The organism is Segatella copri, from assembly GCF_026015465.1.
Classification (GTDB): Bacteria; Bacteroidota; Bacteroidia; order Bacteroidales; family Bacteroidaceae; genus Prevotella; species Prevotella copri_E.
Window position 1 is genome coordinate 403701 of sequence record NZ_JAPDUQ010000001.1, and the last position, 461373, is coordinate 865073.

Annotated in this window: 387 protein-coding genes, 5 tRNA genes, 3 rRNA genes and 6 pseudogenes (2 of these 401 running past the window's edge); 208 read left to right on the forward strand and 193 right to left on the reverse strand. The window is 45.4% G+C overall.

The features are described from left to right. The 4 genes in view from ONT08_RS01670 to ONT08_RS01685 are tightly spaced (at most 45 nt apart) and all read left to right on the forward strand, a layout consistent with a single transcriptional unit that may run on beyond the window. Positions 1-942 carry the final stretch of a M3 family metallopeptidase gene (locus tag ONT08_RS01670; RefSeq protein WP_264958961.1) on the forward strand. 1146 nt of this gene lie to the left of the window's left edge, so 942 of the gene's 2088 nt are visible here — the last part of the coding sequence; its start codon lies beyond the left edge, outside the window; its stop codon occupies positions 940-942. Positions 943-946: 4 nt separating this feature from the next. Beyond that, positions 947-1399 (forward strand): deoxycytidylate deaminase, encoded by a 453-nt coding sequence (locus tag ONT08_RS01675; protein WP_006846261.1) that lies wholly within the window; start codon positions 947-949, stop codon positions 1397-1399. A 45-nt stretch (positions 1400-1444) separates the two neighbouring features. Next, a complete protein-coding gene (locus ONT08_RS01680; protein ID WP_264959555.1) occupies positions 1445-3172 on the forward strand; it encodes a S41 family peptidase in 1728 nt (575 codons plus the stop codon). 3 nt (positions 3173-3175) lie between these two features. Continuing rightward, a complete protein-coding gene (locus ONT08_RS01685; RefSeq protein WP_118067154.1) occupies positions 3176-3721 on the forward strand; it encodes a 5-formyltetrahydrofolate cyclo-ligase in 546 nt (181 codons plus the stop codon). Between the two features lie 18 nt (positions 3722-3739). Here the strand turns inward: ONT08_RS01685 and ONT08_RS01690 are convergent, their stop codons facing one another. Both ONT08_RS01690 and recF read right to left on the reverse strand, forming a co-directional pair. Beyond that, positions 3740-4030 carry a DUF721 domain-containing protein gene (locus tag ONT08_RS01690; RefSeq protein WP_118200460.1) on the reverse strand — a complete coding sequence of 97 codons (291 nt, stop codon included), beginning with the start codon at positions 4028-4030 and terminating at the stop codon, positions 3740-3742. A 45-nt stretch (positions 4031-4075) separates the two neighbouring features. Continuing rightward, positions 4076-5173, reverse strand: a complete 1098-nt coding sequence (recF, locus tag ONT08_RS01695) for a DNA replication/repair protein RecF (protein ID WP_264958966.1) — start codon at positions 5171-5173, stop codon at positions 4076-4078. Positions 5174-5382: 209 nt separating this feature from the next. Between recF and ONT08_RS01700 the strand changes: the two genes are divergently transcribed. From ONT08_RS01700 to ONT08_RS01710, 3 genes are read left to right on the forward strand one after another with little or no spacing between them, the layout of a single operon-like run. Next, positions 5383-6078: a tetratricopeptide repeat protein gene (locus ONT08_RS01700; protein ID WP_118085965.1), complete on the forward strand. Its 696-nt coding sequence runs from the start codon at positions 5383-5385 to the stop codon at positions 6076-6078. Positions 6079-6106: 28 nt separating this feature from the next. Further along, positions 6107-6583: a 6,7-dimethyl-8-ribityllumazine synthase gene (ribH, locus tag ONT08_RS01705; RefSeq protein ID WP_006846254.1), complete on the forward strand. Its 477-nt coding sequence runs from the start codon at positions 6107-6109 to the stop codon at positions 6581-6583. Positions 6584-6639: 56 nt separating this feature from the next. After that, the gene (locus ONT08_RS01710) at positions 6640-7020 is read left to right on the forward strand and encodes a hypothetical protein (protein ID WP_006846253.1); all 381 of its coding nucleotides are present in this window, start codon (positions 6640-6642) and stop codon (positions 7018-7020) included. Between the two features lie 217 nt (positions 7021-7237). On the opposite strand, the gene ONT08_RS01715 is transcribed toward ONT08_RS01710, so the two are convergent. Both ONT08_RS01715 and ONT08_RS01720 read right to left on the reverse strand, forming a co-directional pair. Next, on the reverse strand, positions 7238-7462 hold the full coding sequence (locus ONT08_RS01715; protein ID WP_264958969.1) for a DUF4248 domain-containing protein: 225 nt from the start codon (positions 7460-7462) through the stop codon (positions 7238-7240). A 14-nt stretch (positions 7463-7476) separates the two neighbouring features. Next, a complete protein-coding gene (locus tag ONT08_RS01720) occupies positions 7477-8601 on the reverse strand; it encodes a replication initiation protein (RefSeq protein WP_264958971.1) in 1125 nt (374 codons plus the stop codon). A 1092-nt stretch (positions 8602-9693) separates the two neighbouring features. On the opposite strand from ONT08_RS01720, the gene ONT08_RS01725 reads away from it, so the two are divergent. From ONT08_RS01725 to ONT08_RS01735, 3 genes are read left to right on the forward strand one after another with little or no spacing between them, the layout of a single operon-like run. Then, complete coding sequence (locus tag ONT08_RS01725; protein ID WP_264958973.1) at positions 9694-10293, forward strand: HU family DNA-binding protein; 600 nt, start codon at positions 9694-9696, stop codon at positions 10291-10293. Between the two features lie 25 nt (positions 10294-10318). Further along, the gene (locus tag ONT08_RS01730) at positions 10319-10423 is read left to right on the forward strand and encodes a smalltalk protein (RefSeq protein WP_022120813.1); all 105 of its coding nucleotides are present in this window, start codon (positions 10319-10321) and stop codon (positions 10421-10423) included. Positions 10424-10433: 10 nt separating this feature from the next. Further along, positions 10434-10862: an N-acetylmuramoyl-L-alanine amidase gene (locus tag ONT08_RS01735; protein ID WP_264958975.1), complete on the forward strand. Its 429-nt coding sequence runs from the start codon at positions 10434-10436 to the stop codon at positions 10860-10862. Positions 10863-11126: 264 nt separating this feature from the next. Here ONT08_RS01735 and ONT08_RS01740 read toward each other — a convergent pair whose 3' ends face one another. The 7 genes from ONT08_RS01740 to ONT08_RS01770 all read right to left on the reverse strand — a co-directional run bounded on the left by ONT08_RS01740 (position 11127) and on the right by ONT08_RS01770 (position 15051). Beyond that, a complete protein-coding gene (locus ONT08_RS01740) occupies positions 11127-11270 on the reverse strand; it encodes a hypothetical protein (RefSeq protein ID WP_264958977.1) in 144 nt (47 codons plus the stop codon). 22 nt (positions 11271-11292) lie between these two features. Further along, the gene (locus ONT08_RS01745; protein WP_264958979.1) at positions 11293-13143 is read right to left on the reverse strand and encodes a GLUG motif-containing protein; all 1851 of its coding nucleotides are present in this window, start codon (positions 13141-13143) and stop codon (positions 11293-11295) included. Next, a complete protein-coding gene (locus ONT08_RS01750) occupies positions 13140-13397 on the reverse strand; it encodes a hypothetical protein (RefSeq protein WP_264958981.1) in 258 nt (85 codons plus the stop codon). Before ONT08_RS01750 ends, ONT08_RS01745 begins: the two co-directional genes overlap by 4 nt. A gap of 99 nt (positions 13398-13496) precedes the next feature. Next, the gene (locus ONT08_RS01755; RefSeq protein ID WP_264958983.1) at positions 13497-13745 is read right to left on the reverse strand and encodes a hypothetical protein; all 249 of its coding nucleotides are present in this window, start codon (positions 13743-13745) and stop codon (positions 13497-13499) included. Positions 13746-13871: 126 nt separating this feature from the next. Beyond that, entirely contained in the window at positions 13872-14078 is a 207-nt protein-coding gene (locus tag ONT08_RS01760; RefSeq protein WP_264958985.1) for a hypothetical protein, read from the reverse strand. Positions 14079-14312: 234 nt separating this feature from the next. Beyond that, positions 14313-14840 carry a hypothetical protein gene (locus ONT08_RS01765; RefSeq protein WP_118117049.1) on the reverse strand — a complete coding sequence of 176 codons (528 nt, stop codon included), beginning with the start codon at positions 14838-14840 and terminating at the stop codon, positions 14313-14315. Positions 14841-14847: 7 nt separating this feature from the next. Further along, positions 14848-15051, reverse strand: a complete 204-nt coding sequence (locus ONT08_RS01770; RefSeq protein WP_118064236.1) for a hypothetical protein — start codon at positions 15049-15051, stop codon at positions 14848-14850. A 445-nt stretch (positions 15052-15496) separates the two neighbouring features. Here ONT08_RS01770 and ONT08_RS01775 point away from each other — a divergent pair, with 445 nt between their 5' ends. Together ONT08_RS01775 and ONT08_RS01780 are read left to right on the forward strand one after the other, a co-directional pair. After that, positions 15497-16414, forward strand: a complete 918-nt coding sequence (locus tag ONT08_RS01775; protein WP_264958987.1) for an Rpn family recombination-promoting nuclease/putative transposase — start codon at positions 15497-15499, stop codon at positions 16412-16414. Positions 16415-16604: 190 nt separating this feature from the next. Continuing rightward, the gene (locus ONT08_RS01780) at positions 16605-17822 is read left to right on the forward strand and encodes an ATP-binding protein (protein ID WP_264958990.1); all 1218 of its coding nucleotides are present in this window, start codon (positions 16605-16607) and stop codon (positions 17820-17822) included. 163 nt (positions 17823-17985) lie between these two features. On the opposite strand, the gene ONT08_RS01785 is transcribed toward ONT08_RS01780, so the two are convergent. The 8 genes from ONT08_RS01785 to ONT08_RS01820 all read right to left on the reverse strand — a co-directional run bounded on the left by ONT08_RS01785 (position 17986) and on the right by ONT08_RS01820 (position 24676). Further along, positions 17986-19290 carry a leucine-rich repeat domain-containing protein gene (locus ONT08_RS01785; protein ID WP_264958993.1) on the reverse strand — a complete coding sequence of 435 codons (1305 nt, stop codon included), beginning with the start codon at positions 19288-19290 and terminating at the stop codon, positions 17986-17988. A 14-nt stretch (positions 19291-19304) separates the two neighbouring features. After that, the gene (locus ONT08_RS01790; RefSeq protein WP_264958995.1) at positions 19305-20207 is read right to left on the reverse strand and encodes a fimbrillin family protein; all 903 of its coding nucleotides are present in this window, start codon (positions 20205-20207) and stop codon (positions 19305-19307) included. An 89-nt stretch (positions 20208-20296) separates the two neighbouring features. Beyond that, positions 20297-21277: a fimbrillin family protein gene (locus ONT08_RS01795; RefSeq protein WP_264958997.1), complete on the reverse strand. Its 981-nt coding sequence runs from the start codon at positions 21275-21277 to the stop codon at positions 20297-20299. A 22-nt stretch (positions 21278-21299) separates the two neighbouring features. Further along, positions 21300-22277, reverse strand: a complete 978-nt coding sequence (locus tag ONT08_RS01800; protein WP_264958999.1) for a fimbrillin family protein — start codon at positions 22275-22277, stop codon at positions 21300-21302. A gap of 23 nt (positions 22278-22300) precedes the next feature. Beyond that, positions 22301-22501: a hypothetical protein gene (locus ONT08_RS01805; protein ID WP_264959001.1), complete on the reverse strand. Its 201-nt coding sequence runs from the start codon at positions 22499-22501 to the stop codon at positions 22301-22303. Between the two features lie 407 nt (positions 22502-22908). Then, positions 22909-23406 (reverse strand): DUF6169 family protein, encoded by a 498-nt coding sequence (locus ONT08_RS01810; protein WP_117587274.1) that lies wholly within the window; start codon positions 23404-23406, stop codon positions 22909-22911. Next, positions 23393-23536, reverse strand: a complete 144-nt coding sequence (locus ONT08_RS01815; RefSeq protein ID WP_153082491.1) for a hypothetical protein — start codon at positions 23534-23536, stop codon at positions 23393-23395. Before ONT08_RS01815 ends, ONT08_RS01810 begins: the two co-directional genes overlap by 14 nt. Positions 23537-24106: 570 nt before the next feature. Next, on the reverse strand, positions 24107-24676 hold the full coding sequence (locus ONT08_RS01820) for a DUF4738 domain-containing protein (RefSeq protein WP_264959003.1): 570 nt from the start codon (positions 24674-24676) through the stop codon (positions 24107-24109). A 369-nt stretch (positions 24677-25045) separates the two neighbouring features. On the opposite strand from ONT08_RS01820, the gene ONT08_RS01825 reads away from it, so the two are divergent. From ONT08_RS01825 to ONT08_RS01835, 3 genes are all read left to right on the forward strand, one after another. Continuing rightward, positions 25046-25717: a DUF4230 domain-containing protein gene (locus tag ONT08_RS01825; RefSeq protein ID WP_118067391.1), complete on the forward strand. Its 672-nt coding sequence runs from the start codon at positions 25046-25048 to the stop codon at positions 25715-25717. A 17-nt stretch (positions 25718-25734) separates the two neighbouring features. Continuing rightward, positions 25735-26307: a DUF4230 domain-containing protein gene (locus ONT08_RS01830; RefSeq protein WP_117587276.1), complete on the forward strand. Its 573-nt coding sequence runs from the start codon at positions 25735-25737 to the stop codon at positions 26305-26307. 78 nt (positions 26308-26385) lie between these two features. Further along, positions 26386-27762 carry an alanine/glycine:cation symporter family protein gene (locus ONT08_RS01835; protein WP_118201170.1) on the forward strand — a complete coding sequence of 459 codons (1377 nt, stop codon included), beginning with the start codon at positions 26386-26388 and terminating at the stop codon, positions 27760-27762. Positions 27763-28009: 247 nt separating this feature from the next. Here the strand turns inward: ONT08_RS01835 and ONT08_RS01840 are convergent, their stop codons facing one another. The 9 genes from ONT08_RS01840 to ONT08_RS01880 all read right to left on the reverse strand — a co-directional run bounded on the left by ONT08_RS01840 (position 28010) and on the right by ONT08_RS01880 (position 42691). Next, complete coding sequence (locus ONT08_RS01840; protein ID WP_117587277.1) at positions 28010-28585, reverse strand: GNAT family N-acetyltransferase; 576 nt, start codon at positions 28583-28585, stop codon at positions 28010-28012. Between the two features lie 389 nt (positions 28586-28974). Then, positions 28975-31476 (reverse strand): glycoside hydrolase family 2 TIM barrel-domain containing protein, encoded by a 2502-nt coding sequence (locus ONT08_RS01845; protein ID WP_264959006.1) that lies wholly within the window; start codon positions 31474-31476, stop codon positions 28975-28977. 1 nt (position 31477) lies between these two features. Then, positions 31478-34432, reverse strand: a complete 2955-nt coding sequence (locus ONT08_RS01850) for a TIM-barrel domain-containing protein (protein WP_117587279.1) — start codon at positions 34430-34432, stop codon at positions 31478-31480. A 114-nt stretch (positions 34433-34546) separates the two neighbouring features. Continuing rightward, positions 34547-38683 carry a hybrid sensor histidine kinase/response regulator transcription factor gene (locus tag ONT08_RS01855; protein ID WP_264959008.1) on the reverse strand — a complete coding sequence of 1379 codons (4137 nt, stop codon included), beginning with the start codon at positions 38681-38683 and terminating at the stop codon, positions 34547-34549. 57 nt (positions 38684-38740) lie between these two features. Further along, positions 38741-39763: a LacI family DNA-binding transcriptional regulator gene (locus ONT08_RS01860; protein ID WP_117728289.1), complete on the reverse strand. Its 1023-nt coding sequence runs from the start codon at positions 39761-39763 to the stop codon at positions 38741-38743. Positions 39764-40132: 369 nt separating this feature from the next. Further along, positions 40133-40546, reverse strand: coding sequence for a GtrA family protein (locus tag ONT08_RS01865; protein ID WP_006847720.1), 414 nt, complete (start codon positions 40544-40546; stop codon positions 40133-40135). Then, complete coding sequence (locus ONT08_RS01870; protein WP_264959011.1) at positions 40519-41355, reverse strand: phosphatase PAP2 family protein; 837 nt, start codon at positions 41353-41355, stop codon at positions 40519-40521. Before ONT08_RS01870 ends, ONT08_RS01865 begins: the two co-directional genes overlap by 28 nt. A gap of 36 nt (positions 41356-41391) precedes the next feature. Further along, a complete protein-coding gene (locus ONT08_RS01875) occupies positions 41392-42060 on the reverse strand; it encodes a CDP-alcohol phosphatidyltransferase family protein (RefSeq protein ID WP_117728285.1) in 669 nt (222 codons plus the stop codon). A gap of 88 nt (positions 42061-42148) precedes the next feature. Beyond that, positions 42149-42691, reverse strand: a complete 543-nt coding sequence (locus ONT08_RS01880; protein ID WP_117587285.1) for a phosphatidylglycerophosphatase A family protein — start codon at positions 42689-42691, stop codon at positions 42149-42151. Positions 42692-43143: 452 nt separating this feature from the next. Between ONT08_RS01880 and ONT08_RS01885 the strand changes: the two genes are divergently transcribed. Then, positions 43144-45747, forward strand: coding sequence for a DUF5686 and carboxypeptidase-like regulatory domain-containing protein (locus ONT08_RS01885; RefSeq protein WP_264959014.1), 2604 nt, complete (start codon positions 43144-43146; stop codon positions 45745-45747). 86 nt (positions 45748-45833) lie between these two features. Beyond that, positions 45834-46472 (forward strand): response regulator transcription factor, encoded by a 639-nt coding sequence (locus ONT08_RS01890; protein ID WP_264959017.1) that lies wholly within the window; start codon positions 45834-45836, stop codon positions 46470-46472. 687 nt (positions 46473-47159) lie between these two features. Here ONT08_RS01890 and ONT08_RS01895 read toward each other — a convergent pair. After that, the gene (locus ONT08_RS01895; RefSeq protein WP_117728279.1) at positions 47160-48311 is read right to left on the reverse strand and encodes an N-acetyltransferase; all 1152 of its coding nucleotides are present in this window, start codon (positions 48309-48311) and stop codon (positions 47160-47162) included. Positions 48312-48484: 173 nt separating this feature from the next. Here ONT08_RS01895 and ONT08_RS01900 point away from each other — a divergent pair, with 173 nt between their 5' ends. The 13 genes from ONT08_RS01900 to ONT08_RS01960 all read left to right on the forward strand — a co-directional run bounded on the left by ONT08_RS01900 (position 48485) and on the right by ONT08_RS01960 (position 69359). Further along, a complete protein-coding gene (locus ONT08_RS01900) occupies positions 48485-49870 on the forward strand; it encodes an MATE family efflux transporter (protein WP_264959019.1) in 1386 nt (461 codons plus the stop codon). Positions 49871-49880: 10 nt separating this feature from the next. Then, a complete protein-coding gene (locus tag ONT08_RS01905; RefSeq protein ID WP_264959021.1) occupies positions 49881-54344 on the forward strand; it encodes an acyl-CoA dehydratase activase-related protein in 4464 nt (1487 codons plus the stop codon). Positions 54345-54622: 278 nt separating this feature from the next. Beyond that, entirely contained in the window at positions 54623-55564 is a 942-nt protein-coding gene (locus ONT08_RS01910; RefSeq protein WP_117694464.1) for a serine O-acetyltransferase, read from the forward strand. Next, positions 55548-57128, forward strand: a complete 1581-nt coding sequence (locus ONT08_RS01915) for a THUMP domain-containing class I SAM-dependent RNA methyltransferase (RefSeq protein ID WP_264959024.1) — start codon at positions 55548-55550, stop codon at positions 57126-57128. Before ONT08_RS01910 ends, ONT08_RS01915 begins: the two co-directional genes overlap by 17 nt. A gap of 191 nt (positions 57129-57319) precedes the next feature. After that, positions 57320-59665, forward strand: coding sequence for a DPP IV N-terminal domain-containing protein (locus ONT08_RS01920; protein WP_437183598.1), 2346 nt, complete (start codon positions 57320-57322; stop codon positions 59663-59665). Positions 59666-59739: 74 nt separating this feature from the next. After that, positions 59740-61008, forward strand: coding sequence for a phosphoribosylamine--glycine ligase (gene purD, locus ONT08_RS01925; RefSeq protein ID WP_117587961.1), 1269 nt, complete (start codon positions 59740-59742; stop codon positions 61006-61008). A gap of 145 nt (positions 61009-61153) precedes the next feature. Then, a complete protein-coding gene (locus ONT08_RS01930) occupies positions 61154-62101 on the forward strand; it encodes a hypothetical protein (protein WP_147337116.1) in 948 nt (315 codons plus the stop codon). Next, on the forward strand, positions 62098-62550 hold the full coding sequence (locus ONT08_RS01935) for a YqaA family protein (protein ID WP_264959027.1): 453 nt from the start codon (positions 62098-62100) through the stop codon (positions 62548-62550). The genes ONT08_RS01930 and ONT08_RS01935 overlap by 4 nt, the downstream gene beginning before the upstream one ends. Positions 62551-62603: 53 nt before the next feature. Further along, entirely contained in the window at positions 62604-63509 is a 906-nt protein-coding gene (locus ONT08_RS01940; RefSeq protein ID WP_264959029.1) for a metal ABC transporter solute-binding protein, Zn/Mn family, read from the forward strand. 54 nt (positions 63510-63563) lie between these two features. Further along, a complete protein-coding gene (locus ONT08_RS01945) occupies positions 63564-64280 on the forward strand; it encodes a metal ABC transporter ATP-binding protein (RefSeq protein WP_264959032.1) in 717 nt (238 codons plus the stop codon). A gap of 167 nt (positions 64281-64447) precedes the next feature. Further along, positions 64448-67882 carry a glycosyltransferase family 117 protein gene (locus ONT08_RS01950; protein WP_264959033.1) on the forward strand — a complete coding sequence of 1145 codons (3435 nt, stop codon included), beginning with the start codon at positions 64448-64450 and terminating at the stop codon, positions 67880-67882. Between the two features lie 73 nt (positions 67883-67955). Beyond that, positions 67956-68567 carry a polysaccharide deacetylase family protein gene (locus ONT08_RS01955; protein WP_006847742.1) on the forward strand — a complete coding sequence of 204 codons (612 nt, stop codon included), beginning with the start codon at positions 67956-67958 and terminating at the stop codon, positions 68565-68567. A gap of 48 nt (positions 68568-68615) precedes the next feature. Continuing rightward, complete coding sequence (locus ONT08_RS01960) at positions 68616-69359, forward strand: hypothetical protein (RefSeq protein WP_022120806.1); 744 nt, start codon at positions 68616-68618, stop codon at positions 69357-69359. A gap of 645 nt (positions 69360-70004) precedes the next feature. Here the strand turns inward: ONT08_RS01960 and ONT08_RS01965 are convergent. The 3 genes from ONT08_RS01965 to ONT08_RS01975 form a co-directional block, all read right to left on the reverse strand. After that, positions 70005-70610 carry a GNAT family N-acetyltransferase gene (locus ONT08_RS01965; protein ID WP_254973419.1) on the reverse strand — a complete coding sequence of 202 codons (606 nt, stop codon included), beginning with the start codon at positions 70608-70610 and terminating at the stop codon, positions 70005-70007. Beyond that, complete coding sequence (locus ONT08_RS01970) at positions 70582-70776, reverse strand: hypothetical protein (RefSeq protein ID WP_117588040.1); 195 nt, start codon at positions 70774-70776, stop codon at positions 70582-70584. Before ONT08_RS01970 ends, ONT08_RS01965 begins: the two co-directional genes overlap by 29 nt. A 294-nt stretch (positions 70777-71070) precedes the next feature. Next, complete coding sequence (locus ONT08_RS01975) at positions 71071-72357, reverse strand: IS1380 family transposase (protein WP_264958933.1); 1287 nt, start codon at positions 72355-72357, stop codon at positions 71071-71073. Between the two features lie 393 nt (positions 72358-72750). Here ONT08_RS01975 and ONT08_RS01980 point away from each other — a divergent pair, with 393 nt between their 5' ends. Next, positions 72751-73053: a hypothetical protein gene (locus ONT08_RS01980; RefSeq protein ID WP_254973422.1), complete on the forward strand. Its 303-nt coding sequence runs from the start codon at positions 72751-72753 to the stop codon at positions 73051-73053. 497 nt (positions 73054-73550) lie between these two features. Here ONT08_RS01980 and xseB read toward each other — a convergent pair whose 3' ends face one another. The 3 genes from xseB to ONT08_RS01995 all read right to left on the reverse strand — a co-directional run bounded on the left by xseB (position 73551) and on the right by ONT08_RS01995 (position 76824). Further along, positions 73551-73745: an exodeoxyribonuclease VII small subunit gene (xseB, locus tag ONT08_RS01985; protein ID WP_006847759.1), complete on the reverse strand. Its 195-nt coding sequence runs from the start codon at positions 73743-73745 to the stop codon at positions 73551-73553. Between the two features lie 89 nt (positions 73746-73834). Further along, the gene (xseA, locus tag ONT08_RS01990; RefSeq protein WP_119235851.1) at positions 73835-75133 is read right to left on the reverse strand and encodes an exodeoxyribonuclease VII large subunit; all 1299 of its coding nucleotides are present in this window, start codon (positions 75131-75133) and stop codon (positions 73835-73837) included. Positions 75134-75369: 236 nt separating this feature from the next. Continuing rightward, positions 75370-76824: a S8 family peptidase gene (locus tag ONT08_RS01995; protein WP_437183597.1), complete on the reverse strand. Its 1455-nt coding sequence runs from the start codon at positions 76822-76824 to the stop codon at positions 75370-75372. Between the two features lie 270 nt (positions 76825-77094). Here ONT08_RS01995 and ONT08_RS02000 point away from each other — a divergent pair, with 270 nt between their 5' ends. From ONT08_RS02000 to ONT08_RS02020, 5 genes are read left to right on the forward strand one after another with little or no spacing between them, the layout of a single operon-like run. Next, positions 77095-78468 (forward strand): MATE family efflux transporter, encoded by a 1374-nt coding sequence (locus tag ONT08_RS02000; RefSeq protein WP_264959039.1) that lies wholly within the window; start codon positions 77095-77097, stop codon positions 78466-78468. 59 nt (positions 78469-78527) lie between these two features. After that, entirely contained in the window at positions 78528-79151 is a 624-nt protein-coding gene (locus ONT08_RS02005; protein ID WP_022121486.1) for an AAA family ATPase, read from the forward strand. Positions 79152-79198: 47 nt separating this feature from the next. Further along, the gene (gene purT, locus ONT08_RS02010) at positions 79199-80380 is read left to right on the forward strand and encodes a formate-dependent phosphoribosylglycinamide formyltransferase (protein ID WP_118200521.1); all 1182 of its coding nucleotides are present in this window, start codon (positions 79199-79201) and stop codon (positions 80378-80380) included. A 2-nt stretch (positions 80381-80382) separates the two neighbouring features. Beyond that, positions 80383-80793: a sugar 3,4-ketoisomerase gene (locus tag ONT08_RS02015; RefSeq protein WP_264959041.1), complete on the forward strand. Its 411-nt coding sequence runs from the start codon at positions 80383-80385 to the stop codon at positions 80791-80793. Then, positions 80756-81724, forward strand: a complete 969-nt coding sequence (locus ONT08_RS02020) for a GNAT family N-acetyltransferase (RefSeq protein WP_264959042.1) — start codon at positions 80756-80758, stop codon at positions 81722-81724. The genes ONT08_RS02015 and ONT08_RS02020 overlap by 38 nt, the downstream gene beginning before the upstream one ends. A gap of 49 nt (positions 81725-81773) precedes the next feature. On the opposite strand, the gene ONT08_RS02025 is transcribed toward ONT08_RS02020, so the two are convergent. From ONT08_RS02025 to ONT08_RS02035, 3 genes are read right to left on the reverse strand one after another with little or no spacing between them, the layout of a single operon-like run. Further along, complete coding sequence (locus ONT08_RS02025; RefSeq protein WP_118254182.1) at positions 81774-82352, reverse strand: LutC/YkgG family protein; 579 nt, start codon at positions 82350-82352, stop codon at positions 81774-81776. Next, the gene (locus ONT08_RS02030) at positions 82349-83722 is read right to left on the reverse strand and encodes a lactate utilization protein B (RefSeq protein WP_264959046.1); all 1374 of its coding nucleotides are present in this window, start codon (positions 83720-83722) and stop codon (positions 82349-82351) included. Before ONT08_RS02030 ends, ONT08_RS02025 begins: the two co-directional genes overlap by 4 nt. Then, positions 83719-84456 carry a (Fe-S)-binding protein gene (locus ONT08_RS02035; protein WP_117586984.1) on the reverse strand — a complete coding sequence of 246 codons (738 nt, stop codon included), beginning with the start codon at positions 84454-84456 and terminating at the stop codon, positions 83719-83721. The genes ONT08_RS02030 and ONT08_RS02035 overlap by 4 nt, the downstream gene beginning before the upstream one ends. Positions 84457-84748: 292 nt before the next feature. Between ONT08_RS02035 and carB the strand changes: the two genes are divergently transcribed. The 3 genes from carB (at position 84749) to ONT08_RS02050 (ending at position 92409) form a co-directional block, all read left to right on the forward strand. Beyond that, on the forward strand, positions 84749-87979 hold the full coding sequence (gene carB, locus ONT08_RS02040; protein ID WP_119235858.1) for a carbamoyl-phosphate synthase (glutamine-hydrolyzing) large subunit: 3231 nt from the start codon (positions 84749-84751) through the stop codon (positions 87977-87979). A 281-nt stretch (positions 87980-88260) separates the two neighbouring features. Next, positions 88261-90420 (forward strand): DNA topoisomerase 3, encoded by a 2160-nt coding sequence (locus ONT08_RS02045; RefSeq protein WP_264959049.1) that lies wholly within the window; start codon positions 88261-88263, stop codon positions 90418-90420. Positions 90421-90426: 6 nt separating this feature from the next. Then, positions 90427-92409 (forward strand): OmpA family protein, encoded by a 1983-nt coding sequence (locus ONT08_RS02050; protein WP_264959051.1) that lies wholly within the window; start codon positions 90427-90429, stop codon positions 92407-92409. 244 nt (positions 92410-92653) lie between these two features. Here the strand turns inward: ONT08_RS02050 and ONT08_RS02055 are convergent, their stop codons facing one another. From ONT08_RS02055 to ONT08_RS02065, 3 genes are all read right to left on the reverse strand, one after another. Then, positions 92654-93106: a DUF5056 domain-containing protein gene (locus tag ONT08_RS02055; protein WP_264959053.1), complete on the reverse strand. Its 453-nt coding sequence runs from the start codon at positions 93104-93106 to the stop codon at positions 92654-92656. Continuing rightward, on the reverse strand, positions 93099-93635 hold the full coding sequence (locus ONT08_RS02060; RefSeq protein WP_264959055.1) for an RNA polymerase sigma factor: 537 nt from the start codon (positions 93633-93635) through the stop codon (positions 93099-93101). Before ONT08_RS02060 ends, ONT08_RS02055 begins: the two co-directional genes overlap by 8 nt. A gap of 86 nt (positions 93636-93721) precedes the next feature. Further along, a complete protein-coding gene (locus ONT08_RS02065; protein WP_117586979.1) occupies positions 93722-94456 on the reverse strand; it encodes a DUF6249 domain-containing protein in 735 nt (244 codons plus the stop codon). Between the two features lie 132 nt (positions 94457-94588). Here ONT08_RS02065 and ONT08_RS02070 point away from each other — a divergent pair, with 132 nt between their 5' ends. Further along, positions 94589-96004 (forward strand): RsmB/NOP family class I SAM-dependent RNA methyltransferase, encoded by a 1416-nt coding sequence (locus ONT08_RS02070; RefSeq protein WP_264959057.1) that lies wholly within the window; start codon positions 94589-94591, stop codon positions 96002-96004. Between the two features lie 61 nt (positions 96005-96065). Next, positions 96066-96605: a dihydrofolate reductase gene (locus tag ONT08_RS02075; RefSeq protein WP_264959059.1), complete on the forward strand. Its 540-nt coding sequence runs from the start codon at positions 96066-96068 to the stop codon at positions 96603-96605. A 37-nt stretch (positions 96606-96642) separates the two neighbouring features. On the opposite strand, the gene ONT08_RS02080 is transcribed toward ONT08_RS02075, so the two are convergent. The 5 genes from ONT08_RS02080 to ONT08_RS02100 all read right to left on the reverse strand — a co-directional run bounded on the left by ONT08_RS02080 (position 96643) and on the right by ONT08_RS02100 (position 99614). After that, the gene (locus ONT08_RS02080) at positions 96643-97161 is read right to left on the reverse strand and encodes an Lrp/AsnC family transcriptional regulator (protein WP_264959061.1); all 519 of its coding nucleotides are present in this window, start codon (positions 97159-97161) and stop codon (positions 96643-96645) included. An 81-nt stretch (positions 97162-97242) separates the two neighbouring features. Further along, complete coding sequence (locus tag ONT08_RS02085) at positions 97243-97707, reverse strand: ExbD/TolR family protein (RefSeq protein WP_006847784.1); 465 nt, start codon at positions 97705-97707, stop codon at positions 97243-97245. Continuing rightward, complete coding sequence (locus ONT08_RS02090) at positions 97704-98318, reverse strand: ExbD/TolR family protein (protein WP_119235862.1); 615 nt, start codon at positions 98316-98318, stop codon at positions 97704-97706. The genes ONT08_RS02085 and ONT08_RS02090 overlap by 4 nt, the downstream gene beginning before the upstream one ends. Positions 98319-98361: 43 nt before the next feature. Next, positions 98362-98883 (reverse strand): hypothetical protein, encoded by a 522-nt coding sequence (locus ONT08_RS02095; protein WP_118200530.1) that lies wholly within the window; start codon positions 98881-98883, stop codon positions 98362-98364. Between the two features lie 68 nt (positions 98884-98951). Beyond that, the gene (locus ONT08_RS02100; protein WP_118085783.1) at positions 98952-99614 is read right to left on the reverse strand and encodes a MotA/TolQ/ExbB proton channel family protein; all 663 of its coding nucleotides are present in this window, start codon (positions 99612-99614) and stop codon (positions 98952-98954) included. A gap of 380 nt (positions 99615-99994) precedes the next feature. Here ONT08_RS02100 and ONT08_RS16455 point away from each other — a divergent pair, with 380 nt between their 5' ends. After that, entirely contained in the window at positions 99995-100189 is a 195-nt protein-coding gene (locus tag ONT08_RS16455; protein ID WP_367398871.1) for a helix-turn-helix domain-containing protein, read from the forward strand. Here the strand turns inward: ONT08_RS16455 and ONT08_RS02105 are convergent. Further along, positions 100146-100442: a hypothetical protein gene (locus tag ONT08_RS02105; RefSeq protein ID WP_254975344.1), complete on the reverse strand. Its 297-nt coding sequence runs from the start codon at positions 100440-100442 to the stop codon at positions 100146-100148. The genes ONT08_RS16455 and ONT08_RS02105 overlap by 44 nt on opposite strands. Then, the gene (locus ONT08_RS02110) at positions 100439-100816 is read right to left on the reverse strand and encodes a helix-turn-helix domain-containing protein (RefSeq protein ID WP_153119583.1); all 378 of its coding nucleotides are present in this window, start codon (positions 100814-100816) and stop codon (positions 100439-100441) included. The genes ONT08_RS02105 and ONT08_RS02110 overlap by 4 nt, the downstream gene beginning before the upstream one ends. 153 nt (positions 100817-100969) lie before the next feature. Between ONT08_RS02110 and ONT08_RS02115 the strand changes: the two genes are divergently transcribed. The 47 genes from ONT08_RS02115 to ONT08_RS02345 all read left to right on the forward strand — a co-directional run bounded on the left by ONT08_RS02115 (position 100970) and on the right by ONT08_RS02345 (position 130178). Continuing rightward, complete coding sequence (locus ONT08_RS02115; RefSeq protein WP_153080300.1) at positions 100970-101176, forward strand: hypothetical protein; 207 nt, start codon at positions 100970-100972, stop codon at positions 101174-101176. Next, positions 101164-101727, forward strand: coding sequence for a helix-turn-helix transcriptional regulator (locus ONT08_RS02120; protein WP_153119584.1), 564 nt, complete (start codon positions 101164-101166; stop codon positions 101725-101727). The genes ONT08_RS02115 and ONT08_RS02120 overlap by 13 nt, the downstream gene beginning before the upstream one ends. A gap of 10 nt (positions 101728-101737) precedes the next feature. After that, on the forward strand, positions 101738-102688 hold the full coding sequence (locus ONT08_RS02125) for an ATP-binding protein (protein WP_264959066.1): 951 nt from the start codon (positions 101738-101740) through the stop codon (positions 102686-102688). Then, positions 102685-103422 carry a hypothetical protein gene (locus ONT08_RS02130; protein ID WP_228115316.1) on the forward strand — a complete coding sequence of 246 codons (738 nt, stop codon included), beginning with the start codon at positions 102685-102687 and terminating at the stop codon, positions 103420-103422. Before ONT08_RS02125 ends, ONT08_RS02130 begins: the two co-directional genes overlap by 4 nt. Continuing rightward, complete coding sequence (locus ONT08_RS02135) at positions 103415-103828, forward strand: DUF3127 domain-containing protein (protein WP_264959068.1); 414 nt, start codon at positions 103415-103417, stop codon at positions 103826-103828. Before ONT08_RS02130 ends, ONT08_RS02135 begins: the two co-directional genes overlap by 8 nt. 2 nt (positions 103829-103830) lie before the next feature. After that, positions 103831-104286 (forward strand): recombination protein NinB, encoded by a 456-nt coding sequence (locus ONT08_RS02140; RefSeq protein ID WP_153080296.1) that lies wholly within the window; start codon positions 103831-103833, stop codon positions 104284-104286. Positions 104287-104288: 2 nt separating this feature from the next. Beyond that, complete coding sequence (locus ONT08_RS02145) at positions 104289-104972, forward strand: hypothetical protein (protein WP_264959070.1); 684 nt, start codon at positions 104289-104291, stop codon at positions 104970-104972. After that, positions 104972-106147, forward strand: a complete 1176-nt coding sequence (locus ONT08_RS02150) for a DEAD/DEAH box helicase (RefSeq protein ID WP_264959072.1) — start codon at positions 104972-104974, stop codon at positions 106145-106147. The genes ONT08_RS02145 and ONT08_RS02150 overlap by 1 nt, the downstream gene beginning before the upstream one ends. Before the next feature lie 192 nt (positions 106148-106339). Next, the gene (locus tag ONT08_RS02155) at positions 106340-106807 is read left to right on the forward strand and encodes a recombination protein NinG (protein WP_264959074.1); all 468 of its coding nucleotides are present in this window, start codon (positions 106340-106342) and stop codon (positions 106805-106807) included. Between the two features lie 366 nt (positions 106808-107173). Then, complete coding sequence (locus ONT08_RS02160) at positions 107174-107461, forward strand: hypothetical protein (protein WP_153080292.1); 288 nt, start codon at positions 107174-107176, stop codon at positions 107459-107461. 4 nt (positions 107462-107465) lie between these two features. Continuing rightward, entirely contained in the window at positions 107466-108470 is a 1005-nt protein-coding gene (locus ONT08_RS02165) for a Lin1244/Lin1753 domain-containing protein (RefSeq protein ID WP_264959077.1), read from the forward strand. Beyond that, positions 108379-109041 carry a DnaA ATPase domain-containing protein gene (locus ONT08_RS02170; protein ID WP_256620370.1) on the forward strand — a complete coding sequence of 221 codons (663 nt, stop codon included), beginning with the start codon at positions 108379-108381 and terminating at the stop codon, positions 109039-109041. Before ONT08_RS02165 ends, ONT08_RS02170 begins: the two co-directional genes overlap by 92 nt. Next, on the forward strand, positions 109038-110441 hold the full coding sequence (locus ONT08_RS02175) for a replicative DNA helicase (RefSeq protein ID WP_264959081.1): 1404 nt from the start codon (positions 109038-109040) through the stop codon (positions 110439-110441). The genes ONT08_RS02170 and ONT08_RS02175 overlap by 4 nt, the downstream gene beginning before the upstream one ends. 235 nt (positions 110442-110676) lie before the next feature. Then, positions 110677-110826: a hypothetical protein gene (locus ONT08_RS02180; RefSeq protein WP_264959083.1), complete on the forward strand. Its 150-nt coding sequence runs from the start codon at positions 110677-110679 to the stop codon at positions 110824-110826. Between the two features lie 204 nt (positions 110827-111030). After that, the gene (locus tag ONT08_RS02185; protein ID WP_264959085.1) at positions 111031-111210 is read left to right on the forward strand and encodes a hypothetical protein; all 180 of its coding nucleotides are present in this window, start codon (positions 111031-111033) and stop codon (positions 111208-111210) included. Further along, positions 111207-111356 (forward strand): hypothetical protein, encoded by a 150-nt coding sequence (locus ONT08_RS02190; RefSeq protein ID WP_153091822.1) that lies wholly within the window; start codon positions 111207-111209, stop codon positions 111354-111356. Before ONT08_RS02185 ends, ONT08_RS02190 begins: the two co-directional genes overlap by 4 nt. Further along, positions 111353-111778: a DUF7659 family protein gene (locus ONT08_RS02195; RefSeq protein ID WP_264959088.1), complete on the forward strand. Its 426-nt coding sequence runs from the start codon at positions 111353-111355 to the stop codon at positions 111776-111778. Before ONT08_RS02190 ends, ONT08_RS02195 begins: the two co-directional genes overlap by 4 nt. Position 111779: 1 nt before the next feature. Next, a complete protein-coding gene (locus ONT08_RS02200) occupies positions 111780-112427 on the forward strand; it encodes a hypothetical protein (protein ID WP_264959090.1) in 648 nt (215 codons plus the stop codon). Positions 112428-112429: 2 nt separating this feature from the next. Further along, positions 112430-112738, forward strand: coding sequence for a hypothetical protein (locus ONT08_RS02205; protein WP_153091818.1), 309 nt, complete (start codon positions 112430-112432; stop codon positions 112736-112738). A gap of 2 nt (positions 112739-112740) precedes the next feature. Further along, positions 112741-113079, forward strand: coding sequence for a hypothetical protein (locus ONT08_RS02210; RefSeq protein WP_264953372.1), 339 nt, complete (start codon positions 112741-112743; stop codon positions 113077-113079). 103 nt (positions 113080-113182) lie between these two features. Beyond that, positions 113183-113584, forward strand: coding sequence for a hypothetical protein (locus ONT08_RS02215; protein ID WP_153091814.1), 402 nt, complete (start codon positions 113183-113185; stop codon positions 113582-113584). Positions 113585-113731: 147 nt separating this feature from the next. After that, positions 113732-114082, forward strand: a complete 351-nt coding sequence (locus ONT08_RS02220; protein WP_153091812.1) for a hypothetical protein — start codon at positions 113732-113734, stop codon at positions 114080-114082. 102 nt (positions 114083-114184) lie between these two features. Continuing rightward, the gene (locus tag ONT08_RS02225) at positions 114185-114427 is read left to right on the forward strand and encodes a hypothetical protein (RefSeq protein WP_264959093.1); all 243 of its coding nucleotides are present in this window, start codon (positions 114185-114187) and stop codon (positions 114425-114427) included. 2 nt (positions 114428-114429) lie between these two features. Then, on the forward strand, positions 114430-114642 hold the full coding sequence (locus ONT08_RS02230) for a hypothetical protein (RefSeq protein ID WP_264959094.1): 213 nt from the start codon (positions 114430-114432) through the stop codon (positions 114640-114642). 1 nt (position 114643) lies between these two features. Continuing rightward, the gene (locus tag ONT08_RS02235) at positions 114644-114838 is read left to right on the forward strand and encodes a DpnD/PcfM family protein (protein WP_153080278.1); all 195 of its coding nucleotides are present in this window, start codon (positions 114644-114646) and stop codon (positions 114836-114838) included. Then, positions 114813-115001, forward strand: coding sequence for a hypothetical protein (locus ONT08_RS02240; RefSeq protein WP_264959097.1), 189 nt, complete (start codon positions 114813-114815; stop codon positions 114999-115001). The genes ONT08_RS02235 and ONT08_RS02240 overlap by 26 nt, the downstream gene beginning before the upstream one ends. A gap of 161 nt (positions 115002-115162) precedes the next feature. Beyond that, positions 115163-115597, forward strand: a complete 435-nt coding sequence (locus ONT08_RS02245; RefSeq protein ID WP_254963281.1) for a PcfK-like family protein — start codon at positions 115163-115165, stop codon at positions 115595-115597. A gap of 10 nt (positions 115598-115607) precedes the next feature. Further along, positions 115608-116879, forward strand: coding sequence for a PcfJ domain-containing protein (locus ONT08_RS02250; RefSeq protein WP_264959101.1), 1272 nt, complete (start codon positions 115608-115610; stop codon positions 116877-116879). 200 nt (positions 116880-117079) lie between these two features. Further along, positions 117080-117925 carry a hypothetical protein gene (locus ONT08_RS02255; protein WP_153079934.1) on the forward strand — a complete coding sequence of 282 codons (846 nt, stop codon included), beginning with the start codon at positions 117080-117082 and terminating at the stop codon, positions 117923-117925. Then, positions 117906-118448, forward strand: a complete 543-nt coding sequence (locus ONT08_RS02260; RefSeq protein ID WP_254963285.1) for a class I SAM-dependent methyltransferase — start codon at positions 117906-117908, stop codon at positions 118446-118448. Before ONT08_RS02255 ends, ONT08_RS02260 begins: the two co-directional genes overlap by 20 nt. Then, complete coding sequence (locus tag ONT08_RS02265) at positions 118445-119104, forward strand: hypothetical protein (RefSeq protein ID WP_153091800.1); 660 nt, start codon at positions 118445-118447, stop codon at positions 119102-119104. Before ONT08_RS02260 ends, ONT08_RS02265 begins: the two co-directional genes overlap by 4 nt. 8 nt (positions 119105-119112) lie before the next feature. Continuing rightward, the gene (locus tag ONT08_RS02270) at positions 119113-119847 is read left to right on the forward strand and encodes a hypothetical protein (protein ID WP_264959103.1); all 735 of its coding nucleotides are present in this window, start codon (positions 119113-119115) and stop codon (positions 119845-119847) included. Next, the gene (locus ONT08_RS02275) at positions 119828-120283 is read left to right on the forward strand and encodes a ParB/RepB/Spo0J family partition protein (protein ID WP_264959121.1); all 456 of its coding nucleotides are present in this window, start codon (positions 119828-119830) and stop codon (positions 120281-120283) included. The genes ONT08_RS02270 and ONT08_RS02275 overlap by 20 nt, the downstream gene beginning before the upstream one ends. Then, entirely contained in the window at positions 120280-121473 is a 1194-nt protein-coding gene (locus tag ONT08_RS02280) for a phosphoadenosine phosphosulfate reductase domain-containing protein (protein ID WP_254963290.1), read from the forward strand. Before ONT08_RS02275 ends, ONT08_RS02280 begins: the two co-directional genes overlap by 4 nt. Further along, positions 121439-122101 carry an IbrB-like domain-containing protein gene (locus ONT08_RS02285; RefSeq protein ID WP_153091791.1) on the forward strand — a complete coding sequence of 221 codons (663 nt, stop codon included), beginning with the start codon at positions 121439-121441 and terminating at the stop codon, positions 122099-122101. Before ONT08_RS02280 ends, ONT08_RS02285 begins: the two co-directional genes overlap by 35 nt. Next, complete coding sequence (locus tag ONT08_RS02290) at positions 122098-122733, forward strand: ParB N-terminal domain-containing protein (protein WP_254963292.1); 636 nt, start codon at positions 122098-122100, stop codon at positions 122731-122733. The genes ONT08_RS02285 and ONT08_RS02290 overlap by 4 nt, the downstream gene beginning before the upstream one ends. A gap of 5 nt (positions 122734-122738) precedes the next feature. After that, the gene (locus tag ONT08_RS02295) at positions 122739-123356 is read left to right on the forward strand and encodes a ParB N-terminal domain-containing protein (protein ID WP_153079942.1); all 618 of its coding nucleotides are present in this window, start codon (positions 122739-122741) and stop codon (positions 123354-123356) included. Further along, complete coding sequence (locus ONT08_RS02300) at positions 123353-123889, forward strand: terminase small subunit (RefSeq protein ID WP_153079943.1); 537 nt, start codon at positions 123353-123355, stop codon at positions 123887-123889. Before ONT08_RS02295 ends, ONT08_RS02300 begins: the two co-directional genes overlap by 4 nt. Further along, positions 123879-125357, forward strand: coding sequence for a phage terminase large subunit (gene terL, locus ONT08_RS02305; protein WP_228115040.1), 1479 nt, complete (start codon positions 123879-123881; stop codon positions 125355-125357). Before ONT08_RS02300 ends, terL begins: the two co-directional genes overlap by 11 nt. A 222-nt stretch (positions 125358-125579) precedes the next feature. Beyond that, entirely contained in the window at positions 125580-125831 is a 252-nt protein-coding gene (locus ONT08_RS02310) for a hypothetical protein (RefSeq protein WP_254963325.1), read from the forward strand. 165 nt (positions 125832-125996) lie between these two features. After that, a complete protein-coding gene (locus tag ONT08_RS02315) occupies positions 125997-126269 on the forward strand; it encodes a DUF3846 domain-containing protein (protein WP_228115041.1) in 273 nt (90 codons plus the stop codon). A gap of 1 nt (position 126270) precedes the next feature. Continuing rightward, complete coding sequence (locus ONT08_RS02320; protein ID WP_153079945.1) at positions 126271-126453, forward strand: hypothetical protein; 183 nt, start codon at positions 126271-126273, stop codon at positions 126451-126453. A gap of 361 nt (positions 126454-126814) precedes the next feature. After that, on the forward strand, positions 126815-127609 hold the full coding sequence (locus ONT08_RS02325; RefSeq protein ID WP_264959126.1) for an ATP-dependent DNA ligase: 795 nt from the start codon (positions 126815-126817) through the stop codon (positions 127607-127609). Next, positions 127609-127764 (forward strand): hypothetical protein, encoded by a 156-nt coding sequence (locus tag ONT08_RS02330; RefSeq protein WP_153079949.1) that lies wholly within the window; start codon positions 127609-127611, stop codon positions 127762-127764. The genes ONT08_RS02325 and ONT08_RS02330 overlap by 1 nt, the downstream gene beginning before the upstream one ends. A 2-nt stretch (positions 127765-127766) precedes the next feature. After that, positions 127767-128333 carry a hypothetical protein gene (locus tag ONT08_RS02335; protein ID WP_153119609.1) on the forward strand — a complete coding sequence of 189 codons (567 nt, stop codon included), beginning with the start codon at positions 127767-127769 and terminating at the stop codon, positions 128331-128333. 100 nt (positions 128334-128433) lie between these two features. Then, the gene (locus tag ONT08_RS02340; protein WP_264959130.1) at positions 128434-129213 is read left to right on the forward strand and encodes a hypothetical protein; all 780 of its coding nucleotides are present in this window, start codon (positions 128434-128436) and stop codon (positions 129211-129213) included. A 260-nt stretch (positions 129214-129473) separates the two neighbouring features. After that, a complete protein-coding gene (locus ONT08_RS02345; RefSeq protein WP_264959132.1) occupies positions 129474-130178 on the forward strand; it encodes a phage antirepressor KilAC domain-containing protein in 705 nt (234 codons plus the stop codon). Between the two features lie 175 nt (positions 130179-130353). Here ONT08_RS02345 and ONT08_RS02350 read toward each other — a convergent pair whose 3' ends face one another. Next, positions 130354-131922 carry a hypothetical protein gene (locus ONT08_RS02350; protein ID WP_264959134.1) on the reverse strand — a complete coding sequence of 523 codons (1569 nt, stop codon included), beginning with the start codon at positions 131920-131922 and terminating at the stop codon, positions 130354-130356. A 174-nt stretch (positions 131923-132096) separates the two neighbouring features. Beyond that, complete coding sequence (locus tag ONT08_RS02355) at positions 132097-133512, reverse strand: phage portal protein (protein WP_264959137.1); 1416 nt, start codon at positions 133510-133512, stop codon at positions 132097-132099. Positions 133513-133710: 198 nt separating this feature from the next. On the opposite strand from ONT08_RS02355, the gene ONT08_RS02360 reads away from it, so the two are divergent. The 46 genes and pseudogenes from ONT08_RS02360 (at position 133711) to ONT08_RS02585 (ending at position 170388) form a co-directional block, all read left to right on the forward strand. Then, on the forward strand, positions 133711-134139 hold the full coding sequence (locus ONT08_RS02360; protein WP_264959139.1) for a hypothetical protein: 429 nt from the start codon (positions 133711-133713) through the stop codon (positions 134137-134139). Between the two features lie 2 nt (positions 134140-134141). Continuing rightward, a complete protein-coding gene (locus ONT08_RS02365; protein ID WP_264959141.1) occupies positions 134142-134522 on the forward strand; it encodes a hypothetical protein in 381 nt (126 codons plus the stop codon). A gap of 132 nt (positions 134523-134654) precedes the next feature. Beyond that, positions 134655-135095, forward strand: coding sequence for a hypothetical protein (locus ONT08_RS02370; RefSeq protein ID WP_264959143.1), 441 nt, complete (start codon positions 134655-134657; stop codon positions 135093-135095). Positions 135096-135099: 4 nt separating this feature from the next. Further along, a complete protein-coding gene (locus ONT08_RS02375) occupies positions 135100-135339 on the forward strand; it encodes a hypothetical protein (RefSeq protein WP_264959145.1) in 240 nt (79 codons plus the stop codon). Between the two features lie 316 nt (positions 135340-135655). After that, a pseudogene (locus ONT08_RS02380) lies at positions 135656-135862 on the forward strand (YopX family protein); the annotation flags it as partial. A gap of 240 nt (positions 135863-136102) precedes the next feature. After that, positions 136103-136423, forward strand: a complete 321-nt coding sequence (locus tag ONT08_RS02385) for a hypothetical protein (protein WP_264959150.1) — start codon at positions 136103-136105, stop codon at positions 136421-136423. After that, positions 136420-136689, forward strand: coding sequence for a hypothetical protein (locus ONT08_RS02390; protein WP_153092552.1), 270 nt, complete (start codon positions 136420-136422; stop codon positions 136687-136689). The genes ONT08_RS02385 and ONT08_RS02390 overlap by 4 nt, the downstream gene beginning before the upstream one ends. A gap of 3 nt (positions 136690-136692) precedes the next feature. Next, entirely contained in the window at positions 136693-137064 is a 372-nt protein-coding gene (locus tag ONT08_RS02395) for a hypothetical protein (RefSeq protein WP_264959153.1), read from the forward strand. A 13-nt stretch (positions 137065-137077) separates the two neighbouring features. Further along, on the forward strand, positions 137078-137389 hold the full coding sequence (locus ONT08_RS02400; protein WP_264959154.1) for a hypothetical protein: 312 nt from the start codon (positions 137078-137080) through the stop codon (positions 137387-137389). A 2-nt stretch (positions 137390-137391) separates the two neighbouring features. Further along, positions 137392-137790: a hypothetical protein gene (locus tag ONT08_RS02405; protein ID WP_264959155.1), complete on the forward strand. Its 399-nt coding sequence runs from the start codon at positions 137392-137394 to the stop codon at positions 137788-137790. Between the two features lies 1 nt (position 137791). Further along, complete coding sequence (locus tag ONT08_RS02410) at positions 137792-138034, forward strand: hypothetical protein (protein WP_264959156.1); 243 nt, start codon at positions 137792-137794, stop codon at positions 138032-138034. Next, the gene (locus tag ONT08_RS02415; RefSeq protein ID WP_264959157.1) at positions 138021-138206 is read left to right on the forward strand and encodes a hypothetical protein; all 186 of its coding nucleotides are present in this window, start codon (positions 138021-138023) and stop codon (positions 138204-138206) included. The genes ONT08_RS02410 and ONT08_RS02415 overlap by 14 nt, the downstream gene beginning before the upstream one ends. Continuing rightward, positions 138206-138505 (forward strand): hypothetical protein, encoded by a 300-nt coding sequence (locus ONT08_RS02420; RefSeq protein WP_153079980.1) that lies wholly within the window; start codon positions 138206-138208, stop codon positions 138503-138505. Before ONT08_RS02415 ends, ONT08_RS02420 begins: the two co-directional genes overlap by 1 nt. Then, positions 138502-139146 carry a 5'-methylthioadenosine/S-adenosylhomocysteine nucleosidase gene (mtnN, locus tag ONT08_RS02425; protein WP_218483499.1) on the forward strand — a complete coding sequence of 215 codons (645 nt, stop codon included), beginning with the start codon at positions 138502-138504 and terminating at the stop codon, positions 139144-139146. The genes ONT08_RS02420 and mtnN overlap by 4 nt, the downstream gene beginning before the upstream one ends. Continuing rightward, positions 139130-139594 carry an S-ribosylhomocysteine lyase gene (locus ONT08_RS02430; protein WP_264959158.1) on the forward strand — a complete coding sequence of 155 codons (465 nt, stop codon included), beginning with the start codon at positions 139130-139132 and terminating at the stop codon, positions 139592-139594. The genes mtnN and ONT08_RS02430 overlap by 17 nt, the downstream gene beginning before the upstream one ends. Before the next feature lie 162 nt (positions 139595-139756). Further along, positions 139757-140452, forward strand: coding sequence for a hypothetical protein (locus tag ONT08_RS02435; RefSeq protein WP_264959159.1), 696 nt, complete (start codon positions 139757-139759; stop codon positions 140450-140452). Between the two features lie 19 nt (positions 140453-140471). After that, entirely contained in the window at positions 140472-140864 is a 393-nt protein-coding gene (locus ONT08_RS02440) for a hypothetical protein (RefSeq protein ID WP_264959160.1), read from the forward strand. Positions 140865-140875: 11 nt separating this feature from the next. Continuing rightward, positions 140876-142183, forward strand: a complete 1308-nt coding sequence (locus ONT08_RS02445) for a major capsid protein (RefSeq protein WP_264959161.1) — start codon at positions 140876-140878, stop codon at positions 142181-142183. A 2-nt stretch (positions 142184-142185) separates the two neighbouring features. After that, the gene (locus ONT08_RS02450) at positions 142186-142515 is read left to right on the forward strand and encodes a hypothetical protein (protein ID WP_264959162.1); all 330 of its coding nucleotides are present in this window, start codon (positions 142186-142188) and stop codon (positions 142513-142515) included. Beyond that, positions 142515-142844, forward strand: coding sequence for a hypothetical protein (locus ONT08_RS02455; protein ID WP_218483490.1), 330 nt, complete (start codon positions 142515-142517; stop codon positions 142842-142844). The genes ONT08_RS02450 and ONT08_RS02455 overlap by 1 nt, the downstream gene beginning before the upstream one ends. Further along, positions 142835-143317, forward strand: coding sequence for a hypothetical protein (locus ONT08_RS02460; protein WP_194256614.1), 483 nt, complete (start codon positions 142835-142837; stop codon positions 143315-143317). The genes ONT08_RS02455 and ONT08_RS02460 overlap by 10 nt, the downstream gene beginning before the upstream one ends. Continuing rightward, entirely contained in the window at positions 143314-143706 is a 393-nt protein-coding gene (locus ONT08_RS02465) for a hypothetical protein (protein WP_264953327.1), read from the forward strand. Before ONT08_RS02460 ends, ONT08_RS02465 begins: the two co-directional genes overlap by 4 nt. Before the next feature lie 3 nt (positions 143707-143709). Next, on the forward strand, positions 143710-144291 hold the full coding sequence (locus ONT08_RS02470) for a hypothetical protein (protein WP_264959163.1): 582 nt from the start codon (positions 143710-143712) through the stop codon (positions 144289-144291). 51 nt (positions 144292-144342) lie between these two features. Beyond that, positions 144343-144456: transfer RNA gene (locus ONT08_RS02475), tRNA-OTHER, on the forward strand. A gap of 20 nt (positions 144457-144476) precedes the next feature. Further along, positions 144477-145187: a hypothetical protein gene (locus tag ONT08_RS02480; protein WP_153092562.1), complete on the forward strand. Its 711-nt coding sequence runs from the start codon at positions 144477-144479 to the stop codon at positions 145185-145187. Positions 145188-145298: 111 nt separating this feature from the next. Then, entirely contained in the window at positions 145299-150047 is a 4749-nt protein-coding gene (locus tag ONT08_RS02485; protein WP_264959164.1) for a tape measure protein, read from the forward strand. Positions 150048-150148: 101 nt separating this feature from the next. Beyond that, a complete protein-coding gene (locus tag ONT08_RS02490) occupies positions 150149-150589 on the forward strand; it encodes a hypothetical protein (protein WP_264959165.1) in 441 nt (146 codons plus the stop codon). Next, positions 150589-158877 carry a hypothetical protein gene (locus tag ONT08_RS02495; protein WP_264959166.1) on the forward strand — a complete coding sequence of 2763 codons (8289 nt, stop codon included), beginning with the start codon at positions 150589-150591 and terminating at the stop codon, positions 158875-158877. Before ONT08_RS02490 ends, ONT08_RS02495 begins: the two co-directional genes overlap by 1 nt. Positions 158878-158885: 8 nt before the next feature. After that, positions 158886-159191, forward strand: a complete 306-nt coding sequence (locus tag ONT08_RS02500; RefSeq protein ID WP_264959167.1) for a hypothetical protein — start codon at positions 158886-158888, stop codon at positions 159189-159191. Positions 159192-159384: 193 nt separating this feature from the next. Continuing rightward, positions 159385-160671 carry a hypothetical protein gene (locus ONT08_RS02505; protein WP_264959168.1) on the forward strand — a complete coding sequence of 429 codons (1287 nt, stop codon included), beginning with the start codon at positions 159385-159387 and terminating at the stop codon, positions 160669-160671. 253 nt (positions 160672-160924) lie between these two features. Beyond that, positions 160925-161389 (forward strand): hypothetical protein, encoded by a 465-nt coding sequence (locus ONT08_RS02510; RefSeq protein WP_264959169.1) that lies wholly within the window; start codon positions 160925-160927, stop codon positions 161387-161389. Positions 161390-161570: 181 nt separating this feature from the next. Further along, positions 161571-162122 carry a hypothetical protein gene (locus ONT08_RS02515; protein ID WP_118063060.1) on the forward strand — a complete coding sequence of 184 codons (552 nt, stop codon included), beginning with the start codon at positions 161571-161573 and terminating at the stop codon, positions 162120-162122. 3 nt (positions 162123-162125) lie between these two features. Further along, positions 162126-162467 carry a helix-turn-helix domain-containing protein gene (locus ONT08_RS02520; RefSeq protein WP_264959170.1) on the forward strand — a complete coding sequence of 114 codons (342 nt, stop codon included), beginning with the start codon at positions 162126-162128 and terminating at the stop codon, positions 162465-162467. 567 nt (positions 162468-163034) lie between these two features. Continuing rightward, on the forward strand, positions 163035-163505 hold the full coding sequence (locus ONT08_RS02525) for a hypothetical protein (RefSeq protein WP_218460095.1): 471 nt from the start codon (positions 163035-163037) through the stop codon (positions 163503-163505). A 97-nt stretch (positions 163506-163602) separates the two neighbouring features. Further along, entirely contained in the window at positions 163603-164139 is a 537-nt protein-coding gene (locus ONT08_RS02530) for a glycoside hydrolase family 108 protein (protein WP_254963443.1), read from the forward strand. Then, positions 164136-164735, forward strand: a complete 600-nt coding sequence (locus ONT08_RS02535) for a hypothetical protein (RefSeq protein WP_153079306.1) — start codon at positions 164136-164138, stop codon at positions 164733-164735. The genes ONT08_RS02530 and ONT08_RS02535 overlap by 4 nt, the downstream gene beginning before the upstream one ends. A 275-nt stretch (positions 164736-165010) precedes the next feature. Then, the gene (locus tag ONT08_RS02540; protein WP_153079307.1) at positions 165011-165994 is read left to right on the forward strand and encodes a hypothetical protein; all 984 of its coding nucleotides are present in this window, start codon (positions 165011-165013) and stop codon (positions 165992-165994) included. Between the two features lie 14 nt (positions 165995-166008). Further along, entirely contained in the window at positions 166009-166455 is a 447-nt protein-coding gene (locus ONT08_RS02545) for a hypothetical protein (RefSeq protein WP_153079308.1), read from the forward strand. A gap of 56 nt (positions 166456-166511) precedes the next feature. Next, positions 166512-167036: a hypothetical protein gene (locus ONT08_RS02550; RefSeq protein ID WP_153079309.1), complete on the forward strand. Its 525-nt coding sequence runs from the start codon at positions 166512-166514 to the stop codon at positions 167034-167036. 5 nt (positions 167037-167041) lie between these two features. Next, entirely contained in the window at positions 167042-167281 is a 240-nt protein-coding gene (locus tag ONT08_RS02555) for a hypothetical protein (protein ID WP_153079310.1), read from the forward strand. Between the two features lie 53 nt (positions 167282-167334). Further along, positions 167335-167763 (forward strand): DUF7841 family protein, encoded by a 429-nt coding sequence (locus tag ONT08_RS02560; RefSeq protein ID WP_264959171.1) that lies wholly within the window; start codon positions 167335-167337, stop codon positions 167761-167763. Between the two features lie 388 nt (positions 167764-168151). Beyond that, the gene (locus ONT08_RS02565) at positions 168152-168358 is read left to right on the forward strand and encodes a hypothetical protein (protein WP_264959172.1); all 207 of its coding nucleotides are present in this window, start codon (positions 168152-168154) and stop codon (positions 168356-168358) included. A gap of 156 nt (positions 168359-168514) precedes the next feature. Beyond that, positions 168515-168742, forward strand: a complete 228-nt coding sequence (locus tag ONT08_RS02570) for a hypothetical protein (RefSeq protein ID WP_153079313.1) — start codon at positions 168515-168517, stop codon at positions 168740-168742. Positions 168743-168859: 117 nt separating this feature from the next. Further along, positions 168860-169174 carry a hypothetical protein gene (locus ONT08_RS02575; RefSeq protein ID WP_264959173.1) on the forward strand — a complete coding sequence of 105 codons (315 nt, stop codon included), beginning with the start codon at positions 168860-168862 and terminating at the stop codon, positions 169172-169174. Next, positions 169164-169412 (forward strand): hypothetical protein, encoded by a 249-nt coding sequence (locus ONT08_RS02580; RefSeq protein WP_218483450.1) that lies wholly within the window; start codon positions 169164-169166, stop codon positions 169410-169412. The genes ONT08_RS02575 and ONT08_RS02580 overlap by 11 nt, the downstream gene beginning before the upstream one ends. Before the next feature lie 28 nt (positions 169413-169440). After that, on the forward strand, positions 169441-170388 hold the full coding sequence (locus ONT08_RS02585; protein WP_228115042.1) for a DUF932 domain-containing protein: 948 nt from the start codon (positions 169441-169443) through the stop codon (positions 170386-170388). 25 nt (positions 170389-170413) lie between these two features. Here ONT08_RS02585 and ONT08_RS02590 read toward each other — a convergent pair whose 3' ends face one another. The 5 genes from ONT08_RS02590 to ONT08_RS02610 form a co-directional block, all read right to left on the reverse strand. Continuing rightward, positions 170414-171673, reverse strand: a complete 1260-nt coding sequence (locus ONT08_RS02590; RefSeq protein ID WP_264959174.1) for a site-specific integrase — start codon at positions 171671-171673, stop codon at positions 170414-170416. 122 nt (positions 171674-171795) lie between these two features. Further along, positions 171796-171883, reverse strand: a tRNA-Ser gene (locus tag ONT08_RS02595). 140 nt (positions 171884-172023) lie between these two features. Then, entirely contained in the window at positions 172024-172860 is an 837-nt protein-coding gene (locus ONT08_RS02600; RefSeq protein WP_264959175.1) for a TatD family hydrolase, read from the reverse strand. 77 nt (positions 172861-172937) lie between these two features. Beyond that, positions 172938-173912 carry a polyprenyl synthetase family protein gene (locus tag ONT08_RS02605; protein WP_117586974.1) on the reverse strand — a complete coding sequence of 325 codons (975 nt, stop codon included), beginning with the start codon at positions 173910-173912 and terminating at the stop codon, positions 172938-172940. Between the two features lie 48 nt (positions 173913-173960). After that, positions 173961-174686: an energy transducer TonB gene (locus ONT08_RS02610; RefSeq protein ID WP_118416477.1), complete on the reverse strand. Its 726-nt coding sequence runs from the start codon at positions 174684-174686 to the stop codon at positions 173961-173963. 102 nt (positions 174687-174788) lie between these two features. Here ONT08_RS02610 and porQ point away from each other — a divergent pair, with 102 nt between their 5' ends. Both porQ and cmk read left to right on the forward strand, forming a co-directional pair. Then, positions 174789-175736 (forward strand): type IX secretion system protein PorQ, encoded by a 948-nt coding sequence (gene porQ / locus ONT08_RS02615; RefSeq protein WP_264959176.1) that lies wholly within the window; start codon positions 174789-174791, stop codon positions 175734-175736. Between the two features lie 27 nt (positions 175737-175763). After that, positions 175764-176456, forward strand: coding sequence for a (d)CMP kinase (cmk, locus tag ONT08_RS02620; protein ID WP_118063612.1), 693 nt, complete (start codon positions 175764-175766; stop codon positions 176454-176456). Between the two features lie 412 nt (positions 176457-176868). Here cmk and ONT08_RS02625 read toward each other — a convergent pair whose 3' ends face one another. The 3 genes from ONT08_RS02625 to ONT08_RS02635 are packed head-to-tail and all read right to left on the reverse strand — an operon-like array spanning position 176869 to position 184409. After that, positions 176869-177756 carry a 4-hydroxy-3-methylbut-2-enyl diphosphate reductase gene (locus ONT08_RS02625; protein ID WP_264959558.1) on the reverse strand — a complete coding sequence of 296 codons (888 nt, stop codon included), beginning with the start codon at positions 177754-177756 and terminating at the stop codon, positions 176869-176871. A 13-nt stretch (positions 177757-177769) separates the two neighbouring features. After that, a complete protein-coding gene (locus tag ONT08_RS02630) occupies positions 177770-178834 on the reverse strand; it encodes a DUF1573 domain-containing protein (protein WP_264959177.1) in 1065 nt (354 codons plus the stop codon). A gap of 34 nt (positions 178835-178868) precedes the next feature. Continuing rightward, positions 178869-184409 carry an alpha-2-macroglobulin family protein gene (locus ONT08_RS02635; protein WP_264959178.1) on the reverse strand — a complete coding sequence of 1847 codons (5541 nt, stop codon included), beginning with the start codon at positions 184407-184409 and terminating at the stop codon, positions 178869-178871. A gap of 159 nt (positions 184410-184568) precedes the next feature. Between ONT08_RS02635 and ONT08_RS02640 the strand changes: the two genes are divergently transcribed. Both ONT08_RS02640 and ONT08_RS02645 read left to right on the forward strand, forming a co-directional pair. Continuing rightward, positions 184569-187064, forward strand: a complete 2496-nt coding sequence (locus tag ONT08_RS02640; RefSeq protein WP_264909967.1) for a GH36-type glycosyl hydrolase domain-containing protein — start codon at positions 184569-184571, stop codon at positions 187062-187064. Positions 187065-187955: 891 nt separating this feature from the next. Further along, a complete protein-coding gene (locus ONT08_RS02645; RefSeq protein WP_264959179.1) occupies positions 187956-188375 on the forward strand; it encodes a hypothetical protein in 420 nt (139 codons plus the stop codon). Here ONT08_RS02645 and ONT08_RS02650 read toward each other — a convergent pair. The 4 genes from ONT08_RS02650 to rmuC form a co-directional block, all read right to left on the reverse strand. Continuing rightward, complete coding sequence (locus tag ONT08_RS02650; RefSeq protein WP_264959180.1) at positions 188359-189789, reverse strand: AAA family ATPase; 1431 nt, start codon at positions 189787-189789, stop codon at positions 188359-188361. The two genes, ONT08_RS02645 and ONT08_RS02650, sit on opposite strands and share 17 nt — an antisense overlap. A 265-nt stretch (positions 189790-190054) precedes the next feature. Beyond that, positions 190055-191326, reverse strand: a complete 1272-nt coding sequence (gene uxuA, locus ONT08_RS02655) for a mannonate dehydratase (RefSeq protein ID WP_022121373.1) — start codon at positions 191324-191326, stop codon at positions 190055-190057. A gap of 33 nt (positions 191327-191359) precedes the next feature. Beyond that, positions 191360-192949, reverse strand: a complete 1590-nt coding sequence (locus ONT08_RS02660) for a mannitol dehydrogenase family protein (RefSeq protein ID WP_264959181.1) — start codon at positions 192947-192949, stop codon at positions 191360-191362. A gap of 289 nt (positions 192950-193238) precedes the next feature. Then, positions 193239-194585, reverse strand: a complete 1347-nt coding sequence (gene rmuC / locus ONT08_RS02665) for a DNA recombination protein RmuC (protein WP_118085772.1) — start codon at positions 194583-194585, stop codon at positions 193239-193241. A gap of 232 nt (positions 194586-194817) precedes the next feature. Here rmuC and ONT08_RS02670 point away from each other — a divergent pair, with 232 nt between their 5' ends. Next, a complete protein-coding gene (locus tag ONT08_RS02670) occupies positions 194818-195795 on the forward strand; it encodes an IS982 family transposase (RefSeq protein ID WP_118201933.1) in 978 nt (325 codons plus the stop codon). 24 nt (positions 195796-195819) lie between these two features. Here the strand turns inward: ONT08_RS02670 and ONT08_RS02675 are convergent, their stop codons facing one another. From ONT08_RS02675 to ONT08_RS02700, 6 genes are all read right to left on the reverse strand, one after another. Beyond that, on the reverse strand, positions 195820-198138 hold the full coding sequence (locus ONT08_RS02675) for a glycoside hydrolase family 3 N-terminal domain-containing protein (RefSeq protein WP_264959182.1): 2319 nt from the start codon (positions 198136-198138) through the stop codon (positions 195820-195822). A 51-nt stretch (positions 198139-198189) separates the two neighbouring features. Beyond that, complete coding sequence (locus ONT08_RS02680; protein ID WP_264959183.1) at positions 198190-199176, reverse strand: hypothetical protein; 987 nt, start codon at positions 199174-199176, stop codon at positions 198190-198192. A gap of 79 nt (positions 199177-199255) precedes the next feature. Further along, positions 199256-201031 carry a SusD/RagB family nutrient-binding outer membrane lipoprotein gene (locus ONT08_RS02685; protein ID WP_264959184.1) on the reverse strand — a complete coding sequence of 592 codons (1776 nt, stop codon included), beginning with the start codon at positions 201029-201031 and terminating at the stop codon, positions 199256-199258. A 58-nt stretch (positions 201032-201089) separates the two neighbouring features. Continuing rightward, positions 201090-204266, reverse strand: coding sequence for a SusC/RagA family TonB-linked outer membrane protein (locus tag ONT08_RS02690; protein ID WP_264959185.1), 3177 nt, complete (start codon positions 204264-204266; stop codon positions 201090-201092). Positions 204267-204294: 28 nt separating this feature from the next. Beyond that, positions 204295-205515, reverse strand: a complete 1221-nt coding sequence (locus tag ONT08_RS02695; RefSeq protein WP_264959186.1) for a glycoside hydrolase family 5 protein — start codon at positions 205513-205515, stop codon at positions 204295-204297. Positions 205516-205693: 178 nt separating this feature from the next. Continuing rightward, positions 205694-209827 (reverse strand): two-component regulator propeller domain-containing protein, encoded by a 4134-nt coding sequence (locus tag ONT08_RS02700; RefSeq protein ID WP_264959187.1) that lies wholly within the window; start codon positions 209825-209827, stop codon positions 205694-205696. Between the two features lie 124 nt (positions 209828-209951). On the opposite strand from ONT08_RS02700, the gene ONT08_RS02705 reads away from it, so the two are divergent. Beyond that, positions 209952-211238, forward strand: coding sequence for a M18 family aminopeptidase (locus tag ONT08_RS02705; RefSeq protein WP_264959188.1), 1287 nt, complete (start codon positions 209952-209954; stop codon positions 211236-211238). A 144-nt stretch (positions 211239-211382) separates the two neighbouring features. Here ONT08_RS02705 and ONT08_RS02710 read toward each other — a convergent pair whose 3' ends face one another. The 3 genes from ONT08_RS02710 to ONT08_RS02720 form a co-directional block, all read right to left on the reverse strand. Continuing rightward, entirely contained in the window at positions 211383-212693 is a 1311-nt protein-coding gene (locus ONT08_RS02710; protein ID WP_117727276.1) for an ATP-binding protein, read from the reverse strand. A gap of 213 nt (positions 212694-212906) precedes the next feature. Beyond that, entirely contained in the window at positions 212907-213410 is a 504-nt protein-coding gene (locus tag ONT08_RS02715; protein ID WP_264959189.1) for a DUF6377 domain-containing protein, read from the reverse strand. Between the two features lie 452 nt (positions 213411-213862). Beyond that, on the reverse strand, positions 213863-215185 hold the full coding sequence (locus ONT08_RS02720) for a RagB/SusD family nutrient uptake outer membrane protein (protein WP_264959190.1): 1323 nt from the start codon (positions 215183-215185) through the stop codon (positions 213863-213865). A 307-nt stretch (positions 215186-215492) separates the two neighbouring features. Here ONT08_RS02720 and ONT08_RS02725 point away from each other — a divergent pair, with 307 nt between their 5' ends. Further along, the gene (locus ONT08_RS02725; RefSeq protein ID WP_264959191.1) at positions 215493-217853 is read left to right on the forward strand and encodes a TonB-dependent receptor; all 2361 of its coding nucleotides are present in this window, start codon (positions 215493-215495) and stop codon (positions 217851-217853) included. Positions 217854-217865: 12 nt separating this feature from the next. Then, a complete protein-coding gene (gene pnuC, locus ONT08_RS02730) occupies positions 217866-218459 on the forward strand; it encodes a nicotinamide riboside transporter PnuC (protein WP_118201290.1) in 594 nt (197 codons plus the stop codon). Positions 218460-218607: 148 nt separating this feature from the next. On the opposite strand, the gene dnaA is transcribed toward pnuC, so the two are convergent. The 5 genes and pseudogenes from dnaA to ONT08_RS02755 form a co-directional block, all read right to left on the reverse strand. Then, a complete protein-coding gene (dnaA, locus tag ONT08_RS02735; RefSeq protein ID WP_264959192.1) occupies positions 218608-220023 on the reverse strand; it encodes a chromosomal replication initiator protein DnaA in 1416 nt (471 codons plus the stop codon). 310 nt (positions 220024-220333) lie between these two features. Next, positions 220334-221233, reverse strand: coding sequence for an MlaD family protein (locus ONT08_RS02740; protein ID WP_118201291.1), 900 nt, complete (start codon positions 221231-221233; stop codon positions 220334-220336). A gap of 50 nt (positions 221234-221283) precedes the next feature. Beyond that, the gene (locus ONT08_RS02745; RefSeq protein WP_264959193.1) at positions 221284-222606 is read right to left on the reverse strand and encodes an N-acetylmuramoyl-L-alanine amidase family protein; all 1323 of its coding nucleotides are present in this window, start codon (positions 222604-222606) and stop codon (positions 221284-221286) included. Between the two features lie 55 nt (positions 222607-222661). Further along, complete coding sequence (gene folB, locus ONT08_RS02750; protein WP_022121401.1) at positions 222662-223039, reverse strand: dihydroneopterin aldolase; 378 nt, start codon at positions 223037-223039, stop codon at positions 222662-222664. Positions 223040-223111: 72 nt separating this feature from the next. After that, positions 223112-223570, reverse strand: a pseudogene (locus ONT08_RS02755) (adenosylcobalamin-dependent ribonucleoside-diphosphate reductase); the annotation flags it as partial. A gap of 369 nt (positions 223571-223939) precedes the next feature. Here ONT08_RS02755 and ONT08_RS02760 point away from each other — a divergent pair. After that, positions 223940-224677, forward strand: coding sequence for a nitroreductase family protein (locus ONT08_RS02760; RefSeq protein WP_264959194.1), 738 nt, complete (start codon positions 223940-223942; stop codon positions 224675-224677). 234 nt (positions 224678-224911) lie between these two features. On the opposite strand, the gene ONT08_RS02765 is transcribed toward ONT08_RS02760, so the two are convergent. The 6 genes from ONT08_RS02765 to ONT08_RS02790 all read right to left on the reverse strand — a co-directional run bounded on the left by ONT08_RS02765 (position 224912) and on the right by ONT08_RS02790 (position 234964). Next, positions 224912-226378 (reverse strand): MFS transporter, encoded by a 1467-nt coding sequence (locus ONT08_RS02765; RefSeq protein ID WP_264959195.1) that lies wholly within the window; start codon positions 226376-226378, stop codon positions 224912-224914. Positions 226379-226489: 111 nt separating this feature from the next. Further along, positions 226490-227455 carry a 5-dehydro-4-deoxy-D-glucuronate isomerase gene (kduI, locus tag ONT08_RS02770; protein ID WP_118201640.1) on the reverse strand — a complete coding sequence of 322 codons (966 nt, stop codon included), beginning with the start codon at positions 227453-227455 and terminating at the stop codon, positions 226490-226492. 27 nt (positions 227456-227482) lie between these two features. After that, the gene (locus tag ONT08_RS02775) at positions 227483-228838 is read right to left on the reverse strand and encodes a PTS galactitol transporter subunit IIC (RefSeq protein WP_264959196.1); all 1356 of its coding nucleotides are present in this window, start codon (positions 228836-228838) and stop codon (positions 227483-227485) included. Positions 228839-229089: 251 nt separating this feature from the next. After that, positions 229090-231567 (reverse strand): bifunctional UDP-N-acetylmuramoyl-tripeptide:D-alanyl-D-alanine ligase/alanine racemase, encoded by a 2478-nt coding sequence (locus ONT08_RS02780; RefSeq protein ID WP_264959197.1) that lies wholly within the window; start codon positions 231565-231567, stop codon positions 229090-229092. Positions 231568-231619: 52 nt separating this feature from the next. Beyond that, on the reverse strand, positions 231620-232441 hold the full coding sequence (locus tag ONT08_RS02785; protein WP_264959198.1) for a GSCFA domain-containing protein: 822 nt from the start codon (positions 232439-232441) through the stop codon (positions 231620-231622). Between the two features lie 15 nt (positions 232442-232456). Further along, on the reverse strand, positions 232457-234964 hold the full coding sequence (locus tag ONT08_RS02790) for a YfhO family protein (RefSeq protein WP_264959199.1): 2508 nt from the start codon (positions 234962-234964) through the stop codon (positions 232457-232459). 239 nt (positions 234965-235203) lie between these two features. On the opposite strand from ONT08_RS02790, the gene ONT08_RS02795 reads away from it, so the two are divergent. After that, positions 235204-235881, forward strand: coding sequence for an outer membrane beta-barrel protein (locus tag ONT08_RS02795; protein WP_238399498.1), 678 nt, complete (start codon positions 235204-235206; stop codon positions 235879-235881). 49 nt (positions 235882-235930) lie between these two features. Here ONT08_RS02795 and ONT08_RS02800 read toward each other — a convergent pair whose 3' ends face one another. From ONT08_RS02800 to ONT08_RS02815, 4 genes are all read right to left on the reverse strand, one after another. Continuing rightward, positions 235931-236902, reverse strand: a complete 972-nt coding sequence (locus ONT08_RS02800) for a phage antirepressor (protein WP_264959200.1) — start codon at positions 236900-236902, stop codon at positions 235931-235933. 94 nt (positions 236903-236996) lie between these two features. Further along, a complete protein-coding gene (locus ONT08_RS02805) occupies positions 236997-237557 on the reverse strand; it encodes a DUF5675 family protein (RefSeq protein WP_264959201.1) in 561 nt (186 codons plus the stop codon). 4 nt (positions 237558-237561) lie between these two features. Beyond that, entirely contained in the window at positions 237562-240114 is a 2553-nt protein-coding gene (locus ONT08_RS02810; RefSeq protein ID WP_264959202.1) for a hypothetical protein, read from the reverse strand. Between the two features lie 18 nt (positions 240115-240132). Beyond that, a complete protein-coding gene (locus tag ONT08_RS02815; RefSeq protein WP_264959203.1) occupies positions 240133-240645 on the reverse strand; it encodes a spore coat protein in 513 nt (170 codons plus the stop codon). Between the two features lie 372 nt (positions 240646-241017). Between ONT08_RS02815 and ONT08_RS02820 the strand changes: the two genes are divergently transcribed. Next, positions 241018-242277 (forward strand): ATP-binding protein, encoded by a 1260-nt coding sequence (locus ONT08_RS02820; protein ID WP_119236066.1) that lies wholly within the window; start codon positions 241018-241020, stop codon positions 242275-242277. A 96-nt stretch (positions 242278-242373) separates the two neighbouring features. Here the strand turns inward: ONT08_RS02820 and ONT08_RS02825 are convergent, their stop codons facing one another. From ONT08_RS02825 to ONT08_RS02890, 14 genes and pseudogenes are all read right to left on the reverse strand, one after another. Beyond that, the gene (locus tag ONT08_RS02825) at positions 242374-242892 is read right to left on the reverse strand and encodes a hypothetical protein (RefSeq protein WP_264959204.1); all 519 of its coding nucleotides are present in this window, start codon (positions 242890-242892) and stop codon (positions 242374-242376) included. Beyond that, positions 242882-243037 carry a hypothetical protein gene (locus ONT08_RS02830; RefSeq protein WP_153088452.1) on the reverse strand — a complete coding sequence of 52 codons (156 nt, stop codon included), beginning with the start codon at positions 243035-243037 and terminating at the stop codon, positions 242882-242884. Before ONT08_RS02830 ends, ONT08_RS02825 begins: the two co-directional genes overlap by 11 nt. 244 nt (positions 243038-243281) lie before the next feature. Next, positions 243282-243719, reverse strand: a complete 438-nt coding sequence (locus tag ONT08_RS02835; RefSeq protein ID WP_119236068.1) for a hypothetical protein — start codon at positions 243717-243719, stop codon at positions 243282-243284. Positions 243720-243930: 211 nt separating this feature from the next. Continuing rightward, positions 243931-246999 carry a type III restriction-modification system endonuclease gene (locus ONT08_RS02840; protein WP_264959205.1) on the reverse strand — a complete coding sequence of 1023 codons (3069 nt, stop codon included), beginning with the start codon at positions 246997-246999 and terminating at the stop codon, positions 243931-243933. 4 nt (positions 247000-247003) lie between these two features. Further along, a pseudogene (locus tag ONT08_RS02845) lies at positions 247004-248984 on the reverse strand (site-specific DNA-methyltransferase). 12 nt (positions 248985-248996) lie between these two features. After that, the gene (locus ONT08_RS02855) at positions 248997-249671 is read right to left on the reverse strand and encodes a DUF4391 domain-containing protein (protein WP_153095204.1); all 675 of its coding nucleotides are present in this window, start codon (positions 249669-249671) and stop codon (positions 248997-248999) included. 1 nt (position 249672) lies between these two features. Further along, entirely contained in the window at positions 249673-252933 is a 3261-nt protein-coding gene (locus tag ONT08_RS02860) for a helicase-related protein (protein ID WP_264959208.1), read from the reverse strand. 648 nt (positions 252934-253581) lie between these two features. Beyond that, entirely contained in the window at positions 253582-254484 is a 903-nt protein-coding gene (locus ONT08_RS02865; protein ID WP_264959209.1) for an Abi family protein, read from the reverse strand. A gap of 386 nt (positions 254485-254870) precedes the next feature. Next, on the reverse strand, positions 254871-254942 hold the full coding sequence (locus ONT08_RS16465) for a topoisomerase DNA-binding C4 zinc finger domain-containing protein (protein WP_367398825.1): 72 nt from the start codon (positions 254940-254942) through the stop codon (positions 254871-254873). Continuing rightward, a pseudogene (locus tag ONT08_RS02870) lies at positions 254938-255144 on the reverse strand (nuclease-related domain-containing protein); the annotation flags it as partial. The gene ONT08_RS16465 and the pseudogene ONT08_RS02870, both read right to left, overlap by 5 nt. Before the next feature lie 163 nt (positions 255145-255307). Beyond that, positions 255308-255901, reverse strand: coding sequence for a hypothetical protein (locus ONT08_RS02875; RefSeq protein WP_264959210.1), 594 nt, complete (start codon positions 255899-255901; stop codon positions 255308-255310). A 55-nt stretch (positions 255902-255956) separates the two neighbouring features. Next, on the reverse strand, positions 255957-256274 hold the full coding sequence (locus tag ONT08_RS02880) for an Rpn family recombination-promoting nuclease/putative transposase (RefSeq protein ID WP_262923824.1): 318 nt from the start codon (positions 256272-256274) through the stop codon (positions 255957-255959). A 4-nt stretch (positions 256275-256278) separates the two neighbouring features. Continuing rightward, positions 256279-257166: an Rpn family recombination-promoting nuclease/putative transposase gene (locus tag ONT08_RS02885; RefSeq protein ID WP_254974153.1), complete on the reverse strand. Its 888-nt coding sequence runs from the start codon at positions 257164-257166 to the stop codon at positions 256279-256281. A gap of 138 nt (positions 257167-257304) precedes the next feature. Further along, on the reverse strand, positions 257305-257448 hold the full coding sequence (locus ONT08_RS02890) for a hypothetical protein (protein WP_181985974.1): 144 nt from the start codon (positions 257446-257448) through the stop codon (positions 257305-257307). A 342-nt stretch (positions 257449-257790) separates the two neighbouring features. On the opposite strand from ONT08_RS02890, the gene ONT08_RS02895 reads away from it, so the two are divergent. Both ONT08_RS02895 and ONT08_RS02900 read left to right on the forward strand, forming a co-directional pair. Then, positions 257791-258798, forward strand: coding sequence for an IS110 family transposase (locus ONT08_RS02895; protein ID WP_119235899.1), 1008 nt, complete (start codon positions 257791-257793; stop codon positions 258796-258798). A gap of 403 nt (positions 258799-259201) precedes the next feature. Continuing rightward, complete coding sequence (locus tag ONT08_RS02900) at positions 259202-260209, forward strand: IS110 family transposase (protein WP_119235899.1); 1008 nt, start codon at positions 259202-259204, stop codon at positions 260207-260209. A gap of 123 nt (positions 260210-260332) precedes the next feature. On the opposite strand, the gene ONT08_RS02905 is transcribed toward ONT08_RS02900, so the two are convergent. The 3 genes from ONT08_RS02905 to ONT08_RS02915 all read right to left on the reverse strand — a co-directional run bounded on the left by ONT08_RS02905 (position 260333) and on the right by ONT08_RS02915 (position 264673). Continuing rightward, the gene (locus tag ONT08_RS02905) at positions 260333-261268 is read right to left on the reverse strand and encodes an Rpn family recombination-promoting nuclease/putative transposase (RefSeq protein ID WP_264959211.1); all 936 of its coding nucleotides are present in this window, start codon (positions 261266-261268) and stop codon (positions 260333-260335) included. Between the two features lie 593 nt (positions 261269-261861). Beyond that, positions 261862-263148, reverse strand: coding sequence for an IS1380 family transposase (locus tag ONT08_RS02910; RefSeq protein WP_264958933.1), 1287 nt, complete (start codon positions 263146-263148; stop codon positions 261862-261864). Positions 263149-263386: 238 nt separating this feature from the next. Then, positions 263387-264673: an IS1380 family transposase gene (locus tag ONT08_RS02915; protein ID WP_264958933.1), complete on the reverse strand. Its 1287-nt coding sequence runs from the start codon at positions 264671-264673 to the stop codon at positions 263387-263389. 494 nt (positions 264674-265167) lie between these two features. Here ONT08_RS02915 and ONT08_RS02920 point away from each other — a divergent pair, with 494 nt between their 5' ends. From ONT08_RS02920 to ONT08_RS02935, 4 genes are all read left to right on the forward strand, one after another. Further along, positions 265168-265701 (forward strand): HU family DNA-binding protein, encoded by a 534-nt coding sequence (locus ONT08_RS02920; RefSeq protein ID WP_264959212.1) that lies wholly within the window; start codon positions 265168-265170, stop codon positions 265699-265701. A 96-nt stretch (positions 265702-265797) separates the two neighbouring features. Further along, positions 265798-265896 carry a smalltalk protein gene (locus tag ONT08_RS02925; RefSeq protein WP_228112395.1) on the forward strand — a complete coding sequence of 33 codons (99 nt, stop codon included), beginning with the start codon at positions 265798-265800 and terminating at the stop codon, positions 265894-265896. Between the two features lie 173 nt (positions 265897-266069). Beyond that, positions 266070-266768, forward strand: a complete 699-nt coding sequence (locus ONT08_RS02930) for a 5'-methylthioadenosine/adenosylhomocysteine nucleosidase (protein WP_118151660.1) — start codon at positions 266070-266072, stop codon at positions 266766-266768. A gap of 23 nt (positions 266769-266791) precedes the next feature. Further along, entirely contained in the window at positions 266792-267277 is a 486-nt protein-coding gene (locus ONT08_RS02935; RefSeq protein WP_264959213.1) for an S-ribosylhomocysteine lyase, read from the forward strand. Positions 267278-267297: 20 nt separating this feature from the next. Here ONT08_RS02935 and ONT08_RS02940 read toward each other — a convergent pair whose 3' ends face one another. Further along, complete coding sequence (locus ONT08_RS02940) at positions 267298-268209, reverse strand: transporter (RefSeq protein ID WP_371833697.1); 912 nt, start codon at positions 268207-268209, stop codon at positions 267298-267300. A 57-nt stretch (positions 268210-268266) separates the two neighbouring features. Then, positions 268267-270069 (reverse strand): translational GTPase TypA, encoded by a 1803-nt coding sequence (gene typA / locus ONT08_RS02945; protein ID WP_006849082.1) that lies wholly within the window; start codon positions 270067-270069, stop codon positions 268267-268269. Between the two features lie 185 nt (positions 270070-270254). Here typA and rpsO point away from each other — a divergent pair, with 185 nt between their 5' ends. Both rpsO and ONT08_RS16470 read left to right on the forward strand, forming a co-directional pair. Next, positions 270255-270524 carry a 30S ribosomal protein S15 gene (rpsO, locus tag ONT08_RS02950; protein ID WP_022122065.1) on the forward strand — a complete coding sequence of 90 codons (270 nt, stop codon included), beginning with the start codon at positions 270255-270257 and terminating at the stop codon, positions 270522-270524. A gap of 245 nt (positions 270525-270769) precedes the next feature. Beyond that, positions 270770-270886 (forward strand): hypothetical protein, encoded by a 117-nt coding sequence (locus ONT08_RS16470; RefSeq protein WP_367398878.1) that lies wholly within the window; start codon positions 270770-270772, stop codon positions 270884-270886. Positions 270887-270952: 66 nt separating this feature from the next. Here the strand turns inward: ONT08_RS16470 and folK are convergent, their stop codons facing one another. The 11 genes from folK to ONT08_RS03005 all read right to left on the reverse strand — a co-directional run bounded on the left by folK (position 270953) and on the right by ONT08_RS03005 (position 284141). Continuing rightward, on the reverse strand, positions 270953-271360 hold the full coding sequence (folK, locus tag ONT08_RS02955; RefSeq protein ID WP_117587514.1) for a 2-amino-4-hydroxy-6-hydroxymethyldihydropteridine diphosphokinase: 408 nt from the start codon (positions 271358-271360) through the stop codon (positions 270953-270955). A gap of 93 nt (positions 271361-271453) precedes the next feature. Next, the gene (gene queA, locus ONT08_RS02960) at positions 271454-272638 is read right to left on the reverse strand and encodes a tRNA preQ1(34) S-adenosylmethionine ribosyltransferase-isomerase QueA (RefSeq protein ID WP_117587517.1); all 1185 of its coding nucleotides are present in this window, start codon (positions 272636-272638) and stop codon (positions 271454-271456) included. Positions 272639-272651: 13 nt separating this feature from the next. Further along, a complete protein-coding gene (truB, locus tag ONT08_RS02965; RefSeq protein WP_117727307.1) occupies positions 272652-273368 on the reverse strand; it encodes a tRNA pseudouridine(55) synthase TruB in 717 nt (238 codons plus the stop codon). A gap of 9 nt (positions 273369-273377) precedes the next feature. Further along, positions 273378-274223 (reverse strand): undecaprenyl-diphosphate phosphatase, encoded by an 846-nt coding sequence (locus ONT08_RS02970; protein ID WP_118151656.1) that lies wholly within the window; start codon positions 274221-274223, stop codon positions 273378-273380. 29 nt (positions 274224-274252) lie between these two features. Then, positions 274253-274483: a DUF3098 domain-containing protein gene (locus ONT08_RS02975; RefSeq protein ID WP_006849068.1), complete on the reverse strand. Its 231-nt coding sequence runs from the start codon at positions 274481-274483 to the stop codon at positions 274253-274255. 79 nt (positions 274484-274562) lie between these two features. After that, positions 274563-275441, reverse strand: a complete 879-nt coding sequence (locus tag ONT08_RS02980) for a cell division protein FtsX (RefSeq protein WP_117587510.1) — start codon at positions 275439-275441, stop codon at positions 274563-274565. 282 nt (positions 275442-275723) lie between these two features. Further along, a complete protein-coding gene (gene lpxA, locus ONT08_RS02985; RefSeq protein WP_264959215.1) occupies positions 275724-276506 on the reverse strand; it encodes an acyl-ACP--UDP-N-acetylglucosamine O-acyltransferase in 783 nt (260 codons plus the stop codon). A gap of 30 nt (positions 276507-276536) precedes the next feature. Continuing rightward, on the reverse strand, positions 276537-277931 hold the full coding sequence (locus ONT08_RS02990; RefSeq protein ID WP_022122072.1) for an efflux transporter outer membrane subunit: 1395 nt from the start codon (positions 277929-277931) through the stop codon (positions 276537-276539). 27 nt (positions 277932-277958) lie between these two features. Further along, positions 277959-281225 (reverse strand): efflux RND transporter permease subunit, encoded by a 3267-nt coding sequence (locus ONT08_RS02995; protein ID WP_264959216.1) that lies wholly within the window; start codon positions 281223-281225, stop codon positions 277959-277961. A gap of 93 nt (positions 281226-281318) precedes the next feature. After that, the gene (locus ONT08_RS03000; protein ID WP_118086159.1) at positions 281319-282530 is read right to left on the reverse strand and encodes an efflux RND transporter periplasmic adaptor subunit; all 1212 of its coding nucleotides are present in this window, start codon (positions 282528-282530) and stop codon (positions 281319-281321) included. 168 nt (positions 282531-282698) lie between these two features. After that, positions 282699-284141 carry a CCA tRNA nucleotidyltransferase gene (locus tag ONT08_RS03005; RefSeq protein WP_118200974.1) on the reverse strand — a complete coding sequence of 481 codons (1443 nt, stop codon included), beginning with the start codon at positions 284139-284141 and terminating at the stop codon, positions 282699-282701. 269 nt (positions 284142-284410) lie between these two features. Here ONT08_RS03005 and ONT08_RS03010 point away from each other — a divergent pair, with 269 nt between their 5' ends. From ONT08_RS03010 to ONT08_RS03030, 5 genes are all read left to right on the forward strand, one after another. Then, the gene (locus ONT08_RS03010) at positions 284411-284959 is read left to right on the forward strand and encodes a DUF1599 domain-containing protein (RefSeq protein WP_254970140.1); all 549 of its coding nucleotides are present in this window, start codon (positions 284411-284413) and stop codon (positions 284957-284959) included. 9 nt (positions 284960-284968) lie between these two features. Further along, positions 284969-287062, forward strand: a complete 2094-nt coding sequence (locus ONT08_RS03015; protein WP_264959217.1) for a BT_3928 family protein — start codon at positions 284969-284971, stop codon at positions 287060-287062. A gap of 145 nt (positions 287063-287207) precedes the next feature. Continuing rightward, positions 287208-287855 carry an SPOR domain-containing protein gene (locus ONT08_RS03020; RefSeq protein WP_117587505.1) on the forward strand — a complete coding sequence of 216 codons (648 nt, stop codon included), beginning with the start codon at positions 287208-287210 and terminating at the stop codon, positions 287853-287855. Positions 287856-288113: 258 nt separating this feature from the next. Further along, complete coding sequence (gene folE / locus ONT08_RS03025) at positions 288114-288707, forward strand: GTP cyclohydrolase I FolE (protein WP_264959218.1); 594 nt, start codon at positions 288114-288116, stop codon at positions 288705-288707. A gap of 170 nt (positions 288708-288877) precedes the next feature. Next, positions 288878-289633 carry an exodeoxyribonuclease III gene (locus tag ONT08_RS03030; protein WP_264959219.1) on the forward strand — a complete coding sequence of 252 codons (756 nt, stop codon included), beginning with the start codon at positions 288878-288880 and terminating at the stop codon, positions 289631-289633. Positions 289634-290119: 486 nt separating this feature from the next. Here the strand turns inward: ONT08_RS03030 and ONT08_RS03035 are convergent, their stop codons facing one another. Continuing rightward, positions 290120-290626: a toxin-antitoxin system YwqK family antitoxin gene (locus ONT08_RS03035; RefSeq protein WP_022122080.1), complete on the reverse strand. Its 507-nt coding sequence runs from the start codon at positions 290624-290626 to the stop codon at positions 290120-290122. 381 nt (positions 290627-291007) lie between these two features. Between ONT08_RS03035 and ONT08_RS03040 the strand changes: the two genes are divergently transcribed. From ONT08_RS03040 to ONT08_RS03070, 7 genes are all read left to right on the forward strand, one after another. Beyond that, on the forward strand, positions 291008-292216 hold the full coding sequence (locus ONT08_RS03040) for a zinc-dependent metalloproteinase lipoprotein (RefSeq protein WP_264959220.1): 1209 nt from the start codon (positions 291008-291010) through the stop codon (positions 292214-292216). 42 nt (positions 292217-292258) lie between these two features. Further along, positions 292259-293503: a 3-phosphoshikimate 1-carboxyvinyltransferase gene (locus ONT08_RS03045; RefSeq protein WP_264959221.1), complete on the forward strand. Its 1245-nt coding sequence runs from the start codon at positions 292259-292261 to the stop codon at positions 293501-293503. 96 nt (positions 293504-293599) lie between these two features. Further along, positions 293600-293983, forward strand: coding sequence for a hypothetical protein (locus tag ONT08_RS03050; protein ID WP_117587949.1), 384 nt, complete (start codon positions 293600-293602; stop codon positions 293981-293983). Positions 293984-294028: 45 nt separating this feature from the next. Continuing rightward, positions 294029-294829: a metal ABC transporter permease gene (locus tag ONT08_RS03055; protein WP_117587950.1), complete on the forward strand. Its 801-nt coding sequence runs from the start codon at positions 294029-294031 to the stop codon at positions 294827-294829. Positions 294830-294916: 87 nt separating this feature from the next. Further along, entirely contained in the window at positions 294917-297931 is a 3015-nt protein-coding gene (locus tag ONT08_RS03060) for a tetratricopeptide repeat protein (RefSeq protein ID WP_437183782.1), read from the forward strand. A 63-nt stretch (positions 297932-297994) separates the two neighbouring features. Next, entirely contained in the window at positions 297995-298516 is a 522-nt protein-coding gene (locus ONT08_RS03065) for an RNA polymerase sigma-70 factor (protein ID WP_254974130.1), read from the forward strand. Between the two features lie 53 nt (positions 298517-298569). After that, positions 298570-299520 carry a FecR family protein gene (locus ONT08_RS03070; RefSeq protein WP_117727323.1) on the forward strand — a complete coding sequence of 317 codons (951 nt, stop codon included), beginning with the start codon at positions 298570-298572 and terminating at the stop codon, positions 299518-299520. 169 nt (positions 299521-299689) lie between these two features. Here the strand turns inward: ONT08_RS03070 and ONT08_RS03075 are convergent, their stop codons facing one another. The 6 genes from ONT08_RS03075 to ONT08_RS03100 all read right to left on the reverse strand — a co-directional run bounded on the left by ONT08_RS03075 (position 299690) and on the right by ONT08_RS03100 (position 310716). Further along, positions 299690-301570, reverse strand: coding sequence for an MGH1-like glycoside hydrolase domain-containing protein (locus tag ONT08_RS03075; protein WP_264959223.1), 1881 nt, complete (start codon positions 301568-301570; stop codon positions 299690-299692). A 5-nt stretch (positions 301571-301575) separates the two neighbouring features. Beyond that, positions 301576-304731, reverse strand: a complete 3156-nt coding sequence (locus ONT08_RS03080) for a glycoside hydrolase family 2 TIM barrel-domain containing protein (protein ID WP_437183620.1) — start codon at positions 304729-304731, stop codon at positions 301576-301578. Positions 304732-304764: 33 nt separating this feature from the next. Next, positions 304765-305367: a lysine exporter LysO family protein gene (locus ONT08_RS03085; protein ID WP_264959224.1), complete on the reverse strand. Its 603-nt coding sequence runs from the start codon at positions 305365-305367 to the stop codon at positions 304765-304767. After that, a complete protein-coding gene (locus tag ONT08_RS03090; protein WP_254974123.1) occupies positions 305364-305675 on the reverse strand; it encodes a LysO family transporter in 312 nt (103 codons plus the stop codon). Before ONT08_RS03090 ends, ONT08_RS03085 begins: the two co-directional genes overlap by 4 nt. Before the next feature lie 145 nt (positions 305676-305820). After that, positions 305821-307344, reverse strand: coding sequence for a RagB/SusD family nutrient uptake outer membrane protein (locus ONT08_RS03095; RefSeq protein ID WP_264959225.1), 1524 nt, complete (start codon positions 307342-307344; stop codon positions 305821-305823). Positions 307345-307368: 24 nt separating this feature from the next. Next, on the reverse strand, positions 307369-310716 hold the full coding sequence (locus ONT08_RS03100) for a SusC/RagA family TonB-linked outer membrane protein (protein WP_264959226.1): 3348 nt from the start codon (positions 310714-310716) through the stop codon (positions 307369-307371). A gap of 192 nt (positions 310717-310908) precedes the next feature. On the opposite strand from ONT08_RS03100, the gene ONT08_RS03105 reads away from it, so the two are divergent. Then, positions 310909-312462: a bifunctional response regulator/alkaline phosphatase family protein gene (locus ONT08_RS03105; protein ID WP_117727849.1), complete on the forward strand. Its 1554-nt coding sequence runs from the start codon at positions 310909-310911 to the stop codon at positions 312460-312462. 96 nt (positions 312463-312558) lie between these two features. Continuing rightward, a complete protein-coding gene (gene tsaE / locus ONT08_RS03110; protein ID WP_006847848.1) occupies positions 312559-312969 on the forward strand; it encodes a tRNA (adenosine(37)-N6)-threonylcarbamoyltransferase complex ATPase subunit type 1 TsaE in 411 nt (136 codons plus the stop codon). A gap of 214 nt (positions 312970-313183) precedes the next feature. Here the strand turns inward: tsaE and trxA are convergent, their stop codons facing one another. Beyond that, positions 313184-313498 carry a thioredoxin gene (gene trxA / locus ONT08_RS03115; protein WP_118066009.1) on the reverse strand — a complete coding sequence of 105 codons (315 nt, stop codon included), beginning with the start codon at positions 313496-313498 and terminating at the stop codon, positions 313184-313186. 38 nt (positions 313499-313536) lie between these two features. Continuing rightward, a complete protein-coding gene (dnaE, locus tag ONT08_RS03120) occupies positions 313537-317247 on the reverse strand; it encodes a DNA polymerase III subunit alpha (RefSeq protein ID WP_264959227.1) in 3711 nt (1236 codons plus the stop codon). Positions 317248-317412: 165 nt separating this feature from the next. Between dnaE and ONT08_RS03125 the strand changes: the two genes are divergently transcribed. Beyond that, complete coding sequence (locus ONT08_RS03125) at positions 317413-318105, forward strand: phosphatidylserine decarboxylase family protein (RefSeq protein WP_117587403.1); 693 nt, start codon at positions 317413-317415, stop codon at positions 318103-318105. Between the two features lie 71 nt (positions 318106-318176). Then, positions 318177-318908: a CDP-diacylglycerol--serine O-phosphatidyltransferase gene (pssA, locus tag ONT08_RS03130; RefSeq protein WP_118081209.1), complete on the forward strand. Its 732-nt coding sequence runs from the start codon at positions 318177-318179 to the stop codon at positions 318906-318908. A 110-nt stretch (positions 318909-319018) separates the two neighbouring features. On the opposite strand, the gene pyrH is transcribed toward pssA, so the two are convergent. The 3 genes from pyrH to ONT08_RS03145 all read right to left on the reverse strand — a co-directional run bounded on the left by pyrH (position 319019) and on the right by ONT08_RS03145 (position 320959). Next, a complete protein-coding gene (gene pyrH, locus ONT08_RS03135) occupies positions 319019-319729 on the reverse strand; it encodes a UMP kinase (protein WP_006847854.1) in 711 nt (236 codons plus the stop codon). 77 nt (positions 319730-319806) lie between these two features. Next, the gene (locus ONT08_RS03140) at positions 319807-320547 is read right to left on the reverse strand and encodes a biotin--[acetyl-CoA-carboxylase] ligase (protein ID WP_119236411.1); all 741 of its coding nucleotides are present in this window, start codon (positions 320545-320547) and stop codon (positions 319807-319809) included. Between the two features lie 37 nt (positions 320548-320584). Further along, on the reverse strand, positions 320585-320959 hold the full coding sequence (locus ONT08_RS03145) for a YraN family protein (RefSeq protein WP_118201214.1): 375 nt from the start codon (positions 320957-320959) through the stop codon (positions 320585-320587). 103 nt (positions 320960-321062) lie between these two features. On the opposite strand from ONT08_RS03145, the gene ONT08_RS03150 reads away from it, so the two are divergent. Further along, a complete protein-coding gene (locus ONT08_RS03150; RefSeq protein WP_254974114.1) occupies positions 321063-321509 on the forward strand; it encodes a nucleoside deaminase in 447 nt (148 codons plus the stop codon). On the opposite strand, the gene ONT08_RS03155 is transcribed toward ONT08_RS03150, so the two are convergent. Together ONT08_RS03155 and rsmI are read right to left on the reverse strand one after the other, a co-directional pair. Continuing rightward, positions 321510-322361, reverse strand: a complete 852-nt coding sequence (locus tag ONT08_RS03155) for a hypothetical protein (protein WP_264959228.1) — start codon at positions 322359-322361, stop codon at positions 321510-321512. A 70-nt stretch (positions 322362-322431) separates the two neighbouring features. Further along, positions 322432-323196 (reverse strand): 16S rRNA (cytidine(1402)-2'-O)-methyltransferase, encoded by a 765-nt coding sequence (gene rsmI / locus ONT08_RS03160; RefSeq protein ID WP_022122104.1) that lies wholly within the window; start codon positions 323194-323196, stop codon positions 322432-322434. Between the two features lie 95 nt (positions 323197-323291). Between rsmI and ONT08_RS03165 the strand changes: the two genes are divergently transcribed. From ONT08_RS03165 to ONT08_RS03180, 4 genes are all read left to right on the forward strand, one after another. Next, positions 323292-323876, forward strand: coding sequence for a thymidine kinase (locus ONT08_RS03165; RefSeq protein WP_006847860.1), 585 nt, complete (start codon positions 323292-323294; stop codon positions 323874-323876). A gap of 14 nt (positions 323877-323890) precedes the next feature. Then, complete coding sequence (locus ONT08_RS03170; protein WP_006847861.1) at positions 323891-325018, forward strand: AI-2E family transporter; 1128 nt, start codon at positions 323891-323893, stop codon at positions 325016-325018. Between the two features lie 78 nt (positions 325019-325096). After that, positions 325097-325169: transfer RNA gene (locus tag ONT08_RS03175), tRNA-Lys, on the forward strand. Positions 325170-325351: 182 nt separating this feature from the next. After that, complete coding sequence (locus ONT08_RS03180; protein ID WP_118200255.1) at positions 325352-326908, forward strand: IS1182 family transposase; 1557 nt, start codon at positions 325352-325354, stop codon at positions 326906-326908. Positions 326909-327155: 247 nt separating this feature from the next. Here the strand turns inward: ONT08_RS03180 and ONT08_RS03185 are convergent, their stop codons facing one another. After that, positions 327156-328040, reverse strand: a complete 885-nt coding sequence (locus ONT08_RS03185; protein ID WP_264959229.1) for a DNA/RNA non-specific endonuclease — start codon at positions 328038-328040, stop codon at positions 327156-327158. A 429-nt stretch (positions 328041-328469) separates the two neighbouring features. Between ONT08_RS03185 and ONT08_RS03190 the strand changes: the two genes are divergently transcribed. Next, positions 328470-329162 (forward strand): DUF4840 domain-containing protein, encoded by a 693-nt coding sequence (locus ONT08_RS03190; RefSeq protein ID WP_264959230.1) that lies wholly within the window; start codon positions 328470-328472, stop codon positions 329160-329162. A 316-nt stretch (positions 329163-329478) separates the two neighbouring features. After that, positions 329479-329595, forward strand: a complete 117-nt coding sequence (locus ONT08_RS03195) for an AraC family transcriptional regulator (protein WP_254974158.1) — start codon at positions 329479-329481, stop codon at positions 329593-329595. Between the two features lie 143 nt (positions 329596-329738). Here ONT08_RS03195 and ONT08_RS03200 read toward each other — a convergent pair whose 3' ends face one another. The 4 genes from ONT08_RS03200 to ONT08_RS03215 all read right to left on the reverse strand — a co-directional run bounded on the left by ONT08_RS03200 (position 329739) and on the right by ONT08_RS03215 (position 332034). Next, positions 329739-330638: an Rpn family recombination-promoting nuclease/putative transposase gene (locus ONT08_RS03200; protein WP_264959231.1), complete on the reverse strand. Its 900-nt coding sequence runs from the start codon at positions 330636-330638 to the stop codon at positions 329739-329741. A gap of 236 nt (positions 330639-330874) precedes the next feature. Then, positions 330875-331303, reverse strand: coding sequence for an N-acetylmuramoyl-L-alanine amidase (locus ONT08_RS03205; RefSeq protein WP_264959232.1), 429 nt, complete (start codon positions 331301-331303; stop codon positions 330875-330877). 10 nt (positions 331304-331313) lie between these two features. After that, the gene (locus ONT08_RS03210; RefSeq protein WP_181977238.1) at positions 331314-331418 is read right to left on the reverse strand and encodes a smalltalk protein; all 105 of its coding nucleotides are present in this window, start codon (positions 331416-331418) and stop codon (positions 331314-331316) included. 25 nt (positions 331419-331443) lie between these two features. Then, complete coding sequence (locus tag ONT08_RS03215; protein ID WP_264959233.1) at positions 331444-332034, reverse strand: HU family DNA-binding protein; 591 nt, start codon at positions 332032-332034, stop codon at positions 331444-331446. A 775-nt stretch (positions 332035-332809) separates the two neighbouring features. On the opposite strand from ONT08_RS03215, the pseudogene ONT08_RS03220 reads away from it, so the two are divergent. Further along, positions 332810-332896, forward strand: a pseudogene (locus ONT08_RS03220) (DUF4248 domain-containing protein); the annotation flags it as partial. Between the two features lie 87 nt (positions 332897-332983). On the opposite strand, the gene xylE reads toward ONT08_RS03220, so the two are convergent. Next, entirely contained in the window at positions 332984-334435 is a 1452-nt protein-coding gene (gene xylE, locus ONT08_RS03225; protein ID WP_118086164.1) for a D-xylose transporter XylE, read from the reverse strand. 206 nt (positions 334436-334641) lie between these two features. On the opposite strand from xylE, the gene ONT08_RS03230 reads away from it, so the two are divergent. The 4 genes from ONT08_RS03230 (at position 334642) to ONT08_RS03245 (ending at position 338702) form a co-directional block, all read left to right on the forward strand. Next, positions 334642-335598 carry a methylenetetrahydrofolate reductase gene (locus tag ONT08_RS03230; protein WP_118201317.1) on the forward strand — a complete coding sequence of 319 codons (957 nt, stop codon included), beginning with the start codon at positions 334642-334644 and terminating at the stop codon, positions 335596-335598. Beyond that, the gene (locus tag ONT08_RS03235; RefSeq protein WP_118415675.1) at positions 335599-336711 is read left to right on the forward strand and encodes an ATP-binding protein; all 1113 of its coding nucleotides are present in this window, start codon (positions 335599-335601) and stop codon (positions 336709-336711) included. It abuts the gene before it with no gap. Between the two features lie 102 nt (positions 336712-336813). Continuing rightward, on the forward strand, positions 336814-338199 hold the full coding sequence (ricT, locus tag ONT08_RS03240) for a PSP1 domain-containing protein (RefSeq protein WP_264959234.1): 1386 nt from the start codon (positions 336814-336816) through the stop codon (positions 338197-338199). Between the two features lie 20 nt (positions 338200-338219). Beyond that, positions 338220-338702 carry a gliding motility lipoprotein GldH gene (locus ONT08_RS03245; protein ID WP_022120428.1) on the forward strand — a complete coding sequence of 161 codons (483 nt, stop codon included), beginning with the start codon at positions 338220-338222 and terminating at the stop codon, positions 338700-338702. A gap of 43 nt (positions 338703-338745) precedes the next feature. Here ONT08_RS03245 and rodA read toward each other — a convergent pair whose 3' ends face one another. From rodA to ONT08_RS03275, 6 genes are all read right to left on the reverse strand, one after another. Next, the gene (rodA, locus tag ONT08_RS03250; protein ID WP_117587738.1) at positions 338746-340209 is read right to left on the reverse strand and encodes a rod shape-determining protein RodA; all 1464 of its coding nucleotides are present in this window, start codon (positions 340207-340209) and stop codon (positions 338746-338748) included. Between the two features lie 24 nt (positions 340210-340233). Then, a complete protein-coding gene (gene mrdA, locus ONT08_RS03255) occupies positions 340234-342084 on the reverse strand; it encodes a penicillin-binding protein 2 (protein WP_119236674.1) in 1851 nt (616 codons plus the stop codon). A 63-nt stretch (positions 342085-342147) separates the two neighbouring features. Next, the gene (gene mreD / locus ONT08_RS03260; RefSeq protein ID WP_264959235.1) at positions 342148-342645 is read right to left on the reverse strand and encodes a rod shape-determining protein MreD; all 498 of its coding nucleotides are present in this window, start codon (positions 342643-342645) and stop codon (positions 342148-342150) included. Between the two features lie 29 nt (positions 342646-342674). After that, a complete protein-coding gene (gene mreC, locus ONT08_RS03265; protein ID WP_264959236.1) occupies positions 342675-343547 on the reverse strand; it encodes a rod shape-determining protein MreC in 873 nt (290 codons plus the stop codon). Positions 343548-343578: 31 nt separating this feature from the next. After that, positions 343579-344601, reverse strand: coding sequence for a rod shape-determining protein (locus ONT08_RS03270; RefSeq protein WP_006847875.1), 1023 nt, complete (start codon positions 344599-344601; stop codon positions 343579-343581). A 177-nt stretch (positions 344602-344778) separates the two neighbouring features. After that, on the reverse strand, positions 344779-345372 hold the full coding sequence (locus ONT08_RS03275) for an IMP cyclohydrolase (RefSeq protein WP_119236676.1): 594 nt from the start codon (positions 345370-345372) through the stop codon (positions 344779-344781). A gap of 454 nt (positions 345373-345826) precedes the next feature. Here ONT08_RS03275 and clpB point away from each other — a divergent pair, with 454 nt between their 5' ends. Further along, positions 345827-348343 carry an ATP-dependent chaperone ClpB gene (clpB, locus tag ONT08_RS03280; protein WP_264959237.1) on the forward strand — a complete coding sequence of 839 codons (2517 nt, stop codon included), beginning with the start codon at positions 345827-345829 and terminating at the stop codon, positions 348341-348343. 259 nt (positions 348344-348602) lie between these two features. On the opposite strand, the gene ONT08_RS03285 is transcribed toward clpB, so the two are convergent. Continuing rightward, positions 348603-350159: an IS1182 family transposase gene (locus ONT08_RS03285; protein WP_118200255.1), complete on the reverse strand. Its 1557-nt coding sequence runs from the start codon at positions 350157-350159 to the stop codon at positions 348603-348605. 177 nt (positions 350160-350336) lie between these two features. Then, positions 350337-350471, reverse strand: a complete 135-nt coding sequence (locus ONT08_RS03290) for a hypothetical protein (RefSeq protein WP_264959238.1) — start codon at positions 350469-350471, stop codon at positions 350337-350339. Between the two features lie 499 nt (positions 350472-350970). Between ONT08_RS03290 and hflX the strand changes: the two genes are divergently transcribed. The 4 genes from hflX to ONT08_RS03310 all read left to right on the forward strand — a co-directional run bounded on the left by hflX (position 350971) and on the right by ONT08_RS03310 (position 357248). Then, positions 350971-352218 (forward strand): GTPase HflX, encoded by a 1248-nt coding sequence (hflX, locus tag ONT08_RS03295; protein ID WP_022120421.1) that lies wholly within the window; start codon positions 350971-350973, stop codon positions 352216-352218. A gap of 28 nt (positions 352219-352246) precedes the next feature. Next, a complete protein-coding gene (locus ONT08_RS03300; RefSeq protein WP_118201314.1) occupies positions 352247-354103 on the forward strand; it encodes a DUF4954 family protein in 1857 nt (618 codons plus the stop codon). A 43-nt stretch (positions 354104-354146) separates the two neighbouring features. Continuing rightward, positions 354147-355805 (forward strand): fumarate hydratase, encoded by a 1659-nt coding sequence (locus ONT08_RS03305; protein ID WP_264959239.1) that lies wholly within the window; start codon positions 354147-354149, stop codon positions 355803-355805. A 1092-nt stretch (positions 355806-356897) separates the two neighbouring features. Further along, a complete protein-coding gene (locus tag ONT08_RS03310) occupies positions 356898-357248 on the forward strand; it encodes a tyrosine-type recombinase/integrase (RefSeq protein WP_254974799.1) in 351 nt (116 codons plus the stop codon). Positions 357249-357528: 280 nt separating this feature from the next. Here ONT08_RS03310 and ONT08_RS03315 read toward each other — a convergent pair whose 3' ends face one another. Continuing rightward, positions 357529-358815, reverse strand: a complete 1287-nt coding sequence (locus tag ONT08_RS03315; RefSeq protein WP_264959240.1) for an IS1380 family transposase — start codon at positions 358813-358815, stop codon at positions 357529-357531. A 135-nt stretch (positions 358816-358950) separates the two neighbouring features. Beyond that, positions 358951-359295 (reverse strand): annotated as a pseudogene (locus ONT08_RS03320) (group II intron reverse transcriptase/maturase); the annotation flags it as partial. 449 nt (positions 359296-359744) lie between these two features. Between ONT08_RS03320 and ONT08_RS03325 the strand changes: the two are divergent. Next, positions 359745-360209, forward strand: coding sequence for an ATP-binding protein (locus ONT08_RS03325; RefSeq protein WP_259301906.1), 465 nt, complete (start codon positions 359745-359747; stop codon positions 360207-360209). 192 nt (positions 360210-360401) lie between these two features. Here the strand turns inward: ONT08_RS03325 and ONT08_RS03330 are convergent, their stop codons facing one another. The 18 genes from ONT08_RS03330 to ONT08_RS03415 all read right to left on the reverse strand — a co-directional run bounded on the left by ONT08_RS03330 (position 360402) and on the right by ONT08_RS03415 (position 384106). Next, positions 360402-362066 (reverse strand): ABC transporter ATP-binding protein, encoded by a 1665-nt coding sequence (locus ONT08_RS03330; RefSeq protein WP_264959241.1) that lies wholly within the window; start codon positions 362064-362066, stop codon positions 360402-360404. Next, a complete protein-coding gene (locus tag ONT08_RS03335; protein WP_118141444.1) occupies positions 362063-362329 on the reverse strand; it encodes a PqqD family protein in 267 nt (88 codons plus the stop codon). The genes ONT08_RS03330 and ONT08_RS03335 overlap by 4 nt, the downstream gene beginning before the upstream one ends. A 13-nt stretch (positions 362330-362342) precedes the next feature. Next, on the reverse strand, positions 362343-362846 hold the full coding sequence (locus ONT08_RS03340; RefSeq protein ID WP_117587623.1) for a S24/S26 family peptidase: 504 nt from the start codon (positions 362844-362846) through the stop codon (positions 362343-362345). A gap of 38 nt (positions 362847-362884) precedes the next feature. Further along, a complete protein-coding gene (locus tag ONT08_RS03345) occupies positions 362885-363808 on the reverse strand; it encodes a hypothetical protein (RefSeq protein WP_117587624.1) in 924 nt (307 codons plus the stop codon). Between the two features lie 248 nt (positions 363809-364056). Next, positions 364057-365448: a phosphoglucosamine mutase gene (glmM, locus tag ONT08_RS03350; RefSeq protein WP_117587625.1), complete on the reverse strand. Its 1392-nt coding sequence runs from the start codon at positions 365446-365448 to the stop codon at positions 364057-364059. Positions 365449-365468: 20 nt separating this feature from the next. Further along, positions 365469-366167 (reverse strand): DUF4827 domain-containing protein, encoded by a 699-nt coding sequence (locus ONT08_RS03355; protein WP_254974782.1) that lies wholly within the window; start codon positions 366165-366167, stop codon positions 365469-365471. A gap of 162 nt (positions 366168-366329) precedes the next feature. Then, a complete protein-coding gene (locus ONT08_RS03360; RefSeq protein ID WP_373122406.1) occupies positions 366330-367364 on the reverse strand; it encodes a DHH family phosphoesterase in 1035 nt (344 codons plus the stop codon). Between the two features lie 15 nt (positions 367365-367379). After that, positions 367380-368291 carry a nucleotidyltransferase gene (locus ONT08_RS03365; protein WP_264959243.1) on the reverse strand — a complete coding sequence of 304 codons (912 nt, stop codon included), beginning with the start codon at positions 368289-368291 and terminating at the stop codon, positions 367380-367382. Between the two features lie 187 nt (positions 368292-368478). After that, positions 368479-370884, reverse strand: coding sequence for a BamA/TamA family outer membrane protein (locus ONT08_RS03370; RefSeq protein WP_264959244.1), 2406 nt, complete (start codon positions 370882-370884; stop codon positions 368479-368481). Next, the gene (locus ONT08_RS03375; RefSeq protein ID WP_264959245.1) at positions 370884-375644 is read right to left on the reverse strand and encodes a translocation/assembly module TamB domain-containing protein; all 4761 of its coding nucleotides are present in this window, start codon (positions 375642-375644) and stop codon (positions 370884-370886) included. Before ONT08_RS03375 ends, ONT08_RS03370 begins: the two co-directional genes overlap by 1 nt. Before the next feature lie 18 nt (positions 375645-375662). Further along, positions 375663-376331, reverse strand: a complete 669-nt coding sequence (locus tag ONT08_RS03380; protein WP_022120326.1) for an RluA family pseudouridine synthase — start codon at positions 376329-376331, stop codon at positions 375663-375665. Positions 376332-376359: 28 nt separating this feature from the next. Next, entirely contained in the window at positions 376360-377118 is a 759-nt protein-coding gene (gene fabG, locus ONT08_RS03385) for a 3-oxoacyl-[acyl-carrier-protein] reductase (RefSeq protein ID WP_022120325.1), read from the reverse strand. A 55-nt stretch (positions 377119-377173) separates the two neighbouring features. Continuing rightward, positions 377174-377770, reverse strand: coding sequence for a TetR/AcrR family transcriptional regulator (locus ONT08_RS03390; RefSeq protein ID WP_006847902.1), 597 nt, complete (start codon positions 377768-377770; stop codon positions 377174-377176). A gap of 159 nt (positions 377771-377929) precedes the next feature. Beyond that, positions 377930-378002, reverse strand: a tRNA-Met gene (locus ONT08_RS03395). A 200-nt stretch (positions 378003-378202) separates the two neighbouring features. Then, a complete protein-coding gene (locus ONT08_RS03400; RefSeq protein ID WP_418324005.1) occupies positions 378203-378607 on the reverse strand; it encodes a lytic transglycosylase domain-containing protein in 405 nt (134 codons plus the stop codon). Positions 378608-379061: 454 nt separating this feature from the next. After that, positions 379062-379174: ribosomal RNA gene (gene rrf, locus ONT08_RS03405) — 5S ribosomal RNA — on the reverse strand. A gap of 76 nt (positions 379175-379250) precedes the next feature. Then, positions 379251-382148 (reverse strand): 23S ribosomal RNA (locus ONT08_RS03410). A 426-nt stretch (positions 382149-382574) separates the two neighbouring features. Continuing rightward, positions 382575-384106, reverse strand: a 16S ribosomal RNA gene (locus ONT08_RS03415). Together the 16S, 23S and 5S rRNA genes form the textbook arrangement of a ribosomal RNA operon. A 467-nt stretch (positions 384107-384573) precedes the next feature. On the opposite strand from ONT08_RS03415, the gene ONT08_RS03420 reads away from it, so the two are divergent. After that, entirely contained in the window at positions 384574-385239 is a 666-nt protein-coding gene (locus ONT08_RS03420) for a B3/B4 domain-containing protein (RefSeq protein ID WP_117586444.1), read from the forward strand. A 406-nt stretch (positions 385240-385645) separates the two neighbouring features. On the opposite strand, the gene ONT08_RS03425 is transcribed toward ONT08_RS03420, so the two are convergent. The 4 genes from ONT08_RS03425 to ONT08_RS03440 all read right to left on the reverse strand — a co-directional run bounded on the left by ONT08_RS03425 (position 385646) and on the right by ONT08_RS03440 (position 392177). Then, the gene (locus tag ONT08_RS03425; RefSeq protein ID WP_118201474.1) at positions 385646-386206 is read right to left on the reverse strand and encodes a lipid-binding protein; all 561 of its coding nucleotides are present in this window, start codon (positions 386204-386206) and stop codon (positions 385646-385648) included. Between the two features lie 29 nt (positions 386207-386235). Then, positions 386236-387825, reverse strand: coding sequence for a SusD/RagB family nutrient-binding outer membrane lipoprotein (locus ONT08_RS03430; protein ID WP_118201475.1), 1590 nt, complete (start codon positions 387823-387825; stop codon positions 386236-386238). Positions 387826-387843: 18 nt separating this feature from the next. Beyond that, positions 387844-390954, reverse strand: a complete 3111-nt coding sequence (locus tag ONT08_RS03435; RefSeq protein WP_264959246.1) for a SusC/RagA family TonB-linked outer membrane protein — start codon at positions 390952-390954, stop codon at positions 387844-387846. Positions 390955-391385: 431 nt separating this feature from the next. After that, positions 391386-392177, reverse strand: a complete 792-nt coding sequence (locus tag ONT08_RS03440; RefSeq protein WP_264959247.1) for a Cof-type HAD-IIB family hydrolase — start codon at positions 392175-392177, stop codon at positions 391386-391388. A gap of 222 nt (positions 392178-392399) precedes the next feature. On the opposite strand from ONT08_RS03440, the gene ONT08_RS03445 reads away from it, so the two are divergent. From ONT08_RS03445 to ONT08_RS03465, 5 genes are all read left to right on the forward strand, one after another. Next, a complete protein-coding gene (locus ONT08_RS03445) occupies positions 392400-393299 on the forward strand; it encodes a FimB/Mfa2 family fimbrial subunit (protein WP_264959248.1) in 900 nt (299 codons plus the stop codon). 165 nt (positions 393300-393464) lie between these two features. Then, positions 393465-394973 (forward strand): TolC family protein, encoded by a 1509-nt coding sequence (locus ONT08_RS03450; RefSeq protein WP_264959249.1) that lies wholly within the window; start codon positions 393465-393467, stop codon positions 394971-394973. Between the two features lie 33 nt (positions 394974-395006). Beyond that, positions 395007-395990, forward strand: coding sequence for an HlyD family secretion protein (locus ONT08_RS03455; protein WP_264959250.1), 984 nt, complete (start codon positions 395007-395009; stop codon positions 395988-395990). A 90-nt stretch (positions 395991-396080) separates the two neighbouring features. Beyond that, on the forward strand, positions 396081-397244 hold the full coding sequence (locus tag ONT08_RS03460; RefSeq protein WP_118085908.1) for an ABC transporter permease: 1164 nt from the start codon (positions 396081-396083) through the stop codon (positions 397242-397244). Continuing rightward, positions 397244-398506, forward strand: a complete 1263-nt coding sequence (locus ONT08_RS03465; protein WP_118139914.1) for an ABC transporter permease — start codon at positions 397244-397246, stop codon at positions 398504-398506. Before ONT08_RS03460 ends, ONT08_RS03465 begins: the two co-directional genes overlap by 1 nt. Positions 398507-398648: 142 nt before the next feature. Here the strand turns inward: ONT08_RS03465 and ONT08_RS03470 are convergent, their stop codons facing one another. Then, complete coding sequence (locus tag ONT08_RS03470; RefSeq protein WP_117586474.1) at positions 398649-399749, reverse strand: Mrp/NBP35 family ATP-binding protein; 1101 nt, start codon at positions 399747-399749, stop codon at positions 398649-398651. 169 nt (positions 399750-399918) lie between these two features. Between ONT08_RS03470 and ONT08_RS03475 the strand changes: the two genes are divergently transcribed. After that, a complete protein-coding gene (locus tag ONT08_RS03475) occupies positions 399919-402051 on the forward strand; it encodes a glycosyl hydrolase 115 family protein (RefSeq protein ID WP_118085909.1) in 2133 nt (710 codons plus the stop codon). A 442-nt stretch (positions 402052-402493) separates the two neighbouring features. On the opposite strand, the gene ONT08_RS03480 is transcribed toward ONT08_RS03475, so the two are convergent. From ONT08_RS03480 to ONT08_RS03540, 13 genes are all read right to left on the reverse strand, one after another. Beyond that, complete coding sequence (locus ONT08_RS03480; RefSeq protein WP_228121585.1) at positions 402494-402778, reverse strand: DUF2442 domain-containing protein; 285 nt, start codon at positions 402776-402778, stop codon at positions 402494-402496. After that, entirely contained in the window at positions 402717-402971 is a 255-nt protein-coding gene (locus ONT08_RS03485) for a DUF4160 domain-containing protein (RefSeq protein ID WP_117586454.1), read from the reverse strand. The genes ONT08_RS03480 and ONT08_RS03485 overlap by 62 nt, the downstream gene beginning before the upstream one ends. Before the next feature lie 171 nt (positions 402972-403142). Beyond that, positions 403143-404159: a branched-chain amino acid aminotransferase gene (locus ONT08_RS03490; RefSeq protein ID WP_264959251.1), complete on the reverse strand. Its 1017-nt coding sequence runs from the start codon at positions 404157-404159 to the stop codon at positions 403143-403145. 313 nt (positions 404160-404472) lie between these two features. Continuing rightward, complete coding sequence (locus ONT08_RS03495; RefSeq protein WP_118200642.1) at positions 404473-405363, reverse strand: carbohydrate kinase family protein; 891 nt, start codon at positions 405361-405363, stop codon at positions 404473-404475. 47 nt (positions 405364-405410) lie between these two features. Beyond that, a complete protein-coding gene (locus ONT08_RS03500; protein WP_118085911.1) occupies positions 405411-406562 on the reverse strand; it encodes an MFS transporter in 1152 nt (383 codons plus the stop codon). Positions 406563-406725: 163 nt separating this feature from the next. Then, on the reverse strand, positions 406726-408444 hold the full coding sequence (locus ONT08_RS03505) for a DUF4980 domain-containing protein (RefSeq protein ID WP_264959252.1): 1719 nt from the start codon (positions 408442-408444) through the stop codon (positions 406726-406728). Between the two features lie 433 nt (positions 408445-408877). Next, positions 408878-411355, reverse strand: a complete 2478-nt coding sequence (locus ONT08_RS03510) for a LamG-like jellyroll fold domain-containing protein (RefSeq protein ID WP_264959253.1) — start codon at positions 411353-411355, stop codon at positions 408878-408880. A gap of 126 nt (positions 411356-411481) precedes the next feature. Next, the gene (locus ONT08_RS03515; protein ID WP_264959254.1) at positions 411482-412687 is read right to left on the reverse strand and encodes a DUF4960 domain-containing protein; all 1206 of its coding nucleotides are present in this window, start codon (positions 412685-412687) and stop codon (positions 411482-411484) included. Between the two features lie 31 nt (positions 412688-412718). Further along, complete coding sequence (locus ONT08_RS03520) at positions 412719-414392, reverse strand: RagB/SusD family nutrient uptake outer membrane protein (RefSeq protein ID WP_264959255.1); 1674 nt, start codon at positions 414390-414392, stop codon at positions 412719-412721. Positions 414393-414419: 27 nt separating this feature from the next. Next, positions 414420-417440, reverse strand: coding sequence for a SusC/RagA family TonB-linked outer membrane protein (locus tag ONT08_RS03525; RefSeq protein WP_264959256.1), 3021 nt, complete (start codon positions 417438-417440; stop codon positions 414420-414422). A 175-nt stretch (positions 417441-417615) separates the two neighbouring features. After that, positions 417616-419079, reverse strand: coding sequence for an AraC family transcriptional regulator (locus tag ONT08_RS03530; protein ID WP_264959257.1), 1464 nt, complete (start codon positions 419077-419079; stop codon positions 417616-417618). A gap of 186 nt (positions 419080-419265) precedes the next feature. Beyond that, entirely contained in the window at positions 419266-421164 is a 1899-nt protein-coding gene (locus tag ONT08_RS03535) for a GH32 C-terminal domain-containing protein (RefSeq protein ID WP_437183619.1), read from the reverse strand. 127 nt (positions 421165-421291) lie between these two features. Continuing rightward, complete coding sequence (locus tag ONT08_RS03540; RefSeq protein ID WP_437183618.1) at positions 421292-423592, reverse strand: TonB-dependent receptor; 2301 nt, start codon at positions 423590-423592, stop codon at positions 421292-421294. A gap of 647 nt (positions 423593-424239) precedes the next feature. Between ONT08_RS03540 and dinB the strand changes: the two genes are divergently transcribed. Next, on the forward strand, positions 424240-425361 hold the full coding sequence (gene dinB, locus ONT08_RS03545; protein ID WP_264959258.1) for a DNA polymerase IV: 1122 nt from the start codon (positions 424240-424242) through the stop codon (positions 425359-425361). Positions 425362-425408: 47 nt separating this feature from the next. On the opposite strand, the gene ONT08_RS03550 is transcribed toward dinB, so the two are convergent. Next, positions 425409-428222 carry a hybrid sensor histidine kinase/response regulator transcription factor gene (locus ONT08_RS03550; RefSeq protein WP_264959259.1) on the reverse strand — a complete coding sequence of 938 codons (2814 nt, stop codon included), beginning with the start codon at positions 428220-428222 and terminating at the stop codon, positions 425409-425411. A 338-nt stretch (positions 428223-428560) separates the two neighbouring features. Continuing rightward, a tRNA-Met gene (locus ONT08_RS03555) sits at positions 428561-428634 on the reverse strand. Between the two features lie 260 nt (positions 428635-428894). Here ONT08_RS03555 and ONT08_RS03560 point away from each other — a divergent pair. The 9 genes from ONT08_RS03560 to ONT08_RS03600 all read left to right on the forward strand — a co-directional run bounded on the left by ONT08_RS03560 (position 428895) and on the right by ONT08_RS03600 (position 439056). After that, a complete protein-coding gene (locus ONT08_RS03560) occupies positions 428895-430793 on the forward strand; it encodes an LptF/LptG family permease (protein ID WP_117586462.1) in 1899 nt (632 codons plus the stop codon). 28 nt (positions 430794-430821) lie between these two features. Next, positions 430822-432033 (forward strand): bifunctional 3,4-dihydroxy-2-butanone-4-phosphate synthase/GTP cyclohydrolase II, encoded by a 1212-nt coding sequence (locus ONT08_RS03565; protein ID WP_118085915.1) that lies wholly within the window; start codon positions 430822-430824, stop codon positions 432031-432033. Between the two features lie 112 nt (positions 432034-432145). Further along, a complete protein-coding gene (locus ONT08_RS03570) occupies positions 432146-433339 on the forward strand; it encodes a pyridoxal phosphate-dependent aminotransferase (RefSeq protein WP_006849146.1) in 1194 nt (397 codons plus the stop codon). Between the two features lie 256 nt (positions 433340-433595). Then, positions 433596-434432, forward strand: a complete 837-nt coding sequence (locus tag ONT08_RS03575; RefSeq protein ID WP_006849145.1) for a MotA/TolQ/ExbB proton channel family protein — start codon at positions 433596-433598, stop codon at positions 434430-434432. A 30-nt stretch (positions 434433-434462) separates the two neighbouring features. Continuing rightward, the gene (locus tag ONT08_RS03580) at positions 434463-435107 is read left to right on the forward strand and encodes an ExbD/TolR family protein (protein ID WP_117586464.1); all 645 of its coding nucleotides are present in this window, start codon (positions 434463-434465) and stop codon (positions 435105-435107) included. Beyond that, complete coding sequence (locus tag ONT08_RS03585) at positions 435108-435755, forward strand: ExbD/TolR family protein (protein ID WP_117586465.1); 648 nt, start codon at positions 435108-435110, stop codon at positions 435753-435755. It begins immediately after the preceding gene. 31 nt (positions 435756-435786) lie between these two features. Then, complete coding sequence (locus ONT08_RS03590; protein ID WP_117586466.1) at positions 435787-436635, forward strand: energy transducer TonB; 849 nt, start codon at positions 435787-435789, stop codon at positions 436633-436635. Between the two features lie 4 nt (positions 436636-436639). After that, positions 436640-437605: a PstS family phosphate ABC transporter substrate-binding protein gene (locus ONT08_RS03595; protein ID WP_117586467.1), complete on the forward strand. Its 966-nt coding sequence runs from the start codon at positions 436640-436642 to the stop codon at positions 437603-437605. Positions 437606-437634: 29 nt separating this feature from the next. Further along, positions 437635-439056 carry a tetratricopeptide repeat protein gene (locus ONT08_RS03600; protein ID WP_117586468.1) on the forward strand — a complete coding sequence of 474 codons (1422 nt, stop codon included), beginning with the start codon at positions 437635-437637 and terminating at the stop codon, positions 439054-439056. A gap of 194 nt (positions 439057-439250) precedes the next feature. Here ONT08_RS03600 and ONT08_RS03605 read toward each other — a convergent pair whose 3' ends face one another. After that, positions 439251-439418: a 4Fe-4S binding protein gene (locus ONT08_RS03605; protein ID WP_022120089.1), complete on the reverse strand. Its 168-nt coding sequence runs from the start codon at positions 439416-439418 to the stop codon at positions 439251-439253. A 223-nt stretch (positions 439419-439641) separates the two neighbouring features. On the opposite strand from ONT08_RS03605, the gene ONT08_RS03610 reads away from it, so the two are divergent. Further along, on the forward strand, positions 439642-440388 hold the full coding sequence (locus tag ONT08_RS03610; protein ID WP_117586469.1) for a porin family protein: 747 nt from the start codon (positions 439642-439644) through the stop codon (positions 440386-440388). An 82-nt stretch (positions 440389-440470) separates the two neighbouring features. Here the strand turns inward: ONT08_RS03610 and ONT08_RS03615 are convergent, their stop codons facing one another. The 5 genes from ONT08_RS03615 to ONT08_RS03635 all read right to left on the reverse strand — a co-directional run bounded on the left by ONT08_RS03615 (position 440471) and on the right by ONT08_RS03635 (position 452206). Beyond that, entirely contained in the window at positions 440471-442606 is a 2136-nt protein-coding gene (locus ONT08_RS03615) for a family 43 glycosylhydrolase (RefSeq protein WP_264959260.1), read from the reverse strand. Between the two features lie 118 nt (positions 442607-442724). Further along, positions 442725-445088 (reverse strand): glycoside hydrolase family 95 protein, encoded by a 2364-nt coding sequence (locus ONT08_RS03620; RefSeq protein WP_264959562.1) that lies wholly within the window; start codon positions 445086-445088, stop codon positions 442725-442727. Positions 445089-445253: 165 nt separating this feature from the next. Then, positions 445254-448214, reverse strand: a complete 2961-nt coding sequence (locus ONT08_RS03625) for a family 43 glycosylhydrolase (protein WP_437183617.1) — start codon at positions 448212-448214, stop codon at positions 445254-445256. 175 nt (positions 448215-448389) lie between these two features. Then, positions 448390-450774, reverse strand: coding sequence for a glycoside hydrolase family 127 protein (locus ONT08_RS03630; RefSeq protein WP_264959261.1), 2385 nt, complete (start codon positions 450772-450774; stop codon positions 448390-448392). A gap of 100 nt (positions 450775-450874) precedes the next feature. Then, positions 450875-452206: a glycoside hydrolase family 43 protein gene (locus tag ONT08_RS03635; protein ID WP_437183623.1), complete on the reverse strand. Its 1332-nt coding sequence runs from the start codon at positions 452204-452206 to the stop codon at positions 450875-450877. Positions 452207-453019: 813 nt separating this feature from the next. Between ONT08_RS03635 and tnpC the strand changes: the two genes are divergently transcribed. Together tnpC and ONT08_RS03645 are read left to right on the forward strand one after the other, a co-directional pair. Further along, positions 453020-454474, forward strand: a complete 1455-nt coding sequence (gene tnpC, locus ONT08_RS03640; RefSeq protein WP_264959263.1) for an IS66 family transposase — start codon at positions 453020-453022, stop codon at positions 454472-454474. Between the two features lie 225 nt (positions 454475-454699). Beyond that, complete coding sequence (locus ONT08_RS03645; protein WP_264959264.1) at positions 454700-455869, forward strand: ATP-binding protein; 1170 nt, start codon at positions 454700-454702, stop codon at positions 455867-455869. A gap of 115 nt (positions 455870-455984) precedes the next feature. Here ONT08_RS03645 and ONT08_RS03650 read toward each other — a convergent pair whose 3' ends face one another. The 3 genes from ONT08_RS03650 to xyl3A all read right to left on the reverse strand — a co-directional run. Further along, positions 455985-457547, reverse strand: a complete 1563-nt coding sequence (locus ONT08_RS03650) for an ATP-binding protein (RefSeq protein ID WP_264959265.1) — start codon at positions 457545-457547, stop codon at positions 455985-455987. Between the two features lie 130 nt (positions 457548-457677). Beyond that, positions 457678-460071 (reverse strand): TlpA family protein disulfide reductase, encoded by a 2394-nt coding sequence (locus tag ONT08_RS03655; RefSeq protein ID WP_264959266.1) that lies wholly within the window; start codon positions 460069-460071, stop codon positions 457678-457680. A gap of 62 nt (positions 460072-460133) precedes the next feature. After that, a protein-coding gene (gene xyl3A, locus ONT08_RS03660) for a xylan 1,4-beta-xylosidase (RefSeq protein WP_264959267.1) crosses the window boundary here: on the reverse strand, positions 460134-461373 show its end. Its footprint extends 1367 nt past the window's final position; the window shows 1240 of its 2607 coding nt (coding positions 1368-2607); its start codon lies off the right edge, out of view; its stop codon occupies positions 460134-460136.

The following is a 461373-nucleotide window of genomic DNA, read 5'->3' on the forward strand; positions in this document are numbered from 1 at the left end:
GCCAACAAACTGTATGGCATCACCTTTAAGGAGAACAAAGAGATACCGGTATACCACCCAGACGTCAAGGCATACGAGGTATTTGATAAAGACGGAAGCTATCTGGCTGTATTCTATGCCGACTTCTACCCTCGCAAGGGCAAGCAAGGAGGTGCCTGGATGACAGAATTCCAGGGACAGTGGATAGACCATAAGGGCAACAACATACGTCCTCACGTAAGTGTGGTAATGAACTTTACCAAGCCAACAGAAGAAAAGCCTGCTCTCTTGACATTAGGAGAAGTAGAAACCTTCCTCCATGAGTTTGGTCACAGTCTTCACGGCATGTTTGCCAATACCCGCTTCGAGAGTCTTTCGGGAACCAACGTTTGGTGGGACTTCGTAGAATTGCCATCACAGTTTATGGAGAATTATGCAATAGAGAAAGATTTTCTCCGTACATTTGCCTTCCACTATCAGACAGGTGAACCATTGCCAGATGAACTCATAGAGCGCATCATGAAGAGTCGCAACTTCATGACAGCCTACGGTTGCTTGCGCCAGGTAAGTTTCGGATTGCTTGACATGGCATACTACACCCAAAAGAAAGAATTTACTGCCGACATCATGCCTTATGAAAAGGAAGCCTGGAAAAAGGCGATGATATTGCCACAGTTGCAGGAAACCTGTATGACCGTACAGTTCTCACACATCATGGCAGGAGGTTATGCCGCAGGATATTATAGCTACAAATGGGCAGAAGTATTGGATGCTGATGCTTTCAGTGTATTCAAGAAGAATGGAATCTTCGACCAGAAGACTGCTCAAAGTTTCCGTGACAACGTACTCTCTAAGGGTGGAACAGAGCATCCTATGGTTCTCTACAAACGGTTCCGTGGACAAGAGCCAACCATCGATGCACTGCTGGAACGTAATGAAATCAAGGTACAAAATAAAGGATAAGAGGATGGCAAACGAACTTTCCAAACAAACCAAGCTCGACCTTCGCTATTTGCGAATGGCACGTATATGGGCTGAAAACAGCTATTGCAAACGCCGACAGGTAGGTGCACTGGTTGTAAAAGATAAAATGATTATCAGTGATGGCTACAACGGTACACCGAGCGGATTTGAAAATGTCTGTGAGGATAACAACGTAACCAAGCCATACGTTCTCCATGCGGAGGCTAATGCTATTACGAAATTGGCTCGCAGCAGCAATAACAGTGAGGGAAGTACGCTTTACGTCACCGCCTCTCCATGTATAGAATGTGCCAAACTGATCATACAGTCGGGCATCAAACGTGTTGTATATGCAGAGAAATACCGTCTGGACGATGGTATCAAACTGATGCAACGAGCAGGAATCAAGGTAGAATACCTCAATCCTGATGAAAAGACATCTTCTGTAGAAGATTAGAGATAAGATAGATAAAACGTTAGTAAAAAGAGAATTGTTATGAACATGAGTAAGAATAAGACCAACCGCTTTATGCCATTCATCATGGCATTCTGTGTTGTGATAGGCATTATCATCGGAACATTCTTTTCCAACCATTTCTCAGGAAATCGCCTCAACGTTATCAATAGTGGAAGCAACCGTCTGAACAACCTGCTCCATCTTATTGATGACCAATATGTAGATGCCGTGAACATCGACTCGCTGGTAGATAAGGCAATTCCACAGATTTTAGCAGAACTGGATCCACATTCCGTATATATCAGTGCTAAAGACGCTGCTCAGGCCACCGATGATCTGAAAGGCTCGTTCTCGGGTGTAGGCGTAGAGTTTGTCATCCGCCAAGATACAATACATATACAGAATGTGATACAGAATGGTCCTGCCGAGAAAGCCGGACTTTTGGCAGGAGATAAGATTGTAGCCGTAGACGGCAAGCCTTTTGTTGGCAAGATTGTAACCAATCAGGAGGCTATGCATCGCCTGAAGGGTCCAAAGGATACCAAGGTGAAAATCGGAGTTATACGATATGGAAGCAAGAAGGTTCAGACCTTTACCGTAACCCGAGGTGAAATACCGACAAAGAGTGTTACGGCAGCTTACATGCTAAACGACAAAACCGGCTATATCCGTATCAAGAACTTTGGCGAGAACACCTATCCGGAAATGCTGATTGCTCTGGCCAAACTCTCACAACAGGGATTCACCAACCTCTGTATTGACCTTCGTGATAACTCAGGTGGTTACCTGACGGCTGCAGTAAACATGGCAAACGAATTCTTGCCAGACAAGAAGCTCATCGTTTACACACAGGGACGCAAATCGCCTAGACATAACTATATGAGTGACGGTAAGGGTGCCTACCAGAAGATTCCGATGGTAGTCCTCATCAATGAAGGTTCTGCATCATCTGCAGAAATCTTTGCGGGTGCCATGCAGGATAATGACCGAGCTACCATCATCGGACGACGCTCGTTTGGTAAGGGACTGGTTCAGCAACAGATAGAATTCCCTGACCACAGCCTCATCCGTCTGACCATTGCGCGTTACTATACTCCTTCAGGAAGATGCATCCAGAAGCCATATACGCTGGGCGATGACAAGGATTATGAGCAAGACTTGCTTGACAGATACCAGCACGGAGAGTTCTTCTCACAGGATAGCATCAAGCATACAGGACCAGCTTATCATACAGGTAACGGCCGTATTGTCTATGGCGGAGGTGGCATCACCCCAGACATCTTTGTTCCTGAAGATACGCTAGGCGTGACATCCTATTTCAAGGAGGCTAGTCTGAGTGGTCTCATCTTGCAGTTTGCCTTCACTTATACAGACGATAACCGTCCGAAGTTGAACAACTTCAAGGAGATGATGGAACTTGCCGATTATCTTGACAGTCAGGACATGGTTGAAAAGTTTGCCAGCTATGCTGATAAACGTGGTTTGAAACGTAGAAATCTTTTAATCAAGAAATCACACAAACTATTAGACCGTGTCATCGACAGCCGTATCATCTACAATATGTTGGACGAGCAGGCATGGACCCAGTACATCAATCTTGATGATCCAGTCATCAAAAAGACGCTGGATGTATTTGAGAACCATGCAGCATTTCCAAAGAAACCAGAGCCAGCAAAAAAACGCGCTGCGAAGAAAGAAAAGATAGCTATGGCGAATACGCCCTACAACTATTCTTCCTTACACTATAATAATTGTATGATAGCAAATGCTTAACGCATGGACAAGAAAGAATTAAGAAAAATCATAAAAGACAGAAAGCGACAGTATTCCTCAAGACAACTTGAGGAACTGTCGCTTTCTGTATTATCACGTTTAGATTCCAATCCGCATCTTCAGAATGCCCAAACCATACTGATGTACTATTCGCTTCCTGATGAAGTGGACACCCATCATTATATAGACCAACTTGTTTCCAGGGGAAAACGGGTGATACTGCCCGTTGTGCTGGACGATACGAATATGGAACTGAGAGAATATTCCGGAGTTAAAGACCTGAAGGAAGGAGCCTATCATATACTTGAACCGAAAGGCAAGATTTATCCGGAAGAGAAATATCCTGAGATAGAACTTGCCGTAATCCCAGGTATGAGTTTCGATATGAAAGGCAACCGGTTAGGAAGAGGAAAAGGCTATTACGACAGATTTCTTGCCCAGATTCCACATGCATACAAAATAGGAATCTGTTTCGACTTCCAGAAAATCAAAGAGGAAGGACTCCTTCCTGTTACCCCTACAGATATATGCATGGACGAAATCATATAGCATATAGAGCGGGGAATATTAATAAAAGCGTATATCTGCAATAACCTGTGCACCAACCTGTTCATTCAAACGGTGAACAAGGGTAGCACGGCTCATCGTGAGGTCAGCCCTCAATGCAGCATTCTCTATCTTTACATAGAGAGTCTGGTTCTTGATAAACTTCTCACCACAATATGCAGCAATATTTTCCCCTACCACAGAATCCCAACTCATTATCAGGCGTTTCTGCTGCAAAGGAGTCTCCAAGCCTTCCTTTCTCAGAAATTCGGGCAAGAGTTCTGCTATTGACTTAACTTTTCTTCTAAACATATTCTTAAAATTTTAAGGGAAACATGATCTGTTTCCCTTAGTTTTCTACTTTATTATTTCCCCATTCTCTACATAGAATATCGTATGATCTCCCTGCATGTTCTGGAGAATCTTATCCAAATGATCACGGTTCGTATCCGTAATAAAGATCTGTCCGAAATGGTCACCGGCAACCAGTTTCACAATAGCCTCAACCCGCTGAGCATCCAACTTATCGAAAATATCATCTAAGAGGAGCAAAGGAAGCGTATTGGAACTCGTGCGCTGCAGGAAAGTAAATTGAGCCAGTTTCAGGGCTATCACGAAAGTTTTGTTCTGCCCCTGACTTCCCTCTCTCTTCATCGGATAATCACCCAGCAAAAACTCCAGATCATCACGGTGAACACCATGCAGAGAATACCCTACAGCACGATCCTTAAACCGGTCGCGCTGGATAACATCCAACAAAGGACCTCGCTGACAATGAGAAACATAGTGAAGACGGACCTGCTCCTTATCACCCGAAATCTGCTGATAAATCTGCTGAAACAGCGGAACCAGTTCGTCAACGAAAGCCTGCCGTTTCTGGTACAGCAATTCACCATTACTCGCCATCTGCTGCTCCCAAAGTTCCAGCAGCGTAATATCAGGCTCCTCCTCCATTTTCAGCAAAGCATTTCTCTGTTGCAAAGCCTTATTATAGTTGGACAAAGCCTCTATATAAGAGTAATCATACTGAGAGATAACCACATCCAACAGTTTTCTGCGCTCTTCACTCCCACCTTCTATCAGAGAAACATCAGATGGAGAAACCAGAATCAGAGGGATAAGCCCAATATGTTGCGAAAGACGCTTATACTCCTTCTTGTTTCTTTTGAAATGCTTCTTGGTACCCCGTTTCATGCCACAGTAAACATTCTCTATCTCCCCCTTATCATTATCATAATTTCCCTCCAGCATAAAGAAAGGTTCATCATGAGTAATAATCTGGGAATCGATAGAATTATAGGCACTCCTACAGAAAGAGAGATAGTAGATGGCATCAAGGAAATTAGTCTTTCCCATGCCATTATGTCCTATCAGACAATTGATTTTGGGCGACAACTCCAGATTGGCGCTCTTTATATTTTTAAAGTTAATAATGGAAATATTCTTTAAAATCATAGTCTCTTTTCTGCTTTTATAGTGCAAAGTTAGCAGAAAAAGAGGAAAAAACAAAAAAAATAGGCTAGAAATTTCAATAATTGAATAAAATTGAGTAAATTTGCAGAAGTTTAGCGGCATTCCACAATTTGAAAGCTAACTTTCTATTGAGCAGATTGCCCCAAAACCAGAAACGAAAAAGTATAGAATAATAAAAAAGCAAAATAAAAATGGCAAACAACAACGTACAGGCTCAGGAAACAGAGAGCCTAAACATTCGTGAGGCCTTCTTCTTGAAGTACAAGAAGGCAATTATCATTGCAGTAGTAGCTATCATTGTTATCATTGCAGGTGTATTCGGTTATGTATCTCAGATCTCAGGTCCACGTGAGGACAAGGCTAGCACTATGCTTGCTAAGGGTCAGACCTACTTTGCTAACCAGATGTATGAGCAGGCATTGAAGGGTGATGGCGCTGGCTATGTAGGTTTTACTAAGATTGCTGACGAATACAGCAGCACAGATGCAGGTAACCTGGCAAACCTCTATGCTGGTCTTTGCTATGCAAACCTCGGCAAATGGGCAGAAGCTCAGAAGAGTCTGGAAGCTTTCTCTTCAGAAGACGACCAGATGATCAGTCCTGCTGCTGAAGCTGCCTTAGGTGATGCTTATGCGCATCTCAACCAGCTCGACAAGGCTGTAGATGCTTTCAAGAAGGCTGCTTCTATGGCTGACAGCAAGGCCGAAGATGGTACAAACAACAGTCTTTCTCCTACATTCATTATCAAGGCAGGCGAGATTCTCGAAAGCCAGGGTAAGAAAGATGAAGCTTTGAAGCTTTATCAGGATGCTAAGAAGAAGTATGTTAACGCTATGCTCGTACAGAGTGGCGAAATCGACAAGTACATCGAGCGCGCTTCTAACTAATCTGTACTGATAACTATTCGAAATCAATATGGCAACAGCACTTCATAATTTATCTGAATACGACTTTACTAAAATACCAGACGCCAGTAACATGTGCTTTGGTATCGTTGTAGCAGAATGGAATCCTGAGATAACGGGCGCTTTGCTCGACGGAGCAGTAAAAACACTCGAAAAACATGGAGCTCTCACTGAGAATATCCATGTGAAAACTGTTCCAGGCAGCTTTGAGCTTATCTACGGAGCCCATCAAATGGTTTTGAATGGCGGCTATGATGCAGTCATCATTTTAGGTAGTGTGATACGTGGTGAAACTCCTCACTTCGATTACATCTGCGAGGGTGTTACCTACGGTATTGCCCGTCTGAATGCTACTCAGGAAATTCCTGTTATCTATGGTCTCTTGACTACCAACGATCTGCAGCAGGCTAAGGATCGTAGCGGCGGCAAGTTGGGTAACAAGGGTGATGAGTGTGCTATAGATGCTATCAAGATGGCTAAGTTCTAGTCTTCACAACGAGAGTTGATAAACTGAATGTTATATATATAATAAGGTATAAGCATATGAAACTCTACCAGCTATTGCAGTCGTTTGAATTTGAAGAGATTTTTCCAACAGTCAATGTGATGTTTCCAAATGCACAGTTGCATCGCGATATTTTTGAAAAAGCATTCGATATGCTTTGCAATATCCAACCTATCACATCCAAAAAGGTTATCAAGTTTGAACTGATGGAAGATCCTGACTCAAATGATATGTTTGTTGGAGCAAATGATAGCTGTTTCCAGTCCACATGGGATGTATGTCTGGGAAAGGAAGTCAAAAAAGGCAAAGGCGCTGATCTCAATGATGTAGAACTGGCAGCCAACTGCTTACTCAATGTTCTTTTCATCGGACGTCATCCTCAAGGATTTGACAAGGACTACAAAAAGTTATTGAAATAAACTATCTTTAAAAGGTAAAAGGCTTTTAAAAGTAAAAAGGTAAAAGGGTAAAAAGGTAAAAAGAGCCTTACCCCCTTCGCGCCCCCGTCCCCAGCGATTCCATCGCTGGTCCCCTAAAAAAAAGGTAAAAAGAGCACCCTAGCTTAACATTCCGCTAGGCTCTTTTTACCTTTTTACTTTTTTACCTTTTTACCCTTTTACCTTTTTAACATTCTCTTTATGCCCCCGGCTCGCCCAGATATTCGAAGATGGTGGATACCTGGCGGGGAGGGAAATACTGGCTACTATTCTGGTAGCCTAGGCGCTGCAGCTCGTTCCAGAGGGGCTCGCAACGCTTGATCCAGTCCATGATATGACGGCGCGCTGTCGCCCCGTCAGTTGTGTCGGGAAAGTAGAGCAGACCGAGTTCGGTCTTGCTGTACATACGTTGGGGATAATTCATAAGCTTTATATTTTTTACAATCCTTCTACACCATGATCCTTAAAGAAACCTACCATGGCTGTGGTCATATAGCCACCCGTGTTCATCTTTTTGTTCGAACGCCTGCAGTTGGCTATGTAATAATCCTTTCGCTGGAAGAAGTCCTCCAGGTCGCCAATCATATCTAACCTGAGATAGCCGCTCAACTGCTCAGCCTTCTTCTCGCTCACATCGTAATTGCATTGCAGCCGGAGTTTCAGTTTGCTCCGCTGCCCTCTCAGTTCGCTGCTCACTTCTGCACCCTCCGCAGTTTCGCCAGAAGTGCGACGGTCGTGCAGGGTAAAGGTGATGTGCTCGGGCAGGTGATGCTTCACTTTTTCACCCTCTTCCAGAAAGAAAGGCTTATAGGTAATATACTGGTCGATGATGCGGTTACGGTAAAGGCGTTTGAGGTCTTTGCAGGCAGTTACCAGACATTTTCTGTCCAGTTCCGACCAGGTCTTGTAATAATCAGCCCTGCCATGCATCAGTTGCTGGAAGTGCGCCGTTTTGCAGATAGTGAATCCCTTTGCACCCCAGCAGTTCATGATGATATATAACTTGATGCTCGATGCACTGCGGCATTGCTTGATGGCATTGAGGTCGATATGGCTGACTCCCTTTTCATAACTGTAGAAAAACCGTATCACGTTGTTGTCGAAGCGGAATTTTACCATCCAGTTCTTGTGCCGGTCTTGGTATATCTCACTCTTAAACAGGCATGAAAATTTCCGGTATAATGTCCGCTCGGCCTGCTTAAACGGCAGCAGGATGGGCTGGGATTCTATACGCTTGATGGCATCGCGCAATTGCGGATAATGATGAGCACCATAAGGAAACTCCGACAGTTTCATGATGACATCGGTGTGGTCTGCAGCTCTCTGTTCTGCGGTGAAGCCATTAAAAGTTTGTGAAGTTGTGTGATAAGGCACTACATAGTCTTGAATAACTTTCTGGGCATGCCTGATAATCTGTAGAACGATTTTGAGTTCTACCACCGAATAGTTCTGGTAAGACAATCCCTGTACGCCAAGGATGGTCATCAGTTGTTTCTCAGGTTGAGAATTTGTCTGAGGGAAGGACTGCTGCCCGCCCGGAGGCTGTTGATTAACTTGTTCCATTTCCGTTTACTTTTAAGATCATTAGAGGCCTACCGATTGGGGCAAGTCTTGGTTATTGTTTATTGAAAACCGGCATGGAATTGGAGTAAGGATGACATGATAAGTTGAAATGTTACATCCATAAAGGATTGTAAATCGGCCATTTCTTCTTATTACCAAATAACCTTACTTCGCATCCATGCCGATAAATTTTCATCAAATTTATCAGGCATAGAATGCCTTGTAAAGATTACTATTTGGTCACTCATCTTTTGGGGCCGATTCCTACTCAATGAGCTATGTTCTAATCCTTAACCGAAAGCATATCCCGGTGTCCTTCATCGGGAGGAGAATCGCATTCTCCGCGCTTTCATGATGCAAAAATAATATTTATTTCAGACTTATGCAAATTTTTTGAAGAGAAAAATGCATTTTAGTGGCTGATTTGTCGAAAAAAAATCTTTTTCTTCCCGTATTACGTATAGTGTAATTGATGTAAATGTATATATATAATATACTTGGTATAGTATAGGAAAGAAAAATTAGTATTTAACTATCTGATATTCAGCGTCTTGCATTTTTAAGATTCGCCAAGATAGTCATTCGGGCATATCAGAAAATACATGATTGGCCCTCATGGTACCTATTATTGGCCCTCATGGTACCCTCTGAAAGACTAAATTGCCCTGATAGTCATTGCCCACCAAAATGAGGTGAAAAAATGATGTTCTTCCGTTTACCAACTGAAGCGGTTGCGTCGGGTTAAGGATATGGCTGCACTGGGTTACGCAGACGTCTGGACAAGGTTAAGGATTCGACTGCATCGGGTTAAGGATTCGACAACGTAGGCTAACGGAGTCGTATCCGTCGATTTATCGAGACGTCTTGACTCGCTGACAGAACCATCTGGAGTAGCTGACTGAACCATATCAGTATTCTGTTGCATACGCTTGCATGCAAAAGTATACATAATTGAGCCAAATAGTGCACAACTGGTACTTATCGTACCAAAGTGGACAAGTGGAGCTCCGCCGATGTTGTATCTTTGTATCAGCATTCGGGAAGAGACCGGTGCACAACATGATTATTCACAATTTTAAAATTTTATGTATTATGGCAATTAATTACAGTTTAGTAAAGCTTGCGTCAAAATTTGGTGACAAAGCAGGAGTTCCTAAGTTCTACGCCCGTGCTCAGATGAACGAGTCTATTTCGCTCAAGAAGTTTGCGAAGTTGATCTCTATGCAGACCACTGTATCCTATGCGGATGTAACAGCCGTTCTGGTCAGTATGCAGGAGAACATGATCATCGAGTTGCAGCGAGGCAACCAGATTGATTTCGGCGAGTTGGGCAAGTTCCGCCTCCAGCTTACCAGTGAGGGTGCGGCAACCGCAGCCGAATTCAAGAGCGACATCAACATCAAGGGTGTGAACATCCAGTTTATCCCGGGCAGCGATCTTGCCAACATCTTCGTAGGTATGGAGTTTGAGCAGGTTGCATCACGTGCCGTACAGAAGGCTGCCCTCAAGGCCGAGAAGGAGGGTGCCAAGACCCTCGACATCGAGGAGGCTAAGAAAAAGCCTGCCAAGGACAATGCTTCTTCAGGCGGCGATACCACGGGTGGCAACACCTCAGGCGGCAGCACTACTGGCGGCGAAACCACGGGTGGCGGAACAGGCAGCACTGGCAACACTGGAGACGGATTAGAATAATTAACCTTTTAAAACAGAATAGATTATGACAGAAAAGAACAAGCAGAAATGGAATGAGATTCTCAAGTTTGCAGTAACCGTACTGACAGCTCTCCTCGGGGCGTTGGGCGTTTCGGCAGGTGGACTTTAGAAGGATGCCTATGAGAGATATCGATATGATAGTGGTGCATTGCAGCGGTAGCCGCTGCGATCACCGTTATACGATGAAGATGCTGCGCTACGACCATGTGCATAACAACGGCTGGACTGACATCGGCTACCATTTCTACATCACGCTGGATGGAGTGGTTCATGCCTGTCGCCCGGTAGAGCGTATGGGCTCTCATGCCCTCGGTTACAATGCGCACAGCATAGGCATCTGTTACGAGGGTGGTCTTTCGCCATCGGGCTGCATCAGCGACACCCGCACTCCTAAGCAGAAGGAGGCGATGAAGCATCTGATTCAGGAACTTCACCATCGTTTTCCGGGCATCCGTACCATCCTGGGTCATCGCGATTTGCCTGGCGTTCAGAAAGCCTGTCCGTGTTTTGATGCCACGAAGCTCCAGTACCTTCTGGATGCTTCCTGATTCTCTTCCATTAAGAGGGATTTTCATGAGCAGAAACCCTCTGAATTTATTTAACAAGTTAGGGCGCATCCGGATTGGATGCGCCCTTTTTCTTTGTCGTTATATTTCTTCCATTCAACACTCAACATTCAACATTCTCTTTACGCCTCCTGTTCATCGTGACATATAGACCCTTGCTGTTTCCCGTGAGAAAATGGTAAAAGCCCCCGATGCGTATAGCACCGGGGGCTTCTTGTATTTTGCCGTTAGGCGTTATAATGACTGTTACTCACCCCAATACCAGTTGTCTTCCATATCTGGTTTATCATTGCCATTGCCTCCTTGACCCATAGTAGATGCTGCGAGGAGGGTGCAAGAGGTGATGTTTACCACCTGCATCTCTGGCTTTGTATATTCTTTCTTTTTCATATCCTTTTGATTTTAAAATTCTTTACTTAACCATGATTTTATAAGTCTTGCTGCCACGCTTCACGATGTTCAAGCCCTTCTGCAGACCATTGGTACGACGACCATTCGCATCATAGTATTCTGCATTGGCATCGTTGCTGATAGCGTTGAGGTTGTCAATGGCAGTAGTGCCATCACCCTTTCCGATGCTCAGCATGGCTGCTCTTGCCAGATATTCATAGGCAGGATGGATATATGCACGCATCGGTTTGATGCCCACGCCATTGCCATCATTCAAGTCAGAGACACGCCAGAACTTATTCTTACCAATGATGTAGTCGTTTTTATCAAGACCCTGATTGTCTTTGCCGCCAATCTTGGTGAATGAACCTACGAGGTTGACATCTTTGTTTGTTCCAGCTACTGTTGGGGCAGTTGCAATTTCTGCATTGCTTGCAGAAAGACTAAGTGATGTCTTACCCTCATTCATCTTGAAGAGCACCGGAGTGCCGGCAGGGATTATGCCCTCTTCATAACTCTCAAGAGTGATACAATCATTATCAATACCTGTAAGACGATAGAACTTACATCCTGTTTCTTTGCTCTGGTCAATGGCGAAAGGCAAGCAGAGCGTTCCCCAGGTGGAACCTTCAGGGATATTTCGGCTATAAGAGATGGTCTTGGATATGAATGGCTCATAGTCCTTGAAGTCCTCGCCGTCGGCAAGTGTCAGATCTTCGGTAGCCACAAACTTGTTGTTTGCATCCTTTGTTACCTCGATGTTTCCAGCCATGTCTGCTACATACTTATGCAGAGTACAGCCCTCGTTGCGGCAGCCCATGTGATAGATGTGTTTGTCGGCGTCATGTTCAGGACTTGCCAAGGTGGCAGACATTTGGTGAACCAGCACATCCTCAGAAGTGCTGTTGCTATATGAGGTAGCCGTATTGTCGCAGTAACGGAATGATCCATTATATACTGTATTACCCTTTGTAGCTGTCAGTACAGGATAAGCATCTGTGCCTAGTTTCTGGTACCAAGCCAGTTCGCCTTCTGATGTACTTCCGTTGAGCAAATAAGCCACCTCACCGCTCTTAAACTGCTCTATGGACTTTCCCTCTGCCTTGCCACTCACATCTTTTCCGTTTATACCGCCTTTGGCTGTGTCACTAAGATAATAGCAATTTGTTAATGTACCATCATAGTTATAGTCATATCCGCACACGCCGCTGACGTGACTTTGTCCGCTGACAATGCCTCCATTAAAGCAATTTGTTGTTGTAACACCACAGCCATTTCCGCACACGCCGCCGACAAAAGTTTGTCCGCTTACAGTGCCTTCATTAAAGCAATTTGTTATTATACCACGCGAGTTAAAGCCGCACACGCCGCCGACAGAATTTTGTCCGCTTACAGAAGCTGTGTTATAGCAGCTTTTGATTGTGCCATTGTTATAGCCGCACACGCCACCGACTTGTTGAACATTATCACCTGTTCCGCTGACAGTGCCTTCATTAAAGCTGTTTTCTATTATTCCGCCTTTTTCATTTAATCCGCACACGCCGCCTATTGCTGCTAATCCTCTGACAGAACCTGTATTTTTGCAATCTCTGACAGTGCCATAATTCACTCCGCATACACCTCCCCCAAGCTCACTGAACTGAAAATATGAATCCAAAACTCCTACGTTGGAAATCTTACCGTTGGCTCCTATGCTGCCAAACAAGCCAACATAAGATGAGGTAGGATTATTGAAATACAATCCGCTGATGGTGTATCCCTGGCCATCAAAGGTGCCAGTATATGAAGACCAACGAGCACCAATAGGTTTCCATTCTGTAAGGTCGCTTTTGCTTACCAGATTTTTATTTGCGTCAAGAACGCCTGTGTTCACGATAATGTTTGCCGTGAGGATTGCATTGGCAGATAAATTCTTTCCCCCCCCTCTGGAAGCGTACCATTCACCAGACCTGCAAACCAATAAAGTTCGGCTCGGTTACTAATTTGATATGGTTCGTCTACGGTGCCTTTACCTTCCGGTATGGCTAGAGGAATACTTTTCGCCAACATCATGGATGGCATAATCATGGTTGTCACGAACAAGAGCATCGTGAAAAACCATCTCGATTTTACAAAATTCTTTTTCATATTTTTTGTTTTTGAATTAATAAATTCTTGTAAAAATAAATACTTTTGCGCATTCAGCCAAATCTTGCCACTATGCAGCGGCATTATCCACCGAAGCACCTATTCTCTCATTGCCATCAGATATACTGTCATTCCCAGGATGACGACGAAAGTCTGTCCGAGAAACAGATAGATATAGAATCTTTCTCTCTTGATGAAATCACAGAAGCTGTAGCGAGCCTTGTAATTTTCATCAAGATATATCCTGTAGTCTTGAACCATGGCATAGCTCACGACTATGGCGAACAACAGAAGGCACAATGCCACAATGAAAATAGCCTGTTCCTCTTTCGTGAAAGTCTCTATCATATTTTCCATGGTGCAAAGATAGTGTTTTTTTTTCAAAAAAGGTGTCGCATTCCTATGAATGCGACACCCTTTTTAACGTATTTTTTCATTTCGCGATGCATTTTTCTGTTATTTATCGAAAAATGGTTAATCCTGCATTTTATCCTCTGCGGCTACATTTTCAGCCATTTTCTCCCGCCATTCGGCAGGAGTACAGCCTTCTTTTAATTTGAAAATGCGGTACAGACAGGTGCGGGCAGAGAAGCTGTACTCGGCTGAAATGATGTCAGTCTCCAAGAAGTATCGGGACCGCTCCGCCTTAGGGATATCCAACGAGCGCGACAGGATAACCATGACTCAATATGGTATCACCCCGCTGGCGCACTAGTCTTCCAGCTTCTTTCACTTCTCTTTCCGGAGTCTTTCAGAAAGCTTCGAATGTAAAGTCTTTTCCTTGTCAGTATATTCAAGTAACTTGCGAAACTTTAGTTACCATATAATCAAGGGTCTATACACCACTTGTCATCGTGGCATATAGACCCTTGCTGTTTCCCGTAATCAGATATATACTGTTAACCTAATTATATTTTAATGACGAGAGAATAGTTTTTTTACTGCAACAGTAATTCTTTTGGCTAAATCATCACAATCAGAACAACTGTTCTTATTAATCAGAATATACAAAGACTCATTTTCTATTGCATAATGCTTGAATAATCTTTCAGATACCACAGACGTAGTGAATTTCTTATATACACGAAATCGTCTTGTCGCCATTCCTAATTCATCATTTTCATCTTCTGCACCAACAAAGAAGAATGAGGCTTTGCTATCTCTTTTCAATACATCAAGCATAATATGGAACAATGTATAGAAAATGATTCTTGGCTCAAAAGTGTTAGTACGAAGACTAAATTTCAATTTACTATTCATATTGGCCTTATCAAAGAACTTCACGCAATAAGCATGTTCCTGATAACGCTCAACTCTTACAATATAAGAATGATGAGATTTAGCTGACTTGAATCTATACTGCAAAGTTTCAATCAGCCATTCATCTGCACTATCCCTGTCTATCATTTGAAAGACGAAGGGATAACCTTCACTTTCTTCCATATTAATTTCAAATTAACTGTTTGTAGACAGGGATGCGGATTTTGTCTAATTGTTCTGTTGTCAGAGCCTTGACATCATCGTTAACCGTAAAATACACAGTAGGATATCGGTACTTACCATTAGGCATAAGTACCTTCGTTACCTGCTTGATAATCTCAACTCCATCAAGCGTAACTATCTTAGTCTCTGTTTTATCTACTATCTTTCCCATAAGCAGAATTTTTGTTATTTGATTTATTGATAATACAAACAGGCACAATGAAAATTTGTTCTCAAATTACCGAGTGCAGCATTTCTGCTGCAAAGATACACTGTTTATTTGTAACTACCAAATTATTCGTGAAGAAAACAACATAAAACACATAAATTCCGACTCTGTCAGCATCCGTATCATATCCCCAATGGGTTGTAAACGGCATTGTTACCGCCTGCATGCCATCCGCCATATCATAAATACAGAATAGCGGAGATGTAGATTACGAAAATCTCCATATAATCAAGGGTCTATACACCACTTGTCATCGTGGCATATAGACCCTTGTCCTGTCACATAAGAAACGCAATCTCTTACTTTTTCATAAACTTTTCACAGAAATCTCTTGCGGGTTTGAAAATAAAGTCGTAACTTTGCAGTAGTGAATTTTAAAACAGAGATTATGAAGCAGGTAGAAGAAAGATACATCAGCTTGCTGACCGACTTCGGTTTCAAGCGAATTTTTGGAACAGCAATGAACAAGGATTTGCTCATTTGCTTCCTCAACAGCTTGTTTAATGGCAGACAGGTTGTGAAGGACGTGTCGTATCTGAACCCGGAGCACGTGGGAGATGTCTATACCGACCGCAGAGCCATCTTCGATGTATATTGCGAAGGCGAAAACGGCGAGAAGTTCATCGTAGAAATGCAGAATGCCTACCAGACGTATTTCAAGGATCGCGCCCTTTTCTACTCAACCTTCCCTATCCGTGAACAGGCACCAAAGGGGAATGAATGGGATTTCAGACTCAATCATGTCTATACCGTAGCCCTGCTCAACTTCAGCATGAACGAGGATGCCTTCGACAAGGAGAAAATCCGCCATCATGTACAGTTGTGCGACACAGCTACCCACAAAGTATTTTACGACAAGCTCGAATATATCTATGTAGAGATTTCCAAGTTCAACAAAACCCTGGAAGAACTGGATACGCTCTACGAGAAGTGGCTCTATGCACTCAAGAACCTCTACAAGCTTACCCAGCGCCCTAAAGAACTGTGCGATAAAGTCTTCGACCGCCTCTTCGAGGAAGCCGAGATTGCCAAGTTTACTCCGCAGGAAATGAGGGAGTACGAGACCAGCAAGATGGCATATCGCGACATCAAGAATTCCGTAGACACTGCCAAGCGTGAAGGTATAGAAATAGGCATGGCGAAAGGCATGGAAAAAGGCAGAGCTGAAGGCATAGAAGAAGGCATGTCCCAGCGAAGCCTTGAAATTGCCAGGAAGATGCTGGCAAAGGGTATGGATGAAGCGTCTATCATGGATATGACGGGGCTGACGGCAGAAGAGATAAAGCTGCTGAAAGCGGAGATGTAGATTACGAATATCACCATATAACCAAGGGTCTATACGCCACCTTTTCTTCGTGGCATATAGACCCTTGTCGCTTCCCGTGAGGCGCAATGTGTACCAAACCTGTTAATTATAAGTAATAAAAACAAAAAATCTATCGTTTTTGTTACTTATGTGAAACAAAAAGAGTATATTTGCGAAAAGTTTTACTCGTATGAAACAAAAAATATTAGAAAGACTGGGGTATTCCAATCGTATCGAACGCATGTTAGGACGTGGAATGATGATTGCATTGACGGGCCAGAGGCGTGTCGGCAAGAGTTGTGTGATGCGGCGAATTTATAATCACATCGCTGAGAATGAAGAAAATCACGTTATCTATATAGATAAGGAGAAAACCTCATTTGATATGATAGCCAACTATCAGGATCTGGAGGCTTATGTAGCAGCCAACATCGTTGAGGGTAAGGAAAACTATCTGTTTATTGATGAGGTGCAGGAGATTTCTGATTTCGAGAAAGCACTCCTCAGTATCCAATCGGATGATACCTGCCAGATTATGATTACCGGCAGCAACGCCAAGATGCTTTCGGGCGAACTGGCAACTCGCCTGAGAGGCAGATATATTGCTTATCGCATTAGAGGACTCTGCTATGAAGAGTTTCTGACGTTCCATGAACTGAAGGATGATGATGCTTCCTTGAACCTGTATCTGCAGTATGGCGGGCTCCCTCAGTTGCGCAGTTTAGGATTGGAAAATACGGATTTGGTAGAAGATTATCTTGACAATGTGTATAATACGATAGTACTTCGTGATATCATAGAGCGAGAAAACATCAGAAACATACCATTGTTGCGAACGCTGCTGAAGTTTGTGAGCGATAATATCGGTAAACAATTCTCAGCAACGAGTATTGTAAAATTTCTGAAAAGCCAGAACACCGAAACGTCTGCCAAGATGATTCTCACGTATTTGGAGTATTTAAGCAATGCTTTTATTATCGATCGAGTTAACAGATACGACATTCATGGCAAGCGACTTTTCGAGTTAGGCGACAAGTTCTATTTCGAAGACCTGGGAATCAGGAATCATATTATAGGTGGCAACAGGCGTTTTGATATCGAAAAGGTGATGGAAAACGCTGTATATATCCATTTGTGCAGGATGGGGTATAAAGTATATGTTGGTCAGATGTATAAGGCTGAGATTGATTTTGTTGCCGAGAAAGCGGATAGTGTGGCGTATGTGCAAGTTACCTATCTGCTGGCTTCTGAGGAAACGGTAGAGCGTGAATTCGGCAATTTGAAATTGATAAAAGACAGTCATCCCAAATACGTGATTTCTATGGATAGGCTTTACAGTCAAACCAATATTGATGGCATTAAGCACATTCATCTGCGAGATTTTCTGAAAATGACTACTTTGGTTTGATGCCAGATAGATTACGAATATCACCATATAATCAAGGGTCTATACGCCCACCTTTTCATCGTGGCATATAGACCCTTGTCGTTTTACCCTGAAGTGCGGGGGGATATGTTTGCTGGGCAACTTATACTCCTTGCCCAGCTTAGGAGTTAAACAATCTACTTTATTATTCAAATTTATATCTACACGTTATGGACTTAAATTCATACCCAAGGAATTTTTTGCTGACATGTTCATCACTAAGATCATAATCTTTAATAATATCAGCAGTCCAACAATACCTACCTTCGGCTTCGCCATCATTCATAGCTTTCTGGTCTTTTGACAAAACCAAATCGATGTTTTTAGTGTCGAGACCATCAAAGATACCATTCTTTCCGACATTGCCATATACTTTTGTAAGATTGCCTAAAACTACTTTTTTAAGTCTTGTACAACCTGAAAAAGCTTTTCCCTCGATTTCTGTAACATCTGGGAGGGCTATGGATTTCAGCATCTTACAGTGCATAAATACTCCATAAGGAATCTTCTTACATCCTATCAAAGTAAGGTTTATACTCCCATCCCTTGCATCTTTAAGTCCGATATTTATTGCTTCCAATGTTTCTGCATCCACATCGGGAGCAAGAATGAGATTGATGTAAGTCTTGCCCGCATCCAATTCCTTCTTGACGTCTTCCACAATTTGATCGTAAGTGATACCTTCGTCAGCCAGCGAAACAACAGTAGCATCCAGAGCATAACTCTTAGCACTCTCTGTTGCTTGCGAGAATGTATAAGTTGTCAAAGCTGCTTCTCTATATTTCACTGTAACTTCGGAATTATTTTCAAAAGTACCATATAAATAGGCATTGCCCTTTTCATCAGATGTAAGGGCATAATTTTGATCCCATTTCATATCGCTGCTGCCCGCAGGAGTGTATTTACTGATGGCTACTGTTATTGGCTTATTTGGCATAGTTGCAATGCGGAGGCGGGAATAGTTGCGTGTTGCTCCGGCAAAAGAAACGGTTATAGTCTCACCATTACCAGTGATTCTTGCATTTCCCTCGATATATTCATCGGTTCCAGCAACCTTGCCTTCTTTCAAAACTAATTTGCCGGCTTCCCATTTGTAATTAGGGGCATAATATACATGAGGTATGTATGCAGGGTCTCCTTCCCGATAAACCAATTCACCACTTGTCAATTCCCAGCTACTGCCATTATATGTAAAAGTTGCATATTGTTTTCCATAAGAGGTGTTGTCTATCACCAGAAGCAACTCATCTCCTTCAGCCCATGAAGTCTTGCCTTCATCAGGTGTACCAATAGTACGAGTCTGTGAATCTCCGAATGCCGGAAATTCACCAACAACCAACTGTACGTTGCTCTTGCCTGTTGTTGCGGTTGTTTCTTCTATATCACTTGTGCATGACGCCATTACTATAGTAACGACTGCCAGCATGATGTATTGAAATATCTTTTTCATATTCTTTCCTCCAATTATTTGAGTTCATCTTCGTTTGTCCAACCAGTCATATTATCTATGCTGATTCTGGTCAGTTCAACTTTGTCTTTTCCTACATCGAGTTTGTAGGTGTAGCGTTTACCCTCTTCAAAGTCGGTAGGCATCTTCATTTTAGCATTAAAATTATTGTCGCCTATCTTGAATTTCAAGAAGACTTCATCTTTAATGTATGAACCAGGGATAACGATTGCAGAAAACATACCATCGTCATGCTTACAGGCTTGTACCCAAGCAGGATTAGCAGTAGGTGTAATCATGACAAATTGCCCTTGTCCTCGGTCGTCTCTGTTATAATAAACGCTGGTGTGTTTAGAATACACTTGTGGTTCACTAATATCCATATTAGGATAATCTGCAGTTCCAACATGATATACTATTGTAACCAGCGACATGCGATGCTTCATAGGAATGCTTAAATCGAACCGAGGAAAATCGTGCCAATATCCAGTTATGAGATCAGCGTTTTTCAAATTACCTTCGCTGCTTTGGTCTGTCTGTAAATCATACTGTAGATTATATTTCCCAAAATCCGTGTCAGATGGATATACAGCCAATATTGTATGTTCATCGATTTTATCTAACCAACGAAAACTTCCACTGCGAGACCATTCGTTTGTTGCACTATTAAAAGAAAGAACAGCCGTACTACCAGGATCATAATCCGTAAATATCGATACTTTCAGTTCATCTTTGTCCTCCCAACTGTCACCATATCCTAATGTATTGACACGAGTCTGCATACCTCCAACAGAGAAAGTGGCATTGATTTCCTGCCCTTTCAGCGTTGGAGCCATATCTTCATTTTGCGTACATGCTGTAAAGCCCATAGCCATAAGGCCCATTACCGCATAGGAAATTCTTTGTTTTATCGTCTTCATAATCTTCAGTTTTTTATTGTTAGTGAGTTAGTGAGCGGCCAAGCTCACTAACCCTGTATTCCCTATTTTCAGTACCTTATTTATCAGAATTATTCTATTTCTGCATCGAGCCTTTCATTGTCTGTGCCAATACCCCAACTCGTTATGTTTGCATTTCCTATTACTATACTATTATTTATAACAGTGATAGTATAAGTATATTTTTTACCACCTTCGAATCCATTTGGTAGGTTTATCTTTGTTGTATAATTGTTAATCGTATTTTCGTTATACATCACATTACAACTAATGGGCAATTCTTTGTTTTCGAACTGTTGCGGGAAGAGTATAAACTTGCAGACCCTGACATCGGTCAAAAGACCTGTTACTGGTAAGGTTATTGGGGAAGAAGTCCCGGTGGCTTCTGTCGCACCTGTTTTTACATTTATCTTACCCTGTGTCTTTATCTTGTCCAATGTTATACTTTGAAGATCACTCTTGCTGGCCTCTATACCTTTTCCTGCACAGACCGTAAATTCTATCATACTCATCTTGTGCTTAAAGCGATGGTCTTTCTCTGGCAAGGATTCACCCACATTATTCAAGTCAATGAAATTAACCATTGGCGATGCTTTGCTGGCTATTGCTCCCGAGGCAAAGAGAAAATCGTTTGCTAATAAGGTATTACTTGGATTGCTGTAATCAATAGTCCAATCATTTATTAACCAACCATCCTCATCGAATTTGTCATTATTGGGGTCATCAATGTATGGATAATACGCACTGAATATCTGTTCCGCGTTATCTCTAAAATAAATAGGATTTGCCGAAACAAATTCACCATATTTGTCATATTCATACTTTACATTTGTTCCTTTTGTGTTTCCTGCGGAAGTGACGTACACGCCAATGGCATCGCCTGCTGTCCAGCTGTTGTTATCTGCAGTTCCACGGGTTTTGATATTGTTGGAAATATCCGTCTTTACTGTAGCTGCAACAGGACCATTGTTGCCGAGACCGTCTTCTTCGTTAGCGCAAGCTGCAAACAGCAATGCTGCGGCAGCGATGTATAAGAATCTAAATTTCTTCATAAATGTTGTATTTTAATAGTTATTAATTTGCTACATATTCATTGTTGCCTTCTGCCGGAATCCAGCCTTGAATCGTTCCTTCTACTACAACTCCGGTCTTCCTGATGTTGAGCGAAAGGGTATAATACTTGCCCTGCTCCAGGGTGATGTCGGTATTCGACTTCCATGAATAGGTGGTTTCACCCAATCGGAAGGAAACCTTCAGAGGCTGGTTGGCTGCCTGGATGGTCTGCGGAACCAGCAGAGAGGAGTATTGGGCAGAGATGTTGGCATGCTCTGCATCCTTTGCCTGGAAAGAAACATTCTCTGGAGTAATGGCCTCTGCTGCGGCATCAGCCTGAACCGTTATCTGCGGCTTGTCATGAGAAAAGTCGCATACGCCAGACAAAACGGTGCCCTCTACCCTTACGTCTTCTATCTTTGACAGATCTACCTCATCATTAGAAAAGGCGGAATCGAAGTTGAAGGTTACCATCAGCTGGCTGAAGGCATGATCAAACTTCACCTCTACAATCTTGTCTTTGTTCTCGCCGACGATGGTTGGAGCATAATCCTTAGCCTTGAACACCAGAAGGTCGGAAGACAGGTCTTCTTTAGTCTGTACGGCTTTCACCGATACAGGGAACTGCTTCTGGGTTGCCAAGGCTTCGCTTATATCAGCCTGATAAGGAGCATAGGCGATGATGTCGGCAGAAGGAATCTCACTCTTCCACAGCATTGGGGTAGCAGAAGTCCACTCTTCGCCGTTCTTCGTCATCTCTACATTATTATATTGCAAAGATGAAGCGTGCTCTCCGGAACCCTGTATACAGATGCCGAAGTTTTGCAGGGTGGCAGTTTCGGTGATGCCACGGGTAACAATACCTGATACCTGCGTGGTGATGTGAATGCCGCCGACAGAAGATGGGCTTTCGCCTGGCGTCATACTATCCTCCTGCGAACAACTCGCCATAAGGAGGAGGGTGCAAGCCATCTGGGGTAATAAACTGGATAATTTCATATTCATTTCATTTTATATTCATCTTAGTCCCAAATGCTAGTTCTTCTAGCCGGACTGCTTTCTTCCATGTCACCAGAACCAAAAGAATCACCGGGTTGAAAACCGTTCACGGTAGGTGTAGAATTGGTTTCGCCACTTCCTGCGAGAATCTGAGTAGTTTCCAATTCGAGTACCTGCACTGATGGAGCTACATACTTTTTCTTCTTAGTTAAAACTTTCTTCATATCTATTATGTTTTGATTATAATTTACGACATTTTAAATCTTTACTTGATACAGATTATAAAAATCCGGGTGCAAAGTTAAGGGTTTTATATGAAAGTGGGGGGGTAATTTTTGTTTTTTCTGGTATGACTTCTTGGTTTTGGGTGTCTACTTCATGGGGGAATGCGACACCTTGTTTGTATTTTTTAACGTTTTCAGACTCTATTCAAGCCCAGAATCTGTGTAAATCTTTAGCCGGTGTCCGTTGGTTCAAGGCGTACTTGAACCACATGCGAAACTTGAATAAAAAATATAATAGCGGAGATGTAGATTACGAATATCACCATATAATCAAGGGTCTATACACCACCTGTTCATCGTGGCATATAGACCCTTGTCAACCAAGTTAATTGCAGATTTACTACTTATTATTCGGGCTTTGTATCAAAGAAACCGATAAACTCATCAAAATCTCGAAGAATGTCATTCAACTTAGGATTACTCTTTTGAACTATAATGGCTATGTAATTGTCAACTTCTTCATCCCTAAGAATAGAAACCTTGACACAAAAACGATCTCGTTTATCGAATTCGTTAAACCATCTGGTAAAAAGGCGAGCTCGCATAGCCTGTCTGCTATCACCCGTTTCACATTGATATAGAAGTATATCGGGATTCGTAAGAAAGAATTCCTCTATAATACATTGTATAGTTGCTTTAACTTTAGAATCGTTAGGAGAATTCTTCTTGTTTTCATTGAGAATGCCGAATTCATACGCTTTTTCATCCTCCCAAATATTATTGTTTTCTACAAATTCTATTCGATACTGAACACCATAATCTGTTAAGAACTTATATGATCCTTTATCTATCCAGACCTTATAAGGAGAATGAAAATTGAGGCGAGTTAAGTTAAAGGCATGCATAACAGTCTGCAGCCTCCTCTCGTGCTTTAGCAAAGTCTATTTGAGCCTTTGCTTCCATTTCTTTTTTACGTCTAACCATATCTCGTAATACAGCAATTGCTTCTTCACGAGTTTTAATTTTTAAAGCCATACTTATTCATTTTAAAGTTCTACTTCTTGTTGGTTGCAAAGATAAGCTTTTATTTTGAAAGTGCAAAGAAAACGGGAGAAAAGTTTCGGGAAAATTTGGATTCCCGTATTTTAAAAGATAAAAGGTAGCCATTCCATGCCACAAATGAAGGGTCTATACGCCACCTTTTCATCGTGGAATATAGCCCATTCAACACTCAACATTCAACACTCAACATTCACCCTTCACCACCCATTTCCATGCTGGTTTTATTTCTATCTTGAGTCCATTACGCACAATCTCCCCTTCATCATCGTAGGTGATTATCATGGCTCGTTTCAGAGGATACAGCTCGAAACAATTCCTTTTCCATATACTTACTTTTTGCGGCAAAAGTACGAATTTTATTCGATACTATAAAATAAAAATAGCATTTTTTATTCGGCGACAGCGAATAAATCAATCATACGCTTCTTATCTTATGTTTACTTTCTTTGCTATACATTATTATAAAGAATACGCTTACAAAAGTACAATAATAATTTCAGAATAGACATAATAAATACTCATACATTTAACGGAAGAACCGCTTTATACCCCATCTTCTTCCTCTTCAGCAGAAGCGTTGGTATCCAACTTCTCATCCTTTGATATAGAGATACTACCCATTCGGGAAATCTTAAGTACCAGAGGTACATATTCATCACTGGTAACATCAGGCGACCCTACACTTGCTGCGAAGTAAAGATAATCACCTTCTGCTTTCACATACACAATACCGAGCAAAGCACCCATGTCCTGTGTATGTTTGTCAATATAGGATGTGAAATCTTTCTTTGTGAAAGTACGGCTAAAGAATTCAGAACCATCGCTTCTCAATACCTTAACCGAAATTCTGTTATCATAACACTTGGTGTTTTCGTCCAACTGGAGAACCGGAAGTTCCTTGTCAGAACTACGCTTCACCACCACTTTATAATGGGAACCAACCCAGTCAGCCTCTCTGGTCTGCTCATAATCACTCATTTTCTGAGTAGCTTTATTCACAACCTTAGCCACCGGTTTAGGAGCAATAATGATATTACTCTTCTTCTTTTCTGTACAAGCCGTCAAGCTAGAAATAGCCAAAAGACCTATTAATATATAATCAATTCGTTTCATTCCGTTATTTTTTCTTACTGCAAAAGTACATTTTTCTTTTGAAATAGCCAAAGAAAAGAACCGAAATCTACATTCTTACACAAAATCAAGCGCAAAAAGGCGCCTACTTTCACAAGCAGGCGTCCTAACATACCTAAATACTAACTAATAAATTTCCTATTGAATCTTACACGATATAATAAAGTTCAGTTTATGAATTCTAATCGTAACTTTGACGAAAAGAAAATGAAAAGGTTTAATCAAGATATAAAAAAAGTGCTTTTTCTGCTTTTTTTTTCATTTCTTAGCAAAAGAACATCAAAAAACATGATTTTGTTTTGTTTTTCGAACAATTTGCCGTACCTTTGCAGCATAATAAAGACATTAAGTATGAAAAAAAGGTTAATATTTATCATTTCTGTATTTTTTGCCTTCGTTTCATGTTCGCATCAGCAAACAGAAAAGAAGGAGCAAGTCATCGACACAATACCTGTGATGGTGATGCAGATACAGAAATGCAATCGCTTATATACAGCAGAAGCTCATGTTCATAAGATTATAACACATGATGACCAGCTCAATCTGAAGGGTTCACTGTTCAAGAAAGACTTTAATATTCATGTTCCTGGCTCTAACCGCAAGGTGGCCATTCCGATGGATGCGACATTAAAAGCTTATGTAGACTTTTCAGGATTCTCTGCAAAGAACGTAAACCGACAAGGCGACAAGATAGAAATCATCTTACCAGACCCAAAAGTGATGCTCACCAGCAGTAAAATCAATCACGAAGGTGTAAGACAATTCGTTTCACTCACCAGAAGAAACTACAGTGATGCAGAACTGTCACAATTTGAACAACAAGGCAGGGAAAGTATCATTCGCGATATCCCGAACCTAGATATTCTTGAACAGGCACGCCAAAGTGCAGCAAACACCCTGATTCCGATGTTACAGGACATGGGATTTGCAGAAGAGAATATCAAAATCAGTTTCAGGAAGAAATTCACTTTCAACGATCTGAAGACTCTTCTGGATAAGACAACTATCGAAAAGAATCACTAAGCGAGGAGAACAATGATATGAAAAGAATACAAATCATCGTACTATTAGCACTGATCCTTATTCTGGGTGGAGCCTTCTATTGGCTCACCAAAGACAACGAGGTCAGCGTGGTACAGGAAGATAAGACAACCCTCTCACCCACTCAGGTAGAAAGCATCGAGAATATCGGTCAATGGGAATTTCTATCTGTAAGTGATGAAGAACTGATAGATACTATACGCCGTGGCTTTTTTGGCGATGACCAACTGGTACGTATCTATTACGGAACGTTGCGCTTGGGTATCGATATGAAGGATGTAAAAAAAGGATGGCTACAAGCCAGCCAGGACAGCATCGTATGCACTTTACCTCCTATCAAACTGCTAGACCATAACTTCATTGACGAAGCGAAGACCAAGAGTTTCTTTGAAGAAGGCAAATGGACAGGCAGCGACAGACAGGCTATGTATGAGCGTGCTTATCAAGCCATGAAGAAACGTTGCTTAAACCGCACCAATATCTATACTGCACAGGCGAATGCCAAAACTCAGTTTAGAGAGATGCTGAAAGCAATGGGATTCAAAAACGTGAAGATAGAATTTGAGAAATAACAAGGTTATAACACATAAGTAACTGCGTTATCAGGTATAAAAAATATAGATATAAGATAAACATAAAATTTTTAAGAGATGGATGCAATAAACGATTTTTTCACCGCATTTAGTTCATTCCTTTGGGGATGGCCTATGATTATCCTGCTGTTGGGAACCCACATCTTTCTGACCATCCGCTTGCGCTTTCCACAACGCAAGATTTTCAAGGCAATCAAACTGTCTGTAAAGAAAGACAAGAATGCCACAGGAGATGTTTCACAGTTCAGAGCACTGGCAACAGCATTGGCAGCTACAATTGGTACCGGTAACATCATCGGTGTGGCTACAGCTATCGCTCTTGGCGGACCAGGAGCCGTACTCTGGTGCTGGTTAACCGGTGTCTTTGGTATTTCTACCAAATATGCCGAAGGATTACTCGCCGTAAAATATCGCGTAAAGACCAAGCGAGGCACGATGTTGGGTGGTCCTATGTATGCTCTGGAAAAAGGATTGGGCTGGAAATGGCTTGCAGTCCTGTTCGCCCTCTTTGCCGCATTGGCATCATTCGGAATCGGTAGCACGGTACAGGCAAATGCCATCTCTACCCTGGTAGAAAACCAATACGGCATTTCTCCATACATTACTGGAACAATCGTTACGGCTTTAGGAGCAGCTGTGATTCTTGGAGGCGTGAAAAGTATCTCCAAGGTTTGTGGCATGCTGGTACCTTTCATGGCACTCTTTTATGTATTAGGCTGCATCTACATTCTCTGTGTAAATCATGCTTATTTATTGCCTGCCATCCACGTAATCTTTGACTCTGCATTCACAACAAAGGCTGCAGGTGGCGGCTTCGCTGGAAGTACCATGATGATTGCAGCCCGCTATGGTATAGCCCGCGGATTGTTCTCTAACGAAAGTGGTCTGGGTTCGGCACCCATCGTTGCTGCAGCAGCCCAAACCCGTAACCCTGTGCGTCAGGCATTGGTTTCATCTACCGGTACCTTTTGGGATACTGTCATCATCTGTGCCCTTACAGGTCTCGTCATCACCTCAAGTATCATAGCATACCCAGACATTGACTACCATAACGGAGCAGCACTCACCAAGGCTGCCTTCAGTAAGATTCCATATATCGGAGCTCCGATATTGACTATCGGACTGGCAACATTTGCATTCAGTACGACATTGGGATGGAGTTATTATGGAGAACGGTGTGTAGAATATCTGAAAGGCAAAAAGTGGATGCTCTGTTTCCGCATAGTCTATATTGCTACTATCTTCCTGGGTAGTGTCATCAGTCTGGGACTGGTTTGGAACATTGCCGACTGCATGAATGCTTTAATGGCCATACCAAACCTTATCTCCTTGCTCTGCCTAAGTGGTATCATAGTGCATGAAACCAGAAAGTATCTGTGGAGAGATCAGTTAGATAAAGACATGGACGAAAAAGAAATAGAGGAATTAGAATAAAAGACACAGAAAGAAAATACCCTGAATGGGAGTAAAAATATAAAAGCTCGGCATTGCATCACTGCAGACCGAGCTTTTATTATTAAATCAACAAAAACTAATAAAATATCTTTTCTAAAAACCAAAAAACCTATTCGTTATGAACTTATGGTGCAAAGATACTACCGTTTGCGCAATAAACAGCACATTTTCTGTTGATTTCTATACTTTTTATTGGGCAAACGTTTGCACAGTTTGCCCTATCAGATTACAATTTATACTGAAGATGTTTCATTGCATGACCACCCCAAGTGGTATCATTGACATATTGGAAACCAACCTTCGTATAGAGACGCTCCGCTTTCGGATTGCCTTTATCACAAAGCAAACCTACAGCAGGAAGTTCTAATTCTCTTGCGCGAGAGATAGCAGCATCCAACAGTTTAGATGCAATACCTTTTCCACGGTATTGGTTAGAAACTGCCAAACTATCCAAATAGAACTCACCTTCCTCTGTTTCAAGCTCCATAGCCGAATAGTCTATTCCAAAAGCCACGATTGCAGCCTCAATAAAGCGCTTACGTAATCTTTTGACGTCAGCACCATCGTATGCAACCAAGATGCCAACAAGAATGCCATCAGTAGACATAGCAACCAATGTATTCTTATAACTATACTGACTGTCCTCCATCTCTACAAGTTTAGTCATCATACGGTGAAAATCAACCAATGTATGCTGAGGACCAGCTAAATTTTGGCAACACTGCGCATTCATCGCCTCCATGATAAGCGATGCGATATGCGAAGCCTTGTCAGGCGTAGCCTGTTCTATTTGAATTTTCATTATACTATTTTTATTTTATTGTTTTATTATTGTTATTTCTTTCATGCTCCAGCATCGTGAGGAAATTCTACAAAGATTACTTTTTTCATGATTGCAGATTGGGTTTGATGCCTTATCGTTTACAAAGTTACGTATATTTTTTGATAAGAGCAAGTTTTTTATATTTTTTATTCGAAAAAGTTTTTTTATTCGAAAAAAAAATGTATCTTTGCCGCAGGTTTTGAAGCTAAATTTCTATTACTAGCATAATAGAGATACCCAAATCCCTTGGGTCCCAATGCTTCAAAACCTTTTTCGTTTTTAAGAGCGAAAAAGGAATACACCGAAAGAGTGTATCCTTCTTCGCAATATATATCCTTAATATTTTGATTTTCAGAATATTACTATAATCACAAAGCTACAGAAGCATCCTTTAAGTCTACTGCCTGTGCCTTGAGGGTTCCCTTTCCTTTTATCACAACGACACATTTTCCGAAGAAAGCCTTGCGATGTGAATCGGTGAAACGCTCCAAAGAAGTCTGACATCCATTGTCTGTTCCCAGAATCGTTGGCGTTTTCAGGAAACCATGACCACTTGCACCCTGTTCACCAGAAACAGAGAAGAAGATCTGGTTATCTGCGTTCGGACAGAGATTGCCATCTTTATCTACTACATTCACTTCGACAAAGGTGGTCGGATCTGAAGAGCCATAAGCCTGATGCCCCTGATAAGTTTTCTTCAACACAAGATGATGAGGAGCTCCTGCAGTCTTTATAACTTGTTCCCTAAGAACCTGATTGTTCTTTCTGGCTACAACCTTCACTTCTCCCGGTTCAAAGTTTACGCGCCACATCACATGATATTCAGTACTATTTCTGAAAGCATCGCCTTCATTCTTTGCACCGTAGACTGTCTTCTTACGGATGCCCTGACTCTTGCCATTGATAAAGAGTTCTACCTCATCAGCATGATTATAATAACACCACATGTCAATGGTCTGTCCCGGCAGCCAGTTCCAATGAGGGAAGAGATGAAGCACATCTTTCTGACTCCACTCACTCTGATACATATAATAGCTGTCTTTTGGAAGACCCGCCAAATCGATAATGCCAAAATAACTGCTACGGGCAGGATAAGCATAAGGAGTAGGTTCACCGATATAATCGAAACCGGTCCAGATAAACTGTCCGCCCACAAAGTCGTTGTGCTTCACCACATCCCAGGTTTCTTCGTGGGTACTACTCCATGAGGCGTGGAAATTATCATAAGCCGAACACATAAATGATGGATCGGTATAAGGCAACCACCATTCCTTTGGCGCAGTATAAATGCTGTCGCTAGGCATCATATAGTAGCCACGAGTCTGCAAGGCAGAAACACTCTCCGACAGGATGAAAGGCTTGCCAGGGAAATTCTTTGGTACATCCTTCACCCACTGATGGTGATAATTGAAACCTATAACATCAATAGCCCCACTCTTAAAGAGGTGATTCTTCGGATCGGGCTCATTGCAGCCAGCAGTAACAGGGCGATAGCTCCAAGGATCATACTCCTTCACGATTTTTGCAAGATGCTGGGTAAGAAGCGAATTGACACTCAGTTCATCGCTATGTGCCAAAGTTGAAGCATCATGACCGGCATTCAGAATCAGGTTAGCCTGCTCCAGGCTGAGCGTATCAGCAGCCGCATTCGACCATTGTTCGAGAACCTCATTACCGATACTCCACATGATGATACTTGGATGGTTACGGTCGCGCTTGATGAGATCAGACAGGTCTTTCTTATGCCATTCATCGAAGAAACGGGCATAATCGCCATTCGATTTCTTGCGGCGCCACATGTCGAAACTCTCGTCCATCACGAGGAAACCCATCGAATCGCACATGTTCAGGAGTTCTGGTGCCGGAGGATTATGACTGCTTCGGATAGCGTTCACGCCCATATCGCGAAGGATGGTAAGCTTACGGTGCATCGCATCTTCATTAACGGCAGCACCCAGGCAACCGAAATCATGATGCTCACAGACACCATTTATCTTGAGATTCTTGCCATTGAGGAAGAAACCCTTCCTTGCATCAAACTTCACATCGCGGAAACCGGCAGTTGACGTAGCAACATCCACTACCTTCCCATTTACTAACAGCTCGCTCTTGACTGTATAGAGATATCCCTTTCCGATGTCCCAGAGATGCGGATTCTTCACCTTGAGTTTCTGTTCCCGAACACCCTGACTCTTGGCTACAATCTTTCCGGCAGCATCATAGATTGTATTACGGACAGAGAGTTTCATCTTTTTACCGGAAGCAGCGAAATCTACTTTCACCCTGACATCACCCTGTGGAGAAGTTGCCACATACTGTCCCCATTGGGGAATATAAGCAGTTTTCATGGTTTTGGTGAGCCAGACATGGCGGTAAATACCGCAACCGGAATACCAGCGGCTGTTAGGCTGGTCGCTGTTGTCTACCTTCACAGCAATGACATTATCACCCTTCTTATTAATATAAGGTGTAAGATCATACTCGAATGTACTGTATCCATAAGGACGGGTTCCGAGTTTATGACCATTGATATACACGGTAGAATTCATATATACCCCATCAAAGGTGATGGTAAAGCGGTCATACTTTTCCTTAGGATTTACCGAGAAGTGCTTACGGTACCATCCGATGCCGCCCGGCAATGCACCACCACTGACTCCCGAAGGATTTGATGGAGAAAAGTCGCCCTCTATCGCCCAATCGTGAGGAAGATTCAAACTTCGCCAATGCCGGTCTGAATAATCAGACTTTGACATTCCGGCACTATCTGCTAAAGTGAAAAGCCAGCCTTTATCAAAAGACTGGCGATCACGGGCGCTCAACGACTGAGCGCCCAATAGAAAGATTGCTAAAGCAAATATCTTCTTCATATTACTTCAGTTTTACAGTAACAGCCTTACCAGCATACTTCACCATCTTGCCCTTAGGCGCCTTGGCGAGGCTGATGCCCTGCTGGTTGTTATCACTAACAAGTACAATATTGAAGCGACGCTTCTGGAGCATACCGTCGAAAGAACCCTTACGGGCAGCGATAGTAACAGTCTTCTGAGCATCATTATACTTGAAGTCTATCATAGCATACTTACCCTTCTCGTAGTTGTAGTTGGTTCCCTCATCCTCATAGAGTGTATAAGAACCGTCCTTGCCTGCATAGACATAGAGATCGATGAGCTCAGCCTTTTTCTGATCGCTCCACTCCATCTCTGGACCCACAGGAAGAATAGAACCCTCTGGAACAAAGACAGGAATCTTATCATAAGGTGCATCGGCAACGATAGTCTGTCCACCAACATAGTGCTTACCGGTATAGAAATCATACCAGCCCTTCTGCTTAGGAAGATAAACATTGCGGCTGTACTTCTGATACTCGCCTACAGGACAAGCCATGAGAGCAGGACCGAACATCCACTGGTCTTTGATGTCGTAAACATTGTCATCGCCGTTGAAGTCCATTACCAAACCACGCATCATCGTATAGTCCTTGAAGTGAACCATACCCGCCATACTGTAGAGGTAAGGCATCAGGCGGTAACGGAGTTTATCGTATGCAACGATGGTTTTATAAGCAGGATGATTTGCCGGAGCAATGTTCCAGACCTCACGTGTAGGCCACTGACCATGAGTACGATAAAGAGGTACGAAGCAACCGAACTGGTTCCAGCGAGCCTGCAACTCGCGCCATTCCTTCAAGTCAGCATTTTCCTTACCGGTTTTGTCAAACTCCTGCTGGGCAGCCACATAGCGGTTCTCTACACAGAAACCACCCTGATCCATTCCCCAGAAAGGAAGACCTGCCATAGAATAGTTCAAACCGGCTGTCATCTGGGCACGCATATCTTCCCAACGGGTAGCGATGTCGCCAGACCAGGTAGCCGTACTGTAGCGCTGTTCACCTGCAAAGCCCGAACGGGTCAGGAGGAAGACACGCTGGTTAGGGTTCACGCTGCGCTGTCCGTTATAGATAGCATCAGCATTCACGATGCTGTAAGCATTGAAATATTCGGTAGATGTACCGAGGGCAGTAGGACCGGAAAGAGCCTTGCGGTACCACATCGGGGTACAGTCGCGAACGTTTGGTTCTGATGCATCCATCCACCAGGCATCGATTCCGAACTTATACTTGGTATAAAGATTCTCGTCCATCTGGCGCCAGAACATCTTGCGGGCACCATCAGAATAGGCATCATAGAATGAACCGCGGAAGCCGAGCCAGTCGTGAATATCATCCTTGATAGCCTGATGATACATCCAGCCCTTGCTGTCGAGTTCCTTATAGTTCTTGACTGTATCGTAGAACTTAGGCCATACGGAAATCATGAATCTTCCGTTCATCGCATGTACGCTGTCGAGCATAGCCTGTGGGTTTGGATAGCGGGCAGCCTCAAACTCATGACTTCCCCATGAATCCAGTTTCCAGTAGTTCCAGTCCTGAACGATATTGTCTACAGGAATATGCAGGTCGCGGAACTTCTTCATATTGTCCTCAATGTCCTTGCTGCTCTGATAGCGCTCACGGCTCTGCCAGAAACCGAGGGTCCACTTAGGATAAAGCGAAGCCTTGCCGGTAAGCGTACGGTAACCGGAAATCACCTCATCGAGATTCTGACCGGCGATGAAATAATAGTCCATATCCGGCGACATCTCACTCCAGATGCTCAACTGGTTCTTCTCTGCCTCAGAACGAGGAGCTGCTACGCGAAGTCCGCAGTAGGAAACATCACCATCTGGCTGCCACTCGATACGGATAGGAGTCTTTACGCCCTTCTTGATAGGAGTTTCAAACTTATAAGAGTTCGGATTCCAGGCTGTACGCCAGCGCTCAGGCACAACCAGTTTGCCGTCGATATAAATCTTCATATAGCCGGCATAGTAGAGGATAAACTGATAGAAGCTGTTGGTTGGAGCCTCTACATAACCCTCGTAAACCACCTTGGAACCATTCAGCGCGAAGCCCTTTGGCAGGTTCTGAATGCCGCCATTATCTGTCTTGTTGCAAATCTCAGAAGCCTCAGGCATTGCATACTCAAAGTAAATGCTATCTTCGCCTCGAACAATCTTCTGCCCGTTCTTGTCCACATAAGTACCTGTCAGCTGACCTTCCTTACCATCTTTATCATAGAGTTTGAAGGCACGGTTGAGCTGGAGATAATCTTCCGGATTACCCCAACGGCAATAAGAATAAGAATCCCAGAGGATGCCATAGTTTTTATTAGAGATGACGAAAGGCACACTCACCTTAGTATTATACTGGAAGAGGTCTTCGTTCTTACCCTTCATGTTGAGTTCCTCACTCTGATGCTGACCGAGACCATAGAACGCCTCGTTATCAGGAGAGTTGAAGAGCGCACGCCATGACCATCCATGCTTCTGTGCTTCAGGAACCTTGGCAATGTCTACACCCATTTCACGGTCAGGCACAGTGAACGGCTTGAAAGTCTTTCCGCCCTGTGCAACCTCATTGAGAAGGACATTGTCTTTCAGGTCATAGAAGGTAATCTGACCCGTAGCCTCGTTCATGACAGCACGCATAGCTGCAGTGGTAATGATGAGATTATCTCCCTGCTCTTCCACCTTATAATTTGCCTTGCTGTTTTGAGGCACTATTATCAGACTCTGTTTATTACGGAAACTCTGTTCGGCTGTAGCCTGAACACGGATAATCTTATCGCTCACCACTTGGAGGCGAATCTGACTAGGACCAAAATTCTGGTGTTGCTTCAACTGAACAGTGAGATAATTACCATTCTGGTTGAAACCTGCTGCCTGCATGCCTGTGGCACTCATCAGCAGCACTGCTGAAATCAATAATGTTTTAGTTAGTCTCATTTTATACGTTTAAAGGAAAGTTTAAAAATCTGCGGCAAAGATACGAGAAAATTCCCGTATCTTTGTGCGCAAATGTTATCTGTATGTGTATAAAATGTTAATCAGATGCGTAAACTACTCTGATTCTGACAGATTTTTACGATATTGAGACGGCGTAACGCCATACGCCTCTTGGAAGTATTTAGTGAAATAACGTGGATTATTGAATCCCACCTTATAGGCTATTTCACTGATGTTCAAGTCGCCCGAGCGGAGCAGATGCTCTGCAAATTTGATACGCTTGATTCTGAGATACTCAGAAGGTGTAATACCTGTCAGCGAAATCATGCGTTTATATAATTGTACGCGCGAAATGCTAAGATGAGTACTGAGCGATTCTACCGATGTTTCAGGATTGCTCATATGATCGCGGATATAAACATTCACCTCATCGATAAATTTGCGGTCGGCCTCTGTTATTACATATTCTGTGCTCACATTCTTGCGTTTCTTCAAGAGGTTCAGAATACAGAGATTCAACATATCAATATCGAATGGTTTGGCAATATACTCGTCAGCACCACACTTCAGACTTTCCTTGCGCTGCTCATCTCCCATACGGGCTGAGAGCATGATGAAAGGTATGGCTGTTGTTTCGTCATTGTCCTTACACATCCGGCAGAGTTCGTTACCATCCATCACAGGCATCATCACATCGCTCAGGATGATGTCTGGACGACGGTCGATGATCTTGTTCCAGGCATCCTGACCATTGACAGCCTCAATAACCGTATAGTCTGTCAATACTTCGTTCATAAACTCACGGAAGTCCTCACTGTCGTCAACGAGGAGCACTACCGGCTTCTTGATCATCGATTCTCCAGGCTGATGCGCATGTTTACTCATTCCGTAGAGAACGTTCTTACCTGCATCCGGATCCTCATCAGTAGCCTGATGCACCGTGGTTATGATAGGTGCTGCTCGCAAGGAACCGAGATGTGCCGTAGAATTGGAGGTGGTACTACTCTCTATCGGAAGATCTACCATAAAGATGGTTCCTCCGTTTGGATTATCTGTAACATCTACTTTACCGCCATGCAGTTCGGCAAACTTTTTTACCAGGTTCAAACCTATTCCGCTACCACCCTGTGGTTGCATTTCAGTGCCATTGACCTGGTAGAAACGCTCAAACACATGTTCCTTCTCCTTATCGCTGATGCCCTTGCCCGTATCAGATACAGAGATGCGGAGCATATCCGAATCCTTGTCTCCTACACGCTGGCGGAGTGCAACACTCAGAGAAACGGTGATAAATCCTCCATCTGGCGTAAACTTATAGGCATTGCTCAAGAGGTTATTCACGATTTTTCCTACCTTATCAGCATCAAACGACATCTGCAGACTAGGCACCGTAGAATCGAAGCCAAGCGTTACTTTGCTGTTTGCCAAAGTACGGAACGAAGTACAGATATTGTCAACGAAGCTCACAATGTCGATATGCGACAGGGTAAGTTTCTCCTTGTTCTGGTCTATCTTGCGGAAGTCGAGAATCTGGTTTACCAGATTGAGCAAACGGGTAGCATTACGATGAATCATCTCCAGTCTTCTGCGTTTACTTTCATCTCTTTCTTCTCTGATCATACTAACCAGCGGCGAGATAATCAGGGTGAGCGGAGTACGGAGTTCATGACTCACATTGGTGAAGAAATTGAGTTTGAGTTCGTTCAACTCCTTGGTCTTCTTGATACTGTCTTCCTTGCTCTGGAGTTCGAATTTAACACGCTGCTTTTCGAGCATGCGTTTACGATAGAGATAGAAAGCTACACCTATTAATATAATATATACGATGAACGCCCATATAGAGAGATAGAAAGGCGGGTGAATATGAATCTTCAGCGTGCTCACCTCTTCGCTCACACTACCATCAGCATTCACCACCTTTGCCTCCAGGACATAACTGCCTGAAGAGAGATTGGTAAAGGTAGCCTCCGGACGTCCCTCCGCTGTCAGCATCCATTTGTCATCAAGTCCCTTCATGCGATAGAGGAAACGGCAGCGGGCAGGAATACTCACCTGGTCGGAAGCCAGCTGTATGGTAAACGCCTTATCCTTATAACTGAGATTCAGTTCTGGGTTTGTATCAAGCGATTTAGCCAGAGGCACTCTTCCCTCAAACTCCTCACCTGCCTTCAGCGGATGATCGAAGAGTACTAAACCGCTAAACAAGACATGTGCATGTTTCTGGGCAGGAAGGATCTTGGCAGGATTGATGATATTAATACCATCCTGACCACCGATGGCGATGGCTCCATTTCTCATCAGACAGGCAGAACGCTGGTTAAACTGGCGGCTCTGCAAGCCATCGAGCGAATTGAAACTAATCATCGTAATGTCCCATTTGCCCTGATTGTTCTTGGTCAGCGTAACACGGGTAACGATAAATTCAGAAACCAGCCAGATGTTATGCTGCTTATCTTCGAGCACCATACAGCCTACCGTACCCTGCGTACCATTGAGGTCATTGATTGACTCCAACTGTCCTGAAGCCTCATCATACATGGTGACACCCGCAGGCGAAGCCATCCACAAGATGCCTCGGCTATCCTTCATCATGTAATTCAGGGAAGGACTAGGGAAAGGCTGTCCGTCCTTGGTTGTATTCACATTGGTTACCTTACGGGTTCCGAAATTAAAGATAGAATAGTTCTGCGAATGACCTATCAGAATTTCATCTTTATTCGGAAGGAAAAGCGAGTTGATAAAATCGCTGGTTATGCCTGAGTTCTGAATATTGTAGGTTGTAAACTTACCACTTTCAGGATTATAAATCTGGAAGCCTGAGCCCAAGGTTCCGATAATCAGGCGATGATACGGATCTTCAGCAAGACACCAGACGCTGTTATTGGCAAGTCCGCCTGGAGCTGCCTGAAAACTCTTCCATCTGCCGTTTTTATATTGGGCAAGTCCACCATTGAAGGTTCCGAAATACATCGTACCATCACTCATGGTTACGCTGCTGACGATAATATCCGAAGCCAGACCAGTTTCAGCCTGTCCGAATCGCCAGCTCTGTCCAGTAAGCGGACTGTAGCATACAATACCGCTATCATTGGTTCCGCACCAGAGATTACCATTCAGATCCTGTGTGATTGTACACACATCACCAAGCGGAACAGTTGTGAATTTCTGAGCGTCAGGCGAATAATAAGCCACACCGTTCTTGTAACTACCTACCCAGATAGCTCCCTCGTCATCCACATAAACCTTCTGCAGGGAATTGTCAACGATACTTCCCTTTGCTTCGGAATGAACATATTGACGGCAGATTTTGCGTTTGAAATCTACAAAGAAGAGACCGTTATGGTCGGAAGCCACCCAGAGATTGCCAGCCTTATCGCGGGCAATATCACGCATCAGAATACGGGTTGGGCAAGGAATAGCAATGCCCATGTTTGTAAGATAAGAACGGGCATCGATCCATTTACCGGTCTTTGACTGATACACATAATTGGCATTGCTTACTGAAACCCAGAAACCTCCTATACCATCATAGAAAGTATAGGCACCATTATCACCGGCAGCTTTATGGTTAGCAAGGAAGGAATTGTACCAGAGAACCTTCTGTTTCTGTTCGTTGACACGGCAGATTGTACCATCAGCATAGGTAATGAGCGCATCGCCGTCAACCTCGGTTATTTTACTGATATTTCCCTCTTTCAGACAGCCCGGCTGAGCCTTTTTGGTAAATTTAAAAAGATAAGTATTTTTGGTTTTGGCATTATGATAGTAGAGTCCCTGTCCGTAGACAGCTATCCACATGTTCTTATCCTTATCTATCAGGAGTTTGTAAGGAGGTCCCTGCACATGGATGTTTTTGAGCCATTCTTCCGGTTTGCGGTCAAACTGCTCTTCATCATATTTGTAGATGCTGTAACCTACAGAGGTATGCACCCAGATATTTCCATCATAGTCTTGCTGAAGTTCATCTACCGAATTGTTAGGCAGCGACTTATCATCAGTGTTGCTATAATAGAAAGTTTTCATACGGAAGCCGTCAAAGCGGCACAGTCCCGACTGGGTACCGAACCAGATGTAGCCTCTGGTATCCTTGAGGATGGCACCCACCTGACTGTTCGTAAGTCCATCATGATTGGTGAGGCTGCTGAATTCTACGTTTTCATAGGCAGCCCATGCCCTACCCGGCTGCATGAGCAGCAAGAGCAGAAACAGCACGATGGCATGTATCAAGTAGTTTTGTTTTTTAATCATCATAATCGTAGGTTTAATTTACAGTTCTATGAAAATAGGATTTATTTCTATAAATAGGAATTATTTCACGTCGTTTTTTTCAGAACTTTCGCGTATTTTCAGTATCATCGGTACCACTTTCTTATAGATTTTTTCATCACCATTGATACTTCTCATGAGAAGATCGCAGGCTGTGGTTCCCTGTTCGTGTGCCTTGTCCATGATAGCCGAGAGTTTCGGCGTAACGAAGGCAGCAGTATCACCATCGGTAAAACCGATGATAGCAACATCCTCTGGTATGCGGAGCCCTTTTTCCTTGATAGCATCGAAGGCGGCATAAGTGATAATATCGTTAAAGGCGAGGATGGCATCAGGTCTGTCCTCCTTTTCGAGGAGACGGAGGGTAGCGTTTCGGGCCACATCGAAATCGATTCTGTCGCAGACTACGAGGTCACGGTCGATAGAGATGCGGTTCTCTCTCAGCGCCTCCAGATAACCGTGTTTTCTGCGGCGCACCATATCAAGATGGTTTGGACCACCGATGAAGGCGATGCGGCGCGAACCGGTATCTATCATATGCTGGGTAGCCTCCTGGGCGGCAACATCACCATTGCCTACTACCTGGGAGAACTTATCTTCTAAGCAACAACGGGCAAAGAACACCAGTGGAACTCCCATCTTATGCAACTGCTCGAAGTGAGAATAGTCGACCGTATCCTGTGCCAGACAGGCGATGATGCCTTCCACATGCATATTCAGGAAGTTTTCTACCGCTCTCTTCTCGTGTTCTGTATTCTCGTGGCTATTGGCGCTGATCACCGAATAACCATTCCTTACGGCATAATCTTCTATACCATCCAGCACGGCAGCATAATAATGAGTCACCAGGTTTGGCACAATTACGCCAATCACCCTAGGTGCTTCTTTTCTGAGGCTCTGTGCAAAGGGGTTTGGGCGATAATTGAGCTCCTTGGCAAGGCTTTTCACCTTTTGAGTCATCTCCTCACCCACTTCATGGCTGTTTCGCAGGGCTCTAGATACAGTTGCTATGCTGACGCCAAGTTGACCGGCGAGGTCTTTCAAAGATGTTCTTCGTTGTTTCATTTGTTAGTTTACGCTTATTATTGACATACATTTTTGTATCCACAAATTCTGCATGTTTTGTCTTTCCAAAAGCAAAGTTAGTGAATTCTCTGCAAAGATAACAATTTCTTTCGAAAACGCAAACGTTTACGTTATTATTTTTCTGAAAAAATTTATTTTATAAGAAAAAACTCGTAATTTTGCAAACTGGAAAGTAATGAATAGTTGATAATAAGTTAGTTAGAAACAAACGTGGGTTTGGAATGTCGGGAGACAATCCAAACTCTTTTTTATGTCCCGATGCCAACAGATTACCTGCCAGGATACAAAAAACAGGATACCAAAAAGATGAGGGCACATTCTGAATACTGCCCCCATCTGATATGGTTATTACTGCTTAAAAACAAATTTCTTCTGTCCGGGATAGTTGACGAATATCGCTACCAGCAGAGATACAATACTCTTCGGAATCATATAATGCAGCTGAATATGTTCGTGCGCATTCAGAAATTCGGTCAGGGCGATAGTGCCGCCCGAATTGAGCATCCAGCTGATGCCCCAGATGATAAAATAGCGCCAGGCGACACTCTTTTTCTTGCTCTTGGAATCGCCGAACACATAACGGTAATTCAGTATGCAGTTGGTAATGCCGCCACTTATCACTCCCAGCGCATTGGCAAGTCCGTAATAAATGCCGATGATATCTGAGAGGAAGAATGCCAGTCCGAAGTCTACCACAGAGGCGCAGGAGGCGGTCAGTTCCGCCTTGCCAAAGGTTACGAGTTCTTCTTTAATCTTGCCCATATTCTCTTAGATTCCATTAGCAGTACGCCTACTATCGTAGTAAGAATACCCAACATGACATCGATGATATAATGATGACCGGAATAGACTGCCGTCCACCAGATGCCCAGACAGATGCAGGCAAAGAGCACCACCGTATACCAGCGTTTACGGCTCATCACAGCATAAATCGTGGTGAGGAACATATAGGCAGCATGCAGGCTAGGCACGGCAGCAAAGACATTGGCATTCTTGCCGTAGAGTCCGTGGAACACGTGCAGTCCGGTCATTTCGTCCCATCTGCCCAGACCAGCCACATTGCCCGGTGTATTGAGCACAGCCTTGAAGCCATAGTTCATCGCATACCAGGGCGGAGCAGCCGGATAGATGTAGTAGCCGATGAAGCCGATGACATTCACCAGCAGGAAAGCCCAGGAGAAACGCTTGAACCAGTTAAGCTGTTTCGTAAGATACAGATAAAGGGCAAACGCGATAGGCACCGGAACCCAGCAGAGATAGAAGATGCCTGCCCAGAAATCAGCAAAACCGCAATGGTGAACCTTGAAGTATTCGCCCGGAATCATCAGCTGGCTATGGTCGGCTACAGCCTGCAGTTCTGCGCTGGATGAAGCAGCAATGCCGAAGAGCGACTTTTCTGCATGATAGAGATGCGCCACATCAATATCGTTCACCATATAGTTAGGATAAAGGCGCATCGAATCGTAGATGATTCCAAAGAGAAACCAAGGCAGAAAATAGAAGGCAAAACGGCGTGTCTTCTTCCAGGCTGCGAGTACCGCCAGGAGGATAATCAGATAGATACTAAACACTTTTTTCTACTTTTTTATTGATAGAACTTGAGTTTATTATTTATGAGCGTTCATCACAACATAACAATGCCAGATGCGCCAGAAAGCGGTGATGTTTGCCAGAACGGCAATCAGAATCATTCCGCCAGCCAGCCACCAGATATTGCCTGTAAAGCCGGTAATCATCGCAGTAACGGCGGTAACCACAACGCGCTCAGGACGCTGCATGAAACCTACCTTGCACTCAATATCCAGACCCTCGGCACGGGCACGGACATAACTTACCATCACAGAACCAATCATTGCTGCAAAGGTGACTACGCTCATCCAGAACCAGGTCATATCGCCCTGCATACGTACGAAGATGAGGCAGATACCAAAGAGACTTACCAGCTCGCTGTAGCGGTCGAGTGTAGAATCCCAGAGTGCACCGAAGAGACTGCTCTTTCCGCTCATACGAGCCAGACGGCCATCCATCATATCGAAGAGACCGGCTGCGAGGATGATGAATCCACCCCATCCTACAGTAACCATGCAAGATGCATAATCAGCCTGCTCAGTTCCGAGCATCCATGCAGCATGAAGGAAGAAACCGGCTGCCACAATATTGCCCAGGAATCCTACGAAGGTGACAATGTTAGGAGTAATACCTACTGCTATCATCGCCTTGATAAGTGGATTGATGATGGCATAGATAACTTTTTGTAAGAAATCTCTATAATTCATATTTTAATCTATTTTTTATTGTCTGTTTAAGAAATGGCTACTTAAGAATTTGTTTCTTTAAGAATTTGTGTCTTTAAGAAATGCCAGACTAGATGATTCCAGCCGAAACCAGTATGATTTTGATGATGATTAAAGAAACGGCTGCATAGAGGCCGCCCAGCAGATCATCAGCCATCACATAGAAGGCACCCTGCCTGTTATCCAGTTTCTTGATGCCCAGCGGTTTCACCATATCAAAGAAGCGGAAGAGAACAAGTGCCCCCAATGCCCACCACCAGGCATCTTTCACTTCGCCCTGTGCCGTAAGCGGGGTCAGCAACGACAGGGGAATCCACACGCCAGCCATCTCGTCGATGACCACACGGCTGGGATCCTCACCCCAGTAAGGCTGCAACTGCGCTGTTGCCCAAGTGCCCAAAATGGTAAAAACAATGACGAGAAAGAAGGTGATGCTCTGCAAACTCTCGCCCGTAATGCCGAGCCCGTAAGCCAGGGCTGCCCAGATGAGGGTTGCCAACACAGAGCCAGCCGTTCCCGGTCCCCAAGGCCAGAAGCCACTGCCAAAACCGGTGCCTATGATGACGGGCAGCAAAGGGGGCCGCTCGTCGGTAAGATTTCCCTTGTTATTCATTCTCTTAATGTTTAATAAGCCCGCAGAAGGGCGTTTCTTCTTTAAATTTCAGTGTGCAAAATTACGCTAAAAAATTAAATTAACCAAATAGTTTTCTGTTATTTTTCTGAATTTCATCATATATTGACAGATAAACAGGTGAAATAGAGCAATATGAAGGTTTTTTATACTATTTAGGCTCGCACGGCGAAGAGCAAGAACAGGCAGCAGAAGGAACTGCATGGAAGCCTTTTTCTGAAAATCTCATAAAAAACTGAAATAATGAATAGGTTTTTGCGTCTATTTACGAATAATGTTATAACTTTGCATCCTGAAAGCCCAAAAAGTTCCTAGAAGCAGCACGCCCTGGGCTAGGAGCTTCTGCCCTTTCAGGGCGTGTGGAGCTGACTTGCGGTTGAGATAATAGATTAAATCATGGGCGGAGAGCCCCTATATATAATAAGGTATAAAAAATGAAAGGTATTAAAAAGTTGTATTTTACAGTCATCCTTCTGATGATTTCTACGCTTCAGATGATGGCTCAGCAGAAGATAACAGGCCGTGTCATCGATGACGACGGTTTTGCCGTACCGTATGCAAGCGTGCAATACAAAGGACATAAAATCGCAGTTTCCAGCAACGGAGAAGGTAAGTTTACCATCGAAAAGAAACCGGGACTCATGCTCACCGTAAGCGCACTGAGCTACAAGAGCACCACGGTGAAGGTTGACGAAAAGACCAACTTTCTGGAAATCAAACTGAAAGACGATACGCACAAACTTACCGAAGTGGTGGTAAAATCGAAAAAAGGCCGCTACAAACGTAAGAATAATCCTGCCGTAGAACTGATGCGGCGCGTGATTGCTGCCAAGAAAAAGAGCGACCTGAGCAACCACGACTATGTACAATATGATAAGTATCAGAAGATTACGCTCGCGCTCAACGACCTGAAGAAAGAACAGCTCGAAAGCAAGTTCTTCCAGCGCCGCCAGTATCTCCTCGACCAGGTAGAAACCTCTCCATACAACGGAAAGCTCACCCTGCCTGTCAGCATCGACGAGACGGTTTCACAGCATATTTACCGCAAAGATCCGAAGACCGAAAAGGACATCATCAAGGGTCAGCAGAGCAATGGAATCGGACAGGTAATCCAGACCGGAGAGATTCTCAACACCGCCCTGAAAGAGGTGTTCACCGATGTGGACATCTACGATGATTACGTGCGCCTGCTGCAGTATCCCTTCCCATCTCCTATCGGCAGAACAGCCATCAGCTTCTACCATTACTACATCGAAGATACGGTGTATGTGGAAAGAGACCTGTGCTACCATCTGCAGTTTATCCCAGCCAACAGCCAGGACTTCGGATTCCGAGGTGAACTCTATGTGCTTGCCGACAGCAGCCTGCACGTGAAGAAATGTAACCTCTACATGCCTCACAACAGCGATGTAAACTGGGTTACTGACATGAAGATTGAACAGGAGTACACCAAGCTCGACAACGGCGAGTGGGTGCTCTCTAAAGACGATATGATAGCCGAACTGCACGTTAACAAGCTCCTTCAGGACCTGCTGGTGGTGCGAAACACGCGAATCACCAATTATGCCTTCGATGCCTTGCCGAAGCAGCTCTTCAAGGGCAAGGCGAAGATCAGGCACGATATGGATGCGATGAACCGCGATGAGGCTTACTGGAACAAATACCGGCAGGTGGACCTCACGAAGAGCGAATCGTCGATGGACAGCTTTATCCACCGCATGGAGAACTCCAAGGGATTCAAATACATCATCTTCGGTGTGAGAGCCTTGATGGAGAACTATGTGGAAGTGGCTCATACCAAGGGCAAGAAGGTAACGGTGAAAGACAGTCTGGGTGTTGAAAGAGACAGCATCATCAACGACCGTCGCAGCATCTTCGACCTGGGACCTATCAACACGTTCCTCTCCAACAACTACGTAGACGGTGTGCGCCTGCGTCTGGCGGGCAGAACGATGGCAGCCCTCAACCCTCACTTCTTCTGGGATGGTTACGGCGCCTACGGTCTGAAGAGCAACAAGTGGTATTACGGCCATGTGCTCACCTATTCGTTCAACAAGAAGAAGAACAGTCCGTTCGAGTTCCCTATGCGCAAGCTTACCTTCGAGTTGGGGCATGATATTACATCTCCATCCGATGATAACCTGCTGCACAACAAGGACAACTTCTTCATGACCCTCCGTGCTACTACGCAGGACCAGATGTATCAGTATCACCGCCAGAAGGTGACCTTCACCTACGAAACCGACTGGGGATTCCGCTTCGACACCAGCCTCCGCTGGCAGAGCAACCGCACCGTGGGCAATCTCCACTACTACAGAGTGAGCGACGGCGAGGAAATACGCAAGATACGCACCACTGAGGCGAGTGTAGGCTTAGATTACAACCCGGGGGTCACCTATGTCAACACCAAGCAGCAGCGCCTGCCAATCAACCTAGACAGTCCTGAAATCTCGCTTCGCCACACCATGGGCTTAGACGGATTCATGGGCGGCCAGTATCAGAGCAACCTCACCACGCTGGGCATTTACAAGCGCCAGTGGCTGGGAAGCTTCGGTTATATGGATTTCAACATCGTGGGCAAGGCGCAGTGGAGCAAAGTGCCTTTCACCATGCTCATCCAGCCACCGGTCAACCTCTCTCTCTTCGAGCAGGAGGCAACCATCAGCATGATGAAGGACTGGGAGTTCCTGAGCGACCGCCAGCTGTTCTGGTCAGTAGCCTGGGATATGAACGGCAAGCTGCTCAACCGCATTCCGCTCATCAAGAAGCTGAAGTGGCGTGAATATATAGCCATCAAGGGTGTATGGGGCGATTTGACCAGCAAGAACGACCCGAGCAAGAACATCAATGATGAGAAACTCTTCAAGTTCCCTACCAACTCCTATACCTTTGGCAAGACGCCATACTGGGAGTTTGTAGCCGGCGTGCACAACATCTTCAAGTTCTTCGGAATAGATTATGTTCGCCGCCTCAACTATTATGACCATGCAAACATCTCAAAATGGGGCATCCGTATGGGCTTCCTCATGTCATTCTAATAAGAAAAAAAGATGCCTTGATGCAGTATTTTTATTGCATCAAGGCATCTACATACATATACAAAAACCATAAGAGAGTAAACACAATGAAGATTCTATTAGCAGACAAACAGGACATCACAAGAGCCGGATTGAACTATGTGATCAGTAAGATGGAGGGATTGGAAACCCAAACTGTCGAAGACAAGGCAGACCTGCTGCTTACCTTAAGGGAGAATGAGGATACGGTCGTAATACTCGACTACACCCTTTTCGACATCAATGATGCTGCCGAGTTACTTATTTTAAACCAGCGTTTCCCATACACGCGCTGGCTACTGTTCAGTGAGGATTTAAGTACCGATTTCGTTAAGATTCTCATCGCCAGCAGTACGCAGTTCAGCGTATTGCTGAAGGAGTGTTCGCTAATGGAACTCAAGGAGGCGATACGTTTTTGTGTGGCAGGCAACCGTTTTGTCTGCCAGCGCATGATGGAGGTTCTTCTGGCTCCGAAACAAGAGGAGCAGGAGAAAATCAACCTCACCAAGACCGAGACAGAGATTCTGAAGGACATTGCGCTGGGAATGACGACGAAAGAAATAGCCGAGAAGCGCTTTTCCAGCTTCCATACAGTCAATACCCACCGCAAGAACATCTTCCGCAAGTTGGGCGTAAACAACGTTCACGAGGCTACGAAATATGCGCTGAGAGCCGGTTTGGTTGATTCGGCAGAATACTATATTTAAGTTTATAGTTGATAGTTTATAGTTGATAGTTTATAGTTGATAGTTTATAGTTTAAAGCAATCTTGCAAACGCCTAAGCCCTATTAACTATCAACTATAAACTATCAACTTTTTCATTGGGGGGTTAACAGGGTTAACAGTTAACAGCTGTTTTTTGCATGGTCCCCCTCGCGTACCTTATTATATAATAATATATATATACTTATTTTTATATAAGTGTGTGGATGGAAGTATGCATTTTTGGGGTGTTAACTGTTAACCTGTTAACCCCCATCTTAATTTTCTCTTTCCAGAGCGCATCTTTTTATCTTGGCAAGCGTCTTATATTAAGACGGATAAGTGCCTTATATTAAGACAGATAAGAGGCTTTAATGATGACCAGCAGGAGGCTTCAATGATGCCTCACGAGGGGGCAATTAATGCGTCGCGACGGAAGAATTGGTGCGTCGCGACGGAAAGAATTGTGCGTCGCGACGCAAAAAATAATGCATCGCGATGGAAAAAAACAGCCATTTTACAGCCATTTTTCATCCTATCGCGATGCATTCTTAATTTTCTCAACCGGAAAGCTATGAGTCGCTAACCGGAAAGCTATGAGTTGAGAACCACAAAACTATGAGTTAGTTTTCTTAACTTTTTAGCCCATTTTCTATCTTTTTTACGCCTAAACGGCTCAAAACAGAGACTTTTAAATCTTCTTCTTATAGCAGCGATGACGGCGATGCTGTTCGCTCTCCAGATACTGCCACTGGCTCTGAACACCGGTATTGGTCTCCATCTGCGGCATTGCCTCAGCCCATTTAAAGCCATAACGGCGATACTGCTCTATCAGATCGGCAAAAATAAGCGCGTTGGCTCCCTTTTTGCGATATTCCGGAAGAACACCAATCAAGAGCAAATCTACCGTATCCGTCTTGTGCCACTTCAGAACCTTCAGCACCTTCAGCCAACCCGTAGGGAAAAGCTTGCCATTGCCTATCTCGCGCAGCGCATCGGTAAACGAAGGGAAGGAAACACCAAAGGCTACCAGTTTGTTACCAGCGTTGCCATCCACCACACCCGTTACCAGGTTCAAGTCAGCCTTCTTGATATAAGAGTTTACATATTCATCTATCTGCTTCTCCGTAAGCTGCTGGAAATCATAGAGATTCTTGTAAGTCTCGTTCACGATTTCGAACACCTTCCTGCCCATTCCTCCCGAGGTCAGTTCCCGGCGGGTGAACTTATGAACATGCAGATTATATCGGCTCTCTATCATCTGGGCAGTCTTGGCAAACTTAGCCGGCGTCTCCTTCGGAACCCTGATGCGGTACTCCAGCCAGTCGTTATCCTTCTCATAGAGCGGATAACTCTCCAGATGCGTCTTATAATAAGGATAATTGTAATTGATATACATCGTAGACTTCCGGTCGAAGCCCTCGATGAGCAAGCCTTCACGGTCCATATCCGTAAATCCGAGCGGACCTACGCATTCGTTCATTCCCCTGCTCTTGCCCCAGTTTTCTACCGCACGCAACAAGGCACAGGAAACCGCAACATTATCCACGAAATCGAACCAGCCGAAGCGAACCTGCTTCTTATTCCAATGTGCGTTGGCACGATGGTTGATAATGGCAGCAATTCTACCTACGATACGAGCCTCGCTGTCAACCGCCAGGAAGTATTGAGCCTCGCAGAATTCGAAGGCAGGATTCTTCTTCGGGTCCAGCGTATTCATCTCGTCGAAACGCAAAAAAGGAATGGCAAACTTATGGCCTCTGTAGAGATCATAATGAAACTGAATGAAGGTTTTCAGCCCTTTTTTTGTCGTTATCGGTATGATTCTTATCTCATCATTCATTAGTATATTGTTTTATGTATATATATTCAATTGCAGTGCAAAAATACAATAAATTTATGAATAATGCAACTCTTTTCTTATAAATTTATAAAAGTTTGTTCATAATTGTCCAACTTTGTGGATATTTATGTACCTTTGCAGGTTGAAATGCCCCAAAAGAGCATCATAAAGTTATGAAGAAAGAGAAAAGAGACAACTATACGTTCCTCACACATGCCCCTGTGCATCATGTGATTTTTACGATGGCCATACCAACGATTATCAGTATGCTGTCGACGAGCATGTACAATCTCGCCGACACTTATTTCGTGGGCAGCATCAACACGCAGAGTGTGGCAGCGGTAGGCGTTTCCTTTGCAGCAATGGCTGTGATTCAGGCAATAGGTTTCTTCTTCGGTCACGGAGCAGGCAATTATGTTTCGCGACAGTTGGGCGCCAAGCATACGGAAGAGGCACAGAAGATGGCAGCCACGGGCTTTGTGCTGAGTTTTCTTACCGGTCTCCTCATCGCCATTCTGGGTCATGTGTTCCTCACACCGCTCTGTCTTCTGATGGGTTCTACGCCCACCATTCTTCCTTATACAGAGCGTTATCTGGGCATAATCCTGCTGGGTGCTCCCTTTATGACCACCTCGCTTACGCTGAATAACCTGATGCGCTTCCAGGGCAATACGATGTATGCGATGAAAGGCATCATGTCGGGTGTGCTGCTCAATCTGATTCTGGCTCCTCTGTTCATTCTCTACTTCCAGCTGGGCATTACCGGAGCCGCCGTAGCCACCCTCATCAGCCAGTGTTTCGGCTGCGCCATGCTCTTCAGGATGACGCATAAAGGCGAGAACATCCGCATCCGTCTCAGCAATTTCACCCCTACCCGCGCCTTTGCCAAGGAGATTATCTTCGGCGGAACCCCTTCGCTGTCAAGACAGGGACTGGGAAGTATCGCTACGCTGATGCTCAATGTGGCAGCAGGTGCGTTTGGCGATGCAGCCATTGCGGGCATGAGCATCGTTACCCGCATCTCCTTCTTCACCTATGCGATGGTCATCGGTCTTGGACAGGGATTCCAGCCGCTCTGCGGATTCTGCTACGGCGCCAAACTCTATGGGCGCGTAAAGGAAGCCTTCTTTTTCTGCATCAAATGCGGCACGGTTTTCCTCTGCGTCTGTGCCATTCTCGGCTTCATCTTCTCAACTTCCATCATCAGTATCTTCCGCGATGATGCAGCAGTTGTAGCCGTAGGTTCTGCAGCTTTGAGATGGCAGGTGCTCAGTTTTCCGCTCATAGCCAGCATCGTGCTCACCAACATGCTGATGCAGACCATCCGCAAACCGGTGAGAGCCAACATCGTAGCGGCAGCACGCAGCGGACTTTTCTTCATTCCGCTCATCTTCATCCTGCCCTATTTCTTCGGACTGCTGGGCGTGGAGATGTGTCAGATGTGGGCAGATTGCTGCTCGTTTGCCGTTGCGGTTCCGATAGCCTGGAGCGCTTTCAGGGATATGAGAAGAGAGCAGATGGAACTCGGGAAAAACACTAGAATAAAAGAAAATACTTGAGATAAGAAAAATGAAGAAGACTTATTACATAGGATTGGACGTTGGCTCTACGACAGCTAAAATAGCCGTTATCGACAGCGATAATCGGGTAATTTACTCAAAATACGAACGCCACAACGCTCGTGTCAACGAACTTGTGTCACAATATTTCGATGAGATTTTAGCCCTTGTGGGCGATGCAGAGGCAAGAATCTGCGTAACGGGAAGCGTAGGAATGGCTACTGCCGAACAGCTCCAGGCGGAGTTTGTACAGGAGGTGGTGGCTGCATCGGTCTATGCCCGTACTGCCCATCCTGAGGCGAAGGCGCTCATCGATATTGGTGGCGAGGATGCGAAGGTTATCTTCTTCAAGGAAAACGGAAATATGGAACTGCGCATGAACGGCAACTGTGCCGGCGGAACGGGCGCTTTCATCGACCAGATGAGTGTGCTGATGGGCGTAGAGAACCAGAAGATGAGCGAGTTGGCGATGAAGGCAGAGCACGTTTATCCGATGGCTGCCCGCTGCGGCGTATTCGCCAAGACCGACATCCAGAACCTGATGGCGCGCAATCTGCCCGAAGCCGATATTGCAGCCAGCATCTTCCATTCCATCGCCGTACAGACGGTGGTAACGCTTTCTCACGGCATCAGTTTCGAGGCTCCTATCCTGCTCTGCGGCGGTCCGCTTACCTTTCTTCCGGCTCTCCGCAAGGCTTTCTGCGATTATCTCCATCTCTCTCCAAACGATTTCATCGTATCCGGAAACAGCAATCTCATTCCGGCTCTGGGCTGTGCTTACCGGGCTAAATCGGCTGATTCTGCAGCCTCAGTATCTGTTCTCAGAAGTCGGATGAAGAAAGAAATACAAACGGAATGGACCAGCAGCCTGCTGCCCCTGTTCAAGAATGAGAAAGAGCACCAGGAATGGCTCAAATCCAAGGCGAAATTCGCTACGGAAACCAAACCGCTGAATAAAGGAAAACAGCAGGTTGTGATTGGTATTGACTCGGGCTCTACTACGACGAAGATTGTTGCGGTAAGGGTGAATACGGAGACGCCTACGGGAGATATTGTCTTTACCAATTACCGCTTGAATCTGGGAAATCCGATCAAGGCAGTAGCGGATGGACTGAACGCCCTGAAGCAGGAAGCTGCATTGCGAGGCGCTGAACTGGAAACCGTAGGCTCCTGCTCTACAGGTTACGGCGAAGAACTCATCAAGGCGGCTTTCGGCCTCGACAGCGGCATCATCGAAACAATGGCGCACGAAAGAGCTGCTGCCTCACTCATGCCTGACGTGAGTTTTATCCTGGACATCGGCGGACAGGACATGAAGGCTATCTTCGTTGAGAAAGGGGCTGTGGTGCGCATGGAACTCAACGAGGCGTGCAGTTCGGGCTGCGGAACATTCATCCAGACCTTTGCCAACAATATGGGTTATTCTGTAGGCGATTTTGCCCAACTCGCCTGCCAGTCGAAGGCTCCCTGCGACCTGGGAACCCGCTGCACCGTCTTCATGAACTCAAAGGTGAAGCAGGTGCTCAGAGAGGGCGCATCTGTAGCTGATATTTCTGCCGGAATCTCTTATTCGGTCATCAAGAACTGTCTTTATAAGGTATTGAAACTCCATGGTAATGAGAACCTTGGAGGCAAAATCGTTGTACAGGGTGGTACGATGAGAAACGATGCGGTGGTAAGAGCATTTGAGTTGCTCACCCATACCGAAGTGGCACGAAGCAACATGCCTGAACTGATGGGCGCCTACGGCTGTGCCCTTCATGCGGCGGCAGATTATAAACATCGCACTTCTGCAGAAGATTCGCACCCTGCCTCATCAAGAACCATCGATGAGCTGCAGAATCTGGCTCATTATGAAACCAAACAGCTGCAATGCAAAGGCTGCGAAAACCATTGTTATGTTTCCCGCTACACCTTTGCCGGCGGCAACCGATTCTACTCCGGAAACAAGTGTGAGCGTGTGTTCAACAACAAGGGAGCAAACGGGATAAAAGGCAAAAATATTTACGAATACAAATACAGCTTACTATTTGATAGAGAGGCAGTTAACCAACTTGACGTTGTAAAACACAACGTCAAAGTAGGCATTCCTCGCATCCTCAACATGTACGAGGAATATCCGTTCTGGAATGCGCTGCTCCGGGCAGCCGGATTGGGCGTGATTCTCTCTTCCGATTCCACTTTCAGCCAGTATGAAGGAGCCTTGAATACGGTGATGAGCGATAATATCTGCTTCCCGGCTAAACTGGCTCACAGTCATCTGAAGGAACTCAACGAGAACCCGAAGGTTGACCGCATCCTCATGCCATACGTGGTTTATGAGCATAATGACGACCCGAAGAATACGCTGAACAGCTTCAACTGTCCAGTCGTTTCGGGCTACAGCGATGTCATCAAGTCGGTCATCAATCTGAAGAAACCAATCGATACGCCCGTCATCAACTTTGCCCAGCCTAAGGCGCTGGAAAAACAGATTACCGATTATCTCAAGCAACTGGGAGTAAGCAAGAAGACTGCCCGTAAAGCGCTGAGAGAGGCTCTCTATTCTCAGGCAGTATATGCTGCTGAGATTAAGAAACAGGGCTGGGAGATGCTGAAAAATGAAGAAACAGAGGCTCAGAAGCCGAACAAGGGACTTACGATTCTGCTGGCCGGCCGTCCTTATCATACTGACCCGCTGATTCAGCACAAGCTGAGCGAGATGATTGCCAATCTGGGAGTCAACGTCATCAGCGAAGACATCGCCCGGGGTAATCTCTTTGCAGATTTCAAAGACTTCAATCTGGAGAACCTGGCGGCAGAAAGAAATGAGGCAGCATTAGCCAGCCAAGACAACAACGAAGCATACAACTGTCAGCCAGAGACTTATCTCGTGAAGCAATGGGCGTATATGAACCGCATTCTGAAGGCAGCGCAATGGGCAGCCGAACAGGGCGATGAGGTTCATTTCGTCCAGATGACCAGCTTCGGCTGCGGTCCTGACAGTTTTATCCAGGACGAGATTCGCGACATCATGAAGCGCCACAACAAGCCGTTCACGCTGCTGAAGATAGATGATGTGAGCAATATCGGCTCACTGAAGCTCCGTGTCCGCTCGCTCATAGAAAGCCTGAAGGGAGTAAAGGAAGTGAAGAGTGAAGAACGAAGAGTGAAAAATTCAACAGCAGAAGAAATTCAACATTCAACACTCAACATTCAACATTTACAACAGACCAAGGTATTCACCAAGCAGGATATTCATCGCAAGATTCTCGCTCCTTTCATGACCGAATACCTCACCCCTATCATTCCGCCTATCCTGAAACTGATAGGCTATGATGTAGAGGTTCTTCCGATGAGCGATGAGGTGAGCGCCGAACTCGGCTTGAAGTTTGCCAACAACGAAGTCTGCTATCCGGCAACACTCATCGTCGGCGACATCATCAAAGCCTTGAAATCAGGCAGATACGACCTGAATAATACGGCAGTAGTGATGAGTCAGACGGGCGGTCAGTGTCGCGCAACCAACTACGCCGGTCTCATCAAGCGTGCGATGATTTCCAATGGATTCCAGGACATTCCGCTGCTCACTCTCGGTGTAACAGCCTCAACAGGCGAAGCATCAGGCTCAACAGACGACAAGCAAGACTACAACGAGCAGGACGGCTTCAATGTGCCTTGGCTGAAATACAGTCAGATTATCGTTACCGCCATTTTCTATGGCGATGCAATCAACGAGATGTACAACGCCTGCATCGTAAGAGAGCGTAAACCGGGCATTGCCAGAGAGTTGCGCGATAAATACATGCAGCTGATAGACGGACCTATCGCCCGCAATTCAGCCAAGGAACTCATCCGACTCCTGGAACAGGCAGCCGAAGAATTCGACCAGATGACCCTCGACAGAACGTTGCCGAAGGTAGGAATCGTAGGCGAAATCTTCCTGAAGTTCAATCCTTTCGCCCACCAGTTCCTGGAGCAGAACATCATATCCCGCGGCATTGAGGTGGTTCCGCCTCTGCTTGCCCCTTTCTTCCTGCAGGAATTTGTGAATGTAGAGATACAGAAACACATGCGGCTGAGTTGCACCAAAGTGCCCGATTTCATCATCAAGGGCGCTTATCAGGCGCTGATAGGCAGAAGATTGCGCCAGGTTAACAAGGCTGCCGGCAAGTTCCGCTACTTCCGTCCGTTCACCAACATCTATGATGATGCGAAGGACGTACAGGGACTGGTTTCGCTCGCAGCCCAGTTTGGCGAAGGCTGGCTTCTGCCTGCCGACATCGTAGGTTACATCCGTGATGGCGTGAACAACATCATCTCGCTCCAGCCTTTCGGATGCATCGCTAACCACGTGATTTCCAAGGGCATCGAGAAACGTCTCCACGACCGTTTCCCAATGCTCAACCTCGTATCGCTCGACTTCGATTCCGGTGTTTCAGAGGTAAACGTCACCAACCGACTGCTCCTCTTTCTGGACAGTATCGCAAAATAAGACAGAGGGTGTGGCATAAACTTTTTCATAGTTTTTAGGCACGGATTACACGGATTTTTCATGAGGCTATAATTGCTTTATTTACATGAGCGACATAAATCCGTGTAATCCGTGTAATCCGTGCCTTATCTATCCCCTAGGCAAACTACTTATGACACACATCTTCTTTCATCCCCCAAAGAATCACTAAAAAAAATACAAAAAACCGTAGCTATTTCTTTGTCATTCAAGAAAATAATCGTATCTTTGCACTCAAATTTTATTGAGACATTAAGAAAATGAGTAAAGATACATTAACTCATCAGCTGACAGAGACCATCGAGGAGCTTTCGAGCGCCGAATCTTTGAAGGGTCTCTTCCATCAGCATCGAGACGGGAATCCACTTCCTTCGGGCAAGGCGCTCGAAGAAATCATCAGTTTGTCCCGTTCTATCCTCTTTCCGGGATATTTCGGCAATTCTTCGGTAAATATCTCAACCATCAAATATCATATTGGAGTAAGAGTAGAGAAACTCTATGAGATGCTGTCAGAGCAGATTCTCGCCGGTCTCTGCTTCGCCAACGACTGCGAAACGGAAACCCAGGCAGAACTGCAGCACCAGCGTGCCAAGGCAGGCGTGATTGCAGCCAAGGCAATCATGGAATTCCCGAGACTGCGCAAGATTCTGGCTACCGATGTAGAGGCTGCCTACGAGGGCGACCCGGCTGCCATGAGCCACGGAGAAATCATCTCCTGCTACCCGGTCATCAAGGCGATTACCAACTACCGCATCGCTCACGTGCTGCACGAACTGGGAGTGCCGCTCATTCCGAGAATGATGACTGAACTGGCTCATTCGGAAACCGGTATTGATATTAACCCGGAGGCTACCATCGGCAAGCACTTCACCATCGACCACGGTACGGGTGTGGTGATTGGAGCTACCTGCATCATCGGCGATAATGTGAAACTCTACCAGGGTGTAACCCTCGGAGCCAAGAGTTTCCCACTCGATAAGGACGGCAATCCTATCAAGGGAATCCCTCGCCACCCTATCCTCGAAAATGATGTCATCGTCTACGCCAATGCCACCATCCTCGGTCGCATCACCATCGGAGAAGGCTGCGTAGTGGGAGCCAACGTATGGGTTACCAAGGATATGAAACCGAAAACAAAGAAATATAAAAAAGAAAAACAAAGTTTATTAGATATAGAATTCAATAATGGAACAGGAATTTGAACTCATTGCCAAGACCTTCATGGGCCTCGAGCCTGTCTTGGCTGAAGAGCTCACCCAGTTGGGTGCCAATAATGTACAGATCGGTCGCCGCATGGTGTCTTTCACAGGCGACAAGGAAATGATGTATCGTGCTAACTTCCAGTTGCACACAGCCATCCGTATCTTAAAGCCTATCAAGCACTTCAAGGCTAGAAGCGCTGAAGAGGTGTATGATCAGATCCAGAAGATCAAGTGGGATGACATCTTAGACGTGAAGAAGACTTTCTCTGTTGACTCAGTAGTCTACTCAGAGGAGTTCCGCAACTCACGCTTCGTAACCTACAAGGTAAAGGATGCGATTGTAGACTGGTTCCGCGAGAAGCAGGGTACACGTCCAAATATCAGCGTATCTAACCCGGATATCCGCCTCAACATCCACATTGCAGAAGACAATGCCACCTTGAGTCTCGATTCGAGTGGTGAGAGTCTGCACCGCCGTGGCTACCGCCAGGAGCAGGTAGAGGCTCCTCTGAACGAGGTTCTCGCTGCAGGTATGATTCTGATGACCGGCTGGAAGGGCGAATGCGATTTCATCGACCCGATGTGTGGTTCAGGTACCATCGCCATCGAAGCTGCCCTCATCGCCCGCAACATCTCTCCAGGTGTATTCCGCAAGGAGTTTGCATTCGAGAAATGGAACGATTTTGACCAGGATCTCTTCGACATGATCTATAACGACGACTCTCAGGAGCACGAGTTCGAGCACCATATCTATGGTTACGATGTTGACATGAAGGCTGTAAACACAGCTAACCTCAACGTTCGTGCTGCCGGTCTTAGCAAGGACATCACCATCTCACAGGCTGATTTCAAGGACTTCACCCAGCCAGCCGAGAAGAGCATCATCGTGATGAACCCTCCATACGGTGAGCGCATCTCTACCCCTAACCTCCTGAACACCTACAAGATGATAGGCGAGCGCTTCAAGAAGGCTTTTGCCGGCAACGAGGCTTGGGTATTGAGCTACCGCGAGGAATGCTTCGAGCAGATTGGTCTGAAACCATCTATCAAGATTCCTGTATTCAACGGAAGCTTGGAGTGCGAATTCCGCAAGTATGTGATGTTCGACGGCAAGATGAAGGACTTCCGTTCTGAAGGCGGTATTGTGAAGACTGAGCGCGAGAAGAGCGAGATGGCTCAGAAGCACCGTTTCAAGAAGGAACGTGAATTCAAGAAGCGTGTAAGCGAGGAGACTGAAAACGAGGAGGACGATATCCGTTCTTTCAAGTTCCATACTCACCGTCTGGAAGACTTCGAGAAGAAGCGTGCTGAGTTCCACAAGGGCGGTCGTTCACGTATCGGTGGCGGTCGACGCAATAATGACGACGATGACAAGCGTGGCAGCCGCAGCTTCAAGGGCGACCGCAAGGGTGGCCGTGACTTCGGTGGCAAGCGCGACGGAAAGCGTTTCGAGAAAGGCGACAAGCGTGGTGGCTTCAAGGGCGACAAACGTGGTGGCCGTGATTTCGGAGGCAAGCGCGGAGGCAAGAAGAACTTCAGCGTTGACTTCGACGACGAGGATTAAAGTAAAGAACTGAACTTTCGCATATCAGGAAGTTAAAGGAGTTAAGGAAGTTAAGGAGTTAAGACGTATGTCTTGCTGCTTAAAAAATACGCCAAAAAGACTATTGTCTTAACTCCTCAGCGACCGTAGGGAGCGATAACTCCTTTAACTCCTTTAACTTCTGAACTTGCGAAACTTGAATAAAGAATATAATGAATCTGAAGAATTCAATTTATAAATTATCTTTTGCTGCTATGATCATGATGGCTATGAATGCAACCGACTTACAGGCTCAGGGCGTAGTTCCTGCTCAGAAAGGCGAGAAAACCTTTACATTGGAAGACCTGAACTTCGGCGGCAACAACTATCGTAACATGGTAGCTAAGAACCGCTGGTGCACCTGGTGGGGCAATGAACTCGTTCGCCAGGATGTGGATGCCTGCTATCTCGTCAACAAGACGACAGGCAAGGAGACCAAACTCTTCGGCATTAATGACATCAACCAGTGGATTGCTCCTACCAAGGACATCAAGGTAAGAGCCCTCTACAATGCTCTCTTCCCTTTTGCAGGCAAGAACATCGTGATGGTAAGCAACGGCAGCAAGACTTATACCGTAGACTTCAAGAAGCATAAGTTGCTGAGCGAGATGGATTTTGCTGACGGCGAGAACCTCCTGGAGGCGAACGCCCAGCAGAACGCCTTCGCCTATCTGAAGGGCAGCAACCTCTATGTGCGTACCTTCGATGTAACCAGCAACGCCCTGACAAAAGAAAAGAAATCTCACGATTTCCAGCTCTCAAAGGATGGAAACCGCGAAATTGTTTATGGACAGAGTGTTCACCGCGATGAGTTCGGTATCAGCAAGGGAACCTTCTGGAGTCCGAACGGCGAACTTCTCGCCTTCTATCGCATGGACCAGAGTATGGTAACCGACTATCCGCAGGTCGACATCCCGGAAATTGGTTTCAATCATCCTGAAACACAGAGTTGCATTGCTACTCCTGCACCAGACAAGTATCCGATGACTGGCGAGACATCACACAAGGTAACCGTAGGCGTGTTCGACTGCATGACCGGCAAGACCATCTATCTGAAGGCTGGCGATCCAACCGACCGCTACTTCACCAACATCGCATGGAGTCCGGACAGCAAGACCATCTATATGTTCGAACTGAACCGCGACCAGAACGACTGCCGTCTGACTGCCTACAATGCAGAAACCGGCGAGAAGACAGGCGAACTCTATCGCGAGACCGATGAGAAATATGTAGAACCATGTCACCCAATCCAGTTCCTGCCTTGGGACAGCAACAGCTTTATCATGCAGAGCCGCAAGGATGGCTACAACCACCTCTATCTCTGTGAAGTGAAGAACGAAGAACGAAAAACGAAGAATTCAAATGCAAAATCTTCATCAGAAAAGCAAGAGAATTCTTCACTCTCCACTCTTCACTCTTCACTTACAATCCGGCAGTTGACTTCCGGCAAATGGGAAGTGATGGAAGTGCTCGGTTTCAACAGCAAGCGCAAGAGTATCATCATCGCATCCAACGAGAAATCGCCTATCCAGAGAAACATCTTTGCCGTAGATACAAAAACCGGCAAACGTACGCTGGTAGATGATTGCGGCAAGGGATGGCACAGCGCCACTTTGAGCGAGAACGGACAGTATGTCTTCGACAACTACTCTACTCCTACCGTTCCTCGCAAGATTGCCCTCGTAAACACCGAGAACGGCAAGCGCACCGCTTACTTCACAGCCGAGAACCCTTGGAAGGGCTACAACGTGCCGGAGTACAGCTGCGGTACCATCAAGGCTGCCGATGGCGAAACAGACCTCTACTGGAGAATGGTGAAGCCGGTAAACTTCGATCCAAACAAGAAGTATCCTACCATTATATATGTATATGGTGGTCCTCATGCCCACAACGTAGATGCCCGCTGGAACTACTCTAGCCGTGGTTGGGAAACCTACATGGCAGAAAAGGGCTATCTGCTCTTCATCCTCGACAACCGTGGAAGCGAGAACCGTGGCAAGGCTTTCGAGCAGGCTACCTTCCGCCAGCTCGGACAGATTGAGATGCAAGACCAGATGAAGGGTGTGGAATATCTGAAGACGCTTCCTTACGTAGATGCTGACAAGATTGGCGTTCACGGCTGGAGCTTCGGCGGATTCATGACCATCTCACTGATGACCAACCACCCTGATGTGTTCAAGGTAGGCGTAGCAGGCGGTCCGGTAATCGACTGGCACTGGTACGAGGTGATGTATGGCGAGCGCTATATGGACACCCCGCAGACCAACCCAGAGGGTTACAGGAAGACCTCTCTGCTCTATCAGGCAAAGAACCTGAAGGGCAAGCTGCAGATTATCCAGGGCTTGAACGATGTGACTGTAGTGCCACAGCACTGCCTCACCTTCCTCAAGGCTTGCATCGCAGCAGGCACCCAGCCAGACTTCTTCGTCTATCCTGGCGAGCCTCACAACATGAGAGGTCATCAGAGCACTCATCTGCATGAGCGCATCAGCAATTATTTCTTCGATTATCTCAAGTAAATATCTAGGAGTAAACATCCCCCGAAAAGGGGAGTTTACTTCTACATCAAATAACAAACAATAACTTACAGCAAATGAAAATTTTATTGTTAGGAGGCGGTGGCCGCGAGCACGCCTTAGCATGGAAAATCGCTCAGAGCGAAAAGTGTGAGAAACTCTTCATCGCTCCTGGTAATGCCGGTACACAGAATGTCGGCGAGAACGTAGATATCAAGGCAGACGACTTTGAGGCGCTCAAGAACTTCACAGTAGAGAATGGCGTTGATATGGTAGTAGTTGGTCCGGAAGACCCATTGGTAAAGGGTGTTTACGATGACTTCAAGAACGATCCTCGCACCCAGAACATCCCTGTCATCGGTCCATCAAAGGCTGGCGCCGTACTGGAAGGCAGCAAGGACTTCGCCAAGAAGTTCATGAAGCGCCACAACATCCCTACTGCCCAGTATGAGACTTTCGACGGCGAGCACGTAGAGGAAGGCTTGAAATTCCTGGAGACACTGAAGGCTCCTTATGTATTGAAGGCTGACGGTTTGTGCGCCGGTAAGGGCGTTCTCATCCTCCCTACCCTGGAAGAGGCTAAGAAAGAGTTCAAGGAGATGCTCGGCGGTATGTTCGGCAACGCTTCTGCACGCGTTGTCATCGAGGAATTCCTCAGTGGCATTGAGTGCTCTGTATTCGTATTGACCGACGGCAAGAACTACAAGATTCTGCCTGAGGCTAAGGATTACAAGCGCATCGGCGAGCACGATACCGGTCTGAACACCGGCGGTATGGGTAGCGTTACCCCTGTACCATTCGCTACCAAGGAGTGGATGCAGAAGGTTGACGAGCGCATCATCCGTCCTACTGTAGAAGGACTTGCTGAGGAGAACATCGACTATAAGGGATTCATCTTCTTCGGTCTGATTAATGTAGAAGGCGAGCCTATGGTAATCGAGTACAACTGCCGTATGGGTGATCCAGAGACAGAGAGCGTGATGCTCCGTCTGAAGAGTGACATCGTGGATCTCTTTGAGGGTGTAGCAGCAGGCGACTTGGACAAGCGCAGCATCGAGTTTGATGAGCGTGCAGCAGTCTGCGTAATGCTCGTAAGCGGCGGTTATCCAGAGGCTTACAAGAAGGGTTATCCTATCCAGGGCATCGACGATGTAGAAGGTTCGGTAGTATTCCACTCCGGTACAGCCATGAAGGATGGTCAGGTAGTAACCAACGGTGGTCGTGTCATCTGCGTAAGCAGCTACGGCAAGGACAAGGAAGAAGCCTTGAAGAAGAGCTTTGCCGAGGCACAGAAGATCCAGTTCACCGACAAGTACTTCCGTTCTGATATCGGACAGGACCTTTAAGATGAGTTAATAGTTAATAGTTTATAATTAATAGACATTCATGCATTCTTCGATTATTCATTGATTATTTTTAGGTATGCAAGTCCATTTTATAACGGCGCAAGCCTCTATAAACTATTAACTATAAACTATAAACTAAATATAGATGTTAAGAAAGAAAACTTTTCAAAATAAAGTAGCGGCTAGCCGCTACTCTTTACCAATTACTGCAACCCTTGCCACTCTGGTTTGGGTTGCAGTAGGTTTATTGGTATCCAATATCTGGGTAGAATTTGCTTTTACTGCCATGTCTACCCTGCTGATGGTGGAACTGAACAACCGTAATGCCCTCATGCGTACCTACAGCCGAATGGTATCCTGCAGTTTTCTGGCATTACTGACGATGACAGGACTCCCCCACCTCTCTTTAAAAAGCAGTATTGTGACGATGTGTTTCATCGCCTTTTATCTCATTATCTGGAATTGCTATCAGGATAAACGCTCAACAGGCTGGACTTTCTACGCCTTTGCCTGCATCGGTCTGGCATCGATGGTTTTCGTACAGATAGGCTATTTCATGCCTATACTGTGGATCATGATGATGGTGTTTACCCTCTCGTTTAGCGTAAAGACATTCTTTGCATCCCTGGTAGGTCTCATCGTGCCCTATTGGTTTGCAGCCGGTTATTTCTTCTATACCGACAACATACAGGGTCTGGCTGACCACTTCTGCGAATTCATCAACTACAGCGAACTCTTTGATTATTCACAGGTTACCGACCATCAGATTCTGAACCTGAGTTTTGTTACCCTGCTCACCATCATCGGTTCCATCCACTTCATACGCACCAGCTACGGCGATAAGATACGAACCCGCATGATCTACGAAACGTTTATCATGATATCGGTTGCCTGCATCATCTTTATCGTCCTCCAGCCTCAACATATACAGGAACTGGGCGGCATCCTGATTGTGAATACAGCACCGCTTATCGCCCATTTCATCACATTCACCAGAGGTAAGTTTACCAACATCTCCTTCATCCTGCTGCTCATCATGCTGGTACTTATCATGGCTTACAACATACTCGTACCAGAGAGCATATTACTATGAGTTGGATAATAGATTTCTTAATGAGCTGGGGCTACTGGGGCATGCTGGTATCAGCCTTCCTTGCCGGCAGTTTCTTTCCCTTCAGCAGCGAGGTGGTCATGTCGGGCTTACAGGCTGCCGGACTGGAACCTATCCAGCTCGTACTGTATGGAAGCATCGGCAATGTGCTCGGTTCTATGTTCAATTATAGCGTAGGACGGATGGGCAAGCTGGAATGGATAGAGAAATATCTGCATGTAAAGAAAGAGAGTCTCGACAAGGCTCAGAATTTCATGGCCGACAGAGGAGCCTGGATGGGATTCTTCGCCTTCCTGCCCCTGTTGGGAAGTGCCATCACCATCGTTTTGGGACTGACGAGAGCCAACATCGTTATTTCTGTCATCAGCATCACCATCGGAAAGGTGTTGAGATATGTACTGCTGGTTTACGGACTCAGTTTCATCTTTTAAACCAGCATCAGAAGAAAGAAAACAAAGAATTGATTCATATAGATTGACTGCTTATGAGAAAGTATTTATACCTTATTATATTATGCGTGGTTTTCGCAGGCTGTAAAGGCAGCCAGCAGAAAGGTAACACCTCAGAAAGTAACGGAAAGGAATCTGTCGCCAACAGCGATGGCAAACCTGCTGTTACCGTAACCATCCCTCCCTATAAGTTTTTCGTTGATAAGATTGCCGGAGATAAGGTGGATGTCAACGTGATGGTATCGAATGGTAACAATCCAGAGACTTACGAGCCATACGCCCAGCAGATGATGGAACTCTCCAGGAGTGCCCTCTATCTGAAAGTGGGCAGCATCGGTTTTGAGCAGACCTGGATGAAGAAGCTGCAGGACAACGCTCCGGATATGAAAGTGATAGATACCTCCACAGGCATCACGCCCGCCAAGACACCAGGCGGCAATACCGACCCGCATGTATGGATGAGTTGCAAAAACGTCCGCATCATCTCCAGCAACATCTTCAAGGCACTCTGCCAACTGGAACCGGAGAACAAGACTTTCTTCCAGAAAAACTATCAGCAGCTGCTCTGCAGCATCGACAGGCAGGACAGCCTCATCAGAAAGAGTTTCAAGGACAATCCGGAGATGGTTCGCAAGTTCGTCATCTATCACCCTATCCTCACCTACTTCGCCCGTGATTACCAGATGGAGCAGCTTGCCATCGAGGAAGAAGGCAGGGAGCCAAGTGCAGCCCAGCTCAAGAGTCTCATCGAAAGAGCCAGGAAGGAAAAGATCAGATTCTGTCTCATACAGGATGAATTTGCCAACCGCAACACCACGACATTCATCAAGGAAAGCCAGACCAAGGCAATGAATATCAACCCATTGCAGGGAGAATGGAACTGGGCGATGCAGGAAGCGGCAGCAGCAGTGCAAGGCAAAGAAATAGTGGTTGGGAAGTAGGCTCGCCAATATTTTATAAAAAGTATAAAGAACAACAACTAATCATAAAGTTCAATGTTCAAAGTTCAAAGTTCAAAGTTAATAGAGATAGAGCATCTTTCGGCTGGCTATGAAGGCAAGGAAGTGCTCCACGATATCAACCTCACCGTCTGTAAAGACGATTATCTTGGCATCATCGGTCCCAACGGTGGTGGCAAGACAACCCTCATGCGCCTCATTCTGGGACTGATGAAAACCACAGACGGCAGCATCCGCTTTTATAAAGACGGGGAGGAAGTAAGGGAAATCAGCATGGGATATCTGCCCCAATACAATCATCTCGACAAACAGTTTCCTATCTCCGTTTATGAAGTGGTACTCTCAGGACTCAGCAAGACCAAAAGTCTCTTTTCGAGATACACCCAAGCTCAGCACCAGCAGGTACTCGACTGTCTGGAACAGATGCAGCTCACGGAGTTGAAAGACCGCCATATCGCAGCCTTGAGCGGCGGACAACTGCAGCGAGTACTCCTCGCCCGTGCCATTGTTTCCAAACCCGATGTAGTGATACTGGATGAGCCCAACACCTACATCGACCGCCGTTTCCAGAAGCAGATGTACGAGATGCTGGAACAGATCAACCGGGAGTGCGCCATCATCATCGTAAGTCATGATGTAGCCGAAGTGCTCAATAACGTAAAGCACATCGCCTGCGTAAATCATCATCTCCACTACCACGATACGGCAGATATGCCGAGAGAGAAACTGGAAGAGCATTTCTTAAATGTATAGGCTTATTATATAATAATGCCTAAAAAACAGGTGCAAAAATCCATATTATCTCATCTTTTTATTATCTTTGCAACTGGAATGTGCCTTCCTAGAAAGGCACAGAGAAAGCATTCAGAAACAGAGAAAGCATTCAGAAAGAAATATAATACATTAAAGTTTAAACAATAATGAAACAGTACAGATTAGTGGACAATATCTTCGGATGGGTCGCATTCATCATTGCGGCGTTCACTTATTGTTCCACAATTGAACCGACAGCCAGTTTCTGGGACTGTCCTGAGTTTATTACGACTGCTTACAAGCAGGAGATCGGTCACCCACCTGGGGCACCATTCTTCATGCTTTTAGGCAATTTCTTCACACATTTCGCCAGCGACACTACCCAGGTAGCCAAGATGGTAAATACGATGAGCGCCCTGCTGAGCGCCGTCTGTATCATGTTCCTCTTCTGGACCATCACCCACCTGGCTCGCCGACTCGTCATCAGCGACTGGAAAGAACTGACTACCAGTAAGCTGATTGCCATCGAGGCATCCGGTATGGTGGGCGCACTCATCTACACCTTCAGCGATACCTTCTGGTTCTCAGCTGTCGAGGGTGAGGTTTATGCGTTCTCTTCTGCCTTTACCGCTGTGGTATTCTGGCTCATCCTGAAGTGGGAAGACCATGCTGACGAGCCTCATAGCGACCGTTGGCTTGTGCTCATCGCCTATATGACCGGATTGAGTATCGGTGTCCACCTGCTCAACCTGCTCTGTATCCCAGCCATCGTATTGGTTTATTACTACAAGAAGGTGCCACATGCCAACCTCAAGGGTTCACTCCTGGCACTGTTCCTTTCATTCCTCGTAGTAGTAGCCGTACTGTATGGTGTGGTTCCAGGTATCATCACCGTAGGCGGCTGGTTCGAACTGTTCTTTGTCAACACTCTCGGCTGTCCGTTCAATACCGGTGAAATCGTATACATCATCTGTCTCGTAGCCTCAGTTATCTGGGGTATCTACGAAACCTGCCATGCTTCTGAGAAGAACGAGAAGAAGCAGAATATCGCCTTCGTTCTCGGCTTCGGCATGCTCGGCATCCCATTCTACGGATATGGCTGGACAGCTGCCATTACTGGCATCATCGTGCTGGTTATCCTCTGGTTCGTACTCGGCTACAAGCGCAAGCAGGAGGTAGTAACAGGCGTTGACGAATCTACAGGCATCGCCAAGAAGAAGATGCAGCTCCTGCCTCTCATCTCAGCACGCGTCAAGAACACAGCCTTGCTCTGCATGCTGATGCTGATGATTGGTTATTCCAGCTATGCACTCATCGTGATCCGTTCTTCCGCCAACCCTCCTATGGACCAGAACTCTCCTGAGGACATCTTTACCCTGGGAAGTTATCTGAGCCGCGACCAGTATGGCGACCGCCCTCTGTTCTATGGCCAGGCTTATACATCACAGGTAGCCCTCGAAGTAGACGGCAACATGTGCAAGCCAGTCATGAAGGAAGGCGCACCGGTTTACCAGCGCAAGGAGAAGGCTTCGGCTGATGAGAAGGACTCTTACTTCGTAGTAAGTCACAAGAATAAGTATATCTATGCCCAGAACATGCTCTTCCCTCGTATGTACAGTTCGGCTCATGCCCAGGCATACGAAGACTGGATGGGCGGTGTAGAAGGCACAGAGATTCCTTACGACCGCTGCGGAGAGAGTATGATGGTGAAGATGCCGTCACAGTTTGACAACATCCGCTTCTTCCTCTCTTACCAGTGCAACTTCATGTACTGGCGCTACTTCATGTGGAACTTTGTCGGCCGTCAGAACGACATCCAGGGCAATGGTGAGCCAGAGCACGGAAACTGGATTACCGGTTTCTCATTCATTGATGATTCACTCTATGGCGACCAGAGCAAATTGCCAGACGACCTGAAGGAGAACAAGGGACACAATGTATTCTACTGCATGCCGCTGATTCTCGGTCTCATCGGACTTTTCTGGCAGGCTTGGTATACCCGCAAGAAGAAGGTAATGAAGAACGGCAAGGAAGAGGAAGTACTCCTCCCTATCGGAATCCAGCAGTTCTGGATTGTATTCTTCCTGTTCTTCATGACAGGTCTTGCCATCGTCATCTACCTGAATCAGACACCGATGCAGCCACGTGAGCGTGACTATGCTTATGCCGGCTCATTCTATGCATACGCTATCTGGTGCGGTCTCGGCGTACTCGCCATCATCGACATCCTGAAGCGCAAGATGAAGCTCAGCGGTACTGCCGTAACAGCTATCGTAGCAGTCATCACACTTCTCGTACCAATCCAGATGGCATCACAGACCTGGGATGATCACGATCGCTCAAACCGTTACACCTGCCGTGACTTCGGTCAGAACTACCTGATGTCACTCCAGGAGAAGGGCAACCCTATCATCTTTACCAATGGTGATAATGATACCTTCCCACTCTGGTACAACCAGGAGGTAGAAGGCGTTGGAACAGATGCCCGCGTATGTAACCTGAGCTACCTGCAGACCGACTGGTATATCGACCAGATGATGCGCCCTGCATACAACTCACCATCCGTGCCAATCACCTGGCCACGTCTCGACTTCTGTTCAGGTACCAACGAATATGTATCTGTTGAGCCTGAAGCAAAGAAGCAGATTCTCGACTTCTACAAGCAGGATCCAGAGAATGCCAAGAAGCAGTTTGGTGACGAACCGTTCGAACTCAAGAACATCCTGAAGAACTGGGTACGCAGCAAGAACCCTGACATGCACTTCATCCCTACAGATACCCTCTATGTCACCATCGACAAGGAGGCTGTAAAGAAGAGCGGCATGATGATGGCATCAGATTCTATTCCAGACAAGATGGTCATCTCTCTTGCCGGCAAGAGCGCACTCTACAAGGGCGACCTCATGATGCTCGAAATGCTGGCACAGTGCAACTGGACCCGTCCGCTCTACGTAGCACTCACCGTAGGCGAAGAGAACTATATGAACCTCGGCGACAACTTCGTACAGGAGGGACTTGTGAACCGTATCACTCCGTTCACCACCAACAAGCCAGGTGCCAAGAACTTCGATACAGAGAAGGCTTATCACAACATCATGACCCGATTCAAGTTCGGCAACCTGAGGCAGAAGGGACTCTACATCGACGAGACAACCATGCGTATGTGCTATACACACCGTCGCCTGCTCGCCCAGACAGCCCTCCAGCTCATCGCCGAAGGCAAGAAACAGAAGGCTATCAACATCCTGAAGAAGGCTGATACCGAGATTCCTGCCTACAATGTTACGCTCGACTACATGAGCGGTGGCTTGGATATGGCTCGCGGCTGGCTGATGACCGGTCAGAAAGCCAAGGGTAAGGAATATATTGAAGCGGTATGGAAGAATGCTTCACAATACCTCAACTACTATCTCTCGCTGCCAAACGACCGTTTCCTCCAGGCAGAGCACGACTGCATCCGTCAGATCATGATTATGCAGAGCATCTGCGAGGCTGCCGGAATGGTTAGTCCACAGTTGGAGCAGAAGTATGAGAAGCAGCTCAACAACCTCTATCGTCTCTATCATGGCAGAGGTGGCAGAATGCCGGAAGGCAATCAGTAAAAAATAGAAAAAAGTTTGGTGTCGCGAAACACGACACCAAACTTTTCATTATTCATATAAACCTGTTTTATCCATGTTCATAGAGCAACCAGCCAAATGGCTCAGATGGTTATATCCAAAGGCCATCTGGAGAATGGACAAGAAAGACCATTCTGTCTATCTTACATTTGATGACGGTCCGATTCCAGAGTCAACTCCATTCATCTTAGAGACCCTGAGAAAGTACAATATCAAGGCTACTTTCTTTATGGTAGGCGAGAATGTATTGCGCCATCATGACCTCTACAACCAGATTGTGGCAGAGGGTCATCAGGTAGGCAACCATACATTCAATCATATCGGTGCCTTCAAGCACCGAGTCATTTCCTACGTGCTCAACACCAATAAGGCGAACGATATCATCCATGCCCATCTCTTCCGTCCACCTCACGGCTGGATGCGACCAAGTGAGTATTGGTGGCTGCACCGCACTTACAAGGTCATCATGTGGGATGTGGTGACGCGCGACTATTCCAAATGGATGACGGCAGAAGATGTGGTGAACAATGTGAAACGGTATGCCCGCAATGGCAGCATCATCACCTTCCACGACTCGCTGAAGAGCATTGAAAAGTTGAAGACAGCGCTTCCTCAGGCCATAGAATGGCTCATGGAACAGGGGTATGAATTTAAGACTTTTGAATAAGAAGCTGTTATTCCCAAACAGGAACAGCCCAATAAACACAGACAAGAAATGAGCAAAAGAATCAACAGTTATCAGGCAGTAGCTGCATTTGTAAGAGGTTTCTTCGAAGCTTACGCACGTGGCATCATCGATGCTACCATCGAAGGCAATGACTTCAGCAAGAAGAACGACCCGAAACAGATCAAGCAGATGATGCTGGAGCACTATGGCGAGGTAAACCAATACTTCTTCGACATCATGTTCTCTACCCTCGTACGCCTCAACTACAAAACTGCCGAGGAAGCCAACGAGCGCATGAAGAAGAACTTCGACAGCATGAAACAGGCAGACCCGACCTTTGAGCCAACCATGCTCGACTACTTGCGCATAGCCTGCAAATCGAACCAGCTTTACAAGGCTATGGAGTCAGAATACAAACGTAACTTCACCTGGCTTCTTCAAGGCAAGTTTACCACTCTTGAAGAGCATGTACGCGATTACACCCACGGCATTCTCATCAGTCTTGCTGACGAGCCGATGGCCATCCATCTCCTGGTCCGCATTATCGTAAAGGCATACGCAGCCGGACTGAAATGTGGCAGCAAGGAGGGCGAACAGCACCAGCTCCACATGCCAACCCTTCACGGCATGTTGCTGAACAATGTCAACATCCTGCTCAACGAGACTCCGCTCAAGAGCAGCACCGAAGACCCAGTTGCCCTCTTCAAGGAGGCATGTAAGAATGAAGAAGAAAACATCAACGTTCTTTTCAACACATTAAACGATGCGATGAAAGAACTGGCAGAAGAATAAGAGAAAAGCATCATTGATGACGAGCACAGCACCAGATTCGAGAACCTTATCTATCGTGCCCTGTCAAGTGGCTTGATTACAGAATTCAAGGATGCCGTCTTACTCAACAAAACGACAGAGGAAGTATTACATAATTTCGTTCTTGCCTAATGGAAATAGTAATCAGTGATACCAATATATTCAGATAGTAAACTCATCAGAGGGTGTGTCATAAGTCTGGATAATAGTTGGTGTATAACAGTTGACTACCGCATGCACAACAGGTGTTGTGCATGCGCATATCAACTGTTATGCAAGCGCACAACAGCTGTTGTGCGACCGAAGATACTGACTGTCTCAACAACATATCCTATCTCTTCCAACAACTTATTCTGTCTCTTCCAACAACATATCCTATCTCTTCCAGCAACTTATTCTGTCTCTTCCAACAACATATCCTATCTCTTCCAGCAACATAACCCATATTTACCAACGACAAGAAGAGGGTGAATCATAAACTTATGACACATCCTCCAATAAGTATATTTTAGTTCAGCCAATTCTTTGGATATAAGCAGACTTCACGTCTGCCCCATCTGTGTTAATCTAAGAGATCTGTGGGCCAGAAAAGAGTTAAGAAGAATCCTAAAGATTACCTCTTGTTTTTTATCTTATATAGCCCAACAAGTCAAGATACATCATCCTTGACTCTAAGTGTTCATCATCAGGAATATGATTTGCTTCTTTCTCTAATTCTTCTGTTGAGTACAAGAATTTGAAGCCATTCTTTCCATAAAAACGTAATACATTTTCCTTGTTATAGGCATCAACCACAATAAAACGGCAACCAGTTTTATTATCAGGTAACAAAAACCAAGATATGATATAGTCAATTGCTTGTGAGCCAATACCATCATTAGTACCTTGAAAATTCTTCGCAACTCCAAGTCTTCCTATCAATACTGCAGGATAACTCCTTGTTCTTTTGGAATTAGGAATTTTTCTCTGTATTTTGTTTCTTGAAGCATTCGGAATCAAAGCAGCCTTGATACTATCATTTGCCAACGTAAAGGCACAAACGATTTCATCCTTACCACTTCTTTCCGAGGCAAAGAAATATGTTTTTCCCAATAATTGCCCATCATAAAGACAAGCCTCCTGGTGAAAGAAATCATCAAGATCTTCATCACCACAGCTAAAAGAGTCAAGCTCTTCTTTTGTCGTAACCCGATAAAGAGAGCAATTACTTTGCAAAAGGACTTTTTCCTCCATGTGCTTTCAAATTAGCGGTTGAACGAACCAATATTTTCTCCACATCAGCAAATGACATTCGCAATGCCTTTCTTTGTGGATTGCGTTCATTCTCCTCTGCCTCACGAACAAATCGTTCAGCAGTCTCACCTGTCAAAACAGGAATACTTCTTATCTCTAAAGCCATAACCTTTCATTTTAAACGTTTAATAATGTCGCAAAATTACACATATTCTTCGAAACCACCAAGAAAATCAGAATAAATCTGCAACTTATCAGCCAATTACCCAAAAATCAACTATAAACTATTAACCCTCAAATCCGCAACCTATAGGGTTTAGTGGGATTTTGCTTGTAAAACGACAAAATTCATTTTATTGTACATATTTCTTGCATAACAGAAATGTCGCAGACACAAAATCCCCTTACCCCATAAAGCGACTTGAGGTAATACGCTGGTTTAACCAGAAAAGCATGGTCTTTAACCAAAGTCTGTCTTGAACAGGTTGGCATAAGCATTGTTGTCTGAGTAAATGTTCAATACATGCCTACGTGATGTCTTAATCCATTTCGCAGGAACAGAGATGAACTTGAAAACAAAGGTCTTGATTCTGCTGGTGGCACGCAATCCAAATTCATGGGTTTTCAATCTCTGCATAATAGCTTTGTAGAAGTTTCTGATGAGAGCTGTCATAAGCAGGAATACAGTATTCTGTGCCATGAACGATTTTGGCAATCGATTCCAGCCAAAGTCATTGTTCATGTCATCGAAGATGCGTTCCTTGCCACCACGAAGATTGTAGAATTCCACGATGTCTCTTGCACTCGACTTGTAATCGTTAGTCAGTATACATCTGTAGGTATATTCGCCTTCCCAAATGTCAAGGTCTCCATCTATTCGCCTTTGTCTCTGTATGACAAGACGATACGGTTTTCCTTTCCATTTCTCAACAAGGATAGAATTCAACTCAAACTCAATACCGTTGATTTCAACAGTTTTCCATCCAGTTAAGGCAAACATGGAATCGTAGAAAGAAGAGCATCTGTTGGCACGAATATAAAAATACCTGCAATGAGCCTCTACCATATCTACGATTTCCTCCGAACATGAGCCGCAATCCATGCGGGCACGAGAAATATATATTTCCGAAGCCTCCAATCGCTTGAAGATTCTTTCCAAAGTTTCTTTTTGGTTGAAGCGCACGTTTGTGTTGCCGTCTCTATTTTCAATACCAACAATCATGTCGTTAATGACAGCTACACCTGGACTATAGCCCAAGAACTTCTTGTAGGTTGGTTTTGCATCATACTTCTCTGTTTCAATGAACTGATGGTCAAAGTCAAAATCATACTCTTGACCGGATTTCAATTGACCAGTAGCAAGCAGGGCATTGACCAGTAAGCAGTTCATCTTGTCTGCAGTATTGAAATCATAGGATTTGCCAGAAGCAGACTTATAGGTGATGCTCTTAAAGGTCAGTTCTTCGATAGCACGTAATATGGTGTCTGCGCTGCAAGTGCGAAGAGTTGGATGAAGAGATAAATGTTTCATCAGGTGAGTTGTAACATCCTCAATACATGAGCCACCACAAAGATATACGCACATCAGAGAACGTAGAATCTCGCTATATTGATAACCAAACAATGTGCATCTCAATCCCAAGGTAGAATCTATTGTTTGAGCTAAAAGAGAATCAAATTGCTCCATAATAGAAAAAATTCCTCCAAAAGGAGTGAGTTTCTCAGATTTTATTTGTACTTTTGCCATGTCATTCAGAATTTTGTTTGTTTTTATTTTGCAACACTAAGATAAGTGAAATTTCTGACATGGCAAAATCCTGAGCAACTTTTTGTTGCTCAGGTGCTTATAAAAAATATTAAATTATAGTGTTGCGGAAATTAGATTAACTAAATACTAACTTAAAATTTTGCTTTTGCTAAAATAGCCTTCATCTCAGCACGTTGCTTTGAGAAATCTATGCTACCACGCTTCTTCAATGTTTCTTCAGTTTTTCTCTGAAAGCTAAAGCCCCATCACCTGTCAGCATTGGGATACCACTAATTGCTAATGCCATAATCTTATCTCCTATTATTTAGTTTATATTTCTGCCGCAAGCAACAGATAATCAATAAGATTTGGGCACAGGCTGGCATGAAGGCGTTGGCAGAGATAGCAGATATCTATCCACGTATGACGAGCATTCACGACAGCTGTCTCTTTACCGATAGCTTTGCAATAGACTTCATTAATCATGGTGACAAAATTATCTATTGTGAAATGTACCTGTACATCGGCTACGTCAACGAGGCTACCAACTTCGCTGAAAGCCAAGGAGGTGGCGGTAGCGATACCAAGGATTGGGGACGTGAGAAGGATGAAGATGAGATAGAATGGATAAGACGGTGTTTGCGACAAGCAACTCGGATGGTAAAATCAAGAAAGGGCAAAGGGTTAGGTCGATAACGAGAACCAGCCATTCTCTCATATAATGAAGGAGAATGGCTGGAGCGGACACATCATGTGATATTAAGACTCCCCCTATGCCTAAACATAGGGGAGTCTTTGGGGCGCACACGGATCTCACGGATCTCACGGATCTCACGGATTTATTTTTTCGTTGCAAGCAACGGGTATTCTCATTTGGTCTTAATGGAAAAACTCCAAAGGAGTCGAAATCGGTGAGTATCAGTGAGCAACAGTGAGCATCGGTGAGTTGGGAAAATGAAATGTTGTATCTTTGCATTGTGATTCAGAAAGAGAAGTCGCACACGGATCTCACAGATTCCACGGATCTTCTTCGTTGCAAGCAACGGTACTCTCACTAAGGCTCACAGCCAAAACTCCGAAGGAGAAAAATCCGTGAGATCCGTGAGATCCGTGTGCAAAACTAAACATTAACCCTTTAAAATCCATAGAATCCAATGAAGAATCAAAGAAAAATCGGCCCGCCACTCAGAAAATCAATCCTCGCTGAGGAGTTTCTTGATTTCCTCATCGGTCTTGGTGAGTTTGTCTTTACAGAGTTTCACCAAGGTTTTGGCACGTTTCAACTGCTCGGAGAGCTGATCAATATCGAGTTCATCATTCTCCATTCTTTCTACGATTTCTTCAAGCTCTCTTACGGCTTGTTCGTATTTCATTTCTTCTTTTTCCATAATCCTATTTTAGTTAAGAGTTAATAGTTTATAGCGGCTTCTCCGTTTAGCCAGATTGCTATAAACTATTAACTATAAATTATAAACTATTATTCAACTTTTGCCTTCACGCTGCCCTCGGCCAACCTCGTTTCGATGATGTCGCCAGACTTCAGTTCTGAGGCAGAACGGATGCTTTTGCCATCTTTCAGCGTAATGCTGTAGCCACGTTTCAGCAACAATTCGGGGTCTTGTGCCTGAATGCGCTGGGAAAGAAGTTGCAGACGATGACTCTCGTTGAGCATCTTCCTTTCCAATATCGGCTGAATATTCTGAGAAAGAATCTCGAAATGGCGCTGGGCTTCCGATAGTTTCGACTGTACATTTGTGCTTAAACGGCTCATCAGACGGTCGAGATAGGCTCCCTGCTTCGTCTTCACCAGAGAAAACTGAACAGGAATCGTGTTGCTCAGTCTGTCGAGCCTCATCTTCTCCACCTGCAGACGGTGCTTCACATTCTGCACGATAGCCTCTTGCGCATTCACCACACGGGCATAAACCTCAGTAAGATGGTTGACGAGGAAGGCGGCAGCGGCTGTCGGTGTCTTTACACGCTGGAAAGAAATCATATCCAGCACACTCTCGTCCCTTTCATGTCCTATTCCCGTGATGATAGGCAGCGGGAAGTTTGCCACATTCTCGGCAAGCGCCAGGGTATCGAAACCCGAGAGGTCGCTCGTAGCGCCACCGCCTCGGATGATGACTACGCAGTCAAACTGTTCCCATTCGGCATTGATACTGTCGAGGGCAGCTATCACACTCTGCTCTACCCCCTCGCCCTGCATCGTAGCCGGAAAGAGGCGGGTTTGAAACTGCAGACCATAATCGTTATCGGCAAGTTGGTTGCAGAAATCACCATAACCTGCTGCCGTAGCACTGGAAATGACGGCGATGCGCTGGCAGAACATCGGGAGCACCAACTCCTTCTGCAGTTCGAATACGCCCTCTGCTTTCAGCGTATTGATGATTTCCTGCCGCTTGCGCACCATATCGCCCATCGTATAGTTAGGATCAATATCGTCTACTATCCAGGAGAAGCCATAGTTCTCATGAAACTGCGCGTGTACCTTGAGCAGCACTTTCATTCCGGCATGAATGCGCTGTCCGGTGATGCGCTCGAAATTCGGTTTGATGAACATCCATCGGTTTCGCCAGCAGGAGGCATGCGCCTTGGCAATGGGCGTATTAGACCGCTCATCCTTCTCGATAAGTTCCAGATAGCAGTGCCCGCCGTAGCCCTCGCGAGCCTCAGAGAGTTCCGCTTCCACCCAATAGCTATCGGGCAAGGACATCGAAATGACCTCACGGACTATGGAGTTTAATTCATAGAGAGAAAATCTTTGCTTCATACTCTTATATTTTTGGCACTGAATTATTTTTTGGGGCATGGTAATTTTTTAGGCACGGGATTTTTTAGACATGGGATTTTTTAGACATGGGATTTTTTAGACATGGGATTTTTTAAGGCACGGATTACACGGATTACACGGATTTTTTATCAGAGAACAAGGGCGCGAGCCTCTGTGTAATCCGTGTAATCCGTGCCTTATTCTTTTTTCTCCGTGCCTTATTTTTTCCTCCGTGCCTACTTAATCGCTTTTCCCGTCTGATAAGCCTTCCAGAAATCGGGCACACCATATCCGAAAACATTATCGGGGTGTTGCTGATTATCGCCAGCCAATCTCACGAGTTTCATAATCTGCTTAGCCGTTTTCTGAGGCAAAGCCTGCCAGAGACACGCCACCATTCCGGCGATGAGCGGAGATGAGAAAGACGTTCCGTTATCATTGATGATATTTCCACGGCCCGTAATCACACAGGTAGGACTTCCGTAAGCCATCACATCAGGCTTGATTCTGCCGTCAGCAGTAGGTCCCACGGCACTGAAAGCCGCATTCTCGCCCATTTCGTTTACGCTGCCCACGGTAAGGATATTGCGTGCATCGGCAGGGAAATTGATTTTCTTCCAGCTTCCCATTCCGTCGTTTCCGGCAGAATTGACACATATGATTCCCTTGTCTGCACACATCGAAGCGGTGCGGGAGATGAGGGTAGAATTGCCGTCCTGTTCATAATAATGATGGTTGGTAGACGCATCATCGAAGCCATGATAGCCTAACGAAGAGTTGATGACATCCACGCCGCAACTGTCAGCATATTCAGCCGCAAAAGCCCAGTAATCCTCTTCTGCCAGACTCTCTGTGCGCTCATCTTCACAGCGCACCAGCAGATATTGAGCCTCAGGCGCCACTCCCACGAATCTTTCGGGTTCGTTGGCAGCCATCGTAGAAAGCACCATCGTTCCATGCTCCATCTCGGCGAAAATATTCTTGGATTGAGGAACCACAAAGTCCTTAATGCCCGCCAATCTGATATTATGCAGCGCCGGAATCTTATCCACATTCATGAATCCGCCGTCGAAGACAGCAATCATCATTCCTTTGCCCAAATGTCCGGTTCCATGCAACCGCTTGCCATTGAGCGACTGGATCTGCGCATCGGCAGCACCATATTCGCCTACTCCACCAGTCCAATCGTTCAATCCCCTGCGAACGCTACTTCTGACGCGCTGACTGACAGAATCGGGAGCAGAGAAGACCTTCATCTTCCGGGTGATGAAATCGAAATCATCCAGTTTCCGTAGTTCCTTCTCCTTATGAATGCGGACCAGCAGGGTATTGTTCCACTTACTCTTGCCCACAATCTCGATGCCTGCCTCGCTTACAGCCTGCTCATAAGCAGGAGCCACAGGCAGATCGGTAACATCGATGGGCAGATTCTGCCTCTTTCTGCGCTCTATGGAACGGGGAGAGAGAAAATCTGCAGGGCGACTTACCGAAAAGGGAGTGTGACTGAGGTCTTTGTCTCTGAGATAAAGACGATACATCATACACTTGCCTCCCGGATACGACACCATATCGGTTTCGGCGATGCGGGGCAACCGCATCAGTTGCTCAAAATTGCTAACCCTGTCTTCGCGAGCAAACAAAGAGAGAGCAGTCATTAAAAATGCATAAAGCATCAAAAATTTTTTCATCATTATATCGGTAGTCCGGTTTGTTATTGTTGTTGCTGCAATATTTCTGTATTGCATTTGTTAATGAGTTGAATTGTTTATTCTGAAGTGCAAAAGTACAGAAATTGTACGAAAACACCAAAGGAAAAGGGAAGTTTTTATCATGAAATGCAAGTTTTTCTCATATATATAATAAGGTATCAGATATTTTTTGTACTTTTGCAGACAAGTAGCCGCTGCAATTGCATTCTGAAAGAAGCTGGGCGAGCGGCTATGAGGAAAAAACAGATATAAATGGAAAATAAACAAGCGACATTAGAATTAGGTACGAAGCCGGTGGGCAAGCTGCTCGTTCAGTATGCCTTGCCAGCGATGATTGCGATGACCGCCGCCTCACTCTACAACATCGTTGACCGAGTATTCATCGGTCAGGGTGTGGGAGCCATGGCTATTTCAGGTCTCGCCATCACCTTTCCCTTCATGAATCTCACCGCTGCCTTCGGAGCCGGTGTGGGCGTAGGAGCGTCTACTGCCATCAGCGTGAAGTTGGGACAAAAAGACTATGCCACAGCGCAAAACATTCTGGGTAACACGATTTCTCTGAATCTCATCATCGGTATCGGACTGAGCATCATCTGTCTGCTCTTCCTCGACCCTATCCTGAGATTCTTCGGAGCCAGCGACCAGACGCTCATCTATGCCCATGAGTATATGGTCATCATCCTGCTGGGCAATGTGGTAAGCCACATGTATTTCGGCATGAATGCCCTGCTCCGAGCAGCGAGCAAGCCCAAGCAGGCGATGTACGCCACCATCTTCACGGTGGTGATGAACGTGATACTGGATGCCCTCTTCATCCTCGTGTTCAAATGGGGAATACAGGGTGCCGCCATCGCCACCATCCTTTCGCAGCTGATGGCACTGATGTGGCAGATCAAGCTCTTCAGCAACAAGAGCGAGCTGCTCCACTTCAAGAAAGGAATCTACAAACTGAAGAGGAAACTCGTAGATAACATCCTCTCCATCGGCATTTCGCCTTTCCTGATGAACGTGTGCGCCTGCATCATCGTCATCTTCATCAACAACCAGCTGGTGCGTTTCGGAGGCGACCTCTCCGTGGGTGCCTACGGAATAGCCAATGGTATTGCGATGGTGTTCATCATGTTCGTATTAGGCGTAAACCAGGGAATGCAGCCGATAGCCGGATACAACTATGGAGCCCAGAAACTGGACCGACTGATGCGCGTACTGAACCTGAGCATCATTGCCGCCACCGCCATCATGGTAACGGGCTGGCTGATAGCGATGTTCCTGCCTTACTACTGCGCGAGAATGTTTACTACCGATAAGCATCTGATAGACCTGGGAATCAAGGCTATCAGAGTGGTGATGTTCTGCTTCCCGATCATCGGGTTCCAGATGGTTATCACCAACTTCTTCCAGTGCATCGGAAAGGTGAAGATCAGTATCTTCCTCTCCTTGTCGAGACAGTTGCTCATCCTCCTGCCGCTCCTGGCTTTTCTGCCGATGATATGGGACATTGATGGAGTATGGTACAGTATGCCTATCTCCGACTTCTCAGCCGCAGTCATCGCTGCCATCGTAATGTCATGGTACATGAACAAGTTGAAAAGACAACACCAAGAACAGCTAAAAGTTAATAGTTAATAGCAGCTTCGCCGTTTAGCAAGATTGCCCTATAAACTATAAATTATAAACTATAAATTATGAATAAGATTATCATAAACGTAGGTCGCCAGATAGGTAGCGGCGGCCATATCATCGCCGAGAAGCTGGCGGAGGATTTCGGTTGCAAATGTTACGACCGTGAGCTGCTGAATCTTGCCGCCAAGGAGAGTGGATTCTCTGAGAAATTCTTCGAGCAGAACGATGAGCAGAAGGGATTCTTCAAGTCTCTCTTCCATACCCATCTGCCCTTCCTGAGCGATAACAATTTCTATCACAACGACTTCTCGCAGGAAGGTCTGTATAAGTTCCAGAGCGACGCCATCAGAAAGGCAGCCGATGAGGGCAACTGCGTGTTTGTGGGCAGAACCGCCGACTATGTGCTGCGTGATTACAAGAACGTAATCAACATCTTCATCACCGCCAATATCGACGACCGCATCAAGGCAGTGTGCAAGCGAAAGGACATCGACAGAGCCTCCGCCCGCAAGTTTATCGAAAGCCACGAGGAGCAGCGCGCCTCTTACTACGATTACTATACAGGCAAGAAGTGGGGCCACAGCGAAAGCTACGACCTCTGCATCAACAGCAGCCATCTGGGAATCGAAGAAACAGAGAAGTTTATCGCAGAATTTATCAGAAAGAAGTTCGGACTTAGTGATTAATTATTAGTGATTAATTTTAGGGACATAAAATATTAAACATCATATAAATGAAGAAGATTATGCTTTTGGGCTCAGGCGAACTGGGCAAAGAATTTACCATCGCCGCAAAGCGAGCAGGACAGTACGTCATCGCTTGCGACAAGTATGACAATGCACCAGCCATGCAGGTAGCCGACGAGCGAGAAGTGTTCTCGATGCTCGATGGTGACGCATTGACCGCAGTGGTAGAGAAACATCACCCAGACATCATCGTGCCTGAGATTGAAGCTATCCGCACCGAGCGTCTCTTCGACTTCGAGAAGGAGGGCATCCAGGTTGTGCCTTCTGCACGTGCCGTAAACTACACAATGAACCGCCGTGCTATCCGCGACCTTGCCGCCAAGGAACTGGGTCTGCGCACCGCCAAGTACTTCTATGCCAAGACCTTCGAGGAGTTTAAGAACGCTGCCGATGAAATCGGTTTCCCATGCGTAGTGAAACCTCTGATGAGTTCAAGCGGCCATGGTCAGAGCTATGTTCACAACGATGATGAACTGAAGGAGGCTTATAAGGAAGCAATGGAAGAAGGTCGTGGCGACGTGAAGGAAGTAATCATCGAGGAATTTATCGACTTCGATTCTGAGTTCACCCTGCTCACCGTTACCCAGAAAGACGGTCCTACCCTCTTCTGTCCACCTATCGGCCACGTACAGAAGGGCGGCGACTACCGCGAGAGTTGGCAGCCATTCCAGATTCCTGAGGAGGCTTTGAAGAAGGCTGAGCACATTGCCGGCGAAGTAACCAAGGCATTGACTGGTGCCGGTCTCTGGGGCGTAGAGTTCTTCCTGAGCAAGCAGGGCGAGGTTATCTTCTCAGAGTTGAGTCCTCGTCCACACGATACAGGTATGGTAACCCTCGGTCACACCACCAACCTGAGCGAGTTTGAGCTCCACTTCCGTGCCGTGATGGGCTTGCCTATCGCCGGAATCCATCTGGAGCACATCGGCTGTTCTGCCGTCATCCTCTCGCCAGAGGAAAGCACCGAGCCATTAAACTACAATATGCTCGATGCCCTGAAGGAAGACCACACCCGCATCCGTATCTTCGGCAAGCCAGAGGCTCACGTAGGCAGAAGAATGGGTGTAGTGCTCTGCTACGGCGAGAAGGGCGATGACCTCAACCAGCTTCGCAACAAGGCAAAGCGCCTGGCAAAAACCGTATTGGGAACCGACCCATACATGAAGAAATAGACATGAAAGAATTAGGAAGAATTATCACATTACCCAAGATATTCGACCCAAGAGGCAACCTGACAGTGGCAGAGGGAGAGACGCATATTCCCTTTGCCATTGCCCGTACCTACTGGATCTATGATGTTCCGGGCGGTGAAAGTCGTGGGGGCCATGCTCACAAGGAATGCCAAGAATTCATCATAGCAGCCAGCGGTTCCTTTTCGGTAACACTGGATAATGGAGAACAGAAGAAGACCTATCATCTCAACCACCCTTGGGAGGGACTGTTCGTGGATGTCAATATCTGGCGAACACTGGATGATTTCTCTTCCGGCTCATTGTGTCTGGTTCTGGCTTCCCAAAAGTTTAAGGAAGAAGACTACATACGCGAATATGACGAATACCTCAGATATGCAAGACATCATGTTTGAAATCATCAAATACACCCCCGAATATCGCCAGCAATGGGATGAGTATGTGGCAAAAGCCCGAAACGCTACGTTTCTCTTTTACCGCAACTATATGGATTACCATTCCGATAGGTTCAAGGACTATTCTCTCCTATTCTTCAAGAAGGGAAAGCTTCATTCCATCCTGCCAGCCCATCAGGTAGGCAAGACCCTCTGCTCACATTTCGGACTCACCTATGGCGGACTGATCATGAACATCCACGTCACGATTTCAGATGTCTGCCAACTCTTTGAGGAACTGAATGTCTATCTGCGCCTTCAGGGTTTCGAGAAGGTACAGTATCGTCCTATTCCCTGGATCTATCATCTCCATCCTTCAGAAGAAGATCTCTATGCCATCTTCTGGAAATGCAAGGCTCATCTTTTGCTCCGCAATATCGGCACAACCATCTTCATGCAGCAGAAATTGCGCTGGCGGAAAGACCACCTGCGCCGCCTGAAGAAGGCTCATCAGAATGGAGTGACCGTAGTGAGAGATGCAAGCCTGTCGGAATTCTGGGAGGTATTGAATGAGAACCTGGAAAAGCGATTTGGTGCCAAACCGGTACACACGCTTCAGGAAATGGAACTTCTGAAAAGCCGGTTCCCCGAGAATATCATCCAATACAATGCTTATCGCAACGGGCACATTATAGGAGGCCTCACCTTTTATATTACCCAGCAAGTGGTACACGGACAATATAGTTCTACCAACGATGAGGGAAAGGAATTCGGAGCCATGGAGGCTATCTACGAACAGATTATGTATCATGATTACCCCGATTATCCCTATCTGGACTTCGGCAGTTCTACGGAACAGCAGGGAGCCTGGATCAACGAAGGCCTCATCGCCCACAAGGAAGGTTACGGAGGAAGAGGCGTGGTTTACGACACCTATGAATGGACAGTATAAAGAGAAATCCCGAAGTTCACACGATAGTGAGCTTCGGGATTTCTGCCTTTTACAAGAGTATAACTGTCACACCACGAGCAGCTTGCGCACCCATAACCAGAGCCTGCTCGATATCGGCAGTCTTGGAAGGACCACTGATGAAAGTACCGAAATTGTACTTCGGATCCATCTCAATACGGGCATAAGCCTCATGCATATTGTTCACAATCTTCTTTTTTTCGAGGAATATCACAAGGTATTCCGAGATGAAAAGCACCGCTTTCTCCTTCATGGTCTGAGGAATCCAGACGCAGCCATTCTCGGCAACCCCCACTTCACCACGAACAATACCCACATCAGTACCATTCAGGTCATTAGCCTCAGTCACCGTATCAGGATTCTTCTGGGCAATCGTGATTTCTGGCAGATGAGAGGCAAAGACCTTGGCTTCCGGATAAGCCTTCTTCACCAGCTCATCCAGACTCTCACCCTCCTTCGCCTCTATCACATGGCCACCTACCGATTCCGTCATCTCAATAAACTGTTTCAGCGTATCCTCATACTGGATACCCTTCACATCTACGGCAGGCATATCGAATTGAACATGCGTATTCTTGCGCAACTTGTTCAGGAAATCTTCTTTCTTCATTTTACTTTTCCCTCCTTCCATAATTGATGAAAACTCTTCTTTGCAAACTCAGGCATAGTGTGACCGATGCCCCAGGCATTCCAATTGCTGAAGTGCGTACAGCATTCAGGAACCAGATTGACAAGCGGAGCAAACTTCAGGGCTGTGGTGTAGAGCGCAGGACGGTCGAAGAGATACTTCATACCATTCGACATCGCCTTCTTCACAGGATCAGCCTTGCCCAACTTCTCCAGACTCTGACGCCAGACATAAATCTGAGAACCCGGTCCTACCTTGGAAGGACAGACATTATCGCATGACAAGCACAAAGTACATGCCGAAACATTATCGCTGTACTTCTGCGGATTCTTCAGCATACCCAGGTTCACACCGATAGGACCCGGAATAAAATAGGTGTAGCTGTAACCACCCGAACGGCGATAAACCGGACAGGTATTCATGCAGGCACCGCAGCGCATACACTTCAACGTCTGCCAGTGGTCCTTATCAGCGAGAATGTCGCTTCTGCCGTTATCCACCAATACCACATGCATCTCAGCACCCGGACGAGCCTGGCGGAAATGAGAGGTAAAGGCGGTAGTAGGCTGACCAGTACCGCAGCGGCAAAGCAGGCGCTGGAATACAGCCAAAGACTTATAATCAGGAACCAGTTTCTCAATACCCATCGCTACGATATGGAGCTTAGGCATGGAAGTGGTCATATCCGCATTACCCTCGTTGGTGCAAACCACGCAATCGCCGGTAGCAGCCACACCGAAGTTACAGCCAGTCATACCTGCTCCGGCTTCCATAAACTGGTCGCGGAGATGATGACGGGCACAGCGGGTCAGATAAGTAGGATCATAGTTGCCGATTTCCTTGGAGATTCCCTTCTCCTCGAACATCTTTCCTACCTCCTCACGCTTCAGGTGGATGGCAGGCATCACGATATGGCTAGGCTTCTGATGCAAGAGCTGGATGATGCGCTCACCCAGGTCGGTCTCCACCACGTCGATGCCGTGCTGCTCCAGATAAGGATTCATCTCGCACTCCTCGGTGAGCATCGACTTCGACTTCACCATCTTCTTCACGTTATGGTCTTTCAGTATACCGAGCACAATCTCATTAAATTCCTGTGCATCCTTTGCCCAGTGTACCTTTACCCCGCGGCTCTCCAGATTCTTGGAAAACATATCGAGATAATCGGCGAGATGGGTAATCGTGTGCATCTTGATTTCAGACGCATGCTCGCGGAGGTCTTCCCACTCAGGAAGTTCCTGTGCCATCTTATCTCTCTTCTGACGAACAGACCAGAAGGTAGCGTCGTGCCAGGTGGTCTTCTCTACGTTCTGCGTAAACTTCGCAGCTCTCTTGGAATGTTCTGTACTCATAGTCCTGCAGCTAAAATTTGAACAACATGAATAAACTTGATTGGCATCTTCTCCTTCTTGGCAATTCCCGCCATGTGCATCAGACAGGAAGAATCCGGTCCGGTAACAAACTCAGCGCCTGTAGCCATGTGGCGCTTGATCTTCTCCTCGCCCATACGGGTAGAAACGGCAGGTTCCTCAATAGAGAACATACCGCCAAATCCGCAGCACTCATCCTTGCGCTCCGGTTCGTGGATGGTAATGCCTTCCACCATATTTAAAAGGTCGATAATCTTGTTGAACGGCTTGATGTGGCGTTCAGAAGGAGATGACAATCCCAGTTCGCGCACACCATGACAACTGTTGTGCACACTCACCACATGCGGGAACTTGCCCGGGACATGATCCACCTTCAGCACATCGTGAAGGAATTCCACGACATCCATAATCTTTTTAGAGGAAACACACTCGTGCTTACCCTCAAGGATTTTAGGATAATACACCTTTACGTAAGCAGCACATGAGGCAGAAGGAGCTACGATATAATCGTAATCCTTGAACAGCTCATCAAATGTCTCTATGACCTTCTCCGACTTGTCCTGAAAACCGGCATTAGCCATTGGCTGGCCGCAGCAAGTCTGTTTTTCGGGATAACCCACGTCTAGTCCATAATGCTTAAGCAACTTGTATGTAGCCACACCCGCTTCAGGGTAAAGGGCATCCACATAACAAGGGACGAATAATCCGACTTTCATTGTTGTTATATTTATCTTGTTTGCTATTTTTATTCTTTTTCTACATGACTAAAAGCCGCTGCAAAAGTAACAAAATAATTGCAAAAATACGACATTCTAGAGAAGAAATAATAATAATTGATGTTATTTAACTGTAAAGATTTGCAGAAAATTTGGAATAATCAAATAAATAGCGTAACTTTGCATCCCGAAATAGTGTGTCTACCATTTGTGAACTAACGCAAATACAGTTTAGTTGCTAAAAACATAAATAACAAGACATATAAAGAACAAACTTATAGTTATATAAATAATGAAGAAACAGCTTAAGAAAGTCCTCGTTCTGGGTTCCGGTGCTTTGAAAATCGGCCAGGCAGGTGAGTTTGACTATTCCGGTTCGCAGGCTCTCAAGGCTTTGCGCGAGGAGGGTATTAGTTCCGTCCTCATTAATCCAAACGTTGCTACAATTCAGACAAGTGAAGGTATTGCTGACAAGGTTTATTTCTTGCCGGTGACACCTTTTTTTGTAACTGAAATTATCAAGAAGGAGCGCCCAGACGGCATCATGCTGGCTTGGGGTGGCCAGACGGGTTTGAACGTTGGTACAGAACTTTACCTCAACGGTGTGCTCAAGGAGTACGGTGTGGATGTGTTGGGTACTTCGGTAGAGGCTATCATGAACACGGAAGACCGCGACCTCTTCGTAAAGGAGCTTAACAAGGTTGACCTCAAGGTTCCAGTAAGCCACGCTTGCGAGAACATGGAGGAGGCTGTGGCTGCGGCACGCAACATCGGCTACCCTATCATGATCCGTTCTGCCTATGCGCTGGGTGGTCTCGGTTCTGGTGTCTGCAAGACCGAAGAGGAGTTTAAGGAGATTGCTGAATCTGCCTTCACTTTCGCACCTCAGGTGCTTGTTGAGGAGAGCCTGAAGGGATGGAAGGAGATTGAGTTTGAGTGCATCCGTGATGCCAACGACCGTTGCTTCACCGTTGCCTCTATGGAAAACTTCGACCCACTCGGAATCCATACAGGTGAGTCTATCGTGGTGGCCCCAACCTGTTCTCTTACCGACGAGCAGGTGAAGATGTTGCAGGACATCGCCGTGAAGTGCGTCCGTCACCTCAACATCGTGGGTGAGTGCAACATCCAGTATGCTTTCAACGCTGAGACCAACGACTACCGTATCATCGAGATCAATGCTCGCTTGAGCCGTTCTTCTGCCCTCGCATCTAAGGCTACCGGTTATCCGCTCGCCTTCGTTGCTGCCAAGATTGCCCTCGGTTATACACTCGACCAGATTGGTGAGATGGATACTCCTAACTCAGCTTATGTGGCTCCATCACTCGACTATATGATCTGTAAGATTCCTCGTTGGGACCTTACCAAATTTGCCGGTGTAAGCCGCAAAATTGGTTCTTCCATGAAGTCTGTAGGCGAAATCATGTCTATCGGCCGTTCATTCGAGGAGATGCTCCAGAAGGGTCTCCGTATGATTGGTCAGGGAATGCACGGTTTCGTAGGCAACGACCACACCAAGTTTAATAACTTGGATGAGGAACTTTCTAACCCTACCGACCTCCGTATCTTCGCCATCGCCCAGGCTTTGGAGGAAGGTTACACCATCGAGCGCATCGAGGAGTTGACCAAGATTGATCCTTGGTTCATCGAGCGCATGAAGAATATCGTAGATTACAAGCACAAGCTTTCTGAATATAATACTCTGGAGGAGATTCCTGCCGAGGTATTGCGCGAGGCTAAGGTATTGGGCTTCTCTGACTTCCAGATTGGGCGCTTCGTATTGAAGACCAAAGATACCAACATGGAGAAGGAGGTGCTGGCTGTTCGTGCCCTGCGCAAGAAGCTGAACATTCTTCCTGCCGTAAAGCGCATCCCTACTGTGGCAAGCGAGCATCCTGACCTCACCAACTATCTCTACATGACATACGCTGTAGAGGGTTACGACATCAACTACTACAAGAACGAGAAGTCTGTCATCGTTCTCGGTTCGGGTGCTTACCGCATCGGTTCTTCCGTAGAGTTCGACTGGTGTTCAGTAAACGCCATCAATACAGCCCGCAAGTTGGGTTACAAGTCAATCATGATCAACTACAACCCGGAGACCGTATCTACCGACTACGATATGTGCGACCGTCTCTACTTCGATGAGCTTTCATTCGAGCGTGTACTCGATGTCATCGACCTGGAGTCACCACGTGGTGTGATTGTTTCTGTGGGTGGTCAGATTCCAAACAACCTGGCTATGAAGCTTCATCGCCAGTCTGTGCCAATCCTGGGTACCTCTCCTGTCAACATCGACCGTGCCGAGAACCGCGGTAAGTTCTCTGCCATGCTCGATAAGTTGGGTATCGACCAGCCTAAGTGGAGCGCCCTCACATCAATGGAGGATGTCCAGAAGTTCATCGACGAGGTAGGCTATCCTGTTCTCGTTCGTCCTTCCTACGTTCTTTCCGGTGCAGCCATGAACGTTTGCCACGATGATGATGAGTTGCGTCGCTTCCTGGAGGCAGCTTCTGAGGTTTCTAAGGAATACCCAGTAGTTATCTCTCAGTTTATGACAGAGACCAACGAGATTGAGTTCGATGGTGTTGCCCAGAACGGTGAGATTGTAGAGTATGGTATTTCAGAGCACGTAGAGTATGCAGGCGTTCACTCTGGTGATGCCACCATGACCTTCCCTGCCCAGCAGATTTCCTTCGCTACAGCCCGTCAGATCAAGAAGATTTCACGTGCCATCGCCAAGGAGCTCAACATCTCTGGTCCTTTCAATATCCAGTACCTGGCTAAGGGTCGTGATGTAAAGGTAATCGAGTGTAACCTCCGTGCATCCCGTTCGTTCCCATTCGTGAGCAAGGTATTGAAGCGCAACTTCATCGAAACGGCTACCCGCATCATGCTCGATGCTCCATATCAGAAACCGGATAAGTCTGCTTTCGATATCGACCGTATGGGTGTGAAGGCATCCCAGTTCTCATTCGCCCGCTTGCAGAACGCCGACCCTGTTTTGGGTGTGGACATGAGTTCTACCGGTGAGGTAGGCTGTATGGGTGATACTTTCGAGGAGGCATTGCTCAACTCATTGATTGCTACCGGCTACAAGATTCCTTCAAAGGATAAGGGCATCATGCTTTCAAGCGGTGGTGCAAAGGAGAAGGCTTCTCTGCTCGACGCTGCCCAGGCGCTGGTTAAGAATGGTTACACCATCTACGCTACAGCAGGTACAGCGAAGTTCCTCAACGAGAACAACGTGAAGGCTACAGCCGTAGGATGGCCTGATGAGGACCACAAGGATATTCCTAACGTGATGCAGATGATTGCCGACCACAAGTTCGACCTCATCGTCAATATCCCTAAGAATCACACCAAGCGTGAGCTGACCAACGGTTACAGAATCCGTCGTGGCGCCATCGACCACAACATTCCTCTGTTCACCAATGCCCGTCTGGCTTCAGCCTTCATCGAGGCATTCTGCACAATGAGCCAAGACCAGTTGCAGATTAAGAGCTGGCAGGAGTACGAGTAATCTCGTTGTTTTTTAGGCACGGATTACACGGATTACACGGATTTTTATGAGAGATGATTATCGCTTTTTTTATGAGAGATGATTATCGCTTTGCTTATATTAGCACCATAAATCCGTGTAATCCGCGTAATCCGTGCCTTTTTTATATCTAAAAAGCTTATGCCACACCCTCCAAGCCTTATAGGGCTTTTATTTTATTCCCCGCCATGAGAAAAAAAAGCTGAAATGATGGCTATCTCATTATTTTATTGTACCTTTGCAAACAGAAATAAGAATAAAGAATGATAGTTTGTATAGCAGAGAAACCGAGTGTGGCTAAGGACATCGCCCGAATCATCGGAGCAACCACGGCACGCGATGGTTATATGGAAGGTAATGGTTACCAAGTAACATGGACCTTCGGCCACCTTTGTGAGTTGAAGGAACCGGATGATTATACTCCAATGTGGAAGCATTGGAGCCTTTCGGCATTGCCGATGATTCCACAGCGATTCGGCATCAAGCTCATCAACGATGAAGGCATCAAGAAGCAGTTTGCCACCATCGAGAAACTGATGCAGGCTGCCGACAGCATCATCAACTGCGGTGACGCCGGACAGGAAGGAGAACTTATCCAGAGATGGGTGATGCAGAAAGCGCAGGCGAAATGCCCCGTCAAGAGACTGTGGATTTCATCCATGACCGATGAAGCCATCAAGCAGGGATTCCAGGAACTGAAAGACCAGGGAGAATACCAGTCGCTCTATCTTGCCGGACTTTCCCGTGCCATCGGCGACTGGATTCTAGGTATGAACGCCACCCGACTTTATACATTGAAATACGGACAGAACCGACAGGTGCTCAGCATCGGCCGGGTGCAGACCCCTACCCTTGCCCTGATCGTAAACCGCCAGAAGGAAATCGACAACTTCGTTTCCGAACCTTACTGGGTACTCGCCACCATCTACCGCGACACCCAGTTTACCGCCACCAGCGGCAAGTTTACCAGCAAGGAAGAAGGCGAGAAAGCATTCAGTACCATCGCTGGCAAACCCTTCACGGTTACAGATGTAAGCAAGAAAAAGGGAAACGAGGCACCGCCTCATCTCTACGACCTCACCTCGCTGCAGGTAGATTGCAACAAGAAGTTTGCTTATTCTGCCGATATTACGCTGAAGCTCATCCAGAGTCTCTACGAGAAGAAGTACACCACTTATCCTCGTGTAGATACCCAGTTCCTGACCGACGATATCTATCCGAAATGTCCGCAGATTCTGAACGGAGTAAGTCAGGCAAAGATCATGAGTCAGCAGAAATACCTCCCGCTCATTCAGCAGCTCGCAACAATCAGCAAGAAATTGCCGAAGAGCAAGAAGGTTTTCGATAATAGCAAGGTAACCGACCACCACGCCATCATCCCAACCGGTGTTCCGCCAACCGGACTCACCGATATGGAGGCAAACGTGTATGATCTCATCGCCAAGCGCTTCATCAGCGTGTTCTATCCGGATTGTAAATTCTCTACCACCACCGTATTGGGCGAGGTTATCAACGAAGACGGACCGAAACCGGAAAAGATAGAGTTCAAGGTAAGCGGTAAGGAGATTCTCGAACCAGGCTGGCGAGTAGTCTATGCCAAGGATGTAAAGAATGCAGATGACGATGATGCTTCAGATAACACCAACGGAAATGCAGACTCAGGAAACGGCGCCAAGAAGGAAGTGGTAGAAGAAAGAACCCTCCCATCCTTCACAAAAGGCGAATCGGGAGAACATCAGCCTACCCTGACGGAGAAATGGACCACACCACCTAAGTATTATACCGAGGCAACCCTGCTGCGTGCGATGGAGACAGCCGGTAAATTCGTAGAAGACGAAGAACTTCGTGCTGCATTGAAGGAGAACGGAATCGGCCGACCTTCCTCCCGTGCCGGCATCATCGAGACCCTCTTCAAGCGCCACTACATCCGTCGCCAACGCAAGAATCTGATGGCAACCCCGACAGGCATCGAACTCATTGACACCATCCATGAGGAACTGCTGAAGAGTTGCGAACTGACCGGTATCTGGGAGAAGAAGCTCCGCGACATTGAGCACAAGACCTACGATCCTGCCGACTTCATCAACGGACTGAAAGAACAGATCAACAAGATAGTCATCGATGTGTTGTCAGACAACAGCAACCGGAGAGTAACCATCATGACAGAGGAAGACCTCAAGAAGAAACCGGCTGCCAAGAAACCGGCTGCCCGAAAGGCTCCTACCAAGAAAGCCGATAAGGCAGCAGCACAAAATACAGATTCTCAGAATGCTCCTGCTCAGCCAACTCCTAAATCCGACCCAATGGTTGGCAAGCCATGTCCGCTCTGCGGCAAGGGCGTCATCATCAAGGGCAAGACCGCTTATGGCTGCAGTAACTGGAAGGCAGGCTGCCAATATCGTCAGCCATTCTCGCAGATGTAAATCAATATGAAACAAATAAGACTTTATCAAATCATAACAGCACTTTGCTGCCTCTTTCTGATAAGTTGCGGCATTGACCAGAACCTGAAGAAAGCAGACAAGCATCTTTCTTTAGGCGAATACTACGATGCGGCAACCCAATATAAAAAGGTGTACACCAAGACACCTACCAAAGAGCGGGCTGCCCGGGGCAAGGTGGCTCTGAAGATGGCACGCTGCTATGATAAAATCAACAGTACGCCGAAGGCACTGGCAGCCTACAGCAATGCCATCCGATACAAGCAGGCAGACCTCAACGACCGCTTGGCTTACGCCCGGCTTCTCCTGAAGAACGGAAGTTACAGACAGGCTGCCAAGGAATTCGAATTCCTGCTCGATTCCATGCCCGACAACGTGCTGGTAAAGAACGGACTCGAATCGGCACAGAAAGCCCCAGTCTGGAAGAAGGAAGGAAGCCGGTACAAGGTAAAGCGGATGGATGTTTTCAACTCCCGAAAAGACGACTATTCGCCGATGTTCCTCAGCGATGACTACAGCCAGCTCTATTTCACCTCAACCCGCAACGAAGCCCAGGGCAGCGACCTGAACGGAGTGACGGGAACGAAATCTGCCGACATCTTCTTCTCTGAAAAGAACGACAAAGGCAAATGGAGCAAGCCGGAAGCCATCGGAACCGGTCTCAACACCGACTACGAAGAGGGCGCATGCTGCTTTACCCCAGACGGCAAGCAGATGTACCTCACCCAGTGTGCCACCGATCCCACTTCGCCCCGCTTAGCCCAGATAGTAACCTCCAACCGCTCAGATGCAGCCTGGAGCAAGCCTACGAATCTGGAAATCAGCAAAGATACACTCAGCTGTTTTGCCCATCCAGCCATCTCTCCTGATGGCGAATGGCTCTATTTCGTATCAGACATGCCGGGCGGAAAGGGCGGTCTCGACATCTGGCGAGTGCGCATCACTCCTGCCGGACTGGGCGGCGTAGAGAACCTGGGCGAACCTATCAACACACCAGGCGATGAGATGTTCCCTACCTTCCGTCCTAACGGCGACTTCTACTTCAGCAGCAACGGTCATGTGGGAATGGGTGGACTCGACATCTATATCGCCAAAGTAAATTCCATCACCCGGAAATATGAACTCACCCACCCCGGCTATCCGCTGAATACAGAAGCCGATGACTTCGGAATGACTTTCGAGGGTCTCCACAACCAGGGTTTCTTCTGCTCCAACAGAAAAGACGGAAGAGGCTATGATCATATCTACTCCTTCGAGAATCCGGAGATTGTTACTACAATGAAGGGATGGGTTTACGAGAAAGACGGTTATGAACTGCCTGCCGCCGAGGTGAGAATCGTAGGCAACGACGGAACGAACAGGAAACTATCCGTCAAGGGCGACGGTTCGTTTGTCCTCCCTATCAATCCGCAGGTCGACTACCTGGTGATGGCATCCTGCAAAGGCTACCTCAACCACAAGGAAGAACTTCGGGTTGATTCGGCTAAAGAGAGTAAGGAATACGTGCTCCAGTTCCCGCTGGCTTCCATCACAGCCCCTGTACTCATCGACAACATCTTCTACGATTTCGACAAGGCAACCCTTACCGAAGCCAGTACAACAGCCCTCGACCAGCTGGTAACGCTGCTGAAAGAGAACCCGCACGTTACCATTGAACTCAGCGCCCATTGCGACTACAAGGGAAACAGCGAATATAACAAGCATCTGTCTCAGCGCCGCGCCCAATCGGTAGTAGACTACCTGATAAAACACGGCATAGAGAAAGAGCGCCTCACCCCTGTGGGCTATGGTAAGGAGAAGCCGAAGAATGTGCGCAAGAAACTCACCGAGAAGTATCCTTGGCTCAAGGAAGGCGACGTGCTCAACGAAGAATTTATCCTGAAGCAGAGCAAGGAGCATCAGGAAATCTGCAACCAGCTGAACCGCCGAACCGAGTTCAAAGTGCTACGCACTACCTATAAATTGTTTTAGAAACCGATATCATAAGCATAGGTGCTCTACTGAAAAAGTAGCAGCACCTATTTGTTTTTCTATATTCAGCAATATTAAATCTTCGTTCATCGACGCTGAATGTCCGTTCAGCGTTGATGAACGGAGATTTCAAGAGCATAAAGATAATATTTATAGTAATAAAAAACTCTTTCTATTAGCACTAAAAACTATTCTGCTAATAGAAAGAGTTGATCATTCATACAATTGATATCAGGGAAGAACCCTACTGACGTGCATCAGCCAGTTCATTATATCCCCAAACCATGATGAGGACAGCGATGCCAGCCAGCACCATCAGGAGATTCTGAGAGTGGCCGATGGAATCTGCCACATGCGTAAGGGCACGCGAACCAGAGAGGAGGAAATCTATCTTCATAGAGAAAAGCCATCCCTGAATCTGCTCCCATCCCTGACAGACCACCGCTATGATGATGCCTGCTGCCACACAGGCTGCCGTCCATAAATGTTCCAGGCGCTGGCGCTTAACCAGCGACATCGCAGTATCAGTTTCGGGTAAAGCCGGCAATGCCTGCATCACCCTGTCGGAGAATCCGTCATCAGGAATCTCAGACATCTGGCAATCGGAAAAGAACATCTGCAAGAGTTCTTCATCCTGAGGGTTCAACGGTTCCCCTTTCATGCTCTCCAACTTCTTATCATTTATCTTATCAGTCATAACCATTCTGTTTTAAGTAACTTGCAAGTTTCTGTTTTCCTCGAGAGAGATGCGACTTGATGGTGCCTTGCGCCATTCCCGTCACCTCAGCAATCTTATCTATAGAGAGTCCATCCATCAGCTGCAGCGTGATGCATGTACGTTCATTTTCACTCAATATCTGTAATGCCTTGAGCAAATCCATCTTCAATCCGGCATTGGCGCCCTGTGCATTCTTACCGGAAACGGCAGGCGTATCGATGTCCTGCGTCTCCTTATGACTGCGGGTATAATCATACCATACATTATAGGCGATGCGGTAGAGCCAGGTGGAGAAAGAGGCTGTACCCCTGAAACCGGACAGATGGGTATATGCCTTGACAAAGGTATCCTGCGCCAAGTCGTCACTCAGCTGCGCATCCCCCAGCGTCTGCCGCAGAAAGAACCCACGAATGGGTGACTGATACTTCCTGACCAGCAGGTCGAACGACTTGCGGTCATGAAGCATCACCACCTTCGTGACGAGAGAGATATCGGATAACTTTTCCACCTTATATATATTAACTAATAATTGTTGTTCTTTTCCTTGTGACTTCCCCTCCTATTGAGAAGCCATGATATATTGAATGTCGGCTGCTAGACCGGAGTACCATTATATCCCGTGCCCTGGTCGCCGTGACGGTTCTTCCACCAGTCCTTGATGGCAGGAAGCGAGCCGATAACGGTCTGACCGATGCCATAGATGAAGACCAGGGCTCCGATGCCAGCCAGGAAATCAGCATCCCACCAGGCAAACATGGCGCATAAGCCGGCTCCCAGGAAGGCATTTCTCAATCCACGCTTTACCAGATACTCATCGCTCTGCTTGTCTATCGGCCGGTCGCTTTCCGGAACATTGATGCCCTTCTCCATCGCCATCTCTGCCAGTTTCATCCGGTCGTTGTGTCTACGCATGAGATAACGGACGATGAGAAAGACGATAATCAAAGGGGCAAAGACGAACAACAAGCCGAAAATGATGCAGAAGACGATGATTAAAGCCAGCGCTCCGCCACCAAATACCGAACCGATGAAATCGAAAGGATCATCATAGTTGTCTAAACTGTATTTAGAATGAACAGATCTATTATCATTCTCATCATAATCATCATAGGTAGCCGAATCAGTACTAGTTGTATCAGAATAAGCCTCCAACGCCTCGTCGTCTTTATCCTTCGAAGCAGATGGCTGTGCGGCAGATGCAGGAGCAGCCTTTGGGTCTACCTGTTGGGTAGTTGGATGATAACGATGTTTTGGAGCTGAAGACGCCAAAGACACTTGGGTGGCTCCGATGCTCATAACGAGCGCTAATGCCAATATTGCTTTCTTCATATCATTATTTTTTATTGTTTTACCTTGTTATTTTAAAAATTTCTGCTTCTTAGACGCATCTCTTCGCAATTTAGTTGCAAAGAAACGAAATTTTTCTTATTTTTGCAAATAAATTAAAGAAAAAGAGACAGAATGAAGACATTACCTGAAGATTTCAGAACATATACGCAGGCACTGATGGGCGAAAAGCTGTATCAGCGTCTGGAGCATGCTATCCTTGAAGAGGAGGCACCAACCAGTATCCGCATCAATCCTTTTAAATGCAAGGATGCTGATGGCGAACCGGTTCCCTGGTGTCCGGAAACCGGACGTTATCTCTCTACGCGTCCCGGATTCACCTTCGATCCGCTGCTGCATGCCGGCTTATATTATGTACAGGAAGCCTCATCCATGTTTGTAGATATGGCTATCCGACAGTACGTAAAAGAACCGGTGATGATGCTGGATCTCTGTGCTGCCCCTGGCGGAAAGTCGACTGCCGTAAGAGCTGCCTTGCCGGAAGGAAGTCTGCTCTTCAGCAACGAACCGATGCGCACCCGCTCGCAGATTCTAGCCGAAAACGTACAGAAGTTCGGTCATCCTGATATGATTGTCACCAACAACTATCCCCGCGATTACAAGAAATCTAAGTTGCAGTTTGATGTAATCCTTACCGATGTTCCCTGCTCCGGCGAAGGAATGTTCCGCAAAGATGAAGGGGCTATCGGCGAATGGAGTACCCAGAATGTGAACAACTGCTGGCAGCTGCAGCGCGAAATCGTATCGGATATCTGGAACTGTCTGAAGCCAGGCGGTATCCTGATTTACTCTACCTGCACCTTCAATGCGCACGAAGATGAGGAGAATGTGGACTGGATATGCGAAGAACTTGGCGCAGAAGTGATGGCACTGGAGGGTGTAGAAGATGCATGGAACATCACCCGCAACCTCACGGGCACCGACTTCCCTGTTTACCGGTTCATTCCTGGCGTTTCGCGAGGCGAAGGTCTGTTTATGGCGATTCTGAAGAAAGAGGGCGAATGGGAAGCAGGTTCTTCTGCCAAGGAGAACAGGAAGGATAAGAAGAAGAAAGACAAGAAGGTGGCGAAAGGAAAGGGACCGGAGATTCCGGACGGCTGGCTGAAGGCTGATACGGAATGGATGCCTGCAGAAAGCAACGAGACGGTTTACGCCATTCCGGGCAGATGGAAAGACATCTACGACCAGGCTGAAAAGAACCTGAAGGTGCTGCATGCAGGTGTGAAACTGGGAACAGACAAGGGAAAGGGTCTCATTCCCGACCAGGCTCTCGCTCTCTCTACGATGCTCAACAAAGAACACTTCCCTCAGGTGGAGTTATCCTACGAAGATGCCATCCGCTACCTTCGCAAGGAGGCTGTTAATCTACCCGCCGATACGCCTAAGGGTTATGTACTGGTAACCTATAGGCAGGTTCCGATAGGATGGGAAAAGAACATTGGCAACCGTGCCAACAACCTCTATCCGCAGGAGTGGAAAATCAAAAGTAGCCATGGGACGGGAGAGCTGTTTATAGTTTATAGTTTATAGTTAATAGTTTACAGCAAGAATGAATAATTCAACATTTAACACTTAACATTCTAAATAAAAAATGTTCAGCATCATCGCCTGTATATCAAAAGTGCATAGAGCTATCGGGTACAAGAACCGGTTGCTCTACGCCATCCCATCGGACATGACCCGCTTTCGTATGCTCACTACTGGACATACGATCATCATGGGCAGGAAGACATTTGAGTCGCTGCCGAACGGAGCCTTGCCCAACCGCCGTAATATTGTTATCTCGAAGACAAAAGAGCAGATAACAGGGTGCGAAGTATACGCCTCTCTGGAAGAAGCGCTGGCAGCAAGGAAAGAAGAGGTTGGAAGCAAAGAAGAGGTTGGAAACAAAAAAACGGTTGGAAGCAAAGAAGCATCAGATGAATGTTTCATCATCGGAGGAGCCAGCATATATGAACAGGCTTTGCCTTTTGCAGACAAGCTTTATCTCACAATCGTAGAAAAAGAACCTGAACATGCCGATACCTTCTTTCCGGAAATCAATCCGGCAGAATGGGAAGTGACAGAAAAAGAAATGAGGAATGAAAACGGCTTACCGTTCACATTCCTCACCCTTTATAGAAAGCAGTAATCCCGCAGGGAGCTACTGCTTTTTTTCTTTTTATATCTTATTTCTCTGCTGCAGCCTCCTCATCAGTTTCCTCTTCATCATCGTTGAAACTCTTGAGTTCCTGCATAGAAAGCTGACGGTTGATAGATGCATTGAAAGAGATGATGGTCTCGCTGCGAGACAATCCCAGTGGCTGCAACTTATCATGGATGATTTCCAGGAGATGGTGGTTGTTCAGCGCATAAATCTTGATAAACATATCAAAACCACCTGTAGTATAGTGACACTCCACAACCTCAGGAATCTTCTTCAACTCCTCTACAACCTGGTCAAACTTCTCAGGCTCCTTCAGATAGAGTCCCATATAAGCACAAGTTTCGTAACCTATCTTTTCTGGGTCAATGATGAATTGTGAACCCTTGATGATACCAAGATTTGTAAGTTTAGCAACACGCTGATGAATGGCAGCACCGCTCACATTGCAAGCGCGTGCCACTTCCAAAAATGGAATACGGGCATCCTGAGAAATCAGCTTCAGAATCTGCCTATCTAATGAATCTAAAATTTGTTTTGACATAATACTAATAATTTGCTTGCAAAGATAATACAAAAAATTAATAAAAGCAATTTTTTAAGAGAAAAACATGATAAATTAATATTATTTTCCTTTTTCTGTGGCAGAATAACTGATTTTTAGTGCTTTTGCCTGGCGCAAAGCCTGCTTTACGTCGGTTATCACACCCATCTTTGTCTCTTGGTCTGCTTTGATTGATACGGTCATCAGCTTCTGGTCTTCCGGCGACATACGCTTCTTTTCTGCCGAAATGTAATCCATCACTTCGGGAGCCGAAGCAAACTTGTCATTCAACTGAATCTGGGTACCGGTACCATACTTTGCCTGCATCTCTTTGGTTGGCTTACCTATATAAATATGGCTCACCGCCGATTTCTTGGTCAGGCGGGTGAGTTCCTTGCCTTGTGGCAAACGGCAGTCTACCTTCAAGGTAACCTGGCGCATGTGGGTAACAATCATAAAGAAGAACAGTACGGAGAAAATCAGGTCTGGCAGAGAAGATGTATTCAACCCTGGCACTTCATGCGATTTCTTATGGAAATTCATCATTGTTTACCTCCTTTCTGCTGTTCTGTAGCTGTTTCTGCCGATTTTTCTTCCCCTTGCTTTTCTTCAGCATTGGCATCAACACGCTGGTCGGCATGAGTCATTGCGTTGGCATACGACTCTGTTATGCGCTGCGGACAGATGTTGCGCACCTGTTCTTTCTGGTCATTGTTCAAGAGGGCATAATCCCTGTGATATTTCTTCTGGGCTGTTTCGTTGCGTAGCTGGCTATATGCTTCCATCAGCTGATTCTGCATCTGGAAATAGAGATTATAGTCGGCATCGCGGTCACTCTCGATAGAGATGAGATGTTTCTTGCCCAGGCGGTGTACAAAGCGGATGGTTTCTTCCTTGAGCTGGCTCACCTTCATCGGCTTGTCGTTAACCAAAAGCGTATCACCAGCTGTCAGGCGCAGTGCCATCAGGTTAGCCTTGTCTACCACCGTCTGCTGCTCCTTCTTCTGCGGTTCAGGTGAAGGGAGTTGGCGCAACAGTCCCTTATCCACATCCATTGATGTGGTGACAAGGAAGAATATCAACAGCATGAACGAGATGTCGGCTGTAGATGTGGTATTCAGTCCCGGGGTTTCGCGTTGCTTCCTTCTAATCAGCATATTTAATCCTTATTTATAGAATAGAGAGCCCAAAGCACTCTCTTTAGTTTTTCTTCCGAATATAACGTGTGGCACCGAAACAGACGGCACCGATTCCTGCCACCAGCATCAGGAGCGATGTGATGACAAACATATCTGAAAGCTTGAGCCAGAGCCAGTCGGCATAATTCTCGCCATTGATGAGCATCGGAGCAGAACCGCCCAAAAGGAAGGTAAGCAGCAAAACTGCCAAAGTTCCGATCCATGTGATACGGAAGATGCGACGCACGGGAACGCCATTCACTACAGCCTCCGACTTGCTGCTGCGATAATCTCTGATCATCGAAAAGACTGCCAGACCTGTACCTCCTATCAGGAAGAGCCACATCAGCAGGATGAGCACATCGGTAAAGAGAGGCGCATTAAAGTCGGGGTTCTCTTCGAAAGGCAAATCGTAGCCTACCAAAAAGAACAGACCGAAAACCAGCACCGCCAATCCTATCATGATATAGAACACCTGCTGCGATATCTTTTCCGCCGACTTGTTATTTTGAACTTTGAACTTTGAACTTTGAACTTTAAACATGGAACTTTCAACTTTGAACTTTATGATTAGTAAAGCCAATGAATTTTTCACTCTTCGTTCTTCACTCTTCACTTATTCTTGGCAATAATATCCATTAAAGTAACCGCCGACTCCTCCATCTGGCTTGTCAGGTGCTCCACCTTAGAAAGGATGTAGTTATAGAAAACCTGAAGGATGAGGGCTACGATGATACCGAAGATAGTAGTGATGAGCGCCACTTTCATACCCGAAGCAACAATAGTAGGACTGATATCGCCCGCCTGCTGAATCTGGTCGAACGACATGACCATACCGATCACGGTTCCGAGGAATCCGAGCGATGGCGCCATAGCGATAAAGAGTTTGATCCAGGAGCAGCCCTTCTCCAGATTAGCCGCCTGAACGGTACCATATCCGCTTACCGAGCGCTCGATGTCATCAAGACTCTCGCTGATATGCATCAATCCCTGGTAGCAGATAGAAGCCACCGGTCCGCGTGTATTCCGGCAGAGCGTCTTAGCCCCTTCCACATCTCCCGCCGCCACCTTCTGGTCGATATCCTGCATCAACTTCTTGGCGTTGATTTCAGAGAGACTCAGATAGATGATGCGCTCGATACAGAAAGCCATACCCACGATGAGGGCGATGGCAACGAGAGACATAAATCCCGCATTACCCTCTATAAACTTTGTCTTAAGAGCTTGATGAAATCCCATGTTCTCTTCTTGAGCCATCATAGGCAGAGAACACATCCATGTGAAAACCAATATTGCAAAACGTGCAATAGCTGTATTTTTCTTCATATACCTTATTATATATATAAAAGCGGAAAGAGGGGGATTCGAACCCCCGAACCGGTTTTGCCGGTTACACGCTTTCCAGATGTGAAGCTTTTCGATATAACTATCTTAGCCTCAATTAATTACAGAGACCCGATTTTTAATTTGCAAGCCATTTGCAAGCATGCCATTTTTTCGAGTTACACAATATGCAGAAATATTAATTATATTTAAATATATCCACATATATTTTGATATATCATTTTTTTCATTTATCTTTGCATTTGAATTTATAACTTAGTGCAAAGATATAAAGAAATCCTTTATTCTAGCACGCATTTAAACTATTTAACATGGTAACATCAGTTCAGCCAAACATAAGTCCAACTTCGCGATATACCATATCGGAAACCTGCAAACTGTTGGGTATACATCGCAACACCCTGCGCTCCTATGTGAACGCAGGATATATAAAGTCTATGCAAAAAGTTCACGGACAGCGTTTCAAAGGTTCTGAGATTCTTCGCTTTTGGAACATGTTTGTGTAAACATGGGACCGGTTCCAAGCAGTAGCCACTCGCATGATACACCATACCCTTCGGCGAGGTAAGCAAGATACTCTATACGAAAAGTACGCTTATCTCTGTTATGCTTTAGAGTATTCATGTTACCATAGTTCAAACCAAACTCTTTTGTAAAAGTCTGTAAGCCTTTAATTTTTCTCTGTTCTTTGAGAACATCAAGTGCTTTGAAGAACCTGTCGCTAATATCCAGGGCACAATCGGGAATATTCAGTTTCATTTCAAAGTTAATTTTTCAAGAAGATTCATGAGACGTACATTTATATCATCTTGTTTTTCGATATGCTTTGCTATCATCTCAGTCTGCCTCTTTATAATTTCTACTAAATCAGCATTACTTTGGATTCCGTTGTTCTGATTTCCAGAGCCACTGTTTACATTATTCTCTGCATTAACGAGTTGAGAAGGTTCCACCTCGAAAGCCTTGACATTTTCTTCTCCATACTCATCGTATAGTTTCTGAAACTGCGCAGGTGTAGGATCTATACCCTCTGTTTCGTATCTCGAAATGTTAGATTGGGAAATTCCCATAATTTCTGCAAGCTTAGACTGAAATAGTCCGTGAGCTCTTCTAAATTCTTTATATTTGAACATATCTGTATAAATTTGTTAATTTTGACTAAATCTTTTCGATATATTTGCATATATCAGAATATATTTGTATCTTTGCATAAAGATATAAAACATAGTGCAAAGATAATGGAAAATATTCAAACATCAAACACTTTTGAGGAAAAATCTCAAAAAATGACCTTAAAAGGTTATTATCAGGGGTTACCGATGAGAAGTGCCCCGCGATACGACTTCATCACGGAAGTCGCTAGACGCTGCAAGGTTACCGAGCAGACAGTTAGGAATTGGGTTCTATATGGCATGAAGCCACAGCAGCACATCCATGTAGAAGTATTGTGTGAGCTAACAGGCATTAGCGAGGAGGACTTATGGAAGGATTAGAGTTCTATATGTTCGAGGATGAGCTATGGTGTAAGACGTCAGACGGAAAGAACTTCATGGTCGATGAGACACATACAGAGCTGGTGAAATACATCCTGGAAAAGGTTCGCGCTTGCTATCCGGAAGCATACAAGGCGTTGGAGAAGATTTACTCCAAGAGCGCACCTAACGAGAGTTATTATCAGTATCTCATGATGCGTCGATTTTGCAAATGCAACTTTTGTCGACTCGACACTACGGCTTTTGATGTCGTCGATGTTGACAAGGATGGAAGGTTCAACTTCGAGAAGGTCGAATGCCCAATGCGTGGTGAATGCCCTTATGATAGCATCGTCTGTATGCCAAGGTTTAATGCTAATCTTTCTACTGCGGAGTTGCGCGTGATGAAACTGCTTTATGAGGGACGAAGCGAGCAGGAGGCTGCAGCCGAGCTATTCAACTCCCCGAACACGATACATCAGCACGTAAAGTCTGTGTATGTGAAACTAGGAATACATAAGCTCTCTGAGTTTATCACCTATGCAAATAAGAACAATTTGTTTAACAATTAAATATTAGTTTATGCCAATTATTAGAAAGAATGACGTCGTTACAGAGCGTCCAGTGATTATTGTACTTTATGGTACTCCAGGTACCGGTAAGACATCTTTGGCTACTACAGCCAACAGTCCTTTACTCATCGACACCGACCGAGGCTTTGACCGTGCCGTTCAGCGTCCAGACATTGTTGTCACGGCTTCACGCTGGGAAGACATCTATAATGCTGAGGTTATCGGTTCTTATGTTGTTGAGGATGGCAAGCAGGTTTGGAAGCCAGGTTTGATCAGTGAGTGTAAGACCATCGTAGTAGACACAGCCAAGGCTATGCTCGATGACTATCTCAACGCTTTTGCTATTCAGCAAGACCCTAAGCTGGGAACTAACTCATTGAAGCGATATGGTGTGATGGGAGAATTGTTCAAGCAGTTTGTCGGCATTCTCCGTTCAAACAATTCAGACATCATCTTCATCTGTCACGACAAGGAAACACAGGAAGGAGACTACATCAAGCATTCTCCAGACTGTACAGGACAGAGCAAAGACTTGCTCATCCGTATTGCGGACCAGGTAGGTTACATCTGCAAGGAGAACGGCAATCGCGTCATCAAGTTCGAGCCACAGGACAATCGTGTTGGTAAGAATGTTGCAGACCTGCAGGACACTTGGATTCCAGCTTACGGAACAGAGGAGTTTGACACTTGCATGGCAGACATCATCAAGAAGGTGAAGAAAGCCATCGTGAATAAGTCCGATGCTCAGGCTAAGGCGCAGGAAGCCGTTGATGATGCTCGAAAGAAGCTTGCAGCCGTGGAGACTGTAGATGATGCAAATGCTCTCATCGAGATTGCCCACGGATTGAACAAGATTCATCAGAAGGCATTCATGAATCAGATGATCAAGGAACTTGCTGTCAAAGGCATTGACTTTGACAAGAAGGGCAAGAAGTTCGTCAAGCACGAGGATGCAGCATGATGAAGCCTTTGATTAGAGTTACCCAGCTAGAGAGCTTCAGACGGTATATGTCTGGCGAATATGCTTATGTTACAGAGCAGGACGTTATAGACAATATCACTAAGAAGTTTGAGGGCAACGATTACACAAGAATAGGAACTGCCTTTCACTCCATCGTGGAGACTGGCAGTCCCCATTGCTTCAAGGAGCCGGAAGGTGTTCGTCATTTCACCTATTATAAGAAAGATAAGACAGAACCCGTTCCAAAAGGAAGAAGGTTCGTCTTTGATGAAGGTGAAGCGATTCTCGACATTCCACAATGCAAGGTTGCTTTGAAATACAGAAATGAGCATCCTGGCGCCTTTCATGAGGTTCGTGAATATAAGGATTTCGGCAATGCCGTTATCACGGGATGTGCCGATATGATTGACGGACTAGAGATAAGAGACATCAAGACTAAGTACGGACCGGTATCAGACAAAGACTATATAGATAGTTGTCAATGGCAGCTTTACCTAGAGTTGTTTGAAGCTGATGTGTTCCATTTTGACTTGTTTGTCTTTGAGGGCTACAATAAGGATAAGCACAAGGGAGACGTGAGAGGTCTTAAGCTTACCCCTTATGAGCCAGCAATCACTTGTTACAGATATCCAGGGATGGAAGACAAAAACCATGCATTATTGCGTGACTTCCTCAAATGGGTAGAAATGAGAGAATTATTACCATATTTACCATTAACAGAATCAGATGGCTAATACAATGACAGGAAGGGTATTGCTCATCGGCAATGTCGAGGAAATACCCAGCAAGAGCGGTGGAGAGCCGTTTAAAAAGAGAATCGTGGTTCTTAACTGTACGCACTCGAACTTTGGAGAGGTGTACGAGAACTACCCAAGTTTTGAGTTCAGCGGAAAGCATGTAGATGATCCTGCTGATTTTGCAGTTGGCGAGATTGTTACTATATCTTTTGCTCTTCAAGGTACCAAGTATCAGAAGAGTGCAAATGACCCGGTAAAGTATTTCAATACCATTTCGGGTTACAAGATAGAAAAGTATCAGAGAGGTGGCCAGACGCAGCAGCAAGCACCTCCACCACCGCAGCCGCAAGGAGTTCAGTCACCGGCACCGCAGCCGGACAAATATGATGATTTGCCATTCTAGTTATGATTTTCAATCTCAACAATGACAAGGACAGGGCAGACTACAAGGACTATTGCAATGGCCTTTACATGGATGCCTTGAAAAGCGGAAAGGGTTTTATCGTGGAGGTGAAGAAAAAGCACCGTCCACGTTCCCTCGCCCAAAACAGCTATCTGCATGTGTGCCTTCAGTATTTCGCATCAGAGTTCGGCTACGATGAAGAATATGTGAAGTATAACATTTTCAAGCAGATAGTGAACAGAGAAATCTTTGCGAAGCAGAGAACAAACAGAAGAGGACAGCCTGTAACTTATTGGAGAAGCACGGCCGACCTTGACACAAAAGAATTAACAGACGCTATTGAGAAGTTTCGGAACTATTCAAGTATGGTTGCAGGGTTGTATATACCCGAGCCTAATGAAGAAGCAGCCTTGCTTGAAGCTCAGAAACAGATAGCATTATATGAAAAGTATTTATAATTATGAAATCAGATTTGAAAAATTATGTTCCTGAGAACATTGAGTTTGTATTGGAGGAAGGTGTAAAAGACATGTTCCCAATGGAGTTGGACTTCCTTGCTTTGACCGAGGAGAACCTTTGCGGAGAGAAGCCTTTGAAGAATAAGGCAGACATCCTTAAGTTTGTCGGAAAGCACTTCACGGCGACCTTCCCTGACAATGAGTTGGTTACACGTTTCCTCGATGAGTTCGAGAAGAAGAACATCAGAGAGGAGTATTGCACACTCGAAGAGAACGTGGTGCCAGCTCGCAAGCTGGAATTGGAGGAGGCTTTGGAAAAAGCCAAGAAGATGAAGAAAGATGCAGAAGAGGCTTATGCTTCTGTCCTTATGGAAGTAGCCAAATATGCCGCTGAGGTGCGCCAGGGAACTGTTGACATGCGTCTTAAGTCAAAGGACGTGTTCTGTATTGCTTTGGCAGGTTACTATCTCGTATATAACTGGGATGCAAATTCAGAGAAGTTCCTGCTCGCTAAGGCTTATGCCATCCCAGACCGTTCTGAGATTTGGGCTAACGAGGTCAAGAATCGCGAGAGTATGAAGGAGGTCTTCGGATTGGAGTTCCCGGAAGAGGAGCAGCCAAAAGAAGAAGCTCAGTCAGAGCAGTCTTCAGATGATGACGATGATGAATTACCATTCGGCGAGTAATGAAGTACACTCTTAGAAATTATCAAAAGCAAGCTAGTGATGCAGCCGTAAGGCTGTTCACTAGCAAGGCTGACAACAACGGATTGGTTATCCTGCCTACGGGTGCTGGAAAGAGCTTGGTGATAGCAGATATTGCCTCTCGCCTGGAAGGACCGCTGTTAGTCTTTCAGCCCAGTAAGGAAATTCTTCAGCAGAACTTTGCCAAGCTGCAAAGCTATGGTATCTTCGATTGTGGTTGCTATAGTGCTTCTGTAGGATGTAAGGATATAAACAGAATAACCTTTGCCACCATCGGGAGCGTGATGAACCATATGTCAGACTTCGATTGTTTCAAGAACATCATAATTGACGAATGTCATTATGTAAACTCGAAGTCAGGGCAATACAAGCAGTTCATAGAAGCGAAGAACAGACAGGTTGTTGGATTAACAGCCACGCCATATCGTCTTGATCGTGCCGAAGGAGGTTCCATCTTGAAGTTCCTCACGAGAGTAAGACCTAGAATATTTTCAAAGGTCATCTATTGTTGTCAGATTGGAGAGCTGCTTTCCAAAGGTTATCTTGCAGACTTGCATTATTATGATTTGACAGAATTGGATTTAAGAAGAGTCAGAAGCAATTCCACCGGTGCAGATTATGATGAAAGAAGTCTCCTCGCAGAGTATGAGCGTTGCGGATTCTATGATAAGCTATCAAATACAGTAGTCAAGGTCCTGCAGCCTAAAAGCGGCATTCCCAGAAAGGGGGTACTTGTATTTACCGCTTTCACAAAGGAGGCTAGGCAGTTGGTTGATAAGCTTCAATCACTCAGAATCAATGCCGCCATCGTGACAGGAGAGACACCTAAAAAGGAGCGTGAAGCCATTCTCGAAGGATTCAAGAGGAGAGAAATAAAGGTTGTTGCCAATGTAGGTGTGCTGACTACGGGATTCGACTACCCTGCCCTAGACACCGTTATTTTAGCACGCCCGACGAAATCTCTTGGACTCTACTATCAGATGGTAGGCCGCGCTATCAGACCTTTTGAAGGAAAGGACGGGTGGATAGTTGACTTGTCGGGAAACTATAGCCGGTTCGGAAATGTCGCAGACCTCTTTATTAGCAGACCTCCAGGAACCACGAAATGGGCGGTGTATTCCAGAGGAACACAATTAACTAATGTCGTACTAAGATGAGCGTTCTAAATGAGCTTATTGAATATAAGCAAAGAGATTCCGCATTAGGAACTGAGTATTTAACTCTCTGTCCGCATTGCAGAAAGGGAGTATTTACACAAGAACCAATTTATGTAGGAAGTTTAGCTTGCCGTTTATGTGTTGATTTTGTGAACATGACGGACAAATATGTTACATGTAAATTCAAAAGAAATGTTTCCATTTTATAAGAAAAAGAAGAAATCTCCTTCTGCTCCCAAAAAGAGAAAGAATAGTAAGCCTGATTTGGTCAAGAGACTAGACAAGGTGTTTGCGTTGTATATACGTCTGAGAGACTGCATGCCAAGCGGCATGGGACAATGTATCAGCTGCGGAAAGATAAAGCCGTACAGAGAGCTTGATTGCGGTCATTTCTTCGGACGTTCCAACATGGCCACCAGATTTGATGAAGATAACTGCAATGCAGAATGTATCGGGTGTAACAGAGTGAAGTCAGACCATCTTATATACTACCAGGAGAATCTGATAAAGAAGATTGGTGTTTCCCGATTTTCTACCCTGCGAGAGCGTGCTCATTCCATCAAGAAATGGGATGATGACGAGTTGGAGAAAATGATTAAGTATTATACTAATGAAGTAAAGAGACTGAGTTATGAGAAAGGTATCACCGTTAATCTGTAAAAAATATAAGTCCCCAGTGTTTCACAACACCGAGGACTTGAACCAATTAAAATCCTATAAAGATTATACTTTAAAGGGATTTGTTTGCAAAGGTAATGAATTATTTTCAAATTGCCAAATAAATCCCAATAAAAAAAGCCTGCTCGCCAGCAGGCTAAAGAGAAACCCATACAATATTCTTTTACAGAATATAATGGAAAAAACTTACTGCAAAAGTACTAAAAAAAATTGAGATAGCCAAATATATATCTAAATATATTTCGGTATTTTTGAATATTTAAGTTAATTCTTTTGCATATATCAGATAAAATTCGTAATTTTGCATTAAGGAGAAACAATATAGTTATAAATAAAATATTACACAATATGGAAGAGACAGAATTTCTTAGAGATTTTGAAGGAATCAAGGACTACAGAACGTTCTTGGTAGGCTTGGACAAACAGTTCAAGTCGGCAGGTGTGTTGTATCGTGAGTTTAAAATTTTAGAGGGGATGGCTTTTATCGCTTTAAAGATTAGCCCTTCTATCCACAATTTTATCTCTAAGCAGCAAAGTGCTGTTTACAGTAAGTTGCAGACAGAAGTTGACTCCCTGGCAAATAGTATAAAGCGAGGTAAGATATGCTTCATTAAGAACGAGGACTTGAACCAATAAGATTATGAAATATAATTGCATCAGAAATAGTGATTCTCCAGAAGTAATGAGAGCAAGGGTGAAGCACGGCATAGCTGCCTACGGCATCTACGTTGCTCTTATGCAAATATTGGAGGAAGACGAGGATCATAAGCTGTCAAAGGATTATTCTATGATAGCTTATGAGATGCGTGTTGATGTTTCCGTGGTGCAATCTGTAGTTGAGGATTTTGATTTATTCGAGGTTGAGGAAGAATATTTCTATTCTAAGGAACTTTCAGACACCATCGAGCAGGCAAGAAAAGTCAGCGAAGCTAGAGCTAGAGCCGGTCGTGCAGGTGGTGCAGCAAAGGCTAGAAATTTCGTAGCAAATGCTAAGGAATCTTCTAGCAAATGCCAAGCAAATGCTAGCGAATCTCTAGCAAATGCTACAAATTCTCTGGCAAATGCTACAGATATTCTAGCAAATGCTAGCGAATCTCTAGCAAATGCTAAGCAAATGCCAGAGTCCAAAGAAAGTTCCCCAAACCCTTCAAAGAATATATATTCCGTTCCTACGGAACGGGAAGATAATATAAAATTATCTTCTCCTTCTAGCGCACGCACGAGGAAATCGAAACCGAAAGAGTTTACCATCTGCCACAAGGGACGGCAAATATTCGAGAAGTATTACCAAGAACTCTATGACTCCGCCTATTATTGGCAACCCAAGGATGCAAAGGCTATGAACTCTATCCTAAAGAAGATTTCTTTTGCTAGAAGTCACAAAACAGTGCCGCTTCCGATAGATGACGAGAGCTTGCTTAAGGCATTGGAAGAGTTTCTACGTCGTATCGACAAGACTTGGATAATGAACAATTTTTCGGTTAACAAAATTGATTCTCAATACAACGAGATAGTATCAGAAATGAAAAATCATAGACAAAACGTAACAGACAATGGAAACAATACAAAGACAGGATGGAAAGCTCCAGACCACAAAGACACATCAGCGTATCGGTCGGGGTTTGGAGTTGCCGTTGGAAAATAGAGAAGTCAAGAACTTTCTTTACTATGCCTACAAACGAGAGGTAGAGAAAAGAAAAAGAACGTTCGTCTTCACTGACGAGCTAAAGGAAGCAATATCGAAAGTCGGGGATTTTCTTACTATAGAGACAAACTTTTACGGGCTGTTTATGCCCGGCAGTATTGGAAATGGCAAGACTACAATGCTAAAGGCTATTCGAGATTTGCTAGTTCATCTTGTGGACTCAAACAAGATTAGCTATTGCGAGGGTGACAAATATCCGCGATTCGTCAAGGCTAGAGATATGGCTTACATGATTCACGAAGATATAAACGAGTTCAGAGCAATCATGAACACTAAGTTTCTCTTGATTGACGATTTGGGTGCTGAGCCAACGGAGATAGTCACTTACGGAATGCACTACAAGCCGTTTGACGAGTTGTTGGACTATCGCTATGAGCAGATGCTGCCCACGATTATAAGCTCAAACCTAACGGCCATTGACATCGGACAGAAGTACGATGACCCAAGAATTGTAGATAGAATGCACGAAATGTTTGATATTTTAAGTTTTGAGGAGGTATCGTTCAGATGAGTTTAGCACAATCACCATATCAGAATCAGCCATTAGTGAATGACACAAAGGCTGAGCAGTATGTTATCGGAAGTCTTCTTGTTGATCCTACCGCATACACTCTAGTAAGCCAATATCTAGATGAAGACTGTTTTTACGACCCCATGTGTAGGGATATATGGAAGGCTGTTGATAATATGGGAAAGCAAGGTATGCCGATAGATGTCATATCTGTTTCTGCCGAGCTCAATAAGCAGAAGTCGAATGTAACAGCATTGGACTTGATGAACATTTCGGCACAGATTGCATCATCTGCACATGTAGAATATCATGCCATCAGATTGCAGGACCTTGGTAGAAGAAGAAAACTCTGGGTTGTCGGGCAGCAGCTTTCCAAGGTTGGATTATCGGAAGAGATTCTGACCGCAGACGCCCACCAAGAGGCTATAGAGAGTATCGGAGGAGTATTTGAGAAAGCAGATGGAGTGTTCACGCTCGATGATGCAATGAATAGTCTAAATGAGATAATGGTTAAGAATGCCACCGTTGGAGGTGTCACGACAGGAACCAAGACCGGTATGGAGAGATTCGATGAAAAGGGAGGTCTGCAGAAGTCTGATTTGATTATCGTTGCCGGCGAAACTTCTCAGGGAAAGACGAGCCTTGCACTTTGCATGACAAGACACGCCATCGAGAACGGAGCAAAGGTTGCTTTCTACTCTATGGAAATGACGAAGGAGCAGCTTACGGCACGTCTGCTTTCTGCCAAGACGAACATCCCGGCCAACAATATCCTCTATTCGGGCAGTCTGGCGCCAAGCGAGATAAGGATGATTGATGATGCTAGAGGCAAGTTACCCGGAGAGAATTTATTCTTTGATGACAAGAGCACGTCAAATATAGATTCTATTCTTCTTTCCATCCGAATGCTTAAGATGCAGAAGGACATAGACGGAGCCGTAGTAGATTACTTGCAGATTCTTAACGTAAACTCCAGGAGTACGAGTTTCAGCAGGGAGCAGGCTATGGGTGATGCCGCACGAAGATTCAAGAACCTCGCAAAGGAACTGAACATATGGATCATCGCCCTAAGTCAGTTGTCTAGAGATAGTAACTGCCCGGAGCCGAATCTGAACCGACTGCGCGATAGTGGACAGATAGGAGAAGCTGCCGATGTTGTCATCCTAGTCTATCGAGCAGAGTATTACAATAGAGCGTACCCTGCCCCATTTGATAATAAGGACGATTATCCTACTGACGGAACGGCTATGATAGACGTTGCCAAGGGACGTAATATCGGAACATTCAAATTTTTTATGGGATTCAACAAAAATACGACAAATTTTTTCAAGACGAATTTAATCAACGAAGATGTACAGGTGCCTTTCGAAAAACCAGAAGAAGCAGATGCACCATTCTGATAATCAGATAGTTATAAAGTACTATGATTTAGTATTTTTAACTAAAATAATCGTTGGTAAATTTGCATATATCAGAAAATTTTCGTACCTTTGCATATAGATAAAAGGTAGTACTTTTGACTATTCAGAGCCTACCTTATAAGTTGAACCAATTAAAATTATAAAGATTATGAATACAAAATTAAACTCGCTTAACGAAAAGCAGAGAAAGTTGTGGGCAATAATTTGAGAGGCATTGAATTATGAAGACACGGATGAGGACTTTAATGAATTTAAGGAAGAGGCTGAAGGTCTGCTTGCTGACGATGAGGAAGATTTCTATGTTACATACAATAGTATGGATGACTTTGATGCTTCTGATGTGATAGACCTCATTAACGCATAGTAATCATTAATAATTCGAAGGCTATGGAAGAATCTTTATCAGAGTACATGCTTCGCAGATTTTGTTCTGCTTATCCTACGGTTCCAATTACGCTTTCAAAAGTCAAGGCTTATCTTGACACGGTTGATGATTGGAGAGAGTTAGATGACAGCCATTTGGCACTATTATACAATTTTAATCTTAAAAAATAGAAAGGGAATAATTATGAGAAATTCAAATTTCAATCTTATCAAGTCTTTGGGCTATGTTGTAGTGTTGATAAGTATGGCTTCGCACTCTGTACCGCACGAATATTGGCAAAACACAGAAGACGGACTTCTGTATGGTCATGTTGGTGACAGTGAAGAAGAACACAAACTTTTAATGATGGAAGGTGCTGTATGAAATATTGTATCGAAAGAATTTGCCCCACAGGTGATGTTTCCGAAGAGTTTGGAGACTACTCCGATGAAAAGGAAGCTAACAGAAACGCAGAGCTACTAAACATGGTTGATCCATTTAATAACTATAAAGTAAAGAAAGAAGCATGAAATACCAAGAGTTCAAGAAACAGCAGCAGGATGAGTTTGGCAAGCTGCCAATGAAGGCTGCATTTGGAGACAAGCAGTTTAAGGAAATGATGGCTGAATGGGGGCTTACCACAAGTAAGGAAGACCTGGAAAAGATATGTTCCATTGGTGCCGGTGCTTATTGCCTCAAAAAGGATTACCACTTATTTCTGGTATTCGGTGAGCGTTCCGTTAAGGAATCAGAGGAGTTTCTGAGCAGCGATGAGAATTTGGTGGATGCCTTGAAATATGAATTTGGCAATCATGAGTGTGGCCTTACCTTTGAGTTTGAAAATGGTATCATCGCTTTGGGATATACCGTTAAGGAGTTTCTTTCAGATGACAGAAAGAAGAAGCTTTTTGTAAAGGCACGTAAGGAATACATTAATAGTCTGGAGGGTTAATATGAATACAAAGAATTTTGGAAACGGATATGTAGGTATCAAGATCAACAGTATTTCAGAAATAATGAAATACAATGCTCTAAAAGAGCAATTTTCTATTTGGAACGAGCATGAAGGCACTTTTGATGACGATGTCGAGGTTACGGATGACGATGGAAACGTCACTGAACGAGAGCCGACAGAAAACGAGAAGATAGAGCGTTACCTGGAAGCTTTCAATAATGGAACCGTTTTATATGCAGTTTTCCAGCTGGATTGTGGACGAGTCTTTTCCGATTTAGCTACTACATATCAGAGCAAGTATGCTATCGGACAGCAGGTCTTCATTATGAGGGACAACAAAATTGTTTCGGGTAGAATTGTCCTTATATCTCTTTCAGACTATGAAGATGACAAAAAGCTTTATGTTGATTATCATTCTAGAGATATCGGAGAGAGAATATACAATATAGTGAGTACAAATTTGTGCCCTACAAGCTATCGAAATTATTATTCTTTCAGTGAGCGCGACCGTATAGAAAGATGTCTCAAAGCAGCACTAAATAATAATTATGTTATCCTAGATATAGACAGAAACTATGTAAGTAAAAGGCTTGGAGATATATTCTCTTCAAAAGAAGAACTTGTCAAACATTTAATGGAACAATAATTATGAACGTTATAAGAGTGACAGGAAATACAAAGAACAGAATAGATGCCATCTTTACGGGCAGCAAGTATCTGTTCTTCAGCCCAGATTTCGGATTGGTTGCTATCGCAACAAGGGTATCAATGGACGATAACTATTCGTATTTCGACGTGGAGTTGACCGAACAGATTTCTCCAAAACTGATTAACAAGGTAATCGAAAAGGAAGAGGCTTCCATGAAACGTATCTGTAGAGTCAACTGCATCAATTTAGGAGAAATGCCACAGCATACTCTTCCATACGTGATAGACTTAACATTGGAAAGGAGATAGCTATGGTTGTAAAGGAAATGGTTCAGTACAAGAGAACTGCTGATATGGAAGAACTCTATCTGATGCTCAATAATGATTCAGTCGCCTACGACCTTTGGCACGATGCTGCAGAAAAGTACGCCCTGAAGATGGTAAATGGCGAGGCGGTAATGATGGAGAATGTCGCCCATGTGATGATTGCAAGAATCATCCAGTCATGTGACAGACTGATAAACTGGCGCAGAAAGATGATTACTGATGCCCTGGATATTACCAAAGAGCAGAAGGAGATTGTCGCATGGCAGTGGTTCTATAATAGTATGATGGATTTATATACTTATTATAAAGGTAGGCAAAAGTAAGGTTTAACATAACGGGTAGTAAGGACACCCACTAGTTAGATACCTTATTCTTATCTGGCAGCCGGAAAGACGGCAGCCTACCTTCTAATAAAAATATACAATTATGAAGAATATTTATCATATACATCAGTCTTCCAATTCCTATTGGGATAGCCGTTGGACTGACACAGACTATTATCTTTGCGATAGCGAGGAAGAGTACCAGCAGAAGCTGGCAGAATATACCGAGAAGCGTAAGCAAATCGAGAAGGAGTTCAAGGAGAACCCAACGGAACTTAGCAAGAGTCGCGCACTATTCTTGCAGCTCAGCAAGGAACAGAAGGTGCATGCCAGCGAATACTACTACGGTCATGAATGGTGCGGTAAGGAGTTCGATGCTTTCGGTTTCTGCTGGAGTGAGAGGTTGGAGAGAAGCACGCATTACAAGTACTTCTTGAAGCCTGGGTCTGTAACAAATGAAAGCGTAAGTTCTGCCGTTGGCAGATTTACAGGATATGGAAGTTAAACTTAATAAGATTGGAGGTGAAACATGTAGAATTAAGTAAAAATCATCGTTAATCAATGGTCGGGATTAAATAACAAACAATGTTTGATATTCTTTATTTTGCGACAGCTCGGAAAGACGGCACCCGACCTTTAAATTTAAAATAATATGGAAATAGAAGAATTAATAAAAATAGCAGAGTCTGATTCCTGGACTGTCACCGAAGAGGAATACACGAATGGGAAAGGATTGCTCTTTTCAAGACGTTCACCTGCAGGTCAAGACTTCTCGATATCAACCGGACCATTTGAAAGTGCGGAAGAATTGATCAACAGCATCCACCAGCGTTACGTAGAATTTGATGCTGACAGTGAAACATATTTATGGTTAGACAACGAGGGCCATGGAAAGAACGGAGCACCATATCGCATGAGGGATGTGCTGGAAGACATGGAGGCTTGCGAGAAAATGATTTACGACTTATTTATTTGTTATCGGGACGCTTATGAAAAGAAGTGAATTATTTATGGCTTGCGCCAATGAGTACAGTTACAGATGCAATTCTGATTGCGACAACTGTCAGTTATACCTTCGTTACTTAAAAGAAAAGGAGGATTAATCATGGATGAGAACAAAGATATCATCAATGTAAAAAAGTCTAGTATAGAAGCAGACTTCCCTATCGGTCAAAAGCTTTCTATCAATGGCATTAATTGTGTTGTGGCAAAACGAGGGAGTTGTCCAAATTGTATTGTATGTATTCCAAACGTTCATCGCGATGACGTCGAGATAACTTGCGAAGATTTAGCTTGCCTTGCAAGTGAACGTAAAGATAGAACTAGTGTTCATTTTAAAGAGATTTAATTATGAAGGTATATCTGATTTATAAAGAAGATGCCTGGCATACAAAGGGAAGCGGCGAATTGCTTAGAGTAGCCGACAGCCTTCAGAAATGCTACGCAACAGCCGAGGCTAATGGAGCTTCGGAAGAGCAACTTAAAGATTTGCGCAATATCGGGCAGAGCCAATGTAGTGGTAAAAGCTACGAGTTTAACATTGAAACATGGGAGGTAACATAATATGAAATATGACGTTTGCATTCAAGAAACTTTGAGTAAGACAATAACCGTAGAGGCAGAATCAAATACGGATGCTTGCTCCATGATTAGAGAAAAGGTTAAGAATGGTGAGATTGTCCTTTCTGCCGACGATTACACCGGTTGTAGAATTATAACGGCACAGAAAGCGTATGGAAGTGAAGACAACGAAGACTGAGTTCAGAGAACTGCTTAGTGTTCTAGAAAAAGCAGCAGCTTTTATTAATGAAAAATCCACAAGGCCCAAAGACTTTGATTTGGCTAGAAGATTAATAAGGTCAAAGGATTTGCTGGCGAAAAGGAATGGCAGTCTTCAAGGAGAAAGCGGCGATAGTCATTAACGGCATCGTGTACGTAGCGGAACCAATGGATGATTGCGAGGATTGTGCGTTTTGTACGGGCTTGGCACAATGCAGCGTAGATTTCATTTGCATCTCTATGAGAGAAGCATTCCGTAAGGGTTTTAGAGACAAGCCTATAGGTTTCAAAAAATGGAAAGGTTATGAAAGGATCAGAAACATTCAAGAAGATAATCAAGGCATATCTTGACAAGCGTGCAGCAGAGGATGAATTGTTCGCAAAGGATTACGCCAAGCCTGGCAAGAATATCGATGACTGCTGCGACTTTATTATCTCAGAGGTCAAGAAATCCGGAAGACAGGGGTTTGACGATGATGAGATTTATGGAATTGCAATTCACTATTATAATGAAGAAGAAGTTTCATTCACCAAGAATCAGAATTGCACCATTGTTACAAATCTCTCAGACCAGACCAAGGAGAATCTGGAGAAGAAGGCTGAGGAGGAATTCAAGCAAGCCAAAATCATCGAACTCCAGAAGAAGGAGTCCGCTGAGAAGGAGCGCTTGAAGAAGAAAGCCGAGGCTCAGAGAAAGAAAGATGCTGAGATTGGTCAGTTGAGTTTGTTTGATTTTTAATATGTGAGTTATGAAGCCAAGAAATAAGACAGAACGTAAAGTTGTAAAACTCTCGGACAGAATTCCGGAGTTATCAGACAAGCAGCGTGAGTGGGCCATCAAGACTTGCATCTCTGAAGATGATGCCTACAAGTATGGTGACAGATTTTCAAGAGGGTGTTTCTATCTAGTATGCACATTCAAGGGATGGCAGGTCCTCAGATACTTTCAGGTAAGAGCGAAGTTCCGGTTCCACAAGATGATTAAGGAGAAGATTTACTTCAAGGAGTGTATGCAGCAATGGTTGAAAGATGGGGAATATGTTTTCCTTGCCAGGCAGCGAACCAGCGGATATATAGAAGATGCTTTTTCTGCTTTCGGAAAGTTGGAAGTAAGAACGCATACTGTATGGAGTTTCTTGGGTGATCCTCGTGATATTGGATTCGATGGAGTATATTACGCTTCAGTCCAAGGCAAGTATAAATATGCTCTCAGAGACTTCGGGGAAAAGATTCTGTGTGACGAAATCTTCCGTTCCGTCAATGCTAACCCATACAATGAAACTCTCATGAGACGTGATATTGATATGTGGAAGGTGTGTAAGTACCATGAAGCTGTCTTCGACAGAGAAAAAATGTCTGCCGTCAAGATTGTTGTCAGACACGGAAAGGCTTCTTATATTTACGATAGCTTGTGGTGGGATATGCTCGACAGTATTATGTATCTTAAGAAAGATGTACGTAACCCTTCTATAGTTTGCCCGGAGAATCTTCGTGAGGCGCACGACAAGTGGCTAAAGGCAGCAGACAACAAGAAAAAGAAAATGGAGGACAGAATGACTAAGCTGCGTCTGATTGCGGAAGAGAAAATGCAACTCAGATATCTGGAGCAAGCTGCTAAAGCCGAAGAGGAGAATAAGAAAAAGGCAGAAGCAATGGCTAATGTATATGTTGACAGAAGAAAGCAGTTCTTTGACATTGACATAAAGGATGGCGCCATAGACATACAGGTTCTTAAGTCCGTCCAGGAGTTCTTTGAAGAGGGCAAGGAAATGGGGCACTGTGTATTTAGGAATGGTTATTACGATGTGAACAGAAAGCCGAACTGCCTCATACTTTCTGCCAAGGTAAACGGGCAGCGTATGGAGACAATCGAGGTAAACTTAGCCGATGTTACCGTTGTTCAATGCCAGGGCCACGGAAACATCAATTCCGCTTTTCACGATACCATTCTGAAGCTTATCAAAGATAATCTGTGGCAGATAGAATCCAGGCTCCCAAACAGGGCTAGTAGAACGGCGTAATTTTTAGTATTTTTGGCTAAAATTTCCGTTTGATATATTTGCATATATCGAGATTTTTTCGTACCTTTGCGTATGAGAAGAGCCTATTTTGCGGTGTTTTTGACTATCCAAGCCGCATATATGCACAATTTTATGTTAAAATATAGTTAATTTTAGATTTTAGATATTTAATCATTAAATATTTTATTAAATTTGCAGCGATGGAATACGATTACAGTAAGCTCAGAGAGTTCATCAAGCGTTGTAAGTGGCAATGGGCCACTTCAATGATAGACGTTCCTCATGAGTACATTCACAGAGACAAGTGCGCATTGACAAACGACGAGTTCTATTACTTCGTCAGCGCACAGCGAGACAATGGAGTCCATGAAAGATGGGGGAAGTATAATTTCCCTTACCTTTACATTGATGGTTACAAGTATTGGACGATGGGTGACCCATTCGAGACTACTTGGATTTTGAACAGACAGAAGGTTTTCAACGAGTTCGACTTCCTGGAGTGGCCGGTACCGCGAATCTATTCGAATCAGGAAATGGACGTGATGGCAAAATCTATCATGTTCACGTTCAAGGACAGAAGATTTTTCGAGGCAGGCATCGGAAACGGAGACTTCGTCGCTTTCACCAAGATAAAGCCGGAAATGTATTATGGAGTTGATCCTAGCAAGAAAGCAATCAAGCAGTTCAGGGAGAAGACCTCTGGTTTTTTCCGAAGATGTTCTACTATTTCTTTTGAGGAGGCGATAAAGAAATGGATGTCGGCAGACAGCGTTGTGGTTGCTCTTTTCGGTACCGCTTCCTACTTCATGCCTCAGTATCTCCGCAAACTGGGCGAGAGTGGTTTGGATTATTGCCTTATGTTCTACAAGGATGACTACACCCCTGCAGAGTTCGAGGAAATGCACCATTTCACCTATGACAGAATGCAGTTGAAATCGATGTTCCCGAATTGTAACATATACAATCACAAGAATTTCGTAACCATTTCAAGTAAAAAAATCACCTGGCAACAGGCAACAGTAGAAAATGAATTATTCCCAGTATGATAAAATAGCAAGTAAGTACGACACTTTGTTTCGTGATGAAATGAGTCTCGTTGAGAACCGTGAGGTGGGGCAAATGCTCCCACCTCTCAGCGGTTCAATCCTAGACATCGGATGTGGTACCGGCTTGCTGACAGAGATTGCAGAAATCGACCCAAAGGAATATCTAGGAATTGATCCTAGTAAAGGAATGTTGGAGCAGTTCACTAACAAATACCCAGCCTATAAGGATAGGGTTGTATGTGAGCCTTTCGACGGAAAGAGTTTAGATTGCAGGAATTTCAACAATATCGTAGCATTGTTCGGTTCCCCATCTTATCTTTCCCGGTACGCTGTTCTTGCTATATCACAGTGTAAGGCTCGTAAGTTTTTGATGTTCTACAAGGAGAAGTATCATCCGGTCACTTACGAGAAATGCGATGTAGAGTTCAGACATTTCTATTATTCTAAGAAGGTTCTGTGCAGTCTTTTTGGTGAAGAAAACGTATCAGAGTATCACAATTATTTAATAGTAAATTGCGTATGACATCACAGAAAGGTTTGCGTTATGATGGCAGTATTGACAAATACCCCATCACAGAAGGCGAGATTTACAGTTTAGGCAATGGTAGCAAGATTACCATTGCCGATATTACTTTGGGGCTTCCGGAGTTTTCAAAGAATGCCGATTGTGTATTCATCGACCCGGCAGGAAGTAAAGGTGTCCTCAAAGCGTATTATACCAAGGCGGAGAAGCAATGCCCGGTTGATAATTTTGACGAGTTCGTTGCCCACATCAAGAGGTGCATCGAGCAGATTAATCCGGACAGACTATTCGTCGAGTGCTTCTACAGAAATAAGAAACAGTTGGTTCCTATGGTAGAATCGCTGTTCCCTCATGTAAAAATCTACGAGAACACCTATTATCATAAGCCAGATTGCAAGTGCTGGATTATCCAAGGCACCAAGCAGGCAGAAGACTGGGGACTCCAGGGAATGGATGAATGGGATGCGGTGTTCAAGATTTGTAAGGATGTTCCGTTCTGCTCTATCACAGACTTCTTCATGGGTCAAGGACTTGTTGCCCAAGCAGCCTATGCCGCAGGTAAGGTTTTCTATGGTAGCGATATGAACAGAAACCGTTTGGCTGTAGCCATAAGCAAGGTAGCCAAGCGAGGTGGAGAATGGACAGTTACTAAATAATTACGCATATGATTAAACTCTCTCAGATTATCATCCTCAACGTTCCGAAGCGAGAACGTGAGGGCAAATACCTTAAGAAGTTGATAGAGACCAGCACGAAGCCTTATGGTATTCCTGTCAGTATCTCTATGGACCGAGGTAAGGGTCTTTGGGACAATTATTCCCAAGCGTTGACGCAAGAGGTAGCGGAAGGAACCCATCGCATGATTATCCACGATGACATTACCTTTGACCGCAACATTCTTGCCAAGATTTTACATATTCTCTCTTTTGCTCCCGAAAACAATGTTATCAGTTTCTACAATCCTACAAATGGTGACTATACTGATTGTTACGCAAAGGGCAAGCACGTTATTTCTACAAAGACTAATTTCTGGCTGCAGGCTAGCGTATATCCAAATGACCTAGCCAATGACTTTGTTGAAACTTCAAACAAGATGACGGATGATCAGACACGTTATGATGATTCGCGCCTTAAGGCATACCTTCAGGCAAAGGGTATCGACCTTTACGCTATCGTTCCCGGTCTGGTTCAGCATTTCGGTGCATACAGAAGCACGTTCAATAATCCAGGCGCCGTAGGTGGCATTCCTCGAAACAGCAAGACCTACGACAACCAGTTTGATGTAGAGTCTGTAGATTGGGAGAGTGAGTTCAAAAATCCTTATTTGGCTAAGTCAAGCAAGGATTGGGTTAAGGAAATCGTAAACAAGGAATTTCTCGATGAATACAAAAAACTCTAAGGAAAATCTAGCCTTGAAATTGGCAAAGGACAATATCGAGGTTGAGCAGGTGAAGCCGCTGCATATTGAATACGTTAAGGTTGATGACATTTATCCGAATGACTATAACCCTAACACGCATGATGCAGACAGCTTCGACCTTCTCATCAAATCGTTGCTATATTTCGGATTTACTCAGCCTATCGTTGTCAACCGCTCGACGATGCAGATTGTGGACGGAGAGAACAGATACCGCGCCGCCTGCGTCATCGGATATGAGATGGTTCCTGTATGCTTCGTTGACTTCGACGAAGAGAAGTTGAGATATGCAACAATCATGCACAATGCCGCTCGCGGCCACAACAATAAAGAAATGATGGGTAGGCTTAAGAATTACCTTGACACCCATTTCAGTAATTCCAGCGACAAGGTATTATTAAACAATAGAAAGAAATGATATTTTACAGTGACAAAAACGTTTATGAGGCAGCTCTTGAAAGATTCAGATACATCTTTCGGGAGTTTTATGGTAAGCGTAAGATTGTCGTGACGATGTCGGGAGGAAAGGACTCTACCGTGGTTCTCAACCTTGCGCACGAGGTTATGAAGGAGATGGGAATTGAAAAGATTCCCGTCCTCTTCCTAGACCAAGAGGCAGAGACTCCAATGACTATCGAGTACATACGATACATCATGCACTTGCCGTGGGTTGAGCCGTATTGGATTCAGTCATACTTCCAGGAATGGAATGCCTCAAAGGGAGAATGGTTCAATGTATGGGGGCCAGGAGAAAAGTGGATTCGTGAGAAGGAACCAGATTCATATGGTGATTTGGAGATTCCGCACAATCAGTATTTCTCCAAGACCCTTGATCAGGTACACAGAATGCTCTTCGGCAAAGACTACCTAACTTTAGGTGGTGTCCGTATCGAGGAGTCGCCGGCACGATTGTCGGGTCTTACTAGAGGTGAGTGCCTTCCAGGTATTACGTGGGGAGGTGGTGGCGGATATTATAAAGACGGCACACCGAGAAGTCTGGTGCTCTACCCTATTTGGGATTGGAAGGTTTATGATGTATGGTATTACATCTTCAGCAACAAGCTTCCGTACTGTAAGCTTTATAACTATCAGTTCACGCAGAAGCCACTCAGAGCGTGCCGAGTAAGTTCCCTCATCCATGAGCAGGCTATCCACGACTTAGGTTTCATTAAGGAAGTGGATCCATGGTTCTACGACAAGTTGGTACGAAGAGTTGCAAACGTCAATACGTCTGTACACGTATTTAACGAAATAGCAACATACTGCTACAATTTGCCACCTTATTTCAAGGATTGGGATGAATACGTTGATTATCTCGCAGACAATCTTTGTGAAGACAAGAAGAATGCGGAGACTATCAAGAAAGGCTACCGTTCTGCCAAGAAGAGGAATGTAGCTAAAGCCGGGCATTGCCAGGAGTGTATTGATTACGTAATACATCAGATTGGTTATACCAGCGCTGTCTGCGTCATTGCGGAAGATTTCGGAATGAAGCGCATTCAGAGCGTAGAGCGTTCTTTGCGTCAGTATTTGAGCGACAATTATGTTAAAATAGAAAAAGCTAATAAGGAATATGAATCTTCAAGAGAACATCAAGAAGGAGTTTGATGCTGCCAAGGATAAGGTGCAGTTTTTGAACGACCTCAGAAAGTATATCAGTTCCTTATCTCCAGAGAAAGTCAACCCTGTAGATTGCGTGCTTTGGGTTGACAAGGATATGGTTGTAGCCAACAACTACAACCCTAACCATGTGGCAGATAAGGAAATGCGTCTTCTCTATACATCCGTGAGGGAAGACGGTTACACTATGCCTATCGTTACCATTTGGGACGAGAAGCTGCAGAAGTATGTAATCATCGACGGTTTCCACAGAAACCTCGTTATTCGCAAGTTTGCGGACATCAATGAGCGATGTGGCGGAAAGCTGCCTATCGTAGTTCTAGACAAGGACATCGACCAGCGTATGGCATCAACCGTAAGACATAATCGTGCCCGTGGAAGTCACTCTGTAGATGGAATGGTAAACATCGTCTTCAATATGCTCAGAGATGGTGTATCTGAGCGTGAGATTTGCGAAAAGGTAGGTCTGGAGCAGAAAGAGCTTGTAAAACTTAAGTATGTTACCGGTTTCGCCAAGATTTTCAAGAGCTATAAGTATAATGCGGCTATCGAAAAGGTTGTCGACGAGAGACGCGTAGCAAGAGAGACAGCCAAGAAGAAGGAGGATAAGAAATGAAAGTAAAGTCAGTTAAGCTCAGTGAAATCTTTCCTTACTATGACAACCCTCGTGACAACACGAATGCGGTTGAGCCTACGAAGGAGAGTATCAAGCGTTTTGGATTCGTTAAGCCTATCCTCGTTGATAAGGCAGGTGTAATCATTGCCGGTCACACAAGATACGTGGCCGCTTACCAGTTGGGTATGGAGTTCGTTCCTGTCGTTTACTCGGATATGGACGACGAAATGGCAAAGAAGTACCGCATCCTCGATAACAAGCTGGCAGAGAAATCTTCCTTTGATGAAGACCAGCTTTTGGAGGAATTGCGCAACATGGAGGTTCCTACCGATATGCAGGCATTCTTCTTTGAGGATATCAACCAGATGCTCAACTTCTCCCTCGACAGCATCAATCAGCAGGCAGAAGAGTATGGTGGCTTCCAGGATGACTATTCTCAGGTTGATGAGGAGAACTTCGAGGCTCCATCCAATGAAGAGGCTGGCGAAAGCGAGGAAGCTTCTTCAGATGATGAGGAGGAGGACCCTGCCAAGGATTTGTTCGTTCTCAAAGAGCGCGAGGACGGTTCACATTATATGAAGGTCGTTTGCCCATATTGCGGAAATATGGAAACAATAGAAATTGAGGATTAACAGGTATGGAAGAGATTAAGATTAATGACAAGGTAATTGAGTTACCTATTGACAGTATCGTGCCTCATGACGGTTCGCACAAGACCGACGAGACGGCAGTACAGGCAATCATGCAGTCCATCAAGGATTTCGGCATCACTCAGCCTATTTCCGTTGATAAGAACAACGTGATTGTAACCGGTAACGGTGTGTATAAGGCTGCTAAGGCATTGGGAATGGATAAGGTTCCATGCATCCGTGTTGACTATCTGACTGATGAGCAGATTAAGCAGTATAGAATCGCTGATGACAAGACGTCCGAGTTTGCCACTTGGAACGAGAAGAAGCTTCGCAAGGAGCTCTCCTATCTCGGTGATCCTAACAGCATTCAGTTTGCTTTCGATGAGAGCATTGCCGGTATGCTTGGACTCAACGCTAAGCCAAAGGAACAGAAACCTGCGGCCGCACCTTCCAAGGCTGAGACTAACCATACGGCTAAGAAGGTCGTAACGGAAGCCCAGAAGGACCAGAAGTTCAAGGAGGAAATGAAGGGCGTTGAGGAGAATATCCAGGTCAAGCCTTCAGAGTATTATGAGTATAATTGTTCCGCTTGCGGTAAACTAGTAAAAGTTAAGAAACCATGACAGATGAATCATCACAGCCGAAAGTAAAGTCTTTCGTACATAGAATCCCCAATCCTGTTGGAAGACCATACAAGATTAAGTCTTCTCAGGAATTATGGGATAAGTTTGTAGCTTACTGTGATGATGTTGAAAATGACCCTTGGCAGCAAAAGACTGGTAGCAACTCCATTGCAGGCGGCAGCGGCAAATCCACAAATTCCATGAGACAAGAGGTAAGGGTTTTCAGAAGAGCCTATACCCTTGTCGGATTTTGTGCTTTCTGTGGCATCGTTCAGAAATGGGCGGATTTCAAGAGAGGTAATCTTAAGAGACCAGGCTTTGAGCAGGTGATAACACAGATTGAGAATGTCGTGATGGCTCAGCAAATTGATGGCGCCATGCTTCATCAGTTTGATTCCAGTATTGTTGCAAGGCTCAACGGATTGGCAGATAAGCATATTCAAGAAGTAACCGGCAAGGATGGCGAGGACTTCAAGTTCCCTAAGCTGTCCTTGGATGATATTAAAGAATTACAGAAGATAAATGGACTTTGAGAAACAACGTTTTCTTCATAAGCAGTTAGTGGCATCGTCCCTGCTGCAATTCACTACTAAGATGTTCGCCTATACTGCTCGACGTGAGTATGTAATAGGCGAACATCACAGGATTATATGTGATGCGCTCATGGATGTGATAAGGGGAAAGACTAACAAGCTGATTATCAACATCAGCCCTCGTTATGGAAAGACACTCTTGTGTTCACAGATGTTTATCGCATATGGTCTTGCGCTGAACCCTGCTTCAAAGTTTCTTCATATATCTTATTCCGGAAGTCTCGTCCAGGACAACTCAATGGCAGTCAAGGACACGATAACTTCTACATATTTTCAAACACTATTTCCGAATGTCAAAATCAGAAAGAACGATAACACAAGATCAAAATGGAGCACAACGGCAGGTGGTGGTGAGTATGCTACATCTACCTTGGGTCAGATCACAGGTTTTGGTGCAGGTCAGCCAGACTGGACCGAAGAAGACATAAAGAACATGGATAAGTTCATGGCTACGTTCAACCCCGGTCACTTTTCGGGAGCCATAGTTATCGATGACCCTTTACGACCGGACGATGCTTTGTCCGATAACGTCAGAGAGTCTATCAACAGACGTTTCGAGACAACCATCCGTAACCGTGTAAACTCACGTCATACGCCAATTATCATCGTCATGCAGAGGTTGCACGAGCACGACTTGTGCGGTTACCTTCAAGAGATTGAGCCGAATGAGTGGAAGGTTGTTTCCCTCCCGGTAATACAGACAGACGAGGACGGAAAGGAGCGAGCCTTGTGGCCGTGGAAGCATACGCTGGAGGAGCTGTATAAAATCAAGCATGCCAGCGAGTTCGTATTTGAGACACAGTACATGCAGAACCCTACCCCTATGGAAGGTCTTATGTACCATGCCTTCAGAACATACGATGAGCTGCCGGACAGAAGGTATGCAAGAATGATTGGCAACTACACAGACTCGGCAGATACCGGTTTCGACTTCCTTTGCTCTATATGCTTCGATGCACACGATGACGGCTACTATGTTACCGATGTTCTATACACTAAGCGACCGATGGAATACACGGAACCAGCGCAAGCCAATATGGTTAAGCGCAATCAGACAGACGTGTGTTTCGTTGAAAGTAACAATGGTGGACGCTCTTACGCCCGCAATGTCGAGCGCATAACAAGGGAACACGGAAACAGAATTACCCAGTTCGTAACGTTCACGCAATCGAAGAACAAACAGATTAGAATATTCACTCGCTCCAGCGAGGTAAACAATAAACTAGTCTTCCCTTCTAATTGGGAACAGTTGTGGCCGGAGTTCGCCCACGATATGAAATCCTACAGAAAGGAAGGATATAACGCCCACGATGATGCGCCGGACGCTTGTACGGGCATCATAGAGAAGTGTGAGGAGTGGCTTAACAATGCTACCGATGCACAGCTCAGACGTGGCGGTTTCTTGTAATTTCTTTTTTAAACCATGTTAGCTAGGCGTTTGCTCGTAAGAGTAGGCGCTTTAACTATTTGAATATCAACGTATCGCAATTTGGTATTTTTAACTAAAAAAGCTGTTAGTATATTTGCATATATCAGAAAATTTTCGTACCTTTGCATATAGATAAAAGGTAGTAGTTTTGACTATTCAGAGCCTACCTTATAAGTTGAACCAATTAAAATTATAAAGATTATGAAGAATTTAGTTTATGCTCGCTTTGATGAAATGACAGTTAATGAGGTTTCAGAGCTAATGAGAATAGCATCTGGCAAGATGGCAATCAATGTAGTTTCAGTTGCACCTACATTGTTCCGAGTTTCAGCATATGGTATATTTGACGGAGACGCAGAGGACTGGGGCTTCGAGAGTGCAGACTGCGGAATGTTCCAGGGAGAAGAGGTGTTCGAGGCAACCAAGAAGTTGTACGAGACCACCATCGCTTAATATAGGAGGAGGAACTGCTATGAGTGGTCTTTTTGAAACAAAGCTTCTCAAATACAAGAAGCACATTATCCAGGTTTTTGAGGATATGTTCGGTCAGAGATACGTCTATATCGACGGCAAGACGCAGACTTATTCTATTAACAATGCAAAGAGAATGATTAGCCTATGTTGTCAACAGTAATATTCACGGATGGTGCCCAGAAGAATGTGGAGCCATCCAACGGAACGGATTTCTCATTGGAGGAGTTGAGGGGATTTGTAGGTGGACACATCGAGTTGGTCCGACTCAGCAAGTCGCAGGTAATGGTAGTTAATGAGGAAGGCAAGGTTTACGACCTTCCTCAGAACGAGAACGCCACAATGCTTGTGAACATAGCAGGGATTAGAGACGTTATAGTAGGTAATGTATTAGTTTGTGACATCAATAAAATCAAGTAATATGGATAAGAATGATTTGATGAAGTACCTTGTAGAAGAGGCAGAGTGTAGTGAGAGTGAAGTAGCTGAAATGACTAACACGGAGTTGCTGGATCATTGGCTGGAGTATAACGGAATTTGCGGTTTCACAGAGGACATCAAGGATGTTATTGAGGCTGCTTTTGATGTAGATTTGGAGGACTAGCTATGTATAAAGAGGATATTGGAACAGACAGATATGGGCGCACGATGCGCCTATATCACTCCTGCAACACGGTCTTTTGCGACCACGTCAAGAACGATAAGGTTGTCAGGACAAATCAAATTAAGGTAGATAACGACATCATCTTAATGTTCAGTGCTTCGCATACGAGCGGAGCCTACATTTACGATGAGATTCACAGGAGATACGGGAAATGGCTATGAAAAAGATTATCACCATTGAAGTAGAAAGCTCTAGTGTAGAGTGCTATAGTAGCTTCTATACGGACCTGGAGTCTTTCGTCACGCACAGAGTGAATGGTACTCCATTGAGAATTAAAATTACCTCAGATATTAAGTAGCGTATGAAACCAATGTTAGCAACAAGATATTATCCGTCACAGACGAAGTTTCCTTGCTTCGTCCAGCCTAAGTATGACGGAGTTCGCTGCATACTTCATGAAGGAGAAGGTGGCGAGGTTCACCTCACATCGAGAGGTGGTAAGGAGTATGATGTTCCTCAGATTAAGGCTTGGGGAGAGAAACACCGCGGTATGCTTCCTTTGGATGGGGAGATATACAACCACCAGGAATTGACCTTCCAACAGATATGCTCTGCCGTCAAGTGCCATTCTGCCATGACTGACAAGCTACGTATGGTTATCTACGATACACAGATTCAAGGAAGCTTTGCTGCCAGATGGAAAGTTCTGCAGGAGGAGTTTGCTTCCATTGATCCAAACGGACCGTTGTACCTTACGCAGACTTTCGTTGCCCATTCAGAGAAGGACATCAAGCGATGGCACAAGATATTCGTTTCCACTGGTTACGAGGGTGCTATTATCAGAAATGCAGATGGAACATATACCGAGGGCAGAAGCAATGACCTTATGAAGCTGAAATCGTTCGACACGACAGAGTTCAAGGTGGTCGATGTTTTGGAAGCGGAGGGCAATGATGCAGGTACCGCTATATTCAAACTGAAGTGTGGAGAGTACGAGTTCTGTGCCCGCCCGGTAGGTTCAAGGTCACTCAGAGCTCAATACTTAGCCGATAAGGACGAGTTGATAGGTATGGCGGCGACTGTTCAGCATCAAGGGTATTCTGACGCTGGAGTACCGAGATTTCCAGTATTGTTGAACATTAGGGATTACGAATAATGGCAGCATTAAATATTAACGAGTATTACGGCTGCTTCTCTTGCGAGGCTGCTGACGAGCACGGAAATGGTTGCAGGCACGGTCTGCTGTTCCCGGTACTGCTTGCGATGGGAAACAAGAGAAGCTGCCCAAACTATAAATTCAAGAAGAAATAACTATGGAGTTAGAGGTTAAGCTAAAAAGAAAGTATGAGTCTAAGACAGAAACTTTCGTCCTGATTAATTACAAAAGAGACTTGCGAAGATGTGTCAACATAACTTATCCAAGAGATTGGGATTGTGAAAAGCTTGATGTGTTCATTCAGAACTTTCACGACGTGAACGTTAGAAAGCCTTTATATGTGTCGGAATGGAGTTCTTTGCTTATGAAAAACAGACTGGAGGAAATTAAGAAACTAGGCTATCGTGTTATTGCTATAAATCAGTTACATGGCTACATAGTAAGAAAGGATGGAAAGTTTCTATCCTATCAGCTTGCAAAATATACGTCTGAGGGAGGAATAAGTCTCACATATCAATACGTGCCATCTCGAACACATGGAAGTGGTGCTATACAAGGTGGTGAGAGTGGCTATAATTTTGGATTCACCGAGTTTAGTAAAGAAATGCTGAACGATATGATGGACCACCCGAAGCTTTACGGTAAGGTCGAGCACTACAAAGATTTCAATGAGTACCGCCAGCTGAATGCAGGGCGAGAAAAGTCACTCAAAAAAATAATCTGATTTTTTTGGTTCAACACAATAAAGTACCATATGATGCGTTATTAATCTGATAGACGGATTATTAACTAAAGCTTAGCTACCGGCATGACGGGCGCATCATATGGGAATATTTATCTTTATTGTCATACTTATATTTGTCGCAGCAATCATTCAAGTATGTTGGAAGAGCAACCAAACAAAAAATCAAGGGAAGGAACTTGAAGAAATAATCAATTCGGTATCAGACTTTACACCTACAAAGAAAGTCATTGGTATAAACAATCAATTTGTCTTTATGATCGATAATAATAGAAAGAAGATTTTCTATTCAAATCATATCACACAAAAGACCATTTCTTATAATGACATTATTAAGGTAGAGGTGATAGATAACGGAAAGACGATTCATCAGAAATCAACAATTCGCACTATTGGTGGAGCCATCGTCGGTGGAGCTGTTGCTGGAAGTGCAGGAGCTATAGTCGGAGGCTTATCTGGTGGAAGCAAGCAAGCTTCTGTGGTATCTCTGGTTCAAGTTAAGATTTTGCTTAGAGATGTAAATTCTCCTTCATTACTCATAAACACTTTCAACGCAAGAAACATGACTGTAGAAGGAAAGCCTATCAAGAGCAACGGAACTGAAGGCTACATCTATAGGAATGGACTTAAAATTGCACAGGAAATTTCAGATATCGTAAACGTAATTATCGATGAGGTTGATAGATGTGGTGGTAAAGTTCAGCCAACAGAAATCAATGTCGAGCAGCCACGAGAAGACGATTTGGATTCTGTGCTGAGAGAGATGGTACAATCGAAGAAAGTTATTCAAGCTGTTAAGTTATATATGGATGAGAAGGGCGTTGGACTAGCTGAAGCCAAGAAACATATAGATAGCTTGTAACCAGTTGATTTACAGCGAATTAAATTCGTAATTTAGGTTAAAAGATTTGGTAATTTGCCGATTTTTTCGTACCTTTGCATATAGAAAGAAGGTCGTAAAATTGACTAAGAGCCAACTACATACAAGGGCAACTGCAACGTTACGACCTGCCAAGGAGATAAAACCGGGACGCTGGTTCTCTTAGGCGATTTTCGAGGGCGTGACAAGCGGCTGCCCTTCTTTATTAAATGAGCTTGATGGTTGCTTAATACGAAAATCTTATGGCAACAAACGCAGACATGAGCTTGAAAGAGTTCGCAAAGGAAATGCTGGTCGAAGTTAAAAAGGACCAGGAGTGGTTAACAAGACAGAAGGAAATCACCGGTGATCTCCAGGAGAGAATCGATGAATGCTTCAAGAGAGTGCAGAAGTGCGACATGACAAAGGGTGTCTATTCCACTACGCAGATGGCGAAGGAGTTGGGCATGGGCAGCGCACAGAAGTTGTACGAAGAGCTGAAGGAGGTTGGTCTTGCGTTTAACCAGGGTTATGAGTGGATGCTGACAAGTCCCTACTCCACCTATCAGTTAACTGAGGTGACTACACACCTTATCAAGGGCAAGTACACAAGAAGACCTCTTTGGACGGAGCGAGGCAGACGCTGGCTTCTCGCATTGAAGGAGAAGAACATCATCTGCAACCTCCCGAAGCCGAGAGTGCCGAAGGCTGTTGAGAAGTGTATTGCTTCTCAATCTGGCGAGAAGAAGAAAGAGGTCAAGGTCGAGCCGCCAACACCGCTGATGAAGAAAGCCGAGACGCTTAAGGATGAAATCAGCTGCCTTTTGAGTCTCATCACAGAGGTCGGAAAGGGAGAGACGATGCTCCTTATGGGAGACATTATGACAATCTCCACCACCATCAGCGAGCACGTGAGCACATTGGCTTTCGAGGCTTACAAGACATTAAATGCACCAGCGAGGGCTTGAACCAATTAAAATTCCAAGAAAAGATTTGGATTTTCCAAAATAAAATATTACCTTTGCAGCGGTAAAGGAGAAAGATAAAAAGCACTGAAATTCATCCGGAACCTAAGCCCAAATTGAGTCAGGCAGGGGCGCCCATGAGGCCTGTTTGACCTTGGATGGTTTCAGTGCTTCATTTTTAGAAAGAATATCTCTTTATTACCAATTTTTCGCCATCTTTTATAACGCAAACTATATTCTTGGCAACTATTGGCTGTTTGTTCTGTTTAGCGACATTAACAAAATTTTTATAGCTCTCAACAACGCTTTCGTCTTTGAACATTTTCTTATCATGGAAATAAAGACAAACAGTATTGCTATTGTCATTCTGCTGAGCATTCCAAATACTCAGCTGTTTATTTTTGGTCTTGATTTGATTTCTGTATTTATAGGTATAACTACAAACAGATTTTATATCCATGCGCACACCATCAAAAATCATATCGAGAGATTTGTATTGGCTGGTAGTATTAGGCATTCTTTCACCCTCTTTACATAAAATAACACTATGCCCGTTATTGTAAGCCAAGTCTCTCAATTCATATTCCAGATCATACCCAGTCATTTTACCCAGGCATGGCTCTTGGTTCTCGTCTGCCTTTTCGTGTTTGACGTGAGTAGCCTTAAGACCGCCTTTAGAGTTCATTGCCACATCTGTATATTCCTTGTCGCCTTTCAGTGATAAGAATTGCTTTCCCCTTTCGCTTTTCAAGACTATACTAGAAGTAATATACTGTTCGTTGTTTGTGAGAAATACAGGAATGCTCTTAGATGACAGAATCTTTGATTCGTTTCTGCTGATATAGTCGTTGAACTGCTTAGGAACCTCAGATACTCTTCGTTTAGGACCTATGCTCCAATATTCTTCCTCGCTCATAACGATAGGAATAGCATAGCACATACAATTTACATGCCATCCATTCCAATCAAATGGCAACGGATAAATACCAGCTAATTCATTGCACATATCATGCTTAGGATGGCTACCACTCGGCTTTATCTCTTTGCCTTTAATGTAATCCATCCTAGCCCATCTTTCCTGCTCGGCAGAACGGTAGGCCATGTTTATCTCGTTACGTGCCAGGCGCACGCTTCTGTACTCGCAGTTCTGAATAGTTATGGCTTTTCCATATTTCTTCTTATAGGCTTTGGCAAGTGATGGATAATCATTAAGGTACTTACTGACCTTCTTGCTGAGTTTAACAGCACTCATACCCTTCTCTATGCCGACAGACAGAGATTTCTCCAGAGCCTCCTTTACATCAGCTCTCTGGTTCCATATTCTTTCTGAAAGACCGAGACCTTTAATCTTTCTCTCTATGAAAGCCTTCTTTGCTGCGTTGTTGTGCTCAAAGTAAGCTTTCTGCTTTGCGTCCGCTATCTTCCTAGTAAAGGTACCGATTACCCTTTTGGCAAGTAGGTCCTGCAGCGTGTTACTGTTCTTCCATTCGTCCGATATTCCATCATAGACCAATGCCTGCATATTGTTTGAATAGTAATCCAGCAAGGCATTCACCTTTCTTTCTGTTCTAGGGTAATCATCAAAAGAGAACTCGCCATCCCCATCGAAGTCGGTGGAGGTGGCGATTTTAGCGGACTCCTTGGCAAGAGTCTCATAGATGGAAATGATTTTCCTGGTATAAGCGTTCAGTCTCTTGCCAAGGTCTTTATATGCCTTTTTCTGATTAGGCAGTTTTGGCTTTTTCATACAATTTCATTTTAAAGTGTTTGCAGCAATCCCAGTTGAGAAGAACGCTCCATTCTTGATATGGGCATTTGGCTAGGATAGGCTGACCTTTAAGGCTCATACTATGAAAGTCAGTAGCATGAGCACATTCACGGCAAAAGTGCAGTTTCTCTTCTTCCTTCTTCTTTCTCATGGCTATTCCTCCGAGAATAAGTTAGGCATAGAAGCTGCTGTTCTTGTGGCCTCTACTTCCTCTTCTCCTTGAATCTCGTTGAAAGTCTTGTCAGGATCATCGGAAAGACCGGCACGCTGAATAGATTCCTTCTGGCTGACGAGAGGCTTGTTGCCGTTAGCCTTAAGCCATTTGTCAATCTGGGTATTCTCATCCTCCTGGATGAATGGAGTGATAATGTGCTCTACAGTAATCTCATCCATTCTAGCTGCCCATTTCGTGTTCATCTTGGAAAGGAACGCCTTTATGACGTTGGCCTCTCTCTCGAAGCCTTCAATCCAGGCACCAGTCTCCTCTCCTATCTTAAGATGGGCATCCATGAGGAGTGTCTTTCTTGAATCATAGCCGATATTGCCAAGGCTCTTCATATTCTCGAAACTGATGTCCGGCATCTGAGACTGCATGAAGAAAAGCTTGACGAGAGTGTCAACGTGATACTTAAGAGCCTCGATAGCCTGCTGCCAAGACACGTAGCTAACATCGCCGTCTTCGCTGACTCTATACACCCTCTTGCTCTCTCCCTTTCGCTCCATTCCAACGATGGCACCGGCAATCTTCAAGACAGGAGCGGAATTGTATGCCACAACATCGCTGTTTCGGGAAATGGTGTACTCGATATTCTCACGGATAGGTTTCAATCCTTCCCAGCATGGCTTGTGCCGGTACCAGAACACGGCTGGAATCTTGTCGATAGAAATCTCATTATCATCCACCAAATTCCATCCGGACTCTTCGTCGTCTGAAGACAGGTCCCACTTGTAATGATGGTCTGCGGTATAGGTCTCGAAGAAGGTGTGCTCTGTGTCAGTAACCTTACGCTTATACTCGAATGACAGAGCAAGCAAGTCGTCATACTCATCAAAGTAAGGATAGATGTCAACTCCGTCCATTGGAGAGAATGTCTTGCATTTCAGTTTGTACTGACTGTCGAACCCGTAGAGCTTGTTAGGCTTCTTCTGCGTGTACCAAAGTGTGAACATCTGACAAGAGGCGTAATAGCACTTTGCTCTGTGCATGTTCACGGCATCAATGTGTGCACAGGTGTAGATTTTCTCGATGGCACGAACAATCGTCTTCAGTTCCTCGTCAGCCTGATCATACGTATATACACGCTTGACCGGTATAGCCATTGTGAACTCAGAGATTCTTCTAGTAAGAAGCTTCTCCAATCCGATAGGCAATCTAGCTGCCTTTTCTACAATTCCGTCATCAAGCGTTCTGTCCTGTCTGCCTACGTGGTCTTCTACGATTTCATGGAGCATAGGCTCATACTCAGATAACAGGGTACTCCAAAGTGGAATATCCAACACGCGTTGTTTCAGCTCTCCTATGATGCTGCCAACGTCATTTCTTTTAAAAAGTTCATTAAAATCTATCATAATCTTCGAAGTTTGATTTGGCAAAATTACGGATATATTCGCATATATTTAATGGTTTTAGTATTTTTAACTAAAATAATCGTTGGTAAATTTGCATATATCAGAAAATTTTCGTACCTTTGCATATAGATAAAAGGTAGTAGTTTTGACTATTCAGAGCCTACCTTATAAGTTGAACCAATTAAAATTATAAAGATTATGAATAATTCAGTCGAGACAAAGAAGGAAGAGGTTAGAAAGAACATTAAGAATGCGTTCGAGTCAGCCACAAAGAAAATCAGAGACATTATTTCTGTTTGTCCTGATTGGGAGGTAGAGGGCGTTGACGTAGGCTACAAGTCACTTATCGCTCATTTGAATTTGAAAGGAGTAGGAAGAGACATGATGGTGATTCGCTACCAAGCAAAGGTAGGTAACTTCCAGGAAGAGTCATTTAACACCAATGTAGCAAGCTTCGGCAGCTTTGACCTTCTGGAAACAAACGAAAACCTTAAGTACTATACAGCAGTTGGCGACATACTCAATCATAAAGACATGCTTTCGCTTTTGAAAGAGACAATGGTTTTCTTTGCAAATAAGATTGCAGAGCTACGTAAGGAGTACGATAAGTTAGACAAGGAGGATTAGTTATGACAAAGCAAGAAGAAATCGATATTCTACAGTCCTTGAAGGGTGATACCTATTTCGCTCAGTTCTTCGGTAGCAAGGACATTGACCAGATGTGTCAGAACATCAATAACGATTTCGCCATTGAGGGCGGATGCGGATTTAATCAGAAAGCAGAAGCTTTAGAGCGAATTAACGCAGACCTTAAAAAGGAGATTCAACAGAAAATCTATGATTTGGGGATGGAACTTATCAAGGACTTAGATAAGGGATTTGATGAGGATGCCATCTATCAGTTGGTTAAAGGCGAGGTCGGAGTAGATGCCATCATCAAGTTTAAGCGTAAGAACGATTTGGAGCTTACGGATAAGGAGATAGATTATTTGGTATCTAAACTTCCATGATTATGAAGCATATATGTAGTAATTGTATAGCTTCCGAGATATGCTATAGTGAAGGCAAGAAGCCTAATGACACTTGTCTTCACTGGGAATGGAGATATACAGGTTTATGGTTTGACAATTAAAAGTAAGACAATGGGAAAAGAGAAAGTTACAGTAAACGATTTGAAGGTTACACTCTCAGAGCTTGGTGTAACATCTGGCTTGAAGCAGGAAAAGATTATCCAACGCCTGCAGGTCAATGGCTGCTTGATTGCAATGGTAACAGATGTATTGGATCAGCTCATCAAGGATGAACAGGGCATGTTTAGGCTGTTAAGCGTTCAGTACAAGCAAGAGCAGAAGATGCACTACACTCAGATGCAGGATGCAGCCAAAAAGTACTACTTCCATTTGAAACCCTTTAATAAGAGTTTCTTCGGTGATGAGAATATTTGCGCCAACCTGGAGGATAATGCAAATGACATCTATGAAATCATCAAGCTTCTTGCGGACCATACTAACGACCACAAGGATATGGAGACGATCAAGAGAAACCTCAGAAAGAGAAAGTTGAACCATCATATTTTCGATTAAAATTATGGCAGATTATAAAGTTGAAGTAGATTTATCGGACTTGTACGATGATATGACAATCAGTGAGCAGAAGAGCTTTCTAGTTGATAAGTTCTGTTCCTTACCAATAGGCTCGATGGAAGAAGTGGTTGGCGAAATGCTGGAGAACCTTAATGGAAATCAGACAGCCAAAGTTATAGAAGACGCTTTTGACAACTTGCATGAGCAAGCACAGGAGCATGTAATCAACTATGTAAAAGGGTAAGGCTATGATGTCCGATAAACAATATAGAGTTGCTCGCAAATGGTGCGTTGCGGTATTTTTGCCGCTAGCATTTGAAATGAACGTTTTAATTTGCTCATGTTTACATTACTTTGTGCCATATCTATACAGATTTAAAAATTCTTCTGCAAAGATAGGCGGTTATTATTATACATGAGCAGAACTTTACATCTTTTTGGTACCGATTGGGGCGCTATGATGGTACCGATTCAAGTGATACGATGGTACCGAATGCAGTGCTATGATGGTACCGATTCATGCGCTATAGTGGTACCGATTCGCCGATACTGTCACTTCAACAGTCTGTATGTTCACAGGACTGAAAGACAAGAATGGAACACCTATCTATGAGGGGGATATAGTTATGCACAAAGATAACAATGCGGAAAGAAGAGGTGATATTAATTGGGATAGTAAAGCTGCTGCTTTCTGCTTTGGTCAAGATTTCTTAGTTCACTACCATTCTGAAGATATGGTAGTTGTCGGCAACAAATTCGATAAGTAGCGTATGAAGAATAAGATTTTAGACTTAACCAAGTCAGCCGTTTGGTTGGTCTTGTGTCTGATTGTTGGTGCATTGATATGTGAGGGCATTTGCTCATTGGCTAATATCAATAAACCAGCAAAGAGAGTTGGTATATCTGTAATCACAGAAGAAGAGCACGATTATCTGGTAGTGGACACGAAACACGGAGTTTGTGTTATTCACGCAGAGAGCTGCCCTTGTAATAAAAAGAAGTAGCCTATGAAGATTAGACAAGCCAAGAAGATAATGAAGCGTTGCTACGGAAGTCCTCGCTATATAAGGATGATATTGGATGGTTTGAATGTATCGAAAAAACTGCCTAAGATTAAGCAATACTGGGAGCCTAGATGGGCTTTGTATTATGCTAGCAAAGGTGGTGGCTATGGCAGAGTTGACCATCGTATCGTAAAGGCTGAAAAGATTACTGCAAGATATTCTCGCAAGCTAATGAATCACCTTACCAGGTGGGCTGGCAAAACCAATTTCGAAATTAGAGATATACTAAGCAGTGCAAATAAACTAAAAAGATATGACTTATGATAAAAGAAAGATATTATTACGCAGTAGCCGCCTTCCTACGTAAGGATGGCAAATTAGCCTATACCTCAGTTACGAGCTCCGTTAAAGGGGAAGAGGAGGATATTAAGTTCTATCCTCTAATGAACCTCATCACTGACGTCGAAGAGCGATTCAAGGATGATATGGTTTGTGGTACAACTATCATACATGGCGTTACTGAGATTAGTAAAGAGGACTATGAAGCCTATAACGAACGCATAGCTAAGATAAATAAGAAGGAGGGTTAGCACATGACTTTTTTGAATATTACTGTAGGTGAGAAGGAGTTTGATGAAATCAAAGAAGGCAAGGTAGGACTAGTATGTTTACCTTGCACTCCACGTTGGTGTCATACATTAGTCGATGGTGTAAAGAGGGAGGAAAGATTAGACCAATTAACGGCTAGATTAGATAGTAATGGAAAACCTCATATTCAGTATGGGTACACTATCGAACATTACTTTAAGAAAGTTGATTATGTTCAGCTTTCCTGTAAGGTTGGTTCTCAAATAAGAGTTCTCGTTAAGGATTGCGCAGGTTTCAGTATTGAGACTACTCAAACGAAAAATGATAATGGCTTTGTCAAGTTTAAGCCAAAAAACTTTGTTGTTCATCTAAAATAAACAAAATATGATTATGAAACAAGAAATGCAAAAATCAATCTTCAAGATTCAAACAGCAGTTGAAACTCTGACAAGACAGAAAGTTATCGACAAAAATGTGTATGACTTTATCCATGGAGAAATCAAATCTCTTTCGGAAAGTGTAGAGAATATAGTGGAAGTAAATACCCCCGATGAAACTCTTCTTACCTTCACAGATAAGGAGAAGTATGTAAATCAGCATATCAATCTTGCTGATACATCTGTACTTTGCAAAGAGTTAAATAGAAGAAAAGAAATTGGTAACGATTTCTTTGTAATAAGAACTGAGGGGAAAATTGGTTAATTATGGAAAAGGAAGTATTGACCCTCACCGTCAGCAAGGAATGGTTCGATATGATAGTGTCGGGCGAAAAGAATGAAGAGTATCGGGTAATTAAAGATTTTTGGATGAGTCGCCTTCTCCTTATCAAGGATGAGAAATTCAAAGATTTCGATAAGTATGATAAGCTTCATATCGGTAAGACATTTGAAATGCTTATAGACATCAATGCTATCAAGGAGAAACTGAATAATGGTACAATGAAGTTCGTACCATTCACTCACGTTCTCTTCAAGAACGGCTACTATGACGATAGCCCAAAGGTAGAAAAGGAGATTGAGAGTATAACCATCGGCAAGCCGAAGAAAGGTCTTTGCCCAGGCAGGTGGTTGGACCATGAGTTTTTCATTATTAAGTTCAAGTGATATGATTGCAATTAAAGTATCTTCCGAGAACATTCAAGAATTATGGGAATGCCCGGACGTTTCAGAGTTAGTAAAGACTATCAGCGGAGACCGCAAGAAGCAGACGTTGATAGTTAGGTTGAAAAATCGAGAGTTCTATGTCCCTGATGGATTCTATCTCGTGAAAGACGAGAATGATCAATGGAGCACACTCAGCCCATCACTGTATGAACTTATAAAAGACAAGGTTCATGGCGAGAAGTGAGGAGGATATCAGGGAGTACCATAGAAGGTACTACCAGGAGCATAAGGAACATTTATTGGCAAGAATGGAAGTCTATCGTAAAGAGAACGCTGAAAGGATTGCTGCAAACAGAAGATATAACAGAAAGAGAAAGAAAGCCTTGGGCGGCTTAATGAACCCAAATGTAAAATAATGAGTAGAGGAAAACATTTTAGTGCAGAAGAGATTGAGTTCATCAAGGTTAACGCTTTGGTGATGACGACAACGGAGATTGCAAAGCAGCTCAATCGTAATTATTGGGCCATCCATCGAAAGATGAAGGAAATGGGCATCAGCAAGAGCCACGTGTTTACTGCTGACGAGGATTTCATCATTCGCAGAATGTATGGCAAGTACCCGGTAAAAGCCATTGCTACCAAGATTGGCGTGGACGAGAACGCTATTTACAACCGTTGCAAGAAGCTTAAGCTAACGAAAGGAGGTGCGCAATGATTGTCATAGTTACCGCTATGGATAAGGAATACGACCTTATCAGAGAATGGCTTATGAAGTCGGATATGCAAAACACGGTTTTGTTTAAGACGGGAATAGGAAAGGTAAATGCTGCTATCGGTTTAACCGATTTTCTCTCTTCTGTCGCAAATGACGTTGTTACAAGAGTTATATCGGTAGGATGTGCCGGTGCTGCCGTTGCAGGATTGAAACCTGGTAATGTCGTGATTGGCAATTCGTACTGCTACCACGATGTATATTGTGGCGAACCGAATGCCAACGGGCAAGTTCAAGGTATGCCGGCAGTCTTTCCTTCTGATTTCTCTTGGATTGATATGGATGAAAGATTCAGATTAGGAACCATAGCTACGGGAGATAAGTTTGTCACTACGAGGGAGCAGGTATTGGCAATTAAGGAGTTTCTTCCTAATTCTTATAACGTATGTGCTATTGACATGGAGTCTGCTGCCCTCGCGCAGGTATGCTACAAGAAGGGTATTGGTTTTACGTCCATCCGAGTTATTAGCGATAATCCCCTGGAGCCGAACCAGACCGAGCAGTATGCAGGTTTTTGGGATAGTCTTGCCGAAAAGGCATTTAGTGTTGTTTGTAAATTATTAGAGAATGATACCAAGTTTTAAAGTTGATCATACGAAACTGAAGCCAGGTCTTTATGTTTCGAGAGTAGATAAATGGGGCATGGAGACTGCTACCACATTCGATATTCGCGTGTGCAAGCCAAACAAAGATATGATGTCACCTGCTGTCGCGCACACAATAGAGCATTTGATGGCGGACTACCTACGCAATGATAGTCCTTTTAGCAATTCCGTTCTGTATTTTGGACCGATGGGTTGTCTTACAGGTTTCTATCTTATCCTTAAAGGTACGTGGACTTCAAAGCTCATAAAGGAAATGATAGTAGAAGCCTTCAAGGCTTGTTCGCTATCAAAGACGATTCCAGGTGCATCAGAAGTGGAATGCGGTAATTACAAGCTCAACGACTTAAAAGGAGCAAAAGAGCTATGTGATATGTTCTCCGTATATCTATCCACAGCTGGACCGGATAAGCTCAATTATCCAGATTAATATTTATATGTAACCATAAAGTATTTAATCATTAAGTATATTTCCTTGCAAAATATTTGGTGATTAAATACTTTTTTTATAATTTTGCAGCATTACTTATTGCTATCGCTTCGTACTGGGATATTTCTTGAATTTTATTGTTCAATTAAATATTTAGTTAGAATGAAAAAAAGAACGAAGCAAGTTTTAGTTATTCTGAAACCCAAATCAAAGGCGTTGGGGTTCAGTAGAGAGGAGTTAGAGGGTATTGCTGCCGATGTTGCCAATAACTTAGAACTCGATGAAGAAGCCTCAGACGAGGATGTAAACGCAGAGATTGAAAAGCAGGTTAATGCGGTTCTTCCTTATCTTAAGATTGCGCAAAAGACTGCGCAGCGTACTATCCAGAGCTTTAAGGATAGTCAAGACTTGGATGACGACGAGGTCGATGACGACGATGATGACCCTGCCGGCAACAAGAAACCAATCCGCAAACAGAAGAAAGAGAAAGAAGAGCAGGTCCCAGCATGGGCGCAGGCACTCATTACTCAGAACAAAGCCTTGCAGACCGAAATCCTCGGTTTGAAGTCAGAGCGAGAGAATGATGGCCGCCGTTCTAAGCTGAAGGCACTCCTTAAGGACAAAGGTACGTTCGGAAAGACCGTCTTGAAGAATTTCGACAAGATGAAGTTCGAGAACGAATCTGAGTTCGATGATTTCTACGATGGTGTTGTGGAGGACTTGGCAGCTATCGATCAAGAGCGTGCTAACGAAGGTCTCGGAAAACTTGGTGCTCCTGCGGCTCAGAGAAATCCTAAGAAGGAAGAGGTTGAGGTTATCAAGGGCGATGAGATTGATGAGCTTGCCGAAACAATGTAATCTTTAAATTTTAAAAGTTATGTATGGCGTAAGCAAGACAAAAACGTTTGATTCAGGCAAGGAGTCTGTAATCATCAGAAATTACGTGAATGGCATCATGGGTGGTGTCATTCTTGACATGACAGGTTTCTCTGGAGAGTTCATCCAGTGCGGACACATTATCATTCGTGATACCAAGTCTGGCGAGTACAAGCCTATGCCGGTAACAGGTGAGGCTTATGCTTCATTGCCGGAAAATCACGAGTATGTAGGTGTCTGCATGACAACTGCTCCTGTAGATACCCCTCATGTAGGTGTTATGACGGCAGGTGAGGCTAATGATAAGGCTGTCCCTTACCCTGTCGATACAATCAAGGCAGCTTTGAAAACAGACGTTCCTACTCTTCAGTGGGGACACGATGCAATCGGTTAAGGAGGTGATTTATGCAACAGAGTTCTTTATTTCTTAAGTATATCTTGAGTTTCTTCCCAATCCTGAAGACCTTGATTGAGAAGATAAACAGTAAGCGCAAGAACGAGATGACGTATCTCCACAAGGATACATCCATTCTCCGCCGCGTTTATTCTACCGACAACAAATGGGAAGCCGACACAGTTGATACCTCTTACGTAGCTGCTGACTACGTGGCAGTGGATTCTCCGGTTCCTTTGAAGTCTCGTGACAAGATTTCAACCGCCAACGGCAAACTGCCAAAGGTCGGTATGAAGAAATTCTTGAAGGAGTCAGATATCCTCGCTCTCAGGCTCATGGAAGCCCAGGGCGGTCAGACAGCAGAGATTCGCCGTAAGTTGGCGCAGGACCCGGTAGCTTGTAATGTCGGTGTTGATGAGCGTAATGAGTATGCCCTTCTGTATGGTCTTTCTAACGGCTACGTAGCTGTTCGTGACGACGATAATCCAAAGGAGTTGCTCCGTATCAAGTATCAGTACTTGCCAGAAAATCAGCTCGGCATCAACAACGTTGATACTGGTGTTACCGTTGCAGACTTGAAGGAATGTATCGAGCGAGCATCGAATGATGGCAACACCATCTTGATCTTCTGGATTGGTAAGGCTAAGTTTGACGAACTGAAGAAGGCACAAGACGCTCGCGAGCTTGTTGCCAACTACAAGGGTCAGACTTACGATTCCAACACAAAGCTCCCAGTTCCTACTGCCAACGTATTCCAGGAGGCATTCTTGGACGAGACCGGTGTATCATTCCGCATCATCAACCGTACTGTCCGCTTGGAGCATGATGGTGTGAAGAAGAGCGTTAAGCCTTGGAACAACGATATGATTATCGGTGTCTGCTCACAGATGATTGGTGCCCTCGTTTACGGTCAGGTAGCAGAGGCAACCAACAGAGTGGCAGGTGTAACCTATCAGCAGATTGATTACAAGCTTATCTCTCAGTATTCTACAACTGATCCATTGCGTGAGACGACTGCGGTGCAGGCATACTGCTTGCCTGTCATCGAGGACGTTGATACAATTTATCAGATTAATACTAAGCTGGCAGACCCAGACGTTTCTGTTGATACCGAAAAGGAGAAAGCAGATACAGAGGACGCTAAGGTAACAATCTCTGATGTGACCTACAAGAAGCCGGAGGCTATCACAACTCTCAACGCTCTTGGTGCTACACTTCCTAGTGACGCCAGCGACAAGGAGGTTATTGATGCCTACAATGAGCTGCCTCCTACAAAGAAGAAGGAGTTCAAGGATAACGCAGCTAAAGCTGAGGAGTAATCATGAAGACGGTCGGACAAGCTTTGGTGGATGAGGTACACATCCCTATCCCCTATGGTTTCGTGGAAAACGCCTGCATAAAGCGTGACCTCGATATCGAATCAGAGTTCACTGGTGACGTTGCCAGAAGTGACGCCTACAAAGGAACGCTTGCCGACTGTCTGCTTTCTCTCATACAAGCCGTTAGCTTTTCCGAAGCGGACAAATCAATAGGTTCCCTCTCGGAAGACCAGCGAAAGGCTATATTAGTTCAAGTCAATAGTTTATATAACTCTATCGGCGAGGAGGAGGTTTCACTTACTCCGAAGCCGACAGTTTACATTAATTGCTGATGAGTCTATTGAGTTTTCATGCCTCAAAGCTATACCGGCAGCAGAAGGTAGCTGGCTATACAGATGATGATGGAAATTATCACCAGGGCAAGACCGAGTGGAAGTTCTGCTGCACTTGTGATGTAGTTCCTGCTGGCGAGGCCAACAAGTTAGTTACATCTGACGGTTCTATTGATTACTACTCCTACGAAGTGCATAACTTGCCCGTAGGAATTGAAAAGTTCTCTTATGGGGATTTTATCAAGCTAGAAATTTTAGGGGCTGAGGATGTAATTATCAAGGTCAAGGGATTTCATCGTTATCAACTCCAGTGTAAGATATGGGCATAAGAATGACAACCAGCGCTTCCGCTCTCGATGCCTTCCTACAAAGAGCCGCAAGGAAGATACAGGAGAATGTGCTTAAGGCATTGAGCAAGCTAGGAGACGAATCTGTGGTTAGAATCCGTAACAGGTCTGCCAAGGAAAGCTGGATAGACCATACGGGCAACCTAAGAAGTTCTATAGGCTTCGCCGTGTACGAGCAGGGAAGTAAATATATGGAATCAGCCTTTTCGCAGGTTCTCAGTGGCACAGACGGCTCTGTAAAGGGCAAGAAGATGATCAATGACCTTGCTAAGGAATATTCCAGGGTTTATGCTTTGGTTGTCGTTGCCGGAATGGAATACGCAGGAGAGGTGGAAGCCTTGGAAAGCAAGGATGTCCTCGCTTCAACGAAGATATGGGCCACATCCATTGTAGAGCAGCGTGTGAAGACAGCAATAGACTCAGCAGTTAATGAAATAAACAAGTGGAAGATATGAAATCAGACGGAGCAATTAAGACAGATGTTTACCGGTACATCAACGAAAGCGGTTTCATGAACAACGTCAATGGCAAGCTGTCAAAGACGATGAGACCGCATAATTCTCATAAGGAAGATGTCGTTATCTCCATCTTGGCTAATGAGGGAACGCAGCTTCAAACGGCGATTATAAATGTAAATATATATATACAAGACCAGGATGTAGATGGGCAGTTCGAGGAGAACACTATCAGAGTTGACGAAATCTGCAAACTGGCTTGGAATCTCTTGGAAATGTTCAGAACGAGCGAATATGTTGCCCACGCTATTGAGCAGAGGGTATATGCAGCAAGCACGGGAGAACATGTAATAAATAATCAAGTTGAATATAAACTCATAAACGATTAAATTATGTCAGTAACATCATGGGGCAAATGCACTATCTACGTTCAAGAGGTAGGTAGCAAAAAGAATGAGTGGACTAAGCTCCCAACTCCAAAGGATGGCACTACTACTGTTACTCCAACGAAAGGCGATACTATGACCCAGGTTGAGGAAGGTGGCGGAATTGTTGACCGCAAGACAAAGAAGTCCACCTACGAGGCTGTATATCAGCTCTTCATCAAGAAGAACCAGTCGCAGCCATTCAAGACCATCGACGGTATCGTAGAGGGTAACTACCGTTTGGCTATCCAGCCGGAAGACGCCGAGCTTCCTGGCGTTTACATGGGTAATACCACAATCGGTGCAGAAGAGGCCTATACAACTGAGAGCGGTGCTCTTATCACGTACACTCACTCAGCTCTCATTCCAGAGGGTGATGCGGTGGCTAAGACTGTCAACTCGAAGGGTGAGGACGTATATTGTGCTTACCGTTGGCGTGTCATTACTGCCACAAAGACAACAGGTGGAAAGTATGCCTTGACTTTCAAGAAGCCGCAGGACGGTGATACCCCTCCTGCTGAAATCACGGAAACCTACGCAGAGACATAGGCATATTCTAATATCCCCTTCTGCCGACTGAGGGTTATCAGCCGGCAACCTACCCAAGTAGCTCAGTTGGGAGAGCGAGACCAAATAGTCCGTCGCATGCAAAAAAATCCAGGGTCTTCAAAAGCTGGTTGAAAGACGCAGGTTCGAGTCCTGCCTTGGGTGCCAATAATTTAAATTCGAGTGATATGGAAGAGTTAGGAATCATTATATCGAATACGCTCACAGATATGCCGATAGGCTTTGATACTGAGCACGCTCACGTTAACATCTACCCTACTACACTGGGTATGATGTACCTAACGTCGCAGTTAGTAGATAGCTTGGAGCTAGACAAAGAGTTACTTCAAGCTGATCCATTCTTGGAAGCATTGCGAGTTGCAAACACCAAAAGGGAGACATGCTGCAGATTGATTGCATATCACTCACTCAATACAAAGAACGAAATACTAGACTCCAAATGCGTAAGCAGGCAGACGGAGTTAATCTTCAAAGAATGCTCCAACGAGGATATAGCCACTCTCCTCATCATCATCCTTAAGGCTAACTCATACCAGACAATAGCCAAAGAGACAGGAATGGAAGAAGAAGCGAAGCGTATGGCAAAAGTCAACGCAGCAAAGAAGTCGGAGAATAGCTTTATCTTCGGGGGCAAGACAATATGGGGAACTCTCATAGACGCCGCTTGCGAAAGATACGGATGGACTTTCGATTACGTAGTATGGGGAATATCGTATAACAACCTGACTCTCATGCTCAAAGACAAGATTACTTCAATCTATCTGTCTGACGAGGAGAGGAAGAAAGCCCATATACCGGCAGCAGGGGAAGAGGTCATCGATGGCAACAACAAGGAGGCGGTCATGAAGGCGGTGATAGAGTCCGAGACCGAGATTTAACCGAAGTCTTCCTGCGCACGCACGTAAAGTTCCCATATCGAACACTCATATTTGGTGTTTCCACGGCGATTCTTTATAACACAGTATAAATTCAAGGAAAAATAGAACATTATGCCAAGCATTAAATTCGATACAATAGTCGAGACAGCCAAGGTCGTTTCCGGTTTTCGAGACATTCAGAACGCAGTTCATCAGACTGCCGAGAGGGTTGAGAAGGACGGAAAGTCTATTGACGATGTAATCTCGAATATACAGAACAGCATGAACATTGCCATTGGCGGTTGGAGCATCGGCAAGTTCGTCAATCAGATGATGCAGGTCCGCGGTCAGTTCCAGCAGACAGAAATGGCATTCAAGACGATGTTGCAGTCTGAGGAGAAAGCTGATGCTCTCATGAAGCAGTTGATCCGCACGGCAGCCGTCACACCTTTCGGGGTTGAAGACGTTACAGAGGGAGCCAAGCAGCTTCTTGCGTTCAACGTAGCAGCCGAGGATGTCAACAAGACGCTTATCGGATTGGGAGACGTGGCGGCAGGTATGGGTCTGAACCTTAAAGACCTCGTAATGCTTTACGGCACCACCATCGCCAAGGGCAAGATGGACACAATGGATTTGTACCAGTTCCTCAACCGAGGTATTCCTATTGCAGATGAGATAGCCAAGGTTATGGGTCTTGACGTTACCAACGCCATCAAGGAGGTACAGAAGCAAATCAAGGCAGGCAAGGTTACCAGCGATATCTTCATCCAGGCAATGCAGAATATGTCTGCAGAGGGTAGTAAGTTCGGTGGCTTGATGGAGGCTCAGTCCAAGACTATTACAGGTCAGATAAGCAACATTGAGGATGCCATCGAGCAGATGTTCAATGACCTCGGCAAATCCCAGGAGGGTGTTATCAATACCGGATTGGGAGTCGTTTCCACCCTCGTTGAGAATTGGGAGACGGTAGGCAAGGTGCTTATGACTGTCGTTGCAGCATATGGAGCATACAAGGCTGCGGTGATAACAATGATAGCAATATCTAAGGCACAGGTAGCTTGGGAGAGTGCGAAAGCATTCTTGTCTTTAGCGAAGTCTATCACAACCGCCAAGGATGCCATGGCTCTGTTCAATTTGGTCTCTTCTTCAAATGTTCTCGGTCTGGTTCTTGGTGCAGTAGCAGCTGGAGTCACGATGTTCAATCTTTTCGGCAATAGCGCTGAGGATGCCGCTACCAAGACCTCCAAATTTACCGAGAGTGCAAATGAAGCATCAAGCAAGGTCGAGTCGCTAATCTCCATTCTGAAGACTGCAAAGGAAGGCTCCAAGGTTTACAAGGACACCATCAAGGAGCTGTCAAACATCTATGACAACTATGGGATTGCTATTGACAAGATCAAGGAAGACGAAAGCAACCTTGTGGATGTTAAGCAGCAGGAGATAGATAAATCTAAAGAACTCGTCGAGCAAATCAAGCTGGAGGCTACAGAGCGCAACAGAGCCAATGCAATCTCCAAGGCTAATGAAGACTACAACAACCGTGTTGATAGCGCTCAGCAAGCCCTTTTGGGTAAGTTGAAGGATTATGGAACTTCTAGCAGCGGTATAGCGGTCGGCATACAGAACATCGTATCTGACTCGGTTATCAAGCAGTTTGATGACCTAACACAGAAGATGGCTGGCTTGAATGAGCACTCCAAGGAGTATCAGACCTATCTGAAGCAATACAATCAGTTAGAGGCTTCTTTGATATCCGAATCTGAAAAGCTTGCTAATGCTTTCGGTTTTACAGGAGACAAGACAAGCGATGCCAGGAAGGCATTGATAGGCTATCTCTATGAACTTCGAGCTGCAAAGAAGCTGCATACCGAGGAGGCAGATAATATCAACAAAGCTGCAGATGCTACCGAGGATTTCGGTAATAAGTCTGCCTCAACCAAAGACAGAATAAACGCTTTGCAGAAGCAGCTCCAGGGTGCCGGCGAGGATGTACACGTTCTCTACAACCGTGTCAAGGAGTTCATGCAGAACTATTCCGAGAACAACATCAACTTCCACGTCAACTTCGATGCCAAGATGCCATCGTGGATGCAGAATATGAATATTCCGGAACTGGGACGCTTAGGTAAGTACTTTTCCGCTTTGGCACGCGACCTTGCAAACAACAAGAAGTCAGGTGCGCTAGTCAATGGCAAATGGATGTCAACCAACGATATCGCCCAGCGAGGATGGGATTATACCAATGCGGCCAACACCAAGCAGACCAAGGCAGAAGACGATGTAAAGAAGAAGCGGCGTGAGAAGGAAGAGGCAGAAGCCAATGCCAAGAAGAACGCTTCCAAAGCCAAGAAAGCAGCCGCCGATGCCAAGAAGCTAGCAGAAGACCGCAAGAAGGCCCAGGAGGAACTGAACGAAGATTTGAAGCAGCTGCAGCAGGAAAATATCGACACCGATATATCTCAGATGCAGGAAGGCACGGAGAAGAAGATTGCTGAAATCAAGAACGACTACGCCAAGCGTAAAGCCGAGATTGACAAGCAGGAAGCAGAGTTCAAGAAGAAAAACAAGGAAGCTGGCAAGAAGGCATCCCTTACCTCTGCTCAGTCCAATGCTCTCTCCAAGGCTAGAGACCTCGCTACCCAAGAGTATAACAAGAAGCTTGATGAGGTCAACAGGGAAGCCCTCACCTCTATGCGTGACTACTTGAAGGAGTATGGTTCTCTCTATCAGCAGAAGCAAGCCATTGCCGAGGAGTACGAGGAGAAGATTGCCAAGGCTCAGACACAGGGTGAAAAGCTCTCTCTTCAGCAGCAGAGAAAGAAGGACCTCCAAACCATCGAGATAAATGCCATCAGACAGAACATCGATTGGGGAAGCGTCTTCGGAGACTTCGGCGCTATGTTCAAGGACCAACTGGAGCCTACCATTGAGAAGCTGCAAGAACTCTCCAAGAGCACAACAGATGTTAATGAGCAGAAGACCATACAGGAACTTATCTCCAAGTTACAAGGCTCTGCCACCGTCTGGGATAGTGACATCTTCAAGAAGGTTTCGGACGATATCAACGCCTATCAGTCAGCCATGCAGGGCTATATTGATGCACAAGAGCGAGAGATTGAAGCCACGAAAGCCGTTACCAAGGCGCAGGAAGACCTTGCCAAGGCTAAGAAGAGCGGTGACAAGACAAGTATCAGCAAGGCTGAAGGCAACCTCTCTAGAGCGCAGAACGTACTCGCTACCGCATCTAACAACGTTTTGGAGTTCGGTTCATCAGTTCAGAAGGCATCATCAGACTTGCAGACATCTGCACAGAAGGCAGTTTCTCAGTTCCAGCAGCTCGAAGCTGGCTTGCAGGGTCTCACATCTGGGTCACTCAAAGGCATAGGAAACTCCATTCTAGGACTTGACAAGCTTTTCGGCGGCAACATGCAGAAGGACGTTGCCAACACTCTAGCAAAGGGCATCCAAGGGTTGCTCGGTAAAGACAGTGACGCAGCCAAAACTCTGACGAAAGCTTTAGGGGAAAGCGGTATGGCAGGTGAAATAATCTCCGCAATACTCGGCATCCTCGATATTCTGAAAGATGGCTTCGGAACACTCATCAGCAACCTCATGGACACGGTCTTTGGCGCAGTAACGGGCATCCTCGATGATGCTTTATCGGGTGACATCGTTATGAAGCCATTGAAGAGTATCGGGAACAACGTTTCTCATATCCTCAACACGCTTTCATTCGGTGGCTTCAATAGTCTGTTCGGTGGAGATGGAAATGCAAAGAAGGTCAATGATACCATCGAAAGACTGACGGACAGAAATACCCTCTTGCAGCAATCCATCGAGGATTTGACTGATGCAATGGAAAACTCCTTTGGCTCAAAGGCAACCTCATACTACGAGCAAGCCTATAAGAATCAGCAGGAGACCAATCAGAACTACCTCGACATCGCAAAGGCGCAGGCAAGCTATCATGGTTCGCACCACTCATGGAACGCTTATTGGGGCGGCTTCGGTAGTGATGAGATGGATTGGATCAAGAAGAACGTCAAATCAGATTTCAATGGCGACCTCTTCTCCCTTAGTCCAGAAGAAATGAAGCTCCTCCGTGGCAACGTTGCCATTTGGGAGCATATCGAGAACACTGGAAAGGGTAACTATGGTGGGCGTCTGACAGAGAAGCTGAATGACTACATAGACCAAGCGGGCAAGCTGGAAGAGTTGTCAGAGCAGTTCAAGGAGAACCTTACTCAGATTTCCTTCAGTGGAATGAGAGATAGCTTTTTGACGGACCTCATGGACATGAAGAAGGATGGTAGCGACTTTGCTAGCGAAATGGCAGATGATTTCGCAGAAAAGATGCAGAAGTCCCTTCTCTCTTTCAGTATGGAAGACCTTATCAATGGAGACTTGAAGAAACTCTACGATGATTGGGCAAAGGCTATGAAGGATAAAAACGGAAAGCTAACCAAAGAAGATGTAGATGCTTTCTATAAGCGTTACGATGATATTGTCCAGGAAGGCTTGAAGAGACGTGACGAGTGGGCAAAAGTGACAGGCTACACTGGTTCTTCATCCTCATCACAGACCGCAACAAGCGGAGGATGGGCATCTATGGGGCAAGATACCGCAGACGAGCTGAATGGTCGCTTCACCGCTCTACAGATTGCAGGAGAGTCCATAGCTCAGAACATGACTACCACCATATCACAGATGGAGAGCATCGTTACACTCGGTATCTCAACCAATGGTGCAGTATTGGAGATAAGAAACATGATGATTATGACAAACAGCTACCTCGAAGACATCGTGAAGTATTCAAAGCTTACCTACAATGACTTCGGAGCCAAGCTGGATGACATGAACAGAAGATTAAAGGATATTTGACCTCTATAGGCTTTTCGCTTGTCAGCCCTTACAACTATACTCAACAATAGCAAAAGCGGCTCACAGCGAAGCCTATGAGGTTATTTAATGATTAAATAGTTATGCTTAAAGGTCAACTTTATATCAATGGCAAGGATGCCTATCTTACGTGGGGCATCTTCTTAGACGAAACCGCCCTCAGTACGCTCATGACCCCTGCACCAAACAAGGAGTTCATCAGCAACAAGTATCGCTCAAAGGACGGCAAGTCGGTTATCAAGCACAATCCTAGATTGGATGAGAGGGAGATAACGCTGGCATTCAATATGACCGCCAAGGACTCAGATACGTTCATGACGAACTATGCTAGGTTCTGCGAGGAGGTTCTTGCCAAGGGGGAGTTGGTTATCCGCACCCGATTCCAGCCTAATGTGTGGTATCGGTGCATCTATCTCTCCTGCACTCAGTTTAGTCAGTTTATTCGTGAAATGGCAAAGTTCAGCCTAAAACTCAACGAGCCAGACCCTAGTGACAGAAGTGAAACAAGTAAATATACAAGCTAATGATTCAGATTAAAAGAAATAACAAGGTATTCTTCACATTAGAGGACTTCGGCGAGGGTTCTAAGCTGTCATATCAGCTTATGGACCACCACTACATCATCTTGAAGTTCACTACGGCTACTCCTATCTATTTCGAGATTGGGGACTCCGTGGAGATTCCCGACTTCGGCTACTTTGAGCTTACATCATCATACTTCCCTAAGCACAATGATAGTGATGGCTACGACTACGAAATGCAGATGGATGCCTACTATATGTCTTGGAAGAATAAGCTTTGCAAGTATCGCCCTCAGCACGGAGCCAACGAGACCTCCTTCAGCCTCACCACAACGGTAGGCGTACACATGAACGTTATACTAGGCAACCTAAAGGCGCTAGGTCTTACGTACAATGGCAAGGAGTTCTCTGTTGACTACACTACATACAACAACAAGGCTTTCGATGTTCAGAAGAGATTCTTGATCGAGTACGGCTCCATCAGTATTCTTGATGCTCTCAACGCCATCTGTTCCGAAGACGCACTCAACTGCGAGTGGTGGATAGATGGCTCCATTATATACCTTGGATATTGCGAAATGGAAGGACAGACAACATTCGAGCAGGATGTTAATGTTCTGTCTATGTCCTATTCGGAATCCAAGTCAACTTATATCACGAGACTGTACGCATTCGGCTCAGATAGGAATATTCCGAAAGGATATTTCACTGGTGCCGATGCGGACGTCACTACCGATGGTGTTGCTACTGATTACCTCATGCTCCCTAACAAGGAAGTAGATAGTGATGGTTTCTACGCCAAGGATGGCTATCTGGAGAACGTGAATGTCGTGAAGAATGACAAGCAGGCTATCGAAGGTGTCGTTATGTTCGATGAAGAATATCCGAAGGTTGAATGCAGGGTCAGCAGTATCAAGACCTATGATAGCACCGTTGATAACGAAGACGGAACGAAGACTACACAGACATTTTGGCAGGTCACTTCTACAGACTCTTTCACTAATAACTTCAAGGAGAGTTGGATAAAGAGTAACCTCACTTTAGGCATCAAGTTCACTAGCGGTGCTCTCATGGGTATGGAGTTCGATGTCAGCTTCAAGGTTATCGACAAGGTTAACTACTTCGAGATTGTGGCTAATGACACTTACGGAAGAACTCTTCCCGATGGCGTTATGTGCCCAAAGGTTGGTGATAAGTACTTTCTGTTCAACTGGGACGCAACCAAAATTACAGATACGGACCTCATCCCTACTGCTCAGTTGTCTCTGTTCGATAGAGCGAAGCAGTACTATCAGAAAACAATGATCAGCAACTCAAACTTCACCTGCACGATGGATGGCGATAAGTTCTACAATGATGGAACATACGATTACCATCCTCTCGGTGAGCAGGTAAAGCTGATTAATGATATGTTTGCGCAGGTGGACGCGGATGGCAAGCACTACCGAAACTCTCGTATCATCGGAATGGAGATACCTTTGGATATCCCTTACGACCACCCTCAGTACACAGTAGGCGAAAAGGCGGCTACTAGTCGGTTGGGTAAGTTGGAAGACAAGGTTGATTCCATCAAGGTGAATGGAATGCAGATAGGCGGCACAGGAAGCGGTAATGGTGGAGGTGTCTATGTAATCGGCATGAACGATACCACTCCTGCATCCGATAGTAACGTTTATTCTGCTAGACGCTCTAGGATGGAGTTTGTATCTAGGCTGCTGGATAACACAGCAAAGGGCACAATCACATGGGAGAAGGTGCAGAAGTTCTTTAGTGGATTGTTTGTCGGTAACCGCAACAATGAGAACGGAGGTTCCTGGACTCCCGATGCAGAAGGTCGTTCGCACCTCATCACAGATTACTTGGAGGTAAGAATGAAGGCTATCTTCGAGGAGCTGGTCATTAATAAAACATCCACCATCGGTGGTAAGGAGATAATCTCTCCTGCTGGTGGCGTGGTGGCTCATAAGGTAGAAGAAGTTACTGTGACATACAATAATGTGTCACAGAAGGCTTATCGTTGCTATTTCTTAGCAGAGCAGGATGGTGATGAGGTAGATAACGACTTCGCGGTTAACGACCAAGTGCGCTCGGAATCATTCAACGTTCGCAAGGGCACTTATCATAAGGTTGGCAATCACTTCTATTGGCGATTGGTAATCGGTCGTGACGAGGAACCTGTAGAGCTGGAAGGAAAGAAATATCATTACATCGACCTCTCCGATATCGATTGCGCTACAGCTAGCGATGTACCTGCGAAAGGTGATGTGTTATCGCAGTGCGGTAATAGAACCGATGTAGAACGTCAGAACTGCCTTATCTTCTCGGCGGTAGATACCTATTCGCCATCCATCAGCCTCTATCACGGCATCAACAGCTATTCCTTTGCCAATAGGGAGTATGTGGACTATGGTGTGAATAAGCAGACTAACAAGGCTTTCTTTCACGTCTACGGAGATATGTACTTCGGAGACCGACCTACTAGTGCCAATAACTACGAGGGTGATTCCTACGTTAAGTATGATAGCGACAAGAAGAAAGTAACCATCAAGGGAGACTTGGATATTAAGTCAACCTATGATGGCAAAACCTTGGATAAGTATATCGCAGACAATAGTTTGGATAAGAATGCCGTTGAGACCATTATCAAGAAATCGGATACGATTACCGACCTTCAAAACCAGATAGACGGAGCTATTGAGACTTGGTTCTATGACGGCGTTCCTACCCTATCCAACGCCCCTGCCATTGGGTGGACTACCGACAATGATAAGAAAACCCACTTGGGAGATCTCTACTATGACAACAAGACGGGCAAGGCATACCGCTTTGCCAAGGATGGCTCTACCTATAAGTGGATTATCATCACAGATACGGAGCTGACCAAGGCACTCAAAGATTCAAGCCAAGCACTCAAAGATGCAAAATCAAAGAGACGTATCTTCGGCTCTCAGCCAGTTCCACCATACGATGTAAACGATATGTGGGTCAATGCCACCTATCCTAGCGATGGAAGTACCTACAAGAATGAAATCTTGAAGTGTTCCACCGCCAAGGCAGAAGGTGAAGAGTTTAATATTTCAGATTGGAAATTGGCTAGCAAGTATACCGATGACACGAAGGCAGAGGAAGCAAAGAAAGCTGCTGAGAAGGCGCAAGCTGAGATTAAGACGACACAGAGCAACTTGAACGCCCTCGGAACGACTGTTACCGAAAACAAAAAGACGTTCGACAGCTACGTCAAAGATGGCTACCTAGAGCCTTCTGAGATTGCTGCAATGGCGCAGGATTCCAAGCGACTTGAAGATGCTTTCGCAGCTGCCGAGAAGTCGTACAATGAAGTGAAGGGAGCAGAGGTGTTAAAGAGTACAAAAGAACTCACCGACCTTAATACAGCTTTCACTACTCTCTCTACTGCCAAGACGGAACTCGTTACGTATCTCTCAGATATATCTACAAATTACAATAAGGCTGATACTACCGGCAAGGCTGCTATCGTCTCTGCCGTGGGAACGAAGTTCACCAACTTTCAGTCCGCATACAGCGCATTCTATGACAAACTTGGTTTGGCTAATGCCTATATCACTAGCAAGATATATGGTGACTTGAAGCAGAATATCACAGACCTCGCAGGTTACAAGTATCTCAAGGATGCGCTCGGTCAGACTACATATGTTGACGGTGGTCTTGTAATGACAACGCTCCTTGCGCTGAGAGACGGAGACGGAAACGTTCAGAGCGGTATCAACGGAGCAATAGACCCGAATAGAGGAAAGAAGAGTATCGCAACATGGTGGGGCGGTCAGATGGTGGATAAGGACTATAATAGCGGAAATCTTACCCCTGCAACCTCCCTCATCCGCTTCGATGGCTCGGGTTATCTTGCCAATGGTGCTATCTGGTGGGATGTGAGCGGAAAGGTTCACGCTGACCCTACCTCTTTCATCATCAGCGAGAAGAATCTTGGCGCATACCTCACCTTCTTCGAGCCGACTTGGAAGGAAGGAAGTGCAGGAACGAGCGTTGCTGACCTTGTGTCTTTGAAGCCAAACGCTCCATTCTCCAAACTTGGCGTATCGGGCGATGCTACATTCGAAGGCGCAATCTCCTTCCATGGCATTAAGCTCACGTATGATTCCAAAAACAAGGCTATCAAAATTGATGGCAATCTCTATACCACAGGTGGTATCACGGCATACGGAGCAGGAGCATCTACCACGGGTGGTGGCGGCTTGATTGCAAGCGTAATCAGCTATGCGAGAATCATAGAGGGAAACTATACGGATGCGGACTTGACTAGCATTCCGAATGCCTATGCTATAAAGGCTCTCAGCAGCCGAATTGACAATATAGCATCAGAGCTTGGCGGTCTGAGCCTTTCTTGGAATAACATCACGGGTAAGCCATCAACATTCACACCTAGTGCGCATACCCATAAGTGGACAGAAATCACTGACCGCATCACGAAGGTAAGCCAGCTTACCAATGATAAAGGGTATCTGACTGCTCATCAGTCTCTCGCAAGCTATTATACCAAAGCGGAGATTGATGCAAAGGGCTATACTACCAATAAGGGTACTGTTACATCTGTAGCTCTTACCCTTCCTACTGGTTTGACGTGCGCAACTAAGACTATCACAACAAGCGGTACGTTTGCTATTAGTCTTGCTTCTGGTTACTCCATCCCAACAACAACAAAGCAGACGGCTTGGGATGGTGCGGTATCAGCAAAGCATACTCATAGCAATAAGTCTGTATTGGATGGTATTTCATCTACAAAAGTAAGTCATTGGGATAGTGCCTATGACTGGTACGCCCTTATAACTACTGACGAGGAGACTGCGGACGGCGTTATCAATAAGTGGAACGAGGTGGTTAGCTTCCTCGCAAATATTGCGCAGACAGACACTTTGAGCGGTATTGTTGATGGAATCAATAAGTCTATATCTGACGAGGTAACAAGAGCGAAAAAGGCAGAAGGGGTGAACGCTTCGGGCATATCCACCAACAAGACGAGTATCACCACCTTGCAGGGCTACTTTACAAGCGGTTCAGCGAAAAAGGCTCTCCAGCTCACGAATACTCGCAAGCTTTGGGGTAACTCGTTTAACGGTACTGCCGATATTAACGGAAGTATCATCGTGCCTGACGGAAAGTACATCTCCATCGGCAACATAAAGATGGAGTATGATGCAACCAATAAGGCGTTGAAGATTACGAACACTACGACTAACGAGGTGGCAAACCTCTATACTAGTGGTGGTGTTTCTGCCTATGGTGTTGGGACATCCTCATCCAGTGGTGGCGGCTTGAACGGCAGTGTGAAGAGTTATTCAAATGCCTTGAAGCTTACATCAGAATCGCTGAGTGAGATTGCCTCTGCCTACTCCATCAAGGCTCTTGATTCTCGTATCTCTAGCTTGGAAGGTGGTAGTGCTACTGCTATTTCTGTCAGCGGTAGCGGTAATGCGGTTACGTCTGTCACCAAGGATGGTACTACTATCAGCGTAGTTAAAGGTAGTACGTTCTTAACTAGTCATCAGTCACTTGATGGTTACGTTAATGCAATATCTGTAAGTGGAAGTGGGAATGCTATCACGTCTGTATCTAAAAGTGGAAAGAGTATTACTTTTACTAAAGGTGCAACTTTCTTAACTAGTCATCAGAGTCTCGCCAACTATTATACCAAAAGTAGTGTAGATTCACTTCTTAGTGGTAAGTCGGCAACTAGTCATACACATAGTGTTAAGATTAACGGTGTTACTAAAACCATTGCTGCTAGTGGTGGAACTGCTGTAGATTTAGGAACTTATCTTACTTCTCATCAATCTCTTAATGGGTATGCTACGCAATCTTGGGTTAAAAGTCAAGGTTATCTTACTAGTCATCAAGATATTAGTATTCTTAACATGGCTAATGATAGATATTATACTGAAAACGTTTATGGTATAAATATGAGAAATTCTGATATTATTGGAGTTAATTCTATTTTTACCAATGACTTATCTGAGACCCCTATTGAAGGTATTCTATTTTCTAGAAGTAACGGTAACTATGATGGTATTCGTGCTGCAAATGGTATTCTTTATTTTAGTAAAAATGTTGTTAGAACTACTGAAAAATATGATGCTGAATATGAAGTTTATCATAAAGGTAATCTTACTAAACTTAGTCAACTTACTAATGACAAAAATTTTGTTACTGGTTCTGTAAGCGGTCAAACTATTACTATCAATGGTGTTTCTACTACTTGGCAAAATACTTGGAGAGGAATTACTGATAGTTATAGTGGTACTTCTACCGGTACTAGTCTTAGTCAAAAAGGTGCAAATAGTTTATATAATGCTTTGCATAATGGTTATGCTAGTAGTGCTGGAAATGCAGATACTTTAGATGGTTATCATGCTAATGGTAGTAATGTTGCACCCTATGGGCATATACCTACTATAGAAAGTGATGGAGTAATGGAAGTAGGTAAATATATTGACTTTCATAATGATAATAGCGGTAAACATGATTTTTCTACTAGATTACAAAGTAGTGGTAATTATGGAAATTCAGTTAATTTACCGTCGAACTCTGGTACATTGGCGTTAATTTCTGACAATGTAGCTTCTGCTACTAAACTTCAAACCCCTAGAACTATTTGGGGTCAAAGTTTTGATGGTACTGGTAATGTTGATGGAACAATATATATAAATAATAGTGATTCTGAAAACGGAGCTATAATATTAAATAATAATGTAAATGCTAATGCTCGTATATCAGCTATAAAAGACCAAGTAGTATTCAATACTGGTGCTGCTATTCGTTTTGGAGCAACCAACTGGGAGTATAGTGATTGGGCTGGTCTCAAATATGATACTGTCGCTAATGCTATATATTTAGGTATAGCCGATGGAACTGTATTTAATTATTATTCTAATAAAAGAAGTGATGGTACACTTAAATTTCCAGGCATTACAACTATAACTCCTGATGCCGCAGCTAGAATTGGAGGTAGTGGTGGTGATTTATATTTAGGTAACGCTAATAATACTAATTGGGTGAAAGTTCAAGACATGTGTAGTCAAGTAGATAGTAATAATTGGATAATAATGCAAGGTGGTTATGCTCTTTTTAAAGATATAACTATTATTAATACTGCTACTATTAATGGTAAAACTACTATTAATAATTTATTAACAGCTAAAGGTATAATGCCTACCACGGCTGATGTAAATGCTTTTGGTACTAATGTAAATAATTGGGATGGTAGTATTGCAGCTAATGTTACTAATATGTTTAATGGTATTCCTTATGATAATATATCTATAGAATATTCACGAGATAATGGTGCTAGTTGGACAACATATACTTCAGACCCTTCATATAGGTTTAATCTTGTAAATGATAATACACCTAAAACCAATTTTAAATTAGGTAATGACTATATTGTTGGTAATACTGACGTTGATAAGAAAAATCAAATAAAGAAAAACCAACTTAGGGTTACTATAAAAATACCTAATGAAATATATCAAGAACTTAGTTGGATAAGTGTTGATGTAAATAATGGAGTTGATATAAAATGCCAAGTATATTTTGGAAGTAGTACTGGTGGTTATAAAGAATATGTTTCTAAAATAATGAAAGGATGGCCACACAAATGTGATATTTGTGTTGGTCCTCTAAATGTAAATGTTGGTAATGATAATTATCGTTATGTAAGATTAGTATTTAGCCATCTCAATACTCATACTGCTTTACGTAATGGTATTGTTGCTAAAATTAGAGCTTTAGCTTTAACTAAATATAGCTATAATGGTGACAGATATAATATTAGTACTACTGGTCATATATATGATTATGATTATAATATGAATACTTACTTCCCTAATAGCATTCTTGCTAAAGGTGGAGTTACAGCTTATCAGTCTTCTGACATCCGCTTGAAGCAGGATTTGCGGAAGCTGGACTACTTGGGTATCATCAAGGCGATGGGTGGCACTTATGGCTTCGCTTGGAAGAAGGACAACACAAGGTCTATCGGTTGGATTGCCCAACACGTCTTGCACAACCCTCAGTTAAAGGACATCGTGGAGACTGACGAGAAGGGCTACTACAAGATTAACTACTGGTCTCCGAAGCTGATTGCAACGGCATTCGGTGCTATTGAGCAGGTGGGCGATGAGGTCAGCAGGTTGAAGGCTCGGGTGCTCTTCCTTGAATCAGAGGTTCAGCGATTGAGTGGAGATAAGGAAGACTGCAACAAGAAGAGATTAGATAACAAGAATATTAATTTATTAAATTAGTTAAGAAAATGGAGAATTTAAAGATTAACAAGAAGAGTGAACAGACAACCGCCACTTATACCAAGGGCGGCTATCGAGTAGAAATCACCTACAATGTTGACAAGACGGGTGGCAACATCGAGAGCATCAATATGAGTATCTATGGTGACCCAAATGGTAATTATCTCGGCAATGCGAACGCAAGCTCCAACGGCAGCGAGCTGACCTACAACATCAGCGGTGTTCCGCAGAGCAAGCTCAGTGAGGTATCAGCATTGATTGAGGAGGTTAATTCCGCTATCGCCGCTAATATGGCAAGCGAGGCAGCAGAGTAAGTATCGTGAGCATTAACGCAGGGTGGCTCTTATAGAGCTGCCTTGCCTAGTGTTTTAAGTTCTAAAGATTAAGCGTATGGAACGCTTTATATTAAGCTTGCGAAAGTGTTCAATGTAACAGTAGAGCGAGTTGTTACTAAAGAAGTTGTAACAGAATTAGAAACTAAAGTTGAATATTTAAAAAATAAAGATTATGCCTTACAATAGTGAAACTGGAATTATTAGTGCTCCTGTTAGCATTGATGATGTTAAACGAGCTCTTGGAGAGAGTAGCAATGACCTTGCTACTCTTTGTAAGAGTGAAAATATAAATATATGGAGTAAATATAAACCTATTAGTTGTAAAGGTGAATTTAAAGAATATCCTATTAGAGAAGACTCTGAGGAAATAGTAACATCTTCATATAGTAGATATACTTGTGTTGTTCGTTGTGGTATGAATATACCTATGGACACTTATAAGAACTTACGTTATAATTATGGAGAAGAAGGTTTTGCAATTAAAGCTTGTAACAACCTTTATAAAGATAATGTATATGGTAATAATGGTTATATTAGTGATAACACAAGTACAAGTGTATCAGGAAAACATTTTCCAAAAGGTGGTGCTAATTCTCCTTATAGATTAAGTGATTTTAGAAACTATAGTAGTAAAGCAATAAGTAATGTATTTCTGACTTCTATTCCTCAATTTCATAACGTTGAAATTTATTATTCTTCAACTCCTAAATTTAATTGTGTTCTATATAAGGACACAAATGTGGATAATAATACAAATGTTACTATGGATGATATAATACCTGATTTATCTTTAGGTTGGTCTTTTTGGATTCAAATTCGTTATGATTCACCATATAATGTTAATGATAAGATTTATAAAAATTATTATGTCGGTAATTGCAAAAAACCAACAGATTATGTATACGCTAGTAAAGAAATAACTTTTGATATAGGCAGTGGAGATAAGTTTATTGATATTGTTCCTTTTTTAGCATATACCCGTAATGCAACTTTATATGATAATACAAAAATAATTTTTATATCTCTTCCGGGTGCTATTACTTTTAAATATTATCCTAGACAAATTAATATGGAAAGTATTAAAAGTGGTTCTAGTGGTTTTGTTGATTTCTCATCGTTGAGAGAATTAGTTGGTGCTAGTTGTATTTGTAAAGCAAGAATACATAAACTTCCTGATGCTACAATTACAATTACTGATGGTATGTTTAGAAGTGTTTGTGCTTATGGTAACAATAAGACAACATACGGAAGAGGTTATGTATCTAATAGCTCTGGTCAAAGTACAGGTTCTGTAACTATTCCTGAAGGTGATAGAACAGATTATGTTGATATATATATAAGATTTGATAATGTTTATGAAGGAGGTTATTATGGACAAATGTGTCAATTATCTTTTGAAACTAATATAGATGGTGGATGGAAACAAGTTCCTCCAGGTGGTAGTTATATTATGCATTAAAAAGCAGATGTTCTTAATATAACAAATATACTAGAAATGTATTTGTGGTTTACGTTCTCACCGAGAAAGCAGACACGTTGCGACCTAGTGATTACCCAACGTGGGGAAGCTGATTTTTAAAATTCGTAAATTTTGCTCCTCCTGCATTGTTATTCGGAATTATTTTCTTAACTTTGCACTGTTAATAGGAAAGGTATTCTGCTATGGCAATCTGACGAAGAATATTGTATAACATAAAAATAAAGAAACAATTATGAAAAAGATTAAGACAATCGAGGCTGTTGATGCCTACAGAACGTTGAAAGCATTGAAGACATCATCAATGAGCGATGATGCCGCTATGCGAGTTTGGAAGAACATGAAGGCACTGCGCCAAGTAGCCGATACCTACGACAAGGATGTGGAGGAAGCGCAGCAGAGCTTGAAGGACGATAAGTTCGAGGAGATGCAGTGCAAGCTTCAGGAGTGCCAGCAGTTGGAGCAGAAGCACGCCAATGAGGGCTACGAATACACCAAGGACGATTCAGCCAAGTTCGCTGAGGTCAATGAGTACTTCTTCAATCAGAAGCAGAAGACCGAGAAGTATTTCAAGGAACTTGCCGACAAGGAGGTAGAGGTAGCCATCGAGGCAGTTGACGAGAAGGAGTTGTTCAAGGCAGCGAAAGATTGCGGCTTGAAGTTCGCTGATATGGAGACCCTTGATGTTGTGATAGGATAAACACTGATAAGTAGATATAGAAATAGCGTTAGAATTTGGTAAGGAAGCCGTTCTAACGCTATTTTTGTAGCCATCTACTTTCAGATTGTTACTTTTTATAAAGTTTAACACAGAAATATTCTCATTTCCGCTGGTTTTGTGCAAAAGAGTGTAACTTTGCAACATCATTTAATTTAAATCAATGAATTATGAACAATTAGCTATAGACAAAAGGAGGTTTATTAATATGACACTAGAACAAGAAGCCGAAGTCCAACGGTTGATAAAGGACATTGATGTGACGGAGCTGATGGATATGCTTAAGAAGCATGGTAATCGGTATAGCAGGAGAATATTAAAGTTCTTCCGCTGGTTCTGCAAGTATGTGCCTATCATTATTATGTTCTTCCACGCATACGGCATTTGGGAGTTCTCTCAGCATCCACGTGAGATGTTTATCCCATATAATGAAAATATGCCTTGCTATATCTTTATTTATTTCATGGTTTACGTCCTGCCGATGGTGACGATACTGGCAAGTAGATTTTTCTTCTTGTGCCAGTGGTATCGCATTCCATTTATGTACTACTTAGGCATCAATGCGGCTCATATTGTAGAGTGGAGTTGGTACACAACTAAAGATATGGTGGATTCCTGCTTTACGGTCATGGTCGTGACAACTATATTCTATTTGTATAGCTTTGCTAGAATGTTTGTTAATGATACGAAACTAGGACGTAAAATTTGTGCATAAGATATGGGAAAGATATTGAATTATAAGATACTCGGCACGGCTTTAAAGTCGCTCAGTGATGCTTGTTTCAAGGCAGACGAGCAACAGAGAAATGGCGAGAAGGTCACCGCTTGCGGAATGAGCGATGATGACCTAGATAGATTGTGTGACATCATCCCAGATATGCTCAATCCTATGTTGAGTACAGAGGAAGTCAAGGAGAAACTTCACGTTTCTGATGCTACACTCAATCGTATGGTTGCTAGAGGTGACATTCCAAATGGCGTTTGCAAAAAGCGAGGACATACCCGATATTTTAAGAAGTGGGATATACTACACTATATAAAAAGCAAGAGAAAATCATAACGTATAAGCCCTATCGCAGTACGGATAAGCGAGAACGTATGAGTATTATTATGGATTATATGTTTTGTACTTTGATTATAGTAGCGATACTGGTAATTATCAACTGCACGTTCATAGCATACCTGTATCTTTCCTATAAGTATAAAACGATAGATAAGTTCTTCATGGCTTGGGTGACATCATCAACTATGATATTGATAATGTGGTTCGGGGAAGGATTGTATCTGTATCTAACAAATTAATGATGAAAAATTTGGTGGTTTCGGAATTATTGTCTATCTTTGCAATGCTTTTTGAGCATCGCATATTTGAGCATCGCATTTCCGAGCAGGAATGTGATATTTCCCCTATACTATTGGCGTGGTATAGGGGATTTTTGTTTCTACTTCTATCCTAATAGTTGAACATGTAAGTGTTCCTTACAAGTTGAGTAAGAGAGGTAAGTGATTGCCTCTCTTTTTTATATGTTAGAATAAAGTTTTGCACTTTTTCGTGAAATCTATTTGATGATTAAATATTTTGTTGTATATTTGCAGCGTTATTGTTTAATCATCAAATAGTTATAGTATGGCAGATAGAATTAAAGATATTGTTGTAGGCGTAGTTCTTGCACTCCTCGCCTATCTTAAACCGATTGAAGGCGAGTTGTCTTCGCTTATGATCGTCTTCACCCTCAACTTTATTTTCGGTTATCTTAGTGGCATGATTGCAAAAGGAGAGAACTTCGAGTTGAAGAAAGCAGTTGTGTGCATCGGTCACGCTACCGTGTTCTTCGTCCTTTGTGCAGCAGTATATGCAATCGGGCGATTCAAAGGACAAATGGAAGGTTCCGTTCAATGTGTTTCTTTTATCTCGTATCTAGTATTGTGGTTCTATGGATGCAATATTCTGAAGAACTTGAAACAGATATTCAAGAAGGGTACCCCTCCTTGGTATGTTGTTAGCTTTATGTACTACCTCATGCGCTTCAAATTTATCGAGAAGATTCCATATTTGTCGGACTATCTAAATTACACGGAAAAGGAGGAAAAGATATGATGTTAGCGATTATTATGGTGGCAGCTTTTACAGTAAGCATTATTGTATTTGGTTGCATTATTCAAAGAAATGATTATAGCGAGGAGGAGAAGTAAACATGGCTGATTCTAGTAAACTCGTTCCGTTTATCCTCAGTTGGGAAACGGACAAATACACAAATAACAAGAAAGATAAGGGCGGTCCAACAAAATATGGCATTACCCTTGCTACCTGGAGAAGAGTCGGGTACGACAAGAATGGTGATGGTGTTCTTAACGAGGAAGATGTAAAACTCCTCACAGAGGAAGACTTTCATCGAGTTTTCAAGCAGAACTATTGGAATGCTTGCAAGGCAGACCAAATACAGGATCAGAGCGTAGCCAATATGCTGGTAGACTTTGCTTATAACAGCGGAGTTAGTAAAGCTGTAAAACATCTACAACTTGTATTAGGTATCACAGCAGATGGTATTATCGGTAATAAGACGCTGTATGCCATTAATAAATCCAATGGAGAAAGACTATTCGAAGCCTTCAAAAAGGATAGAAAAGCTTATCTAAAGAGAATCGCAGTCGGTGACCAGAAATGTTTTCTTAAAGGGTGGCTTCGCAGACTTAGCTACATTACGTATGGTAATCTAAAATTGAATAAATGATGAAATGGTATGATATAAGATTTTGGAAATGGGCAACCATTACCCTAGTGGTAGGTCTTGCGCTTGTTTCTGTCTTAGGGTGCAGTACTCCTAGAGCAGTAACTACACAAACCTTCATCACAGACAAGCAGAGTGAAAAGAAGTTCGATTCCCTCTTCACTACCCGATTGTCTTATGCCTTCGAGCAATGGCAACATATCCAAAAGCGAGAAACAGAAAAGGCTACCAAAGATAGCAGCTATGTAAAAGATAGCACAGCAACCCGATATGATGCGCAAGGGAATAAGATTGGTGAAGATCGTTTTCATTACGAGAGTCACTATTTATTTGAAAAGGAACGAAGAATGCTCCTCGATACCATCAGTACATATAAAGCATACAAAGATAGCTTTATATATTACAGAGGAAGATGTGACTCCTTATCAAAGATTGGTACCTCTCAGTTCTATAAGATTGACGCTCCTTCTATAAAAGAGAAATCTCTGTCAAGTATGCAGAAGATATTCTTAAAAACGGGGCAGATGTTTTGGTTCTGCTTTATACTCATAGTTATGTACTTACTATATATATCAAGGAAGAAAAAGAAAGAATCTTAGAAAAGTTGTTTAATTAAGGTTTTGAGATTTATTTTGGATAACTAGGGCGACTACTCGTGATGAGCGGTCGCCCTTTTTGTTTGCAAAGTAAATTCTTCCGTTCTAAGAGGATTAAAAATGAGTCTACCTACTATCACCATAAACCACTGATTTAGAGACACTAACGAAAACTATGATAGCCTTATAGCTTATTTCAAAACAATTTTCTAACTTTGCACACGTAACGTTACAAATAGTGTTAGTTAAATATTAAGGTTAAATTAAAAATTCGGGATATGGAAAGTAAAACTTACGTGTTCAATCCAGAGAGCGGCACAAGCGGCACAGGCTCTAATGGAATCTTGGCTATGCTTCCTGCACTCATGCAGAGACAGGGTGTTGACCCAGGTCTTATTGCACTCTTGAACAACCGTGGAAACGGAAATGGTTGGGGTGAAGACATCTTTGCAATCCTCCTCTTGTTCATCCTTATGGGCAATAATGGTATGGGGTTCTTCGGAGGTAATCGCTGCATGGGTTCTAACGGACAGGGCGGTGTTGTGCCAATGCTTAACAATGATGCCAATACAGCCGTTATCATGCAGGCTGTTCAGCGCAATGGTTTCGACGTTCAGAGCTTGGCTACAGCCCTCAACACATCAAGTGACGCAGTCATGGCTGCAATCAATGGCTTAGGTCATCAGATTTGCAACCTCGGCAATCAGATGGGCATGAATGCTAATCAGATTTTGACTGCTATCATGCAGGGTAACAATGCCATCGCTACTCAGTTGGCAGAATGCTGCTGCAAGACCAATAACGCCATAACTGCAATGGATGGCAACCTCAAGTTGTCTATCTGTCAGCAGACCCACGCCATCAATGATACGGCAAATGCCAATGCTTTGATGCTCCGTGACAAGGCTGATGCTAACAATCAGTCTGTCTTGGCTAAGTTGGATCAGATGCAGACACAGGCAATGCAGGATAAGCTCGATGCTTTGAGAGAGAAGAATAGTGCCCTGCTTGCTCAGATTTCAAACGAGCATCAGACACAGGCTTTGCAGGCTTATCAGGCACAGGTTATCACACCAGTAAATGCAGCTTTGGCTGCACTGCAGGCAGAGGTGGCTGGCATCAAGTGCAAGTTGCCTAATACCATCAGTGTTCAGTACCCTCAGTACGGAGTATTCAACAAGGACGTTTATACTGCTGCCGCCATGGGAGCTTATGCAGGTGATGTAGCGGCTTCTCGTTCAACTGTAGGATGCGGTTGTTAGGAAAGGAGGTAACTATGTTCCCTTTATATCCATTCAATCCATTTATTCCAATCGGTCAGAGAAACCAAATCAAACTTATTGATGTAGGCGGTATCTATGAGCTGAAGACAAATGCTCAGCAGGTCACAGATGCTAGTGTAGATTATGGTATCAATCCTTGCTACTACAATGCTTTGCCTTGCGAGTGCATTGTACTCTTGAAGATACATCAAGGAGTTGCCGCTGCAAGTGCGACACTTCCTGTTACAATCGTAACTCCAAATAGTGGTTCGACCACTGTTAACGGAACTGCTAACACTAGCGGAACTACTTCCGGCACAACAAAGGTGCCAGTTGTTGATCATGTGGGAAAGGCAGTGACGGGAGCTAACGTTTCTGAAACTACGGAGGCTTTGGCATACATCAATAAGAAGAGCGGTATTATCCGACTGCTTGGGTTTCAGCAGCCTACAGGCGGCTAACGGAGTATTAACTACGGAGCAGGTGGCAACATCTGCTCCATTAAAAGAGAAAGAAAATGTTTCAAGGACTAAGACAGTCTTCTCTCTTCTACATCTTAGACAAGGGAGGAGAAAAGCCGACACTAAGAATCGGTCAAGTAATATCGGTTAGCAATCCTCAACAGAAATACCCAAGCTACGTGCCTGGTCAAACACCGACATTAGAAACTACGGTAGATGTTAAGGTGCAAGTAGAAGACCAGCAAGTAAACTTTGAAAAGTTGCCTTCAACGGCACAGATAGTAAACTTCGGCAATGAAGGTGTTGTTGTCAGTGACAGCAGGGAAGCTATGTGCGCTGAGATTGATGCTATGTTGCGGCATTCCAAGGGAGTCGTGGAAAGTGTAGATTACCATAATGGAGTCATAAGCTCCTGCGAGGAAATGCTCACTAGAATCAACCCACAGATTGCCAAGGAGAAGCAGCAGGAGCAGGACATCAATAACCTAAAATCAGAGGTTAGTGGCATGAAGGGTACGCTATCCAATATTGAGTCCATGCTGTCTAAGGCTTTGAGCAGTGGTAACAATTTTAAAAAGTAATTGCTATGGGATATATGGTAGAAATTACGGAAAACAAGTTCGATGAGCTTGTTGACAACTGCGAGGAAATGGTTCGAGCAGGTGGTAAGGTTATGAAGTGCTTGGATAGTTTGAAGCGCGAGCGTATGGGAAACCGTATGCCGATGCCGGACTATCGTGACAAGTGGGACGATGATGATTGGCGCGACGAAGACCGCTATGGAGAGCGACGTTACTATGGTCGCCGTGGCGGTGGACGTTACTAATGTTTAATTCGGTGGTGGGGGTATTTTCCCTGCCACCCTTAAAAGAAAGAGCTATGGGAAAATGTAGAATACCTTTGGATGCTTACGATATGAAGCCAGAAGGAATGATAGCATATCTGAGATATAATGGCTGGCACTTCAACAAAAAGGCTTGTGAGTGGGCAGTTGCTCAGATGAGAAAATACAACCCTGTCACCAAAAAGGATGAGGAGGTTGAATACATGGATAAGGATAAGGTTGAATCCATCCTTACCAAGCAGGGAGTGACGCTTGAAAATAATGTAGGCTATGATCATATCTATGTGGCAAACATGGTTAAGGCTGATTTCTATAAGTCTTCCATCGAGGACGAAGCTCATATGGCTTTGTTCGTGAAAGATATGGTTGATGATACCGACCAGAAGGACGGTTTCATCTTTAACAGATTCTATGCCGACTGCAACCATAATGGCATCGGCATTCCATGGGATGATATTTTATGATAAGTCAAGAGATATATCTAGAAAAGTACGATTGGAAAGTTCTTGTGTTTTACGGTTTGGAATCATCAGATACCGATGAGGTATGCAACTCCCTTGTGCAGATAGGCTGCACAGAAAAGGCGGTCGAAAGCGCAAGGGAGCATTGCTTGCGTGGAATGCCGAACACAGGTCTAACCTACTCCAATCTTGCAGGTAGAAAGAGCGTGGTTGCGGTCAGTAGGACCACAACGGAATATGAGTTCGTGAATACTGTCACACACGAAATGTTTCATGTTGTCACTCATATCTGCGAATCACTAGGTATAGACTTGAAAGACGAAGAGCCTTGCTACATGATGGGATGGCTCTGCCAGGCAGTTAGTAGGATATTCATTTAAAATTTAGAAATATGACGGACATTAAATTAATGGTGGATGCTGCAAGGCAGCTAAACCAAACTTGGAAAATGAGTAGTAATGGTTTGGAGACAGGAAATATCCCAAACGATGTGTATAATGCTTTGTGCGAAGTGGATGAAGCCGTAACCAATCTGATTGACAAAGTCGGCGAAGCTACAAAAATCATTACATTAAGCAGTATCTACAAAAGCATATAACTCTTTGATACTCAGCGAGTTGAATTTAGTATTTTTAACTAAAATAAAGTGTGGTATATTTGCATATATCACATTTTTTTTGTACCTTTGCATATAGAAAGAGTGGTTATTTTGACTAACCATAAATTATGTTGAACCAATTAAAATCTTAAAAAGATGGAAGAAATTAAGGAAATCAAAAAGAATTATGAAATGGGATTCATTTCGTCCCATGAATTTCTTTGTGAATATGCAGGTGTCCTTTCTAAACTTGGAGCGCAGGGTGAACTGATTGATGCTATGAATACAGTATTAGCTCCGCTTGCAGATTTCATAGTGAAGGACATCTTGAATGCCAGCGATGACGAGAAGAAACAGATTAAGGACTTCTTTAATTTTAAGTAGATATGGGTACCATTCTTTTAATAAACGGATTAATTTTTCTATTTGTCGTTGCGATAGTAGATTTAGCAATGAAACATTAATAAAACAAGCCCTTGACAACACGGTCAAGTCACTTATATGAAAGCAATTAAAGTAGCAGTATTTTTTGAAATGATGAAAAGACTTATGATACAGTATTCATTCGACGAGTTGCAGGGTACTACTTTCAGAAGTCATTTCAGTGCAGTTGGCCTAGGAGATACACAGGAGCGAAACGGCTTCTTCCTGGCAGTCTACATAACAGATAACTCTGTGTTACAAGATGGCTTCATGAAGGGAGTAAGAACTTATCTTGATGATGCAGTCGTATATAAGTACGATTCTCCTTACCAAGAGAAGGATGTGTTAGATAAAGAATTAATGTACATAATTGAGATTAAAAATGAAGACTAGTAGCTTATATGTTACCCGCGATGATTCAATGTATGACACAAAGAGCGGGTTTGAGACTTACGAGGAGGCCAATGCCTATCGTGAGGAGTGTCAGAGAAGTTGGATCAATCATGCCGACTATGTTTTTCTTATAACAAGAGACTCTGCCGGGAATTTTGTCAAAGAGACAAACTTGACAAAAGCAACAAAGGAAGAGAGAATCAAGCTTCTTGAAGAAGCAGGCATTCCATTAAAATAATTTGTAACCAATTAAAATATTAAAGATTATGACAACAGCAACAAATTTGAGTAAGGCTGCCGAGGATATGGTAGCAGTTCCTTCTTCAGTTAATGAAGACAAGTTCTTTGATTTCGAGAAAGCCAAGACCCAGGCTATCACTCTCGAACAGTTGAGTCGCACACACCGTGAGGATGATGTTTACGGAAATCCGCTCCGTGGCATCTATCACTTTGACCTTTTCAATAAGGTCATTGATGAGTGTACAGAGCTCGGCTACAATGTGGAGGTTTATGATATGTTTGCAGCACAGAACAGAGACCGTCAGTCGCCTGGAGTGGTTCGCCTCCCACAAGTGGAAGCGGTCAAAGGTCAGCATGCGGTAGAGGCGCATATTCTCCGCCGAGTTTATGCCAATATTCGTATCACTGATTTTGATAATGATGAGACTACTACTAATGTGGCCGTAGCCTTCCATCAGAAAGGTATTCAGATTGGATTCGGTCCGAATGTGATGATTTGCCACAATCAGTGTATGCTATCTCCAGAACTGTATATGTCCAGCTATTCCGAAAAGGGCAAGAAGGGTTCCGGTATGGAAGTGGCAGCAATGCTTGATACATTAAAGTCATGGCTGGTAGATGCCCGGCACATCATCGAGACTGATCGTGAGCGTATTGCCAAGATGAAGGAGACACGCATTACTGCAGAACAGATGTTCTTGCTCATTGGTTTGATGACTGCTACAAGAGTAAAGGCAGATACATCACGAAAGTCTATTCGTGAGAATATCACCTACCCTCTCAATCAGTCACAGATTACACTCTTCACAGAGGATATGCTGGAGGCCTATCACGATAAGGAGTTTGTAACTGCCTGGGATATGTATAATTCTGCTACCAACTTGTATAAGGCTAACAGAATGGATATCCCTGCCCTTTTGCCACAGAACAGGGCAATGGTTAACTTCATGAAGGCCAATGGTCTGATAATTTAATTGGTTCGAAAGGAGCTTCCAAGGGTTAGTCCTTTGGTTGCTCCTTATATAGAACGTAATCCAATACTTTTCTATTTGCTGCGTCTATATTGGCAACACTCTTGTCAATATAGATAGCTGTTGTCCTGTTTCCATGGGAATGTCCCAATGCTTCGGCAATGATTTCTTCGGGTATTCCTATGGAGAAGGCTATTGTTGCCCACGTATGCCTAGCCCAATACAGAGAGATATGATCAAACAGAGAATTATGCTTTGTATGATATTCCTTCTGAAAATCATGAGCTTTCTTTTTCTCGTTCCTTTCTTTAGTGACAGGGCCTATTGCCTTTAGTCCCTTGTTTGCCTTGCACACAAATTGCTTGTAGTTTCTCATGTTCTCTGAGAAATTGACTAGCTTTGTCTTTCCTCTATACCTATTTATTATCTGTATAGCTTCCGGTTCCAGTCTGATGCTATACAGTCTTCCCGTCTTCTTTCGTCTATACAGTAATCTTCCGTCTACAACATTCTCATCCGTACAATTAAGAATATCGGCAGGGTTTATCCCGATCAAGAAGAATGTAAGCTTGAAATAATCCAAGTACTTCTGCTGCCATGGCTGCACATTATAATTAAATAAGGTACGTAGTTCATCTACAGAAAGAGAACGTTTTTCTGTCTGTTCCGGATTTATATCGAATGTTCTCATCGGATAATGGCTGGTTATCTCATTATCGATAGCATCGTTGAAAACGGCACGTATGTTTCTGAAATGTATATTCCTGGAGTTCTTCTTTAACCCTTGTCTTACCAACTCGGCATCCAACCTTTTCAGCCAATCCTTTGAGATATCTTCAAAAGCGTAGGTATCTACCTTGCTATCGAAATCGCGCATCTTCTTCAAAGTGGTTGCATATATTTCCCTGGTCCTTTGTGCTGAACGACTATTCATATATTCTATATACCTATTTATAAATAAGTCTTTCTTCTTAACATCAGGGTCTAGATAGGCTACAACCTTATTCTTTATCTGCGTTGAAGTCTGTTTAGTAAGTTCTCCCTTCATCTGCAGTTCCAATATAGCATTTTCAATCTCTACCAATTTGTTCTTGACAAATATTTCCAATCTCTGCTTGTTTGGTGCATCAACTATTCTTTGTTTCTTGACATCCCATTGTTCCTTTTTCAATTTGACACCAAGAGGAATATAAGCTGCCTGTCGCTTCTTCGTAATGGCAACTTTGAGCGGTGCAGGCTCTCCGTCCTTGACCGCTCTTGTATCTAAGTATAGTTTCGTTGTTATCATTTGCAAGCTATTTGCAAGCAGAATTGTGCAAAAATGTGCAAAAATGTGCAAGAATGTGCAGGATTCTACTTAGTTGGATAAAATACGATGTTTTGGAAACACCTAATTTTCAGTGATTTCTGCGGAAAGAGGGGGATTCGAACCCCCGATTCCCTTTAGGGGAATACACGCTTTCCAGGCGTGCCTCTTCAGCCACTCGAGCACCTTTCCATATTCCGAAGAACTCTTCTTAATCGCCGCAACATGCTGCTGCAACAATTTCGAAGTGCAAAATTATTGCTTTTCCTCCGAAATACCATAACTTTCATTGTTTTTTTATGTTTATTTAAGGAGTTTTGAACGCTTACTGCCTATACTAGGGATACGGATAGCGGAAAAATACGCTCTGCATTGATATTGGTCTGCCGGGCAAACTCCTCTTCGCTTACGCCATAAGCCTTGGCGAGCGTCTTCATCACTTCTACCACGAAGGCGCTTTCGTTGCGTTTTCCTCGGTATGGAACGGGAGCCATGTAAGGAGAATCGGTCTCCAGCACGATGCGGTTCATAGGAACCACGGCAGGAAGGTCTTCACGCAGATGGCTGCTCTTGAAAGTAGATACGCCACCGACGCCCAATACAAACTTATCGAAGGAGAGCAGTTCTTCTGCTTCCTTCTGGTTGCCCGTAAAGCAATGGAAGACGCCACCCGGCAGTTCTTTCTCATACTTTCTGAGCAGATGTACCATCTCGTTCTGCGCCTTGCGGCAATGAATCATCAGCGGGAACTGGGTTTCTACCGACCATTTTACCTGTTCCTCGAAAGCCTCCAACTGCTCATGCTCGAACTCACGGCTCCAGTAATAATCAAGTCCTACCTCTCCGATAGCAATCAAGTCTGAAAACTGAGGAGAACCCGCCTGACTGGCATTACCGGTCATGCGATGCTCCTCCAGTATCTTCCGGAGTTCAGCCAGCTGTTCCTTCCAGTCAGCCTTCACCTCTTCAGGATGCAGACCAATCATCGGATAAGCATAGCCTGGATATTCCTTAGCCAATGCCAGGACCGCGTGTGTGGTCTTCACATCGATGGCAGGCAAGAACACCTTACCTACCCCCGCTTCCTTGGCACGGGCGAAAGCCTCCGCCCTATCCTCATCAAATTCTTCCGCATCGAAATGCGTATGTGTATCTATTACTTTGAACATAGAACTGTCAACTTTGAACTTTATGATTAGTAAAGCCGATGAATTTTTCACTCTTCGTTCTTCACTCTTCACTTCAATTAGTACTGTCGCTTCATCATTTTCTGAGCATACTTTGCCAATTCCTCCTTACGCTCAGCAGGCACATTCACGGCATCCAGATACTTCTTGCTCTGCTCGAAGTAATAGGCTATCTTATCCTGCGCCATTTTGTCGATACCTATCTCGTTGTATAGACGGGTAACGGCAGCCACCTTCTCCTTGCGGTCGAACTCCTCGGCATCCACCCATTTCTGGAGTTCTGCACGCTGAGCGTCGTTGGCATGGTTGAAGGCATTGATAAGCATATACGTCTTCTTGTTGGATGTAATATCGCCACCAATCTCCTTACCGAACACCTTGGTATCGCCGTAAACATCGAGGTAATCATCCTGCAACTGGAACGCCAATCCTATCTGCTCGCCAAACTTATACAGGTTCTCTGCATCCTCATCAGAAGCATCGGCAAGGATAGCACCCATCTTCAAGGCACAAGCCAGGAGAACGCTGGTCTTGAGGCGGATCATCTCGATATATTCCTCCTCCTTCACATCGTTACGGTTTTCAAACTCCATATCAAACTGCTGACCTTCACCAATTTCCAGGGCAGTGGTCGTAAAGAGCTTCAACACCTTGGCAAGATGCTTTTCATCACATTGAGCCATACGCTCATAAGCCAGAACGAGCATGCTGTCGCCCGAAAGGATTGCCGTATTGGCATCCCATTTCTTATGAACCGTTTCATGACCGCGACGCAAATCAGCATTGTCCATCAGGTCATCATGCAGCAAAGTATAGTTATGATAAGTTTCCAGGGCAACGGCATTCATCAGAATCTTCTCAGGATTGTCCTTGAAAAGATTGTAGCCCAGAAGCATGAGCGTAGGACGAATACGCTTGCCACCCATAGAAAGTACGTATCTGATAGGCTCATAAAGAGACTTTGGCTTTCTTTCGTAAGGCAAATTAGCCAGAAACTCATTTACCATGCTTAAAATTTCATCTGCTGTCTTCATAATAATGTATAATTTATAATGTATAATTTACAATGAACAATTTATAATTTATAGCTGGAACACTACCGGGATGGCAATCATCGTGCGACAGACCTTGCCTTTATCGATGCCCGGTTTCCACTTCGGCATCATCTTCATCACCCTCAAAGCCTCGTTGTCGAGCAATGGATCTACCGAAGTGCTTACCTTGATATTGGCAACACTTCCATCCTTGTTTACGATAAAGGATACCACTACGGTTCCCTGAATCCTACTTTTCTGGGCAGCTACAGGGTACTTCAGGTTCTTGGTAAGCCACTGCATGAAGGCAGACCAGCCACCAGGAAACTGCGGTATCTTCTGCACGACGGTCAGTTTGATAGGAGCCTCAGCTCCCGGATTCTCAATGGGAGTTTCAGGAACCGCTTCCTTCACCTCAGCTCCATCCACTACACCCGAGCCGTCGCCGATAACCAGTTCGCTGGTTGTAGAACTGATTTTCTGCGGTGCCTTCTGAGTCTGTTGCTCGGCAGCCTTCACTTCCTGAGTAATTGACTTAGAAGCAGGAGCCGAAACAGCCTCTGCACTCACCATATCTTTCTGGTCGGGACGAGCCGACATTTCCAGATCCTGTGCAAGATCTTCCATCGATTCAGACAAGTCATCATCTCCCTGCGGACCTCTCTGATATTGGAGTCCTACGAAGATGAAAGTAAAAGCCAGCAGCAAACCTAGCAGGAAAAATGTAACCCGCTTATCTTCCAGTTGTGCGCTATTTGATTTCTTAATTTCCACAATAAAAACCGTTTAAAATCGTTATTTCCTACGAAAACATTGCAAAATTACTTCTTATTATTGAAAAAAGCAGTATCTTTGCCAAAGAATTAGAAAATTTAAATGAAAAAATATGTAATTTCCGCAATATTGACGCTTTTTGCGACAATTATTGATGCTCAAGAGAGCCAAACGGGGTATAATTTCCTTCGCTTGCCGGTGAGTGCTCATGCAGCTGCTCTGGGTGGCGACAACATCACCTTGATAGAAGATGATGAGGCACTCATATTCCATAATCCGGCTCTCCTGTCATCAGTAAACGACAAGACGGTCAATCTCAATTATATGAACTATATGTCGGGGGTGAATACTGCCTCGGCTAGTTTCAACCGTATTGTCAACGACAAGGCTTCGTGGGCTGTTTCGGCTCAGCTTGTTGACTACGGCAAGATGAAAGAGACGGACGAGAACAACATCCAGATGGGTGAGTTCTCGGCAAAGGACATTGCCATTGCGGGTTACTTCTTTTATATGCTCAGTGAGAAATTCGCAGGTGGTATTGCCGCCAAATTCATCACTTCGCATATTGGCGATTACAATTCTATCGCTGTGGGAGTGGATCTGGGCATCAACTATTACGACCCTGAAACGGAATGGTCGGTTTCATGTGCGGCAAAGAATCTGGGTGGACAGCTGAAAGCTTACGACAATGAATATGAGAAGATGCCGATCGACCTGCAGTTGGGTGTGACGAAACGCTTCGCCAACGCACCGTTCAGGGTATCAGCCACACTGGTCAACCTGAACCATTGGGACAGCAGTCTTCGTGATCATGCCGTAGTAGGTGCCGACATTCTGCTTTCGGAGAGCCTGTGGATAGGTGCCGGCTACAACTTCCGGAGAGCCAACGAGATGAAAATCAGCACCTCAGAAGATGAGGAAAGCAGTCATGGAGCCGGTTTCTCTGTGGGTGGCGGTATCAACCTGGAGCGCTTCCATCTGAACGTTGCCTACGGCAAATATCACGTCAGTAGCAGCAGTCTCATGCTGAACGTAAGTTACAGATTATAAATTATACATTAAAGTTAGTTCGAAATTATGAAGAAAATAACAATAGCAATAGACGGATACTCTTCTTGCGGTAAGAGTACGATGGCAAAGGATCTTGCCAAGGAAATAGGTTATGTTTATGTAGATACGGGCGCCATGTACCGCTCGGTAACTCTCTATGCGCTGCGTCATCAGCTCTTCGAAGCAGATGGAGCCGTAAAGACTGAAGAACTGCAGAAGGAGATGAAGAACATCAGCATCTCATTCAAGTTTAATGAAACAACCGGTCGCCCAGACTGCTATCTGAACGGCGAACTGGTAGAAAAGGAAATCCGTTCGTTAGAGGTTTCCAACCACGTTAGTCCGATTGCCGCCGTTCCTTTCGTCAGAGAGGCGCTGGTAGAGCAGCAGCAGAAGATGGGCGAAGACAAGGGCATCGTGATGGATGGTCGCGATATAGGTACCACAGTGTTCCCAAATGCCGAACTGAAGATTTTCGTTACAGCCAGCTCACAGGTGAGAGCACAGCGCCGTTTCGATGAACTGAAGGAAAAAGGAATGCCAGCCGACTTCGATGCGATTCTGAAGAATGTAGAGGAGCGCGACTATATCGATACCCACCGCGAGACTTCCCCACTCAGAAAGGCTGATGATGCCATCACGCTCGACAACAGCAACATGACCATTCCTGAACAGAAGGCATGGCTGATGGAACAATATCAAAAGGCAATAGCAGAATAAGCTACAGAAAAGAGACTGCCGGGTTATTTATGCAAAAATGCGTTAAATATACTACTTCTGCCGATAAATTTATTTTATTCGATGAAAAAGATTTTGGAAAAAAACTTCAATGTAGTATCTTTGCAACCATATTAACAAGGTAGTAATGATATAGATTATAAATTTTGAGTTAATTACTGTTTTTTGAAGGTGATAGGTCTTCGGGAGAAGATTTATCACCTGTTTTATTTTCAGACAGTTTATAAAAGATAAACCCATTTGACGTTGTAAAACACAACGTCAAATGGGGTAACTTATTAATAAACAACATATTAAGTTTTTCAATCAACAATAAAACTATCCTCTAACCTTGATACGGCGAAACGCCGTAACAAGGGTATCAAGCAACTGATAGTCAACACCTTAACTCTCACTATAAGAGAGCCGAACTTTCCTTGATAATCTTATCCCTGCACTCTTCCATCAGCCACTTCGGCGTACTGGTAGCGCCACAGATACCTACCGTTTCCACATCCTTGAACCAGTTCATATCTATCTCGTCGGCACTTTCTATCTGGTAGCTGTTGGCATTCACACTCTTGCATTCCTTGAAAAGCACCTTACCGTTCGAACTCTTTCTGCCACTCACAAAGAGGATGACATCATGCTTGCTGGCAAAGGCAGCGATGTTAGGCATGCGGTTAGCCACCTGACGGCAGATGGTATCGAAACTCTTGAAGACAGCGCCCTCAACAATATGCTCCTGGCAGTATTCGATGATGCGATGGAACTCATCGAGACTCTTGGTAGTCTGGGAGTAAAGATAGATATCTTTAGAGAAATCCAGCTGACCGCTTTCCTTCAGCTGCTTCACATCTTCAAACTTCTCTACCACGATGGCATGACTCTCCGTCTGCCCCACCAGTCCGAGCACCTCAGCGTGCCCGTTCTTACCGAAAATCACGATTTGAGCCTCCGGATTGTTGACATACTGCTTCTTGATGCGGCGCTGCAACTGGAGCACCACAGGACAGGTAGCATCGATGATTTCAATGTTGTTTCGCTCGGCAAGGGCATAAGTTTCAGGCGGTTCACCATGAGCACGGAGCAAGACCTTTACGCCCTGCAGTTCCTCCATCTGCTCATGGTCTATCGTGATGAGTCCCGCTTCATGCAGGCGCTCCACCTCCATACCGTTATGCACAATATCGCCCAGGCAGTAAAGTTTACCGCCCTTAGCCAACTCCTCTTCAGCTTTCTTGATGGCAGTGGTTACACCAAAGCAGAACCCACTGCCGTTATCTATTTCTATCTGCACGATATTCGTTTTTAATTCATTGTACATTAATCTTCACCACCACCTTAGCATGGTCAGGATCATTCGTAATCATGAGGATACGAGGGTGTCTGACACGCGATTTCTTCAAGTCGGCAGCCACAGCCGTCACCTTCATCTTAACGGTCTCTCCTGGCTGAATCTTACTCTTCTTCAGGTTCACCTGCAAGCCCATCGTAAACATCTGCATGCTGCGGATATCCAGTTCCGACTTACCCTTATTGGTAATTAGAATCTCACCCTTCAGTTTCTTCTTTCCATTGAAACTACCCAGATTGAGATCGGTGGCAGACATCTCTATCTTCGGAGCCAGTGCCTTCTTGGTTGGAGTCATGTTTTCGAAACCAGGAAGAAGAACGGCTGATACCACGATTTCCTTCTCAGGCGCAATCTTATCGCCAGGACGCTCACCGAGATAAACCGATGTCTGGTTCAAGCCCAGGTCACGCAGTTTCTTGGAATCCAGCACGAAACTGATTTCGGCAGAATGACGCGGAGCTACCTTGGAAGGCGATACGAAAGCATGAAGATAGGATGGCAGATGCATCACTACCGGCTCCAGTAATTCGTCGGTAGGATTGAAGATATGGATGCGCTGAACCGGACGGTCGCCACGGTTCACGTCATCAAACTCCACCTCCTGGGCATCACTCTTGATGACACCCAGCATCTCATCGTAAGAACCAGCGAAATCTACTACGCTGCCCACTACCTTTCCCCTCATAGAGAGGATGAACGGCTCTTCATCCGCATTGGTATAGAGGCAAACCTGCTTGGTGAAAGTACCCATCTGCTTGGCATCGTATACCGCCTTGATGACGAAACTTTCGCCGGCAGCAATGCTCGTCTTCGGATAATCTACCTCCGTACAGCCGCAGCTTTTCAACACATTGTTGATAACCAACGGCTTGTGCCCGTCATTCTTCAGCACGAATTCGGCAGTTACAGGCTTGCGGAACACCACCTGTCCGCAGTCTACCACCTCGTGCTGGGTTGTAATCTTCTGTGCTGATGCAGGCAGCGCCAACAGCGCTGAGAGCATCCATATATTCATCCGTTTCATACTATTCTATTTTAAATTATCAATCTATAAACTATTAATTGTTAACTCTCAACTCATACGCCTCTGTGCGGCCACCAAACTCCGGACTGTAGGTACACTCAGCGGTGCAAGTTCCGCTCTGATAGTCGCCCTTTCTATCCACGTAATACTCCATTTCTACGATGTGCTTACCTTTAGATAAACGATCGAAATAGAAATTTGTTGCATGATCTCTTGGAGAAACATAGCAGCCTATGCCCCACTGATAACCGCTCTTCTGGTTGACCGACTCCAGACATGCCGCACGCTTATCCGTAATCTGCACAAAGTCGTAGTCGCGGTCGGCGGTGATGATGAGCGTTACCTTCACCTTCTCGCCTACCTTCGCCTGCGCCTTGCCCTTGCCCTCAGATTCGGCAGGAACGATGACACGGCGCACCTTGATGCCCGACTCAATGGAACCGATTTCGCTGATAGGCTGCTTAAACTCTGCATAGACAGCACCCCAGCTGGTATAATCGCTCTTTTTGTCGATGCTCAGCTTAGATGCCTTGCCCGTCTTTTCGGTCTTCACATAGCCCAAAGTAGTGGAATCCTGCGGCATCGGCAGCAGCTTGCCATCCAGTTTCAGCACGGCATTCTCAGCCTTCCTGCTCCAGTTGCTCTCATTGCCCTTCATAAAGGCGTAGACGGCATCCACGGTGTTCACTGGCGTATCCCAAACCTGGGTACGTTTCGACATCAGGAGCCAGCGCTGCAGTTCCTCGATGGTCTGCTTGTCGTTCGGTTTCAGCATCTGCATCGCCTCTATCACAGATACCTGGGTAGGAATCTTATAGTTTCTCCAGCTGTAGAGTGCCTTGCGGGTATCGTAGTAGCGGCCCATCTCCTCGCGGTAAACGGCATATTCGTTCACGCTCTGCAGATATTCGCCAGCCTTCTCGCGGTAAGCAGCATTCTGCTGGCTGTTTCTGGCGAGTACCACGGCAGCACGCGCCTTGCCATAGATGGAGAAATCACCGGTCAACTTCGACATCTTGTCCAGGAGATAAGCCTTATCCTGCTCCAGATTCTGCTTCATCTTTCTGCCATCCATCGAAAGGATGTAGAGATAATGCAGCGCCTGTTCGCTAGGATTCACCTTCTGCTTTTTCTCCTCCTGCTTCTTCATTTCTCTTACTTCCTGTGCTGTCTGCCAGGAGAGATAATCAATGGCGGAAGTCAGCATCTTGGCGGTGGATTTCTGCACACCTGCGATGGCATTCAATCGAACCATCATTTCGGCTACCGATGTTGTCATATACCGGCTGCCCTTCATGCCTTTCCACCAGGAGAAGGAACCGTCAGCATTCTGCAACTTCTTCAGTTTCTCCACCTGATTCTGCAGGCGGATGCTCTCCTGAGAGAGATTTTCCAGCGAGAGATGCTTCTGGATATGGGTGGTGATGGTATTGGCGTAGATAGCAGACATCAGCGAGATGGCGTTCTCCTCATCCGGATTACTGATGGCTGGCAGCGCCTTCACCATCAGCCAACTAGGATTGTTGGTGTACTCGATGGTTACCTTGGCATCTTCAGTGCCCTTCGCCTGCTTGCCCTCCTTGTTCAGGAAGAGTTTGCTCAGGTCGAAGTTCTGCTCGCCCTTCTGATGCAGGGTGATAGGCAGGGTGTTCACCACGAGTTCACGGTTGCTCAAAACCGGCAGATAGTGCTGTTCACCATCGCTGTATCCGTTTCCGGCAGCCACCACCTTATTAATATATACACCTTCTTTCAGTCCCTGGACATCAAAGGAGATGGTAGCAGAGCCCTCGGCATCGATGCTGTAGTTCTGCGTCTTCTGCCAAACCACCTTGTTGGTCTCCGGGTCGAGAATCTGCATACGGGCGTTGCCGCTCACCTTCTTGTCGGAAGTATTGAAGAGTTTAACCACGATGGTACTCTTATCGCCCTCACGCAGGAAGCGAGGCATGTTAGGCTGCACCATCACGGTTTTCTGAGCCACAGCCTCATCCACCAGCAAACCGTTGCGCATCTCCTTGTCATGAGCCAATCCCATGAATTTCCAGGTAGTCACGCTCTCTGGCAGGGTAAATCTGATGGCTACGTTGCCATTGTTGTCGCTCTCCAAGGCAGGATAGAAGAAGGCGGTCTCGTTCATATTCTCACGCACCTGTACCTTGTCGAGGAATTGTCCTGCATCTGAGCCAGAACCGCCGGCAAACTGCGGCATCTCCTCTACTACATCAAAAACCTTGTTGGCAGATGGAGCAGCCGCTCCGACACGGGTCATTTTAGAGCCGCGAATCCTGATGACTTTCGCTTCTTCTCGAACCAGCTCGTCTTTCTGTACACGAACAGCCTCAACAGTTCCGCCAGAAGAACGTTCCAACTTGCTCAGTTCCACCGCTTGCATATAAGCATAATAGCTAAAGAATTTGCCATCAAACTTATCTACATCCAGTCCCCTCTCGTCATAATACTTGGTAGGATAAACGCTATTCAAGTAAAATGAACGGGAAGTGAGGTTGTGCTTCCAGTAGCAGTTTGGCAAACTCTGATAGAAGCCCAGGGAGATATTCCAGAAATGCGGGGCTATCTGGTCAAGCGACTTGTCATAGAGCACACTCATCAGCTGCGCCTTGGCTGGCTTGCCGTCAGGGGTGGTAATCCTCAGCGTCCACTCCTCCTTCTGACCAGGGGTCAGACGGTTGCGGAAGGTCTTCCAGGCGATGTTCAGTTTCTTCTCAGGCAAAGGACGGGCGATGCTCATCATTCGGGTATAGCACTTGCCTTGCTTCACGAAACTATAGTTCAGTACGATGCCCGACGCATATTCCTCCTTGTAGGTGAAAGGCAAGGTCACGATACTGTCGCCCAACTCCCAGGCGCCTTTCTCCAGCAGTTTGTTGCCGGCGATGATGGAATATACGATGTGTGCTCCGTTCTCCGAAGAGCCCACCTGGATATAGACCGGCTTGCCATCACGAGGGAAGGTCTTCGCCGTCTGATAATACCATTCGGTGGTTGGCTCCACCGGATGGGTATCCTTCATGCTGAAAAGGGTGAACTTCTGCTGCAGGGTATCCTGTCCGCAGATTGCCTCCAACTGATGAACGCCAGATTTCCAAACGAGGGAAGAAGAGGCAGAAGAAGCATATTCCTTGATAGAAACCGGTGCATTCGCCTCGGCATCCTTCCATTCGCCCTTATCAATTCGATATTTCAACCTGCTCGAAATCGGCATACCACTGGCATTGCGGTAAGCGAAGGTCACCGTCTTCAGACTGTCTGTTTCGATACGCTTAGGAAGATTCACCGTGAGGATGGTTGGTTTGGTGCCCAGAGGCAGACTCATCACGCCCTCGTGGCTTTCGCCGCTGATGTCGGTAACGATGGCTGAGACCTCGAAGTTGAAGAAACGGGCGATGCGCATGAAATCGCTCATATCAGCCTCGTCTTTTCCAGACAAGGAAGCCTCCAGCGGAATCTCTACGTCGAAGGTTCCGTCCTCACGAGTCACGCAACTGTCAGTCTTCACCAACTGTCCGGCAGAGCCTGCGCCCCACCACCAGAGTTGGTTTCTGCGAGTCACCTGATACTCCACCTTGGCACCCTGCACAGGCACACCAGAGTAGGTCTTGGCTGTAGCCTTCACCACTACAGTATCGCCCCAGTTATATTTCTCGTTCACCTTCGGGAAGGTAATCTCGAAGGTTGGACGCTTGTACTCCTCCACACGGAAGAAGCGGTTAGCTCGATCATCCACGGCTACATGATACATACCAGTCTGTCCGCCCTGAGGCAATTCGAAATCCACCGAAGCCGTGCCATACTCGTCGGTCGTAGCCTTCTGCTCAGCCACCTGCTTCAAGTTGGCATCTCTCAGGATAAACTTCAGTTCCTTGCTCTTGCCTGGCACATTGGCATCCAAGCCCTTCTTCACGATGTAGGAAATGGCTGTGGCATGCACCTTCTGTCCCGGACGATAGATGCTGCGGTCGGTATAAACCTGATATTTAGTCTCATTATCTTTCTGTTCATAATAGCGGGTACGGCTGAGATAGATGTCCCGAGCAGGCGTAAACTTGTCGCTGTGGGTGGAAATTAGGACCTCTCCATCCACATTCTTGAAGTAAGCCTCGCCGTTCTCATCGGTCGTCAATCGGGCATGAACCAGTCGCTTGCGTTTGCCCGTCTTCACATCATAATCCTTTTCATAAAGTTCTATCTTCGCCCCGGCGATAGGCTGTCCGTCTGTAGCATTCACCACTACATAGCGATGCCTGTCATCAGGCAACTGCTGGATCATCACCGCCAGATTGCTCACATAGAAAAGCTGTCGCTGTGGAGCGATGCCGGCATTATCCGAAGTCACCTCCATCAGATAGGCACCCAGCGGCAGATTGCCACGGATTTCGATGGAATCCTTCACCTCTTCGTAATTCGGACGACCATAGTAGTTCCTGCTGAAATCCTTCTGATGCAGCTTCGTAGTCTTTTTCAGAAGCATCTTATAGGTAGCCTCATTCTGAACATCATACTCATTATCTGCCGTGATGTTGAGGCGGGAAATGCTGACCTTCAGGTTCTGGAGATTGCGCACGTTCAGATGCACCCACTTCCTTTCTGAAGGACGAAGCACCAATGGCATATCCTTCACCCGGAACATCGGTTCGGTGAGTCGCTTCTGCGCATTTCTCAGTTCGTTCATTCTCGACCATCCACCCCAGCGGCTCAGCGCATAGTTGATATAGTTGAGCTTATCCTGCGGTTTGGCATCGGTAGCCCCTTCCATGAAGCGAAAATGCTCCACGGCAAGTTCGCCTGCCTCCGGAATATCCTGATAAACCTGGATGAGCGAGTCGATAGTCTGCAGATACTTCGATTTCTTCACTTCTCTCACGTCGTCCTGACGGTATTTCTCGATGAGCTTATAGGCACAGAGACAAGCCGCACCCCTATTTCCCACCTTATTATAATAGGTGTACAGCTGCAGATACGCCTCCTTGCTGTCTGCCTCGAATCCGATGAGATGAAGCAAATCATTCTTGAAGGAACTTCCGTCCACCCCTTTCAGAGTCAGCGGCACATACTCAGTAGAAGCATGCTTAGCAAGAAGCTCTGGGTGCGCCATCGCTTTCTTGAAGAACTCCCGGCTCTTCTTCAGGTTTACCTTTCGCTGACTTTGATAATAAGAAGCATCCTCCCTTTGTTCCAAAGAAGCCTCATCCACTTCTATTCCATACGGATTATCATGATATACCTTGCCGAGCACAGCATATCTCACCGCTTTCAGCATCGGGTCATTTGTCTTCAAAGCTTCAGCCTCCATCCGCTTCACGTTAGGCGTCAGCGAGTCAGCCGAAATCTCTTTCCAGAGTGTCATCTGTCTTGTCTCAGCCGCCAGCAGCTGCCCGTAATCTTTGGCAGCCGAAGCCTTGGCGATGATTTTCTTCATCACCGCGATTTCGCTCTTAGGCTGGTCCTTCTGAGCATTGATTTCAGCTTGCTTCCACAAGTTGTCGTATGTCTGAGCCACTACCTGCATCGTAGCAAAGAGGGCTATCAGAAGTGATAAAATGTTTCTTTTCATAAGCCAACAGTATAAAATGTTAATAGAATGATGATAATCATCAAACTTTTCATTGCAAAAATACAAAAAAAAACTGTTTTCTAACCCCGAAACTGAAACTTTTTACTATCTTTGCACGAAAATAATATATTTTACCTAGAAATAAACATTAAAAAAACAATGGCAGAAAAAAAGTATGGTCATTTTGATGACGCCAATCGCGAATACGTGATTACTGACCCAAAGACCCCATGGCCTTGGATCAATTATTTGGGTAACGAGGATTTCTTCTCGCTCATCTCAAACACAGCAGGTGGTTATTCCTTCTACAAGGATGCCAAGTTCCGTCGCATCACCCGTTATCGCTACAATGGTGTGCCGATGGATAATGGCGGTCGCTATTTCTATATCAAGGATGGTGATACCGTATGGAACCCGGGATGGAAACCTTGCAAGACACCGCTCGACAGCTACGAGTGCCGCCACGGCATGAACTATACCCGCATCACGGGCAGCAAGAATGGCGTAGAGGCAAGTGTGCTCTTCTTTGTTCCGCTCCATACATGGGCTGAGGTGCAGAAGATGACGCTGAAGAACCAGACTAAGGAGGTGAAGACCCTCAAGGTGTTCTCCTTTGCAGAGTGGTGCCTCTGGAATGCTGCTACCGACATGGAGAACTTCCAGCGCAACTTCTCTACGGGCGAGGTGGAGGTAGAGGGTTCTACCATCTATCACAAGACCGAATATCGTGAGCGCCGCAACCACTACGCTTTCTACACTGTGAATACCGAGATTCAGGGCTACGATACCGACCGCGAGAGCTTCATCGGACTCTACAACGAGTTTGCCGAGCCTGAGGCTGTGATGGAAGGCAAGCCACGCAACAGTTTTGCCCACGGATGGAGCCCTATCGCATCTCATTACATCGAGGTTACCCTGCAGCCAGGCGAGAGCCGCGACCTCATCTTCCTTTTGGGATATGTGGAGAACGAGCAGGACAAGAAGTTCAGCGCCAAGAAGGTAATCAACAAGGAGAAAGCTCATCAGCTTATCGCCAAGTTTGATACCACCGAAAAGGTGGATGCTGCCTTCGCAGAACTCAACCAGTACTGGGATAACCTGCTGAACATCTTCACCGTGAAGAGCGGCAACGATAAGTTAGACCGCATGGTGAACATCTGGAACCAGTATCAGTGCATGATTACCTTCTGCATGTCGCGTTCGGCTAGTTTCTTCGAGAGCGGCATCGGTCGAGGCATGGGCTTCCGCGATTCCAACCAGGACCTCGTAGGTTTCGTTCATCAGATTCCTACCCGTGCCCGCCAGCGCATCATCGACATCGCCAGCACCCAGTTCCCTGACGGCGGCTGCTATCACCAGTACCAGCCACTCACCAAGCGCGGCAACAACGATATCGGCGGCGGTTTCAACGACGACCCTTGCTGGCTCATCTTCGGTACCGTAGCCTATATCAAGGAGACGGGCGACTTCTCTATCCTCGCTGAACAGGTGCCTTTCGACAACCAGCCAGGCACAGAAGTAAGCCTCTTCGAGCACCTCAAGATTTCGATGAACCATGTTATCAACAACCTGGGTCCACACAAGTTGCCACTCATCGGAAGAGCCGACTGGAACGACTGTCTGAACCTGAACTGCTTCTCCTGGGACCCTAACGAGAGTTTCCAGACCACCGAAAACAAGGGCGAAGGAAGCAAGGCAGAGAGTCTGATGATAGCCGGTCTGTTCGTGGTTACCGGCAAGGATTATGTGGCTCTGTGCAAGCAGCTTGCCAAGGAAGCTTTGGAAAGCAAGGAGGGCGAAATAGCCGGTCTTGCAGAGGAAGATTATTTGACAGAAGCCGAGCGCATGCAGCAGGCTGTAGATGAGATGAACGAGGCTGTAAAGCAGCATGGATGGGACGGAGAATGGTTCCTCCGCGCTTACGATTTCTTCGGCAACAAGATTGGTAGTGATGAGAACGAGGAAGGCAAAATCTTCATTGAGAGCCAGGGCTGGTGTACGATGGCTGGTATCGGTCTGGAAGAAGGACTCTGCGATAAAGCACTGGACAGCAGTAAGAAACGACTGGAATGCGAGCACGGACTGGTGCTGAACAACCCAGCCTACACCACCTATCATGTAGAAATGGGTGAGATTTCTTCTTATCCTGAAGGCTACAAGGAGAACGCCGGTATCTTCTGCCACAACAATCCTTGGGTCATCATCGGAGAGACTGTAGCCGGCCGAGGCAACGATGCCTGGAGCCATTATACCAAGATTCTGCCTAGCTATGTAGAGGAAAAATATCAGACACTTCACAAGGTAGAGCCTTACGTAAACTGCCAGATGGTAGCCGGTAAGGATGCAGCCAAACCGGGCGAAGGAAAGAACTCCTGGCTCACCGGTACAGCGGCATGGATGTGGTATACAGTATCAGAATTCATCCTCGGCATCAAGCCAGATTATGAAGGTTTGCTCATCGATCCTTGTCTCCCAAGCACCGCTAAGGAGTATGAGGTAACCCGCAAGTTCCGTGGTGGCGAATACCATATCACAGTAAAGAATCCTAGCGGAAACCAGAAGGGCGTGAAGCAGATTACAGTGGATGGCACTCCTATCTCAGGCACCATCATTCCTTGCTCTGAAGGCAAGCATGAAGTAGTGGTTGAGATGTAAATCAGCCAGATCTCATCAAGTTACGATTTGAAAGTTCAATGTAACGAAATTCTTTTCATACCCATGCCCCCTGTTTTAGGGGGTATGGGTATCACAATAAACACTTGCCCCTTTATTTCAAGGGAGCAAGTGTTTTATTCATCTGATAATCTGATACTTAACTCTTAACATAAGCACATATCCAACAGTATCAAGAGTAAGATTCTAAGTCTCTATCATTGACTCAGTTCCTCAATAACTCAGTTCCTCAGTTTTTTTCTAGGGGGTATATAGCCCTTTTAGTTCAAAGTTGTTTTAAATTGTTATATATTATATATTATTATATATATATATTTATATATATATATAATAAACTTCTAAACAAAGACAAAAGTGAAGGGTCAGAGAAAAACTGAGGAACTGAGTTATTGAGGAACTGAGTCATTGCAGTAAAAACATCATAATCCTCATAAACACCTGATTTACTGCTTAACTCTATACTTTAAGAGAACAAAGCTATGAGTTGCTCCCCGTAAAACTATGAGTTGTCACCCGCAAAACTATGAGTAAGGAAGTTTAACTACTTTCAATCTGAAAGCACATTTCAAACATTTCCTTATCACGCCCCCAAACTTGGCAGTATCAGAGAAAAGTTGTATCTTTGCACGGAATTCCATCCATTCCTTCCATTCCATCCATATCTACATACCTTCCAACTCCTTCCATACCGCTCCTTCCATGCCATCCCAATAACTCCTTCCGCCCAGCTTCAGCACGCGTCTCTCCATCCGAAGTATTAAAAGGAAAAAGATAAAAAAGTATGGCTTTTCGAGTTATTTTTTGTACTTTTGCAGCCGATAACGCATTTTGCGAACAAAACAGGATTCTTTAAAGAAAAGAAAGGAAATAACAATGAAGAAAATATTATACTTTGTGGCAGCCCTGGCTGCTGCATCCTTTATCACTACGATGGGTACCAGCTGCAAGTTTGCACCCAACCAGCATGACGGCGACACGGTAGCTGCCAGCGAGTTTTACCCGATAGATACCTCTGCGGCTCATGCCAAGAAGATGGCGAAGATTGCTGCTATCAAGAACGGAAAAGACAGTGTAGGCATCTATTATGTGGGCAGCAACTCTACCAAAGACCTCATCGAGCTCGTATCCTATCCTTCACGCCGCGACACGATGATGTACAGCAAGACCCGACACATAAAGGTGAAGGGCAATGCCGATATCAACCACGTGATTCGTGTAGACTTCTATCTCCTCAATGGCAAGGATTCGCTGGTGAAATATGTGGAGGAAGTGGAGCTCAAAACAAATCATTGAGAACCACTTCATTCTGGGCTATGCCCGAATACATATTCCGCTGAAGACCATAACTGCTGATAAACGTCAGTTGTATCGACTTTCGGGTCTTTGTTTCCTCCATAAAGCGGACGATTTTGTTTCTCAGAATCTTCTCGTAATCCTTATTGATGGCAAAGTCACTTTCCGAAAACTTCATTTCACAAAGATTAATGGTATTGTCACCACGCTCTATCACCATATCTATCTGGGCTGCCCGCTCCGCCGCTCCGGCATCACTCTTGCTTCGCCAGGAATACAAATGGGTAGACACACCAGATATTCCCAACCGCTGCTTCACCTGGTCGATATGATTCATCGCCAATATCTCGAAAGAGATTCCAGCCCAGGCATAAAAACGGGGCGTGCGCTGCAACTTGCTCCAATACAGAAGATTACGGAATGAACTATCGCGCAGGAAACGGAAATAGAACAAGGTGAAGAAATCTACCAACTGATAGAGAGACTTTCGGGTAGAACAGCCATAATTGACATACTTTCTGATGAAACCGCAAGATTCCAGATTGTCGAGAATCGTGGTCAACGATTTGCCCGACTTCATTCCTGTGGCATCGGCTATTTCCGAGCGCATCATACCATAACCACGCTCGTTCAGGCATTCTACCACTTTGACGTATGCCTCAGAATCCTTAAACAGAGAGCGATAGAGAATCGTAAACTCATTGTACAACTGCCCATTGGGATTGAACAGCAGACGGTCTATATTCTGAGCCAAACTTAACCGCTCGTCCAAAAGATTCAGGTAATATGGGATTCCTCCCAATATCATATAAAGTTCAGCCAGTTCATATCTGGACAACATCATCCCCTTAGTATTCAGAAATGCTTCCGACTCCCCAAGAGAAAAAGGCTGCAGGAAAAGACGATGAGTAAGACGACCATAAAGTCCGCCATGGTTATTGATAAGTTTATCCATCATCCAGGAAGTGGCAGAGCCGCAGACAATGAGAACGATGTCGCGACGTGCAGAGGCCCATCCATTCCAGAAATGCTCCAGGGCAGAGATAAAATTAGAGCCTGCAGTATCCATCCAAGGCAGTTCATCAAGAAAAATCACCTTACGTTCTATCCCGTTTAAAGAATCAAGATAAGTGATAAGCATCTCGAAAGCATCGAGCCAGTCGTGGGGAACAGAGGTTACATTCCTATCATAACGTCGAAGCGTATAAAAGAAGTTTTTCAACTGCTCCTGTGTGTTTCCGCCCGCCAGTCCTGATGTCTGAAACACCATTTCCTGCTCAAAATATTCGCGCACAAGAAACGTTTTCCCCACTCTGCGGCGTCCGCATACTGCCACAAATTCCGACTGCCTTGACTCGTATATACGTGCCAAGGTATCCTGTTCACTCTTTCTGCCGATAATATTATTCTTCATTTCTTATTCTCCTGCTTTAATTTCTAATCATTTGCAAAAATAGCAAGAAAAAAGTAATTATTGGCTATTTCTTATATAATTTTCAGCCAATAACACCTGTTTTTAAGCATTATTGGCTAAAACAAGCGATATATTTAGCCAGTAACCATAAAATCAACATAAAAAAAGCTAGCGCTTATCAGAAACGCTAGCCTTTTTCGTATTTTATCTAACCTGAATTTCAAATCACTTAATAGCCTATAAACTATCAACTATAAACTATCAACTAATCATAGAATCCCGGCTGCTTATACTCAATGCCCAGTTCATCATCTACTGTTGCGATGACACCCTGAATCTGCCCCATGGCAAACATACGGCCGAGGAGAGTGTAACCGGCATTGTGACCATGATTGCTCTCATCGAATACGCCACCAGGCTCATCAGTGAAGGTCATACCGTGGTCTACTCGCATTGGCAATCGACGACCGGAATTGCACTTGCCTTCCTGCTCAGCCTTCTCGAAGATGCGGCAAAGTTCAATGAGATGGCCGCGACCACCCAAGTGAGAAGCCTCTGTAAAGTTGCCGTTAGGGAAGATGTAGCAAGAGCGCAGATGAACAAAGTGAGTGCGGTCAGCAAACTGCTTAGCCATTGCCACACAGTCGTTGTGCTCGCCGGCAGAGAATGAACCTGCACAGAAAGTCAGACCATTGTGCTTGTTTGGCACAGCATCGAGCATCCACTGGATATCCTCGGCACGACCGATGATTCTTGGCAAACCGAATACAGGATAAGGAGGATCGTCTGGGTGAACACACATATTGATATCGTACTCATCGCAGATAGGCATGATAGCCTCCAGCCAGTACTTCATGTTCTCCTGCAACTTCTTCTTGTCGATGCCATCATAAAGCTTCAACAGGTCGCGGAACTTCTGGACAGGAGCTGAATCGCCCTCGCTGAAGTTACCCGATACGAATCCCTGGGTCTTGATGATGATATTCTCTACCAGGGCATGATCCTGCTCTGGTGTAGAAGTCTTCTTGATTTCATCAGCCTCAGCCACGAGGTCTCTGCCCCACTTGTGCTCCTTAGAGAACTCAGCCCAATCCTCACGAGCGCCTTCACGCTGCAGGATATAGATATCAAAGTAGGCAAACTCGCCCCAGTTCATATAGAGGTTGTTGGCTCCGTTAGGATTCTCGTGTGCCAAATCGGTACGTGCCCAGTCTAATACAGGCATAAAGTTGTAGCAGATGCATTTGATGCCTTCCTCGCCCAGGTTGCGGAGACTTTCCTTGTAAACCTCAATCTGATGATCACGGTCAGGACCGCCATATTTCAGGGTTTCAACTACAGGCAAAGACTCTACCACGCTCCATTTCATACCGTAAGACTCGATGTACTCCTTGAGTTCATGAATCTTCTCGCGTGTCCAAACCTCACCCAGAGGAACATCGTGCAATGCGGTAACGATGCCCTCTACACCAATCTGCTTCAACTGTGCAAGTGTAATCTTATCTTTCTTGCCAAACCAGCGCCATGTTCTTTCCATATATATATTATAATGTATAAGTTTAAAAATGAATTATCTTGCAGAAACATATTTATGCAATGTCGCTCTTACAGCACCCTTACCGGCAAAGAGTTCCTTCACCATGCACTCAATCTGCTCGCCGAAGCCAGCCTCATAGAGATCGAGACCGAACACATCCTTGCGACTATAGAGGTTCTTGAGGCATGAGTAATCCTGATCTGCCTTGCCTACTTCAAGAGGAGCTACGATGGCCTGCAGTTCTGCCAACAATGGGTCAGAAGATGGCTCGAATGGCTTCAGGTTATCATCCAATGCCTTGAGATAACGGGCATAACCTGCCAATACCAGAGGAATCAACACAAGGTTGTTCTTGTCGAGACCGCGGTCGATGTACTTCTTGATAGTCTCACCGAAACGGATAGAGAGTTTCTGGCTGGTATCGGTAGCGATACGCTGAGGAGCATCTGGCATGAATGGGTTAGGCAGACGCTTGTTGATAACGGTGCCGATAAACTCGTATGGGTTCAATACACCTGGATCTGTCACTACTGGCATTGCCTCGATATAACCAATTTTCTGGATGAAGGCACGAAGGTCCTCATCAGCCATCTCGGCAGAAATCAGGGTGTAGTCGAGCATGCAACCATAGATTGACATCGCAGTATGGAGAGGGTTCAGACAGGTGGTTACCTTCATGGTCTCAACCTCATCTACAGTCTTGCGGGTGGTATAGAGCGCACCGCCCAACTCCAATGGCGGACGACCATTGGTATAAGTATCCTCGCAAACGAGATACTGCACTTCCTCGGCATTTACGAAAGGAGCGGTGAAAGTATGCTTCTCGGTGATAATCGTATTGTTATCCTCGAAACCATCCTCAACGAGCATCGCCTGTACCTTCTCGTGTGGACGAGGAGTAATCTTATCAATCATAGACCAAGGATAGGTAATCTTGCTGCTGTCATTGATATAATCTACGAAACCAGCCTCTACGATACCATCCTGTGCCCAACGCTCAGCATAAGCCTTTACGCCAGCCTTAACATGGTCGCCATTGTGAGAACAGTTGTCGGTAGACTGAAGAGTAAGTGGCAACTTGCCAGCCTTATAACGCTCATAGAGAAGAGCGGTAAGCTTACCCATAGCAAATACTGCATCAAGACCACGTGCCAAATCGGCATCATTGAAAGAATATCCCTTCTCTGTGATGGTGAAAGTTACCATCTGCAAAGTAGGAGCCTGGAAAATCTGAACCAGACGCGCCCAGTCGTCAGCAAACTGCTTATCCGCCTTGAGGCTTTCTGTGATAGATGCGATAACCTTCTTTTCGATAGTACCATTAGACTGGAGGCTTACGAGAAGCGAGAGATTATTGTAAGGACGATAAGCCTTATCGATAATTTCGTAGTCGAAGCTTTCTGCCACGATTACACCACGATCGTACTTGCCGGTGTTAAGTGCATCGTTGAGGATGGCTGCTGGGAAAGCACGGAAGATGTTACCTGCGCCGAAGTGAACCCAAGTAGGCTCGTCGTGAGTCTTCTTAGCTACGGCTGCGATGTCATACTTAGGAAGCTCATAACCCTTAGCTTCCCATTCTGCAGCATTAAAGCTGTCTGAAAGAATTTCGTTCAGTTTCATGATTATACAGTATTTTTTGATTGTTTCATGTACTCGCCTATCTTTCCGAATAGGCGTGGCAAAAATACAAAGAAAAATCGAAACCCGCTCATTTTAAAGGCTATAATTTCATAAAATGAACGATTTGCAAATATATTTGAACGAAAAAGCAAACGTCACGGATCAGATGAACCCGTTTTTTAACGATTATGTTACATCAAATAAAAAAGGGTTACATCAGAAAAACAGAAAAGAGGACGTAAGTTCTCGCCCCCACATCCTCTTCTTTTTATCTTTAGATTTCATTTTCCTATTCTTCCAGCGATTTGATTTGCTTCTTCGGCGTAACGCCAAGTCCCTTCAGGCTCTCTACCCTTCTCATCACATTGCCGGTGCCGTCATAGAGTTGCTTCTTCGCCTTATCGAAGGTTCCCGAAAGGCGGGTTATCAAATCGCCGATGCCCAGGAAAGTATCTTCGAAGCCAGCCACCTTATCATACAGGTCAGCAGCCGTCTTCACGATTTTCTCCACATTCTTGTTCTGCCGGTCATACTGCCAGAGATTATAGGCAAGCTGGAGTGCCATGAGCAGATTGCTTGGTGAGATGATGATAATCTTCTTCTGGTAAGCATAGCGGCTGAGGTCGGGCTGCTGCTTCATGGCTGCGATATAGCTGGTCTCGTTAGGAATGAACATCAGTACGAAGCCGATGGCATCATCCACCAGCTTGGAATAGTCTTTGGCTGCCAGTTCATCGATGTGCTTTCGTACGCTCAGCGCATGTGCCTTCATCAGGCGTTCCTGTTCAGCCTCATCTTCAGCTGCCAGAGCATCGGAATAGGCAGTAAGCGAAACCTTGGAATCGATGACCACACTTCTGCCTTCCGGGAATCTGACGATGACATCCGGACGATAGTTCTTTCCCTCTTCATCTTTCGTATTCTCCTGAATGAAGAATTCCTCATCTTTACGAAGTCCGCTGTTCTCCAGGATAGTTTCCAGCACCATCTCGCCCCAGTCGCCCTGCATCTTGCTGTCGCCCTTCAATGCCTTGGTCAGGTTGGCAGCATCGGAGCCAATCTTCTCGGTCTGCTCCTTCAGGTTCAGTACAGCCTGCTGCTGTTCCTGCTGGAAGAGTTTCATCGTTGCCTCGAAGGTGTTCTGCAGTTCCTTCTTGTTCACCTCGTTCTGGGTCTTGCTCTCCTCTACCGATTTCTTGAAATCAGCAAACTGTTCCTTGATAGGTTTCAGGAGTTCATCCATCTGCAGACGGTTGTTTTCCTGCAGAGCCGACTGCTTGGCAGCCAGCTGCTCAGCCGCCACCTTCTGCTGTTCTATCGTCATTCGCTGCATTTCCTGCTTCAGACTCTCGAGTTTCTGTGCCCACTGCTGGTCGCTTTCCGCCCTGAGTTTCGCCGCATACAGCCGCTCGTTCTCCATCTGCGCTTTCAAGGATTGAACCTCAGCAGCATGAGATTGTTTCAAGGATTGAACCTCAGAAGCATGATGCAGTTTTATCTGTTCGATGTTAGCCGCCAGCACCTGAGCCTTCGCTATAAGCTGCGTTTTCTCTTCTCCCGCACTTTTTGCTTCCATCAGTTTCCCCACGAAGAATCCGATGGCAAGCCCTATGATGATTCCAACTACTATTTCCATTTATCCTTGTTTTGAATGATTCTGTAAATCTGCAAAAATTATTATTTGCAAAAGTAATCATTTCAAGACATAACACCAAACATCATGGGGGATTCTTGTAGATATTTAACTCTTCAGCATTTAACTATGCAAACAAAAAGAGCGCACCACTATTGGCACGCTCTTTTCTTTAAATCATCTTAAATATAACTCATTGGCGGAATTAAAATTCGCCTAAAAATTAGTATCTTTTATGGAGAAAAAGTTGTGCATCTCGCTGATTTTTAGTAACTTTGTGGTGTCAAAACATAAAGTTATAATCTTTCACGCTATGCACAACTTGTATGCAAATTTCGTAAAAATTCTTGAGATATGCAAGAATTTCTCCATAAATTTAGTTAATGAGCTAGGAAATATTCCTCGCCCAGGAGTCGTCCCACGTTTTTCAGACCTCGAAGTTGTTGCTTTGAGCTTAACTGCTGAGCATCTAAGTATCGACAGTGAAAACAACTTGTTCGACAGACTGAAGGAGTATAAGACTGAAATGCCAAACCTGATTTCTCGACGTCAATTTAATGACCGCCGAAAATTCACAGCGGAATTATGCGAGACGATTCGTAAGCGCATTGCATCAAAGATGGATGGCGCAGAAGAATATTTCTGCATTGATTCCAAACCGATAGAGGTATGCCGTTTGTCCAGAGGATTGCGTTGCAAGATGAAAGGAACAGACGTGACAAACTCTCCAGCATTTGGCTATTGTGCCACTCAGAAGATATACTATTATGGATTTAAACTCCACGCAGTCTGTGGGTTAAGTGGAGTTATCCACTCGTATGATTTGAGTCCAGCTAATGTTCATGACATTCATTTTCTTAAAGATGTTAAGTTTCAATTTCATGACTGTTGCATCCTAGGTGATCGTGCTTACCTCAGTGCAGAACTACAGCAAGACCTGTTTTCTTCTGTAGGCATTAAGTTGGAAGTTCCATATCGTCTGAATATGAAGAATTGGAGACCAACATTCAAGCCTTATGCAAAGGCGAGAAAGAGAATCGAGACCAATTTCTCTCAACTTTGTGATCACTTCATGCTCTTCAGAAATTACGCAAAGCAAACACCAGGACTGTTTACCCGAATCATCGGGAAAATTAGCGCATTCACTGTCTTGCAATATATAAATTATGTAAACAATAGACCGATTGGCAGGGTTAAATATGCGCTAAACTAATTCCGCCAACAGGTTAAATATACATTATCTGTTGGCAGTAGGCCACTGATAAGTATCAGTGCAATGGATATCAGCACTCTGGTCGGCAATCATCAATTTGAAGTCGCCTTCCTCCAATCTCCATTTGCCATTCCAACCTACGAAGGCCAAATCGTCTGCCTTTAATTCAAATGTCATGGTCTTGGTCTCACCAGGCTGAAGTTCCACCTTGTCGAAGGCACGGAGACGACGGCCATCAGGCACCATACTAGCGATGAGATCGCTGCTGAACAGGAGGACACTCTCCTTGCCTGCCACCTTTCCCGTATTCTTCACATCCACGCTCACCTTGATGATGTCGCCGTGGCGGAAATCAGACTGAGAAACCTTCAGGTTGCTATATTTGTAAGAGGTGTAGCTCAAACCATATCCGAAGCCCCACTGCTGGGTAATCTTCGCATTGTAGTCGTAAGCACCTTCCATCGTACCCACCTCCTCACTCTTCTTGAAGTCATAGTTGGCGAGCGAATTGATTTCCTTAGGATAGGTGTAAGGCATCTTGCCACTGAAGTTTGACTTGCCCGATACCAGGTTTGCCAAGGCATCGCCGCCCATGTTGCCAGGGATAAGGATGTTGATGATGCCCTGTGCCAATGGTTCGATGTCAGCGATGAGACGAGGACGACCTTCATTCAGCACCAAGATGACAGGCTTGCCTGTCTGAGCCAAAGCCTTGACCAGATTGCGCTGGTTCTCTGAGAGCCAAAGGTCGGTCAGGTTGCCCGGAGTCTCTGTATAAGAGTTCTCGCCAATGCAAGCCACGATGACGTCAGCATCCTTCGCTGCAGCCACTGCCTCCTGAATCTGAGGTTCGTTCTCCTCCCAGTATTTTCCCTTCTCATTATAGGTAACACCCTGGTTCAAGATAACATTCTCCTTGCCATACTCATTACAGAATGCCTCATAGATGGTATTGTACTTGCCGGCAAACTCATCGGCACGATGACCCTGCCAGGTATAGCTCCATCCACCGTCCAGGCAGCGCATCTGATTGGCATTAGGACCCGTAAGGAGAATCTTCTTACCATGCTGCAAAGGAAGGATATTACCCTCGTTCTTCAGGAGCACCATACTCTCGGTAGCTCCCTCCAAGGCGAGCTTGGCAAACTCCTCGCCACCAAACTTAGGATAATTCTTCAGTTTCTGGGTTGGATTCTTGAAGAGGTCGAGACGGTACTTCATGCGAAGCACACGGCGGCAGGCATCGTCGATGCGACTCATCGGAATCTTACCTTCCTTCACCAGTTCTACAAGATAGCCACAAGCATCACAAGAATAAGGTTCCATAATCATGTCGATACCAGCATTGATGGCAATGCGGAGCGCATCCTTCTTGTCCTTTGCCACCATCTCACGAGTATAGAGATTGTTGATGTCTGCCCAGTCGGTGATGAGCACACCATCCCATCCAGTCTCTTCCTTCAGCCATCCTGTCAGGATGTCCTTGTTGGCATGCATCGGCATACCATTGACGGAAGCGGAATTCACCATCACGGTCAAGGCTCCAGCCTGCAGACCCGCCAGGAAAGGAGCGAAGTGCTTCTCTCGCAAATCGGCAGGAGAGATATAGGCTGGCGTACGGTCTTTACCGGTCCAAGGCACACCATAGCCCATGAAGTGCTTCATTGAAGTGGCAATGTGATACTGGTCGATGTTGTTTGGGTCCTCGCCCTGGAAACCATAGACCATCGCCTTGCCCATCTCAGAACTGAGGTAGCAATCCTCGCCAAAGTTCTCCCAGATGCGAGGCCAACGGGCATCACGACCGAGATCAACGGTAGGACTGTAAGTCCAAGGCACGCTCACCGCACGAGTCTCATAAGCGGTAGCCTCAGCCGAACGGCGAGCTATCTCACGATTAAAGGTGGCAGCCACATTGATGTTCTGCGGGAAGAGGGTTCCACCCTGTGTATAAGTAGAACCGTGGTTCTGGTCGAGACCGAAGACACAAGGGATGCCGATGCGCTTCATTGAGATCTTCTGGATTTGTGCGATATACTTCTCCCACTGCTTAGCGGTTGGTGCGCAGGTATTTGGAGCGTTGAGGATTGAGCCAATCTTATAGCGGGAAAGGATAGAATCGGTCTTGTGCTCGTCGATATAGAACACACCATTCTTGTCGTTGGCACCAAAGAGGTCGGTCACCAATTCCATCATCTGACCTATCTTTTCCTCCAAGGTGAGTTTCTTCAGAGTTTGTTCTACCTGAGCCTCAATCTTAGGGTCGCTCTTGATAACCGGAACATTGGCACTGGCTGTATAAGCCAATGCCAACATTGAAATAGATAATAAAATTTTCTTCATAAATTCAAAGGTTTGACGTTTTATGTTAAAAACGGAAATCTTTCTAATATATTATTCAATAGTTACTTTCTTTACGGTATAACCGTCACCCACGAGGAGGAGACCATTCTGCTCTGTCAAGAGTTGGATAGACAAGTCGGTCAGTTCAAACTCCCATTTAGCAGGTCCATTCACCATGATGTCGCCACGCTCTGGGTCGCCCTTACCAGTAAGGATGTTGTTCCACCAAGAGGTAGCAGCGGTACCCTGACCATTTCCATCTACATAGACACGGAGGATGGTGCCAGCCTTCACCTTTGAGAGGAAGGTATCCTTCAAGGCATCGAATGGTGTATCCCATGTCACGGCAAACTCACCTTCCCAGATGGTATTCTCCATAGATGGGCGAGCCTCGGTGGTTACCTTGATGGTACCGCCAGAGAACTGGTTGCCCTCACCATCTACCAAAGTGATATCATAGTCACCATTCTCCAAACCTGTAGGAGCTTTGAGCTTCAAGGCTGTGCCCTCTTCGAGAACCTCGAAGGCTACTTCCTTGCCACCTACCATTACTTTAGTAACTGTACCGAGATTCTTGCACTTATGGATAGTGGTCTCAGCACCTGGAGCTACCCAAAGCTCGACGGCATTGGTACCGAGAGCTGGGTCGTCGGCAGCTGGAGTCACTACCACATTGAGGGTGCGAGAAGTGGTCTTGCCCTTGGTGGTGGTTGCCACAATCTTCAGTTCATGATTACCTACAGGCAAAGGCTGGTCGATAGTAGTACCTTCGGCAATCTGAGTGCCGTCGAGCAACCATGTCACAGTGGTGTAGTGAACTGGAGTCACCTTGATTTCCAACTTATAATTAGTCTTGCGGTCTATCTTGGAATCAGCCAAGTCGGTGTTCAAGATACGTGGATTGTCATCTTCGCTGGCAGTGAAGTATGGTTCATCGTCAGAAGAGCAAGAAGACAAGGTAGATGTACCAGCCAGTGCGAAACCCACGGCTAAGAGCATCATCATAGCCTTCAAGACTTTTCCCTTATATTGTTTCATTGTCTTATTCATAATTATTTATTCTATTCTATTGTCCTATAAGACTTAACATTTAACATTTAACACTTAACATTAAACACTACTTGCTATATCCCTTTCCGAATGGAGGATTGAAGTCTGGCTGAAGGTTTACATCAGCCTTGTCCCACCAGAGGCGCTTGTGCCAATTGTCGGTACCACCCATGCGGTCGATGGCAGCCTTGTAGTTGGCATTGTTGTACTGAGCTTCCAACTCAGGATACTGCAAGCGGACAGGCATTGACCAATCGGAATCCGTATAAGTGAAACCATCCTTGGTCAAGAGATCACGATTCAAGATGGCAGGATAGTCAGAGCGGCGCAAGTTAGCCCAACCCTCAGAAGGGTTCATCATGTGGAGAATCCAAGCCTGGGTGTTGATGGTCTCCTTAGGATTGTCACCCAACGGATTGTTAGCAATGAACTCATTGATCTCATCCTCAGAAATCTTGTTGGACGTGAGATAATAGTTGTTGAGCAACTCCATGCTGGCACGAACACCAGCCTCGTAGTGACTTTCTGCATCACCACCACCTACATTCCAACCCTTGGTTGCAGCCTCAGCCTTGAGAAACTCAACCTCAGCATAGCTCATCAAGTCGCCAGGGCAAGAAGGCATCTCGAAGTCGATGTTCAGGCAAGGACGACTAGCTCGGGCTATATAATCAGAGTTGGCATAAGTGTTCTCGTCTATCTCTGCATACTTCTTCAAAGTAGGAAGGTCATCCAACGTAGCTGGATTCATCCAGTCTATGTACCAGGCTGCACCAGGGTTGCAAGGCTCCTCACCGAGGTTCTTGCTCTGGAAATAAGCCAGGAAATCATCGGTCAAGTCGATGTTCTGCTCCTTATCTGGCTTCACCTGACTACGCTTGATATTGTAGTAGTGACGGCAGATGCGATAGAGACGAGGGTCGTTGGTATTCTGCAACTGATAGAACAAGGTAGAGCATACCATGGTAGGCGATGTGGCATCCTGACCATAGAGAATCTCTCCCAAGGCATTGGTACGGAAATCGTAATCGTTGGCTCCATCATAATAGGTAAATGGAGCATCAGCATACTTGATATAAGCATCATCTGCTGCACTGGCGATAGCACCGGCAGCCACAGCCTTCTCAAACTCCTCCTTTGCCTTCTGTGGATTAACATCGGAAATGCGCATGGCATAGCGCATACGGAGTGCATTGGCATACTTCTTCCACTTAGCTACATCACCCCCCATGCTGGTGACATCACCAGAAATGTGGTCGGTACCTGTGCCAAGCTGCTTCTCGCAAGCGTCAAGTTCATCGAAGAACCAGCTGTAGAGTTCCTCTACGGTATCATACTTAGGGGTGGAGATACCTGAGATATAACCCAGACCTGCCTCCGAACAAGGCACGTCACCGTAGGTATCTGCCAAAACTGCCGTGAGATAGACACGATGGATACGAAGTACCGCATTCAAGTTTGCCTTGTCAGCAGAATTGTGGATGGCATCCACAAGGTTCTTGATACTGATTTCATAATAGCGGTCCCAAACTCGACGGGACATATCATCTTCTCTGAAATTAGAACCAGCGTAATTGGTTACATTCCAACCACCAGCAAAATACTGTGGAAAACCAGATATATAGTTACGGTAGGTATCCATCAGACTGAAGTCACCGTAAGTCTGCAACAAAGCTGTTGTCAACTGTGCGTTAGGGTCGAGCTCGTTCACCTTGGTCTTGTCGGTATTGATGTTGCTCAAGGTATCATCAGAGCAAGAAGTCATCGCAGTGCCGGTTGCCATCAGGGCGAAAGCCATCATCAGGCTGCTCTTACCTATATATTTCTTGATTATATTGTTCATTTTCTTACCTTATTATATATTAGAACTCTTCTAAAGAAATTGATTCATATTTTCGAGACTAGAACTTCACGTTCACGTTCAAACCATAACTCTTGCGAGATGGCAGGGAACCATATTCCAGACCGAGACCTGAGGTGTTGTAGCTGGAGTCTGGGTCGATGTTAGGAATGTTCTTCCAAACAATGAATGGGTTACGAGCCACGAAGGATACGGTCAAGCCCTTGACATACTTGCCCAGGATGCTCTCTGGGAAGGTATAGCCGAAAGTAATCTCACGACACTTCACGTAAGAATTGTCGTAAACGAAGGCACTCTGCACGCCATTTGCCACATGCTTCCAGTAATCTTCAGGGTTCACGGCGATGTCGTTCTTGCGATAAGTACCGTCGCCATTGTCGATGACACCCTCTACGACAAATCCCTTGCAGTTACCTGCTTCACGCCATGCGGCAAGGTCCATACCCGAAGCCTTGCGAGCCTCCTCGGAAGTGTACCACTCCTCACGGCCTGCCAATGTTCCCTTTGCCTTACCTGTCTGGTATGCAGAACGCATGGACATAGAGTAGATGTCGGCACCTACCTTCACATCGAAGGATGCAGAGAGGCGGAAGTTCTTGTAGCTGAAGGTTGAGTAGAAACCACCTGTCCAGTCCCAAGTAGAGTTACCGATGGTCTTGACCTTCTGGTCAATCTTTGGAAGACCAGTAGCTGCATCGACAACCACCTGTCCCTTGTCGTTGTAGAGGAAGTCGTGTCCACGGATAGCTCCATAGTTCTCGCCAACCTGAGCACCTACTGATACACCGCACCATGTGGCCTTGGCAAGCTCAAAATAGTCCATGCCATCTACGAGCGACTTCACCTTGTTGGTATTCTTCGAGAAGTTGACACCCAAGTCCCAAGCGAAGTCCTTGATCTGCAAGGCACGGGCATTGAGGGCAATCTCGACACCCTGGTTCTGAATCTCACCGGCATTGATGAGGCGGTAAGCATAGCCAGAGGTGGTGGTTGAAGCCAAACTCAAAATCTGGTTCTTGGAGTTCTGGTTGTAATAGGTGGCATCCAAGCCCAAGCGTCCGTTAAGGAACTTCATCTCCAAACCTACCTCGTAAGAACCTGTCATTGTAGGCTTCAAATCCTTGTTCGGCTGTGTTGAGTTGGCTATCATACCGATGGTATAACCCGAGTAGCTGTACTTGCCCGTGGTATAGTTGAGTGCCAACAGATATGGATCGGTATCGCTACCTACCTTTGCCCAAGATGCGCGAATCTTACCATAATTGATGAACTTCTTGTTCTTGATAAACTCAGAGAAAACCAAACTACCCGATACAGATGGATATACGTATGTATTATTATTTGTAGGGAGCGTAGACGACTTATCGCCACGGAGGGTTCCCTCCAAATAGTAAGTATGCTTGTAGCCAAGGCTTGCGCTGGCATAGAGAGAGCTGATCTGCTTCTTGTACATACTCTCACGAGTGTTCTGTTCCTGATAGTTCATGATGTTCTGGATGCCATTCATCTGCTGGTTGAGACCGACGTTGGTAGTGGTCTTGTTGTTCACCTTGAAGATGTTACCACCAGCGGTAGCGTTGACATCGAAGTCGCCCCATGAGTTGTTGTAGAGGGCAAGTATCTCGGCGTTGAGTGTGCGGTTGTTGAAGATTTGGTCGGTAAGCTTTCCGGCAGGAGTTCCTGGAGTTGTCTTGGCGATGAATTCCTGGAAGTTCATGCTGTTGATGTCGGTACCGATAGTACCCTGCAACTTGAGGTGCTTGTTGATGTTCCAGATTGCCTTACCCGTAAAACGGAACACGTCCTTGTCGGATGTATTGCTGTTCTTATAGAGATCCCAGTATGGGTTCTTGTTATACTGATCGTTACCATTCCAGTTGGAGTAGTTGCCGTCGGCATCCTCATAGTGCTTCAGCCAAGCCTGGTCGTAGGTACCCGCCAGGGTCATGAGGTTCTTACCCACGTTGCTCTGAGAGTCACCAAGGGCAGGACGGTTCTTTACCTTCTCACGAGTATAGTTGGCGGTGAAGTCGAAGTCAACAGGACCAGCTGAGGTATTCACTCGGAGGTTGAAGTTGTCACGACTCATATTGGTATTTGGCAAGATATCCTTATTGCGCATATCGGTAACAGAGAAACGCATACCCGTCTTACCGGAATTAACTGAGAGGATGGCAGAGTTCTGGGTGGTGAAACCTGTGCGGAAGAAATCAGAAGCATTGTTAGGATGCATCATGAATGGACGTTCTTCGCCATCGAAATATTTGAACATGAAGTCATCGGCCTTAGGTCCCCAACTTGAGTTCGTACCAGAAGTGCTGGATGTAGGAAGCTCGCCATTGTAGCCAGCACCATATATCTCCTGGATGTCGTCCCATTTAGCCAACTGGGTATCGATAGTATAAGAACCATTGTACTCCACGGAAATTCTATCCTTCTCCGCCTTCTTGGTCGTAATCAAGATAACACCATGAGAAGCACGGCTACCATAGAGGGCAGAGGCAGCAGGACCTTTCAATACGGTCATCGTCTCGATGTCATCAGGATTGATGGCAGAGATACCATCACCGAGGTCATAACCACCAGCTTCACCAGCACTGCCAAAGTTGGTATTATCCAAAGGCACACCATCCACCACGTAAAGAGGCTGGTTATTGCCTGCCATTTCTGTATTACCACGAAGAAGCACGCGGGTAGAACCAGAAGCACCGCCAGCGGTGTTCTGCACAACGAGACCAGCCACCTTACCTGAAAGAGAGTTGATGACGTTGGTTTCCTTCGCCTTGGTAAGTTCCTCACCTTTAACCTCCTCCAAGCCATAGCCCAAAGCCTTGCGGTCGCGCTTGATACCAAGGGCGGTAACAACGACCTCATTCAAGGCCTTACCATCCTCTTGCATCGTGATTTTCATGCCATTAGCAGCTTTCACGGTCATTGTCTTGTAACCGATGTAGCTCACTTCGAGCGTTGCTCCAGGCTTGCAGTTCAACGTAAAGTTACCATCTATATCGGTAACGGCACCGTTGGTTGTACCAGCCACCTTCACGCTAGCGCCAATCAAGGTTTCGCCAGTGGCATCCACCACTGTACCCTTGATGCCTTGGTTCTGCTGAACGCTCATCGCTGCATTGTTCATCTGGGCAGCGAGAATGGCAGAAGCAGGCATCCACATCAAACCTGCACCGAGCAGGCCGAGAAACATAGTTTTCTTTCTCATAATTGATATTTTTGTTTTTAGTTTAACATTATTCTTTCCCAAAGATTCCTTCGAGAATCCAAGGAGCATTCACCTTCATACTCTTGAAACGGTCGAAGATGCCATACTTCTCAGAGCCGTTGCCGAAGTGGTTATTGTCCCAAACGAAAGTAGAGAAGCCTCGTTTGCGAGCCTCCGTAGTCAAGAACTTACAGTAGTAGGTCATGTTTTCATGCACTTTCTCTGAGTTTGACTTATAGTGATCGGTTACTCCCCACTCTCCTATTACGATACCCAGTCCTTTGTTGCTCCAGGTATTCACCGCCTTATCGAAGAAATCCGTCATGGTCTTCTCGTTTTCTGCAGGTATCTTGCCAGCATCCTTGTAGGCATCACCCCAGTAATCGTAGGTGCAATCGCCGGCGTAGCTCCATGGCTGATAGTAATGGAATTCCACACTCATATAGTTGTTGCCATTGCCTTCGGCATCCTTCGGAATGATGAAATCTCCATTCTCTATGCCAAACCATGGGTTACAAACGTAAGTCTGTAAGATGAGGTGGCGCTTGGCATTGTTGCCGCCTGTGGCACGAACCATATCCACGAATATCTGATTGTAAGCATTCTGCACTTCGAGGTTCTCGGCAGTAGGTTTGCCCCAGTTGTCCCTGATGTGAACCTCATTGGTACCGGCGAAAGCCAAGCGACTGTCATAATTGGCAAACTCAGAGGCGATATTCATCCAGAGGAGCGCAAGCTTCTGGCAGTTTTCTTCCTTATATTGATAAGTAGGACGACCTTCGAGCCATTTTTCATGATGCACATTGATGATAACCTTCAAACCGTTGTCAAGGCACCAGCCCACCACCTCCTTGATGCGAGCAATCCAAGCCTTGTCGATGCTCATCGCCTGAGCGTTGGTAATGTGGCACTGCCAACGGATTGGAATACGGATGGCATTGAAACCTGCCTTCTTCACGGCTTGTATCATCTTCTTGGTAACAACGGGATTGCCCCAGGCTGTCTCTGCATGGATAGAACCATCAGGGTTGCCGATCTGCATCGACTCACCATCCTGTCCAGGAGCTGAGCACTCGAATGCGTTGCCAAGATTCCACCCCACAACATCTTTATTCCATTGCTGGGCAGTAGGTATGGATTCGCCTACACCTTCAGAACTGCCGGATGAGGGCAACGTACTTGCTTCGCATGAGAGACATGTGAAGACGCCTATTAAAAAGAGGCTAAATTTCAAAAAGTTCCTTTTCATTTTTATGTTTATATTGTTATTGTTTCGTTTTTTAAATAACTGTTTAACTTACGTAACAGAATCTGGTTGCAAAGATAAAGAAAAGGAACTTCCAGAGGGTTAGATAACAAACAAAAAAGGTTTCAATTCAGACATAACGTCTAAACAGAAACCTTTTCTTTGAATTTAAAACTCTAATTTACAGATACTTACTCGGAGAAACCCCAAAGTGCTTTTTAAATACAGTACTAAAGTACTTCACATTTACAAAACCGGCTTTCACAGATACATCCAGCACACTATCCCCCTGTTTCAGGAAGATTGCAGCCTGCTCCAGACGTATCAAACGCATAAAATCCTGCGGACTTTGGCCCGTAAGAGTCTTCAGCCTACCATAGAAAAGCGTTCTGCTCATCGCCATCTCTCTACAGAGTCGGTCGATATTAAAGTCTGTGTCGCTCAGATGAGTCAACACCAAACGGGTAGCTTTATCTACAAAAGCCTGGTCTTGCGGATCCAGAACAGCTTCTGCCACATTTTCGAATGTCTGGCCTTGCTTATTCAAGACAGTATCATCCTTTTTCTCTTCAGAAACTCCAGTAGGTTCCAAGTGTTCATAGGATGAATCAGAGCCCACAATCTGCTCGGAAGAAGCAGACTCAGAAGCAACCTCTCCTCTAACAAGAGCAAGGCTTCTGTCCATATAATACTGACTCAACCGGCGACGATTCTTCAAAATACTGGCAACCTTACTCGCAAGAATAGCAGTATCGAATGGCTTGGCTATATAGTCATCAGCACCAAGTCCGAGTCCCTCTATCATAAAGTCACGACCAGCCTTAGCAGTCAGCAGGATAACAGGCAGCCATGATGTTTCCTTATTTTCCTTGATGCTGCGACAGAACTCATCTCCGTGCATTCCCGGCATCATGACATCTGAAACAACGATATCACATACCCCGCCCTCTTTCAAATATTTCAAGGCAGCCTCTGCACTCTCCACATCAACTACTTGATAAGAATCACCAAAAGTCATTCTGATATATTTGCGAAGATCTTCATTGTCATCGACAAAAAGAAGTGTATCCGTTGAAACATCAGCATCCTGCAGAACCGCAGAAGACACAGTCTGGCAAGTTTCATCATGCTTATCTTCAGCTAAAGAAGATTCAGTTGCAACATTTTTCTTTTCTCCAACAAGCCGGACAGAAGAATCTGTTACATTACCTAATGGCATCTTCACACAGAAAGTAGTACCCTTTCCTTCCTCACTTACGAAACTGAGCTTTCCTCCTAATTTCTCTACAAGCTTTCGTGTAAGCATCAGTCCTAATCCACTTCCCATTTCCAGAGAATTTATCGCATTAGAAGCCCTGAAGAAGGTCTTGAAGATACTCTTAATTTCGGCCTTTGGAATACCTATACCTGTATCACATACATGAATCATAGCCATCTTGCCTTCAACAGAAGCCGACAACGTAACCTTTCCACCTTGAGGTGTATATTTGATAGCATTCGAGAGAAGATTTTCCAATATCAGATCCATCATTTTGACATCTGAATGAATCTGTTGCTGCGGACACGTTTCAATACACAGTTGAATATGCTTCTCCTGAGCTGCCAATACAAACTTTTCCAACTGCACACGTAAAAGCATCGGCAATTCTATATCTTGCAGGCGAACCTGTTCGGCAGACTGCTCTACCTTTTGGAAGTCAAGCAATTCTGTAACCATCTTCAACAGTTTGTTGCCGTTGCGATGCGCCATATCCAAGAATCCACGACTTTTCTCACTCAAGCTGGAATCATTAGCCAGATTATCAAGAGGAGCCAACACGAGACTCAAAGGAGTACGTATGTTATGGGCAGTATTAACGAAGAAATTGATTTTCTCATCATAATACTTTCGCTGTAAGCGCTCTTTGTAATACTGCCAGACAAAATATAAGATGGCAGCAAAAATACAGAGATAGATAATCCATGCCCACCAGGTATTCCACCAAGGCTGGGCTATATGAATCTCCAAAGTTGTTTCTCCCAATTCTCTACCATTACTTCTGCAGATAGCCTTTACATGAAGCACATAGCTGCCCGAAGGCAAATTTACAAATCGTACCAACTGATTAGAAGATGGTTTACTCCAATTACGGTCGTATCCTTCCAAATAATATTGATATTGAATATCATACTGGTATTGATAATTGATACTCTCGAAAGAAACAACCAGCGTATTCTCATTATGGCTAAGTTTCAATTTGCCTTCCTTCAACATTTCAAAGAGACATTCATTCCAGTGATCGGAACGTTCGACACCTTCAACCTCAACACTATGAATACGAAGTGGAGCGGCATAATTCAAACCTTTGGCAAACATAGGAGTCAAAGCGACAACTCCATCGTTGCTGCCAAAAAGCACCCTGCCATCTGAAGTACACGCAACAGACATTCGGTTATACTCACGTTCCATTCCCTTAAAGATGTTGAGGTTTACTATCTTCCCCTGTTTCATGAACGCCAATCCTTTATCCGTACTGATCCACAAATTGCCATTAATACCTTTTATAAGTCCATAAACAGTATTAGAAGGCAAAGCGTCCTGATTAGTATAACGCTTAAACTTCTTTGTCAGGAAATCATAATCATAGAGTCCTCCTCCATCCGTTCCAATCCAGATATGACGGGAATCCTGAAAAGCCATACTGTTGACAAACAAATTAATGTCTTTTTCGGGATACTGTTCAGGATAAAAGAAACGACGAGGATGCAAAGGTTCACGCTTATCAATCAAATAGCCTCCATGCGAAGTTCCTACAGCAATAAAACGCTTATCCGGTGATTCCGTGATGCATTGCACTTCGTTGACAGGCAGATAGAATACCGACTTTCCCGTTCCATTCAAATTATATTTATCTGAAGGGAAACAAGCCATATCTCCATCCAAACATCCCACCCAAATATTACCATCGCTATCAGTAAAAAGACTGAATACGTAATCACTCTTCAACATTCCTGTTTCCACAGAATAAGCAGGCATACTAGTGCCATCAGCATGAACCTGATATACACCGTTACCATAGGTACCAACCAGAATTCTGCCGTCTACAGTCTGACAAATCGTAAGCGCCACCTTATTATATAATCCATGATGCCAAAGACGAGTCTGCGCATCATAGACACTTACTCCTTTATCTGTGGCATACCATATTTTCCCATCACGGCTTTGGAAAACATCGTTCACACAATTATCTATCAGTGATTGATTGTTGAGATATTCATGTGTGATATATTCCAATGTATGTTTCATCGATATTGCCAAATCTACTCCTCCCGAGTAAGAGCCTGTCCATAAATCGCCGAAACGATCGCAGCACAAGGTATATAATCCATTACCATTCAGTACGTTACCCGGACGTCCATCTGTATCAAGCAAGAGTTTGGTTTGTTTGTTCGAACTGTCATAAGCATATATTCCAGCTCCATCTACAGCCATCAGAAGAGTCTGCTTATCATATAAAATGATTGAACGTACGGGAATTTTAGGAATGTTTTGCAAAGATTGGAAATCAGCAGATGTTATCAGCTTCCAAGTACGATCATCCATCACTTTAACTCCTTCGTGAAAAGTACCCAGCCAGATACGATGTCCCACAATATCATGATAAGAGGATACTACAGAACTGCCACTAATCTTCTTTTCTAACTTCCGGGCAGGCATCGAATAGCAATAAACATCTTTAAATGTTCCTATCAAGAGTTTCTCACCTATAAATTGGATATGATTAATATAGGTATTTTTCAATACAAACCTACCCTTAGCTGTCTCCCGAACTATCTCCTTTCCATCAGTAGCTGCTGATAAGCAATAAATGCCTCTATCCATAGCTAGCCAGAAATTACCCTTTTCGTCTACCAACAGTTCGTTCAATACGATACTTCCACCTAAAATATTCTGAAGATTACATTTCAAGACAAATGCATCTTTCCTCTTATCATATATATACACCTTTCCCTTGTTGTCGTAGGCGTAAATCAGATGTTGCGCATCCTTAGTCAGTTTAATACTTCTACCACTAGCATCACTATACGGCATCTCTGTGTATAAAGTATAATTGGTTACCTGTTGCCCATTATATCGGTCAACTCCACGCTTAGTACTTATCCACATGGCACCATCCTCTGCCTCGACAATAGAATAAACTCGAGGGCAGGAAAGACCATTGTCAGTATTGAGATTGGAAAGCATGAACATATTTCTGGAAATATGCGCATATGCCTGAAGAGCCGATGCCAACAGCAGCAATATAATCAGAGTGCAGGATTTATATCGTTTCATAATTCATTCATTGATCTTATTTGGAGACAAAGATAATACAAAAAAATGAAAAACAAATAGAATAATGAGATAAAATGAAAAAAATCTATTATCTTTGCAAGATATTTATATAAAGATATAGACTATGATCAAAAGATTATTATCCTTTCTAGACGCATCGCCAGTGAATTTCCTGGCAGTAAAGAATATCTCCGAGGAATTGGAGAAGAACGGGTTCCGCCGTATGAACCCACAGGAGCCTTTGGGCAAGATTGAAGCGGGTGAAAAGTTCTTCGTTACCAAGAACGACTCTTCCATCTACGCCTTCCAAATCGGAAAGAAGCCTTTGGCAGATGCCGGTTTCCACATGATCTGCGCCCACTGCGATTCGCCTACCTTCCGCATCAAGCCAAATGCTGAGATGCTTTGCGAGGGCGGTATCGTAAAACTGAATACCGAGGTTTATGGTGGTCCTATCATGTCAACCTGGTTCGACCGTCCGCTCACTTTGGCAGGTAGAGTTATCGTGAAGGGAGAAAGCGCCATGAATCCTCAGACGCTCCTTCTTCATGTGAAGCGCCCATTGCTGCAGATCAGCAATCTCGCTATCCACTTCAACCGTCAGGTAAACGATGGTGTGAAGTTGAGCAAGCAGAAGGATGTGCTCCCTATCCTCGGCATCATCAATGATGAACTGGAGAAGGGTAACCTCCTGATGAATGTGATAACCAACGAACTGAATATCCAGAAAGAGGATGTTCTTGATTTCGATCTCTATCTGGCTGATGCCACTCCAGCCTGCACCTTCGGTGTACACGATGAGTTTATCTCTTCAGGCAGACTCGACGACCTGTCTATGTGCTGGGCTGGTGTAGAGGCGATGATTGCAGCAGATGCCAATGATACCACCCAGGTTCTCGCCATCTTCGATAATGAAGAGACGGGGTCCCAGACCAAACAGGGAGCCGGAAGTCCATTCCTTTCATATATGCTCCATCGCATTGCCCTGGCACAGAGCCATACAGAAGAGGCTTATTATCAGGCAGTAGAGCGTGCCTTCATGATTTCAGCCGATAATGCGCATGCCTGGCATCCTAACTATAGCGAAAAATTCGACCCTACGAATCATCCTAAGTTGGGCGGTGGTCCGGTCATCAAGTTCAATGCAGCCCAGAAGTATGCGAGCGATGCTGTATCAGCAGCCATCTTCGCCAACATCTGCGATGCTGCCGGTGTACCATGCCAGCGTTTCGTAAACCACAGCGATGTAGCAGGTGGCAGTACATTGGGCAATATCCTCGCCTCTTCCATCCCATTGAAGGGTGTGGATATGGGCAATGCCATCCTCGCTATGCACAGTTGCCGCGAAACCGGTAGCGTTATCGACCACGAATATTGCGTGAAGGCTTTCACCAAGTTCTATCAGTTGTAAGCAATCCCGATTTATCTCTTCACTCTTCACCTTCTCGCCCGTAACCCCTCTGCTTATCGGGGTTTCGGGAGGTGAAGAGTTTTCTTTATCTCTTCACCCACTCTTCACCCCTCTTCACCCATTTATCTTTTTTCTCATTAAAAATTATTTAAAAATCAGTTTCTCCGTTCTATCAGCCAGGAAAAGAGGGATGTTGATAAAGGAATCATCCCTCTTGAGATTAAGCATCGAATATCTGATGCGCAAACCAGGTGAGTACCTTTTGTTATACTCTATCAAACTACGCCCCGTGACACTGGTACCCGACTTCACTTCCACCGGAATAACTTCCAAACCACGCTGAACAATAAATTCCACTTCTGCTTTATTACCCGAAGCCCAATAATGGGAACAATTAACGCCATTAGCCACTAGACTCTGAAGAATATAATTCTCTGCCAAAGCGCCCTTATATTCTTTAAATATAGGATTATCAACCAGATAAGCCTCAGGACTCAAATCAGCAAGCACTCTCAATAATCCCACATCAAGACTATAAATCTTGAAGATGCTCAAATCTTCATACGATTTCAAAGGAACTTGCGGAGTAGAGCACAAGCTTACCTTATATATCAATCCCGCATTTTTAAGCCATGTAAGAGCATCCTCATATTCCCTCGCTCTTGCACCAGGACGAACCAGCTGATAAACAAACTTTCTATTTTCCTTAGCCAACTGTGACGGCAAAGACTTCCAAACATGCGAAATCCTATTAGCCAATAAAGGCGTAGCATGCTTCACAAAGTCCAAGGAATAATCTTGCAAGATATTACGTAGAGTTGTTTCCACGCCACTCAGATCCTTTTCTATCATCTTCATTGCCGCAGCTGGCATTCCACCAGATATACGATAGGCAGTAAATGCCTGAGAAAGTCTATCAAAAAAAACGTCAGGAAGAGGTTCCAAGCTATCTATTGACATATAATATTGGTAAAGCCTTTCATCTCGCTGCTCCAAAAACTCAGAAAAAGTGACAGGATACATATTTATATGGTCAACCTTACCCACAGGAAACGAAAAGCCTTGATGACCAAAAGCCAACCCCAAAAGAGAACCAGCACAAGCCACAACATATTCCGGCGTCTTTTCGCAGAAATATTTCATTGCGCTAATGGCTTCCGGACAGTCTTGTATCTCATCAAGAATAAGCAAAGTCTTCTGAGGCAAAATAGGTTCTGAAGTAAGATATGACAATTGCTCGAGGATTTGCAGCGGGTTCTTGGTCTTGCGAAAGATATCGCAGACTCCCTCTTCTTCATTGAGACTAAAATATGCGCAATGCTCAAAATATTCTTCTCCGAACTTCTGAAGTACAGAAGTCTTTCCTACTTGTCGAGCGCCCAGCATAATCAATGGCTTACGGTCTTTTTTAGCTCTCCATTGTTTTAATTCTTGAATAATTATTCTATTAAACATTTTTTAGCACCTCCATCGTTAAAGTGCGGAAAATGTGTAAGTTTACACATTTCTGATACTTCTTTTGTGAAATTCTCCACATTTTTCACACTTGAGTTTTATTTTTCATCGCAAAGATACTAAAAAAGCGACAAGCAAACAAGCATTTACTACATTTTTAACCAACTTTATTACATCATTTACTGAGCCCACTTTAAAAAGGGGCTCAATATATTATTCTTTTCCTTTTATCGTTCCTAATTCTTTCACATTCTTCTCAAATTCATTTCTTTCACCAATAGCTCCATTACGCAGTTTTGCCCGATAATTGTATATCGTATTAACTGCATAATGAAGGAATTCTGCTATCTTCGTACTGTCATCAATACCCAGTCTTATCAAGGCGAATACTCTCACCATTGCCGGAAGTTTCGCAGCATCAGTAAGATGGATTTGTGCCTCCGGCTTCAGAAGGCTATTGAGGTCTTCCACGAAATCAGGGAACAGATGCAGGAAGACCTTATCGAAATTTGCATAGAGTTCTCCCAACTCGTGTTCCTTCTGTTCACAGCTTCTCGTCATTGAATAAAGTTCCTGATATTCACGGTTCTTTACCATTTTATTGACATGGAGACGCAACTTATCCAGTTTATCTATATAATGAGAACATGCTCCCAGGAACTGACCTATATATTCTTCCTTCACACCATTTGACTCATACAGTTTATCATTTGGCATCTGCCAAGATTATCGTTAACACGTTAATACGCATGCAAAAGTACAAATTTTATTTTTAAATGGAGGGGAGAAATGGGGAAAAAGTGAATAAAAGGACGAAAAAAAATGGTTTTATTTATCGGGAACAGCAGACTGGCGAAACTAGAACAGCAGACTAGCGGTAGGAAGAACAGTGGGCTGTCTGAGCCAAACAGCGAACGAAAACCGGTTTGTCAGGTTTTTCTATAACCGAAATATCATACCGGTTACGGCTGATATCAGAAAAGAAGAAGAAAAATTGATTTTACTCTTCACTCTTCACCCAATCGCTGGGAATGCCTTTATATAAAGGGGGTTCGAGAGGTGAAGAGTGGGTGAAGAGAGGTGAAGAGTTACAAAAAACTCTTCACCCTCCGCAATGCTTTTATATAAAGGGGGTTCGAGCTATCGGGTGAAGAGTGAAGAGTTTTTGGCTATTCCATTGCCTCATATCCTTTATTCTGAACCAACTTACCATTGAAGGCAAGGCTCCGCTGAGGTATCGGGAAGACGATGGAACAGGACGAGAGAGCGGACTGAACAGAACGGCGAAGATGCGATGACTTGAGGAACTTGCCGAAACGGATAAGGTCCTGACGGTGACAGGCTTCGCCCGCCAGCACAACCTGACGGTCTTCCAGAATATTGGCAAGCGATGACTTGCGCGCAGGCAAACCGGCATGCGCACGAACCATATTATACTCTGCCCTGCCATCCCCATCGTTGCGCTCCATCGCCTCAGCCTTCATCAGCAACACATCGGTATAGCGGAAACGGAAAAGAGGTTTGGCTGACCGTGGATGCAGAACAGAATCAGCCTCATCCATCAGCAGCGCATCTTCCGGCATCTGATAACGCACAGAACTGTTGAAGATTTCATCCTCCTCTAAACTGCAGCCCTCATCAGCCAATCTATTGCAATAGAAGATGCAGGTTTCCCATGCATTCAATATTCTGCTGCGGTTCTCACTCGCCTTGCCGCCCGTAATGAGCGAGGCGCCATCGGCAGTACGCACCATAAATTCCAGGTCCCTACCCTTCGGACGCTTCCTGTAACCCTGCGCCCAATCATTGTACATATAGATTTCAGCATTCAGCGCCAGTTTAGCCAGCAGGAAGTTGACCACAGGCTGCGTGATGCGCCCATAATGAGAGCCTTCCTCCAAACTTGACGTCTGAGGAAGATAAGGCAACACCTGCTGCAATTCGCTGAAGATGAAATGGAAGATTTCGCTCCGTTCGCTCTGAGCCGACAGCTTTTCATCGGTAACCGAAGAGCCCGATGCCGGTTCATAGATGAGTGATTCTGCCGCAGACAGGAGTACCGGAATCCTGCCATACAAATCCATCGCCTCATAATACATCATGGCTCTGATGGCACGCACCTCAGCCTTGAACTGCGCCTTCTGATTATCGGTAAGGCGTACTGACTGGAAATCTATCATATCCAGCGACTTGTTACACATGCCGATAGCCCGATAAAGATATTGCCAGGAAGAATAAAGCTGCTCATCATCAGGAGAAAGAGAAAGCAGACTGTCCAGACGCTGAATTTCGCGGATGCCTTCCCCATCTATCGCTCCACCCATAAAATCATATAAAGGAGCTATGGTCGTATCGAATATTTCAGACGCAGAACCATTGCTGCCACCCCCATCGAGCTGATCCTTAGGATGCTCATTCAAGCACGATGAGAATGCCAACAGGGTCAGGAAAGAGATGACCCACGTGAACAAATGTGAAATATACCGTCTCATAACCATATCACATGAAGTTTAGGTTTCAAACTGTCAAGACTGCGAATAACAGCAATCCGACTGCAAATATAAGAAAAAAGAATGATAAAAGGACACAAATATAGTAAAAATCTACGCAAATTTTGCGGGATTAAAATTTATTTGTAACTTTGCACCCGGTTAGCAGAGAGCTAACTAAGGGGTGCTACCGCCAGAAAAGAGAAAAAAGCGGATGCTGAGAATATACCCATCGACCTGAACCAGGTAATGCTGGCGTAGGAAAATAAGGCACATTCCCCCCTTATATAGATGTTTTTAATTTAAATAAATGAAAAGATTCAACGGGATCGCACTCAGTGTAGCGTTTTGCTCTTTGGCAAGCCAGGCTGCACTGGCACAGACAAAAATCGACACCTTGAAGGTGCAGAATTTGAATGAAGTGATTGTAAAAGGCGTACGTGCCGCAAAGGAAGCTCCATACGCCGTGGCTAACATCAGGAAATCAGAACTCAAACAATTCTCTTGCTCAGGTCAGGAATTGCCATTTCTCCTTTCTCGTACACCGGGCATCCTCGCCTGGAGTGAGAACGGTATCGGCACCGGTACTACCTATATGCGCATTCGTGGCGCTGCCGGAAGCCGCATCAATGTAACACTCGACGGAGTGGCTCTCAACTCACCGGAAGACCAGACCGTTTTCTGGGCTAACATGAACAGTTATTCTTCGCTCCTGGGCAGCATCCAGGTACAGCGCGGCGTAGGCTCTTCTACCAATGGCGACGGTGCCTTCGGTGGAAGCATCTCTATGGCTACAGCTGCTCCTTCGCTCACCCCTACTGCAGAAGTTACCGGTTCTTTCGGTTCTTACAATACCTATCATACAGGCGCCAGCTTCTCTACAGGTCTGCTCGGCAAGCATCTGATTTTTGACGGTGCTTATCACGAGACAGCTACCGACGGTTATGTAGACGGTACAGCAGGCCGCTCAGGTTCTTACTATGGCGGACTGACCTGGCTGAGCGATAACTTCAAGGTAAGCTACAAGAACATCGGCAACTTCGAGAAGACCGGTCAGGCTTGGAATGGTGTGCTGGGCGGAGATTACAACTCTAACTTCACCCTCCTTGAGGATGGCATCCGCACCTATAAAGATATGTATAAGGCAGGTCTGGATAAGTTTAACGTGCTGACAGGTGATTTGGTTCGCAACGGCAAGGGCGATTATACCATCACTCCTTATACCCTGCGCGACGGAAGCAAATGGGACAAGACTACTGATAACTTCTATCAGAACCACAACATCCTTTCGGCTACCTGGACACCTGGCAGCCACTGGAGCCACAGCCTCTCACTGCATTATACCTATGGCTACGGCTACTACAAGGAGTTTAAGAACAACGCCAAGTTTGCCAAGTTCGGACTCGTTTACAAGGATGCAGAAGGCAAGAAGGTTAAGAAGTCTGACTTCATCCGCAAGAAGGGACTCACCCAGCATACCTACGGCATGGTATACAATACCAACTACAAGGATGAGCACTGGGATGTTATCGGCGGATTGAACCTGCAGCAGTTCCGCGGCAACCACTGGGGATACCTTACTTATATCGCCAACCAGGATGCCGAGAAGAAGTTCTTCGGCAGCAACGGCCAGTATAAGTACTATGATTCTGATGCCCACAAGTATGACTACAGCGCCTTCGTCAAGGCAAGCTATCGCTTTGCAGACTACTGGAATGCCTTCGCTGACCTGCAGTATCGCCGTGTAGAATACAAGACCGACGGTATCAACGATAAATTTATCGCCCAGGCAGATGGCAGCTACAAGAACCAGGAGCTGAACATCAACGAGAAGTACAACTTCTTCAACCCTAAGGCAGGTATCAGCTTCAACAAGGATGGCCACAAGGCATACGCATCTGTAGCCTACAGCAACCGCGAGCCAGAGCGCAACAACTTTACCGACAACTTCAACTATCCATTCCCTAAAGAGGAGAAGTTGCTCGATGTAGAGTTCGGCTATCAGTATCAGGGCGACAACTGGCATGCAGGCGCCAACTTCTACTATATGGATTATGACAACCAGCTGGCTCAGACCGGACTGTTGAGTGACATCGGCGAGGCGCTGACCACCAACATCAAGGATTCTTACCGTATGGGTGTAGAGCTGACAGCCGGCTGGGCACCATTGTCATGGTTGTCTGTAGAAGGAAATGCCGCTTTGAGCAAGAACAAGATTAAGGACTTTGATGAGTATGTAAGCAACTGGGAAGACGACAAGAAGCCAGGCGTAGTACATTACGACAACTCAACCCTGTCTTATTCTCCATCAGCTATCCTGAACGGATTCATCGATATCCACTATGCCGGTTTCTCAGCTACCTGGCACACCAACTTTGTAAGTCGCCAGTATATTACCAATACAGAAGACCGCGACTTCTCACTGCCATGCTATTCACAGAGCGACCTGAGCCTGAACTACAGTGCTAAGGTAACCAAGGCACTCGGCATCAAGGAGATAAGCTTCGGTGTAGACATCAACAATATCTTCAACCGCCACTATGCAGCCAGCGCATTCACCTGGGGCAATGCTATCGGTTACGGATATACATTGGACAACCGATTCAAGCAGATAGCCTACATCCCGATGGCAGATACCACCTGGATGACGCATCTTACATTGAAGTTCTAATCAGAAATCATCATGATGGATTATATTGCATCACATGGTTTAGACATCTTTACCACGGTACTCGGACTGGTTTATATCCTGTTGGAGTACCGTGCCAGTATCTGGCTTTGGCTGGTAGGCATCATCATGCCTGCCCTGGACGTATGGCTCTATTGGAGTCATGGTCTTTACGGCGATGCGGGTATGGCGGTCTACTATACGATAGCCGGTATATATGGTTATGCCGTATGGAAATATGGCAAGAAGCACAACCAGAAGGAGAAAGAAGAACTTCCGATTACCTATATGAAGAAGTCGCTCTATCTCCCTACTCTTCTGTTCTTCCTGGCAGCCTGGAGTATCACCTATTATATACTGATAACTTTCACCAACTCTACAGTTCCTCTGCAAGACAGTTTCACCAATGCCCTGAGCTTTGTGGGGCTCTGGGCGCTGGCACGCAAATATATCGAGCAGTGGTTCTTCTGGATTATCGTAGATGCCGTTTGCTTCTATCTCTATATCGTCAAAGGTATCCCATTCAAGGCAGGACTTTACGGTCTCTACGTCATCATCGCCGTAGCCGGATACTTTAAATGGAAGAAGATGATGATAAAAAAGAGTTGATAGTTAATAGTTCAGATATTATAGACGGAAAAAGGAAGCCAAGGCAAAAACAAACTTGCCAGGCTTCCTTTATTTCATTTATATAAACAAGAACCACTATACCAAGGTTCCGCGCTTAAACTTATCCTATCAGCGAAAAGCACATCCTTTATGCCCTTTTCACCTTTAATCCGTTTTCGATACTAACCAGTTCATCGCTGAATCCAGCATCAATCTTCAGTCTTTCTTCCACTTTTGAACAACTGTGGATAACTGTGCTATGATCACGATTACCAACGAGTTTGCCGATTCTCGAAGCAGGCATTTTGGTATATTTCTGTGCCAGATACATCGTTACCTGTCTTGCCACGACATAATCACGCTTACGGCTCTTGCTGTTCACGGCAGTAACCGTTACATTATAATGATGGCAAACCGTTTCTACGATGTCATCGATGGTGAGCGGCTTATCATCCACCTTCACCGCACGCTTGATGACGCGCTCGGCAAGACGGATATCAATGCTGCTGTTATAAACAATGCTGTAAGCCAGAAGACCATTGATGGCTCCCTGCAAATCGCGCACACTTCCGTTACAGGTCTGGGCGATGAAAGAGATGACATCTACCGGAATCTTCAAACCGTCACGACGGATCTTATTGCTCAGGATATCCACACACAACTGGATATTCGGCTTCTCCAACTCGCAGACCAGACCACAAGAGAAACGGGTGAGCAAACGGTCTGGCATATCCTTCAACTCTACCGGAGGGCGGTCGCTCGCCAGAATAATACGCTTTCCGTTGCGGAAAAGGTGGTTGAAGATATGGAAGAAGGTATTCAGCGTCTTCGCCTTACCAGCCCACTCCTGGATATCATCCACAATCAGCATATCGATAGACTGATAGAAATTGATGAAATCATTGCTCGCATTATGGAGCACAGCATCAGTATACTGGGTCTGGAAAAGACGGGCACTCACATAGAGCACACGCTTCTGAGGATACATCTGCTTCGCTTTCAGGCCGATGGCATTCACCAGATGCGTCTTACCGCTACCCGAAGGTCCGTAAATGAACATTGGGTTAAACTGGGTGGTGTTGGGATGCTCGGCAATAGACAATCCTACGGAACGAGGCAGCTTGTTGCTGTCACCCTCCATATAATTGTTGAAAGTAAGCTTCGGGTCTAACTGTGTATCAATGTCTTCCTGCTGCTGGGGAGCGGCAGGCTGGGCAGCCGTCTGCTGGGCACGCTCACGAGCCTGCTTTGCCATATCAGCATCGTCTGGATCTGCCTCTATATCTTGAGAAAGCTTATGCTCCTTATCGGTTACAACACGATAAGTGAGACGGATTCCTTCACCAAAATTACGATGCAGCACCTTACTTAACAAGTCAACAAAGTTCTGTTCCAAGTACTCGTATACGAACGGACTCGGAACCTGCACCAACAAAGTCTTTGTCGACGGCTTGTACGATTCAAAGACGATTGGCTTGAACCATGTGTTATATTGCTGCTCTGTTACACTGTCCTTTATGAGCAAAAGACTGTTGTCCCAGAGGGCTTTTGGACTTGCTAACATTGATTACTTATATTATTAATACTTTAATTCACAAATGACGGGACGCACCAAAAGATGCGAAATCACGTGCAAAGTTACAAAAAAAATAGGAGAAATGCAAATCCCCTTATTTAAAATATTTTAATAGATAGTCTTTAAATTACTGAATACCAAACACTTGTCAAAAATACAAATATAGCAGACTGAAAATCAGTGAAACAATAATGTAACGTCCCCGAAACGGCTAACAAACAAACAGTTTGCGAGTCATTTCGGGGCGTGAAACATACCGAATCTTATTTAGACTAAATTTATTTAGCTCGAACTCTTTTTACTTGTCTTTTCTGCCGAAAACAGAGAAATGGACATAGCGTTTCGGATGTGCCTTCAAGTCGATAACCAAGGAGTCGGCATGACTCATGGTTGACGTCAGATTGTCGTACAGTTTGGTATCGTTCATCAGCAATCCGAGGCTGCCCTGGTTGCTGTTCAGCTTCTCAGTAAACTGATGAGCACTCTCCAAAGTCTGGTTCACCTTGTTCAAAGTGCCCTGCACATCAAGACTGGCCAGATTAGCTGTGAGGCGGTTGGTATTATCCAGCACGCCATTTGCCTTTCCAATCATACCCGGAACCTGTTTGTTGAGTCCTGCCATCAGGGTATTCAGTTCACGTGTAGAAACGGTGAGGTTGCTTGTGATGGTTTCCACATTATGCAGCGAAGCAGCCAGAGCCGGGTCAGCCAGCAGCGCATTCACGCTGGTAAGGATAGAATCCAACTTAGGCAACATCTTTTCCACTACCGGAACCAGGTTGGCAGCCTTATCCATCATGCCTCCGTTTACAGCACCCGGAATGATACCTCCCGGTTCTACTCTTTCGCGCGGATTGTTTGCCAGAAGCAGATTCACCTGCAGGTTACCCATCAAGTCTTTTACTATTTCGGCTTTACTGCCCTGCGGGATTCTCAAATCCTTGATAATATCCACCTTTACTTTGATAGGACCATTCTCCTTGTAATCATATTCCAAACCATCCACGATACCTACCTTATAACCATCCGCATAAATAGGCGTAGAGGCACCCAGTCCCTGGATGTCATCAAACGTCATATAGTAGGCGTTGTTGGTAGAGAACAGATTCATGCCTTTCAGAAAATTGATTCCGAAATACATAATCAAAATACCGACAATAGCTACAAGAGCTATCTTGATTTCTTTTGTTAGCTTCATATTTATCTCTTTATATATTCGTGCTTATATCTTATCCTTACTCAGGTCAATCAGCGGTTTCTGTTCTGTTTGAACTCACGTATAGCCTGATTCACATCATATTTCTTTCCATTCTTGAAAGCTATGATGAAAGCTTCCGGGAACTTCTCGGCAAGCGTCTTGCGCAAGCGGAAAATCTCATTATAGTTGGTAGAAGCTCCCATCGTATATTTCACCATATTGCCTTCCTGATAACTGTCATAACCGGTTTCGCCCTTAAAATGGGCATCGCCCTTGCGGAGCGTGCGGTTGCTGACAAATATCTGGAGCTTGAAGACAGGCGCATCGGCTACATTGGCTTTCTGCTGTGCCGGCTTGTTCTGAGCTACAGTTCTGTTCTGCTGCGTCTGTCTGTTCTGCTGAACCGGCTTATCCTGCGGGTTCTGTCTTCTGTTCTGCTGAACCGTTTTAGCCTTTGTTGCTCTGGTTTCCACCTGCTTCACCGTTCTTCTCGGCGCAGTATCCGCCTCCTCAGCACGGCGCTCGTCCTTTTCCTGTTTCGTATCAGAAACTATCTTGGCAACCGGCACCGATTCTGTATCCGCAGCCCGATAAGGAACCGAGATGGATTTATCGTATTTATTGCGATATTGCGCAAAACCTTCGTAGATGCCTCGGGCGATATCATCCACCCTGCTGGCATCGTTGAGCAGTCTTTCTTCATCGGCAGTAGTGATGAAACCGAGCTCTATCAGACAGCTAGGCATCGAGGTTTCTCTGAGAACCAGGAATCCTGCCTGATGCACACCCTTATCCGGACGGTTGGCACCGGAACATACCTTTCGCTGGATATTGCGCGCCAGTTCTACGCTTCTCTCCATATTCTTACCCTGTATAAACTCGAAGATGATGTAACTCTCAGAAGATCGCGGGTCGAAACCCTGATAGGTATGCTGATAGCCCTTCTCCATCGAGATAACGGAGTTCTCTCGCATAGCCACATCGAGATTATCCTTGGCACGGTGCATACCGAGCGTATAGGTTTCAAAACCGCGGGCTATCTTACCGGCTGGCAGCGCATTGGTATGTACCGAGATAAACAGGTCGGCATTGGCGCGGTTAGCAATGTTGGCACGCTGTTTCAGAGGAATAAAGACATCCGTCTTGCGGGTATAGATGACTCTCACATCCGGCATATTGCGCTCAACATATTTGCCAAACTGCAATGCCACAGAGAGATTGATATTCTTTTCTTTGGAAATAGCACCACGTGCGCCCACATCATGACCGCCATGACCTGGGTCGATAACGAGCGTGAAACGGCGGTTGGAGCCTGTCGCTGTCAGCACCAACATACACAATAGGGGCAATATGAGTGTTATTTTCTTCAACATATCTTTCTGATGATTTTGCAAAATTACTACTTTTGTATCAGAAAACCTAAATCTACTATAAAGTTTTATCATTTGTTAATACAACTTCTACCCCTGCGCCGTCACAATCTGCTCCAAAAGGAGGATTAACTTTGGTAATAGCGAGTTGTATTTTCTGAATAGTCGGATATTCTGCAAAGAGTCGCTTTCCTATCCTTCCGGCTACATGTTCCAGCAGTTTGCTAGGTATCTCCATCTCCTGTTTCACGAGTTCATAGAGTTCTGCATAGTTGAGGGTTCCAGCCAGTTCATCGGTTTCCATGGCTCTGGAGAAATCATAGCTCACATCCAGATTCACCACATAATCGTTGCCCACCTGGGTTTCCTGTGGCAGAACGCCGTGATATGCATGGAAACGGACATTCTTCAAGTATATCTTACTACGGAAAAGCATAGTTTATATCAGTTTCTATCTTGGGGATTAGGATTAGGATTCGGAATCACTATCATCGTAAAGTTTCATCAGGCTACCATCCTTCAGATATCTCTTCAGGGCTGTCACAACACCTTTCTTCCAGGTATTGATGTTATCTGAAGTAAGCTGGAGCTGATAAACGAGTTTGATGACATGTTCGATAGGCATACGGTAGCGCAGCACACCGGAAATCAGCTTGGCATAGTTCCAGTATTCAGGATTAAACTTCTCGCTCAATCCCTCAACCGTAATCTTATATCCTCGCTTGTTCACAAACTGGAAGTCGTATCGCTTCAAGCCTCCATCCAGAATGGTCTTCACGATCTTGCCTTTGCTTACAGATTTAGGCAGCATGATACCCTCGTCCTCATCCTGCAAACCCGTGAAGATTTCGTATGGATGACCGTCGAGCAGTCCTACCAGAGCCACCCATTTCTCCTTATTATTCTGGAATCGCACCACATCGCATTCCAGTTCTCGAGGTCGCACCTCCATTACTTCAGGAGAGAAAACAGGAAGATGAGTTTCCTCTGAAACAACATTGGCTATCTGATCATAGAGTTTATTCCAATCAGACTGTTCTACATGATAATTCTGATGAAGTGTTGCCAGATTAGCATTCAATTCATCTATAAGAGCCTTGGAAGCCTCTTCAAAAGTCATATTTTCAATATATTCCATATCAAACGTTTCATATTTAGGTGCAAAATTAAACTTTTATTTCTAAAATCTGAAACGTTTTGGCATATATTTCACTAAAAAAGTGAAAGAAAGACAACTTTTTGGGAAACTTTCACTAACTTTGCAGCAAAATAGGGTTCTGAAATGGAACAGAACTCCTATATATATAATAAGGTATAATGATAAAATAAAAAAGATATGGAATCGATTAAGAACAGAACAAGCATCAGAAAATATGCAGAGAAGGAAGTATCTGAAGAACTCCTGAACAACCTTTTGGAAGAGGCAGAGCGCACCCCGACAATGGGAAACCTGCAGCTTTACAGCGTTGTGGTAACAAGAAGTGAAGAAGGAAAGAAGGCGCTGGCACCAGCCCACTTCAACCAGCCAATGGTAACAGAAGCCCCTGTCGTCCTCACCATCTGTGCTGATTATCGCCGCACAACCCTCTGGGCAGAGAACCGCAAGGGAACCCCGGGCTATGACAACATTCTCTCTTTCATGAATGCAGCTACCGATGCCCTTCTTTTCACCCAGACCTTTACGAACCTGGCAGAAGAAGCCGGTTTGGGCACCTGTTTCCTGGGAACTACGGTTTATATGCCAAAGATGATTATCGACACCCTGAAGCTCCCTAAGCTCGTAATGCCAGTAGCCACATTGACCATCGGCTGGCCGGCAGAACATCCAGCCCTGAGCGACCGTCTTCCTCTGCGCAGCATCATCCACCACGAGCATTTCGAAGATTACACCCCAGAAAAGATAGATGACTTCTATGCAGAGAAGGAAGCTCTGGAAGAAAACAAGGAGTTCGTTCGCATCAACAACGTAGAGACCCTAGCCCAGGTTTTCACCGACATCCGATACACAAAGAAGGATTGCGAGGCGATGAGCCAAGGTTTCCTCGAAGCCATCAAGCAGCAAGGATTTATTTAAAGGTAAAAAAGTAAAAAGGTAAAAAAGCCTTAACCCTTTATAACCCCATTCCCTCGTAAATTTATATAGCCCCTGGTGTGTTATTACATCAGGGGCTTTTAACATTACGGGGGACCTGCGATGGAATCGCAGGGAACGGGGGCGCAAAGAGGGAGAGGGGCTTTTTACCCTTTTACCTTTTTACTTTTAAAGAAGGCTTTTTTTACCTTTTTACCTTTTTACTTTTTTACCTTTTCATTCTTCTACAACGATTGGCTTGTACTTAGGAACCAATGCCTTCATGATGCACCAGCCTACGAGGTAAGCAACACTACAGATGCAGAATACAATCATGTAGGCACCTGGCTTGCCATCGAAGCCCATGAAGCTGAAGTCTGAACCCAGACCATCTGCATAGGTGAAGAGCATACCGGAACCCTTGTTGATCAGGAAGGAACCGATACCACCTGCCATCGCACCTATACCGGTGATAGTAGCTACAGTTGACTTAGGGAACATATCACCGATGGTAGAATAGAGGTTAGCTGACCATGCCTGATGACCTGCACCGAGCAAACCGATGATGATAGCTGGCCACCATGCACTGTACTCACCCATAGGCTGGGCAATCAGACCGAGCAATGGGAAGCAAGCGAAAATCAACATCGCACGCATTCTGCCGATATATGGATTCATACCCTTCTTGTCAACAAAGTAGGTTGGCAAGTAACCACCACCAATACTCAATACGGTTACAATAGCATAGAGAGTGAAGATGAGGGCGATACCCATACCTGAATCTGAAGAATAACCATACTGGTCAGAGAAATAAGCTGGTGCCCAGAAGAGGAAGAACCACCAAACACCATCAGTCATCAACTTACCAACGATGAATGACCAGGTCTGACGGTAGCTGAAGCACTTCAGGAAACCGATAGTTTTCTCCTCAGCTGCAGTTTCAGTCTCTTTCCCAGCCTCAACCTGATCGAGGTTCTCATCCTGCTCAATATAAGTAAGCTCAGCCTTGTTTACATACTTGCTGTTAGATGGTTTGTCATAGAGCCATACCCAGAGGCCCATCCATACGTAACCGAGCACACCGATGATGATGAAGGCCCATTCCCAGCCCATGCTGCGAGCCAACAAAGGAATGGTAGCTGGAGCTGCCAAAGCACCTACAGAAGCACCACTGTTGAAGATGGCGGTAGAGAAAGCACGGTCTTTCTTAGGGAAATACTCTGCTGTTACCTTGATGGCTGCAGGGAAGTTACCTGCCTCACCCACAGCAAGAATCAGACGGCAAGAGAGGAACAACCATACACTGATTGTAGCAATCGCTACGGCTGCATCACTACCAGCCTGTACCATGCGGAGCGCCTCGATAGAATCATAACCTTCCATCTGCATAGCTACCCAACCGCAACCGGCGTGCATCACAGCACCTGTTGACCATACGAAGATAGCGATGAGATAACCTTTCTTGGTGCCCATCCAGTCAACAAACTTACCTGCGAAGAGGTTAGCGATGGCATAGAAGATGGAGAAAAGACCGGTGATGGTACCATAGTGATCATCTGTCCAGTGGAATTCTGGAGCAATGAAGTCTTTCCATGTTAAAGAGAGAACCTGACGGTCCATGTAATTGACTGTGGTTGCGATGAAGAGCAGCGCACAGATTACCCAACGGAAGTTGGACATTTTACTTGTTGTAATAGGGCTCATTTTATAAAAAAGTTTTTAAGCGTTATACTTATTTTTATTTTAGATTACTATTTAGACGGCAAAGCCTGGCTCATATTAATCATAAACCAGGTTGCCATATCATGTATCTTATTATTCCAATGTAGGAATCTTCACTACCTGCATATCGTTGTAGATCAGATTCTCACCTGCCATACCCCAGATAAAGGTATAGTTGCTGGTACCTGCTGCACAGTGGATAGACCACTCTGGAGAAATCACAGCCTGCTCGTTGTTCAACCAGATAGGACGTGTCTCCTGTGGTTCACCCATTACGTGGAGAATCTTCTGACCCTCTGGTACATTATAATAGAGGTAAGTCTCCATACGGCGGAGGTGAGTATGAGCTGGCATGGTGTTCCATACAGAACCCTCCTTCAACTCAGTAACACCCATCTGCAACTGGCAGGTACGAACACCGGCTACACCGTCGATAATCAACTGGTGGATTACACGGTCGTTGCTCTCCTTCAGGCTACCAGCCTTGATGTTGTTGGCATCCTTCAGGGTAACCTTCTTGGTAGGATATGTCTGATGAGCACAAGCGCTGTTCATATAGAACTTAGCTGGCTTAGCTGCATCCTTGCTGCTTACCTCGATGTTCTTGGCACCACGACCTACGTAGAGAGCCTCCTGGAAACCGAGTGTATACTTCTTGCCGTCAACGGTAACAGTACCCTCGCCACCGATGTTGATGATACCCAGCTCGCGGTTGTCGAGCAGATTCTTCTGATCGTTTGGCTTGTCTGTATAGAGAGGAGCGATAGAAGTCAGCTTCAGAGGAGCAGTTGTTGGCTCAGCACCACCGATGAGGAAGCGGTCGAACATGGTGTATGTCCAGTTTACCTCGCCTGGAGCAAACACCTTCTCGATAGCGAATTCACCGCGAAGGCGGTCTGTTGTATAGTGCTTTGCATCCATCGGATTGCTTGCATAACGAACGTTGTAGTTAGTGTAGGCATTTTCTGCCTTCACTTCATAACCACATTTTCCACACTGGCCAAAAGCCTGACTTGCTGTTAATACCATTGCTGCTAATATTAATGTTAATTTCTTCATAATTATCTTGTTTTATTTTTTACCTTTTTACTTTTTTTCTTCCTTCACGATGCGCTGACGGTTGATAACCATCATGGCTACTGTGATGACTGCGAGAACACCCATACCTACGTATGAAAGCTTCACACCGCGATAGATAACCCATCCGAAGAGAGAGGATGCGAAATCGAGTGCACCGCCTGAGAATCCGTCAGGGATATGAGCGGCATTATCGCCTGTTGCTGCATAAACCTGGTTGGCTGCCAGCGTAAAGTCTGGTGCCATATCGGTAACGAAGTAGAGACCGATGACGAGGGTTATCAGGCCGATGATAAGCGTCTTCACCACATTACCTCTTGTAAACGGCAGAATCATTGGGAAGAGGTAGAACATACCTGCCAACGAAGCCAAAGGCAAGAATTGGTTGCCTGGCAGGAAGACTGCGATAGCCAGGATAACCGGAATCAGAATCACAGATGCTACCAGAGTAGTAGGATGGCCGATTACCAGGGCAGGACTCATACCGATATGAACCTTCTTGCCGTTAAACTTGGTCTTCACCAACTCCTGTGTCTTCTCTGAGATAGGCTTCAAACCGTCGATAAACAGGGCTGTAATACGAGGAATCAGCTCCATCACGGCTCCCATCGTTACACCCAGGAAGAGAATCTTCTTGATATCGAGCTGGGCTGCCCAACCTATCAGGGCTCCTACGATAACACCGAGTACCAGTGGCTCACCGAGCACACCAAACTTCTTCTTCAGTCCCTCTGCATCGATATCGAGCTTAGAGAAGCCCGGAATCATATCGAAGAGTTTATTGAAAACGATTGCGAATGGCATGAAACTCTGGCAGAATGGCTGCGGAATAGAGATACCATCCAAATCGTAATATTTCTGGAATCTGTCGGCTGTCAGGTCTGCACAAACCAGCGTGTTGATGTAGCAGACGATGGCTGCGAAATAGCCCCAGAGCAAACTCTGACCCATCACGAAGTAAGCCACTGCACCGATAAAGGCGAAGTGCCAGTAGTTCCAGAGGTCGATATTCACTGTACGTGTTGTCTTGGTAATCAACATCAGGAAGTTGACACCCAGACAGATTGGGATAATCAATGCTCCCACTGCTGTATTGTAAGCTACAGCTGCAGCTGCTGGCCATCCCATATCAAAAACGTTTAACTGTAAGTGGTAGATGTCTGAAATAGCCTTCAATGGGTCGTTGAAGTTGGTAGTCAGCAATGCAGTTACCACGCCCAAGCCTACGAAACCCACGCCTACGAAGAGTCCCGACTTCAAAGCCTTTCCGAATTTCATGCCAATACACAGACCGATGACCGTGAAGATGATAGGCATCATCACGCTCGCACCGAGACTGATAATATAGCTAAATACTTGTTCCATTTTAATTTGTAGTATTGTTTAATTGTTAGAAAATACACGACAAAGAGCACCCTCTTTTGTCTTTTTATGATTTGTTGTGTGCAAAGATACACTTTTTTCTTCAATTACAATACGTTTTGATGGAAAAAATTACGCAAAAAAAATCCCATCAGAACATTTCTGATAGGATTTCTCTATTTTTATACGTTTTTAAATGATTTTTTACCGAATCGGTCTTCATTCTTCCCTCTTCGTTCTTCCCTCTTCACTTCCTAGTCCTGGAAGTAAACTCTCTTCACACGGTTGCTGATGGTGGTCAGCACCTCATAAGGGATGGTCTCGAGGATATCGCTCAGTGTCTGGACAGGCAGATGCTCGCCGAAGATTTCTACCGAATCTCCTTCCTTGCAAGGGATGTCGGTCACGTCTATCATAGCCACATCCATACAGATGTTGCCCACATATTCTGCCTTCTGGCCGTTCACCAGACAGTAGGCATGACGGTTGCCCAGACGGCGGTTCAGTCCGTCAGCATATCCGATAGGGATGGCTGCGATGACGCTGTCTCTGTCGAGAATTGTCTTGCGGCTGTAGCCCACACTGTCGCCTGCCTTCACGTTGTGCATCTGCAGAATAGTTGTCTTCAGGGTGCTCACGCAGTTGATGGTCTTGTTGTTGCGCGAATTGATACCGTAGAGTCCGAGTCCCAGACGGCACATATCCAGCTGGCGCTCCGGGAAGTGCTCGATACCTGCCGAATTGCAGATATGGCGCAAAATCTTATGGTCGAAAGCTGCCTGCAACTGCTTGCTGCCCTTGTCGAAGAGTTCAAACTGATGAGCTGAGAAATCATCGAAGCTGTCGTCATCGCTGCCCACGAAGTGAGAGAACACAGAACGTGGGATGATGGCATTCTGGTGCTTCAGCTTGCCGATGAGTTCCTCCATATCGTTCTCAGGGTCGAAGCCCATGCGGTGCATGCCGGTATCCAGCTTGATATGGACAGGGAAACCGGTTACGCCCTCTTTCTCAGCTGCCTTGATGAGCGCATCGAGCAGACGGAAAGAGTAAACCTCAGGCTCCAGGTCGTAATCGAACATGGTCTTGAAGGCGGTCATCTCCGGATTCATGATCATGATGTTGCTGGTGATGCCGTTCTTGCGCAGCGTAACGCCCTCATCGGCTACAGCCACAGCCAGATAGTCTACACGATGGTCCTGCAGGGTCTTGGCTATCTCCACAGCACCTGCACCGTAGCCGTCTGCCTTGATCATGCATACCAGCTTGGTTTCCGGCTTCATAAACGCACGGTAGTAGTTCAGATTGGCTACCACGGCATTCAGGTTCACCTCCAGCGTAGTCTCGTGTACCTTCTGTACCAGCAGTTCGGTGAGCTGGTCAAAGCCAAACTGGCGGGCGCCCTTCAGCAGAATCACCTCATCGCGCAGGGAAGCAAACACTTCGCTGGCGATGAATTCCTCTACATTCGGGAAGAAGAACTTCTCTGAAATCTGAATCACATCGTGCTGCTTGCAGAGCTCAGGACCGATACCGATGAACTTTACCACGCCACGCTTGCGGGCTAAATCGCTCACCTCTTTATATAATACCTCCGGTGCCTGACCGCTCTGGTAAATGTCGCTCAATATCAGCGTATGGCGACGACCGCGATGGTCTGGACGGCGGTTCATGAAGTCGAGGGCGATATCGAGCGAATTGATATCACTGTTGTAGCTGTCGTTAATCAGCGTACATCCGTGCTGTCCTACCTTCACCTCCAGTCTCATTGCCACAGGTTCGAGCTGTGCCATGCGCTTGTCGATATCTTCAGCCGAAAGACCGAGTTTCGATGCCACGACGGCAGAGATGATGGCATTCTGTACAGATGCATCGTCGATGAACGGGATAGAGAAACTGTCTTCCACACCTTTATATATATAGGTAATCACGCTCACGCTCTGCTGCTTCTCGATGTTCTTCACATAGAAAGGAGCCTCCGCATTCTTGAGCGACCAGAAGAGTTTCTCGCCTTTATAGTCGGGATATTCAGCTATCACCTTGTTGATAACCTCGTCATCGCCATCATAGATTACGGTCTCTGCATCATGGAAGAGGATGAGTTTCTCCCGGCATTTCTCCTCCATGGAAGAGAAGTTCTCCTGATGCGCAGCACCCAGATTGGTCAGTACGGCGATGGTTGGCTGGATGATGTCACGCAGGGCAAGCATTTCGCCTGGCATACTGATACCTGCCTCGAAAACGCCCACCTGGGTCTGCTCGTTCATCAGCCATACCGACAATGGCACACCTATCTGAGAGTTGTAACTGCGCGGACTGCGGGTAACAAACATGCTTGGCGAGAGCAGCTGGTAGAGCCACTCCTTGACCATGGTCTTGCCGTTTGAGCCCGTGATGCCTACGATAGGGATGTTGAACTCGTCACGGTGGCGCTCAGCCAGACGCTGGAGAGCCTCGAGCGTGTTTACTACCTTCAGGAAGTTGGCTCCCGGATAATCAGAAGCATAGCCCTTAGGCACATTCGTTACAACAAAGTTTTTCACACCTCTGCGATACAACTCAGGGATGTAGTTATGACCATCATTACGCTCCGACTTGAGCGCAAAGAACAGAGTTTCCTCTGGGAAACAAAGTGAACGACTATCGGTCAGGATAAAACCGATGTTGGTATCATTGTCTCCATAGCGACGCGCACCTATCAGTGTGGTTACCTTTTCAATAGTATATGTCATTGTCTTGTTATTTAAATATTCTTTATTTTATAAGAGATGATATTTCTCCATTTTATAAGAGATGATATTTCTCCTCAAATTGTCTTTTCTTCTCTTCCGTCCCGGCGATGAACTTCTGATGCTCCTCGCTCTCGGGATGGAAGGGCTTGTGGCCGAGTGCTTCGCGGATAGGCCTCCAGTCATCCAGAAACTGCTCTGCTGCCTTGCCGAAGTAAGTTGTCCGGAACCGCTCCCAGATATATTCCACAGCCTGTTCGCTCGGGTGCAGCATGTCTTCCTTGTAGAAGCGGTAGTCACGGAGTTCATCGTTCATAATCTCGTAAGCCGGAAAATAGCTCACCACTCCGGGATTTTCCTTCACCAGCTTATCGGCTGCCAGCAGGAGCGTAGCCTTCGAAAGCTGACTCCCGGGATAGCCGTATTTCGCATAGCGGATAGGGCTTACCGTGATGATTACCTTCAGAGTGCCTTCACTGCTACCGGATGCTGCGGTCTGCGATTTCAGCAGACTGATAGCCTTCTGCAGATAGCCGGCACATTCGTCCACGCTCAGTTCCCGCTCTTCGAAGAGGCGCTGCGGGCGCTTCTGGCAGTTGTCCACTATCTCGCCCGTCTCCTTCAGGATATACACATGGTTGGTACCCAGCGTAAAGACAGCCACACGGGGACGCACCTCGGAACATTTCTCTACCGTATGGAGAATGCTTGCCGGATTATACATCACCCCGAAGGGATTCACCGTAGCCCGGAAGCGGTTCTCCACAAACCGCCTACCCAGATTGTCGGCAAAGCAACTGCCCACAAAGAGCATCCGCTCTGCCGCCCCTATCTCGAAGTCGGCCTTCGGAATATCTATTTCTGTGCGAAACAGCATAAATCTTTCTCCTTTTTATTCATTCACTTCCGGAGAAGCCTTCTTGCGTTTTCTCACCTCAACCACTACACCTATTATAATAAGGAGAGCCAGAACGCCATAACCGATGTAAGCCACCGTCTCGGTATTCTTGAGCGACTGAGGATGGAAATCGAGAACCACTTTGTGATTACCAGCTTTCACGTTCAGCGCACGCAGAATATAGTTCACTCTGCCCAGCTCAGCCGGCTGTCCATCAACCGTAGCCGTCCAGCCCGGATAGTAAATCTCAGAGAATACGATCACGCCGCCCTTGCTCGACTTCACCTCGTAAGTCAGGTTGTTCGGCTTATACTGCGTCATCTTCACCACCGAAGTATCATCCTGCTTCACGCTCTGCGCCAGCTGTTCCTTGAATTTGGCATCAGCCACAGCCACGTGTCGGAGGTTCACCTTGCCCACGCCATCAATTTCCTCGTTGGCATTGTTCACATACTTCACCTCGTCTACGAACCATGCATTGCCGTAGGCATACGGATTCAGAACCGGAACGGTCTGTCCGCCCTGCAGCGGCATGATGAAGTATTTGGTATTCAGCATGTTCAATACCGGATAGATACTGTCGCCGTTCACCTTGGTCATATCGCCGCCCGCAGCAGCTACCGCCTGCATCGTCTTCTGCATCTCAGGAGCGATATGTGCCTCAATCATCTCCTGGTAGCGACGGAGCTTGGCTGGATGATAACCGCCGATGCTCTTGTGGTAGTAAGAGGTCTCGTTCTCATTGAATGTATTCGATGCCAGATTCAGCACACGGTAGTCGAGTGCCTTGTCACGGCAGATAATCTTGTCGGTCTCGGTCATCTGCTGCGGTGTATCGCGCTGCGCCTTGTCTACGAACATATCATCGTAGAGATAGCGCTTGTTCACCATCCACATATCCACCAGACAGAGCACGGCGATGCCGGCAATCATATATTCCTTGCCCAGCTTCTTCATCTTGAAGAGCATCAGCAGTGCCGAACCGACGAGGATGATCCAGAACGAACGCCAGCAGTCGGATGTGAAGATGCCCTTGCGGATATCCGTCAGATTGCTCATGATTGGAGAGATATACTCCTGAGGCAACTGCTGCAGCGCCTGTGTCTCCTGTACCGATACGAAATCTGGGAAGAATACGCCCGGCATGATGGCAAAGAGCAGACAGAAGCCTGCTGTCAGACCGAAACTGGCATATACATATTTTATCTTCTCTGCCAGAATCTCCGGCTCATCCACAATCTTCTTCAGCGCCATCATCGCCAGGAGCGGGATGGTGAATTCTGCGATAACCAGGATAGATGCCACCGTTCGGAACTTGGCATACATCGGCACATAATCGAGGAAGAAATTGGTAAACGGCATGAAGTTTCTACCCCAGGCGAGCAGGATGCTCAGGATGGTGGCAGCAAGCAGCGCCCACTTCATCGGACCCTTCACGATAAACAGGCCCAGGATAAAGAGCATGCAGACGAAGGCACCTACATATACAGGTCCGCTCGTTCCCGGCTGGTTGCCCCAGTACTGTCCCAGCTGCTGGTAAATCTGAACGAAGTTAGGATCAGCCTTCTCCATCGCCTGCAGGTTCTGCGCCAGCGGCACGGAGGCACCGCCCTTGGCATTCGGAATCATCAGCGTCCACGTTTCGTCGATACCATAGCTCCACTGTGTGATATAGTCTCTATCCAGACCGCTGCTGGTCTGGTTAGCCGCATTTTTCTTTACGAGTTCACTCTTTCCACGCATGGTTTCCTGACCATACTGCCAGGTATGATAAAGGTTCGAGAGGTTGAGCGAGATACCGATGAGGGCACCCACCACGCATACCGCCGTAGCCTTTCCGAAGCGTGCGAGTTCACCTTTCTTGATAGCATCTGCCAGGAAGGCTATCACCATGAAGAGGATGATAAAGAGGTAGTAATAAGTCATCTGCACGTGGTTTGCCTGCACCTCGAAAGCCGAGAAGATGGCAGTAAGGAGCAGTCCCTTGAGATACTTGCCCCGATAGGCAAGCACCACGCCCGCAATCATCGGCGGCAGATAAGCCAGTGCCCATACCTTCCAGATATGTCCGGCAGCGATAATGATAAAAAAGTAGGACGAGAATGCCCAGATGATACTTCCCAGCGCCGCCAGTGACTGTCTGAAGTTGAAGGCACGCAGCATGATATAGAAGCCCAGGAGGTATACAAAAACATACCAAACATAGTCTGGCAACCACAGATGATATGCCTTCACAATCTGGCTGAGCACCTGATTACTGTCATACGAAGGCGACATCTGATAGGTAGGCATACCGCCAAACACCGAGTTCGTCCATCGTGTAGTCTCTCCCGTCTGCTGCTGGAAGAGTTCCTTTTCATGTCCCAGTCCCTTTCCTGCCGCTGCATCATGTCGGAAGAGGATTCGTCCGTCCATATCGGCTGGCATAAAGTAGACGAAGGAGATGATTGCAAATGCAATAACTACCAGAATATCCAGTAGATACTTCTTCAAAAATTTCATAATTTCTATATAAACGTTTATAATTTGAAGGCAAAGATAGCACAAATTGGAGACAAAACAAAAAATATAGCAAAAATTTATATTTTTTTTGTTGAGAAAGTTGTATTAGGTCAGAAATAGGGGTTCCCCTCTATCATTTAGGGAAACGCTCGCTGCCGTTTCGTTTTTTATTCGTACCTTTGCACCGTAAAACAAGTTTCTTCAAACAGCATATATTAATGTATAAAAGAATAAGAATTATGAAAAGATTAGCATTCATCATGATGGCATTGCTCCTGGCTCTGATGCCGGCAGCAGCACAGAATTATCGTGACAGCAGATATTACAACAGCAGGACAGACCGTCTCGACTACCGTTACAACTACAACTACGGCAGCCCGTATTACGGATTCCGCATCGGTCCTGCCTTCACCTTTGTCAATTCCGACGATTCCCGTCTGGATGGTGGCGACTGGCAGACCGGCCTGAATGTGGGCGTAGTAGCCGGCATTCCATTGACCGACAGCGCCCCACTCTATCTCGAGACCGGACTTTCGTATATAGAGAAAGGTGGCAAGAAGGATCTTCCTGAAGGCAAGAAGATGACCTACGACCTCAACTATCTTGAGATTCCAGCCGTACTGAAGTACAAGTACGAGGTAGACGACCACTTCTCCATCCAGCCTCAGGTAGGCGGCTATTTTGCCGTTGGTGTAGGAGGCAAGATCAAGAACTTTGCCGAGCGTGAAGCAGAGAGCTCATTCAAGGATGCAAACTTCCGCCGCCTTGATGGTGGTATCCGCATCGGCTGCGGCATCGGCTACGACATGTTCTATGCCGATCTCACCTACGACATCGGTCTTGCCAACATCTGCCACGACAGTTTCGACAAATCGCGCAATGGAGCCCTCCAGTTCAATTTCGGAGTTAACTTTTAGGAACAGACAAAAGCCCCTGATGCAAGAACACATCAGGGGCTATAAACTATTAACTATAAACTTCACACAGTTCCCAGTATCGCTGGGCGAGGTCATGGATGAACTTTCGTCCTCGCTCAGTCCATACGAGATAGGTATGGGTGTAGGCTCTGCCCATCTTCTCCTGTCTGCCATCACTCTTCGGGTCGAGGAAGGCGCTGTAGCGGGTGCGGCTCTTGGCTAAGCCCATGTGGGCGTAATCGGCATAGAGGAGATACTGACCGCTCTGGTAATACTGGATATGCAGGGCACAGAGCGAGCGGTTCAGTTCCTGCGCTGTGATACCGAGCTCCTTCGCAATCTGCGTGGTGGTGAAGCAGGAAACGGAATCGAGCACGTTATCGCTATAGAGCGCTTTCGGCAGAAGATTACCCACCTGATTCTCCAACTGGATGATGTTATCACCACTCTTGGCGATGCGAACCACCTGCTCATCCACCACATCATTCAAGCGGCGGATTTCCGTATCCTGTTCGCCGATAAGCTTCTTCTGCTGTTCAATCTGCAGACGCTGCTTCTTCAGCAGATTCTCCTTCTCCTTGAGCGTAGCACGGAGGATTTCTTCCGCATGTCGGATTGTCTCCTCATCACTCTCGCCCTGCTGAACCGGGATATAACCACCCGTCTTGCGAATCTGTGGCAGCACATCAGCCGTAACCCAGTTCTTGAACTTCACGGCAGTAGAAAGCTTAGAGCCGAGAACCAAAGCATAGAAACCGCTCTCCGAAACGTAAATCATCTGCTGGAAACGTTTCGCATCAGTTCCATCCTTCTTGATGCCTGTCACTACCCATGCGCCCTGTTTTAGGGCGTCAAGTGGGTTAACCAACTGGTTTACAGCGTTTCTTGATTTTTTATACCCCAGCACATCACAGACATCCTTTGCGCAGAACAAAGGTTCTCCGTTCTCATCGGTCAAGGTACGAATCTTACCGAATTCAGGGTTTTCAAACACGACAGCAGCAGCTGCCTTCTTATCCATTTCTACTTTATTTGTATTAACTGACTTTACCATAATAATTTGTTTTTAAAAATTAATCACTAAAAATTCAACATTCAACACTCAACATTCAACATTAAATGATTGTAATCCAAACGCTCTCCTCCCGTTCCCTTGCTGCGGTAATGGCATTGATAAGCCGATGCAGCCAGATGCGGGAATTAAAGACGGCACCCTGTAATTTATTTTCACCTACCAGAATGCAGCCCTGCGTATCATCGGGATAATTACCGGCATGGATGCGGATGCCCTCAAAATCGGGAACACCCTGCACCAGCGGAAGCCACTTCTTAAACCTTGGCGATTTCGAGATAACCACAGGATACGAGCCTTCCGGTATCGCCGTATGACCCGGTATCTTGCGGGCTTTCTTACCCGATACCCTGCTGTACCGTCCATCCTCCTCTTCCGGTTTCAGTTCGATACCCAGAAGGTTTCTCCACGTAGGCTCCAGGGTATCACAGAAGTAATGTTCCTTGTCCAACTTCGTCTTATCGAAGCTGTGTTCAAAGATACGCTTGTCGCCAATTTTCACACCCGAACGCCAAGTACGCTTCACATCCTTATCGCTCAGGATATAAAGATGACCTATCGTATAAGTCTTCTTCTTTGCTATTCTTTTTACTACTATTTCCATAATACTACTGTTCTCCTTTTCGGAATTTAAGCTTAATAAAAACTGAGGAACTGAATTTCTGAGGAACCGAGTCACTATCCTTAACCTTGATGTAATGACGCTCCTTCCAGTTACCTAACATTCTTGAAGTTCCCTTCTTATCCATACCTCGTGCTACACGCAAGTCTATCACCTGCTGGTAAGTAAACTCATCCGGCAACTGCATCAGCATGTTGGAAGGCCCTCGCTTGCTCGACTTCTCGCCAGTATCATTCGCCCTCTTGATGGCATCACCGAAGAATCGCATCTTGCAGTAGAGGTCGTAACGCTCGCTCCAGCGGATGAACTCGTCAATCTCCGGTTCCCATTTGCAACCATTCGCCACATACAGCACACATGCCTTCAGATAGACGATGACGTTGGCACGGAAAGAAAGATTCTCGTAAACCCGGTCCTGCGACAATCGGGAAAACTCCGCATTCTCATCCTTCAGTTTAAGGGCAAGCTGGAATGCCTCAGGACAGTCAATCAGTCCCCTGGCGTTATTCAGATTCTCGATATAAGGCTTCAGCGCCTCACGGTAAGCATCATCGTAATCGCCGTAAACAGGCATTTCGTCACCGATTTCACGCTCCGGAATGGTACAGAAATTGATACGGCTTATCGGACCGTCTGTCAAAACTTTTGAGAAATAACGCTGTCCCTTCTGGATAGTAGTAGATGCATTCCAGTTGAACCTGATCGTTACCCTTTCTGTCACACTTTGAACGCCCACGCGCTGTTGGCCAAAGAGGTTGAAGGGGTCGAAGGCGAGGCACATGATGCGGAACTGCTGGTTGCCGCTACCCCGGAGTGCATCAAACTGGTCCAGCTCGTTAAGCGAAGTATAGAGGAAACGCCCCTGCGCCTCAGCGGTTCGCATCACGAATGCCGGACTGGTCATATCAGCATCAATCTCCTGGATAACAAGATTATCCGGTCGTTTGCGCTTATCCTTGTTGGCACCCTTGCGCGTCACCTCCTCCTTCCATTCCTTCTCACGTTTCAGATTCTCCGCATCCCGCTTTCTGATATCCTCCATGATATACTTAATCGGCTTATCCACAGACGATTTACCTGCACCCGTACCAGCCAACAAACAAGTAGACAGCGTAGCCTCATGTACTACATTATCAATATACCGGAAGCTCGTCTGCCAGAGATGCGTAGCGAGCGGTGGGAAGATAGCGTGCGCCACAGCCGGCTTATAAATCTCCGGTGTCCGAGATATCAGCAGTTCCACCAGCTTCGGCAGTTTCTCCGGCATCGCTGGCGGTTCGGGATAATCCTCCTCGGTACTATTAACTGTTAACTGTAAACTATTAACTTGCTCAGCCCTTTCAACTTTTAACTGTAAACTATTAACTTGCCGGCTGGCTTGTTCTGCGGTGGCATTGATGCGGATTACATCACGTGAGAAAGGCTTCGAATTGTCACCATATTTCGCATAGAAATCATGGATAAGCTGGTGGCAATCAGGCTCCTGATAATAGCTCGGCATCTTCTCAGCCACCACCTTCATCAGTTCCTCTTCGCTCATCATACGTGAGGCTCCAGCACTCATGATGGCGAGCAGCGAAGAGTGTCGTGAACCGACGGTATCAATCGCCATTCCCTTCAGTCCCGCTGATTCCTGAAACAGATCAAAGGCTATCAGATTCTTCTCACTGGCCTCTCCCAGTTCACCAGAGCCATAATTGCCTCCAGAATTCCCGAGATGAGAATCATCAGCATGATTGCTATTACCAGATTGGGCAGGCTGAACAGCAGTGCCAGCAGGAGCAGCATAATCGCCACGATTGCCCGAAAGTCTATTGTTTTGAACGTTGTCATTACTATTGCTATTAACTGTAAACTGTAAACTATTAACTATCTTGCCGTCCACGGTGAGCCCACGATTAAGGAACGCTTGTCTGCGAGCCTGTATCTCGCTCTCCGGCAGCACTGCGCACCACATTTTAGACCGGTAGATTTCCGAGTCCTTATCCGTCAGAAAAATCATTCTTTCAGGTGTGATGCAGCTCTCATCATAAGGCACGCCCAGTGCCTCACAATACGCCTTCTGCGTCTCCTCGATGGTCATCCCCACCGGCATTCTAATCCCGATATGCAGCTTCTTGCGAGCGCTATAACAGAGATGCAGCAAACTCCCATTCCAGATACCCGAAGAGCAGTTCAGTTCGCGCGCCTTCTCAATCGCCTTCTCCACATACTCCTTATCATCCACATCGATAATCGTCTGGAAGAGAAAGCTTTCCGGCAAGGCATTCTCCTGTCTGCGCACATTGTTCCTGAACATGCCGTAGTGCGGACAGAAGAAAGGCAGCTCGCTCTTCAGCCTCTCCTGCGCCTTCTTCACCGCCTGCGCATCATTCAAATCCACTCCGTCAATCGGCAATTCACCCCGAATCTGCTGAATCATCTTTTTAACGGCAGCCGATTCAATCACCTTATCATAAGTATCCATGCGATAGGAAAAAACTTTTCCCTTATTTCCCTTGCGATAAGGATTAATTGCCACTACATGTACTATCTCCATTTTACCTCCATCTTTTTATTAATCGAACACTTCGCTGTTAATCATGATATACCCGCTACCATAACTTACATTGATAGGCAGAATCAGCGAGTTATCCGAAATCTCCTGAACCCCGTTCGCCTCGAAGAGCGAAGCATTCTCGGCATCATTCAGTCTGCTCTTGACAAAGCCTATTACCCATTTTGCCGCAATCTTCTCGGCAGCAACACGCCTGTCTACGAGGTCCTTCACCAGCTGTTCATCGCAGAAATTGATATCCGCATTCACGTTCTCAGCCTCCGCTTCTTCCTTCCCCATTTCCTGGTTCTCGAAGAAGAGGTTATACTTGATTTTCATATCCTTCATCATCACGATGTTCAGATTTTTCAGTTCCCCCTCCGAGTCAGCAATCGTCTCATAGAGTTTCTGTACCGACTTCTTGAAGATGTTCTTCACGTCCATCAGACAGTAATAGATTTTCCCGTCAATCACCACCACCCTCAGTTTTCCGTACTGCGGATGAGTAAAATAAAAAGGTTTCATTGCTTTCATCTTATAAATTCCTTTTTTAAAAGTTGGGCGCTCCCACAACGGTTGATGTGCCTATACACAAAAGCCCCCGAAACCCAGACCATATCGGTTCTGAATTCCGGGGGCAAAGGTACGGCGATTCTGCGACACTGCTATGGTACGATGAAGTACGGTCGTACCACATCGTACCAAAAATTATCTCAAAATGAATAACTACAGAAAATTGCGGAAACAGCATAATACGCTAAAACAAAAACTGCGGAAACACCCAATATCATATGTTAAAAAAGTGCGGAAACTCGATTTTTTCTATATTTTTTATTCAAATTTCATTTTTTCTCCGTATCTTTGCGGTGTAAAATGTGATACCAGTATCAAAAATAGTACTCTAATATGATATTTGAACGTAAAAAATACTTGGATGAACTTATTGCAGGACGTGGCAACGGGCTTGTGAAGATTATAACAGGTGTCAGAAGATGTGGGAAGTCTTTCCTACTGTTTGATATCTGGCATAATTGGCTATTGGAACATGGGGTGACTGAAAGTCACATCGTCGAGATACAGCTTGATGATTTTCGAAACAGGCGGTTGAGGAAACCTGATGCTTTGCTCGACTATATAGATTCAAAGGTTGTGGATGATGGCAATCCTTATTATATAGTCTTGGACGAGGTGCAGCTAGTAGAAGAATTTGTGGAGGTTATTCTTAGCTTGACACACATGAAGAATGTAGATGTGTATGTGTCAGGCTCAAATTCTCGCTTTCTGTCAAGTGATGTTGTGACTGAGTTCCGAGGTAGAGGTGACGAAATACGTATCTGGCCTCTCACCTTTGACGAATACTTCAAAGGCATTGGTGGCGATATACGTAAAGCATGGCTGAACTACTATACCTTTGGCGGACTACCACAGGTGGCTTTGCTTGAAACAGAAGAAAAGAAAACAGACTATTTGCGTGGTCTGTATAAAACCACCTATCTGCGTGACGTGATTGAGCGCAACCATCTGCGCAATCCTGAAGGAATGAAGGAATTGGTACGCGTGCTAGCTTCAGGCATTGGTTCTTCAACCAATCCAACAAGAATAGCCAATACCTTTCAATCCGCACAAGGAGTAACCATAAAAAGAGACACTATAAAACAATATATTGACTATCTGAAAGACTCTTTCTTGATAGAAGAATCCTTACGCTATGATGTGAAAGGCAGGAAATATATTGGCACCGAGACAAAATATTACTTCGCAGACATCGGCATTCGTGCTGCCATTCTAAACTATCGTCAACAAGAGGAAACACACATTATGGAAAATATTATCTACAATGAACTTCGAAGCCGTGGATATAATGTGGACGTGGGATTAGTAGAACTTGGTGGTAAGGATGAGAACGGCAAGTTTATAAGAAAGCAGTTAGAGGTTGACTTTGTAGTAAACCGTCCTCCATACAGAGTGTATATTCAGTCGGCTTTCAACATGCCAACGCCAGAGAAGGAACAACAAGAGCGACGCCCACTATTGTCAATCAATGACCACTTCCGTAAGATTGTTATTGTTGGTGATGATATTCACCGCAAGGAAGACGAACTCGGTGTATTGACTATTGGATTATTGGATTTCTTGACGGACAAAAAACTGCTGGAGCAAGGCTAACTGTCCTTTTGTTCCATAGTTGCATTGCAGTGAGCATACTTCTATGAAAAAGCCCCCGAAACTCAGACCATATCGGTTCTGAATTCCGGGGGTAAATTATCTCAAAATATCCATGATTTTCTCATCAAAATCAAATTTTAAAGCATGATCCTTAGCTTTATTGAATCCGCCTCTCAAACTTTCAGCATCCATATCCCAGAAAACGCCGAACACTTTCCAGGTGTGCTGGATGTTCAGTTCCGTTGCCAGTATATCGGCAAGTTCCCCTCTTTTCCACCACGGCATTTTGTTGACGGGCTTGAAATCATCATTCAGGATTTGAGCGTTTCTAAGTAGTCGGAATATCTTAGTTGCTCTGTCATTGCAAAGTTCAACAGGAACAACCCTGCCTTCCAATAGAAAACAAGACGGTGTATGTTCTTCATCTTTTCCTGGTTTAGATTGGTCATTCACCACTTCCAAGTCGACCGTAGGAGCTCTGTCTCTCGCTCCTGCAGAACCCGTTCCTGGCTCTTCCTCTTCACTCTCTTCATTCTCCTTTTGCTGATCATCATCTTTACCAACAATCATTCTGGATTGATCACGGAAGACGATTTTATCTATTCTAATTCTCATCTTCCATATCCATTAACTGTTTGAAACTAGCAGAATCAATAACCACTTTGCTGTTGCCACTGAATTCTACGTTAATAACTACCTCGATGTTAACCGGTCCAGTCTGCACTAGCCAGATTGGCAATCCGTAAAATATTTTAGTCATATATCTTCACCTTTTAAGATAGACTAAATTTACTTCCTCTATTTTAAAGAAGAGGTGGCCCCTGGAAGTTTTCCAGGGTGAATCCTTACTTCGGAGACATTGAGCTGCAGAGCAGTATGAGGAATGTCCCCCTAAATTTCATGTTGTATCTTTCATTTTTACACTGGTTAAGTTGTTGTTATTTATAAGAACTTATTACTCTCTACTGGTGTCAGACGACATAATCTCTTCTGCCCAGTTATATTTATTTTATTCCTTGCGTTACGAATTTACGCAAATCAATTTTCTTCTTATTCAGGTCTTTAACCACTTCTGCCCCTGCCCCAAAGATTTCTTCATATTGTCTTTTCAGATTTTTTATGAGTGCAAGTCTTTCGTCTCTATCTGTGATATGTTTTTTAGATTTGTAGTTGTCGACAGCCTCATATTCAACATGAAGATAATGACCTATAATGTGGCAAAATTTTGCAATGGTATCAAACTTTATTTTAGAATCGAAATTTAGGAACTTTCGAATCGTATCATAAGAGACATGAAACTCCTTCACGATTGATTTTCGAGGAGAAATATCCTCACCAATCATGATACTGAGAAGAGATCCAATCCTCTCTATATATGATAATCTCACCAATCTAACAGCCGGAGATTCTGAATTTTCTATTTCTTTTGCTTCTTCAACCATTGCTAATTTTATTTTTGTTCGTGTAAAATTAACAATAATCGTTGGAACCCGCAAGCGTTTTACGTCCCCTTAGGACGTAAAAAGAGTACTACTTTTTTAATGATTCTCAGAAAAGTATACAAAAAAAGGGAAAAAGTGAGCAATTTACGTTACTCGCCTTCTTCCCCTTACTTTTACAAATTTACGGTAGGTGCATCGCTCTGCACAATCCTTATTTCGTCACTGCATCATACAATGCCTGATAGTCTGTGACAACATCATAAATGTAACCATTCTCGCTGATGGCTGCAAAATGCTTGCGGGCACACGCTATCTTGCTTCCCTCGATACCGCGTAGATGTGAACCCTGGAGATCATTACCCTTGGTTTCTGCCACAAAATACACATGCTTCACGCTGCCTTCACGGAATGCCACAGCCCAGTCGGGATTGTATTTGCCCATAGGCGTGTTGATGTAGAAACCACGAGGCAGTTTGGTATAAACTACCACGTCATCTTCACGTTCCAGAGACTCGGCAAAGTTCTTTTCTACACCCATGCTGTCGAGCACTACCAGGTCGTAGAGCGATTTCTTTGACTCAATGGCATTGATGCCCAACTTGCCTCGCAGAGCATCCACCGTAAAGATGTCGGTAGAGAACTCATCATTCAGCTTCTCGTATGTAATACTCTGGATAACAGCAAGAGCCTTGCAGTCGTTGATAACCAGACCGGTCTTGATGATAAATTCCTCAGGATTCATCTTGAACATGCTGAATGTTTCAGGCTTGATACCCTTCAGAATTTCCACGATGGTCTTTCTTGTCAACCCCGTAGCAGTTACCAGCTGACCTACCAGGTCGTATGTCACTTCCTTGCCCACTGCTTCCGTTACATGGATGGTCCGGACATCGCCCTGATTCATGGCCACGCCCGCTTCAAGCGACTCCTTGTCTCTGATTTCATCCATCGAACCGCCTTCTACCACGATGCGGATTTCCGTAACCCTCAACTTTTCATCAAGTTCCTCGATGGCTTTCTTCACAAGACCAGAAGTTTCAAAGCTTACCTGATAGTAGGTGCGGCGGTTGATGCGCTTCCAGAGATTCTGGAACTCCTTCTTGGCAAAATTGTCCTTCTGCAACTTGGCAAGCTTAGGCTTTCTACCATTCTCCGGTCTTACAGCCGCAGGATCAAAGACGGTATCGAGGGCTGCTATAATGCCCTCCCTCCAATCGTTAGCCTTCTCAAAATCAAGCCTGTCATTGCGCTTATCCTCAAAATACTGAGCAGTCAAAGCACCGTTATCATCCACATAATCTTTACGGATGAGGGCATTATAGATAACTCTTGCCTGATTGATATCAAACTTGCCATTGGTTCCATCTGCCATCGTATATGACCTGCCCTCGAAAAGATGGGCGGTGATAACAATTGGTCGGTCGGCACAGGCTTCAGCCATTTCCGTCTGCAGTTTCTTTGCGAAATCATCATAGCTCTCGCTGGCTATCACGGTGAGGATATTGGTATCAAACACATGGTCGCCCAATACATCTGCATCCTGGCGTTCACCCTTCTGATTCACGCAAAGGCGCATTCCTCGTCCCACTTCCTGGCGTTTCTTGGTCTCATTGTCCGAGTTCTTCAAGGTGCAGATCTGGAACACGTTAGGATTGTCCCAACCTTCCTTCAAGGCGGAGTGCGAGAAGATGAAGCGGACTGGCTCGCTGAGCGAAAGCAGGCGCTCCTTATCCTTCATGATCAGGTCGAAGGCACGCTCTTCGTTCTCGCCCTGCCTTTCCTTCGATTCCACCGCCTTGCCCTTCTTATCCATGGAGAAGTAGCCCTGATGCACGTTGGATGCCGCATTGCGAGGGTCTGAAAGATAGCGCAGATAGGCTTCATCCGTAAACGATGGCAGCATTTCTGAAAGCACTCGGTTATATTCTTCCTCAAACATCTTGGCAAACTTACCCTTGCTATCCTCGCCTTCATAGAGGCGGTAGCTATCCACATGGTCGATGAAGAACAGACTGAGCACCTTGATATGCTGACTGAACAGCTGGCGCTCACGCTCCAGATGGGTGCGGATGGTTTCACGAATCTGAATACGACGGATATAGTCTTCGTTCACACTGCCCACGGCATCGCCTTCATGGAGAGTCAAGCCGTTGAGGAAGCGGACGATTCCCTGCCTGCCGTCTATGCGTTCTACGATGAAGTTGTTGTCATACTCGGCAAGTCCCCCACTCTGTTCCTTCAGGTTGAAGCGCTCATCCACGAGTTTGCTTACCTGTTTCGTTCCGGTCTGCGTCTTGATGTCGAAGCTGATGCGCGCCTGCGGATTTCCCTTGCCGATGACGATTTCTTCCAGATAGACATAGCCGTTGGTAGCGGTACTGCCTACCTGTCTGATACCCTTCACCTCAATCTTCTTCACCAGTTTCTGGTTGTAGGCATCGATGGCATCCAGCTTATACACCATATTATATATATCACCCTTGCGGTGGGTGGCGCTATACAGAAGGGTAAAAAGCGGCTTGAACATGGCTATACCCTTACGGGTCTTGTTCTTCTTGTCCACACCCAGCACCGACTGAGGTTCATCGATAATCATGATAGGATGGGTCTGTGCAAGCACGTCGATAGGACGGCGGGAGCCGAACTCATCACGTCGTTCGAAGATGATGCGGGCTGCCTTATCAGGACGTGCGCCCTTACTCTTCTCCTCATTCATAGATGCGTTGAATGCCTGGGTATTGATAATCATCACGTGCATGCCTGCATCGCTGGCAAATGCATCTATCTTACTGAGCTGCTTGGAGTTATACATAAAGTATTGCATGCGCTTGCCGTATTCCTGGGCAAAATGCTCCTGCATGCTCTCAAAACTCTTCAATACGCCTTCTCGGATGGCGATGCTTGGCACTACCACCACAAACTTGGTCCAGCCATAGCGGGCATTCAGTTCATACATGGTCTTGATGTAGGTATAGGTTTTACCCGTACCCGTCTCCATTTCGATGGTGAGGGCGGTACCTACGCCTTGCAGCTGCTGCAGCTGTTCTACAGGTTTCAGACCGTGCTCTGTCTGTATGGCTCTTACATTCTCGCAGACGGCTTCCGGTGCGAGGATGACGTTCTTATTACCAAAGCCTTTTACAACAAAGAGATCTTGATTTACTCCCTGGTCCACGATATGGTCGCTCTGTCCGTCGCTTTTGGGCTGACCTGTAAAGGCATTAGCCACTGCCAGCGCCGCTTCGGTTTGGAAGCGTTGATGTTTATATCTGAGTTTCATAGGCTTAAATCACTCTAATATTCTTCACTACTTCCTGGTCGCTCCAATCCAGCTTCTGCTTGAAAGTTTCGTAGATATTTATCTTGTCGGCATCCTGGGCAAAGCAGCTGTCACGGAAAATGACACGCAAAGGCATCTTTTCTGCCATGGCTTTTACTACGTCTTCTGATACGTTCTCGGCGAAGCAGGCCACCAGGTCGCCGTCGTTCACGGTATAGACGGTCTTGCCATCCACCACTTCCTGGGTCATAGGCAGAGAGAGCTGAACGCCCCAGTCGAGCATGCATCCAAAGAGCAGGTCGAGGTCGTTTCGGTCGGTCTTGATGTTGTTCAGAAACAGATCGAGATCATCCTGATTATAATCCTTTGGAGAAAGTTTTACATCCTCGTAATTGCCTTCTTCGAGACGGAAGACACGGAAGCCGGTATCGAGGTCGGCAGTGGTAAGAGGAGATTCCTCCTTGATTTTCTTGCCGGCACGACGAATACGCTCCTTGGCGATTTCTGGGATGGTATTATAGCCAGCCTTTCTTGCCTCGCTATCTTCTGGAGTTTCTTCAGGAAGCTGAACCATGATGAATTTACGGTTGCCTCCATCTTCGGCGTTAATCTTCATAATAGCATGAGCGGTTGTAGAAGAACCAGAAAAGAAATCAAGAATAATAGAGTCTCTTCTGTTATTGGTTACTAATTTACAGCATCGATATATAGTTCCTATCGGTTTTGGTTTAGGAAATATTCTCTTATCAAATCCTAAATTAACAAACTGCTCAGTTCCTCTTTCACTATTGACATCTTTAAAGGTCCACGAAGATGTTGGTTTGACAAGAGATCGACCTTCCAAATAATCTTTTTGCATAACCCCCCAAACTTTTCGTGTAGGCATATATTTTGGTATTAAATCACCAATTCGGTCTTGCGCAGTCTCAATACCCCATCGCCAATTTCCTTCTTTTCCATCCTCTCTTTGGGGCTTTATGCAAATGTACCCATTTAAAGATTGCTCAATTCTTGTTGGATAGAAATCTCCTGTAGTTTCATTATATAGAAAATAATAAAAAAGATTTGGACGGTCTTCTCTCAAATCATTTTCTCCAGTTTTACGAAGGTCTATTTCTCGATACTTTTTCTGATTTTCATCAATTTTATTATATCGTTTTGTAATTTCTTCTGTAGGTTCAAAACCATACCATTCTACTTCCTCTATATTTTTAGAATATGCTAGTATATATTCATGCGCTGTCGCGACATATTTATCATCAGAACGCCCTTTAGGGTTGTTAATATTAGCAATAATTCCTAAACAATTGCTTTCTCCAAAAATCTCATTACAAATTTTTATAAGATTATCAATCTCATTATTATCTATCGAGATAAAAATCACACCATCCTCTGTCAACAGCGTTCTCGCCACCATCAATCTAGAATACATCATAGAGCACCAATCCGAATGAAAACGTCCATTCGAATCCATGTTCTTGATATATTTATTACCTAATTCATCTACTGAACCCGAAGCCTCAGCATACTCATCAGCAGACATTGCAAAATCATCATGATAAACAAAGTCATTACCCGTATTGTAAGGCGGATCAATATAAATCATCTTTACCTTACCCTGATAAGACTTCTGGAGAAGTTTAAGCACTTTGAGGTTATCACCCTCAATATAAAGGTTTTGGGTGTTATCCCAATCCACACTATCCTCCTTTACGGGACGCAGCGTCTTCTTAATAGGCTTCAAAACTTCGGCACGAGCTGCCTGCTTGCCAACCCAGTTGAACTCGTATGCCTCAGGAGCATCTTCCACTGCGTTGTCACCAAGGAGCTGGCGAAGTACGTCAAAATTAACTACACGTTTTTGCCCCCCCCATATCTGGGTCGGCTACCTCCGTAAAGCACGAAGGCGCAATCTGATAAAGCGCATCCAGATTCAGCTGCGCTCCATCAGCCGACTGCAATTTCATTCTATTGGGTCTGTCCATATTATCTATATTTTATAAATTATTCTTCATTTCTTTTTCCCACTCAGCAACCTTCTTCTTCAACGCCCGAGCCTCGTTGTTCAGCTCCAGCTGCCGGTTAAACTGCTTTTCAGTCCGAACCCGCTTCTGCAAGGCTGCAATCTCTTTCCTGCCCTTCTGTATCAAAGAATCCAGCTCCACCATGCGCTTGGTTTCCTCGCTACGGCTCGTGCCATAGCCGGAAATCACGCCTGCCATATTTTCATAGATGGCATCCATCGTAAGCCCCTGGATAGGCAAAGATAAATCTGCCTCACGGAGCCATTCCGAAGCGAAAGACTTCACTATCCTGAAGGTTCCTGCCGAGGCATCCAGCCATTCCTTATAGTTGAGCAGCAGCTTATACTGCCCCTCATATTCCAGAACAAACACCACGTGGCGAGGCATGTTCCTATCGATGAAGAGGAAGACATCATCCGGACAATCCTGTGACTTCAGCTGCGTAGAAAAGACCACTATCTCGTGAACCTCCTTGCCATCTGCCACATTGAGAGTGGAAGGCGCCAGCTTATAGAGCCACTTGATGGCCACCACATCATCTACGAAGTGCTGCTTCATCTTCGCATTCACTTCCAGATGCCGGTAGAAAGCGTTCTTGGGAACGGGCTTGCCTACAAACGTGGTTGGAGGATAATGTAAATCTATCATACTATCTGATAATTAAGAATGTTATTAACTCAAAGTCATCCAGCCCCTTGGCATCTCCCAGCAAGGCACTCGTCTCGCCCATGGAGAACAGACTGTCGATATCCGACTCTTCCTTCACAGAAATGATGCTGTCAACCGCCTTCGCCAACATATCACTATAATGGCTCATCTGTCGACCGTCAGCCGTTTCCCGGTTGATGATGGCGCACAACTCCTTGTCCGGCTGGCTCTTGCCTCGGCAAACGTGGCGCATCACATCGAGCAGTTTCTTAGGCTGCAGGTGGTCGCAGATGACGGAGCCATCTTCACCCAGATACACCATATAGAACGGATGCAGCAGGTTCTTCCTGTCGATATTGATATTCCTGTTCCTATTCTTCAGGATGAAGATAACGCCCGGCTTGGCATTCTCCGAACTGGCCACCACCGCATTCATTCCAAACGGCGAGTGCTCTACATTCGGATTTTCCTTGACGTATGCCAGCAGGTCGAGGCGGAATTCATTCAAGCCCAAATCCATGATGTTGATGCCAGTATCCATATCCTCTATGTCTATCACCTCTTCCTGAAGCTTCCTGAGCTGGTTCTTGCGGTATTCCAGGTCGCCCTTCTCGTTCTGCGACAACAGATTGTCATCGCCCGTACTGGTGAGGACGGTAGCCTTCATACGGCTCTCTACACGGCCTTTCAGTTCGATATACTGGTCCAGTTCCATATCCGGCCAATAGTTAACCAGCTGGATGACATCGTTTCTGCTGCCGATACGGTCCACACGGCCGAAGCGCTGGATGATGCGCACTGGATTCCAATGGATATCATAGTTGATGAGGAAATCACAATCCTGCAGGTTCTGACCCTCGGAAATGCAGTCGGTGGCAATGAGCACATCAATCTCCTCGGTAACATCCGGGAAGAGAGCTGCCCGGTCTTTCGATACGGGCGAGAAATAGGTCAGCACATTATTGAAACTCATCGGGAACTTCGGTATGGTGCATTTGCCATCCGTAGAACCCGTGATAAGTGCCACGTTCAACCCACAATCCGCCTTGATGCGTGCTGCCAGCTGGTCGTACAGATAGTTGGCGGTATCAGCAAAGGCTGTAAAGATAATCACTTTCTTGTTGCCCGGATTGATGGGATGCTCAAACTTGTGTTTCAAATCTTCGATGAGCATCTGTAGCTTGGAGTCGTGCTCGGGAGAAATATCCTGGAGCATAATCTGAAGCAGGGCAAGATTCTCCTGGTCGCTGCGAAGATCACGTGACCAGCGAATCACATCAATATCCCGGAGGTTGATTTTGGAATTTCTGCCCACAAATGGGTCGTTATCGCTATCTGCGCTATCCAAATCATCCGTAAACTCGGTAACATCCACAGAACCGCTGCGCCCGTTGCTTTCTATGGTATTCAGCGTTTCGTCTATATATTCCTGGATGCGCTGCAAGGTAAGACGGAAGGAGTTGACGCTGCTCTCCAGACGTTTGAGCAGGTTGGTAGCCATCAGCTTGCGGAGACCTTTCTCTCGTCCGTCGATAGAGATACCCGAGCCTTCCATATTGATTTCATAATCCTCCTTCACGCTATCAAAGATATAGAGTGAAGGCGTATAAATGCTCAGATTCAGCCTGTTAAGCTGTTCAGCAATCTCGCTGAAAGAGATGCTATCGCTCAAATCCGTCAACTTTGGGCGGCGGGATATAGGAGCCAATCTGGTAGGGAACTTACCGATATCCTTCGTATCGTAGTATTTCACGATGTGGCTTCGGCTTCGGGCAATGGTAACCGCATCCAGCAATTCAAAGAAATCGAAGTTCAGTTCATCAAGCAGGCGTTGCGTGGTGCGCTCTTTGGGCTGCAACTTGGTCCATCGGTTATATGCCAACTGTGCAGAGCGGAACACATCATCTATGCTGCGGTCGATGTCAAGAACCTCGTTGATTTGCTCAGCATGACCTTCGTATGCCAGTTGCAACTGGTTCTTCAGGTCGTTGAAGCGGTTGTTGACGGGAGTAGCACTCAGCATCAGGACTTTTGTCTTGATTCCTGCTCTAATTACCTTGTTCATCAGTCGCTGATAGCGGTTTTCCTTCTTCTTACCATCATCTACGATATCCAGGTTGTCAGCCTCATCATCCTCGTCATCCACATTACCGCCATTACGGAAATTGTGGCTTTCGTCTATGACTATCAGGTCGTAGTTACCCCAGTTGATTCGTTCTAGATCAATTCCGTTTGACATACCTCTATCTCGGCTTAAATCGCTGTGAAACAGGATATCATAGCGAAGGCGGTCGGCGGCAAGAGGGTTGTTTTTGTAATTAGTCTTGAAGGTGCTCCAGTTGTCATAGAGCTTCTTAGGACATAATACGAGAACCGACTTGTTGCGGTTTTCGTAATACTTGATGACGCTCAGTGCCGTAAAGGTTTTACCCAGACCCACAGAATCGGCAAGGATACAACCATTGTATTTTTCGAGTTTATTGATGATAGCCAGGGCAGCATCTTTTTGGAAATTATAAAGTTTTTTCCAAATCACACTCTCCCGGAAGCCGGTCTTCTCGTTAGGAAGAACATCCTCGTTGATATCATCGAGAAACTCGCTGAAGATATTATATAGCGTAATGAAGTAGATAAACTCGGGTGAATTTTCCTGATAAACGGTTTCTATGTATTCCAGCACCTTGGCAGTTACATCTTCAAACTTATCGCCATTCTTCCACTGTTCATTGAATACGTTCAGATACTGCTCGGCGAAAGGTGAGGGCACAACCTGAACCATGGAATACAAGCTGTTTCCTCGCTCGCATCCCAACTCTGTGGTGGTAAACTCATTAAAAGGTGCATAGGCATAAGGGGCTGTGCCGTTCACATGAATAAAGCCGCCCATTGACTCCTGGGACACATTTGATTTAAACTTCACCTTGCGTCTTATCCAGTTGGCGCACTCCTTGGCGATGGCTTTCTGCTCCAGTTTGTTACGGAGTTTGATTTCGAAGTCAGAGCCATAAAGATTGCGCTCACGGTTGAGTTTTGGAATGAAGAACTCACGCTTCTCCCTCTTCACCTTATCCTTGATGAAAGTAGGCGAAGTGAAGATAAAACGCAACTCATCAACGTTCTCCAGTTCTTCCTTCAATGCTTCGAAAGCATAGATGGAAAAAGAGGCTGCAGCTATTGACACACGAGATCCTTCAGATAATTTGGCCTTCAAATCATCTACTACCCGTTCTGACACGTTGTTTATAACCTTAATCAATTCCATAAGTTTCACCTAATAATCAGATAGTTACGCTACAAAAAGTGCATTTCCAATACACTTACTCCTTCAAAAGTACAACAATATTTCGAAACATGCAAGAAAATCAGGGAAAAAGTTTTGGAAAAAGTTACTGGCAAGGGGAGAATGTTTATAAGTGCGCGAAAAATATAAGAAAGATGAAATGATATCTGATTATTCGGATTCTTTTGTATCTTCGCGAAATAGAATCAAAAGAAAAGAATTATGAAGAAAGTATCAAATGACATGAGATGGTTCGTTGACCGAAATTCCGTTATACAATGTTAAATAACATATTTAGAATGCATATTCTTAAACAAAAAGTTGCCATTTTGGAATGAAATTAGTATTTTTGCAGCAACAGTTCCTGCCACGCCTCTTCTTGAAAGCGTACCACGGCAGGACTTCGTGTTTTATATTATACTGAAGTAATATGCAGTACACAAAACAAGCAATGGATTTTTATTGTCAACTTGACATTTTGAAAGAATGCGGGCTGACAATCGAAGATGAAGAAGATGCTATAAAATTTCTTCATTCTGTAAGCTATTTTCGTTTTGCGAACTACCTACAACCGATGGAACTGAATACAGAATCACATAGATTTGCACAAAATAGCAGTTTCACTTGAAATTACCTCCATAATGGTTCCATTTGCCATCCCTGCGGAAAGCCGAGAGCTTTTAAGTCAATTTCGGGAAACCGAATGAACAACCATGTTATTTTGGATTGCATATCATTATTGGGGGATATAACATTAAGAAAGTACTTGATGATGCACAGATCGAAGTAAGCACGCATGGAATCTGTTGGTAGCGTTATCCATTCTCTTTCAGGACTATTTGGAATCGCTGGCTGAATAGCATTCTGTTTGTTCCATACTCTTGAATGATGACCACAGGCATTTCGAGTAACAGCAATAACTGTAAGCCATGACTCAAACACATTGATAGGCAAACCAAAACGTTTAGCTATGCGTTTGCGTATGCGATTTTGTTTGATGTTACGATAAATAGCATTGACATTTCCAATAGTAAGCAACTCGCCTAATATCCACGATGGTGGATATGGCTCAGAATAGGTTCGCTTGAAATGAAGAACAAACTCCTCCTTGGATTTGCTGTATTCCTTGGATATAGCTCGCATTGTTTCATTAAACCTGGAACTATCCAAGAAATAAGAAGAGTCAGTAAGCCAAAAAGGATTGCCCGTCATATCTGCTGTTATCTGCATTACTGCCCGTCTGATAGCAATTTCAATCTTTTCTATCTCATTGAACATGAGTAGTCTCAGTTTCTTATCAAAACGATAAAGCATCATCACTTTCTTGAAGGATGAATCTTCCTTGTATAAATGTGCTGTCTTGGGCATCTTCAACAAAGGATACATATAAGCAGACAATCTGTAATAACCAATATTGTCAAGGTACTGTATGGCTTTGTTCCTATCATAAATCTGTAAACCTCGTGATTCAAGCAAATTAACGAGATTTTCTGAAGATTCAAATCGTTTTGTAAAAGGTATAAGATTTGCCATATTCAAATGTGTATAAATAAAAAACGCCTCGCACGATTTGAGCATTGTTAAGAGGCTTGGCGAGGACTGACGCTGCAAAGATACGAATAATTATTGAAATCACAAAATTTTCCGCAAGAAAAATCTCGCAAAAGTGAATATTTATGTTTAATAGTATAAAAACGAGCTGTAAAACCATGTTCTGCTTACAAAACAAGAAAGAAGAAATGGGAATTACCATTCAAAAAAGAGTTTGACGCACCAATTCCTGGGCATCAACCTCTTTATATTTTAGAATCTACGAAGTTTATTTTACGGCAACCTTGATAGAATCCTTACCCACCTTGGCGATAACCAAAGACTCGGAAACAGCATAAGAGGGTGTAACTTAATATACTACCCACTCATTAATTTAGTGTAAACTTGCATTTAGGAAAGTTCGAACACCCATAAAAAGAGCCATATGACGAATACCCCATAAGGTGACACTACAATATGGTCAATTTGAGTTGAGCGTCCATTACTCTCAAACAACAAATTGTTGAATATTGTGTATTCGTCTGACAGCTGCAACATTTTCTTATGCACCAACCTTTCGGAATATTTACCTTTCCACATTGGCATCTTCAATTTTAAGAAGATTACCAACGCAAGAAATACTACCAAACAAACTATACCCATATTTTACCAAACCTAACATATTTGTTTAATCCATTTTATGTACTTAAGAGAAGCTTCGCATAAGTTCTGTAAACTAAAGCTACATACTACCCATACGCCCTGTTTTAGGGTGTATGGGTAAGTGCAAATGATGCGGCATTCCGGATAATGCTGGTATCCAATTCTACCTGTCCAAGGAAACTTCATCTGCAACAGATGCTTTTCCCTGCATTTCCTTGTACAGATAATCTACAGCCTTATACTCCTCACTATCCATGTCGTAAGTTGCCAGGATACTGTTCAGATTCTTGCTTATAATGAATAATGCACTGCCGCCTATTGTTTGACCTGCATTATTGTTGGCACGATAACTATGAACCGCCTTGAAACCAATAAACTCCTCTTTTTGATTTTTGAGTTTCTTCAGTTCCTTGCCTAACTCCTCACATTCAGCAAGAGCCTTCTTCTTCTTTTGAATAGCTTCATCATATTTTGCTTTATCTTCCTTGTAATTAACACGGTCAAAGCTAGACTGATAAGGACCACTCCAGATAGCCATTCCTCTCTTGGCACTAGATGCGTCATCATTACACTCTTCTATCAAGACTCCCAGTTTAGCAAGTTTAAGGGTCTTTTCATAAAATACCGGATTATCGTAAGGTGTAAATGCACTATCAAGCTCTGTATTAGTGGGAGCATACGTATCAGGATGATATAACGTCTTCTCCAGATATTCCTTGATAAGAGCATTTACTTTCTGTTCCGGTGACTTGGACAAGAACCGAATAAGATAACCGATGCTGCAAAAAATAGTATTTTCATATTCATTATCGTTAGTTGTTGTTACTTTTTTGAGAGCAAAGGTACACTATTATTTCGGAACATGCAAGATGATCGAATATCTTCTTCTGTATCGTAAAAGGCAATCTTTCCAATACTTCCATATACTTCAATACATAAATCAATTTTTCAAAACCTGTCTCGCATTCTTCCTCACTCTTATCAAAGAAAGGAAGAGAAAGATAGATGAAACGATTCACAAAGAAGGGTACCCATCTGTTCTGCATCTCAACGATGAAATGTTTATCATCGTCGGTAACACAATAGATGTCAAAGATGCAGCCACGGAGATCATTCGTTTCTCCAGGCAGTTCCTTATCCTTTCAGCTGCTGTAACTGGCTCTCCGACAATCCTGTTATTTCCATCACCGTGGCAGCATCCATACCATTCGCCAGCATCTTTCTGGCAATCTCAAGGTTTCGCTTCTCCATGCCCTTTTTCATTCCTTCAGCCAGGCCCTCTTCTTTACCTTCTCGCTTGGCGGTATCAATCGAATTCTTGATATCACGATATGCCATCTTGCTGGCTTCATACTCCCGCTGCTCCTGCGGAGTGAATTTTGCAATCTCGGCTTCTTCGAAGAGGCGATCGAAGACCTTGTCGCATAACGCCTTAGGGCGCTGAGTAAGCTTGTAGAGGTTCTTCAGGGCATAGAGCCACTTGTCGTAGAGCGTTTCCAACTCATCAAGCGACTTGTTGAACTTGGCGATTTCCACGTAGATAAATTCCAGCTTATCGTAGAAAATCTTGTGCGTGGCAGTATCGCACAACTGCACATGATGGCGGATTTCTTCCTTATTGAAGGCTTCCTCGTTCATGTTAAAGTTGAGCAGAGCAATTGTGTAAACATGGTTGAGCTTGAAGTCCCATTCACTACCCTTAGGAGCCTGCTCACGAATCGGAAAAGTGGAATAGAACAGGGCACGGTCCTTGAAGTATGTCTGGTATGCATTCTGCATTTCCACGATAAACTTCTCGCCGTTTTCTCCTTCGCAATATACGTCAAAGATGGCCTTGCGGTCGGTATAGATGTCGCCCACGTTCTCCGGATTCAGATACTTCACGTCCTTAACAACCTGTCTTCCATTGAACAAGCTGTTGAGGAAACAGATCAGCAAATCCTTGTTGGGAGCTGATCCAAAAATTCGCTTGAAACCGAAATCGGTCAGCAAACTGATATATCTTTCTTCTACCTGCTTCATAATCCGTAGATATTATTGTTTCGTTTATGTGAGCAAATTTACGACTTTATTTTGAAACACGCAAGGAATTCATAGAAAAGTTTTAGAAAAAGTTATCAGGAAGTATTAGGGGAGACTGGTATCACATATTGGCTCTCATCAGAACTGAAATTCAAAGTCGCACTTCTCCACGTTGCGCAACTTCTCCAGTTGCTCAGCTTTATGAGCCTTCAACCTCTTCACCCATTCTGCCATCTTGGGAGAAGAGCTCTTGATTACTATTGTTTCATTTACATGTACCATAAGCCTATAGATTAAAATTCGAATATTTTTAAAGCTTTTGCCCTTACTATTATATTTGCACTTGGAAAAATAAAGAGGTAAAAATCTTTATATCTGCAAACTTTTGTTAACTTTGCAGAAAATTAGATAAGTACAATAAAAAAAGAAGAATACTCCATATCCAGCGTTAACCCTGTGCCCTTTCTAGCATAGTAAAGGCTTAGCCCTGTTTGGGGAACTGGATATTTTCTGAACAGAAGCTTGAGAGTAAATTAGCCTGCTTGTGTAGAACAAGACAGGACTCGTAGTATAGTTGTAGCCGCTCAGAACGGAGCACCCTTCTTATTAAAAACTTTATTCAATATGCAAATATACGGAATAGATTTGGCAAAAGAGAAATTTGACGTAAGTTTTTTCGACTTGACATCAAAAAAAGTATCAAACCAACCTTCACATAAGGTTGTAAAGAACAATTTTAAGAGTATCGGAAGGTTTTTAGAAACCCTTCCAAGCGATGCTGTATTGGTTGCTGAGCATACCGGAGTTTATGGTGATACTCTCTTGAAGTGCTGCATGGATAGCAATGTGAAGATTGCCTTTGTGGGTGGATATGTCATCCATAGATACAGAGCTACACCTGACCGTGCCAAGACGGATGTCCTGGATTGTGCACTGCTCAGAGATTTTGGAGAGAGATATCCTGATAAGCTGAAATACAAGACGTTTCCAGAAGAGGCTCTATATGAGCTTCGTCAATTGGCACGCCACCGAGAAATGCTCGTAGAACAGCGTAAGCAGCTAATAACAGCCGACAAGAGCGAGGATTGTCGTCCTATCAGAAGTCTTGCCGTCAAGCGAAGCATGGACCGCATCAAAGAGATGTTGGACACGGAAATTGCAGAGACGGAAAAAGAAATGTTGAAAGTCATAAATGGACATGAGAGCATTCGCCACAACTATGAGCTTGTTAAAAGTGTCGATGGAGTTGGGCTGATTACCGCAGTAGAACTATTGGTAAAAACAGAGAATTTCACAAAAATAACTACAGCGCGCCAATATGCTGCTTATGCAGGAACTGCGCCATACGAAAAATCATCGGGGAAAATGGACAAGGGAGCACATATATCCAAGATTGGTAATAGACGGTCAAAGACCTTGTTGTACATCTGCGCAGAAAGCGCCAGATTGCACAACAAGGAGATTAAACTGTACTACGAGAGACGTACTTTAATAGATAAAAAGCCGCGTCATTATGTGCTAAATGCCATAGCAAACAAGTTGCTAAGGATCATATTCACCCTCGTGGAAAAAGGTGAATACTATGACGCAAACTTCATTAGGCAAGACCCAAGGGTCGTTAAATATAATTAACGTTAAAAAATACGCTCAAAGCTTGCTCAATTAGAGTAAAACAGGGCGTTGGTTTATATTTCATTAATACCCAGGGTGTTGCCCTGGGCTAGGAGCTTCTGCCCCTTCTATTATATTTGCACTTGGAAAAATAAAGAGGTAAAAATCTTTATATCTGCAAACTTTTGTTAACTTTGCAGAAAATTAGATAAGTACAATAAAAAAAGAAGAATACTCCATATCCAGCGTTAACCCTGTGCCCTTTCTAGCATAGTAAAGGCTTAGCCCTGTTTGGGGAACTGGATATTTTCTGAACAGAAGCTTGAGAGTAAATTAGCCTGCTTGTGTAGAACAAGACAGGACTCGTAGTATAGTTGTAGCCGCTCAGAACGGAGCACCCTTCTTATTAAAAACTTTATTCAATATGCAAATATACGGAATAGATTTGGCAAAAGAGAAATTTGACGTAAGTTTTTTCGACTTGACATCAAAAAAAGTATCAAACCAACCTTCACATAAGGTTGTAAAGAACAATTTTAAGAGTATCGGAAGGTTTTTAGAAACCCTTCCAAGCGATGCTGTATTGGTTGCTGAGCATACCGGAGTTTATGGTGATACTCTCTTGAAGTGCTGCATGGATAGCAATGTGAAGATTGCCTTTGTGGGTGGATATGTCATCCATAGATACAGAGCTACACCTGACCGTGCCAAGACGGATGTCCTGGATTGTGCACTGCTCAGAGATTTTGGAGAGAGATATCCTGATAAGCTGAAATACAAGACGTTTCCAGAAGAGGCTCTATATGAGCTTCGTCAATTGGCACGCCACCGAGAAATGCTCGTAGAACAGCGTAAGCAGCTAATAACAGCCGACAAGAGCGAGGATTGTCGTCCTATCAGAAGTCTTGCCGTCAAGCGAAGCATGGACCGCATCAAAGAGATGTTGGACACGGAAATTGCAGAGACGGAAAAAGAAATGTTGAAAGTCATAAATGGACATGAGAGCATTCGCCACAACTATGAGCTTGTTAAAAGTGTCGATGGAGTTGGGCTGATTACCGCAGTAGAACTATTGGTAAAAACAGAGAATTTCACAAAAATAACTACAGCGCGCCAATATGCTGCTTATGCAGGAACTGCGCCATACGAAAAATCATCGGGGAAAATGGACAAGGGAGCACATATATCCAAGATTGGTAATAGACGGTCAAAGACCTTGTTGTACATCTGCGCAGAAAGCGCCAGATTGCACAACAAGGAGATTAAACTGTACTACGAGAGACGTACTTTAATAGATAAAAAGCCGCGTCATTATGTGCTAAATGCCATAGCAAACAAGTTGCTAAGGATCATATTCACCCTCGTGGAAAAAGGTGAATACTATGACGCAAACTTCATTAGGCAAGACCCAAGGGTCGTTAAATATAATTAACGTTAAAAAATACGCTCAAAGCTTGCTCAATTAGAGTAAAACAGGGCGTGTGGGGCAAGCCGAAAGGGTGCAGCCGAAATATACACTACGCCTGAAGCGGCTTCAATTCTTCAATACCAGTTCTTATTTCCTCATTTTCTGAATTTCCTCCAGCGGAAGCTCGGTGGCCGTTGATACTTGCGCTTCAGAAAGACCCATTGACAAAAGGCGGTAAGCTGTGTCTAACTTTTCTTTAGCCATTCCTTTAGCCATTCCTTCTGCTCTACCTTTAGCAATACCTTTAGCAATTCCTTTAGCAATTCCTTTAGCAATTCCCTTTTCCTCTCCTTCAACATAAGAGCCATAAAGGCCGGAGTAGTAATCATCAACAGCCTTAATACTCTCATCGTATTTTTCCTGCTCCTCACTACTCAAGCAACGAACATCCGCCAATTTAGCAAGATGATCGAATATCTTCTTCTGCGCCGTAAAAGGCAATCTTTCCAATACTTCCATATACTTCAAAACATAAATCCATTTTTCAAAACCCGTCTCGCATTCTTCCTCACTCTTATCAAAGAAAGGAAGAGAAAGATAGATGAAACGAAGCTTGTCAGAAAATATAGAGTCACTAGACTTCTCCCTCAAAGCAACGTCTGTCCTAAACTTTGTCACCTCATGCTCCTTTGGCATAAAATTCATGATGCAAACCACATAAACCGGTACAAACTGGTATAAAATAGCTGTGCGGACACCTGCTTCATCAAATTTCTTACGTTGGGCAACAAAAGCCTTACTAGCATAATAGATGGAACGATTCACAAAGAAAGGTACCCATCTGTTCTGCATCTCAACGATGAAATGTTTATCATCGTCGGTAACACAATAGATGTCAAAGATGCAGCCACGGAGATCATTAGTATCTCCAAGCTGTTCCTTATCCTTGAATGTTACGTCCTTGATTTGAAACTCACCTTCAAACAAGTCGTTCAAAAAATTAATCAGCAAGTCCTTGCTGAACTCTTGACCGAAGAGACGCTTGAAGCCCCAATCGGTAAAGGGGTTGATGTATCTACCCATAAATTATCAATTTAGATTCTGTAAATCTGCCGCAAAGATAAACTTTTATTTCGAAACATGCAAGAAAATCGGGGAGAAAATTTTAGAAAAAGTTGCTGGCAAAGGGAGAATGTTTATAAGTGCGCGAAAAATATACAGTAAGTCCATTAGGACTCTAACGTTTGTAAAAGGCTAGGAGCTTTTGGGCCTTCAGTCCGTACTTGAACCACATACGATAATGACTCAGTTCCTCAGAACTCAGTTCCTCAGTTTTCTTCTAGGGGTATACTTGATGATTACAAATTATAAGTAATTATATTTTATTATATATATAATATATATTATATATATAATAAGCTTCTAAATTAAGATAAACCTCAAATCCGCAACCTATAGGGTTTAGTGGGATTTTGCTTGTAAAACGACAAAATTCATTTTATTGTACACCTCAAATCCGCAACCTATAGGGTTTAGTGGGATTTTGCTTGTAAAACGACAAAATTCATTTTATTGTACATATTTCTTGCATAACAGAAATGTCGCAGACACAAAATCCCCTTACCCCATAAAGCGACTTGAGGTAATACGCTGGTTTAACCAGAAAAGCATGGTCTTTAACCAAAGTCTGTCTTGAACAGGTTGGCATAAGCATTGTTGTCTGAGTAAATGTTCAATACATGCCTACGTGATGTCTTAATCCATTTCGCAGGAACAGAGATGAACTTGAAAACAAAGGTCTTGATTCTGCTGGTGGCACGCAATCCAAATTCATGGGTTTTCAATCTCTGCATAATAGCTTTGTAGAAGTTTCTGATGAGAGCTGTCATAAGCAGGAATACAGTATTCTGTGCCATGAACGATTTTGGCAATCGATTCCAGCCAAAGTCATTGTTCATGTCATCGAAGATGCGTTCCTTGCCACCACGAAGATTGTAGAATTCCACGATGTCTCTTGCACTCGACTTGTAATCGTTAGTCAGTATACATCTGTAGGTATATTCGCCTTCCCAAATGTCAAGGTCTCCATCTATTCGCCTTTGTCTCTGTATGACAAGACGATACGGTTTTCCTTTCCATTTCTCAACAAGGATAGAATTCAACTCAAACTCAATACCGTTGATTTCAACAGTTTTCCATCCAGTTAAGGCAAACATGGAATCGTAGAAAGAAGAGCATCTGTTGGCACGAATATAAAAATACCTGCAATGAGCCTCTACCATATCTACGATTTCCTCCGAACATGAGCCGCAATCCATGCGGGCACGAGAAATATATATTTCCGAAGCCTCCAATCGCTTGAAGATTCTTTCCAAAGTTTCTTTTTGGTTGAAGCGCACGTTTGTGTTGCCGTCTCTATTTTCAATACCAACAATCATGTCGTTAATGACAGCTACACCTGGACTATAGCCCAAGAACTTCTTGTAGGTTGGTTTTGCATCATACTTCTCTGTTTCAATGAACTGATGGTCAAAGTCAAAATCATACTCTTGACCGGATTTCAATTGACCAGTAGCAAGCAGGGCATTGACCAGTAAGCAGTTCATCTTGTCTGCAGTATTGAAATCATAGGATTTGCCAGAAGCAGACTTATAGGTGATGCTCTTAAAGGTCAGTTCTTCGATAGCACGTAATATGGTGTCTGCGCTGCAAGTGCGAAGAGTTGGATGAAGAGATAAATGTTTCATCAGGTGAGTTGTAACATCCTCAATACATGAGCCACCACAAAGATATACGCACATCAGAGAACGTAGAATCTCGCTATATTGATAACCAAACAATGTGCATCTCAATCCCAAGGTAGAATCTATTGTTTGAGCTAAAAGAGAATCAAATTGCTCCATAATAGAAAAAATTCCTCCAAAAGGAGTGAGTTTCTCAGATTTTATTTGTACTTTTGCCATGTCATTCAGAATTTTGTTTGTTTTTATTTTGCAACACTAAGATAAGTGAAATTTCTGACATGGCAAAATCCTGAGCAACTTTTTGTTGCTCAGGTGCTTATAAAAAATATTAAATTATAGTGTTGCGGAAATTAGAGTACATATTTCTTGCATAACAGAAATGTCGCAGACACAAAATCCCCTTACCCCATAAAGCGACTTGAGGTAATACGCTGGTTTAACCAGAAAAGCATGGTCTTTAACCAAAGTCTGTCTTGAACAGGTTGGCATAAGCATTGTTGTCTGAGTAAATGTTCAATACATGCCTACGTGATGTCTTAATCCATTTCGCAGGAACAGAGATGAACTTGAAAACAAAGGTCTTGATTCTGCTGGTGGCACGCAATCCAAATTCATGGGTTTTCAATCTCTGCATAATAGCTTTGTAGAAGTTTCTGATGAGAGCTGTCATAAGCAGGAATACAGTATTCTGTGCCATGAACGATTTTGGCAATCGATTCCAGCCAAAGTCATTGTTCATGTCATCGAAGATGCGTTCCTTGCCACCACGAAGATTGTAGAATTCCACGATGTCTCTTGCACTCGACTTGTAATCGTTAGTCAGTATACATCTGTAGGTATATTCGCCTTCCCAAATGTCAAGGTCTCCATCTATTCGCCTTTGTCTCTGTATGACAAGACGATACGGTTTTCCTTTCCATTTCTCAACAAGGATAGAATTCAACTCAAACTCAATACCGTTGATTTCAACAGTTTTCCATCCAGTTAAGGCAAACATGGAATCGTAGAAAGAAGAGCATCTGTTGGCACGAATATAAAAATACCTGCAATGAGCCTCTACCATATCTACGATTTCCTCCGAACATGAGCCGCAATCCATGCGGGCACGAGAAATATATATTTCCGAAGCCTCCAATCGCTTGAAGATTCTTTCCAAAGTTTCTTTTTGGTTGAAGCGCACGTTTGTGTTGCCGTCTCTATTTTCAATACCAACAATCATGTCGTTAATGACAGCTACACCTGGACTATAGCCCAAGAACTTCTTGTAGGTTGGTTTTGCATCATACTTCTCTGTTTCAATGAACTGATGGTCAAAGTCAAAATCATACTCTTGACCGGATTTCAATTGACCAGTAGCAAGCAGGGCATTGACCAGTAAGCAGTTCATCTTGTCTGCAGTATTGAAATCATAGGATTTGCCAGAAGCAGACTTATAGGTGATGCTCTTAAAGGTCAGTTCTTCGATAGCACGTAATATGGTGTCTGCGCTGCAAGTGCGAAGAGTTGGATGAAGAGATAAATGTTTCATCAGGTGAGTTGTAACATCCTCAATACATGAGCCACCACAAAGATATACGCACATCAGAGAACGTAGAATCTCGCTATATTGATAACCAAACAATGTGCATCTCAATCCCAAGGTAGAATCTATTGTTTGAGCTAAAAGAGAATCAAATTGCTCCATAATAGAAAAAATTCCTCCAAAAGGAGTGAGTTTCTCAGATTTTATTTGTACTTTTGCCATGTCATTCAGAATTTTGTTTGTTTTTATTTTGCAACACTAAGATAAGTGAAATTTCTGACATGGCAAAATCCTGAGCAACTTTTTGTTGCTCAGGTGCTTATAAAAAATATTAAATTATAGTGTTGCGGAAATTAGAATAAAAGTGAAGGGTCAGAGAAAAACTGAGGAACTGAGTTCTGAGGAACTGAGGGAGATTTCTTATGCCATTTTGTATCTTTCTATTTTATTGTAAACAAAGTATTTAAGTGCGCAACTCTATGTTTTCCTCTCTGAAAAAGTATGAGTTGCGGGGCGCAAAACGGCAAGTTAGATTGTTTAACAGGTTTCGGATTGAAAGTGTGCTGAAAATCGCGCCTTATCACACGCTGAAATTTGGTGGCATCGGGAAATTGCAGTATCTTTGCATCGTCGTTCGAAGAAAGGCTGCACTCGACAAAGCGCAACCCTCAAAGTTAACAATTAACAATTTATTAACCCTTTAAAAATTTAAGATTATGGAACAGAAAGGAACATTGAAATATCGTAAAGTACAGCGCACACCTCAGACTGGTGAAAACGCAGGTAAGAAGAAGTGGTATGCGGCTGCGGTAACTGACCGCGAAGTGGACTTCGAGGGATTCGTATCGCATATCTCTGACCACGGCTCGCCTTACTCTCGTGGTACTATCCACGGTGTGCTGATGGATGCACTCGACCATCTGCAGGAGCTGATTCTCGACGGCAAGAGCGTGCGTCTCTCTGACCTCGGACTGTTCTCCATCGGTATGAGCTCCAAGGCGGAGGACACCAAGGAGAAGGTGACAGCTGCCAGCGTGGAGGGCGTGCACCTGATTGTGAGAAACACGAAAAGCTGGAGCAATACTGAGCTGCGCAAGAAGTGCAAGATTCAGGAGTACGGCGGCAATATCGGCACCGACGGAGAGGGCACCACAGGCGGTGGTACTACCGGTGGCGGCACTGAACAGGGCGGCGGCTCTGGCACCAGCCAAGGCGGTGGTACGCAGGGCGGCGGCGACGGGCTTGAATAAAGCCCTCGCCTGAGGGCGGCAAGTAGAAAGCTAGCGTATCCCCCTCGCCAAGTTAACATTAACATATAACACTTAACATTAAAAATAATAATAAAGATGATGAAAGCAAATACCTGGAAAACGATTTTGCAGATTGCAATCTCCTTCCTCACAGCCATCGCTACTACGCTCGGAGTTACCAGCTGTAGCGTGTAAAAAAAAGATGTTTTTAAATTCTGATTCGACATAGCAAAGCCCCCGGTGCATCACGCATCGGGGGCTTTTTTTACTTTTTTACCTTTAAAAGCCTTTTTCCTTAAAAACTCCTTAAACTTTGCTTCTCTCTGCAATATTTTTAGTAACTTTGCACCCAAAAGTTAGTATAGAATATGAAAATAGGAATTATCGTTGCGATGGACAAGGAGTTCGCGCAACTCAAAACATTATTGACCGAATCGCAGGTTGAGAGAAAAAACTATAAGGACTTCGTTATCGGAAAGATAGGCAATAACGAGGTGGTGATGCAGCAATGCGGCATCGGTAAGGTGAACAGTACCATAGGTGCCGTAGAAATGATTGACAACTATCACCCTGACCTCGTCATCTCTTCAGGTGTGGCTGGAGGCGCTGATATCAACCTCAACGTGACTGAGGTGGTGGTGGCAACCAACTGCGTTTACCACGATGCCTACTGCGGCGAGGAATGCGAATTCGGACAGATTCTAGGCATGCCTGCTTTCTTCAAAACACCTAAGGAATATGTGGAGAAGGCACTCGCCATCAACAACCTGCCGGGCAACAGGCACCCGAAGATCCACGCCGGACAGATTGTGAGCGGCGAATGGTTTGTAGACAGCAAGGAGAAGATGCGCTCTATCCTGGAACACTTCCCTCAGGCGATGGCGGTGGATATGGAGAGCTGCTCTATCGCCCAGACCTGCCACATCTACAAGACGCCTTTCATCTCCTTCCGCATCATCAGCGATGTACCGCTGAAAGATACCAAGGCACAGCAGTATTTCGACTTCTGGGCTAAAATGGCTGAAGGCTCTTTCAATGTTACCAAGGCTTTCCTCGAAAGTCTGTAAACTGTAAATTATCAATTATCAAGATGAATAAGATTCCAAGTTTTACAATCAATCACAATAAGCTGCTCCGCGGCATCTACGTGAGCCGTAAGGACGAAGTAGGCGGAGAAGTCATCACAACATTCGATATCCGCATGAAAGTGCCTAACCAGGAGCCTTGTCTGCACAACGGTGCCATCCATACCATCGAACACCTGGCTGCCACCTATCTGCGCAACGACGAGGAGTGGAAGGACCGCATCATCTACTGGGGACCGATGGGATGCCTCACGGGCAACTATCTCCTTATCAAGGGCGACCTGGAGAGCAAGGACATCGTGGAACTGATGAAGCGCACCTTTAAGTTTATCGCCGATTTCAAGGGTGAGATTCCAGGACAGGCGGCAAAGGACTGCGGCAACTACCTGCTCCACGACCTGCCTATGGCGAAATATGAAGCCAGAAAATATCTGGATGAGGTGCTCTGCTGCATCAGGGAAGAAAACCTCATCTACCCTACCCAGGATTAGAAACAAAAAATATGGCAAGCTTACCACTTAAGCTTGCCATATTTTTCTTTATACCAAAGTTGCCAGCCATTGACCAGATTCTGCCATACTACATAGGCACCCGGTGCTACGGCAGCAAGAGGATTCAGGAAGGTGAGGGTGAGCCAGATGCCCACTACCGTATTCTTCTGTCCCAACGCCTGACCGGCACTGATACTCGCACCGAAATGCCTGCCTACCGCCTTGCCGATGGCAAACTGGAGGAGACATACCAGCAGCGGTACAAAGAGCAGCAGAAGCATCGTTACGCCCGATACCTCGGCATGGAGCATGTTGCGAACCGTTTCGCCCATCAGTATCGTGAGGTTGAAACACCACATATAAAAGCCTAAATCCTTTACATTCTTCACCTTATCCACCCATTTTGGCAGGAACCTGCGGCTCAGCAAGGCAAGCAGCAGAGGCACCACCAGCACGGTAGTGACATTGCGGAACACCATCGCACTCATCATGAGGAACGATACGTCTGCCCCTTTCTCTACCATCGGGAAAAGACTCGGAATGATGACCATCGTAAAAATGTTGGCGATGACCGTATAGGTGGTCAGCGAACCGATACTGCCGCCCAACTTCTCCGTAACCACAGCCACGGCGGCTGCCGTAGGACAGATGAAGCAGATGAAGGCACCCTCGAGAATCAGTTTGGTGCTGTAATCGGAGCCGAACTCAAAGATAAGCACCACCATCATCAATGCCAGCGAGGTACGGATGAGCTGGAGGATGAAATGCCACGCCTTAGGCTTCATCTCCTTGATTTCTATCTTACAGAAAGTAACATAGAGCAGGGAGAACAGCACTACCGGCATCAGACTTACCAACCTCGGACCACAATAATCGCCAATGGGCACCAGGAAGGGCACATTGGCGAATATCAGGTAGCCCAATGCTCCCATAACCAGAGAGCAGGGCAATGAAAACTTTCTAAAAAATCTCCACAAAATCATTTCTGCTTAGTCTTTGTTGCTGCGCTTGCGCTTCAGGTGATCGAGCTCAATCTTGCGCATACGCATGTTCTTTGGAGTTACCTCTACGTACTCGTCCTCACGGATATACTCCAGGCACTCCTCAAGACTCATCACGGTCTTAGGAATGACGCGAGCCTTATCGTCAGAACCGGAAGCACGCACGTTGGTAAGCTGCTTAGCCTTGGTTACGTTGACTACCAGGTCGTTGTCGTGAACATGCTCACCTACAACCTCGCCTCCGTAAACCTCCTCACCCGGATCGATGAAGAACTTACCACGATCCTGCAGCTTATCGATAGCGTAAGCAAAGGCAGTACCGGTTTCGAGCGCAATCATGCTACCGTTAGAACGGCGGCTGATTTCACCCTTGTATGGCTGATACTCCTTGAAGCGGTGAGCCATGATAGCCTCGCCCTGAGAAGCGGTAAGCACATTGGTACGCAGACCGATGATACCACGTGAAGGGATATCGAACTCGATGTCTACACGCTCGCCCATGTTCAGCATAGAGGTCATATCACCCTTGCGGCGGGTTACCATATCAATCATCTTAGAAGCAAACTCCTCTGGTACGTTGATGGTCAACTCCTCTACAGGCTCGCACTTCACACCGTCAATCTCCTTATAGATAACCTGAGGCTGACCTACCTGGAGCTCATAGCCCTCGCGGCGCATGGTCTCGATGAGTACAGAGAGATGGAGCACACCACGGCCTGATACAATCCACTTATCGGTAGAATCCTCGTAAGGCTGTACGCGGAGAGCGAGGTTCTTCTCGAGCTCCTTGTTCAAGCGCTCCTGGATGTGGCGTGATGTACAGAACTTGCCTTCCTTACCGAAGAATGGTGAATCGTTGATGGTGAAGAGCATGCTCATGGTAGGCTCATCGACAGCGATTGGAGGCAGTGGCTCAGGATTCTCGAAATCGCAGATGGTATCACCAATCTCGAACTTCTCCAAGCCGATAACGGCACAGATATCGCCAGAATCTACATGATCGGTCTTCTTGTGGCCCATACCCTCGAAGGTGTGGAGCTCCTTGATCTTGGTCTTCTCCTGGGTTCCGTCGCGATGGCAGATGGTAACATTCATTCCGTCCTTCAATGTACCGCGGTGTACACGACCTACGGCGATACGACCAGTATAAGAGCTGTAATCGAGTGATGTGATAAGGAGCTGTGGAGTACCCTCGAGCTGCTTAGGAGCTGGGATAACCTCAATAATCTTATCGAGCAGATAATCGATATTGTCTGTTGGATGATTATAGTCCTCGCCCATCCAGCCGTTCTTGGCAGAACCGTAAACTACAGGGAAGTCGAGCTGGTCTTCTGTAGCATCGAGGTCGCACATCAGGTCGAATACCATCTCGTACACCTCTTCAGGGCGACAGTTAGGCTTATCTACCTTATTAACAACGACGATAGGCTTCAGTCCGAGCTGCAATGCCTTCTGGAGCACGAAACGGGTCTGAGGCATCGGACCCTCGAAAGCATCGACGAGGAGGAGGCATCCGTCTGCCATGTTGAGCACGCGCTCAACCTCACCACCGAAGTCAGAGTGTCCAGGAGTATCGAGGATATTAATCTTAGTACCTTTCCAATTGATAGATACATTCTTTGAGAGAATGGTGATACCACGCTCGCGCTCCAAGTCGTTGGAATCGAGCACTTCGCCGCTGTTATCCTGGCCGTCGCGGAACAGCTTACCGGCGAGCATCATCTTGTCGACCAATGTAGTCTTACCATGGTCAACGTGTGCAATAACTGCAATGTTTCTAATGTCTTGCATTTTAATTTTTACCTTAAATACTTAAATTTTGGGTGCAAAATTACAAAAAAATCCCGAAATGTTTGCATAATTCGGCAAAAAGTTGTATCTTTGCACCGCATTTTTAATGAAACCACCGTGAGGAAGGTCATCAGATGCACAAAATTAAACATATTCATATTTTATTAAATTAAGTTTTTACAGCTATGTATTTAGACAAAGCAAAAAAAGAAGAGATCTTTAGCAAGTACGGAAAGTCTAACTCTGATACTGGTTCAGCTGAGAGCCAGATAGCATTGTTCTCATACCGTATTGCTCATTTGACGGAACATGTTAAGAAGAACCGTAAAGATTATACTACAACACGTGCGTTGACACAGCTTGTAGGAAAGCGTCGTGCATTGCTCGATTACTTGTATGATCGCGACATCAATCGCTATCGTGCTATCATCAAGGCCCTCGGTCTTCGTAAGTAATCAGCTTAGGCAGACACATTGCTTAACAGAACAGAATCCCATCGTTCGCAAGAGCGGTGGGATTTTTCTTGCATAAAAAAAAGAACATGATTCATTTCTTAGAACAGCACTTTGTAGAACTTGTAACCACAAACCAGCATCATCTATCTGACGCTGGCAACCATCCTGTTGCTCTGCCAGACACCTGATACAGCCGTTTACAAAACTTTTCGCAGATCTAAAAGACTGATGGCAGGCTGAATGATATCGCCTACAACGCAGGTTTCTCCTCGCTGCCCTACTTTTCGAGCGTCTTTGCCAAATCAGAAGGCGTCACGCCATCTGCCAGGATGAAAGAAATCAGCAGGAATAAAGAAAGATAAGAAACAGGAAACGGGCTGGGAGCGAAAAAACTCCTAGCCCGTTTTTGCATACTTACTAAATTTAAATTACCTGAGTATCTCCTTCAGCGGTTTCATCACGAATTCACGCTCCTCCATCAACGGATGAGGAACCTTGAAATCGGGCTCATCTATCACTAAGTCATCTATCATCAGGATATCAATGTCGATGATGCGGTCATGGTATTCGCTATCCACCGACTTCATGGTACGCCCCATTTCGCGCTCTATGCGCTGCGTAGCCTCCAGCACCTGGCGCGGGGCCATCGTGGTGAGAACCAGCACACAGGCATTGATATAGTCGTTGGGAGATGAATAGCCCCAAGGCTTGGTTTCGTAAAGAGCAGACTGGCGCTCTACCACACCAATCTGCTCTCCTATCTTTTCTATTACCTCGCGAATGTTGCGCTTTCGGTTGCCCAAATTCGTACCGAGACTTAAATATACCTGATACATACTTATTCACACTTTCATAAAATTGTGGATAACTAAGCTAAAACCTAGAATATCAACAACTTCTATGTGTATAAAAACTGTTTATACCACTGTTTAATCTGGAAGCATCAACAATGAATCACCATAGCAGCCAAACATATAGCCATTCTTCACAGCCATCTTGTATGCCTCGTAAACCAACTCGTAACCGCCAAAGGCTGCAGTACTCATCATCAGGGTTGACTCCGGATGATAGAAATTGACTACGGCACAGTCAGCAAGACCAAAATCGTATGGAGGGAAGATGAACTTGTTGGTCCATCCATCGAAAGCCTTCATCATACCATCGGTGCCTACAGCCGTTTCTGTTGCCTTCATCACACTGGTACCGATAGCGCAGACGCGATGGCCGGCAAGTTTGGTCTTGTTAACCAGATCGCATGCCTCCTGGCTGATCATCATCTGCTCAGAATCCATCTTGTGCTTTGTAAGATCCTCCACCTCAATATCGTGGAAGTTGCCCAAACCGCAATGCAGGGTGATATAAGCCTCGTTGATACCGTTGATCTCCATACGCTTCATCAGCTCGCGTGAGAAGTGAAGACCGGTAGCAGGAGCAGTAACAGCACCCTCTACCTCAGCGAAAACACACTGGAAATCGTCCATATCATCCTCTGTAGCGTGATGATCCTCACGTGCATCGATAACGTAACGAGGAAGCGGAGCCTCGCCCAGAGCGAAGAGCGAACGCTTGAAGACATCATGATTGCCATCCTCATCATAGAGGAAACGGAGGGTACGGCCACGGCTGGTGGTATTGTCGATAACCTCGGCAACCATCTCGTTGACATCATCGAAGAAAAGCTTGTTGCCGATACGGATCTTGCGGGCAGGCTCTACCAATACGTCCCAAAGGCGCATCTCAGGATTGAGCTCACGGAGCAGGAACACCTCAATCTTGGCATCGGTCTTCTCCTTGGTACCATAAAGACGGGCTGGGAAAACCTTGGTATTGTTGAAGATGAAGGTATCGCCCTCTTCGAAGTAATTCACGATATCCTTGAACTGCAGGAATACTGGATTGCCATCGGCATCAACCATATCCTTGCCGTTTTCATCTTTCTTGTACATCTCGATGGTTTCTGACTTCTTGTGGAGAACCATGAGTCGGGACTCATCGCGGCGAGTAATCTCGAATGTACGTTCACCACTAGCCGTTTTTACCACGTGCTTTGCCTTATGTGGATAAAGTGCCACCTGATCTTTTGGCAACTTAAAGTTAAATTGTGATAGCTTCATGTTATATTTTTTATTACTTGGATGGCTGAAGGCTGTCTTCGAGAGGCTGCTCATCAAGCCATTCCTGGAAATGTTCAAAACTGATGCAGTTTTCTACTGCGAAACTTCCTGCCTTGGTACGGCGGAGGGCGGTAAGGTAGGCGCCACTATCGAGAGCCCTGCCGATATCACGGGCGAGGGAGCGGATGTAAGTGCCTTTGCCGCAAACCACACGGATGCTGGCGGTCTTCTCCTCATCGTTATAATCGGTGAGTTCTATCTCGTCTACACGCACGGTCTTCGGCTTGAGCTGAACCTCTTCGCCTGCCCGGCGCAAGGCATAAGAGCGGTCGCCATTCACCTTTACGGCGCTGTAGGTAGGCGGAACCTGCTGAATCTCGCCCACAAACTGCTTAAGCGTTTCCTCCACCAGCTGGCGGGTGATATGCTTCGTAGGATAGGTGTGATTCACGCTGTGTTCCTTATCGTAGCTGGCGGTAGTAGCACCGAGCTGCAGGGTTGCTGTATACTCCTTGGTATGGGTCTGCAGCTGTTCTATCTGCTTGGTACATTTACCGGTGCAGAGCACCAGCACGCCAGTGGCAAGGGGATCGAGCGTACCGGCATGTCCTATCTTCACCTTAAAACCGAGCTTCTTGCTGAGCAGATAGCGAACATGTGCCAGGGCTCCGAAACTCGACATGCGATAAGGCTTGTCGATGGCAATAATTTCTCCTTTTCTGAAATCCATAGTATATGTTTAGTCAACCATCTGCATATCTACACCGCAAAGGCCGCAGATGATAATGATAAGTCCTACTACGATACGGTACCATCCGAAAGCTGCAAAACCGTACTTGGTGACATAATTGATGAAAAACTTGATGGCGAGAATGGCAACGATGAATGCCACCACTGAGCCTAATATCAATGTGAACAGGTTGTTGCCCTGGGTGAGCAATGAGCCGCCGCCATGGCTGATGAGCTTATAAACCTCGAGACAGGTGGCGCCAAACATGGTTGGCACTGCCAGGAAGAATGAGAACTCGGCTGCTGCCTTGCGGGTAAGACGCTGGGACATACCACCCACGATGGTTGACATGGAGCGCGATACACCAGGAATCATCGCTATACACTGGATGAAACCGATAATCAGGGCACGCTTGTAAGTAAGCTTGGTCTGTTCGCTGCCTTTATTGAATATCTTATCGCAGAAGAGCATGAAAATACCGCCGATGACAAGCATCCAGCCCACCAGTTGTACATTGCCAAGGTTTGACTCGATGAAATCATTGAAGGCAAGACCCAATACCACGGCAGGCACGGTACCTACAAGCAGACGGGCATAGAAATCGAACATCGCCTTCCAATAGGTCTTCTCACCGGTCTTCACAGCCTCTGGATAGAAGAATCTCTTCCAATACAGACAGATGACAGAAAGGATGGCGCCAAACTGGATGATGACAGTAAAGGCGTTGACAAACTTATCCTGGATATCTACACCCAGCAAATTTTCTACTATAATCATGTGACCCGTACTGGATACAGGCAAGAACTCGGTCAGTCCCTCTACGATAGAGATAATGATAGTCTGAATAAAATCCATCTAATAATAATATGTATATTAATTATAAATTATTCATTGTCTTTCGGTTTGTGAATCACCGCATAGATGATTGAAAGGAAACCTATCAATGTTACAGTTGGTGCTACAACGATGCGACGGGTACTGAAAATATCAGTATCGAAGGTATGCTCGTTAGAACCTGCGCCACTCATCAGCAGAAAACCGATGATGATAATCGCCATTCCGATGCCTAACAAGATAAAGTTCATCTTGTCGAATGCTAAATTCTTCTTATCCATTATTTTTAATGTTTAATGTGTAATGTTTAATGTTTAATAAAGCAAGAGAATTCTTCACTCTTCACTCTTAACTCTTCCCTTATATTTTATACAAGTCTCCCGCCTTCATCTTCAGGAACTTATTGACTGAGATGCAGGCGCAGAAGGCGGTGATGATGATACCGAAGAGGAAGACGGAGCCACCGGTGATGGCAAGTTCCTGCCAGCCCAAAACGTTCATCAACTCAGGTTCGTGGAGCGACCATACATAGAGACAACCGCCCAGAAAACCATCTGCCAGCAGGGCTGAAACAACGCCCACAAGCATAGCCTTGCGCAGGAACGGACGGCGGATAAAGCCCCAGGATGCACCTACCAGTTTCATCGTATGGATGGAGAAACGGCGGGCATAGATGCCCAGACGCACCGTATTGTTAATCAGCGAGAACGAGATGAAGGTGAGCAGGGCTGCTACAATCAGCAATCCGATACTGATCTTTGCCAACGAATTGTTCACCTGTTCTATCAGGTCGTGCTGATAAGTAACCTCGGTAACACGTGGATATGCCTTCAGTTCCTTGGCAATCCACTTCAATGAATCATTGTTCGCGTAATCTGCCTTCGTCGTAATCTCTATGGAAGGCTGGAAAGGGTTGACACCGGCAAACTCGCTCGGGTTGGTACCCAAATCGCGGGTAGCTTCTTTCAGTGCCTCTTCCTTGGTAATATAAGTCAGCGTATTGACATAAGGTCTTGCATTCAGGCGTTTACACATCTGCAATCCCTCCGGGTTAGTCATATCCTGTTCGAGCATCACCTGTACCACGAGATTCTCCTTCACATAGGAAGAGAGATTACGTCCCATGAGGACAGAGAAGATAACTAACCCCAACAAAATGAGCACCATAGCGGTACTGATACACAAAGTAATGACCTGCAATCCACGATGATTGCTAGGCTTATATTGTTTCTTTCTCATTTTTAAAAATCTTTACTAACTTAAAACCAAAAGGGCACAATAACCCAAATTGTCTGCAAAGATACGCATAAACGAAGAGATTACAAAATAAAATAGCATTTATTTACATTTATTCAATTAATTAATCGAACCACAGGTAAAAGTTAAGTTCAATTGAAAAAGGAAAAGGGCCAACCTCACGGCCAGCCCTTCACATAATAAGTAAAATTCAAATAGGTATGACTTGAATTTACTAAATGAAAATTTACTATTCGGGATGGTAAATCCCTTTATGCACATTCATTACATCTTAGTGATGACACCCTTCTCTGAACTCTCCAGGAACTGGATGATGTTCTGAATCTCCGGTCCATCTGGCACCTGATCCTTGATCTGGTTAATGGCATCGAAGAGGGATGTCTGACCATGGAATACCAGTCGGTAGGCATTAGCAATATGCTTGCAAACCTTCTCGGTAAGCTCAGCTGCTTCCATGATGATGGTGTTAGGACCTGCATACTTCACAGGCTTTCCACCGGCAATGATATAAGGAGGAATATCCTTAGAGAAGGTAGTACCTGCCTGAATCATCGCAAGGTCGCCTACTCGGGTCTTGGCGTTCTCTACTACAGATGTTGAGTAGATGACACCGTTACCTATCACGCAGTCGCCTGCAATCTTGGTACCATAACCGAACACGCAACCGTTGCCGATGACGGTATCGTGAGAGATATGGGCACCTTCCATCAGGAAGTTGTTGTTGCCCAGAACGGTCTTGCCACCTGCATGAGTTCCGCGGTTGATAACCACGCCCTCACGGATGGTATTGTTGTCGCCAATCACTACCTCACTCTCCTCACCGGTAAAGTTGAAATCCTGTGGGAGGGCAGCGATAACGGCTGACTGGAACACCTTATTATTATTACCCATGCGAGTACCATTCATGATGCTTGCGAATGGATAGATGGTACAGTTGTCGCCGATGACCACATCGTCCTCAATATAGGCGAATGGATAGATTTTGCAGTTGTCTCCAATCTTAGCCTTTGGAGAAACCTCTGCCTTTGGACTTATTATACTAGCCATAACTATAAACTATTAATTATTAACTATAAACTACTTAGCTCCTCCACCCAATGCATAGTAGAGATTAACTACTGCCTGCATCTTGTAGAAGTCATCAGCTACCTTAGAAAGCTGTACGTTGAGGAGTGAAGACTGTGCCTGGATGATTTCAAGGTAAGAGCTGCCTGCAATACCCATCAATTCCTTGGTAGATTCTACATTCTTCTCGAGTACTTCTATTCGCTTCTGCTCTATCTTGCTCTTCTCATCAGAGTAGTTGTAGAGAACAAGCGCATTGCTCACCTCGCTACCAGCCTTCAGCACGGTATTCTGCCAGGTGTTGTAAGCCTGCTCATACTGCATCTTAGCCACCTTTAAACCGGCAATGATACGGCCGTTCTGGAAAATTGGCTGGGTAAGAGAACCTACAGCTGAGAGCAACCACTTACCTGGGTTCACGATGCCCATACCACCTGAATTGGTGAAGGCACCTGTACCGGAAATAGTGATAGATGGATAGAACTTGCTGCGGGCGGTCTCTACACCATAGAAGCACTGGGCAAGATTCATCTCGGCTGCGTGGACATCAGCACGGTTGTTGAGCAACTGGATGCCTACACCGGTTGAGAAATTAGACGGAAGACTCTGGTTATCCAACTTGCCACGGGCGATGCTATGTGCCTGGTCGCCGATGAGCAGACTCAGAGAGTTCTCTGTCTCACGAATCTGGCGCAACAGATCGGTCTTCTGGGTCAACACAGAATAGTAGTTAGACTCAGCTGACTGGATGGCTGGTGTACGGTAACCCAATCTGAGATCGTGCATCTTCTGCATAGTCTCCCAAGTATCCTTGGTCAATCCTTCCATATTGTTAACCAACTCCACCTGCTTATCGAGCATCAACAGTGTATAATACATGTTGGCGATGTTGGCGATGAGGTTGGTCTTGACAGATACCTGATAATCCTGCAACTGGAGCAGAGCCATCTGGGCACTACGCTTCTGAGAGAGCAGGTTGCCGAAGAGGTCTACCATCCAGCTGGCTGTAACAGGCATAGTGTAAGTCTTGGTGGCAGCCTGACCATCCCAGGAAGCGATGGTTCCCTGAGGAGTGAAAGCCAGAGAAGGCACAAATGCCAACTTGGCACACTTCAGCTGCTCTTCTGCTATCTTCACGTTCAAAGCCGCATTGAGGAGGTTGACATTGTTGTTCAATCCCTTCTCAATGATTGACTGGAGCTGAGGATCGGTGAAGACACTGCGCCAAGGGATGTTAGCAAAAGTAGTAGTATCCTTTACAGCTAAAGTATCTGTATCAGAAGCTACATCGCGAACGATACCGCTGGTCTTCACATCCGGACGCTCATACTTTCCGTAGAGAGTCTTGCAGCTGCTCAAGGAGAGCGCTGCGAGACCCAATATGATGATATTTAAATTCTTTTTCATTGTTTCCTTTGAAGTTACATTGCGTTATTACTTCTTCTCGATACCCTTCTGCTGATGAGCGGCATTGGCATACTGCTCCAACTCGGCAGCTACCTCCTCGTTCAACTCATCCTCGAACTTCAATGGAGTCAACTTCTCCTGCAACCACTGGAAGACTGCGAAGAGAGCAGGAACCACGAAGACCTGACAGATAGTACCAATCAACATACCACCTACGGCGGCAGCACCCAGGGTCTGGTTACCATTCTTACCTACACCTGATGCGAACATCAGAGGCAACAGACCGATAACCATCGCCAGAGAGGTCATCAGGATAGGACGGAGACGGGCACCCGCACCCAGGATAGCTGAGTACTTGATAGCCATACCCGTACGACGACGCTCGAGGGCGAACTGTACAATCAGGATGGCGTTCTTAGCCAACAGACCAATCAACATAATCAACGAAATCTGCATGTAGATATCGTTAGAGTGACCGAAGAGGTTGGTGAAGATGAACGAACCTGCCAAACCGAATGGGATAGACAACACTACAGACAATGGCAAGATGTAACTCTCGTACTGGGCACTCAAGATGAGGTAAACGAATACAATACAGAGTGCGAAGATCAAACCTGTAGAGTTGCTTGATTCAGCCTCAGAACGGGTCAAACCAGAGTACTCATAACCATAACCCTCTGGCAATGTCTCCTTGGCAACCTCAGCAATCGCCTTCATACCGTCACCGGTAGAGTAACCGGTGTTAGGAGTTACAGATACATCCATAGAGGTAAACAGGTTGAAACGTGTGATGTTAGATGGACCATAAATCTTCTTCAAGTTCACGAACTCGCTTACAGGAGACATGGTGCCATCAGCACAACGAACGTAAATCTTGCTCAGATCGTCTGGACGCATACGACTCTCAGGACCAGCCTGAATCATCACACGGTAGAGCTTACCGTAGGCATTGAAGTTAGATGCGTAGAGACCACCGAGATAACCCTGCATCACACTCAATACAGAAGATGGAGAGATACCAGCCTGCTTGGTCTTGGCAACATCCACATCTACCATATACTGAGGATAGTTAGGGTTGTACTGAGTCTGAGCGGTCTGGATTTCAGGGCGCTTGTTCAGCTCAGCCAGGAACTTCTTCACATTGCCATAGAACTTGTTCAAGTCACCACCGGTCTTATCCTGCATAGTCATGGTGATACCATTCTGTACAGAGAAACCGGAAATCATAGGTGGAGCGAAGGCAAGAATCTGTGCATCCTTGATGGCAGCAGTCTGCTTGTAGATCATACCCAACACAGAAGTATATTCCATTGGGTTGACAAATAATGCCTCGATACCGCCACCCGTACAAGCCTCCTTGATACGGTGGAAGAATCCACCTGGACGCTCCTCGAATGGCTTCAGCTTCACGATGATGGTACCCTGGTTAGAACCGGTACCACCGATAAAGCTATAACCCATGATGGCGTTACGGGTTGCGATGGCTGGGTTGTTAGCCAGCATCTTATCTACCTGCTTAACCACCTCTGATGTACGTTCCTGAGAAGTACCAGGAGCTGTAGAGATACAAGCGAAGATCGTACCGGTATCCTCATCAGGCACCAGACCCGTCTTGGTAGTACCCATCAGGGCAACCAGACCTACGATACTGACAGCCACGAGGCTACCAGCAATGATGCCATGATTGATAACCCACTTGACACCACCTTTATATTTATTGGTAATCTTCTCAAACTGATAGTTGAATCCTGCGTGGAAACGGTCTACGAAAGACATCTTCTTCTCGTGACCCTCCTCGTGTGGCTTCAGCAATACGGCACAAAGTGCAGGAGACAAGGTCAACGCATTGATAGCCGAAATAACGATAGATACAGCCATGGTTACACCGAACTCACGGTAGAAGTAACCGGAAGTACCACCGATGAATGATACAGGAACGAACACGGCAGACATCACCAATGTAATAGAGATGATGGCGCTGGAGATTTCGTTCATCGCATCGATAGATGCTGTAAGAGCACTCTTGTAACCCTGGTCGAGCTTGGCGTGAACCGCCTCGACCACCACGATGGCATCATCGACCACAATCGCGATAGCCAGCAGCAGGGCTGACAGCGTAAGCAGGTTGATGGAGAATCCGAAGATCCAGAGGAAGAGGAACGTACCGACCAGAGCCACAGGTACGGCAATCATAGGAATCAGCGTAGAACGGAAGTCCTGCAAGAAGATATACACTACGATGAACACCAGTACCAGGGTGATGATCAAGGTGAAGATAACCTCCTCGATAGATGCGAACAAGAACTCGGTAACATCCATCAGGATGACATTCTTCAACCCTGGAGGATAACTCTTCTCCAGTTCATTCAACGTTTTCTTTACGTCGCTTGCAATCTGGGTAGCGTTGGATCCGGCAATCTGCTGAACCATACCCATCACGGCAGGCTGATCATCGTTGAGCAGGTTTACATTATACTGCAAACCACCCAACTCAATCTTGGCAACTTCGCCGAGACGGAGAGTCTGACCGGAAGTATTGCTCTTGATGAGGATGTTCTCATACTCCATTGGAGTCTTCAAACGACCCTTGTAACGCAAGGTATATTCATACTGCATATCAGAGCTCTCACCAAAGCTACCAGGGGCAGCCTCGATATTCTGCTCTGCCAAAGCCTGAGAAATATCAGAAGGAACCAGTCCGAACTCCTTCATCTTCTCTGGCTTCAACCAGATACGCATAGAGTAGTCACGGGTAGAAGGGCTTTGCACATCACCCACACCATTGATACGCTTCAACTGAGGAATGACGTTGATCAAGGCATAGTTGGTAACAAACTGGTCGTCGTAACGGCCATCGTCTGTAGTCAGAGCGAACATGATAACGTTGGAACTCTGTCGCTTGGTTACTGTGACACCCACCCTAGTAACCTCGGCAGGCAGCAGAGACTGCGCCTGAGACACACGGTTCTGTACGTTGACCGCAGCCATATCAGGGTCAGAACCCTGCTTGAAGTAAACGGTGATCTGAGCAAAACCAGAGTTAGACGCAGAAGAGGTCATATAAGTCATGTTCTCCACACCGTTGATACTCTCTTCCAGAGGAGCAACGACAGAGTTCAACACCGTCTGGGCATCTGCACCCGTATAGGTAGCAGTTACCGTGATGGTAGGCGGCGCGATATTCGGATACTGCTCGATAGGCAGCGATACCAAGCCGATGATACCCAGCAAGACGAAGAAGATGGAAACCACCGTCGAAAGTACCGGGCGCTTTATAAAGTTTGTAAATGACATAATCTTATTTTAATTAAGAATTAATAATTAACAATTAATAATTGCCCCAAGGCCTATTAATTATTCATTATACATTATTAATTATACATTATATTACTTCTTTCCACCCATAGCAGTAGCGAATGCATGAGCATTATCCTGAGACTCAGCCAACTTGGCAGCCTCGGCAATCTTCTGATTGTAGCGCTCCAGAGTGATAGGCTTAATCTGCTGACCATCGGTCAACTTGGTGATACCCTTCAATACGATGCGGTCGCCTACATTGAGACCAGAAGTTACGATATAGTTCTTTCCATCATCCTGTGGATTTACCTTGATCTCAGAATACTTCACCTTGTTATCCTTGGTTACTACGTAAACGAAGATCTTATCCTGAACCTGAGAGCAAGCCTCCTGAGGGATAACGATAGCGCTGTTATGATCGTTAGGAACCACGATAGAACCTGCACCACCACTCTTCAGCAACTTCTCTGGGTTGGCGAAATGAGCGATGAGAGAGATAGAACCAGAAGTAGCATCGATGACACCACTCATCTTGACAACCTTACCTGGATGATTATAGATTGAACCATCAGCCAACTGCAACTTAACAGCTGGGAACGCAGCAATGGCTGCCTGAACACTACCATTGGTCTTAGACATGCTCAATATCTGAGACTCAGAGAGTGAGAAGAACACCTCCATGGTGCTGATGTTAGAAACGGTAGTCAAAGCCTGACCAGAAGCGCTGACCAAAGCACCCACCTTGAAAGGAAGGCTACCTACAACACCTGCAGAAGGGCTGGTAACGGTACACCAAGCCAACTGCTCGCGGGCTGAAGCCAATGATGCCTCTGCCTGAGCTACCTGAGCCTTAGCGGTTGCATAGCTGTTAGCTGCTGTAGAAAGTTCATATTCACCGATAATCTTGCTATCATACAACTTTTTGTTGTTCTGATAAGTCAACTTAGCTGTATTTGCCTGTGCCTTAGCTGTATTTACAGCGGCAGCAGCAGAACGGACAGCGGCCTGATAGGTCTCGCTATCAATAGAGAATAAAGCCTGACCTGCTGATACAGTCTGACCCTCATGTACAAAAACCTTAGTGATAAAACCAGAAACCTTAGGACGTACCTCTACATCCTGGATACCCTTGATGGTAGCAGGATAGGTAGTCTGCAATGCGGCGCTGGAAGTACCGATAGTAGCCACAGCGAACTCATCGTCGCCGAAGTTAGGCAGACCGCCTTTCTTACTTCCACCACATGATGTCAACGCAGCAAAAACACAAACTGCTGCAACAAACAAAACGCTTTTAATTTTCATACCTATATTATAATTTATTATTTAATCTTTTATCTTCTCTAATTCAAAAATCTTTCCGTCCTCTAAAGAAAACTTTCATACGCCTTTAAGTTTTAAAAGCGCTGCAAAAGTACTAATAATAAATGAATAACGGCTCGCAGGGAGCCGTTATTTAACAAAAATTATTCTCTATTTTAAGTTTTCTGCATTTACCAATCCCATCTCCTGAGCCTTCTTCATCAGAAGCGCCATCAATGGTTCACGCTCATTAGCCACCTTATTATCCAATACAGCATCCTTGAGATACTGCTTCAGGGTGCCTACCTCGCGACAAGGTGTAAGATGGAACATCTCCATAATCTCATTACCATCGATACAAGGCTGGAGAAGTCGCTTATAATCACGTTCCTGCAGATCAACCAGTTTCTCGCGCACCATCTTGAAATTATCCAGAAAACGCTGCTTGCGCACCTGGTTCTTGCTGGTGATATCAGCCTCGCAGAGCGTCATCAGGTCGTTGATGTCATCGCCGGCATCATTCAGCAGGCGGCGTACGGCACTGTCGGTAACCTCCTCATCAGCAATCACAATCGGACGCATGTGGAGCTCTACCAGCTTCTGCACATACTTCATCTTCGCATCCATCGGAAGTTTCATACGGCGGAAGATACCCGGAATCATCTTTGCACCTATTATATTATGACTGTGGAATGTCCAGCCGATATTGTTATCCCAGCGCTTGCTCTTCGGTTTGCCGATGTCGTGGAAGAGAGCAGCCCAGCGGAGCCAGAGGTTATCTGTATGCTTGCAGACATTCTCGAGCACCTCCATCGTATGGTCGTAATTATTCTTATGTGCCCTGCCGTTTCGCGTTTCCACCTTATCCATCGCAACCAGTTCTGGCAAAATGAGATCGAGCAGACCTGTATCTTTCAGGTAATAGAAACCGCTGCTTGGGTGCTTGGAGAGCATAATCTTGTTCATCTCGTCGCAGATTCGCTCAGCACTGATAATCTTCAGGCGCTCGGCATTGCGGGAGAGCGCATCATAAGTCTCCTCCTCTATCTGGAAATTGAGTTGGGTAGCGAAACGCACGCAACGCATCATACGCAGCGGGTCATCAGAAAAAGTGATATCCGGGTCGAGCGGTGTGGCAATAATACCATCTTCCATATCGTAGACACCATCAAAAGGATCTACGAGTTCTCCAAAACGGTCTTTGTTCAGACAGATAGCCATCGCATTGATAGTGAAGTCGCGGCGGTTCTGGTCATCCTCCAGCGTTCCATCTTCCACAATAGGTTTTCTGGAATCGCGATGATAGCTCTCCTTACGGGCGCCAACAAACTCCACTTCAGTATCCTGATACTTCACTTGTGCAGTTCCGAAATTACGGAACACAGAGAGATGCGCCTTTCTTCCGAGCATCTTCTTCAAGGCAGAAGCTACCTCTATACCGCTACCAACCACAACGACATCAATATCATTGGAAGGTCGCTCCAGGAAGAGGTCACGCACATATCCACCTACTACATAACACTCCACAGACAGCCCATCTGCTGCCTCTGAAATCTTATGAAATATATCCTTATCCAGTATCTGTGCCAGTTCGGCATTGGTCAAATTTCTCATACTCTTTTTACTTTCGGGGTGCAAAGTTACTGCAAATCGAAGACAATACAAAATAAAAAAAGATTTTTTTTGTTTTTATTGTTGAGATGCAGCGTAACTTATCAAAAGTTACTGCAAAATGAGCGAAAAACAAAATAAATCGCGATTTATTTTTTCTTCCGAGTGCAGCGTAACTTATCAAAAGTTACTGCAATTTGAGCGAAAAACAAAATAAATATTTGGCTATTTCACAATAAATGTGTATTTTTGCACCGAATTTCGAAATTATTATGGCAGATTTATTGAAAACAGAACAGCAGTTTAAGAATGTCATGAGCGAATGCAGGACATTATTTGAGAAGAAGCTTCATGATTATGGAGCCTCTTGGAGAATCTTGCGCCCTTCTTCTCTGACAGACCAGCTCTATATCAAGGCGAAGCGCATCCGCTCGCTCGAAATCAAGAAAGAATCTTTGGTTGGCGAAGGTATCCGTCCGGAATTCATCGCCCTTATCAATTATGGTATCATAGGACTCATCCAGCTCGAAAAGCCTTTCGTGGATGAAGTGGATATGACACCCGAAGAGGCTATGAAATTATACGACCTCCATGCAAAGGAGGCGCTGGAACTGATGCTCAAGAAGAACCATGACTATGATGAGGCATGGCGCTCGATGAGAGTAAGCAGTTATACCGACTTCATACTGACCAAGATTCAGCGCGTGAAAGAAATTGAAGACATCGCCGGCGCTACCCTCGTTTCTGAAGGTATTGATGCCAACTATATGGACATCATCAACTATGCCGTCTTCGGTGCCATCAAAATGAGCGAGAAGTAAAAGAAATCAATGATGAAGAATAAGGCAACTCACATATTAACAAAGATAGCGGTTAATATCGGGCGACTGCTGATGGCAATAACCTTCATTTTCTCAGGATTTGTGAAGGGAATTGATCCATTAGGCACGCAATACAAGATAACCGACTATCTGGAGGCGCTGCACATCGACTGGATGTTCCCTTCATGGAGCACATTGCTGATGTCTATCGTGCTGGCTATGTGCGAATTTGCCATCGGTATCTTCCTGCTCCTTGCCATCCGCAGAAAACTGGTCAGCAAGATTGCGCTGCTCGTGATGAGCGTGATGACGCTGATTACCCTGTGGATTGTCATCGCAGACCCAGTGAAAGATTGTGGCTGCTTCGGTGATGCCATCGTGCTCACCAACATGGAGACGTTCGTCAAGAACCTCATCCTCCTTGCCATCGCTATCCTACTCTGGAAGAAACCGCAGGAAATGCCACAGCTGGTATCTAAACCAACCCAGTGGATTGCCATCAACTACACCTTTCTCTTCTCTATCGTGATGAGCATCTGGAGTCTGTGGTATCTTCCGCAATTCGACTTCCGTCCTTATCATATAGGTGTCAACATCGCCAAGGGCATGGAGATACCGAAAGGAGCCAAGCAACCCAAGTTTGATACCACCTTCATCCTGGAGAAGAACGGAGAGCGGAAGGAGTTTACGATAGACAACTATCCCGACTCTACCTGGACCTTCATCGACAGCAAGACGGTTCAGACCGAAGAAGGTTACGTACCTCCAATCCACGACTTCAGCATAGCTGATGCCAAGACGGGAGAAGACATCACCCAGGAAGTAATTCACGATAAAGGCTACACCTTCCTCCTGGTTTCGCCACATCTTGAATTTGCCGACGACAGCAACTTCGGCAATATCGATGAGATTTACGAATATGCCAACGACCATGGCTACCGTTTTCTCTGCCTCACGGCAAGTACGGAGAAAGCCATCAAGCACTGGCAGGACATAACTGGAGCTGAATATCCCTTCTATGTCACAGACGAGACTACGCTGAAGACGATAATCCGCAGCAACCCAGGTCTTCTTCTGCTGAAGGACGGAACCATCATCCAGAAATGGAGCCACAACGATTTGCCTGACATGGCAGAGATTGGTGACAAGCCACTGGAGAAGACCGAGATAGGCAAGATGCCGGAAGTAAGTGCCGCCAAGAAGACAGCCGGCATCATCTCCTGGTTCATCATTCCACTGGTACTCCTCACCATTGCCGACCGGCTCTGGGCTTGGGGCGCCTGGATCAGAAAGAAAGAGAATTCGAACAGAATATTATCAACTTTTAAAAAGAAAAGAAAAATGAGAAAGAAAATTGTAGCAGGTAACTGGAAAATGAACATGAACCTGCAGGACGGTGTTGCTCTCGCTAAGGAGATTAACGAGGCATTGGTAGCAGACAAACCAAACTGCGACGTAGTAATCTGTACTCCATTTATCCACTTGGCTTCTGTAGCTCAGGTTTTGGATTCAGAGATTGTAGGCCTTGGTGCAGAAAACTGCGCAGACAAGGCTAAGGGTGCTTTCACAGGTGAGGTTTCAGCTGAGATGGTAAAGAGCACAGGTGCTCAGTATGTTATCCTCGGCCACTCAGAGCGTCGTCAGTACTATGGCGAGACAGCAGAGATCTTGAAGGAGAAGGTAGAGTTGGCTTTGGCTAACGGTTTGAAGGTTATCTTCTGCTGCGGTGAGACTCTCGAGGAGCGTGAGGCAGAGAAGCAGAACGAGGTTGTAAAGGCTGAGTTGGAAGGTTCAGTATTCCACTTGAGCGCTGACGCTTGGAAGAACATCATCCTTGCTTACGAGCCAATCTGGGCTATCGGTACAGGTAAGACTGCTACTTCTGACCAGGCTGAAGAGATGTTGGCATACATCCGCTCTATCGTAGCAGAGAAGTATGGCAACGAGGCTGCTGAGGAGACATCAATCCTCTACGGTGGTAGCTGCAAGGCTAGCAACGCACCTGAGCTCTTCGCTAAGCCAAACATCGACGGTGGTTTGATCGGTGGTGCTTCTTTGAAGGCTGCTGACTTCAAGGGTATCATCGACGCTTGGAAGAAGTAATCTCATAAGGATATTACATTTCCCGAAGGGATGCCTTCTTCCTGAAGTGCATCCCTTCATTCTTCATTACACCTTATTATATAGAGAGAGAACTAAAAATAAGGTGTTGTTAAAAAACAAGACGACAAACATAAAAGGAATAGTCATGAAACAATTCGTCACATTATTGATTATGATCCTCTGCTCAACATTCACAGCTAATGCGCAGAACTACCTGGACCATCTCAAAAAGAAGGAACCGGGAAAGGGTGTTGTAACCGTGAACCAAAGTAAGGCGATTGATGAACTGGTAAACGGCAAACAAGTGATTCCACAAGACGACAAGACTAAGACTACCCCACAGAAAAAAGAAAAAGAGCCTGAAACTCAGCACAAGCAGGGTCCTGATTCCCTGAAGAAGACTGAGCCACAGCATCATGAGGCAACCCGAGAGAATGCCCACGTGAACAATGCCCAAAAGGCAGAGAACAAAAACGAAGAAACAGAGACACCTGTAGTGGATATGCGCAAGAAAGTGATGCGCAAGAGCTATAAGGTTACAGGATATAGAGTACAGGCTTTTGCTGGCGGCAATTCGCGTAACGACCGTCTGAAAGCAGAACAGACTGGCAATCAGCTGAAAGTTCATTTCCCTGAGCAGCCGGTTTATGTTCATTTCTACTCTCCAAGATGGATTTGCCGAATGGGCAACTTCCGCAGTTTAGCTGAAGCCCAGAAGATGCTTGCCAAGGTTCGCTCCCTGGGATACAGACAGGCATGCCTTGTAAAGGGACAGATTACGGTACAGTACTAGTTAATAGTTTATAGTTGATAGTTAACAGCTGATAGTTTACAGTTGATAGTTTACAGTTAACAGTTTACAGTTAACAGTTTACAGCATTGATGCCGTAGGCCTAACTATAAACTATTAATTATAAATTATAAACTTTTATGCCGTAGGCCTAACTATAAACTATTAATTATAAATTATAAACTTTTATGCCGTAGGTCTAACTATAAACTATTAATTGTAAATTATTAACTATTAATTAAGAATTATAAATTAAATAAGATGAATCCAGAAACAGAATTTCGTGAGGGATTGGACGAACTCGCAGAACACTATACAGAAATATTAAAGCTCTTGGGAGAAGACCCTGAACGTGAAGGACTTTTAAAAACACCGATGCGAGTAGCCAAGGCTATGCAGATACTGACTCGTGGCTATACACAGGATGCAAACAAGGTGTTGACCGATGCCCTCTTCGAAGAGAAATACAACCAGATGGTCATCGTGAAAGATATTGATTTCTTCTCGATGTGCGAGCACCACATGCTTCCTTTCTATGGCAAGGTGCATGTTGCCTATATCCCGAACGGCAAGATTACCGGTCTGAGCAAGATTGCCCGTGTGGTTGATATCTACAGCCACCGTCTTCAGGTACAGGAGCGTCTTACCCAGCAGATTAAAGACTGCATTCAGGAAACATTGAATCCTCAGGGTGTGATGGTAGTGATAGAAGCCAAGCACATGTGCATGCAGATGCGAGGTGTAGAGAAACAGAATTCCATTACCACCACAAGCGACTACAGCGGAGTCTTCAATTCACTGAACACCCGCCAGGAGTTTATGAGTCTGCTGAGAGGAGAAACGAAGAGAATTTAAATATAATGATTAGTTATTAGTGATTAATGATTAGTGATTAATGATTAGTGATTAGTGATTAGCGATTAGTGATAATCGTTAGAATCCATAAGTAATCTATAATCACTACTAAATAATCAATAATCACTACTAAATAATCAATAATCACTACTAAATAATCAATAAACATAATGTTAAGGTTTATATCCTGGAACGTAAACGGCCTGCGCGCTTGCGTGGGCAAGGACTTCGAGAACCAGTTTAAGGAACTCGATGCCGACTTCTTCTGCCTGCAGGAAACAAAGATGCAGGAGGGACAGCTCGACCTTCAGTTTGAGAGCTACGAGAGTTATTGGAACTACGCTGAGAAAAAAGGATACTCCGGTACAGCCATTTATACCAAGCACAAGCCTTTGAGCGTAAGTTATGGCATGGGCGTAGAGGAACATGATCATGAAGGCAGAATCATCACGCTGGAATATGACCAGTTCTATCTCGTTACCTGCTACACCCCAAATTCTCAGACAGAACTCAAGCGCCTGAATTATCGCATGACTTGGGAAGACGATTTCCGCAAGTTCCTGAAATCTCTTGATGCCAAGAAACCAGTCGTCATCTGCGGCGATCTGAATGTAGCACACGAAGAGATAGATATCAAGAATCCGAAGACCAACCGTCGAAATGCCGGTTTCACCGATGAGGAGCGAGAAAAGATGACCATTCTTCTGAACGATGGCTTTACCGACAGTTTCCGTTATCTCCACCCTGATGAGGTAACCTATTCGTGGTGGTCATACCGTTTCAAGGCGCGCGAGAAGAATGCCGGTTGGCGTATCGACTACTTCCTTGTATCCGACCGTATCAAGGAACAGATTACAGAAGCTAAGATCCATACTGAAATCATGGGCAGCGACCATTGTCCGGTAGAAGTAGATTTAACGTTCTAATCCTACCTTTCATCCAACATCAATAAGAATAATCAGAAGAGGGTGTGTCATGCTTATGACACACCCTCTCTTGTTGTTGGTAAATATAGGTCATATTGTTAAAAGAGATAGGTCATGTTATTGAAAGAGATAGGTCATGTTATTGAAAGAGATTGAATCTGTTGTTGATAGAGATAGTATCTGTTGTTGATAGAGATAGGATATGTTGTTGAGACAGTCTGTATCTTCGGCCGCACAACAGCTGTTGTGCGCTTGCATAACAGCTGATATGCGCATGCACAACACCTGTTGTGCATGCGTTGCCCATCTGTTATGCACCAACTATTGTCCAGACTTATGGCACATCCCCAACAAAAAAAGGGGATGCACCTTCCTCACGGAAGCCATCCCCATATTGGTCATATCAACATAAAATTTTAATTTATATAAGAGAGATTTTCTTCTAATTCAATGAAGTAACAAAACTACATAGTTGCTTATTTCTGATTACATGAACTGCTTCAACTCAGAGAGATTTCTCTTCTCAGAAGAACCGTCCTTGTAAGTTACCATGAAGTAATCGTGAACAGACTTGCCATTCTTGAACTGAACGACAGCTACACCGCCTTCACGGAGCTGGAGTGTGAAGTAGCCTTCGCGTTTACCATTGACATAGTTGCCATGCCACTTCTCCTTACCATTTTTATAATAGGTAGTAACCTCACCATTAAAGATAGTATTGCGATCGTTGCCGAGGTCGATAAAACTATAACCACCTTCAGCACGGAGATTACCATTCATGTAGAAGTCCTGGAAAACGTCCTTCTTGTTAAGGCCTGAACCAGTAGTCATCAGCAGTCTGTAATAACTAGCCTGATCTGCACTGGTTACATTGCTCATATTTTCTGCATAGAAAATAGTGTCAGCTACAACTGTTGCATTCTCTACGTGCTTACGACCGAAAGCTGCTATGGTCATCAAAGCCATCAATGAGAATAATATCATTCGTTTCATATCGTTTATTTTTAGGATGTTATTGTAATTGTCTTTGTTTCTTTTTCTGGTGCAAAGATACAACGATTTCCGAAAAATTCATAATTCCTTAACGCTATTTTATCTTATTTTTTGAACAAGTAATACTTTTTGATTTTGAACGCACACAAGCTTACAATTTGCAATTTTATAGCCTAAAATTTCGCATATTGCACGAAGACATACCTTACAAAACGCCATTTTCATGGAGTCAAGTTTACAAAATGTAACTGAATTGATATACATCAAGAAGATGGAAGCACAAGTTTTTTGGCATTTTGAGAAACTTTTTCAGGATATTTCTCGCCTATCTTCTTTTATTTTTGTATTTTTGCACGAAAATATATAATATAAGGTACGCGCATGAGAAAAATTCTTCATTTCATGATCGCCCTCACCGTCCTCAGCTTTGCATCATGCAAGGATACCGAAGGCTCTATCGGCGACCCTATCATATCCCACGGACAAGACCGTGACACAGATATCATTACAGGCGATGATTATGTTTATCATCTGCCTGTCATCTTCCATGTCTTCTACAGTAACACCACGCAATACATCGAATATACCCGCCTCAAGGAGATTCTCTCCAACGTGAACGAACTTTACCAGGGCGATGTATACAACTATCAGATGGATACCATCCCGAGCGAGAACCTGCATATCCTGTTCGAACTGGCTGAAAAGGATGAGAGCGGCAAGAGACTCAGTACACCAGGTGTGGAATATATCAAGGTTTCAGAATCGGAGTTCGACTGCGAGAGCTTCATGAAGGACAAGAAGTATGTAAAGTACTGCTGGGACCAGAACAACTACATCAATGTGATGGTATATGCCTTCAAGAAGACCGATGAAAACAGCACTACGCTGGGCATCAGTCATCTGCCTTATCAGGTAGGCGGCTATCCACAGATAGATGGGTTGAGCAATGGCAAGAACTACCCGCTGAGCAAACCGGGCAAATTTCCATATTGCGTTTCGCTCAATTCTATCTATGTGGGAAGGGATCAAGAAGGAACCCGATATACTACAGATAAGAATCATAAGGGATATACCTACAATACAGCCGACCCGAATGCTACGCTGGCTCACGAATTGGGACATTATCTGGGGCTCTTCCACAGTTTCTCAGAAAAGACAGTGAAAGACAAATCAGAGGCTGCCGATGATGATGACGACTCAGACTATTGCGATGATACACCAAGCTACAACCGAATAGCATACGGCAAATGGCTGACAAAATATATCAGTGATGCACAAGCCATCAAGAAGGATACCACGCTCAGCATGCGAGAGCTTGCCAAACGCACCAACAGCAAGGATGAGGAATGGCAGTCAGACAATCTGATGGACTACAGCATCTGTTACAGCATGCGATTCACCCCTGAACAGGCAAACCGCATCCGTCAAGTTCTGTATTACTCGCCCCTGATACCGGGTCCGAAGAAGATTCGTCCGAGAACCCGAGCATGGGATGAGATGCCGGAAACGGAAGATGACCTCCCTATCCGATATGCCAAGGAAAAGGCTGTCAGCATCAAGGACATCCGGATGCTGAAGGCTGAGAAATAGAAAAAAACAGAAGAGTATAAAAAAAAGAGAAACAAGAAGAAAATGAAATATACAATCAAGGCTCCACGCCAACTCAATGCAAGTATCAACTTGCCAGCTTCCAAGAGTATCAGCAACCGTGCATTGGTAATCAATGCCATGGCGGGATGCAAGTTGCAGCCCCACAACCTGAGCGATTGCGATGATACAGAAGTCATCATTGCGGCACTGCGCGATATGCCTGATGTCATCAACATCAAGGCTGCCGGTACTGCCATGCGCTTTATGACCGCCTATCTTTCTGCTACACCGGGCGAGCATACCATTACAGGCACAGAGCGCATGCAGAACCGCCCTATTGCTATCCTGGTAGATGCCCTGCGTTACCTCGGAGCTGATATACAGTATGAAAAGAAAGAGGGCTATCCTCCACTCCACATCGTAGGTAAGCCACTGGAAGGCGGACATCTCGAAGTGGTGGGAAACATCAGTTCGCAGTATATCTCGGCGCTGCTGATGATTGGTCCTATCCTGAAAAACGGTCTGGAACTGAAGCTGACGGGCGAGATAGCATCACGTCCTTACATCGACCTCACGCTGTGGACGATGCAGAACTTCGGAGCCAGCGCAGAATGGACCGATGTGGATACCATCACCGTAAAGCCACAACCTTACAGCTGCGTAGCCGACTACACCATCGAGAATGACTGGAGCGCTTCTTCTTACTGGTATGAAATGATGGCGCTGAACGGAAACCCTGATTCTGAGGTAAGACTCGAAGGTCTGTTCGACAGTTCCAAGCAGGGCGATTCTGTCGTGAAATACATCTTCAGTCTGTTGGGCGTGAAATCAGAATTTGAGAACCGTGATGTTCTTTCTCCTGTCAAGTTGAAAGTCCAGCGCTGTCTCTTACCTCGTTTCGACTACGATTTCAGCGGTTCTCCAGACCTAGCACAGACCATCGTTGTAGCCTGCTGTGCCCTGGGCGTAAAGTTTAAGTTCACCGGGCTTGCCAGTCTCAAGATCAAGGAGACCGACCGCATCGAGGCTTTGAAGAAGGAGCTGAAGAAGGTGGGTTACGTTATTTATGACGAGAACGATAACACGCTGATTTGGGATGGCGAGACCTGCGAGCCTAGTTTTGAGCCTATCGACACCTACGAGGACCATCGTATGGCACTTGCCTTCGCCCCTCTTGCCTTCAAGTTCCCTCAGATAGAAATCAACAATCCTGAAGTAGTGAGCAAATCCTATCCTCATTATTGGGAAGACCTCAAAAAGGTGGGATTTGAAATAAGTGAAGAGTGAAAAGTGAAGAGTGAAAAGTGAAGAGTGAAGAGTGAAGAATTCAACAGCCTTTGCTAATCATAAAGTTCAAAGTTCAATATTCAAAGTTCAAAGTAAATGTTGTACCTGATTTTAGCCCTGGTGGCACTAGGATTGATTTCCGCAGTTTTCGGCATCATCTCTCATCGCAAGGGAGAGGATGAAGAGCCTTTGCAGGAAGGAGTTTCGTGCAATACCTGCAACGGAGAGAACTCCAAATGCGAACAGGAATGCATGATGGAAGCCGCCACCAAGGAAATAGAATACTACGATGACGAAGAACTAGACCGGTTTGCAGGAAGAGCTGCCGACGACTATACCGATGAGGAGGTAGAGGAATTCTCGGAAGTGCTCTATACGATGCAGCCGGAAGAGGTGGCGGGATGGAACCGAAGTCTGATACTGAGAGGCATCAACCTGCCTAACCAGATCAAGGACGAAGTCATCAGTTTTTTAAGTTAAACATGCAATGCGCAAAGTTTAAAGTTCAAAGTTCAAAGTAAAAACATGGATATACTGCAATATACATTTTTTCAGAACGCACTGATTGGCGCCCTACTGGCAAGCATCCTGTGCGGCTTTGTAGGCACCTACATCGTCACCCGCCGGCTGGTCTTCATCAGCGGTGGCATTACGCATGCCTCTTTTGGCGGCATCGGTATCGGCGTATTTGCAGGCATCAACCCTATACTCTCTGCCATGGTATTCGCCATTTTGAGTGCCTTCGGCGTGCAATGGGTATCACGGAAGAAAGATGTGCGCAAAGACTCTGCCATCGCCATGTTCTGGACCCTGGGCATGAGCGTGGGCATCATCTGCTGCTTCCTTACTCCTGGATTCATGCCCGACCTGCCCTCTTTCCTCTTCGGAAGTATACTTGCCATCGACAGCACAGACCTCTGGCTTCTGGCAGGTCTTACCCTGTTTGTTGCAATGCTGTTCACCTTTCTGCTGCGTCCTATCCAGACCATCGCATTCGACAGCACCTTTGCAAAATCGCAACATCTGCCGGTTACAGCGATAGAATATATGATGATGACGCTCATCGCCATGACCATCGTGGCAACCATCAAGATGGTGGGCATCGTACTTGCCATAAGTCTGCTCACCATACCACAGATGACTGCCAACCTCTTCACCTACAGCTACAAGCGCATGATAGGAGCCAGCATCGTGATAGGCTGCATCGACTGCCTCGTGGGCCTCTATGCCAGTTATCTGCTCAATGTGCCATCAGGTGCAACCATTATCTTCGTCAGCATCATCCTGTTTGCAGCAGCAAGGATACTGGCAGCCAGAAAGCACTAAGGCTTTCACACGCTCTGAAAGAAAAATTTTAAAATAAAGAAGAAACTTATGTTGAAGCATTTCCCATTCAGAAACCTCTTGCCAGCTATGGTTGTCCTTGCCTTCGCAATGACCATGGCAGGATGCTCTACGCAGAAAAATACGGCGAAGAGCAGATGGTGGCATGCCTTCAACGCCCGATACAACACCTATTATAATGGTACCGTAGCCTATATAGAAGGCTCGCTCGAAAAGGAAAACGGAAATAAGGACAATTACTCAGAAATGATTCCTTATTATACTGTTGGCAACAAGAACAGCCGCGAACTGGGCAAGTCGAACTACGACCGCGCCATCGAGAAATGCGAGAAAGCCATTCACCAGCATAGCATCAAGCGCCGCCCGGTATGGGACAAGAAACGCCGCAAGACTGCCAAAGACCTGGAATGGCTGCATCGCCGTGAATATAATCCGTTCCTCTGGAAGGCATGGATGCTGATGGGCCGTTCCCAGTTTTTTGAAGGCGATTTCCAGTCGGCAGCAGCTACATTCGCCTATATGAGCCGTCTCTACGCTACCCAACCAGGCATTTACGGCAAGGCACGTGCCTGGCTCGCCAAGAGTTATCTGGAATCGGGATGGATATACGATGCCGAAGATGTAATCCGTAATATCGAGCGCGATTCCATCCACTGGCGTGCCCAGAAGGAATGGGACAAGACCTATGCCCTCTACTATCTGAAGACCGGACGCTATCAGGAGGCCGTTCCGTATCTCCGCAAAGCCATCGGCTATGAGATGCGACGCAAGCAGAAAGCCCGCCTCTGGTATCTGATGGGACAGGTAGAAGCACAACAGGGACATGCCCAGAATGCCTACCATGCCTTCAAGCATGTCATCCGTCTCAATCCGCCTTACGAACTCGAGTTCAATGCCCGCATCTCCATGACCGAGGTACTGGCAACCAACAACTCCCGGAAGATGGTATCCAAATTGAAGCGAATGGCTGCGAGCGACAAGAACCAGGAATATCTCGACCAGGTTTATTATGCCATCGGTAACATACATCTCAACCAGGGCGATACCCTTCAGGCTATTGCTGCATACGAAAAGGGTGCCGCGAAATCAAGCCGAAACGGAGTTGAGAAAGGTGTATTGTTGCTGCATCTGGGCAATGTATACTGGCAATGCCACAGATATGGCGATGCCAAGCGATGCTATGATGCTGCCATCGGACTCCTAGACCAGGACCGCAAAGACTACAAACAGCTCTCCGACCGTTCGAAGGTTCTCGATGAACTGGTGCCTTATACCGACGCCATCCATCTGCAGGACTCCCTGCAATCGCTTGCCCGCATGAGCGAAACTGAACGGAATGTCGCCATTGACAAGGTGATAGATGCCCTGAAAAAGCAGGAAAAAGAAGAAAAGAGAAGACAGACTGAACAGGAACTGGCAGAACAGCAGGGCAACTCTGACTTCGGAAGAAACAACGGCAATAATAACAGCAGAAACAACAGGAATCAGAGAAACAGCAATGCCTCATCCGGCTTCGGAAACGGAGCCATGGGCAACAGCGGTTTCGGCAACAGCAATACCTGGTATTTCTATTCCCAATCTGCCGTAGCCCAAGGCAAACAGCAATTTGAACGCCTCTGGGGTAAGAGAAAGAACATAGACAACTGGCGACGGAGCAACCAGACCGTAGTGGCCGATGCCAAAGGTGTAGAAGAAATGACTGATGAACAGCGCGATTCACTCCTCAACGAGGCACAGAAGAAAGACCTTGAGAAGGAGAAAGAGAAGAACCTGAGTGCAGAAGAAGATCCGCATCAGCGTGCCTACTATCTCGCTCAGATTCCGCTCACCGAAGAGAAGATGGCAGAAAGCAATCAGATTCTGGACGACGGACTGCTGCATGCCGGCATCATTCTGAAAGACAAACTCAATGATCTGGACGAAAGCGAACGCATGTTGCAGCGACTGGTGAAGAAGAACGCTGCATACGAACATCTCGATGATGCCTACTATCACCTCTACCTGCTCTACAACATCAGGAAGCAGCCAGCCATCGCCAGCCGCTATCTCGACCTGTTGAAAGCGAATTATCCAGAGAGTCAATGGACCGCCCTGCTCACCTCTCCTTATTATGAGGAAGATGCGAAGATGGGCATTCATCTCGAAGACTCGCTCTATGCTGCCACCTACGATGCCTTCAAGGCTAACCTATATAATAAGGTGGTACACAACAGGACTATCTCTGACAAGCGCTATCCTGAAGGAGCCAACCGCGACAAGTTCCTCTTTATCGGCGGACTCACCCAGCTCCACGAGGGTAATATCCAGGCATGTCTCGATGATATGCAGCAGGTGGTAGAGAAATATCCAAACAGCCGACTCAGCGAGATGGCAGGAATGATTCTCAACGGAGTGAAAGCCGGCAGACAGCTCAAGGGCGGCACATTCGACCTGAGCAATGTATGGTCGCGCCGCAACGCCGTACTCAATGAAGATGTCAAATCCAAAGCCAAGGTATTCAGCATCGAGCGCAACGAGCCGTTCGTCTTCATGCTCGCCTACGTTCCCGATTCTGTAAACGAGAACCAGTTACTCTTCGAGATGGCGAAATATAATTTCACTTCCTATCTCGTGCGTAATTTCGACCTCGTCATTGACGAGCAGAATGGTCTGCACCGCATGCAGGTAAAGGGCTTTCGCAATTACGACGAAGCACGGCAGTATGCTAACGACATCTACCAGCATCAGACCATCACCCAGCTCCTCTCAAAGGGAGCCCGCGGCATCGTAATCAGCGAGCCAAACCTCCTGCTGCTGGGCACCAGTCTGAGCTACGACGACTATACCCTCTTCTATACCCAGCATCTGGCACCGCTGAAAATCAGCAAGGACCCACTGCTTGAAGAACCGGAGGAAATCATCCAGCAGGAAAAGACGGATGATTCTGAAGAAAATGAAGAAGAAACCGGAACTGCCGAAAGCGGAACAACCGAATTCCAAGAAACCGATGCGGATATAAAGGAAGAAAAAGCACCAAATACAACTTTCGACAACGACGACAGTCTGGATTTGGACAGCGAAGAATATGATTTAGATGGATTTTAGTGAATAGTTATCATGTTTAAAAAGACAGAAACAGAACTTATCCTTCAACTCAAAAAAGGATCTATGAAGGCATTCGATGAAATCTACGGGCTATATGCCCGCAGACTCTTTGCCTTTTGCCTGAAATATACCAAGTCGAAGGAGAATGCCGAAGAAATCATGGAAGATACCTTCGTGTGGCTCTGGAACAACCGAAGCACGCTGGAAGAGGCAGAAAGCGTAAAGCCGCTGCTCTTCCTCAGAGCCAAGCATTATCTCATCAACGCCTACAGGAAGGTCATCAATTCACCCGTGTATGAAGACTACATGGACTATCTTGACCATCACAACAATACCACTGCAGACAGTCAGCTGGAGTATGATGATTTCGTCAGACAGCTCAACCTGATGCTTGCCAAGCTGCCCAAGACGCAGCAGGAAATCATCCGACTCTCCAAGTTGGAGATGCTCAACAATCAGGAGATTGCCGAGAAACTCAACTATAGTGAACAGACCGTTAAGAACCAGTTGTCGATGGGTTTGAAACAGCTCCGACAGCTTATCAGCAACCGCACCAACCTGATGTGGCTCTTGTTTTTAGTATAATTTAACGGTACATTCTCTACCGAACCATGTATAACCTAAAAAAGGATTGTTTTATGTTAGACGACATCAAGAATAGTACAGACTTAGCTAATCTGAAAGAACGGATCAACAACTGTTCAGATGAAGAATTAGCAGCAGCCATGGAAGAGGAATGGCTGCACGGCATCATCCCGGATAGCGGTATCTCTGACGAAGATTTGGCACGTATCAAGGCCGAAATTCATGAACAGATAGGAACCCGTAAGCAATTCACCCTGAAGCGCGTCCTCAAGTGGACCCAGATAGCGGCAGCTATTGCCCTGCCTATCTGCATGGTGATTATGGGAATGATGTATAAGGAAAACAGGCAATATGCGGCGATTCCGCTGACAGAAATCACCACCCAGGAAGGCGAACAGGTGAGCATCACCCTGCCCGACAAGAGTGTGGTAGCGCTCAATTCGCTCTCCAGCATCAAGTATGCACCACAGGATTTCTGCAAAGACAATCGCGAGATTGAATTTGAAGGCGAGGCTCACTACAAGGTAGCCAAAGACGCCCGACATCCGTTCATCATCCACATGCAGGGAATGGAAATCAAAGTGTTGGGTACTGAGTTTAACGTCATCAACAGAAAGAAAGAACAGACAGCAGAAGTTGCGCTGCTCAACGGTAGCGTGATGCTCACTTCCCTTGCCAACGGCAGCACCTATACGATGAAGCCAAACGAAATCGTAGTGGTGAACAAACAGACTGGAAAGATGGATATCCGCGAAACATCGCATATCGAGGATGCCTGTGCATGGCAGAAGAAGCAGCTGGTATTCCGTGATGCATCGCTAGGCAGAGTCATCAGAAGCCTGGAGAAGAATTACGGAGTAGAGATTGCTGTAGAAATGGATACCATCGAACCTTTCACAGGAACCTTGCCGAACAACAGCCTCACCGAGGCGCTGCAGATTGTCTCTGAAGCCTATCAGGTGAAGTTCAGCAAGACACCAGCCGGAAAGTATGTTTTGAGATAATATACACACACGCTTTCCAAGCGTATGGAATTTGCTTATTACAGTACATCATTTAGGGTAAAAATAAGCCTTTGAGCTATCATTTCCGATATACTCAAAGGCTTTTTTATTTAGGTCTTAAGCTGTGCCAAATCCCGTTGGCATGACGTTTAACACATGAGAATCTCGTTTATTTTCCATAATCATTGTACATCATGATCAGGCAAGCGGCACTCCAGCTGAAGTGGGAAGCCTGCATAGGCTTGCCGGTATGCGTGTCATAATTCTCATAGATTGGGGTACCTGCCGAAATGCCCTGCAAGTTGCGGAACACCTGGTCGGTATAAGCATCTGCCTTCTTCGTCTCACCATAGTTGCGATAGCCCTTGATGCCATAATAGGTCTGGTCGAGCCAGATTGGACCGCGCCAGTATCCCTGCGGATTGTATTTCGGGTTATCGGCTGCTATCGTCGGGAATGGGATGAAGGTAGAGAACTTCTTCTTATTGTCGAGCAACTTTCTTGCCTTGGCAAACTGCTTAGGCGTTGCTATGTTCGCCCAGAAAGGAATATAGCCCTCACAACCAGCCTCACGTACAAAACTTCTGCCGGCATCCAAACGGCGGTCGTAGAAGAAGCCATCTTTCTGGTCAAAGAAATAATCGGCAACCAGTCCACGATAGTCAGGCAAGTCGAAAGGCTCGCCCAGCAACCCGGCAAATTTCTTGAGCAAGGTATATTCCAGCGAGAGATAAGCATTCAGGTCAACGCTCTCCTGATCAGTACTCCATGCATCCTTGCCGTTCTGCAACATCTTGGTGCCGTCGAAACGGATGGCATTATCCATTCCGCTCTCCCAGGCAGCAGCCTCCAGAGTTCCATCAACCGAACCGAACTCACAGATATGGTTCTTGTCGTGATCTCTTTTCTCATACCACCACTTGTGATATTTCAGAAGCTTCGGATACATCTCCTTTACGAAAGCCAGATCCTGAGTATGCTCGTAAATCTCGTTCACCGCCCAGGCTGCCAGAGGAGGCTTACTGTCGCGGTAGTTGTTCTCAGAAGCATCCGGATAGATGCAGTCGATAATCATGCCGTCTGGCTGCTGGTAGTCGAACATCACGCGGATGTTATCTTTCGCCAACTCCGGGAAGAAGGAAGCCATACCGGCAGAGAAACGCCAGCAGTCCCATGCCCAGCAACCTACGAAATAGCCTACAGCATGACTTGGCACGATGCCGTCATGATACAGGGCACCTCGCTTGGCACGCCAGTTGGAAAGCAGGGTGACGATGGATTTCGCAGCCACCCGGTTGTATTCTGCAGGCATATCATCACGTATTACCTTCTTCAGATAACCGTTCCAGCGCTTCTCGTTTGCATCGAGTGCAACCTTCGGGTTGGCAAGCAGACTGGCTGTATGCACATGCTGAACCGAAGCCTCGGTATCCTGCTCTACCAGCGAAATGGCGATGATGAGCTGCTCTACACCTCTTGGCACGGTAGCCAGATAGTTGTGGTCGGTATCAGTCACCTTAACCTCCTGAGGAAAGTCGATGATGACACGTTCACCGTAGAAGTCTCCGATGGTAACACGGTTCTTGTAACGTGATACATTGGCACGGGTACTGATGCTGTCGGCAGTAAACGTGAACGGAACCTTGGATGGATTGGTAACTGTAAGCAACGCCGTACGGGCATCAACAAACTGCAGACTCTCATAGAAATCGGCACCATCCTTCTTCAGACTCATTCTGATTTCGCCCGGATAATAGTTCTGTTCCTGCACGGTACCATCAATGAGAGATACCAGCGAACGGGCATACCAGTTGCGGTAATAGATACTGAAAGGTCCGCAGAAACCTGCGGCAGGTTTCTCCTTCTCTGAGAGGGTGAAACCCATCCATGAACCCATATCCGTGAAGCATCCGTTATGACGGCGGGGAGCACCCGGTGTCAGCTGGATGTCAAGAATATCCTTATACTCCTGACGGGTGGTCTGTGCCATGCCGTCCATAGACAGCATGGCAAGCCCCATAGTCAATATAGCTATAGACTTAGTCTTCATATCGTTTATTTTAAGTTCTTAATAGTAAAGCTATAGCTCCACTCCTTAGGTGTGATGGTATATTCCGGATGCACCATAGCGCCCCAGGTATTATCGCCACCAACACCCATCTGCAAATGGTCGATGTTCACCCATACCATGTCCTTCTTGTCTACACAGCCGCCATGACGGTGCTCGATGGTAGAAGGAACATAGAGGAGATCATCCTGTGGGAAGTTCCAGGCACTTACGCTCAATGGCTCAGCACCTTCCACCCTGATACCTGCTCCAGCCTTCGAAGCGAGGGTGAACCAGCGTACATCACACTTGTTGGTGGTTTCCTGTGCTCTTACATATGGATGATACTGCTCCCATACGCTGGCAGAATACTTACCGATGAGGTAACCGCTCTTACGGTCGGCATAGTTCTCCTGCGGACCTCTACCCAACCAGGTCATCTGGTCGTAGTCGCCCTTCAGAATCATGCGCATACCGAGACGAGGCATCTCCGGCAGAGCCTTGTTGCCAGGCATGAAGTGCATGTTCACCTCTACATTTCCATTGGCAAGCATCTGATAAGTAATCTGCATCTGAGATTCCTGCTCAGGCATATCGAAGTCTGCGATGACGGTAGCCTTCTGGTTGTCTGCCTGGGTCTTGATGCCCCTCAGTACCATCTTCTTTCCTGCCTCACGCCAGGTAGCGCAGCGTTCCTGAGTGCCGTTAGCCACATCGTTGTCGGTAATACCGCGCCAGAAGTTTGGCTGCAAACCAGCCAGCAGCATTTCCTTGCCGTCATATTTCAGTGAGGTCATCTCGCCGGTCTTCTTAGAGAAGCTGATGCTGAAATCCTTGGTCTTTCCCTGGATGATGATGGCATCTTCTGTCTCGGTCTTCTCTATCTGTCCGCTTACCTGTTCCTGAGCCTTTTCCTGTCGTACAGGCAGCTGCATCTGCTCGATGGCTACCTCATGACCTGCAGGAACGGCTCCGGTAGCCTGCTTGCTGAAGGCGCGCAGGGTGAGGAAGTATTCCTTGTTGTCGGCAGCAGGAAGAGTGCCCATCGGTATCTCCATCTCCTTAGCCTGATGAGGCAGGAGGGTTGGGAAGTTCATCTTGCCGCTTCTGATGGTTTCGCCGTTTGCCTCTACTGCCCAGAAGAGTTGATAATTGTCAAGCGTGGTATAGTCGAATCGGTTGGTTACCTTGATGCGGTTCTGCATGAAGGCTACTGACTCGAAGGCGATGTTCTGGTAAACCTTCTTCACCTCCCAGATATGTGGATGCAGCGAGCGGTCGGCTGCTACAAGTCCGTTGGCACAGAAGTTGGAATCGTTTACTACGCCTACGAATCCCATATCGCCACCATAAGCCCAGTATTTGTGTCCCATGTCATCGGTCTTGGCGATGGTCTGGTCTACCCAGTCCCAGATGAAACCACCCTGCAACTGGTCGTATTTGTAAATCAGATCCCAGTAATCCTTGAGGTTACCCTCGCTGTTACCCATGGCATGGGCGTATTCGCAGAGAATCAGCGGACGCTCATCACGCTGGTTGACATGGCGGCGCAAAGACCAGATGCGGGCATACATCGGACAGTAGATATCCGACTTGGCGTAGTAACCGCCGCCCTCATACTGTACCGGACGGGTTGGATCCATCGCCTTGCTCATATCGTAGAGTTTCTCGAAACTCTTGCCATATCCGCTCTCGTTACCCATAGACCAGATGATGATGGCGGTATGGTTGCGGTCGCGCTTGATCATGCGGTACATGCGGTCGTGGAAAGCAGGATACCAGTCTTCTCTGTCTGCCAGCTGCTTATATTCTGTATCCAAAATACCATGACACTCGATGTTCGCCTCGCCCACCATGTAGAGACCATACTTATCGCAGAGCTGATACCACTCTGAATAGTTTGGATAGTGAGAGGTACGCACGGCATTGATGTTGAACTGCTTCATCATCTTCACATCCTTCACCATCTCACCGATGCTGAGGGTTCTGCCGTGTACGGCATTGTGCTCCTGTCGGTTTACACCCTTAATGGTGATGGCAACACCGTTTACCAGAAGCTGTCCGTTCTTCATTTCGATGGTACGGAAGCCGAAAGGCTGAGCCACACTCTCCTCTACTCTGCCATTCCTGTCGGTAGTATTGATGACGAGTGTGTAGAGATAAGGGCTCTCGGCACTCCAAGGCTGCACGTTCTTCAACAGCTTTTCGAAATGAATCAAGGTATCAGCAGGTGAGGTGATGCTCTGGATTTGTTTGAAGAGAGATTTACCTGTTGCCGAAAGCACTTTCACCTCAACCTTCTGACCCTTCTGTGGATTGAGCATATTCACATCGAGTGTGAAATTGCCATCCTTATATTGATTGATTAGTTTATTTCCCAATACGTAGTCGTTCATTCTGCTCTTAGGACGAGCCTGGATGAACACATTGCGCTCGATGCCGCTATACTTCCAGTAGTCCTGGTCTTCCAGATAACTTCCGTCGCTGAAGCGGAACACCTTCATGGCAAGGCGGTTCTTGCCCTTCTTCAGGAACTTGGAGATATTGAAGTGGGCAGGCAGACGGCTATCTTCACTATAACCCACCATCTTGCCGTTGATCCAGAGATAGAAGGCTGATTCTACACCTTCGAAATCCATGATCACATCCATGCCCTTCCAGTTTTCAGGCACGGTAAATTCGTGTACATAATGTCCTATAGGGTTGTAATCCTGTGGTACGAAAGGAGGATTTGCCTTGAAAGGATAGGTAACATCGGTGTAGATTGGCGCATCGAAGCCCTGCAACTCCCAGCTGCCAGGCACATTGATGTTCTGCCAATCGCTTACATTATAGGATGTCTTGAAGAAATCGGTCAAGGCAAGACTCGGATTCTTCACCAGTTTGAATTTCCATACACCATCCAGCGAGCGGCGGCGCTCATTCTGGGTGTTCAACTGGAAACGGCGGGCGTCGTCCATCTTCAACTGTGCCAAGGCTCCGTTCTCGCTTGTAAAAGGCAAGTAATGAGCGGTCATCGGCATGCGGTTGATATGGGTCACGGTGGCGTCCTGCCAAGGGTCTGAAGCTGCAGGCTGCTTGCCATCCTGAGCCGCAAGGGCTACTGAGGTATGGGCACAGCACAGGCTCAGACATATCATGAATGAACTGAAAATATGTCTCATACGGGTTTGGTTTAAAACTGCTTTTAGTTATTTCTACAAAGAACAGAAGAAGGTAACCAGGAAGGGTACAGAAAAGTCGACACAGAAACCATGGAAGATGGAAACGATGATGAAACTCTCGCCCGAATATCGGGTGATGATAGGCAACGTTGTATCCATGGTCGTAGCTCCACCTACACTGATAGGTGCCAGTTTGCCAAAGTATTTTGCCAGCAGCGGAGCACACAGCAGGGTGAGAATCTCGCGGCAGATGTTGGCAAGAAGGGCGATGGTTCCCAGTTCGGCACCCCGGTATTCGGTGATGAAGATACTCGAAAGAGAGTAATATCCGAATCCTGAACCGATTGCCAGACAATCGGTAAGCTGGCGGTGGTTCAAGATGAGAGATACGGCGGCACAACCTGCCAACGTACCTAGAATGGTCATCACAGGGAGCATCATCAGACGGGGATTCACATTCTTGAAACTCTTCAGCACTGAGGTGTCGCAACCGATACTGATACCTACGCAGAACATCAGGCAGCAGAGTGCATAATAGCTCACATCGCTATCCAGAAGACCTGCCGGAATCACATCACACAAGCCTACGATGATACCCAGAACAAAGAAGCTTACGATAATCAAACTGCCTTTCATGCCTTGCCTCCTTTCCCGGTTTCAACGTGAGCCGACGATTTAGCCTGCTTTGCTGTAACATACTTCCACAATGCCCAAGCAAAGAGTGCACTACCCAGACTGCCTCCCAAGGTCAGGGCTATCGCCTCAAGTCCCAGGGTCTGAAGACCACTGATGATACGAGGGTTAGAACCTACCTCGATACCGAGCAGGAACAGGAGTACCCATATCAGCGCCGTGATGATACGGCCGATAAAACTCATTTTCTTGTTGCGGAGCAGATAGCCGGTACCTATTCCGCATAGCATAATCATTACTATCTTGAGCATTGTTTCTTGTTTTTCTTCTTTATTTTATTGTTCGTTTTTATGAATTACCTTACCATAAAAAACGGATTCCCGGTCGTATTATTGCTTAATAGACCGAGAATCCTGATGATATTTATAAGTAATCTTCAATGGTTACTCGCCCCTATTACTTAGCCAGGCTGTTTGAGTTCAACTCTGTAAGAGGAGTTGGATAGAACAGCTTGCTCTTGTCGAAACCAGTACGACCGGCAGCAGTCAGCGCCTCAGCAGTCTTGCCCCAACGGCGCAGGTCATACCAACGCAAGTTCTCCAATGGGAACTCAATCATACGCTCGTGCTCAATCTGAGCCTGAACCTCAACCTGTGTTGTACCGGTCATGGCTGGCATATTGCCGTGAACTCTTCTCACATCGTTGATCAGCGGAATAGCCTCTCCGGTACGTCCCAAATCATTGAGAGCCTCAGCCTTCATCAGAAGAACGTTGGCATAACGCATCAGAGGAATGTTCACGTCGGTATGTTTCTGTGACAAAGCTGCATAGGTAGGTGGCATGAACTTGCGGAAAGAAGGACGGTCGTAAGCCTCATCTACCTCCATATTTTCCTTAATCCAAGTATCCCAATCGTAACCATAAACCTTACCGGTTCCATCGTTAAAGTAAGGATCCTGGAAGAAGACTGAAGCATAAAGTCGGGCATCATACAAGCCACTGTTCAACTTACCTTCCTTCTTAAACTCGTTCATCAAAGTCTGAGATGGAGCAATCTCATCCCATCCCCAGAACTCAGCTGTACCTATCCAACGGTGCAAATAGGTACGATACCATGCACCACTCGTGCTGCTCAAAGAGAACTGGAGTTCGAAGATAGACTCCTTACAGTTCTTGTTGGTTCCATCGAACATACTCTTGAAATTGCTTTCAAGTTCATATCCCTTGACCTCATCGAAAGCCTTTACAGCCTCGTTCAGGTACTCAGTCTTCTTCTCTGGCTGTTCTGAAGCCATGGTGAGATAGGCAAAACCGAGGTAAGCATAAGCTGAACCTGAAGTAGCACGACCGAGATTACTATCAGGACGCTTCTGAGGTAAATCAGCACCAGCCTTCTGCAGGTCATCCACGATGAAGTTCCAGCTTTCAGGACGCTCAGACATAGCCTTATCAAACAGTGCCATAGAAGTGACATAGACATCGCGGTTTACGATCTTCTCCCAGTTGAGCAACAGCTGCATGTGGTAGAATGCACGCATGAAGCGAGCCTCAGCCACGATTTCTGATCTATCCTTAGCATCAATCTGCGCATCGGTCATGGCACTGACCTTAGTCATTACCTGGTTGGCGAAGCTGATGCCATGATAGTAATACCACCAGTAAGAGGTAAACTGAGAGTTACCATTGGTATAGGTAAAGTCTCCCAACTGAATCCAGTTTGGATAGTTCTGAGCATCAGAACCCATCTCTACATCATCCTGGCGATAAGCCTCTACAGGCCATTTTACCTCAGGGAAGTTGTCCTCTGAACCATAATACATCTGTGAGTAAACAGCAGCCATAGCCGACTCAGCGTCGTCTTTATCACGCCAGAAATTCAGAGTAGTCAACTCGTCTGGCGAAGTCTTTGTAAGAAAGTCATCACAAGAAGTGAGTGACAGTGCAAGGCAAATGCCTGCTATATATTTTAATGCTTTCATAATGATTTCTCCTTAGTTATTTATTTAAAAAGATACCTGTGCACCTACGGTGTAAGAGCGAGAGAACGGATAGGTAAAGCGGTCTACACCACTGTTCAAAACGCCCTGTGAGAACTCTGGGTTAGCACCAGAATAGCCTGTGATGGTGAACACATTTTCTGCACTCACGTAGAAACGGATGCGGTCGCAGTAAATATGCTTAGACAATGCCTTTGGCAAGGTATAGCCCAACTGTACCTGGCGCAGACGTACGAAATCGCCGTTCTCCAGGAAGCGAGTTGACTCGCGGGTGTTCTGGTTAGGGTCACCATAGATGGCACGTGGCACATCGGTCTTAGTGTTGGTAGGAGTCCAGGCATTGAGGGTTGTCTTGAGGAAGTTAGAAGCTGAGTTCATACCCTCGTAGTAGTAGCGGATACCATTATAAATCTTGTTGCCGAAGGCACTACCGATGACTGCAGAGAAGTCGAAACCCTTGTAGCTGGCACCGAGGTTGAGGTTAGCCTCTACCTTGGCAATACCCGTACCAGAGTAAGTCTTGTCGTCCTCATCAATAACACCGTCGCCGTTCATATCCTTGAAACGTACATCACCAGGCTGAGCATTTGGCTGAAGGAGTTCGCCCTTGCTGTTCTTATGAGCCTGAACCTCTTCAAGACTCTGGAAGATGCCGTCTGCCTGATAGAGATAGAAAGCACCGATTGGCTTGCCTACCTTGGTCTGGGTTGGGAAGTGCTCTGTGCCATACTTCAAACCTACGCCGTAGATTGTCTGGTCTTCGTTGGCAAGAGCTACCACCTTGTTGGCAATGGTACTGATGTTGAAACCAACGTTATATTCGAAATCATTGATCTTATCGTTCCAGTTCAACTCCAACTCAAAGCCCTGGTTGCGCATCTTACCTACGTTCAAGGTAGGGTTGTCAAGACCTGCAGAAGGAGCGATTCTACGGGTAATCAGAAGATCGCGTGTCTCGTTGAGATAGTAGTTGACATTACCATTCAGGTGATTACCGAAGAGACCGAAGTCGAAACCGATGTTCTTGGTATCTGTGGTTTCCCACTTCAATGGAAGATTTTCCAATGTACGAGCGATGCTACCGGTCCAAGGGTTTGAACCTGCACCCTGTACATAACCCATGTACATATCGTTGTAGCTGGCAATTCTAGTCAGGAAGTCGTATTTGCCGAGCGCATTCTCGTTACCGAGCTGACCCCAGCTGGCACGGAACTTCAAGTTGCTGACAACAGAGTTTTTTGGGAAGAAAGGCTCCTCGCTGATTCTCCAACCAACAGCTACTGATGGGAAGAAACCCCAACGGTTATCTGAACTAAACTTAGAAGATCCATCCTCACGGAAGGTAAACTGGAAGAGGTAACGGTCGTTGAAATTGTAGTTAATACGACCGAAGAATGACACACGGTTATACTCCCAGTAAGAACCTGTACCATAGTAAGTACCACCTACACCACCACTGATGGTTGGGAAGTTAGGATCGAGGAAGCCGGCTGGCTTATCGCTGGTACTGAGCTGACCATTGATTACCTCGTTTACATTGGTCTTACCCTCTACAGAAACTGATTCCCAGTTGTATTTAATCATATTGAGAGAGGTACCGAGCATGGCATTGATGCTGTGCTTCTGAATCTGCTTGTTGAAAGAAAGTACGTTCTCAAACACCTGCTCCTGCCAGTATGCACGATACTCATAGCTGTTTGGATACTTATTCTGACTCTTAGGGTCAGCAATATAATCAGGATAATGAGAGTTATCTATCTCATGCTCACCACGATAACCGTAGCTAGTCTTGAAGTTGAGCCATGGGAAGAAGTTGAATGTCAAGGCAGCATTGGCTGTTGTATGATACTTCTTGTAAGTATTCTTCTTGTAATGGTCGTCGGCTACAACGTTACGGTTGTTTGGAATGCCATCAAAGTTGGTCAAACCGAAACCATATTTCTCATTCTCATTATAAATAGGTACGAGAGGAGAAATCATATAAGCCTCCTTCAAAGAATACTGTGGCTGATGACCCTTTGTATACTTGAAGTCTACATTGGCATCGAGGTCGATGATACCCTTGGTTGCATGTACCTTCATACGTGCGATGTCATGGCGCTCACTGTTACCGATAAAGATACCTTTCTCGTCAGCATGGTTGTAAGATACAGAGTACTGACCCTTTTCTGCACCACCGCGCAAACTTACCATATAGCTCTGAGCCAGACCCTTGCGCTGGATTGCATCCTGCCAGTCGGTGTTTACCCCTGTCTCATGAGTTATATATGCAGGAAGTTTTCTACCGGCATTCTCGTACATCATCTTATGTACCTTCTTATAGCCTTCAGCATCCAGGAGGTCTAGGTCCTTAGATACCTGAGTAAAGCTGAGGTAAGAACTGAAATCAACCTTAGTTTCACCCTTCTTACCATTCTTGGTTGTAATCAGAACCACACCGTTGGCAGCTACAGAACCGTAGATGGCTGCGGCAGCACCATCCTTCAGAATCTCCATAGACTCGATGTCCTGAGGGTTCACGCTGTTGATATCGCCAGGGAAACCATCCACAATATAAAGAGGTTCGTTATCGCCGAATGTCTTGATACCACGAATCTTGATGCTCACACCGGCACCGGCATTACCACCACTCTTCAGGATGTTCACACCGGCTACCTTACCCTGCAAAGCCTCAGCTGGGTTGGTAGTAGTGCGCTTAGCCATCTCCTTGGTATTGACAGAAGAAAGAGCTCCGGTCATATCGCTACGCTTCATGGTACCATAACCTACTACTACCACTTCGCTCAGCGCCTGTGTGTCCTCGCTCATGGCGATGTTCATGTTTTCTGAAGCCTTCACCTCACGGTCTACGAAACCGAGGTAAGAAACCTTCACCTTAGCGCCCTTGGCTGCATTGATGGTGAATCGGCCGTCTATATCGGTTACTGCGAGTTCATCGGTACCAACTACAGAAACAGTAGCACCAATGACAGGCTCCCCGTTGTCGTCCTTCACAACACCCTGCATCTTGTGCTTGTTGCCCTGCTGAGGAGCGGCTGCCGCATGCTTCTCAGAAACAACGATAGATTTCTGCGAAACCACAGAGTATTTCAAGTTGCGTCCTTTCAAGGCTGCATCGAGTACAGCTGTTACAGGAACGCCACTCTTCCTGATGGTGATATCCTTGCGATGGTCAATGATATCACTCTTGTAAGAAAACCTGTAGGATGTCTGGTTTTCGATTGTACTGAACACCTGCTTCAAAGAGGCATTCACAACATTGACAGTTACTTTCTGCTGTGCCGATGCTCCCAAGAGCGGAAGGCACATCAGGATGAAGATCATCAAACTTTTCAAGTAATTGCGTCTGATCATAATGTTTACGTTTAGTTATACAAATAAGTTTTAATTAACCTATGTTTTTAGGTTTTGTCACAAGGTAATACAAACGTTTTCATAAAAAGTACCAAAGAATCTTTGTCATTAACTCTCTTTAACACAAAGTCGTGTTCCCTATTCCATTTTTCTTTGTACTTTAGCACCCCGAAAAGAAAAAGGATATAAAATATGAGCAACGGATTATTACTTTGGATAGACGACGAGATAGAACTTCTCAAGGCACACATCATCTTTCTGGAAAAGAAAGGATACGAGGTGCAGACGGTAAGCAACGGCCCTGATGCCATTGAACTTTGCCGCCAGCAGACCTTCGACCTCATCCTGCTCGATGAGATGATGCCGGGACTCAGCGGACTGGAAACCCTGCTACGCATCAAGGACATCCAGCCTGCCACACCGGTAGTGATGTGCACCAAGAGCGAAGAAGAAAACATCATGGACCAGGCAATCGGTTCAAAGATAGCCGACTATCTGATCAAACCCGTAAACCCGAACCAGATTCTGCTCTCGCTCAAGAAGAACATCCACCGCAAAGACATCGTGGCGGAGGTGACGCAGAGCGGATACCAGCAGGACTACCAGCAGATAGCCATGCAGATGATGGAATGCAGAAGTGCGGAAGACTGGATGGAGATTTACAGGCGACTGGTAAGCTGGGAACTGAAGCTGAGCGATACGGCAAGTCCGATGGCAGAGATGCTGGGCATGCAGAAGGAAGAGGCTAACCAGGGGTTCGCCAAATACATAGCCAAGAACTATCTCGACTGGGTAAGTCCCGACAACAGAGACCGCCATCTGATGAGTCCCGACATCTTCAAGCGCAAGATATTCCCGCTGCTCGATGAGGGCAAGAAGGTGTTCCTGATAGTGATAGATAACTTCCGCTATGACCAGTGGCGCATGCTGGCAGAAGACATCGGCGACCTGTTCGACATCGACGAGCAGCTCTACATGAGCATTCTTCCTACCGCCACGCAATATGCGCGCAACGCCATCTTCAGCGGTCTGATGCCGAACAAGATAGCCGAAATGTTCCCTGACCTCTGGGTAGATGAGGACGAAGAGGAAGGCAAGAACCTCAACGAGGCGCCGCTGATACAGACCCAGATAGAGCGATTCAGAAAGCACTATACCTTCAGTTACCACAAGGTAAACGATTCGCAGGGTGCCGACCGCTTCCTGGAGCATTACAACGAGTGCCGCAACTACGATTTGAACGTGCTGGTGATTAACTTCATCGACATGCTCTCTCACGCGCGTACCGAATCTAAGATGGTGCGCGAGCTTGCCAACAACGAGAGTGCCTACCGCAGCATCACGCAGAGCTGGCTCCGCCATTCGGTTCTCTCAGAGCTCTTCAAGCTCCTTTCGCAGAGCGATTACCAGGTAGTGCTCACCACCGACCACGGCAGCATCAGGGCATCGAAACCTATCAAGATAGTAGGCGACCGCAATACGAACACCAACCTGCGCTACAAGCTGGGCAAGAATCTGGCTTACCAGAGCAAGGAAGTGTTCACCATCAAGGAGCCTCAGCGTGCCCAGTTGCCGGCACCTAACCTGAGTACCTCGTATGTATTTGCCACGGGCGACAGTTTCTTCGCCTATCCGAATAATTACAACTATTATGTGCAATACTACAAGGATACCTTCCAGCACGGCGGCATCTCGATGGAGGAAATGCTCATTCCGCTCATCACGCTGACACCGAGAAAAAGGTAATGATTGTCAGTTAATAGTTAATAGTTGATAGTTAACAGTTGATAGTTAATAGTTGATAGTTAATAGTTGATAGTTAACAGTTTATAGAAAACATATATGAAGATAAAAATTGACTCATTAGACACGATCCATGAAGCAGCCAAGGAATTTCTGCAGAACATGGGCGACGGCAAGGTCTTTGCCTTCTATGGCAAGATGGGAGCCGGAAAGACTACATTTGTTAAAGCCATTTGCGAAGAACTGGGCGTAGAAGATGTCATCACATCTCCTACCTTCGCCCTCGTAAACGAATATACAGCGGGCGACGGCTCACCTGTCTACCACTTCGATTTCTACCGCATCAAGAAACTCGATGAGGTTTACGATATGGGCTACGAAGATTATTTCTACAGCGGCAACCTCTGTTTCCTGGAGTGGCCGGAACTGATAGAAGACCTGCTGCCGGAAGACTGCACCAAAGTGACTATCACCGCCGAAGAAGACGGAACCAGAAGCGTAGAATGGTAAGTCTCCGACAGGCCCAAAAATGCGTCCCGACGTAGACTTTACTACGTCCCGACGCAGTTCTCATTACGTCCCGACGTAGCAAAGTCTGCGTCGGGACGTATTTTTATCCCCCTCGTGGCGCAGTTTGAAAGGCTGAAAAAAGAACAAAAAAAGCATCTGGCTGAGAATATGTTTTCTCAAGCCAGATGCTTTTATCATTTCCTATCCGGGCTGATTACAGGAGAGCCTGGAACTTCTCGGTAAGGGTTGCCTTAGAGGCTGCGCCAACAAACTTGTCTACCAGCTGGCCACCCTTGAAGAAGAGGATGGTAGGGATATTACGAACACCAAACTCCATAGCGATGTCGTCGTTCTCCTCTACATCACACTTGCCTACTACCAACTTGCCGTCAAACTCCTCAGCAAGTTCTGATACGATAGGAGCAATCTGGCGGCAAGGACCGCACCATGTTGCCCACAAATCTACTACCAATGGCAGTTCGCCATTCTTGTAGCTCTCGAAATTCTCGGTTGTAATTGTTACTTCCATTTTCCTAAATTTTTTATATATTAAAACTAAAATTATCTCTAATTGATCTGATAGCTCATCTTAGGATGCTGCTCGATATACTGGATGAGAGCATGGCCCACACCCACCGTATGCTCACGGGCACGCATCAGCAGATAGGTATTGCTGTCAACATCATGTATCTGGAAAAAGAGCTGCGCCTTGCCCTCGTCATTCTCCAGAATGGTCTGCAGGTCACTAACCATCGTTTCATCTATCGCATCGCTCTCCACATTGATGGTAAAGCGGTCGATGCGGTTCTCCTTGACCGTCTGCAGATACTCCACATTGCCTATCTGGAAATCGAGATAGTTGGCATTGCCGTAACGGGAAACGCACTTGGCGGTGATGTAGATGGTGCTGCCTTCAACCATGATACCGCGCCACTTGCCCCAGTCCTCGCCAAAGAGAGCCAGCTCGCCTGAGCCCTCAAAGTCTTCGAGCGTAACGAAACCGCACGGCTTGCCCGTCTTGGTAAACTTCGACTTCACACCCGTAATGATGCCGCCCAGCACCACATCCTCCTTCTTTGCCAGCTCCTGCTTGTCGCCCAGTTCTGAGCAATGAGTATTGCAGAGGGAGTTGAGGATGATGCTGTACTCATCGAGCGGATGGGCAGAAAGATAGATGCCCACAAGCTCGCGCTCACGGTTCAGACGTTCGATGGTACTCCAGCTCTCTACATCAGGAATAGGCGGCGTAGCTATCTCTATCGCCTCGGTATCGCCAAAGAGTGAGGTGGCAGCCTCGTGCTGTTCCTGCTGGAAGAGCTGACCGTAGCGCACCAGCGTATCGAGGAAGGTTTCGCCCTTGTTGTTCTTGCCGAAGAACTGTTCGCGACGGATGCCGAAGCTGTCGAAACCGCCACTCAGCGCCAAGGTTTCGAAAGCCTTGCGGTTCACGCTGGAGTAATCTACACGCTCGGCAAAATCGAAGATGCTCTTATAAAGTCCGTTCTTCAGTCGCTCTGCCACGATGGCATCAGCTGCCGGAGCACCCATACCCTTGATGGCTGAAAGACCGAAACGTATCTCTCCATGCTCGTTCACACCGAACACGCGGTAACTCTCGTTCACATCCGGACCCAAGGTCTTGATGCCCATCGACTGGCACTCCTCCATCAGCTTGGTGATTTCGGTAATCTGTGCAAAGCGTCGGGTCATCAGCGCCGCCATGTATTCGGCAGGATAGTGCGCCTTGAGATAGGCGGTCTGGTAGGCTACCCATGAATAACAGGTGGCATGCGACTTGTTGAAGGCGTAGGAAGCAAACTTCTCCCAGTCGCCCCATATCTTTTCCAGCACCTTCGGGTCGTGGCCGTTCTCCTGCCCCTGCTTGATAAACTTAGGCTTCATCGCATCTACGATAGCCTTTTTCTTCTTACCCATCGCCTTACGCAGGGCATCTGACTCGCCTCGGGTGAAGCTGGCAAGCTGACGGGAGAGAAGCATCACCTGCTCCTGATAGACCGTAATGCCGTAGGTATCCTTCAGATACTTCTCCATACACGGGATATCGTAGGTAATCGCCTGTTTGCCGTTCTTGCGGGCAATGAAATCAGGGATATAATCCATAGGTCCCGGACGGTAGAGGGCGTTCATGGCGATGAGGTCCTCGAACACCGTAGGCTTCAGCTCACGGAGATACTTCTGCATACCCGGCGACTCGAACTGGAAGGTTCCGATGGTCTGACCGCGCTGATAGAGCTGATAGGTCAGTTCGTCATCGATAGGGATGGTATCGAGGTCAACGACATCGCCCGTAGTCTGCTTGATAACCTTGCATGCCTCCTTCATCTCGGAGAGGGTCTTCAAGCCCAGGAAGTCCATTTTGATAAGACCGGTGGTCTCGATGACATGGCCGTCGTACTGTGTTACCGCCGTCTTCAGTCCCGGGAAATCAGGGTCATCGGCAGTAGATACAGGCACCCAGCTGCTGATAGGGTCGCGGCAGATGATGAATCCGCAGGCATGGATACCCGTGCCTCGGATGGTTCCCTCGAGCATCTTGGCATACTTGATGGTATTGCTTTCGCGCGGATCGTTGGAGAACTCAGCCTCGCGCAGCTCTGGGGTATATTTGATGGCATTGGTCAGGTTCATCTTGGCACCGTCAGGCAAACGGTCTGGGATAGCCTTGCAGAGTGCATTCGCCTTATCCAACGGCAGTTTCTCGACACGCGCCACATCCTTGATGGAGTTCTTCGTCGCCATGGAACCGTAAGTAATGATATGGGCACAGTTCTCATGACCGTACTTATCCATTACCCATCTCAGCACCTTGCCTCGGCCGTCATCATCAAAGTCGGTATCAATATCCGGAAGGTTCACACGGTCTGGGTTCAGGAAACGCTCAAACAGGAGGTCATATTTCAATGGGTCAATCTTGGTAATGCCCAAGCAGTAAGCCACCACCGAACCTGCCGCAGATCCACGTCCCGGGCCCACCATCACGCCGAGTTCCTCGCGCGCCGCCCTGATGAAGTCTGACACAATGAGGAAGTAGCCCGGGAAACCCATGGTCTTCATCACGTGGAGCTCGAAGTTTACGTGCTCGTCTACATTCTCGGGCAGCGGGTCGCCATAAAGCTTTTTGGCTCCCTCGTAGGCAAGGTGGCGCAGATATTCTGCCTCAAACTTGATACGGTATATCTTATCGTAACCGCCCAATCGGTCGATTACCTTCTGACCTTCCTCAGGTGGCAGCGGGTTCTTGCCGTTCTCATCAGAGGTAAACTCCTTGTAGAGATCTTCTTCTGATACCTTCTGTCGCAACTGCTCCTCGGTACCGAAGCTCTCCGGAATCGGGAAGAAAGGCATGATAGGACCATGGTCGATGCTGTAGATTTCTACCTTATCTAATACTTCGAGGGTATTGGAAAGTGCTTCGGGAATATCCGAGAACACCTCGTTCATCTCCTGGCGGGTCTTGAACCATTCCTGCTTGGAATAGCGCATACGGTTAGGGTCGTCGAGATCCTTGCCGGTAGCGATACAGAGCAGATGGTCGTGAGCCTCGGCAGTCTCCTTATCCTCGAAGTGGCAGTCGTTGGTGCACACCAGCTTGATGTTAAACTCCCTTGCCATCTTGATGAGTTCCTTGTTGGCACGCTGCTGCAACTCGTAAGCCTCGCGGTTGGCAAGCAGACTGGGATCATCAGGCACTTTATGTCGCTGGAGCTCGAGATAGTAATCATCGCCAAAGAGGTTGTGGTACCACTGGCAAGCCTCGCGGGCTCCTTCCAGGTCACCATGCAGAATCTTGGATGGCACCTCGCCTGCAATACATGCCGAGCAGACGATGAGGTCTTCGTGATACTTCTCCAGATCGGCACGGTCGGTTCGTGGGCGCATGTAGTAACCATCCACCCACGAATTGCTCACCAGCTTGATGAGGTTCTTGTATCCATTATAATTCTTGGCAAGTACAATGAGGTGATAACCGCTCATATCGCCCTTATCCTTCTCTCGGTCGGCCTTGGTTCGGTGTGCCACATACATCTCGCAGCCTATGATAGGCTTGAAAGGTTCGAGTCCCTCCTTCTTGCGGTCTTTATTAATCTTGCCGCAATAGTCGGTGAGTTCCTTGATGCCGAACATCACACCGTGGTCGGTTACCGCCATACCCTTCATGCCGTCCTTGATGGCCTTATCTACCAGATGTGGTATCTTCGACTGGCCGTCGAGGATGGAGTATTGGGTGTGTACATGCAAATGAACAAAATCTTCCATTATCTGTTTAAAATTCGAATTTTGACAACAAAGTTACGGCGAAATATTGAAAAAGCCAAAAGAAATATGCGAAAATATTGAAAAAGGTAAAAGAAACCCACAAAAAATTTGCAAAAGTGATAAAAATGCCGTACCTTTGCACCAATAAAAACTTAATCCTACTATATGGGACAGAAAATAAAGAAATTAAAAAAGATAAGATTGCACCGCGAAGGTACCGATCAGCTGGTAACCGGAGCGATAGCGTTAGTAGTCATTGCGGCTATATTGTGGACAACCTTAGACAACAAGATTCCGTTCTGGGCTTTTGTTGTTGTGTTCGGTACGGTATATGGTATCGTGCTCAACTTCTACCGTTGTCCTATCAGATACCTCAACGTAGAGGATACTTCGAAACTGGTAGTAGCACCAGCCGACGGAAAGATTGTGGTGATAGAAGAGGTGGAGAATGCTCCCTACTTCGGTGACCGCCGCCTGATGATTTCCATCTTCATGAGCCTCTGGAATGTTCATGCCAACTGGTTCCCGGTAGACGGAAAGGTAAAATTCGTGAAGCATGTGGACGGCAACTACCACAAGGCATGGCTGCCTAAGGCTAGCGAGGAAAACGAGCATGCCGACGTGATGATTACCACACCTGAGGGAGTGGATGTACTGTGCCGCCAGATTGCCGGTGCGGTGGCACGCCGCATCGTAACCTATGCCAAGGAAGGGGAAGAATGCTTCATCGACGAGCACCTGGGATTCATCAAGCTGGGTTCACGCGTGGATGTCTACCTGCCTGTAGGTACAGAAGTATGCGTAAAGATGGGACAGTCAACTACTGGCGACCAGACCATCATCGCTAAATTGAAATAACATATTGACAGATAGAGGGCAAGCCGGAACATACTTCCGGCTTTCACTCTATCATAATATACTGTAAAGAAATGAGTATCAAGAAACATATTCCAAACACGATAACCTGCTGCAACCTGGTTTCGGGCTGCATCGCAACATCGTTTGCCTTCGGCGGGAACCCAAAGATGGCATTGTTATGGATTATCATCGGAGCCGTATTCGACTTCTTTGACGGCATGAGCGCCCGCCTGCTGCACGTTTCATCGCCAATAGGCAAGGAGCTCGATTCGCTGGCAGATGACGTAACCTTCGGTGTGGCTCCTGCCACCATCGTATTCTCACAACTCTTTGTGATGGAATATCCGGGGTTTCTGGAGCCTTTGCGCCCATGGCTGCCTTACGTAGCCTTCATCATCGCAGCCTTCTCGGCATTGCGACTGGCTAAGTTTAATCTTGATGAGCGCCAAACTACCTCTTTCATCGGTGTTCCTACACCAGCCAACGCCCTGTTCTGGGGTTCGCTGATTGTGTTCAATCCAAGCTGGCTCGAAGGATATTCATGGTCGGTATTCATCATTCTGGCTCTGATTCTCATCACCAGCTATCTGCTGGTTTGCGAGATGCCTCTTTTCGCCTTGAAGTTCAAGCAGTGGGGTTTCAAGGGCAATGAGGTGAAATATGGCTTTGCCGCGCTCACCATCATCATTCTCGCTACTTCGGTAGCACTCGATGGTCTGATCGGCTTCCTCACCGGCTGGTGGCTTGTCATCGTGGCATACGTCATCATCTCGGCGATTATTTATCTGAAGAAGACGAAATAGAAGAAATCCCCTTTATTGGGATATTTAGGTATTTATGTAGATTATTAATTGAAAAATGCGGCTAGATGTGAATCCAGTCGCATTTGCTTTTTCTACCTGCTGAGAGAGGGTTAGTTGTGTACGAGCGTACCGATCTCCTCTCCATCCATCACCTTCTTGAGGTTACCTACAACATCCATATTGAACACGTAGATAGGAAGGTTGTTTTCCTTACACATGGTGGTAGCTGTCAAATCCATTACCTTCAAGCCCTTGGTATAAATCTCATCATAGGTGATGTCCTTGAACTTGGTAGCTGTAGGATCCTTCTCTGGGTCGGCGGTATAGATGCCGTCTACACGGGTACCCTTGAGCATCACGTCAGCCTCGATTTCGATACCGCGGAGAGAAGAACCGGTATCGGTAGTGAAGTATGGACTACCTGTACCTGCAGAGAAGATGCAGATATAGCCTGCCTCCATCGCCTCAATCGCCTTCCACTTGGTGTAGAATTCGCCGATAGGCTCCATGCGGATGGCAGTAAGCACCTTGTTCTTAACGCCCAAGGCTCCGAGTGCGCTGCTCAATGCCAGGGAATTGATAACGGTAGCACACATACCCATCTGGTCGCCCTTGACACGGTCGAAACCCTTCTGGCTTCCGCTCAAACCGCGGAAGATGTTACCACCACCTATCACAATGCCTATCTGAACGCCCATCTCATGGACCTCCTTAATCTGCTTAGCATAATCACTCAGGCGCTCTGGGTCGATGCCGAAGCTCTGCTTGCCCATCAGACTCTCGCCGCTCAATTTCAAAAGAATTCTTTTAAACTTTGCCATTTTATTTTAATTTACAATTTACAGTTAACAGTTTATAGGGCGTAGCCTCCTATAAACCATTAACTATTAACTATTATCTATAAACTATTAACCAGGAACTTGATTTCTCCGAACGCATACGAGCGTATTACTCCCTTCTTGTCATGAAGGATGAGATGACCATCGTCCTCCACCTCTACGAAGGCACCCTCGAACTTACCGTCCTTATCCTCATACCAGTGATAGCCCTTGCGACGGTAGAGAGAAAGATGATAAATGCCCGACACATCCATATAGTCGGCACGACGCAGAAGTTCGTAGTATCTGCAGAAAGCCTCAATCACCTTCTGCAGCACCTCTTCCCTATCCACCTCATGACCCAGAATCTGAGCCAGAGATACAGGGTTGGGCGCATCGCTGTGGAACTCAGTCTGATTGACATCAATACCGATACCGAAGATGCAGCGCTTGATGCCCTTAGAGTCGATGACGGTCTCTATCAGCGTGCCACTGATTTTCTTGTCATACCAGTACACATCATTCGGCCATTTCAGCGTAATGCCGTCCGTATAGGAATCAAGAGCATCCTTCACGGCGAGCGCACCAGCCTCGGAAAGGAGGAACTGCTGGCGCAAAGGAACCCACTTAGGACACATCATTATACTGAAGAGGAGGTTCTTGCCCGGCTCGCTCTCCCAGGTATGCACGCCCTGTCCCCTGCCTGCTGTCTGATAGTCAGCAATGGCAATGGTTAGCGCATCTTCATCATAAGTACCCAAATTCTTCAGGAAGGCATTCGTGGAATCCACTTCCTTTAATCGTATAATCTTCTTTTCCATGTCTATATAATAATGTATAGCGATACACAACGGGTTGTCAAATCAGCAACGGGTTGAAGGCATCCACAAGATGCTCGATGCGTTTCACCTGATGGCCTACCCCTACCACGGTAACAACATCAAAGCGCAGCTCCCTATCTACCTTCTGTTCCTTGACGTAAGTATTGGCGGCTATTGCCAGATTACGCATCTTCTTGGCATCTACGGCTTCCTCGGGCTGCTGGTATTCTTCACCCGAACGGGTCTTTACTTCTACCACAACCAGCGTCTTTCCATCCGGCGAAACGGCAAGGATATCCAAATCCCGCTTGCCGGCTCTCCAGTCTCTGTCGATAACGACATAGCCTTCATTCTCGAGATAGAGAGTAGCCTCGTCTTCTCCCCATTTTCCTAATTCATTATGCTCTGCCATAGTCTATTTCCTTTATTTTGCATCAAAAGATGCATTTACCTTGCAAAAATAACAAAAAAAGTCCACACTTCAAACTTTTTTATGTAATTTTGCACGAAAAACAATGGAAGATAATAAGAATAAAGACGAAGCATACATGCGCCGTGCCCTGATGGAGGCTCAGGCGGCATTCGATGAAGACGAGATTCCGGTAGGCGCCATCATCGTTTGTAAAGACCGGATCATATCGCGTGCCCACAATCTTACGGAGATGCTGACCGATGTTACGGCTCATGCCGAAATGCAGGCAATCACTTCGGGAGCCAACATGCTGGGAGGAAAATACCTGAAAGACTGTACCCTCTACGTTACGGTAGAACCCTGCGTGATGTGCGCCGGAGCGCTGGGATGGGCACAGATCAGCCGCGTGGTATATGGTGCCAGCGACGAGAAAAGGGGGTATACAAAATATGCGCCCGATGCACTGCATCCTAAGACGACAATTACATCGGGCGTATTGGAAGATGAGTGCCGCGCACTCATGCAGGATTTCTTTCAGAGAAAGAGATAATTACTTAACGAGCACTACAAGATACTTGCTGGTGCTCCAGAAAATCTGTGGATTGGTGATGCGGAGAGTATACTGCTTGTTAGCATCACGTACCAATGCATAAGAGCTGGATGGGTGGGTAGTGAGCAACTTAGCCGACTTTGACATCAACTTGATTTCAGAAATGTTGCGGATATCAACCTTGGTGAAATAACTCTTGTTGAAATTACCGGTCATTACCTTACCAGCTTCCATGATATGCTGCTCCTTCAACTCCTTCTTGGTACCGAATACGTACCAGGCAGTGTTGAGCTGCTTGTCCTGTGCATTGATTGTCTCTGTCTTCTGGCTGCTTTCAGTAGTAAGACGAGAGGTCTTGGTATTCAGATTGTTGATAGTCTCGTCGAGCGCTGCAATATGAATATCCTTCTTATCCAACTCCTCGCGAAGCGCCTGAAGTTCCTTATCCTTCTGTGCAATCTGCTCCTGAAGGTTTGCGATGGCCTTCTTCAACTGGTCAGCCTGCAAAGAGCTGTTAGCCATCTGCTTCTGCAGTTTAGCCAGGAGTTCGCGGTTCTGCTGCATACGGGTAGCGATGAACTGAACATCCTCCTTGAGCTGCTGTCTCTTGTTGGCACCCTCACCGTTCTTCAGAATAGTTACTCTGTGTTCAGCCTCACTAATCTGGTTCAAACCGTCCTGGATTTCATTCAATGTACCCATCATATCGTTAATTTCGCTATCTTTCTGAGCGATGATACTGTTTAGCGAATCATTCTGCTGATTTGCCAAATCCTGGGTGTTGTTCTTGCCGTTGTTGCAACTGGTCAAGCAAAAAGCAGCTAAACATGCCGCAAATAATAGCTTTTTCATAATCATTTTCCTTTTTAATGTTTGATTTAAAAAATTATCTTTTCGCGTAAAACGCGTCGCTTCCTATACTTTATTCATTACTTTCTTCATCCCTGCGAGCCCCGTTTTTCTTCTGCCGGCGCTCTTCACGCTTCTTTTCCTTCATCTCCTCCTTGAGCTGTTTAGGATCTTTTCCTGCCAATACGATGACAAATTCGCCTCTTGGTTCTGTCTCCTCAAAATGAGCGATGACCTCGGCAAGCGTACCCCTCACACTCTCCTCGTGGAGTTTGGATATTTCACGACAACAGCTCACCTGTCTGTCATCCCCGAAAACCTCGGCAAACTGCTGCAAGGTTTTCACCACACGATAAGGCGACTCATAGAAAATCATGGTGCGCACCTCATCCTTCAATGATTCAAGATAGGTCTGTCTGCCCTTTTTCTGCGGAATGAATCCTTCGAAACAGAAACGGTCGCATGGCAAGCCCGATGAAACGATGGCAGGAATGCATGCCGTAGGTCCAGGCAAAGTCTGCACCGTAATGCCTGCCTTGGCTGCCTCGCGGGCGAGGTAAAAACCAGGATCGCTGATACCCGGTGTTCCGGCATCGCTGATCAAGGCAATGGTTTCGCCACCCTTCAGTCGCTCTACGATGGCAGAAGAGGTGCCATGTTCGTTAAACTTATGGTGAGCCACTAATCGATTTCTGATATCGAAATGCTTCAGCAGGACACTCGATGTTCGAGTGTCCTCAGCGAGTACCAAATCCGCTTCTTTCAGTATGCGAATGGCTCGCATTGTCATGTCCTCCATGTTACCAACAGGAGTCGGAACGATGTATAATGTGCCCATACTGTCCGCAAATGTAGTTAATTAATCTTTCTTAGCAAAAAAAAAACGCATTTCTTTGCATTTTTTAAAACCTTATTATTAATTTTGCCCCCGAAATGACAGAAAATCTAATTGGGGAGGCACACCGTCCCGGAAGAATTGAAGTGGTGTGCGGATCGATGTTCTCCGGAAAAACAGAGGAATTGATCCGAAGAATGAAGCGTGCGAAGTTCGCCAAGCAGAAGGTGGAAATCTTTAAGCCGGCGCTTGACACTCGTTACTCCGAGGAAGATGTAGTGAGCCATGATCAGAACTCTATCCGGTCTACTCCTATTGAGTCCTCTGGATCGATACTGCTATTGGCTTCTGATATCGACGTGGTGGGTATCGATGAAGCCCAGTTCCTGGACAATGGGCTCGTGGAGGTTTGCAACGAACTTGCCAACCGTGGCGTGAGAGTTATCGTGGCAGGACTGGATATGGACTTCAAGGGAGTTCCCTTCGGTCCGATTCCTGCTCTCTGTGCCATCGCCGACGAGGTGACCAAGGTTCATGCCATCTGCGTAAAGTGCGGATCGGTTGCCTATGTGAGCCACCGGTTGGTCAATAACGACAAACGGGTGCTCCTGGGCGAGAAAGATGAATACGAGCCACTCTGCAGGGAATGCTACCAGAAGGCGATTCTTAACGAAAAATTATAACAAAAGGAACAGTTATGGGAAAGGAGATTACATTTGATAAATTTATAAGATGGGCGGGGGTTACCCTCATCGTACTGGCCGTGCTCTACATGACCAATTATCTGAGCAGCGTACTGCTGCCATTCTTCATTGCATGGTTTTTCGCTTACCTGCTCTATCCGGTCGTGAAGTTTATCGAAAACAAACTCCACGTCAGAATACGTGCGCTGTCTATCCTCATCGCCATGGGAACGGCTATCGCTGTTATAGGAGGCGTACTGTGGCTCATCATCCCTCCGATGATTGACCAGTTTGACAAACTCGGTGAGGTGTTGACACGATGGCTGCATCAGACGACTCATACCAACAACCTGACGGCGCTGATCAAAGACTGGCTGCAGGCCAACCAGGAACAGATAGAGCATTTTCTGAAAAGCAAGGACTTCAGCGATGCCATCAAGACTACCATGCCTAAGGTCTTCTCGGTAGTCAGCCAGACGGCAACGGTACTGATGAGTATCGTGGCATCGATGATTACCTTATTATATATGTTCTTCATCCTGCTCGATTATGAGACGCTGACAGCCAACTGGGTGAGAATCTTCCCTAAGAAGAACCGTCCGTTCTGGAGTGCGCTGATGAAGGATGTGGAGCGCGAGCTCAACAACTATATCCGTGGTCAGGGACTGGTAGCGCTCTGTATGGGCATCATGTTCTGCATCGGTTTTACCATCATCGGTTTCCCGATGGCGATAGGTCTGGGTATTCTCATCGGCATCATGGACCTGGTTCCGTATCTCCATACCTTCGCCCTCATCCCTACGGCATTCCTTGCCATGCTGAAGGCTGCCGACACAGGTCAGAACTTCTGGCTGGTATTCGGTCTGGCAGTTCTGGTGTTCTGTGTGGTGCAGGTCATCACCGACATGGTAGTTACCCCGAAGATCATGGGTAAGGCGATGGGATTGAATCCAGCCATTCTCCTCTTGAGTCTCTCGGTTTGGGGTGCACTTCTGGGCTTCCTGGGATTGATTGTAGCCCTTCCGCTCACAACGCTCATCATAGCCTACTGGCAGCGGTATGTAACGAAGGAGAAGCCGCAATATCATGAAGAAACGGGCGAAAATGTCCCGATTTCAGATAAAAATGAAGAAAATCAGTAAAAATATGGCAAAATATTTGGTTATTTCAGATTTTTGCCGTACCTTTGCACTCGCTTTTGAAACATAAAGCAGAAGATTGACTCGCTAGCTCAGCTGGTAGAGCACAACACTTTTAATGTTGGGGTCATGGGTTCGAGCCCCATGCGAGTCACAGATCTTCAAGAAAAGAGGGTGTGTCATAAGTCTGTGACGCACCCCTTTTTATTTTTTGCCTTTTCACAGATACGAAATCTTTAAAAAACATTTTTATTTACAACAAAGCCCAAACTTTCACAAGCTCGGGCTTTGCCTTTCCGCAAAAGATTTGTATCTTTGCAGAAAACTTCTTTAAGTATGGCAAAGATACAAATAAAATCTGAAACTCGGCACGAATTGAGCTTTTTTCCTAACTCTTTCGATGATTATGTGCCAAAAGACAGCAAAGTTCGTATGGTGGATCGTATTGTTCGCAGTATGGACATCAACCCTCTCATGGATACCTATGATGGGATTGGTGCTCCTCCTTACAGTCCGAAGATGCTTCTAAGTTTAGTTGTTTTTGCCTATATCAATGGCGTTTATTCCTGTCGTGGCATAGCGGACGCACTTAAATACGATGTTCGCTATATGTGGATTTGTGGAGGTAAGCAATTATCTTTCGCAACAATCAACCGCTTTAGATCCAATCATATGATTAAATGCATCGACTTTTATTTTGATGCAGTCGTCTCCATATTGGTTGAAAAGGGCGTGATTAGTCTGGAGGAACAATATGTTGATGGCACTAAGATAGAGTCGAAAGCAAACAAGTACACGTTTGTATGGAAGAAGACTGTGGAAAAGAACAGGGCTAAGCTCTTGGAAAAGACCTCTGCTGCATTGGCTCAGATAAAAGAACAAATTCGCCTGAATGGCGGGAGTGACATTAAGGAAGAAGACAGCGAGCCAGCCACTTCCGCCAAGGATGTAGAGAGAAGTGCACGTTTGTGTGAGAGGCAAGCTAAGAACCTTCCTAAGGCAAAGCTTACAGGAAGAGAGAAGCAAAAGCTAAATACTCAGATAGATCACTTGTTCAAAGCCTCGGACAAACTGTGCGAGTATGAAAAATCACTGGATATACTGGGCGAGAGAAACAGTTACTCCAAGACTGATCCCGATGCGACCTTCATGCGCCTCAAGGAAGATGCCATGAACAATGGGCAGACAAAGCCTGCCTATAACCTTCAAATTGCGACAGAGAATCAATATTGGACGAATTTCGCCCTTTATCCCAATCCAACAGACACCCTGACCTTCAAGCCTTTTTTGGATAAGTACAAGAAAAGATATGGAAAGCAATCCAAGAGCGTCACCGCAGACTCAGGGTATGGCTCGGAGGAGAACTACGAGTACCTAGAGATGGAAGAAATGATGGGTTATGTAAAGTACAACTGGTTTCACAAGGAACAGCATAAGCCTTTCAAGGAGGATGCCTTCAACCAAGCGAACTTCTACTACAACAGGGATGATGACTATTATGTCTGCCCCATGGGACAACACATGGAACCTTGTGGACAACGGCAAACGAAAAGTGACTCCGGCTATGTGTCTGTCATTACATTATATAGAGCACAACGATGTGATGGATGTCCGCTTGGAAGTCTCTGCAAGAAATCCAAAGGCAACAGAACCATATATGTCAACCATAAACTGAATGCATATAAAAAGGAAGCCTTCCTGCTACTAACGTCTGAAGAGGGCTTGAAACACAGAAGCCAGCGACCGATAGAGCCGGAAGCTGTATTTGGGCAGATGAAGGCAGATATGCATTATAAGCGATTCAGGCATTTTGGAATGGACAAGGTTTACATGGATCTAGGATTGTTCGGAATGGGATTCAATTTGAAGAAATATTTGGGTATAAAACGATAAAACTCAATTTTGGTTGTTTTATCGTCAGGGATAACTATGCCCTTTTGTGAGCTTTGGGGCTGTTTTGTTATCGATAAAACAAGAAAAGTAAAGTTTCTATACAATATAATAAGATTCCCTTTGTGAAGAAAGACTACGATTCAACTAGAATATATAGAAACACACACAAAAAAAGGGTGCGTCACAGACTTATGACACACCCTCTTTTTTGTTATATCCTATTACCGGATACTGCAGAAATTCCTTTTTAAAACATTTCAGCCTTAGCCTCTACCCTCTTCTCAACATCATCCGGAAGCTGAGGGAAGAAATCATAGCCGGTGATACGCTCCACTTCATCCACTGAATTTACGAATTCCGTCTTCTTTCTGCCTTTCTGCGACTGGTTACGGCAGATAAAGCCGATGGCTTGCGGATTCTTGCCCGTATGAAGAACCACCTTGAAGAAGGCATCAGGCACTACCACCTTGTTCTTACCCAACTTGCGATGCTCCTTATTCAGAAATATCGGTCCGCAGACAATATAAACCTTACCATACTGCTTCGCCCAGTTGCGGCACTGCTGCTCTATCGTGTTCCATACCCCCGCATTCAGACTGTGGTTCTGCGGACACATATTGGTCATCAGGAAACATTCATCCATCGCCTGCTGACTCCATTTGTTGTCACCAGCCGGACACATGTGTCCCCTGTCCAAACCACTGTTGTAATAATCCTCCAAAGTACCCACGGGTGCCGGCATCTCCTCATCATCAGCAAACTTACCGCGCGGCAACTTACCAGAAGCATGCTCCCCCGTCAGCGCCCAGGCTACCCAATTCGGCTGTCGCGTATCATGATTATAAGATACCGTATAAGCCAACCGATGCTTGATGGTTTCAGATACCTTTAACTTAGATGCCGGAATCTCCAGCCCCTGCGCCTCCAGATTCGCACCCTCTCCAGCAGTTTCCTGCTTATTCTCTGCAGACGGTTCATCGCCCGCAGCATCAGCAGCCTCCTGCTTGTTCTCCTTTACAACAAGTGCCTGATCTTCTGTTGCCAGCGAAGAAATCTTCGGCAAGACAGAAAACGCCACTACTGCGGCTATCGCCAACAGCCAAATCTTAAATGTACCTACTTTCTTTTTCATATCAGATTCATCATTAATTCATTTTCCATGAGACTCAGAGTCTACACGATTCATTCCGCTTTTAGGTGAATAATCCCTAAAATCTCCACAAAAGTAGTATTTTTATGCGAAAAAGAGAAAGAAAATCATAAATTTCTTGCGTATTTCAAAATAAAAAACTAACTTTGCATCGCTATGTAAGACAAACCTAGACTTAATACAGTAAAAAGCTCAAACAACTAAGAACTGAAAGTCAGAGGTTACGATACATTGGCAAAAGTGCTCTATGAAATGGACAAGTGAAGAGCATTAACAGAGATTAACTAAAAGTGATGCAAGTTTCCCGCCTTTTCTTGTTTTATACAAGAACTGAAGTGCCTCGGGCAACTATATCGGGGTGCATTTAGGCTGAGAAATATGAGAAAATAAGAATCAAAATATAATAGCAAAATGAAAAAAATCAAATTATTCTCAATTGTAGCTGCCTTCGTTGCAGCTTTCGCATTCACTTCTTGTAATACAGGCGATGATAACAACAGCTATTATCAGCCGCTCACACAAGCAGAAAAGCAGACCTGCTATCTCAAGACATCAGGTAGCCGCATGAGCAAACTCGCTTACGTGAGCGACGAGAATGTTACAGAAAAAGACGGCAAAAAGGAATATCACGACACCTTAGATGTCTCTACATCTATCCACGGAGATGGCAAAGATACTGTAATGACTGTTAACAACTTCCCTGTAAAGATCTTTGCCCGTTACATTCCAGAAAATGTTGACACGAAAGACCTGAAGGAAGTATTGAAGAAATATGAGATGCCGGTTAGCTTCAAGAGTGTTGTATATTACTATACAGTTACACCTTTTATCCAGTTCATGCTCTTCCCTGATGCTATTACTGTAAACCTGGAATATGGTGGTGCAACACATAAGGTTAAGTTCTATTGCTATTCTAGCGGAAACAGCCAATATACTTTCGGACAAGTTACCCAGGATAAAAGCAAGGTTGAAGCTTATTTGGTTGTTTATGGTTACGAAGTTGATCCAAAGGATGAGAAGAAACCAAATCCTACAGCATTCAACTTTAATATGGCAGGAACTCAGTTGGCAAATGGAACACAGATTAAGTTCTTCGAGCCATAAAGTTCAGAGCAAAAGAAATAAAGAAGTAAGAAACTTACACTTACAAATATATATATGTTAATACTCTCTTAAAAATTAAACAAAAAAAGAAAACTATTAGAGGCGCAGTCTTCGTGAGAAGGTTGCGCCTTGTTGCATTTATACAAAGAATGCTTTTATTACTCATGAAAGTTCAGTTGAAAATCTTGCGAAACACTTTATTATTTGTTTTTTTATTAATATTTTAAGAACTTTTTTCTTTTTCTGAAATTATTATTGTAATTTTGCAAGCGCATTCATTATAAATCAGACATATCCAGACTATAGTAATGACATCATTTCTGCCGAATGTGGTTTCTCTGCCCGCACCTATCTGTACCGCATTTTCAAGTTAAAGGAAGGTTGTACTCCTACCGAATGGCGGGAGAAAATGGCTGAAAATCATTCGTATTGAATAAAAAAGTACTGATTTTATTCAATACGATGGATAAAATGAATAAAAAACGACAAGGGTCTATATACCACGATGAACAGGTGGCGTATAGACCCTTGATTATATGGAGATATTCGTAATCAACATCTCAGCTATTATATTTTTTATGAATTGCTCAGATTCTTAATGATTTCCAAAGGTAGCTGGGTAGCTTTGGCAACCTGTTCGGCAGAAAGTCCCATTGCCAGCAAACGTTGTGCTGTTTCTGTATTGGCCTCATGCTTGCCTTCTGCTCTACCTTTCTCCATGCCTTTCTCCATGCCTTTTTCCATACCTTCTTCCATTCCTTTCTGGTACCTGTCATCCAGGAGGGTTCTTTCAACACTTACCGAATCCCAAAACTTGTCGTAGGCTCTGAGTTCGGCATCTGTAAAGCCGGAAACTTCAAGATCTTCTACGGCTTTTCCAATCTCTGGGTCATTGAGCAGGTCGGCAGGAATCTCCTTCGTGTTGGAATTGATTTCTGTCAGGAAACGGAGCCACAAGACCATCATGCGCTTATCGGCAATGGAATGAGGAGTGAACTTAGGGAGTTCTATGAAGGTGAAATGCAAGCCCTCGATGACCTTATTGCTATCCTTATCATGCACGATGCGGTAGTTGTGGATGAAATCCGGAGTATCATGCGCAAAGATATCATTCACAAGATTCAGGGAATATACTGGTTGAAGTTCGCTGTATTTGCCTCCCTTTTTTGCCTGGCTTACATAGAGTTTGGATGCATTGAACAGTACTCGCTGCTGGAAAGCATCAGACCATTCCATCTGCATTTCCACGCAGAACTTCCTGCCTCTGACATCTGTGCAGAGTACATCCACTATGGTGTTCTTGCCCCCTTCGAGCTGAGGCACAAGTTCTGTAGGCAGATACTTTATCTCGTGTATCTGCTCCTCTTCGCTGAGTGGCAGGAGGGCGTTCAGAAGACTGATCAGTCTTTTAGGATGATTGCTGAATATCTTCTTGAACGTAAGGTCTGCCTTAGGATCTAAGTACTTCATAACCATCTGTTTTAAAATTCTATAGCGCAAAGTTACGGTTTTATTTTCATATCTGCAAGAGTTTTCTGGGAAAAGTTTCTGAAAAAGTTAGAGAATGGTGAATGTTGAGAGGTAAATGATGAATGTTGAATGAAAGAAATATGCGACAAAGGGGAAGGGCGCATCCGGATTGGATGCGCCCTAACTTGTTAAATAAATTCAGAGGGTTTCTGCTCATGAAAATCCCTCTTAAAGGAAGAGTATCAGGAAGCATCCAGAAGGTACTGGAGCTTCGTGGCATCAAAACATGGACAGGCTTTCTGAACGCCAGGCAAATCGCGATGACCCAGGATGGTCCGGATGCTCGGAAAACGGTGGTGAAGATCCTGAATCAGATGCTTCATCGACTCCTTCTGCTTAGGAGTGCGGGTGTCGCTGATGCAGCCCGATGGCGAAAGACCACCCTCGTAACAGATACCTATGCTGTGCGCATTGTAACCGATGGCATGAGAGCCCATACGCTCTACCGGGCGACAGGCATGCACCACTCCATCCAGCGTGATGTAGAAATGGTAGCCGATGTCAGTCCAGCCGTTGTTATGCACATGGTCGTAGCGCAGCATCTTCATCGTATAACGGTGATTGCAGCGGCTACCGCTGCAATGCACCACTATCATATCGATATCTCTCATAGGCATCCTTCTAAAGTCCACCTGCCGAAACGCCCAACGCCCCGAGGAGAGCTGTCAGTACGGTTACTGCAAACTTGATAATCTCATTCCATTTCTGCTTGTTCTTTTCTGTCATAATCTATTCTGTTTTAAAAGGTTAATTATTCTAATCCGTCTCCAGTGTTGCCTGTTCCGCCACCCGTGGTTTCGCCGCCAGTAGTGCTGCCGCCTGAGGTGTTGCCACCCGTGGTATCGCCGCCTGAAGAAGCATTGTCCTTGGCAGGCTTTTTCTTAGCCTCCTCGATGTCGAGGGTCTTGGCACCCTCCTTCTCAGCCTTGAGGGCAGCCTTCTGTACGGCACGTGATGCAACCTGCTCAAACTCCATACCCGTAAAGATGTTGGCAAGATCGCTACCCGGTATAAACTGGATGTTAACACCCTTGATGTTGATGTCGCTCTTAAATTCGGCTGCGGTTGCCGCACCCTCACTGGTAAGCTGGAGGCGGAACTTGCCCAACTCGCCGAAATCAATCTGGTTGCCTCGCTGCAACTCGATGACCATGTTCTCCTGCAAACTGATCAGAACGGCTGTTACATCCGCATAGGATACAGTGGTCTGCATAGCGATCAACTTCGCAAACTTCTTGAGCGAAATAGACTCGTTCATCTGAGCACGTGCGTAGAACTTAGGAACTCCTGCTTTGTCACCAAATTTTGACGCAAGCTTTACTAAACTGTAATTAATTGCCATAATACATAAAATTTTAAAATTGTGAATAATCATGTTGTGCACCGGTCTCTTCCCGAATGCTGATACAAAGATACAACATCGGCGGCGCCCCACTTGTCCACTTTGGTACGATAAGTACCAGTTGTGCACTATTTGGCTCAATTATGTATACTTTTGCATGCAAGCGTATGCAACAGAATACTGATATGGTTCAGTCAGCTACTCCAGATGGTTCTGTCAGCGAGTCAAGACGTCTCGATAAATCGACGGATACGACTCCGTTAGCCTACGTTGTCGAATCCTTAACCCGATGCAGTCGAATCCTTAACCTTGTCCAGACGTCTGCGTAACCCAGTGCAGCCATATCCTTAACCCGACGCAACCGCTTCAGTTGGTAAACGGAAGAACATCATTTTTTCACCTCATTTTGGTGGGCAATGACTATCAGGGCAATTTAGTCTTTCAGAGGGTACCATGAGGGCCAATAATAGGTACCATGAGGGCCAATCATGTATTTTCTGATATGCCCGAATGACTATCTTGGCGAATCTTAAAAATGCAAGACGCTGAATATCAGATAGTTAAATACTAATTTTTCTTTCCTATACTATACCAAGTATATTATATATATACATTTACATCTTTTACACTATACGTAATACGGGAGGAAAAAGATTTTTTTTCAACAAATCAGCTATTAAAATGCATTTTTTCTCTTCAAAAAATTGCATAAGTCTGAAATAAATATTACTTTTGCATCATAAAAAATATAAAGCTTATGAATTATTCCCAACGTATGTACAGCAAGACCGAGCTGGGTCTGCTCTACTTTCCCGACACAACCGACGGGGCGACAGCGCGCCGTCATATCATGATATGGATTAAGCGTTGCGAAGCCGGGGGCATAAAGAAAGACCGCCAGGCGTTTCTTTCTACGCCTGGCGGTCTAGATATTTCACAGAATAAGAACTTAGTTTTTCTTCCAAAGTTTGGTCATATCCTCCAGCGTCTTACCCTTGGTCTCAGGAACGAGCTTCCATACAAAGATGGCAGCGAGGATACAGATAACACCATACAGGCCATAGGTGAACCAATAACCCAGACTGTTAGCCATCGGAACGAAAGAGGTAGAAACAATCCAGTTGAAAATCCACTGGAAGGCTACGGCAATCGCTACGGCAGCACCACGAATCGTATTAGGGAATACCTCGGCAATAAGTACCCAGCAGATTGGTCCCCAAGAGAACATGAATGATGCAGAGTAAACCATGATGGATACCATGCACAACAACTGCAGATTAGGATTACCGAAGGTGATGGCTACACCGATGGCACCCAATGCCATGCCCAGAGAACCGGTAATGAGCAAAGGCTTACGTCCCAACTTCTCTACCGTAAAGATGGCTACACAGGTGAAACCGAGGTTCACGATACCATTGAATACGGTCAATACCATCGGATTGTCAAAGCCCATAGCCTCATAGATACGAGGAGCATAATAGAGCACGGCATTGATACCTACAGCCTGCTGGAATACGGAAAGCATCACACCTACGAAGATACAGAGCACACCGTAAGTAAGCAGTTTCTCCTTCTTCTCAGTAACCGTATTCTTGATGTCATCCAAAATCTTCTTAGCCTCCTCAGCACCATTGATGCGAGCCAGGATACGCTCAGCCTTCGCATCCTGACCAACCATGGCAAGATAACGGGGAGTCTCAGGAACAAAGCAGATAAGCAGAGCAAACAAACCCGCAGGAACCATCTCAGAACCAAACATATAGCGCCATCCGGTTTCAATAGCCCAGGCAGCCTCGCCACCATTCAGAATCTGGTTCATACCATTGCCCACACTCTGAATAGCAGGAGCAATATGATCGCCAAGAATGAAGAAGTTGACGAAATAAACCACCAGCTGACCGAAGATGATGGCAAACTGGTTCCAGCTGACCAACATACCACGGATGTTACTAGGCGCAATCTCACCGATATACATCGGACATACAGCAGATGCCAGACCCACACCGATACCGCCAATCACACGATAGAGGTTGAACACGATGAGAAGCGTAAGATTAGGTTCGCCCTTTGGCAACACCAAAGACTCAGGACACATAGATCCCCATGCAGAGATGAAGAACATCACACCCGCAAAGATCAGCGAACGCTTACGGCCCCAGTTAGAAGCCAGCACACCCGAAAGCGCCGAACCGATGATACAACCAATCAGGGCACTGGAAGAAGTGAATCCATGCCAGAAATCGGTATAGGTGAAATCCTCAGCACCCATGAAGAATGCCTGCAAACCCTTCTCGGCTCCCGAGATTACCGCGGTATCATAACCGAAAAGCAAGCCGCCCAAAACGGCTACCATCACAATTGAAATAAGATAGGCTCTAGAGCCTGTTTGTTTTTGTTTCATTATTTTTTAGGTTTAAATTTTAATCACTTTTCTGTAGAATAGCGTAGCATTTACCGGCAGGAAATCTTCTTTTTTCATGTCAAAAATCAATCTCCACCTAATAATATACGTTTTTTCTTTATAAATATTACGTTCAACATGCGGTTTTCCCCTATTTTTTTTGTAAATTTGCACCAAAATAAGAAGAAACATAGAATTTAGGTAATATGAACATAGCAGATTTTCTACATCAGCAGGGCGATAAGCGAGGCTTTTCGTTCGAGGTTTTACCTCCGCTGAAAGGTAACGGAACAGCAGCACTCTTCCGTACCATCGATGCGCTGAGCGAGTTTGGTCCTCGCTTTATCAACATCACTACGCACCATAGCGAGTATGTATACAAGGAACTGGAAAACGGTCTCCTCACTCGCCAGCGTGTGCGCCGCCGCCCGGGCACCGTGGCCATCGCAGGCGCTATACAGAATAAGTACGACATACCTGTCATCCCTCATATTATCTGCAGCGGTGCTACGAAGGAAGACATCGAGTACGAACTGCTCGACCTCCAGTTTCTGGGCATCAGCAACATTCTCGTTCTGCGAGGAGACAAGGCGAAAGAAGACCGGCAGTTTACACCAACCGAGAACGGTCATACCCATGCCACCGACCTCCTGAAGCAGGTGAATCAGTTTAACGATGGTTTCTTCTTTGACGGCATACCCATCAAGCACCCGGGCGACAAGTTCTGCTGCGGTGTAGCCTGCTATCCGGAGAAACATGAAGAGGCGCCAAACCTCGAAATGGATATGCAGCATCTGCTGGAGAAACAACAGTTGGGCGCAGCGTATGCCGTTACCCAGCTCTTCTACGACAACGAGAAGTTCTATGCTTTCGTTGAAAAGGCTCGGCAGATAGGCGTAACCATCCCTATCATTCCTGCCATCAAGCCTTTCGCCAAGTTGAGCCAGCTCACAGTAGTGCCGAAAACCTTCCACTGCGATATTCCTGAAGAACTCGCACAGGAGGTATTGAAATGTAAAACTGACGAAGATGCCAAGCAGCTCGGTATCGAGTGGACTACCGCTCAGGTGCAAGATCTCTTCGAACATGGTTACAACAATGTTCACTTCTTCACCGTATCGGCTGTAGACAGCGTCAAGCAAATAGCAAAAATTCTGTTTTAAATGCAAAGAAATGAAGTTATAGGTCAGCAAGAAGTATGGAACCGTCTCATGGAGATGGTTCAGGAGAACCGTTTGCCCCATGCGCTGATGTTCTGCGGCCCGCAGGGTTGCGGCAAACTGGCGATGGCACTGGCTTTTGCCAGCTATCTTCTGGGCGATTCACCGATGCTCAGGAAATGGGAACATCCGGATCTCCACTTCACCTTTCCTACCATCAAGACCGCCAATATGGGCAGCGAACACAAACCGGTGAGCCTCGACTTCATCAAGGAATGGAGAGAGCTGCTGCTTTCTAAAGGTCCCTACATCCAGATTAGCGACTGGATGCTGAAGATGGGCAAGACGGATGCCGACTATAACAAACAGGCTATCATCACTGCCGAAGAAACCGATGCCATCTCTCACGAACTGATGATGATGTCGAGTCAGGGCGGATATAAGATAAGTCTGATATGGCTCCCGGAACGTATGAACATACAGAGTGCCAACAAGATACTGAAACTGCTGGAAGAGCCGCCACGCCAGACGGTGTTCCTGCTGGTAAGCGAGAATCCGGAACTGCTGCTCGAAACCATCAGAAGCCGTACGCAGCGTATCGACTTCAAGAAGATAGAAACCGCTGAGATGGAAAAAGCGCTGATAGAACGGAGGGCGCTGGAGCCAGACATGGCACACCGCATAGCCCGTATCGCCAACGGCAACTGGAACCTCGCACTCGAAGAACTGGATGCAGGAAACGAAAACCGGCAGCATCTCGACATGTTCATCATGCTGATGCGACTGGCTTACATGCGCAAGATTGGTGACCTCAAGAAGTGGACCGATGTGATAGCAACCTTCGGAAGAGAAAAGCAGAAACGCATGCTCGACTACTTCATGCACATGCTCAGAGAAAGTTTCATGTACAACTTCCGGAATCCGGAACTGAGCTACATGACGCAGGATGAGGAGAACTTTGCCAAGAACTTTGCCCGCTTCATCAACGAGGCAAACATCATTGACATCTCCAACCTCTTCGAAGACAGCAAGCGCATGATTTCGCAAAATGCCAATGCCAAAATCGTTTTCTTCGATATGGCGCTCAAAATCATCGTACTCCTGCTAAGGAAGTGAAGAGTGAAGAACGAAGAGTGAAGAATTCAAATGAATAACGGGGCAGATGCCTGGTCATTATTCATTGTACATTATAAATTAGACATTATAAATTAGACGATCGTGGATTACAAAAATATGAAATTCAGGATGTGTAACGGCTGCGACCGTGGTCTGTGCGCTAAGGGTGTAGGAAGACAGAACAGACAGCTCAACACATACGACTGGCTTGCCGATGTACCCGGCAATGCTGAAAGTACTGACCTCGTGGAGGTACAGTTCAAGAATACCCGTAAGGGATATTATCACAATGTGAATAACCTCGACCTGAAGAAGGGCGATATAGTGGCGGTAGAGGCTAACCCGGGTCATGACATCGGTGTGGTTACGCTGACCGGAAGACTGGTAAAACTCCAGATTAAGAAGGCAAACCTCAAGTCGCAGGATGATATCAAGCGTATCTACCGTATCGCCAAGCAGGTGGATCTTGACAAATGCAAGGAGGCTAAGAGCCGTGAACACGGCACCATGATCCAGAGCCGCCAGATTGCCAAAGATCTCGGACTGAAGATGAAAATAGGTGATGTAGAATATCAGGGAGACGGCAACAAGGCTATCTTCTATTACATCGCTGACGAACGTGTGGACTTCCGCCAGCTCATCAAGGTTCTTGCCGATACCTTCCATGTGCGCATTGAGATGAAACAGATCGGTGCGCGACAGGAAGCAGGCCGCATCGGTGGAACGGGTCCTTGCGGCAGAGAACTCTGCTGCGCTACCTGGATGAAGAACTTCATCAGCGTTAGCACCAATGCAGCACGCTACCAGGACATCTCTCTGAATCCTCAGAAACTTGCTGGTATGTGCGCCAAACTGAAGTGCTGTCTCAACTACGAGGTAGACAGCTATGTAGAGGCTAGCAGAAAGTTGCCTCCTAAGGATGCCGTACTGCAGACTGCCGACGGTGATTTCCATCAGTTCAAGGTGGATATCCTGGCAGGTCTTATCACCTACTCTTCTGACAAGAACCTTGCTTCCAACCTCGAAACCATCAGCATCGAGCGTGCCAAGGCTATCATCGAAATGAACCGTCAGGGCGAGAAGCCATTGAGTCTGCTGGAAGACGGTAAGGCAAAACCTGTAGCCAAGCCAACCGACCTGCTTGCCGAAGCTGATTTGAGCCGCTTTGACAAGGCTAAGAAAAAGAAGAAGAAGAAGAACAATAAGAACAAGGGACCTCGCCAGCTGGAGGGAGACAACAAGCCGCAGAAGAACGAGAACCGCGCGCAGAATGGCGACAACAAACCTCAGAAGAATGAAGGCAAGTCAAACAACCAGCGCCGCGACAACCGTAATCAGGGCAATCATCCTAAGGGTGACAACCGCCAGCCAAGAAACGACAGACGACCTAACAAGGGAAACAAGCCACAGGGTGGAAACAAGCCGCAAGGTAACAACACCCCTCAGAATGGCAACGCCCCACAAGGCAATAACGCCCCACAAGAATAAAGAATAGGAGCTAGAAAAAGATGAAAAAGACTGTTTATTTCATCGTTTTGACAGCGATCGTTCACATTCTCTCTGCCTGCAGCGGTTCGACCGTATACGATGAGTATGCCCATACACCGATTGCAGGATGGGAGAAGAACGACACCCTATCATTCGAAGTTTCACCTCTACTCGAGCCCGGGCATTACAAACAAAGCCTAGGACTTCGCATTACAGGTGCCTACCCGTTCATGGGACTTACGCTCATCGTAGAACAGACGGTTTATCACCGAAACAGAAAGATACCTGGCGAATGCAAGATAGATACGGTCAACTGCCAGCTGATTGACAACAACGGCGTGAGCAAAGGACAGGGTATCAGCTACTATCAGTATAACTTCCCTATCAACATCTATCAGATGCATCAGGGCGATTCCATACACGTAGCCATCAGACATGATATGAAAAGAGAAATCCTGCCCGGTGTGAGTGACATCGGCATCAAGATTTCAAAGATACAATAAAAAAAGAGTGAACAGATTCATCAACAATCTGTTCACTCTTTTTTTAACTTCTCACTAAGTTCCTACCCGCATCAATTCTCAAGAAGATGAAAAGAAGGATGGTAAATCCCCATAACGAACTGCCACCATAACTGAAGAACGGCAGCGGAATACCGATAACCGGTGTTAAACCCAACACCATTCCCACATTAATAAACAGGTGGAAGAGGAATACCGACAGGACACAATAGCCGTAGATACGCCCGAATTTATAAGGTTGCCGCTCAGCCAGATGCATCAACCGCAATATCAAAGCCAGGAAAAGCAGCAGCACGCCTGCCGAACCGAGGAAACCTTCCTCCTCGCCTACCGTACAGAAGATAAAGTCTGTATCCTGCTCAGGCACGAACTTCAGTTTGGTCTGCGTTCCATTGAGGAAACCTTTGCCCTGAAGTCCGCCGGAACCAATGGCAATCTCACTCTGATGCACGTTATATCCCGCACCTGCCAAATCTTCATCCAGTCCCAGCAGTACGTTGATACGCACTCTCTGATGAGGTTCCATCACATGATTCAACACATAATCGGCAGAATAGAAGAAAGCGATACTTCCCAACGAAAAGATGGAGATGAGGAAGTAATTCCGGAACCGGGTTCTCAGTCCCTGATAAACCAGGAATCCGATGAGCATAGCACACAGGAAGAGTTGGATCCACACAATGTCGAACGGAATGACATAGGTAGAAAAGAGCACGAAGAGCAGCGTAATGCCTACCGAATAGGCAAGGATCATCAGTGCCTGTTTCCTATCGCCCGTATAGGAGTTCACCATGCCAGCCGTAAAAATCTGCACCAGTAGAAGCACTACAAACTTACCCACAGAAGTATAGGTATCCCACATCATCACGTTCTCATACTTCACACCCACTACGAAGTAAGCCACCATCGACACGCCGGTAAAGAGAATGGCACCCGGCATTCCTTCGCGGTAAAGCATGAGGAAGAATGAAAGATAAACCAGGGCAGAACCCGTTTCGCGCTGACCTACGATACAGAGCATCGGCAGAACGATAATGCCTACGGCTGCCATGAAATGCTTCAGGTTCTGCATACTGAAACCATAGCTTGACATAAACTTGGCTACCGCCAGAGCCGTAGCAAACTTACCAAACTCAGCCGGTTGCAGTCGGAGCGGTCCCAACACCAGCCAGGAGTGGGAACCCTTGATGCTATGCGGATTGAATATCGTAGCAAAGAGCAAGAGTATCAGGACGCCATAGATGACATACGAGAAGGTATCGTAAAACCGGTCATCAAGCAGCAGGATTACCAATCCCAGTGCTATGGATGTGCCAATCCATATAATCTGCATACCCGAGCGGGCACCCAGACTGAATATCTCGTTGTCACCATAGTTATAGCTGGCTCCACAGACGCTCACCCATCCGAAGATGAGGAGTACCAGATAAATACCTATCGTCCACCAGTCAAGTGAAGCAAGCACACTAGGTTGTTTATTATCGATCATAATCTATAAACTATTAACTGAAAACTATCTACTGCTTAATCCGTAGGCGATTCTACGGGCCTGCATCTCTGCAGCCCTATGCTCAGAATCAGGAGATAACTTACCCTTGAGATACTGTTCCATCATCAGACCACCGATAGGCACACCATAGTCAGCACCCCAACCACCATTCTCTACATACACGGCAATGGCAATCTTCGGGTTGTTCATCGGAGCAAAGCCCATGAATACAGAGTGGTCATGGCCACGGTTCTGTGCCGTACCCGTCTTGCCGCAAGGTTCGAAATCGTAGCGGCCGAGCATCTTACAGGTTCCCTTCAGCGCCGAACTTCTCATACCGGCTACCACATAGTCGTAAGCCCGGCGGGAAGCCTTGGTATAATGGCGTCGGGTATAGAGCGTATCAAGCGGTTCGCCCTTTACCTTTCTCACTACATGAGGCACATAATAGTATCCCCTGTTGGCAATGGTAGCACCCAGGTTAGCTATCTGCAACGGCGTGAGGTTAACCTCACCCTGACCGATAGAAATACTGATTACCGTCAGTCCGTTCCATGAACCATTATAAGCCTTATCATAGAACTGTGCATTCGGAATCAGACCGCGTTTCTCGCCAGGCAAGTCGATGCCCAACTTATATCCGAATCCCATGCTCACCATATAATTTTTCCATACGGTCATCGCATTCTGTACGCTGCCATACTTCTTGCGGTTACCTATCATATAGTAAAGACCCCAACAGAAGTAACCGTTACAAGAGGTACTGATGGCATCAACCAGCGAAATAGGCGACGGGTGACCATGACAGCCCACATGCAGACCCTTATAAGAGAAACCATGATTACATGGGAATGCTGTTCCCGGTGTGATGATACCTTCTGTAAGATAAGTCAGCGCCTGGCTGGTCTTAAAGGTAGAACCCGGAGGATACTGACCCTGAATACTACGGTTCAGGAGCGGTTTCCAAGGATTATGCGAGAGCCACTTGTGCATCTTACCGCGGTTTCTACCCACCAGACGTCTTGGATCGTAAGAAGGAGAAGAAACCATAGCCAGCACATCGCCCGTTCTAGGATCGATGGCAACGATACTGCCGATTTTACCCTGGAGCAGACGTTCGCCCAAGGCTTGCAACTTGACATCCAATCCCAGCGTCAAGTCCTTTCCAGCCACAGGTTTCTGGTCGAGTTTACCATTCTGATAGCTACCCTGTATTCTTCCGTGGGCATCTCTCAGCATGATCTTCACACCCTTCTCACCACGCAGCTGCTTCTCATAAAACTTCTCGATACCCAGTTTTCCGATATAGTCACCAGCCTGATAGTAGTCATCATCTTCAATATCGCTTTGCGAAACCTCACCCACATCACCCAGCACATGGGCTGCATAAGGGTAGGTATATTCTCTGACGGTACGTTTCTGGACATAGAAACCGGGGAATCGGAACATCTTCTCCTGGAACACACTGAAATCCCGGTCGCTCAGCTGTCCCATAAAAAGCTGCTGGGTATAGCGCGAATAGCCCGGGTTTTTAGAGCGGTCCTTGATATCGTTCATTCGCTTGATAAAAAACTCTTTCGTGATACCCAGCGAATTACAGAAATCCATCGTATCAAGCCTGCCGCTCTCCTCGTTCATGACCACCATCAGATCGTAAGACGGCTGATTATACACCAGCAGCTTACCATTACGGTCGTAAATGGCACCACGGGCGGGAAACTCAATATGCTTCAAGAAGGCATTACTGTCGGCATTCTTCTTGTAGTCGTCGCTCATAATCTGAAGTGTAAACAAACGAATCATGTAAATGACCACAATAGCTATGGCCACTCCACCGATAACGAATCTACGTTTTTCAAGATTGTAATCCAACATACCTTATTATATATAGCAAACTAAAAATCGTGTTCTATTCTCTCTCAGCACTTATCCGGAATCTTACTTTCTGAAACTTTCTGTCGCCATCACCAATATATAAGTGATAACCGTACTTCCGCCTATACATTCCAACCAGTGAACCCAATTAAAGAAATTGAATGTTTCGAGTGTAAAGAACAATAGATTATAAACGAGAATGATGAAGAATACGTACCAGCAATATGCACCTACGCCGATAGAACGCATGGACGGTTCCAGATCGTCGGCGCTGTCACGCGGTACGAAAAGTTCAAACAAATAAGGTTGTAGCAGTCCTACGGCAGTCATCGAAGCTGCTGCAACACCTGGCGTATTGGCAAATACGTCCACACAAAGCCCCATCATAAAGCACCACAATAACACCGTCCATTTAGGATGGTTGCGGCGGAAATGCAGTACCATAATGATATACAGCAAGGGGGTGGCACAATTGAATAGATGAATATGATTAAACACCAATCCCTGTACCAGCACGAGCACCACAAAGGTAGCTAGTCTTTTCACTAAATCTATACTCATTGCTTTATATATCCTCTTACTATACGTCATTATTGATTATTGTCTCCATTTGTTTCGATGCTATCCTGTGCTGCACGCATAATCTCCAACCGCTCTTTCATGGCGGCATCATCAATTACACATACATCACGCAGACGGGCAAAATCGGTAGAGAGGCGAAGTTGTACGCGATACGACAGTCCATCGGCGGAGTTGAACACGTGCAATATCCTGCCTACTCTCACTCCAGGAGGGAATACAGCAGAATAGCCACTCGTTACCACATAGTCACCCAATTTAAAGTGAGCATGACGTGGCACCTCTTCCAGATAGGCAAGGTCAGACACACCACCCTTCCAGCGCAGATAGCCAAAATAGCCTCTATTCTGAATCATACAACTGATGTTCGACTTCGTGTTCAATACCGGAATCACGATAGCGTAATGTTCTGCCACCAGATACACGATACCCACAACACCCGTACCGCTGATTACACCCATATCCTTGTGGATGCCATCTGCGCTACCCTTGTCAATTGTCATCAGGTTGCCGGGTTTATCGACACTATTCGCCACCACCTTAGCCGGAATCAGACGATAGTTTCTCAGCAATGCAAACTGGTCACGATGGTAGATGCTGCTATCCTTGGTCACGCTCACGAGACTGTCGGAAAGTTTCTGCACCTCCTGTTCGAGATACGCATTGCGCTGTGTCAGTTCCTGGTTCACCTTGGTAAGTGAGAAGAATGTTTCTACATTCGCATCCCATTCATACAACTTACCCGTTACGGCATTAGCCGAGGAGAACCAGGCACTGCCCTGATAGCTGTTATACAGAAACAACAGCACCATACTCACCACCTCAAGAATCAGGAAGACAAACCAATGGTTGTATTTCGCTAAAAACTCTAAAAGGTTGCGCATACTTTATTCTTACTATTAGAATAAGTTCTGATTATCTCATCAAGAATGAGAAACGGTCTACATTCTTCAACGCAATACCAGCACCCTTAGCAACACTGTGCAATGGATCTTCTGCGATGTGGAATGGGATATTGATCTTATCCTGCAAACGCTTGTCGAGACCGCGGAGCAAAGCACCACCACCAGAGAGCCAGATACCATTCTTCACGATATCGGCATAAAGCTCAGGAGGTGTGTTCTCCAATGCTGAGAGCACAGCGTTCTCAATCTTTGCCACGGTCTTATCCAGACAGTGAGCAATCTCCTGGTAGCATACAGGCACCTCCATAGGCAACGCTGTAATACGGTTAGGACCATGTACGATGAAATCTTCTGGAGCCTCATCACCCAGATCGGTCAGAGCTGAACCCACATGAATCTTGATACGCTCAGCCATACGCTCAGAAACCTTCACGTTGTGCTGACGGCTCATATATTCCTGGATATCGGCAGTAAGGTCGTCACCGGCTGTACGGATTGAGTTGTTCGATACGATACCACCCAATGAGATGACAGCGATTTCGGTAGAACCACCACCTATATCAACAATCATATTACCCTCTGGAGCCTCAACATCGATACCGATACCGATAGCGGCTGCCATTGGCTCAAAAATCAAATATACATCACGTCCGTCGGCATGCTCGGCAGAGTCGCGCACAGCACGAAGCTCAACCTCGGTAGAACCAGAAGGTACACCGATAACCATACGGAGTGAAGGAGAGAAGAGACGGCTACCAGTATGAACCATCTTAATCAATCCACGCATCATCTGCTCACAGGCAGTAAAGTCGGCAATCACGCCATCACGCAATGGTCTGATAGTACGGATATTATCATGAGTCTTCTCGTACATCATCTTAGCCTTCTCGCCCACAGCAATCATCTTGTCGGTGCGGCGGTCAAGGGCTACAACAGAAGGTTCATCCACTACAATCTTATCATCACTGATAATGATGGTATTGGCTGTACCCAAGTCCATTGCGATTTCCTGAATAAATGAAAAAAATCCCATTTCGTTTCTTAATTATTTTAAGCTTAAAATTTTCTTTTTATTTAAGGAGTTAAGGAGTTAAAGGAGCATAGAAGCCACGGCAACAGTCTGTCATATACCGGGGATAGAATCCCCGCAGACACTTGTCCTGACTTCTTCCACTTCTTAACTCCTTAACTACTTTATTTTTCCGAGAGTTTACTTAGCAAACCATGCATGGATTGCAGTATCGTAGTGAGAGCTTACACCGAATGCACGCTCTGCAAACATCTTGCGGTCTTCGATATCAGTCTCAGCACCCTTCTTCTTCAGGATATCAAGCAATACGCTGTATTCAGCCTTGCTAGGAACGATTACCACGTCCTTGAAGTTTTTGGCACCTGCACGAATCAAAGAGATACCGCCAATATCGATTTTCTCGATGATATCAGCATCGCTAGCACCGCTAGCTACAGTCTGCTCGAAAGGATACAAGTCTACGATGACGAGATCGATAGAAGGGATTTCGTATTCCTTCATCTGCTCCTGGTCACCCTCGTTGTCACGGCGAGCCAAGATACCTCCAAATATTTTAGGATGAAGAGTCTTTACGCGACCACCCAAGATAGATGGATAGGTAGTGACCTCCTCAACTTTCTCGCATTCATAACCCAAAGACTCGATAAACTTCTGGGTACCACCAGTACTCAGGAACTTTACACCCTCTTCATTCAACTTGGCGAGCAATTCGTCCAAGCCATCCTTGTGGAAGACAGACACCAACGCTGTCTTGATTTTCTTTGTTTCAGCCATTGAACTTATAAATTATAATTTATGATGGTGCAAAGGTACGAAGATTATTTTGATTACACAACATTTCCCCCCATAAAATAGCATTATTTAAAGGATATTTAAAAGATAATTGAGAGAAATCAAGAAATAAGCAATCTGAGCGAATTCTAATTCTATCATTTCTTCGCGTACTGAACTTTCGCCAGTAAGCCCTCACGCCCAGAAAGGAGCCTGGGCCTTCAGCCCGTACTCAAACCGTCGTCTTCTGTCATTCTGTCCGGAAATATCTCTTATTTCTATCTTTTATCTACCCAAAACAAGACAGATTGTCAGTAAACCACTGATTTTCAACGAATAGGCATAAGTTTCGCTAAAGGATGGGAGGAACGCATCGGGAGGTTTCCGAAGAGGAGATTCCGGCGCTCATCCAAATAACACAAATAAGAATATATAATATAAGAAAGGAGATATTAATATGACATTCGACAAATTTACAATCAAGGCGCAGGAGGCGGTACAGGAAGCCGTAAACATTGCGCAGCGAAATGGTCAGCAAACCATCGAACCGGTGCATCTGCTTAGCGGTATTCTTGAAAAGGCTACCGATGTGACCAACTACATCTTCCAGAAGTTGGGCATGAACGGACAGCAAATCGCCATGCTCTTGCGTCAGGAGATGCAACATCTGCCTCGTGTGCAGGGTGGCGGTCAGCCGTACCTCAGCAACGAGACTAACCAGATACTGATGAATGCCGAGGATACCGCCAAGAAAATGGGCGACGAGTTCGTTAGCTTAGAACCTATCCTGTTGGCTATCGTACAGGGCAACTCTACTGCTGCACGTATTCTGAAGGATGCTGGTGCAAATGCCAAAGATATGCTCGCTGCCATTCAGGCACTGAGACAGGGACAGAACGTAAAATCACAAAGCGCTGATGATAACTATCAGAGTTTGGAGAAATATGCGAAAAACATTGTTGAACAGGCTAGAAGCGGCAAGCTGGACCCAGTTATCGGACGTGATGAGGAAATAAGAAGAGTACTCCAGATTCTGTCACGAAGAACCAAGAACAACCCTATTCTGATAGGTGAGCCTGGTACAGGTAAGACTGCCATCGTAGAAGGTCTTGCCGAGCGTATCGTACGTGGCGATGTACCGGAGAATCTGAAGAACAAGCAACTCTATTCTCTCGATATGGGTGCGCTGGTAGCCGGTGCCAAATATAAGGGTGAGTTCGAGGAGCGTCTGAAGAGCGTCATCAAAGAGGTAACCAACGCCAACGGCCAGATTATCCTCTTCATCGATGAGATTCACACGCTGGTAGGTGCAGGCGGTGGTGAAGGCGCCATGGATGCAGCCAACATTCTGAAGCCAGCCCTGGCTCGTGGTGAACTGAGAGCCATCGGTGCTACTACCCTCAACGAGTATCAGAAGTACTTTGAGAAGGATAAGGCGCTGGAACGCCGTTTCCAGACCGTCATGGTCAATGAGCCTGACGAGGTAGACGCCATCAGTATCCTCCGTGGTATCAAGGAGCGCTACGAGAACCATCATAAGGTACGTATTCAGGATGATGCCTGCATCGCAGCCGTCAAGTTATCAGAGAGATACATCTCTGACAGATTCCTCCCTGATAAGGCTATCGACCTGATGGATGAGGCAGCAGCCAAACTGAGAATGGAGCGTGACTCTGTACCAGAAGAACTGGATGAGATTACCCGCCACTTAAAGCAGTTGGAGATTGAGCGTGAGGCCATCAAGCGCGAGAATGACCAGCCTAAGATTCAGCAGTTGGATAAGGAAATTGCAGAATTGAAGGATCAGGAGCATGACTTCCGTGCTAAATGGGAAGGCGAAAAAGCACTCGTCAACAAGATTCAGCAGGATAAGCAGGAGATAGAAAACCTGAAGTTTGAGGCTGAACGCATGGAGCGCGAAGGCAATTACGAACGTGTGGCTGAAATACGCTATTCTAAACTGAAGGCGCTCGAGGATGACATCAAGAAGATTCAGGAGCAGCTGAAGAGTACACAGGGTGGCGCAGCGATGGTCAGAGAGGAAGTTACTGCTGATGATATCGCTGAGGTTGTAAGCCGCTGGACCGGAATACCAGTAAGCCGTATGATGCAGAGCGAGCGTGAGAAACTGCTCCATCTGGAGGAAGAACTCCACAAGAGAGTCATCGGACAGGATGAGGCTATCACCGCTGTAAGTGATGCCGTTCGCCGCAGCCGTGCCGGTTTGCAGGATCCTAAGCGTCCTATCGCCAGCTTCATCTTCCTCGGTACTACAGGTGTAGGTAAGACGGAACTTGCCAAGGCGCTGGCTGAGTATCTGTTCAATGACGAGTCGATGATGACCCGAATTGATATGAGTGAATATCAGGAGAAGTTTAGCGTAACCCGTCTGATCGGTGCGCCTCCAGGGTATGTAGGCTACGATGAAGGTGGCCAGTTGACCGAGGCTGTACGCCGCAAACCATATAGTGTGGTTCTCTTCGATGAGATTGAGAAGGCGCATCCTGATGTATTCAATACCCTGTTGCAGGTATTGGACGATGGTCGTCTGACTGACAACAAGGGTCGTGTAGTCAACTTCAAGAACACCATCATCATCATGACTTCCAACGCAAGCCGTGAGATGTTGCGCAAGACCTTCCGTCCTGAGTTCCTGAACCGTATTGATGATATCATTACCTTCAAGCCGTTGACCCAGGAGCAGATTGCCGAGGTTGTAGAACTTCAGATGAAGCGAGTAAAGAAGATGTTGGAGCCTCAGGGCTTTGAACTTCGCTGGACTCCTGCAGCTATCCAGTATCTGGCAAAGGTAGGATACGACCCAGAGTTTGGTGCCCGTCCTGTAAAGCGCGCTATCCAGGATTATGTATTAAACGACTTGAGCAAGAAGATTCTTGCAGAAGAGGTTAGCAGAGAGAAACCAATTACCATCGATCATACAGATGCAGATGGATTGGTCTTCAAAAACCAATAATTCCAGCAGATAACCAATCCGCGGAAAAAACGGATTGAAACATAAAATAAAGAGGGAGGGTGTGTCATAAGTCTGTGACGCACCCTTTTTTTGTGTGTGTTTCTATATATTCTAGTTGAATCGTAGTCTTTCTTCACAAAGGGAATCTTATTATATTGTATAGAAACTTTACTTTTCTTGTTTTATCGATAACAAAACAGCCCCAAAGCCCACAAAAGGGCATAGTTATCCCTGACGATAAAACAACCAAAATTGAGTTTTATCGTTTTATACCCAAATATTTCTTCAAATTGAATCCCATTCCGAACAATCCTAGATCCATGTAAACCTTGTCCATTCCAAAATGCCTGAATCGCTTATAATGCATATCTGCCTTCATCTGCCCAAATACAGCTTCCGGCTCTATCGGTCGCTGGCTTCTGTGTTTCAAGCCCTCTTCAGACGTTAGTAGCAGGAAGGCTTCCTTTTTATATGCATTCAGTTTATGGTTGACATATATGGTTCTGTTGCCTTTGGATTTCTTGCAGAGACTTCCAAGCGGACATCCATCACATCGTTGTGCTCTATATAATGTAATGACAGACACATAGCCGGAGTCACTTTTCGTTTGCCGTTGTCCACAAGGTTCCATGTGTTGTCCCATGGGGCAGACATAATAGTCATCATCCCTGTTGTAGTAGAAGTTCGCTTGGTTGAAGGCATCCTCCTTGAAAGGCTTATGCTGTTCCTTGTGAAACCAGTTGTACTTTACATAACCCATCATTTCTTCCATCTCTAGGTACTCGTAGTTCTCCTCCGAGCCATACCCTGAGTCTGCGGTGACGCTCTTGGATTGCTTTCCATATCTTTTCTTGTACTTATCCAAAAAAGGCTTGAAGGTCAGGGTGTCTGTTGGATTGGGATAAAGGGCGAAATTCGTCCAATATTGATTCTCTGTCGCAATTTGAAGGTTATAGGCAGGCTTTGTCTGCCCATTGTTCATGGCATCTTCCTTGAGGCGCATGAAGGTCGCATCGGGATCAGTCTTGGAGTAACTGTTTCTCTCGCCCAGTATATCCAGTGATTTTTCATACTCGCACAGTTTGTCCGAGGCTTTGAACAAGTGATCTATCTGAGTATTTAGCTTTTGCTTCTCTCTTCCTGTAAGCTTTGCCTTAGGAAGGTTCTTAGCTTGCCTCTCACACAAACGTGCACTTCTCTCTACATCCTTGGCGGAAGTGGCTGGCTCGCTGTCTTCTTCCTTAATGTCACTCCCGCCATTCAGGCGAATTTGTTCTTTTATCTGAGCCAATGCAGCAGAGGTCTTTTCCAAGAGCTTAGCCCTGTTCTTTTCCACAGTCTTCTTCCATACAAACGTGTACTTGTTTGCTTTCGACTCTATCTTAGTGCCATCAACATATTGTTCCTCCAGACTAATCACGCCCTTTTCAACCAATATGGAGACGACTGCATCAAAATAAAAGTCGATGCATTTAATCATATGATTGGATCTAAAGCGGTTGATTGTTGCGAAAGATAATTGCTTACCTCCACAAATCCACATATAGCGAACATCGTATTTAAGTGCGTCCGCTATGCCACGACAGGAATAAACGCCATTGATATAGGCAAAAACAACTAAACTTAGAAGCATCTTCGGACTGTAAGGAGGAGCACCAATCCCATCATAGGTATCCATGAGAGGGTTGATGTCCATACTGCGAACAATACGATCCACCATACGAACTTTGCTGTCTTTTGGCACATAATCATCGAAAGAGTTAGGAAAAAAGCTCAATTCGTGCCGAGTTTCAGATTTTATTTGTATCTTTGCCATACTTAAAGAAGTTTTCTGCAAAGATACAAATCTTTTGCGGAAAGGCAAAGCCCGAGCTTGTGAAAGTTTGGGCTTTGTTGTAAATAAAAATGTTTTTTAAAGATTTCGTATCTGTGAAAAGGCAAAAAATAAAAAGGGGTGCGTCACAGACTTATGACACACCCTCTTTTTTATTTATTATACACTGTTTCCATCAACACACTCCACCTTGACCGCCAATCTGCCATCAGGTGATGTTACTTCATAATTGTTGGCTTGCACACAAACCGCGCCGAGCAACAAAATATCAGCAATACATTTTTTTTGCTTCATTTTCATTTTATTGTTAGGTTGAAATTATTATCTGTCTATGACGCAACAGCAGTATAGCCGACGTTCCAGCTCCTGTAACTGTAGCGTACAACAAAAATCGTTTCTGAATGAGAAGAAACCAAAAAGCCCCGACATCACGTCGAGGCCTTTGAAGTTTTTGAATGTTTCAGCAGTTTGTGTTTTTTATGTAGTTATGATTTGTTCGTTTTTGAAAATCAATTCTTTTTCTGGGTGCAAAATTAAGACAAATATTGATATAAATCAAATAAATCTCGATTTTTTATGCAAAAAACAACGTAAACGTTTACAATTTTTGCGCACCAAAAAGACCATTTGTGCGCTGTTGTGGCTAAAATACAGCTGTGCATTTTGTGTCTTTTGAATATTTTCTGCCACATTAATAAAAAAGTTAAAATATTGATGCTATATTTTGTTTTCTCTGTATTTTACACTATCTTTGCACTATCTTTTCACATTATTATATAGATAAAGAAAATAGATGAAAGAATTTGTAATATCAGAAGTCAAGGCGGAAACCGCTGTACTCGTGGGTCTGATTACCAAGACACAGGACGAAGCCAAGACAAAAGAATATCTCGACGAGTTGGAATTTCTTGCCGATACTGCGGGGGCTGTCACCGTAAAGCGATTCACGCAGAAGGTGGTTTCTCCTAACCAGACCACCTATGTGGGTAAGGGTAAACTCGAAGAAATCAAAGAATATATCAAAAACGAAGAAGAGGAAGATAGAGAAGTAGGTATGGTCATCTTTGATGATGAGCTTTCTGCCAAACAGATCCGTAACATCGAACAGGAACTGCAGGTGAAGATTCTGGACCGCACCTCTCTCATCCTCGATATCTTCGCCATGCGTGCGCAAACCGCTGCGGCTAAAACCCAGGTAGAGTTGGCGCAATACCGCTATATGCTCCCTCGTCTGCAAAGACTCTGGACTCACCTGGAACGCCAGGGTGGTGGTTCAGGATCGGGTGGCGGTAAGGGATCTGTTGGTCTGCGTGGACCGGGTGAGACCCAGCTCGAGATGGACCGCCGTATCATCCTCGGCAGAATGAGTCTCCTCAAAGAGCGACTGGCAGAAATCGACAAGCAGAAGACTACACAGCGAAAAAACAGAGGCAGAATGGTGCGCGTGGCACTGGTGGGCTATACCAACGTAGGTAAATCTACCATCATGAATCTGCTCAGCAAGAGCGAGGTGTTTGCAGAGAACAAACTCTTTGCCACCCTCGACACCACCGTACGCAAGGTGGTGGTAGACAACCTGCCGTTCCTCCTTGCCGATACCGTAGGATTCATCCGCAAATTGCCAACCGACCTGGTCGACTCATTCAAAAGTACCCTTGACGAGACACGCGAGGCCGACCTTCTTCTGCACGTAGTAGATATCTCACATCCCGACTTCGAAGAGCAGATCCAGGTAGTAGAGAATACGCTCAAGGAACTGGATTGCGCCGATAAGCCATCGATGATTATCTTCAACAAGATAGACAACTACTCATGGGTAGAAAAAGAGGAAGACGACCTCACACCGATGGAGAAAGAGAACATCCCGCTGGAAGACCTGAAGAAGACCTGGATGGCAAAACTCAATGAGGACTGCCTCTTCATCTCGGCAAAGAACAAGGAGAACATCGACGAATTCCGCGAGATACTCTACAAGAAAGTAAGAGAGTTGCACGTACAGAAGTATCCATACAACGACTTCCTGTACCAGGATTATGAGTAAGAACATAAATATCAATAACAAGTAAGTTATGAATGATTACAGACCTTTAACCACCGAGGAAATCGAGGTGCTTAAACATAACGACTGCTGGGCCGAAGACTGGACCTCAGTCAATGTATCAGAAGATTTCAAGCCCAACTTCATGCACCGCGTGATGCTCTATGGCGAAGTTAACATCGGTTCCTTCAACAAAAACGTGGAGGTGAGCCAGGGCTTCGTAAAGCATTCGGGCATCAACAATGCCACCTTGCGCAATGTAACCATAGGCGACGACTGTCTGATAGAAAACGTAGGCAATTTCATCAACAACTATACCATTGGCGATGATTGCTACATCTCAAACATCTCGACCATGGAAACCACCGAGGGAGCTACTTACGGCGAAGGAAATCTTGTGAGCGTACTCAACGAGGTGGGCGAAGGCAACATAATCCTCTTCAGCGATCTGAACAGCCAGCTTGCAGCCTTCATGGTGAAGCATTTCCCTGACAAGGAAATGAAGGAGAAGATCCGCCAGCTCATCAAGACCGACATCGACAACAAGATGCCGGATCGGGGCCAGATTGGCAATAATGTAAAGATCATCAATACCAAGGAGATTACCAACTGCGTAATCAATGATTACTGCGAAGTGAACGGAGCTTCCCGTCTGAGCGACTGTACGCTATTGGGCTCTGTTCATGGCAACGTATATATCGGCACAGGCGTTATTACAGAAAACAGCATCATCGCTGAAGGCGCCAGCGTCATCAACAGCGTAAAGATACAGGATTGCTTCGTAGGCGAAGCCTGCCAGCTGGCTAACGGCTTTACCGCTTCTGCCTCCGTATTCTTCGCCAACTCCTATATGAGCAATGGCGAGGCTTGTGCAGCCTTCTGCGGTCCTTTCACCGCTTCTCATCATAAGAGCAGTCTGCTTATCGGAGGCATGTTCTCCTTCTATAACGCCGGTTCTGCCACCAACTTCAGCAACCATGCCTACAAGATGGGACCTATGCACTGGGGCATTCTGGAGCGCGGTTCCAAGACAGCCAGCGGTGCTTATCTCCTGATGCCAGCCACTCTGGGTTCCTTCTCTGTATGCTTCGGCAAGCTGATGCATCACCCTAACACCCGCAACCTGCCTTTCGCCTACCTCATTGCCGATGGCGACAAGATGTTCCTCATCCCGGGTAGAAACATCACTACAGTAGGTCTGTACCGCGACATCAAGAAATGGCCTAAGCGTGATCTCCGTGCTATGGAGAACCGCAAGAGCATCGTCAACTTCGACTGGCTTTCACCTTATTCTGTTGGCGAGATTCTGAAGGGTAAGAAGATTCTTGAAAACCTGCGCGAGGTTACGGGCGATAATGTTTCGCAGTATCTCTATCACGAATATATCATACCGGCTTCATCGCTCCACAAGGGCATCAAATATTATGATATCGCCCTCCGCATCTACATGGGTGCCGTTTTGAAGCGTGTACTGAAGCGCGACCCAGCCATCACCCCTCCAGCCACCCATGTCGGCGTGGGCGATTGGGATGATCTTTCGGGACTCCTACTCCCTGTTTCTGAAGAAGAAGGCATCGTTAGGGACGTGAAGGAAGGAACTATCGGGAACATAGAACAGTTGCTCGACCGGTTTGAAGAAATCAATGCCAACTATCGCGACTACCAGTGGGCATGGACCTACCAGATGATCTGCGATTACTACGGCATCAGTGACATCACACTCGAAGATGCCAACCGCATACACGAAGATTATATCAAGGCACGCCGCTCATGGATAGCAGAAATCCGGAAGGATGCTGAGAAAGAATTTGCCATGGGCGATGTGGAGGAAGAGGTTTTCCGCAACTTCGTCGACAGCCTCGACCAGGAAATAGAATACGAGAATTAATTAGACTTGAATATTTCAACAGTTTAAAATAACAAAAAACATTATGGCAAAAACTCCAGATTTTAAGTATGCTCCAATGTTTCAGATTGGAGAGGACAAGACAGAGTATCGCCTTATCTCTAAGGAAGGCGTAAGTACAGCAGAGTTCGAGGGTAAGACTATCCTCAAGGTTTCTAAGGAAGCGCTTACTTTGCTGGCACAGCAGGGTTTCCACGACGTAGAGTTCAAACTCCGTCGTGAGCACAACCTCCAGGTGGCTAAGATTCTCAGCGACCCAGAGGCTTCAGAGAACGACAAGTACGTAGCTCTCCAGTTCCTCCGCAATGCAGAGACTGCCGTGAAGGGCATCCTCCCATTCTGCCAGGATACAGGTACTGCTATTATCCACGGTGAAAAGGGTCAGCGTGTATGGACCGACTTCGAGGATGAAGAGGCTTTGAGCCTGGGTGTATACAATACCTTTACACAGGACAACCTCCGTTATTCTCAGAACGCTCCTCTCAACATGTATGATGAGGTGAACACCCGTTGCAACCTTCCTGCTCAGATTGATATCGAGGCTACAGAGGGCGACGAGTACCGCTTCGTGATGGTAGCTAAGGGTGGTGGCTCTGCCAACAAGACCTACTTCTACCCTATGACCAAGGCTACTATCCAGAACGAGGGCACATTGCTCCCATTCCTCGTAGAGAAGATGAAGAGTCTGGGTACAGCAGCATGTCCTCCTTACCACATCGCCTTCGTTATCGGTGGTACTTCTGCTGAGAAGAACCTCCTCACCGTGAAGTTGGCTTCTATCAAGTACTACGATGAGTTGCCTACAACAGGTGATGAGACGGGTCGTGCCTTCCGTGACATCGACTTGGAGAACAAGCTCCTCGAAGAGGCTCACAAGATTGGTCTGGGTGCACAGTTCGGCGGTAAATATCTGGCTCACGATATCCGTGTAATCCGTTTGCCACGTCATGGTGCAAGCTGCCCTATCGGTATGGGCGTAAGCTGCTCTGCCGACCGCAACATCAAGGCTAAGATTAACAAGGACGGTATCTGGTTGGAGAAGATGGATGAGAATCCAACAGAGTTGATTCCTGAGGAGCTCCGTAACCCTGGTGAGGGTACCAAGGGTATCGAGATTGACCTCGACAAGGGTATCGACTCAGTTCGTGCTGAGTTGAGCAAGTATCCTGTAAGCACCCGTGTTAACTTGAAGGGTACCATCATCGTGGCTCGTGACATCGCTCACGCTAAGCTCAAGGCTCGTCTGGATGCAGGTGAGGAGATGCCTGAGTACTTCAAGAACCACCCTATCCTCTATGCAGGACCAGCCAAGACTCCAGAGGGTTATCCATGTGGCTCTATGGGACCTACCACAGCCAACCGTATGGACCCATACGTAGATGAGTTCCAGGATCATGGCGCTAGCCTTGTAATGATTGCCAAGGGTAACCGTGGCGATGTTGTTACAGAGGCTTGCAAGAAGCATGGTGGTTTCTACCTCGGTACTATCGGTGGTGTAGCTGCCGTTCTCTCTCAGAGTTCTATCAAGAGCATCGAGTGCGTAGAGTACCCAGAGCTCGGTATGGAGGCTATCTGGAAGATTACCGTAGAGGACTTCCCTGCATTCATCCTCGTAGATGATAAGGGCAATGACTTCTTCAAGCAGTTGAAGCCTTGGACTCCTTGCAAGGAATGCCAGAAGTAAATGATACAGAAATCATGATATGAAAAAAGAGGGTGTGTCATAAGTCTATGGCGCACCCTCCTTGTTTTTGTTTTTCAGGTTTACTTATCACATAAAGCAAATCCCCATCCGGCTTAAGAAAGCAGGATGGGGGTAATTCTTTTATCCCAATACAACGTTGGCAGGAACACCAAGGTTGTGGTATATGTTTCTTATATCATATACTGATATAGTTCAGTCGGCTACCCCAGATGGTTCTGTCAGCGAGTCAAGCCGTCTCGATAAATCGACGGATACGACTCCGTTAGCCTACGTTGTTGAATCCCTAACCCGATGCTGTCGAACCCTTAACCTTGTCCAGCCGTCTGCGTAACCCAGTGCAGCCATATCCTTAACCCAGCTCAGCCACATCAGTTGATAAACGAAAACACATCACGGAACTTTCGCATGTGGTTCAAGTACGGGCTGAAGGCCCAAAAGCTCCTAGCCCAGGGCAGCGCCCTGGGTAATGTTGGCAATCAGCAAGACGCCCTGAAAGGGCAAAAGCTTTATGTTTTGTCTGGAGTTTTAAAGCTTTTGCCCTTTCTATTATATTTGCACTTGGAAAAATAAAGAGGTGAAATTCTTTATATCTGCAAACTTTTGTTAACTTTGCAGAAAATTAGATAAGTACAATAAAAAAAGAAGAATACTCCATATCCAGCGTTACCCCTGTGCCCTTTCTAGTATAGTAAAGGCTTAGCCCTGTTTGGGGAACTGGATATTTTCTGAGCAGAAGCTTGAGAGTAAATTAGCCTGCTTGTGTAGAACAAGACAGGACTCGTAGTATAGTTGTAGCCGCTCAGAACGGAGCACCCTTCTTATTAAAAACTTCATTCAAAATGTAAATATACGGAATATATTTGGCAAAAAAGAAATTTGACGTAAGTTTTTTCGACTTGACATCAAAAAAGTATCAAACCAACCTTCACATAAGGTTGTAACGAACAATTTAAAGAGTATTGGAAAGTTTTTAAAAAGCCTTCCTAGCGATGCTGTATTGGTTGCTGAGCATACCGGAGTTTATGGTGATACCCTCTTGAAGTGCTGCAGGAGGCTGTGAAAATGGGCTATATGGAAATGAATCCGATGGGGCTGGTGCCGTCAACTTATCATATCAGACCCATAAGAAATGAAAGATATGCACTAACAGAAGAGGAACTGGCAATACTGCAAGCCTCACGATGCCATACACCGGAGCTGAAAGATGCCTTCATGTTCTGCTGTCTGACCGGTCTGAGAAAGAGCGACACCCTGAGTCTGCGACCAGCCGACATACAGGAATACGACGGCACCTATTATATACATAAGGTGATGAAGAAAACACAAACGCTGCTTCACATACCGCTATCGAAAGAAGCGCTGAAGATTCTGAAACAGGAATACGAAGATGGTGACTCTCCCTTCTCTCGCCCTATCACCTGAACCAACATCTGAAGACATGGCTCTCGGAAAACGGTATAGACAGCAAGCCCATCACCTTCCACATGAGAAGTCACAACAAAATCTTTGATTGATTGAATATCAACGAGTTAAGCCTCAAATCCGCAACCTATAGGGTTTAGTGGGATTTTGCTTGCAAAGCGACAAAATTCATTTTATCGTACATATTTCTTGCACAACAGAAATGTCGCAGACACAAAATCCCCTTACCCCATAAAGCGACTTGAGGTAATACGCTGGTTTAACCAGAAAAGCATGGTCTTTAACCAAAGTCTGTCTTGAACAGGTTGGCATAAGCATTGTTGTCTGAGTAAATGTTCAATACATGCCTACGTGATGTCTTAATCCATTTCGCAGGAACAGAGATGAACTTGAAAACAAAGGTCTTGATTCTGCTGGTGGCACGCAATCCAAATTCATGGGTTTTCAATCTCTGCATAATAGCTTTGTAGAAGTTTCTGATGAGAGCTGTCATAAGCAGGAATACAGTATTCTGTGCCATGAACGATTTTGGCAATCGATTCCAGCCAAAGCCATTGTTCATGTCATCGAAGATGCGTTCCTTGCCACCACGAAGATTGTAGAATTCCACGATGTCTCTTGCACTCGACTTGTAATCGTTAGTCAGTATACATCTGTAGGTATATTCGCCTTCCCAAATGTCAAGGTCTCCATCTATTCGCCTTTGTCTCTGTATGACAAGACGATACGGTTTTCCTTTCCATTTCTCAACAAGGATAGAATTCAACTCAAACTCAATACCGTTGATTTCAACAGTTTTCCATCCAGTTAAGGCAAACATGGAATCGTAGAAAGAAGAGCATCTGTTGGCACGAATATAAAAATACCTGCAATGAGCCTCTACCATATCTACGATTTCCTCCGAACATGAGCCGCAATCCATGCGGGCACGAGAAATATATATTTCCGAAGCCTCCAATCGCTTGAAGATTCTTTCCAAAGTTTCTTTTTGGTTGAAGCGCACGTTTGTGTTGCCGTCTCTATTTTCAATACCAACAATCATGTCGTTAATGACAGCTACACCTGGACTATAGCCCAAGAACTTCTTGTAGGTTGGTTTTGCATCATACTTCTCTGTTTCAATGAACTGATGGTCAAAGTCAAAATCATACTCTTGACCGGATTTCAATTGACCAGTAGCAAGCAGGGCATTGACCAGTAAGCAGTTCATCTTGTCTGCAGTATTGAAATCATAGGATTTGCCAGAAGCAGACTTATAGGTGATGCTCTTAAAAGTCAGTTCTTCGATAGCACGTAATATGGTGTCTGCGCTGCAAGTGCGAAGAGTTGGATGAAGAGACAAATGTTTCATCAGGTGAGTTGTAACATCCTCAATACATGAGCCACCACAAAGATATACGCACATCAGAGAGCGTAGAATCTCGCTATATTGATAACCAAACATAGTGCATCTCAATCCCAAGGTGGAATCTATGGTTTGAGCTAAAAGAGCATCAAATTGCTCCATAATCGAAAAAATTCCCCCAAAAGGAGTGAGTTTCTCAGATTTTATTTGTACTTTTGCCATGTCATTCAGAATTTTGTTTGTTTTTATTTTGCAACACTAAGATAAGTGAAATTTCTGACATGGCAAAATCCTGAGCAACTTTTTGTTGCTCAGGTGCTTATAAAAAATATTAAATTATAGTGTTGCGGAAATTAGAGGTATCTCTAACCTTTTTACTGGGTTCAGACGGTATGAACCGTCAAGCAAGGAACAGATTAGGGCATCCTTGTTAGCCAAGAGCCAAGGGAGCATTTGCTCACATGACATCTTGTCGATACCGCTACAGCCCCTGTTACGCTGCACTGCCTTGTAGGCTTTGAGCAGGTTATCAGGGCTGATGATGCGCTCCAATAGGTGTTCCTTGTCGAATGGTACTTCCACGATGTTGTCTTCACATATTCACATGAAGGTCTGCACTCCCACATATCCTTCGGATTCCGTCCTATCTTTCTGTGGGCAGCCCTTGACTTCTGCCAATGTTTTCTGCATTCTTTCCTCCATAAGGTACGTTTCAATTACTATCGTTTAATTTATAGGTTCTGCCCTTCATGGAGCGTTATCGAGAACTCCACTACTATGGCATCTGCTGACTTCTCACAGCAAGCTTTACTCCATGACTTTCGTAAAGACAACTAATCGCCATGTCCGTGAGACCTACTCGGATAAGAGCTTATTCTTTCCATATTATACCCACTTCATTTACGCCAACCATTCCGAATCGCTATAGGACTTTGATTTGTATGGCAATCTCATCCATGGTCAAATGCCTTATATGAAGTTTCTCTACGTTAGGTCAGATGTTTGCCGCCAGCTTCTTTTAGATTCCACCTCGCAGTGGACACCCTTGCTATTGGCTATACAATTCCCGCTATTAGGGCTTGTTAGGGACTTGCACCCATTAGAATAAGCTCATGCCGAGCATACCATAAAAGAGGGTGCGCCATAGACTTATGACACACCCTCATGACGACCGCATGGAAGTGTATTCCCCTGGTGGCATGTTTGATGGACGATTGATACAACAACTTAATCCTCTGACTGTGCCATCAAAACGTCGCAACCCTTTACTTGCAGACTTTTTCCATCGCTTGAAACTCATGGAGCGTAGAGGCAGTGGAATGAAAAAGATTATTGGTGAATACAAGCGTTTTGAGAACTTGGAAAATTATCACGCACCAGAGTTCAGTTCCAATGCGACGGAATTTCATGTTACTCTATGGAACCTCAATTATGGGGTGGATGTCGTAAAAGACAACCCTTATGTCATAAAAGAGGCAAACGATGTCGTAAAAGATGTCGTAAAAGAGACGGATGATGTCGTAAAAGGAAAAGCAAATGTCACAAAAGAATTTGCAAAAGTTCAACGACAAATCTATAAGTTGATTTCTCAGACACCTCAAATCAGTGCTGCCTAAATGTCGGAAAATATGGGGATTTCTTTAAGACAAGTACAGCGATACCTCAAACAACTTTCCGACCAAAACTTAATTGTAAGAGAAGGAGGTCGCAAAAATGGCGTTTGGAAAATCTTGGACGATGAATACGAAGGCTTCTTTAAAAGAATATAAACGATAAAGGCAGGTGGCTAAATCCATAAAAACACATCATCACAGCCGTATCTGCTCCTGGCATCTGTCTGCCACCTCCTTCCTATGCGTAACACAGATAATAGTCTTATCGGCATACGAAGTAAAGAGGCGGTCGAAAAGAAGCTTCTCGGTTTCGGCATCCAGCGATGAGCTAATTTCATCAAGCAACAGAATGTTACCTTCGCGCAAAAGACTGCGGGCTATAGCAATGCGCTGTGCCTGACCGCCACTCAAACGGGTGGCATGCTCTCCTATCTTCGTATCCATACCTGCCGGCAAACTGAAAACGAAATCGGCACAGGCTACATGAAGGGCTTCGGTAAGCTGCTCATCGGTAGCCACGGGATTGGCAAGAAGAAGATTATCGCGAATGGTTCCGCTCATCAGCGTATTACCCTGCTCTATATACACGATATGCGAACGCATGCCGGTTCCTTCTGTCTCTTTGCCCAGGGCATCATACAATACTATCCTTCCGCTATCGGGCTGGATGATACTCGACAAGAGACGCAGGATGGTGGTCTTGCCACAACCGGTTTCTCCTACTATCGCCACAGATGTGGCGGGACGGAAATCATAAGAGAAATGACTGACAACAACTTTCTTTCGCTCATCGGGATATGAATAACTCACATCCTGAAGACGGATGCCGCAAGCACGCTGCAAAGGTATAGAAGCATCTGCCTGCACCAGAGATTCCTCCTGCTCGGTATTTTCTATCTCTACCAACCGGTCTACACTCGCTGATGCATGAATCAGCTGGGGAATCATGCCCAAGAGCGACATGATAGGACTCTGTATCTGACCCACCAACTGCAGAAAGGCTGTCATCACACCAAAGGTTATCAACCCGTTCTTGAGTTGGATGGCACCATAGACAAAGGCTCCGAAATAGCCGTAACTGAAGGTGAAGGCAAGGAGCAGGCGGGATATCAACGTAAAACGGATTCTACGGCGGACCAGATGATGCAAACGCTGCTGCATGCTGCCTACCCTACCGGAAACCGTGCTCTCTGCCTGCAAGGTCTTGATGGTGAGTTCATGTTCTACCGTCTCCTGAATCATCATCTGTATGCTGCTCTCCTCCTCGCGTATCGCCAGCGTCATCTTCTTGAGTCGGCTGCCGAGATACTTGGCACAGACTGCAACCACCGGTGTCAGTACCAGAAGGCTCCATGCCAGAATGGAATCGATGGAACGCATCAGGAAGAAGGCACCGAAGAGCTGCACCAGGGTGACTACGATTGTGGGCAGGATATCCGTAACTACCGAAGAGGCTGATGAGAGATCGCGCTCCAAACGCTGGCTGATGTCGCCGGAAAGTATTTCAGAAGCAGGCTTTCCGGGACCAGCCTCAGCCTGATGCTTAACGGCATAGAGTTTCCTGCCCAGCACAAACCGGAAGAGGCGGCTACGCATATCATTCTGGAGGATAACCTCGGTGATGCCGGAAAGATAGAATACCAGCTGGCGAAGGGCTATCAATAGAGCGATGACAGAAAAAAGCACGATGGTTTCGCGCAGCACGTCGCCACGCCAGATTACCACATCGATGAACCGGCGACACAGCCAGACGAGCCATAAGCCTAAAGCTACCTGCAGGAGACCGGCGATGATGCGCAAGAGCAAACGTCCACGGACAGCAGACATCTGGCGGAAAAACCATAGTGCATACTTCCTCATACCAGTCCCTCTTTCTGCCACTGGGCAATAATCGCCTCGCAGTCTTTTTCTGCCTGAGCCATGACTACATCATACTCATCGCACAGAGCCTGAGCCAACGAAGCTATCGTAAATTCACCCTGTTTCTCAGCCGTCTTCCAGAGAAAGGCGGCAGTTTCGTTGAGACTGATCAACTTGGTAAAGTCTACAGCCTGCATACCTTCGGCTGTTACCACATACTCACCGCAAATTTCGCGGAGCTTGAAATCGTTCTTGATCTTCATTGTATCTTGTTTTTTAGTTTTTATATGATAAACGGATATAGAGCTTGATTATTTTAAGCAAGACCCTACGTACAGGCCTCAACCTCTGCCATCTGTGCCAGTTTCTGAGCGCTTTCTGCGAGATGAGACTCTTGCGGCTGCCGTCGGGACAGATGACTGCATGCGCCTTCGCAATGACATCCTTGCGCAGGCAATGCTCCTTAAAACCGAGATTTCCATCGCCCGTCAGCACGATACGGCAATCATCTGCAGAAAAAGATGCGGGGGAAGCTGCTCCTGCAACAGGCTTTATTCCGATGATGCGATGCACCACCGGATAGCCTTCTTCTACCCTCGCCATCACAATATCGCCCACCTTCAACTCGCCTTCTACCGGATAGAATTCTACGCAATCTCTATCACCTACGATAAAGGGAAGCATGCTGGTTCCTTTGACCGGAAACTTGACAGGACGACCTTCACGGATGAATTGCTCGAGTGCGGCTATTGCCTTATATTTTGAATCGGATGTATTCATCTTTCTATTGTACGATTGGTTTTACCAGATGGTTGGTTTTACAGACTGATGGTCTGACTACAAAGGAGGGCTGCACCGGCATCAGGCAGACAATCGAGCTGATAAAACCGGGTAGCCCCGATTAGCTTCTCTATCGTTTGATGCTGGCCATCTGCAATTTTCTTCTCCCATGCCTTGCCGGAGACAGAAGTCTTGATAGACACATAAGACTCTATGACGGTCTGTTTTCTGATTTTATTCTCTGGTGCCTGGCGCAATTGGACAATTGCCCCTATCGGATATTCCTCGTTCTTATAGCAAGGTGTCTTTCCGCTCCAAGGCGAGCCACTCACCATGGGCGTTCCTTCGCGCGATATATATACCACCGGGTTATCATCATTGAGCAGTCGGGTGCCCTCGATATGTTTGAGCCACAGTCCGGAATGCGTACTCTTGCCCGTTCCGCTCTTGCCCAGAAAGAGATAAGCCTTTCCATCCATTACTATGGTAGAAGAATGAAACAGGAGTGTATCTCCGGCAGCCGAACGCATGGCATAGAGGAGCATCAGCGAGGTGTCAACGGTTGCCTTGAGGGATCCGAAAGCCGACTTCTGGCTGAAGGTGCCAGCAGGAACCAGAAGACAGGAATGCTGATAATCATGACCTGTAACCAGTATCGATTTCATATCAGTCATTGCCATCAGGAAAGCCTTCTGCTTCTCTCCCAGACTACCACTGATAATGAGCTGTCCCTCCTCATCCTGTCTGCATTCCTCCTTGAAGCCGGCAGGTTTCCTCATCTCTTCCCCGCTTTCGTTCAAGATAAGAGAGAAGGAGGTCAGGGCAGCTGATGCGACCTGTTCATCGCATTCAAACGCCTGATAAGCCTCCAGTAAAACAGCCATCATCTCCTGAGAGGAATCTGGATAAGAAAGGCTGAACCCGATATGGGCTACCTGATAATGCTTTATAATAGATTCCATTATTCTGTAATTTCATTTATGCTCCCTATAAGGAACGGTTCAAGTTTTTCATTACTGCAACAAAGGCTCTGAGGCCTCATTGTCTGCAATTTCGCAACAAAAATACGATTTTTATCTGAGAAAGCCAAATCTTTCTCTATCTTTCTTCAAATTGGAGCATTTGAAGATGGAAATCTGCGCACAAAAAAAGAGATGAAGCATTATTGATTTTGCTCCATCTCTTTTTATATGATCTCATATTCAGTATCTTACTGCATATCGTAAACCACCTGCATGAGCTTCTTGCCCAGTTCATCAGCCTGCTCCATGGTAGAGGCCTCGCTATATACGCGGATGATAGGCTCGGTATTACTCTTGCGGAGGTGAACCCACTTGTCAGGGAAATCGAGCTTGACGCCATCGATATCTGTTACGGTGACATCCTTCTCCTTACCATACATCTCCTTAACCTTCACGAGGATAGCATCTACATCGGTAGATGGAGTCAGGTCGATGCGGTTCTTGGCAATGAAATAGTTAGGGAAGCTGGCACGGAGTTCGCTCACCTTGCAGCCCTTGTGAGCCAGACTGCTCAGGAAGAGGGCGATACCAACGAGGGCATCACGACCGTAATGGCTCTCCGGATAGATAACTCCACCATTGCCTTCACCACCGATAACAGCGTGAACATCCTTCATCTTGGTAGTTACATTCACCTCGCCTACAGCAGCTGCGGTGTACTTGCCACCATGCTTCTCTGTAACATCACGGAGGGCACGGGTAGATGAAAGGTTGCTGACGGTATTGCCTGGAGTCTTGCTCAACACGTAATCTGCCACACTTACCAAGGTATACTCTTCGCCAAACATCTTGCCATCTTCGCAGATGAAAGCCAGACGGTCAACATCAGGGTCTACAACGATACCCATATCGTAGCCACCCTTCTTCAACTCATCCATGATACCACCAAGGTTCTTCTCCAATGGCTCCGGATTATGAGCGAAGTCGCCTGTAGGCTCACCATTGAGGAAAGTATATGCTACACCGAGCGCATCGAGCAACTCTGGAAGAATAACGCCACCCACTGAGTTGATGGAATCTACACAAACCTTGAAGTGGGCATTCTTGATTGCTTCGACATCTATGAGTTTCAAAGCAAGTACTGAGTCGATATGGCGCTTGTTGAAAGTATTGTCTTCAGTATATTTTCCGAGATGATCCACATCCGCATAGTCGAAGTCTTCCTTCTCTGCGATACCCAGCACCTCGTTACCATTAGCTGCAGTGAGGAACTCACCCTTCTCGTTGAGGAGTTTGAGGGCATTCCACTGACGTGGGTTGTGAGAAGCAGTAATGATGATACCGCCGGCTGCACCACTCATAGTAACAGCAAGTTCGGTGGTAGGAGTAGTAGCCAGACCGATGTTCAGCACATCGTAGCCCATACCCATGAGGGTTCCACAAACCACATTCTTTACCATCTCGCCAGAGATGCGCGCATCACGGCCTACAACGATGGTATTACTCTCTGAAGCACCGCTACGGCGAATGAAGGTAGCATATGCTGAAGTGAACTTTACGATATCGAGCGGATTCAAAGTATCGCCCGCTGGACCGCCGATAGTACCGCGGATACCAGAAATTGACTTAATCAGTGTCATAAATATATCTCTTTTTATGTTTATCTTCCTTTCTGCAGGGTCATGTCGTAGACACATGCCTGCACACTGCCCGATGCCGATGTGGTACCGTAAGAGTGAGGTACGAGCAAACGGATATGAGCGATGCGTTCATCATCAGTCTTCGGTCTGCCTATCTTAATCCAGGTGAATGGTATGAGCCAGCCGCTAGGCACGGTAGAACTTACACTGCCATAACTGGATGAATTATATGTATTGGCCATCAGACTGGCTGAAGGATCAACGAAAGAACCGGTGAATGTACCGGAAGTATTGGTAACGCTTATCTTATCTACATAATAGGAATAAGCAGGAACTTTATTTGAAAGCGTGAGACACTTATCGCTCATTTCTGCAGCATACGAAAGGTTATACTCATCAAAGCGGACCAATACATCTACCGATGTACCTTTCTTGATATAGTCGCCACATCCCTGGTCAATCACCTGCATATAGATACCGTTACTGTTGAAAAGTACCCATTCGTTGTTGTTCTTTGCTGTATCCGTCAGTTTTTCATTATTTTTCCAACGTCTGTTGAACTCATCCTCAGAGATGACCTTAATATTTTCCTTACGCAAGAAAGAGCTGATAGAATCGAGCTCTCTGTCGCGCATGTCCTTATAAGTCTCACTATCATTGCATGCGGCAAATGAGAAAACAGCCGCGAAAGCAATCATTGCAAACAAAAATTTCTTCATTCTTCTTTTTAAAATCTGATTTATTGGGCAAAGGTACAAAAAAGATAAGACAACACCGAGAGGAATAGGTTGATTTTATTATTATTTATCACTTATTATCATCCTATTGCCTCAAAACGGGGTTGTTTCTGTCTTTTTCGTCATTTCTAAGGAAAAAATCGGCTACTTCAGCATATCGGCGTATGCCAGGATAGCCTTCAGTGCTATCTGCTCTGCCTCCTGTATGCTGCAAAGCAGTTTGCCGCCAGAAGCATTGCGATGACCGCCACCATTGAAGAACTCGGCTGCCATCTTATTGCATGGGAAATCGTCTACCGAACGGAGACTTACCAATATGCGATTGTCTATATCTGTATCTTCACGAAGAGAAATGGAGAGTTTGTGTCCCTTGATGGTAAGAGGTACGTTCACCAATCCTTCCAGATCGCCCTTGATAAAGTCATACTTCTTCAACTCTTTACGGGTCACTGTATAGAAACTGGCATGAAGGCCCTCTATAACCTGCAACTTTTCATTCATCAGATAGCCACGGAACCGGACTGCCGGAATGCGGGCATTATTGAAGACATTGCGGTAAATCTTATCCTTGTCGATGTTCTTGGTAAGCAGCAAGCAGATGATGTAATAGATATAAGGCTGGGTAGAATTATAGGTGAAACCGCCCGTATCCGTCATCATGCCGCAATAGATGCAGGTAGCCCAAGTCTGATCCATCTGTGGAAAACCTCCCAACTGCCAGACTACACGGAATACCAGGTCGCTGGCACTGCTGGCATGTGGCTGCGAAACCAGCAGCTTAGCCTCAAGATTAGGAGCCAGATGGTGGTCGATGATGACACGCTGAGTCTTGCAACCCAACAATACATGGTCCATCTCATCAAGACGTCCCTCACTGCTAAAGTCAACACAGCATACCAGGTCGGCTTCATCGAAAGCTCGCTGCACCAGTTCAGGCTGTCTGTCATATCGCAGGATACCGGCAGCTCCAGGCAACCAGGAAATAGAATCCGGTATCATATCCGGCACACAAATGTCAACTTTCTTGCCCAAAGAGCGAAGATAACCAGCCCATCCCAAAGAAGAGCCGATGGCATCACCATCTGGCGACTTATGTGCACAGACGACAATACGATGAGAAGCCGCTATCGTCTCTCGGAGAATAGCGGCTTCCTGATCTGTCAATATATTAATGTTTATATCCATCACATTAAATTAGAAGAGCTTGTTTGGATAAACACCCTCGTCGATAAGATGCTGAATCTTGTCAACAACACTCTGGCGGTCGGCAGCATAAGTTACACCAAACCACTTGCTGGTAGTATCGAGCACCTTAACGGTAGCTGTACCCTCATTGATGAGCTTGTTGACCATCAATGGGATGAAGAACTCAGCCTTCTTGTTTTCCATATTCTTTGGATCACTCAAGAACTCCTTGAAGTACTCCTCGCTGTGCTGGAAGTAATCAGGTGTGAAGCCCCAAACGTTCATGGAAACAGGAGTATTGTCGCCAACAGCAACCCACTCGCCCTGCTCATCCTTGTAAGATACCTTACCGTCGATACGCATGATCTCGGTACGCTCTACACAGGTAGTGAGGTTCTCATCTGCATCCTTAGAGCAGATACCGCGAGCTACGGTACCATTCTCGCTCAAGGTGTTACCTACACGGAAACCTACCATGGCATAACGGTTCTTGCTACCCTCTGGAAGTCCAGAGAGGAACTTGCCGATTACCATGAAGCAATCGCGGTTGTAGAAGTCATCGCAGTTGATTACGCAGAAAGGTTCCTTGATGATATCCTTTGCCATCAGAACAGCATGGTTTGTACCCCATGGTTTCTCACGACCTTCTGGTACAGAGAATCCCTCTGGGAGATCATCCAATGCCTGGAAGCAAAGTTCTGCAGGAATATGACCCTCATACTTTGAAAGAATCTTCTCACGGAACTGATCTTCGAAGTCCTTGCGGATAACGAATACGATCTTTCCGAAACCAGCCTGAATAGCATCATAGATGCTGTAGTCCATGATAGTCTCACCATTAGGACCCAGACCATCAAGCTGTTTCAAACCACCATAACGGCTACCCATACCGGCAGCCAAAAGCAATAACGTAGGTTTCATTTTGTCTATACTTTTATTTATTAATAGTTGATAGTTATTTATAAAATAACGATGCAAAAGTAACAAAAAAAATGCAGTTAGCCGCACGTTTTCCTACTTTTTTTTGATTAATATCAATTTTTGTCCTTTTATGCACTATCTGTAACACATATCAGACTTATTTCCGGACACATCTCCCAGGCTAAACCTAGAAAGGATAACCCACAGCGAAATGCAGACTCTGGGCATCCTTGAACCGACGGATGTTATAGAAGCCATTCTTGCCGGTATCGTAAGGAACATGCAGACCGATACCCCAGTCGACACGTATCACAAACATACCCATGTCATAACGCACACCGACACCGGTGCCTACCGCCAGTTGCCGGAAAAACTTGTCTACATCAAACTTGCCGAGCGGACTGTACTCATGGTTGCGTAAGGTCCACACATTACCTGCATCCAGGAAAAGGGCTCCATAGAGATCGCCCCATACCTTCTGACGGTATTCCAGATTCATCAGATACTTGATGTCGCCCGTCTGGTCGATATACGAATACTTGCTGTTGGTAGGCTGGTATCTGCCCGGTCCGATGCTTCTCACATTAAAGGCTCGCACACTGTTGGCACCACCGATATAGAACTGCTCATAATAAGGAGCATTCTCGGCATTGCCATAACTCCAGATAATGCCGGCATTGACATGTCCCACCAGCGTACCATCCTGGGTGATACGCCAATATTTCACGAAATCAGTCTCCAGTTTCAGGAACTGAGCAAACGGATTCTTGAACATCTTCTTGTCTTTCTCGTTCCATCCCTTTCCGGCCGCCATGTAACCGAGCGAAAGGATATTGGCTGCCTCGCTGATGGTGGTTGACCAGGTGATAGGATGGCGGTAACGGCGCGGACTGCGATAAGTATAGGTGTAACTCATCTTAGGCACAAACTGGTCGCGCATCGATATCTGAAGATAAGGATGCAGGGCGAGGATGCTATCGAAAGCGGCAGTGCGGCTGTTCATAAACTCATAAGAGAGAATCAGCGGACTGAAAGAATGCTGATGCTGGTAAGAGGTAGACCACGCATAGGTTAACTCGCCCGCTGCCACATGACGTCGGAAATAGCTGGCTCTGTTCAGCACATTCATCGAAGCCTTGATGGTAGTAGTTGGCACACCCCGATATTTGGTAGGCATATGCCCGGCACGGTATCTGCGCTCATTCTGCTCCATCGTTCTGAACATATTCCAAGGCGTGATGATGCGAGGGAACTCTACGGAAACATCCGATCCGTATTCATAGGAATTGATGCGGGTAGAACCTCCACCAGCCTGACTGACGGTTTGCCACTCATGCGAACCATGCAGGTTGACAGTAAGTTTCTCGCCTCCATGAAAAGCATTGCGCTTGGTAAGACCCACTACCAACTCCGGTCCTACTCTACCGGTCGTTTTGCCGCGGGCATTTGCCTCGACATAGAAATCGTATGGCTTGTCGAATACCAGGTCGATATTGGCATCCAAGGTATCACGATATACGACATTGCCCAGACTGTCGAGGGTTTGCACCGAACGGGGGGTAAACTGGATGCTGGAATAGCTGAAGAGTCCCATCTCCTGAAGTCCGGTCTTGGCACGTTCCTCGGTACGTACCCGATACAGTTCACGGGGACGCAGGCGCAGACTCTGCAAAACGATGCCCGGACGTATCGGCATCTTTCTTCCATTATAATGGAAACTCAGATAGCTGCGCACAAAGGAATCCTTCAACTCCTCCATATACTGCTTTCTGAAATTAACATGAATCTTTCCGATATACCACTGTCGGGTAGCCCTATCGTCCACGCTATCTGCCATCATCAGCCGCAACTGCACCTTGCCGGGCACATTCACGGTATCGGCAAGATAAGAAGCATAACTGTTCTGATAGAAATAATAGCCCCTGTTGCGGAACAGACGGGTGATACGCTGACGTTCCGATTCCATGTTGGCGACATTGAAAGGACTCCCCTTCCGTATGAGCGCCTTGTTCATGGAAGCATCTATAAACTGCTTGCTCTTGGCTGGGAAGTTGAGATAAGCCATAGAATCAAGCGTCCAGAGATGACCGAAGTCTACCTGATAGGCAACCTTCGCCTTCTTCGGGTTGCTCTGTGTCAGCACATCATAAGTCACCTTACCGTTAAAATACCCATATTTATCGAGCTGATGCTCGGCTACCTGGGCACGGAGCTGCGGATTCACATTCGCCATCAGCTTAGGTTTGGAACCGAATACCTTGGTTATCCACTTAGCCAGAGCTCCATCCGACTGAGAGAAAGCATTCCATATCCACAGACGCACAGGGAACGGTGTGCGGTAATAGCTGCTCCCGAACAAGGCACCGTTCGGAGCCGAAGCCAGGGCATACTCCATCTCGGTGATGGTAGAATCAGCATAAGTTCCCTTCTCGTAGTTCTTATACTCGATAGGTACCAGACCCGTAAACAGCTGCTCGTCTTCTTTCAGTGCACTGGTTGAAGAGCAACCCGTTATGAGCTGCCCCGACAACATCAGCAATGCTGCCACATATATAATAATGTATAACCTGTTCTGCTGTTTCATATCGCTCATTACTTTTCGTTAAGTTTCAATGGGTCAAAGTCCTTTGTTCTGGCTTTCTCCATCGTATCCTTCTTCTCATTCGTATGCTTCTTCACCGCAGGATCCTTCTCCATTGGGGCTGCAGGAATCTGCTGCTTATCAGTCTTGAAACGGAAGATGTCCTTGAAATGCTGCAACTTTCTCTGCCATTTGAAACCGACACCGTACTCACCTATCAAACCTTCGAGCCAATCGTAGGTATTGTTGTTGTAGAAGGCACGGATATACTGGCTTGCACCTTCGTTGAGCCGGTACTGCAATTCGATATTGTTGAAAAATACATCATCATTGTTGGCTGCATTCTCCATTTCTGCACCGGTAGAAACCTTGCCACCCACACTGAAACTCAAGCGGTTGTTGAAGAACCGCTTGGCAAACTTAAAGTTGTAATCGGTGTGCATGGCACCTGCTGCATTGGTGGAGTTATCTACCGACATACCGACATCCACACCCACAGAACGCATCGCTGAACCTGCAATATTATTGATCTCTGAGTTGAGGAATGAGGTCAAGGCACTGTTCATGGAGAACGAATTGGTATTTCCGTTGGCAAGATACATGCCCGAAGCCAGCATCGTAATGGCTATCTTACCTCGCTCTTCAATACTCATCGTGTTCAGTTCATCCTGCAAGGTGGCATCGTTTGGTGAGGAAACAATAAACTGGATGCCTGGCTTATTCAATGTCTGCGAGAGTTTTACGCCACAAATGAAATCCACCGAGCGGCCGGTTCCCTGTCCCTCGTTTACCGTTGTCCTGACATTCTCTGTTGCCGTGATGTTCAGGGTCGGGTTGAACGGATCGCCGTTAAACTCTATGTAGCTGCCGTCCTGGATATCAAACGTCTTGAGCGGAATGATAGGCAGCGAATATTTCATCTTGCCATTGTTCAGGGTATACTTGCCCGTGATGCCGATGCCATCAACCGAATTGTAAGCCATCGTCAGATTACCACCGCCCATCAGGTCGATGTAGTTGGTCTGGTCGGCATTCAAAGCACAGAGGATATGAGCCGACTCGTCTATCGACATGCCCAACATCATGTTCAATCCTTCCAGTGCCGGACGCTCGACAACGACAGGCTTGCCACTCTTGAAATTCGTAAACTTCACCAGCTCATCGAGCTGCGTATCAGTAGTCAGTTCCGATTCTTTCAGCACATACGTCATATCTGTATTGCCGAGGACATCCAGCTTACCCTGCATCTTCAGATTGCTTACCGGTCCGCGCATCGCACCATAGAAGTTGACATACGCCTTGCCGAAAGCCTCGGAACGGGCATTCTCCTTGGCATCAATCAGCAGGAAGTTCTGTGCTCTCATCCGGATATCGAGCATCATCTTCTCTATATTCGTAAAGTCGAGACTGCCCTGGATATTGAGCGGACTCTCATTGTTGGCATACATCATGAAGTTTTCGAAGAGCAACTTACTGCCGATGATACGGACCGGATCGTTGGCAAAACGCATCGTGATGCCATACGGCACACTGACGAGATAAGCCGAATCCAGATATACTTCGCCCTCTACATCCAACTGGCTCAAGGCTCCCTTCAAACTCAGTTTTCCTTCGCCATATCCCTTCAGACCCATAATCTGGTCAGGAACAAAACCGTTGACAAAATGCAGAGGCAACTTCTCCATACCCACTTCGGCATCGAGATAACCGTTTCCTTCCGACTTGTAAGTACCCTTTACGGTAGCTACTTCTTCACCCTCATAATTGAGGAAACCATCTACATAATGAGAACCGTCGCTCTTTGGCATGTAAACGAATTCAGTACCGACATCTCCCATCGGACACTTTTCGTAAACCATATTGTCGATGTTCAGATTAGAAGAAACCGAGAGTTCATCCTTGGTCTGGATAATATGGAAGTCGCCGTCAAGAATACCCGAGATATCCGGCATATAAGGAATCACGCTGAGCACTTTATCCAAATTAAACTGGCTCATGCTGACCGTAAGATCCTGCAGTGCTTCTTCGTTTTCATCATTGCTGTATATGCGGATACCCATGCCGTTGGCTGCCTTCAGACTCAGATTGGCAGAAACACGGTCGTCATTGCCCAACATCAGATAGTTGTCATCGTTGGCAGTAAACTTCTTGTAACCCAGGACAGGATGGGTATCGATGAGCGAAATCTTCACGCCGTTTTCCAGCAACAGCGCCTCCAGACCCACATCTACACCCAATCTGTTTTTGGCATCATAGATGCGGGCATCGATATTGGAACCCTTCTCCTGCAGTTCGCCCTCTACCTGTGCCCGGAACACATACTGAGGATTATGCTTGTTGTTCTGAACACGTGCTGCATAGCGGATGGTATCGCCCTCAGTCTTCACCAAGGCACGGATCGTATCCAACTGCATGCCACTCGCTACCAGTGAATCGATGTTGAGATAACCATTGACACCTGTTACAGGCGACATGGTCATCTTCATATCCACCGTCTTGAAATCATAACCGCAGTAAGCGATGAAACGGGAAATGAAATTGTCCTTTCCTGTGGTAAGATAAACATGACCGAAAGGGAACTGACTGCGAATCTTCACCTGGTCGATATGATGGTTCCTGAGCTGATGAGCCAATTCTTTCTGCAATCCGGCAAAACGGCTCATCAACTGCTTATAGCCTCCGTGTACATCCATGTTGAGATGGAAGTCGCCGCAATCGATGACTGCGTGCGTGGTATCTCTGCGGGTAAAGACATCGGCGTCAACACCCACCGGACGGTAATTTTTTTTTGCCGTACGAACCGTAATATCACTCATCGAAGCCATGATGTCGTGACTGTCCTTCAGGTCGGACCTGATATCCATGTGACCGCAGAGCGACAGGCGCATCGGTGCCTTCGTTACCTCTAACGAATAAAGATTCACATCGCGGACATCTGCCACCAGGGTAGCCTCCAGTTTCTTGGAATTCGTAAGTGCATCAAGGCTGACGAGTCCCGTAAGATACTGGTTCTTGCTGTCGATATCGGCATGCACCTTACCATTAGCAACGTGAGCCACTGCCAATACATGATCCAGTTTGTATTTGCCATACTGAATCTGGTTTACCTGTGCCTTAGCCTGTAATCGGGTACGAGGAGAGAGGAAATCGGTTCCCACACCCTTCGCCTCCAATGAGCCGGTGAAAGAATGCAAATCCTGTTTTGGCAGGAAATGCTTTGCCTGCATGTTGTGCGCCTGAATCTTAGCCTGATAAGCCAGACGGTTCATATCGATACTGCCGTCTTTCCGGGTCTTCGCATCTATCTTGGCATCTACCCTCATTCTGCCACGACCTTCGGTAATGGCGAGTCGGGTAGCATATCTGGAGCCGTCTGCCTGAATGTTACCACGGATTCCGATACCGCTAGGCACACGTATCTCCTGCATCAGAGAAGGGTCAAGCATGGCGGTAATGAAATCCAGATGATAGGTACGGGCGTTCAGATCTACATTTGCCTTCAGACGGTTCATATCCGTCAGGTTACCCAATTTTCCATCAGCACTCAGTTCGAAGGCTGTAGGCAGCGACAGTTTCAAGCCCGAGAAAGATGCCTGCTGCATATTTCCCTTGAACGATCCTTCTATCTTCATCGGATAGAAAGGCCATTTCATCTTCATGGCGCCTGGGAAGGCATCGCCTGCAAAGAGGAACAGGTCTGAACGGCCCAAAGCTCCCTTCAGCTGTGCCATCAACTTGCCAGGTTTCACCTCATCAAAGGCATTCATATCCATATCCACCGTTGCCTGCAATTGGGAGTATGGGGTACGGAGACAGATATCAGGCAACTGCAGTTTCACGGAATCCATCACGAATCTGCCATAGAGCTGGTCTACCTGCAAACCGCTTTTCTCCTTAAACTGAGCTTCACGAATCTTGACATCTATCTTCGAATCGCAATAATAGAAAGAGTCTGCCTTCAAAGTCATGGCCGACAGGGCGATATGGTTAAAGTCCATGCCCGATACCGGACGGATATAGTTCTGGTCATAGTTCACCTTGCCCTTCTTCCAGTCAAGATGACCTATCTGATAAAGTCCTTTATAAAGGTCGAGATAGGTAGTCTGCGCCACCGCATCTCCAAAATAAGCATTCACCTGGAGGGTATCTCCAGGCATGTGTAATACGAAATCAGTGTTCTTCAGTTTCAGTTTTTCGATATTCACCTTCCAGAAATTGGTACTAGGCGTAGTATCCGGCGGCACAGTATCGCTCAGTTCTACCGAGAGTCGGGCATCAGCCAACAGGGCATGATTCACCCTCATCTTCTCCTTACCGAGGTCAATACCATGAGCCTTCAGGCGCAGATTACCTACATTGCCCTTGATTCTGGCTTCGTGAATAAAATTCGTGGTATTCACCTTCATCTGGGTGAAATTGAGTTCATCCACCATGACTTGACTTTCGAAAAGAGGCAACAACTGTACGTCTACCACCATCTTCCGGATGTCGGCAACGGTATCTCTCTTATTTCTTAAAGCCAAGTTTGGGGAATTCTTGAGTGAGTCGATTGGCTGAAGTACCTTTACGTCTTCCACTCCCAGTTTCAGAGGGAAGACGAGGCGTACTTGCCTTACCGAAATATCCATACCCGTCGACTCTGAGGCATAAGCAGCCACTTGCTTTACCGCCCAATTCTGAACAGGAGGCAAATAAAGCAGAATGGATAACAACAAGATGAGCACCAATGGAGTCAACACCGTGATTCCTGCCCATTTCGCATACCTCTTCATAAGCATGGATTTTTTGAGTTAGGGTGCAATAGCCCGCCAAAGATTATCATCCGGCAGCGGAGCCTCTGCTACGATTGTTTCTTTAGACACAGGATGAACAAATTCTACTCTGTGTGAAAGGAGAGAAATACTGCCATCTGCATTGCTACGTGGAGAACCGTATTTCAGATCTCCCTTGATAGGACATCCCATCTTGGCAAGCTGGCATCTTATCTGATGATGACGACCCGTCATCAAGTTCACCTCCAGAAGTGTATAATGGTCTGTATGACCTATCACCTTATACTTCAATATCGCTTTCTTCGAGTTTTTCACCTCATGGTCGTAAGCATAGCTCTTATTCTGCTTTTCATTTCTTACTATCCAATGGGTGAGCGTAGCCTCAGGTTCCTTTGGCATGTTCTTCACGATTGCCCAATAGGTTTTGTGAACTTCGCCATCCCTGAACATATTGTTCAGACGGCTCAATGCCTTAGAAGTCTTGGCAAATACGACCAAACCCGAAACAGGACGGTCAAGGCGATGCACCACACCGAGAAATACATTTCCCGGCTTGTGATACTTCTCCTTGATGTACTGTTTCACAGTCTCCGAGAGAGGTTCGTCGCCGGTCTTGTCGCCCTGCACGATTTCGCCACTTCTCTTAGAGACTATGATTATATGGTTGTCTTCGTAAACTACCTGCATGTTTTATCAACAAAACGTTGCCGAGAGATTACATGTTCATACCACCGTCGATCTGAATAACCTGACCGCTTACATAGCTAGACAAGTCGGAAGCGAGGAAGAGGCAAACATTTGCGATATCCTCAGTCTGACCACCACGACGCAATGGAATCTTCTTCATCCAGTCCTTGCGGATTTCCTCAGGCAACTGTGCTGTCATTGCTGTCTCGATGAAACCAGGAGCTACAGCATTGGCACGTACGCCCTTAGGACCCAACTCCTGAGCGATAGACTTAGCCAAAGCAATCATACCAGCCTTAGAAGCTGCATAGTTGCACTGACCTGCATTACCATGAACACCTACTACAGAAGCCATGTTGATGATAGAACCACCACGCTGACGAAGCATGATTGGAGAGCAAGCATGAATGAAGTTGAAGGCTGACTTCAAGTTTACATTCAAAACAGCATCCCACTGAGCCTCGCTCATACGGAGCATCAAACCGTCCTTAGTGATACCTGCATTGTTAACCAGGATATCGATAGAACCGAAGTCCTCATGAATCTGCTTAACTGTCTTCTGTGTCTCCTCGAAATCTGCTGCATTACCAGCATAAGCACGACAGGTTACACCAAGAGCCTCAATCTCCTTACGAGTAGCTTCCAAACCGGCAGCCATATCGTCGTTGAGTACGAGGTCTGTAAATGCGATGTTAGCGCCCTCAGAGGCGAACTTCATAGCGACAGCCTTACCGATGCCGCGAGCAGCACCTGTTACAAGGGCTGTTTTACCACTTAATAATCCCATTTCTTTCTTATTTAATTAATTATCAATTAGTTACGTATTTACCATTTTCTTTTATCTAGAGTTTCAAGCCCGACTTTCCCAAGGCACCATAAACCACCTTGGCAACCAGAGGTTTGCTCGACTCCACATTCATGCCATGGCCCAAACGTCCATAGATAAATGGAACCTCGAGACCTTTGATACAATAGTGAGTAATATCGGCCACCAGATCGATGTTATCAATATCAAACTCACCATCTTCTCTTCCTTCGGCATAAATTCTTCTGAGAATCTCTATTTCGTCTTCATCGAAGTTTTTTCTCGCCTTCTCAACCATCCAGATGTTTCGGAAGAACTCAGCACGGAGGTTACCGTTTCTTACAACCGTTTCCTTGATCATACTGAGGTGAGTATAGATAAGCTCAATGATTTTATCCTGTGGACGCATCTTGCAATTAGCAACCTCGTCCAACTTGTCCGAAAGACGCTCCAACTCTGATTCTATCACCGCGTAATAGACATCCTCCTTCCTACTGAAATAAGTATAAAGCGTACGTCTTCCCTTACCAGAAGCTACAGCAATATCATTCATTGTAGTATTTGCTATACCATTCTTGGCAAAGAGTTGTCGTGCGACATCTACCAGTTTTTGTCTTGTTTTGGATACTGACATATTGAAGCCCTTCCTTTTTTATTAATTGCACATAAAAATATTATTGTGCAAAAGTAGCACTTTAATTCGAATTAAACAAATATTTAATGTTAAATTAATAAATTAGGGCACAAAAAAATCGGATAAGATGTTGTTGACCAACTTCTTACCCGATCATTGTTGCGGCGGCAGGACTCGAACATGCGACCTCCAGGTTATGAGCCTGGCGAGCTACCAACTGCTCCACACCGCGATATAATCAACTCATTTCTGAATTGCGAGTGCAAAGATACGACTTTTTTCCGACCCCGCCAAACATTTTGTCAGAAATCTGCATATATTTAACAGTTATTAAACAGAATAGCAACAAAACGTACATAAAATAGGCGAAAACGAGTAAAAAGCAAGCCCGATTGCTCTTTTTCAGAACAATCGGGCCTTATGGAAAAAGAATTACTTTTTCAAAAGTTTCATTACCTTCTCGAAATATCTCTGAGTACGCTTCTTACTGTAATGATTACCGCCATTCCATGAACGGATTGCGCGCTCGATACTATTAAGAGGATTGTAGACACTCTGAATCAATAGAAACATTTCTTTAGATTTAGCTACATTATATCTATCAGCCAAAGTGTAGCGCTTCTTCGATTTCTTGCGCTTCAGAATATTATTACATTCTGCTACTAAAATTGGAGTGATCTGCATCACACCTACAGAGTTACCGCTCTTAGCTTTCGGATCACCCTTACTCTCTACCTGAATGATAGCGTCCATCACTGGAGTCCAGTCCATCTCGCTAGTAGAGGATACATTTCCTGATGTTGCAGCCGACGCTGCATGAATTTCTAATGTCAGCATTAATATACTAACTAATACCATTGTTATTCTCTTCATATTAATTGTTTTATGGAACCTGAAAAGCTGAAATACAACATCAGAGATTTCGCGGTGGCAACTTGTGAGAAAAAGAAAGGCTGCTCACCTCAGTCCCGTTAGATACCTTAATGGATACCTTCTCACACAACAAAAAGCACAAGATACTGGTATCCTTATTCTTATCGTTTGCAAAGATACAAAAAAAAATCGAATTATGCAAGTAATCGGCTGATTATCAGCGCATTTTTACGTAATTAAACACTTAATAACACTTAGGTTTGATATAAATCAATATAAAGGTAAAAGGGTAAAAAGGTAAAAAAGGAAAAAGGAGCTGTGAGGAGCTGTGGGAAAAAAGCTGGGCGATAAGAAAGCAGAACTATGGGGAAAACAAAAAAGCCTCAGAAATCTTTCGAAATCTGAGGCTCTTGATAAAAGAAGGCGGCTACCTACTCTCCCGCATTGCATTGCAGTACCATCGGCGCAAGTGAGCTTAACTTCTCTGTTCGGAATGGGAAGAGGTGGGACCTCACCGCAATAACCACCTGATAATGGGTTATGACGTATTTGCACACAAGCAAAACAAGATAATGAACTGAAAATACAGTTGAAACTATGAACTTTCTAAAGAAAGTGTTCGGGCAATTAGTAATGCTCGGCTTTGACATCGCTGTCTTTACACCTGCATCCTATCAACGTCATCGTCTCTGACGACCCTCAATGGAGTTCTCATCTTGCGGCTGGCTTCGCACTTAGATGCTTTCAGCGCTTATCCAATCCAGACTCAGATACCCAGCGGTGCGCCTGGCGGCACAACTGGTAAACCGGAGGTCTGTCCATCACGGTCCTCTCGTACTAGTGACGGCACCACTCAAAACTCCCACGCCCACGATAGATAGAGACCGAACTGTCTCACGACGTTCTGAACCCAGCTCGCGTGCCACTTTAATGGGCGAACAGCCCAACCCTTGGGACCTTCTCCAGCCCCAGGATGTGACGAGCCGACATCGAGGTGCCAAACCACCCCGTCGATATGAGCTCTTGGGGGGGATCAGCCTGTTATCCCCGGAGTACCTTTTATCCTTTGAGCGACGGAGTTTCCATACACATCCGCCGGATCACTATGCCCCAGTTTCCTGCCTGCTCGGCATGTCTGCCTCCCAGTCAAGCGCCCTTATGCCATTGCACTCTTTGAGGTCGGTTACCAATCGACCCGAGGGCACCTTTGGAAGCCTCCGTTACGCTTTTGGAGGCGACCACCCCAGTCAAACTACCCACCAAGCAGTGTCCGCGCAACTGCGCGTTAGACCTCAGACAGCCAAAGGGCCGTATTTCAAGGATGGCTCCACGAAAGCTGGCGCTCCCGCTTCGAAGCCTCCGGCCTATCCTACACATCGGATGACCAAGGTCAATGCTAAGCTGTAGTAAAGGTTCACGGGGTCTTTTCGTCCCATCGCGGGTAATCGGCATCTTCACCGATACTACAATTTCACTGAGCTCATGGTTGAGACAGCGTCCGGATCATTACACCATTCGTGCAGGTCGGAACTTACCCGACAAGGAATTTCGCTACCTTAGGACCGTTATAGTTACGGCCGCCGTTTACCGGGGCTTCAATTCAATGCTTCCTCTTGCGAGTGACATCTCCTCTTAACCTTCCGGCACCGGGCAGGTGTCAGGCTGTATACGTCATCTTTCGAGTTTGCACAGCCCTGTGTTTTTGTTAAACAGTTGCCTGGACCTATTCTCTGCGCCTCGCTCATCACGAGGACCCTTTATCCCGAAGTTACAGGGTCAATTTGCCTAGTTCCTTAACCATGAATCTCTCAACGCCTTAGTATGTTCTACCCGACCACGTGTGTCCGTTTGCGGTACGGGTGCCGCATGGGTTAAGCTTAGCGGATTTTCTCGGGAGTATGATTACCCACACTATCAGATTCCTCCGAGGAGGACTCCGTACTGTCAGGTTCAGCTCGGATGGTGGATTTGCCTGCCATCCTCAACGCCTACACCCTTCAACGGGGACTTCCGTCGCCCCGCGGTGGTTTCACTGCTCCGTCTCCACGTCGCCCCATGCGGCAGTGACGGAATATTAACCGTCTCTGCCATCGCCATCGCCGTTCGGCTTAGACTTAGGACCCGACTGACCCCGGGCTGATTGGCATTGCCCGGGAAACCTTGGTCTTACAGCGGGAGGGAATCTAACCCTCCTTATCGTTACTTATTCCTACATTTGCTTTACTCACCGCTCCAGGATAACTTACGTACACCATTCGACGCTGTGAGTATGCTCCCCTACCGATACTTTTAAAATTGCTATCCCGCGCCTTCGGTGTCTGCCTTATACCCGATTATTATCCATGCCCGGACCCTCGACTAGTGAGCTGTTACGCACTCTTTGAATGAATGGCTGCTTCCAAGCCAACATCCTAGCTGTCATAGGGACCAGACTTCGTTAGACTAACTCAGGCAGAACTCCGGGACCTTAGACGGCGGTCTGGATTCTTCTCCTCTCGGGGACGGACCTTAGCACCCGCCCCCTTACTGCCGGACTGCAGACCGTGAGCATTCGGAGTTCGTCAGGACTCGATAGGCGGTGAAGCCCTCTTGTCCTATCGGTCGCTCTACCTCTCACGGTGACCATCCGACGCGGCACCTAAATGCCTTTCGGGGAGTACGAGCTATCTCCAAGTTTGATTGGCCTTTCACTCCTACACTCGGCTCATCCAGAAGCTTTTCAACGCTTATTGGTGCGGACCTCCATCCCGTGTTACCGGGACTTCATCCTGGCCAAGTGTAGATCACTTGGTTTCGCGTCTACCCCCACTGACTGTGCGCCCTCTTCAGGCTCGCTTTCACTGCGGCTACGTGTCTCATGACACTCAACCTCGCCAGTGACGGTAACTCGTAGGATCATTATGCAAAAGGCACGCCGTCACACATTGCTGTGCTCCGACCGCTTGTAGGCGTATGGTTTCAGGAACTATTTCACTCCCCTGCTCGGGGTTCTTTTCACCTTTCCTTCACAGTACTCGTTCGCTATCGGTCTCACGGGAGTATTTAGCCTTACCGGATGGTCCCGGCAGATTCGCGCAGGATTCCTCGTGTCCCGCGTTACTCAGGATACCGCTATGCCTGATCTGGCTTCGTGTACAGGATTATCACCTTCTGTGATGTAACTTTCCAGATACTTCCACTCACCATTTCAGTACAATGTCGCGGTCCTACAACCCCAGCCACGCCTTGCGACGCCACTGGTTTGGGCTGTTCCCCGTTCGCTCGCCACTACTGGGGGAATCATTCATTTATTTTCTCTTCCTGCAGGTACTAAGATGTTTCAGTTCCCTGCGTTAGCTCTCTTACACTGGTAAGAGTAACCGTCCTTCAGACGGCTAGGTTGTCCCATTCGGAAATCTCCGGATCAAGGGTTATTTGCACCTACCCGAAGCTTATCGCAGCTTATCACGTCCTTCATCGCCTCCGTGAGCCTAGGCATCCGCCATACGCCCTTTCTTACTTTCTTTACGACTGTATTCTTGTTACTCGTTTCCGAATAACGAATAAGTAGCTCATACTTTCAGCTGTATTCTAACAAAGTGAAATCTCATCTTGCGATTTGATTTACTTTAGTCTGAACTAAAGTTCATTACTTACAGTTTTGCTTGTGTCAATATGTCAAAGATCTTTTTAAGTGAAGAGTGAAGAACGAAGAGTGAAGAATTCACTTGTCTTACTCAACCTTAGAGTGGAGATTGTGGAGTTGAACCATTTTGCTTGAGCCATCCCTATATATATAATGTATAAGGAATCCCAGTCTCCTATTTAATTAAACAGATGGTGCGTACAAGAAGAGAAGCGAACTTTAATCAGTCACTATCTCAATAAATATAAGTGAAGGGATAATCAATAATAATTAATCACTAATCACTAAATATATTCGTCTCTCCAGAAAGGAGGTGTTCCAGCCGCACCTTCCGGTACGGCTACCTTGTTACGACTTAGCCCCAATTACCAGTTTCGCCCTAGGCCGCTCCTTACGGTCACGGACTTTAGGCGCCCCCGGCTTTCATGGCTTGACGGGCGGTGTGTACAAGGCCCGGGAACGTATTCACCGCGCCATGGCTGATGCGCGATTACTAGCGAATCCAGCTTCGTGGGGTCGGGTTGCAGACCCCAGTCCGAACTGAGACAGGCTTTAAGGATTTGATCCGTTTTGCAAGGGACCGTCTCTCTGTACCTGCCATTGTAACACGTGTGTAGCCCCGGACGTAAGGGCCGTGCTGATTTGACGTCATCCCCACCTTCCTCACACCTTACGGTGGCAGTGTCCCCAGAGTGCCCAGCTTAACCTGATGGCAACTAAGGAGAGGGGTTGCGCTCGTTATGGCACTTAAGCCGACACCTCACGGCACGAGCTGACGACAACCATGCAGCACCTTCACAGAGGCCCCGAAGGGCGTCATTGTCTCCAAATCCTTCCTCTGCAATTCAAGCCCGGGTAAGGTTCCTCGCGTATCATCGAATTAAACCACATGTTCCTCCGCTTGTGCGGGCCCCCGTCAATTCCTTTGAGTTTCACCGTTGCCGGCGTACTCCCCAGGTGGGATGCTTAATGCTTTCGCTTGGCCGCTGACCTGTTCAGACCAACAGCGGGCATCCATCGTTTACCGTGCGGACTACCAGGGTATCTAATCCTGTTCGATACCCGCACTTTCGAGCTTCAGCGTCAGTTGCGCTCCAGTGAGCTGCCTTCGCAATCGGAGTTCTTCGTGATATCTAAGCATTTCACCGCTACACCACGAATTCCGCCCACTTTGTGCGTACTCAAGGAAACCAGTTCGCGCTGCAGTGCAGACGTTGAGCGTCTACATTTCACAACACGCTTAATCTCCGGCCTACGCTCCCTTTAAACCCAATAAATCCGGATAACGCCCGGACCTTCCGTATTACCGCGGCTGCTGGCACGGAATTAGCCGGTCCTTATTCATAAGGTACATGCAAAAAGTCTCACGAGACTCACTTTATTCCCTTATAAAAGCAGTTTACAACCCATAGGGCCGTCTTCCTGCACGCTACTTGGCTGGTTCAGACTCTCGTCCATTGACCAATATTCCTCACTGCTGCCTCCCGTAGGAGTTTGGACCGTGTCTCAGTTCCAATGTGGGGGACCTTCCTCTCAGAACCCCTACTGATCGTCGCCTTGGTGGGCCGTTACCCCGCCAACAAGCTAATCAGACGCATCCCCATCCATCACCGATAAATCTTTAATCTCTTTCAGATGTCTTCTAGAGACGTCATTGGGTATTAGTCTTACTTTCGCAAGGTTATCCCCAAGTGGTGGGCAGGTTGGATACGCGTTACTCACCCGTGCGCCGGTCGACGCCTATCGGAAGCAAGCTTCCAATATCGTTTCCCCTCGACTTGCATGTGTTAAGCCTGTAGCTAGCGTTCATCCTGAGCCAGGATCAAACTCTCCATTGTAAAATATCATTTTTACTTCATTTCTTCCGAAGAAGAAAGTCGGTGTTTGTTGTCTGTACTTAGGACGAATATCCTTTTTCGTTTATTGAAGCTTAGTAAACCTGACTTGTCAATTTCTTGACGGTTCGTTTCTTTTACCCAGTCAACTTTCTTATTTCTAAGAAGTTAACCGCTTCTTGTACTACTTGTCTGTTTATGTAAAATCTTTCAAAGAACTCTTTCTTTATCGCTTTGAGTAATGCTTGATTTCTCAAAAGCGAATGCAAAAGTACTAACTATTTTTCATTCCACCAAATCTTTTCGCAAAAAAGTTTCATTTTAGCCAAACATTTAACAGTTATAAACATTTAAGCTATTTTTACACCTTATTATATATATAAATAGACTGAACTTTTGGCTATTCCAATATTTCTTCGTACTTTTGCCCTACCAATCAGTAAGGTTTAACAGAAAACGGAAATTGCATTATGAAAATTATTGTATCAGAAGAAATCGAATCGGTATGTCCCACCTTTGTGGGAGCATGCGTGGAAGCCAATGTGGTAAACACCCCTTATTGTCAGGAACTTTGGGATGAAATCAATGCCCTCGGTGAGAAATACAGACATACGCTGACCACGGAATCGCTGAAAGAGATGAGTGGAATTGCCGCCACCCGAAAGGTGTACCGTGCCTGCGGCAAGGATCCATCTCGCTACCGTCCTGCATCAGAAGCCCTTATCCGCAGAATGCTGCAGGGCAAGGAACTCTACCAGAGAGATACGCTGGTGGATCTGGTGAACCTGGCAAGTATCGCCTACGGCTACAGCATCGGCGGATTTGATGCAGACAAGTTTGAAGGCGACACCCTGACCCTGGGCGTAGGCAAAGCCGGCGAACCATACGAAGGCATCGGCAGAGGCATGATTAATATTGAAGGTCTGCCTGTTTACAGAGACAAGACAGGTGGTGTAGGAACCCCGACCAGCGACAACGAGCGAACCAAGATGAGTATTGACACCACCCATCTGGTGGTTCTCATCAACGGATATGACGGAGACGAACAGCACGTTCGCGAGAATGCCGAATACGTTATCGAGCTTCTGAAGAAATATTGTCAGAGTGATGGAGGCAGCTACTTCATCTACAACTAAAGAGGATGTGTCATAAGTTTATGATTCACCCTCTTCTTGTCGTTGGTAAATATGGGTTATGTTGCTGGAAGAGATAGGATATGTTGTTGGAAGAGATAGAATAAGTTGTTGGAAGAGATAGGATATGTTGTTGAGACAGTCAGTATCTTCGGTCGCACAACAGCTGTTGTGCGCTTGCATAACAGCTGATATGCGCATGCACAACACCTGTTGTGCATGCGGTAGCCAACTGTTATACACCAACTATTATCCAGACTTATGACACACCCTCATTAACCAAGAAATCTCTCTTATAAATTCAAAAAGGGGACTGACCACCGCCAGTCCCCAAGACGAGAGAGATATAAGTGTTGACTTGGTCAACAACGAGGCAAATCACTTTGCCTTATATCTTTATTCTACATATTTATTCTAAATCCTCATCCCAACCTGTATACTTAAAGCCTTTAGCCCTATAATGATAACCAGGCTGATCTGCACGAGAATAAACAATAGTAATTTCATCGGTAATAGTACCAGTCGCAGTCTTGTAAGTATTATGTCCACACTTACCAGACACAGTAATCTTACCTTTAGAAGTCGCAGAGTTTCCAATAAAATTATCCACATCTGTACCACTAAAAATATAATCACTCATATTGATAGACACCTTGGCATTTATTGCCCATTCAGTAGCTGTACTGTAATTACCAATGCGAATCCAAGCTTTATCCTTATCGTAATCTGTTGTATTACTCAAGAAACCAAAAACTCCATCGGAAACGTTGCATATCTCTTCAACATCGGAAGGGTTAGAGTCCCAATATTCCGCATCAGTCTTACTAGGATCGTAACCTTTCTCAATATTCAAAGCATACTGACCTCCTATTGGAGCTATCGGTGTATAATCAATGTCGAAATCCGTACCTTCGGAACAAGCCGAGAACATCATAACAACAAGAGCTAATAAAAAGAATATTTTTTTCATATTTCAGTCTATTTTATAAAAACTAGAATTTACTTTTCCCACCACAACTTCTTGGTGATATCGTTACCATTCTCCTTGATATACTTCATAGCAGCGGTATTATACAAAGAAGTCGAAGTAGGATAAATTAAGCGCATAGGATAAGCACCTGTCGCCAAGTTTGAAGCACCTGGATCTACCAAGTTACCTAGTTGATAACCATCAGACAAAGTACGCTCCATTGGCTTGTTACTAACTCGTACAGTAACAGCACCCTGAACTTCAGGATATCCTAAACGATTACGAGTAATCCAGCCATCATAAGAATTAGCGCCAGCATAAGTGAGCCAATATTGACGTGCTATACTCTTGAGCATATCTGTTTTATCAAATGCATATACACCATTTACAAAACTTGAGCCATCAAGTCCCCAACGGCTAAAACCAGCAAGAACACCTTTATTATAATACTCCTCTGCTTTATCTGTATTACCTAAACGAGCATAAGCCTCAGCAATCATCAATTCACATTCAGCCTCATTCATCAAGTATACAGGATCATCATAAGCCTGCTTAACACGTGAAGACTGAGAGATAGTAATTACAGACTGAGTACTAGGCTTTGTACCACAAGGAAGCCCCTCATAGCACTCATCCATATGTGCTATCAACAACTCTGGTGTATTATAGTCTGGATGCGCTTTTTTAGATGCAGCAGTCTGATTATAAAGATAAACTATGCGTGGATCTTTCTTTGCGAGAAGATACTCAACAAAAGTATGACAAGCACGCATATTCTCTGTGGTATTCAACTGACGGATATTAAATTCATACAATGGGTTAGACTTATTAGTAGCATCAACCCATGCAGTCCAAGCGCAATCCTCTTCCAGCAAATCGCCCTCAGCCAACAAGTTTTTAATATCCTCTTTATGAGCATCGAAATCCTTCAGATACATTTTCAGTTTCAAGCTCTTGGCAAAGCTGACCCATTTAGCCATACTTCCACCCAAGAAACAGTCTAAAGTACCACCTATAGGATAAGACTTCTCTGACTCTAATGCATCATTATATTTAGCAATAGCCTCATCAAGCATGTTAATAATACCAGGATACACAACAGTCTTACTATCCTCAAATATTGGATTTGGATTGTTATCAATATCCAAAGACTCGCTAAACGGAATGTCTCCATAAGAATCGGTCAACACCAAATAGTTATAGGCCATCAATATTTTGGAAACCATCCAATAATTCCATACCTTTGCACCTTCTGCTGAAGCTACAGACAATTTCAAATCCTTCAAAGCATTGGCATAAGTATTATCCCACAAAGCCTTAACTGGAGGATAAGAGCTGCTTGTCGTTACCGCATAGTTAGCCAATGTATTATACTGGTTTGTACTATTACCCTGTGTGGCATACTGACACCAGAAATTTCCAGTTAATTGTCCGTAAAGTCCTAAAACTGCAACTGTTGAAGCCTCTGCAGAAGGGAACAGCTGCTTATAAGTAGCTGTTGTTGGGTAATCAGGATTGTAGTTGATATCCAAATAACCGGAATCGCTACAAGAAGTAACAGTACCCATTGTCAAGAGGGCTCCCAGCAATGCTGCGCTTAAAAATTTATATCTTTTCATATAAGAAATCTCCTTTAATTAAAATACAACCTTCAAGTTAATACCATAGTTGCGAGTTGAAACAGAACCCATTGTCTCACCAAACTCAGAGCTGATATCATTACCAAAGTTAGAAGACTCAGGATCGATATAATTCTGATGCTTAGGAGTAATGAGCAACAAGTTGTGGCCAACGAGACTCAAAGACAACTTCTGCATCTTCAATGCGCTTGTGATTGTCTTAGGGAAATCGTATGTCAAAGCCAACTCACGGAGTTTGAAGTAAGAACGGCTTACAACGAAATCACGACGCACCTCCGGGTTGTAACTATAGTTACCCTGAGCATAATTCATCTTCTCTGAACTAACAGGGATATTATTCTCAACATACTGTCCACCAACAACCTTTACAGAATGAGGATAGATAAACGCATCACGCTCATTGAATACTGTCTCTGTAGAGTTACCATTGAAGTGAGTGATATAAGATGTCTCAGAATACATTAATCCACCCTTATGCCAGTCGCCAGTAGCTGCAAGGGTCAAGTTTTTCCACTTTAAGTGTGTGGTGAAGCCCATTACGAAATCAGGCTGAGAAGAACCGAGATAATCATATTCCGTAGAACTTGACTTTAAGAAACCATTGTTGTCTACCACCTTATAGCCATAATACTGACTATTCTTATCTGTCACCTTCTCTGTTGCAGGCAACTTGAAGATACCGATAGGCTCACCAACCTTCAATACGTAAGATACACCACGCATAGAAGAATACAAACCAGTACTTGTAGTACCTACAGGAATGGTATATTCATCAAGACCATCCCAAAGTTCCTTCACCTTACTCCAGTTCTTTGAGTATGTAGCCCCTACGCTCCATTCCCAATCCTTGGTACGGATAGGAGTAAAATTAACCATCGCCTCAATACCCTTGTTCTGAAGCTTACCCACATTACGGGTGTTCGTAGTATAACCTGTCTCAGGCGCCAAAGTAGCAGAGATAATCTGATTCTTGGTTGTACGATCATAGTAAGCCACATCGAAACTCAAACGGTTACCGAAGAATGTACCGCTCAAACCAAGTTCATACTCAGTTGTAATCTCTGGTTTCAAGTTTGTATTTGGCAAGCGGTTATACTCTGTCAGACCTAACACACCAGAAATTGGCAAATATGTATAATAAGACTGGAATGGACGGTAATATGAATTAGTCATATATACATAAGCATCATTACCAGTCTGACCTATAGCTGCACGAACCTTCAACAAGTCGATCTGCTTGGTATTCTTCAATGCAGGAATAGCCTGGTTCAGAAGTACAGATACATTGGCACCGCCATAGAAGAAACTGTTATTACCAACAGGAAGTGTAGAAGACCAGTCGTTACGGGCAGAAAGGTTCAGGAAGGCCCAATCCTTATAACCAAGCTCTACCTGTCCCAAAAGTCCAATCAATCTTCTTTTCCATGAGGTTGCATCAGTAAGAGAATTGGAAATGGTATTATCCAAGGAATTCCATCCAGGAATTTCCAACTGCTCATTATAACCACCTACAGTATCATAGTTTCTCTGGTTCAAGTTCCAACCCAAGGTTGCACCTACCGAAAAATCACCGAAAGTATGATTACCGGTCAATAAGAGGCTTGCATCAATCTGTCCACGCTGAGAACGATACTTAGAATAGTAACCCTGGTTACCTATAGTTGTACCATTACCATTTGCCTGATAAGAACCCTCGGTATAAAGAATACGTGGTTCGATGCGCTCGGTCTTATAATTGGTATAATCACCACCGAAACGGCCAATTACCTTGATATCCTTGGTAATATCGTATGACAACTCCAGCTTACCATAAATACGGTCGTCCTGATAAGTAGAATAGAAGTTATCTACCATATAATATGGGTTGGTAGCATACAATGTATAGTAGTTATCTACATTGTTACGCTCAAGGTTGTAATCCTTCATATCGGTGAAACGAACATCAGAAGCACCCTGAAGCAACTCCATATACATATCACGAGAACGGCGCATATCCTTGCGAACATAGTTCAGGGACATGTCCAGATGGAATCTGTCGATATTGGCGTAACCACGGAGTGAGAAGGTATTACGATAGTAAGTATCACCATTGTTAGGAGTAATACCATTAGAACTTACATTACCGTAAGATGCAACAATACCTACTTTCTCATCACCATAGCGGAGAGATACGTTGTTGTTCCACTCCTTACCCACCTGATAGAAGTCACGGATATTGTTCTTAGCATAAGAAAAAGGCTTGGTTAAAGTCTCGCCGTTAGAAAGACCGGTAGAACCATACCAATGCTCACGACCATCGAGGCGAGGTCCCCAAGAACCGTTCTCCTCATTAGACCAGGAACCCCAACCTTGACCAAAGAGATTCTGAGTCATTGGCACACGGAGCACATCAGTAAATGTCAAAGAACCATCGTAAGTGATAGAAGCCTTCTTGTTACCCTGTGGCTTCTTTGTAGTAATCATGATAACACCATTGGCTGCACGGGAGCCATAAAGAGCGGTAGCAGAAGCACCCTTCAATACAGTTACCGATTCAATATCCTCTGGGTTGATGTCGCCTGCGCCACTACCAAAGTCAACAGAATTATCACCCAAACGGTCATTGTTGATAGGCACACCATCAACAATATACAATGGGTTGTTGCTAGAAACAGAAGAAATACCACGAATTACGACTTTCTGAGAAGTACCTGTAACACCACCACCAGAAATCTGCACACCAGCCATCTTACCCTGAAGACCACTCATCAGGGAACCAGACTTAGCAACAGTCAACTCTGAAGCGTTGGCTGTACTGGCAGCATAACCCAAAGTTTTCTCTGAACGTTTCATACCCAAGGCAGTAACAACTACCTCGTCAAGATTTCTTGCATCAGAAGCCAAAATGATCTTCATCTTAGCAGATGCTTTCATTGTTTTAGTCTGCATGCCGAGGTAACTGATTTCCAAGACAGCATCCTTGCTGGCATTAGGAAGCGTAAAATTACCATCGACATCAGTCGCTGTTCCAGTTTTAGTTCCTACAATTCTTACAGATGCGCCAATCACCGGCTCACCGTCTTCCTGAGAAACAACCTTACCTGTAACAGTAGTTTGAGCGAGAGCCATTCCTGTTGAAAGAACGAGCCCCCCATGAGCATGGTCAATCTTTTTACCATAATTCTCTCTCTTAAAAATTAAACAACTTACAAATATCGGGTGCAAAGATACATACTTTTTGTAAATTAAACAAATTTTTAGCAAACAATTTGATATAAAATAACAACTTTATGGTACTTTATGTATATTTTTCGCATATTTTATTACTTTTCGTAAGCGTTTTTGATGTTTATCCCCACAAAAAGTAAATAACGAGAAGAAACTAGGCATAAAAGAGAAGTTTTAAAAACAGAAAGGCAAACACGCCATTTATCACAATAAATAACATGTTTGCCTTTTTATTTTATTAAAATGAAACTCGCCTATCAAAAAGGCTTCATCAGGATTACACCTTATTATATATAGGGAGTTATGAAAAAAAAGTCAATAACGCCGGGAACTTAAATCACACCAAAATGGAGGAGCGCATTCTTAACACCATCTTCATCCACATGAGTCGTAATGTAATCGGCTACCTGCTTGAGATTATCTCCCGCATTGCCCATTGCAACACCGGTGCCTGCCTCCCGGACGATGGAAATATCATTGCCGCCATCGCCGAAAGCCATGGTTTCTTCTATGTTCAAACCCAGATAATCAGCCATTGCATGCAAGCCCTTTCCCTTATCCGCATCGGCTGCCGTAATATCCGTAAAGGCAGGATGCCATCTGCCCGAGGTGCAGTTGCGGAGCGTAGGCATCAGGAGCGCCTCCTGCTCTACCGAACAGAAAGGAGTAACCTGCAGAACCTGCTCATCTCCCAGTTCATTCACATCGGTCAGGAAGATTTCACAATCCACTCCCAGTCCCTTGGCAAAGATTTCATAAACCTCGTCAGTATAATGATGGATAGCGAGATGATGCTCTCCTACGACGATTGCCGGATAACCATCACGGTCGGCAGCCTCGATAATCCTCTTTACATCTTCAGGAAGGATGGCGTGCTGGCTCACCACCTTATCGCCTACAAAACAGCGGGCTCCATTGGTGGTGATGTAACCGTCGATAAGATGTTCTATCTGACCGAGGTTGTTGATGATGAGTTGCGGACGACCGGTAGAAATATACACCTCTACCCCATTCTTCTTAGCCTGCTCCAAAGCATCTACCGTGCTCTGCGGAATCTTGTGGGTCTTGAAACTCACCAGGGTGCCGTCAATATCAAAAAACAATGCTTTTATCTTCTTATCCATACCAATATCTTCTATACCTAATTATATATATAATGCAAAATCGGCTCTGTAAGTACAGAAAAACCGATGCAAAATTACGAAAAAACAGATAAATGACAAAAAATATAAAGATTTATTAGATTTTACTTGCATCGAAAGGAGAAAAAACGTATATTTGCCACATCTTTATGCCCGAGGAAACTCCGAGATAACGCATAGAGCAACTAGTAAATAAGAACGGTTATGAGTAAGAAGCCCTATCGGTTACTGGCATCCCTGTTGCTGATGCTCGTAGCGACGCTTACTTCATGCGAGAAGTTTTCGATTGACGAAACAACCGGAAAATCACGTGAGGCAAACGCCAATGTAACTATCCATGTGCAGAAAATAGAAGGCACAAGTCTGCTAACAACTAAAGCTGCCGACAAGCAGATGGCGCTGGGCGATGTGTGCTCCAGACTGACACTTGCCATCTTTGACGGAGAAGACAAACTGGAGTCAATCAACCAGCAATCTACCGACAACGGTTTCGGAACAGCCTATGTAAGTCTGGACGAAGGAGAATACCGACTGGTGGTGATTGCCCACAACGGAAAGGGAAACTGCTCTGTCAGCGCACCCGAGAAAGTAAAGTTTGCGAGCAACAAGCTTACCGACACCTTCTATTATTACGGCAGGTTGAGCGTAACGGCAGACGGAGCCACCTCCGACATCAACCTGAGGCGAGCAGTTGGCGCCTTCAAGTTACATATTAACGACGAAACTATTCCCGAAGAAATCAGAAGCATCAAGTTCTATTATACCGGCGGCAGCAGCACCCTGGATGCAACCACCGGATTCGGCTGCGTGAACAGCCGTCAGACCGAGATTTTCAGTATGAAAGATGGCGGCAGAGACTTTACCGTCTACACCTTCCCACATGAAGAAGAGAAGAACATCAAGATGAGTATCAGCTTTCTGGATGCCGATGCAAAGGTGGTAAAGAGTTTTGAAAAAGCCGATTTGAAAATCCATCAGAACCAAACAACCTATACCGAGATTTCCATTGCTGACGGATTCGGTGGCGGAGACGACAGTACGGGTGGTGGAATAGGCATTACCGTAGACCCTACCTGGGGCGAGACAGAATGGGTGAATTTCTAAGAAACAGACGATTAAGGGATTACGGAAAACCAGAAGATATGTTCTATTTTTCCACAATGCAATATATTTTTTGATTCTTAAAGATTTGATAAACAAAATTTCTTTGTCATTTAAGAATAATTCCATAATTTTGCATCCAATATTATATAATATTATAAACAAAGGATGAAAAAATATATAACTCTTATCATGCTGATGGGAGCATTGATTCCTGCTGGGGCTCAGGCACAAACGCTGAGCCTTGACAGTTGTCGTGCCATGGCGCTGCGCAACAACAAGCAGCTCAATGCCTCGAAGCTCAAGAAAGACGTGGCGTACAACATGAAGAAATCGGCACGTACCAAATATCTTCCTAAAGTAGATGCTTTAGGCGGTTACGAATGGTTCAGCAGGGAGATTTCGCTGCTGAACGACGGTCAGAAATCAGCATTCAGCAATATCGGCTCTACCGTTACCGGAGGAATATCGGGAGGAGCCAGCAATCTGATGAGCCAACTTGTAAGTCAGGGAATGATTACCCCGGAGATAGCGCAGCAGATAGGCGGACTGCTGAATGAGAAACTGGGACCCCTGCAGCAGCAAGGCAATGCGCTGGGAGAGAAACTGGTAGATGCTTTCCGCACCGACACCCGCAATATCTGGGCTGGAAGCGTGATGGTTCGCCAACCTATCTATATGGGTGGAGCCATCATTGCAGCCAACAAGATTGCCGACATCGGAGAGCAGATTGCAGAGAATGATCTCGACCAGCAGACCCAGAGCACGCTCTACAGCATTGACCAGGCTTACTGGCTCGCCGTTTCGCTGAAGCAGAAGCAGAAACTCGCCATCAGTTACCGCGACCTCGTAAAGAAACTGAACGAGGATGTTCATAAGATGATTCAGCAGGGAGTAGCCACCAAGGCAGACGGACTGAAGGTAGACGTGAAAGTGAACGAGGCTGAGATGCAGATTACTCAGGCAGAAGACGGACTCGCGCTGTCGAAGATGCTGCTCTGCCAGCTCTGCGGCATTCCGATGAACCAGGAAATCACACTTGCCGATGAAGATAAGGAAACCCTGGCTTTATCAGGAACTCCTGTTGACACCGAGCAGCAGAAAGTGGCAGCACAGGATTCGGCGCTGAACACCCGGCCGGAACTCCGCATGCTGCAGAATGCGCTCGACATCTCTAAAGAAGCTACCAAAATGGTTCGCGCCATCAATCTGCCTCACGTCATGCTGACAGGCGGCTACATGATTTCGAACCCGAACGTATTCAATGGTTTCCAGAAGAAGTTTACCGGAGTCTGGAACGTAGGCGTGATGGTTCATGTTCCGGTATGGAACTGGTTCGACGGCGCCTACAAGGTGAGAGCCGCCAAGGCTGCCAGCAATATCGCCCAGATGAACCTGGATGATACGAGAGAGAAGATTCATCTGCAGATTACTCAAAGCCAGTTTAAGGTAAAGGAAGCCCAGAAGAAGCTCAACATGGCAATGAAGAACATCGCCAGTGCAGATGAGAACCTGAGATGCGCCAACCTCGGTTTCAAGGAAGGCGTGATGGAGGTTACCGACGTGATGGCTGCACAGACTGCCTGGCAGAAAGCACAGAGCCAGAAGATTGATGCAGAAATCGACGTGAAGCTGACTCAGGTTGGGCTGAACAAGGCGCTCGGTATCCTGCAGTAATAATAATAACAAATTTAAATTCAGATTAAGCAAATGTCTAAGAAATCACAGCATAACAACATATTGCTCGCTGTAATCGGTTTTACAGCAGTAGTCATTCTCGTAGGCGTCATCGGTTTCTTCACCCTGGAACAGAAGGATAACACCATTCAGGGCGAGGTAGAAGTATCAGAATACAGAGTGTCCTGCAAACTGCCGGGACGCGTAGTAGAACTCCGCGTTCAGGAAGGCGATTACGTTCATGTGGGCGATACGCTCGCCATCCTCGAAGTGCCGGAAATGAAATCGCAGGAACAGATGCTCCAGGCTACCAACGCTGCAGCCGAGGCGATGAAGGACCTGACGGATGCAGGTGCACGCAAGGAGCAGATCCAGGGCGCTTACCAGTTGGTTCAGCAGGCTGAAGCTGCCGCAACCATCGCCAAGAAGACCTACGACCGCATGCAGAACCTCTTCAACGAGGGTGTAATCAGCGGCCAGAAACGCGATGAGGCTTACGCAGCCTACAAGGCTACAGAGGCTCAGGTGGCTGCTGCCAGAAGTCAGTACGATATGGCGAAGAATGGCGCCCGCGAACAGGAAAAGCGCATGGCTGCCAACAACACCCAGGCTTCGAAGAGCGCTGTGGATGTAGTGAAGAATCTTCTGAAAGAGACCGTTCAGATTGCCCAGTGCGAGGGCGAGGTTAGCAATGTCTATCCTAAGGTAGGCGAGCTGGTAGGCCTCGGCTCTCCTATCATGAGCATCTCTATCATGAGCGATATGTGGGGAACCTTCAATGTTCGCGAAGACCATCTCAAGGGTCTGAACAAGGGCGATGAGTTCACCGCTTACGTTCCTGCCTTCAACAAGGACATCAAGATGAAGGTTTACTACCTGAAAGACCAGGGCTCTTACGCTACCTGGAAGGCAACCAAGGATAATGGCGACTACGACCGCAAGACATTCGAGGTGAAGGCCCGTCCTATCACAAAGATTGAGGGATTGCGCCCGGGAATGTCTTTGGTAATTAAGTGAAGAACGAAGAGTGAAGAGTGAAGAATTCATTTGTTTTCAAACAAAAAACTTTATTTTTCATGATGTTCAAAGTTCAATCTTTAAAGTTCTATGTTTAAGAAATTATATCATATAGCCCTCAGAGAATGCGGCATCATGTGGAAGAACCCCATTTATCTCTTCTGCATGGTCATCTTCCCCATCGTGGTGGTAATTTTCTTCACCACGCTGATGAAGGGAGGAGTGCCTACCGACATGCCTGTGGGCATAGTAGATCAGGACAACTCCGCCACATCGCGCCAGCTGGTACATAAGCTCGATGCCTTCCAGACCACCAAGGTAGTGGCTCATTACGAGAACATGGCAGAGGCAAGACATGCTATCCAAAAGAACGAAATCTACGCCTTCCTGCTGATTCCTGACGGAACAGAGGCAGGCCTGATGGCCCAGAAGCAGCCTAAGATTTCATTCTATTACAGCAGCGTATCGCTGGCAGCCGGCTCCCTGCTCTTCCGCGATCTGAAAACCATCTCTACCCTGGGAGGTGCGGCGGCAGGAATGGCGAAACTTTCGGCGCTGGGAAAGACGAACGATGAAATCATGACCTTCCTACAGCCTATCGCCGTAGATCTGCACATGATAGGCAACCCATACGCCAACTACAACTATTATCTTTCGAGCGTAATGGTGCCGGGACTCATCATGCTGTTCATCTTCCTGATTACACCTTATTCTATAGGTACGGAACTGAAGTTCAACCGAGCAAGAGACTGGATGCGGATGGCAGGCAACAATCCTTATCTCGCCATTGCGGGTAAGATGCTGCCACAGACACTCATCTTCCTGAGTATCTTCCTGCTATTCGAATTCTACATCTATTATGTATTGCAGTTTCCACATCCGGGCGGCGCGCTTCCTATCATCCTGTTAGGCATTCTGAGCGTACTCTCCTGCCAGTGTTTCGGCATCTTTGCCTTCGGACTGATGCCTTCATTGCGCATGTCGATGAGTATCTGTTCGTTGTGGGGCGTGGTGAGTTTCTCCATCTGCGGAGCCACCTATCCGCTCTTCTCGATGGATTCTCCGATCCAGTCTATCGGCCAGCTTTTCCCGATGCGCCACTATTACATGATTTACCAGATGAACATCTTCAATGGTTTCCCTATGAGCGATGCTGTGCTCCACTGGGGCGCAATGGTGCTGTTCTGCGCCCTGCCGATGCTCACTGTCTGGAACATCAAGAAGGCAATGCTGGTATATAAATACTTACCGTAATGAAGAAAAGTAGTTTATTATATAAGATTATCAATGGCATCTGGGACATGTGCTACATCTGGAAGACGGAAATGCGCAATGTTTTCCGCGATGAGGGTGTGCTCATTTTCTGCATTCTGGTGCCGCTGGGTTATCCGCTGCTCTACTCTTGGATCTACAACAACGAGGTGGTGAGAGAAGTGGATACGGCGATTGTGGACCTGAGCCACAGTCACAGTTCACGCGAGTTTATCCGCGATTATGATGCTTCACCAGACGCCAAGGCTACCTATTACTGCAACAGTCTGGACGAGGCGAAGGAACTGGTGCGCAGGCAGGCAGTTCACGGAATCCTTTACTTCCCTGCCGACTTCGATACAAAGCTGAACCGGGGCGAACAGGCGCATGTGGGAGTTTACTGCGATATGAGTCTGATGCTGACCTATAAAGCGATTTATCAGACCTCGCAGGCCGTAGCCAGCCACATCAACTCGAGCATCCAGATAACACAGGCTGGAGGATTTACAGATAGAGACGATGAGATTACCACCGAGCCGCTCGCCTTTGATGAGGTTCCGATATTCAACACGACAGGAGGTTACGGAAATGCCATTCTGCCGGCTGTGCTGGTTCTTATCCTGCAGCAGACGATGCTTCTGGGCATAGGAATGGCAGCGGGAACATCAAGAGAACTCAACAGAAACCGCGAACTCATACCGGTAAGCGAGCATTATGGCGGTATTTTCCGCATTGTTTTCGGCAAGGCATTGGTTTATTTCATGGTTTATGCCGTGATGGGAATGTATCTTACGCTGGTAGTTCCCAAGCTGTTCAGTTTTGTAAGTATGGTAACGTGGACCACCATTCTCGGTTTCCTCCTTCCTTACATTCTTTCGTGCGTTTTCTTCGGTCTGATGCTGTCGTGTCTGGTAAGATATCGTGAAAATGTGATGCTTCTGGTGGTATTTACCTCCGTTCCGTTGCTTTTTATGACGGGAGTTTCATGGCCATTGAGCAATATTCCGGGCTTTTGGCAAGGATTTTCGTGGGTTTTCCCATCCACTTTCGGCATCCGCGGGTTCCTCAGAATCAGCAGTATGGGTGCTTCGCTTTCAGATATTCTGCCGGAATTCAGAGCACTCTGGATACAAACGGGTGTCTATTTTCTGGCTACCTGCCTGGTTTTCAGGCAGCAACTGAGATCGGCAAGACTCAAGGCAGACCTTACTGCCGAAGTAGCAGAAGAAGAGGATGAGGCGGAAGAAATCGTGGAGAATGGATAATGTACAATGCATAATTTCGGGGGTGACCATGCAAAAAACAGCTGTTAACTGTTAACCTGTTAACTCCTCTGATAAAAAAAGCTAGGACTGCTTGAGGGCAATCCTAGCTTTTTTTTTATACCCTTATCAAATAGGATATTTACTACTTGTGTGTACTAACAATCTTGGTTGGAGCCTTCTCAGCATTTCTGCGGTTCACCACCGTTACTACGCTTTGGGCAAGGCTGAGGAATGCCTGACCGGTAATGGAATCAACCTTGGTAGCAGCAGGCGCACCATCATCACCACCCTCGCAGATGCTCTGAACGATAGGAATCTGGGCGAGCAGAGGCACATTCATTTCCTTGGCGAGGTTCTTGCAACCCTCCTTACCAAAGATATAATACTTGTTCTCAGGCAGCTCGGCAGGCGTAAAGTAAGCCATATTCTCGATTAGTCCGAGGATAGGCACATTCACCTTATCATTCTGATACATGTCAATACCCTTTCTCGCATCGGCAAGCGCCACCTGCTGAGGAGTACTTACGATAACTGCACCCGTAATGGCGAGTGTCTGGAGCAGCGTAAGATGAATATCGCTTGTGCCAGGAGGCGTATCGAGGATAAAGTAATCCAACTCACCCCAGTCAGCATCAGCAATCAGCTGCTTCAGGGCAGAACAAGCCATTCCGCCGCGCCACAGAGTAGCCGTAGTAGGACTTACGAAGAAACCGATACTCAGGAGCTTCACGCCATATTTCTCGACAGGTTCGATGAGGTCTCTGCCGTCCTTGTGAACAGAATAAGGACGCTCCTCCTCCACACCGAACATCTTAGGCATGGAAGGACCGAAGATATCAGTATCGAGCAAACCCACCTTGTAGCCCAACTTAGCCAAGGCGATAGCGAGATTGGCAGAAACGGTGCTCTTGCCTACTCCACCCTTACCAGAGCTTACAGCAATGACGTTCTTCACCTGTGGCAGCATCTTGCCCACCTCAGGACGAGGAGCCGACTTGAACTCAGTAACGATTTCCACCTCCACATCTTTCGAAATATGATAATGGATGGCAGCCTCAGCCGCCTTTACCGTACTCTTGAGGAAAGGATCCGTATCACGAGGGAAGAGAAGAACCACCTTCACCTTCATACCATTGATGCTAGGCGTATCTGCCAGCATCTCGCTCTCTATGAGGTTCTTCTTGGTGCCTGGATAAATCACCGTAGCAAGCGCCTCTTCAATCAATTTTGGATATAATGTCATCATTTCTTTTTATTTATTTGGTGCAAAAGTAACAATAAATAATGTAATAAGCAAATAAAAACTAAATAATTTCAGATATTAAACACTTTTATGTATCTTTGCAAAATGCAGAAATGTGTAGTTTCAGCAAAAGCGAATCTACAACCGAACAGACAAAAACATAAGAAAAATGAAATATAAAAAGATTATATTAGGCGTTGCCTTGGCTCTGGCCTGCTTCTCTAGCCTGAATGCCAACGCGCTGACCGAAACCAAAGTGAAGAAGACGGAAACTCAGGCCGCAGCACCCAACGTTTATTGGACCGACGGCTACGGCAGAGTATCTTATACCACCAACTCTATCATTTCGCCGGTAGTAAAAATTGCCCTCAAGGAGTTTGCGGGCGATATGAAAGCCGTAACCGGATTCGATGCGAAAGAAAAATCAGGTGCTCCGATACAGATTTACCAGCTCGACCAGCTCACCAACAAGGAGTTTTCGGCAGTAGAAAAACTCGGTGCGCCGCTGCATCTTATTATCACCGCAAAGGATGCTTTCTACATCGGTACGAGGAAAGGGAAACTCATCGTTATCGGAAGCAACGCCCGCGGAACGGCTTACGCCATCATGAAACTCTCTGAGCTGGCTGGCGTTTCGCCTCTGGCGGCATGGAACGACCTGCAGCCGGCGCAGCGCAAGAGCCTCTATACACCCGTAGACCAGCAGTGGATTGAGGTTCCGAGAATAGAATTCAGAGGACTTGCCCTGAACAACAGCCAGTGGATGAAACCGCAGAACTACAGCCGCATCGCCCGATTGATGCTGCGCCTGAGAGCCAATACGCTGTGGCAGGTAGACGGCAGGCACGAGGCTGCTTACAACAAGGCTGTGGTAGACAGTTTCGATATCTGCGTGGCGGTAAACTACAAGGTGACGGAGTTCGTGGGCAAGAAGCACAAAAAGAAACACCGCAAAACCATCGAGAATGTGAAGCTGGTATGCTCGGATGCACAGATGGAGATGAGCAATCTCTCGCCGGGCCTGCTGCTCGAAATGCTCAACAGCAAGGATTATCTGGAGAGCAAGAATGCCCAGCACGGCAAATCGCACCGCTCTGAGGCTCACTACAACGAAGACTGTGCCTGGATAGCCAACATTACCAATCCGAAGCAGTCAACCTTCCAGCTAGCCATGATGATGAACCTGGCGTGGAATAAAAACGCCCTGAAAGCAGGTTGCAAGACGTATATCCAGAACACGCTCAACGCATTCTTTGGCGCCATTACGGGCAAGAAAATCATGCCTCTGATGGAAGAATATTACCGCCTTACCAGCATCCGCCATTCCGCTTATATGGCGATGCCTTACGGCGATACTGAGTTTCATTCAGGCGAATTCGGCAACGAACTGGAGCGTTTTCTCTACCGCTACGACCTGTTGAAGGCGAAGACTGAATCCATCGAACGCATGCTGCCTCAGAACCAGAAAGACGGTTTCTTCGAGGTTGTGAAATATCCGATATTCCTGGCTGCCTTAGTAGCCGAAAAGGAGCTGGAGGCACAGGAAGCAAGACACATCGCCCGTCCGGGACTGTTTAATAAAGACGATGAGGCGAAGGCTGCAGCGGCTGTGAGCATCGATGCTTACAACAAACTGAAGCAGCTCAATGCCTACTACAGTCGCATCAGAAACGGCAAATGGAAGGATTTCATCCTTAACAACGGTACAGAGATGCAGGCTCCGCAGATTCCGGGCACACTGCCTGCTGCCGATATCAAGCGGCTGAAAGCTGATGCCTTCGACCGCAGCAACGATCTCAAGCCACTCTCTGTAGTTACCGGCGACATCATTGCCAAGAATGCCTACGAATGGAGCAAGGCTACTGAATCGCCGCTTGCCCAGGCTGCCGTTAGAGGAGCCGAGAAGATTACCGTCCGTCCGCTGTTAGGTCACAGCAGCAAGGCTGTGAAATTGCCGAAGGGAGCCAGTCTGAGCTATGATTTCTACTGCGACAAGAGCGGTGATGCGCGTTTTACCATCGCCGCAATTCCTTGCTTCCTCAACGCTGTAAAGAACATGAGGGTGAGTGTGAGCATAGACCATGGCGAACCGGTAATCTGCCAGTTGAAGGAGGTTTACAACTCAAAGGACTGGAAGTTTGACCTGTGGCGCGGCCAGACGTTGAAGAGTTTCTACGTTACGCTGCCTGGCGGCAGTCACAACGTAACCATCAAGGCTTTAGATGACAATGTGATGATTGACCAGTGGGTTCTGGATTACGATGTAGACAGAGAATATTACGTGTTCCCAGTAGCAAAATAAGAGGCTTTTCTTCAGTTTTTCAGGCTTAAATGAAGACCAGGCTGAGGCTTAAATAATGCCGGGGCAGAGGCTTAAATGAGGGCTGTCATGAGGTTTTTACGTAGCTTTTCATGAGGCTTTTATGATGCTGAAATGTGTTAAGAATCCTAACTCATAGCTTCTTCCCCCTCAACTCTATGACTTATGCCCCGCAAAGCACAGAGACGGGGAAAAAAGAGCGAGGGGTTAACAGGTTAACAGTTAACACCCCAAAAATGCATGGTTCCCCCCACACACATATAAAAATAAGTATATATATATTATATTATAATAAGGTACGCGCGAGGGGGAGTATCGAAAAAACAGCTGTTAACTGTTAACTCTGTTAACCTCCAGGCATAAAAAGGCAGAAAGCCTCCCAGCAAAACGATGCTGAGAGGCTTCTGTATTTTTATTTGAGACTCTATAAAACTTCCATTTCATTTCTCTTCATAATAAGAGGATAACGCTCAGGATGCTTTAAACTCTCTATTTCTAAATCTACATCCAGTTTAGGCCACTCTATGGCATTCCTTCCACTCATCTGCACATCAAGAGCATCAGAAATACATGCATTCTTCATCCAAGGAATCCGATTATAAGATATGAAATAATCGTTTCCTTTCACAGAAAGCATAATGCCTTTATCATTTATCATCAAGACGCTTACCTGTGTGTCTTGCGAATTTGATTTTAAAATCGTCTCCATAATCTTTAAGTATTTTTTCTATAAAACTTAATTCTTTTGTATTGAATCCGAAATTTTCTGCTAGTTCAATATTGGGTTCAAGCCAATACTTAGCTTCATTTTCGGCCTTAACGACATGAATATGCATTCTCTTTTCCTCATTGGAATAGATCTTGAACACAAAGCCATTTATTTCTTTAAATTTAGGACTCATATCCTCTTTATTTAAGAAGTTATATTTCTGCGGGCAAAGTTACGATATTTTTATGAAACTTCCAAGAAAAAAGACATAAAAAAAGCACTCCAAGGAGCGTGAACTCCTCAAAGTGCCCTGATCATAATTATATTTCTAATATTGGTTTTTACGCAATAAAGAAGTCATTGATTACTCAATAACTACGGTTGTCCAACCGTGCTTGTCCTCTACAGTACCATACTGGATTCCGCGGAGCGTATCATACAGGTGCTTAGAGATAGGACCTGGCTTCTCACCGAAGTTGTAGCGCTTGCCTGTATCCAAGTCATCAATGTAGCTGATAGGACTGATAACGGCAGCAGTACCGCAAGCACCAGCCTCCTCGAAAGTATCCAGCTCATCCTCAGGAATCTGACGGCGCTCCACCTTCAAACCGAGATCCTCAGCCAACTGCATCAGACTCTTGTTGGTGATAGAAGGGAGGATAGATGTACTCTTAGGAGTAACGTATGTATTATTCTTGATTCCGAAGAAGTTGGCAGCACCACACTCATCCATGTATTTCTTCTCCTTGGCGTCGAGATAGAACTCGCATGCATAACCCTTCTCGTGAGCGATATGGTTGGCTCTGAGAGAAGCAGCGTAGTTACCGCCCACCTTATAGATACCTGTTCCGAGAGGAGCAGAGCGGTCGAAATCACGGATGATGACGTATGGGTTGGTAGAGAATCCACCCTTGAAGTATGGACCCACTGGAGTTACGAAGATAAGGAAGCAATACTCCTTAGAAGGATGAACACCCACCTGAGCACTTGTACCGATGAGCAGCGGACGGATATAGAGCGTAGCACCACTCTCGTAGGTAGGAATCCACTCCTGGTTCAGGCGGACCACCTTCTTCACCATTTCCTCGAACATTTCTGTAGGCACCTCTGGCATCATGATACCACGACATGTGCTCTGCAAGCGGGCAGCGTTCTCGTCCATACGGAACACGCGCACCTTACCGTCTGGGCAACGATAAGCCTTCAAGCCCTCGAATGCCTCCTGACCATAGTGCAGACAGGTTGCAGCCATGTGCAATTTCAAATACTCATCAGAGCAAACTTCTATTTCGCCCCATTTGCCGTCGCGATAGTAACAGCGAACATTGTAGTCAGTCTGGCGATAACCAAATGACAAATTAGACCAATCTAAGTCTTTCATAACATCTATATTTTTAATGTTCTACTAATATTTTAGATGCAAAAGTACAAAATAATCTATTAATCTGCAACTCTTTTATAATATTTTTAATGAAAACGTTATCTTTTTATTCATTTCTGCCATTTTGGGGCATCATTTTACCATTTTAGGGGGTTCTTTTATTGTAATTGAGAGATTGTATTTCTGAAAAAGAAAAAAGCTGCACCCATTCTTCGCAAACAGGATGCAGCTTACTAACTAACATTAACTATATATCAACTATTCTTTAAACCTATCATCTTATATTGCTATATAACCAATAGGGGAAGCGGAGTTAACGGGTGTATTCCTCAGGAATCTGAGGCATCGCTCCATTCTGGGTACAAACGTAGGCACTCACCTTAACGGCAAGTTCGTGAGCCTCCTGAATGCTCTTGCCCTTCAGGATGCTGGCACAGAATGTACCGGTAAAGCTGTCGCCTGCACCGACAGTATCAGCCACCTCAACCTTTGGAGTCTCCTGGAATGACTTCACACCCGGAGCAAAGACATAGCTGCCGTTTACACCGCAGGTCAGCACGAGCATATCGAGATTATACTTGCCGAGAATCAGCCAGCACTTGTTCTCGATATCCAAACCTGGATAACCGAAGAGACGTCCGATGGTAATCAACTCCTCATCGTTAATCTTCAACACATTGCAGCGCTTCAAGCTCTCGGTAATCACCTCTGGAGTATAGAAGTTCTGACGGAGATTGATGTCGAAAATCTTCAGACAATCCTCTGGAGTATGGTCGAGGAACTGATAGATGGTCTTGCGGCTAACCTCACTGCGCTGAGCCAGAGAGCCCCAGCATACGGCTCCAGCATTGGCAGCAATTTCCTTGATATCATCGGTGAATGGGATATTATCCCAAGCCACACCCTGCTTGATATCGTAAGTAGGAACGCCCTCCTTATCAAGCTGCACCTGAACAGTACCGGTAGGATAATCTACCTCAGGCATTACATACTTCAACTTCTTCTCATCGAGCAGGCGGAGAGCTGTATCGCCCAGGGCATCCTTGCCCACAGCACTGACTGCTACAGAATGCAAACCATGCTGACCTGCGTGGTAAGCGAAGTTGGCAGGAGCACCGCCGAGTTGAGAACCACTAGGGAGAACATCAAAGAGGATTTCGCCCAAACCTACACAATATTTTGTATTTAAATTCTTTGTTTCCATAATTACACCTTATTATATACGATATAAACGATTGCGGATGATTTATATTATAACTTGCGGATATAAGTGAAGAGATAAGCGACTCCCACAGCCATGACAGCCACAGCACCAGCCTGACCGATAGCATCACTGGCAAAGCCCATAATCAAAGGGAAGACGGTACCACCGAAGAGTCCCATGATCATCAGTCCACTCACCTCGTTCTTCTTATCAGGCATAGCTAGAAGTGCCTGAGAGAAAATCATGGAGAACACGTTAGAGTTGCCATATCCCACCAGGGCGATGGCGATATAAAGCATCATCTTGCTCTCGCCTACCCACATGCCTATCATACTCAGAGCCATCATCACTACGCTGATAACGAAGAAAGTGCGGGTCTTCATCATGCGGAGGAAAACGGTACCGGTGAAACATCCGATGGTACGGAAGATGAAGTAGAGCGATGTAGCGAAGGCAGCCTCGTTCAGCGTCCATCCCAGACGCTCCATCAGAATTTTAGGAGCTGTGGTATTGGTACCTACATCAATGCCTACATGACACATGATACCGATGAAGGAAAGCAGCACGATAGGTTTGCCGAGCAACTTGAAGCACTCACCAAAACCAGACGCCTTACCTTCGTTCTTCTCCTCCTCGATAGGTGTACCAGCCAAGAAGAAGGTAGCTGCGATTCCGATAACCATATAGATTGGGAAGAGGATTCTCCAGCCCAAACCGAAGGTTGGAATGCTTGCCATGGCGCCCCACATAGCGATGTATGGAGCCAGGAAGGAAGCTATCGCCTTGACAAACTGACCGAAGGTCAATGTGGATGCCAGGTTCTGACCTGATGTCACCACCGAAACCAGTGGGTTCAGGGAGGTCTGCATCAAGGCATTTCCGATGCCGAGCAATGAGAACGACACGAGCATCAGCTCAAAGTTTTCGCCAAAGATGGGCAAAAGGAGTGAGATAACGGTAACGAGCAAAGACAGGAGTACTGTCTTCTTTCTACCTATCTTATTCATCAGGATTCCCGTAGGAACCGAGAAGATGAGAAACCAGAAGAATACCAGCGATGGGAACAGATTGGCTGTTGCATCATTGAGGTTGAGATCTTCCTTTACGTAGTTGGAGGCTATACCTACCAAATCTACAAATCCCATGGCGAAGAAACAGAGCATCACCGGGATGATTGATAACTTTGATGATTTATTCATAATTGTTAGCGTTATTGTTTCTATTTTGCTGGTGCAAAGGTAGCGATAAACGATACAATATATCATAAAATATCGTTCATCGGCTACCATTTTTGTTGCATTGTTACATCAGTAACACTCTTAGAAACAATAGTGTTATAGATTCAGTTCTTAACAGATGAGGTTACTTGATGTCGTAAACCTGATACTTACCCTTTCCCTTTACAGTAACCTTGTTGTAAGGCTTGCTTGGGAACACGAGATTGGTCATGGACATCTTGCCGTCAGCATCCAGTGCCTCGATGCTGCTCTTGTCAATGAAGATGCGCAGCTGGCTGATCTTGCCATAGGTTGGAGCCTTGGTGACTGCAGCGAAGTCCTTGCTGAAATCCATCTTACCGCTCTTGGTTCTATCCATTGAGAAGTTTTCTGCCTTGGCATCGTAGTTCATCACTACCTTCTCGCCCTTGTCGTTGCTCAAAGTGATAGTAGCATTTCCCTTCAGATTCACTACCATCTCGCAAGATGCTGTAAGTTTCTTGCCTGCCTTCTTGCTTCTTGCTGCTGTCATCTCTGGAGATGGAACCACGCTGCAATAAGTTTCACCCTTATACTCGAAGAGACCTAAGTCGCGAGGAATAGAGTTGCCTGAACGGTACTGCTGGGTAGGAACCTGAGTAGCATACTGCCAGTTGCTCATCCAGGCGATAGCCACATGGCGACCTTCTGGTGCGTTATCAAAAGTAACTGTAGCATAATGATCCTTTCCGTAATCCATCCACTTGGTTACCTCAGGCTTGCTCTCGCAAGTAAACTTGTGTCCATCGAAATCGCCTACGAAATACTGGGTTGCTGAACCACCGAACGGACCACCAGGATTGATGTTGCAGATGAGCATCCACTTCTCCTTATCGGTGCCACGAACCTTCAGCTTCATCAGGTCTGGGCATTCCCAAACACCGCCATGGTTGCCATACTTCTCACCGAAAGAGCTTTCAAGTTTCCAGTCCTTCAAATTATCAGAAGTATAGATTTCCATGTGCTGACCGGCAGCCAGAATCATATTCCACTTCTTGATGTCCTCGTTCCAGAACATGTGAGGGTCACGGAAGTCTGGCACAGTACTGGTGATAATAGGATTTCCTGCATATTTTGTAAAGGTCTTGCCGTTATCTGTACTGTAAGCCATGCTCTGGGTCTGGTTTTCTGCAGCAGAAGTATAAAGTGCAACCACAGCATCCTTTCCGAAACCCGAGGTATTGTTCTTGTCAACCACGGCAGAACCACTGAAGATAGTACCTACAGCATCAGGCTGTATAGGAGTACCCTGGAACTTCCAGTGAACCAAGTCGGTGGAAGTAGAATGTCCCCAGGTCATATTCTCCCACTGTGATCCGTAAGGATTATGCTGGAAATAGAGATTCCATACACCATCCTTATAGAACAAACCGTTAGGGTCGTTCATCCATCCGTAAGCAGGAGTGTGATGGAAATCCGGACGATACTGCTCGCGATTCTTCATATCGAAAGCATCAGAGAACTTCATCTCCTTCCAGCAAGTGAGGGCATTCAGTCCTTCCTTGCTATAATCACCATTGACATGGATATCGAGAGCCAGGCCTTTCAAGCCAGCAAACTCATCCATATAGAGAGGTACGAAATAATCTACGTGGTCTTTAGCCAACTTCACATTGAGGGCTTTCACCTGCTTGTTGTCAGCTATCACCTTGATATTTGCCATCTCAGCATCCTCCTGTACAGGAAGCAAGAGACACTTCTGGTTCTGACTCTCCTGGCTGATGCGATAGAGACAGTGATTATTGCTCAAGAAGGAAGCCTGCTGGGCATAACTGGCGGTGAAACCGCAAAGAGCGACAAGCGCTGAAACAAAAATCTTCTTCATATTATAAGATTGTATATAATTAATTGTTTACTCTACTTAATTTTATATAGGATGCCTTCAGCAACTATCTTATATATGATGCCTCCAGCACGTTTTACTTTTTATATGTATCCTGAAAAACAATCCTCTTACCCGTCAAGTAATTAATTCCTACTGTATCCTTAAATTCTAACTAACCTAAAAACTAAACCCTTTTATCAACAAATACTAAAATCCTAATTATATCAACTAAACCAATCAACTATCAATGGATTAAACTGTTTTTATTTGCATGACTAAACGATTCAAGAATAACCTCTTCTCGTTTTCTGCTGCAAAATTAGTAGTTTTGCTGAAAAAGGATTCACCTAATCGTTCATACCCTAATAAATATGTAACATGAACACATTTTTAATAAGCAATGAACACTTTTTCCTCATTATCAGGCCAAATCCTATGATTCCAAAGCTATCTTCGTGGAATAAACCAAAGTATTATGGGCATCCAAGACCTTCACGATGAATATCCCGCTGCCTATTTGAGCTATGGAACCAGACTTTTCCAAAGCAGAGAGAGATTTCAGAAGTCTGCCGGCAACATCAAAAACCTTCAAGGTATAGCCTTCCTCAACAAACTGATAATTCAATCTGCCATCTGCAACATGAAACTGTACAGCGGAAGAGGAATTCTGGACATGCAGAATGCCCGAAGATACCTTGTTGGCATCGAGCTTATAAGCCTGCAAAGACTTAACGAGTGTTGTTCCCTCGCTGAAAACCGTAGCCTTGACTGCATCCACATTCTGAGGGAAGATTCTTACTGATGCTGCATAGGTATCATTCACAAAGATATCAACAATGGAATGATCCACATAAGCAGTAAGTTTTACTTCCTCACCAGCCGCAACAGGTTTTGCCAATGTTGACTGATAGATTCCCTTAAAGACATCATCCTGCACGATACGGTTGATACCGCTGGCATCCAACTTCACTACTCCACTTACAGGAGAGTAAGTAAGCCGAACCTGCTTGTTGCCATCGCCAAAGAAGGTAAAGCCGAAATCGCTGCTGCCAGCAACAAAGGTACCATTCAGTTCCAGACTTCTTCCTTCTACAGGCGAAAGATTCTGCTCGCCATGCAAGGTAAGGTTGTTCTGAACATAAGATACCTCTGAACGCATAGCCTTCAGACCCTCGAACGGTTTCTGAACCAAATTGCCCTGGGCATCGAGGCTGATTTCGCGTGGCAAACCATAAGTGTGAGCATATCCCAGGCGATAATTTTCTGCACCAGGCAACTTATCAGGTACGATACCCAACATCAGGGTTTTGCCATCTTTCTGGAAAATGGTTGGCGACAGGAAGCCATAGCCATCCTTTGAGAAACCCGGAAGTTCCAGGGTCTTGGGAGCCTCACTATCAGGAGCAAAAGTACCGTCGCTGTTGATACAGCCGGTCCAATACAAGGTATGAACACCCAGCTTTGTGTTTAACGGAGTAACCATAAACACCCATTTGTTGCCAAACTTGGTAACGGAAGGCAGCTCCCAGAACGTTCCATCCTGTGCCTTACTGGTTCCTCGGAAGAAGATGTTGCCATCGTTGCTCCACTTACCGGTGAGCTTATCGTAACGATGTAAGGTTGTGGCACCTATACCATCTTTTGAGGTACCGGCAATCATGTAGAGCTTATCACCATCACGGAAAAGGAAACAATCGCGGAAGTCATCGCTCAATCCATCAGGACGACCATTCACTATCGGATTGTTCTCCAACTTCTGCCAGCCTAACAGGTCTTCATCCTTTGGCTTAGCCTGTGAGAACATAGCCTTGGCATAATCTACACCCGTATAGAAGATATTTGGCTTGCCACCCGTCAGTTCATCATCGGTAAAGACACAACCCGACCAGCAACCTTTCTTGTCGTACCACTCTTCAGGACTGACAGCCACAGGAAGTTCCTCCCATTTATAGAGATTATCGCTTACGATATGTCCCCAGTTCAAGCGGGTCATATAAGGTCCGTTAGGATTCTTCTGGAAGAACACATGATATTTCCCGTTATAGAAAACAGCTCCATGCGTTTCGTTGGTCCATGCTCCCGAAGGCATACCATGGAAAGCCGGACGCAGGATATCAGAAGCATAACGTTCCGGAGAATAACTCAAGACAGGGGCGTTCTGAGCCTTCTCATTAATCACTTCGCTGTTGATACCCTTGAAGATTTCAAAATCATCAATCAAGCCATTATAAGTATTCAGGCAGAAAAGACCGTCCACCTTATCATCCTGGAAAGACTTTCCAATCATGAAATCTGCTGCACCACCATTCATGCCACCTTTCTGACACTTGGCTGTAGCCACCTGTACACCATTGTTGTACATTACCACCTGCTTGTTTTCGGCATCAACGGTTACCACCAGATGATTCCACTTGTAACGCGCCAACTTGTCACTGGCTTTGAGTATCACTTTCCAGCCCTTTACATGACAGATGAACATGTAGGTGCCACGGGAACCCAGACGGAAAGCAAATCCTTTATCACCACTCTCCACCACATTCAAGTCGGAAGCCTTTAGGTTTCCGACCATCGTAGTAAACCACTCGCCATCCTCATCCAGCCTCATCACCGGATAAGACTCAGGTGCTACCCAAAGAGAGAATGTCATCTGGCTTTGCCCATCAACAAGAGTTGGGTCTATCTTAGCCTGAAGACAGGAAGAATAGCCATCCAGTCGCCACGCATTTCCCTGGGCACCTGCCACAGAAACCGGAGCCAAGGCTCCCTGAGCCTGAAACTTCTGATTGCTGACTGATTCTATGGTAGTAGCATCAGCCGACATCTCCATAGGGAACTTCACTACCTGGGCTTTGGCATTGCCACAAGCCATCAAGGCAAATGAAAGAAAAAGTGCTTTATTGAGTTTTTTCATGTCTCACTTGTTTGGTTATTGAATTTAAAACTTAGAAAGGGAAGACCCTCTTTGCGCACACAACAAAGAATGATACTTGTTAGTTTTCGCAAAGACAGCCTTCCTTTTTCTATTTAATTTAATTTTTTATTCTGCAAGATAGTCGATGCAGTTCTTGGTCAAACGCTCTGTGTTTGCCTGGAACTTGTTGCCACCTTCCTGATTCTGATTCAACTCGTATGAGCTCAAACCGATACAGAGAACTGTACCCTTGAATTCTGCTGTAGGCTTGAATTCTACGATACCCGCACAGCAATAATCGGTTACATGCCCCCAGGTAGCGAGTACTGTAGAGTTGGTCAACTGCTGGAACGCATCTACTACATTCTTTCCTGCAGGAACCTTAGATGGCAAGTCGTAGGCATTGAGATCCCACATACAGTTATGATCTTCGCGGTGACCAGGACCCTCCAGAGGATAAGACTCATGGTCGTAATTGTCAACAGGATCATTAGCAGGAAGTACCTCCAAACCTGCAAATGCTGCATGTGAACGATGATCGTACTTAGGATTCTGATTGCTGCCGATTACGGCATTGGTAGTCCAATAATCAGTACCGGAACCACCTTCGCCAGAACTGAAGATGCCAGGAGCCAGCGAGTTGTCAACACGACCGATGGCAGCAGAAAGCTGAGTGGCATGCTTGGTGAGGAACAGGTTACCACCAGACTGAGCGAAAGCCTTCAACTTGGCAACAACATCGTTATCAACGATTTCTGCAGGCAACTTCTGCCAGCCGTATTCCAAACCTACACGGTCTATCTGAATCCAGATCATGCTATACTGACCACGGTCAATTTTATTCATTGCCTTGATATCAGAAGGTGTGAGTACAGCTCCCTTGTCACCATAGGTTTTCTTGAACCAATCCAAGGCTTCGCTCTCATCATCATCAAGAGTAGAAGCATCATTTGAAGGAAGCAGGATGGCAACCTTAGAAGGCTCGGCATTGATGGTAACACTTGTTGAAACGCCATCAGAAACACGACCATCGTCATACTTCATCTTCACTGTATAGAGAAGCGTAGATTTACCTGGCTGCAACTCCAACACCGCAGAGTTGACCAATCCCAAACTCTCCAGGAGAGCATTGTTGCGATAAATATCCACACCCGACTTGTTTTCGTCTGTTGGCAAAGTCCAGTTCAATGTCACGGTTCTACCATCTACCTGCGAGGTCAGATTCTCTGCCTTTGGAGCCTTAACACCCTCAGGAATATCTACATCAGAGCAGGATGTAATGGCAAAGAGAGCCATGCAAGCTACTATGAAACTATATATATACTTTTTCATAATTGTCTATTCTTTAAAAATTCGTACCCGATTACTTGTAAAGTCCATTTGAATTGTTCACCTCATCATAAGGTGTAGGCAAGAAGATTTCATCCTTTGAGATAGATGCACCCTCGTAATAAGAGTGATATCTCTTTTCAGACTGCATGTACTTATTAACAGTATCAACCACATTGTCCCATCTTACAAGGTCGAACCAGCGGTTACCCTCCAGGGCAAGCTCCAAACGGCGTTCCATGCGGACAGCCTTGCGGGCATAGTCCTGAGTCCATTTGCTATCATCCGGATAAAGTCCTACCTCGTAATTGGCCTTTGTTGGGTCGAGATCCACTGGGCTATAGTCTGCATCTACACTACGCTGTGCCTTCTGGCGAACAGAGTTAATCAGATTGCGAGCCTCAGCCAAATCCTTGTTCTGCTCAATGAGAGCCTCAGCCTTCAAGAGAACGATATCTGCATAACGAATCAGGCAGAAGTTCAAGCCAGAAGCACCCCAAGGGAATCCCTGTACCATATCAGGTGAACTTGGATCAATCATGCACTTCTTATTAGAATACTCACCATAGATTTCGTAAGCACGGCACCAGTTCATATTGTAAGTATGACCACGGAAAGGCATACCCAAACGACCTACAGTGAAGTCGAGACGTGGATCTACATTGCCCTGATAATCATTAGCACCATCTACAGAGGTCTTTACGTAATGCTCAGAACCATCCAGATAAGGAAGACCATTCTCGTCTGTAGCGAATGCATCAACCAAGTTTTGGCTGCCGAGGAAGAAATCATCACCATTACCAAAGAGATTGCCCTCAGACATGGTAGTGTTCAGAAGATTGCTCCAGTTGATGTGCATATTGTTGTTACCAGTAGAGAACTGAATAGCCATCACAGACTCATTCTTATTGTTGAATGCAATCTTAGACATATCGCCATAATTGTTGTAGAGCGAATACTTGTTACTCTTGATAACAACATCACTCCACTTCTCCACCTCAGCATAATTGCCTGTAAAGGCATCCACCTTAGCCAGGATAGCGGCAGCAACATACTTATTGAATCTACCTACCTGGCTCTGAGACTCAGGCAACACGTTGTAAGCTGACTCCAGATCCTGCTTGATAAAGCCGAAAATCTGATCACGAGTATATTCATCAATGCGCTTACCGTTAGGATCCTCATTCTCTGTGAAGTAAGGAATGCGGTCGAAGATGCGCATCAGGTCGAAGTAGAAGTAAGCACGAAGCGTCTTCAACTCGCCAAGCAAAACCTCCTTGTTGTTCACGTTATCAGCCATATCAATCGCATTCATCGCCTTGTGAACACGAGAGATTGCATAGAAATCGTTTCTCCACTTGAAGAGCGCTGTGGCATTATCGCTGGTGATATTTGAAATCTCCAACTGGTGGATATTCTGCTCCATAGAGATTCCACCACCACCCTTGAGTGCATCGTCAGAGCGAACATCAAACACCCAGTTTGTGATAGGACCGGCGAAAGACTCGTTGTTTCCGAAGAAGTGAGCCTCCAAGCCTGCGTATGCCGCAGACATCAATCCCTCAACAGAACTATCATCCAACTGTGCCTCGGTAAAAGCACCCTGTGGCTTGAGGTCTAAGAAGTCGTTACAAGACTGGAATGTGATAGAAGACCCCATAAGAGCAGCAGCCACTGCCATATATTTAATATTAACTGAGAATTTCATATCTATAATATAATTAATGTGTAACACTTAGAATTGCAAATTAACACCTACGGTAAAGGTACGAGAGCGTGGGTAAGGACCATTATCCAAACGTGCGCCATAAGCGCCCATTGGGAGTTCTGGGTCGAGACCTGAATAATCAGTAATGGTGAATACATTCTCCATCTGACCATACACACTGAGAGCAGAAGCACCGATGCACTTGAGCCAATGGCTAGGCAACTCATACTGCAATTTGATGAACTTCATCTTCAAGTAAGAACCATCCTCAACATAATAAGTTGACATGCGAGCCTCATTGTTGTTGTCATCGAGTGACAAGGCTGGGATAGAAGCACTTGTATTGGTTGGTGACCATGCGTTCAACACATCCTTGCTACGGTTTGTACTAGTACCGCCATAACTCATGAGTGTAAGCTGACGCTTGGTTGTATTATAGATATCAAATCCGAATTCACCTGTAAGGAAGGTGCTCAGGGTGAGACGCTTCCAGGTTACGCTCAGGTTGAGACCCAAGCTAAGGTCTGGATTAGGATCACCGATTACACACTGGTCTTTGTCTGTGATAACATTATCGCCATCCAAATCACGATAGATCAAACGGCCTACGCCCTTGCCTTGCTGGGCTGAATGGTTAGCCACCTGCTCCTCGTTCTGGAAGATGCCGTCGCAAACATAACCATAGTAAACACCCATTGGCTGACCTTGCATCAAGCGGACATCACCACCGATGGTATTCACAAAATCGTTAAGCTTCACTACCTCATTCTTATAATGAGAGATATTGAAGTTACCATTCCAAGACCAGTCGCCATACTGAGGACTGTTATAACCGAGTGTCAACTCCCATCCGGTATTCTTCATATCACCCGTGTTCATCCACTTGCCAGCATTCTCACCAGCTACAGAAAGTGTTGGAGGAACGGTCAACATATCCTTGGTCTTCTTCCAGAAGTAATCGAAAGATGCACTCAAGCTGCTATTGAACATATAGAGGTCGAAACCGAGGTTGGTCTGGGTTGTTGTCTCCCACTTCAAATCCTTGTTACCTGTTGCCGACAACTTGATACCACTAACGTAACTGTTGTTTGTTCCCTCCAAATCATAGGCACCATTTCCATTATCAAAGATGTAAGTAGAGTAAGCAGCATAATTGCTAACTACCTGAGAGTTACCATTCTGTCCCCAAGCTACACGCACCTTGGCATCATTAACGATATTGTTCTTTGGATAGAACTTCTCCTGAGAAACGCGCCATGCACCAGAGAAAGCAGGGAACACACCAGAGTTCTTCTTGTTATACAAGCGAGAAGTAGCATCACGACGCAAGGTAGCAGAGAAGAGGTAACGGTCGGCATAATTGTAATCCAACTTACCAAACAAAGAGAACAAAGCCCACTGTGACTTGCCACCACCATTGGTCTGAGTGCCTTCACCCGTACCAATCTGCATATAGTCATCATCCTCGAAAGCATAATGATTTCTCCAGGCACTGATATCCTCGAAGGTATATTTGATAGCCTCAGAACCTACCAACACATTGAAATGGTGATCCTTGCAAATATCGAAGACATAGTTACCAGTATTGGTCCATGTATAAGTATCACCCTGACCATAAGCACGGCTCAAGGCATTGACATCAGCTGCAAGAGTCTTGCGGGTAAGTACCTTGTTGAAATACTGTGAGTGATCGATACCAACATTGGTCTTCAAAGACAAGCCTTTGATAGGAGTCAACTCCAGATAGGCATTGCCGAAAATACGCCAGCTGTCGTTGGAATCATCGCGACCATTATAAAGCTGCTGAACAGGGTTAGCATAATCAGATTTCAACTCTGTCATAGGGTTAGTGAAGCTACCATCGGCATTACGAACGGTAAGTCCTGGGTGCTGGCGCATTGCCAAGAAAGGAATACCACGCTCATTGCCTGTAGAAGCACCATGATCCTGGAACTTAGCTACCATCAGGTTCTCACCTACCTTTACATAATCAGAGATATTGTAATTAGAGTTCAAACGGGCAGAGTAACGACGATAGAAAGTATAGTCAATCAAACCATTCTGATTAATATAGTTGGCAGAGAACATCACACTACCCTTCTTAGAGCTGTTAGATACACTGGCAGATAGATTGTGAGTCCATGCGGAACGATACACCTGATCCTGCCAATCTGTATTTGCCAAGCCTGCGATAGGCTGAGGAGTATCACCACTACCATAATAAGGATGAGAAGGAGCGATGTTTGAATTCTTTGCGGCAGCCCAATAAGCCTGGCCCCATTCTGTAGAATTCAGCATATCGTAAGTCTTTCCCACTGTCTGCAAGCTGGCAGCATAGTTAACATTTACGGTTAGCTTTTCGCCCTTGCCCTGCTTGGTAGTGATAATGATAACACCATTGGCAGCACGAGAACCATAGATTGATGCAGAAGAAGCATCCTTCAGAACCTGGATACTTTCGATGTCGGCAGGGTTGATAGAGTTCATGTTCTCTGATGTAGCAATACCATCAACAATGAGAAGAGGGCTACCACCATTGATAGAACTCATACCACGAACTACGATAGAAGAACCGCCACCACCAGGAGCAGCATCAGTTACAATCTGTACACCAGCAAGCTTACCCTGCATAGAGTTGAGCATGTTAGGATCAGAAGCACTGACAGGTTCCTTCATATTCATAACGGATACAGCACCGGTCAAATCGGCCTTTCGCTGAGTGGTATAACCTGTTACAACTACTTCCTGCAAGTCGTTGGCATCTTCCTGAAGTGTTACCTCCATATTTTCTGAAGCCTTTACTTCTTGCGTCTTATATCCAATATATGATATAACAAGTGTGGAACCAGGAGCACATTCTACATGAAAGTTACCATCAAAATCAGTAACAGTACCAGTCTTTGTGCCTTTCACCATGACAGATGCACCAATGACTGTCTCACCAGCAGCATCTTTCACAATGCCATTTACATTTACCTGTTGTGCACTAGCTACGGTGCAAACAGCACAGAGCGCAGAGCTCATTAGTAATTTTGAAAGATTGTTCATACTATTTCTAACGTTTTAAGTTTCAAAATTGTTTTTAATTTCTGCTGCAAAATTAGGCAAAGAATGGTAACATAAATAAAAAAAATCGTTCCTGCAACAGTAATTATGTTACATGAAACGATTTTCGAATCTTACGCCACGATTTTAAAATACTTATTTTAAAGGAGTTAGAAAACTATTTCTTTTTAGATGCCTGTTCATTTCTAAAATCGGTAGGAAGAACTCCAAACTGCTTCTTGAAACAGGAAGAGAAATAGCCCGGTAATGCAAAGCCTACTTCTGCCGAGACTTCAGCTATAGTCTTATCAGTCTGCTGCAGGAGCGTATAGGCTCTCTGCAGGCGCATCTCTTTCAGGAGCTCGGCAGGCGTTTTCCCCGTCATCGCCTTCACCTTGCGATAGAGCTGCACCTTGCTCAACAGCATCTGGGCTCCCAAATCATCCATCTTCATATCAGCATTGCCCATATTCTCAAGGATCTTCTTCTTGAAACGGTCCATGAAGTAACGATCACTCTCATCCAGATGATTCAGTTCAGCAGCCCAGCCCTCTTTGTTCTCGATGAATCCACGAGCCACGGCTTTCTGTTTCTGCAGCTTCTTTCTATATACCTTATATATATAGTAGATGACAAAGAACAGAATCAGAACTACAATAAAGGCGACCACAAGCATCCATTTCTGGATACGGGAAACCTTTGAATAAGAATCAAGACTGTCAGAAATCTGATCCAGATTCTTCATCTTGGCTTCCAAATCCTGATATTGCAGGGCGATGGCATCACAATTCTCCGGGGTAGCAAGAAATGATTTCATCACATTATTCTTCTTATAGGGTTTACCCTGAAGGATATTCATCGCCAATTCCATAATCTTTTCGCCCTGGGTAGGATAGACATAAGAAGCTGCAAACTGTCCTCTCTTCACTCTATCCACTCCTTCCCATTCTCCAGGCAATCCATCAATGCCTACTATCAGTATCTGCTTATCAATGCCTCGTCTCTCTGCTTCCAGAAAGGCTCCTATGGCATCCAAGTCGCTATGTCCGAACACGCCATCCGCATGTCCGCCCTTATCCAGATATTGCTTCATTAACTCCTGGGCACGCTCCATCTTCCAGTTGCTTTCCAGGGTAACCACCTTGATTCCCGGATAATTCTTCATCACCTCGTGGAAACCACGATGGCGCTCAATGACAGGGGAAGCATCCTTCAAGCCCGTAATCTCAACAACGGTACCTTTTCCATCCAGTTTACTGGCAAGAAAGCGTGCTACTTCCCTACCCGCTTCTACATTATCGCCACCGATGGAAGCTGTATAATGGGGTGTCTTTACCTTTCTGTCGAAGAGGATAACCGGGATATGCGCACGATAAGCTCGCTCGATGGCAGGAGTTACATCATTCACGTTATCAGGGGCCACCACGATTAAATCTACCTTCCTGGCTATCATACTGTCTATCTGACGAGCCTGGCGTTGCCCGTCATTCTCTGCAGTAGTAAACAGCAAATCCACATTCTTATATTGATACTGCGCCAGTCGCATCTCATTATTCACCTTCTCGCGCCAAACTCCACCGCAACATTGCGACACACCAATCACCACATTCTTCTGGGTGCAAGAACCTAGAAGAAGAATCATACAAAATAGTATAGTTAAGTTTTTATAAAGTCTTTCCATCAATAGTTGTATTTATTATGAGCACAAAAATACTAATTCTTTTTTGAAACGCCATCATTTTTTATCAAAAAAAGAGTCGCAACCCAAAATATTTTCAAGTTGCGACTCCTTACTATTAACATAAACTATTCTATCATACAAAAGATTTTACAAGCCGAGCTTATGAACCTTCAGATTCTTGAATTCAGCCTTGCCACCCTGGGTATAAAGCTTCAGATTCTCGTATGGAGCTACAGGGAAGACGAGGTTGGTCATGGCGATGTGGCCGCCATCTACGAAGAGTTCTACAGATGACTTATCTACGAAAATATCAACATGATAGGTCTTCTTGCCATCCTCGCAAAGACTCAATGGAGCCCAGGTTGCCAGGGCGAAATCGTTCTTGTAGTTGATGGAGTTAGTGATGCGGGCAGGCTCCTTGCCTTCTGCTGCACGCTGCTTATCCCAAGCCAACTCGATATCGTGAGGAACTGCCTGCTTGCCGAAATCGGTCAAACCGCTCTCTGTTCTATCCATAACCACCTTGCCCTGCTTCATATCGAAATAAATCAGGGTGCGCTCACGCTTGTTGTTTGAAATCTCAATACCGGCAATGCCGTTGGCATCTGGAGTTACATCGGCCTCGATTTCGAAAGCACCCTCCATATTGGCAGCAACACCAGCAAGCATCTTTTCGCCAGCAACAGAAGCATCTACTACATTCTTGGTGTCCTTACGCAATGCATAAACCTCAGGAGCTACATCTTCTGAAATATAATACTTGCCATTCTTCTCGTAAAGCTTCAACTCTCGAGGCAAACCATTGGCACCACGGTTCTGCTTGAACGGAGTAAGGTTGGCATACTGCCAGTTGCTCATCCAGGTGATACCCAATACTCGGTCGCCTGTGTTTGAGAAGGTAACGGTAGCATAGTGATCCTTACCCCAATCGAGCCACTTTACTTCGTCTGCATCAGGACAAGTGAACTTCTTGCCATCGAAATCACCTACAAAATACTCGGTAGCGCTGCCACCAAACCAGCAGCCAGGGTTGATATTCATGGTCATCACCCACTTCATCTTCTTCTTATCACCATTTACAGGCAACTGGAAGAAGTCTGGGCACTCATACTGACATGGCTGCTGACCCAAGCCCTTACCAAAGGCACTCACGTAAGTCCATTTCTTGAGATTCTTTGACTTGTAGAAGCGGGTCTCTTTATCAGCAGAAACAATCATATACCAGCATTTTCCCTTCTCATACCAGAACACCTTAGGGTCACGGAAGTCCTTCAAGCCATCGAATGGAGTCAACACTGGGTTGCCCTCATACTTGGTAAAGGTACGACCATTGTCGTTGCTGTAGGCGATGCACTGCACCTCACCGTGGTTTACACTGTGGTTGGTATAGATGGCGATGATGGCATTCTTGCCGAAACCTGCCGTATTCTTCTTATCCACAACCGAACTGCCAGAGAAGATATGACCTACAGGGTCGCGAGCGATGGCTGGGTCGAGGTGCTCCCAGTGAACCAGGTCCTTGCTTACGGCATGTCCCCAGTGCATGTTGCCCCACTTACTTCCGTATGGGTTATACTGGAAATAGAGATGATACTCTCCATCCTTATATACCATACCGTTAGGGTCGTTCATCCAACCATAGAGCGGAGTGAAGTGATAAGATGGGCGATAGTAATCGGTATTGGTGGTGTCGAATGTATCGCTGAGCTTGAGCAAGTTGAGTGCCAAAGCATCCTTCTTCAGACCAAGAATCTTGACTGTAGCAGTCTTACCCTTGCCCAAAGCAAAAGGCACATAGTAATCAGAACCATTCTGAGCCAGGCGAACGTCCATCCAGGTATCATCCTTAGAACCTGTATCGAGCAAAACCTGGGCCTCATCCTTCTCTTCCTGGATAGGGAGAAGAAGATACTTGGTAGGATTCTCCACCTTGATGATAGTAGTATCACCCTTGTGTTCGATATTCATCTTCTGTGCAAAGGCAGAAGTTGTAGCTGATGCCATCAATATGAGGCAGGCAGCCTTCATCATATTGTTTGTTCTCATTGTACTATTATTGTTAATTGTTATTGTTTATATCTATAACGTATTATTGTTTGTCTTATTACCGACAGCCCTATACATTATATTATATATAGAAGCTGTCGATGATGTTTATTGATATTTATATCGCTTAGAACTTCAGCGAAGCTGTGAATTCAACAGTGAATGGACGAAGATAGCTACCCGTCATAATCTGATTCTTGATCCCCTTAGCCTCATCCTTGGTAATCAGCTCGGCACCTGCGATACTACCCTTGGCACCAGTCTGATTGAGGAAGTTGACTACGGTGCAGCCGAGAGCCAGACGCTTGGTTGCCTGCCAGTTCAAACCTCCGAAAGTCTCCCAGTGACCGTTGAAGTAATATGCCTCGTTGATGTTGGCGTAGGTCTTGCTGAAGTAACGGAAACTGGTCCAGAGCTTGATGTCTTTGGTAATCATGTAGCTTGGATCCAACTCGATGAGAATCTGAGGAATCTCGGCTACGATATTACCTGTGGCATTGATGTTGCCAACATAGCCATCGCTGAAGGTGATGCTGGTTTCATACTTCTTGTAAGTTGGCTTCTGATAAGTGAAGAGGAAGTGGAAATCGAATCCCTTGAATGGATGAGCCACAGCGTCGGTTGTCCATCCCCATGTCTGGATATCGTAAGTCAAAGGAGCTGCCTTGATCTCACTGCCATGCTGCAAATTCAGAGTTGAGTTGTTGTTGGTCTTTGAGATGTAAGAGAACAACGATGTCAAACTCAACCATGAGTTATTGTAGTAGATACCTGCACGACCGAGTGGCACAGAAATCTTATCCGTATTCGGCAATGTAGCTGGGGCAAAAGCCTCGAACTTAGGATGCTGAACGATGTAAGTGAAATCGCCAGTGAAGCCGAAGTTATCGGTCAACTTATAAGTTGCTGCTACAGAGAAATCGTAGTTCAACCAGTTGTAACTCAAGTCTGCCGGAGCAATCTTAGTTCCATCTGCTGCCGTAGCACCGAGATAATAATCGGCAAAACGACCTACGAAATCACCGTTTGCATTCTTCACTGCTGCGTTTTCACCCTTCAGCTTCTGCCACTCCAGACGAGCACCATAGTAGAGGTTCAACTTATTGGTGACATCCCAATCGTGAGTGAAGTAGAGAGCCAGCTTGTTTTCGCTTCCCTTATAATACTCAGAGGCGTTCTTGTTGAAATCATAGAAATAGCCGGTGCGCTGGTTGGCATCCCAAACTCGCAAGGCATAATTGCCATCTGCAGGAACACTCTGGTCATACATGGTTGTATTTGAGCAATAATCGATATGGTAGAACCACTCATTCACGCCAAGACGGAAGGTGGAAGTACTGAATTTCTTGCTGAGTTCGGTGGTAAAGAGAGCCTCATCAATCTTACCGGCATTGAGACAAGACATACGGGTCTGAACATACTGACCATTATAAGCCTTGGTCTGTCCGTTGATGTCGCGATACATATAATTATATGCGCCCTGATTGGCAGCGCTCTTCAAATCGATGATAGACATTGGAGACTGGTAAACCATCGCACCACGTGAGTGATCGTACTTCAAGGTAGCCTTCCAGTTTAAACCGTTGTCAAAACGATAGTTGTTCATCAGGGTTACCTCGCTTGTCTTGTTCAGACAGGCATCATAGAGAGAAGTCTGCTTCAACTCACCAGTACGCATATCACGATAGGTCATATCATTATCTACAGGAAGATAAGAAGTAGTTCCGAGCTTGAAATCTCCATACTCCTTCACGCTTCCATCGCCTACATAAATAAATGGAGCACTCTGGGTAGCATAGCTATACACGTTATGGCTATTGGCATACTTATACATGGCAGTGAACTCACCACGATTGCCGTTATACTTCTTGGTGAGGAGAGCCTTGTAAATCTGAGTACGGTCCTGATAAGGAGTTGACTTGATCTTGAAGGTTCCCGGATCGAAATCCTGATACATATTAAAGCTGTAGTACCAGTCCTTACCCAAATCACCATTCATATTCAGAGAGAATTCCTGCAATCCGAAATGATTGCTCTTATAGTTCAGTGTACCATTGAATCCTTTCTGTCCCTTCTGGGTGAAAGAGTTCACGGCATAACCGATATTACCGGTAGTGATGGCAGTCTCGGCAATCTTGAGCAAACCCTGATGGCTCAAACTTGCATCACCACGCCAGATAGTATTGACAGAATGAGGATTGGTAGCGTAAGTAACAGGCAAACCATTCTCCAAAACGTTGACATCGGCAGAAGGCAAGCCTATCTGAATCTCACGAGGACCATTCGCACTGGCTGCATTGAGCATCACATTACGATTACCCTCTTCCTTAGCACTTGAATTATCATCCTGTGCAAAAGCTGCTGTAACATTTACCAATGAAAGTGCAAGCATCATAGCTGCGCTCTTTCCATTTAAAAAGTTGTTCATACTTTAAATGTTTAATTTGTTAGCGTTAATGTTTTGATTTCTGCTGCAAAAATACATAAAGGTCTGAACAGCGGCTTAAAAAATCATTTCATCGAATAAAAAATTCCGTTCATTGTAACATAATTGCTATTACATGAACGGAATTTCACACTTTTCTGCTACTTTCTACGTCTTAACTAACTCTTTTCTATTTCAGACAAAGGGAGTCATATAGATCACTACAGACAATTAAGAGCGTGTTATGATATACTTGATTTAATGAGTTCAAGTGCTTGAATCAGTGAGGTCAAGTGCTTGAGTCTGTGAGGTCAAGTGTTTGGTTCAGCTTACTCAAGTGGTTCCGTAAGCTATCGGAGACGACTTGTTAAATTAACGGAGACGACTCAATAAGCTATCTGAGACGACTCAACAAGCTATCGATGACGACTCCGGAAGCTATCGGAGACGACTCCGGAAGCAGACGCAGATAGCTTCGTTGACTAACGCAAGTACTTGAGTTGGCTAACGCAAGTACTTGCGATGCTCAACGCAGCCTGTTTCGATGGACCATGTAGGCTAATACCCGGAAACGTTAACGAACAATAAAAAACAGCTTAGATTTTGTGGAAACGCATCTTTTTTGTACTTTTGGAAAAAATAAGGCAGGAATGACTGAGCGAAAGATCATACATATCGACATGGATGCCTTCTTTGCTGCGGTAGAGCAAAGAGACAATCCGGAACTTCGGGGCAAACCGGTAGCGGTTGGCTTCGACGGACCTCGTGGTGTGGTTTCTACAGCCAGCTATGAGGCAAGGAAGTATGGCGTTCACTCGGCGCAATCCATCGCTCAAGCCAAGCAGCGCTGCCCTAATCTCATCATCGTGCCCTGCCGGCATGATTATTACGTTAAAATATCCCATCAGATACATCAGATATTCCAGGAATATACCGACCTCATCGAACCCATCTCCACAGATGAAGCCTTTCTTGATGTAACACAGAATAAGAAAGGGATAGAACTGGCGGTGGATATTGCCAAAGATATCAAAACCCGTATCAAGGAGGCAACCGGGCTCACCGCCTCGGCTGGCATCAGCTACTGCAAGTTTCTCGCCAAAGTGGCTTCTGATTACCGCAAGCCCGACGGCATCTGCACCATTCATCCCGACAAGGCGCTCGATTTCATCGCCCAGCTGCCTGTAGAGGATTTCTGGGGTGTGGGCAAGAAAACCTTGCAAAAGATGCATTTCATGGGTATCTTCAACGGAGCTGACCTGAGGAAAGTATCCGAAGAACATCTGGTAGAAGTGTTCGGAAAAGCCGGACACATCTTCTATGATTTCGCAAGGGGGATAGATGAACGCCCTGTCATCACCTACCGGGAACGGAAATCGGTAGGCTGCGAACAGACTTTCCTGGAAGATATCTATCTAAAAACGGCTGTGATTATCGAACTGTACCATACTGTACTCGAACTGCTGGAGCGCATCGCCAAAAGCGGTTTCGAAGGAAGAACCCTGACGCTGAAGGTGAAGTTTGCCGATTTTACCCAGATAACACGAAGCATCTCGCAAGAAAAGGTTCTGAAAAAGAAGGATGATATTCTGCCTCTTGCCAAACGGCTACTGAAACAGGTAGATTACTCCTCGGCGCATCCCATCCGCCTGCTTGGTCTGTCCGTAAGCAACGCCTCATCAGAAGAAGCCAGGAAGCAAGATAAGGAGAACAGCAGTTTCAAACCCGAATACAAAGAACTGGAACTGGAATTCGAAGATTGGGAGACATAAAAGGAAAGCAGCTGACGACATTTTGCCCCAGCTGCTTTCTCTCATTACTAGTTATTTCCCAAAACATTACCTACATCACCAGGTAACATACCATACTCATCCTTGAAACATTTTGTGAAGTAAGACGGCGCTGAGAAGCCCACTTCATAGGCTACTTCAGAGACACTCATGCTACGGGTTTCGAGCAAACGCCTAGCCTTGGCAAGGCGAGCCTTACGGAGTAAATCTACAACAGAAGAGCCAGTCATCGCCTTCACCTTGCGATAGAGCTGCACACGACTTAAACCAATCTGCTGTCCCATATCCTCAACTCCAAACTCGCTATCAGAAAGATTCTTCTGGATAATGGCTTGAAGCTGCTTGAGGAACTGCTTGTCACGGTCTTCCAAATGAGACTCAGAAATCTCCTTTTCAGCCTCTTGAGCCCCCTGATAAAGATGTTTCAGAAGCTGACGCTGCCGCAGGAGATTCTCGATACGGGCGAGAAGCACCTTGCTGTGGAATGGTTTGGTAATATAGGAATCAGCTCCATGCTCATAACCCTCGGCGCGATGCTCCTCCAGGTTCTTCGCCGTGAGCATAATAACAGGGATATAAGAGGTAGCCGTATTCGTCTTCAACTGTTTAGTAAACTCCAATCCGTCCATAACAGGCATCATCACATCGCAGATCACCAGGTCAGGCACCTCTTTTATGGCAACGGATAATCCCTCTTTACCATCGGCGGCCTCAAGAACAATATACTCATCCTGCAAAAGAGTACGCTCATACTGACGGATATCAGTATTATCATCAATAACCAGAACAGTAGGACGATTGGTATTCTCGCTTACCAACTGCTGAACTTTTCCACGACTTCTGTCTCCATCGTCAATATATTGCAAAACTGATTCATCTACCACATTCTTACTATCTGACGCAGAAGCCTTTACAGAGTTATCCACAATATCCGCATCATTGTGGATAACTTGTGAATCACCCTCCTGCTTACGAGGAATTACAACGATAAAATCAGAACCCTTTCCCGGTTCACTTTCTACCCTAGCCTCACCATGATGCAACTCTACAAAAGATTTCACCAGAGCCAGACCGATACCCGTACCGCTGGCAGCACCCTTGGCCTGGAAGAAGCGTTCAAAGATCTTATCAGCCTCATCCTGCGAAATACCCTTGCCCGTATCTTTCACATCAAGACGGAGATTGGCACCTTCATCTTTCAGCGAAACAAAGATTTCGCCGCCAGCAGGCGTATATTTCAAGGCATTGCTCAACAGATTGAACACAATACGGGAAATCTTCTCCTGATCGGCAATCATTTCATGGCTGCCTTTCAAGTCATCAACATCCAGATGCAGTCTGATCTGCTTGCGCTCGGCAGTAAGTTGGAAGTCGCCCACCCACATCGTCAAGGTCTTCACAATGTCGAAGCGATAGAGTTTCAGTTCCATCTTGCCATTCTGAATCTTACGGAAATCAAGAATGTTACTTACCAACTGTTGGAGAGCAAGGGCGTTACGCTGCACCATTTTCAAGAGTTCGCGGCTCTTGCCCTTGATGCCGGTATCTTCGAGCAGCATCTCTACCGGGTCGGCTATCAGGGTTAAAGGCGTGCGAAGTTCATGACTGATATTGGTAAAGAATACCAGACGGGAATGAGTGAGTTCCAAGACCTCCTCATTCAATCGTTTCAATTCTTCATTCTTTTCACCCAATTCTACATTCAGTCGCTTCAGTTCGCCATTTGTCTTAGCCAATTTTTCGTTCAGTCTCACTTTTATCATATAACCTCTGAAGATCAAAGCAGCTGCTGCGAGGCAAACAAAGAGGAACAGACCCAGGCCTATGAGCATGACTTTCTGTGAGTTATAATCAGACAGATACTGATCTACCTGCTTATGCAAAGTCTTCAGATTTCGCATCTGACGCTCGGCATCTCTAGCCTCCATCAATGTAAGGGCAGCATTTGCCTGGGTTATGATAGAAGTGCTCAGATAATTGTCGCGTTCATAAGGCTGATGCTTCAATATCTTCATGGCAAGCGCTATGACCTCGTCACCCTTGGTAGGATAAAGATAAGAGGCTTCGAAAATACCATCGCGCACAAGTTCCAAACCACCACCTTCGGTAGCCATGCCGTCTACTCCGGTATACTTATAGTTACGCTTTACCCTCATCTGGCGGGCAGCCACATAAGCACCCCAGGCAAGACGGTCATTATGGGCAAAGACATAATCAAAGTCCTGTGTCTGTTTCAATATGCGTTTCATCGCCTGGATTCCACCCTCTTCTTTCCAGTTTCCTCCTTCGGAGGCTACAACCTGTAACCCAGGATAAGGCTTGATAGCATCCATAAAACCACGATGACGCTCCAAAGCAGGCGAAGAGCCCTCCAAACCGCTGATTTCAACGATGCGGCCCATTCCCTGAAGCTGCTGGGCGATAAAAGTTCCCATCGATTTACCTATCGTATAGTTATCGCAGCCGATAAATGCCGTATACTTATCAGAATTAGTCTTCCTGTCATAGAGAATCACAGGAATACCTTTATCGTAAGCACGCTCTACCGACTTGGATATAGCACTCAGCTGATTAGGAGATACGATAAGCAGATCTACGCCCTCATCGACAAACTGGTTAACCTGCTTATTCTGCAACACATTATCATCGTTGGAAGAAGCCAGTTTCACGATAAGCGAATCGTTGAGATACTCGCCCATCTTCAGTTCATCATTCAGTTTATCGCGCCAGATATCTTCCGAACACTGGGATACGCCAATGACAAACTTCCTAGGCTTCTGAGCACAACCGGTCAGCAACACGATGATCGCTACATATATAATAAGGTGTAATTTTCGTTTCATACAGCTTATACAATTTCTTTGTTTATAAAGAAGAGGCATTCAACAAATTCCTAAAAATAAAACTTTACCGCTGCAAATATACAACTTTTTTTTGTATTTTAGCCCCATTGGTCAGTTTTTTACAAATATTTTATTCTGAGAACACCAAGAAAAACATAGGAAAATCTTTCATATTTATCTTTTCCACCCAGTTACCAACAGGAAAAACATCTGATAACCATCGGAATAACATAGTTATCAACACATATGTGGATAACTTATCTATGAGAAGTGAATAAGTGTGGAAAAGTTTAGAGCATAAAAAGACATCAACTAAAAAGTTGATGTCTCTCATCTTGTAGCGGGAGGGGGCCACGATCCCTCGACCTCCGGATTATGAATCCGACGCTCTAACCAGCTGAGCTATCCCGCCATCCAAGCAATTGATTTCTCATTTGCGGGTGCAAAGGTAATACATTTATTTGAATTGAACAAATTTTTCGGCAGAAATTTTCAAAAAAAGTTTCATTTTCTCATTTTTCTCACATTCCAGCCCCACTTTCACCTAATTATATATATAAAAAAAACGAAAAATAAAGGTTTTCTTATTTTTTTATATTACCTTTGCACGCTGAATAACAGACCTGCTATTATTTTAAATAAAGAAAAGGTCTGAAACAACAGAATATTGAAATGCTTAGAATTAAGAAATTAGACATATTTATTGCCAAGCAGTTTGGTCTCCTTTTCATGGGAACTTTCTTCATCTGCCAGTTTGTGCTGATGATGCAGTTCTTATGGAGATATATTGATGAACTCATCGGCAAGGGACTCACGATGGACGTGATGGCTCAATTTTTCTGGTACATGGGTCTGATGCTCGTACCACAGGCCCTGCCTTTGGCTATTCTCCTGTCTTCACTCATGACGTTCGGTAATCTCGGCGAGAGTTCAGAACTTACAGCCATCAAGGCTGCAGGCATTTCACTGATGCAAGCTTTCCGCTCACTCATCGTCATCACCATCATCATCATGTTTGGCTCATTCTATTTCCAGAACAATGTGGGACCTAAGTCGAACATGAAACTGGCACAACTTCTGATTTCCATGAAACAGAAAAGCCCGGAACTGGAAATTCCGGAAGGAATCTTCTATGATGGTATTCCAAACTGCAACCTTTATGTGCAGAAGAAGGATTTGAAAACCGGAAAACTTTACGGCATCATGATTTACCGCATGACCGACAGCTATGAAGATGCCGCCATCATATTGGCAGATTCTGGCATGCTCCAGAGTACAGCAGAAAAGAAGCATCTTGTTCTGAGCCTCTACAGTGGAGAATGGTTTGAGAACATGCAAAGCAGTGCACTTGCCAATACTGCTGCCGTACCATACAGACGAGAGACTTTCGTTTCCAAGAAAATCATTCTCGACTTTGATGGAGACTTCAGTATGACCGACGCAGCTTCGCTTTCAGGAAATGCGAAGGGTAAAAGTCTGGAGAAAATCAACCACGACATCGATTCGCTCAACCAATTATATGATTCAATCGGAAGAATCTACCTGAACGAAGCCAACGTGAGATTCTATGGAGGTGCACAGCGCATCAACAAGAAGGACTCTCTCAAAGAAATCAAGAAGGGCGAAAAACTCATTTTCGACACCTTATATAATAATTTGCCACAGGACAAGAAACTCATGGTGGTAAACCAGGCACAGTCTACCGTACAACAGGAGCTTTCTGACCTTGATTTCAAATCGATGTCAACGAGCGATGCAGACTACATGATAAGACAGCACAAGATTGAGGCTATCAACAAGTTCACTCTAGCCCTTTCGTGTCTCATATTCTTCTTTATCGGAGCGCCATTAGGAGCCATCATCCGAAAAGGAGGACTGGGTTTCCCTGTCGTCATCTCCGTACTTGTGTTCATCGTCTTCTTTATCCTCGACAATACAGGATACAGAATGTCAAGAAGTGGCATGTGGGCCATCTGGTTCGGTAAAGGTCTTGCACCGGCAGTATTGACGCCTTTGGCTATCTTCGTAACCTACAAGGCAACCAATGACTCTTCCGTATTCAATATGGATGTTTACAAAGAGTTCTTCATGAAACTGCTCGGTTTACGACAGAAACGCCATTACTTCGGCAAGGAAGTCATCATCACCGACCCGGACTATCAGGCGGATGCAGAGAAACTGGAAAGAATCAACCAAGACATCACCTTATATAATAAGGAACACAAACTGGTTCATCTTCCAAACGTCATCAATGTATTCTTCAAATACGAGCCTGATCATGAGATAGAAAGAATCAATGCAGAATTGGAAGAGGTAATAGAAGATTTGACCAACACCGCCAACAAGTATATCCTGCACGACATGAACCAATATCCGGTTCTTTCTGTCAAGGCACATACACGCCCATTCGAGCGGAAATGGCTCAACATCATTGCAGCCATCATTTTCCCAGTGGGCACACTGCTATATTTGAGAATGTGGCGATTCCGACTGCGCTTGTTCCGTGACCTCAAGGTCATCAGTCAGACCAATACGGACATCATCCAGCGGATTAGAGAACAGAAAAAGTAAAATGTAACTATATAATAAGGTATCAAACATGTCAGAAATCAAATTAAATAGCATCGAAGATGCAGTAAAAGACTTCAAGGAAGGAAAGTTCGTCATTGTTGTTGATGACGAAGACCGCGAAAACGAAGGCGACCTCATCATTGCCGCAGAGAAGATAGACGCAGAAAAAGTAAACTTCATGCTGAAACACGCAAGAGGTGTACTCTGTGCCCCTATCACCCTGAGCCGGTGCGATGAGCTCGACTTGCCTCATCAGGTTTCAGAGAACACCTCAGTATTGGGTACACCATTCACCATAACAGTAGATAAACTGGAAGGCTGCTCTACCGGTGTTTCTGCACACGACCGTGCCGAAACCATCAAAGCACTTGCCGACCCGAATTCTACCCCACAGACTTTCGGCAGACCGGGCCACATCAATCCGCTCTACGCACAGGATAACGGAGTATTAAGAAGAAGCGGACACACAGAAGCAGCCATCGATCTTTGTAAAATGGCAGGCCTCTATCCAGCAGGCGCACTTATGGAAATCATGAATGAAGACGGCACCATGGCACGTCTGCCAGAACTGATGAAGATGGCACAGGAATGGAACCTCAAGGTTATTTCTATTAAAGACATGATAGAATACCGACTCAAGAAAGAATCACTCATCGAAGTGGGCGAAGAGGTTGACATGCCTACAGAATACGGCCACTTCCGCCTCATTCCGTTCCGCCAGTCTAGCAATGGTCTGGAACACATGGCACTCATCAAGGGAGAATGGAAAGAAGACGAACCTATCCTGGTCCGTGTTCACTCTTCTTGCGCTACTGGCGACATCCTGGGCAGCAAGCGTTGCGACTGCGGCCAGCAGCTCCACAAAGCCATGCAGATGATAGACGAGGCTGGAAAGGGAGTTGTTGTCTACATGCAGCAGGAAGGACGCGGCATCGGTCTGATGAACAAGATTGCAGCCTACAAACTCCAGGAAGAAGGCTATGATACTGTTGACGCCAATACTCATCTCGGTTTCAAGCCAGACGAGCGCGACTATGGTTGCGGTGCACAGATGCTCCGTCATCTCGGTGTACACAAAATGCGTCTGCTCACCAACAATCCGGTAAAGCGCGTAGGTCTCGAAGCATACGATTTGGAAATCGTAGAAAATGTACCTATCGAAGTTGTGCCAAACAAGTACAATGAGCGTTATCTCAAGACCAAGAGAGACCGCATGGGGCATACTTTGCACCTCGGATAATAAAATTATGTTATTATTTCAATACAAAACGTGAAATAATGCTCAATTTTCTTCCGGAAAAGAAATAATTTGCTTACTTTTGCACACGATAAACAAATATAAGAATAAAATTATGGCACAATTATCTGATCGTTTAAACAGATTGGCACCTTCAGCAACGCTGGCGATGTCACAGAAGAGTAGTGAAATGAAAGCTCAAGGTATTGATGTAATCAACATGAGCGTAGGTGAACCAGACTTCAACACTCCTGACAATATTAAACAGGCAGCAAAGAAGGCTATTGACGAGAACTATTCCCGTTATTCACCAGTACCAGGTTATCCTGACTTGCGAAAAGCAATTGTAGCCAAATTAAAGAACGAGAATGGTTTGGAGTACACTACCAATGAAGTAATCGTTGGTACTGGTGGTAAGCAGTGCGTCTGCAACGCAGTATTGGCACTCGTAAATCCAGGCGACGAGGTTATCATTCCTGCACCATATTGGGTAAGTTATCCACAGATGGTGAAGTTGGCTGGAGGTACTCCGGTCATTGTGAATGCCGGTTTCGACCAGGACTTTAAGATGACAGCAGAGCAGTTGGAGAATGCCATCACAGAGAAGACCAAGATGCTCATTCTCTGTTCTCCAAGCAACCCTACCGGTAGCGTATACTCTAAGGAAGAACTGGCTGCACTGGCAGAAGTACTCAAGAAGCATCCTGAAGTATTTGTGTTGGCAGATGAAATCTACGAACACATCAATTATATCGGCAAGCACCACAGCATTGCTCAGGAACCAGGCATGAAGGAGCAGGTTATCATTGCCAATGGTGTATCTAAGGCTTACGCTATGACAGGATGGAGAATCGGTTTCCTGGCTGGTCCGGAATGGATCATCAAGGGCTGCAATAAGCTCCAGGGACAGTATACCAGCGGTACATGTTCTGTCAGCCAGAAGGCTGCAGAAGCAGCCTACACACTCGACCAGAGTGCAGTAGAGGAAATGCGCGTAGCTTTCGAGCGCCGACGCAACCTGATTGTAAAGTTGGCTAAAGAGGTTCCAGGCCTTGAGGTAAACATGCCACAGGGTGCCTTCTATCTCTTCCCTAAGTGCAACAGCTACTTTGGCAAGAGCAATGGTGAGAAGACCATCAACAATTCAACCGACTTTGCCATGTACCTTCTCGAGGAAGCACATGTAGCCACCGTAGGTGGTGACGCATTCGGTGATCCAGACTGTTTCCGCATGAGCTATGCAACAAGCGACGAAAACATCGTTGAAGCCATCAAGCGCATCAAGGAAGCTTTGGGCAAGTTGAAATAAAAAAATGGCTTAAACACCATTTTCAAGGGCAAAAATGTAAGGAAAATGCGAGATATTGGTATAAAATAAGCCAATATCTCGTTAAAACTTCTTAATTAGGCTGATAGTAAACTTTAATTTATTATCTTTGCCAATGCAAAATAGATAACCCAACTGTGTTTATTGACAAACGACACATTCAAGGTCTACGAAGCGAGAAAGAAAAAAAGAAAATATTAATAATTTATTAACTAATAATTTAAAAAAAAGTAAAATTATGGCAACTACAAAACAAGCAGCCCCAGCTAAGAAGTCTGAGGGCTTTCAGGGAGTAAGAGGCGCATTCTGGATCATCGTGGTATGTGCTATCATCGCATTCACATTGTTCTTCACATGGTTCGGAAACGACATGCACTTCCAGGATCCAGGTGTACAGGATCACCCAGCAGACATTTGGGGTACTATCTACAAAGGTGGTGTAATCGTACCAGTTATCCACACATTGTTGCTCACAGTGTTGGCAATGACTATCGAGCGTTGGTTGGCTCTTAAGACCGCTACAGGTACAGGTGCTCTTCCTAAGTTCGTTGCAAACATCAAGGCAGCTTTGAACGCAAATGATTTCGCTAAGGCTGAGCAGCTCTGCAACAAGCAGCGCGGTACAGTAGCTAACGTTGTTATGGCTTCTTTGAACGCTTACAAGTCTATGGAGTCTGGTGCTAACGCATCTTTGAAGAAGGCTCAGAAGGTAGCTAAGATCCAGCAGGCTCACGAGGAGGCAACTCAGTTGGAGATGCCAACTTTGACAATGAACTTGCCTATCATCGCTACAATCGTAACACTTGGTACTTTGACAGGTCTTCTCGGTACTGTAACCGGTATGATCAAGTCATTCCAGGCCATGGGTGAAGGTGGTGGCGCTGACTCAGCAGCACTTTCTGTAGGTATTTCTGAGGCGTTGATCAACACCGCATTCGGTATCTTGACATCATGGTGTGCCGTTGTATCTTACAACACATTCACCAACAAGGTAGATAAGTTGACATACGCACTCGACGAGGTAGGTTACTCAATTGCTCAGACATACGAAGCTAACCACGCAGAAGAGGCTTAATTTTTGCTAACCCTTTAAAATTTTATCGCTATGGGTAAAGTAAAAATTAAGAAGAGTGACATCTGGATCGACATGACGCCTATGTCAGACGTTATGACCCTGCTGCTTACCTTCTTCATGCTCACCTCTACTTTCGTAAAGAATGAGCCAGTTAAGGTAAATACACCAGGTTCTGTGTCTGAGATTAAGGTGCCAGAGAACGGTGTCTTGACCATCTTGGTTAGTCCTGAAAAGGACAAGGCTGGTAATCCTACCGGCGAGGGCCAAGTATTTATGAGTATTGATAATACTGATCAGTTGGGAGCTACACTGAGCACAATGACAGGAGCATTCGGCGTGTCATTGAACCCAAAACAGATTGAGACATTCAAGAGCGAGGGTTTGTTCGGCGTACCTATGGGCGACTTGAGTACTTATCTGACAATGAACGCTTCTAAGCGTCCACAGTATCTCCAGACTAAAGGTATTCCTCTCGACAGTATTAAGGGCGGTATGAGCGAGTTCCAGCAGTGGGTTGACGCAGCTCGTAACGTAAACGAAGACATCAAGATTGCCCTGAAGGCAGATGCTTCTACACCTTACAAGACCGTTAAGAGAGTGATGAACGAACTCCAGGATATGGACGAGAGTCATTACTATATGATTACACAGTTAAAACAACAGGGGGACGAATAAATGGCAAAGAAAGAAAGCAAACAAAAGAAAATGAATGTCCGCGTAGACTTTACGCCTATGGTGGATATGCTCATGCTGCTTATCACGTTCTTCATGCTGTGTACATCTTTGAGCAAACCTCAGACTATGGAGCTGACTATGCCAAGTAATGATGAGAATACTCAAGAAGATCAGAAGAACGAAGCTAAGGCTTCTGAAACTGTGACACTCTACGTAACAGCAGATAACAAGATTTATTATGGTGCTGGTATTCCTAAGTACGATGATCCAACATGGATCAAGGAGACTACATGGGGAAGCCAGGGCGTCCGTAAGGTCTTGAGAGAGCACGCTACAGAAAACGGCACACGCCCTGTAGAAAGAATCGCACTTGCTGTCAAGGAGTTGAACATGGACCGTCAGAAGAATCCTAAGCAGTATCCTGATAGCATCTATCAGAAGAAGTTGAGCGATTTGAAGGCTGGTAACTTGAAGGACGGAAAGATTCCTACTCTTACTATCGTCATCAAGCCTACAGATAATGCTTCATATAAGAATATGGTTGATGCACTCGATGAAATGCAGATTTTGAACATTGGTACGTATGTCATCGATAAGATTAACGGAGACGATGAGAAGCTTCTCAAGTCTAGAAACGTTAAGATGTAAGATGTGTACTAACAATTAAAACAAGAAAGAAATGGCAAAAATTGATCTTTACGATCCTAAATGGGTCGATATGGTTTTCGCCGGAAAGAACAAGGAGTATGGTGCATACCAGCTCCGTAAGGGTACTTCTGGCCGAAATATCAAGGCTCTGCTTATCTTGGTCATTGCTGCAGCTCTCGTGGGTGGTTTTTTAGCTTGGAAGGTTATTGAACAGAAACAGGCTGAAGAGCAGCAAGCATATATGGAAGCTATGGAGTTGGCTAAACTCCAGCAGCAGGCTAAGAAGGAAGAAAAGAAGAAGGAGCCAGTGAAGCCTAAGGTTGAAATGAAAAAGGAGATTCCTGTGGCTCGCGAAACTCAGAAGTTTACCGCACCTGTCATTAAGAAGGATGAACTCGTAAAAGAGGAAAACCAGGTTAAGCAGATGGATAAACTGGATGACAAAGTTGCAGTCGGTACTGAAAACAAGGAAGGTGTGAAGGACCGTACAGTTGAAGCTGTAAGAAATGATATTGCAGTGGCAGCTCCACCTCCACCACCAGCACCAAAACCTGAGGTTGCTACTAAGGTCTTCGACGTCGTAGAGGAGATGCCTTCATTCCCTGGTGGACAAGGCGCCCTGATGTCTTATCTTGCAAGCAACATCAAGTATCCTGTCGTTGCACAGGAGAATGGTGTACAGGGTCGTGTTATCGTATCATTCGTGGTAGAACGTGATGGTTCTATCTCAGATGTTAGGGTAGCTCGTTCCGTAGACCCTTCACTTGACCGTGAAGCACAGCGTGTCGTTAAGAGCATGCCTAGGTGGAAACCAGGCAAGCAAAACGGTTCTGCTGTACGTGTTAAGTATACTGTACCAGTTGTATTTAGATTGCAGTAATAGAATGAAAAGAACATCTTATATTTTTTTAGGTATAGGATTAACAGTACTATCAATGGCTTTCTTCTCGTCATGTGGCGAGAAGAAAGCCAAAGATGGTAGAACTGATACTCCTACTTCAGGCACAATTGAATTTGTGGCTGACGAGAGTTTGAGGCCTATCATTGACGAAGAAAGAAGTCAGTTTGAGTATGAGTTCCCGAAAGCTAAACTCAAGCCGAAGTATACAGATGAAGTCACCGGACTTCAGATGATTAAAGATTTCAAAACAGCGCTCTTGTTCACTACACGTAATTTGAAAGATAGTGAAATCGCCTACTTGAAATCTAAAAGCAATGTAATTCCTTCTGTTTTCCCTATCGGTTACGATGGATTGGCATTTATTGTAAACAAGCAAAACAATGATACTTGTATTACGGTAAAAGATATCAAACGTATCCTTACAGGTAAGGCAACAAAATGGAGTGATATTGTGAAAGGTTCTAAGAGAGGTGACATCGAAGTTATTTTCGATAATACCCGCTCTGCAACAACCAATTATGTAGTAGATTCTGTACTGCACGGAGCTAAAATGGGTGCAAAAATCATGGCCGCAAAAACTAGTAAAGAGGTTATCGATTATGTGGATCAGAACCCAGGCTCAATCGGTGTAATTGGATCTAACTGGCTCAACGACCGCCGTGATTCAACCAACACTACATTTAAGAAGAATATTCATGTCATGCGAGTATCTATCAAAGATGTGGCAACACCATATAACAGCTGGCAACCATATCAGGCATACTTGCTGGATGGAAGATATCCGTTCGTCAGAACATTATATGCTATTGTAGTTGACCCTCACAGGGCATTGCCTTGGAGCTTCGCAAACTACATTTCAGGCCCAAGAGGTCAGCTCATACTGTTCAAAACCGGATTACTTCCATACAGAGGTGACATCACTATAAAGACCGTTAATGTAAAACGCTAAGAAAGAGACGCATATAAAAAAGTAGAATTATGAAAGCAATTAAATATTTAGTAGCAGGTTTGCTCGTCATGGGTTTGGCAGCACCTGCAATGGCACAGGATGTCAACTATAAGGACATGCTGAAACCTATAGAGACTACATTAAAGGCTGGTAACGCTGATCCTAAGGCTTTTGCCAAGGAAATCAAGGGATACCAGAAGGAATTCAAAAAGGATCCTAAGGCATTGGTTGCTTTGGGTAACCTTCTTGCAATGAACAAGAACTATGATCAGGCTAACGCTGTTGCTGATGCTGTCATCGCTAAGTTCAAGAACTATGGTGACGCCTACATTCTGAAAGGCGACATCTATGCAATGCAGGACAATGGTGGTGAGGCTGCTACATGGTATGGTCAGTGTATGACAATGGATCCTAAGAATCCTCAGGGATATATCAGCTATTCTAACGTTTACCGTAAAATTGACCCACAGGCTAGTGCGGAAGCTTTGAACAAGCTGAGAGAAATCAACCCTAACTATCCTATCGAGGCAGAAGCTGGTCACAACTTCTTCAGCGCTGGCAACTACGAGAAGGCTTATGAGTATTTCTCAAAGGCTAAGCCAAACACACTTGAAGAGTATACTCAGTACGAATATGCTTTCACTGCTTATATCGTTGGAAAGAAGGAAGAAAGTTTGAGCCTTTGCGAAAGTGGTATCCAGAAGTTCCCTAAGGATGCAGCTATGCAGGTTTTGGCTATGCGCGCTGCTGTTGACGTAAAGAACTTTGAATCTGCTCTCAAGCATGCAAACATCGTAATGAACACCGATTCTATCAAGAAGAATGCTAGTATCATTTCTTATTACGGTTTGGCTTTGGCTGGCAACAAACAGTATAATGAGGCTATTGCTCAGTACCAGAAGGCATTGGAGATGAAGGCTGACGACCCTAAGCCATTGCAGTATATCTCTGAGGCTTACAAGGAGTTGGGCGATGAAGACAAGGCATTGGAGTACAACCAGCAGTACATGGATAAGAATCCAAATGCTGCTCCTACAGACTTCATGAAGCTTGCTGAAATCTATGTAAACAAGGCTAAGAAAGATCCAGCTAAGAAGGTTGAGAATATCGACAAGGCTATCGGCGTATACGCTAAGTTGGCAGAGAAATATCCTACATTGAAGCCATTTGCAAAACTTCAAGAGGGTAACACAGCTTTCCAGAATGAGTTGGACGACAAGGCTATTGCTGCTTATACAGAAGTAATCAATGAGCTGGAAGCAAAGCAGTGTGATGAAGATGAGCTCAGCTACCTGAAGACATCTTACCAGTATATGGGCTTCATCTATACCTACGACAAGCAGGACTTCGATACAGCTAAGCCATACTGGGATAAGCTTCTGAAGCTTGATCCACAGAACAAGTTGGCTAACGATGCTTACGAGAAGGCAGGTCTCAAGCCAGGTGAATAAGCATAACATTAACTACAACATATTGGGGATTGCATCAGTTATTGATGCAATCCCCTTTTCGTTTCTATGATTTATACTATGAGTTAAAAAGATAGAAAGGTAAACAAATCTATAAACAACGGAAAACGAAAAGAGCGATTTCCAAGGAAACCGCTCTCAATGTTTTATGTAACTAAAAGTATCTACCTTATAGATTAAGGAAGACTGATTGCCTCGTTAGGGCAAACATCAGCACAAGTGCCACACTCTGTGCAGAGGTCTGGGTTGATTGAATACTTATCGCCCTCAGAGATTGCACCTGATGGACACTCATCAATACATGTACCGCAAGCGATACAATCGTCACCAATTACGTATGCCATAATTATTAATGTTTAAATGTTTATAATGTTTTTGTATAATATGCTTTTAATTTGTCTTACTTCATAACATCAGGTATATTACCTAATAATTATGGTGCAAAGATAATAATAATTTCTGAAATACCTACAATTAGGTATAAGAATTTTCAAGAATTAGATTAATTTATACATAATCGAAATAAAACGGAAAGCAATATGAAGAGGAATATTCCGTTATAAATATATGAAACAGAAACTATTGACATTCATCATAAGCCTTGCCATCACAATCCAGGCTGGCGCACAGGAAAGAACGGTAGAAAACCGTCCTTATACCGATTTGCGCCCATTCCACTTCGGTGTATTAGTAGGCACCCACTTCCAGGATATAGAATTCCAGAATGCAGGACCGGTGACTTATCTTGATGCTGACGGCATTGAGCAGCAAAGCTGTGTAACAGTAGACCAGGACAGATGGGATACTGGATTTACAGTAGGTGTACTAGGAGAATTCCGTCTCAACACCTACTTCCAGCTACGCATAGCACCAGCCATGTATTTCGGTACCCGACATCTCTCCTTCTACAACATGCTGGAAAAAGATGGAGCCGGTAATCCGATCCAACAGAAACAGGAGATGAAGACGGCTTACATTTCCAGTGCCCTCGATCTGATATTTGCAGCACAGAGATTCAACAATCACCGCCCATACATCATGGCAGGAATCAACCCGATGATGAATCTGAACAGCAAGAACGAAGATTATATCAAACTGAAGAAAACAGATCTGTTTCTGGAGTTGGGATTGGGGTGTGATTTCTATCTGCCTTATTTCAAACTTCGCCCTGAATTGAAATTCATGTATGGAATAACAGATACATACGATAAGAATCACATCAAAAACATAAAAGACAAGAGTACACTCCCATATACACTATCAGCCAAGTCAGCACATAGCAAAATAATAGCACTTACATTCTATTTCGAATAATCGAACAATATCACATAAGAAAAAGAGGCAGACTCCCCACAGCGAGAGTCTGCCTCTTCTAATTTATAAAGAACAGATATCTTTACTCAACAACTTCCCAACCGAAAACACACCCGTTCTTCATTCCGGCGTCAGTTCCCTGGAAATCTGCAGAATAAGGGCTTCCATCTATTGGATTTTTACCTACATAACGCTGAGTCTTCAGAGAAAGCAGCATGCAGCGGTTATAAAGCATATCCTGCCATACAAACTCCTCTGCCTTGGAAGAGTCGGAAGTCAGACGAACATCACCAGATAAACCAGCACCAGCAATATAAACATATCGTCCGTCAGCCGTCTTCAAAGCAATCTTTCCCTTACCTCTATCCTCCACAACAAACTTCACCTGATTTCTCATGTCGTTTCGGTTACTAGAATTATGCACTACCCCATGTCCGGTAGCATCCATTAAACTTCCATCAGCGAGATTAGAGAATCTTATGGTCTTGCCTATAGGCAGATTGGCAGTTCTGTCTGCCATCGGCTCTTCCACCTTGAAATCATCAAAATCAGCCACACCGCCATTCACATTTTTCTTATTGAAGGCATAAAGTGCCACACGTACACCCTGGAAGGTCTTCAACTGATAAGGTGAAAGCATCTGCTCACCGATATTCTCCCAGTTCATACCATCCAGAGAATAGGAATATTGCAACTGGCTCTTGTCATAATCACCCCAAAGGCGAAGCCAAACTACCTTTTTATCCAATGGTTTAACCACCTCCTTGCTGGTATTCTGGTCATAGCATCTCAATACCAAGCCCTTATCCGTCTTTACGACTCCCAAGGAAGCGTATGGCGTATTGATGGCTCCTAGTCCAGCCTCATCACCTACCTTCAAGCGGGAAGCATCCAACTTTACAGATGTATAGGAAACAGGTCCGATGGCACGCTGGGTAAGCGAGTTCTTTGCCCAAAGCAGTTGCTTTGCAGACATGGAATGCAGACGAAGCCAGCCCTTTCGCTCCTTATTCAGCGACCACATCTTGTCATTCGGATTATGATTCCATTGCCAAACCGGTTTAAAAGTTTTACCCGAGAAATCATCACATCTGTCGTATGGAGCCTGTGGTGTCTTTACCATATCATTCGGTTTGAACCAGGTACGAGGAGAGCGTCCCAGGTTCTTCTCCAATCCGAAGTAAGGCCAGCCGTCAACCCAAGTGATAGGGGACAGGCACACCGTTCTTCCCACGGCATTGAAGTCCTGCATCGAAACGCCCCACCATTTTCCGTCAGGAGCCTGCACGATGCCACCCTGATGAATGGTAGCACATCCCAGGTTCAGACCATTAGGCTTGTTGTTCTGGAATTTGAAACCATCTTCCGGCAAAGGCCGACCGATTCCCATGTTACCTACGCTCCATCCAGCAGCATAACCATACGATTCACGCTCGCTAATTACGCAGGTTTCATAAGGTCCCCAGATACTCTTACTTCGGGCACACTGCATACGGCCCATCGGTGAATAATCTGCAGAGAGGATATAGTACATACCATTGATTTTATAAATATGATGTCCCTCACCCATCGCATTGCCTTCCGGAATCACCACCTTGCTGCTGCCCTCTACCGGACCGCTCAAATCAGGCTTCAACTCCGTAACGGTCACGTTGCCATACTTGTGCACGGCATAAATCTTGCCATCCTCATCGAAGAGCACAGAGAGGTCGTAGATATCGCCATTAACTTTATGATGCGTCCAAGGCCCCTTGGCACTGTCCGAGATATACACCTGCAATCCATGTCCGTTGATATTAGAGAAGATATAGAACTTTCCGTTGTGATAGCGGATGGCAGGTGCCCAGATACCCTGTCCGTAAGCCTCCTTGCCATTGCGGAGATTAAAATCATCAGAATCATCAAAGCGGTCGAAGCAATAGGAAGAGAACTCCCAATTTACGAGATCCTTGGAATGGAGAACCACCAGTCCCGGCACACTGTGCATCGTGGTACCCGCCAGATAGTAATCCTCCCCTACTCTGATAATATCAGGGTCAGAAAACTCATCATAAAACAAAGGGTTTGTAAAGGTACCATTACCATTATCTGCCGACCAAGACTTCCCTTTCAAAGTCTGTGTCAGAACATTCTTGGCTGCAGATTTTTTCTGCGCCGCAGCTCCCAAAGAACCGTTCAAAAAAGCGATGCAGCAGGTTGCAAATAATAATTTCTTCATTCTCATTTATAGGTCTAAAAGATTATTATAAAAAATATTGCCACAAAAGTACGAATAATTATCCAACCAGAGGTGGACAAAATGATACTTTTATGGCAACAAATGTAATTTTAGGACATTATTTAATCAGATAAGTCCTTCCTGGTTCTGTTTCCAAGTCATATTCATATACGTCAGGAATAGGAACCTTCACTCCTTCTGCTATCCGATGCTGTTCCACTACAGGTTTCACTTCTGCAGATGCAAAAAGAATATTTGGACATTTTCCTTCTGCCTTCTTCAGCTTTTTCGCCTTCAGCGGTACGTATGAGCGAAGACGCAGGATGCCTCCGATGGTGGAACGAATCTTCGCCTTCATCAGTCTGCCATTCTTCCAGTCCATATCCACCACAAAGCCGCCACGGGCACGAAGTCCCTTTACGCTTCCTTCTTTCCAGGCATCAGGCAAGGCTGGCAAGAGATGCACGGCTCCATCATGACTCTGCAGGAGCATTTCGGCGATACCGGCTGTTACTCCGAAGTTGCCGTCAATCTGGAATGGTGGATGGGCATCGAAGAGATTCGGATAGGTTCTGCCATCAGGATATTCCTTTGCCTGCGCATCAGATGGCAACAGACGAAGCATATTGCTGATGATTCTGAAAGCATGATTACCATCGAGCATGCGTGCCCAGAAATTCGTCTTCCAACCCAGACTCCAGCCCGTAGCCTGGTCGCCACGATGCTTCAGAGTGGTGGCGGCGGCATGGAACAGTTCCGGATGAGAGAAAGGAGAAATCTGATTGGATGGATACAATCCATAGAGATGCGAGATATGGCGATGCTCATTCTTCGGATCATCCGCATCCACGAGCCACTCCTGCAACTGTCCGTACTTTCCTATCTGCATCGGCGGAATCTGCGAAACCAGCTGCTGCATCTCCTTGCGCTCAGCCTCATCAACACCTAATATTTCAGAAGCCTTCACGGCACTGGTCAAGGCATCGAAGGCTATCTGGTTATCCATCGTGCAACCAGCCGTTACGGCAGTTTTCTTTCCTTTAGGTCCTTGTTCCGGACTCACCGACGGCACGGTTACCTTCCATTCTGTGCCTGGCAACTTCTGCATATAGTCGAGATAGAACTCAGCAGCACCCTTTATCACCGGATACCACTGCTTGAGGAAAGCCTTGTCGCCCGTATAGAGATAATGCTGCCAGAGATGGGTAGTGAGCCAGGCTCCGCCATTCGGAAACATGCCCCACTGCGCACCGTCCACCGGACCTGCTATGCGCCAGATATCGGTGTTATGATGTGCCATCCAGCCACGACAACCATACATTTCCCTAGCCGTCTGTGCTCCCGTTACGCTCAAATCCTTAATCAGCGAATACAGAGGTTCCGTGGTGTTACCGAGATTCGTTACCTCAGCAGGCCAGTAGTTCATCTCCGTATTGATGTTGATGGTATATTTACTGTCCCAAGGTGCATTTTTGCTGTCGTTCCAAACGCCCTGCAGGTTTGCCGCCTGTCCACCAGGCTGGGAAGAGGAGATGAGCAGATAGCGACCATAGTTATACATCAGCGCTACCATCGCCATATCCTTGCTGCCCGCAAATTTCTCCAGGCGTTGGTTGGTAGGCAACGAAGCATTGATATCGGTTGGCAAAATCAGAGAAGAAGTAGCGAACTGCTTCTGGTAAGCCTCCACATGGCGTTTCTCCAACTGTGCATAACTCATCAGTTTCACCTTATTTATATAGTCGGCATTGCGCTGGGCTGCATTGCCCGACACATCGTGATAGTTCACAAAATTAGTGGCAGCACTCACGATGATGGTTGCCTCGGTGCCATCCGTCCTTACATCAGCCACACATTCGGCAGTGAGAGCCGCCTTGATGCCTTCCTGGTCTTGTCCCTTCACCTTCAGCATAACCCCTGAAGGCGTTTTCTGAGTCTGATGTTCAAAAGGCGAATCCAGGGTAACATCGATATTCAGGGCACCCTTTCTACTCGCCTTGATGTGGCAAACAATGACGCCATCAGCCAGCGAAGCAAAGGTAGTACGAGTATATCTTACGCCATCCATCACGAAAGAAGTCGTGGCAATCGCCCTCTTCAAATCCAAGTCGCGCACAAACTGCTCAGCCTTTCCCAGATTATTCATGGCGATATGCAGATTTGCCATCGGCAGGAAGCGCATGCCATGAGGTCCAGGGATGAAAGTCTGGTTGATGAGAGCAGCCGCCCCCTCTTCCCTGCCATTGAAGATGAGTTCCCTCACCTTTGGCAGATTCTCCAGGGATTTCTTACTATTGTTGTTATAAGGACCGCCACTCCAGAAAGTCTCCTCATTCAACTGGATATTCTCATCCGTGGTTCCGCCATACACCATACCTCCCAGATGAGAGTTTCCGATAGGCAGAGCCTCCAGCCACTGCTGGGCAGGGGCATTATACCAAAGTCGAGTACTATTGTCTGTGCAACTTGCCTTAGCCATCATCTCTACCGGAAACAATAGTCCCAAGACCCAAGCCCCCAAAATCATCTTATTTCTGTTCATAAAATCAGCATTGATTAGTAATTAAAAACGGCACAAAGATAAGAAAACTTTTTGATTTTCCATCACTTTGTGCCGTTAAAATTAAAAATATCTCAAACTTTAAACCTATTTTCTTTTAGAATACTCAAAAGAATCTACATCTATATATCCTCCGGTAGCCTTTGTTGCATAGTTATAGATGGCGATACGGGTTCCCATAAAGAAGCGGCGATAATCATACTGCATCTTGAAATCCTTGATGGCAGGAATCCAGGTCTTGCCGTCTATACTATATAATAAGGTGGCGAGATCCTGATGAAGATGGAAATCGCAACTCATCTTCAGATAGATGATGCTTGATTTCGTTGCCTTATCCTGCTTCAGATTCAAAGGCTGGCGATACACCTCCTCACGCTTCACACCGGTCACCGCCTTTTCCTTTTCAGTCAAAGCTACACTCTCCTTGGTTCCCACCACAAAGAGTTTCTTGCCTTCCTTTACGATAGAAAGCAGGGCCGCATCACCCTGGAAGGCTGACAGACCAGCCACATCGCCATCTTTCATCTTGCTCACATCCATCTTGATGATTCCCTCGCAGGTTGGTCCTTCGGTACGAGTACTGATGGTATTTGGAGCCAGGAAGATGTTAGGAACAATACGGGATGTCTTCAGGCGGAGCCAGCCCTTGCGCTCTGTGAGCGACCAGGCATTATCCACAGGATTGTGGTTCCACTGCCACTGCAGTTCCAGTTTATCCTTCGAGAAATCGTCGCTATACACGAGTCCCTTGCCACCGTAGCCCAGCACAGGCTTCTGCATTTCGGCAGGAATATTTCCCTTCTCATCGGTCAGCATAGGCCATCCGTCCTTCCAGGTACATGGCTCCAGCGTGAGCACTCTGCCCACACCACCACGGTCTTGGAATACGATGCCATACCAGTTGCCATCCTTATCATCTACAATCGTACCTTGTCCTACGCCATTGAATCCGGCAAACTCCGTTTCCAGAATCACCTTCTTTTCGTAAGGGCCCTGAATGTGATCTGCACGATAACAAACCTCACGACGAGGATGTCCCTGTGGCCACGAAATCATCAGGAGATAATACTTGCCGTTGTGCTTGATCATGCGGGAGCCTTCGAGCAAACCCGTTTCATCAGCATCACGCTCAAAGAGTTTACGATGGCTGCCCGGCACCACTTCCGTCAGGTCGGCATTCAGCTGCACCATCTCTCCCGTTCCATAAACCACGTATGCTTTATCGTCGTCATCGAAGAAGAGAGCGGCATCATGGAAATGCTGCAAACGGCTGTGGATAGTCCATTTGCCTTCGATATCATCGGCTGTACAGATATAAGTCTCTCCACCGGGATTATCATTCGGAGCAAAGAGCGCATAGAACTTGCCACGATGATACTGCAGCGAAGTAGCCCACTGACCACGACCATACACCGTACCCTCCTTCATGTCATACTTAGGCGAATCGGTAAGTTTAGGGAAGATATAGTTCACGGTTTCCCAGTTCACCAGATCCTTCGATTTCATGATAGGCGCACCCGGCATCAGATGCATGGTGGTGCTCACCATATAGAAGCTGTCGCCCACACGGATTACATCCACATCAGGCACATCAGCCCAAACCACAGGATTGGCGAAATTCTTCTCAAACTTCCACCAGTCGAAATTGAAGAGTTTACTTCCCTTCAATCCCTTGAACACGAAGTATATATCATGCTTTCCTGTCACTTTCTTTAGCATTTGCGCAGAGAAAGTCTTCCACTTTTCCCAGCCACCCGTCTTGGTAACATCAAGTTTTGCCACCAGTTCGCCATCTTCCTTATCGAGATGAACCTCCAGCGAACCTCCAAGCGAAGAGCACGCTGCAGAGATGGCAAATGCATCCGGACTCTCATTTCCGAAATCCACCTCACGTACCTTGATATAATCACCTGTATGGATTTCTGAGATATAAACACCCGTATCATCGGTCTGCTCCGACTTCACTCCCTTAGAGAAAGCGATGGTTTCAGCCTCCTGACGCTTGTAAGGATTGAGGGTTGCGATAGGAGCTACTCCTTCCTCAGTATGGTGGATAATTGGGAATGTGCCGTCGGCATTATATTTGAATTCTTCCACAGCCACACTGCGTCCGAATCCGCCACCCAGTTTACCCGTATGATAGAAGAAATAAGACTTGCCCTTGAAGTCGCTCACACCGCAATGGTTAGTAAAGGAACCCGTATCTTCCAATGGCATGATTTCGCCCATATACTTCCATGGTCCGAAAGGCTTCTTACTCATGGAATAAGCAATGTGCTCAGGCACTCCACCTGCAGCATAAAGCATATAATAGTTCTTGCCACGCTTCATGAACCAAGGTCCCTCTGTGTAGCAATCTTTATATTTTCGGGTAGAATCACGCTTCTCCACGTCAGGCGAGCCGAATCCCTCCTCAGTCATCACGATTCTGCCCACTTCACGCTTTTCATCAACAGCTGCCTTAGCATCTATACCACCCTTGAAGCTGATCATATCTTTATTCAGTTTGGCATAGTAAAGATGTGGATTACCCCAATAGAGATAAGCCTGACCATCCTCGTCCATCCAAACCGTTGGGTCGATATTGTCCCAACTTCCATTATCGAAAAGCGGTTTTCCCAGCGCATCCTTGAACGGACCGGTAGGAGAATCAGCCACAGCTACGCCGATAGCCATTCCGCCCGTCAGTTTAGAGTGCGCACAGATATACCAGTAATACTTACCATTACGTTCGATGGTCTGTGCTGCCCAGGCACGGTCGTCTGCCCAGGAAAAAGAACTGAGGTCGAGCGGAGAACCATGGTCTGTCCAGTTCACCATATCCTTGGTGGAATACACACGCCATTCGTTCATCCAGAAAAAGTCAGCCTTATCTTCATCATGACCGGTATATACATAGAGACGGTCTCCGACAACCAGAGGTGCTGGGTCGGTAGTTAACTGTGTTTGCACGATTGGGTTCTGTGCATAGGTAGCACCCTGCATGGCAAGCAGCCATGCGCTTATCAGTAACGGCTTTCTGAGAGCCAAGTTTTTCGTTGTATTCATCATTATGATTGTTTATTCGTTTAACGCTGCAAAATTACGAAAAAACAATCATAATGACTTTATCGAATGTTTCAAAAACTTTATTAAGTTTATCTTACTACACAAACTCTATTGGTGATTGATGCACTTGTCTCATTCTTGAGTAGAATATATGCTAACATATACTTTTCTACAATTAATGCTTCACAAGTCTCACACCATAAATCTGTCCAACTTGCTTGCCCTTATGAGCCACAAACTTCACTCTTATTTCCTTCTTGCCCTTAACAAACTCTGAAGGAATGGCATAATCAACGGTCTTAAACTGTGTGGTGCGCCAGCGATGACTGTTGTTCACGCTGCAAAGCAACTTGTCGTTGACATAAATATCAAACTCACTTGTACGCCATTCATCCTGTCCCCAGAACTTGAGCTGAAGGCTAAGATTAGTCTCTCCCTTGGTCTGCATCAGATAGCTGAAATAATGGCCATCCTTTGCATCACGGAAGAAGATACCCTCTGTATTACCCTTGTTCGAATCATCTGTCTCCATACGATGGTCGGTCTCTGGCTGCTGTTCTCCAGGGTTCACCTTATCCACGGTTCTAGCCTCCAAAGCCTGACGGGCTTTTTCCTCATCAGCCAACTTCTGCATATAAGCCTTGTAATCATTCTCGCCTAGTGCCAACCAATACATCATATATCGAGAATCATGAATCTCGAAGAAAGGCTGTAGTTCACCATCGATGGTATTCTCCATGTGGGTGGCAAGTTTAAAGTGCAATGGCTTGGCAGGAACTGGCTTCAGGTTTTTGGCAATGTCGTCGAGATGTTTCGGCAACAGAATAGGAGCCTCGTCAAGAGCCAGTTTCTTTCCACCGGCATACTGTCCGAAACGGCTGTCATCGGCAATGAGTCCACGCATATCCTCCGTTCCCGTCTTCATGCCTAGCAGGATAGGACCATACATGATTGCCACATACTGAGACACATTGATCATCGGTTTGATGTAAGCGTGCATAGGCATAGAAATCTTTACCTGGTCACCCTTCTTCCATTTGCGCTTCATACAGACAAATCCATTCTCCTCATAGCTATCGGCATCAAAACCAACACCCTTCACTTTGAAGTTTTCACACCAGGATGGCTTACGGACTTTCAGGATGAAAGTTCCCTTACCCTTGGCTACTTCTACGACAGATGTTTCAGCATACGGGAAAGCGGTCTGCTGACGAATCACCATCTTTCTATCCTTCCAATTCAACTCGGAAGCCACGAAGAGATTCACATAGAGCGCATCATCCTCCGCCTTCACACCCTTATCGTGCGTCCAGACAAACTGTCCATACTTTCCGTGGTCTTCCATACCTGTTCCCACGCAGCACCACATCGCCTCATTAGGAGCAGAATAGTTGCGATAATGGCGAGGACGGGCGGAAGTGAAATAGACATAGCCTCCATGTTGAGGATGCTGGGCAGAGAGGATATGGTTGAACATCGCAGTCTCGTAAAAGTCGCCATACATGCCATCAGGCTTCACTCGGTTCAAATTCTCAGTAAGCTTCAGCATATTATACGTATTGCAAGACTCCGGTCCATCGATGTCGTTGATATAGTCGATGCAATTTTCCTTAGTCGGGAAGTGTTCACGCCTGCTGTTACCTCCAAAAGCCAGCGAACGCTGACGTGTCACAATTTCCCAGAAATACTCGCTGGCATTGTGATATTGCACATCATGAGCCAACTCAGCGATGCGCTGATAGCCGATAACCTTTGGAATCTGCGTATTGGCATGCATATTGTCAAGGCAGTCCTTGCCGTTTTCCAGAGGAACGAGCAACATTCTGTGGGAGAAGCGGCGGGCACAATCCAGATATTTCTGCTCTCCGGTAATAGCGTATGCATCAGCAAGCACCTCGTTCATGCCTCCATGCTCGTTACCGAGCATTTTCTCCATCTGTCCGTCGTTCAGATCACGCGTAATGTCCACAGCCCAATCACAGAACTTCAGAAACAGATTCTTTGCCTGTTCATTGCCGCAATAGAGCCATGCATCACGAAGACCTGCATACATCTTATGAATGTTATAGAAAGGTGCCCATATTCCGAAATAAGGTCCGAAATCTCCTTTACTGAAAGCCGTCCACATCTTGGCACTGTTCGGAACACCACCGATATAGTTATGGCACCAGGCTTCATGGCGCTGATTGTTGGCATCAAGCACCAGCTGGAGTTCGGATATCATATATTCCATGCGCTTGCGGCATTCCTCATTGCCTGTGGCTGCATTGATGGCAAGAGCCGACAGATAATGTCCACCCACATGTCCGTCCAGTCCATCCCAGTTGGGATAAGAAGGTTTGCGAGGCTGCAAGCCAGCCTCCTTGCGATAAGGGGCCAGCATACGGTCGCAATCATATTTCAGGAGCACCTGCACGTTCAAGTCGCGAGCATGCTTCAATGGTCCGTCAAGAAGGGTGATGTCGCCCAGCGGGAACTCATCCTTATAAAGTTTATCTTGCGCCACAACACCCAAGGCAGGCGCAATGCTCAGCAGAGCAATCATTAGTTGTTTCTTCATAATTTGATATTATTTTAAATTCTTAATAAAAGTGTATATGCGGACAATTACATTTAGCTTATAACTTTCAATGAAAAAACACTTCTTTTAATGTTTCTTCTTACTCACTAAACTTCCACCAATCCAGGAAGAAGAGGTTCTGCTTCTGGATGTCGCCTCCCTTGAAAACGAAGTAGAGGTCGTGAACACCCTTTACCTTCTTCACCCGGGTAGAGAATGTTTTGTATTCGTCCTTGGTGTTGCTGATATCCACCTTGCCGATGCACTGGCCGTTTACCCCATCAAGACGGATTTCGATGCTGCCGCCCAACATGTGGCAAGAGGCAGAAACCTCAAACTTACCTGCACCCTTCCTGAAGTCAACACCCTTCACGAGGATATACTTTCCCTCATCAACATTCGTAACCACCTGGTTCCATCTGTCCTTCTGCGCCCATTCGTTCTTAGGCTGCGTCTTCAATCCATAGCCCCAAGCCATCGTCTCAGCCTCAACCTGGCGATAAGGGTTGAACCATTCTATCTGCTCCAACTTGCAATCCTGGAAGTATGGCAACTCCTGGATGGTTCCGTCAGGATTGTATGTCATCTCGGCCGCAGAAACAGAACGCTGCTCGGCATGACGCCCCGTCTTCAAACGGAAGATGTCATAATTCAAGCCGAAGCAATAGCTCTTGCCTTTATAGTCGATGATGCCCGGATGATTGCCACGAGTACGAGGCGTATGGTTCATGATATGTCCCTTATATTCCCACGGTCCGAGCGGATTCTTGCTCATCGCATAACCGATGCCCTCAGGACAGCAGGTAGAAGCATAAGCCAGATAATAATTGCCATTGCGCTTCCAGAACCAAGGACCTTCCTGATAATCCTGAATCTTCTGGAAGTGCATGATGGAATCAGAATAAGAAATCATGTCTTCGTTCAGTTTCACTGCCTTCAACTCCGGGTTGCCCCAATACATGTAAGCCTGGTTATCATCATCAATCCATACAGTAGGGTCGATGTCGAACCAGTCGCCCTCCCATGCCAGAGGTTTTCCGATAGGATCCTTAAACGGTCCGTATGGATTATCAGCTACCAGCACTCCGATGCCATGACCATGGATAGGACAATACATATACCATTTGCCATTGCGCTCGATGACCTGCTCTGCCCAGGCACCATTCTCGCCCTTGAACCACTTGAAGTCTTTCAATGAAGCCACGGCACCGCGGTCTTGCCAGTTTACCATATCCGTTGAGGTGTAGAGCAGCCAGTCTTTCATCAGGAAGCCCTCAGCCCCATCCTCATCGTGGGTGGTATAGAGATAAACCGTATCGTTGTGCACATAAGGTGCAGGATCGGCTGTGTACTTGGTCTGGATGATTGGCAAGTTGATGTTCTGTGCTGTTGCAGCAGTTCCCATGCCAGCCAAAAGCAGGGATAAAATCATTCTGTATCTAGTCATTTTATGATTTAAATTAATTATTAGTTGATTAAATTGTTATTTATGGATGCAAAGGTAAGCAAAAAAGCAGAATTCTACTTTATCATAATTACCAAATACTTTATTTTATGTAACACTTACATCTGTACCTTTACTGCCTTTCCGACATATTCCACCCTCTTGCTTGCCAGCATTGGCTGATAGCCTTCACTGCTATCAGTACTCAACAAGAAAAAAAACACACGGACAAATTGAATTTGTCCGGATTGCCTGTCCGGACGCTCATAACCGACCAATAATCAACGTATTACAAGCCACCGGACAAATTGTCCGGACAAATTCAATTTGTCCGTGTTATTTTTTTTGCATGAAATCATAAAGAAATACAAGGATTTCCATCCTGTCAATGAGTTCCCAAATAGAAAACGCTGACTTCAGACCCAAGAAACGGTGAGTTTTAGAGGAGAAAGCTATGAGTTAGGATTTTTAACATAAAGCACTAAAGCAGTAACTACTCAGCACCCCTATAGAAAACTTCTCGTTAATAAAGCATAAACTTGATTTTGCTTATTTTCATCATCATTACAAACTCTTTAATGATTGAGTCGGTGAGGACGTAGGTTGTTTAAAACAGCTCATTTTGCGAGTTCTTTTTCGGTGATGCTGCCAGCAAGTCTCCTTTGGCTATTATCGCCCTTCAACAATTTATCTGGCAGGAGATACGTTTTTGCATTTTCCACAAGTCAAAAGTCTGCGTTAAGGGATGTAAATCGTGATTTTGCCATGTGGATAAAAATGCTTATCTTTGCACCAAAAACAATGGCAAACGACTGTACTGACATAGATATTGTTTTGCGCCAGATAAACCAGCGTCTGCGCAAGCTTGAGAAGTCCGACTCCGAGAAGACAGCGGAGATCGGACGCCTCAACCGTGTCATTAACCAGAAGGACGTAGAGATACATAATCTAAAGACAGAACTTGCCGTTGCTAAAGAGCGCATCAAGGAACTCGAGGAAGCTGCTGACGATACGTCAAGTACACCAGGGAAGCCCGAGAAAAACAGCAGCAACAGTAGTATCCCTCCATCCCAAGAAAGTATCGCTTCCCGTGAGCAGCGCAGGACAAAGTCTCTTCGCAAGCCAAGCGGAAAGCCGAGCGGTGGACAGCCTGGCCACAAGGGGCACACACTACAGACTGTTGCAGAACCAGACGTAATTGTAAAGCACGAACCAGTCTATTGTAAATGCTGTGGTCGGCTCTTGATTGATATACCATGCCAGAAGATCCGTAAGACACAGATTGTTGATATCAAGGTGGTCGTAGAGACCTGTGAGGAACAGTATTACGAGAAGGTCTGTGAATGCGGTTGCGTAAACAACTGCGAAGCTCCCAACTGTCGTATCAAGTATGGTGACAACCTCCGTGCACTGGTGACATACCTCAATGTAGTGCAGTGTATTCCGTTCAAAAGGATTGCAGAACTTATATCCGACCTGTCCGGCCAGAATATAAGTGAGGGAACAGTGCAGAACATACTCAAAGAGAATAGCGGCAAGGCAGATAGTGCATACGAGGAAATACGCAAGAGGCTGGAAACAGCGTCTGTCGTAGGAGCCGATGAAACAGGTGCTGCGGTAGGAAAGCATCTGCATTGGAACTGGATATTCCAGAACGACCTGCTTACATACGTGTTCCAGTCAGAATCGCGAGGTCAGAAGGCCATAGATTCCAAGTTTCCAAAGGGACTTCCCTATTCGACACTTGTGACAGACAGACACCAGAGCTACTTCAAGATGAATGTTAAGGATCATCAGGTCTGTCTGGCTCATCTCCTTAGGAATGCAGAGTATCTGAACGAATTGGATTCAAACCAGGACTGGGCACGGAGATTCATCCAACTGATAGAACACTCTATAAATCTCAGAAGAGAGGGCAACATTACCTCTAGAAAGATAAAAGTACTGAAGACTAAGATGAAGAACCTCTTGGGTGAAAGCCTCACGCATTTAGATAACGAGTTTGAGAAATTCAAGAGAGGTATCCTTAAGGTCAAAGACTACCTGTTCACCTTTCTCTCCAATCCAAGTGTGCCATACGATAACAATGCCAGTGAGCGGGGAGTTAGGAAAATCAAGATAAAACAGAAAGTCAGTGGTTGCTTCCGAACAGACGGCGGTGCCGATGATTTTGCCAAGCTGCACTCCATCGCTGAAACTGCTATGAAGAACGGAAATTCGAAATTCAATGCAATTCTTGCTGTAGTACAACAGTAAGACGATTACTCATGCCCATAGGGGGTGCTGAGTAGTTACCTAAAGCAGCCGCATAAGAGAAAATCAAATTTGCTTCTCTAAGTATTTTATCGCTACAACCTTATATACATTCGCAAATTGCACTGAGTAGAGTGCAATTTACGTTAAAAATTGCACTCTACTCAGTGCAATTTCGTATTTAATTTGTATATTTGCACCCATAAAGAGCAATATAACAGGCATAATATGGAACAATTACAAGCAACATTCGACAAATTGCTGAGAGAAACGAGTACTACGTTTCATCGCTATATGTATAATCGCATCAATTGGGATGCTCGTATGATAGGATTAATGGGACCAAGAGGTGTCGGTAAAACAACTTTGGTGCTTCAACACATCAAAGAACAACTACCAAGAAAAGACTCTCTCTATGTACAGGCAGAAGATTTTTATTTTGCCAGTCACAGACTCACCGAACTGGCAGATTCATTTGCAAAGATGGGAGGAAAGTATCTTTTCATTGATGAAATCCATAAATACAAGGATTGGGCAAGGGAGCTGAAATTGATATATGATTATCATTCTGAACTCCATATAATGTTTACAGGGTCATCTGTTCTCGACATAGCAAAGGGGGCATTTGACCTGAGCCGTCGTGCACTTATGTACGAGATTCAAGGACTCTCGTATCGCGAATATCTGGAACTCTTTCATGGAATCCATTTTCCTGTATGTACGTTAGACCAGCTCATGCAACAGGAAGTCGATATACCAAATGGTTTCTTGCCTCTAGAACATTTCGCTGACTATCTGCAACGAGGATATTATCCTTTTTCTAATGGCGACATCAGAATGTATATTCAGCAAGTTGTCAATGCAACGATAGAAACCGATATTCCGCAATATGCAGACCTTACGGTTTCAACAGCAAGAAAGCTCAAAAGACTACTTGCCATCATCGCTCAAAGTGCGCCATTCAAACCTAACATGAGCCAGATAGGAGGTCAACTTGAAGTTTCAAGAAACAATATAGCCGACCTTTGCGCCTACTTGGAGAAAGCAGGACTTATTAGGCAACTCCGTACTTCAACAGGTGGCATTCAAGGTCTAGGCAAAGTGGATAAGATCTATCTGGATAATCCAACACTCATTTATACCCTTGCTGGAAAGAGTGTGGAGATAGGAACAGTTAGAGAAACTTTCTTCTTCAATCAGACACGCTCTCTCATGCCTGTCACAGTATCCCCTATATCAGATTTTCTGATTAACGGGAAATATACATTCGAGGTTGGCGGAAAGAAGAAAAAGCAAAATCAGCTACAGAACATAGAGAATGGATATGTGGTAAAGGATGATATAGAAACGGGCTATGGCAACATCATTCCGTTATGGATGTTTGGCATGCTCTATTGATAGATAATCCTTTATTATAGAAAAGATGACCTCGCGTTTTGCGAGGCCATCTTTTCTGTTGCTACTCCCCAGACTTCCACCAATCCAGGAAGAAGAGGTTCTGCTACCAAGGGAACTATTTTACCCAATCCAATACGATCGTCTTATCTTCATCAATCATAAAGTTCATACCAATCTTTTCCACGGTTTTGTCTCTTAGGGCAAAAGCATCAGCATAATGCTTGTTGTTAATTTGGTCAAGAGCCTCTTGTGCCGACTTATTAAATTTCAGTTCTATCACATAGATGGTATCCTTTGTTTCCATCGTAATGTCTGTTCTTCCCCGGAAAGTATGCTGTTCCACCAATATACGGAAATTCGTAAGCAGGGCAAAGATGATATACATTGTCTGCTGATAATGCCCCTCATAATCGGTATTATCGCAATAAGGTACCGTCTCCCAGAACGTTTTCAATAGCTGAAGAGCACCATCCATATTACCCTTATTGATAAGAGCCGACATCTTGGCCACGGTCGTATTGCACATTGCAGACTTTGCCGCCAAATAAAGCGGCAACATACTGCGGTACAAACCTATCCTCACCTCTTTGTTAGGCAGAGCCAAGGTATAGAGTTCCGTTTCCGGATCATAATTCTTGATTGTGATATAACCACTCTGATAAAGCAAAGGCATGATAGTAGTCATCGTCTCAGTGGCTGCATCGAAATCATCCTTTGATGCATCCATCTGTTCACCCAGGTCAATCGGTGTAAAGTCATATTTCCGCATCATATTAAGGAGATAGGTAGGAGTGCCTGAGCCAAACCAATAGGAATCAACCTTTCGCTTTGAAAAGCAAGTGAGCAAGCTGTATGGATTGAATATGTCAGAAGAAGGCCAGGCGAAATGATAGCCATCATAATTTTCCTTCAACTTTTCCAAAGTTTTATCATACGACAAGCCCAACACATCTGCCATCTGCTGAATATCTTCATGCATTTCTGTCACAAGTTCCTCCTTGGTAATGCCGCAAATGCCAGCATATTCTGTATCCATACTCACATTAGTAATATTATTGAGTTCACTGAATATACTAAGTTGCGAGAACTTGGTGATGCCTGTCAAGAAGACGAAACGCAGCATACGGTCGCTATCCTTTAGGGGACTATAGAAATTGCGCATCACCTCTCTCAATATATCCAAGCTAGTATCCTCATGTACCACATCGAGCAAAGGAGCATCGTATTCATCGATGAGCACAACGACCTTCTGCCCAGTCTGCTCATATACCGTTTTTATTAAATTAAGCATACGAACATTCGGGTCAGGAGAATCATTGACGATGCCAAATTTTTCTTCATTTACATTCAATATATACAAGAGATAGCGCACCAATTGGTCCTTCTCCATGTGCTTTCCACCTGCCAAACTAAAATGAAGCACAGGATATTTCGTCCACTCCTTCTCCAGTTTTTCAATAGCAAGTCCCTTAAAGAGTTCCTTCTTTCCCTCGAAGTAACTCTCAAAAGTCGAAACCAAAAGAGATTTGCCAAAACGACGTGGACGACTCAAGAAGAAATACTTTCCACTCGTATGAGTCATACGATAGATGTACTCCGTCTTATCTACATAGAGAAAGTCCTCCTCTCGAATCTCAGAGAAGGTCTGCATGCCTATTGGATATAACTTCGTTGCCATATTATCAACAATTTACTATTTACGTTGGCAAAGATAAGCAAAAATCCCGAAACCGCCAAGCGATTTCGGGATTTATTATGTATTCAACTGTGCACCCAATACCTTGAAGGGGATTTTATCAGTATTCTTACTATCTGTTCAGTTCCTTGATGATTTTCTCCAGATTGTCAAGCTGGCGGGCATCCACTTTCACATCTACCAGATTTCCTTCCTTGTCGAAGAGGCGATAGGATGGGAAGGAGCGAATGTTGAGATAGTTCTCGATGGCACTCTGCTGAGCCGCTGGCAAATTGTAGTGGGCGATATTGTCGCCAACCAGATTATTCAGTTTGATGAGATTTTTCCATGACTCTTCAGGACTGTTGCTTGCCATGTAAAGATATACCACATCGTATGGCGCCAGGCGTTCGAACTCTTCCTTCGAATGGGCTAGAGCCTCCTTGCAAGGGGCACACCAGGTTCCCCAGACATCCAGCAATACAAGCTTTCCCTTATAAGGCTCCAATATATGGCGAAGAAGCTTCTCACCATCGCTCATACCCTGAGGAGCTGTCTTGAGACTGGCAGTAATGTCCCTATTCTGCAAAGACAGGTACTTACGGTGTTCTGCCAATACTTTCTCCCTGAGAACTTCAGAACTGATGCTGTGTTCTGCCAGGTCAAGACCATAACTATTGAGTGGTATGGCTTCTCTTTCCAACATCTCAAGTAAGGCTTTGGAGATGATGACATCTTTCTGCTGCTGGCTGCATCCCATGCTATCAGCTATATGCTGGGCATAATATACTTCGAGGAGAGGAGACTCATCCTTAAGCATCTTGGCTATGTCTTCTCTTCCAATGATAGCCGTAGCACGCTTGGCAAGGACTGAGTTGGAAAAAGCATTTACTATTTTCTCCTGCTCCTTGGCATCTGTCGTCTGATATTGCTTGATAGTCATGCTATCCAGATTCTTAGCCCATTGTTCCACCGTAGCAATTTCAGAATTTGTTATCGCAATATCCCCCTGAGCCTTGTGCTTTTTCAACAGTTCCGGATAATAATTGGTGAACAAGAATCCATAGGTCTTCCCCATGAGTGTACTGTACTTTAACCTTGCTTCCTGGTCGATGAGATTTTTAGTCAGCATGTTATAGTCACGAAACTGAGTATAAGGCTGCGGAATCTCCTTCCATATTTTTTCCACTTGGCTTACATATTCCTGAGGGAAAATATGGTCTTTTACACGATATGCTCCTTGCAAGATATCCGAAGCATAAGTGCAGAGAAGGTATTGAGCCGCATACTCCTGATAACATTTGGAAATAGATGCCGATTTTTCTATCTGTTTCCGTAAGTTCCCTTCAGCCTCCTTATATCTGGATTCAAGAATCTGCATCATCTCCTGGGCTGGAACCTTATTCTCATTACCTGCATAGTCTGCGTTAATCATTGGGATAGGATGCGCTAGCAGTTCGTTTTGCAAGCGACAGTTCTTACCCATGAAGATGGAATGTCCAGACTTGAAGTCATAGAGCAGATAATAGGTCTCACCTGGCTCCAACACCGTGTTGATATAAGTATGTTTCCAGTCCATGAAAACCTCGGTAGAGTTAATGAGGGGTACTTTGATCTCAAATCTGCCAAGAGAATCGAGCTTGCTACAATTGCTCACTTCCTTGAATGTGGAAAAGAGATCATAATACTGCACACTATACTCCTGCCCTCTATCCCAAAGTTCCTTAGGCATATTTCTGAGCCATCCCACAACAATAGCCGTATCGGGCTTGTTATGAGTATCCTTCAGACTTGTGGTCTCATCTTTCTGCGGATAATCCGGAAGGGTGGAAGTGGTAATGAGCGAATATTCGGCTTTCTTGCCGTTGATGCTCATCGTGCGCTTGCCATGTTGAGGTTTGTCGATGTTGACAGCCAGGTCGCTCTTGCCATCTGTAAGGATGAAAGAATACTTGTCGCCCTTCTGATTCTTCTGCTTGTATTGCCAGTAACGGCAGTCGTAGATGGCGAAATCATCATAGAATCCTATCTCCCAATCGCCGGTCGCATCGTTTCGCCAAAGCGAGGAGAAGAGCTGTTTGATGCGGGTATCGATATTCTCGATGCCAAATATCTTGAAGTTCTTTTTGCCGTCACCTTCCAGGAAGTCAAACTTTCGGGTCTTCTTGGGGAGCGGTGCGAAATGGAAGACCACATCCTCCTTGCCTGAGCTAGGCATATAGTGTTCTTCGTCAAGTTTCAGTCCATCACAGCTCTTGACGAGATATTTCTTGCCATCAGCAAGGAGATAGGTTTCCTTCACAAACTTTATCCAATAGTGTGGGGGAAAAGTGATGTGCATGAACACTCGTGTTTCATCATCTGCGAATTCCACACGATAGATGTTGAGTTGAGATTGAAAAGGATCATAAAATAGCTGGTTCGATTCAGCTATCGGCTGTTCCCAGACAATAGGTTTCTTGCCATTCCCAGCCCAGCAAGTACAGAGACATAGGACTGCAATAAGTACACAAAGGATTCTTTTCATAATTCGATTATTTTATTGGATTGATACTATTGAAAGCAGTATATATTAAAGTATACCGTTACTTAATATTCAATAGAAACATCCAGTTTCTTCAAATCCTTATCAGCCGAACTGCTGCCGTAATAAACCTCATACTTTCCTGCCTTGGCACGGACGGTATTGGTTGCAGCATCGAAGAGTTCGAAGTTTCTGCTATCCAGCGTAATGACAGCCTCAGCAGTCTTTCCTGCCTTCACCTCCACTCTCTCGAAAGCCTTCAAGCTCTTCAATGGTCCTTCGGTATCGGCAGGATCCTTCACATATACCTGCACAATCTCGGTTCCATCCTTCTTTCCTACATTGCTTACAGGTACCTTCAGCGTAATCTTCTCACCCTTCTTCAGGATAGAGTTGGAAAGTGTAGCATCGCCAATACGGAAAGAAGTGTAGCTTAAACCATAACCGAATGGGAAGAGCGCATCGTTCATATAACGATAGGTTCTGCCCTTCATGCTGTAATCCTTGAAATCAGGCAACTGCTCAGAATTCTTATAGAACGTAATAGGCAACTTGCCGGCAGGATTGTACTCTCCGAAGAGTACACGAGCCACTGCCTCACCACCTTCCTGACCAGGATACCAGGCTTGGAGAATAGCATCGCAACTCTCTGTCTCTGGAGTCAAGGCGATAGCCGAACCAGAACAGTTGACAAAGACAACCTTTTTGCCCGCCTCCTTCAAAGCCTTCAGGAAATTGCGCTGAACCTTAGGCAATTCGATGTTGGTGCGGTCACCACCCTTGAAGCCAGAAATCTCGATAGGCATTTCCTCACCTTCCAACTGTGGAGAGATGCCACCTACGAAGACTACTGTCTCGCAATCCTTCAACTTCTTGAGCGAAGCCTGATAGTCGATAGGATTCTCATGCCCGATATTGAACTTCATGTCCGCATTATAGTTAGGCATCTCGTGATAGCGAATCTCTATCTTATACTCCTTGCCCTTCTCGGCTTGGAACTCGATACGACTCTCGGTAGTGCGCCAGATAGAATGCTCTGCCTTCTTCTCACCATTCAGATAAACCTCGTAGTGACCGCAACCAGCCACGTCGAGCAACACCTTGTCTGTCTGCTTAGGACGGAACACGGTTTCATATTTTGCAGAGAAGCCCACCAGCTTCACATTAGGAGCGAAGGAGTGCTGACCATAGGTCGTTACCTGCACAGGATTCTTTTCCTGAGTGATGGTAACAGGCTTACCTTCCATTTCACGATTGTTCCAGAAAGTGCCCTTAAAGCCCATCTTGCCATCCATGCTGCACTGG

Excerpts from the sequence above, each read along its gene's own strand:
- ONT08_RS01675 (WP_006846261.1), top strand. The coding sequence starts at position 947 with ATGGCAAACGAACTTTCCAAACAAACCAAGCTCGACCTTCGCTATTTG.
- ONT08_RS01680 (WP_264959555.1), top strand. The coding sequence starts at position 1,445 with ATGAGTAAGAATAAGACCAACCGCTTTATGCCATTCATCATGGCATTC.
- ONT08_RS01685 (WP_118067154.1), top strand. The coding sequence starts at position 3,176 with ATGGACAAGAAAGAATTAAGAAAAATCATAAAAGACAGAAAGCGACAG.
- ONT08_RS01690 (WP_118200460.1), bottom strand. The coding sequence starts at position 4,030 with ATGTTTAGAAGAAAAGTTAAGTCAATAGCAGAACTCTTGCCCGAATTT.
- recF (WP_264958966.1), bottom strand. The coding sequence starts at position 5,173 with ATGATTTTAAAGAATATTTCCATTATTAACTTTAAAAATATAAAGAGC.
- ONT08_RS01700 (WP_118085965.1), top strand. The coding sequence starts at position 5,383 with ATGGCAAACAACAACGTACAGGCTCAGGAAACAGAGAGCCTAAACATT.
- ribH (WP_006846254.1), top strand. The coding sequence starts at position 6,107 with ATGGCAACAGCACTTCATAATTTATCTGAATACGACTTTACTAAAATA.
- ONT08_RS01710 (WP_006846253.1), top strand. The coding sequence starts at position 6,640 with ATGAAACTCTACCAGCTATTGCAGTCGTTTGAATTTGAAGAGATTTTT.
- ONT08_RS01715 (WP_264958969.1), bottom strand. The coding sequence starts at position 7,462 with ATGAATTATCCCCAACGTATGTACAGCAAGACCGAACTCGGTCTGCTC.
- ONT08_RS01720 (WP_264958971.1), bottom strand. The coding sequence starts at position 8,601 with ATGGAACAAGTTAATCAACAGCCTCCGGGCGGGCAGCAGTCCTTCCCT.
- ONT08_RS01725 (WP_264958973.1), top strand. The coding sequence starts at position 9,694 with ATGGCAATTAATTACAGTTTAGTAAAGCTTGCGTCAAAATTTGGTGAC.
- ONT08_RS01730 (WP_022120813.1), top strand. The coding sequence starts at position 10,319 with ATGACAGAAAAGAACAAGCAGAAATGGAATGAGATTCTCAAGTTTGCA.
- ONT08_RS01735 (WP_264958975.1), top strand. The coding sequence starts at position 10,434 with ATGAGAGATATCGATATGATAGTGGTGCATTGCAGCGGTAGCCGCTGC.
- ONT08_RS01740 (WP_264958977.1), bottom strand. The coding sequence starts at position 11,270 with ATGAAAAAGAAAGAATATACAAAGCCAGAGATGCAGGTGGTAAACATC.
- ONT08_RS01750 (WP_264958981.1), bottom strand. The coding sequence starts at position 13,397 with ATGAAAAAGAATTTTGTAAAATCGAGATGGTTTTTCACGATGCTCTTG.
- ONT08_RS01755 (WP_264958983.1), bottom strand. The coding sequence starts at position 13,745 with ATGATAGAGACTTTCACGAAAGAGGAACAGGCTATTTTCATTGTGGCA.
- ONT08_RS01760 (WP_264958985.1), bottom strand. The coding sequence starts at position 14,078 with ATGGTTATCCTGTCGCGCTCGTTGGATATCCCTAAGGCGGAGCGGTCC.
- ONT08_RS01765 (WP_118117049.1), bottom strand. The coding sequence starts at position 14,840 with ATGGAAGAAAGTGAAGGTTATCCCTTCGTCTTTCAAATGATAGACAGG.
- ONT08_RS01770 (WP_118064236.1), bottom strand. The coding sequence starts at position 15,051 with ATGGGAAAGATAGTAGATAAAACAGAGACTAAGATAGTTACGCTTGAT.
- ONT08_RS01775 (WP_264958987.1), top strand. The coding sequence starts at position 15,497 with ATGAAGCAGGTAGAAGAAAGATACATCAGCTTGCTGACCGACTTCGGT.
- ONT08_RS01780 (WP_264958990.1), top strand. The coding sequence starts at position 16,605 with ATGAAACAAAAAATATTAGAAAGACTGGGGTATTCCAATCGTATCGAA.
- ONT08_RS01785 (WP_264958993.1), bottom strand. The coding sequence starts at position 19,290 with ATGAAAAAGATATTTCAATACATCATGCTGGCAGTCGTTACTATAGTA.
- ONT08_RS01790 (WP_264958995.1), bottom strand. The coding sequence starts at position 20,207 with ATGAAGACGATAAAACAAAGAATTTCCTATGCGGTAATGGGCCTTATG.
- ONT08_RS01795 (WP_264958997.1), bottom strand. The coding sequence starts at position 21,277 with ATGAAGAAATTTAGATTCTTATACATCGCTGCCGCAGCATTGCTGTTT.
- ONT08_RS01800 (WP_264958999.1), bottom strand. The coding sequence starts at position 22,277 with ATGAAATTATCCAGTTTATTACCCCAGATGGCTTGCACCCTCCTCCTT.
- ONT08_RS01805 (WP_264959001.1), bottom strand. The coding sequence starts at position 22,501 with ATGAAGAAAGTTTTAACTAAGAAGAAAAAGTATGTAGCTCCATCAGTG.
- ONT08_RS01810 (WP_117587274.1), bottom strand. The coding sequence starts at position 23,406 with ATGCATGCCTTTAACTTAACTCGCCTCAATTTTCATTCTCCTTATAAG.
- ONT08_RS01815 (WP_153082491.1), bottom strand. The coding sequence starts at position 23,536 with ATGGCTTTAAAAATTAAAACTCGTGAAGAAGCAATTGCTGTATTACGA.
- ONT08_RS01820 (WP_264959003.1), bottom strand. The coding sequence starts at position 24,676 with ATGAAACGAATTGATTATATATTAATAGGTCTTTTGGCTATTTCTAGC.
- ONT08_RS01825 (WP_118067391.1), top strand. The coding sequence starts at position 25,046 with ATGAAAAAAAGGTTAATATTTATCATTTCTGTATTTTTTGCCTTCGTT.
- ONT08_RS01830 (WP_117587276.1), top strand. The coding sequence starts at position 25,735 with ATGAAAAGAATACAAATCATCGTACTATTAGCACTGATCCTTATTCTG.
- ONT08_RS01835 (WP_118201170.1), top strand. The coding sequence starts at position 26,386 with ATGGATGCAATAAACGATTTTTTCACCGCATTTAGTTCATTCCTTTGG.
- ONT08_RS01840 (WP_117587277.1), bottom strand. The coding sequence starts at position 28,585 with ATGAAAATTCAAATAGAACAGGCTACGCCTGACAAGGCTTCGCATATC.
- ONT08_RS01845 (WP_264959006.1), bottom strand. The coding sequence starts at position 31,476 with ATGAAGAAGATATTTGCTTTAGCAATCTTTCTATTGGGCGCTCAGTCG.
- ONT08_RS01850 (WP_117587279.1), bottom strand. The coding sequence starts at position 34,432 with ATGAGACTAACTAAAACATTATTGATTTCAGCAGTGCTGCTGATGAGT.
- ONT08_RS01855 (WP_264959008.1), bottom strand. The coding sequence starts at position 38,683 with ATGATGATTAAAAAACAAAACTACTTGATACATGCCATCGTGCTGTTT.
- ONT08_RS01860 (WP_117728289.1), bottom strand. The coding sequence starts at position 39,763 with ATGAAACAACGAAGAACATCTTTGAAAGACCTCGCCGGTCAACTTGGC.
- ONT08_RS01865 (WP_006847720.1), bottom strand. The coding sequence starts at position 40,546 with ATGGGCAAGATTAAAGAAGAACTCGTAACCTTTGGCAAGGCGGAACTG.
- ONT08_RS01875 (WP_117728285.1), bottom strand. The coding sequence starts at position 42,060 with ATGAATTATAGAGATTTCTTACAAAAAGTTATCTATGCCATCATCAAT.
- ONT08_RS01880 (WP_117587285.1), bottom strand. The coding sequence starts at position 42,691 with ATGAATAACAAGGGAAATCTTACCGACGAGCGGCCCCCTTTGCTGCCC.
- ONT08_RS01885 (WP_264959014.1), top strand. The coding sequence starts at position 43,144 with ATGAAAGGTATTAAAAAGTTGTATTTTACAGTCATCCTTCTGATGATT.
- ONT08_RS01890 (WP_264959017.1), top strand. The coding sequence starts at position 45,834 with ATGAAGATTCTATTAGCAGACAAACAGGACATCACAAGAGCCGGATTG.
- ONT08_RS01895 (WP_117728279.1), bottom strand. The coding sequence starts at position 48,311 with ATGAATGATGAGATAAGAATCATACCGATAACGACAAAAAAAGGGCTG.
- ONT08_RS01900 (WP_264959019.1), top strand. The coding sequence starts at position 48,485 with ATGAAGAAAGAGAAAAGAGACAACTATACGTTCCTCACACATGCCCCT.
- ONT08_RS01905 (WP_264959021.1), top strand. The coding sequence starts at position 49,881 with ATGAAGAAGACTTATTACATAGGATTGGACGTTGGCTCTACGACAGCT.
- ONT08_RS01910 (WP_117694464.1), top strand. The coding sequence starts at position 54,623 with ATGAGTAAAGATACATTAACTCATCAGCTGACAGAGACCATCGAGGAG.
- ONT08_RS01915 (WP_264959024.1), top strand. The coding sequence starts at position 55,548 with ATGGAACAGGAATTTGAACTCATTGCCAAGACCTTCATGGGCCTCGAG.
- ONT08_RS01920 (WP_437183598.1), top strand. The coding sequence starts at position 57,320 with ATGAATCTGAAGAATTCAATTTATAAATTATCTTTTGCTGCTATGATC.
- purD (WP_117587961.1), top strand. The coding sequence starts at position 59,740 with ATGAAAATTTTATTGTTAGGAGGCGGTGGCCGCGAGCACGCCTTAGCA.
- ONT08_RS01930 (WP_147337116.1), top strand. The coding sequence starts at position 61,154 with ATGTTAAGAAAGAAAACTTTTCAAAATAAAGTAGCGGCTAGCCGCTAC.
- ONT08_RS01935 (WP_264959027.1), top strand. The coding sequence starts at position 62,098 with ATGAGTTGGATAATAGATTTCTTAATGAGCTGGGGCTACTGGGGCATG.
- ONT08_RS01940 (WP_264959029.1), top strand. The coding sequence starts at position 62,604 with ATGAGAAAGTATTTATACCTTATTATATTATGCGTGGTTTTCGCAGGC.
- ONT08_RS01945 (WP_264959032.1), top strand. The coding sequence starts at position 63,564 with ATGTTCAAAGTTCAAAGTTCAAAGTTAATAGAGATAGAGCATCTTTCG.
- ONT08_RS01950 (WP_264959033.1), top strand. The coding sequence starts at position 64,448 with ATGAAACAGTACAGATTAGTGGACAATATCTTCGGATGGGTCGCATTC.
- ONT08_RS01955 (WP_006847742.1), top strand. The coding sequence starts at position 67,956 with ATGTTCATAGAGCAACCAGCCAAATGGCTCAGATGGTTATATCCAAAG.
- ONT08_RS01960 (WP_022120806.1), top strand. The coding sequence starts at position 68,616 with ATGAGCAAAAGAATCAACAGTTATCAGGCAGTAGCTGCATTTGTAAGA.
- ONT08_RS01965 (WP_254973419.1), bottom strand. The coding sequence starts at position 70,610 with ATGGAGGAAAAAGTCCTTTTGCAAAGTAATTGCTCTCTTTATCGGGTT.
- ONT08_RS01970 (WP_117588040.1), bottom strand. The coding sequence starts at position 70,776 with ATGGCTTTAGAGATAAGAAGTATTCCTGTTTTGACAGGTGAGACTGCT.
- ONT08_RS01975 (WP_264958933.1), bottom strand. The coding sequence starts at position 72,357 with ATGGCAAAAGTACAAATAAAATCTGAGAAACTCACTCCTTTTGGAGGA.
- xseB (WP_006847759.1), bottom strand. The coding sequence starts at position 73,745 with ATGGAAAAAGAAGAAATGAAATACGAACAAGCCGTAAGAGAGCTTGAA.
- xseA (WP_119235851.1), bottom strand. The coding sequence starts at position 75,133 with ATGAAGCAAAGATTTTCTCTCTATGAATTAAACTCCATAGTCCGTGAG.
- ONT08_RS01995 (WP_437183597.1), bottom strand. The coding sequence starts at position 76,824 with ATGATGAAAAAATTTTTGATGCTTTATGCATTTTTAATGACTGCTCTC.
- ONT08_RS02000 (WP_264959039.1), top strand. The coding sequence starts at position 77,095 with ATGGAAAATAAACAAGCGACATTAGAATTAGGTACGAAGCCGGTGGGC.
- ONT08_RS02005 (WP_022121486.1), top strand. The coding sequence starts at position 78,528 with ATGAATAAGATTATCATAAACGTAGGTCGCCAGATAGGTAGCGGCGGC.
- purT (WP_118200521.1), top strand. The coding sequence starts at position 79,199 with ATGAAGAAGATTATGCTTTTGGGCTCAGGCGAACTGGGCAAAGAATTT.
- ONT08_RS02015 (WP_264959041.1), top strand. The coding sequence starts at position 80,383 with ATGAAAGAATTAGGAAGAATTATCACATTACCCAAGATATTCGACCCA.
- ONT08_RS02020 (WP_264959042.1), top strand. The coding sequence starts at position 80,756 with ATGACGAATACCTCAGATATGCAAGACATCATGTTTGAAATCATCAAA.
- ONT08_RS02025 (WP_118254182.1), bottom strand. The coding sequence starts at position 82,352 with ATGAAGAAAGAAGATTTCCTGAACAAGTTGCGCAAGAATACGCATGTT.
- ONT08_RS02030 (WP_264959046.1), bottom strand. The coding sequence starts at position 83,722 with ATGAGTACAGAACATTCCAAGAGAGCTGCGAAGTTTACGCAGAACGTA.
- ONT08_RS02035 (WP_117586984.1), bottom strand. The coding sequence starts at position 84,456 with ATGAAAGTCGGATTATTCGTCCCTTGTTATGTGGATGCCCTTTACCCT.
- carB (WP_119235858.1), top strand. The coding sequence starts at position 84,749 with ATGAAGAAACAGCTTAAGAAAGTCCTCGTTCTGGGTTCCGGTGCTTTG.
- ONT08_RS02045 (WP_264959049.1), top strand. The coding sequence starts at position 88,261 with ATGATAGTTTGTATAGCAGAGAAACCGAGTGTGGCTAAGGACATCGCC.
- ONT08_RS02050 (WP_264959051.1), top strand. The coding sequence starts at position 90,427 with ATGAAACAAATAAGACTTTATCAAATCATAACAGCACTTTGCTGCCTC.
- ONT08_RS02055 (WP_264959053.1), bottom strand. The coding sequence starts at position 93,106 with ATGACTGATAAGATAAATGATAAGAAGTTGGAGAGCATGAAAGGGGAA.
- ONT08_RS02065 (WP_117586979.1), bottom strand. The coding sequence starts at position 94,456 with ATGAAGAAAGCAATATTGGCATTAGCGCTCGTTATGAGCATCGGAGCC.
- ONT08_RS02070 (WP_264959057.1), top strand. The coding sequence starts at position 94,589 with ATGAAGACATTACCTGAAGATTTCAGAACATATACGCAGGCACTGATG.
- ONT08_RS02075 (WP_264959059.1), top strand. The coding sequence starts at position 96,066 with ATGTTCAGCATCATCGCCTGTATATCAAAAGTGCATAGAGCTATCGGG.
- ONT08_RS02080 (WP_264959061.1), bottom strand. The coding sequence starts at position 97,161 with ATGTCAAAACAAATTTTAGATTCATTAGATAGGCAGATTCTGAAGCTG.
- ONT08_RS02085 (WP_006847784.1), bottom strand. The coding sequence starts at position 97,707 with ATGATGAATTTCCATAAGAAATCGCATGAAGTGCCAGGGTTGAATACA.
- ONT08_RS02090 (WP_119235862.1), bottom strand. The coding sequence starts at position 98,318 with ATGCTGATTAGAAGGAAGCAACGCGAAACCCCGGGACTGAATACCACA.
- ONT08_RS02095 (WP_118200530.1), bottom strand. The coding sequence starts at position 98,883 with ATGTTTAAAGTTCAAAGTTCAAAGTTCAAAGTTCAAAATAACAAGTCG.
- ONT08_RS02100 (WP_118085783.1), bottom strand. The coding sequence starts at position 99,614 with ATGTGTTCTCTGCCTATGATGGCTCAAGAAGAGAACATGGGATTTCAT.
- ONT08_RS16455 (WP_367398871.1), top strand. The coding sequence starts at position 99,995 with ATGGTAACATCAGTTCAGCCAAACATAAGTCCAACTTCGCGATATACC.
- ONT08_RS02105 (WP_254975344.1), bottom strand. The coding sequence starts at position 100,442 with ATGAAACTGAATATTCCCGATTGTGCCCTGGATATTAGCGACAGGTTC.
- ONT08_RS02110 (WP_153119583.1), bottom strand. The coding sequence starts at position 100,816 with ATGTTCAAATATAAAGAATTTAGAAGAGCTCACGGACTATTTCAGTCT.
- ONT08_RS02115 (WP_153080300.1), top strand. The coding sequence starts at position 100,970 with ATGACCTTAAAAGGTTATTATCAGGGGTTACCGATGAGAAGTGCCCCG.
- ONT08_RS02120 (WP_153119584.1), top strand. The coding sequence starts at position 101,164 with ATGGAAGGATTAGAGTTCTATATGTTCGAGGATGAGCTATGGTGTAAG.
- ONT08_RS02125 (WP_264959066.1), top strand. The coding sequence starts at position 101,738 with ATGCCAATTATTAGAAAGAATGACGTCGTTACAGAGCGTCCAGTGATT.
- ONT08_RS02130 (WP_228115316.1), top strand. The coding sequence starts at position 102,685 with ATGATGAAGCCTTTGATTAGAGTTACCCAGCTAGAGAGCTTCAGACGG.
- ONT08_RS02135 (WP_264959068.1), top strand. The coding sequence starts at position 103,415 with ATGGCTAATACAATGACAGGAAGGGTATTGCTCATCGGCAATGTCGAG.
- ONT08_RS02140 (WP_153080296.1), top strand. The coding sequence starts at position 103,831 with ATGATTTTCAATCTCAACAATGACAAGGACAGGGCAGACTACAAGGAC.
- ONT08_RS02145 (WP_264959070.1), top strand. The coding sequence starts at position 104,289 with ATGAAATCAGATTTGAAAAATTATGTTCCTGAGAACATTGAGTTTGTA.
- ONT08_RS02150 (WP_264959072.1), top strand. The coding sequence starts at position 104,972 with ATGAAGTACACTCTTAGAAATTATCAAAAGCAAGCTAGTGATGCAGCC.
- ONT08_RS02155 (WP_264959074.1), top strand. The coding sequence starts at position 106,340 with ATGTTTCCATTTTATAAGAAAAAGAAGAAATCTCCTTCTGCTCCCAAA.
- ONT08_RS02160 (WP_153080292.1), top strand. The coding sequence starts at position 107,174 with ATGGAAGAGACAGAATTTCTTAGAGATTTTGAAGGAATCAAGGACTAC.
- ONT08_RS02165 (WP_264959077.1), top strand. The coding sequence starts at position 107,466 with ATGAAATATAATTGCATCAGAAATAGTGATTCTCCAGAAGTAATGAGA.
- ONT08_RS02170 (WP_256620370.1), top strand. The coding sequence starts at position 108,379 with ATGGAAACAATACAAAGACAGGATGGAAAGCTCCAGACCACAAAGACA.
- ONT08_RS02175 (WP_264959081.1), top strand. The coding sequence starts at position 109,038 with ATGAGTTTAGCACAATCACCATATCAGAATCAGCCATTAGTGAATGAC.
- ONT08_RS02185 (WP_264959085.1), top strand. The coding sequence starts at position 111,031 with ATGAGAAATTCAAATTTCAATCTTATCAAGTCTTTGGGCTATGTTGTA.
- ONT08_RS02190 (WP_153091822.1), top strand. The coding sequence starts at position 111,207 with ATGAAATATTGTATCGAAAGAATTTGCCCCACAGGTGATGTTTCCGAA.
- ONT08_RS02195 (WP_264959088.1), top strand. The coding sequence starts at position 111,353 with ATGAAATACCAAGAGTTCAAGAAACAGCAGCAGGATGAGTTTGGCAAG.
- ONT08_RS02200 (WP_264959090.1), top strand. The coding sequence starts at position 111,780 with ATGAATACAAAGAATTTTGGAAACGGATATGTAGGTATCAAGATCAAC.
- ONT08_RS02205 (WP_153091818.1), top strand. The coding sequence starts at position 112,430 with ATGAACGTTATAAGAGTGACAGGAAATACAAAGAACAGAATAGATGCC.
- ONT08_RS02210 (WP_264953372.1), top strand. The coding sequence starts at position 112,741 with ATGGTTGTAAAGGAAATGGTTCAGTACAAGAGAACTGCTGATATGGAA.
- ONT08_RS02215 (WP_153091814.1), top strand. The coding sequence starts at position 113,183 with ATGAAGAATATTTATCATATACATCAGTCTTCCAATTCCTATTGGGAT.
- ONT08_RS02220 (WP_153091812.1), top strand. The coding sequence starts at position 113,732 with ATGGAAATAGAAGAATTAATAAAAATAGCAGAGTCTGATTCCTGGACT.
- ONT08_RS02225 (WP_264959093.1), top strand. The coding sequence starts at position 114,185 with ATGGATGAGAACAAAGATATCATCAATGTAAAAAAGTCTAGTATAGAA.
- ONT08_RS02230 (WP_264959094.1), top strand. The coding sequence starts at position 114,430 with ATGAAGGTATATCTGATTTATAAAGAAGATGCCTGGCATACAAAGGGA.
- ONT08_RS02235 (WP_153080278.1), top strand. The coding sequence starts at position 114,644 with ATGAAATATGACGTTTGCATTCAAGAAACTTTGAGTAAGACAATAACC.
- ONT08_RS02240 (WP_264959097.1), top strand. The coding sequence starts at position 114,813 with ATGGAAGTGAAGACAACGAAGACTGAGTTCAGAGAACTGCTTAGTGTT.
- ONT08_RS02245 (WP_254963281.1), top strand. The coding sequence starts at position 115,163 with ATGAAAGGATCAGAAACATTCAAGAAGATAATCAAGGCATATCTTGAC.
- ONT08_RS02250 (WP_264959101.1), top strand. The coding sequence starts at position 115,608 with ATGAAGCCAAGAAATAAGACAGAACGTAAAGTTGTAAAACTCTCGGAC.
- ONT08_RS02255 (WP_153079934.1), top strand. The coding sequence starts at position 117,080 with ATGGAATACGATTACAGTAAGCTCAGAGAGTTCATCAAGCGTTGTAAG.
- ONT08_RS02260 (WP_254963285.1), top strand. The coding sequence starts at position 117,906 with ATGAATTATTCCCAGTATGATAAAATAGCAAGTAAGTACGACACTTTG.
- ONT08_RS02265 (WP_153091800.1), top strand. The coding sequence starts at position 118,445 with ATGACATCACAGAAAGGTTTGCGTTATGATGGCAGTATTGACAAATAC.
- ONT08_RS02270 (WP_264959103.1), top strand. The coding sequence starts at position 119,113 with ATGATTAAACTCTCTCAGATTATCATCCTCAACGTTCCGAAGCGAGAA.
- ONT08_RS02275 (WP_264959121.1), top strand. The coding sequence starts at position 119,828 with ATGAATACAAAAAACTCTAAGGAAAATCTAGCCTTGAAATTGGCAAAG.
- ONT08_RS02280 (WP_254963290.1), top strand. The coding sequence starts at position 120,280 with ATGATATTTTACAGTGACAAAAACGTTTATGAGGCAGCTCTTGAAAGA.
- ONT08_RS02285 (WP_153091791.1), top strand. The coding sequence starts at position 121,439 with ATGAATCTTCAAGAGAACATCAAGAAGGAGTTTGATGCTGCCAAGGAT.
- ONT08_RS02290 (WP_254963292.1), top strand. The coding sequence starts at position 122,098 with ATGAAAGTAAAGTCAGTTAAGCTCAGTGAAATCTTTCCTTACTATGAC.
- ONT08_RS02295 (WP_153079942.1), top strand. The coding sequence starts at position 122,739 with ATGGAAGAGATTAAGATTAATGACAAGGTAATTGAGTTACCTATTGAC.
- ONT08_RS02300 (WP_153079943.1), top strand. The coding sequence starts at position 123,353 with ATGACAGATGAATCATCACAGCCGAAAGTAAAGTCTTTCGTACATAGA.
- terL (WP_228115040.1), top strand. The coding sequence starts at position 123,879 with ATGGACTTTGAGAAACAACGTTTTCTTCATAAGCAGTTAGTGGCATCG.
- ONT08_RS02310 (WP_254963325.1), top strand. The coding sequence starts at position 125,580 with ATGAAGAATTTAGTTTATGCTCGCTTTGATGAAATGACAGTTAATGAG.
- ONT08_RS02315 (WP_228115041.1), top strand. The coding sequence starts at position 125,997 with ATGTTGTCAACAGTAATATTCACGGATGGTGCCCAGAAGAATGTGGAG.
- ONT08_RS02320 (WP_153079945.1), top strand. The coding sequence starts at position 126,271 with ATGGATAAGAATGATTTGATGAAGTACCTTGTAGAAGAGGCAGAGTGT.
- ONT08_RS02325 (WP_264959126.1), top strand. The coding sequence starts at position 126,815 with ATGAAACCAATGTTAGCAACAAGATATTATCCGTCACAGACGAAGTTT.
- ONT08_RS02330 (WP_153079949.1), top strand. The coding sequence starts at position 127,609 with ATGGCAGCATTAAATATTAACGAGTATTACGGCTGCTTCTCTTGCGAG.
- ONT08_RS02335 (WP_153119609.1), top strand. The coding sequence starts at position 127,767 with ATGGAGTTAGAGGTTAAGCTAAAAAGAAAGTATGAGTCTAAGACAGAA.
- ONT08_RS02340 (WP_264959130.1), top strand. The coding sequence starts at position 128,434 with ATGGGAATATTTATCTTTATTGTCATACTTATATTTGTCGCAGCAATC.
- ONT08_RS02345 (WP_264959132.1), top strand. The coding sequence starts at position 129,474 with ATGGCAACAAACGCAGACATGAGCTTGAAAGAGTTCGCAAAGGAAATG.
- ONT08_RS02350 (WP_264959134.1), bottom strand. The coding sequence starts at position 131,922 with ATGAAAAAGCCAAAACTGCCTAATCAGAAAAAGGCATATAAAGACCTT.
- ONT08_RS02355 (WP_264959137.1), bottom strand. The coding sequence starts at position 133,512 with ATGATAGATTTTAATGAACTTTTTAAAAGAAATGACGTTGGCAGCATC.
- ONT08_RS02360 (WP_264959139.1), top strand. The coding sequence starts at position 133,711 with ATGAATAATTCAGTCGAGACAAAGAAGGAAGAGGTTAGAAAGAACATT.
- ONT08_RS02365 (WP_264959141.1), top strand. The coding sequence starts at position 134,142 with ATGACAAAGCAAGAAGAAATCGATATTCTACAGTCCTTGAAGGGTGAT.
- ONT08_RS02370 (WP_264959143.1), top strand. The coding sequence starts at position 134,655 with ATGGGAAAAGAGAAAGTTACAGTAAACGATTTGAAGGTTACACTCTCA.
- ONT08_RS02375 (WP_264959145.1), top strand. The coding sequence starts at position 135,100 with ATGGCAGATTATAAAGTTGAAGTAGATTTATCGGACTTGTACGATGAT.
- ONT08_RS02385 (WP_264959150.1), top strand. The coding sequence starts at position 136,103 with ATGAAGATTAGACAAGCCAAGAAGATAATGAAGCGTTGCTACGGAAGT.
- ONT08_RS02390 (WP_153092552.1), top strand. The coding sequence starts at position 136,420 with ATGATAAAAGAAAGATATTATTACGCAGTAGCCGCCTTCCTACGTAAG.
- ONT08_RS02395 (WP_264959153.1), top strand. The coding sequence starts at position 136,693 with ATGACTTTTTTGAATATTACTGTAGGTGAGAAGGAGTTTGATGAAATC.
- ONT08_RS02400 (WP_264959154.1), top strand. The coding sequence starts at position 137,078 with ATGAAACAAGAAATGCAAAAATCAATCTTCAAGATTCAAACAGCAGTT.
- ONT08_RS02405 (WP_264959155.1), top strand. The coding sequence starts at position 137,392 with ATGGAAAAGGAAGTATTGACCCTCACCGTCAGCAAGGAATGGTTCGAT.
- ONT08_RS02410 (WP_264959156.1), top strand. The coding sequence starts at position 137,792 with ATGATTGCAATTAAAGTATCTTCCGAGAACATTCAAGAATTATGGGAA.
- ONT08_RS02415 (WP_264959157.1), top strand. The coding sequence starts at position 138,021 with ATGGCGAGAAGTGAGGAGGATATCAGGGAGTACCATAGAAGGTACTAC.
- ONT08_RS02420 (WP_153079980.1), top strand. The coding sequence starts at position 138,206 with ATGAGTAGAGGAAAACATTTTAGTGCAGAAGAGATTGAGTTCATCAAG.
- mtnN (WP_218483499.1), top strand. The coding sequence starts at position 138,502 with ATGATTGTCATAGTTACCGCTATGGATAAGGAATACGACCTTATCAGA.
- ONT08_RS02430 (WP_264959158.1), top strand. The coding sequence starts at position 139,130 with ATGATACCAAGTTTTAAAGTTGATCATACGAAACTGAAGCCAGGTCTT.
- ONT08_RS02435 (WP_264959159.1), top strand. The coding sequence starts at position 139,757 with ATGAAAAAAAGAACGAAGCAAGTTTTAGTTATTCTGAAACCCAAATCA.
- ONT08_RS02440 (WP_264959160.1), top strand. The coding sequence starts at position 140,472 with ATGTATGGCGTAAGCAAGACAAAAACGTTTGATTCAGGCAAGGAGTCT.
- ONT08_RS02445 (WP_264959161.1), top strand. The coding sequence starts at position 140,876 with ATGCAACAGAGTTCTTTATTTCTTAAGTATATCTTGAGTTTCTTCCCA.
- ONT08_RS02450 (WP_264959162.1), top strand. The coding sequence starts at position 142,186 with ATGAAGACGGTCGGACAAGCTTTGGTGGATGAGGTACACATCCCTATC.
- ONT08_RS02455 (WP_218483490.1), top strand. The coding sequence starts at position 142,515 with ATGAGTCTATTGAGTTTTCATGCCTCAAAGCTATACCGGCAGCAGAAG.
- ONT08_RS02460 (WP_194256614.1), top strand. The coding sequence starts at position 142,835 with ATGGGCATAAGAATGACAACCAGCGCTTCCGCTCTCGATGCCTTCCTA.
- ONT08_RS02465 (WP_264953327.1), top strand. The coding sequence starts at position 143,314 with ATGAAATCAGACGGAGCAATTAAGACAGATGTTTACCGGTACATCAAC.
- ONT08_RS02470 (WP_264959163.1), top strand. The coding sequence starts at position 143,710 with ATGTCAGTAACATCATGGGGCAAATGCACTATCTACGTTCAAGAGGTA.
- ONT08_RS02480 (WP_153092562.1), top strand. The coding sequence starts at position 144,477 with ATGGAAGAGTTAGGAATCATTATATCGAATACGCTCACAGATATGCCG.
- ONT08_RS02485 (WP_264959164.1), top strand. The coding sequence starts at position 145,299 with ATGCCAAGCATTAAATTCGATACAATAGTCGAGACAGCCAAGGTCGTT.
- ONT08_RS02490 (WP_264959165.1), top strand. The coding sequence starts at position 150,149 with ATGCTTAAAGGTCAACTTTATATCAATGGCAAGGATGCCTATCTTACG.
- ONT08_RS02495 (WP_264959166.1), top strand. The coding sequence starts at position 150,589 with ATGATTCAGATTAAAAGAAATAACAAGGTATTCTTCACATTAGAGGAC.
- ONT08_RS02500 (WP_264959167.1), top strand. The coding sequence starts at position 158,886 with ATGGAGAATTTAAAGATTAACAAGAAGAGTGAACAGACAACCGCCACT.
- ONT08_RS02505 (WP_264959168.1), top strand. The coding sequence starts at position 159,385 with ATGCCTTACAATAGTGAAACTGGAATTATTAGTGCTCCTGTTAGCATT.
- ONT08_RS02510 (WP_264959169.1), top strand. The coding sequence starts at position 160,925 with ATGAAAAAGATTAAGACAATCGAGGCTGTTGATGCCTACAGAACGTTG.
- ONT08_RS02515 (WP_118063060.1), top strand. The coding sequence starts at position 161,571 with ATGAATTATGAACAATTAGCTATAGACAAAAGGAGGTTTATTAATATG.
- ONT08_RS02520 (WP_264959170.1), top strand. The coding sequence starts at position 162,126 with ATGGGAAAGATATTGAATTATAAGATACTCGGCACGGCTTTAAAGTCG.
- ONT08_RS02525 (WP_218460095.1), top strand. The coding sequence starts at position 163,035 with ATGGCAGATAGAATTAAAGATATTGTTGTAGGCGTAGTTCTTGCACTC.
- ONT08_RS02530 (WP_254963443.1), top strand. The coding sequence starts at position 163,603 with ATGGCTGATTCTAGTAAACTCGTTCCGTTTATCCTCAGTTGGGAAACG.
- ONT08_RS02535 (WP_153079306.1), top strand. The coding sequence starts at position 164,136 with ATGATGAAATGGTATGATATAAGATTTTGGAAATGGGCAACCATTACC.
- ONT08_RS02540 (WP_153079307.1), top strand. The coding sequence starts at position 165,011 with ATGGAAAGTAAAACTTACGTGTTCAATCCAGAGAGCGGCACAAGCGGC.
- ONT08_RS02545 (WP_153079308.1), top strand. The coding sequence starts at position 166,009 with ATGTTCCCTTTATATCCATTCAATCCATTTATTCCAATCGGTCAGAGA.
- ONT08_RS02550 (WP_153079309.1), top strand. The coding sequence starts at position 166,512 with ATGTTTCAAGGACTAAGACAGTCTTCTCTCTTCTACATCTTAGACAAG.
- ONT08_RS02555 (WP_153079310.1), top strand. The coding sequence starts at position 167,042 with ATGGGATATATGGTAGAAATTACGGAAAACAAGTTCGATGAGCTTGTT.
- ONT08_RS02560 (WP_264959171.1), top strand. The coding sequence starts at position 167,335 with ATGGGAAAATGTAGAATACCTTTGGATGCTTACGATATGAAGCCAGAA.
- ONT08_RS02565 (WP_264959172.1), top strand. The coding sequence starts at position 168,152 with ATGACGGACATTAAATTAATGGTGGATGCTGCAAGGCAGCTAAACCAA.
- ONT08_RS02570 (WP_153079313.1), top strand. The coding sequence starts at position 168,515 with ATGGAAGAAATTAAGGAAATCAAAAAGAATTATGAAATGGGATTCATT.
- ONT08_RS02575 (WP_264959173.1), top strand. The coding sequence starts at position 168,860 with ATGAAAGCAATTAAAGTAGCAGTATTTTTTGAAATGATGAAAAGACTT.
- ONT08_RS02580 (WP_218483450.1), top strand. The coding sequence starts at position 169,164 with ATGAAGACTAGTAGCTTATATGTTACCCGCGATGATTCAATGTATGAC.
- ONT08_RS02585 (WP_228115042.1), top strand. The coding sequence starts at position 169,441 with ATGACAACAGCAACAAATTTGAGTAAGGCTGCCGAGGATATGGTAGCA.
- ONT08_RS02590 (WP_264959174.1), bottom strand. The coding sequence starts at position 171,673 with ATGATAACAACGAAACTATACTTAGATACAAGAGCGGTCAAGGACGGA.
- ONT08_RS02600 (WP_264959175.1), bottom strand. The coding sequence starts at position 172,860 with ATGTTCAAAGTAATAGATACACATACGCATTTCGATGCGGAAGAATTT.
- ONT08_RS02605 (WP_117586974.1), bottom strand. The coding sequence starts at position 173,912 with ATGAAGACAGCAGATGAAATTTTAAGCATGGTAAATGAGTTTCTGGCT.
- porQ (WP_264959176.1), top strand. The coding sequence starts at position 174,789 with ATGAAAAAATATGTAATTTCCGCAATATTGACGCTTTTTGCGACAATT.
- cmk (WP_118063612.1), top strand. The coding sequence starts at position 175,764 with ATGAAGAAAATAACAATAGCAATAGACGGATACTCTTCTTGCGGTAAG.
- ONT08_RS02630 (WP_264959177.1), bottom strand. The coding sequence starts at position 178,834 with ATGAAACGGATGAATATATGGATGCTCTCAGCGCTGTTGGCGCTGCCT.
- ONT08_RS02635 (WP_264959178.1), bottom strand. The coding sequence starts at position 184,409 with ATGAAAAGAAACATTTTATCACTTCTGATAGCCCTCTTTGCTACGATG.
- ONT08_RS02640 (WP_264909967.1), top strand. The coding sequence starts at position 184,569 with ATGGCAGAAAAAAAGTATGGTCATTTTGATGACGCCAATCGCGAATAC.
- ONT08_RS02645 (WP_264959179.1), top strand. The coding sequence starts at position 187,956 with ATGAAGAAAATATTATACTTTGTGGCAGCCCTGGCTGCTGCATCCTTT.
- ONT08_RS02650 (WP_264959180.1), bottom strand. The coding sequence starts at position 189,789 with ATGAAGAATAATATTATCGGCAGAAAGAGTGAACAGGATACCTTGGCA.
- uxuA (WP_022121373.1), bottom strand. The coding sequence starts at position 191,326 with ATGGAAAGAACATGGCGCTGGTTTGGCAAGAAAGATAAGATTACACTT.
- ONT08_RS02660 (WP_264959181.1), bottom strand. The coding sequence starts at position 192,949 with ATGAAACTGAACGAAATTCTTTCAGACAGCTTTAATGCTGCAGAATGG.
- rmuC (WP_118085772.1), bottom strand. The coding sequence starts at position 194,585 with ATGGAAATAGTAGTTGGAATCATCATAGGGCTTGCCATCGGATTCTTC.
- ONT08_RS02670 (WP_118201933.1), top strand. The coding sequence starts at position 194,818 with ATGGAGAAAAAGTTGTGCATCTCGCTGATTTTTAGTAACTTTGTGGTG.
- ONT08_RS02675 (WP_264959182.1), bottom strand. The coding sequence starts at position 198,138 with ATGAAGAAAATTTTATTATCTATTTCAATGTTGGCATTGGCTTATACA.
- ONT08_RS02680 (WP_264959183.1), bottom strand. The coding sequence starts at position 199,176 with ATGAAACAATATAAGGGAAAAGTCTTGAAGGCTATGATGATGCTCTTA.
- ONT08_RS02685 (WP_264959184.1), bottom strand. The coding sequence starts at position 201,031 with ATGAACAATATAATCAAGAAATATATAGGTAAGAGCAGCCTGATGATG.
- ONT08_RS02690 (WP_264959185.1), bottom strand. The coding sequence starts at position 204,266 with ATGAGAAAGAAAACTATGTTTCTCGGCCTGCTCGGTGCAGGTTTGATG.
- ONT08_RS02695 (WP_264959186.1), bottom strand. The coding sequence starts at position 205,515 with ATGAAAAGGAACTTTTTGAAATTTAGCCTCTTTTTAATAGGCGTCTTC.
- ONT08_RS02700 (WP_264959187.1), bottom strand. The coding sequence starts at position 209,827 with ATGAAACGATATAAATCCTGCACTCTGATTATATTGCTGCTGTTGGCA.
- ONT08_RS02705 (WP_264959188.1), top strand. The coding sequence starts at position 209,952 with ATGATCAAAAGATTATTATCCTTTCTAGACGCATCGCCAGTGAATTTC.
- ONT08_RS02710 (WP_117727276.1), bottom strand. The coding sequence starts at position 212,693 with ATGTTTAATAGAATAATTATTCAAGAATTAAAACAATGGAGAGCTAAA.
- ONT08_RS02715 (WP_264959189.1), bottom strand. The coding sequence starts at position 213,410 with ATGCCAAATGATAAACTGTATGAGTCAAATGGTGTGAAGGAAGAATAT.
- ONT08_RS02720 (WP_264959190.1), bottom strand. The coding sequence starts at position 215,185 with ATGAGACGGTATATTTCACATTTGTTCACGTGGGTCATCTCTTTCCTG.
- ONT08_RS02725 (WP_264959191.1), top strand. The coding sequence starts at position 215,493 with ATGAAAAGATTCAACGGGATCGCACTCAGTGTAGCGTTTTGCTCTTTG.
- pnuC (WP_118201290.1), top strand. The coding sequence starts at position 217,866 with ATGATGGATTATATTGCATCACATGGTTTAGACATCTTTACCACGGTA.
- dnaA (WP_264959192.1), bottom strand. The coding sequence starts at position 220,023 with ATGTTAGCAAGTCCAAAAGCCCTCTGGGACAACAGTCTTTTGCTCATA.
- ONT08_RS02740 (WP_118201291.1), bottom strand. The coding sequence starts at position 221,233 with ATGAAGCTAACAAAAGAAATCAAGATAGCTCTTGTAGCTATTGTCGGT.
- ONT08_RS02745 (WP_264959193.1), bottom strand. The coding sequence starts at position 222,606 with ATGTTGAAGAAAATAACACTCATATTGCCCCTATTGTGTATGTTGGTG.
- folB (WP_022121401.1), bottom strand. The coding sequence starts at position 223,039 with ATGCTTTTCCGTAGTAAGATATACTTGAAGAATGTCCGTTTCCATGCA.
- ONT08_RS02760 (WP_264959194.1), top strand. The coding sequence starts at position 223,940 with ATGGAATCGATTAAGAACAGAACAAGCATCAGAAAATATGCAGAGAAG.
- ONT08_RS02765 (WP_264959195.1), bottom strand. The coding sequence starts at position 226,378 with ATGAGCCCTATTACAACAAGTAAAATGTCCAACTTCCGTTGGGTAATC.
- kduI (WP_118201640.1), bottom strand. The coding sequence starts at position 227,455 with ATGAAGAAATTAACATTAATATTAGCAGCAATGGTATTAACAGCAAGT.
- ONT08_RS02775 (WP_264959196.1), bottom strand. The coding sequence starts at position 228,838 with ATGGAACAAGTATTTAGCTATATTATCAGTCTCGGTGCGAGCGTGATG.
- ONT08_RS02780 (WP_264959197.1), bottom strand. The coding sequence starts at position 231,567 with ATGACATATACTATTGAAAAGGTAACCACACTGATAGGTGCGCGTCGC.
- ONT08_RS02785 (WP_264959198.1), bottom strand. The coding sequence starts at position 232,441 with ATGCTGTTTCGCACAGAAATAGATATTCCGAAGGCCGACTTCGAGATA.
- ONT08_RS02790 (WP_264959199.1), bottom strand. The coding sequence starts at position 234,964 with ATGAAATTTTTGAAGAAGTATCTACTGGATATTCTGGTAGTTATTGCA.
- ONT08_RS02795 (WP_238399498.1), top strand. The coding sequence starts at position 235,204 with ATGAAAAGATTAGCATTCATCATGATGGCATTGCTCCTGGCTCTGATG.
- ONT08_RS02800 (WP_264959200.1), bottom strand. The coding sequence starts at position 236,902 with ATGGATAAGAAGGCAGCTGCTGCTGTCGTGTTTGAAAACCCTGAATTC.
- ONT08_RS02805 (WP_264959201.1), bottom strand. The coding sequence starts at position 237,557 with ATGGAAATAGTAGTAAAAAGAATAGCAAAGAAGAAGACTTATACGATA.
- ONT08_RS02810 (WP_264959202.1), bottom strand. The coding sequence starts at position 240,114 with ATGGAGATAGTACATGTAGTGGCAATTAATCCTTATCGCAAGGGAAAT.
- ONT08_RS02815 (WP_264959203.1), bottom strand. The coding sequence starts at position 240,645 with ATGAAAGCAATGAAACCTTTTTATTTTACTCATCCGCAGTACGGAAAA.
- ONT08_RS02820 (WP_119236066.1), top strand. The coding sequence starts at position 241,018 with ATGATATTTGAACGTAAAAAATACTTGGATGAACTTATTGCAGGACGT.
- ONT08_RS02825 (WP_264959204.1), bottom strand. The coding sequence starts at position 242,892 with ATGAGAATTAGAATAGATAAAATCGTCTTCCGTGATCAATCCAGAATG.
- ONT08_RS02830 (WP_153088452.1), bottom strand. The coding sequence starts at position 243,037 with ATGACTAAAATATTTTACGGATTGCCAATCTGGCTAGTGCAGACTGGA.
- ONT08_RS02835 (WP_119236068.1), bottom strand. The coding sequence starts at position 243,719 with ATGGTTGAAGAAGCAAAAGAAATAGAAAATTCAGAATCTCCGGCTGTT.
- ONT08_RS02840 (WP_264959205.1), bottom strand. The coding sequence starts at position 246,999 with ATGAAACTCAGATATAAACATCAACGCTTCCAAACCGAAGCGGCGCTG.
- ONT08_RS02855 (WP_153095204.1), bottom strand. The coding sequence starts at position 249,671 with ATGATAGATTTACATTATCCTCCAACCACGTTTGTAGGCAAGCCCGTT.
- ONT08_RS02860 (WP_264959208.1), bottom strand. The coding sequence starts at position 252,933 with ATGGAATTGATTAAGGTTATAAACAACGTGTCAGAACGGGTAGTAGAT.
- ONT08_RS02865 (WP_264959209.1), bottom strand. The coding sequence starts at position 254,484 with ATGGCAAATCTTATACCTTTTACAAAACGATTTGAATCTTCAGAAAAT.
- ONT08_RS02885 (WP_254974153.1), bottom strand. The coding sequence starts at position 257,166 with ATGAAGCAGGTAGAAGAAAGATATATCAGTTTGCTGACCGATTTCGGT.
- ONT08_RS02890 (WP_181985974.1), bottom strand. The coding sequence starts at position 257,448 with ATGGTACATGTAAATGAAACAATAGTAATCAAGAGCTCTTCTCCCAAG.
- ONT08_RS02895 (WP_119235899.1), top strand. The coding sequence starts at position 257,791 with ATGCAAATATACGGAATAGATTTGGCAAAAGAGAAATTTGACGTAAGT.
- ONT08_RS02900 (WP_119235899.1), top strand. The coding sequence starts at position 259,202 with ATGCAAATATACGGAATAGATTTGGCAAAAGAGAAATTTGACGTAAGT.
- ONT08_RS02905 (WP_264959211.1), bottom strand. The coding sequence starts at position 261,268 with ATGGGTAGATACATCAACCCCTTTACCGATTGGGGCTTCAAGCGTCTC.
- ONT08_RS02910 (WP_264958933.1), bottom strand. The coding sequence starts at position 263,148 with ATGGCAAAAGTACAAATAAAATCTGAGAAACTCACTCCTTTTGGAGGA.
- ONT08_RS02915 (WP_264958933.1), bottom strand. The coding sequence starts at position 264,673 with ATGGCAAAAGTACAAATAAAATCTGAGAAACTCACTCCTTTTGGAGGA.
- ONT08_RS02920 (WP_264959212.1), top strand. The coding sequence starts at position 265,168 with ATGGAACAGAAAGGAACATTGAAATATCGTAAAGTACAGCGCACACCT.
- ONT08_RS02925 (WP_228112395.1), top strand. The coding sequence starts at position 265,798 with ATGATGAAAGCAAATACCTGGAAAACGATTTTGCAGATTGCAATCTCC.
- ONT08_RS02930 (WP_118151660.1), top strand. The coding sequence starts at position 266,070 with ATGAAAATAGGAATTATCGTTGCGATGGACAAGGAGTTCGCGCAACTC.
- ONT08_RS02935 (WP_264959213.1), top strand. The coding sequence starts at position 266,792 with ATGAATAAGATTCCAAGTTTTACAATCAATCACAATAAGCTGCTCCGC.
- ONT08_RS02940 (WP_371833697.1), bottom strand. The coding sequence starts at position 268,209 with ATGGGAGCATTGGGCTACCTGATATTCGCCAATGTGCCCTTCCTGGTG.
- typA (WP_006849082.1), bottom strand. The coding sequence starts at position 270,069 with ATGCAAGACATTAGAAACATTGCAGTTATTGCACACGTTGACCATGGT.
- rpsO (WP_022122065.1), top strand. The coding sequence starts at position 270,255 with ATGTATTTAGACAAAGCAAAAAAAGAAGAGATCTTTAGCAAGTACGGA.
- folK (WP_117587514.1), bottom strand. The coding sequence starts at position 271,360 with ATGTATCAGGTATATTTAAGTCTCGGTACGAATTTGGGCAACCGAAAG.
- queA (WP_117587517.1), bottom strand. The coding sequence starts at position 272,638 with ATGAAGCTATCACAATTTAACTTTAAGTTGCCAAAAGATCAGGTGGCA.
- truB (WP_117727307.1), bottom strand. The coding sequence starts at position 273,368 with ATGGATTTCAGAAAAGGAGAAATTATTGCCATCGACAAGCCTTATCGC.
- ONT08_RS02970 (WP_118151656.1), bottom strand. The coding sequence starts at position 274,223 with ATGGATTTTATTCAGACTATCATTATCTCTATCGTAGAGGGACTGACC.
- ONT08_RS02975 (WP_006849068.1), bottom strand. The coding sequence starts at position 274,483 with ATGGATAAGAAGAATTTAGCATTCGACAAGATGAACTTTATCTTGTTA.
- ONT08_RS02980 (WP_117587510.1), bottom strand. The coding sequence starts at position 275,441 with ATGAGAAAGAAACAATATAAGCCTAGCAATCATCGTGGATTGCAGGTC.
- lpxA (WP_264959215.1), bottom strand. The coding sequence starts at position 276,506 with ATGGCTAGTATAATAAGTCCAAAGGCAGAGGTTTCTCCAAAGGCTAAG.
- ONT08_RS02990 (WP_022122072.1), bottom strand. The coding sequence starts at position 277,931 with ATGAAAAAGAATTTAAATATCATCATATTGGGTCTCGCAGCGCTCTCC.
- ONT08_RS02995 (WP_264959216.1), bottom strand. The coding sequence starts at position 281,225 with ATGTCATTTACAAACTTTATAAAGCGCCCGGTACTTTCGACGGTGGTT.
- ONT08_RS03000 (WP_118086159.1), bottom strand. The coding sequence starts at position 282,530 with ATGAAAATTAAAAGCGTTTTGTTTGTTGCAGCAGTTTGTGTTTTTGCT.
- ONT08_RS03005 (WP_118200974.1), bottom strand. The coding sequence starts at position 284,141 with ATGAGAAATTTGACCAATGCCGAACTGGCACAGATACTGGATAAGGAT.
- ONT08_RS03010 (WP_254970140.1), top strand. The coding sequence starts at position 284,411 with ATGGCAGATTTATTGAAAACAGAACAGCAGTTTAAGAATGTCATGAGC.
- ONT08_RS03015 (WP_264959217.1), top strand. The coding sequence starts at position 284,969 with ATGATGAAGAATAAGGCAACTCACATATTAACAAAGATAGCGGTTAAT.
- ONT08_RS03020 (WP_117587505.1), top strand. The coding sequence starts at position 287,208 with ATGAAACAATTCGTCACATTATTGATTATGATCCTCTGCTCAACATTC.
- folE (WP_264959218.1), top strand. The coding sequence starts at position 288,114 with ATGAATCCAGAAACAGAATTTCGTGAGGGATTGGACGAACTCGCAGAA.
- ONT08_RS03030 (WP_264959219.1), top strand. The coding sequence starts at position 288,878 with ATGTTAAGGTTTATATCCTGGAACGTAAACGGCCTGCGCGCTTGCGTG.
- ONT08_RS03035 (WP_022122080.1), bottom strand. The coding sequence starts at position 290,626 with ATGAAACGAATGATATTATTCTCATTGATGGCTTTGATGACCATAGCA.
- ONT08_RS03040 (WP_264959220.1), top strand. The coding sequence starts at position 291,008 with ATGAGAAAAATTCTTCATTTCATGATCGCCCTCACCGTCCTCAGCTTT.
- ONT08_RS03045 (WP_264959221.1), top strand. The coding sequence starts at position 292,259 with ATGAAATATACAATCAAGGCTCCACGCCAACTCAATGCAAGTATCAAC.
- ONT08_RS03050 (WP_117587949.1), top strand. The coding sequence starts at position 293,600 with ATGTTGTACCTGATTTTAGCCCTGGTGGCACTAGGATTGATTTCCGCA.
- ONT08_RS03055 (WP_117587950.1), top strand. The coding sequence starts at position 294,029 with ATGGATATACTGCAATATACATTTTTTCAGAACGCACTGATTGGCGCC.
- ONT08_RS03060 (WP_437183782.1), top strand. The coding sequence starts at position 294,917 with ATGGTTGTCCTTGCCTTCGCAATGACCATGGCAGGATGCTCTACGCAG.
- ONT08_RS03065 (WP_254974130.1), top strand. The coding sequence starts at position 297,995 with ATGAAGGCATTCGATGAAATCTACGGGCTATATGCCCGCAGACTCTTT.
- ONT08_RS03070 (WP_117727323.1), top strand. The coding sequence starts at position 298,570 with ATGTTAGACGACATCAAGAATAGTACAGACTTAGCTAATCTGAAAGAA.
- ONT08_RS03075 (WP_264959223.1), bottom strand. The coding sequence starts at position 301,570 with ATGAAGACTAAGTCTATAGCTATATTGACTATGGGGCTTGCCATGCTG.
- ONT08_RS03080 (WP_437183620.1), bottom strand. The coding sequence starts at position 304,731 with ATGAGACATATTTTCAGTTCATTCATGATATGTCTGAGCCTGTGCTGT.
- ONT08_RS03085 (WP_264959224.1), bottom strand. The coding sequence starts at position 305,367 with ATGAAAGGCAGTTTGATTATCGTAAGCTTCTTTGTTCTGGGTATCATC.
- ONT08_RS03090 (WP_254974123.1), bottom strand. The coding sequence starts at position 305,675 with ATGCTCAAGATAGTAATGATTATGCTATGCGGAATAGGTACCGGCTAT.
- ONT08_RS03095 (WP_264959225.1), bottom strand. The coding sequence starts at position 307,344 with ATGAAAGCATTAAAATATATAGCAGGCATTTGCCTTGCACTGTCACTC.
- ONT08_RS03100 (WP_264959226.1), bottom strand. The coding sequence starts at position 310,716 with ATGATCAGACGCAATTACTTGAAAAGTTTGATGATCTTCATCCTGATG.
- ONT08_RS03105 (WP_117727849.1), top strand. The coding sequence starts at position 310,909 with ATGAGCAACGGATTATTACTTTGGATAGACGACGAGATAGAACTTCTC.
- tsaE (WP_006847848.1), top strand. The coding sequence starts at position 312,559 with ATGAAGATAAAAATTGACTCATTAGACACGATCCATGAAGCAGCCAAG.
- trxA (WP_118066009.1), bottom strand. The coding sequence starts at position 313,498 with ATGGAAGTAACAATTACAACCGAGAATTTCGAGAGCTACAAGAATGGC.
- dnaE (WP_264959227.1), bottom strand. The coding sequence starts at position 317,247 with ATGGAAGATTTTGTTCATTTGCATGTACACACCCAATACTCCATCCTC.
- ONT08_RS03125 (WP_117587403.1), top strand. The coding sequence starts at position 317,413 with ATGGGACAGAAAATAAAGAAATTAAAAAAGATAAGATTGCACCGCGAA.
- pssA (WP_118081209.1), top strand. The coding sequence starts at position 318,177 with ATGAGTATCAAGAAACATATTCCAAACACGATAACCTGCTGCAACCTG.
- pyrH (WP_006847854.1), bottom strand. The coding sequence starts at position 319,729 with ATGGCAAAGTTTAAAAGAATTCTTTTGAAATTGAGCGGCGAGAGTCTG.
- ONT08_RS03140 (WP_119236411.1), bottom strand. The coding sequence starts at position 320,547 with ATGGAAAAGAAGATTATACGATTAAAGGAAGTGGATTCCACGAATGCC.
- ONT08_RS03145 (WP_118201214.1), bottom strand. The coding sequence starts at position 320,959 with ATGGCAGAGCATAATGAATTAGGAAAATGGGGAGAAGACGAGGCTACT.
- ONT08_RS03150 (WP_254974114.1), top strand. The coding sequence starts at position 321,063 with ATGGAAGATAATAAGAATAAAGACGAAGCATACATGCGCCGTGCCCTG.
- ONT08_RS03155 (WP_264959228.1), bottom strand. The coding sequence starts at position 322,361 with ATGAAAAAGCTATTATTTGCGGCATGTTTAGCTGCTTTTTGCTTGACC.
- rsmI (WP_022122104.1), bottom strand. The coding sequence starts at position 323,196 with ATGGGCACATTATACATCGTTCCGACTCCTGTTGGTAACATGGAGGAC.
- ONT08_RS03165 (WP_006847860.1), top strand. The coding sequence starts at position 323,292 with ATGACAGAAAATCTAATTGGGGAGGCACACCGTCCCGGAAGAATTGAA.
- ONT08_RS03170 (WP_006847861.1), top strand. The coding sequence starts at position 323,891 with ATGGGAAAGGAGATTACATTTGATAAATTTATAAGATGGGCGGGGGTT.
- ONT08_RS03180 (WP_118200255.1), top strand. The coding sequence starts at position 325,352 with ATGGCAAAGATACAAATAAAATCTGAAACTCGGCACGAATTGAGCTTT.
- ONT08_RS03185 (WP_264959229.1), bottom strand. The coding sequence starts at position 328,040 with ATGAAAAAGAAAGTAGGTACATTTAAGATTTGGCTGTTGGCGATAGCC.
- ONT08_RS03190 (WP_264959230.1), top strand. The coding sequence starts at position 328,470 with ATGAAAAAAATCAAATTATTCTCAATTGTAGCTGCCTTCGTTGCAGCT.
- ONT08_RS03200 (WP_264959231.1), bottom strand. The coding sequence starts at position 330,638 with ATGGTTATGAAGTACTTAGATCCTAAGGCAGACCTTACGTTCAAGAAG.
- ONT08_RS03205 (WP_264959232.1), bottom strand. The coding sequence starts at position 331,303 with ATGAGAGATATCGATATGATAGTGGTGCATTGCAGCGGTAGCCGCTGC.
- ONT08_RS03210 (WP_181977238.1), bottom strand. The coding sequence starts at position 331,418 with ATGACAGAAAAGAACAAGCAGAAATGGAATGAGATTATCAAGTTTGCA.
- ONT08_RS03215 (WP_264959233.1), bottom strand. The coding sequence starts at position 332,034 with ATGGCAATTAATTACAGTTTAGTAAAGCTTGCGTCAAAATTTGGTGAC.
- xylE (WP_118086164.1), bottom strand. The coding sequence starts at position 334,435 with ATGAAACAAAAACAAACAGGCTCTAGAGCCTATCTTATTTCAATTGTG.
- ONT08_RS03230 (WP_118201317.1), top strand. The coding sequence starts at position 334,642 with ATGAACATAGCAGATTTTCTACATCAGCAGGGCGATAAGCGAGGCTTT.
- ONT08_RS03235 (WP_118415675.1), top strand. The coding sequence starts at position 335,599 with ATGCAAAGAAATGAAGTTATAGGTCAGCAAGAAGTATGGAACCGTCTC.
- ONT08_RS03245 (WP_022120428.1), top strand. The coding sequence starts at position 338,220 with ATGAAAAAGACTGTTTATTTCATCGTTTTGACAGCGATCGTTCACATT.
- rodA (WP_117587738.1), bottom strand. The coding sequence starts at position 340,209 with ATGATCGATAATAAACAACCTAGTGTGCTTGCTTCACTTGACTGGTGG.
- mrdA (WP_119236674.1), bottom strand. The coding sequence starts at position 342,084 with ATGTTGGATTACAATCTTGAAAAACGTAGATTCGTTATCGGTGGAGTG.
- mreD (WP_264959235.1), bottom strand. The coding sequence starts at position 342,645 with ATGAGTATAGATTTAGTGAAAAGACTAGCTACCTTTGTGGTGCTCGTG.
- mreC (WP_264959236.1), bottom strand. The coding sequence starts at position 343,547 with ATGCGCAACCTTTTAGAGTTTTTAGCGAAATACAACCATTGGTTTGTC.
- ONT08_RS03270 (WP_006847875.1), bottom strand. The coding sequence starts at position 344,601 with ATGGGATTTTTTTCATTTATTCAGGAAATCGCAATGGACTTGGGTACA.
- ONT08_RS03275 (WP_119236676.1), bottom strand. The coding sequence starts at position 345,372 with ATGGCTGAAACAAAGAAAATCAAGACAGCGTTGGTGTCTGTCTTCCAC.
- clpB (WP_264959237.1), top strand. The coding sequence starts at position 345,827 with ATGACATTCGACAAATTTACAATCAAGGCGCAGGAGGCGGTACAGGAA.
- ONT08_RS03285 (WP_118200255.1), bottom strand. The coding sequence starts at position 350,159 with ATGGCAAAGATACAAATAAAATCTGAAACTCGGCACGAATTGAGCTTT.
- ONT08_RS03290 (WP_264959238.1), bottom strand. The coding sequence starts at position 350,471 with ATGAAGCAAAAAAAATGTATTGCTGATATTTTGTTGCTCGGCGCGGTT.
- hflX (WP_022120421.1), top strand. The coding sequence starts at position 350,971 with ATGAAAGAATTTGTAATATCAGAAGTCAAGGCGGAAACCGCTGTACTC.
- ONT08_RS03300 (WP_118201314.1), top strand. The coding sequence starts at position 352,247 with ATGAATGATTACAGACCTTTAACCACCGAGGAAATCGAGGTGCTTAAA.
- ONT08_RS03305 (WP_264959239.1), top strand. The coding sequence starts at position 354,147 with ATGGCAAAAACTCCAGATTTTAAGTATGCTCCAATGTTTCAGATTGGA.
- ONT08_RS03310 (WP_254974799.1), top strand. The coding sequence starts at position 356,898 with ATGGAAATGAATCCGATGGGGCTGGTGCCGTCAACTTATCATATCAGA.
- ONT08_RS03315 (WP_264959240.1), bottom strand. The coding sequence starts at position 358,815 with ATGGCAAAAGTACAAATAAAATCTGAGAAACTCACTCCTTTTGGGGGA.
- ONT08_RS03325 (WP_259301906.1), top strand. The coding sequence starts at position 359,745 with ATGACACACCCTCATGACGACCGCATGGAAGTGTATTCCCCTGGTGGC.
- ONT08_RS03330 (WP_264959241.1), bottom strand. The coding sequence starts at position 362,066 with ATGAGGAAGTATGCACTATGGTTTTTCCGCCAGATGTCTGCTGTCCGT.
- ONT08_RS03335 (WP_118141444.1), bottom strand. The coding sequence starts at position 362,329 with ATGAAGATCAAGAACGATTTCAAGCTCCGCGAAATTTGCGGTGAGTAT.
- ONT08_RS03340 (WP_117587623.1), bottom strand. The coding sequence starts at position 362,846 with ATGAATACATCCGATTCAAAATATAAGGCAATAGCCGCACTCGAGCAA.
- ONT08_RS03345 (WP_117587624.1), bottom strand. The coding sequence starts at position 363,808 with ATGGAATCTATTATAAAGCATTATCAGGTAGCCCATATCGGGTTCAGC.
- glmM (WP_117587625.1), bottom strand. The coding sequence starts at position 365,448 with ATGACACTGATTAAGTCAATTTCTGGTATCCGCGGTACTATCGGCGGT.
- ONT08_RS03355 (WP_254974782.1), bottom strand. The coding sequence starts at position 366,167 with ATGAAGAAATTTTTGTTTGCAATGATTGCTTTCGCGGCTGTTTTCTCA.
- ONT08_RS03365 (WP_264959243.1), bottom strand. The coding sequence starts at position 368,291 with ATGAAACCTACGTTATTGCTTTTGGCTGCCGGTATGGGTAGCCGTTAT.
- ONT08_RS03370 (WP_264959244.1), bottom strand. The coding sequence starts at position 370,884 with ATGAGCGATATGAAACAGCAGAACAGGTTATACATTATTATATATGTG.
- ONT08_RS03375 (WP_264959245.1), bottom strand. The coding sequence starts at position 375,644 with ATGAAGAGGTATGCGAAATGGGCAGGAATCACGGTGTTGACTCCATTG.
- ONT08_RS03380 (WP_022120326.1), bottom strand. The coding sequence starts at position 376,331 with ATGCAGGTAGTTTACGAAGACAACCATATAATCATAGTCTCTAAGAGA.
- fabG (WP_022120325.1), bottom strand. The coding sequence starts at position 377,118 with ATGGGATTATTAAGTGGTAAAACAGCCCTTGTAACAGGTGCTGCTCGC.
- ONT08_RS03390 (WP_006847902.1), bottom strand. The coding sequence starts at position 377,770 with ATGTCAGTATCCAAAACAAGACAAAAACTGGTAGATGTCGCACGACAA.
- ONT08_RS03400 (WP_418324005.1), bottom strand. The coding sequence starts at position 378,607 with ATGCTGACATTAGAAATTCATGCAGCGTCGGCTGCAACATCAGGAAAT.
- ONT08_RS03420 (WP_117586444.1), top strand. The coding sequence starts at position 384,574 with ATGAAAATTATTGTATCAGAAGAAATCGAATCGGTATGTCCCACCTTT.
- ONT08_RS03425 (WP_118201474.1), bottom strand. The coding sequence starts at position 386,206 with ATGAAAAAAATATTCTTTTTATTAGCTCTTGTTGTTATGATGTTCTCG.
- ONT08_RS03430 (WP_118201475.1), bottom strand. The coding sequence starts at position 387,825 with ATGAAAAGATATAAATTTTTAAGCGCAGCATTGCTGGGAGCCCTCTTG.
- ONT08_RS03435 (WP_264959246.1), bottom strand. The coding sequence starts at position 390,954 with ATGGCTCTCGCTCAAACTACTGTTACAGGTAAGGTTGTTTCTCAGGAA.
- ONT08_RS03440 (WP_264959247.1), bottom strand. The coding sequence starts at position 392,177 with ATGGATAAGAAGATAAAAGCATTGTTTTTTGATATTGACGGCACCCTG.
- ONT08_RS03445 (WP_264959248.1), top strand. The coding sequence starts at position 392,400 with ATGAGTAAGAAGCCCTATCGGTTACTGGCATCCCTGTTGCTGATGCTC.
- ONT08_RS03450 (WP_264959249.1), top strand. The coding sequence starts at position 393,465 with ATGAAAAAATATATAACTCTTATCATGCTGATGGGAGCATTGATTCCT.
- ONT08_RS03455 (WP_264959250.1), top strand. The coding sequence starts at position 395,007 with ATGTCTAAGAAATCACAGCATAACAACATATTGCTCGCTGTAATCGGT.
- ONT08_RS03460 (WP_118085908.1), top strand. The coding sequence starts at position 396,081 with ATGTTTAAGAAATTATATCATATAGCCCTCAGAGAATGCGGCATCATG.
- ONT08_RS03465 (WP_118139914.1), top strand. The coding sequence starts at position 397,244 with ATGAAGAAAAGTAGTTTATTATATAAGATTATCAATGGCATCTGGGAC.
- ONT08_RS03470 (WP_117586474.1), bottom strand. The coding sequence starts at position 399,749 with ATGACATTATATCCAAAATTGATTGAAGAGGCGCTTGCTACGGTGATT.
- ONT08_RS03475 (WP_118085909.1), top strand. The coding sequence starts at position 399,919 with ATGAAATATAAAAAGATTATATTAGGCGTTGCCTTGGCTCTGGCCTGC.
- ONT08_RS03480 (WP_228121585.1), bottom strand. The coding sequence starts at position 402,778 with ATGGAGACGATTTTAAAATCAAATTCGCAAGACACACAGGTAAGCGTC.
- ONT08_RS03485 (WP_117586454.1), bottom strand. The coding sequence starts at position 402,971 with ATGAGTCCTAAATTTAAAGAAATAAATGGCTTTGTGTTCAAGATCTAT.
- ONT08_RS03490 (WP_264959251.1), bottom strand. The coding sequence starts at position 404,159 with ATGAAAGACTTAGATTGGTCTAATTTGTCATTTGGTTATCGCCAGACT.
- ONT08_RS03495 (WP_118200642.1), bottom strand. The coding sequence starts at position 405,363 with ATGGAAACAAAGAATTTAAATACAAAATATTGTGTAGGTTTGGGCGAA.
- ONT08_RS03500 (WP_118085911.1), bottom strand. The coding sequence starts at position 406,562 with ATGAATAAATCATCAAAGTTATCAATCATCCCGGTGATGCTCTGTTTC.
- ONT08_RS03505 (WP_264959252.1), bottom strand. The coding sequence starts at position 408,444 with ATGAAGAAGATTTTTGTTTCAGCGCTTGTCGCTCTTTGCGGTTTCACC.
- ONT08_RS03510 (WP_264959253.1), bottom strand. The coding sequence starts at position 411,355 with ATGAAAAAACTCAATAAAGCACTTTTTCTTTCATTTGCCTTGATGGCT.
- ONT08_RS03515 (WP_264959254.1), bottom strand. The coding sequence starts at position 412,687 with ATGAAAAAGTATATATATAGTTTCATAGTAGCTTGCATGGCTCTCTTT.
- ONT08_RS03520 (WP_264959255.1), bottom strand. The coding sequence starts at position 414,392 with ATGAAATTCTCAGTTAATATTAAATATATGGCAGTGGCTGCTGCTCTT.
- ONT08_RS03525 (WP_264959256.1), bottom strand. The coding sequence starts at position 417,440 with ATGAACAATCTTTCAAAATTACTAATGAGCTCTGCGCTCTGTGCTGTT.
- ONT08_RS03530 (WP_264959257.1), bottom strand. The coding sequence starts at position 419,079 with ATGATTCTTCTTCTAGGTTCTTGCACCCAGAAGAATGTGGTGATTGGT.
- ONT08_RS03535 (WP_437183619.1), bottom strand. The coding sequence starts at position 421,164 with ATGAGAACAAACAATATGATGAAGGCTGCCTGCCTCATATTGATGGCA.
- ONT08_RS03540 (WP_437183618.1), bottom strand. The coding sequence starts at position 423,592 with ATGAACAACTTTTTAAATGGAAAGAGCGCAGCTATGATGCTTGCACTT.
- dinB (WP_264959258.1), top strand. The coding sequence starts at position 424,240 with ATGACTGAGCGAAAGATCATACATATCGACATGGATGCCTTCTTTGCT.
- ONT08_RS03550 (WP_264959259.1), bottom strand. The coding sequence starts at position 428,222 with ATGAAACGAAAATTACACCTTATTATATATGTAGCGATCATCGTGTTG.
- ONT08_RS03560 (WP_117586462.1), top strand. The coding sequence starts at position 428,895 with ATGCTTAGAATTAAGAAATTAGACATATTTATTGCCAAGCAGTTTGGT.
- ONT08_RS03565 (WP_118085915.1), top strand. The coding sequence starts at position 430,822 with ATGTCAGAAATCAAATTAAATAGCATCGAAGATGCAGTAAAAGACTTC.
- ONT08_RS03570 (WP_006849146.1), top strand. The coding sequence starts at position 432,146 with ATGGCACAATTATCTGATCGTTTAAACAGATTGGCACCTTCAGCAACG.
- ONT08_RS03575 (WP_006849145.1), top strand. The coding sequence starts at position 433,596 with ATGGCAACTACAAAACAAGCAGCCCCAGCTAAGAAGTCTGAGGGCTTT.
- ONT08_RS03580 (WP_117586464.1), top strand. The coding sequence starts at position 434,463 with ATGGGTAAAGTAAAAATTAAGAAGAGTGACATCTGGATCGACATGACG.
- ONT08_RS03585 (WP_117586465.1), top strand. The coding sequence starts at position 435,108 with ATGGCAAAGAAAGAAAGCAAACAAAAGAAAATGAATGTCCGCGTAGAC.
- ONT08_RS03590 (WP_117586466.1), top strand. The coding sequence starts at position 435,787 with ATGGCAAAAATTGATCTTTACGATCCTAAATGGGTCGATATGGTTTTC.
- ONT08_RS03595 (WP_117586467.1), top strand. The coding sequence starts at position 436,640 with ATGAAAAGAACATCTTATATTTTTTTAGGTATAGGATTAACAGTACTA.
- ONT08_RS03600 (WP_117586468.1), top strand. The coding sequence starts at position 437,635 with ATGAAAGCAATTAAATATTTAGTAGCAGGTTTGCTCGTCATGGGTTTG.
- ONT08_RS03605 (WP_022120089.1), bottom strand. The coding sequence starts at position 439,418 with ATGGCATACGTAATTGGTGACGATTGTATCGCTTGCGGTACATGTATT.
- ONT08_RS03610 (WP_117586469.1), top strand. The coding sequence starts at position 439,642 with ATGAAACAGAAACTATTGACATTCATCATAAGCCTTGCCATCACAATC.
- ONT08_RS03615 (WP_264959260.1), bottom strand. The coding sequence starts at position 442,606 with ATGAAGAAATTATTATTTGCAACCTGCTGCATCGCTTTTTTGAACGGT.
- ONT08_RS03620 (WP_264959562.1), bottom strand. The coding sequence starts at position 445,088 with ATGATGGCTAAGGCAAGTTGCACAGACAATAGTACTCGACTTTGGTAT.
- ONT08_RS03625 (WP_437183617.1), bottom strand. The coding sequence starts at position 448,214 with ATGAATACAACGAAAAACTTGGCTCTCAGAAAGCCGTTACTGATAAGC.
- ONT08_RS03630 (WP_264959261.1), bottom strand. The coding sequence starts at position 450,774 with ATGAAGAAACAACTAATGATTGCTCTGCTGAGCATTGCGCCTGCCTTG.
- ONT08_RS03635 (WP_437183623.1), bottom strand. The coding sequence starts at position 452,206 with ATGATTTTATCCCTGCTTTTGGCTGGCATGGGAACTGCTGCAACAGCA.
- tnpC (WP_264959263.1), top strand. The coding sequence starts at position 453,020 with ATGGCAAACGACTGTACTGACATAGATATTGTTTTGCGCCAGATAAAC.
- ONT08_RS03645 (WP_264959264.1), top strand. The coding sequence starts at position 454,700 with ATGGAACAATTACAAGCAACATTCGACAAATTGCTGAGAGAAACGAGT.
- ONT08_RS03650 (WP_264959265.1), bottom strand. The coding sequence starts at position 457,547 with ATGGCAACGAAGTTATATCCAATAGGCATGCAGACCTTCTCTGAGATT.
- ONT08_RS03655 (WP_264959266.1), bottom strand. The coding sequence starts at position 460,071 with ATGAAAAGAATCCTTTGTGTACTTATTGCAGTCCTATGTCTCTGTACT.